This window comes from Bradyrhizobium sp. USDA 4506 (assembly GCF_054058795.1).
This window is the reverse complement of record NZ_JBSSBM010000002.1, coordinates 6,572,845-7,023,393: the sequence shown is the minus strand read 5'-3', so window position 1 is coordinate 7,023,393 and position 450,549 is coordinate 6,572,845. Positions and strand designations below refer to the sequence as shown.

Annotated in this window: 413 protein-coding genes, 5 tRNA genes and 13 pseudogenes (2 of these 431 cut by a window edge); 219 read left to right on the top strand and 212 right to left on the bottom strand. The window is 64.7% G+C overall.

The window, feature by feature from the left end:
* The 3 genes from dnaJ to ACVIHF_RS35210 all read right to left on the bottom strand — a co-directional run.
* Positions 1-1,088: the 5' portion of a molecular chaperone DnaJ gene (dnaJ, locus tag ACVIHF_RS35220; RefSeq protein WP_456793330.1), read on the bottom strand. 40 nt of this gene lie to the left of the window's left edge; the window shows 1,088 of its 1,128 coding nt (coding positions 1-1,088); the start codon lies at positions 1,086-1,088; the stop codon falls past the left edge of the window.
* Between the two features lie 158 nt (positions 1,089-1,246).
* The gene (gene dnaK, locus ACVIHF_RS35215) at positions 1,247-3,148 is read right to left on the bottom strand and encodes a molecular chaperone DnaK (protein ID WP_026192053.1); all 1,902 of its coding nucleotides are present in this window, start codon (positions 3,146-3,148) and stop codon (positions 1,247-1,249) included.
* A 205-nt stretch (positions 3,149-3,353) separates the two neighbouring features.
* The gene (locus tag ACVIHF_RS35210) at positions 3,354-3,623 is read right to left on the bottom strand and encodes a hypothetical protein (RefSeq protein WP_456793329.1); all 270 of its coding nucleotides are present in this window, start codon (positions 3,621-3,623) and stop codon (positions 3,354-3,356) included.
* 92 nt (positions 3,624-3,715) lie between these two features.
* Here ACVIHF_RS35210 and ACVIHF_RS35205 point away from each other — a divergent pair, with 92 nt between their 5' ends.
* The 4 genes from ACVIHF_RS35205 to ACVIHF_RS35190 all read left to right on the top strand — a co-directional run bounded on the left by ACVIHF_RS35205 (position 3,716) and on the right by ACVIHF_RS35190 (position 6,817).
* Positions 3,716-4,651 carry a hypothetical protein gene (locus ACVIHF_RS35205; RefSeq protein WP_310880932.1) on the top strand — a complete coding sequence of 312 codons (936 nt, stop codon included), beginning with the start codon at positions 3,716-3,718 and terminating at the stop codon, positions 4,649-4,651.
* A gap of 84 nt (positions 4,652-4,735) precedes the next feature.
* Positions 4,736-5,446, top strand: coding sequence for a bifunctional nicotinamidase/pyrazinamidase (pncA, locus tag ACVIHF_RS35200; RefSeq protein WP_310880933.1), 711 nt, complete (start codon positions 4,736-4,738; stop codon positions 5,444-5,446).
* A gap of 22 nt (positions 5,447-5,468) precedes the next feature.
* The gene (locus ACVIHF_RS35195; protein WP_456793328.1) at positions 5,469-6,323 is read left to right on the top strand and encodes a helix-turn-helix domain-containing protein; all 855 of its coding nucleotides are present in this window, start codon (positions 5,469-5,471) and stop codon (positions 6,321-6,323) included.
* Between the two features lie 68 nt (positions 6,324-6,391).
* Positions 6,392-6,817, top strand: a complete 426-nt coding sequence (locus ACVIHF_RS35190) for a VOC family protein (protein ID WP_456793327.1) — start codon at positions 6,392-6,394, stop codon at positions 6,815-6,817.
* Between the two features lie 48 nt (positions 6,818-6,865).
* On the opposite strand, the gene grpE is transcribed toward ACVIHF_RS35190, so the two are convergent.
* Together grpE and hrcA are read right to left on the bottom strand one after the other, a co-directional pair.
* Positions 6,866-7,471: a nucleotide exchange factor GrpE gene (grpE, locus tag ACVIHF_RS35185; RefSeq protein WP_028341763.1), complete on the bottom strand. Its 606-nt coding sequence runs from the start codon at positions 7,469-7,471 to the stop codon at positions 6,866-6,868.
* A 165-nt stretch (positions 7,472-7,636) separates the two neighbouring features.
* Positions 7,637-8,725: a heat-inducible transcriptional repressor HrcA gene (gene hrcA / locus ACVIHF_RS35180; RefSeq protein WP_016841498.1), complete on the bottom strand. Its 1,089-nt coding sequence runs from the start codon at positions 8,723-8,725 to the stop codon at positions 7,637-7,639.
* 170 nt (positions 8,726-8,895) lie between these two features.
* On the opposite strand from hrcA, the gene rph reads away from it, so the two are divergent.
* The 3 genes from rph to hemW are packed head-to-tail and all read left to right on the top strand — an operon-like array spanning position 8,896 to position 11,400.
* Positions 8,896-9,609, top strand: a complete 714-nt coding sequence (gene rph, locus ACVIHF_RS35175; RefSeq protein WP_016841497.1) for a ribonuclease PH — start codon at positions 8,896-8,898, stop codon at positions 9,607-9,609.
* 11 nt (positions 9,610-9,620) lie between these two features.
* Positions 9,621-10,256, top strand: coding sequence for an RdgB/HAM1 family non-canonical purine NTP pyrophosphatase (gene rdgB, locus ACVIHF_RS35170; protein ID WP_253605739.1), 636 nt, complete (start codon positions 9,621-9,623; stop codon positions 10,254-10,256).
* Complete coding sequence (hemW, locus tag ACVIHF_RS35165) at positions 10,243-11,400, top strand: radical SAM family heme chaperone HemW (protein ID WP_438076311.1); 1,158 nt, start codon at positions 10,243-10,245, stop codon at positions 11,398-11,400. Before rdgB ends, hemW begins: the two co-directional genes overlap by 14 nt.
* 193 nt (positions 11,401-11,593) lie before the next feature.
* On the opposite strand, the gene ACVIHF_RS35160 is transcribed toward hemW, so the two are convergent.
* Positions 11,594-12,799: a penicillin-binding protein activator gene (locus ACVIHF_RS35160; RefSeq protein WP_310880935.1), complete on the bottom strand. Its 1,206-nt coding sequence runs from the start codon at positions 12,797-12,799 to the stop codon at positions 11,594-11,596.
* A 220-nt stretch (positions 12,800-13,019) separates the two neighbouring features.
* Here ACVIHF_RS35160 and rsmI point away from each other — a divergent pair, with 220 nt between their 5' ends.
* The 4 genes from rsmI (at position 13,020) to ACVIHF_RS35140 (ending at position 16,480) form a co-directional block, all read left to right on the top strand.
* On the top strand, positions 13,020-13,973 hold the full coding sequence (gene rsmI, locus ACVIHF_RS35155; protein WP_456793326.1) for a 16S rRNA (cytidine(1402)-2'-O)-methyltransferase: 954 nt from the start codon (positions 13,020-13,022) through the stop codon (positions 13,971-13,973).
* Positions 13,960-14,343, top strand: coding sequence for a YraN family protein (locus ACVIHF_RS35150; protein ID WP_456793325.1), 384 nt, complete (start codon positions 13,960-13,962; stop codon positions 14,341-14,343). Before rsmI ends, ACVIHF_RS35150 begins: the two co-directional genes overlap by 14 nt.
* A 30-nt stretch (positions 14,344-14,373) precedes the next feature.
* The gene (gene gshB / locus ACVIHF_RS35145) at positions 14,374-15,321 is read left to right on the top strand and encodes a glutathione synthase (protein ID WP_456793324.1); all 948 of its coding nucleotides are present in this window, start codon (positions 14,374-14,376) and stop codon (positions 15,319-15,321) included.
* A gap of 187 nt (positions 15,322-15,508) precedes the next feature.
* Complete coding sequence (locus ACVIHF_RS35140; RefSeq protein WP_438076305.1) at positions 15,509-16,480, top strand: MBL fold metallo-hydrolase; 972 nt, start codon at positions 15,509-15,511, stop codon at positions 16,478-16,480.
* Positions 16,481-16,575: 95 nt separating this feature from the next.
* On the opposite strand, the gene fsrB is transcribed toward ACVIHF_RS35140, so the two are convergent.
* Together fsrB and ACVIHF_RS35130 are read right to left on the bottom strand one after the other, a co-directional pair.
* A complete protein-coding gene (gene fsrB, locus ACVIHF_RS35135) occupies positions 16,576-17,865 on the bottom strand; it encodes a siderophore utilization protein FsrB (protein WP_456793323.1) in 1,290 nt (429 codons plus the stop codon).
* A gap of 26 nt (positions 17,866-17,891) precedes the next feature.
* Complete coding sequence (locus ACVIHF_RS35130) at positions 17,892-19,883, bottom strand: TonB-dependent siderophore receptor (RefSeq protein WP_456794154.1); 1,992 nt, start codon at positions 19,881-19,883, stop codon at positions 17,892-17,894.
* A gap of 723 nt (positions 19,884-20,606) precedes the next feature.
* On the opposite strand from ACVIHF_RS35130, the gene ACVIHF_RS35125 reads away from it, so the two are divergent.
* The 3 genes from ACVIHF_RS35125 (at position 20,607) to ACVIHF_RS35115 (ending at position 25,139) form a co-directional block, all read left to right on the top strand.
* Positions 20,607-22,145 carry a YifB family Mg chelatase-like AAA ATPase gene (locus ACVIHF_RS35125; RefSeq protein ID WP_456793322.1) on the top strand — a complete coding sequence of 513 codons (1,539 nt, stop codon included), beginning with the start codon at positions 20,607-20,609 and terminating at the stop codon, positions 22,143-22,145.
* Between the two features lie 119 nt (positions 22,146-22,264).
* Positions 22,265-22,786, top strand: a complete 522-nt coding sequence (locus tag ACVIHF_RS35120) for a hypothetical protein (RefSeq protein WP_456793321.1) — start codon at positions 22,265-22,267, stop codon at positions 22,784-22,786.
* 103 nt (positions 22,787-22,889) lie between these two features.
* Positions 22,890-25,139 carry a response regulator gene (locus ACVIHF_RS35115; RefSeq protein ID WP_456793320.1) on the top strand — a complete coding sequence of 750 codons (2,250 nt, stop codon included), beginning with the start codon at positions 22,890-22,892 and terminating at the stop codon, positions 25,137-25,139.
* Positions 25,140-25,313: 174 nt separating this feature from the next.
* Here ACVIHF_RS35115 and coaA read toward each other — a convergent pair whose 3' ends face one another.
* The 7 genes from coaA to hisB form a co-directional block, all read right to left on the bottom strand.
* On the bottom strand, positions 25,314-26,270 hold the full coding sequence (coaA, locus tag ACVIHF_RS35110; protein ID WP_026192056.1) for a type I pantothenate kinase: 957 nt from the start codon (positions 26,268-26,270) through the stop codon (positions 25,314-25,316).
* Positions 26,271-26,305: 35 nt separating this feature from the next.
* Positions 26,306-26,629: a phosphoribosyl-ATP diphosphatase gene (locus ACVIHF_RS35105; RefSeq protein WP_028335793.1), complete on the bottom strand. Its 324-nt coding sequence runs from the start codon at positions 26,627-26,629 to the stop codon at positions 26,306-26,308.
* A gap of 150 nt (positions 26,630-26,779) precedes the next feature.
* Positions 26,780-27,556: an imidazole glycerol phosphate synthase subunit HisF gene (gene hisF, locus ACVIHF_RS35100; RefSeq protein ID WP_456793319.1), complete on the bottom strand. Its 777-nt coding sequence runs from the start codon at positions 27,554-27,556 to the stop codon at positions 26,780-26,782.
* A gap of 9 nt (positions 27,557-27,565) precedes the next feature.
* Entirely contained in the window at positions 27,566-28,294 is a 729-nt protein-coding gene (gene hisA, locus ACVIHF_RS35095; protein ID WP_310880944.1) for a 1-(5-phosphoribosyl)-5-[(5-phosphoribosylamino)methylideneamino]imidazole-4-carboxamide isomerase, read from the bottom strand.
* Positions 28,291-28,941 carry an imidazole glycerol phosphate synthase subunit HisH gene (gene hisH, locus ACVIHF_RS35090; RefSeq protein WP_028341984.1) on the bottom strand — a complete coding sequence of 217 codons (651 nt, stop codon included), beginning with the start codon at positions 28,939-28,941 and terminating at the stop codon, positions 28,291-28,293. The genes hisA and hisH overlap by 4 nt, the downstream gene beginning before the upstream one ends.
* Positions 28,938-29,468, bottom strand: coding sequence for a DUF2628 domain-containing protein (locus ACVIHF_RS35085; RefSeq protein WP_057020344.1), 531 nt, complete (start codon positions 29,466-29,468; stop codon positions 28,938-28,940). Before ACVIHF_RS35085 ends, hisH begins: the two co-directional genes overlap by 4 nt.
* Positions 29,469-29,554: 86 nt before the next feature.
* The gene (gene hisB, locus ACVIHF_RS35080) at positions 29,555-30,148 is read right to left on the bottom strand and encodes an imidazoleglycerol-phosphate dehydratase HisB (RefSeq protein WP_016841476.1); all 594 of its coding nucleotides are present in this window, start codon (positions 30,146-30,148) and stop codon (positions 29,555-29,557) included.
* 245 nt (positions 30,149-30,393) lie between these two features.
* Here hisB and hslV point away from each other — a divergent pair, with 245 nt between their 5' ends.
* The 5 genes from hslV (at position 30,394) to ACVIHF_RS35055 (ending at position 34,680) form a co-directional block, all read left to right on the top strand.
* Complete coding sequence (hslV, locus tag ACVIHF_RS35075) at positions 30,394-30,951, top strand: ATP-dependent protease subunit HslV (protein ID WP_057020343.1); 558 nt, start codon at positions 30,394-30,396, stop codon at positions 30,949-30,951.
* 2 nt (positions 30,952-30,953) lie between these two features.
* Entirely contained in the window at positions 30,954-31,439 is a 486-nt protein-coding gene (locus tag ACVIHF_RS35070) for a GNAT family N-acetyltransferase (RefSeq protein WP_253605721.1), read from the top strand.
* Positions 31,436-32,032: a DUF2585 domain-containing protein gene (locus tag ACVIHF_RS35065; RefSeq protein WP_253605720.1), complete on the top strand. Its 597-nt coding sequence runs from the start codon at positions 31,436-31,438 to the stop codon at positions 32,030-32,032. Before ACVIHF_RS35070 ends, ACVIHF_RS35065 begins: the two co-directional genes overlap by 4 nt.
* Positions 32,033-32,093: 61 nt before the next feature.
* Positions 32,094-33,398, top strand: coding sequence for an ATP-dependent protease ATPase subunit HslU (gene hslU, locus ACVIHF_RS35060; RefSeq protein WP_253605718.1), 1,305 nt, complete (start codon positions 32,094-32,096; stop codon positions 33,396-33,398).
* Positions 33,399-33,555: 157 nt separating this feature from the next.
* Positions 33,556-34,680 (top strand): hypothetical protein, encoded by a 1,125-nt coding sequence (locus tag ACVIHF_RS35055; protein WP_310880945.1) that lies wholly within the window; start codon positions 33,556-33,558, stop codon positions 34,678-34,680.
* A gap of 18 nt (positions 34,681-34,698) precedes the next feature.
* On the opposite strand, the gene ACVIHF_RS35050 is transcribed toward ACVIHF_RS35055, so the two are convergent.
* From ACVIHF_RS35050 to ACVIHF_RS35040, 3 genes are read right to left on the bottom strand one after another with little or no spacing between them, the layout of a single operon-like run.
* A complete protein-coding gene (locus ACVIHF_RS35050; RefSeq protein ID WP_456778339.1) occupies positions 34,699-35,289 on the bottom strand; it encodes a Smr/MutS family protein in 591 nt (196 codons plus the stop codon).
* On the bottom strand, positions 35,286-36,902 hold the full coding sequence (locus tag ACVIHF_RS35045; protein WP_456793318.1) for an MltA domain-containing protein: 1,617 nt from the start codon (positions 36,900-36,902) through the stop codon (positions 35,286-35,288). Before ACVIHF_RS35045 ends, ACVIHF_RS35050 begins: the two co-directional genes overlap by 4 nt.
* Complete coding sequence (locus tag ACVIHF_RS35040; protein ID WP_057020336.1) at positions 36,880-37,584, bottom strand: Tim44/TimA family putative adaptor protein; 705 nt, start codon at positions 37,582-37,584, stop codon at positions 36,880-36,882. Before ACVIHF_RS35040 ends, ACVIHF_RS35045 begins: the two co-directional genes overlap by 23 nt.
* A gap of 411 nt (positions 37,585-37,995) precedes the next feature.
* On the opposite strand from ACVIHF_RS35040, the gene secB reads away from it, so the two are divergent.
* The gene (gene secB / locus ACVIHF_RS35035; protein ID WP_069279084.1) at positions 37,996-38,484 is read left to right on the top strand and encodes a protein-export chaperone SecB; all 489 of its coding nucleotides are present in this window, start codon (positions 37,996-37,998) and stop codon (positions 38,482-38,484) included.
* A gap of 167 nt (positions 38,485-38,651) precedes the next feature.
* Here the strand turns inward: secB and dnaQ are convergent, their stop codons facing one another.
* The 4 genes from dnaQ to ACVIHF_RS35015 are packed head-to-tail and all read right to left on the bottom strand — an operon-like array spanning position 38,652 to position 41,503.
* On the bottom strand, positions 38,652-39,377 hold the full coding sequence (dnaQ, locus tag ACVIHF_RS35030; protein WP_456793317.1) for a DNA polymerase III subunit epsilon: 726 nt from the start codon (positions 39,375-39,377) through the stop codon (positions 38,652-38,654).
* 30 nt (positions 39,378-39,407) lie between these two features.
* Positions 39,408-40,007 carry a dephospho-CoA kinase gene (gene coaE, locus ACVIHF_RS35025; RefSeq protein WP_456793316.1) on the bottom strand — a complete coding sequence of 200 codons (600 nt, stop codon included), beginning with the start codon at positions 40,005-40,007 and terminating at the stop codon, positions 39,408-39,410.
* A gap of 40 nt (positions 40,008-40,047) precedes the next feature.
* The gene (locus ACVIHF_RS35020; RefSeq protein ID WP_253605715.1) at positions 40,048-40,656 is read right to left on the bottom strand and encodes a Maf family protein; all 609 of its coding nucleotides are present in this window, start codon (positions 40,654-40,656) and stop codon (positions 40,048-40,050) included.
* Positions 40,657-40,666: 10 nt separating this feature from the next.
* The gene (locus ACVIHF_RS35015) at positions 40,667-41,503 is read right to left on the bottom strand and encodes a pyruvate, water dikinase regulatory protein (RefSeq protein ID WP_016841463.1); all 837 of its coding nucleotides are present in this window, start codon (positions 41,501-41,503) and stop codon (positions 40,667-40,669) included.
* Between the two features lie 473 nt (positions 41,504-41,976).
* Here ACVIHF_RS35015 and hemJ point away from each other — a divergent pair, with 473 nt between their 5' ends.
* On the top strand, positions 41,977-42,399 hold the full coding sequence (hemJ, locus tag ACVIHF_RS35010; RefSeq protein ID WP_456794153.1) for a protoporphyrinogen oxidase HemJ: 423 nt from the start codon (positions 41,977-41,979) through the stop codon (positions 42,397-42,399).
* Between the two features lie 252 nt (positions 42,400-42,651).
* Positions 42,652-43,917, top strand: a complete 1,266-nt coding sequence (rho, locus tag ACVIHF_RS35005; protein WP_028341998.1) for a transcription termination factor Rho — start codon at positions 42,652-42,654, stop codon at positions 43,915-43,917.
* 120 nt (positions 43,918-44,037) lie between these two features.
* On the opposite strand, the gene ACVIHF_RS35000 is transcribed toward rho, so the two are convergent.
* Complete coding sequence (locus ACVIHF_RS35000; RefSeq protein ID WP_456793315.1) at positions 44,038-44,316, bottom strand: hypothetical protein; 279 nt, start codon at positions 44,314-44,316, stop codon at positions 44,038-44,040.
* Between ACVIHF_RS35000 and mnmE the strand changes: the two genes are divergently transcribed.
* The 5 genes from mnmE (at position 44,216) to ACVIHF_RS34975 (ending at position 50,376) form a co-directional block, all read left to right on the top strand.
* Positions 44,216-45,541, top strand: a complete 1,326-nt coding sequence (gene mnmE, locus ACVIHF_RS34995; RefSeq protein WP_456793314.1) for a tRNA uridine-5-carboxymethylaminomethyl(34) synthesis GTPase MnmE — start codon at positions 44,216-44,218, stop codon at positions 45,539-45,541. The genes ACVIHF_RS35000 and mnmE overlap by 101 nt on opposite strands.
* Positions 45,542-45,775: 234 nt before the next feature.
* The gene (mnmG, locus tag ACVIHF_RS34990) at positions 45,776-47,659 is read left to right on the top strand and encodes a tRNA uridine-5-carboxymethylaminomethyl(34) synthesis enzyme MnmG (RefSeq protein WP_456793313.1); all 1,884 of its coding nucleotides are present in this window, start codon (positions 45,776-45,778) and stop codon (positions 47,657-47,659) included.
* A gap of 133 nt (positions 47,660-47,792) precedes the next feature.
* Positions 47,793-48,458, top strand: coding sequence for a 16S rRNA (guanine(527)-N(7))-methyltransferase RsmG (gene rsmG, locus ACVIHF_RS34985; protein WP_456793312.1), 666 nt, complete (start codon positions 47,793-47,795; stop codon positions 48,456-48,458).
* A 31-nt stretch (positions 48,459-48,489) separates the two neighbouring features.
* Positions 48,490-49,341, top strand: coding sequence for a ParA family protein (locus tag ACVIHF_RS34980; RefSeq protein ID WP_028335813.1), 852 nt, complete (start codon positions 48,490-48,492; stop codon positions 49,339-49,341).
* Positions 49,342-49,485: 144 nt separating this feature from the next.
* Complete coding sequence (locus ACVIHF_RS34975) at positions 49,486-50,376, top strand: ParB/RepB/Spo0J family partition protein (RefSeq protein WP_229190427.1); 891 nt, start codon at positions 49,486-49,488, stop codon at positions 50,374-50,376.
* Positions 50,377-50,483: 107 nt separating this feature from the next.
* Here the strand turns inward: ACVIHF_RS34975 and holA are convergent, their stop codons facing one another.
* From holA to ACVIHF_RS34955, 4 genes are all read right to left on the bottom strand, one after another.
* The gene (gene holA / locus ACVIHF_RS34970; protein WP_456793311.1) at positions 50,484-51,515 is read right to left on the bottom strand and encodes a DNA polymerase III subunit delta; all 1,032 of its coding nucleotides are present in this window, start codon (positions 51,513-51,515) and stop codon (positions 50,484-50,486) included.
* Between the two features lie 115 nt (positions 51,516-51,630).
* A complete protein-coding gene (lptE, locus tag ACVIHF_RS34965; protein WP_076833672.1) occupies positions 51,631-52,188 on the bottom strand; it encodes an LPS assembly lipoprotein LptE in 558 nt (185 codons plus the stop codon).
* The gene (gene leuS, locus ACVIHF_RS34960) at positions 52,175-54,811 is read right to left on the bottom strand and encodes a leucine--tRNA ligase (protein ID WP_310883453.1); all 2,637 of its coding nucleotides are present in this window, start codon (positions 54,809-54,811) and stop codon (positions 52,175-52,177) included. Before leuS ends, lptE begins: the two co-directional genes overlap by 14 nt.
* Positions 54,812-55,161: 350 nt before the next feature.
* A complete protein-coding gene (locus ACVIHF_RS34955; protein WP_310883499.1) occupies positions 55,162-56,853 on the bottom strand; it encodes a sensor domain-containing diguanylate cyclase in 1,692 nt (563 codons plus the stop codon).
* A 109-nt stretch (positions 56,854-56,962) separates the two neighbouring features.
* Between ACVIHF_RS34955 and ACVIHF_RS34950 the strand changes: the two genes are divergently transcribed.
* A complete protein-coding gene (locus ACVIHF_RS34950; RefSeq protein WP_310883498.1) occupies positions 56,963-57,667 on the top strand; it encodes a YggS family pyridoxal phosphate-dependent enzyme in 705 nt (234 codons plus the stop codon).
* A 144-nt stretch (positions 57,668-57,811) separates the two neighbouring features.
* Here the strand turns inward: ACVIHF_RS34950 and ACVIHF_RS34945 are convergent, their stop codons facing one another.
* Together ACVIHF_RS34945 and ACVIHF_RS34940 are read right to left on the bottom strand one after the other, a co-directional pair.
* Positions 57,812-58,597 (bottom strand): 2-keto-4-pentenoate hydratase, encoded by a 786-nt coding sequence (locus ACVIHF_RS34945; RefSeq protein ID WP_456793310.1) that lies wholly within the window; start codon positions 58,595-58,597, stop codon positions 57,812-57,814.
* Between the two features lie 103 nt (positions 58,598-58,700).
* Positions 58,701-59,240, bottom strand: a complete 540-nt coding sequence (locus ACVIHF_RS34940; RefSeq protein WP_456793309.1) for a L,D-transpeptidase family protein — start codon at positions 59,238-59,240, stop codon at positions 58,701-58,703.
* 241 nt (positions 59,241-59,481) lie between these two features.
* Here ACVIHF_RS34940 and ACVIHF_RS34935 point away from each other — a divergent pair, with 241 nt between their 5' ends.
* Both ACVIHF_RS34935 and ACVIHF_RS34930 read left to right on the top strand, forming a co-directional pair.
* Positions 59,482-60,168, top strand: a complete 687-nt coding sequence (locus ACVIHF_RS34935) for a response regulator transcription factor (RefSeq protein WP_016841446.1) — start codon at positions 59,482-59,484, stop codon at positions 60,166-60,168.
* A gap of 57 nt (positions 60,169-60,225) precedes the next feature.
* Positions 60,226-60,666 carry a cyclic nucleotide-binding domain-containing protein gene (locus ACVIHF_RS34930; protein ID WP_016841445.1) on the top strand — a complete coding sequence of 147 codons (441 nt, stop codon included), beginning with the start codon at positions 60,226-60,228 and terminating at the stop codon, positions 60,664-60,666.
* 178 nt (positions 60,667-60,844) lie between these two features.
* On the opposite strand, the gene ACVIHF_RS34925 is transcribed toward ACVIHF_RS34930, so the two are convergent.
* From ACVIHF_RS34925 to ACVIHF_RS34910, 4 genes are all read right to left on the bottom strand, one after another.
* A complete protein-coding gene (locus ACVIHF_RS34925) occupies positions 60,845-61,660 on the bottom strand; it encodes an exodeoxyribonuclease III (protein WP_456793308.1) in 816 nt (271 codons plus the stop codon).
* 224 nt (positions 61,661-61,884) lie between these two features.
* Positions 61,885-62,703, bottom strand: a complete 819-nt coding sequence (locus ACVIHF_RS34920; RefSeq protein WP_456793307.1) for an outer membrane lipoprotein carrier protein LolA — start codon at positions 62,701-62,703, stop codon at positions 61,885-61,887.
* A 99-nt stretch (positions 62,704-62,802) separates the two neighbouring features.
* The gene (locus ACVIHF_RS34915; RefSeq protein WP_456793306.1) at positions 62,803-65,283 is read right to left on the bottom strand and encodes a DNA translocase FtsK; all 2,481 of its coding nucleotides are present in this window, start codon (positions 65,281-65,283) and stop codon (positions 62,803-62,805) included.
* Positions 65,284-65,299: 16 nt separating this feature from the next.
* Entirely contained in the window at positions 65,300-66,526 is a 1,227-nt protein-coding gene (locus ACVIHF_RS34910; RefSeq protein ID WP_310883514.1) for an aminotransferase class I/II-fold pyridoxal phosphate-dependent enzyme, read from the bottom strand.
* A gap of 178 nt (positions 66,527-66,704) precedes the next feature.
* Between ACVIHF_RS34910 and ACVIHF_RS34905 the strand changes: the two genes are divergently transcribed.
* Positions 66,705-67,178, top strand: coding sequence for an NUDIX domain-containing protein (locus ACVIHF_RS34905; protein WP_456793305.1), 474 nt, complete (start codon positions 66,705-66,707; stop codon positions 67,176-67,178).
* Between the two features lie 164 nt (positions 67,179-67,342).
* Here ACVIHF_RS34905 and ACVIHF_RS34900 read toward each other — a convergent pair whose 3' ends face one another.
* The 3 genes from ACVIHF_RS34900 to ACVIHF_RS34890 all read right to left on the bottom strand — a co-directional run bounded on the left by ACVIHF_RS34900 (position 67,343) and on the right by ACVIHF_RS34890 (position 69,773).
* A complete protein-coding gene (locus ACVIHF_RS34900; RefSeq protein ID WP_016841439.1) occupies positions 67,343-67,747 on the bottom strand; it encodes a GFA family protein in 405 nt (134 codons plus the stop codon).
* Positions 67,748-67,946: 199 nt separating this feature from the next.
* The gene (locus ACVIHF_RS34895) at positions 67,947-69,395 is read right to left on the bottom strand and encodes an ammonium transporter (RefSeq protein ID WP_057020316.1); all 1,449 of its coding nucleotides are present in this window, start codon (positions 69,393-69,395) and stop codon (positions 67,947-67,949) included.
* Positions 69,396-69,434: 39 nt separating this feature from the next.
* Positions 69,435-69,773 (bottom strand): P-II family nitrogen regulator, encoded by a 339-nt coding sequence (locus ACVIHF_RS34890; RefSeq protein ID WP_024583097.1) that lies wholly within the window; start codon positions 69,771-69,773, stop codon positions 69,435-69,437.
* Positions 69,774-70,432: 659 nt separating this feature from the next.
* On the opposite strand from ACVIHF_RS34890, the gene ACVIHF_RS34885 reads away from it, so the two are divergent.
* From ACVIHF_RS34885 to ACVIHF_RS34860, 6 genes are read left to right on the top strand one after another with little or no spacing between them, the layout of a single operon-like run.
* The gene (locus tag ACVIHF_RS34885) at positions 70,433-70,678 is read left to right on the top strand and encodes an acyl carrier protein (RefSeq protein ID WP_057020315.1); all 246 of its coding nucleotides are present in this window, start codon (positions 70,433-70,435) and stop codon (positions 70,676-70,678) included.
* Between the two features lie 4 nt (positions 70,679-70,682).
* A complete protein-coding gene (locus ACVIHF_RS34880; protein ID WP_456793304.1) occupies positions 70,683-71,885 on the top strand; it encodes an acyl-CoA dehydrogenase family protein in 1,203 nt (400 codons plus the stop codon).
* Between the two features lies 1 nt (position 71,886).
* On the top strand, positions 71,887-72,810 hold the full coding sequence (locus tag ACVIHF_RS34875; RefSeq protein WP_028335830.1) for an amino acid--[acyl-carrier-protein] ligase: 924 nt from the start codon (positions 71,887-71,889) through the stop codon (positions 72,808-72,810).
* A 1-nt stretch (position 72,811) separates the two neighbouring features.
* Entirely contained in the window at positions 72,812-73,810 is a 999-nt protein-coding gene (locus ACVIHF_RS34870) for a DUF1839 family protein (protein WP_456793303.1), read from the top strand.
* A gap of 44 nt (positions 73,811-73,854) precedes the next feature.
* Positions 73,855-76,365, top strand: a complete 2,511-nt coding sequence (locus ACVIHF_RS34865; RefSeq protein ID WP_456793301.1) for a glycoside hydrolase family 2 protein — start codon at positions 73,855-73,857, stop codon at positions 76,363-76,365.
* A complete protein-coding gene (locus ACVIHF_RS34860; protein ID WP_456793300.1) occupies positions 76,362-78,167 on the top strand; it encodes an alpha/beta fold hydrolase in 1,806 nt (601 codons plus the stop codon). Before ACVIHF_RS34865 ends, ACVIHF_RS34860 begins: the two co-directional genes overlap by 4 nt.
* A 28-nt stretch (positions 78,168-78,195) precedes the next feature.
* Here ACVIHF_RS34860 and ACVIHF_RS34855 read toward each other — a convergent pair whose 3' ends face one another.
* The 5 genes from ACVIHF_RS34855 to ACVIHF_RS34835 all read right to left on the bottom strand — a co-directional run bounded on the left by ACVIHF_RS34855 (position 78,196) and on the right by ACVIHF_RS34835 (position 81,526).
* The gene (locus tag ACVIHF_RS34855) at positions 78,196-78,822 is read right to left on the bottom strand and encodes an ATP-dependent Clp protease proteolytic subunit (protein WP_456793299.1); all 627 of its coding nucleotides are present in this window, start codon (positions 78,820-78,822) and stop codon (positions 78,196-78,198) included.
* A gap of 52 nt (positions 78,823-78,874) precedes the next feature.
* Complete coding sequence (locus ACVIHF_RS34850; RefSeq protein ID WP_456793298.1) at positions 78,875-79,231, bottom strand: SRPBCC family protein; 357 nt, start codon at positions 79,229-79,231, stop codon at positions 78,875-78,877.
* Positions 79,228-79,542 (bottom strand): ArsR/SmtB family transcription factor, encoded by a 315-nt coding sequence (locus ACVIHF_RS34845; protein WP_016841428.1) that lies wholly within the window; start codon positions 79,540-79,542, stop codon positions 79,228-79,230. Before ACVIHF_RS34845 ends, ACVIHF_RS34850 begins: the two co-directional genes overlap by 4 nt.
* A gap of 178 nt (positions 79,543-79,720) precedes the next feature.
* The gene (locus ACVIHF_RS34840; protein ID WP_456793297.1) at positions 79,721-81,040 is read right to left on the bottom strand and encodes an ammonium transporter; all 1,320 of its coding nucleotides are present in this window, start codon (positions 81,038-81,040) and stop codon (positions 79,721-79,723) included.
* Between the two features lie 147 nt (positions 81,041-81,187).
* Positions 81,188-81,526: a P-II family nitrogen regulator gene (locus tag ACVIHF_RS34835; protein WP_028335836.1), complete on the bottom strand. Its 339-nt coding sequence runs from the start codon at positions 81,524-81,526 to the stop codon at positions 81,188-81,190.
* Positions 81,527-81,856: 330 nt separating this feature from the next.
* Between ACVIHF_RS34835 and ACVIHF_RS34830 the strand changes: the two genes are divergently transcribed.
* Complete coding sequence (locus ACVIHF_RS34830; protein ID WP_456793296.1) at positions 81,857-82,747, top strand: DUF4339 domain-containing protein; 891 nt, start codon at positions 81,857-81,859, stop codon at positions 82,745-82,747.
* A gap of 43 nt (positions 82,748-82,790) precedes the next feature.
* Here the strand turns inward: ACVIHF_RS34830 and tesB are convergent, their stop codons facing one another.
* Positions 82,791-83,654, bottom strand: coding sequence for an acyl-CoA thioesterase II (tesB, locus tag ACVIHF_RS34825; RefSeq protein ID WP_016841424.1), 864 nt, complete (start codon positions 83,652-83,654; stop codon positions 82,791-82,793).
* A 206-nt stretch (positions 83,655-83,860) separates the two neighbouring features.
* On the opposite strand from tesB, the gene ACVIHF_RS34820 reads away from it, so the two are divergent.
* On the top strand, positions 83,861-85,081 hold the full coding sequence (locus ACVIHF_RS34820) for a ubiquinone biosynthesis hydroxylase (RefSeq protein ID WP_456793295.1): 1,221 nt from the start codon (positions 83,861-83,863) through the stop codon (positions 85,079-85,081).
* A gap of 131 nt (positions 85,082-85,212) precedes the next feature.
* On the opposite strand, the gene ACVIHF_RS34815 is transcribed toward ACVIHF_RS34820, so the two are convergent.
* Both ACVIHF_RS34815 and ACVIHF_RS34810 read right to left on the bottom strand, forming a co-directional pair.
* Positions 85,213-85,410, bottom strand: a complete 198-nt coding sequence (locus ACVIHF_RS34815; protein ID WP_194457614.1) for a Trm112 family protein — start codon at positions 85,408-85,410, stop codon at positions 85,213-85,215.
* A gap of 46 nt (positions 85,411-85,456) precedes the next feature.
* Positions 85,457-85,993, bottom strand: a complete 537-nt coding sequence (locus tag ACVIHF_RS34810; protein WP_253605663.1) for a TetR/AcrR family transcriptional regulator — start codon at positions 85,991-85,993, stop codon at positions 85,457-85,459.
* 94 nt (positions 85,994-86,087) lie between these two features.
* On the opposite strand from ACVIHF_RS34810, the gene ACVIHF_RS34805 reads away from it, so the two are divergent.
* The 6 genes from ACVIHF_RS34805 (at position 86,088) to ACVIHF_RS34780 (ending at position 91,453) form a co-directional block, all read left to right on the top strand.
* Positions 86,088-86,438 (top strand): hypothetical protein, encoded by a 351-nt coding sequence (locus tag ACVIHF_RS34805; protein WP_018269338.1) that lies wholly within the window; start codon positions 86,088-86,090, stop codon positions 86,436-86,438.
* An 11-nt stretch (positions 86,439-86,449) separates the two neighbouring features.
* On the top strand, positions 86,450-87,256 hold the full coding sequence (locus ACVIHF_RS34800) for a crotonase/enoyl-CoA hydratase family protein (RefSeq protein WP_253605661.1): 807 nt from the start codon (positions 86,450-86,452) through the stop codon (positions 87,254-87,256).
* Positions 87,253-87,675 (top strand): PaaI family thioesterase, encoded by a 423-nt coding sequence (locus tag ACVIHF_RS34795; protein WP_225161889.1) that lies wholly within the window; start codon positions 87,253-87,255, stop codon positions 87,673-87,675. Before ACVIHF_RS34800 ends, ACVIHF_RS34795 begins: the two co-directional genes overlap by 4 nt.
* A gap of 161 nt (positions 87,676-87,836) precedes the next feature.
* Complete coding sequence (locus ACVIHF_RS34790) at positions 87,837-90,371, top strand: bifunctional diguanylate cyclase/phosphodiesterase (protein WP_253605659.1); 2,535 nt, start codon at positions 87,837-87,839, stop codon at positions 90,369-90,371.
* A gap of 220 nt (positions 90,372-90,591) precedes the next feature.
* The gene (locus ACVIHF_RS34785; protein ID WP_092081268.1) at positions 90,592-90,888 is read left to right on the top strand and encodes a PepSY domain-containing protein; all 297 of its coding nucleotides are present in this window, start codon (positions 90,592-90,594) and stop codon (positions 90,886-90,888) included.
* Between the two features lie 10 nt (positions 90,889-90,898).
* Positions 90,899-91,453, top strand: coding sequence for a cytochrome b/b6 domain-containing protein (locus ACVIHF_RS34780; protein WP_253605658.1), 555 nt, complete (start codon positions 90,899-90,901; stop codon positions 91,451-91,453).
* 70 nt (positions 91,454-91,523) lie between these two features.
* Here ACVIHF_RS34780 and ACVIHF_RS34775 read toward each other — a convergent pair whose 3' ends face one another.
* Complete coding sequence (locus ACVIHF_RS34775) at positions 91,524-92,198, bottom strand: LON peptidase substrate-binding domain-containing protein (protein WP_225642377.1); 675 nt, start codon at positions 92,196-92,198, stop codon at positions 91,524-91,526.
* Positions 92,199-92,228: 30 nt separating this feature from the next.
* Positions 92,229-93,149: a thioredoxin gene (gene trxA / locus ACVIHF_RS34770; RefSeq protein WP_026192069.1), complete on the bottom strand. Its 921-nt coding sequence runs from the start codon at positions 93,147-93,149 to the stop codon at positions 92,229-92,231.
* Between the two features lie 164 nt (positions 93,150-93,313).
* Between trxA and ACVIHF_RS34765 the strand changes: the two genes are divergently transcribed.
* From ACVIHF_RS34765 to ACVIHF_RS34740, 6 genes are all read left to right on the top strand, one after another.
* Positions 93,314-93,862: an SRPBCC family protein gene (locus ACVIHF_RS34765; protein WP_456793294.1), complete on the top strand. Its 549-nt coding sequence runs from the start codon at positions 93,314-93,316 to the stop codon at positions 93,860-93,862.
* Positions 93,863-94,022: 160 nt separating this feature from the next.
* Positions 94,023-94,097: transfer RNA gene (locus ACVIHF_RS34760), tRNA-Gly, on the top strand.
* 210 nt (positions 94,098-94,307) lie between these two features.
* Positions 94,308-94,544, top strand: a complete 237-nt coding sequence (locus tag ACVIHF_RS34755; RefSeq protein ID WP_253605656.1) for a hypothetical protein — start codon at positions 94,308-94,310, stop codon at positions 94,542-94,544.
* Positions 94,519-95,031 carry a DUF2865 domain-containing protein gene (locus ACVIHF_RS34750; protein ID WP_253605655.1) on the top strand — a complete coding sequence of 171 codons (513 nt, stop codon included), beginning with the start codon at positions 94,519-94,521 and terminating at the stop codon, positions 95,029-95,031. The genes ACVIHF_RS34755 and ACVIHF_RS34750 overlap by 26 nt, the downstream gene beginning before the upstream one ends.
* 268 nt (positions 95,032-95,299) lie before the next feature.
* On the top strand, positions 95,300-96,577 hold the full coding sequence (locus tag ACVIHF_RS34745) for a PQQ-dependent sugar dehydrogenase (protein WP_168856117.1): 1,278 nt from the start codon (positions 95,300-95,302) through the stop codon (positions 96,575-96,577).
* 194 nt (positions 96,578-96,771) lie between these two features.
* Complete coding sequence (locus tag ACVIHF_RS34740; protein WP_092081280.1) at positions 96,772-97,353, top strand: c-type cytochrome; 582 nt, start codon at positions 96,772-96,774, stop codon at positions 97,351-97,353.
* A gap of 106 nt (positions 97,354-97,459) precedes the next feature.
* On the opposite strand, the gene panE is transcribed toward ACVIHF_RS34740, so the two are convergent.
* The 4 genes from panE to ACVIHF_RS34720 all read right to left on the bottom strand — a co-directional run bounded on the left by panE (position 97,460) and on the right by ACVIHF_RS34720 (position 101,259).
* On the bottom strand, positions 97,460-98,380 hold the full coding sequence (gene panE, locus ACVIHF_RS34735) for a 2-dehydropantoate 2-reductase (RefSeq protein ID WP_253605654.1): 921 nt from the start codon (positions 98,378-98,380) through the stop codon (positions 97,460-97,462).
* 111 nt (positions 98,381-98,491) lie between these two features.
* Positions 98,492-99,097, bottom strand: a complete 606-nt coding sequence (locus tag ACVIHF_RS34730) for a 2-hydroxychromene-2-carboxylate isomerase (RefSeq protein ID WP_253605653.1) — start codon at positions 99,095-99,097, stop codon at positions 98,492-98,494.
* A 110-nt stretch (positions 99,098-99,207) separates the two neighbouring features.
* The gene (locus tag ACVIHF_RS34725; RefSeq protein ID WP_456793293.1) at positions 99,208-100,557 is read right to left on the bottom strand and encodes an MATE family efflux transporter; all 1,350 of its coding nucleotides are present in this window, start codon (positions 100,555-100,557) and stop codon (positions 99,208-99,210) included.
* Between the two features lie 117 nt (positions 100,558-100,674).
* Complete coding sequence (locus tag ACVIHF_RS34720; RefSeq protein WP_057021341.1) at positions 100,675-101,259, bottom strand: DUF2239 family protein; 585 nt, start codon at positions 101,257-101,259, stop codon at positions 100,675-100,677.
* 131 nt (positions 101,260-101,390) lie between these two features.
* Between ACVIHF_RS34720 and ACVIHF_RS34715 the strand changes: the two genes are divergently transcribed.
* Complete coding sequence (locus tag ACVIHF_RS34715) at positions 101,391-102,056, top strand: glutathione S-transferase family protein (RefSeq protein WP_076833619.1); 666 nt, start codon at positions 101,391-101,393, stop codon at positions 102,054-102,056.
* Between the two features lie 8 nt (positions 102,057-102,064).
* Here the strand turns inward: ACVIHF_RS34715 and ACVIHF_RS34710 are convergent, their stop codons facing one another.
* Positions 102,065-102,493, bottom strand: coding sequence for a DUF1330 domain-containing protein (locus ACVIHF_RS34710; RefSeq protein WP_456793292.1), 429 nt, complete (start codon positions 102,491-102,493; stop codon positions 102,065-102,067).
* Positions 102,494-102,596: 103 nt separating this feature from the next.
* Here ACVIHF_RS34710 and ACVIHF_RS34705 point away from each other — a divergent pair, with 103 nt between their 5' ends.
* A complete protein-coding gene (locus ACVIHF_RS34705) occupies positions 102,597-102,932 on the top strand; it encodes a GIY-YIG nuclease family protein (RefSeq protein ID WP_456778374.1) in 336 nt (111 codons plus the stop codon).
* A 1-nt stretch (position 102,933) separates the two neighbouring features.
* On the opposite strand, the gene ACVIHF_RS34700 is transcribed toward ACVIHF_RS34705, so the two are convergent.
* The 3 genes from ACVIHF_RS34700 to ggt form a co-directional block, all read right to left on the bottom strand.
* Positions 102,934-103,809 carry an SDR family oxidoreductase gene (locus ACVIHF_RS34700; protein ID WP_076833615.1) on the bottom strand — a complete coding sequence of 292 codons (876 nt, stop codon included), beginning with the start codon at positions 103,807-103,809 and terminating at the stop codon, positions 102,934-102,936.
* 111 nt (positions 103,810-103,920) lie between these two features.
* Positions 103,921-105,219 carry an MFS transporter gene (locus tag ACVIHF_RS34695; RefSeq protein WP_057021337.1) on the bottom strand — a complete coding sequence of 433 codons (1,299 nt, stop codon included), beginning with the start codon at positions 105,217-105,219 and terminating at the stop codon, positions 103,921-103,923.
* A 321-nt stretch (positions 105,220-105,540) separates the two neighbouring features.
* Positions 105,541-107,286 (bottom strand): gamma-glutamyltransferase, encoded by a 1,746-nt coding sequence (ggt, locus tag ACVIHF_RS34690; protein WP_253605649.1) that lies wholly within the window; start codon positions 107,284-107,286, stop codon positions 105,541-105,543.
* Positions 107,287-107,412: 126 nt separating this feature from the next.
* Here ggt and ACVIHF_RS34685 point away from each other — a divergent pair, with 126 nt between their 5' ends.
* Entirely contained in the window at positions 107,413-108,792 is a 1,380-nt protein-coding gene (locus ACVIHF_RS34685; RefSeq protein ID WP_456794152.1) for an MFS transporter, read from the top strand.
* On the opposite strand, the gene ACVIHF_RS34680 is transcribed toward ACVIHF_RS34685, so the two are convergent.
* From ACVIHF_RS34680 to ACVIHF_RS34665, 4 genes are all read right to left on the bottom strand, one after another.
* Positions 108,698-109,858 (bottom strand): IS481 family transposase, encoded by a 1,161-nt coding sequence (locus tag ACVIHF_RS34680; protein WP_456793291.1) that lies wholly within the window; start codon positions 109,856-109,858, stop codon positions 108,698-108,700. The genes ACVIHF_RS34685 and ACVIHF_RS34680 overlap by 95 nt on opposite strands.
* 239 nt (positions 109,859-110,097) lie before the next feature.
* The gene (gene purH, locus ACVIHF_RS34675; protein WP_456793290.1) at positions 110,098-111,690 is read right to left on the bottom strand and encodes a bifunctional phosphoribosylaminoimidazolecarboxamide formyltransferase/IMP cyclohydrolase; all 1,593 of its coding nucleotides are present in this window, start codon (positions 111,688-111,690) and stop codon (positions 110,098-110,100) included.
* A gap of 268 nt (positions 111,691-111,958) precedes the next feature.
* Entirely contained in the window at positions 111,959-113,710 is a 1,752-nt protein-coding gene (locus ACVIHF_RS34670) for a heparinase II/III family protein (RefSeq protein ID WP_456793289.1), read from the bottom strand.
* A 141-nt stretch (positions 113,711-113,851) separates the two neighbouring features.
* Entirely contained in the window at positions 113,852-115,198 is a 1,347-nt protein-coding gene (locus ACVIHF_RS34665; RefSeq protein ID WP_456793288.1) for an RsmB/NOP family class I SAM-dependent RNA methyltransferase, read from the bottom strand.
* A 175-nt stretch (positions 115,199-115,373) separates the two neighbouring features.
* On the opposite strand from ACVIHF_RS34665, the gene ACVIHF_RS34660 reads away from it, so the two are divergent.
* Positions 115,374-115,601 carry a DUF1674 domain-containing protein gene (locus ACVIHF_RS34660; protein ID WP_456793287.1) on the top strand — a complete coding sequence of 76 codons (228 nt, stop codon included), beginning with the start codon at positions 115,374-115,376 and terminating at the stop codon, positions 115,599-115,601.
* Between the two features lie 40 nt (positions 115,602-115,641).
* Positions 115,642-116,238, top strand: a complete 597-nt coding sequence (locus tag ACVIHF_RS34655) for a thermonuclease family protein (protein ID WP_456793286.1) — start codon at positions 115,642-115,644, stop codon at positions 116,236-116,238.
* 80 nt (positions 116,239-116,318) lie between these two features.
* Here the strand turns inward: ACVIHF_RS34655 and ACVIHF_RS34650 are convergent, their stop codons facing one another.
* The 3 genes from ACVIHF_RS34650 to ACVIHF_RS34640 form a co-directional block, all read right to left on the bottom strand.
* Positions 116,319-116,834, bottom strand: a complete 516-nt coding sequence (locus ACVIHF_RS34650; RefSeq protein ID WP_168858081.1) for a L,D-transpeptidase — start codon at positions 116,832-116,834, stop codon at positions 116,319-116,321.
* A 339-nt stretch (positions 116,835-117,173) separates the two neighbouring features.
* Positions 117,174-119,126, bottom strand: coding sequence for an acetate--CoA ligase (gene acs, locus ACVIHF_RS34645; RefSeq protein WP_253609835.1), 1,953 nt, complete (start codon positions 119,124-119,126; stop codon positions 117,174-117,176).
* 327 nt (positions 119,127-119,453) lie between these two features.
* A complete protein-coding gene (locus ACVIHF_RS34640) occupies positions 119,454-119,687 on the bottom strand; it encodes a hypothetical protein (RefSeq protein WP_253641410.1) in 234 nt (77 codons plus the stop codon).
* Between the two features lie 211 nt (positions 119,688-119,898).
* Here ACVIHF_RS34640 and ACVIHF_RS34635 point away from each other — a divergent pair, with 211 nt between their 5' ends.
* Positions 119,899-121,077 carry a DNA topoisomerase IB gene (locus ACVIHF_RS34635; protein ID WP_057021329.1) on the top strand — a complete coding sequence of 393 codons (1,179 nt, stop codon included), beginning with the start codon at positions 119,899-119,901 and terminating at the stop codon, positions 121,075-121,077.
* 157 nt (positions 121,078-121,234) lie between these two features.
* Here the strand turns inward: ACVIHF_RS34635 and ACVIHF_RS34630 are convergent, their stop codons facing one another.
* From ACVIHF_RS34630 to tsaD, 4 genes are all read right to left on the bottom strand, one after another.
* A complete protein-coding gene (locus ACVIHF_RS34630; protein ID WP_057021328.1) occupies positions 121,235-121,648 on the bottom strand; it encodes an EVE domain-containing protein in 414 nt (137 codons plus the stop codon).
* Between the two features lie 86 nt (positions 121,649-121,734).
* Entirely contained in the window at positions 121,735-122,847 is a 1,113-nt protein-coding gene (locus ACVIHF_RS34625; protein WP_456793285.1) for an alpha/beta hydrolase, read from the bottom strand.
* A 117-nt stretch (positions 122,848-122,964) separates the two neighbouring features.
* On the bottom strand, positions 122,965-123,942 hold the full coding sequence (locus ACVIHF_RS34620) for an NAD(P)H-dependent glycerol-3-phosphate dehydrogenase (protein ID WP_310882829.1): 978 nt from the start codon (positions 123,940-123,942) through the stop codon (positions 122,965-122,967).
* A gap of 188 nt (positions 123,943-124,130) precedes the next feature.
* On the bottom strand, positions 124,131-125,204 hold the full coding sequence (gene tsaD, locus ACVIHF_RS34615; protein WP_456781801.1) for a tRNA (adenosine(37)-N6)-threonylcarbamoyltransferase complex transferase subunit TsaD: 1,074 nt from the start codon (positions 125,202-125,204) through the stop codon (positions 124,131-124,133).
* A 174-nt stretch (positions 125,205-125,378) separates the two neighbouring features.
* Between tsaD and ACVIHF_RS34610 the strand changes: the two genes are divergently transcribed.
* The 4 genes from ACVIHF_RS34610 to ACVIHF_RS34595 all read left to right on the top strand — a co-directional run bounded on the left by ACVIHF_RS34610 (position 125,379) and on the right by ACVIHF_RS34595 (position 129,477).
* On the top strand, positions 125,379-126,119 hold the full coding sequence (locus tag ACVIHF_RS34610) for a uroporphyrinogen-III synthase (protein ID WP_456794151.1): 741 nt from the start codon (positions 125,379-125,381) through the stop codon (positions 126,117-126,119).
* 112 nt (positions 126,120-126,231) lie between these two features.
* Positions 126,232-127,491 carry a hypothetical protein gene (locus ACVIHF_RS34605; RefSeq protein WP_456793284.1) on the top strand — a complete coding sequence of 420 codons (1,260 nt, stop codon included), beginning with the start codon at positions 126,232-126,234 and terminating at the stop codon, positions 127,489-127,491.
* Between the two features lie 20 nt (positions 127,492-127,511).
* On the top strand, positions 127,512-129,293 hold the full coding sequence (locus ACVIHF_RS34600) for a heme biosynthesis HemY N-terminal domain-containing protein (protein ID WP_456793283.1): 1,782 nt from the start codon (positions 127,512-127,514) through the stop codon (positions 129,291-129,293).
* Between the two features lie 108 nt (positions 129,294-129,401).
* A tRNA-Thr gene (locus ACVIHF_RS34595) sits at positions 129,402-129,477 on the top strand.
* Between the two features lie 255 nt (positions 129,478-129,732).
* On the opposite strand, the gene ACVIHF_RS34590 is transcribed toward ACVIHF_RS34595, so the two are convergent.
* A complete protein-coding gene (locus ACVIHF_RS34590) occupies positions 129,733-130,032 on the bottom strand; it encodes a hypothetical protein (RefSeq protein WP_456793282.1) in 300 nt (99 codons plus the stop codon).
* 58 nt (positions 130,033-130,090) lie between these two features.
* Here ACVIHF_RS34590 and ACVIHF_RS34585 point away from each other — a divergent pair, with 58 nt between their 5' ends.
* A complete protein-coding gene (locus ACVIHF_RS34585; protein WP_456793281.1) occupies positions 130,091-130,339 on the top strand; it encodes a hypothetical protein in 249 nt (82 codons plus the stop codon).
* Between the two features lie 309 nt (positions 130,340-130,648).
* Here ACVIHF_RS34585 and ACVIHF_RS34580 read toward each other — a convergent pair whose 3' ends face one another.
* Positions 130,649-131,713, bottom strand: coding sequence for a hypothetical protein (locus ACVIHF_RS34580; protein WP_456793280.1), 1,065 nt, complete (start codon positions 131,711-131,713; stop codon positions 130,649-130,651).
* Positions 131,714-132,271: 558 nt separating this feature from the next.
* Positions 132,272-133,330: a polysaccharide deacetylase family protein gene (locus ACVIHF_RS34575; protein ID WP_456793279.1), complete on the bottom strand. Its 1,059-nt coding sequence runs from the start codon at positions 133,328-133,330 to the stop codon at positions 132,272-132,274.
* A 312-nt stretch (positions 133,331-133,642) separates the two neighbouring features.
* Between ACVIHF_RS34575 and ACVIHF_RS34570 the strand changes: the two genes are divergently transcribed.
* The gene (locus ACVIHF_RS34570) at positions 133,643-133,858 is read left to right on the top strand and encodes a cysteine rich repeat-containing protein (protein ID WP_016842076.1); all 216 of its coding nucleotides are present in this window, start codon (positions 133,643-133,645) and stop codon (positions 133,856-133,858) included.
* A gap of 137 nt (positions 133,859-133,995) precedes the next feature.
* On the opposite strand, the pseudogene ACVIHF_RS34565 reads toward ACVIHF_RS34570, so the two are convergent.
* Positions 133,996-135,676: pseudogene (locus tag ACVIHF_RS34565) on the bottom strand (MFS transporter).
* A gap of 160 nt (positions 135,677-135,836) precedes the next feature.
* On the opposite strand from ACVIHF_RS34565, the gene ACVIHF_RS34560 reads away from it, so the two are divergent.
* The 7 genes from ACVIHF_RS34560 (at position 135,837) to ACVIHF_RS34530 (ending at position 143,829) form a co-directional block, all read left to right on the top strand.
* Complete coding sequence (locus tag ACVIHF_RS34560) at positions 135,837-137,240, top strand: hydrolase (protein ID WP_456793278.1); 1,404 nt, start codon at positions 135,837-135,839, stop codon at positions 137,238-137,240.
* 83 nt (positions 137,241-137,323) lie between these two features.
* Positions 137,324-138,709, top strand: coding sequence for a cytochrome P450 (locus ACVIHF_RS34555; protein ID WP_253605617.1), 1,386 nt, complete (start codon positions 137,324-137,326; stop codon positions 138,707-138,709).
* A gap of 41 nt (positions 138,710-138,750) precedes the next feature.
* The gene (locus ACVIHF_RS34550) at positions 138,751-140,160 is read left to right on the top strand and encodes an adenylate/guanylate cyclase domain-containing protein (protein ID WP_225642287.1); all 1,410 of its coding nucleotides are present in this window, start codon (positions 138,751-138,753) and stop codon (positions 140,158-140,160) included.
* A 277-nt stretch (positions 140,161-140,437) separates the two neighbouring features.
* Complete coding sequence (locus ACVIHF_RS34545) at positions 140,438-140,941, top strand: tellurite resistance TerB family protein (protein WP_016847256.1); 504 nt, start codon at positions 140,438-140,440, stop codon at positions 140,939-140,941.
* Positions 140,942-141,167: 226 nt separating this feature from the next.
* Positions 141,168-141,947 carry an SDR family NAD(P)-dependent oxidoreductase gene (locus ACVIHF_RS34540; RefSeq protein WP_253605615.1) on the top strand — a complete coding sequence of 260 codons (780 nt, stop codon included), beginning with the start codon at positions 141,168-141,170 and terminating at the stop codon, positions 141,945-141,947.
* A gap of 146 nt (positions 141,948-142,093) precedes the next feature.
* Positions 142,094-142,903: a glutamine amidotransferase gene (locus ACVIHF_RS34535; RefSeq protein ID WP_456793277.1), complete on the top strand. Its 810-nt coding sequence runs from the start codon at positions 142,094-142,096 to the stop codon at positions 142,901-142,903.
* Between the two features lie 116 nt (positions 142,904-143,019).
* The gene (locus tag ACVIHF_RS34530) at positions 143,020-143,829 is read left to right on the top strand and encodes an enoyl-CoA hydratase (protein WP_253605611.1); all 810 of its coding nucleotides are present in this window, start codon (positions 143,020-143,022) and stop codon (positions 143,827-143,829) included.
* Positions 143,830-143,939: 110 nt separating this feature from the next.
* Here the strand turns inward: ACVIHF_RS34530 and ACVIHF_RS34525 are convergent.
* Positions 143,940-144,015, bottom strand: a tRNA-Ala gene (locus ACVIHF_RS34525).
* A gap of 297 nt (positions 144,016-144,312) precedes the next feature.
* Here ACVIHF_RS34525 and ACVIHF_RS34520 point away from each other — a divergent pair.
* Genes ACVIHF_RS34520 through folD form a run of 3 tightly spaced genes read left to right on the top strand, consistent with a single transcriptional unit; the run spans position 144,313 to position 145,846 of the window.
* Positions 144,313-144,603, top strand: a complete 291-nt coding sequence (locus ACVIHF_RS34520; RefSeq protein ID WP_016847252.1) for a YggT family protein — start codon at positions 144,313-144,315, stop codon at positions 144,601-144,603.
* Between the two features lie 21 nt (positions 144,604-144,624).
* On the top strand, positions 144,625-144,960 hold the full coding sequence (locus tag ACVIHF_RS34515; RefSeq protein ID WP_016847251.1) for a DUF167 domain-containing protein: 336 nt from the start codon (positions 144,625-144,627) through the stop codon (positions 144,958-144,960).
* 1 nt (position 144,961) lies between these two features.
* Positions 144,962-145,846 (top strand): bifunctional methylenetetrahydrofolate dehydrogenase/methenyltetrahydrofolate cyclohydrolase FolD, encoded by an 885-nt coding sequence (gene folD, locus ACVIHF_RS34510; protein WP_253605609.1) that lies wholly within the window; start codon positions 144,962-144,964, stop codon positions 145,844-145,846.
* Positions 145,847-146,000: 154 nt separating this feature from the next.
* On the opposite strand, the gene ppa is transcribed toward folD, so the two are convergent.
* Positions 146,001-146,531: an inorganic diphosphatase gene (ppa, locus tag ACVIHF_RS34505; RefSeq protein WP_028337382.1), complete on the bottom strand. Its 531-nt coding sequence runs from the start codon at positions 146,529-146,531 to the stop codon at positions 146,001-146,003.
* 165 nt (positions 146,532-146,696) lie between these two features.
* The gene (locus tag ACVIHF_RS34500; protein WP_028343770.1) at positions 146,697-147,206 is read right to left on the bottom strand and encodes a GNAT family N-acetyltransferase; all 510 of its coding nucleotides are present in this window, start codon (positions 147,204-147,206) and stop codon (positions 146,697-146,699) included.
* Between the two features lie 374 nt (positions 147,207-147,580).
* On the opposite strand from ACVIHF_RS34500, the gene ACVIHF_RS34495 reads away from it, so the two are divergent.
* From ACVIHF_RS34495 to ACVIHF_RS34475, 5 genes are all read left to right on the top strand, one after another.
* Entirely contained in the window at positions 147,581-148,048 is a 468-nt protein-coding gene (locus ACVIHF_RS34495) for a DUF2269 family protein (protein ID WP_253605604.1), read from the top strand.
* A gap of 125 nt (positions 148,049-148,173) precedes the next feature.
* On the top strand, positions 148,174-149,502 hold the full coding sequence (locus tag ACVIHF_RS34490; RefSeq protein WP_253605603.1) for an SDR family oxidoreductase: 1,329 nt from the start codon (positions 148,174-148,176) through the stop codon (positions 149,500-149,502).
* Between the two features lie 58 nt (positions 149,503-149,560).
* Positions 149,561-149,968: a thiol-disulfide oxidoreductase DCC family protein gene (locus tag ACVIHF_RS34485; protein ID WP_253605601.1), complete on the top strand. Its 408-nt coding sequence runs from the start codon at positions 149,561-149,563 to the stop codon at positions 149,966-149,968.
* Between the two features lie 85 nt (positions 149,969-150,053).
* Positions 150,054-150,662, top strand: a complete 609-nt coding sequence (locus tag ACVIHF_RS34480) for a hypothetical protein (protein WP_456794201.1) — start codon at positions 150,054-150,056, stop codon at positions 150,660-150,662.
* Positions 150,569-150,958, top strand: a complete 390-nt coding sequence (locus ACVIHF_RS34475; protein ID WP_309145047.1) for an HNH endonuclease — start codon at positions 150,569-150,571, stop codon at positions 150,956-150,958. The genes ACVIHF_RS34480 and ACVIHF_RS34475 overlap by 94 nt, the downstream gene beginning before the upstream one ends.
* Positions 150,959-150,979: 21 nt before the next feature.
* On the opposite strand, the gene ACVIHF_RS34470 is transcribed toward ACVIHF_RS34475, so the two are convergent.
* The 7 genes from ACVIHF_RS34470 to ACVIHF_RS34440 all read right to left on the bottom strand — a co-directional run bounded on the left by ACVIHF_RS34470 (position 150,980) and on the right by ACVIHF_RS34440 (position 157,438).
* The gene (locus ACVIHF_RS34470) at positions 150,980-152,227 is read right to left on the bottom strand and encodes a flavin monoamine oxidase family protein (protein ID WP_253605599.1); all 1,248 of its coding nucleotides are present in this window, start codon (positions 152,225-152,227) and stop codon (positions 150,980-150,982) included.
* Between the two features lie 164 nt (positions 152,228-152,391).
* Positions 152,392-154,218: a translational GTPase TypA gene (gene typA, locus ACVIHF_RS34465; protein ID WP_016847242.1), complete on the bottom strand. Its 1,827-nt coding sequence runs from the start codon at positions 154,216-154,218 to the stop codon at positions 152,392-152,394.
* 276 nt (positions 154,219-154,494) lie between these two features.
* Positions 154,495-154,731, bottom strand: a complete 237-nt coding sequence (locus ACVIHF_RS34460) for a hypothetical protein (protein WP_310882846.1) — start codon at positions 154,729-154,731, stop codon at positions 154,495-154,497.
* 13 nt (positions 154,732-154,744) lie between these two features.
* Positions 154,745-154,996: a hypothetical protein gene (locus ACVIHF_RS34455; protein ID WP_253605594.1), complete on the bottom strand. Its 252-nt coding sequence runs from the start codon at positions 154,994-154,996 to the stop codon at positions 154,745-154,747.
* An 18-nt stretch (positions 154,997-155,014) separates the two neighbouring features.
* A complete protein-coding gene (locus tag ACVIHF_RS34450) occupies positions 155,015-155,296 on the bottom strand; it encodes a hypothetical protein (protein ID WP_253605592.1) in 282 nt (93 codons plus the stop codon).
* On the bottom strand, positions 155,293-156,738 hold the full coding sequence (locus tag ACVIHF_RS34445; protein WP_456793276.1) for a radical SAM protein: 1,446 nt from the start codon (positions 156,736-156,738) through the stop codon (positions 155,293-155,295). The genes ACVIHF_RS34450 and ACVIHF_RS34445 overlap by 4 nt, the downstream gene beginning before the upstream one ends.
* On the bottom strand, positions 156,719-157,438 hold the full coding sequence (locus ACVIHF_RS34440) for a prolipoprotein diacylglyceryl transferase (protein WP_253605588.1): 720 nt from the start codon (positions 157,436-157,438) through the stop codon (positions 156,719-156,721). Before ACVIHF_RS34440 ends, ACVIHF_RS34445 begins: the two co-directional genes overlap by 20 nt.
* A gap of 303 nt (positions 157,439-157,741) precedes the next feature.
* Here ACVIHF_RS34440 and ACVIHF_RS34435 point away from each other — a divergent pair, with 303 nt between their 5' ends.
* From ACVIHF_RS34435 to ACVIHF_RS34420, 4 genes are all read left to right on the top strand, one after another.
* Positions 157,742-159,112: a hypothetical protein gene (locus ACVIHF_RS34435; RefSeq protein ID WP_456793275.1), complete on the top strand. Its 1,371-nt coding sequence runs from the start codon at positions 157,742-157,744 to the stop codon at positions 159,110-159,112.
* A 264-nt stretch (positions 159,113-159,376) separates the two neighbouring features.
* Positions 159,377-159,835 (top strand): hypothetical protein, encoded by a 459-nt coding sequence (locus ACVIHF_RS34430; RefSeq protein WP_225163137.1) that lies wholly within the window; start codon positions 159,377-159,379, stop codon positions 159,833-159,835.
* 156 nt (positions 159,836-159,991) lie between these two features.
* Positions 159,992-161,731, top strand: coding sequence for a type I secretion system permease/ATPase (locus tag ACVIHF_RS34425; RefSeq protein ID WP_310882848.1), 1,740 nt, complete (start codon positions 159,992-159,994; stop codon positions 161,729-161,731).
* Positions 161,728-163,200 carry an HlyD family type I secretion periplasmic adaptor subunit gene (locus tag ACVIHF_RS34420; RefSeq protein ID WP_456793274.1) on the top strand — a complete coding sequence of 491 codons (1,473 nt, stop codon included), beginning with the start codon at positions 161,728-161,730 and terminating at the stop codon, positions 163,198-163,200. The genes ACVIHF_RS34425 and ACVIHF_RS34420 overlap by 4 nt, the downstream gene beginning before the upstream one ends.
* A gap of 15 nt (positions 163,201-163,215) precedes the next feature.
* Here ACVIHF_RS34420 and ACVIHF_RS34415 read toward each other — a convergent pair whose 3' ends face one another.
* Together ACVIHF_RS34415 and ACVIHF_RS34410 are read right to left on the bottom strand one after the other, a co-directional pair.
* Positions 163,216-163,986: a response regulator transcription factor gene (locus ACVIHF_RS34415; RefSeq protein WP_057021302.1), complete on the bottom strand. Its 771-nt coding sequence runs from the start codon at positions 163,984-163,986 to the stop codon at positions 163,216-163,218.
* A gap of 205 nt (positions 163,987-164,191) precedes the next feature.
* On the bottom strand, positions 164,192-164,776 hold the full coding sequence (locus ACVIHF_RS34410; protein ID WP_456793273.1) for a hypothetical protein: 585 nt from the start codon (positions 164,774-164,776) through the stop codon (positions 164,192-164,194).
* 264 nt (positions 164,777-165,040) lie between these two features.
* Between ACVIHF_RS34410 and ACVIHF_RS34405 the strand changes: the two genes are divergently transcribed.
* Positions 165,041-166,390: an IS701 family transposase gene (locus ACVIHF_RS34405; protein WP_225648232.1), complete on the top strand. Its 1,350-nt coding sequence runs from the start codon at positions 165,041-165,043 to the stop codon at positions 166,388-166,390.
* A 36-nt stretch (positions 166,391-166,426) separates the two neighbouring features.
* On the opposite strand, the gene ACVIHF_RS34400 is transcribed toward ACVIHF_RS34405, so the two are convergent.
* Positions 166,427-167,191, bottom strand: coding sequence for a Crp/Fnr family transcriptional regulator (locus ACVIHF_RS34400; protein ID WP_456793271.1), 765 nt, complete (start codon positions 167,189-167,191; stop codon positions 166,427-166,429).
* A gap of 202 nt (positions 167,192-167,393) precedes the next feature.
* Here ACVIHF_RS34400 and ACVIHF_RS34395 point away from each other — a divergent pair, with 202 nt between their 5' ends.
* A complete protein-coding gene (locus tag ACVIHF_RS34395; protein WP_456793270.1) occupies positions 167,394-167,768 on the top strand; it encodes a response regulator in 375 nt (124 codons plus the stop codon).
* A 92-nt stretch (positions 167,769-167,860) separates the two neighbouring features.
* A complete protein-coding gene (locus tag ACVIHF_RS34390; protein WP_456793269.1) occupies positions 167,861-168,982 on the top strand; it encodes a hypothetical protein in 1,122 nt (373 codons plus the stop codon).
* 22 nt (positions 168,983-169,004) lie between these two features.
* On the opposite strand, the gene ACVIHF_RS34385 is transcribed toward ACVIHF_RS34390, so the two are convergent.
* The 3 genes from ACVIHF_RS34385 to ACVIHF_RS34375 all read right to left on the bottom strand — a co-directional run bounded on the left by ACVIHF_RS34385 (position 169,005) and on the right by ACVIHF_RS34375 (position 173,518).
* The gene (locus ACVIHF_RS34385; protein ID WP_375167124.1) at positions 169,005-169,766 is read right to left on the bottom strand and encodes an N-acetylmuramoyl-L-alanine amidase; all 762 of its coding nucleotides are present in this window, start codon (positions 169,764-169,766) and stop codon (positions 169,005-169,007) included.
* A gap of 547 nt (positions 169,767-170,313) precedes the next feature.
* Positions 170,314-171,876 carry an alkaline phosphatase D family protein gene (locus ACVIHF_RS34380; RefSeq protein ID WP_253605575.1) on the bottom strand — a complete coding sequence of 521 codons (1,563 nt, stop codon included), beginning with the start codon at positions 171,874-171,876 and terminating at the stop codon, positions 170,314-170,316.
* A gap of 238 nt (positions 171,877-172,114) precedes the next feature.
* Positions 172,115-173,518: a TAXI family TRAP transporter solute-binding subunit gene (locus ACVIHF_RS34375; protein WP_253605573.1), complete on the bottom strand. Its 1,404-nt coding sequence runs from the start codon at positions 173,516-173,518 to the stop codon at positions 172,115-172,117.
* A 212-nt stretch (positions 173,519-173,730) separates the two neighbouring features.
* On the opposite strand from ACVIHF_RS34375, the gene ACVIHF_RS34370 reads away from it, so the two are divergent.
* The gene (locus tag ACVIHF_RS34370; protein ID WP_092087879.1) at positions 173,731-174,036 is read left to right on the top strand and encodes a 4a-hydroxytetrahydrobiopterin dehydratase; all 306 of its coding nucleotides are present in this window, start codon (positions 173,731-173,733) and stop codon (positions 174,034-174,036) included.
* 91 nt (positions 174,037-174,127) lie between these two features.
* The gene (locus ACVIHF_RS34365) at positions 174,128-174,505 is read left to right on the top strand and encodes a YkvA family protein (RefSeq protein WP_456793268.1); all 378 of its coding nucleotides are present in this window, start codon (positions 174,128-174,130) and stop codon (positions 174,503-174,505) included.
* Between the two features lie 219 nt (positions 174,506-174,724).
* Here ACVIHF_RS34365 and ACVIHF_RS34360 read toward each other — a convergent pair whose 3' ends face one another.
* Positions 174,725-175,561 carry an IS5 family transposase gene (locus ACVIHF_RS34360; protein WP_253605076.1) on the bottom strand — a complete coding sequence of 279 codons (837 nt, stop codon included), beginning with the start codon at positions 175,559-175,561 and terminating at the stop codon, positions 174,725-174,727.
* A gap of 234 nt (positions 175,562-175,795) precedes the next feature.
* A pseudogene (locus ACVIHF_RS34355) lies at positions 175,796-176,777 on the bottom strand (NADPH:quinone oxidoreductase family protein).
* 105 nt (positions 176,778-176,882) lie between these two features.
* Here ACVIHF_RS34355 and ACVIHF_RS34350 point away from each other — a divergent pair.
* From ACVIHF_RS34350 to argG, 7 genes are all read left to right on the top strand, one after another.
* Positions 176,883-177,719, top strand: coding sequence for an SDR family oxidoreductase (locus ACVIHF_RS34350; RefSeq protein WP_310882855.1), 837 nt, complete (start codon positions 176,883-176,885; stop codon positions 177,717-177,719).
* A gap of 152 nt (positions 177,720-177,871) precedes the next feature.
* On the top strand, positions 177,872-178,465 hold the full coding sequence (locus ACVIHF_RS34345) for an invasion associated locus B family protein (RefSeq protein ID WP_050383624.1): 594 nt from the start codon (positions 177,872-177,874) through the stop codon (positions 178,463-178,465).
* Between the two features lie 125 nt (positions 178,466-178,590).
* Positions 178,591-179,805 carry a 23S rRNA (adenine(2503)-C(2))-methyltransferase RlmN gene (rlmN, locus tag ACVIHF_RS34340; protein WP_092087850.1) on the top strand — a complete coding sequence of 405 codons (1,215 nt, stop codon included), beginning with the start codon at positions 178,591-178,593 and terminating at the stop codon, positions 179,803-179,805.
* A 150-nt stretch (positions 179,806-179,955) separates the two neighbouring features.
* Entirely contained in the window at positions 179,956-180,441 is a 486-nt protein-coding gene (locus ACVIHF_RS34335; RefSeq protein WP_456793267.1) for a hypothetical protein, read from the top strand.
* Positions 180,442-180,460: 19 nt separating this feature from the next.
* Positions 180,461-180,763 carry a hypothetical protein gene (locus tag ACVIHF_RS34330; protein ID WP_456793266.1) on the top strand — a complete coding sequence of 101 codons (303 nt, stop codon included), beginning with the start codon at positions 180,461-180,463 and terminating at the stop codon, positions 180,761-180,763.
* Positions 180,764-180,800: 37 nt separating this feature from the next.
* Positions 180,801-181,583 (top strand): phosphatase PAP2 family protein, encoded by a 783-nt coding sequence (locus ACVIHF_RS34325; protein WP_253605562.1) that lies wholly within the window; start codon positions 180,801-180,803, stop codon positions 181,581-181,583.
* Positions 181,584-181,673: 90 nt separating this feature from the next.
* Complete coding sequence (gene argG, locus ACVIHF_RS34320; protein ID WP_253605560.1) at positions 181,674-183,011, top strand: argininosuccinate synthase; 1,338 nt, start codon at positions 181,674-181,676, stop codon at positions 183,009-183,011.
* A 178-nt stretch (positions 183,012-183,189) separates the two neighbouring features.
* Here argG and ACVIHF_RS34315 read toward each other — a convergent pair whose 3' ends face one another.
* Entirely contained in the window at positions 183,190-183,777 is a 588-nt protein-coding gene (locus ACVIHF_RS34315) for a TetR/AcrR family transcriptional regulator (protein ID WP_225163120.1), read from the bottom strand.
* Positions 183,778-183,874: 97 nt separating this feature from the next.
* On the opposite strand from ACVIHF_RS34315, the gene ACVIHF_RS34310 reads away from it, so the two are divergent.
* Both ACVIHF_RS34310 and ACVIHF_RS34305 read left to right on the top strand, forming a co-directional pair.
* Complete coding sequence (locus ACVIHF_RS34310; RefSeq protein WP_253605556.1) at positions 183,875-184,240, top strand: nuclear transport factor 2 family protein; 366 nt, start codon at positions 183,875-183,877, stop codon at positions 184,238-184,240.
* A gap of 77 nt (positions 184,241-184,317) precedes the next feature.
* Positions 184,318-186,118, top strand: a pseudogene (locus ACVIHF_RS34305) (alkaline phosphatase).
* Positions 186,119-186,375: 257 nt separating this feature from the next.
* Here ACVIHF_RS34305 and ACVIHF_RS34300 read toward each other — a convergent pair.
* From ACVIHF_RS34300 to ACVIHF_RS34275, 6 genes are all read right to left on the bottom strand, one after another.
* The gene (locus ACVIHF_RS34300; protein WP_456793265.1) at positions 186,376-188,700 is read right to left on the bottom strand and encodes an OmpA family protein; all 2,325 of its coding nucleotides are present in this window, start codon (positions 188,698-188,700) and stop codon (positions 186,376-186,378) included.
* A 230-nt stretch (positions 188,701-188,930) separates the two neighbouring features.
* On the bottom strand, positions 188,931-189,164 hold the full coding sequence (locus ACVIHF_RS34295; RefSeq protein WP_225163158.1) for a hypothetical protein: 234 nt from the start codon (positions 189,162-189,164) through the stop codon (positions 188,931-188,933).
* Between the two features lie 109 nt (positions 189,165-189,273).
* Entirely contained in the window at positions 189,274-189,660 is a 387-nt protein-coding gene (locus ACVIHF_RS34290) for a VOC family protein (protein ID WP_057021286.1), read from the bottom strand.
* A gap of 186 nt (positions 189,661-189,846) precedes the next feature.
* Positions 189,847-190,704, bottom strand: coding sequence for an FkbM family methyltransferase (locus ACVIHF_RS34285; protein ID WP_456793264.1), 858 nt, complete (start codon positions 190,702-190,704; stop codon positions 189,847-189,849).
* 30 nt (positions 190,705-190,734) lie between these two features.
* Entirely contained in the window at positions 190,735-192,786 is a 2,052-nt protein-coding gene (locus ACVIHF_RS34280; protein ID WP_310883312.1) for an ABC transporter ATP-binding protein/permease, read from the bottom strand.
* A 159-nt stretch (positions 192,787-192,945) separates the two neighbouring features.
* On the bottom strand, positions 192,946-195,090 hold the full coding sequence (locus ACVIHF_RS34275) for a hybrid sensor histidine kinase/response regulator (protein ID WP_310883313.1): 2,145 nt from the start codon (positions 195,088-195,090) through the stop codon (positions 192,946-192,948).
* Positions 195,091-195,422: 332 nt separating this feature from the next.
* Here ACVIHF_RS34275 and ACVIHF_RS34270 point away from each other — a divergent pair, with 332 nt between their 5' ends.
* The 3 genes from ACVIHF_RS34270 to ACVIHF_RS34260 all read left to right on the top strand — a co-directional run bounded on the left by ACVIHF_RS34270 (position 195,423) and on the right by ACVIHF_RS34260 (position 200,457).
* Positions 195,423-195,710, top strand: a complete 288-nt coding sequence (locus ACVIHF_RS34270; RefSeq protein ID WP_310883314.1) for a FeoA family protein — start codon at positions 195,423-195,425, stop codon at positions 195,708-195,710.
* Positions 195,707-197,581, top strand: a complete 1,875-nt coding sequence (gene feoB, locus ACVIHF_RS34265) for a ferrous iron transporter B (RefSeq protein ID WP_310883315.1) — start codon at positions 195,707-195,709, stop codon at positions 197,579-197,581. The genes ACVIHF_RS34270 and feoB overlap by 4 nt, the downstream gene beginning before the upstream one ends.
* 125 nt (positions 197,582-197,706) lie before the next feature.
* Positions 197,707-200,457, top strand: a complete 2,751-nt coding sequence (locus ACVIHF_RS34260; protein ID WP_310883316.1) for a bifunctional acetate--CoA ligase family protein/GNAT family N-acetyltransferase — start codon at positions 197,707-197,709, stop codon at positions 200,455-200,457.
* Between the two features lie 31 nt (positions 200,458-200,488).
* On the opposite strand, the gene ACVIHF_RS34255 is transcribed toward ACVIHF_RS34260, so the two are convergent.
* The 5 genes from ACVIHF_RS34255 to ACVIHF_RS34235 all read right to left on the bottom strand — a co-directional run bounded on the left by ACVIHF_RS34255 (position 200,489) and on the right by ACVIHF_RS34235 (position 205,054).
* Positions 200,489-201,274 (bottom strand): succinate dehydrogenase iron-sulfur subunit, encoded by a 786-nt coding sequence (locus ACVIHF_RS34255; protein ID WP_028337893.1) that lies wholly within the window; start codon positions 201,272-201,274, stop codon positions 200,489-200,491.
* A gap of 18 nt (positions 201,275-201,292) precedes the next feature.
* Positions 201,293-203,131: a succinate dehydrogenase flavoprotein subunit gene (gene sdhA / locus ACVIHF_RS34250; protein ID WP_057018135.1), complete on the bottom strand. Its 1,839-nt coding sequence runs from the start codon at positions 203,129-203,131 to the stop codon at positions 201,293-201,295.
* Positions 203,132-203,134: 3 nt separating this feature from the next.
* Positions 203,135-203,509: a succinate dehydrogenase, hydrophobic membrane anchor protein gene (gene sdhD / locus ACVIHF_RS34245; protein ID WP_141341401.1), complete on the bottom strand. Its 375-nt coding sequence runs from the start codon at positions 203,507-203,509 to the stop codon at positions 203,135-203,137.
* A gap of 14 nt (positions 203,510-203,523) precedes the next feature.
* Complete coding sequence (gene sdhC, locus ACVIHF_RS34240; protein WP_028337891.1) at positions 203,524-203,922, bottom strand: succinate dehydrogenase, cytochrome b556 subunit; 399 nt, start codon at positions 203,920-203,922, stop codon at positions 203,524-203,526.
* A gap of 229 nt (positions 203,923-204,151) precedes the next feature.
* Entirely contained in the window at positions 204,152-205,054 is a 903-nt protein-coding gene (locus tag ACVIHF_RS34235; RefSeq protein ID WP_456794150.1) for a LysR family transcriptional regulator, read from the bottom strand.
* Positions 205,055-205,215: 161 nt separating this feature from the next.
* Between ACVIHF_RS34235 and ACVIHF_RS34230 the strand changes: the two genes are divergently transcribed.
* On the top strand, positions 205,216-206,076 hold the full coding sequence (locus ACVIHF_RS34230; protein WP_057018139.1) for a sulfite exporter TauE/SafE family protein: 861 nt from the start codon (positions 205,216-205,218) through the stop codon (positions 206,074-206,076).
* On the opposite strand, the gene ACVIHF_RS34225 is transcribed toward ACVIHF_RS34230, so the two are convergent.
* Together ACVIHF_RS34225 and ACVIHF_RS34220 are read right to left on the bottom strand one after the other, a co-directional pair.
* On the bottom strand, positions 206,054-206,578 hold the full coding sequence (locus ACVIHF_RS34225) for a DUF3658 domain-containing protein (RefSeq protein ID WP_456793263.1): 525 nt from the start codon (positions 206,576-206,578) through the stop codon (positions 206,054-206,056). The two genes, ACVIHF_RS34230 and ACVIHF_RS34225, sit on opposite strands and share 23 nt — an antisense overlap.
* A 25-nt stretch (positions 206,579-206,603) precedes the next feature.
* On the bottom strand, positions 206,604-208,133 hold the full coding sequence (locus ACVIHF_RS34220; RefSeq protein WP_456793262.1) for a malonate--CoA ligase: 1,530 nt from the start codon (positions 208,131-208,133) through the stop codon (positions 206,604-206,606).
* 86 nt (positions 208,134-208,219) lie between these two features.
* On the opposite strand from ACVIHF_RS34220, the gene ACVIHF_RS34215 reads away from it, so the two are divergent.
* Entirely contained in the window at positions 208,220-208,981 is a 762-nt protein-coding gene (locus ACVIHF_RS34215) for an SDR family oxidoreductase (RefSeq protein WP_225645292.1), read from the top strand.
* 44 nt (positions 208,982-209,025) lie between these two features.
* On the opposite strand, the gene ACVIHF_RS34210 is transcribed toward ACVIHF_RS34215, so the two are convergent.
* Positions 209,026-210,270: an IS4 family transposase gene (locus ACVIHF_RS34210; protein ID WP_456794149.1), complete on the bottom strand. Its 1,245-nt coding sequence runs from the start codon at positions 210,268-210,270 to the stop codon at positions 209,026-209,028.
* A gap of 409 nt (positions 210,271-210,679) precedes the next feature.
* Positions 210,680-212,080 (bottom strand): MFS transporter, encoded by a 1,401-nt coding sequence (locus ACVIHF_RS34205; RefSeq protein ID WP_456793261.1) that lies wholly within the window; start codon positions 212,078-212,080, stop codon positions 210,680-210,682.
* 326 nt (positions 212,081-212,406) lie between these two features.
* On the opposite strand from ACVIHF_RS34205, the gene ACVIHF_RS34200 reads away from it, so the two are divergent.
* From ACVIHF_RS34200 to ACVIHF_RS34190, 3 genes are all read left to right on the top strand, one after another.
* Positions 212,407-212,961, top strand: a complete 555-nt coding sequence (locus ACVIHF_RS34200; RefSeq protein ID WP_225645290.1) for a fasciclin domain-containing protein — start codon at positions 212,407-212,409, stop codon at positions 212,959-212,961.
* A 181-nt stretch (positions 212,962-213,142) separates the two neighbouring features.
* A complete protein-coding gene (locus ACVIHF_RS34195) occupies positions 213,143-213,775 on the top strand; it encodes a cytochrome b/b6 domain-containing protein (protein ID WP_456793260.1) in 633 nt (210 codons plus the stop codon).
* Positions 213,776-213,879: 104 nt separating this feature from the next.
* Positions 213,880-214,665 carry a molybdopterin-binding protein gene (locus ACVIHF_RS34190; RefSeq protein WP_456793259.1) on the top strand — a complete coding sequence of 262 codons (786 nt, stop codon included), beginning with the start codon at positions 213,880-213,882 and terminating at the stop codon, positions 214,663-214,665.
* A 110-nt stretch (positions 214,666-214,775) separates the two neighbouring features.
* On the opposite strand, the gene ACVIHF_RS34185 is transcribed toward ACVIHF_RS34190, so the two are convergent.
* Together ACVIHF_RS34185 and ACVIHF_RS34180 are read right to left on the bottom strand one after the other, a co-directional pair.
* Entirely contained in the window at positions 214,776-215,984 is a 1,209-nt protein-coding gene (locus tag ACVIHF_RS34185) for a YbfB/YjiJ family MFS transporter (RefSeq protein ID WP_456793258.1), read from the bottom strand.
* Between the two features lie 89 nt (positions 215,985-216,073).
* Complete coding sequence (locus ACVIHF_RS34180; RefSeq protein WP_456793257.1) at positions 216,074-216,937, bottom strand: EamA family transporter; 864 nt, start codon at positions 216,935-216,937, stop codon at positions 216,074-216,076.
* A 261-nt stretch (positions 216,938-217,198) separates the two neighbouring features.
* On the opposite strand from ACVIHF_RS34180, the gene leuB reads away from it, so the two are divergent.
* Entirely contained in the window at positions 217,199-218,311 is a 1,113-nt protein-coding gene (leuB, locus tag ACVIHF_RS34175) for a 3-isopropylmalate dehydrogenase (RefSeq protein ID WP_092086966.1), read from the top strand.
* A 160-nt stretch (positions 218,312-218,471) separates the two neighbouring features.
* Here the strand turns inward: leuB and ACVIHF_RS34170 are convergent, their stop codons facing one another.
* Positions 218,472-218,876: a hypothetical protein gene (locus ACVIHF_RS34170; protein WP_069277254.1), complete on the bottom strand. Its 405-nt coding sequence runs from the start codon at positions 218,874-218,876 to the stop codon at positions 218,472-218,474.
* A gap of 176 nt (positions 218,877-219,052) precedes the next feature.
* The gene (locus ACVIHF_RS34165; RefSeq protein WP_456793256.1) at positions 219,053-219,847 is read right to left on the bottom strand and encodes a hypothetical protein; all 795 of its coding nucleotides are present in this window, start codon (positions 219,845-219,847) and stop codon (positions 219,053-219,055) included.
* Between the two features lie 116 nt (positions 219,848-219,963).
* Between ACVIHF_RS34165 and ACVIHF_RS34160 the strand changes: the two genes are divergently transcribed.
* Entirely contained in the window at positions 219,964-220,998 is a 1,035-nt protein-coding gene (locus ACVIHF_RS34160) for an aspartate-semialdehyde dehydrogenase (protein ID WP_028337877.1), read from the top strand.
* Between the two features lie 40 nt (positions 220,999-221,038).
* Positions 221,039-221,599: a TIGR00645 family protein gene (locus ACVIHF_RS34155; protein ID WP_253605505.1), complete on the top strand. Its 561-nt coding sequence runs from the start codon at positions 221,039-221,041 to the stop codon at positions 221,597-221,599.
* A gap of 1 nt (position 221,600) precedes the next feature.
* Here the strand turns inward: ACVIHF_RS34155 and ACVIHF_RS34150 are convergent, their stop codons facing one another.
* Positions 221,601-222,257 (bottom strand): carbonic anhydrase, encoded by a 657-nt coding sequence (locus ACVIHF_RS34150; protein ID WP_168858194.1) that lies wholly within the window; start codon positions 222,255-222,257, stop codon positions 221,601-221,603.
* A gap of 143 nt (positions 222,258-222,400) precedes the next feature.
* Here ACVIHF_RS34150 and ACVIHF_RS34145 point away from each other — a divergent pair, with 143 nt between their 5' ends.
* Positions 222,401-223,279 (top strand): HpcH/HpaI aldolase/citrate lyase family protein, encoded by an 879-nt coding sequence (locus ACVIHF_RS34145; RefSeq protein WP_253605503.1) that lies wholly within the window; start codon positions 222,401-222,403, stop codon positions 223,277-223,279.
* Between the two features lie 358 nt (positions 223,280-223,637).
* On the opposite strand, the gene ACVIHF_RS34140 is transcribed toward ACVIHF_RS34145, so the two are convergent.
* The 3 genes from ACVIHF_RS34140 to ACVIHF_RS34130 form a co-directional block, all read right to left on the bottom strand.
* Entirely contained in the window at positions 223,638-224,429 is a 792-nt protein-coding gene (locus ACVIHF_RS34140; RefSeq protein WP_310883408.1) for a glycosyltransferase family 32 protein, read from the bottom strand.
* 93 nt (positions 224,430-224,522) lie between these two features.
* Positions 224,523-225,125 (bottom strand): 3-isopropylmalate dehydratase small subunit, encoded by a 603-nt coding sequence (gene leuD / locus ACVIHF_RS34135; protein WP_456793255.1) that lies wholly within the window; start codon positions 225,123-225,125, stop codon positions 224,523-224,525.
* Positions 225,126-225,230: 105 nt separating this feature from the next.
* Positions 225,231-225,629, bottom strand: coding sequence for a metallopeptidase family protein (locus tag ACVIHF_RS34130; protein ID WP_016847635.1), 399 nt, complete (start codon positions 225,627-225,629; stop codon positions 225,231-225,233).
* 115 nt (positions 225,630-225,744) lie between these two features.
* On the opposite strand from ACVIHF_RS34130, the gene ACVIHF_RS34125 reads away from it, so the two are divergent.
* Positions 225,745-226,071, top strand: a complete 327-nt coding sequence (locus ACVIHF_RS34125) for a hypothetical protein (RefSeq protein ID WP_057020952.1) — start codon at positions 225,745-225,747, stop codon at positions 226,069-226,071.
* On the opposite strand, the gene ACVIHF_RS34120 is transcribed toward ACVIHF_RS34125, so the two are convergent.
* A complete protein-coding gene (locus ACVIHF_RS34120) occupies positions 226,068-226,229 on the bottom strand; it encodes a hypothetical protein (protein WP_253605500.1) in 162 nt (53 codons plus the stop codon). The two genes, ACVIHF_RS34125 and ACVIHF_RS34120, sit on opposite strands and share 4 nt — an antisense overlap.
* Before the next feature lie 397 nt (positions 226,230-226,626).
* Here ACVIHF_RS34120 and ACVIHF_RS34115 point away from each other — a divergent pair, with 397 nt between their 5' ends.
* Positions 226,627-226,860: a hypothetical protein gene (locus ACVIHF_RS34115; protein ID WP_456793254.1), complete on the top strand. Its 234-nt coding sequence runs from the start codon at positions 226,627-226,629 to the stop codon at positions 226,858-226,860.
* A gap of 127 nt (positions 226,861-226,987) precedes the next feature.
* Positions 226,988-227,320: a hypothetical protein gene (locus ACVIHF_RS34110; protein WP_456793253.1), complete on the top strand. Its 333-nt coding sequence runs from the start codon at positions 226,988-226,990 to the stop codon at positions 227,318-227,320.
* 75 nt (positions 227,321-227,395) lie between these two features.
* On the opposite strand, the gene ACVIHF_RS34105 is transcribed toward ACVIHF_RS34110, so the two are convergent.
* Entirely contained in the window at positions 227,396-227,689 is a 294-nt protein-coding gene (locus tag ACVIHF_RS34105) for a DUF1330 domain-containing protein (RefSeq protein WP_456793252.1), read from the bottom strand.
* A gap of 158 nt (positions 227,690-227,847) precedes the next feature.
* On the opposite strand from ACVIHF_RS34105, the gene ACVIHF_RS34100 reads away from it, so the two are divergent.
* On the top strand, positions 227,848-228,414 hold the full coding sequence (locus ACVIHF_RS34100; RefSeq protein WP_456793251.1) for a hypothetical protein: 567 nt from the start codon (positions 227,848-227,850) through the stop codon (positions 228,412-228,414).
* A 115-nt stretch (positions 228,415-228,529) separates the two neighbouring features.
* Here ACVIHF_RS34100 and ACVIHF_RS34095 read toward each other — a convergent pair whose 3' ends face one another.
* From ACVIHF_RS34095 to ACVIHF_RS34065, 7 genes are all read right to left on the bottom strand, one after another.
* Entirely contained in the window at positions 228,530-228,739 is a 210-nt protein-coding gene (locus ACVIHF_RS34095) for a hypothetical protein (protein WP_016847629.1), read from the bottom strand.
* A 169-nt stretch (positions 228,740-228,908) separates the two neighbouring features.
* Positions 228,909-230,315: a 3-isopropylmalate dehydratase large subunit gene (gene leuC / locus ACVIHF_RS34090; RefSeq protein WP_057020948.1), complete on the bottom strand. Its 1,407-nt coding sequence runs from the start codon at positions 230,313-230,315 to the stop codon at positions 228,909-228,911.
* 359 nt (positions 230,316-230,674) lie between these two features.
* On the bottom strand, positions 230,675-231,055 hold the full coding sequence (gene rplS, locus ACVIHF_RS34085) for a 50S ribosomal protein L19 (RefSeq protein ID WP_018269387.1): 381 nt from the start codon (positions 231,053-231,055) through the stop codon (positions 230,675-230,677).
* A gap of 109 nt (positions 231,056-231,164) precedes the next feature.
* The gene (gene trmD / locus ACVIHF_RS34080; RefSeq protein ID WP_456793250.1) at positions 231,165-231,926 is read right to left on the bottom strand and encodes a tRNA (guanosine(37)-N1)-methyltransferase TrmD; all 762 of its coding nucleotides are present in this window, start codon (positions 231,924-231,926) and stop codon (positions 231,165-231,167) included.
* A gap of 9 nt (positions 231,927-231,935) precedes the next feature.
* Positions 231,936-232,178 (bottom strand): hypothetical protein, encoded by a 243-nt coding sequence (locus ACVIHF_RS34075; RefSeq protein ID WP_456793249.1) that lies wholly within the window; start codon positions 232,176-232,178, stop codon positions 231,936-231,938.
* The gene (locus ACVIHF_RS34070; RefSeq protein WP_456793248.1) at positions 232,123-233,019 is read right to left on the bottom strand and encodes an alcohol dehydrogenase catalytic domain-containing protein; all 897 of its coding nucleotides are present in this window, start codon (positions 233,017-233,019) and stop codon (positions 232,123-232,125) included. Before ACVIHF_RS34070 ends, ACVIHF_RS34075 begins: the two co-directional genes overlap by 56 nt.
* A gap of 227 nt (positions 233,020-233,246) precedes the next feature.
* Complete coding sequence (locus ACVIHF_RS34065; protein WP_456793247.1) at positions 233,247-234,446, bottom strand: MFS transporter; 1,200 nt, start codon at positions 234,444-234,446, stop codon at positions 233,247-233,249.
* Between the two features lie 171 nt (positions 234,447-234,617).
* Here ACVIHF_RS34065 and gcvA point away from each other — a divergent pair, with 171 nt between their 5' ends.
* Complete coding sequence (gcvA, locus tag ACVIHF_RS34060; RefSeq protein ID WP_225163580.1) at positions 234,618-235,529, top strand: transcriptional regulator GcvA; 912 nt, start codon at positions 234,618-234,620, stop codon at positions 235,527-235,529.
* Between the two features lie 13 nt (positions 235,530-235,542).
* Here gcvA and rimM read toward each other — a convergent pair whose 3' ends face one another.
* The 3 genes from rimM to ffh all read right to left on the bottom strand — a co-directional run bounded on the left by rimM (position 235,543) and on the right by ffh (position 238,048).
* Positions 235,543-236,064: a ribosome maturation factor RimM gene (rimM, locus tag ACVIHF_RS34055; protein ID WP_225163579.1), complete on the bottom strand. Its 522-nt coding sequence runs from the start codon at positions 236,062-236,064 to the stop codon at positions 235,543-235,545.
* A gap of 18 nt (positions 236,065-236,082) precedes the next feature.
* Entirely contained in the window at positions 236,083-236,415 is a 333-nt protein-coding gene (gene rpsP, locus ACVIHF_RS34050) for a 30S ribosomal protein S16 (protein WP_016847621.1), read from the bottom strand.
* Between the two features lie 85 nt (positions 236,416-236,500).
* Positions 236,501-238,048, bottom strand: coding sequence for a signal recognition particle protein (ffh, locus tag ACVIHF_RS34045; protein WP_456793246.1), 1,548 nt, complete (start codon positions 238,046-238,048; stop codon positions 236,501-236,503).
* 426 nt (positions 238,049-238,474) lie between these two features.
* On the opposite strand from ffh, the gene ACVIHF_RS34040 reads away from it, so the two are divergent.
* Positions 238,475-239,539 (top strand): MBL fold metallo-hydrolase, encoded by a 1,065-nt coding sequence (locus tag ACVIHF_RS34040; protein WP_310883402.1) that lies wholly within the window; start codon positions 238,475-238,477, stop codon positions 239,537-239,539.
* A gap of 248 nt (positions 239,540-239,787) precedes the next feature.
* Here the strand turns inward: ACVIHF_RS34040 and ACVIHF_RS34035 are convergent, their stop codons facing one another.
* On the bottom strand, positions 239,788-240,528 hold the full coding sequence (locus tag ACVIHF_RS34035; protein WP_456793245.1) for an SIMPL domain-containing protein: 741 nt from the start codon (positions 240,526-240,528) through the stop codon (positions 239,788-239,790).
* A 5-nt stretch (positions 240,529-240,533) separates the two neighbouring features.
* Positions 240,534-241,244, bottom strand: a complete 711-nt coding sequence (locus ACVIHF_RS34030; RefSeq protein ID WP_456793244.1) for a GyrI-like domain-containing protein — start codon at positions 241,242-241,244, stop codon at positions 240,534-240,536.
* 183 nt (positions 241,245-241,427) lie between these two features.
* Here ACVIHF_RS34030 and dapF point away from each other — a divergent pair, with 183 nt between their 5' ends.
* A complete protein-coding gene (dapF, locus tag ACVIHF_RS34025) occupies positions 241,428-242,315 on the top strand; it encodes a diaminopimelate epimerase (RefSeq protein WP_456793243.1) in 888 nt (295 codons plus the stop codon).
* An 18-nt stretch (positions 242,316-242,333) separates the two neighbouring features.
* A complete protein-coding gene (mtaB, locus tag ACVIHF_RS34020) occupies positions 242,334-243,608 on the top strand; it encodes a tRNA (N(6)-L-threonylcarbamoyladenosine(37)-C(2))-methylthiotransferase MtaB (RefSeq protein WP_456793242.1) in 1,275 nt (424 codons plus the stop codon).
* A 262-nt stretch (positions 243,609-243,870) separates the two neighbouring features.
* Here the strand turns inward: mtaB and ACVIHF_RS34015 are convergent, their stop codons facing one another.
* Together ACVIHF_RS34015 and ACVIHF_RS34010 are read right to left on the bottom strand one after the other, a co-directional pair.
* Positions 243,871-245,010 carry a DUF2336 domain-containing protein gene (locus ACVIHF_RS34015; RefSeq protein WP_456793241.1) on the bottom strand — a complete coding sequence of 380 codons (1,140 nt, stop codon included), beginning with the start codon at positions 245,008-245,010 and terminating at the stop codon, positions 243,871-243,873.
* A gap of 204 nt (positions 245,011-245,214) precedes the next feature.
* The gene (locus tag ACVIHF_RS34010) at positions 245,215-245,916 is read right to left on the bottom strand and encodes an RluA family pseudouridine synthase (RefSeq protein ID WP_456793240.1); all 702 of its coding nucleotides are present in this window, start codon (positions 245,914-245,916) and stop codon (positions 245,215-245,217) included.
* 49 nt (positions 245,917-245,965) lie between these two features.
* Here ACVIHF_RS34010 and ftsY point away from each other — a divergent pair, with 49 nt between their 5' ends.
* Positions 245,966-246,913, top strand: coding sequence for a signal recognition particle-docking protein FtsY (ftsY, locus tag ACVIHF_RS34005; protein WP_456793239.1), 948 nt, complete (start codon positions 245,966-245,968; stop codon positions 246,911-246,913).
* 61 nt (positions 246,914-246,974) lie between these two features.
* The gene (locus ACVIHF_RS34000; protein ID WP_253605468.1) at positions 246,975-247,577 is read left to right on the top strand and encodes a septation protein A; all 603 of its coding nucleotides are present in this window, start codon (positions 246,975-246,977) and stop codon (positions 247,575-247,577) included.
* A 222-nt stretch (positions 247,578-247,799) separates the two neighbouring features.
* Here the strand turns inward: ACVIHF_RS34000 and ACVIHF_RS33995 are convergent, their stop codons facing one another.
* The 5 genes from ACVIHF_RS33995 to ccmA all read right to left on the bottom strand — a co-directional run bounded on the left by ACVIHF_RS33995 (position 247,800) and on the right by ccmA (position 250,705).
* Positions 247,800-248,393 (bottom strand): DsbE family thiol:disulfide interchange protein, encoded by a 594-nt coding sequence (locus tag ACVIHF_RS33995; protein WP_057020936.1) that lies wholly within the window; start codon positions 248,391-248,393, stop codon positions 247,800-247,802.
* Entirely contained in the window at positions 248,390-248,569 is a 180-nt protein-coding gene (gene ccmD / locus ACVIHF_RS33990) for a heme exporter protein CcmD (RefSeq protein ID WP_304498119.1), read from the bottom strand. Before ccmD ends, ACVIHF_RS33995 begins: the two co-directional genes overlap by 4 nt.
* Positions 248,570-248,573: 4 nt before the next feature.
* Positions 248,574-249,362, bottom strand: coding sequence for a heme ABC transporter permease (locus ACVIHF_RS33985; protein WP_456793238.1), 789 nt, complete (start codon positions 249,360-249,362; stop codon positions 248,574-248,576).
* Between the two features lie 75 nt (positions 249,363-249,437).
* A complete protein-coding gene (gene ccmB / locus ACVIHF_RS33980; protein ID WP_168857728.1) occupies positions 249,438-250,106 on the bottom strand; it encodes a heme exporter protein CcmB in 669 nt (222 codons plus the stop codon).
* The gene (ccmA, locus tag ACVIHF_RS33975; protein WP_456793237.1) at positions 250,103-250,705 is read right to left on the bottom strand and encodes a heme ABC exporter ATP-binding protein CcmA; all 603 of its coding nucleotides are present in this window, start codon (positions 250,703-250,705) and stop codon (positions 250,103-250,105) included. Before ccmA ends, ccmB begins: the two co-directional genes overlap by 4 nt.
* A gap of 240 nt (positions 250,706-250,945) precedes the next feature.
* On the opposite strand from ccmA, the gene acnA reads away from it, so the two are divergent.
* From acnA to ACVIHF_RS33960, 3 genes are all read left to right on the top strand, one after another.
* Positions 250,946-253,666 (top strand): aconitate hydratase AcnA, encoded by a 2,721-nt coding sequence (acnA, locus tag ACVIHF_RS33970; RefSeq protein ID WP_253605466.1) that lies wholly within the window; start codon positions 250,946-250,948, stop codon positions 253,664-253,666.
* Positions 253,667-253,916: 250 nt separating this feature from the next.
* On the top strand, positions 253,917-254,678 hold the full coding sequence (locus ACVIHF_RS33965; RefSeq protein WP_456793236.1) for a DUF1223 domain-containing protein: 762 nt from the start codon (positions 253,917-253,919) through the stop codon (positions 254,676-254,678).
* Between the two features lie 544 nt (positions 254,679-255,222).
* Positions 255,223-255,594, top strand: a complete 372-nt coding sequence (locus ACVIHF_RS33960) for a DUF2794 domain-containing protein (protein ID WP_028340822.1) — start codon at positions 255,223-255,225, stop codon at positions 255,592-255,594.
* 382 nt (positions 255,595-255,976) lie between these two features.
* Here the strand turns inward: ACVIHF_RS33960 and ACVIHF_RS33955 are convergent, their stop codons facing one another.
* The 3 genes from ACVIHF_RS33955 to ACVIHF_RS33945 all read right to left on the bottom strand — a co-directional run bounded on the left by ACVIHF_RS33955 (position 255,977) and on the right by ACVIHF_RS33945 (position 260,289).
* A complete protein-coding gene (locus ACVIHF_RS33955; RefSeq protein WP_021078796.1) occupies positions 255,977-256,768 on the bottom strand; it encodes a Bax inhibitor-1/YccA family protein in 792 nt (263 codons plus the stop codon).
* A gap of 234 nt (positions 256,769-257,002) precedes the next feature.
* On the bottom strand, positions 257,003-259,573 hold the full coding sequence (locus ACVIHF_RS33950) for an ABC transporter permease (protein WP_456793235.1): 2,571 nt from the start codon (positions 259,571-259,573) through the stop codon (positions 257,003-257,005).
* Complete coding sequence (locus ACVIHF_RS33945) at positions 259,570-260,289, bottom strand: ABC transporter ATP-binding protein (RefSeq protein WP_028336302.1); 720 nt, start codon at positions 260,287-260,289, stop codon at positions 259,570-259,572. Before ACVIHF_RS33945 ends, ACVIHF_RS33950 begins: the two co-directional genes overlap by 4 nt.
* Positions 260,290-260,344: 55 nt before the next feature.
* On the opposite strand from ACVIHF_RS33945, the gene ACVIHF_RS33940 reads away from it, so the two are divergent.
* From ACVIHF_RS33940 to ACVIHF_RS33885, 12 genes are all read left to right on the top strand, one after another.
* A complete protein-coding gene (locus ACVIHF_RS33940) occupies positions 260,345-261,004 on the top strand; it encodes an arylesterase (protein ID WP_076834707.1) in 660 nt (219 codons plus the stop codon).
* Positions 261,005-261,170: 166 nt separating this feature from the next.
* Positions 261,171-261,707, top strand: coding sequence for an RNA 2',3'-cyclic phosphodiesterase (gene thpR, locus ACVIHF_RS33935; protein WP_057020928.1), 537 nt, complete (start codon positions 261,171-261,173; stop codon positions 261,705-261,707).
* Between the two features lie 222 nt (positions 261,708-261,929).
* Positions 261,930-263,117, top strand: a complete 1,188-nt coding sequence (zapE, locus tag ACVIHF_RS33930; RefSeq protein ID WP_057020927.1) for a cell division protein ZapE — start codon at positions 261,930-261,932, stop codon at positions 263,115-263,117.
* A 223-nt stretch (positions 263,118-263,340) separates the two neighbouring features.
* On the top strand, positions 263,341-264,309 hold the full coding sequence (gene mdh / locus ACVIHF_RS33925) for a malate dehydrogenase (RefSeq protein WP_028336306.1): 969 nt from the start codon (positions 263,341-263,343) through the stop codon (positions 264,307-264,309).
* Positions 264,310-264,470: 161 nt separating this feature from the next.
* Positions 264,471-265,667: an ADP-forming succinate--CoA ligase subunit beta gene (gene sucC, locus ACVIHF_RS33920; RefSeq protein WP_028336307.1), complete on the top strand. Its 1,197-nt coding sequence runs from the start codon at positions 264,471-264,473 to the stop codon at positions 265,665-265,667.
* A 2-nt stretch (positions 265,668-265,669) separates the two neighbouring features.
* Positions 265,670-266,146: a DUF1579 family protein gene (locus ACVIHF_RS33915; protein ID WP_456793234.1), complete on the top strand. Its 477-nt coding sequence runs from the start codon at positions 265,670-265,672 to the stop codon at positions 266,144-266,146.
* Between the two features lie 95 nt (positions 266,147-266,241).
* Positions 266,242-267,123, top strand: a complete 882-nt coding sequence (gene sucD, locus ACVIHF_RS33910; protein ID WP_028340814.1) for a succinate--CoA ligase subunit alpha — start codon at positions 266,242-266,244, stop codon at positions 267,121-267,123.
* Between the two features lie 254 nt (positions 267,124-267,377).
* Positions 267,378-270,338 (top strand): 2-oxoglutarate dehydrogenase E1 component, encoded by a 2,961-nt coding sequence (locus ACVIHF_RS33905; RefSeq protein ID WP_225645265.1) that lies wholly within the window; start codon positions 267,378-267,380, stop codon positions 270,336-270,338.
* A 167-nt stretch (positions 270,339-270,505) separates the two neighbouring features.
* Positions 270,506-271,747: a 2-oxoglutarate dehydrogenase complex dihydrolipoyllysine-residue succinyltransferase gene (gene odhB, locus ACVIHF_RS33900; RefSeq protein ID WP_456793233.1), complete on the top strand. Its 1,242-nt coding sequence runs from the start codon at positions 270,506-270,508 to the stop codon at positions 271,745-271,747.
* Positions 271,748-271,819: 72 nt separating this feature from the next.
* Complete coding sequence (locus tag ACVIHF_RS33895) at positions 271,820-272,569, top strand: SDR family oxidoreductase (protein ID WP_028336311.1); 750 nt, start codon at positions 271,820-271,822, stop codon at positions 272,567-272,569.
* A gap of 84 nt (positions 272,570-272,653) precedes the next feature.
* Positions 272,654-274,054 (top strand): dihydrolipoyl dehydrogenase, encoded by a 1,401-nt coding sequence (gene lpdA, locus ACVIHF_RS33890; protein WP_456793232.1) that lies wholly within the window; start codon positions 272,654-272,656, stop codon positions 274,052-274,054.
* A gap of 40 nt (positions 274,055-274,094) precedes the next feature.
* Positions 274,095-274,634, top strand: coding sequence for a hypothetical protein (locus ACVIHF_RS33885; protein ID WP_225163860.1), 540 nt, complete (start codon positions 274,095-274,097; stop codon positions 274,632-274,634).
* A 144-nt stretch (positions 274,635-274,778) separates the two neighbouring features.
* Here the strand turns inward: ACVIHF_RS33885 and ACVIHF_RS33880 are convergent, their stop codons facing one another.
* Positions 274,779-275,369 (bottom strand): DUF4337 domain-containing protein, encoded by a 591-nt coding sequence (locus ACVIHF_RS33880; RefSeq protein ID WP_028336314.1) that lies wholly within the window; start codon positions 275,367-275,369, stop codon positions 274,779-274,781.
* 144 nt (positions 275,370-275,513) lie between these two features.
* Positions 275,514-276,485: a tyrosine recombinase XerC gene (locus ACVIHF_RS33875; RefSeq protein WP_283066558.1), complete on the bottom strand. Its 972-nt coding sequence runs from the start codon at positions 276,483-276,485 to the stop codon at positions 275,514-275,516.
* A gap of 234 nt (positions 276,486-276,719) precedes the next feature.
* Here ACVIHF_RS33875 and ACVIHF_RS33870 point away from each other — a divergent pair, with 234 nt between their 5' ends.
* Positions 276,720-278,930 carry a primosomal protein N' gene (locus ACVIHF_RS33870; RefSeq protein WP_456793231.1) on the top strand — a complete coding sequence of 737 codons (2,211 nt, stop codon included), beginning with the start codon at positions 276,720-276,722 and terminating at the stop codon, positions 278,928-278,930.
* Positions 278,931-279,148: 218 nt separating this feature from the next.
* Here the strand turns inward: ACVIHF_RS33870 and ACVIHF_RS33865 are convergent, their stop codons facing one another.
* Complete coding sequence (locus ACVIHF_RS33865; RefSeq protein WP_225163857.1) at positions 279,149-279,640, bottom strand: septal ring lytic transglycosylase RlpA family protein; 492 nt, start codon at positions 279,638-279,640, stop codon at positions 279,149-279,151.
* 629 nt (positions 279,641-280,269) lie between these two features.
* Between ACVIHF_RS33865 and ACVIHF_RS33860 the strand changes: the two genes are divergently transcribed.
* From ACVIHF_RS33860 to ACVIHF_RS33830, 7 genes are all read left to right on the top strand, one after another.
* Complete coding sequence (locus ACVIHF_RS33860; RefSeq protein ID WP_028340805.1) at positions 280,270-280,830, top strand: F0F1 ATP synthase subunit delta; 561 nt, start codon at positions 280,270-280,272, stop codon at positions 280,828-280,830.
* Positions 280,830-282,359 (top strand): F0F1 ATP synthase subunit alpha, encoded by a 1,530-nt coding sequence (gene atpA / locus ACVIHF_RS33855; RefSeq protein WP_225645261.1) that lies wholly within the window; start codon positions 280,830-280,832, stop codon positions 282,357-282,359. The genes ACVIHF_RS33860 and atpA overlap by 1 nt, the downstream gene beginning before the upstream one ends.
* Before the next feature lie 91 nt (positions 282,360-282,450).
* A complete protein-coding gene (locus ACVIHF_RS33850) occupies positions 282,451-283,329 on the top strand; it encodes a F0F1 ATP synthase subunit gamma (RefSeq protein ID WP_057020916.1) in 879 nt (292 codons plus the stop codon).
* 25 nt (positions 283,330-283,354) lie between these two features.
* Positions 283,355-284,797 (top strand): F0F1 ATP synthase subunit beta, encoded by a 1,443-nt coding sequence (gene atpD / locus ACVIHF_RS33845; RefSeq protein ID WP_016843821.1) that lies wholly within the window; start codon positions 283,355-283,357, stop codon positions 284,795-284,797.
* A 116-nt stretch (positions 284,798-284,913) separates the two neighbouring features.
* Positions 284,914-285,321, top strand: coding sequence for a F0F1 ATP synthase subunit epsilon (locus tag ACVIHF_RS33840; protein ID WP_028336321.1), 408 nt, complete (start codon positions 284,914-284,916; stop codon positions 285,319-285,321).
* Positions 285,322-285,526: 205 nt separating this feature from the next.
* Positions 285,527-285,682, top strand: a complete 156-nt coding sequence (locus ACVIHF_RS33835; RefSeq protein ID WP_225163875.1) for a hypothetical protein — start codon at positions 285,527-285,529, stop codon at positions 285,680-285,682.
* Positions 285,683-285,786: 104 nt separating this feature from the next.
* The gene (locus ACVIHF_RS33830; RefSeq protein WP_253605449.1) at positions 285,787-286,782 is read left to right on the top strand and encodes a helix-turn-helix domain-containing protein; all 996 of its coding nucleotides are present in this window, start codon (positions 285,787-285,789) and stop codon (positions 286,780-286,782) included.
* Here the strand turns inward: ACVIHF_RS33830 and ACVIHF_RS33825 are convergent.
* The 12 genes from ACVIHF_RS33825 to ACVIHF_RS33770 form a co-directional block, all read right to left on the bottom strand.
* Positions 286,740-287,240 carry an RNA pyrophosphohydrolase gene (locus ACVIHF_RS33825; protein ID WP_092087086.1) on the bottom strand — a complete coding sequence of 167 codons (501 nt, stop codon included), beginning with the start codon at positions 287,238-287,240 and terminating at the stop codon, positions 286,740-286,742. The genes ACVIHF_RS33830 and ACVIHF_RS33825 overlap by 43 nt on opposite strands.
* A gap of 33 nt (positions 287,241-287,273) precedes the next feature.
* Positions 287,274-287,777: an RNA pyrophosphohydrolase gene (locus ACVIHF_RS33820; RefSeq protein WP_028336325.1), complete on the bottom strand. Its 504-nt coding sequence runs from the start codon at positions 287,775-287,777 to the stop codon at positions 287,274-287,276.
* 83 nt (positions 287,778-287,860) lie between these two features.
* The gene (locus tag ACVIHF_RS33815) at positions 287,861-289,075 is read right to left on the bottom strand and encodes a divergent polysaccharide deacetylase family protein (RefSeq protein WP_456793230.1); all 1,215 of its coding nucleotides are present in this window, start codon (positions 289,073-289,075) and stop codon (positions 287,861-287,863) included.
* Between the two features lie 150 nt (positions 289,076-289,225).
* On the bottom strand, positions 289,226-290,593 hold the full coding sequence (locus ACVIHF_RS33810) for a S41 family peptidase (RefSeq protein ID WP_018269401.1): 1,368 nt from the start codon (positions 290,591-290,593) through the stop codon (positions 289,226-289,228).
* Entirely contained in the window at positions 290,590-291,999 is a 1,410-nt protein-coding gene (locus ACVIHF_RS33805; RefSeq protein ID WP_253605445.1) for a murein hydrolase activator EnvC family protein, read from the bottom strand. Before ACVIHF_RS33805 ends, ACVIHF_RS33810 begins: the two co-directional genes overlap by 4 nt.
* A 40-nt stretch (positions 292,000-292,039) precedes the next feature.
* Entirely contained in the window at positions 292,040-292,522 is a 483-nt protein-coding gene (gene rlmH / locus ACVIHF_RS33800) for a 23S rRNA (pseudouridine(1915)-N(3))-methyltransferase RlmH (RefSeq protein ID WP_092087094.1), read from the bottom strand.
* A 50-nt stretch (positions 292,523-292,572) separates the two neighbouring features.
* Entirely contained in the window at positions 292,573-292,941 is a 369-nt protein-coding gene (gene rsfS / locus ACVIHF_RS33795; RefSeq protein WP_456793229.1) for a ribosome silencing factor, read from the bottom strand.
* Between the two features lie 186 nt (positions 292,942-293,127).
* Complete coding sequence (locus ACVIHF_RS33790) at positions 293,128-293,751, bottom strand: nicotinate-nucleotide adenylyltransferase (RefSeq protein ID WP_080583350.1); 624 nt, start codon at positions 293,749-293,751, stop codon at positions 293,128-293,130.
* Positions 293,752-293,796: 45 nt separating this feature from the next.
* Complete coding sequence (locus ACVIHF_RS33785; protein ID WP_456793228.1) at positions 293,797-295,089, bottom strand: glutamate-5-semialdehyde dehydrogenase; 1,293 nt, start codon at positions 295,087-295,089, stop codon at positions 293,797-293,799.
* Positions 295,090-295,210: 121 nt separating this feature from the next.
* The gene (gene proB / locus ACVIHF_RS33780) at positions 295,211-296,353 is read right to left on the bottom strand and encodes a glutamate 5-kinase (protein WP_253605442.1); all 1,143 of its coding nucleotides are present in this window, start codon (positions 296,351-296,353) and stop codon (positions 295,211-295,213) included.
* Between the two features lie 82 nt (positions 296,354-296,435).
* The gene (obgE, locus tag ACVIHF_RS33775) at positions 296,436-297,485 is read right to left on the bottom strand and encodes a GTPase ObgE (protein WP_038384668.1); all 1,050 of its coding nucleotides are present in this window, start codon (positions 297,483-297,485) and stop codon (positions 296,436-296,438) included.
* Between the two features lie 101 nt (positions 297,486-297,586).
* Complete coding sequence (locus ACVIHF_RS33770; protein ID WP_137484028.1) at positions 297,587-298,066, bottom strand: MaoC family dehydratase; 480 nt, start codon at positions 298,064-298,066, stop codon at positions 297,587-297,589.
* Between the two features lie 227 nt (positions 298,067-298,293).
* Between ACVIHF_RS33770 and ACVIHF_RS33765 the strand changes: the two genes are divergently transcribed.
* Positions 298,294-299,208 carry a DMT family transporter gene (locus ACVIHF_RS33765; protein ID WP_253605440.1) on the top strand — a complete coding sequence of 305 codons (915 nt, stop codon included), beginning with the start codon at positions 298,294-298,296 and terminating at the stop codon, positions 299,206-299,208.
* Positions 299,209-299,387: 179 nt separating this feature from the next.
* Here ACVIHF_RS33765 and ACVIHF_RS33760 read toward each other — a convergent pair whose 3' ends face one another.
* From ACVIHF_RS33760 to ACVIHF_RS33745, 4 genes are all read right to left on the bottom strand, one after another.
* Positions 299,388-299,984: a GNAT family N-acetyltransferase gene (locus ACVIHF_RS33760; protein WP_456793227.1), complete on the bottom strand. Its 597-nt coding sequence runs from the start codon at positions 299,982-299,984 to the stop codon at positions 299,388-299,390.
* 171 nt (positions 299,985-300,155) lie between these two features.
* Positions 300,156-300,425, bottom strand: a complete 270-nt coding sequence (rpmA, locus tag ACVIHF_RS33755; protein ID WP_016847848.1) for a 50S ribosomal protein L27 — start codon at positions 300,423-300,425, stop codon at positions 300,156-300,158.
* Between the two features lie 92 nt (positions 300,426-300,517).
* Positions 300,518-300,979 carry a 50S ribosomal protein L21 gene (rplU, locus tag ACVIHF_RS33750; RefSeq protein ID WP_253605436.1) on the bottom strand — a complete coding sequence of 154 codons (462 nt, stop codon included), beginning with the start codon at positions 300,977-300,979 and terminating at the stop codon, positions 300,518-300,520.
* 255 nt (positions 300,980-301,234) lie between these two features.
* Positions 301,235-302,185, bottom strand: a complete 951-nt coding sequence (locus ACVIHF_RS33745) for a GlxA family transcriptional regulator (protein WP_253605435.1) — start codon at positions 302,183-302,185, stop codon at positions 301,235-301,237.
* A gap of 125 nt (positions 302,186-302,310) precedes the next feature.
* Here ACVIHF_RS33745 and ACVIHF_RS33740 point away from each other — a divergent pair, with 125 nt between their 5' ends.
* Positions 302,311-303,129 carry an SDR family NAD(P)-dependent oxidoreductase gene (locus ACVIHF_RS33740; protein WP_456793226.1) on the top strand — a complete coding sequence of 273 codons (819 nt, stop codon included), beginning with the start codon at positions 302,311-302,313 and terminating at the stop codon, positions 303,127-303,129.
* Positions 303,130-303,241: 112 nt separating this feature from the next.
* Positions 303,242-304,387, top strand: a complete 1,146-nt coding sequence (locus tag ACVIHF_RS33735; protein WP_456793225.1) for an ROK family protein — start codon at positions 303,242-303,244, stop codon at positions 304,385-304,387.
* Positions 304,388-304,855: 468 nt separating this feature from the next.
* Here ACVIHF_RS33735 and ACVIHF_RS33730 read toward each other — a convergent pair.
* Positions 304,856-305,732: pseudogene (locus ACVIHF_RS33730) on the bottom strand (alpha/beta fold hydrolase).
* Positions 305,733-305,945: 213 nt separating this feature from the next.
* On the opposite strand from ACVIHF_RS33730, the gene ACVIHF_RS33725 reads away from it, so the two are divergent.
* Positions 305,946-306,035 (top strand) — tRNA-Ser (locus tag ACVIHF_RS33725).
* 228 nt (positions 306,036-306,263) lie between these two features.
* Here ACVIHF_RS33725 and ACVIHF_RS33720 read toward each other — a convergent pair.
* On the bottom strand, positions 306,264-307,019 hold the full coding sequence (locus ACVIHF_RS33720) for an ArsR/SmtB family transcription factor (RefSeq protein ID WP_456793224.1): 756 nt from the start codon (positions 307,017-307,019) through the stop codon (positions 306,264-306,266).
* Positions 307,020-307,270: 251 nt separating this feature from the next.
* On the opposite strand from ACVIHF_RS33720, the gene ACVIHF_RS33715 reads away from it, so the two are divergent.
* Positions 307,271-308,686 (top strand): MFS transporter, encoded by a 1,416-nt coding sequence (locus tag ACVIHF_RS33715; protein ID WP_456793223.1) that lies wholly within the window; start codon positions 307,271-307,273, stop codon positions 308,684-308,686.
* A gap of 170 nt (positions 308,687-308,856) precedes the next feature.
* Here the strand turns inward: ACVIHF_RS33715 and ACVIHF_RS33710 are convergent.
* From ACVIHF_RS33710 to ACVIHF_RS33690, 5 genes and pseudogenes are all read right to left on the bottom strand, one after another.
* Positions 308,857-309,741, bottom strand: a pseudogene (locus ACVIHF_RS33710) (sigma-70 family RNA polymerase sigma factor).
* Positions 309,738-310,376: a flavodoxin family protein gene (locus ACVIHF_RS33705; protein ID WP_456793222.1), complete on the bottom strand. Its 639-nt coding sequence runs from the start codon at positions 310,374-310,376 to the stop codon at positions 309,738-309,740. The pseudogene ACVIHF_RS33710 and the gene ACVIHF_RS33705 overlap by 4 nt, the downstream one beginning before the upstream one ends.
* Before the next feature lie 864 nt (positions 310,377-311,240).
* Positions 311,241-312,830, bottom strand: coding sequence for an ABC-F family ATP-binding cassette domain-containing protein (locus ACVIHF_RS33700; protein ID WP_456793221.1), 1,590 nt, complete (start codon positions 312,828-312,830; stop codon positions 311,241-311,243).
* A 132-nt stretch (positions 312,831-312,962) separates the two neighbouring features.
* Positions 312,963-314,282, bottom strand: coding sequence for an Hsp70 family protein (locus tag ACVIHF_RS33695; protein ID WP_057020897.1), 1,320 nt, complete (start codon positions 314,280-314,282; stop codon positions 312,963-312,965).
* Between the two features lie 245 nt (positions 314,283-314,527).
* Positions 314,528-316,903, bottom strand: a complete 2,376-nt coding sequence (locus ACVIHF_RS33690; RefSeq protein ID WP_456793220.1) for a glucose/quinate/shikimate family membrane-bound PQQ-dependent dehydrogenase — start codon at positions 316,901-316,903, stop codon at positions 314,528-314,530.
* A 340-nt stretch (positions 316,904-317,243) separates the two neighbouring features.
* Here ACVIHF_RS33690 and ACVIHF_RS33685 point away from each other — a divergent pair, with 340 nt between their 5' ends.
* On the top strand, positions 317,244-317,993 hold the full coding sequence (locus ACVIHF_RS33685) for a class I SAM-dependent methyltransferase (protein WP_456793219.1): 750 nt from the start codon (positions 317,244-317,246) through the stop codon (positions 317,991-317,993).
* 6 nt (positions 317,994-317,999) lie between these two features.
* On the opposite strand, the gene ACVIHF_RS33680 is transcribed toward ACVIHF_RS33685, so the two are convergent.
* Positions 318,000-318,488 (bottom strand): SRPBCC family protein, encoded by a 489-nt coding sequence (locus tag ACVIHF_RS33680; RefSeq protein WP_456793218.1) that lies wholly within the window; start codon positions 318,486-318,488, stop codon positions 318,000-318,002.
* Positions 318,489-318,495: 7 nt separating this feature from the next.
* Entirely contained in the window at positions 318,496-319,452 is a 957-nt protein-coding gene (locus ACVIHF_RS33675; RefSeq protein ID WP_456793217.1) for a LysR family transcriptional regulator, read from the bottom strand.
* 100 nt (positions 319,453-319,552) lie between these two features.
* Between ACVIHF_RS33675 and ACVIHF_RS33670 the strand changes: the two are divergent.
* A pseudogene (locus ACVIHF_RS33670) lies at positions 319,553-320,735 on the top strand (MFS transporter).
* Positions 320,736-320,757: 22 nt separating this feature from the next.
* Positions 320,758-321,792 (top strand): aldo/keto reductase, encoded by a 1,035-nt coding sequence (locus tag ACVIHF_RS33665; RefSeq protein WP_456793216.1) that lies wholly within the window; start codon positions 320,758-320,760, stop codon positions 321,790-321,792.
* A 13-nt stretch (positions 321,793-321,805) separates the two neighbouring features.
* On the opposite strand, the gene ACVIHF_RS33660 is transcribed toward ACVIHF_RS33665, so the two are convergent.
* On the bottom strand, positions 321,806-322,708 hold the full coding sequence (locus ACVIHF_RS33660; protein WP_456793215.1) for a helix-turn-helix transcriptional regulator: 903 nt from the start codon (positions 322,706-322,708) through the stop codon (positions 321,806-321,808).
* Between the two features lie 302 nt (positions 322,709-323,010).
* Here ACVIHF_RS33660 and ACVIHF_RS33655 point away from each other — a divergent pair, with 302 nt between their 5' ends.
* Entirely contained in the window at positions 323,011-324,651 is a 1,641-nt protein-coding gene (locus tag ACVIHF_RS33655; protein ID WP_168858871.1) for a flavin-containing monooxygenase, read from the top strand.
* Between the two features lie 90 nt (positions 324,652-324,741).
* Positions 324,742-325,935, top strand: coding sequence for a serine hydrolase domain-containing protein (locus tag ACVIHF_RS33650; RefSeq protein WP_456793214.1), 1,194 nt, complete (start codon positions 324,742-324,744; stop codon positions 325,933-325,935).
* A 27-nt stretch (positions 325,936-325,962) separates the two neighbouring features.
* Here the strand turns inward: ACVIHF_RS33650 and ACVIHF_RS33645 are convergent, their stop codons facing one another.
* Entirely contained in the window at positions 325,963-327,096 is a 1,134-nt protein-coding gene (locus tag ACVIHF_RS33645) for a threonine synthase (protein ID WP_253605393.1), read from the bottom strand.
* A 38-nt stretch (positions 327,097-327,134) separates the two neighbouring features.
* The gene (locus tag ACVIHF_RS33640; protein WP_253605390.1) at positions 327,135-329,180 is read right to left on the bottom strand and encodes an acetoacetate--CoA ligase; all 2,046 of its coding nucleotides are present in this window, start codon (positions 329,178-329,180) and stop codon (positions 327,135-327,137) included.
* 182 nt (positions 329,181-329,362) lie between these two features.
* On the opposite strand from ACVIHF_RS33640, the gene ACVIHF_RS33635 reads away from it, so the two are divergent.
* Together ACVIHF_RS33635 and ACVIHF_RS33630 are read left to right on the top strand one after the other, a co-directional pair.
* Positions 329,363-330,364, top strand: coding sequence for a glycoside hydrolase family 3 N-terminal domain-containing protein (locus tag ACVIHF_RS33635; RefSeq protein ID WP_253605387.1), 1,002 nt, complete (start codon positions 329,363-329,365; stop codon positions 330,362-330,364).
* Between the two features lie 96 nt (positions 330,365-330,460).
* The gene (locus tag ACVIHF_RS33630; RefSeq protein WP_092090013.1) at positions 330,461-330,643 is read left to right on the top strand and encodes a hypothetical protein; all 183 of its coding nucleotides are present in this window, start codon (positions 330,461-330,463) and stop codon (positions 330,641-330,643) included.
* Positions 330,644-330,740: 97 nt separating this feature from the next.
* Here ACVIHF_RS33630 and ACVIHF_RS33625 read toward each other — a convergent pair whose 3' ends face one another.
* On the bottom strand, positions 330,741-331,172 hold the full coding sequence (locus ACVIHF_RS33625) for a hypothetical protein (protein WP_375167122.1): 432 nt from the start codon (positions 331,170-331,172) through the stop codon (positions 330,741-330,743).
* Positions 331,173-331,738: 566 nt separating this feature from the next.
* Here ACVIHF_RS33625 and ACVIHF_RS33620 point away from each other — a divergent pair.
* Positions 331,739-332,341, top strand: coding sequence for a helix-turn-helix domain-containing protein (locus tag ACVIHF_RS33620; RefSeq protein WP_456793213.1), 603 nt, complete (start codon positions 331,739-331,741; stop codon positions 332,339-332,341).
* A 117-nt stretch (positions 332,342-332,458) separates the two neighbouring features.
* Here ACVIHF_RS33620 and ACVIHF_RS33615 read toward each other — a convergent pair whose 3' ends face one another.
* The 3 genes from ACVIHF_RS33615 to ACVIHF_RS33605 form a co-directional block, all read right to left on the bottom strand.
* Complete coding sequence (locus ACVIHF_RS33615) at positions 332,459-332,707, bottom strand: hypothetical protein (protein ID WP_456793212.1); 249 nt, start codon at positions 332,705-332,707, stop codon at positions 332,459-332,461.
* A 156-nt stretch (positions 332,708-332,863) separates the two neighbouring features.
* Positions 332,864-333,583, bottom strand: a complete 720-nt coding sequence (locus ACVIHF_RS33610; RefSeq protein ID WP_456793211.1) for a Crp/Fnr family transcriptional regulator — start codon at positions 333,581-333,583, stop codon at positions 332,864-332,866.
* Positions 333,584-333,771: 188 nt separating this feature from the next.
* Positions 333,772-334,482 carry a Crp/Fnr family transcriptional regulator gene (locus ACVIHF_RS33605; RefSeq protein WP_063779960.1) on the bottom strand — a complete coding sequence of 237 codons (711 nt, stop codon included), beginning with the start codon at positions 334,480-334,482 and terminating at the stop codon, positions 333,772-333,774.
* Positions 334,483-335,032: 550 nt separating this feature from the next.
* Here ACVIHF_RS33605 and ACVIHF_RS33600 point away from each other — a divergent pair.
* The 6 genes from ACVIHF_RS33600 to ACVIHF_RS33575 all read left to right on the top strand — a co-directional run bounded on the left by ACVIHF_RS33600 (position 335,033) and on the right by ACVIHF_RS33575 (position 341,898).
* Positions 335,033-336,556 (top strand): flagellin N-terminal helical domain-containing protein, encoded by a 1,524-nt coding sequence (locus ACVIHF_RS33600; protein ID WP_456793210.1) that lies wholly within the window; start codon positions 335,033-335,035, stop codon positions 336,554-336,556.
* Between the two features lie 389 nt (positions 336,557-336,945).
* Positions 336,946-339,702, top strand: coding sequence for a hybrid sensor histidine kinase/response regulator (locus tag ACVIHF_RS33595; RefSeq protein ID WP_456793209.1), 2,757 nt, complete (start codon positions 336,946-336,948; stop codon positions 339,700-339,702).
* Positions 339,703-339,775: 73 nt separating this feature from the next.
* Entirely contained in the window at positions 339,776-340,249 is a 474-nt protein-coding gene (locus ACVIHF_RS33590; protein WP_310882783.1) for a chemotaxis protein CheW, read from the top strand.
* A gap of 43 nt (positions 340,250-340,292) precedes the next feature.
* Positions 340,293-340,682 carry a response regulator gene (locus tag ACVIHF_RS33585; RefSeq protein WP_018269419.1) on the top strand — a complete coding sequence of 130 codons (390 nt, stop codon included), beginning with the start codon at positions 340,293-340,295 and terminating at the stop codon, positions 340,680-340,682.
* Positions 340,683-340,719: 37 nt separating this feature from the next.
* Positions 340,720-341,577 carry a CheR family methyltransferase gene (locus tag ACVIHF_RS33580; RefSeq protein WP_253605373.1) on the top strand — a complete coding sequence of 286 codons (858 nt, stop codon included), beginning with the start codon at positions 340,720-340,722 and terminating at the stop codon, positions 341,575-341,577.
* Positions 341,578-341,580: 3 nt separating this feature from the next.
* On the top strand, positions 341,581-341,898 hold the full coding sequence (locus ACVIHF_RS33575; protein WP_028338017.1) for a hypothetical protein: 318 nt from the start codon (positions 341,581-341,583) through the stop codon (positions 341,896-341,898).
* Between the two features lie 139 nt (positions 341,899-342,037).
* On the opposite strand, the gene ACVIHF_RS33570 is transcribed toward ACVIHF_RS33575, so the two are convergent.
* Positions 342,038-342,346, bottom strand: a complete 309-nt coding sequence (locus ACVIHF_RS33570) for a hypothetical protein (RefSeq protein WP_253605371.1) — start codon at positions 342,344-342,346, stop codon at positions 342,038-342,040.
* 154 nt (positions 342,347-342,500) lie between these two features.
* Between ACVIHF_RS33570 and ACVIHF_RS33565 the strand changes: the two genes are divergently transcribed.
* From ACVIHF_RS33565 to ACVIHF_RS33550, 4 genes and pseudogenes are all read left to right on the top strand, one after another.
* Positions 342,501-343,133: a response regulator transcription factor gene (locus tag ACVIHF_RS33565; protein ID WP_018269422.1), complete on the top strand. Its 633-nt coding sequence runs from the start codon at positions 342,501-342,503 to the stop codon at positions 343,131-343,133.
* 175 nt (positions 343,134-343,308) lie between these two features.
* Positions 343,309-345,048: an L-arabinonate dehydratase gene (gene araD / locus ACVIHF_RS33560; RefSeq protein WP_253609828.1), complete on the top strand. Its 1,740-nt coding sequence runs from the start codon at positions 343,309-343,311 to the stop codon at positions 345,046-345,048.
* Positions 345,049-345,149: 101 nt separating this feature from the next.
* Positions 345,150-345,868, top strand: a pseudogene (locus ACVIHF_RS33555) (ribonuclease activity regulator RraA).
* 90 nt (positions 345,869-345,958) lie between these two features.
* Positions 345,959-347,047: an IS481 family transposase gene (locus ACVIHF_RS33550; protein ID WP_456793208.1), complete on the top strand. Its 1,089-nt coding sequence runs from the start codon at positions 345,959-345,961 to the stop codon at positions 347,045-347,047.
* 267 nt (positions 347,048-347,314) lie between these two features.
* On the opposite strand, the gene ACVIHF_RS33545 is transcribed toward ACVIHF_RS33550, so the two are convergent.
* The 4 genes from ACVIHF_RS33545 to ACVIHF_RS33530 all read right to left on the bottom strand — a co-directional run bounded on the left by ACVIHF_RS33545 (position 347,315) and on the right by ACVIHF_RS33530 (position 353,680).
* Positions 347,315-349,423, bottom strand: a complete 2,109-nt coding sequence (locus ACVIHF_RS33545) for a S9 family peptidase (protein ID WP_456793207.1) — start codon at positions 349,421-349,423, stop codon at positions 347,315-347,317.
* A gap of 183 nt (positions 349,424-349,606) precedes the next feature.
* Positions 349,607-351,268, bottom strand: a complete 1,662-nt coding sequence (locus ACVIHF_RS33540) for an ABC transporter permease (protein ID WP_253605363.1) — start codon at positions 351,266-351,268, stop codon at positions 349,607-349,609.
* A 272-nt stretch (positions 351,269-351,540) separates the two neighbouring features.
* Complete coding sequence (locus ACVIHF_RS33535) at positions 351,541-352,605, bottom strand: extracellular solute-binding protein (protein WP_456793206.1); 1,065 nt, start codon at positions 352,603-352,605, stop codon at positions 351,541-351,543.
* A gap of 22 nt (positions 352,606-352,627) precedes the next feature.
* Positions 352,628-353,680, bottom strand: a complete 1,053-nt coding sequence (locus ACVIHF_RS33530) for an ABC transporter ATP-binding protein (protein ID WP_456794148.1) — start codon at positions 353,678-353,680, stop codon at positions 352,628-352,630.
* Between the two features lie 244 nt (positions 353,681-353,924).
* On the opposite strand from ACVIHF_RS33530, the gene ACVIHF_RS33525 reads away from it, so the two are divergent.
* Positions 353,925-354,761 (top strand): IS5 family transposase, encoded by an 837-nt coding sequence (locus ACVIHF_RS33525; RefSeq protein WP_253608194.1) that lies wholly within the window; start codon positions 353,925-353,927, stop codon positions 354,759-354,761.
* 138 nt (positions 354,762-354,899) lie between these two features.
* Here the strand turns inward: ACVIHF_RS33525 and ACVIHF_RS33520 are convergent, their stop codons facing one another.
* From ACVIHF_RS33520 to ACVIHF_RS33500, 5 genes are all read right to left on the bottom strand, one after another.
* Positions 354,900-355,208, bottom strand: a complete 309-nt coding sequence (locus ACVIHF_RS33520) for a GIY-YIG nuclease family protein (protein WP_310883259.1) — start codon at positions 355,206-355,208, stop codon at positions 354,900-354,902.
* A 262-nt stretch (positions 355,209-355,470) separates the two neighbouring features.
* Positions 355,471-356,655: a pyridoxal-phosphate-dependent aminotransferase family protein gene (locus tag ACVIHF_RS33515; protein WP_456793205.1), complete on the bottom strand. Its 1,185-nt coding sequence runs from the start codon at positions 356,653-356,655 to the stop codon at positions 355,471-355,473.
* A gap of 131 nt (positions 356,656-356,786) precedes the next feature.
* A complete protein-coding gene (locus tag ACVIHF_RS33510) occupies positions 356,787-357,557 on the bottom strand; it encodes an LssY C-terminal domain-containing protein (RefSeq protein WP_456794147.1) in 771 nt (256 codons plus the stop codon).
* A gap of 248 nt (positions 357,558-357,805) precedes the next feature.
* A complete protein-coding gene (locus ACVIHF_RS33505) occupies positions 357,806-358,531 on the bottom strand; it encodes a thermonuclease family protein (protein WP_016845489.1) in 726 nt (241 codons plus the stop codon).
* Between the two features lie 283 nt (positions 358,532-358,814).
* Positions 358,815-360,545, bottom strand: a complete 1,731-nt coding sequence (locus ACVIHF_RS33500; RefSeq protein ID WP_456794146.1) for a hypothetical protein — start codon at positions 360,543-360,545, stop codon at positions 358,815-358,817.
* A 372-nt stretch (positions 360,546-360,917) separates the two neighbouring features.
* Between ACVIHF_RS33500 and ACVIHF_RS33495 the strand changes: the two genes are divergently transcribed.
* Positions 360,918-361,769, top strand: coding sequence for a caspase family protein (locus tag ACVIHF_RS33495; RefSeq protein WP_225164518.1), 852 nt, complete (start codon positions 360,918-360,920; stop codon positions 361,767-361,769).
* 204 nt (positions 361,770-361,973) lie between these two features.
* Here ACVIHF_RS33495 and ACVIHF_RS33490 read toward each other — a convergent pair whose 3' ends face one another.
* Entirely contained in the window at positions 361,974-362,852 is an 879-nt protein-coding gene (locus tag ACVIHF_RS33490; protein WP_310883256.1) for an efflux RND transporter periplasmic adaptor subunit, read from the bottom strand.
* 7 nt (positions 362,853-362,859) lie between these two features.
* The gene (locus ACVIHF_RS33485) at positions 362,860-363,756 is read right to left on the bottom strand and encodes an alpha/beta fold hydrolase (RefSeq protein ID WP_456793204.1); all 897 of its coding nucleotides are present in this window, start codon (positions 363,754-363,756) and stop codon (positions 362,860-362,862) included.
* Between the two features lie 260 nt (positions 363,757-364,016).
* Here ACVIHF_RS33485 and ACVIHF_RS33480 point away from each other — a divergent pair, with 260 nt between their 5' ends.
* Positions 364,017-364,463, top strand: coding sequence for a DNA cytosine methyltransferase (locus ACVIHF_RS33480; protein WP_456793203.1), 447 nt, complete (start codon positions 364,017-364,019; stop codon positions 364,461-364,463).
* A gap of 584 nt (positions 364,464-365,047) precedes the next feature.
* On the opposite strand, the gene ACVIHF_RS33475 is transcribed toward ACVIHF_RS33480, so the two are convergent.
* From ACVIHF_RS33475 to ACVIHF_RS33465, 3 genes are all read right to left on the bottom strand, one after another.
* Positions 365,048-366,016, bottom strand: a complete 969-nt coding sequence (locus ACVIHF_RS33475) for an IS4 family transposase (RefSeq protein WP_310885498.1) — start codon at positions 366,014-366,016, stop codon at positions 365,048-365,050.
* Positions 366,017-366,339: 323 nt separating this feature from the next.
* A complete protein-coding gene (locus tag ACVIHF_RS33470; protein ID WP_456793202.1) occupies positions 366,340-368,775 on the bottom strand; it encodes an adenylate/guanylate cyclase domain-containing protein in 2,436 nt (811 codons plus the stop codon).
* A gap of 129 nt (positions 368,776-368,904) precedes the next feature.
* The gene (locus ACVIHF_RS33465) at positions 368,905-370,956 is read right to left on the bottom strand and encodes an AsmA family protein (RefSeq protein WP_456793201.1); all 2,052 of its coding nucleotides are present in this window, start codon (positions 370,954-370,956) and stop codon (positions 368,905-368,907) included.
* 211 nt (positions 370,957-371,167) lie between these two features.
* Between ACVIHF_RS33465 and ACVIHF_RS33460 the strand changes: the two genes are divergently transcribed.
* Positions 371,168-371,842 carry a Crp/Fnr family transcriptional regulator gene (locus tag ACVIHF_RS33460; protein WP_310883252.1) on the top strand — a complete coding sequence of 225 codons (675 nt, stop codon included), beginning with the start codon at positions 371,168-371,170 and terminating at the stop codon, positions 371,840-371,842.
* A 246-nt stretch (positions 371,843-372,088) separates the two neighbouring features.
* On the opposite strand, the gene ACVIHF_RS33455 is transcribed toward ACVIHF_RS33460, so the two are convergent.
* On the bottom strand, positions 372,089-372,949 hold the full coding sequence (locus ACVIHF_RS33455) for an AraC family transcriptional regulator (RefSeq protein WP_310883251.1): 861 nt from the start codon (positions 372,947-372,949) through the stop codon (positions 372,089-372,091).
* Positions 372,950-373,134: 185 nt separating this feature from the next.
* On the opposite strand from ACVIHF_RS33455, the gene ACVIHF_RS33450 reads away from it, so the two are divergent.
* From ACVIHF_RS33450 to ACVIHF_RS33425, 6 genes and pseudogenes are all read left to right on the top strand, one after another.
* Positions 373,135-374,712 carry an ABC transporter substrate-binding protein gene (locus tag ACVIHF_RS33450; RefSeq protein ID WP_038385754.1) on the top strand — a complete coding sequence of 526 codons (1,578 nt, stop codon included), beginning with the start codon at positions 373,135-373,137 and terminating at the stop codon, positions 374,710-374,712.
* Positions 374,709-375,711 (top strand): annotated as a pseudogene (locus tag ACVIHF_RS33445) (ABC transporter permease). The gene ACVIHF_RS33450 and the pseudogene ACVIHF_RS33445 overlap by 4 nt, the downstream one beginning before the upstream one ends.
* Positions 375,711-376,544 carry an ABC transporter permease gene (locus ACVIHF_RS33440; RefSeq protein ID WP_057021099.1) on the top strand — a complete coding sequence of 278 codons (834 nt, stop codon included), beginning with the start codon at positions 375,711-375,713 and terminating at the stop codon, positions 376,542-376,544. The pseudogene ACVIHF_RS33445 and the gene ACVIHF_RS33440 overlap by 1 nt, the downstream one beginning before the upstream one ends.
* Entirely contained in the window at positions 376,541-378,229 is a 1,689-nt protein-coding gene (locus ACVIHF_RS33435) for a dipeptide ABC transporter ATP-binding protein (RefSeq protein ID WP_456793200.1), read from the top strand. Before ACVIHF_RS33440 ends, ACVIHF_RS33435 begins: the two co-directional genes overlap by 4 nt.
* On the top strand, positions 378,226-379,527 hold the full coding sequence (locus ACVIHF_RS33430; RefSeq protein WP_310883247.1) for an ArgE/DapE family deacylase: 1,302 nt from the start codon (positions 378,226-378,228) through the stop codon (positions 379,525-379,527). Before ACVIHF_RS33435 ends, ACVIHF_RS33430 begins: the two co-directional genes overlap by 4 nt.
* Before the next feature lie 107 nt (positions 379,528-379,634).
* Complete coding sequence (locus ACVIHF_RS33425; protein ID WP_310883246.1) at positions 379,635-380,270, top strand: pyridoxamine 5'-phosphate oxidase family protein; 636 nt, start codon at positions 379,635-379,637, stop codon at positions 380,268-380,270.
* A 129-nt stretch (positions 380,271-380,399) separates the two neighbouring features.
* Here the strand turns inward: ACVIHF_RS33425 and ACVIHF_RS33420 are convergent, their stop codons facing one another.
* Positions 380,400-380,876, bottom strand: a complete 477-nt coding sequence (locus ACVIHF_RS33420) for an MOSC domain-containing protein (RefSeq protein ID WP_310883245.1) — start codon at positions 380,874-380,876, stop codon at positions 380,400-380,402.
* Positions 380,877-381,052: 176 nt separating this feature from the next.
* On the opposite strand from ACVIHF_RS33420, the gene ACVIHF_RS33415 reads away from it, so the two are divergent.
* Entirely contained in the window at positions 381,053-382,033 is a 981-nt protein-coding gene (locus ACVIHF_RS33415; protein ID WP_310883244.1) for a LysR family transcriptional regulator, read from the top strand.
* 68 nt (positions 382,034-382,101) lie between these two features.
* Here ACVIHF_RS33415 and ACVIHF_RS33410 read toward each other — a convergent pair whose 3' ends face one another.
* The 5 genes from ACVIHF_RS33410 to ACVIHF_RS33390 form a co-directional block, all read right to left on the bottom strand.
* Positions 382,102-383,541, bottom strand: coding sequence for an IS1182 family transposase (locus ACVIHF_RS33410; RefSeq protein WP_253606562.1), 1,440 nt, complete (start codon positions 383,539-383,541; stop codon positions 382,102-382,104).
* Between the two features lie 577 nt (positions 383,542-384,118).
* Positions 384,119-387,271 (bottom strand): efflux RND transporter permease subunit, encoded by a 3,153-nt coding sequence (locus tag ACVIHF_RS33405; protein ID WP_310883243.1) that lies wholly within the window; start codon positions 387,269-387,271, stop codon positions 384,119-384,121.
* A 13-nt stretch (positions 387,272-387,284) separates the two neighbouring features.
* Complete coding sequence (locus tag ACVIHF_RS33400; RefSeq protein WP_028335192.1) at positions 387,285-388,202, bottom strand: efflux RND transporter periplasmic adaptor subunit; 918 nt, start codon at positions 388,200-388,202, stop codon at positions 387,285-387,287.
* A 231-nt stretch (positions 388,203-388,433) separates the two neighbouring features.
* The gene (locus tag ACVIHF_RS33395) at positions 388,434-389,084 is read right to left on the bottom strand and encodes an OmpA family protein (RefSeq protein ID WP_028343656.1); all 651 of its coding nucleotides are present in this window, start codon (positions 389,082-389,084) and stop codon (positions 388,434-388,436) included.
* A 140-nt stretch (positions 389,085-389,224) separates the two neighbouring features.
* Positions 389,225-390,784 carry a caspase family protein gene (locus ACVIHF_RS33390; protein ID WP_456793199.1) on the bottom strand — a complete coding sequence of 520 codons (1,560 nt, stop codon included), beginning with the start codon at positions 390,782-390,784 and terminating at the stop codon, positions 389,225-389,227.
* Positions 390,785-391,171: 387 nt separating this feature from the next.
* On the opposite strand from ACVIHF_RS33390, the gene ACVIHF_RS33385 reads away from it, so the two are divergent.
* Together ACVIHF_RS33385 and ACVIHF_RS33380 are read left to right on the top strand one after the other, a co-directional pair.
* Positions 391,172-391,978, top strand: coding sequence for an N-acyl homoserine lactonase family protein (locus tag ACVIHF_RS33385; protein WP_253638350.1), 807 nt, complete (start codon positions 391,172-391,174; stop codon positions 391,976-391,978).
* Positions 391,963-392,934 (top strand): NAD(P)-dependent oxidoreductase, encoded by a 972-nt coding sequence (locus ACVIHF_RS33380; RefSeq protein WP_456794145.1) that lies wholly within the window; start codon positions 391,963-391,965, stop codon positions 392,932-392,934. Before ACVIHF_RS33385 ends, ACVIHF_RS33380 begins: the two co-directional genes overlap by 16 nt.
* A 238-nt stretch (positions 392,935-393,172) precedes the next feature.
* Here ACVIHF_RS33380 and ACVIHF_RS33375 read toward each other — a convergent pair whose 3' ends face one another.
* Positions 393,173-393,733, bottom strand: a complete 561-nt coding sequence (locus ACVIHF_RS33375; RefSeq protein ID WP_375167041.1) for a MarR family winged helix-turn-helix transcriptional regulator — start codon at positions 393,731-393,733, stop codon at positions 393,173-393,175.
* A gap of 169 nt (positions 393,734-393,902) precedes the next feature.
* Between ACVIHF_RS33375 and ACVIHF_RS33370 the strand changes: the two genes are divergently transcribed.
* From ACVIHF_RS33370 to fahA, 5 genes are all read left to right on the top strand, one after another.
* Positions 393,903-395,531, top strand: coding sequence for an FAD-dependent oxidoreductase (locus ACVIHF_RS33370; protein WP_456793198.1), 1,629 nt, complete (start codon positions 393,903-393,905; stop codon positions 395,529-395,531).
* 9 nt (positions 395,532-395,540) lie between these two features.
* Positions 395,541-395,768, top strand: a complete 228-nt coding sequence (locus ACVIHF_RS33365) for a DUF2783 domain-containing protein (RefSeq protein ID WP_050401747.1) — start codon at positions 395,541-395,543, stop codon at positions 395,766-395,768.
* 231 nt (positions 395,769-395,999) lie between these two features.
* Positions 396,000-396,953 carry an MBL fold metallo-hydrolase gene (locus tag ACVIHF_RS33360; RefSeq protein ID WP_057021112.1) on the top strand — a complete coding sequence of 318 codons (954 nt, stop codon included), beginning with the start codon at positions 396,000-396,002 and terminating at the stop codon, positions 396,951-396,953.
* 2 nt (positions 396,954-396,955) lie between these two features.
* Positions 396,956-398,302 (top strand): homogentisate 1,2-dioxygenase, encoded by a 1,347-nt coding sequence (gene hmgA / locus ACVIHF_RS33355; RefSeq protein WP_456793197.1) that lies wholly within the window; start codon positions 396,956-396,958, stop codon positions 398,300-398,302.
* A 126-nt stretch (positions 398,303-398,428) separates the two neighbouring features.
* Positions 398,429-399,700 (top strand): fumarylacetoacetase, encoded by a 1,272-nt coding sequence (gene fahA, locus ACVIHF_RS33350; RefSeq protein ID WP_253605321.1) that lies wholly within the window; start codon positions 398,429-398,431, stop codon positions 399,698-399,700.
* 100 nt (positions 399,701-399,800) lie between these two features.
* Here fahA and ACVIHF_RS33345 read toward each other — a convergent pair whose 3' ends face one another.
* Together ACVIHF_RS33345 and ACVIHF_RS33340 are read right to left on the bottom strand one after the other, a co-directional pair.
* A complete protein-coding gene (locus ACVIHF_RS33345) occupies positions 399,801-400,112 on the bottom strand; it encodes a DUF1272 domain-containing protein (RefSeq protein ID WP_028335203.1) in 312 nt (103 codons plus the stop codon).
* Between the two features lie 81 nt (positions 400,113-400,193).
* Positions 400,194-400,670, bottom strand: a complete 477-nt coding sequence (locus ACVIHF_RS33340; RefSeq protein ID WP_456793196.1) for an Lrp/AsnC family transcriptional regulator — start codon at positions 400,668-400,670, stop codon at positions 400,194-400,196.
* A 123-nt stretch (positions 400,671-400,793) separates the two neighbouring features.
* On the opposite strand from ACVIHF_RS33340, the gene hppD reads away from it, so the two are divergent.
* Complete coding sequence (gene hppD / locus ACVIHF_RS33335; RefSeq protein ID WP_456793195.1) at positions 400,794-401,912, top strand: 4-hydroxyphenylpyruvate dioxygenase; 1,119 nt, start codon at positions 400,794-400,796, stop codon at positions 401,910-401,912.
* Positions 401,913-402,077: 165 nt separating this feature from the next.
* Here the strand turns inward: hppD and ACVIHF_RS33330 are convergent, their stop codons facing one another.
* The 4 genes from ACVIHF_RS33330 to ACVIHF_RS33315 all read right to left on the bottom strand — a co-directional run bounded on the left by ACVIHF_RS33330 (position 402,078) and on the right by ACVIHF_RS33315 (position 407,152).
* The gene (locus ACVIHF_RS33330) at positions 402,078-403,190 is read right to left on the bottom strand and encodes a CaiB/BaiF CoA transferase family protein (protein WP_456793194.1); all 1,113 of its coding nucleotides are present in this window, start codon (positions 403,188-403,190) and stop codon (positions 402,078-402,080) included.
* A gap of 233 nt (positions 403,191-403,423) precedes the next feature.
* Positions 403,424-404,224, bottom strand: a complete 801-nt coding sequence (locus ACVIHF_RS33325; protein WP_456793193.1) for an FAD binding domain-containing protein — start codon at positions 404,222-404,224, stop codon at positions 403,424-403,426.
* A 13-nt stretch (positions 404,225-404,237) separates the two neighbouring features.
* On the bottom strand, positions 404,238-406,577 hold the full coding sequence (locus ACVIHF_RS33320; protein WP_076834783.1) for a xanthine dehydrogenase family protein molybdopterin-binding subunit: 2,340 nt from the start codon (positions 406,575-406,577) through the stop codon (positions 404,238-404,240).
* Between the two features lie 89 nt (positions 406,578-406,666).
* Entirely contained in the window at positions 406,667-407,152 is a 486-nt protein-coding gene (locus tag ACVIHF_RS33315; RefSeq protein ID WP_028335209.1) for a (2Fe-2S)-binding protein, read from the bottom strand.
* Positions 407,153-407,556: 404 nt separating this feature from the next.
* On the opposite strand from ACVIHF_RS33315, the gene ACVIHF_RS33310 reads away from it, so the two are divergent.
* From ACVIHF_RS33310 to ACVIHF_RS33295, 4 genes are all read left to right on the top strand, one after another.
* Positions 407,557-409,272, top strand: coding sequence for a PQQ-dependent dehydrogenase, methanol/ethanol family (locus ACVIHF_RS33310; protein ID WP_225643218.1), 1,716 nt, complete (start codon positions 407,557-407,559; stop codon positions 409,270-409,272).
* Between the two features lie 26 nt (positions 409,273-409,298).
* The gene (locus ACVIHF_RS33305) at positions 409,299-410,504 is read left to right on the top strand and encodes a c-type cytochrome (RefSeq protein ID WP_456794144.1); all 1,206 of its coding nucleotides are present in this window, start codon (positions 409,299-409,301) and stop codon (positions 410,502-410,504) included.
* A gap of 135 nt (positions 410,505-410,639) precedes the next feature.
* Complete coding sequence (locus ACVIHF_RS33300) at positions 410,640-411,320, top strand: response regulator (RefSeq protein ID WP_016843264.1); 681 nt, start codon at positions 410,640-410,642, stop codon at positions 411,318-411,320.
* A gap of 280 nt (positions 411,321-411,600) precedes the next feature.
* On the top strand, positions 411,601-412,341 hold the full coding sequence (locus ACVIHF_RS33295; RefSeq protein ID WP_253605304.1) for a LuxR C-terminal-related transcriptional regulator: 741 nt from the start codon (positions 411,601-411,603) through the stop codon (positions 412,339-412,341).
* Positions 412,342-412,447: 106 nt separating this feature from the next.
* Here ACVIHF_RS33295 and ACVIHF_RS33290 read toward each other — a convergent pair whose 3' ends face one another.
* Together ACVIHF_RS33290 and ACVIHF_RS33285 are read right to left on the bottom strand one after the other, a co-directional pair.
* Positions 412,448-413,821, bottom strand: coding sequence for an ATP-binding response regulator (locus ACVIHF_RS33290; protein WP_456793192.1), 1,374 nt, complete (start codon positions 413,819-413,821; stop codon positions 412,448-412,450).
* Positions 413,818-414,990 carry an FIST N-terminal domain-containing protein gene (locus ACVIHF_RS33285; protein WP_456793191.1) on the bottom strand — a complete coding sequence of 391 codons (1,173 nt, stop codon included), beginning with the start codon at positions 414,988-414,990 and terminating at the stop codon, positions 413,818-413,820. The genes ACVIHF_RS33290 and ACVIHF_RS33285 overlap by 4 nt, the downstream gene beginning before the upstream one ends.
* 464 nt (positions 414,991-415,454) lie before the next feature.
* Here ACVIHF_RS33285 and ACVIHF_RS33280 point away from each other — a divergent pair, with 464 nt between their 5' ends.
* Both ACVIHF_RS33280 and ACVIHF_RS33275 read left to right on the top strand, forming a co-directional pair.
* Positions 415,455-417,488 carry a methyl-accepting chemotaxis protein gene (locus ACVIHF_RS33280; RefSeq protein WP_456794143.1) on the top strand — a complete coding sequence of 678 codons (2,034 nt, stop codon included), beginning with the start codon at positions 415,455-415,457 and terminating at the stop codon, positions 417,486-417,488.
* A gap of 167 nt (positions 417,489-417,655) precedes the next feature.
* Positions 417,656-418,642: pseudogene (locus tag ACVIHF_RS33275) on the top strand (IS30 family transposase); the annotation flags it as partial.
* Positions 418,643-418,715: 73 nt separating this feature from the next.
* Here the strand turns inward: ACVIHF_RS33275 and ACVIHF_RS33270 are convergent.
* The gene (locus ACVIHF_RS33270; protein WP_456793190.1) at positions 418,716-419,084 is read right to left on the bottom strand and encodes a DUF3175 domain-containing protein; all 369 of its coding nucleotides are present in this window, start codon (positions 419,082-419,084) and stop codon (positions 418,716-418,718) included.
* A 184-nt stretch (positions 419,085-419,268) separates the two neighbouring features.
* Here ACVIHF_RS33270 and ACVIHF_RS33265 point away from each other — a divergent pair.
* The 4 genes and pseudogenes from ACVIHF_RS33265 (at position 419,269) to ACVIHF_RS33250 (ending at position 423,790) form a co-directional block, all read left to right on the top strand.
* Positions 419,269-420,760: pseudogene (locus ACVIHF_RS33265) on the top strand (MFS transporter).
* Positions 420,761-420,763: 3 nt separating this feature from the next.
* A complete protein-coding gene (gene otsB, locus ACVIHF_RS33260) occupies positions 420,764-421,597 on the top strand; it encodes a trehalose-phosphatase (RefSeq protein WP_375166737.1) in 834 nt (277 codons plus the stop codon).
* A gap of 202 nt (positions 421,598-421,799) precedes the next feature.
* Positions 421,800-423,252: pseudogene (locus tag ACVIHF_RS33255) on the top strand (trehalose-6-phosphate synthase).
* A gap of 448 nt (positions 423,253-423,700) precedes the next feature.
* Positions 423,701-423,790, top strand: a tRNA-Ser gene (locus ACVIHF_RS33250).
* Positions 423,791-424,147: 357 nt separating this feature from the next.
* Here the strand turns inward: ACVIHF_RS33250 and ACVIHF_RS33245 are convergent.
* Complete coding sequence (locus ACVIHF_RS33245) at positions 424,148-424,384, bottom strand: zinc-binding dehydrogenase (protein WP_375167121.1); 237 nt, start codon at positions 424,382-424,384, stop codon at positions 424,148-424,150.
* Positions 424,385-424,452: 68 nt separating this feature from the next.
* On the opposite strand from ACVIHF_RS33245, the pseudogene ACVIHF_RS33240 reads away from it, so the two are divergent.
* Positions 424,453-424,684 (top strand): annotated as a pseudogene (locus ACVIHF_RS33240) (integrase); the annotation flags it as partial.
* Between the two features lie 218 nt (positions 424,685-424,902).
* Positions 424,903-425,520, top strand: coding sequence for a class I SAM-dependent methyltransferase (locus tag ACVIHF_RS33235; protein ID WP_253605289.1), 618 nt, complete (start codon positions 424,903-424,905; stop codon positions 425,518-425,520).
* Between the two features lie 9 nt (positions 425,521-425,529).
* Here the strand turns inward: ACVIHF_RS33235 and ACVIHF_RS33230 are convergent, their stop codons facing one another.
* The 4 genes from ACVIHF_RS33230 to ACVIHF_RS33215 are packed head-to-tail and all read right to left on the bottom strand — an operon-like array spanning position 425,530 to position 429,047.
* Positions 425,530-426,663, bottom strand: coding sequence for a cysteine desulfurase family protein (locus ACVIHF_RS33230; protein WP_253605286.1), 1,134 nt, complete (start codon positions 426,661-426,663; stop codon positions 425,530-425,532).
* Positions 426,660-427,046, bottom strand: coding sequence for a GFA family protein (locus tag ACVIHF_RS33225; protein WP_456793189.1), 387 nt, complete (start codon positions 427,044-427,046; stop codon positions 426,660-426,662). The genes ACVIHF_RS33230 and ACVIHF_RS33225 overlap by 4 nt, the downstream gene beginning before the upstream one ends.
* Positions 427,043-428,302 carry an MFS transporter gene (locus tag ACVIHF_RS33220; protein WP_456793188.1) on the bottom strand — a complete coding sequence of 420 codons (1,260 nt, stop codon included), beginning with the start codon at positions 428,300-428,302 and terminating at the stop codon, positions 427,043-427,045. Before ACVIHF_RS33220 ends, ACVIHF_RS33225 begins: the two co-directional genes overlap by 4 nt.
* Positions 428,303-428,306: 4 nt before the next feature.
* Positions 428,307-429,047, bottom strand: coding sequence for an MBL fold metallo-hydrolase (locus tag ACVIHF_RS33215; RefSeq protein WP_456793187.1), 741 nt, complete (start codon positions 429,045-429,047; stop codon positions 428,307-428,309).
* Positions 429,048-429,120: 73 nt separating this feature from the next.
* On the opposite strand from ACVIHF_RS33215, the gene ACVIHF_RS33210 reads away from it, so the two are divergent.
* From ACVIHF_RS33210 to ACVIHF_RS33190, 5 genes are all read left to right on the top strand, one after another.
* Positions 429,121-429,789, top strand: a complete 669-nt coding sequence (locus ACVIHF_RS33210; RefSeq protein WP_253605275.1) for an ArsR/SmtB family transcription factor — start codon at positions 429,121-429,123, stop codon at positions 429,787-429,789.
* Positions 429,790-429,809: 20 nt separating this feature from the next.
* Positions 429,810-430,634: a nucleoside phosphorylase gene (locus ACVIHF_RS33205; protein ID WP_310881703.1), complete on the top strand. Its 825-nt coding sequence runs from the start codon at positions 429,810-429,812 to the stop codon at positions 430,632-430,634.
* Positions 430,635-430,739: 105 nt separating this feature from the next.
* Positions 430,740-431,057, top strand: a complete 318-nt coding sequence (locus tag ACVIHF_RS33200) for an ArsR/SmtB family transcription factor (protein ID WP_310881704.1) — start codon at positions 430,740-430,742, stop codon at positions 431,055-431,057.
* Positions 431,054-431,539, top strand: a complete 486-nt coding sequence (locus tag ACVIHF_RS33195; RefSeq protein ID WP_253605270.1) for an SRPBCC family protein — start codon at positions 431,054-431,056, stop codon at positions 431,537-431,539. Before ACVIHF_RS33200 ends, ACVIHF_RS33195 begins: the two co-directional genes overlap by 4 nt.
* Before the next feature lie 45 nt (positions 431,540-431,584).
* A complete protein-coding gene (locus ACVIHF_RS33190; protein WP_253605268.1) occupies positions 431,585-431,998 on the top strand; it encodes an MAPEG family protein in 414 nt (137 codons plus the stop codon).
* Positions 431,999-432,750: 752 nt separating this feature from the next.
* Here the strand turns inward: ACVIHF_RS33190 and ACVIHF_RS33185 are convergent.
* The gene (locus ACVIHF_RS33185) at positions 432,751-433,623 is read right to left on the bottom strand and encodes a LysR family transcriptional regulator (protein WP_253605266.1); all 873 of its coding nucleotides are present in this window, start codon (positions 433,621-433,623) and stop codon (positions 432,751-432,753) included.
* A gap of 152 nt (positions 433,624-433,775) precedes the next feature.
* Between ACVIHF_RS33185 and ACVIHF_RS33180 the strand changes: the two genes are divergently transcribed.
* The 9 genes and pseudogenes from ACVIHF_RS33180 to ACVIHF_RS33140 all read left to right on the top strand — a co-directional run bounded on the left by ACVIHF_RS33180 (position 433,776) and on the right by ACVIHF_RS33140 (position 439,252).
* On the top strand, positions 433,776-434,942 hold the full coding sequence (locus ACVIHF_RS33180; RefSeq protein WP_253605262.1) for a multidrug effflux MFS transporter: 1,167 nt from the start codon (positions 433,776-433,778) through the stop codon (positions 434,940-434,942).
* Positions 434,943-435,140: 198 nt separating this feature from the next.
* Complete coding sequence (locus ACVIHF_RS33175) at positions 435,141-435,602, top strand: RidA family protein (protein WP_253605259.1); 462 nt, start codon at positions 435,141-435,143, stop codon at positions 435,600-435,602.
* Positions 435,603-435,664: 62 nt separating this feature from the next.
* Complete coding sequence (locus ACVIHF_RS33170) at positions 435,665-435,886, top strand: hypothetical protein (protein ID WP_375166738.1); 222 nt, start codon at positions 435,665-435,667, stop codon at positions 435,884-435,886.
* 75 nt (positions 435,887-435,961) lie between these two features.
* Complete coding sequence (locus tag ACVIHF_RS33165; RefSeq protein ID WP_456793186.1) at positions 435,962-436,246, top strand: SDR family NAD(P)-dependent oxidoreductase; 285 nt, start codon at positions 435,962-435,964, stop codon at positions 436,244-436,246.
* Positions 436,247-436,262: 16 nt separating this feature from the next.
* Positions 436,263-436,700: pseudogene (locus ACVIHF_RS33160) on the top strand (SDR family oxidoreductase); the annotation flags it as partial.
* A gap of 164 nt (positions 436,701-436,864) precedes the next feature.
* Complete coding sequence (locus tag ACVIHF_RS33155) at positions 436,865-437,266, top strand: thioredoxin family protein (RefSeq protein ID WP_253605246.1); 402 nt, start codon at positions 436,865-436,867, stop codon at positions 437,264-437,266.
* A 38-nt stretch (positions 437,267-437,304) separates the two neighbouring features.
* Complete coding sequence (locus ACVIHF_RS33150) at positions 437,305-438,012, top strand: cytochrome c biogenesis CcdA family protein (protein ID WP_253609825.1); 708 nt, start codon at positions 437,305-437,307, stop codon at positions 438,010-438,012.
* A gap of 46 nt (positions 438,013-438,058) precedes the next feature.
* The gene (locus ACVIHF_RS33145; RefSeq protein WP_253605245.1) at positions 438,059-438,577 is read left to right on the top strand and encodes a sigma-70 family RNA polymerase sigma factor; all 519 of its coding nucleotides are present in this window, start codon (positions 438,059-438,061) and stop codon (positions 438,575-438,577) included.
* 3 nt (positions 438,578-438,580) lie between these two features.
* Entirely contained in the window at positions 438,581-439,252 is a 672-nt protein-coding gene (locus ACVIHF_RS33140) for an NrsF family protein (RefSeq protein ID WP_456793185.1), read from the top strand.
* Positions 439,253-439,388: 136 nt separating this feature from the next.
* On the opposite strand, the gene ACVIHF_RS33135 is transcribed toward ACVIHF_RS33140, so the two are convergent.
* On the bottom strand, positions 439,389-440,156 hold the full coding sequence (locus ACVIHF_RS33135; protein WP_456793184.1) for a LysR substrate-binding domain-containing protein: 768 nt from the start codon (positions 440,154-440,156) through the stop codon (positions 439,389-439,391).
* A gap of 958 nt (positions 440,157-441,114) precedes the next feature.
* Positions 441,115-441,774: a hypothetical protein gene (locus ACVIHF_RS33130; RefSeq protein ID WP_456793183.1), complete on the bottom strand. Its 660-nt coding sequence runs from the start codon at positions 441,772-441,774 to the stop codon at positions 441,115-441,117.
* Positions 441,775-442,190: 416 nt separating this feature from the next.
* Here ACVIHF_RS33130 and ACVIHF_RS33125 point away from each other — a divergent pair, with 416 nt between their 5' ends.
* On the top strand, positions 442,191-442,676 hold the full coding sequence (locus ACVIHF_RS33125; protein WP_076826352.1) for a DUF992 domain-containing protein: 486 nt from the start codon (positions 442,191-442,193) through the stop codon (positions 442,674-442,676).
* Between the two features lie 186 nt (positions 442,677-442,862).
* Here the strand turns inward: ACVIHF_RS33125 and ACVIHF_RS33120 are convergent, their stop codons facing one another.
* Positions 442,863-443,456 carry an AraC family transcriptional regulator ligand-binding domain-containing protein gene (locus ACVIHF_RS33120; RefSeq protein WP_456793182.1) on the bottom strand — a complete coding sequence of 198 codons (594 nt, stop codon included), beginning with the start codon at positions 443,454-443,456 and terminating at the stop codon, positions 442,863-442,865.
* Positions 443,457-443,723: 267 nt separating this feature from the next.
* Between ACVIHF_RS33120 and ACVIHF_RS33115 the strand changes: the two genes are divergently transcribed.
* The 4 genes from ACVIHF_RS33115 to ACVIHF_RS33100 all read left to right on the top strand — a co-directional run bounded on the left by ACVIHF_RS33115 (position 443,724) and on the right by ACVIHF_RS33100 (position 446,552).
* Positions 443,724-444,134 carry a helix-turn-helix domain-containing protein gene (locus ACVIHF_RS33115; RefSeq protein ID WP_253605238.1) on the top strand — a complete coding sequence of 137 codons (411 nt, stop codon included), beginning with the start codon at positions 443,724-443,726 and terminating at the stop codon, positions 444,132-444,134.
* A 405-nt stretch (positions 444,135-444,539) separates the two neighbouring features.
* Positions 444,540-445,025, top strand: coding sequence for a helix-turn-helix domain-containing protein (locus ACVIHF_RS33110; protein ID WP_305884488.1), 486 nt, complete (start codon positions 444,540-444,542; stop codon positions 445,023-445,025).
* Positions 445,026-445,079: 54 nt separating this feature from the next.
* Complete coding sequence (locus tag ACVIHF_RS33105; protein ID WP_253605236.1) at positions 445,080-445,382, top strand: hypothetical protein; 303 nt, start codon at positions 445,080-445,082, stop codon at positions 445,380-445,382.
* A gap of 228 nt (positions 445,383-445,610) precedes the next feature.
* Entirely contained in the window at positions 445,611-446,552 is a 942-nt protein-coding gene (locus ACVIHF_RS33100) for a hypothetical protein (RefSeq protein WP_456793181.1), read from the top strand.
* Positions 446,553-446,561: 9 nt separating this feature from the next.
* Here ACVIHF_RS33100 and ACVIHF_RS33095 read toward each other — a convergent pair whose 3' ends face one another.
* Positions 446,562-446,789 carry a hypothetical protein gene (locus ACVIHF_RS33095; RefSeq protein WP_253605232.1) on the bottom strand — a complete coding sequence of 76 codons (228 nt, stop codon included), beginning with the start codon at positions 446,787-446,789 and terminating at the stop codon, positions 446,562-446,564.
* A 48-nt stretch (positions 446,790-446,837) separates the two neighbouring features.
* On the opposite strand from ACVIHF_RS33095, the gene ACVIHF_RS33090 reads away from it, so the two are divergent.
* The 5 genes from ACVIHF_RS33090 to ACVIHF_RS33070 all read left to right on the top strand — a co-directional run.
* A complete protein-coding gene (locus ACVIHF_RS33090) occupies positions 446,838-447,557 on the top strand; it encodes an outer membrane protein (RefSeq protein ID WP_456793180.1) in 720 nt (239 codons plus the stop codon).
* A 199-nt stretch (positions 447,558-447,756) separates the two neighbouring features.
* Complete coding sequence (locus ACVIHF_RS33085; protein WP_076826357.1) at positions 447,757-448,110, top strand: HdeA/HdeB family chaperone; 354 nt, start codon at positions 447,757-447,759, stop codon at positions 448,108-448,110.
* Positions 448,111-448,321: 211 nt separating this feature from the next.
* The gene (locus tag ACVIHF_RS33080) at positions 448,322-449,188 is read left to right on the top strand and encodes a helix-turn-helix domain-containing protein (protein ID WP_253605227.1); all 867 of its coding nucleotides are present in this window, start codon (positions 448,322-448,324) and stop codon (positions 449,186-449,188) included.
* 129 nt (positions 449,189-449,317) lie between these two features.
* Complete coding sequence (locus tag ACVIHF_RS33075) at positions 449,318-450,064, top strand: outer membrane protein (RefSeq protein ID WP_225164029.1); 747 nt, start codon at positions 449,318-449,320, stop codon at positions 450,062-450,064.
* Between the two features lie 88 nt (positions 450,065-450,152).
* Positions 450,153-450,549, top strand: partial view of a hypothetical protein gene (locus ACVIHF_RS33070; protein WP_310881711.1) — the 5' portion only. The gene runs 260 nt beyond the window's last position; 397 of the gene's 657 nt are visible here — the first part of the coding sequence; the start codon lies at positions 450,153-450,155; its stop codon lies off the right edge, out of view.

Here is a 450,549-nt window from a genome sequence, read left to right as displayed (position 1 = left end):
AAGAAACCCGCGGCCTCCGGCTGGGTTGCGCCGGACGACAGCTTTTCGAACTCCATCAGCAGTTCTTGCTGCTTCTTGGTCAGATTCTGCGGCGTTTCGACCACGACCTGGACATACATGTCGCCGGTCTGGCGCGAACGGAGCACCGGCATACCCTTTGATGCGATGCGGAATCGCCGGCTGGACTGGGTGCCGGCCGGCACCTTCACCTTGGTCTTGCCCTTGTCGATGGTCGGCACTTCGAATTCGCCACCGAGCGCTGCGGTCACCATCGAGATCGGCACGCGGCAGTGCAGGTCGGCGCCGTCGCGCTGGAAGAACTGGTGCGTGGTCAGCGACAGGAAGATGTAGAGGTCGCCGGGCGGTCCGCCGCGAATACCGGCCTCGCCTTCGCCGGCGAGACGAATGCGGGTGCCGTCCTCGACGCCCGGGGGAATGTTGACCGACAGCGTGCGCTCGCGCGTCACCCGGCCGGAACCGGCGCAGGAGGTGCAGGCATCCTCGATCATCTGGCCGCGACCCTGACAGCCGGGACAGGTCCGCTCCAGCGTGAAGAAGCCCTGGGCCTGCCGGATACGGCCGGCGCCGCCGCAATGCGAGCAGGTCTTCGGCTTGGTGCCGGCCTTGGCACCGGTGCCCGAGCAGGATTCGCAGGTGACCGAGACCGGGATCTCGATCTGCGCGGTCTTGCCCTGGAAGGCCTCCTCGAGCGTGATCTCCATGTTGTAGCGCAGGTCGGCGCCGCGCTCGCGGCCGCCGCCGCGGCGCTGCCCGGCCATACCGAACAGGTCTTCGAAAATGTCGGAGAAGGATGAGGCGAAGCCGGCGCCGAAGCCGGGGCCGCCACCGCCCATGCCCTGCTCGAAAGCGGCATGGCCGAAGCGGTCATAGGCGGCGCGCTTGTCGCCGTCCTTCAGCACCTCATAGGCTTCGTTGATTTCCTTGAACCGGACTTCGCTGGTGGCGTCGCCCGGATTCTTGTCCGGATGCCATTTCATCGCGAGCTTGCGGAAAGCCGATTTCAGCTTGGTCTCGTCCGCGTTCCGCTCAACCTCGAGGGTCTCGTAATAGCAGCGCTTGGTGGACATCCTTCAATTCCGTCCGAAGTTCATCGCGATCGCCAAAGATTGCGTAAAGGATTGCGCCTGTCTGGAAGATGCAGCGATCGCCTTAAAGAAAAATGACCCCCACTCCTCCGAGACGCGGCGCGTGCTCATTGGTGTGAGGGTCATGATCGCAAATCCGCTTAAGCAGACTTCTTGCTGTTCTTGTCGTCGTCGACCTCGGTGAACTCCGCGTCGACCACGTCATCCTTAGCAGCGTCCTTGGCCGCATCGGCCTCGGCCTGCTGCTTGTACATGGCCTCGCCGAGCTTCATCGAAGCCTGCGCCAGCGTGTTGGTCTTGGCCTTGATCGCCTCGGCGTCGTCGCCCTTCAGCGCTTCCTTGAGGTCGCTGACGGCGTCTTCGATCGCGCGGCGCTCGGTGTCGGCGATCTTCGAACCGTGTTCGGCCAGAGCCTTCTCGGTCGAGTGAACCAGGCCGTCGGCATGGTTCTTGGCGTCGACAGCCTCGCGGCGCTTCTTGTCCTCGGCCGCGTTGACCTCGGCGTCCTTGACCATCTTGTCGATGTCGGCTTCGGACAGACCGCCGGATGCCTGGATCCGGATCTGCTGTTCCTTGCCGGTCGCCTTGTCCTTGGCCGAGACGTTGACGATACCGTTGGCGTCGATGTCGAAGGTCACCTCGATCTGCGGCATGCCGCGCGGAGCCGGCGGAATACCCATCAGGTCGAACTGGCCGAGCATCTTGTTGTCGGCCGCCATTTCACGCTCGCCCTGGAAGACCCGGATGGTGACAGCGCCCTGATTGTCTTCGGCGGTCGAGAACACCTGGCTCTTCTTGGTCGGGATCGTGGTGTTGCGGTCGATGATGCGGGTGAACACACCGCCCAGCGTCTCGATGCCCAGCGACAGCGGGGTCACGTCGAGCAGCAGCACGTCCTTGACATCGCCCTGCAGCACGCCGGCCTGGATCGCAGCGCCGATCGCGACGACCTCGTCGGGATTGACGCCCTTATGCGGCTCCTTGCCGAAGAACTGCTTCACGACTTCCTGGATCTTCGGCATGCGGGTCATGCCGCCGACCAGCACCACTTCGCCGATCTCGCCGGCGGTCAGGCCGGCATCCTTCAGCGCCTTGCGGCATGGCTCGATGGTCTTCTCGACGAGATCGGCCACCAGCGCCTCGAACTTGGCGCGGGTCAGCTTCATCGTCAGATGCTTCGGACCGGTCTGGTCAGCCGTGATGAACGGCAGGTTGATTTCGGTCTGCGTGGTCGACGACAGCTCGATCTTGGCCTTCTCCGCAGCTTCCTTCAGGCGCTGCAGGGCAAGCTTGTCGTTGCGCAGGTTGATGCCCTGCTCCTTCTGGAATTCGTCGGCGAGATAGCCGACCAGGCGCATGTCGAAATCTTCACCGCCCAGGAAGGTGTCGCCGTTGGTCGACTTCACCTCGAACACGCCGTCGCCGATCTCGAGGATCGAGACGTCGAAGGTGCCGCCGCCGAGGTCGTACACGGCGATCGTGCCGGACTTCGACTTGTCGAGACCGTAGGCGAGCGCGGCAGCCGTCGGCTCGTTGATGATGCGCAGCACTTCGAGGCCGGCGATCTTGCCGGCGTCCTTGGTGGCCTGACGCTGCGCGTCGTTGAAATAGGCGGGAACCGTGATGACGGCCTGCTCGACCTTCTGGCCGAGATGCGCCTCAGCGGTCTCCTTCATCTTCTGCAGAATGAAGGCCGAGACCTGCGAGGGCGAATAGGTCTTGCCATCGGCTTCGACCCAGGCGTCGCCGTTCGATGCCTTTACGATCTTGTAGGGAACGAGCTTCTTGTCCTTCTCGACCATCGGGTCGTCATAGCGGCGGCCAATGAGGCGCTTCACCGCAAAGAACGTACGCTCGGGATTGGTCACCGCCTGGCGCTTCGCCGGCTGGCCGACGAGGCGCTCGCCATCGTCAGTGAAAGCAACGATCGACGGCGTCGTTCGCATGCCCTCGGCATTCTCGATCACCTTGGCGTTCTTGCCATCCATTACGGCGACGCACGAATTCGTGGTGCCGAGGTCGATCCCAATGACCTTACCCATGGTTTTGATATCCTCTTTGCTACGGCAGGTTGGTTGGGCCCTGACGGCGCTCCGTACCGAACCCCCAGACGTTCACATACTCGCGATATTGCGACGGTGAGCCTGATATAGGAGAGAGGGTCCTGCCCGCAAGGACTGGACGCAACGTTGAGGCCTGAAAAGACTGACGTTTGAAAGATTGTGTCAGCCCGGCTGCAGCGCCGGTTCAAGCCCGATCCAAGTTAACAAATCGGCAATGATGCGGCCCGCTGGCGACCGCGAACATCCGCTGCACGACGTCCGCGCTGTTGAGTGAACACTCACAAACGTCGTATGCGAGAGCGGCGCACAGGCCGAGGGCGCGCTGTTTGGCCGCTGCTGGCCGATCGTCGGAAACGTCGGGAAACTGGAAAGTGCCGGCCAATCGGGACGAAAAGCCCATGGAATCGGGCCTGCAGGCCCGGAGCGTGGCTTTGGCGGCCTGTTGCAGGGTCATCAAAACCGCTAAAAGCGGTCCGACTGAAAGAGGCCATCCAGCCCTGCACCGGCCCCGTTGCGCGGCCACCAAGCAAAACCGGTAGATTCCCCATGACGCCTTTTCGACTTCTCGTTGCGGTTGCCTTGCTGCTTGCTGCCACCTGTCGTGGCTTTGCCGCCGACGTGGTGTTTCCGCCGGGCGCGCATGTCGGGATGAAGCCGCTGGTGGGCCTCAACCGCGCCAAGTCGTTCATCGGCTTCGAGACCGAGGATCAGGGCGTGAAGGTCTTGATCGCCGATCTGCCCGCGGACGCCTACAACGAGGTCGTAAGCGCCTTCAAGGCCAACCCGGCCGGTAGCGGAAACATCAAGCCGGAGAGCCTCGAGACGCCGGCCGGCCTCGCCTATTACACCGTGGAGAGCGCGCGTGACGGCACCACCAATGTGCGGCGCTATTCCATGATCCTGCCGGGACCGACCTTCTCCGGCTATGTCGCGGTCCAGGTGCCGGAGAACGCCAGCAAGATCTACACCGACGACGCCGTGCGGCAGATGTTCGCCACCGCCCAGATCCGCAACGAGGTGCCGGTCGACGAACAGCTCGGCATGATGCCGTTCAAGGTCACCGAGCTCAGCAGCTTCAAGAATGTCCGCATGCTGGCGCCGGGCGCGGCGCTGCTGATGGCCGACGGCGACGACAAGGGCCTTGAGACCAAGCCCTTCATGCTGCTTGGCCTCATCGGCTCGGCCCCGGCCACACCGGATGATCGCGGCCGCTTCGCCCAGCAGATCGCCACCACCATCCCCGGCGTGCGCGACGGGCGGATCACGATGTCCGAACCGATCCGGATCGACGGCCAGCCCGGCTTCGAGACGCGCATCGAAGCCGTCAGCGGCAAGGACAATACCCCGGTGACCATCGTGCAGTGGCTGCGATTCGGCGCGCAGACATCGATGCGTATCATCGGCAGCTCCCCGCGCACCGATTGGGAGAAGGCCTTCCCGCGCTTCCGCGCGGTGCGCGACGGCATCCAGCCGCGCGGCTGACAGGCCCGCCGAAAAATCGGACTTTCGCAGCTCCACGAACGGAACTAGCCTCCTCGCACGGTTATCAGAGCGAGGAGGGGCGCGATGTTGGGTCGACGACAGGTCGTTGCAGGGCTCGGTACGCTGGCGCTCGCGGCGCTGGTTCCAAAACACCTCTGGGCGGCTGCGATCAAGCCCGACGACGGCTCCGCGCTGCTCGTGATCGACGTCCAGAACTGCTTCCTGCCCGGCGGCAGCCTTGCCGTGAAGGACGGCGAGCAGGTGGTGCCGGTGATCAACAAGATCGCCAAGAGCTTTGCCAATGTGGTGATGACGCAGGACTGGCATACGCCCGGACACATTTCCTTTGCCTCGACCCATTCCGGCAAGAAGCCGTTCGAGACCGTCGACCTTGCCTATGGCAAGCAGGTGCTGTGGCCCGACCACTGCGTCCAGGGTACCGACAGCGCCTCGCTGTCGAAGGAACTCGCGATCCCGCAGGCCGAGCTGATCATCCGCAAGGGTTTTCACAAGGACGTCGACAGCTACTCCGCCTTCACCGAGGCCGACGGCAAGACCACCACCGGGCTCGCCGCCTATCTGAAGGCGCGCAACGTCGAGCGGGTTTTCGTGGCCGGGCTCGCCACCGATTTCTGCGTGGCATGGACCGCGCTCGATGCGCGCAAGGCCGGCTTCGAGACCTATGTGGTGGAAGATGCCTGCCGCGGCATCGACACCCAGGGATCGCTCGCCAAGGCCTGGGACGACATGGCCAAGGCCGGCGTCAAGCGCATCCAGTCCTCGGATATCGCGTAAGACGCAGCCTCGCGAGATTCGCATGGCCGAGCCTGCGTCACCTCATGCATTCGATCTCGCGCAGCGCCTGCCGTCGCCGCGCATGGCCGGCCTGATCGTCCGGATCACCGGTTATCGCGAGACCGCAACGGGCCGGTTCGCACAACGGCAGACCGCGCCGCTGATCGTCCCGCTGATCATCAGTTTCGGCTCGCCGTTCCTGATCGCGCTGTCGCGCGAGCCCGGTGCGGCCGATCGTCAGCTCAGCTTCGCCGCCGGCCTGCATGCCGGGCCTGTCTACATCGAGTCCGACGGGCGCGCCGCCTGCGTGCAGGTCGATTTCACCCCGCTCGGCGCCTACGGCTTCTTCGGCGGCGCCGTGACCGACCTGGCCGGGCGCATGGTCGATATCGACGATGTGCTCGGCCATGATGGCCGTCGTCTGCGCGAACAGCTCGGCGCCGTGACGTGTTGGCAGCGCCGCTTCGACCTGATCGAGGCGTTCGTGCTGCGCCGCGCCGGCCACATGCCGTCTCCCGAAATCGCGTTCGCCTATCGAAAACTGGCGCGTTCGGCCGGCGCCATCAGCATCACGGCATTGGCCGAGGAAATCGGCTGGAGCCGCAAGCATATGGTCAGCCGGTTTCGGTCCGAGCTCGGCCTCGCCCCCAAATCGCTGGCGCGCATGATGCGGTTTCACCGGGCGAGCAGCCTGGCACAAAGCGGCGCCGCGCTCGGCTGGGCGGGGATCGCGGCGGAAAGCGGCTATGCCGACCAGGCCCATCTCGCTCGCGAGTTCGTCGAATTCGCGGGCGAACCGCCAACCGCCTGGGCGCGCCGCCAGGCCTTGACCGACCGCCGGCTGGTTCACGCCGGCGATGGGCTGGCGGACTGGTAACAAACCTTCAAGCCGACGCCGCGTTGCCTCGTGCAGGATGGCGCCGTCAGCCAAGGAGGTGAGCGACCATGACGCACGACATCGAACCGCCCCGCATCTACCCGACCCTGCGCTGCAAGGACGCCGAGGCGATGACCAATTGGCTCACGACGGTGCTTGGGTTCACCGAACACGTCGTCTACCGCGATGGCGGCGTGATCCATCACGCCGAGCTCGCCTATGGTTCCTCGATGCTGATGCTGGGCCAGAGCCGCGACGACGCATATGGCAGGCTGGTCGGCAACCTCGACAACCGCCGCACCGACTCGATCTATATCGCCGTCGACGATCCCGACGCGCTGCACGCGAAGGTCAAGGCTGCCGGAGCGAAGATCGAGATGGAACTGCGAAACACGGATTATGGCAGCCGCGACTTCGCCTGCCGCGATCCGGAAGGAAATCTCTGGAGCTTCGGCACCTATTGGCCGAAGGCCCGCGAGAAGTCGCGACCGTGAGCCCGCGCAATCCGCGAGCTCACAGACGGGTGTCCGGGATCGGACGGATCAGGCGGTGATGTCGGCGGTCGGGGCGGCCTTGGCGCCGCCCTTGGAGACGCCGACCAGCGCCGGACGCAGGATGCGCTCGCCGATCATGTAACCGGCCTGCACGACCTGCACCACGGTGCCCGACGGCACCGACGGATCAGGCACCTCGAACATCGCCTGCTGGAAGTTCGGATCGAACTTCTCGCCGATCGGGTCGAACTTCTTGACGCCGTTCTTCTCCAGCGCGTTGAGCAGCGAACGTTCGGTCAGCTCGACGCCTTCGATCAGCGCCTTCAGGCCAGGATCCGCGGCTTCCTTGGTCTCGGCCGGCACCGCATCGAGCGCGCGCTGCAGGTTGTCGGCGATATCGAGCACGTCGCGGGCAAAGCCGGTGATGCCGTAGGTCTTGGCGTCGGCGACCTCGCGGCGGGTGCGCTGGCGGAGATTCTCCATCTCGGCCAGCGTGCGCAGCGTCCGGTCGCGCGCCTCGGCGAGTTCCTTGGTCAGCGCCTCCGCCGATCCGGCCTCGGGCTCGTCAGGCATGATGTAGGGTTTCGAGACCACGGGCTCACCCGTCGGCGCCGAATTCTCGGTGTTGTCATTGGCCCGGTTCGGATCGGTCATGGCTTGCCTTCTCGAAAACTCGCGTCGGTTCAAATCTTGGGGATTGCTTGCCGGGATATCGTGCTTTGGGCGGCGAAAATCAAGCGCAACATACCGGTCTCGGGAACTGGGATCTCCGGCTTGGGTGAAGAAAACCCGTCAAATGAAAGCGAAATCGCCCTCCGGTCAGCCGCCCAGCATCTTGCTGACGATGCGCGCGGCATAATCGACGGTCGGGATCACCCGCGCATAGTTCAGCCGCGTCGGTCCGATCACGCCGAGAACGCCCACGATCCGCCCCTGGGCGTCGCCGTAGGGCGCGATGATGGTGGAGGAACCCGACAGCGAGAACAGCTTGTTCTCCGAGCCGATGAAGATCCGCACGCCCTCGCCGCGTTCGGCGCGGCCGAGCAGATCGATCACGCCGCGCTTGGTTTCGAGATCGTCGAACAGCGATTTGATGCGCTCGAGATCGTCGAGCGCATGCAGGTCCTCGAGCAGATTGGCGTGACCGCGCACGATCAGCTGGCGGTCCTCGTTCTCGCCGCCGGACCAGCTCGCAATGCCCGCCGCGACCACCTTTTGCGTGAGCTGATCGAGCTCGGCGCGGTTTTGCGTCAGTGCCGTCTCGAGCTCGAGCCGCGCTTCGGCCAGCGTCCGGCCGCGAATCCGCGCATTGAGGAAGTTGGTCGCCTCGGTCAGGGCCGAGGATGGAACACCCGGCGGCAGTGCCAGGACGCGGTTTTCGACCTGGCCGTCTTCGCCGACCAGCACGACCAGCGCCTTCTCCGGCTCCAGCCGGACGAACTCGATATGCTTCAGCCGCGCATTCGACTTTTGCGTCAGCACCACCGCCGCGGCGCGGGTCAGTCCCGACAGCCGCGTCAAGGCTTCGCCGAGCGCGGCCTCGACGGATTGCGCGCGGCCGACGGCAGCAAGCTGGGTCTGGATCGACTGACGCTCGGCCTCGGTGAGGTCGCCGACCTGCATCAGCGCGTCGACGAAGAAGCGCAGCCCGAGTTCGGTCGGCAACCGGCCGGCGGAGGTGTGCGGCGCATAGATCAGGCCGAGTTGCTCGAGATCCGACATCACATTGCGGACCGAGGCCGGCGACAGCGGTAATGCGATCAGGCGCGAAATGTTGCGCGAACCGACCGGCTCGCCGGTCGCGAGATAGCTTTCGACGATTTGACGAAAAATGTCGCGCGAACGCTCGTTGAGCTGGGCGAGCCCGGCATGCGGCGCGATCAGGCCAATCGGATCGTGGTGAGTCACACTCCAGTCCCTCACAATTACTGCATAATTTGTCGATCCGGGAGGCCGATGACAAGCATGCATTCGGCCCCCTCGTACCGGACCCTACCGGGGCCGAAAACCCTTGCCGCTGCCCCTTCCCGCTCCTACAAGCACGGCCAGCCAATTTTCTCGGATTTCTGGAGGATTTCATGCGGCCAAGCCGCCGTGCACCCGATGAACTGCGTCCCGTGTCGCTGGAACGCGGCGTCGTCAAATATGCCGAGGGTTCCTGCATGGTGAAGTTCGGCGACACCCATGTGCTGGTGACCGCCACGCTGGAAGAGCGATTGCCGCCGTGGCTGAAGGGCCAGGGCCGCGGCTGGGTCACCGCAGAATACGGCATGCTGCCGCGTGCCACCCTGGAACGCACCCGCCGCGAGGCTTCGGCCGGCAAGCAGGGCGGCCGGACGGTCGAGATCCAGCGGCTGATCGGCCGCTCGCTGCGCGCGGCCGTCGATCTGGAGGCGCTCGGCGAGCGCCAGATCACGGTCGATTGCGACGTCATCCAGGCCGACGGCGGCACCCGCACCGCCTCGATCACCGGTGCCTGGGTGGCGCTGGCCGACTGCATCAACTGGATGAAGACCCGCAACATGCTGAAGACCAACGTGTTGCGCGACAATGTGGCGGCGATCTCCTGCGGCATCTACCAGGGCACGCCGGTGCTCGATCTCGACTATGCCGAGGATTCCGAAGCCGACACCGACGCCAATTTCGTCATGACCGGGGACGGCCGGATCATCGAGGTGCAGGGCACCGCCGAGAAGACGCCGTTCTCGGAAGGTGAATTCCTGGCGCTGATGGCGCTGGCGCGCAAAGGTGTCGCGCGTCTGGTCGACTTGCAAAAGATCGCGGTGGCGTAGTCAGATTGGTCATGCACCGCCGAATCACCGGAAGGCTCGTCATCGCCACCCATAATCCCGGCAAGCTTGCCGAGATGCGGGAACTGCTGGCGCCGCACGGCGTCGAGGTGGTGTCGGCCGGCGAGCTTGACCTCGCCGAGCCCGAGGAGACCGGCGACAATTTTCGCGCCAACGCGGCGATCAAGGCGATCGCGGCCGCGAAGGCGACCGGACTGCCAGCCTTCGCCGACGATTCCGGCCTCGTGGTCGACGCGCTCGACGGCGCGCCCGGGATCTACTCGGCGCGCTGGGCCGGCGAGGGCAAGGACTTCATGGCGGCGATGACGCGGATCGAGCGGCTGCTGCAGGAACGCGGCGCCACCGCACCGGACCGGCGCAAGGCGCACTTCGTGTCGGCGTTGTGCGTGGCCTGGCCCGACGATCATCTCGAGGAGGTCGAGGCCCGCGCCGATGGAACCCTGGTCTGGCCGCCGCGTGGCACTGCCGGCTTTGGCTACGATCCGGCCTTCCTGCCCGACGGCTACACGCGGACCTTCGGCGAGATGACCAGCATCGAGAAGCACGGCCTGCCGCCGCTCGGGCTCGGCCTGTCGCATCGCGCCCGCGCCTTCGTGAAGCTCGCGGAGATCTGCCTTGAGCCACGCTGACCGAGAAGCCTTCGGCGTCTACGTGCACTGGCCGTTCTGCCTGTCGAAATGCCCGTATTGTGATTTCAACAGCCATGTGCGGCATGCGCCGGTCGACGAGGAGCGTTTCGTGCGCGCGTTCGCCCGCGAGATCGAGACGACGGCCGCGCGCGTGCCGGGGCGGCAGGTGTCCTCGATCTTCCTCGGCGGCGGCACGCCGTCGTTGATGCAGCCGAAGACCGTCGGTGCCGTACTCGATGCGATCGGCAAGCACTGGACGGTGGCGCGCGATGTCGAGGTCACGCTCGAGGCCAATCCGACCAGCGTCGAGGCGACGCGCTTTCGCGGCTATCGCGCAGCCGGCGTCAACCGCGTCTCGCTCGGCGTGCAGGCGCTCGATGACGCCTCGCTGAAAGCACTGGGCCGCCTGCACAGCGCGCGCGAGGCGCTCGACGCGGTCGCGATCGCGCGCTCTGCGTTCGACCGTTACTCGTTCGATCTGATCTATGCCCGCCCCGACCAGACGCCGCGGATGTGGGCCGATGAACTGAAGCAGGCGATCTCGGAAGCGGCCGAGCATCTGTCGCTGTACCAGCTCACGATCGAAGAAGGCACGCCGTTCTTCGGGCTGCATGCCGCCGGCAAATTGCAGACGCCGGACGAAGCGACTGCGCGCGCGCTCTACGACGTGACGCAGGAGGTCTGCGCCCGCGAAGGGTTGCCGGCCTATGAGATCTCCAATCACGCCCGCGCCGGCGCGGAGTGCAAGCACAACCTCGTCTACTGGCGCGGTGAGGAATATGCCGGCATCGGCCCCGGCGCACATGGCCGGCTCGACATCGATGGCGTCAGGCACGCGACCGCAACCGAGCGGCGCCCCGAGGCGTGGCTGTTGAACGTCGAGGAGCGCGGTCACGGCGTCGTCAGCGATGACAGCCTCAACAGCGAAGAACGCGCCGACGAGTTTCTGCTGATGGGGCTGCGGCTCGCCGAGGGCATCGATCCCAAGCGCTATGCGAAGCTCTCCGGCCGCCAGCTCGACCCGCACCGGATCGCGATGCTGCGCGAGGAAGGCGCGATCGCCGTCGACGCCGACGGACGACTGCGGGTGACGACGTCGGGATTCCCGGTGCTCGACGCGGTCGTTGCGGATCTCGCCGCCTAGAGCCTATCCCGTTCCAATTGAATCGGAACGAGGCTCTAGATTCTTGTTTTGACGCGTTTTCTTCACGCGAACCGGTATCCACTTCGCTCGAAACCGCTCTAGGTGCACGCTGCCAAAATATCGAAAACAACCCCATGCAAAGGAGCTGGCGGGTGCCGGCGCTCGACAAGGCAGCTTGACCGCCCGACGAAAATCAAGCGCCAAAGCTCTTCGGCGAGCCTGCGACCGGCGTGCTACCGCCTGAGGCCACCTTCATGACCGCAAGGCCGCGCTCATTGGTGCCATCGGAGCGGAAGCGGAACAGACCGTCGATACCGGCAAAGCCGGACGGATTGGTCAATGTCTCCGGCGCAAAGCGCTGCGCCCCTTGCGTGCGCGCGAGCGCCGCCATCAGCGCCACGGCATCATAGGCAAGCGTCGCGGTGCGCACGGGCTCGCCGCCATATTTGCTGCGGTAGCGGCCGGCGAAGCTGCGGAAGCCGGACGGATCGGGCGCGGCGTAGAGGCCGCCCTGCAAGACGGGGCTCGCGAACACCCGCGGATTGTCCCACAGCCCGGTGCCGAGCAGCTGGATGTTGCGCAGATTGGCGCCGGCTGCGGTCAAGGCATCGGCGGTCGCGACCACCGAATCACCATCGTCGGCGATCAGCAGCGCATCGGCCTGGCCGAGCGCCTGCGCCACGGTTCGCGCCGGCGTCGCGCGATCGGCGCCATATTTCTCGAATGCGACGACGCGGCCGTTCTTGCGGCCGACCGCCTGCTTGAACGCGGCCTCGACCACGTTGCCATAGGCGTTGTCCGGCACCATCGCGGCGAACGAGCGCTTTCCGATCCCCGCCGAGTAGTCGACGATGCGGTTGATGTCGGACTCCGGCAGGAAGCTCAGCAGATAGACGCCGCGCCCGGCCACGCTCGAATCGGTGGAGAACGCGATCACCGAGGTTCCGCGCGGCCGCGTCAGTTGCGCGACGGCGGGCACCGAGCCTGCGAACAGCGGTCCCAGAATGATCTCGGCGCCTTCGGACAGTGCCTGCTGGGCACCCTGCGATGCGCCCTGCGGGCTGCCGCCATCGTCCTTGATCAGGAGCTGGATGTTCGGGTTCTGAAATTCTGCCAGCGCCATTTCGGCCGCGTTCCGCATCGACTGGGCGGCAAGCCCGGCATTGCCGGACGCCGACAGCGGCAGGATCAGGCCGATCTTGACCTGGCCGGTGCCGACCGCCTGCGGCTGCTGCTGCGGGCCGGCAGGACCAGCTTCCGGGTTGCTGCTGGAAAATTGGCTCAAGCTCTGCTGGATGCCGGAGCAGGCCGTCAGCAGCGGCGCGCCCACGATGAGGCCGAGCGCGGTCCGCCGGGTGGTGCCCGGCGGCGGGGACTTGCGGTGATGCGGGCCTTCCATCGTCTCTCTTCTCTTGGCCGACCGTGATCAGCCAGGACTCCATCCAGCTCTGATGAGGCGGGTGGATTCAGGCATATTCTCGGCGAATAGTTAACTAAAACAAAAGGATTATGGCCCCGCGGCGCCCTTGCCGCGGCCTCCATTTCCCCCGTCAGCCAGCGTTCCGTCACCGCCGTTTGCGGATGTGGCGCAAGCGCCGCCATCCCTCTAGATTGGCATTATGCGCGCAAAAGCCAGTTCCCTCCACAGTTCGGATGCCACGACAGGCGCTGCGGCCAGAACATTTTCGATCGGCGGCCAGCAATTGGCCGCGCCAAGGGCAGCACCCGGGCTCCATCTGGTCGCGACCCCGATCGGAAATCTCGCCGACATCACCCTGCGCGCGCTAGAAACGCTGGCCGGTGTCGACGTCATCGCCTGCGAGGACACGAGGATTACCCGGCGGCTGACCGAGCGTTATGCGATCGCCGCGGAGCTTGCGCTCTACCACGAGCACAACGCGGCCCAGGCGCGGCCCAAGATCCTCGAACGCCTGGCGCAGGGCGCCGCGATCGCGCTGGTTTCCGACGCCGGCACGCCGCTGATCTCCGATCCCGGCTTCAAGCTGGTGCGCGACGTCTGCGCCGCCGGACATGCCGTCATCGCGGTGCCGGGGCCATCATCGGTGCTGACGGCGCTGTCGGTCGCGGCATTGCCGACCGACCGGTTTTTCTTCGAGGGATTTTTGCCCGCGAAGGAGCACGCGCGTCGCGCCCGGCTCAACGAGCTGGCGAGGGTCGATTCGACGCTCGTGATGTTCGAATCCGGCAATCGCGTACAGGACACGCTGCGCGATCTCGCCGCGATCATGGCCGGCCGCGATGCCGCGATCTGCCGCGAGCTGACCAAGCTGCACGAGGAAATCACGCGCGCACCGGTCGCCGCGCTGGCGGCAAGCGCGGACGCGCTGGAAACACGCGGCGAGTTCGTGCTGGTCATCGGACCTCCGGCCGATGATGCCGGGGTGATGGACCAGGATACGCTCGACGATCTGCTGCGGGCGCAACTCGGCCGCGGCAGCGTCAAGGATGCGGTCGCCCATGCGGTCGAACTGTCGGGCCGGCCGCGCCGCGAGGTCTATGCCCGTGCCCTCGAGCTTGCGAAGTCCATCGGGGACGGCAATGGCGAAGACTGACAGCGCCTCGCCCGAGCGCGTCGCGGCGTTCCGGACCGGCATCTCGGCGGAGAGCCGCGCCGCAGCCCTTCTAATCGCCAAGGGCTATCGCATCCTGGCACGACGCTTCCGTACCCCATTTGGCGAGATCGACCTGGTGGTGCGCCGGCGCAATCTGCTGGCCTTCGTCAAGGTCAAGGCCCGTGCCAGCCTCGACGACGCTGCCTATGCGGTGACGCCGCGGCAGCAGCTGCGCATCATCAATGCCGCCCAGGCCTGGCTGATGGCGCATCCCGAACATGCCGAATTCGAGCTCAGATTCGACGCCGTGCTGATTGCGCCGAAGAGCCTGCCGCGCCATTTGTTAGCGGCATTCGATGCAAGCCCTTAACGTTATCCTCAGACCTCGCGGAACATGTCTATGAAATTGAAGATCGCCGTCCAGATGGATCCCATCGCGCGCATCAATATTCGCGGCGATTCAACCTTTGCGCTGCTGCTCGAGGCGCAAAGGCGCGGCCACGGCATTTCCTACTACACGCCCGACAAGCTGTCGCTGCGCGGCGAGGAGCTGGTGGCGCCGGTGCAGCCTCTCACCGTGCGCGACGAGGTCGGCAATCACTTCACGCTGGGCGAGCCGAAGCGCGAGGCGCTCAACGGCTTCGACGTCGTGCTGCTGCGTCAGGATCCGCCGTTCGACCTCGCCTACATCACCTCGACCCATTTCCTCGAGCGCATCCATCCGAAGACCTTGGTCGTCAACGACCCGGCCAGCGTGCGCAACGCGCCGGAAAAGCTGTTCGTGATGAATTTCCCGCAGCTGATGCCGCCGACCCTGATCTCGCGCGATCTCGACGAGATCAACGCATTCCGCGACCAGCATGGCGCCGTCGTCATGAAGCCGTTGCACGGCCATGGCGGCGCCGCCGTCTTCCGCGTGATGCCGCAGGACATGAACTTCGGCTCGCTGTTCGACATGTTCTCCGTCACGTTCAAGGAGCCCTGGGTGATCCAGCGCTTCCTCCCCGAGGTGAAGCACGGCGACAAGCGCATCATCCTGGTCGACGGCGAGTTCGCCGGCGCCGTCAACCGCGTGCCGGCGGCGGACGATTTGCGCTCCAACATGGTCCGTGGCGGCGCAGCCGCGGCGACCGAGCTCTCGGAGCGCGAGCGCGAAATCTGCGCCACGCTCGGACCGGCGCTGCGCGAACGCGGCCTGCTGTTCGTCGGCATCGACGTGATCGACGGCAACCTCACCGAGATCAACGTCACCTCGCCGACCGGCATCCGCGCAATCCAGCGGCTCAATGGCCCCGACGTCGCGGCGATGATCTGGGATGCCATCGAGAAGAAGCGCGCCGCGAAATAATCCTCCCTTGTGCGCCGCACAGCTGGCTGAAATTTAGCCAGCGTTCGATCACGCATGCGTTCTCCTTATTCTTCTTGCCAGCTTGCGCAGGCGAGGGCAGCATCCTCTCGCCTGCGTCAGGTCAAGCGGCGGGTCAACGCGCGGGCAACAACGCGAAAATCTTATAAAAATTCTGGAGGAAGACGTTATGACGCTCAATGTCTCACGACGATCCTTGCTCGCGCTCGGTGCCGGTCTCGGCGCCAGCACCCTGCTCGGGGGCACCGCACAGGCACGCGCGCCGAAGCTCGGCACGCAGACACCCTATTGGCACCGCTTCATGCTCGGCGAAGCCGAAGTGACCGTCGTATCCGACGGGCCGCTTCCGCTCGGCGACCCCTCCGGCACCTTCACCGGTGTGCCGAAGGAGGAGGTGAAGAAGATGCTCTCCGACAACTTCCTCTCGCCCGACAATGTCGTGCTCGAGCAGAATTCGCCGATCGTCAACACCGGCGACAAGCTGATCCTGTTCGATACCGGCATGGGCACGTCGCAACTGTTCGGCAAGACCACCGGGCGGCAGCAGAAGAGCATGAAGGAAGCCGGCATCAAGCCGGAGGACATCGACGCGGTCGTGCTGTCGCACGCGCATATCGATCATATCGGCGGCATTGTCGGCGCCGACGACAAGCCGCTGTTCCCGAATGCGCAATATTACATCGCCCAGAGCGATCTCGAGTTCTGGACCGACGAAGGCAAGATGGGCAGCCCGTTGAAGGATTTCATCGTGCATGCCCGCAAGAACCTGCTGCCGGTGCGCGACCGCATCGTGTTCTTCAAGGACGGCCAGGAATTCCTGCCCGGCGTGACGGCGATCGCAGCGCCCGGCCACACCGTGGGCCACACCATCTTCATGGTGAGCTCGGGTGGCAAATCCTTCGCCTTCCTCGGCGACCTCTCGCATCACGCGGTGCTGCTGCTGGAGCGGCCGCGGATGGAGTTCTCCTACGACACCGATCCGAAGCAGGCGGCGGCGTCGCGGGTCAAGCTGCTGGAGATGCTGGCCGCGAACAAGACGGCCGTGATGTCCTATCACTTCGCCTGGCCGGGCTACGGCCACGTCGCCAAGGTCGGCGAAGGCTTCCACTACTATCCGGAGCCGATGCAGATGAACCTGTGACGGGCTGATTGCGCAGACGGACTGCCTCGGGAGCGGCCGCCGCCGCTCCCGAATGCATTTGCCGCCCGGTTTAAGAAGCCCACGGGGCGCCCGGCCTATTCCGCCGGCGCAAGGCTGCTCTCGCAGCGAGTGCGCATCGTCTCTCGCGCGCCAATCCGCGCACGACGCTTGCGCCACCAGATCACGACGCCCGTCACCGACAGCGCCGCAACCACCAATCCCATCAGCGAGATCAGGATGCGCCCGGGCAAGCCGGCGATCCGGCCGGAATGCAGGGGAAACTGCATCTGCACGAACACGTCGGCCGCGGTGCCGACCCATGGCAGCCGCTCGCCGAGCGGACGGCCGTCCTCGCTGTCGTAGTAGAGCTGCGCCGGCCCGACTCCCGCGGCGCCATGTTCGTCGCCCGGCTCGAAGAATGCGACCGCATAGACGCCGTGGGCCGGACCATAATTGATCGAACCGATCGGCGTGGTCCAGCCGCGCGCCTTGCCGTCGGCCGCGGCCCGCGTGGCGATTTCCGCATAGGCCATCCTTGGCTCGATCGGATCGTCGAGATGACGGTATGGCCGCTGCTCGTAGGGTGTCGGCGTGTAGTTGGACACGGTCTTCATCAACGGCGAGAACACCTCGAAATATAGGTTGAGCGAGAATGCCGTGAATGCGATCACGAACAGCAACGCCCAGGTCCACAGGCTGAAGGCGCGATGAATGTCGAAATTGATTCGATAGGCGCTGCCCGAGGTCTTGATCTTCCAGGCCGGTGCCCAGCGGGTCCAGAAACTCTTGCCGCGCGGGCCCGGTATCGCCGACGCCCGCTCAGCCCTTGCGCGCCGCCGCGACGGCAGGGTCAGGTGGAAGCCGACGAAACAATCGATCGTCCAGATCACGGCGATGACACCGAGGAAGCGCATGCCCCAGCGATCGCTGCCCCAGAATTCGGGGATGTGCATCGTGTAATGCAGCTTGTAGAGGAATGAGACGAAGTTTTCGCGGGTCACCGGCCAGACCGCGCCCCAATAGCGGCGTCCGAGCTCGACGCCGGTGTTGGGATCGAGGAAGACCTGGTTGTAGTCGAGCGTGTAGCGCTTGCCGGTCGCCGGATCGATCCGCGGCAGCACGAAGAACCACAACGATTCGCCTTTCTCCGCCGTCATGAACATGTGGACGACGCGGGCGCGATGATCGCGCTGCTCGATCAGCCGGGCGAGCTCGACCGACGGGATCGCCGGTCCGGAGCTCGTCACCTCGAACAGCTTCCTGTTGAGCACATCGTCGATCTCGTGATCCCACGAGATGATCGCGCCGGTGACGCCCGAGAAGAACAGGAAGGCCGCGGTGAGAAGGCCCGCCCAGCGATGCAGTCGTCCGAAGATGGGTCTCATGGGGATTTCAGCAAGTTGTGGGGTGATCACCAGCGATAGGTCAGCTTCGCGATCGCCTTGCGGCCCTCGGCGTAGAAGCAGCTGGTGTTGCCGTAGCAGGCTGCCACGTAGCGCGTGTCGGCGAGGTTGGTGACGTTGAGCGAGAGGCGATAATTGTCCCTGGTATAGGCGACGAGCGCATCGACGACCGTCGACGCCGGCACCTTGAAGGTGTTGGCATCGTCACCGAACGTCGATCCGACATAGCGGACGCCGGCCCCGAACTGGACCCCGGCGAGCGGACCGCCCTGAACGGTGTAATCGCCCCACAGCGAGAAACGGTTGAGCGGCACCGTGGTCGGCGCCTTGCCGACATTGACGGGATCCTTGGTGACTTCAGCGTCGACATAGGCGTAGCCGCCCCGGATGTTGACGCCCTCGACCAGCGTCGCGGTGCCTTCGAGCTCGACGCCGCGCGACCTGACTTCGCCAGTCTGCTCGGCGAAATAGAACGGCGGGGCGTAGGTGACGACGTTGGATCGGGTCAGATCGAACGCAGCCAGCGTGATCAGCGCATTGATGCCGACCGGCTGGTACTTGACACCGACTTCGTACTGCACGCCGGACTCCGGCTTCAGCAGATCGCCGGCGGCGTTGATGCTCAGCACCGGCAGGAATGATTCCGAATAGCTGAAATAGGGCGCGATGCCGTTGTCGAAATTGTACATCACGGCGGCGCGGCCGGTGAATGCCGAGGCGTCGGTCGACGTCGACGTTTTCGCGAGATTGTTGTCGAGGTCCGTGGTGACGAAATCCTGCCGCCCGCCAAGCAGGAACGACAGCCGGCCGAGCCTGATCTGGTCCTGCAGATAGAGGCCGGCCTGCGACTGCTTGATGCCGGTGTCGTCATACGGTCCGTTGTTGGTCCAGCTGTTGGTATAGACCGGCGCGAAGACGTTGAGCTTGCCGGTGCTGTAGCTCGAGGCCATGTCGCGGAACGAGGTGTTGCGGTAATCGACGCCGAACAGCGTCGTGTGGCTCAGCATGCCGGTGACGAACTTGCCCTGCAGCTGGTTGTCGACCGCGAAGGAACCGATCGTCGAGCTGCCGCCGGCGCCGGCGCGCGACAGCAGGCCCGCGGCCTCGTCGGCCGCCGATGCATAGCCGGTGCCGTAGAAACTCTTCTGCTCGTTGTGCATCCACGAATAGCGCAGGTTCTGGCGGAACGTCAGCGCCTCGTTGAAGTCGTGCGACAGCATGTAGCCGACGGAGGATTGCTCGGTGTCGAACTGGTTGAAGCCGGGCTCGCCGACGAAGCGCGTGTTCGGAATGTAGCGGCCGTTATTGGCCCAGACGGTGCCGGACGGCGGCAGGAATTGCAGGCCCCAGCCGGTGCGTTCCTTCTGGTAGTTCGCGAGGAAGGTGATCGTGGTGTCCTCATTCGGCTTCACGGTGACGGCGGGCGCGATGAAGACGCGATTGTCCTTGGTGTAGTCGACCTGGGTCTCGCCATCGCGCGCGACGCCGGTCAGGCGCCACAGCACCGTCCCTTCCTTGTTGGCGCGGCCGCCGATATCGAACTCGCCCTGATAGCGGTTGAAGCTGCCGCCCGACAGCGACACTTCCCCGAACTCGCGCGCGGTCGGCAGCTTGCTGACATAGTTGAGGATGCCGCCGGTGCCGCTGCCGCCGAACATCGCCGACGATGGCCCCTTCAGGACCTCGAGGCGCTCGGCACCGTACGGATCGAGCCCGAGGAAGTGCACATAGTTGCTGCTCGGCAGCCGCAGGCCGTCGAGATAGAGGCCCGGCATCGTCATGTCGAAGCCGCGGATCTGCAGGCCGCCGAAGCGGGTGTCCGATCCGCCATTCACGTCGCCGCTGACGCCTGCGGTGTAGCGCAATGCCGCGCCCACCGATTCCGCACCCTGGTTCCTGATCTGGTCCGTCGTGACGACCGAGATCGATTGCGGGATTTCGATCAGCGGCGTGTCGGTCTTGGTCGCCGTGCCCGAACGCGTGGCAACGAACCCGTCCACTGGACCGCCGGCTCGCTCGCCGGCGCCGGCACCGGATCGTGCCGCCGCTGGCGGCGTCGCCTGCTGGGATCGAGCCACGCGGTTGGCGCGGCTCGCGCGTGCGGTCACCGGACGACGAACCGGTTTTGCATTCGCGGTGATCGCGCGCTGCTGAGGCGCGTCCACGCTCACCGGCGGCAGTTCCGATTGCGCGTCGGCGCGTTCGGCCGTGACGCCTGCGGCAAGGACGGCGGCGGTACACAGACCGATCGTTCGCAGCGCTGGATGTTGACGGGTGGAATGCGAAGCAAGTCGATCGATCACGCGAAGGCGCCCCTGATGTCAGCCTGGATGGATTTGTGATCCGGCTCTACAGCGCGGGGCTCGCGAGTACAGACCTCGGCAGTTGGAATAGATCGAGACTGCGCGCGCGATCAGTGTGCGATCGCTGAAACAGCGGGGAAATCGACGACGCGCTGCGACAATAAGCGCGCGATGCTCATCGTGCTGGAATGATTCTTGAGAATGATTCCTGCAGTTGTCGACGATGCGAGCTGTGTTCGATCGCGCGAGGCGCGCGTCATCGCGCGCGACGCCCGACGCTTCCGCACCGGCCGGAAGCGGATGCGCCGCGCGGTGAATTGGTACCGGGCGACCAGCCCTCGGTGTCGCGAACGTTCTTGTAATGTTCTTGCACTTGCCGCTCGGTTCCGCTACCTTCGATTGCGGAAGAATAGGGGCAGCATGGTTCAGCGCGTTTCCACCGTCGCATTCGAGGGGATCGAGGCCCGCGCGGTCGACGTGCAGGTCCAGGTTGCGCCGGGATTGCCGGCATTCGCGATCGTCGGCCTGCCCGACAAGGCGGTGTCGGAAGCCCGCGAACGCGTGCGTTCGGCGCTGATCGCCTCCGGCCTCGCGCTTCCCGCCCGCCGCATTACCGTCAACCTCGCACCCGCTGACCTGCCCAAGGAGGGCAGCCATTACGACCTGCCGATCGCGCTCGGCCTGATGGCGGCGATCGGCGCGATCCCGCCGGATGCGCTGAACGGCTTCACCGTGCTCGGCGAGCTCGGGCTCGACGGCTCGCTCGCGCCGGTGGCGGGCGTGCTGCCCGCGGCAATCGGCGCCAATTCGCGCGACGAGGGATTGATCTGCCCGGCCGCCTGCGGCTCGGAAGCCGCCTGGGCCAGTCCGGACATCCAGATCATCGCGGCAGATTCGCTGATCCAGATCGCCAACCACTTCAAGGGCACGCAGGTGCTGTCGCGGCCGCAGCCGAAGGTGCATGAGCGCGAGGAAACGCTTTTGGACCTGCGCGACATCAAGGGCCAGGAGAGCGCGAAACGCGCGCTCGAGATCGCCGCCGCCGGCGGTCATCATCTTCTGATGATCGGCTCGCCCGGCGCCGGCAAATCGATGCTGGCGGCGCGACTGCCCTCGATCCTGCCGCCGCTGTCGCCGTCGGAGCTGCTCGAAGTCTCGATGATCGCCTCGGTTGCCGGCGAGATCCGCGACGGCGCCCTGACCGCGCGACGCCCGTTCCGCAGCCCGCATCATTCCGCCAGCATGGCCGCGCTGACCGGCGGCGGCATGCGCGCCAAACCGGGCGAGATCTCGCTGGCGCATCAGGGCGTGCTGTTCCTCGACGAATTGCCGGAGTTCGATCCGCGCGTGCTGGATTCGCTGCGTCAGCCGCTGGAGAACGGCGAGGTTTCGGTGAGCCGGGCCAACCACCGCGTCACCTATCCGGCGCGCTTCATGCTGGTCGCGGCCATGAACCCGTGCCGTTGCGGCCATGCCTATGAGCCCGGCTATTCCTGCAAGCGCGGCCGGCTCGACCGCTGCACCGCCGACTACCAGATGCGGATCTCCGGCCCGCTGATGGATCGCATCGACCTGCGGATCGAGGTGCCCGCCGTGACTGCGGCTGATCTGATCCTGCCGCCGCCGGCGGAGGGATCGGCCGAGGTCGCCGACCGTGTTGCGGCCGCGCGCGACATCCAGCTCGCGCGCTATGCGGCAGCCGGCATGCCGCATGTCCGCACCAATGCGGAAGCGCCGAGCTCGCTGCTCGAGACCATCGCGCAGCCCGACGCCCATGGACAGAAGCTGCTCCGCGAGGCCGCCGACAACATGCACCTCACCGCGCGCGGCTATCACCGCGTGCTGCGGGTGGCGCGCACGCTTGCCGATCTCGACGGCGCCGAGACGATCGGCCGGCTGCATCTCGCCGAAGCGCTGTCTTATCGTGCATTGGCCGACGATTTGCGTCGCGCCGCGTGATCTCCGCCGACTTCCGGCCGGTGCCCGCCGCGTCAACGTGACAGTAACCACTCTCATTTACGCTCCGCAAACCATAAGCACCGCGATCGGCGGCAAGCTTGGGTCGAGCGAGTTGTGTCATGTTGCGTTTGAAGATTTTGACCTCGGTGGTCCCCCTTGCCGTGGCCGCGGTCCTTGCCCGCGCCGAATTCCTGCCGGGCCCCCGGCCCTGCATCGAGGTGGGCGGCGCCACGATGCAGATCGCATCGATCCCCTGGCTGGCGCAGCTTCACGTCAGCTTCACTGACGACCCCAGCCAGGCCACCGTCCGGGTCCAGATCGCCGACAGCGCCGACGCCGCCGACTTCACCGTGATCGACGACATCGACGACGCCGAGGCCGGCGCCTGCGAGAGCAGCGCGACGGCGCAGCTGATCGGGATTTCCGGCGATGCCTCGGCAACCGGCCCCGTCATCTATCTGACGCGTGATGCTGGCCCGTCCGACTACCGTGTCTTCGTGCAATCGAAGACGTTCTCGGTGCGGGATGCCGCGGCCTTGATCGTCAGCGCCCGCGCCGGACACCGCCGCCTTGAAGCCGCATCGCCCGCACCTGACACGCGCGTCCCGAACCGGGTCATGGCGGAGTTAACCCCCCGCTAACCCTGTTCTGAGGGCAGCGCGAAATGGCCACCAATTTCAAGCACTTTGCAAGCTGGCCGACGCATCGTCAGCGCCAGATCAAGCTGTTTCAGGGTCACCATTGATGGGGCGTTTCTTCCGGATCAAGTTGCGCCTTCGCCGCTTCCTCCGGCGCCATTCCTGGCTCGCGACGATCGTGCGCTCGTTCACGATCTTCTCCGTCGCGTTCGGCAGCGCCTTCGGGTTCATTTCGGGCGCGCTCTCGCAACAGAGCGGCTACGATCCCAATGCATTCGCGATCGGGGTCAGCTTCCTGTTCGCGCTCGCCTGCCTCTGGATCGTGACGCTCGGCATCCGCCTGCGGCTGATGCGCAAGCGGCTGCGCACCATCGCCATGCACAATGAAGCGATGGCCGACCGCAACTGGGAACTGCAGGAGGCCGAGCAGCGCGCCTCTACCCTGTTCGAGGCGCAGGACGATTTGATCGTGCTGCGCGACCTCGACGGGCTCATCACCTATGCCAACGATGCCTATTGCGAGCTGGCGCAGAGGCCCCGCAGCGAATTGATCGGCAGCACCGCAACGCTGAAGGTGCTCGAACAAGGCGACACCGCGCTCGAATCCAACGGCACGCGGGTCTACGACCAGAAGATCGAGGGACCGCTCGGGCCGCGCTGGATCGCCTGGCGTGAGGGCCTCGTGCGCAACGATGCCGGCGCGCCCGCGGAAATGCAGAGCGTCGGCCGCGACGTCACCGACCGCACCGAGAGCGAGCGCGCGCTCGCCGAAGCGCGCGATCAGGCCGACGCCGCCAACCGCGCCAAGTCGCGCTTCCTTGCGATGGCGAGCCACGAGATCCGCACGCCCCTGAACGGCATCATCGGCATGAGCGGATTGCTGATGGATACGCAGCTGACGCCGGAGCAGATGACCTACGTCAAGGCGGTCAAGACATCGGGCGACGCGCTGCTCGCACTGATCGAGGAGCTGCTCGACTATTCCAAGATCGAGGCCGGCAAGATCGATCTCGAACAGCGCGCGTTCGCGCTGTCCGGCCTGATCGAGGACATCACCGAGCTGCTGGCGCCGCGCGCGCAGACCAAGGGCATCGAGATCGCCGCCTATGTCGACGAACGGCTGCCGATGCAGGTGACCGGCGACGCCGCGCGGCTGCGTCAGGTGCTGCTCAATCTCGCCGGCAACGCCATCAAGTTCACCGCGACCGGTGGCGTGGCGCTGATCGTCGAGCCCGGCATCTGGCCGAACGAGATCAGCTTCCTGGTTCGCGACACCGGCATCGGCATCGCGCCGGAAGCGCAGCAGCGTATTTTCCGGGAGTTCGAGCAGGCCGACGACCGGATCGCGCGCAGCTATGGCGGCACCGGCCTCGGCCTCTCGATCAGCGACCGCATCGTCAAGCGGATGGGCGGCCGCATCACGCTCGCAAGCACGCCGGGCGCAGGCTCGACCTTCGAGGTGTCGATCCCGCTCGTCGCCGCCGATGCCGGCGAGGCCAACGGCTTCGCCGCGCCCGACTTGACGGCACAGTCGATCATGCTGGTGGCGCCACACAGCATCGAGGTCTCGCTGATCTCGCGGCGGTTGCAGCGCTGGGGCGCACAGACCTGCATCGTGTCGGATGCCAACGTCGCCGAGGCGCTGCTGCCGGAGCGGAGCTGGCATGCGGTGCTGATCGACCACACGCTCGGCACGCCGGCGATGGAGGCGTTTGCCGACGCCGCCCGCCTCCATGCAACCCATCGCATCGTAATGTTCACGCCGGCGACGCGGCAGGACCTTTCGGCTTCCGAGTCAGCCATGTTCACCGGTTACCTGGTGAAGCCATTGCGCGCGTCGTCGCTCGCCGCGCGCCTGACCGCATCGCCGGAAGTCGCTGCGCCGAGCCTTGCGATCGAGGCGGCCGCCGAGTCCGCGCCCGCTGCGCTTGCATCCGCGCTGCCGGACAAGGGGTTCTCGATCCTGGTCGCCGAGGACAATGAGATCAACGCGCTGTTGATGCGCTCGCTGCTCACCCGGCTCGGCCACAACGTGGTCATCACCACCAATGGTGAGCAGGCGATGGAGTCCTGGCTGTCGGCGACCTCAGCCGGCACGCCCTATGATCTCGTGCTGATGGACATCCAGATGCCGCGCCTCAACGGCATCGAGACCACCAAGCAGATCCGCACCCATGAAGCGGCACAATCCGTCCGCCGGACCCCGATCCTGGCACTGACGGCAAATACGCTGGTGGAAGACCGCTACGCCTGCTTCGAAGCCGGCATGGACGGTTTTCTGATCAAGCCGCTCGACCGCGAAAAGCTGGAAGAAGCGCTCGCGGGCCTCGCCGCCGCGCGGCACATTGCGGCGTAGCAGCCAAAACCTCGGTGTCGTCCCTGCGCAAGCAGGGACCCATAACCACCGAAGCCAGTTTTGCGCCCGCTGGGGCTACAGCGCTGCAAATCACAAGTACCTGTGGTTATGGGTCCCCCGCGTTCGCGGGGACGACAGCCGTGATGTGGCTCGTTCGCAGAGATGCGGTGATGCTTACAGCCGGCGCAGCGCGACCGACTGCACCACGTGGTCGGCGCCCTTCTTCAGGATCAGCGTCGCGCGCGGGCGGGTCGGCAGGATGTTGTCCTCGAGATTGGCGAGGTTGGTGCGCTCCCAGATCGCGATCGCGGTCGCCGTTGCTTCCTCGTCCGACAGCGGCGCGTAGCGATGGAAGTAGGACCTCGGATCGGTGAACGCGGTGTCGCGCAGCGCCAGGAAGCGCTTGATGTACCACTCCCGCAGCACGGCCTCGTCGGCGTCGATATAGACCGAGAAGTCGAAGAAGTCGGAGACGAACGGCACCGCCTTGCCGTCGCGCGGCAGCCGCCCGGTCTGCAGCACGTTGACGCCCTCGACGATCAGGATGTCCGGCTGGTCGATCTCGACCCATTTGTTCGGCACGATGTCGTAGGTCAGATGCGAATAGACCGGCGCGCGCACGCGGCGCCGCCCCGCCTTAATGTCGCTGAGGAACGACAGCAGCGTCGGCAGGTCGTAGCTTTCCGGGAAGCCCTTCTTTTGCATGATGCCCTGCCGCTCGAGCACGGCATTCGGAAACAGGAAACCGTCGGTCGTGATCAGGTCGACCTTCGGCCGCGGCGACCAGCGCGCCAGCAGCGCCTGCAGCACGCGAGCCGTGGTCGACTTGCCGACCGCGACGGATCCGGCGACACCGACGATGTAGGGCATCTTGCGGTCGCGGATGTTGAGGAACTGGCGCTGCGAGTAATACAGCCGCTGGGTCGCATCGACATAGATCGAGAGCAGCCGCGACAGCGGCAGGTAGATGTCCTCGACCTCCTGCAAATCGAGGCGGTCGTGCATCGAACGCAGGCGATCGAACTCGCCCGGCTCGAGCGTCATCGGCGTGTCGTCACGCAGATGCGACCATTGCTGGCGCGTGAAGATGCGGTAGGGGTTGTATTGTTGATCTGGTGCCCGGATGTCCATGAGGCCGCCCCTCTCGATGCGCTCGATCATTTGCGCTAGTCGCGCTTGCGCGACGCCTTCTCTTCCAGTCCCGACATCGAGGTGCGCTTCTCCAGCGCGGCCTCGACGTCCTCCAGCCTCACGCCGCGTGATTTCAACAGAACCAGCAGGTGAAACACGAGATCGGCACTTTCCGCGATGAGGTGATCGCGGTCATTCTCGACCGCGGCGATCACGGTCTCGACCGCTTCCTCGCCCAATTTCTTGGCGCAGTGCTCCGCGCCCTTGTCGAGCAGCTTGCGGGTGTAGGACGCCTCACCGCCCGTTGCAGCGCGGGCGTCGATGGTGGCGGCCAGATCGTGGACCGTGAAACGCGACATCAACTCAACTCAAGCATGCACAGCGGCACCGCACGGGTGCCATCCCTTAGGTGGGGACTTAGCATTTTTGTGACAAGGAGTCCCAGCTCTCCCTGTTTGAACGTGGTCTTCACGGAAAACCGGTTTCCACTTTTCCTGATCACGCTCACGCTAGGGATCGAGCCGCATCGGCAGGCCGGCGCGCACCATGTGATCCTTGGCCTGGCGGATGGTGAATTCCCCGAAGTGGAAGATCGACGCGGCCAGCACGCCGGTGGCGTGACCCTCGCGGACGCCGTCGACCAGGTGGTCGAGATTGCCGACACCACCGGACGCGATGACCGGTACGGGGACACTGTCCGCGATCGCCCGGGTCAGCGGCAGGTCAAAGCCCTGTCTGGTGCCGTCCCGGTCCATCGAGGTCAGCAGGATTTCGCCGGCGCCGAGCGCGACGACCTCCTGGGCATATTCGATCGCGTCGATCCCGGTGGCATTCCGTCCACCATGGGTGAAAATCTCCCAACGGTCCGAGCCGCCGGCGCGCTTGACCCGCTTGGCGTCGATCGCGACCACGATGCATTGCTCGCCGTATTTCTCGGCCGCTTCCTTGACGAATTCGCGCCGGCTGACGGCCGCCGAATTGATCGAGACCTTGTCGGCGCCGGACCGCAGCAGGGTCTTGATATCGTCGACGGTGCGGACGCCGCCGCCCACGGTCAGCGGCATGAAGCAGGCTTCCGCGGTCCGCCGCACCACGTCGAGCATGATGCCGCGGTTTTCATGGGTGGCGGTGATGTCGAGGAAGGTGAGCTCGTCGGCGCCGGCGACGTCATAGGCGATCGCGGCCTCGACCGGATCACCGGCGTCGCGCAGATCGACGAAGTTGACGCCCTTGACCACGCGGCCGTCCTTGACGTCGAGGCACGGGATCACGCGAACCTTGAACATGATCTCCTCCTACGCGCCGCGGATCAGCTGAAGGGCAGCGGCCGGATCGAGCCGTCCGTCATAGAGCGCACGGCCGACGATCGCACCGGCCAGCTTCTTCGCACGCGGCTCCAGCAGCGCCTTGACGTCGTCGATCGAGGCAAAGCCGCCGGAGGCGATCACTGGAATCGAGATGCGGTCGGCAAGCGCGACGGTGGCGTCGAGGTTGAGGCCCTTGAGCAGGCCGTCGCGGGCGATGTCGGTGAAGATGATCGCGGCGACGCCGGCATCCTCGAAGCGCTGTGCGATCTCGAGCGCGGTCACGTGCGAGGTCTCGGCCCAGCCCTCGACCGCGACCTTGCCGTCGCGCGCATCGAGGCCCACCGCGACACGGCCGGGGAATTTCTTCGCCGCGCCCTTCACCAGCTCGGGATCGCGCACCGCGGCGGTACCGATGATGACGCGCGTGATGCCCTTGTCGAGCCAGGCCTCGATGGTCTTGAGGTCGCGGATGCCGCCGCCGAGCTGCACCGGCATGGTGACGGCCTTCAGCATCGCCTCCACCGCATGCGCATTCATCGGCTTGCCGGCGAAGGCGCCGTCGAGATCGACGACGTGGAGATATTCGAAGCCCTGCGCGGCGAAGCTCGCCGCCTGCGCCGCCGGATCGAGATTGAACACGGTGGCGCGCGCCATGTCGCCCTGCTCCAGGCGCACGCACTGGCCGTTCTTCAGATCAATCGCTGGAAAGAGAATCACGGCTTCCACTTCAAGAAATTGGCGATCAAAGCGAGGCCGAAGCGCTGGCTTTTCTCGGGGTGAAACTGGGTGCCGATCGCGGTGTCCTTGCCGACGATCGCGGTCACCGGCCCGCCATAGTCGGCGCGCGCGAGCACGTCCGCCTCATTGGCAGCGTTGAGGTGATAGGAGTGCACGAAATAGGCGTGACGTCCTTTCGGCCCGAGCGGCAGCCGCTCCAGCACCGGATGCTCGCGCACCATGTCGAGCGTATTCCAGCCCATATGCGGGACCTTCAGGCTCTCGTCGCGCGGCTCGATCTTCTCGACATCGCCGCCGATCCAGTTGAAGCCCTCGGTGATCACGTGCTCCTTGCCGCGCGTCGCCATCAGCTGCATGCCGACGCAGATGCCGAAGAACGGCCGGGCCTTGACCCGCACCGCCTCGGTCAGCGCCTCCAGCATGCCGTCGACCGCGTCGACACCGCGGCGGCAATCGGCGAAGGCGCCGACACCGGGCAGCACGATGCGATCGGCGCGATACACCGCATCGGGGTCGCGCGTCACCTTGATGGCTTGCGGATCCTCCATGCTGCGCGCGGCGCGCTCAAAGGCCTTGGCCGCCGAATGCAGATTGCCGGAGCCGTAATCGATGATTGCAACGGTCATCGCGATCCTCCTGGCTCTGGAAACAATCCGATGATGCCGCCCTGCGGCATCGGCGGGGCTTTTGAAAACGACTGACCCGGAACGTCGCGGGTCGGGGGCGGCGCGCCGCGATCGACCGACCGCTGGTCGTTGACGGCGCCGCGATGCCGCGCGGTCCAGCGCGCGAAGAAACGGCGCTCGGCGGCCTCCACGTCGTCACCCACGACGATGTCGATCTGGCGCCACCTGCGCCGCGACAGCGTCCAGCGCTGCAGGGTCGCGGCCTCGAGGCCGAGCAACACCATCAGCACCAGGTCGACGAAGAAGATCGCGCTGCGGCCGACGCCAAGCTTGGCCAGCGCGTAATCGATCACGAAAGTAAGAACGAACCAGCCGATCAGCGCCAGCCAGAGCCGATGCCAGGCCAGCCAGATCACGCCCGCAACCGCGGCCCAGAAATGGAAGCCGTCGCGCACGAAGACGAACTTGTCGGTCGCCGCGAGATCGGCGCCATTGGCCACGGGGGCATGCACTGTATAGACCGGCATCGAACGCTCCGCCGAGGATGGACTCTTATTTAGAGCATGATCTTTCGGAAAACCGGCATCCACTCTTCCGGATCATGCTCCAGAGATCAGCCGCCGAGCTGACCCTTGGTCGAGGGCACTTCGCCCTGGGCACGCGGATCGATCGCAATTGCCGTCCGCAGCGCCCTCGCCAGACCCTTGAAACAGGATTCGGCGATATGATGGCTGTTCTCGCCATATAGGGTCTCGACGTGCAGAGTCACGCCGGCGTTCATCGCGAAGGCGTTGAACCACTCGCGCACCAGCTCGGTGTCGAACTCGCCGATCTTGTCGCGCGGGAATTCGGCCTTGAACACCAGCACCGGGCGGCCGGAAATGTCGATCACGACGCGCGACAGCGTCTCGTCCATCGGCATGTGGATCGAGGCGTAGCGGGTGATGCCGGCCATGTTGCCGAGCGCCTGCTTCACGGCCTGTCCGAGCGCGATCCCGACGTCTTCGGTGGTGTGGTGGTAATCGACATGGAGATCGCCATCCGCCTTCACCGTGATGTCGATGCGCGAATGCCGGGCCAGGAGGTCGAGCATATGGTCGAAGAAGCCGATCCCGGTCGAAACCGTGGATACGCCTGCTCCGTCGAGGTTGACCGTCACCTCGATGTCGGTCTCCTTGGTCTTGCGCTTGATGGTTGCGGTGCGCATGAAAATTAAGCTTTCCCGTGCCGAAAACGCCGGTCTTTTAACAGGCTGATGTCACCTTCGCTACTGCGGGATGACCTCGAAACGCCCCAACTTCCGGCCATGGTGACCGGAATTCGTTGTCGATCTGGTTCTGCCGCGCTTTCCTCACGCGAACCGGTGCCCACTTCGCCTGAAAACACGCCGATTTCGTCCCGATTGTAACCCCCTGCCCGACCGCCTAAATCTGCCCGGAAGAGAGGTAACCTATGCAAGCATCCCCAAATGAGCTGCCGGTCTGGCATGGCACCACGATCTGCACGGTCCGCAAGGGCGGCAAGGTGGTGATTGGCGGCGACGGGCAGGTCTCGATCGGCCAGACCGTGATCAAGGCCAATGCCAAGAAGGTCCGCCGGATCGGCAAGGGCGACGTGATCGGCGGCTTTGCCGGCGCCACCGCCGACGCCTTCACCCTGTTCGAGCGACTGGAAAGCAAACTGGAGCAATATCCGGGGCAGCTGACCCGGGCGGCCGTCGAGCTCGCCAAGGACTGGCGGACCGACCGCTACCTGCGCCGGCTGGAGGCCATGATGATCGTGGCCGACAAGGACGTTTCCCTGGTGCTGACCGGCACCGGCGACGTTTTGGAGCCCGAATCCGGGGTCATGGCGATCGGTTCCGGCGGTAATTACGCCCTCGCCGCGGCCCGCGCGCTGGTCGATACCGACAAGGACGCCGAGACCATTGTCCGCCGCGCGCTGGATATCGCCGCCGATATCTGCGTCTACACCAACCGGAACGTGACGATCGAGACGATCGGCGGCTGAGCATGGCCCGCCCCTATCATTTCCGCCCGATGACGCCGGCCGACCTGTCGCTGATCAAGCGGTGGCTGGCGTTGCCGCATGTGCGGGAATGGTGGGGCGATCCGGCCGAGCAATACGCGCTGGTCAGCGGCGACCTCGACGAGCCGGCCATGGACCAGTTCATCGTCGCGGCCGATGGCGGCGACCTCGGCTATATCCAGTGCTACGACCTGACGGCCTGGAATTCCGGCTTCGGGGCCCAGCCGAAGGGCACGCGCGGGATCGACCTCTTCATCGGCGAGCCCGACATGATGGCAGGTGGCCACGGCTCGGCGCTGATCCGCGCCTTTGTCGACGACCGGCTGGCGCAGGGCGCGCCACGCATCGTCACCGATCCCGATCCGGCCAATGCGCGCGCGATCCGCGCCTATGAGAAGGCGGGTTTTCAGAAGGTGGGTATGGTCGATACGCCGGACGGGCCGGCGCTGCTGATGGCGCGCGACGCATGACGATCGCGCACAAGCCTATCACCGGCATTTCAGCGTGGCATTGGCTGGCGATCGCGGCAGCGTTGCTCGTGCTGCAGGCGGCGCTGCTTTATGCGATGGGCCGTCTGCCGATCTGCGCCTGCGGCTACGTCAAGCTCTGGCATGGCTCGGTTCAGAGCTCGGAGAACTCGCAGCACATCGCCGATTGGTACACGCTGTCGCACGTGCTGCATGGCCTGCTGTTCTACGGTCTGACCTTCCTCCTGCTGCCGCGCCTCGCCTGGCCCGGGCGGCTGATTGTCGCGATGCTGATCGAAGGCAGCTGGGAGCTCGTCGAAAATTCCAACTGGATCATCGAGCGCTACCGCGCCGGCACGATCTCGCTCGATTATTACGGCGACACCATCGTCAATTCGGTGTCGGACACGCTTGCGATGGTTGTCGGCTTCCTGCTGGCGCGCAGGCTGCCGATCGCGGCGACCGTCGCGCTCGGCGTGTTGTTCGAAACCGTGCTGCTGCTTCACATTCGCGACAATCTGACACTGAACATCATCATGCTGATCCACCCGTTCGAGGCGATCAGGCAGTGGCAGGCCGGGCCGCCGATTCTTTAGGGGACCATGCCTTGGAGGACTGCCGCTTGCCGAGACCGCGATTCCAACCTAGCTAGAGCCAATGACTCACTTCTCTCCCCGTGAAATCGTTTCTGAACTCGACCGCTTCATCGTCGGCCAGACCGACGCCAAGCGCGCCGTCTCGATCGCGCTGCGCAACCGCTGGCGGCGGCTGCAGCTCGCCGGTTCCCTGCGCGAGGAGGTTCTGCCCAAGAACATCCTGATGATCGGGCCGACCGGCGTCGGCAAGACCGAGATCGCGCGGCGGCTGGCCAAGCTCGCCGGCGCGCCATTCCTCAAGGTCGAGGCCACCAAGTTCACCGAGGTAGGGTATGTCGGCCGCGACGTCGAGCAGATCGTCCGCGACCTCGTCGAGGTCGCGATCGCGCAGACCCGCGAGCGCAAGCGCAAGGACGTTCAGGCCCGCGCCCAGCTTGCCGCCGAGGAACGCGTGCTGGACGCGCTGGTCGGCCCGGGATCGAGCCCGGCGACGCGCGAGTCGTTCCGCAAGAAGCTGCGCGCCGGCGAGCTCAACGACAAGGAGATCGAGATCGAGACGCAGTCGGGCGGCAGCGGCATGCCAATGTTTGAAATCCCCGGCATGCCGGGCGCCCAGATGGGCGCGATCTCGCTCGGCGACATCTTCGGCAAGATGGGCGGACGCAGCAAGACCCGCCGCCTGACGGTGGAGGGCTCGCACGAAATCCTCGTCAACGAGGAATCCGACAAGCTGCTCGACACCGATCAGCTGGTGCAGGAGGCGATCAACGCGGTCGAGAACAACGGCATCGTGTTCCTCGACGAGATCGACAAGATCTGCGTGCGCGAGAACCGCGCCGGCGGCGACGTCTCCCGCGAGGGCGTGCAGCGCGACCTGCTGCCGCTGATCGAAGGCACCACGGTCTCGACCAAGCACGGCGCCGTCAAGACCGACCACATCCTGTTCATCGCCTCGGGTGCGTTCCATATCGCCAAGCCGTCGGACCTTTTGCCGGAGCTGCAGGGCCGCCTGCCGATCCGCGTCGAGCTGCAAGCGCTGAGCCGCGACGACATGCGCCGGATCCTGACCGAGCCGGAGGCGTCGCTGATCAAGCAATATGTCGCGCTGATGAAGACTGAGGGCGTCACGCTCGACATCACCGACAACGCCATCGACGCGCTGGCCGATGTCGCCGTGGCGGTGAATTCCACGGTCGAGAACATCGGCGCAAGGCGGCTGCAGACCGTGATGGAGCGGGTGCTGGACGAGATCTCCTTCACCGCGCCCGATCGCCACGGCGAGACCATCCAGGTCGACGCCGACTACGTCACCAAGCATGTCGGCGACCTCGCCAAGAACGCCGACCTGAGCCGGTTTATTTTGTAGGCGGCCACCATAGTCGTCCCGGCGAAAGCCGGGACCCATAACCCCGACAGTCCGCGGTGACAAAGACTCGGGCCGACATTCCTTCTAGAACTACCTTCGGTGGTTATGGGTCCCGGGTCGCGCTTCGCTTGCCCGGGACGACGAGAGTGGGCGATCGATGAATCTGCGGGTGTGGCAAAACCCCTGGCGCCTGATGCTGGCCGTCAATGCGGCCGTGCTGGTCGGCGTGTTCCTGCACAAGATCGCGCTGCCGCCCTTCGTTCCCTACATCCATCTGCTGGTCGACTATCACTACGGCTTCACCAAGCGCGCGCTGGTCGGGGCGATCGTGTCGCTGTTCACCGACAAGGTGCCCGTATGGCTGGTGTTCGCGCTGGCCGGCGCGATCTGGCTGGTGACGCTCGGGCTGTTCATCAAACTGTTCCGCCGCACATTCGGCTTCAACGACGCGCATTGGCCGTTGTTCGTCTTCATCGCGGGCTCGCCGTTCTTCCTGAAGAACTTCATGCACACGCTCGGCCATTTCGACATCTACGGCTGTGCGCTGACGATCGTGCTGCTGCTGATCCCGGCGCGATCAATGGTGTATGTGCTGATTGCCGCGCTGTTCTCGATCCTGCTGATCCTGGTCCATCACATCTTCGTCTTGATGTATGTGCCGACCATCACGGCGATCGTGGTGCTGCGCTTTTATCTGGTGCAGGGCGTGACGCCGCGGAACGCCGTCTTCGGCATCGCGGCGCTCGCCGCGGTCGGCATCCTGTTCCTGGTCGCGCAATTCGCTGGCACGGTCGACGTGCCCTATGACGAATTCATCCGTCATCTGCAGAGCCGGATGGCCGATCCGTCACGCACCGACCTGCTTCAGTTCGGCTACATCTGGTACCAGCCGCTGTCGAAGGAGTTCGCCGACACCTGGGCGCGCATGCCCTCGAACCTCCTGGGCGTTCCGGTGTTTGTGCTGCTGATCTGGCTGCACACGCCGCTATGGCGCTATTTCGCACGGCTGATTGGCGCGCTCGCGAGTGACCTGCATCGGAGGATCGTGCTCGGCGCGCTTGTCATGATCAGCGCCGGCTACTTCGTGATGTTCGTGACCGTGTTCGACTATTCGCGCTGGATCTCGAACTGGGCGGTCTGCATGTTCCTGATGCTGCATGCCACCAGGATGCTGCCGGCGTCGAAGGACGTGCCGGCGATCCCGGCGGACGATAGCAAGACCACAATCCTCGGCTGGATCGTGACGGTGATCCCGCGCGTCGGAATCGTCCGACCGTTCTAACATTTTCGCTGAGCATGTTCAGCGCGCGCGCCGGACGCGCACATAGAGCGCGCCCTCGCCGCCATGGCCGATATGCGCTTCCTCGAAACCGACGACCAGCGAGCGGAATTCCGGCAGGCTGAGCCATTCCGGAACCTGGCGGCGCAGCACGCCGCGTTCGGAATCGAGACCACCGACCTTGCCCTTGCCGGTGATGACGAGCACGAAAGTGAGCCCGTCGCTGTGCGCGCGCTGCAGGAAGGTGAACAGCACGCGATGCGCGCGCAGCTGGGTCATGCCGTGCAGATCGAGCCGCGCATCGATCTCCTGCCGGCCGCGCGAGAGCTTTGTACGCTCGCGGCGGCCGATCGGCGCCAGCGGCGGCACGTGCGGGCGTTGCGCCGGCGCGGCCTTGACCGCTGCCACCGGCTTGACCGGGATGGGTTTGGCAATCGCGTGATGGACAGCCGGATCAGAGGCGACGGCGTGGGCCTTCGCGGCGGCCGGCCGCTTGCGCAGTGGCTTGACCTGCTTTGCCACGCTCTCCCAGAGCGCGCGCTCCTCTTCGCTCAGCGCGCGCTTGCGCCGCGACGGAGCGGACAGATCGGGAATCGGCGCGGGTCGTTTCATTGATCGCGGTAATGGCGATAGCGCCGGAAGCGCCGCTTCTCCGGTTGCGGAATATCGGGCCGGGCGACCGGCAACGGCACCGGTTCTGCCACAGGTGCGGCCTGCGCGACAGGGGTCGTTGCTGCCGGCGCTACGGGCGCGACATCCTTCGCGGCCGGGTTCCTGGCGGCGCTATTGCCTGAGTCTTTCGCCGCGCTTTTGGCCATGCCGGCGGTCGGCACATCCGCAGCCTTCGCCGCCGGCTTGTCCTTCGGCGGCTCGGTCTGCGGAAACAGCTTTGCGATCTTGGCCGAAGGCCGCTCATCCGGAACCGGCAGCTTGTGGCCACGCGCGACGGGGTCGAGACCCCTCGGCACCAGCATGACGAACTGCATGTTGTGCCGCAGCCGGCCCGAGACCTTTCCGGCCTCCGCACCGGCGCCGAAATAAAGATCGGCGCGCGCCGGGCCGACGATCGCAGAGCCGGTGTCCTGCGCGATCATCAGCCGGTGGAACGGCGTCTTCGACTGTTCGGATTCGATCGGCAGCTCGCCGGCGATGAAGAATGGCGTGCCGTAGACATGCAGCGCCTTGTCGACCGCGATCGAGCGGCCCGGCGTCAGCGGCACGCCCTGCGCGCCGACGGCCTCGTCCTTGTCGGACAGCGGAACCTCGCGGAAGAAAACGTAGGAACGGTTCTGCCGCCGCAGGTCCTTGGCGCCGTCAGGGTTCTGCTCCATCCACTCCCTGATCTTCTGCATCGACATCTGATCCTTCGGGATGATGCCGCGGTCGATCAGGACGCGTCCGACCGGCGTATAGGGATAACCATTATGCGCGTCATAATTGATGCGCAGGGTGGTGCCGTCCTCGAGCTTGATCCGCGCCGAGCCCTGGATTTGCGCGAACAGGAGATCGGTCTGGCTCTTCAGCCAGCAGATCTCGAGCCCGCGGCCGGCGATCGCGCCGTCCTCGATCTGGCCGCGGTCGTAATAGGGCACGAGCTTGCGGCGGCCGATCTTGCGATACACCGCGCCGCCATTGGGCAGGCCGACCGAATTCTGCGTCTTGCCGCGCACGAACAGGTTGGACGGACGGCGATAGACCGGCACGTTGTAGACGTCGGTCTGGGTCCGCGATCCATCGAGCACCGGCTCGTAGTAACCGGTGACGAAGCCGGCGTCCTCGCCGAGCCGCGAGATGCGCAACGGCACGAAATTCTGCTCGAAGAAGTCCTTCGCCTTGACGCCGTCGCTCAGCGTGAGCCCCTTGGCGATCCGGCAGGGGTCGCGCAGCGAGCTTCCAAGCGCTTTCGAATCGGCAGGCGCGCCCTGCTGGGCCGCGATCGGCTTGCAGCTGGTACGAAACGCCTGGTAGGCCGCGAGATGATCGTCGGCGCTCCAGCCGGCGACGTTGGACCAGGCGAGCGGCTCATACTGGCTGCCGCTGACCTGCAGCGGCATTTCCAGATTGGGATAGGGGATCGGGTGGCTGTGCTCGTGTCGCGGCGGAGGGTGCCGGCTTGATCTGTAGCGCGCGGCAATCGCTGCGGTGGAGCACAGCACCGCGAGCGCGCAGCACGCCACCGCGAGCCGCCCGTAGCTGAGATGCTTAGTGAGCGCTTCCAGTGCCAACCAGCTTCCAATTCGGATCGCGGGAAGTCGAGTCGCGGGCGAATGTCCAGATATCAGTGATGTCGGCGACCTTGTCCGGGCTGCCGTCGACGATGGTGCCGGCCTTGTCGCGCGTGACCGAGATCATCTGCGACACGAAGCGGACGGTGAGCTGAGTCGAGCGGTCGCGCGTCTCCGCGCTGACGATCTCGGCCTTGTCGATCGAGACGAACCGCGTCTCGGTCTTCTGCTCGTGCTTCTCGCGATCCTTGATCGCGGCCTCGAAGCTTTCATAGACCTCGGTCGACAGCAGGTCGCGCAGCGCGCGGCGATCGCCATTGGCGAACGCCAGCACGATCATTTCATAGGCCGAGCGGGCACCTGAGAGGAAATGCCGCGGATCGAACGAGGAATCCTGGACGGCCACCGCGTCTAGACCCTGCGCCAGCGCCGTGCCGGGCTCGGCGATGCCCTTCCAGCGTTCCGTGGGCTCGACCGGCTCGGCGGGCGCCGCCGAGGCCGGCTGGTCGATTACCGATCCCGGGATCGGAACGACGTTGTTGTCCTGACCGCGCTGCACGACGTTGGGCGCGGCGCGATCATAAGGCGGCCGCTCGCTTCCCGTGCGCTGTCCGAGAACGCTGCGCAGGCGCAGGAAGATAAACACGGCCAGCGCCAGGAAGATGATGGTGTAAATATCCACGTCGAATTCGCTTTCTGGTCTCTGCCGGCAACGGGCCGGCCGTCAAAGCGTTCCCGGTCGGGAACAGCAGAGATCACATCACCGATAGAGTCCGAAGATGTAGGCACGAAACTATGCCCGGCCAATGGCGCTTTTTGGCACGGGTAGTGTAGCGCGTTTTGACCCCCGGGGGAAACCGTTCCTTTTCAGGAAATCGCGCATCTTCAATAATTTAGGAAGCTGTTAAGAGATTGGGCAGGCTCGCGCGCGCTGTCCTTTGCCGGGAGAATTTGCCGCCGGCCCGCCCTTTCGTCGTCCTTGTGGACCGAGCCGGGCCTATGATAGCCACTCGCCCGGCATCGGCATTCTCAACACCTTAACGCGTGCCGTCGGACATTCTGTCCATCGAGCGCTGCTCCAGGAGACATTTTCATGACCAATGGCAACGGCGCCCCCGTCGAACAACCCGCTCCCCAGCTCAACGTACTGGCGCAGTACACCAAGGACCTGTCGTTCGAGAACCCGAATGCGCCGGCCTCGCTTGGCCAGCAGCAACAGCAGCCGGCGATCAACATCCAGATCAACGTCTCCGCCAACAACCTGTCGGAGAACGAGTACGAGGTGATCCTCTCGATCGAGGGCAAGGCCGAGACCGCAGGCAAGGTGATGTTCAGCTTCGACCTCGCCTATGCCGGCGTCTTCCGGATCGTGAATGTGCCGAAGGAGAACCTGCACCCGCTGGTGATGATCGAGTGCCCGCGGTTGCTGTTCCCGTTCGCACGCGAGATCGTCGCGACCGCGGTCCGCGACGGCGGCTTCCCGCCCTTGTTGCTCGACCCCGTCGATTTCCTCGGTCTCTACCGCCAGAACATGGAGCGGCAGGCGGCCGCCCAGGCCGCTCCCGGCGTCAAGCCGAGCTGAGTTCTAAACTCGAAAAAATGTAACACGCGTGGAAGTGTGATCCGTCATCCTGAGGAGCCCGCGCTTGCGGGCGTCTCGAAGGATCGACGGCCACAGTCCGGGCCGTCGATCCTTCGAGACGCGCGTTCCGCGCTCCTCAGGATGACGGGGATATAGAGCAATCTTGATTAGGCCGCCGGTGCTGCAGCAGGCGCTGGCGGCGGCAGGTAATCGTTCCAGATCGGCTTGTCGCCGAGCGTGGCAATGAAGGCCCTGTGGGCCTCCCGATCGGCGGCACTGACCCGCGCGAGTAGCGGGGTCTCGCGCTGCCGCCGCGGCGTATCACCACTATGGCCGCCCGCGCGCGCATCCGACGTTTCCGATGCCAGGATCAGCTGCGACTGCCGCGCGCCGATCAGGTCGATATAGACCTCGGCCAGCAGCTCGGCGTCGAGCAAGGCGCCGTGCTTGGTGCGGCGGGAATTGTCGATCTGATAACGCGAGCAGAGATCGTCGAGCCGGTTCGACACGCCGGGATGCTTGCGCCGTGCCAGCAGCAGCGTATCGACCAGCTGGTCCTTCGGGATCGCCTTCCGCTTGATGCGGTCGAGCTCGGCGTTGATGAAGCTGATGTCGAACGACGCGTTGTGGATCACCAGCGGCGTGTCGCCGATGAAGGCCAGGAACTCGTCGACCACTTCAGTGAACAGCGGCTTGGAAGCCAGGAACTCGGTCGACAGCCCATGCACGGCGAACGCTTCCGCCGGCATGTCGCGCTCGGGATTGATGTAGACGTGATAGGTCTGCCCGGTCGGCATGCGGTTGAAAATCTCGACGCAGCCGATCTCAACCAGCCGGTCGCCGCGCAGCGGGTCGAGGCCAGTGGTTTCGGTATCGAGAACGATTTCGCGCATGACGTGATGGAATCCGAAAAGGCGGGCGAATCAGGCGCGCCGCTTCGGCATCTTAACAACCTCGGCCAGAATGTCGCGGATACGCGCCCGCACCGGATCTAGGCCGTGCGAGGTATCCACTATGAAATCCGCGCGTTTGCGCTTTTCCTCGTCCGGCATCTGCTTGGCGATGATGGCGTCGAGCTTGGCGGCATCCATCGTGCCGCGGGCCAGCACCCGCTCGCGTTGCAGTTCCGGCGAGGTGGTGACGACAACGACGGCATCGACACGCTTCTCGCCGCCGGTCTCGAACAATAGCGGCACGTCGACAACGACGATCGGGTTACCTGCGGCTTCCGCATCGGCGAAGAATTTCTGGCGCGACGCGCCGAGCATCGGATGCACGATCTGCTCGAGCTGCTTCATCGCAGCAGGATCGTGCACCACGCGCGCCGACAGTTTCGCGCGATCGACCTTGCCGCCGGCAGTGGTGCCGGGAAAGGCGGCCTCGATCGCCGGCGCAGCTTCGCCTTCGTAGAGCTGATGCACGGCCGCATCGGCGTCATAGACCGGCACGCCGGCCTCCATGAACAGTTTGGCCGTGGTGGATTTCCCCATCCCGATCGAGCCGGTCAGTCCAACAATCAGCATCGCATCAACATCGGTTCAGCATCTCTCCCGTCGCCACGCCTCACACCGCGAGCAGCTTCTCGCCGCGCAGGAACGCCAGCAGCGACAATAGCGGCAGGCCGAGGATGGTGAAATGGTCACCTTCGATCCGCTCGAACAGATGCACGCCGAGGCCCTCGAGCTGGTAGGCGCCGACGCTGGTCGTCACCGCCTCCCCGGCATGGTCGAGATAGCTCTCGATCTCGCCGGCAGCGAGCCGTCGCATCGTCATGCGGGCCACGCTCACATCGCCGAACAGGACCTTTCCATCGCGTGCGACCGAGACGGCGGAATGCAGCTCATGGGTCCGTCCGGCGAGCAGAGCGAGTTGCTCGGCAGCCTGCGTGCGGCCGGCGGGCTTGCTGAACATGCGCTGCCCCAGCGCCAGCGTCTGGTCGGCGCCGACGACATATTGACCGGGCCTCTGCCTGGACACGAACAGCGCCTTCTCGCGCGCCAGGAGCGATGCGATCTCGCCCGGGGCCGAAAGGCCGGAATTCTTCTGCACCGCGCGTTCGTCGATGTCGGCCGGCAGCGCCTCGAAATCGAGGCCGGCATTTTCAAGCAGCATCTTTCGCGTCCGGCTCTGCGACGCGAGGATCAGCTTCTGTGGGCCGCGCCAGATGCTCATGACGTGGGAATCATTCCGACGGCCGCGCGCGCTGGCGGTCGTTGAAGAGTTTCATCACCGCGGCCGCGGTCTCCTCGATCGAACGCCGTGTGACGTCGAGCAGCGCCCAGTTGAATTTCGCGCTGAGGCGCCGGGCAAAGGCAACCTCGTCGGCTACCGACTGCTTGTCGATGTAGGTGTCATTGTCGCGGTCGCCCATGGTGAGCAGGCGGTTCTGCCGGACCTGGATCAGGCGCTCGGGCGTCGCATGCAGGCTGACCACCAGCGGCTTCTTCAAGGTCTCGAGCTGGTGCGGCAGCGGGATGCCCGGCACCAGCGGCACATTCGCCGTTCGGATGCCGCGGTTGGCGAGATAGATCGAGGTCGGTGTCTTCGAGGTGCGGGATACCCCGACCAGCACGACATCGGCCTCCTCGAGGCCTTCGACATGCTGACCATCGTCATGCATCATCGTGTAGTTCAGCGCATCGATGCGGCGGAAATATTCCGCGTTCAGCACGTGCTGCGCGCCGACGCGCCCGGTCGTCGCGGCACCCAGATACGCCTCGAACAACTGCATCACAGGCCCGATGATCGACAGGCTCGGAACGTTGATCTCCTTGCACTTGCCCTCGAGCCGGCCGACCAGATCCTTTTCCAGCAGCGTGAACAGGACGATGCCGGGCGATTCCTCGATCTCGTCGAGCACGCGATCGAGCTGCTTCTGGCTGCGCACCAGGGGATAGACATGCTCGACCGCGGTCACATTGGCGTATTGCGCGGCGACCGCGCGCGCCACGGTGATCAGCGTCTCGCCGGTCGAGTCCGACACCAGATGCAGGTGGAAATAATTGGAAGTCGTCGGCACCAGAGCCCCTGTCTATCCTGTGAATCCCTGTGGAGGTCGAGGAGAAGAATCCGGGTCCATGGCCAGGCCCCTGTATATCTCGCCCCATTCTTCACAGCACGTCGCAAAAGGATAAGTCGACGTCATGGCGGGGATGATAGTGAAGCAGTGTGGATTTGTCTCTTCATAAGCTGGCCACAGAGGCGCGCAACCAATTGAGTCCTGCGACAGATTCCGGATATCCGCCGCCGCCGACCGGAATGTTGAGGGATGTGAACAAGCGCGCAGCAACCGCTGGACCGGATTGCATGAGTCAAATTCACTGCCATTAAGACTCAAACCTTAGATTCTAAAATTAATTAGGTTTAGGAGAGCCGTGTGTGCGGATATGTATCCGTCCCTCGCCGGCGAAGCCTTGCGCGCAGCGCTGAGCCCTCCCGAACTGTTCCCCGAAAGGCATCACTGCGATGTTCGACTGGATCAACGCCCTGCCGATCTATGCCTGGGTCAAGGCCCTGCACATCGTCGCCGTGATCTCGTGGATGGCCGGCATGCTCTATCTGCCGCGGCTGTTCGTCTATCATTGCGAGGCCGAGGTCGGCTCCAGGCAGTCCGAGACCTTCAAGGTCATGGAGCGGCGGCTTTTGAAGGGGATCATCAACCCCGCGATGATCGTGACCTGGCTGGCCGGACTTTTCCTGGTCTGGGCCGGACACTGGTACCTATCCGGCTGGTTTCACGTCAAATTTGCGCTGGTGCTCGTCATGTCGGGTATCCACGGCTTTTTGTCCCGTTGCGTGAAGGATTTCGCCGCCGACCGGAATCAGCGAACCCAGAAATTCTATCGTATTATCAACGAGGTGCCGACGGTCCTGATGATCCTGATCGTGATCATGGTGGTGGTGAAGCCGTTCTAGACATCACGATGGTCAAGACGCATGCTTCAGTCCTTCTTGCGAAGGACGAATCGATTTTCTATATAGGATTTATCCCACCCCACGCAGGCGGATGTGGTCGCGTTCCGGTTCTTTTCGGACCGGCGCCGCATCAGGTTTGAAAGCCCAAACGGCACTTTCCTGGCTGAGACCTGCGGACCTTCCTTTGGCGTCCGCTTTTTCCAAAGCCACCTCGCACCCCTTCCCTACTTACTTCCTCACAGGACGACCCCAATGCGGGAAATCAAACTCCAGGACCTCAAATCGAAAACGCCGGCCGAGCTCGTCTCGTTCGCGGAAGAGAATGGGGTCGAGAATGCCAGCACCATGCGCAAGCAGGAGCTGATGTTCGCAATTCTCAAAAACCTCGCCGCCGCCGAGACCGACATTGTCGGCGAGGGCGTCGTGGAGGTGCTGTCCGACGGATTCGGCTTCCTTCGTTCGCCTGACGCGAACTACCTGCCCGGCCCCGACGACATCTACGTTTCGCCCTCGCAAATCCGCCGCTTCGGCCTGCGCACCGGCGACACCATCGAAGGCCATATCCGCAGCCCGAAGGAAGGCGAACGCTACTTCGCGCTGCTGAAGGTCAATACGCTCAATTTCGAGGATCCCGAGAAGGCCAAGCACAAAGTCAATTTCGACAACCTCACGCCGCTGTTTCCCAATCAGCGTTTCCGCATGGAGCTTGAGGATTCCACCAAGAAGGACCTTTCCGCCCGCGTGATCGATATCGTCGCGCCGATCGGCAAGGGCCAGCGCGCGCTGATCGTGGCGCCGCCGCGCACCGGCAAGACGGTGCTGATGCAGAACATCGCGCACTCCATCACCGCCAATCATCCCGACTGCTATCTGATTGTGCTGCTGATCGACGAGCGTCCGGAAGAAGTTACGGACATGCAGCGCTCGGTGAAGGGCGAGGTGGTGTCGTCGACCTTCGACGAGCCTGCGGTGCGTCACGTCCAGGTCGCCGAGATGGTGATCGAGAAGGCCAAGCGCCTCGTCGAGCACGGCCGCGACGTCGTGATCCTGCTCGATTCGATCACGCGCCTCGGCCGCGCCTACAACACCGTCGTGCCGTCATCCGGCAAGGTGCTGACCGGCGGTGTCGACGCCAACGCGCTGCAGCGTCCGAAGCGCTTCTTCGGTGCCGCGCGCAACATCGAGGAGGGCGGTTCGCTGACCATCATCGCGACCGCGCTGGTCGATACCGGCAGCCGCATGGACGAAGTCATTTTCGAAGAGTTCAAGGGCACCGGTAACTCCGAACTGATCCTCGACCGCAAGGTTTCGGACAAGCGGACCTTCCCGGCGATCGATATTGCCCGTTCCGGCACCCGCAAGGAGGAGCTGATCACTGATCCGCAGGTGCTGAAGAAGATGTACGTCCTGCGCCGCATCCTCAATCCGATGGGCACCATGGACGCCATCGACTTCCTGCTCGACAAGCTCCGCAATACGAAGAGCAACTCGGAATTCTTCGATTCCATGAACACCTGAGGCCACGGCCGAAAAGAACAGGGCGCTCCGCACAAACGGGGCGCCTTTTTCATGCTGCGGATTTGCTGCGGCTAAGTGCAGCATAAAAGGAGCCGTTCTCCGCACTGGGTTTCCAGTTAACTATCTGATATTATTTATATTTCTATCATAGCTTGGTGATCTAGCTGACGACACCGCAGCAAAATTGCTGCGCGGCTGCTGCAGTGAAATCAGATCATGCTGCATCGCAGCATTTTGCGGTATGGAGTGCGAAATCGAAGCGGCATTGCCTTTGCCGATTTGCTGGAAGAAATAGGCGATGCATCCACGCGACCAGACTATTTTCGCGTTATCCTCGGGGCGGCCGCCGAGTGCGATCGCCATCGTCAGGTTGTCTGGCCCAATGGCCGAGTCGGTCATTGCAGGACTGGCAGGCAAGACGCCGGTGCCGCGGCTGGCGACCCGCGCGCTGCTCCGCGATTCGAACCATCAACCGATCGATGACGCGGTCGTGCTGTGGTTTCCAGGCCCGGCCAGTGCCACCGGCGAAGACGTCGCCGAATTTCATGTCCATGGCGGACGCGCGGTGTTGGCGGCGATGTTCGATGCGATCGCGGCATTCGACAATGTGCGGCCGGCCGAGCCGGGCGAGTTCACCCGGCGGGCCTTCGAGAACGGCAAGCTCGACCTGACTGAGGCCGAGGGCCTCGACGACCTGATCCACGCCGACACCGACCGTCAAAGGCGCCAGGCGCTGCGCCAGTTGAAGGGGTTGCTCGGCGACCGCGCGCGCGACTGGCGCGAGCGGATCATCGCGGCGTCGGCGCTGATTGAGGCCGGCATTGATTTCTCAGATGAAGGCGATGTGCCGGCCGAGCTGATCGGGCCGGCGCTCGAGAAGATCCGCGCGCTGCATGATGAGATCAAGCAAGTCCTTGCAGGGCAGGGGCTTGGCGAGCGGTTGCGCGACGGCCTGGTGGTCGCGATCGCCGGTCCGCCGAATGTCGGCAAATCAACCCTGATCAATCAGCTCGCCAAGCGCGAGGTCGCGATCGTCTCGCCGCATGCCGGCACGACCCGCGATGTGATCGAGGTGCAGCTCGACCTCGACGGCTATCCGGTGACGGTCATCGACACCGCCGGCATTCGCGAGACCGACGACCCGGTGGAGCAGGAGGGCGTCCGCCGCGCCCGCGCCCGCGCCGCGGAGGCGGACCTCGTGCTGTGGCTGGCCGACAGCGGCGATGCAAAGGCGGGACATGGCGGAGCGACGCCGACCTGGCTGGTGCGGAACAAGATCGACCTGGTCAGGACCGCGGCGGGTGAGGGCGGCAGTTACCCCGAATTCAGGATCTCGGCTGCTCGTGGCGATGGGTTGTCAGAGCTGATCGCCGCGCTGGTCGGGTTCGCTCAGGACTATTTTGGAACCAGCGAAGGCGGCTTGATCAGTCGGACGCGGCAGCGCGGATTGTTGCAGGAGACCGTCGAATCCCTTCAGCGCAGCATCGACGTGGTCGGGCAGGGCGAAGAACTGGCGGCGGAGGAACTCCGGCGGGCCGCTTACTCACTCGGTCGTCTGCTCGGCCGGGTGGATGTTGAAGACATCCTGGATGTCATCTTCCGCGAGTTCTGCGTCGGGAAGTAGCGGGTGCCCCATCTGTTTCACGTGAAACATGGTTTCGATCTGGTTAAGGAACCCTCATCCTGTTTCACGTGAAACAATTGCCGATCATACAGCCGCACTGTTTCACGTGAAACGGTCCCATCCGTCATTGCGGGCGAAGCGAAGCAGTCCATATTTGCCTCGGGCTTCGGTCTCAGAGCGGCGATCCCAACTTCGTTCTTCCGGCTTTCATGACTCCACGATAGAAGTCCCGGCATGACTTCCAGGGCAGACTCATTTGACGTCATCGTCATCGGCGGCGGCCATGCCGGCTGCGAGGCCGCGAGCGCTTCTGCCCGGATGGGCGCAAAGACCGCCTTGGTGACCCATCGTTTCGCGACGATCGGCGCGATGTCGTGCAATCCCGCTATCGGCGGGCTCGGCAAGGGCCATCTGGTCCGCGAAGTCGACGCGCTGGACGGTCTGATGGGCCGGGTGGCTGACGCCGGCGGCATCCAGTTTCGCATGCTGAATCGTCGGAAAGGTCCAGCGGTTCGTGGCCCCCGGGCGCAGGCCGACCGCAAGCTCTATGCGGCCGCGATGCAGGCCGCGATCACCGAAACCGCGAACCTCAACGTCATCGAAGGCGAGGCGGATGAATTGGTCGTCGTCGATGGTCGCGTGACCGGCATTTGCCTGGGCGATGGCCGCCGGCTATCGGCGGGGGCGGTTGTCATCACGACCGGGACCTTCCTGCGTGGTCTGATCCATCTCGGCGAGAAGAACTGGCCGGCGGGCCGGGTCGGCGAGGCGCCGGCCATGGGCCTGTCGGCTTCCTTTGAACGTGCAGGGTTTGTGCTCGGCCGGCTCAAGACCGGGACGCCGCCGCGCCTCGACGGCACCACGATCGACTGGTCCGCGGTCGAAATGCAGCCCGGAGACGAGCCTCCGGAGCCGTTTTCGGTCATGACTGACCGGATTACGACCCCGCAGATCCAGTGCGGCATCACCCGGACCACGCCGGCGACCCATGAGGTGATCCGCGCCAATGTGCATCGCTCGCCGATGTATTCCGGTCAGATCAAGAGCTCCGGACCGCGCTATTGCCCCTCGATCGAGGACAAGATCGTCCGCTTCGGCGATCGAGACGGCCATCAGATCTTCCTGGAGCCGGAAGGGCTCGACGACACCACGGTCTATCCGAACGGCATCTCGACCTCGCTGCCGGAAGAGGTCCAGCTTGCGATCCTCGCCAGCATTCCAGGCCTCGAGCGGGTGAAGATGGTCCGGCCGGGCTATGCGATCGAATACGACCACGTCGATCCGCGCGAGCTCGATCCGACCCTGCAGACCAAGCGTCTGCGCGGGCTTTTCCTGGCCGGCCAGATCAATGGCACCACGGGCTATGAGGAGGCGGCGGGGCAGGGCGTTGTCGCCGGGCTCAATGCCGCGCTCGCTGCCGGCGATGCCGATCCGATCGTGTTCGACCGCGCCGATGGCTATCTCGGCGTGATGATCGACGATCTCGTGACCCGCGGGATCACCGAGCCGTATCGCATGTTCACTTCGCGCGCCGAATACCGGCTGACCTTGCGGGCCGACAACGCTGACCAGCGCCTGACCGACAAGGGCGTTGCGCTCGGATGCGTTGGAACGGCGCGCGCCGAGCGCCATCGGACCAAGATGGCGGCGCTGGAGGCGGCCAAGATCTTGGCGAAGTCGCTCACGATCACACCGAATGAGGCCGCCAAGCACGGGCTTGCCCTCAATCGTGACGGCAATCGCCGCTCCGCCTTCGAGCTTCTGGCTTATCCGGAGATCGAATGGCCCGCGGTCCGGGCGATCTGGCTGGAGCTGTCGGCCATTGACCCTGAAATCGCGGTGCATCTCGAGATCGATGCCAAATACGATGTCTATCTGAAGCGCCAGACCGCAGATGTCGATGCTTTCCGGCGTGACGAGGGTCTGGTTCTGACCGACGTCGACTATACCGATGTCCCCGGTCTCTCGAACGAAGCGCGCGCCAAGTTGCAGAAGGCGCAGCCGCGGACGGTCGGCCAGGCCGGCCGGATCGACGGCATGACGCCGGCGGCCCTGGGTATTCTGGCGGCCTATCTCCGGCGGGAAGCGCGGCGGAAGACTGCGAAGGCATCCGCCTAGCGTTTCACGTGAAACGGCAGGCCCCGGTCATTGCGAGGAGCGGAAGCGACGAAGCAATCCATCGCTTTCCCAGGTGGCACTATGGATTGCTTCGCTTCGCTCGCAATGACGAGCCCGACCGGCATTCCAGAGAATGGCTTCAATTTCGCAATCCGCCGAACTCAGTGTCTCCGCCAAGGACAAGGCCGCGGCGCTCGCGCTGACGCCTGTTTCACGTGAAACAGAGGCGCGGCTCGACCGCTACATCGCCCTCCTCCTCACGTGGCAGGCCAAGACCAATCTCGTCGCGCCATCGACGCTGCCGACCCTCTGGACCCGCCACGTCTCCGATTCGCTGCAGCTCCTGCGTCTGATGCCGACGGCGAAGTCGTGGGTCGATCTCGGCAGCGGCGGCGGCTTCCCCGGTGTCGTGCTCGCCTGCGCGCTGGCCGAGACTCCGGGCTCGTCGATTCATTTGGTTGAGCGAATCGCCAAGAAGGCGGCATTCTTGCGCGAGGCGATACGGGTGACGGAGTCCCCGGGGGCGGTGCATCTGGCTGATATCGGGGATACTGTGGATAGAATCCCGGGGCCCATCGATTGCGTCACCGCGCGGGCGCTGGCTCCGTTACATCAACTCATCGGCTTTGCGGAGCCCTGGGTCAAAAAGGGCGCCAAGGCGCTGTTTTTGAAGGGTCAAGATGTAGAGGCCGAATTGACCGAGGCCACTAAATATTGGATTATTGAGCCAAAGCTACACTCCAGCCGGACCGGCGGACAGGGCTGGATCGTCGAACTCGGGTCAATCGAGCGGCGCTAGGGGACTCCGCGAGAGCAAATGGTATTTTGGTATGACTGTGATGGACGAGGTTTATCAAGAGGATAAGGCGTCCCAGCCGCCTGGCCATCCGCGCATCCTGTCGCTCGCCAACCAAAAGGGCGGCGTCGGCAAGACCACCACAGCGATCAATCTTGGGACCGCACTCGCTGCGATTGGCGAGCGCGTCCTGATCGTCGATCTCGATCCGCAGGGCAACGCCTCGACCGGCCTCGGCATCGATCGCCGCAACCGCAGCTGCTCGACCTACGACGTCCTGATCGGCGAAGCGCCGCTGCGCGATGCCGTGGTCGCGACCGCGGTGCCGCGGCTGCACATCGCGGCTTCCACCATGGACCTCTCCGGCCTCGAGCTCGAGCTCGGCACCACGCCGGGCCGCGCGTTCCGGCTGCGCGATGCGATCGCAGGATTGAACAACAATGTCTCGCCGGAAGCCGACTACACCTACGTGCTGATCGACTGCCCGCCCTCGCTCAATTTGCTCACGGTGAATGCGATGGCGGCGTCGGACGCGATCCTGGTGCCGCTGCAATGCGAGTTCTTTGCGCTCGAAGGTCTGTCGCAGTTGCTGCAGACCGTGGAGCAGGTGCGCTCGACGCTCAATCCGAACCTGTCGATCCACGGCATCGTGCTGACCATGTTCGACTCGCGCAACAACCTCTCCAACCAGGTGGTTGCCGACGTGCGCCAGTTCATGGGCGACAAGGTCTACGACACCATGATCCCGCGCAACGTGCGCATCTCGGAAGCACCCTCCTACGGCAAGCCGGTCCTGGTCTACGATCTCAAATGCGCCGGCAGCGATGCGTATCTCAAGCTCGCCACCGAGGTGATCCAGCGCGAGCGCGAGCTGCGCACGCATTGACGTTGCGTAGGATGGGTAGAGCGAAGCGAAACCCATCACTCTCATTGCGAGCCGCGATGGGTTTCGCTTCGCTCTACCCATCCTACGTTTCTTTTGAAATTCAAGTCTGGAGTACTGCGTGTGAATCCAAGGGAGCTCGCAACAATGGCCGATGAAGCGCGTTCGCGACTGGGGCGCGGGCTGGCAAGCCTGATCGGAGATGTCGGCGGCGAGGCGGCCGCGCATGTCGAGCGGCCGCGCAACCAGCGCAAGGTGCCGATCGAATTCCTCAAGGCCAACCCGCGCAACCCGCGGCGCACCTTCGCCGACACCGAGCTCGGCGAGCTTGCCGATTCGATCAGGCAGCGCGGCGTGATCCAGCCGATCGTGGTGCGTGCGATCAAGGGCGCGCAGGACCGCTACGAGATCATCGCCGGCGAGCGCCGCTGGCGCGCCTCGCAACTCGCCGGCCTGCACGAAGTGCCGATCGTGCCGGTCGAGGTCTCTGATTCCGACGCGCTCGAGATCATGATCATCGAGAACGTCCAGCGCGAAGACCTCAATGCGATGGAAGAGGCGCAGGGCTATCACGCGCTCGCCGACGAGTTCAAACGCAGCCAGGAAGAGATCGCCAAGATCGTCGGCAAGAGCCGCAGCCATGTCGCCAACATGATGCGGCTGACCAAGCTGCCGCCTGAGGTGCAGGCGCTGATCTCGAAGGGCGATCTCTCCGCCGGCCACGCCCGCGCGCTGATCGGCGTGCCGGATCCGCTCGCTGCAGCGAAGCGCATCGTCGCCGAGGGTCTCAACGTTCGCCAGGCCGAGGCGCTGGCGCATGAGGAGGGCGTGCCGGAGCGCAAGCCGCAGAAGGCGCGCAGTGGCAGCGCGGCCAAGGTCGACAAGGATGCCGACACGCTGGCGCTCGAGAAGCGCGTCAGCGATGCGCTCGGCCTTGCCGTCACCGTCAGCCATCGCGATCCCGGCGGCACCGTCCAGATCAGCTACCGCAACCTCGAGCAGCTCGACGAGGTGGTGCGGCGGCTCGAGGGCGGCTAGCGGTTTCGTCATTCCGGGGCGCGCGTCAGCGCGAACCCGGAATCTCTTTTTCAACATCTCTGGATTCCGGGTTCATGCTTCGCATGCCCCGGAATGACTTCTTCAATTTACCCCCGCCGCTTCGCATTCGCCGCGATCGAGAGCAGCGCGCGCTGGGCGATCACGGCGGCGAGTGAGGCCTGCTTGCGCATGTCCAGCGCCGCGGTCGCGAGCAGATCGATCACGCTCACCAGCCGCGGCGGCGTGAAATTGCGCAGCGCGATCTCGACCGCCGGCTTGCGCGAGAAGTGCAGCCGCGGAAATCCGCCTTCCAGCACGGCTGACGCCGGCGTGCCGTCCGCGATCGCCAGCGCCGATTTGTGCAGCCATGCCGCCTGGCGCTGCGCGGCCGAGATGATCACGCCGGGATAGGTGCCGGCGACCATTGCTTTCGTGAACTCGCTTTCGACCAGCGCGGCGTTGCCGGCGAAGGCGCCGTCGACGATCGGATCGAGCTTCAGCTCGGAGGCGTCGGACACCACGGTCATGACGTCCTCGAGCGTGATCTCGCCCTTGCCGTGCGCGAACAGCGCCAGCTTGCGCAGCTCGTTGCGCGAGGCCATGCGGTCGCCGCCGAGCAGCGACATCAGCACCGCGCGCGCATCCTGCGCGAGCCGCAGATTCGATACGCGCAGCTCGTCCTCGATCAGCTTCGTCAGATCGCGCTCGGTGTCGGGATAGCAGCCGATCGCCACTGCATTCTTGGCGCGCTCGCAGACCTTGCGCAGCGGTGATTCCGGCCTGAGCTCGCCGGCCTCGATCACGATGCGGCAATCCCTGAGCGCGGTGGTCTCGGTCAGCGTCTCGACGCCACTTGAGAAGTTGCGCGAGCCGGCGCGGACGCGGATGGCGCGGCGGCCGCCGAACAGCGGCACCGTCATGGCCTCGTCGACCAGCCGCGACGGTTCGGCGGCGAGTTCGTCGCCATCGAGCCGCACCAGCGAGAATGGATCGTTGGGATCGTCGACCGCGGAGGCCATCAGCGCGTCGGCACGCTCGCGCACCAGCCCGAGGTCCGGGCCGTACAGCAGGATGATCGGACGACCGGCGTCAGGCCGGGCGAGGAAGCTGTCGATCTCTTTTCCGCGAAGCGCGACCATCTCGCCTTAAACTGTCATTCCGGGGCGCCTCGTCAGAGGCGAACCCGGAATCTCGATCCATCATCTCCAGATTCCGGGTTTGCGCCGGTGGCGCGCCCCGGAATGACCTCCCGCCTCAGGTTCCGGTGGAGAAGAAGGAGGCGAGGCGGGTCTGGATGTTGTCGGCGATCTCCTGCGCGGCGCGGTCCTCGGCGTCGCGGAAAGCGCGGGCGCGGGCGAAGCGCTGGTAGGAGCCGGGCATGTCATAGGACACGCGCGAGAACGTGGTGCCGGTCATGACCGACTTGTTCGAGGCGATCTCGATCAGGTTGAACTGGGCGTCGATGGCGTAGTTCTCGCTGGTCGGCAGCGCGGTGGCCGGATCGATCATCAGCGAGGAGCGGCTGGTGTTGAAGCGCAGCACCAGCCGATGCGTCGGCGGCATGCCGGTGGCGGTGCCGTAGAGCTTGAAGGCGAGGGCGTTGCGGACCTCGACGCCAACCCGCGCCTCGCGCGAGGCGTTCGGCTTGTCGACCGGCGGAACCTCGACGCCCATCAGCTTTTCGCGCAGCGCGGACGACTGGCCGTCGAGGGTACGCTCGGCATACATCGGCTGGAAGCATCCGGCCGTCAGCGCGGCCAAGGCAGCCACGGCCACGAGCCGGGCGGCGATCCTGATCCTAGCCGACAACATTGACGATCCTCATGGGCACCACGATCACCTTGCGGACGGGTTTGCCGCCCAAGGCGGCTTTTACCGCATCGAGCGCCAAAACGGCAGCCTCTATATCCGCATTTTGGGCCGCCCGTGGCACGGTAACATCACCTCGTTTTTTACCGTTGACCTGGACGACCAGGGTCACGCTGTCTTCGACCAGCAAATCGCGTTCGATTTGCGGCCAATCGGCCTCGGAAACCAGCCCGGTCTGGCCCAGAACCACCCAGCATTCCTCGGCCAGATGCGGCATCATCGGCGAAAACAGCTGCACCAGGATGGTCGCCGCCTCCTTGACGGCCCAAGAAACATCTGGAGCCAAGTCCGGCGCCGGCTTGTCGCCCTTCGCCAGCACCTCGGACAGCGCATTGGCGAACTCGCGGATATGGGCGAGACACACGTTGAAATGCAACCGCTCGATGCCGGACGACACCTTGTCGAGCGCGCCATGGGCGGCCTTGCGCAGCGCCAGCGCCTCGGCTCCGAACGTGGCCGGCCGGGCCGCCGGCGCCGTCTTGGCAATCTCGGCCGATTCGTTCACCAGCCGCCACAGCCGCTGCACGAAGCGTGAGGCGCCCTGCACGCGCTCGTCGCTCCAGATCACGTCGCGGTCCGGCGGCGAGTCCGACAGCATGAACCAGCGCGCGACGTCGGCGCCGTAGCTCGCGATGATGTCGTCGGGGTCGACGGTGTTCTTCTTCGACTTCGACATCTTCTCGATCGGGCCGATCGCGACGTCCTCGCCGGTCGCCATCAGCACCGCGCGGCGGCCGTTGCCGCCAACCTCGATCTTCACCTCGGCCGGCGTGACCCAGCTGCCGTCGGCCTTCTGGTAGGTCTCGTGCACCACCATGCCCTGGGTGAACATGCCGGCGAACGGCTCGCTCATGTCGACGTGGCCGGTGGCCTTCATCGCGCGGGTGAAGAAGCGGCTGTAGAGCAGATGCAGGATCGCGTGCTCGACGCCGCCGATATACTGATCGACCGGCATCATCCGGTTGGCGACCGCAGGCGTGGTCGGCGCGGTCTCGTTCCACGGGTCGGTGAAGCGCGCGAAATACCAGGACGAGTCCACGAAGGTGTCCATCGTGTCGGTCTCGCGCACGGCCTTGGCCCCGCACTTCGGGCAGCTGACGTGCTTCCAGGTCGGGTGATGGTCGAGCGCGTTGCCCGGCTTGTCGAAGCTGACATCCTCCGGCAGCGTCACCGGCAGCTGGTCGTCGGGCACCGGCACCACGTCGCATTTCGGACAGTGGATCACCGGGATCGGGCAGCCCCAGTAGCGCTGGCGTGAAATGCCCCAGTCGCGCAGCCGGAAATTCACCTGCCGCTCGCCGACCGGCGCATTACCGCGGACTTCGCTTTCCAGCCGCTTGGCGACCTCTTCCTTGGCCGCTTCGATGGTCATGCCGTCGAGGAAGCGCGAATTGATCATGCGGCCGTCGCCGTCATAGGCGACGTCGGTGATGACGAACGTCTTCGGGTCCTGGCCCTCGGGGCAGACCACCGGCGTATTGCCGAGATTGTACTTGTTGACGAAGTCGAGGTCGCGCTGGTCGTGCGCCGGGCAGCCGAAGATCGCGCCGGTGCCGTATTCCATCAGCACGAAGTTCGCGACATAGACCGGCAGCTTCCAGCTCGGATCGAACGGATGCACCGCCTTGATGCCCGTGTCGAAACCCTGCTTCTCGGCGGTGTCGATGATCGACTGCGCGGTGCCGATCTTCTTGATGTCGGCGATGAACTCCGCGAGCTTCGGGTTCTTCGCGGCAGCCGCTACCGCCAGCGGATGATCCGCCGAGATCGCCATGAACTTGGCGCCGAACAGCGTGTCCGGCCGCGTGGTGAAGATCTTCAGCTCGCTCTCGCCGGCCGGCGTGGTCGCCGCATCCAGCGCAAAGCGGATCAACAGGCCCTCGGAGCGGCCGATCCAGTTGCGCTGCATCAGCCGCACCTTGTCGGGCCAGCGGTCGAGACCATCCAGCGCTTCCAGGAGCTCCTGCGAGTACTTCGTGATCTTGAAGACCCACTGGCTCATCTCGCGCTGCTCGACGACGGCGCCCGAGCGCCAGCCACGGCCGTCGATCACCTGCTCGTTGGCGAGCACGGTCATGTCGACCGGATCCCAGTTCAGCTTGCGCTTCTCGCGCTCGGCGAGGCCGGCGCGCAGCATGTCCAAAAACATCTTCTGCTGATGCTTGTAGTAGCCGGGGTCGCAGGTCGCGAACTCGCGCGACCAGTCGAGCGACAGCCCGATCGACCGCAGCTGTTTCTTCATCGCGGCGATGTTGTCGTAGGTCCAGGCCTTCGGCGCCACCTTGCGCTCGATCGCGGCATTCTCCGCCGGCAGGCCGAACGCGTCCCAGCCCATCGGGTGCAGCACGTTGTAGCCCCTGGCGCGCATGAAGCGGGCCAGCACGTCGCCGAGCGTGTAGTTGCGGACATGGCCGATATGGATGCGCCCCGACGGATAGGGGAACATCTCGAGCACGTAGTATTTCGGCCGCGGATCGTCGTTCTTGGAGGCGAAGATCGCCTTTTCGTCCCACAGGCGCTGCCAGCGGGGCTCGGATTCACGGGCGTTATAGCGTTCGGCGGTCATGAAATCGCAGGGATTTTGGGTGGCTCTGGGTGATTTTCGGGCCCCGTCCGGGGACGGCGGACTAGGCCACAAAAGCGCCTGCGCGGTCAACGGCTTGGGCCTCCAAACGTCCCATCCCCTCGCGCAGCCGCCCTGCCGCTGTCGCAGGGGCGCCGTCTGCAGCCTTCTCGACGTCCTGGCGAAGGCCTGGACCACAGAGCTTTGTCGAGGAAGGGATCGTGGCCCCAGCTTCGCGCAATAATAAACGGTGGGGGTAATGGGTCCTGGCCTTCGCCAGGACGACGCTGAATATGCGGCGTCGCCGATGGTCATGGTTCCGCGCTCATGGCGCGGCTCGATCACGCACGATCTCAACTCGCCAGCGCCATCCCGGCTTCGTCCAGCGTCTGCAGGAACCCGTGCTCGATCACGGCATTCCTGCCGCGGCGCTTGGCGGCGTAGAGGGCGGCATCCGCAGCTTCGATCAGGTCGCCGGGGCGCTGGGTCTCGTTCGGCCTGGTCGTCGCGACGCCGACGCTGACGGTGACGACGCAATGGCTCGAGGATGCATGCGGCACGGCGAGGCCAAGCACGGCGGTGCGCACGGTCTCGCCGATCGCGAGCGCATGCGCGGCGTCGGTGTTCGGCAGCAAGAGGCAGAATTCCTCGCCGCCATAGCGGCCGGCGAAGCCCATGGCGTCGGCGGCGATCCCGGACAGCGCTTCGCCGATTCGGGTCAGGCAGGCATCGCCTTCGGGATGGCCGTAGGTGTCGTTGTAGAGCTTGAAGTGATCGACATCGATCATCATCAGCGACAGCTCGCATTCATATTGCTGCGCCCGCATCCATTCGAAGTCGAGCCGGCTCTGGAAGCCGCGGCGGTTGGCGAGGCCGGACAGCGCGTCGATCGAGGCCATCACGGTGAGACGATCGTTGGAGGCGACGAGCTCGCGCTCGCGCTGGCTGAGCTGCGCCGCCATGGCGTTGAAGGCGCGCGCCAGCGGCACGAATTCTGCCGGCAGCTTGTGCTTGGCGACGCGCGCCGACCAGTCGCCCTCGCCGAACCGCCGCGCCATGCCGGTCATCAGCTCGATCGGATGGATGACGAGCCGCTCGGCGCCGACCAGCGCACCCAACAAGACGAACAGGCAGACGAAGCCGAGCTGCAGATAGGCGGTGCGGATCTCGCGGTTGATCGCCGCGGTCACCTTGGCCTCGTCCATGCTCACGATCAGCCGGGATTGCGTGCCGGCGATGCGCGCGAAGCTCAGCGTGCGCTGTGCGCCGTCGGACGCCGTGAACGACACCGAGCCGGACGGCTCGTCATAGCTCAGCGCCTTCTCGGCGATCGCCGCCATCAGCGGGATGGTGTCGAGCGAGCGGCCGATCAGGCTCGCGTGATCCGCAGGCGCGGCGATCACGACGCCGGTAGAGTCGACCAGCACGGCCGACATGCCGGGCTGGCCGCCGAGATTGGCCATGATCTGCGACAGCCAGTCGATATTGATGCCGGCGACCACGACGGCATCCTGCTCCGGATTGATCGCGGCCACCGGATAGGCGGCCATCATCATCGGGCGGCCGTTGGTCCTGCCGCGCAGATAGTCGCTGAACACGAAGCCGCGGTTGTCCTGCGCCTTCTTGAAATATTCGCGGTCGCCGACATTGAGGCCGACCTGGACGTTGAGGGTCGAGCACTGCACCAGCCCGTCCCTGGAGACGAACATGATGCTGCGGATCCAGGGCAGCACCGTCGGCAGGCTGGCGCGCAGCACCTCGCAGCTCTGCGCGATGCCGCCGGAGGCGCGGATGTAGGCTGCGGACTTCAGCATGGTCTCGACCGAGGAGACCACCTCGCGCTGGGTTTCCGCGGCATGCGCGGTGAGGCTGGCATAGCCGGCCGCGGCCTGCGCGACCTGCTTGCTGCGGGAATCCTCCAGGGTGCGGACGCGGTCCAGCATCAGGGGCGCGACCAGCATCAGCGCAAGCAAGGCCAGCCGGGCACGAATTCCCAGAACCTTCTTGAGCCTGACCCGGTTGCGGTTGAAAGTGACGCCCGACATTCTATTCCCTTGCCCGTGCGCAAGTTAGAATGCAGGGCTTCAAAAAGCCTTTCCCGAATTTGGTAAAATTCGAGCCAACCCCCCGCACCTGTCAGAGAACGGCACAAGCATGACGCAAAGCCCGACCACGCCGTTACCGGCCGATTCACCACATGGCCTAGCCGCCGTCGAACGCGAGATCGCGCATGCCTGCAAGGAAGCGCGGCGCGACCGCGCGTCGGTGACCTTGATCGCGGTGTCGAAGACGTTCGCGGCCGACGCAATTTTGCCGATTATTGGCGCCGGACAGCGCGTATTTGGCGAAAATCGCGTCCAGGAGGCCAAGGGCAAGTGGCCGGCGCTAACCCAGGTTCATCCGGGATTGCAGCTGCATCTAATCGGGCCGTTGCAGTCGAACAAGGCCAAGGAGGCGGTCGCGCTGTTCGATGCGATCCACTCGGTCGACCGCACGAGCATTTGCGAAGCGTTAGCCAAGGAAATCAAAAATCAAGGCAAGCACCCGGAACTGTTCGTCCAGATCAATACCGGTGAGGAGCCGCAGAAGGCCGGCGTCGCGCCGCAGGACGCGGATACCTTCATCGCGGCATGCCGTGACACCTACGGCCTGCCGATCTCGGGACTGATGTGCATCCCGCCGGTCGACCAGGCGCCGGCGCCGCATTTCGCGCTCTGCGCCAAGATCGCCGCACGCAACGGGCTGACGAATCTCTCGATGGGCATGAGCGCGGACTTTGCCGTCGCGATCCAGATGGGGGCCACCCATGTGCGGGTGGGCTCGGCGATCTTCGGGACGCGGACGGTACCGCATAACTAGTGTCGTCCTGGCGAAAGCCAGGACCCATACTCCGCGGCCATTGCAAGGGACACGCGGCCAGATCGGCGGACAACAATTCACTTCGGTGGTTATGAGTCCCTGCTTTCGCAGGGACGACATTGGTGTGTGTGGCGCGTGCGCGGCTCAAGCGAACCGCACCGACACCTTTCCGATCGCGCCGAAATCGGCCGCGAATTCATCGCCGGCTGCGATCGGCAGCGGTGGGTGGCAGGTACCGGTGGTGACGACCTCGCCTGCCCGCAAGGTCAGCCCGAGCGCGCGCAGTTCGTTGGCGCACCAGGCGAGCGCTGCGCGGGGATCGCCGAGCACGTTCTTGCCATGGCCGATATAGCGCTCGCCGCGCAGCGTGATGACGGGGCGGTCCTCAACCAGGTCGATCGCGCGCCAGTTGGATGTCGTTGCTGGTCCCAGCACGAACAGATGCGCGCAGGCATTGTCGGCGATCAGCTGCGCTTCGCCTGCGGCGACGAAATCGGCGAAACGCGAATCCGGAATCTCGATCGCCGGATGCAGCGTGCCGACGGCCTCCAGCACCTCCTGCACGCTGTAAGGCGTTGTGCGCGGCGCGAGATCGCGCGCCATGCGGAAGGCGTATTCCGGCTCGCCGACGCGCATTTCGTTGCCCTGCATCGACGCGGTGCCGCCATCCGGTATCAACGTCTCGGCGAGGATGCGCCCCGCCAGCGGTCCCGCGACATTGATGTGCTTCTGGCCGGCCGCGCTGGTCGCCGCGATCTTCCAGCCGAACAGTTTTTCGCGCGACGTCTTTTCCAGCTCGGCCTGCACCGCATAGCCCTCGGCGCGATCGCGCGGCCGAATTGCGCCATCGAGCGCTGCGAGCTTGGTGCCGGCGTGCCAGTGATCGTGCAGGATCTTCGAGGCGGCGGCGATCTTGTTGTTGTCGAGCATGCTGTTTCGCTCCCGCGGGAATTATTTTCTGGTGTGCACGATCTCAGCACAAACGCGTCGCGTCTGTCGCGTGGGAAAACCGATGCTGAGCTATTCCACCACCCTACCCAATAACGATCCGGGTCTGCGGCGACATCCGCCGCAACAGCCGCAGCATCGAGGTCTTCGTCATCGAGACGCAGCCTGCGGTCGGCGAGAAATTCGGCCGCGCCAGATGCAGGAACACCGCGCTGCCGCGACCGGCGACGCGCGGCGCGGCGTTATGATCGATCTCGACAATGAAGTCGTAGAGATGATCCTCGCGAGTCAGGCGGTCGCCGCCCTGCGTCCGATCGAGCCGGATCGGCTGGTTGTAGTGACGGTCGGCGGGGTCCTCGCACCAGGCGTCCTCGCGGCGGATCGGCCGGGTCGGCAGGAAAGTCGCCGGACGCTGGTGCCGGTCGGCGCGCCACCAGAGCTGGCGCGGATGGAAGACGCCGCGCGGCGTGCCGCCGTCGCCCTCGCGCTTGTTGGCGAGGATTCCGCCGCGTCCGAGCGCCACCGGCACGGTCCAGCCGTCAGCCGACAGCCAGCCCCGGCGCGGGTCGCCGGCGGCTGCTCGGACCTCGATGATGGAGAGCGGGCGATCACGTTTGGCTGTCATATAAGTGATTGAAATAGCTGACCTTCTCTTAAGAATCGTTCCAAACTGAGCTTGCCTTGGAGGTTCAGAACATCCTATCTCCCGGCATTACAGGACATTCACGTCCTGCCCCGCCGGATTTGAGGTAGACTGCGTTGCCTTGTGAATCGGTAACAATCGCCTACCTGAACACATATCTAGCCGATGTTACGGCCATAAGCGTCCTCTGCTTCTGACCGCCCGCCCCCGAAGGATTGTACCTATGGCCAATGCCCGCAAGATCTTGATCGTGGATGACGATACCGATCTGCGCGATACGCTGGTCGAGCAGCTGTCGCTGCACGAGGAATTCGAAGCCTCCGCAGTCGACACCGGCGCCAAGGGCGCCACTGCCGCCAAAGCCAATTCCCCCGATCTGGTCCTGATGGACGTCGGCCTGCCCGACACCGACGGCCGCGAAGTGGTCCGCTCGCTCCGCAAGGGCGGCTTCAAGGCCCCGATCATCATGCTGACCGGCCACGACACCGATTCCGATACGATCCTGGGGCTCGAATCCGGCGCCAACGACTATGTGGCGAAGCCATTTCGGTTCGCGGTGCTGCTGGCCCGCATCCGGGCGCAGCTCCGCCAGCACGAGGCCAGCGAGGACGCGGTGTTCTCGGTCGGCCCCTACTCGTTCCGGCCCGGCTCGAAGATGCTGACCGGCGCCAATGCAAGGAAGGTGCGGCTGACCGAGAAGGAAACCGCGATCCTCCGCTTCCTCTACCGCGCCGGCCAGATGCCGGTGTCGCGCGAGACCCTGCTCCAGGAAGTCTGGGGTTACAATTCCGGTGTCACCACCCACACGCTGGAAACCCACATCTACCGCCTCCGCCAGAAGATCGAGAAGGATGCCGCCAACCCGGAAATCCTGGTGACGGAAGCCGGTGGCTACAAGCTGGTGCCGTGATACGCTTCGCGCTCAACGATTCGTGAAATCGAGGCGCACCGCGGTTACCGGACCTGAATGTCGATCGATGATGACGTAGCCCTGCTCGAGCGGGTCCCGACAATGCGTCTGTTGGGCGAGAGCTCCTTGCGCATGCTGGCGATCGGCTCCGAGCAACGTGATTTCAACGCAGGCGACGTGCTGTTCAAGGCCGGCGACGCTGCGGACGCCGGCTATGTCGTGCAGCGCGGCACCTTCCGCGTCGAGGAAGGCGGCGCCGAGATCATCGCCGGCCCCGGCGCGCTGATCGGTGAGCTCGCCTTGATCGTCGCGATGAAGCGGCCGTCGACCGCCACCGCGCTGGAGCGCGGTTCGGTGATCCGCGTCGCGCGCAGCCTGTTCCAGCGCGTGCTGGAAAGCGATCCCGCCGCGGCCCGCCGCCTGCGCGACGAGCTCGCGCTGCGCACCAGCCAGCTCGCAAGCGATATCCTGATGGCGGGCGGGAAGTTGAGCACGTGATCTTTCCGCGCGTCATTCCGCAAGGTCATTGAACCGTCACCCTGAGGTGCGAGCCGTGCGGCGCAATTGCGCCGCTGGGCGAGCCTCGAAGGGTCGACGGCCACCAGCCGGGCCGTGCACCCTTCGAGACGCGCGTTCCACGCTCCTCAGGATGACGGGTCGAGGGTCGGCGGCGCCCTTAAACCTCCATCACCGCCGTCACCGGCACGTGGTCCGACGGACGCTCCCAGCTGCGGGCGTCGCGGGTGATCTTGAAATCGCTGACCTGATCCTTCAGCGCGCGCGAGACCCAGATGTGATCGAGCCGTCGGCCGCGATCGCCGACGGTCCAGTCCGCCGCGCGGTAGCTCCACCAGGTGTAGACCTTTTCCGACATCGGGATCCGCTCGCGCGCGATGTCGAACCATTCGCCATGCGCCTGCGCGGCGAGCAGCTTCTCGGTCTCGACCGGCGTGTGCGAGACCACCTTGAGCAGCTGCTTGTGCGACCACACGTCGTTCTCATGCGGCGCGACGTTGAGGTCGCCGACCAGGATGTGGCGGTCGTCGCCGCGCGGATGCAGCGGCTCGCAGGCCTTCATCTCGTCGAGGAATTGCAGCTTGTGCTCGAATTTCGGACTGAGCGCGGGATCGGGAATGTCGCCGCCGGCCGGCACGTAGAAATTATGCAGCACCAGCGGCTTTGACAGCTGCGCCTTCTCGCCGAAGGACACCGAGATGTGTCGTGAATCGATCTTGTCGCAGAACGTCCTGATGTCGGTCGTCTCGAACGGCAGGCGCGAGACGATGGCGACGCCGTGATAGCCCTTCTGTCCGTTCAGCGCGACGTGCTCATAGCCGAGCCGCTTGAAGCGCTTGAGCGGAAACGCATCGTCGATGCATTTGGTCTCTTGCAGGCACAGCACATCCGGCCGCGCGCTCTTGATGAACTTGGCGACGGTGTCGATGCGCAGGCGCACCGAATTGATGTTCCAGGTGGTGACGGAGAACCGCATGAGGACCGCGTCTTAGCACGGTTCTCGGTGCGGATTTCAATTGTCCACAGGGAGGCTCCCACCTCGCCCCGCTTGCGGGGAGAGGTCTGATCGCATGGAGCGAAGCGCAATGTGATCCGGGTGAGGGGGACTCACCACGTACTCGCGTCTTTCGGATTCGTGGAGGCAGCCCCTCACCCCAACCCTCTCCCCGCAAGAGCGGGGCGAGGGAGAAGGAAAGGCGGTCAGCCCGGCGAGGTGCCGGGATAGGTCGTGAAGTCGATCTTGAACAGCGCCGGATCGGGCTTCTGCGTCGCGTCGAGATTGTAGACCGCAACGGTCGTGTCGTAGCCCTGCGGGTCGGTGACGGTCCACTGCTTGAGCTTGCCGTCCTTGGCGCCGATCATCAGCAGGAAGCGGCTGGTGCCGACCAGCGCCTGCTTTTCCTCGATCGTGATGCTGACGAACACGTCGTCGGCGGTGACGCTGATGACGTTGGTGTCCTTCATCAGGTCGATGCGGTCCGACAGCAGATAGCGCAGCGGGGTCTGCGACAGGGGATAGACGTCTTGGGTGGCGAGCCTGCGGTCGCGCACCGCGACCGAGGAGCCGTCGGCGATCACCTCGACCGGGCTCGGATCGTCATATTCGAAGCGCAGCTTGCCGGGTTTCTGGATGTAGAAATCGCCCTTGGTCTTGGTGCCGTCGGGGCCGACCTGAACGAAATTTCCGACCAGCGTTTGCAGCGACGAGAGATAGGCCGAGACCTTGGCCGCCTGCGCCTTCTGGTTGGCGTCGAAGGTCTGGAAGATGTTGGCGGGCACGTTGCGGCGCGGGTCGGGAATCACCGGGTTCGGCGGTGCCTGGGTGGCGCCCGTCGTGGTCGGGCCCTTGTCCGCGTTGGTTTGCGCGCCGGCGTCCTTCTTTGGCGCAGCCTTGGATCCGGCGTTGGGTGCGGGCTTCGGGGGCGGCGCATTCTGCGCGGTCGCAGCGCCGGCGATCGCGGCGGTGACGAGAAGAGCGAGCGCAGTGCGCATGCCGCGGTCAATGAGGTGTTTTGCCATCAGATATGTCAGGTCTCTGTTCGACGCTCGTCCCGCTGCGCCGGATTTTATCCCGCCTCTTCCGAGGGAGATATGGTTTTTCCGTGATGATCGCCCCGATCAGAACTGGCCTTCTTCCTCCCCGACCAGGATTTCGCGCTTTCCGGCGTGATTCGCCGGGCCGACGATGCCCTCAAGTTCCATTCGCTCCATCAGCGAGGCCGCGCGGTTATAGCCGATCTGCAGCCGGCGCTGAATGTAGGAGGTCGACGCCTTGCGGTCGCGCTTGACGATCGCAACCGCCTGCGTGAACAGATCGCCGCCGCCGTCGCCGCCCATGCCGGTGGCATCGAACACGGCGCCGTCCTCGTCGGTCGGCTCTTCCGCGGTGACGGCTTCGAGATATTCCGGTGCGCCTTGCGTCTTGAGGTGACGCACGACCTTCTCGACTTCCTCGTCCGAGGCGAACGGGCCGTGCACGCGGCTGATGCGGCCGCCGCCCGCCATGTAGAGCATGTCGCCCTGGCCGAGCAGCTGCTCGGCGCCCATCTCGCCAAGGATGGTGCGGCTGTCGATCTTCGACGTCACCTGAAAGGCGATCCGGGTCGGGAAGTTCGCCTTGATCGTGCCGGTGATGACATCGACCGACGGACGCTGCGTGGCGAGGATGACATGCAGGCCGGCGGCGCGCGCCATCTGCGCGAGGCGCTGCACCGCGCCTTCGATGTCCTTGCCGGCGACCATCATCAGGTCGGCCATCTCGTCGACGATGATGACGATGTAGGGCAGCGGCTCGAGGTCGAGCTTCTCTTCCTCGTAGATCGCCTTGCCGCTCTCCTTGTCGAAGCCGGTGTGGACGGTGCGCGTCAGCTCTTCGCCCTTGGCCTTGGCTTCGACGAGGCGCGCATTGTAGCCGTCGATGTTGCGCACGCCGAGCTTGGCCATCCGCTTGTAGCGCTCTTCCATCTCGCGCACGGCCCATTTCAGCGCCACCACCGCCTTCTTCGGATCGGTGACGACGGGCGTCAACAGATGCGGGATGCCGTCATAGACGGAGAGTTCGAGCATCTTCGGATCCACCATGATCAGGCGGCATTGATCCGGCCGCAGCCGGTAGACCAGGCTCAGGATCATGGTGTTGATCGCGACCGATTTGCCGGAGCCGGTGGTGCCGGCGATCAGCATATGCGGCGTGCGCGCCAGATCGATGATGACGGGGTCGCCGCCGATCGTCTTGCCGAGGCACAGCGGCAGCTTCGCAACCGAATCGACGCTTTCCTTGGCGACCAGAAGCTCGCGCAGATAGACCTTCTCGCGATGCGCGTTGGGCAGCTCGATGCCGATCGCGTTACGGCCGGCGACGACCGCGACGCGGGCCGACAGCGCGCTCATCGAGCGCGCGATGTCGTCGGACAACCCGATCACGCGCGACGACTTGATGCCGGGCGCCGGCTCGAGCTCGTACAGCGTGACCACCGGGCCGGGATTGGCCTTGACGATCTCGCCGCGCACGCCGAAGTCCTGCAGCACGCCCTCGAGCGAGCGCGAATTGGCTTCGAGCTCGGCCTTGCTCAGCGGCTGTCGATCGCTGGCCTTCGGCGCACTGAGCACGGAGACCGAGGGCAGCTCGAACTTGTCGGAATTCTTCTTCTTCGGCTTCGGCTCGGCCTTCTTGCGCGGGGCGCGGGCGGCGGGAGCTTCGTCCTCCTCGTCCTCCTCTTCCTCATCGTCGTCGAAAGCTTCAGCCTCGTCCTCATCATGGTCTTCATGCGCGGGCGCGATCGAGGGCGCCGAGCGGCCGCCGCCGATATTCGGCTCTTGGCGCTCGAACGCAGCGCTGCGGCTCTGGGCTCCGCTCGAGATCAGCGATTTGTAGGCGGTGGTCAGCAGCCAGCCGAGCCGCGCTTTGGCGCTCATCAGCGCATGGAACAGCCAGCCCAGCGAGACCGAGCTGCGGTCGTTGTCTTCTTCCTCGACGAACGGCTCGTCGTCGTCGGAGATCGGCGTCAGCTCGTCGTCCTGCTCCTTGGCACCCCAGCCGCAGGCGAACAGGAAGCTTGCCGCCATCGCGACGAACAGGATCAGGCCGAGCACGACGCGATAGATGAAGCCGGGCGGGCCGAACACGACGGCCGGCGCACGCAGCAGCGCGTCGCCGACCACGCCGCCGAGCCCGGTCGGCAGCGGCCATGCGGTGTTGTGCGGCCAGCAGCTGGCGAAGCCCGCCGCGATCACCGTGCACAGGATCCAGCAGCCGAGCCGCAGCGCCTCGCGATCGAACGGGCGATGCGTCAGCATCCGCCAGCCCCACACCGCGACCGGCAGCACCAGCATGATCGCGCCGAGACCGAGAATCTGCATCAGGAGGTCGGCGCCGATCGCGCCGGGATAGCCGAGCACGTTGCGGATCGCGCGCGAGGTGGCGTGGCTCAGCGACGGATCCTGCACCGACCAGGTCATCAGCGCCGCCGTGATGGCGCCGGACAGCGCGATCAGGCCGAGCCCGGTGAGTTCGCGCAGCCGTCGCGCCAGCGCCTCGCGGAGCGAGAGCGGCAGATGGCCGACCAGGGGGATGACACGTTCGATCGCTGGCATACTCAATCTTCGCGCTTCGCGATTAACCCAGGGTTTCGACCAGGCGATGCATCGCCTCGGCCGTCGATTCACTGTCGGAGACGAGCGCGAGGCGGATATAGCCCGCGCCCGGATTGGAACCGTCGTTCTGCTGGCGCGCCAGATAGCTGCCGGGAATCACGCGCACGCCGGCGTCGCGATAGAGCCTGACCGCCGCCGCCTCGTCGCCGCCGCGCCCGGAGACGTCGAGCCAGACGCAGAAGCCGCCGGCGGGACGCTTGTAGCCGTAGCGGTTGCCGAGGATCTGGTCGGCGAAATCGAACTTGATGCGATAGAGCCGGCGGTTCTCCTCGACATGCGCCTCGTCGCTATAGGCGGCGACCGCGACATGCTGCAGCGGCACCGGCACCTGCGGTGCGGCGACATTGCGCAGCTCGTGGAATGCGGCCAGAAACTTCCTATCGCCCGCGGCAAAGCCGACGCGCATGCCCGGCAGGTTCGAGCGCTTCGACAGCGACTGGAACGCCACGACATTGCTGAAGTCGGGACCGGCGCATTCGAGAATGCTGCCCGGCGCCTCGCGAGTGTAGATTTCCGAGTAGCACTCGTCGCTCAGGATGATGAAGCCATAGCGATCGGCGAGCTCTTTCAGCCGTGTGAAGTAGGCGCGCGAGGCGACCGAGCCCTGCGGATTGGCGGGCGAGGCGATGAAGAACGCGACGGTGCGCGCCAGCGTCGCCTCGTCGATCGAATCGAGGTCGGGCAGGAAACCGTTGCCGAGCGTGGTCGGCAGGTAGATCTGCTCGCAGCCGGCCGCGCGGGCGCCGGCGCCATAGGCCGGATAGAACGGGTTCGGCATCAGGATCGCCGGCCGGCCCTTGCGCGGCGCGACGTAGCGCGAGGCTGATATCGCGGCAAAGAACAGCCCCTCGCGGCTGCCGTTCAGCACCATCACCTCGCTCTCGGGATCGACCGGCCGCGGCAATTGGAACCGGCTTCCCAGCCAGGTCGCGACGGCGCGGCGGAACGGCTCGATGCCCTTGGCGATCGGGTAGCGGCCGAACTCGGCGGTATGCTTTGCCAGCACCGGTCCGACGAAATCGGGCACCGGGTGCTGCGGCTCGCCTAATGACAGCGTAATCAAGGGCTTGGCGGGCTGATACGGCGCCAGCAGCTCGGTCGTGCGCAGGAAAGGGGAACGCTCGGCCTGGCCGGCGGATGCGACATCGCCGGCGCCCTGCGCCAAGCCGGATGAGGCGGTCATTGCCATGATTGAAATGCCAGCACTTTCACTGCGGACGGAGGGTAGGGGCGCCGACCGTAAACCGATCAAGTCACCATAGATAGGGCGAGGTTAAGACGCGATTAACCATCGGCGGCGCGGCACGATCGGCGGCGCGTGATATCAGTGCTCACCCCAGAAAACCTCATCGAAATTGCTCCGAGACATGATCCATCGCCGCGCCATCCGGGCGCTCATCATCACCGGCGAGCGCGAAGTCCTGCTGATGCGGATTCGCCCGCCGCACGGCGTCGACTGCTTCTGGATCGCGCCGGGCGGCGGCGTCGAGGATGGCGAGACGGCTGAAGCGACGCTGCAGCGGGAACTGGCCGAGGAATTGGGGCTGGTCGATTTCGAGCTCGGGCCCGCCGTCTGGCGGCGTCACCACACCTTCAACTGGGGCCGCCGGCGGATCTCGCAGAAAGAGGAATACCGGATCGTGCACGCCGATCGCTTCACGCCGGTGATGGCCGACGAAGCCGAGGCGCGCGTGCTCGATTGCTTCCGCTGGTGGCCGATCGCCGACCTATCCGGTGCGAGCGAGCGCCTGACGCCGCTGTCGCTTGCCGACATCCTGGAGCGCTATTTGTGCAACGGCGCGCCAAGCGAGCTGCCGGATGAGGAAGTTTTGATCGACTGACGCGGCTCCATGGCGTGACCCACAACTTGTCATGCCCGGGCTTGACCCGGGCATCCATCGACTAGGCCAGAATCTTGCGAAGCGGGATGGATGGCCGGGGCAAGCCCGGCCATGACGATTCGAATTTGCCGGTCCATCCGGGCTACGCGCGCGATGGGTGGCGGCTACCGCGCCGGCAGCTTCTCGAACGATGGCTTGCCTTCGGGCAGGTGGTGGAAGGTCTGCTTGTCGCAGGTGTAGATCGTCATCTGCGGGGTGAACACCGAGGGGTCGTCGAAGGTGCCGACCTTCAGGATGGTGGCGGGCAGGCCCGGCACCTTGGTCACGAGATGCGTGCCGCACTCCGGGCAGAACTCCCGGGTCACGGCGCGGTCGAGATCCTTGCGGGTGAACTGCTTGGGCTCGCTGGCGGTGTATTTGAAGCCGGTGGTCGGCATTGCCATGAACATGTTCGGTCCGCCGCCCGTGATGTACTGGCATTCCCGGCACAGGCACTGCGCCGCCATCATCGGCTCGCCCTCGGCCTCATAGCGCACATTGCCGCAATAGCATCTGCCCTGCACCTTCATGACGTCCTCCCGTTTTCGTTGTTTGTGGCCTGTCATTCCACAATGGCAGGCAATTCCGACAATATTTTCTCAAGCCGCGGAAAAAAGAAAAGGGCCCCAGCTTGCGCTGGAGCCCCTCAACGGTCCGGACATTGCCGGGTATGTGCCCGAACCGTAGTTCTGGACCCGGCCCCGGAGGGAGCCAGAGTCCCGGGAGAACTCACATGTTGTAGGCGCGCTCCGTATGCTCGGTGATGTCGAGGCCTTCACGCTCGGTCTCGACGTTGGCGCGCAGGCCGACGATCACGTCGACGATCTTGTAGAGGATCGCCGAACCGATGCCCGACCACACCAGCGTGGTGCAGACGCCCCAAACCTGCGAGATCATCTGCGCCGCGAAGTCATAATCGGCGACCTTCGGAGGGATCGCGGTGTAGTCGATGATGCCTGCACCGCCGAGCGCCGGGTTGACCAGGATGCCGGTGCCGAGCGCGCCGACGATGCCGCCGACGCAGTGGACGCCGAACACGTCGAGCGAGTCGTCATAGCCGAGCGCGTTCTTCACGACCGTGCAGAAGAACAGGCAGACCACGCCGACCACGAGGCCGAGCACGATGGCGCCCATCGGACCGGCATAGCCGGCCGCCGGGGTCACTGCGACGAGGCCCGCGACCGCGCCCGAGAGCGCGCCGAGCAGCGAGGGGTGGCCCTTGATGATCCATTCCGCGAACATCCAGGCCAGCGCCGCCGCGGCAGTGGCCACGAAGGAGTTGGTCATGGCGAGCGCAGCGCCGCCATTGGCTTCGAGGTTGGAGCCGGCGTTGAAACCGAACCAGCCGACCCAGAGCAGCGAGGCGCCGATCATGGTCATGGTCAGCGAGTGCGGAGCCATCAGCTCCTTGCCGTAGCCGGTCCGCTTGCCGATCAGCAGCGCGCCGACCAGGCCGGCGATACCCGCGTTGATGTGCACGACGGTGCCGCCCGCGAAGTCGATCGCGCCCTTCTTGAAGATCCAGCCGGCGTCGGCGTTGATCTCGTCGAGCTTGGCCTGCGCCGCGGTCTTGGCCGCGCCGTCAGCCGCAGCGGCGAGCGCCTTGGCGGCATCCTGGATCGCGTCCGGGCCCGGCCAGTACCAGACCATGTGCGCGATCGGGAAGTAGATCAGGGTGACCCAGAGCGGGATGAACAGCGCGATCGCCGCGAACTTCATGCGCTCGGCGAAGGCGCCGACGATGAGGGCCGGCGTGATCGCCGCGAACGTCATCTGGAAGCACATGTAGATGAGCTCCGAGATGTTGGCGTCGACCGAGAAGGTCGCCGCCTTCGAGTCCGGCGTGACGCCCATCAGGAACGCCTTGGAGAAGCCGCCGATGAAGTCGGAACCGCCGGTGAAAGCGAGGCTGTAGCCGTAGAGGGCCCAGAGCACGGTGACGAGGCAGACCGTGTAGAACACCTGCGCCAGCACCGAGAGCATGTTCTTGGAGCGGACCAAGCCGCCGTAGAACAGCGCGAGGCCCGGGATGGTCATCAGCAGCACCAGCACCGTCGAGGTCAGCATCCAGGCGTTGTCGCCCTTGTTGACGGTCGGCTCGGCGTAGGCGGCGGTCGCGGCGAACAGGCCGACTGCAAGGGCCGCCAGTCCCGCGCCATAGGGACGCTTGAACGTCATGTTATTTCACTCCTGAGGTCTTAAGGTTTGAGCGCGAAATCAGAGGGCCGCGGCATCGGCCTCGCCGGTGCGGATGCGCACGGCGTGTTCGAGGCTGATGACGAAGATCTTGCCGTCGCCGATCTGGCCGGTCTTGGCGGCGGAGGTGATGGCGTCGATGGTTTTGTCGACCTGATCGGAATTGACCGCGACCTCGATCTTGATCTTCGGCAGGAAGCTCACGGCATATTCGGCGCCGCGATAGATTTCCGTGTGGCCTTTCTGACGGCCGTAGCCTTTGACTTCCGTCACCGTGAGACCGTGAACGCCAATGGCGGTCAGGGCGTCACGGACCTCTTCGAGCTTGAATGGCTTAATGATCGCCATAACAATTTTCATGAGTCCTATCCCCGCTTGGGCCCGGTGCGAATCAACACCGGGAGTTTCGACTGAGGTTCACCACGCGGAGGACATCCACTACGCGGGCACAGCCTGGACCCTTAGAATCAAATGCCGTGCCAAACGGCCGGAGTTCGCTAATGGATTATGAATCCGGACCTTTTCCCGCTTTACGGGTGGGAGGTGCCCCTGCGCTATTCCGCCGCGCCTAAAATATGGTCAGGCCTGTCTAGAACGCAGGCACGGCTAACTCCGGACACAATTCTGCTCAGCCGCGGGGCAGCAGGCGGTATCCGGCGAGGGCTTCCGGGCCCGCCCCGCGGTCCGCGAACACCCTCTCGATCATTTCGCCATTCGCGTCTGTCGGACGATTGCGCGATGGGAATTTGATATTGGGTTTCATCGGCTTGTTTGGGTTCCCACCCGAAACGGGACCGGCGCGAAGACAGTTGCGGGCATCCTCGCCGCGTCGTTCTGTGCGAAGCGGACAAGGGCTCGCATCAGGTACGCCCGCCAGGACAGCAAATGCTGGACTTTTGCCGGCGCTCGTTACCGATCGTTAGCTGTCTGTAACATTGTCGTTCCGGCGTTAACGCCGCGGTTGCCGTCGTTGCGCTATTCCCGCCGCATAAGAACTTCAATGACAGGTGGGGCAACCAATGATTGATCGTATCCGCGCGCTGCTCGAGCAGCAGCCGATGATTTCGCTGGATTTCAACACAATCACCGACGACACGAATCTCTATGACGCAGGGCTGACATCCTTCGCCACCGTGCAGGTGATGCTGGCGCTCGAGGAAGAGTTCAACATCGAATTTCCCGAGGCGATGCTCACGCGACGGACCTTCTCGTCGCTCGCCAACGTCGCCGACGCCGTTTCACGGCTGACACAGCGGGCGGCGTAAAACCATGAACGTGGTGAGAAAGAAAGAGCCCGTGCCGGCCTCTGCCGCCACGCCGGCCGAGCGCATGCGTTTGGTCGCCAAGGTGGCGGCGCAGCAGGTCGATGCGGTAGACCGTGAGGGCCGCTTCCCGGCCGATACCATCGAAGCATTGAAGCGCGAGCGCCTGCTCGGCGTCGCGATTCCCGTCGAGCATGGCGGGGAGGCATTGGGCACGGTGGAGATCGCGGAGCTGATCGTTCAGCTCGCCCAGGCGTGCGGCTCGAGCGCCATGATCTACGCCATGCACCAGATCAAGACGTCGAGCTTCGTCAGCCATGGCGGCGCCAGCGACTGGCATCTGGCCTATATGCGCCGCATTGCGGCGGAGCAGTTGCTAATGGCCTCGGCGACCACGGAAGCCGGCATCGGCGGCAATCTGCGCAATTCGATCTGTGCGGTCGAAGTGGCAGACGGCCGCTTCTCGCTGACAAAGGAAGCAACGGTTATTTCCTACGGCCGCCACGCCGACGCGATTCTTGCCACGGCGCGGCGCGCTCCCGACGCGGCAAGCTCCGATCAGGTGATGGTTGTCATTCCCGCGGACCTGAACCGCACGCTGGAGCGCACCTCCGTATGGGATACGCTCGGAATGCGCGGCACCTGTTCGGACGGTTTTCATCTCGTCGCGCACGGTGACGCGGCGCAGATTTTCCCCAAGCCGTTCTCGGAGATCGCGGCACAGTCGATGCTGGCGAGCTCGCATATCTTCTGGGCGGCGACCTGGTTCGGTATCGCCACCGATGCCTTCAATCGCGCGCAAGCATTCGTCAAGGCTGCGGCGCGCAAGCAGGCGGATGGAAGTCTGCCGCCGGGTGCGCTTCGGCTCGCCGAGGCAGCCGCCCTGCTTCAGGAGATGAAGGGTCATCTCACGGCCGCCATTGACCGCTTCGATGCGGCCAAGGGCAATGACGACGCGCTCTCCTCGATTGGCTTTACCGCCGAGATCAACGCGTTGAAGGTCGCTGCGAGCGAGAAGGCTGGGGCGATCGTGCGGCTCGCCATGCTGATCAACGGCATCGTCGGCTACAAGAATGGCACGCCGTTCAGCGTCGGCAGGCACCTGCGCGATGTGAGCTCAGCGCCGCTGATGATTTCGAACGACCGTATTCTTTCCAACACCGCGACGCTCCTGCTGATGAGCCGCTTTGACACCAGCCTGAGAGGTTGAGATGGACGCCAAGACGTTCGACGCCAAGAGCCTGCTCGACACCCTGTTCGACAAGAGCATCCTGTTCAAGACCGGAGTAGACGGGCTTTATGGCCGCTCCGGCGTTTTCGAAGACGTGATCGAGCGCTTTGAGCGGCTCGTGACCAGCATCGGAGCGCCAGACAAGGCAACCCGCATCCACTTCCCACCGGGCATGAGCCGCGCCACGCTTGAAGGCAGTGGCTATATGAAAAGCTTCCCGCAGCTTGCAGGCTGCGTGCATTCCTTCATGGGCGGCGAGCGCGAGCATGCGCAGCTTCTCGGCATGATGGCTGCGGGAGAGGACTGGACCGAACTGCAGCAGGCGACGAACGTCGTGCTGACGCCAGCCGCCTGCTATCCGCTCTATCCGACCGTTGCCGCGCGCGGTCCGGTGCCCGATGACGGTGTGCTGTTCGAGCTTTCCTCCTATTGCTTCCGTCATGAGCCTTCCAAGGATCCCGCCCGCATGCAGCTGTTCCGTATGCGCGAATTCGTCCGCATCGGTACGGCCGAGCAGGTGTGCGCCTTCCGCGAAAGCTGGCTGGAGCGCGGCAAGGCGATGATCGAATCCCTCGACCTGCCCTGCGAGGTTGATCTCGCCAACGATCCGTTCTTCGGTCGCGGCGGCAAGATGATGGCCAACAACCAGCGCGACGAGGGACTCAAGTTCGAGCTGCTGATCCCGGTAACCAGTATCGAGAAACCGACGGCCTGCTTGTCCTTCAACTATCATCGCGACCATTTTGGCCAGACTTGGGGCCTCAAATTCGCGGATGGCAGCCTGTGCCACTCGGCCTGCGTCGGCTTCGGGCTGGAGCGCGTGGCGCTCGCGCTGTTCCGCCATCACGGCCCTGAGGTCGAGGCATGGCCGGCTTCCGTGCGTGACACGCTTTGGGGCAACTGAAATGCAGAGTGCCATCGCCGGGCTCGATCCGGCCGACTACAAGCCGCACCGGCTACACGACGCGGAGCGGCGATGGCCGCAGACCAATTGCTATGTCGATCTTCTGATCGAGGTCATGCATGCGACTGGGAATGACCCGGTCGCGGCGCTCGGCTTCACCGTCGCGCAGGATTTCGAAGGCGACCAGTTCACGTTCTTCAAATTCCCGACGGCCGACCTGCAGCGATTGGCCGGCTTGGATATCCAGGAACTGTCCGTGTTCGATCGTCTGGAGGCGCACGTTCTCAATCAGATCGAGCGCGGGCGGCTGCCGCTGGTCGAGGTCGATGCCTTCTACCTGCCCGACACGAAGGGCATCACCTATCGCAGTGGCCATTCCAAGACGACGATCGGCGTCAATGTGCTCGTTCCCGGGCGCCGCCACATGGCCTACTTCCACAACGACGGCTACTTCGCCCTGGACGGCGAGGACTATGACGGCATTTTCGAGCAGCGCAACGGCGCGCCGGCCGGCGGCCTGCCGCTGTTTCCCTATGCCGAGTTCGTCAAGTTCGACACCACGCGCCCCTCGCGCGATCCGGTCAGTGCGGCCACGGAAATCCTCGCGCAGCATCTGCGGCGCAGGCCGAAGCGCAATCCGCTCGATGCCTATGCGGCCGTGTTCGGCGGCCATGCCGAGGCACTGGCTGCCCGGTCACCGGAGTATTTTCACATCTACGCCTTCAACACGTTGCGGCAGGTGGGCGCCAATTTCGAACTCCTCTCCGGTCATCTGGAATGGCTGGGACGGCACGGCGAGACCGGTCTGGCCGAGGCGATCGAAGCCGCCGCGGCAATCGCCGAGGGCGCCAAGGTCATGCAATTCAAGCTCGCCCGCGCCATGGCCCGGCATCGGTTCGATGGGCTCGCGGACGCCATCGGGCCGATGGCCAAGGCCTGGCAAACGGTGATGGACGCTCTGGACAGTCGCATGGCGGATCTCGCCAGCAAGGCAGCGTAGGACCGGCCTGCCGGTCATGGGAATGCATGTGTATGGACGCTTTGGTGTCGACGACCGACACGGCCGAGCCTCTGGACAGCGGCTGGTGCATGGTCGTCTCGCCGGCCGGCGCGTGGGCGTCTCCGGCGGCGATCGACGGCAGCGCCGAATGGCTGGAGGCGGCGTGCCCCAGCACGGCCGCTGCTGCGCTGGAACGGCTTGGCCGCTGGGACCGCAACCATCCCACTCCGCTGCACGACCAGGACGTCTGGTATCGTCGCCGGCTCGACGTCACCGGCCCGGCCCGTCTCGTATTTGGCGGCTTGGCGACGGTTGCAGAGGTCTGGCTCGACGATCGCCTCGTGCTGTCCTCGACCTCGATGTTCGAGCGCCATGATGTGGCCCTGACGCTTGCCGGCGGCGAGCAACTGGCCATCGCATTCCGCAGCCTCGACCGCCATCTGGAAACCCTGACCGGTCCGCGTGCGCGCTGGCGGCCGCGCATGATCGACGATCAGCGGCTGAGGCTCGTACGGACCACGCTGATCGGCCATATGCCGGGTTGGTCCCCTGGCTTCGACATCGTCGGACCGTGGCGACCGATCAAGCTGATCCGCGATACCAACCGGCAAGGCGTGCGCGATGTGCAAATGCAGGCCGACCTCGCCGGCACAACAGGGCATCTTTCCATCGCGATCACGCTGGTCGAGCCGTTTGATGACGCGCCGGCCACGGTCGCCTGTGCGGGCGCTGTCGCCGCATTGACCTTAGAGACAGCGACGCGGCTGACGGCGAAACTGGATATTGCGAACGTTGCGCCATGGTGGCCGAGCAGCCATGGCGATCCGGCGTTGCACGAGGTTGTCGTCACGCTCGGCTCGATGCGAGTAACGCTCGGCCGCGTCGGCTTCCGGCATATCGAGATCGATCGCGGCACCGACGGACGCGGCTTTCGGCTGGTCGTCAACGGCGTATCCGTCTTTTGTCGTGGCGCGGTGTGGACGCCGTCCGACCTGGTGCGGCTGCCGTCTTCACGCGAAGAGATCGCGCGCGACCTCGATCTTGCACGACGGGCGGGCGTCAACATGCTCAGGGTCGGCGGCACGTTCGTCTACGAGGGCGACGCGTTTCACGAGCTTTGCGACGAGATGGGCATCCTGGTCTGGCAGGACCTGATGCTCGCCAATTTCGACTATCCGGCGAAGGACGAGGCCTGGTGCGCGTCGCTCTCGCGCGAGGTCGGGAATTTGCTCGGGCGGCTCAGGCATTCGCCATCACTCGCCGTTCTGTGCGGCGGCAGCGAGGTGGCGCAGCAGGCGGCGATGATGGGCATGCCGATGTCGATGGATCCGACGCCCTGGTTCGACAAGGTGGTGCGCCCCATCGCCGAAGCGAAGCGTCCCGACCTGGTGCTTGTGACGTCATCGCCATCCGGCGGCAACCTGCCTTTCACGGCTGATGGCGGGCCGATGCATTATTACGGGGTCGGCGCCTATTGCCGCCCGCTGGATGACGCGCGCCGCGCCGAAGTACGCTTCGCGAGCGAATGCCTTGCCTTTGCCAATGTGCCTGACCAGGCAACGCTGGATGCGCATCTGCCGGTGCCGCCGGTGCACGATCCGCGCTGGAAGGCGGGTGTGCCGCGCGACGTCGGCGCGTCGTGGGACTTCGAGGATGTGCGCGAGCACTATCTGGAAACGCTTTTTTCCGTCGACGCGCGCCGGCTGCGCATCGAAAATACCAGACGCTATCTCGAGCTCTCCCGTGCGGTGACGACCGAGATAGTGGAGCGCACCATCGACGAATGGCGCAGACCCTGTTCGCCGACGGCTGGAGCGCTGCTGTTCTTCTGGAAGGACTTGCGGCCGGGCGCGGGTTGGGGCGTGGTCGATTCGACCGGCCGGCCTAAGCCGGTCTGGCACGGGCTGAGGCGCGCATTTGCCCCGCTACGGCTGATCCTGAGCGACGAGGGCGTCAACGGGCTGACCGTCCATGCTATCAACGATACCGCGAAGACCGTTCGGGCGACATTATCGCTGACCTGTCTGCGGGACGGCGTCACGCCGGTGGTGTCGGCGCGCCAACCGATCAGCGTGCCGGCGCACAGCGGCCTGTCGCTTTCGGCCTTCTCGGTACTCGGCGCCTTTTTCGATATTTCCTACGCCTATCGCTTCGGGCCGCCCGGACATGAGGTCACCGTTGCAAGGCTGGAAGGCGACGACGGGAAGGTCTTTGCCGAGGCCTTCCATGTGCTGCCGGGTGTCATGACCGCGCAGCGCGACGTCGGCCTGACTGTGAGTTTGGTGCGTCGGAAGGACGCGTGGCGGCTGCGGCTGGCCTGCAAACGCGCGGCCTACCACGTCTCCATCCAGGACGATCGGTTCGTTCCAACGGAGAACAATTTCCACCTGATACCGGGCATCGAGCGGGAGGTCGGCCTTGACGGTCCGTCCCTGGCGACGCCTGGCGGCGCGGTGACAGCGCTCAATGCCGATCGCGACGCGAGCTACGAGGTGCCGAGAGCGGAAGAATTGGAAGTCGTGCGGACAAGGGAGTCCGCCGGGAGCATGACATGAAACCAGTTGTCTTTGCCGATACCATCGGCTGGCTGAACGTAGCGAAGGGGCGGCGGGGCGTTGTCATTGCCGGCGCGCATGGTCATGAGGATCTGTGCAGTCGCCGATTCCTGAAGCTGTTGTCCGACAGGGCGGCCGCGGGGGGCCTGCCTGTCCTGCTGTTTGACTATCCCGGTTGTGGCGACGCTGCCGGCGACCATTCCGCGCCGGGCCGGGTGATGGCCTGGACCGCAAGCATCGGCGCGGCGATCGACCGGTTGAAGCGGGATTGCGGCGTGGAGGATGTCATCCTCGCCGGCTTCCGTCTCGGCGCGCTGCTGGCCCCGCTCGCTGCGGCGGGGCGGGACGACGTGGCAGGCCTTGCGCTGCTTGCGCCACCGAGTTCCGGCAAAACCTATGTGCGCGAAATCACCGCAATGTCGCGCGTGATCGATGGGTCGCTCGCCAACAGCGCCGCAAGCGACGCGACGTTCGCCGAGGGACGCGAGGCCGTCGGCTTCCGGCTTTCGCATGAGACGCTCGCCGATCTGTCGAGGCTGGATTGGCGGCGGGCCGTCGCGGCCCTTCCGCCCCTGCCGATGCTTTTGATCGCGAACGGAAAGCCGTTGGCAGGCTCTGAAATCCGCGACGGTCGAACTTCTTTCGAAGGCGCGACAATCGCGGAGTTCAAGGACTATCACCTGCTCGTGTGCGACCCGACCGCGAACCGGATCCCGGCCGACGTTGTCGATTGCTGGGCGGATTGGTTGTCCGACCGGGCCGTCGCCGGCGTAGCTCAGGGCGTCGAATCCTTGACCGGCCGCGAGCTATTGGAGGGATCGCACTACACGGAAGAGCCGGTTGTGATCAGGCAGGCGCCATTGATCTGTGGCGTGCTGACCCGGCCACGTGACGGCCATGCTGCGGCCGATCCGGTCATCTTCCTCAACTCCGGCGGCGTGCCGCATGTCGGTTGGGCGCGCGGCACGGTCGAGGCGGCGCGCGAGCTTGCCGCCGCCGGCGTGGCGTCGCTACGCATTGACCTGCCGGGCCTCGGCCTGAGCGACGATGCCGGGAGCAATCGTCTGTTCCTCTATGATTCCCGCACCCGCTTCGACGTCAGCGCGGCGATTGACTGGATGCAGCGGGCGGGCTTTGCCAAAGTCGAGCTTGTGGGCACGTGCTCGGGCGCCTTCCAGGCCTTTCACACTGCGCGCGCGGACCGCCGCGTCCGCGCCCTGACCATGATCAACCCGCTCTGCTTTGCCTGGAACAGTTCCTACGCGCTGGAGCTTACGGCCTGGAAAGCATACGAAGCCTCCAAGGCGAATCGCGGAAGCCAGCAGCAGATCGGTCCGGCGGACGGGCCTGCGATGACGACCAGGTCCGCCTGGAAGCTGTCAGGGTCAGATAGCGCCAGGCGGCTGGTGCGGCGCGGATTGGAAGCCGTCAAGTCGACGCTGTCGGCGATGCATCCGTCCGCCTTGCTTGGTCGTAACCGCGTCGAGCGCTGGATGCGCGAGCTTTGTAGCCGCGGCGTGCGCGTCCTCATGGTCACCTCGGACGGCGATCTCAGCCTGCAGGAGATCGCACGGCATTTCGGTCAGGACGGCAAACGGCTCACAAGCATCCCCGGAGTGACGCGGTTGACGCTGCCGAACGCCGACCATTCGCTGACGCCTCGTCATGCGCGGCGCGCTGTCGTCGCGCGCTTGATCGACCACCGCGGCGGCGGCAGGCGCGGAGGATCGAGCCGTCCCGATGCCGTGCGGGTCACGGTGCCGCATGCCGAGGTGAAGCCTAAATCGATGGCGCTGTCATGAAACGGTTTGGCCGCTCCAGCGACGAAGATCAGCGCGGCACCGGATCATGTTTTTCGACGGCGTCGCGTTCGGCGAAGACCTTGTCGATCAATCCCCATTCGAGCGCCTGCTGCGCGGACATGAAGTGATCGCGATCCAGGGTCCGTTCCACGTCGGCTTCGGTGCGCCCGCAGTGCTGCGCATAGAGCCGGATGATGCGCCGCTTGGTCTCCTGCATCTCGGTGGCATGGATCAGGATGTCGGACGCCTGGCCCTGGAAACCGCCGAGCGGCTGATGCACGTGGAGGCTCGCATTCGGCAGCGCGGCGCGGTGACCGGGCTCGCCGGCCATCAAGAGGAACGACCCCATCGAGCGCGCCGTGCCCATGCACAGCGTGTGCACCGGCGCCTTGATGAACTGCATGGTGTCGTACATCGCAAGCCCGCTGGTGATCACGCCGCCATAGGAGTTGATGTAGAGGTTGATCGGCTTGTTGGGGTTGTCGGCTTCGAGGAACAGCAACTGCGCGCAGACCAGTCCGGACATCGCATCATTGACCTCGCCGTTCAGGAAGATGATGCGCTCGCGCAGCAGCCTGGAATAGATGTCGAAGGAACGTTCGCCGCGGCTCGACTGTTCGACGACCATAGGGACGAGTTGCATCATGTCGCGCATCGGCGACCTCCATTTCTGCAGGTGATGAAGTCTCGGTAGGTGAGGTTGGGGATCAGGCCGCGCGCATCATTGTGCGGTTGTTGCTGTTGGCCGGTTGCGGCTGCTTTCCCCTGATGTCGCATGCTTGCTGGATGATGCGAAACCTTGTGCCGCCGGCCTCGTTCGGCTCGATCCGGAAGGTGACTTGGCTTTCGCGAAACGGCGGGTCGGACTCGCGCAGCCGGAAGCGCACCTCTTCGCCAGCGATCGATGAGAGGGGTTCAGCGTCCGCGAGATCGCAATCCGGCAGCCAGCGTTCGCGCAGGGCCGGAATGGTCACCGCGCGCCAGACTTTTTCAGGCGGTGCATCGAGCTCGTATTCGAGCACCAGGTCGGCGTCGGCATGATCAGGCTCAACTGTGTCGCTCATTGATCCATGTCCTTCAGCAGATCGGAGAGCGCTTCGATGCGCTTCGGCCAATAGGCGCGGTAGCGGGCGAGCCAAGTGCCGATGCTGGCGATGCCGTCCGGGTCGACCTCATAATTCACGAAGCGGCCCTGCCGCTGCTCGCGCACCAGCCCTGCCGCGCGCAGCACCGCCAGATGCTGCGACATCGCCGGCTGGCTGATCTCAAGTCCGTCGCGCAAGGCGCTGGCGTTCAGGCTGCCGCCGGCCAGCTTCTCAAAGACCTTGCGGCGGGTCGGATCGGCCAGAGCCTTGAAGATGTCGGTGTCGACCATGACAACACATAAGCATACACTTATGTGTCGTGCAAGCCCGAACCTTGCTCGCGCCGTACTTCGTGACGTCGCGGCGCTCGGGTCCTTTGCATGGGGTTGTTTTACAAATTCGCCCTCACGGTGGCCGGTGTCGTCGTCCTGGCCCCGTGAGTCCGGCTGCCACCGCCGCCTCGGCTACTTACTGCAGCGCCTCGCCATGCTGGGAGATGTCGAGACCTTCGAGCTCCTGCTGCATCGAGACGCGCAGCGGGACGAAGGCGCTGACCAGCTTGAGCAGCACGAAGGTGACCCCGCCGCACCAGACAAAGGTGACCGCGACGCCGTAGAGCTGGATCAGCAGCTGCTTCGGATTGCCCTCGAGCAGGCCGGACGTGCCGCCGATCGCCGAGGCCGCGAACACGCCGGCAAGCAGCGTGCCGGTCAGGCCGCCGATGCCGTGCACGCCGAACACGTCGAGCGAGTCGTCATACTTGAAGCGATGCTTCAGCCAGGTGCAGGCCCAGAAGCAGACCAGGCCGGCAATGATGCCGATGACGACGCCGTGCCACGGCGCGACGAAGCCGGATGCCGGGGTGATGGTGCCGAGCCCCGCGACCGCACCCGAGATCATGCCGAGCACCGACGGCTTGCGGCGCGTCGCCCATTCGATCGCGCCCCAGGTCAGCGCGCCGGCGCAGGCCGCAAGATGGGTGGCGGTGATCGCCATCACCGCGCGCGAATTGGCCGCGAGTGCCGAACCGCCGTTGAAGCCGAACCAGCCGACCCAGAGCAGGCCGGTGCCGACCACCGCGAGCGACAGATCGAACGGTGAAAGATTGTCATGGCCATAGCCGTGGCGGTTGCCCATCACCTTGGCCGCGACCAGGCCGCTGATGCCGGCGGAGAGATGCACCACAAGACCGCCGGCGAAATCCAGCACGCCCGCTGATGCGAGGAAGCCGCCGCCCCACACCCAATGCGCCAGCGGCACATAGGCGAAGATGAACCAGCCGATCGAGAACAGCACATAGGCGGAGAACCGCATGCGGTCGGCGACCGAGCCTGCGACCAGCGCCACCGTGATGATCGCGAACGTCATCTGGTACAGCATGAACAGCGCTTCGGGGATGGTCTTCGCCGCCGGATTGATGCTGTCCATGGTGATGCCGGCCAGGAACCAGCGATCGAGCGAGCCGAGCCAAGGACCGTCGCCGACGAAGCTCAGCGAATAGCCGAAGGTGACCCAGAGGATCGAGACGAGCGCAACGGCGGTGAGGCTCTGCGCCATCGTCGCCAGCACGTTCTTCTTGCGCACCATGCCGGAGTAGAACAGCGCCAGTCCGGGGATCGTCATCATCAGCACCAGCGCGGTGGCGACGATCATCCAGGCGGTGTCGGCGGCGTTGACGCCGGAGCTGGATGCCGAGTCTTGCGCGAAAGCCGGCGTGGCTTGCGCGAACAGGATTGCAGCAGTGATCGGCGCAGCTGATATCGCTGCACGAAGAGCTCGTGCCCCCATCATCATTCCCCGGCGGTCGTCGTTTCTTGGTGTGCGGTTGTGGCGTGCGCCGGCGTCGTTGCCGGCGATGATCTCGATCGTTTTGTTTGGGCATGATCTCCGCGCAAACGCTTTCCGCGTTTGTCGCGAGGGATCAGGCTCCAGGGTTCAGAGCGCGTCGTTGTCGGTCTCGCCGGTGCGGATGCGCAGCGCATGATCGATCGGCGTCACGAAGATCTTGCCGTCGCCGATCTGGCCGGTGCGGGCGTGCTCGGTGATGACGCTGACCGCCTTGTCGGCGAGCTCGGTATCGACGGCGATCTCGATCCGAAGCTTGGGCAGGAAGTTCACGACATATTCGGCGCCGCGATAGATCTCGGTGTGGCCCTTCTGGCGGCCATAGCCCTTCACCTCGGTCACCGTCATGCCGTGGACGCCGATCGCGGTCAGCGCCTGGCGCACCTCATCGAGCTTGAACGGTTTGATGATCGCGACGACGAGTTTCATGGTTCAGGCCTTCATTCCCTTGAGGTTTTCCGTGTGCGCCCGTCCCGGAGCGGCACTTGCCGTCCCGCGAGCCGGCACCTGCTGCCTCCCGGAGCGGCAATTTGCCATCCCCGAGCGGCACTTCGCGTCCGCCAAATCTGGCAGCTTTCTGGGCAAATGGCATAAAAAACTTGCAGGTTGAAGCGGAAAACATGCGCAGCGCGTGTGCTCCCTCACTGTACGGAATGGAAACGCTCGGCCACAATGTGGCTTTCCCGCCCCGGCCAGCGCTCTTGCTGGTTCGTTTCGCCTATCGCGTGTCCCTGTGCGCGCGCCCCGAGGAAACAAGAAATGTCGAACCGAAACTGGTTTTATGCATCCGAAGGCCAGCAAAAGGGCCCCCTGCCTGAAACCCAGCTCCGCGACCTGATCACCCGGGGCACGGTGGGGGCCGACACCCTGGTGTGGACCGAGGGCATGGCCGGCTGGCAGAAGGCCGGGGAGATTCCGGGCCTCGTCCCGAGCGCCGGCGCGCCGCCGGCATTTCCGCAGGCCGGCGGACCGCCGCCGGTGGTGGCGTCCGGAAGCTATAGCGGCGGCACGCTGTCCGCCGACTTCCCGATCTGGGGCCTGTTCGGCCGCAGCCTCTTGATGTTCATCGGCCAGATTCTCGTCATCCCGGCGCCGTGGACCGCGACCGGCCTGTACCGCTTTGCGATCCCCTATATCCGCGTGCCGGGCCGGCCGCATTTCGCCTTCACCGGACAGCCGCTCGACATCTGGTGGGTCTTCATCGTGCTCGGCCTTCTGACCTATGCCGGCGCGGCCAACAGCAACATCGTGACGCTGCTCTCGCTGCTGTTGCAGGGCTTCCTGAGCTGGATGATCGTGCGCTGGATCATCGGCCATCTCAGCTCGAGCGGCCAGGACCTGCCGATCTCGTTCAAGGGCAGCCCGGTCGCCTATGTCGGCTGGTACGTGGCGATGGTGGTCTCGGCCATCACCATCATCGGCTGGGCCTGGGTGCTGACCGCCTGGATGCGCTGGATCTGCCGCAACATCGACGGCACGCGCCGCGAGGTCAGCTTCAATGCGTCCGGCATCGAGGTGCTGTGGCGAACCATCGTGTTCACGATCGCCTGCGGCTTCCTGATCCCGATTCCGTGGGTGCTGCGCTGGTACGGCAACTGGTTCGTCTCCCAATTCGCGCTGACCGAGCGCGTTGCCTACGCCGGCCAGTAAGCGCGATCGCATCGTGCCGACCGGCTCTGTTCGGGCGTGAGCGCTACGCCTTTCGCTCGCGCACCGACCCTTCTTGTGCGACGGACGCCACCAGCGTGCCGTCGGGCTTGAAGATCAGGCCGCGCGTCAGGCCGCGGCCCGACTGCGCGCTCGGCGAATCCTGCGCGTAGAGCAGCCATTCGTCGGCGCGGAACGGGCGGTGAAACCACATCGCGTGATCGAGGCTCGCCGGCATCATGCGCTTGTCGAACAGCGTGCGGCCGTAGCGCGCCATCACGGCATCGAGCAGCGAGAAATCCGACGCATAGGCGAGCGCGCACAGATGCAGCGCGGGATCGTCGGGCAGCTTGGCCGCGGTGCGGATCCAGACATGGATGCGGCCGTCGTCGATCTTCTGGCCGAAATAACGACCGAGTTCGACCGGGCGCAGCTCGATCGGCCGGTCGCTCTCGTAATAGCGGCGGATGAACTCCGGCATCTCCTTGAACATCGGCTGCTTCGACACTTCCTCCGCGGTCAGCTTCTCCGGCGGCGGCACGTCGGGCATCTTCTCCTGATGATTGAAGTTGCTCTCCTCCTCGGCATGGAACGACACCATGATGGAGAAGATTGCGTTGCCGTGCTGGATCGCGGTGACGCGGCGGGTGGTGTAGCTCTTGCCGTCGCGCAGCCGCTCGACCTGGTAGATGATCGGGATCTGCGGATCGCCGGGCAGAATGAAGTAGCAATGGATCGAGTGCGGCAGGCGGCCCTCGACGGTGCGGCAGGCCGCCACCATCGCCTGGCCGATCACCTGGCCGCCGAACACGCGCTGCCAGCTCGTCTTCGGGCTGTTGCCGCGGAACAAATTCACCTCGAGCTGCTCGAGATCGAGGATGGACAGCAGGTCGATCAGGCTCTTGGACATCGGCGGCTTTCGGTTTGACTTGAACGGTCATTCCGGGGCACGCGCAAGCGTGAACCCGGAATCTCGAGATTCCGGGTTCGATGCTGACGCATCGCCCCGGAATGACGTCCGTTAGGTTCGTGACCTTGTTTCTGGCCCCTGTTTCGCCCAGCTATTATCAGGTAGCAAGCATAGTCTGAGAGCGTGAGGCGCGTAAGGGAAGGGCAATGCCGGCACAGCGAAGTATTGTCATCTGCGGGGGCGCATTTGCAGGGTTGGCGCTGGCCGTGGCGCTGCGCCAGGGGCTTGGGCCCGACATCCCGGTCATCGTGGCCGATCCGGCGCTGAGCCAGCGCCCGAGCCGCGATCCGCGCGCGACCGCGATCGTGGCGGCCTGCCGGCGGCTGTTCGAAACCCTCGGCGTCTGGGGCCAGGTGGCGCCGACGGCGCAGCCGATCACGGATATGGTCGTGACCGACTCCAGGCTGGAGGACGCGATGCGCCCGGTATTCCTGACCTTCGCCGGCAATGTCGCGCCCGGCGAGCCGTTCGCCCATATGGTCGAGAACCGCTATTTGATCGATGCGCTCGCGAGCCGTGCCGAAGCCGAGGGCGTCGAGCTGCGTGCGGCCGCGGTGTCGAGCTTCGCGTCGCGGCCCGACGGCGTCAGCGTTACGCTGGCCGACGGCACCGTGATCGATGCGAGCCTGCTGGTTGCCGCCGACGGCGCCCGCTCGAAGCTGCGCGAGCGCGCCGGGATTGCGACCCATGGCTGGGACTATAACCAGTCCGGCATCGTGGTCACGGTCGGGCACGAGCGCGAACATCACGGCCGCGCCGAGGAGCATTTCCTGCCCGCCGGGCCGTTCGCGATCCTGCCGCTGACCGGCAATCGCTCGTCGCTGGTGTGGACCGAGACGCGCAACGATGCCGCGCGCATTGTCGCCTTGAACGAAGAGCAATTCCACGCCGAGCTAGAGCAGCGCTTCGGCCTGCATCTCGGCGAGATCAAGCCGCTCGACAAGCCGCGCGCCTTCCCGCTCGGCTATTTCGTCGCGCGCTCGTTCATCGCCGAACGGCTGGCGCTGATCGGCGACGCCGCGCATGTGATCCATCCGATCGCGGGGCAGGGGCTCAACATGGGCCTGAAGGATGTCGCTGCGCTCGCCGAGGTCGTGGTCGATGCGGCGCGGCTCGGCATGGACCTCGGCCAGGCCGACGTGCTCGAGCGCTACCAGCGCTGGCGGCGCTTCGATACGATGGCGATGGGCGTCGCCACCAACTCGCTGAACTTCCTGTTCTCGAACGAATCGACGCTGCTGCGCACCGTGCGCGACATTGGCCTCGGTCTCGTCGATCGCGCGCCGCCGTTGAAGGAGATGTTCATCCGCCAGGCGGCGGGACTATCAGGCGAGGTGCCGCGGCTGCTAAAGGGCGAGGCGCTTTAGCCCTCGTAACCCGGATGAAGCCGACGGGTCGCACGAATGCGCGCCCAATGACAGGCTCCGCGAAATCCGGTGCAGACTATCCGCGGTGACTTTCTCGGATTGCGCTGCGCTTCATCCGGGCTACGCTTACATTAATCGATCTTCCTCGCCTCTTCCGGCAGCATGATCGGGATGCCGTCGCGGATCGGATAGGCGAGCTTGGCCGAGCGCGAGATCAGCTCCTGCCGCGTGGCGTCGAATTCCAGCGGCCCCTTGGTGATCGGGCACACCAGGATTTCCAGCAGTTTTGGGTCGGCGGTGCTCTCGAGATGATCGGTCGTGGAATTCATGGGAGTCTCCGGCTTGCCGTGATGTAGCACATCCAAATGTCAGCTGTCAGCGCTTGGCCATCCGCAGCAGTTCATCGATCGCGGCCTGCTGACGCGGCTTCGGCAGCGCCTGCTCGGACAGCGCGTAGCCGATGAACGCCCAGTAGAAGATCTGCGCGCGGCCGCGCGCCACGTCGTCCGGGAATCCGGCCTGCCGCAGCAGGGTTTCGATATAGCCGATCCGGCGCTGGTCGACCTCGAGCACGGCGGCGCGCGCCACGGCATCGGCGGTGGCCCAGCTGCGCACCGCGCGTTCCAGCGCCAGCCGCGCCGAGAAGGCACGGCGCAGCAACAGCGCCAGCGCGTCGCCGCCTTCCGGAATGGTCTCGAGCTCCGCGATCACCTGCTCGGCCGCGACCTCGCGCCAATGGGTCAGGATCGCCGCGCGGTAGGCGCCGATGTCGGCGAAATGCCAGTAGAAGCTGCCGCGCGAGACGCCCATGGCCTTGGCCAGCGGCTCGGCCTTGAGCGCCGTGAAGCCGCGGCGCGCCAGCGTCTTCAGGCCCTGATCGAGCCAGTCCTTGACCGAGAGCTGTTCCGTCATGGTTCCCCGTCCACGCCGCTCACCATACACAAGTGTATTGACAGGCGCCAGCGGCCGGTATCATATCCATACAGTAGTGTATGGAGGCATCGCGATGCGTGATCTTCTGCTGCAGGGCGCCGGTGTCGTCGCCATTCTGGTCAGCCTGATCCACGGCGTGCTCGGCGAGACCAGGATATTCGCGCGCGCCACCGTCGAGCCGCCGCGGCTGCGGCTCTTGCTTCGCCTGGTCTATCAGGCCGGCACCGTCGCCTGGATCGGCGGCGGCGTGCTGCTGCTCGCCGCGCCCGCAATGGCCTCCGATGCCGCGCGGCACTGGATCGTGGCGACGCTCGGCGTCGTGTTCGGCGTCGCGGCACTCGCCAACGCGGTGGCGACCCGCTTCCGCCACTTCGGCTGGATGGCGATGAGCGCCGTGGTGGCGCTCGCCGCCGCCGGCTACTAGCGAGGGCGATCATGACGACTGATCGCATCAGCCTCAGCATCGCCGATGGCGTCGCGGACGTCAGGCTCAACCGCCCGGACAAGCTCAATGCGCTCGATCCGGCGATGTTCGCCGCGATCGCCGAGATCGGTGCGCAGCTCGCGGACAACCGCAAGCTCCGCGCCGTGGTGCTCTCGGGCGAAGGGCAGGCCTTCTGCGCAGGCCTCGACATGGAGCGTCTGGTCGCAACGACGGAGGGCGAGTCCATCCTGCCCTTCGCCGATCTCGGCCGGCAAACCCACGGCATTGCCAACTTCGCGCAGCATCTGGTGTGGCTCTGGCGCGAGCTGCCGGTGCCGGTCATCGCCGCCGTTCATGGCGTTGCGTTCGGCGGCGGCTTTCAGCTGATGCTCGGTGCCGACATCAGATATCTCGCACCCGGCACGCGCCTTGCGATCATCGAGGCCAAATGGGGGTTGGTGCCCGACATGGCCGGCACGCAGCTGATGCGCCATCTCGCGCGCGAGGATGTGGTCCGTGAACTCACCTACACCGCGCGCGTCTTTTCCGCGGACGATGCGCTTGGTCATGGCTTCGCCACCCGGATCGTCGAACAGCCGCGCGAGGCCGCGCTGGAGACGGCGCGCGCGATCGCGGACCGCAGCCCGGATGCGATCCGCGCCGCCAAGCGGCTGCTCAATCTTGCAGCCGATCGCGATGCGGCGACCGGACTTGCAGCCGAAACGGCCGAACAGGCGCTTCTGCTCGGGTCGCCCAATCACATCGAGTCCGTCAGGGCGAATCTCGAACGGCGGCCCCCGCAATGGAGCTTTACATGACGACTGGCCCGGGCTTCGATCTCGAACGTCTCGTTGCGACCAATGCGTCGGCGGCCTTCAATCGGCTTGCCGGCTTCGAGATCGTCTCCACCGGCACCGGCACGGTGGAACTGCGGATGCCCTGGCGCGACGATCTCACCCAATATGCGGGACACCTGCACGCCGGCGTGATCGCGGCGCTGCTCGACACCGCCTGCGGCTTTGCCGCGGCATCGATCGCAGGTTCCGTCACCGCATCGCATTTCTCGATGAATTGCCTGAAGCCCGCGCTGGGCCGCTGCTTCATCGCCAAAGGAACCACATTGCGTGCCGGACGCAGGCAGGTCTTCGCGCGCGCGGAACTTTTTGCGGAGAACGAGCAGGGTGAGACCTCGCTGGTTGCAACCGGTGAAACCGTGCTCGTTCCGCTGGCAGGCTGAGCCGCGCGGATCGCGCATCGTTGTGAAATTTATGGAGCCATCAATTTCGGTGCGGAATCGGCTTACGCGCGGATAACCATGCCACTGAAAGTTGCAGAATATTATCGAGAAGACAATTCAATCAGCCTAGCCTGTGCGCACGGACAACCATGGACCGACGCATGTTTCGTGTTCTTACGTGCCTTTCAGGTGAGCATGACTGGCGGCTCGTTCTGCTCGCCGGACTGGTCTGCTTCGTTGCCAGTATTGTGGCCGTCAATATTTTTCATCGCGCAATTGCATCACAGGCGAGGACGCGGCTGATCTGGATTGCGATCGCGGGAGCCGCGATCGGCTACGGCATCTGGGCAACGCATTTCATCGCCATGCTGGCCTATGAGCCGGGAATCCCGACCGGCTATGGTATCGTCCTCACCGCGCTGTCGCTCGCCGCGGCGATGATGCTGACATCCGGCGGCCTCGGCCTTGCCGCCAGCGACTCCAGCCGCTGGCGCGCGCCGGTCGGCGGCGCCGTGATCGGAGCCGGCATCGCCAGCATGCACTATCTCGGCATGTGGGCGCTGGAGGTGCCGGGCCACGTGGTCTGGTCGCTCGATCTCGTGGCGGCCTCCGTCGTGCTCGGCATGCTGTTCGGCTACGCCGCGCTGGCGATCGCGGTCCGCCGTCAGGACCGCTGGATGTCGCTCGTCGCGGCGCTGCTGCTGACGCTCGCGATCGTGTCGCATCATTTCACCGCGATGGGCGCGGTCGAGATCGTTCCGGATCCGTTGCAGGCTCCGGCGGCCCTGTCGCTCTCGCCTGCCTTCCTCGCCATCGTGATCGCCGGTGTGGCGCTGTCGGTGCTCGGGATGAGCCTGGTTGGCGTGCTCGCGGATCGCCGGCTGGCGCTTCGCACCCGCCGCTTCGAGGAGATCATCAGCCAGCTTTCGTCGGCGCGACAGCAGGTCGAGACGTCGCAGAAGGCGCTGGAGGAGCAGAGGTTCCGGCTGGATACCGCGATCAACCACATGGGCGAGGGCCTCTGCATGTTCGATGCAGAGAAGCGCCTCGTCGTCTGCAACGATCGCTACGCCAAGATGTACCGGCTGCCGCCGGAACTGCTGCTGCCCGGCACGGCCCATCGCGAGATCATCAGGCATCGCATCGCCAACGGCATTCTCAAGGGCGAGACCAGCGACAGTGCCGCGACGCAGGTGCTCGCGACACTGAACGCGCTCCCGGCCGGCGAGATCAACAGCCGGGTCGACGAGCTCGCCGACGGCCGCTTGATCTGCGTGACGCGGCAGCCGATGCCCGGCGGCGGCTGGGTGGCGACGCATCGCGACGTCACCGAGCAGCGGCGCTCCGAGGCCAAGATCACCTATATGGCGCAGCACGACGCGCTGACCGATCTGCCGAATCGCGTGCTGCTCAAGGAATGGATGGAGCGCGCGCTGTCCGGTGCAAGGTGCGGCGGACCGAGCCTTGCGGTGCTGATGCTCGATCTCGACCGCTTCAAGGACGTCAACGACACGCTCGGGCATCCGGCGGGCGATGCGCTGCTGAAGTCGGTGGCCGCGCGCTTGCGCAGATCCGTCAGCGATACGACGCTGGTCGCGCGGCTCGGCGGCGACGAGTTCGCGGTGATCGACCATGTCAGCGATCCGGTCACGGAAGCGGGCCTGCTTGCCGAGAAGATCAGGAAGGCGCTCAGCGAGCCGATCGATCTCGGCGATCATCGGGTGACCACCACGACCAGCATCGGCATTGCGATCGCACCGCGCGACGGCACCGATTCGGACGAGGTGCTGCGCAGCGCCGATCTCGCGCTTTACTCGGCCAAGAGCGGCGGGCGCGGCTCGTTCCGCTTTTTCGAGCCGGAGCTCGATCGGCTGCTGCAGGCCCGGCGCAGCCTCGAGCGCGACATGCGCAGTGCCCTCGCCAATGGCGAGTTCGAGCTGCATTACCAGCCGTTCATCCACGTCGCGAGCGGGGAGACCTGCGGCTTCGAGGCGCTGCTCCGCTGGCACCATCCGCACCGCGGCATGGTATCTCCGGCGCAGTTCATTCCGCTGGCGGAAGAGACCGGCCTGATCGTGCCGCTGGGGGAATGGGTGCTGCGCACCGCGTGTGCGGAAGCCGCCAAATGGCCGGGCGACCTCAAGATCGCGATCAACCTGTCGCCGGTGCAGTTCAGGAGCCCTGAGTTGGTCCCGGTGATCGTGCGCGCGCTGGCGAGTGCCGGAATTTCGCCGGAGCGCCTCGAGCTCGAGGTCACCGAAACCGCCATCATTCAGGACAGCGAAGCGGTGTTTACCGCGCTGAGCCAACTGCACGATCTCGGGGTGCGGATCGCGCTCGACGACTTCGGCACCGGCTACTCGTCGCTGAGCTTTCTGCAGAAGTTTCCGTTCGACAAGGTCAAGATCGACCGCAGCTTCGTGTCCGAGCTCTCGGGAGCGAGCGACGAGTCGCGCCGGATCGCGCGCGCGATCGTGCGCTTTGCCGTCAGCCTCGGCAAGACCACGACGGCCGAAGGCGTTGAAACCAGGGAGCAGCTCGACATTCTCCGCGCCGATGCTTGCGTGGAAGTGCAGGGCTTCCACTTCAGCCCGCCGGTGCAGAGCGAGAAGGTCGCACAGATGATCGGCGGGCGAACCCCGGCAGCGGCCGAACGGCCTGCGGTCCGTCTTGCAATGGCGGGTGCCGCGTCCTGATCGACGGCTGCGCCGGCGGCCCCGATACGCATGAGGCGTAAGGCCGCAGCACGCCGTCAAAACCGAACTGCGCGTGGAGCGCAAAGCGGTTTTGGCGACCGTTAGAATTCCTCTAAAGCCAGCCGTCGCGGCGCTTCCTTGACTTGGCAATCGCCTCAGCATTCTTCACGCATGTGCCCTGCGCGAAGGCGCTGTGGGTATGATTGTCAACGGAGGGGATATGCGCGTGAGAGTGATTTCGAGTGCTGCGCTTGCAGCATGCGTCCTTGGGAGCGTTCTTGGGTTGACCGGATCGGCGGCGTTCGCCGACGGCTACAAGAATTGCACCAAGCTCGACAAGGCGTCGTGGAAGCCGGCAAGCGAGGCCGAAGCCAAGGCCAAGGCGCTCGGCTACGAGGTGCGTCGGTCGAAAATCGAGGGCTCCTGCTACGAGGTGTACGGCGTCAAGGAAGGCAAGCTCTACGAGCTGTTCTACAGCCCGGAAGACCTCAGCCTGAAGCACACGATCGCGAAGTGAAGCAGGCGCGATGACGGAGGCGGCGCCGGGCGCCCGCGGCGCGACCAGCGTGCAGGTCTGGGACCTGCCGCTGCGGCTGTGGCACTGGGCGCTCGCCATCCTCGTCCTGGTCGCCTGGGTGACGCCCAGCACCTATGACCGGCTGCACCGGCTGGCGGGTTATTCGGTGATCGGGCTGCTGGCGTTCCGGCTGATCTGGGGCTTTGCCGGCACGCGCTACGCGCGTTTCGGCAGGCTCGGCGTTCGCCTGCGCGCGGCGCCGCGCTACATCTGGAATCTCCGCCGCGGCATCACCGGGCGCTATATCGGGCTCAATCCGGCGGGCACCGTGATGCTGGTGGCGCTGCTGTTCCTGCTTGCGATCTCGACAATCACGGGCGCGATGGAGGTCACCGTGACCTTCTTCGGTGTCTGGTGGGTCGAGGACACCCACGCCTATGCCTCGGATGCGGTCATCATCCTGGTCGCCCTGCACGTGCTCGGGGTCATCGTGGTCGGCTTGCTGCAGCGTCAGAATCTGGTGCGCGCAATGTTCACCGGCCGCAAGCAACTGCGCAATCGCTGATGGGCGAGACGCTTTTTGGTCTGCCGCGCTTTCTTCACGCGAATCGGTAGCCGCTTCGCTCGAAAGCGCCTTACTGCACCGGCGGGTCGCCCGAGGTGCGCTTCTTTGCGAGGTCCATCTCGGTGACTGCGATCAGGATCTCGGCGCGGGTCTTCAGGTCCGGCGCCTCGAGCATCGCCTGCTTCTCGGCCGGACCATAGGGCGACATCATCGCCAGCGCATTGACCAGCGCCTCGTTGGGCGCGGACTCGATACCTTCCCAGTCGACCTTCAGATTGTTGGCTTCCAGGAAATCGGCCAGCACTTCGAGCAGCGCCTTGCGGTCGACGGCCTCCTCGCCCTTGCGCGCGGTGAAGTCGCCGACGAAGGAGAAGAAGTCGACCTTGCACTGCCGGTACGGCGTCTGCACGGTGAGCTCCTCGACCACCTTGAAGCGCGCGACGCCGGTCAGCTCCAGGATGTAGCGGCCGTCGCCGGATTCGGCGAGCTGGGTGATGCGGCCAACGCAGCCGATCCGGAACAGGGCCGGCTTCGCCTCTTTCTGCGAATGCGCCACGTCGGGCTGGATCATGCCGATCAGGCGATGGCCGTCGCGCAACGAGTCGTCGATCATCGCGAGATATCGCGGCTCGAAGATGTTGAGCGGCATCTGGCCGCGCGGCAGCAGCAACGCGCCGGGCAGCGGGAACACCGGGATCACCTCCGGGAGCTCGCCGGGTCCGCGATATTCGGCATTGATCGGCATCTGCGGTCCCGCTGCTGTGACGGGCGTGCTTTACGAGAACAGGATGGTCGACAACCGCTTGCGCCCCTCGACGGTTGCCTCATCGGTGCCGCCCCACGCCTCGAAGAACTGCACCAGCTGCTTGCGCGCGCCGTCGTCGTTCCACTTGCGGTCACGCCTGACGATGGCGAGCAATTGCTCGGTCGCTTCCGTGCGCTTGCCCATCGCATTGAGCGCGGTGGCGAGATCGAATCGGGCCTGATGATCGAGCGGGTTTGCGGCGACTTTCTGTTCCAGCTCCGCGACCGGGCCGACCGCTTCCGCCTGTTCGGCGAGATCGATCGCCGCCTGCACCGCCTTCACCGCGGCGTCGTTGCGCTTGGATTCCGGAACCATCGCCAGCGTCTGCTTGGCCTGCTCCATCGCACCCGACGTGACATAGCACTTGGCGAGGCCGGCGAGCGCCGCGATGTTGGTGGCGTCGTGCGCCAGCACCTCGGCATAGATCTGCGCGGCCTGGGCGGCGTCGCCCTCGGCAAGCACGGCGTCGGCCTCGGCCAGGATCTCGGTGAGGTTGGGCTCGCCGGCGGCCGGCACGCCCTTGGTGATCTTCTCGATGAAGGCGTTGACCTGGCTCTCCGGCACCGCGCCCATGAAGCCGTCGGCGGGCTGGCCGCCCACGAAGGCGATCACGGCCGGGATCGACTGGATGCCCATCTGGCCGGGGATCTGCGGATGCTCGTCGATGTTCATCTTGACCAGCTTGACCCGGCCCTTGGCGTTGCGAACCGCCTTTTCCAGGATCGGCGTGAGCTGGCGGCAGGGACCGCACCACGGCGCCCAGAAGTCGATCATGACCGGTTGACGGCGCGATTCCTCGATGACGTCCTTGACGAAGGTCTGGGTCGTCGTCTCCTTGATCAGATCGGGCGCTGCCTCGGGCGTGGGGCCGCCCTGCTCCATTATCGTCACGTTGTCCTCGCCTGCTTCTGAGGTCGGAAATCCGGGGGCGTTCTAGCACGCCCGGAACGGCACGTTCAGCCGTTCTGTCAGCTAGAGCATGATCCCGGAAAAGTGGGAACCGGTTTCCGGGATCATGCTCCGTAAATGGCAGTCAGCCAGCAAAATTCAATCGCTTGGCCGCCCGTCCCGTTCCATCGGAGATCGGGTGGGTTGGTGCCGCGGAACGGCCGATGATGGCGATCATTCATGACAGCAGGGGAGCGCTCGTGGCAAAGGCCTATTACAGCACGGTGTTCGAGCAGCCGGCCGGCGAGGTCTGGAAAATCATCCGCGATTTCAACAATTACCCGGTCTGGGTCCAGGGCGCGGGGGCGAGCGAGATCGAGGACGGCAAATCCGGCGATACCGTCGGGGCCGTGCGCAATGTGCTGTACCGGGGGCGGCGGATCCGGCAGCGGCTGCTCGCGCAGTCCGACGTCGAACGCTTCCAGACCTACGAATTTGTCGATACCCCGACCCTGCCGGTGACGGATTTCAGCGCGACCCTGCAGGTAACCCCGGTGATCGACGGCGACCGGGCCTTTATCGAATGGTGGGCCGTGTTCGATTGCGACCCGACCTGCCGCGTCGAGCTGACGCAGACGCTAACCGGCTGGTTCGAGACCTGGCTCGAATCGCTCCGGGACGAGATGGCCCTGAGGCCGGTTCCGGCGGAAATCTAAAAAGAAATCGGCGGCGCAGCCGGTTTCGGCCGATTCGGGGTCAATTTTTAGAGAAACCGTGCGATTTCGTGGGGTTCGGACCGCGCTCTTGTGTTGCATTCACAGACAGCTTTTGGCATAGGTCTGCCGTTGCCGGCGAGCGATCGCCGCCATTTCGGATGCGGGTGTAGCTCAGTGGTAGAGCACGACCTTGCCAAGGTCGGGGTCGAGGGTTCGAGCCCCTTCGCCCGCTCCAAAACTTCTCGCTGACCGAGCTGACAGTCTGATGAAGGCCCGCTGATGAGGCCAGCCCACTGGCGCGGGCTTTTTGCTGTCCGGCCCAAGGTCGCATCTCCAGGCCGCGATTGCGAGGTCAAGATGCCGCGGCCCGCCGTGGCGGTTTCCGGCTTTTGTTAACCGGCAAACGTTGCATTCTCAAAACTGATAGAAATCTGTGGTTGTGTTGGTGTTGGAATGGTTGCCGCCGGTTTTGCCGGGCGGCAAGCGCGTGAACGATGTCGATCTGTTGGAAGCCGGCTCCCGGGTTAAATCGCCGCTTGGCTCGCGCAAACGTCGCTGCGCTGATCGTGCTGGTCGGCGTCTGGACATGTTCGGGCGCATCAGCGCAGCAATTGCCGAGCGACTCGGCGTATGCCCCGGCGCCCAGCTTCTCTCCCATGCCTGGCTTTGGGCCGGCGCCTGACTTCGAGCCGGCCGAACGGCCGCGAGCGCGGGTCTACATCACGACGCGGTCGCACCGGGGCGGCCAGCAAAACTTCTGCGTCAGGACTTGCGACGGCCGCTTCTTTCCGTTGCCGCGCGTCAGCGAGACGGCCGACGTCAAGGTATGCGAGGCGGCCTGTCCAGCTGCCGAGGTGAAGCTGTACTCCGGCTCCGATATCGACAGCGCCAGAACCGAAGCCGGCGAGACCTACAAGACGCTCGCCAATGCATTCCGCTTCCAGCGCGAGATGGTGCCGCAATGCTCGTGCAGCGCCGGCGCGTCCACCGGCCTGTCGCCGATTGCGATCGAGGACGACATGACGCTTCGGACCGGCGACATCGTCGCCGCCGATGACGGCTTCAAGATCGCGGCGATCACGAGCGGACAGCGGCGCAGCGTGTTGTTCAGGCCGCTGTCGAAGGCCAAGGCGCAAGCGCTCGGTCTGGCGCGCCTGTCGTCGCGATAGAGGCGATCACGAACGTTAGCTTCATTCGAATATCACGCTGCGGTGCAGAATGCCTTGTTATCAGGCAGGCTGCTCAGGAAAATTTCGTCTCAAATATCGTCTCAACTAGTTTTGACGCAGCGCACACCGGCGGACGCGCTTTTCAGCGTCGATGGATGTGCTACCATTTTGCCGTCTGACCTACCTCACAGACCGCCACCATCATCTCTCAGGGCGTTCAAAATCAATAACAGGCAAGCTGCAACGGCTTGCGTAGGGGAGTGACGCGATGAAATCCGCTTTCAATCGATCAATACTTGCGTTCGCGGCGATCGCGCTGCTGGCGGGGACGACCTTCGCCAGTGCGCAGCAACAGACAGACAAGAATCGTGCGCTGAAGAAGTACGAATCGGGCACCAAGGAATTCTGGACCCATCCGCCGGATGACTGGTTCCTCGGCGACGAGACCGAAGCGCAGAAGGGCCTTGCCCCGCCGTCCGGTCCGCCGACCGGCGCGTCCGATTCCGAGCTCGCGACGATGATGAAGAAGATCAAGCTGCCGCCGGGCTTCAAGATCGAGGTCTATGCCTCGAACGTGCTCGCCGCGCGGCAGATGGCCTGGGGTGACAAGGGCACGCTGTTCGTCGGCTCGTTCGGGCTCGGCAACGTCTATGCGATCAAGGACAACAACGGCAAGAAAGAGGTCAAGACCATCCTCAAGGGCCTCAACATGCCGACCGGCCTCGCCTTCCGCGACGGCGCGCTCTACGTCATCGCGGTCGACAAGCTGATCAAGTACGACAACGCCGAAGCCAATCTCGACAATCTCGGCAGCGGCAAGGTGGTGTATGACGATATGCCGTCCTACGCGGCGCATGGCTGGAAATACATCGCCGTCGACAAGGAAGGCTGGTTCTACATTCCGTTCGGACCGCCCTTCAACATCGGCATTCCGCCGACCTCGGTGTCGCAGATCCGCCGCGTCGATCCGAAGACCGGCAACGCGGAAATCTGGGCGCTCGGCGTGCGCAACTCGGTCGGCGGCGACGTCGATCCGCGCACCGGCAAGTACTGGTTCACCGAGAATGCCCGCGACTGGATCAGCGACGATCTGCCGAGCGACAAGCTCAACATGATCTCGAAGATCGGCGAGCACTTCGGCTATCCCTATTGCCACCAGGGCAACCTGCCGGACACCAAGTTCGCGATGGGTCACAAGTGCTCGGAGTTCACTCCGCCGGTGTACAATCTCGGTGCGCACGTCGCGCCGCTCGGCATGAAGTTCTATACCGGCAGCCAATTCCCGGCCGAGTACAAGAACAGCATCCTGATCGCCGAGCACGGCTCCTGGAACCGGCATAAGTACCAGGGCGGCCGCATCGTGAAGATCACCGCGAGCCCTGACGGCAAGAACGCCAAGCAGGAGATCTTCGCCGACGGCTGGATCGAGGGTGACCAGGGCTATCTCGGCCGTCCCGCCGACATCCTGCTCGACAAGGATGGCTCGATTCTCGTCGCCGACGACTGGGCCGGTGCGATCTATCGCATCAGCTACAGCAAGAAGTAACGGTTGAAACAATGCGGGGCTGCGGTGGCCGATCAGGCAGCCGCAGCCCCGTTTACGTGGTTCGGCAAGCCCAACGACGGAACAGACTCGTCATGCCCGGACTTGATCCGGGCATCCATCCAAACAAAAACCCTTCTGCAAGCCAGATGGATTGCCGGGCCAGGCCCGGCAATGACCCGTGGAGAAAACTGGCAATGCGTGTTGCGTTCTTTGCAATCCTGTTCGCGGCGGTGATCGCAGTTGCGTCGTCCGCCAACGCCGCCGATGTCGCCGCCGGCAAGGCGAAGGCCGAACTCTGCGCCGCTTGTCACGGCGACAACGGCATCTCGCAGACCGAGAACATTCCCTCGCTCGCCGGCCAGCTCGACCAGTACGTTCAATGGCAGCTGGTGTTCTTCCGCGCCGGCGCGCGCAAGAACGAGCAGATGCAGCCGATCGTCGAGCAGCTCAACAACGACGACATCCGAAATCTCGGCGCTTATTTCGCGTCGCTGACGCCGTTCAAGGGCGGCAAGGACGACAATCCGGACTTGTCCGAAAAGGGCAAGCAGGCCGCCGCCGGCCGCCGCTGCGCCTCATGCCATGGCGATACGTTTGCCGGTACCAAGGCGGTGGCCCGCATCGCCGGGCAGCGTGAGGAATATCTCGTCAAGGCGCTGCACGATTACAAGTCGGGCCAGCGCTCCGGCGGCGCCCAGGCCGCGATGGCCGATGTCGCCTATCCGCTGAGCGACGAAGAGATCACCGCGCTCGCGCATTATCTGGCGCATCTGTAGCCACAAAAAATGTGCGTAGCCCGGATGGAGCGCAGCGCAATCCGGGGCGCTCTATCTGCCGCGAGATGATTCCCGGATTTCGTTCCGCTCCATCCGGGCTACAAGATCACCCAGCCCGCTGCTTCTCATACGCCTTGAGATGCGTGTAGGCCGTGCGCAGCTTCGGCACCGGGATCTTGGCGGCGTCGGCGCGCACGATCAGGTCGCCGATCACGTGATCGGCCTCGACCGGCAGCCCCGCCTTGATGTCGCGGAACATCGATGCGGTCATCGGCGAGCCCTCGGTGGTCAGGAGCCCGCGGGTGCGCTGGAAGAACGGGCCGCCCGGGCCATGGCCGGCGTCGGCGGCGATCGCGCTGCATTCGTCGAGGATGCCGAGCAGGAAATCCTTGCCGCCGGGCGCGGCCAGGATGTTGCCGACCGAGGTCCGCATCAGGCTGGTGGAGGCGGCGAGCGAGGCCAGGAACACCCACTTCTCCCACATATCCTGCATCACATGCTCGCTGGCGTTGGCGCCGTTGATCGCCGAGAAAGTTTCAGCGATCGCGCGCACCCGGTCCGACAGGCCGCCGGCGCGCTCGCCGAAGCCGAGCGACTGCATCGGCTGCAGCTGCACCACCTCGCGTTTCTCGTTCAGCGTCGCCGCGATCGCGCACAGACCCCCGAGCACATGCTGAGCGCCGAACGTCTTGTCGAGCGCATCGAGATGCAGCATGCCGTTGAGCAGCGGGATGATCGCGGTCTTGTCGCCGACGGCGGGCGCAAAGGACTTGATCGCATCCTCGAGATCGAACGCCTTGCAGCTCAACAGCACGACGTCGAACTTGTCCGACAGCTTGTCGGCCTGCACGGTCGGCGGGTTGTTCAGCGTGACATCGCCGTTCGGGCTCTTGATCACTAGCCCGGCGGAGGCGAGCTCGGAAGCGCGGCGAGGGCGCACCAGGAAAGTGACGTCGCGGCCGGCCTGAAGCATCCGGCCACCGAAATAACCGCCGATCGCACCGGCGCCGACCACGAGAACGCGCATGGGAATTTGTCCTTCTTTGTTGTTGCCCGAGGAGGCGAGCGAATAGGGAGTAGCGAATAGATAAGGATACTGTTCGACTATTCGCTACTCGCTATTGGCCATTCGCTCATCTCACTTTCCCGATACCATTTCCTCGACTTCGCGCAGCTGCTCCTTGCCGAAGAAGATCTCGTTGCCGACGAAAAAGGTCGGCGAGCCGAACGCGCCGCGCTCGACGGCGGATGAGGTATATTCGATCAGCTTGGCCTTCACATCCGCGTCCTGTGCGCGGGCGAACAGTTTCGCGGCGTCAAGGCCGGAGGAGGCGATGGCTTTACCGGCGACCTCAGGATCGTCCATCTTCTTGGGCTCGACCCACATGTGGTGGAAGGCGGCCTCGATATACTTCTCGAACACGCCCTCAAACTGGGCGGCGACCGCCGCGCGCATCAGGTTCAGCGTATTGACCGGGAAAAACGGGTTCCAGGTGTAGGGCTTGACGTTGAAGCGCTTGAGAAAGCGTTCGGTCTCGATCTTCAGAAACTCCGGCTTGTTCCTGACGCCCGCCAGCGTCTCGGCCGGCGACTTGTTGTTGGTGGCCTTGAAGATGCCGCCGAGCAGGATCGGGACATATTCGAACTTGACGCCGGTGCGCTTTTCGATTGCCGGGATCGCTTCATGGCTGAGGAAAGCGTTCGGGCTGCCGAAATCGAACAGGAATTGCGGATTTTGGCTCACTGCGGTCTCTCCCTCGGCCTGTCTCGTTTGGGCTTGTTTAGCATGGACCTGCTGTCGCAGGCGCCATCAGTAGAATATGATAGTCATCATGTGAGCCGCGGCGCGCGATGTCAAATCAGCCGCTTGATGGTCTGCTTGCGCCATACCAGGGCGTAATAGGCCATCTGCAGCACGAACATGGTTGCAAAAGTGACGGGATAGGCGATCCAGATGCCGCTGACGCCGATGGTGCGGCTGAGCAGGATCGCGACCGGCACCTCGACCACCGCGATCGCCAGCGTCGAAAGCAACAGCGGCATCCACACCGTGCCGCCGGCGCGCATCGCGCCCGAAAACACCGTCGCCATGCCGAACAGCACCATGCTCCACAGCACGATGTACAACAGCTGCTGCGCCAGCCCGAGCACGGCATTGTCGACGATGAAGAAGCCCATCAGCGGCCGCGCGAAGAGATAGCCGAGCACGACCAGCCCGCCGGTCAGCGCGAGATTCATCTCGATCCCGGTCCGGACGATGGCGCCGACCCGGGCGGAATCGCCGCGGCCGATCGCCTGCGCGCCGAAGATCGACACCGATATCGCGATCGAGATCGCCGGAAACTGCACATAGCCGATCACCTGGTTGACCGCGCCATAGGCCGCGGTGGCGTCCGAGCCGAAGCCGTTGACGAGGCCGAGCAGCACCAGTTCGGCGAGCGAGACCACCACCATGCCGATCGCGGTCGGAATGCCGAGCCGCAGCACGATGCGCAGCAGCGCGCCGTTCGGCCGCATCGCGCGCAGAAACGCGGCGTCGAAGGCCAGCGCATGGCGGTGCCGCAGCATATGGACATGCAGCCACAGCAGCGTGACGACGCCCGAGACCGCGGAGGCGATGGCAGCGCTGGCGACGCCGAGCATCGGCAGGCCAAGCCAGCCGCGGATCAGCGCCGGCGTCACCACCAGGCCGACGATGGTCGAGACCGTCAGCGCAACCAGCGGCGTCACGGTGTCGCCGACGCCGCGCATCATCGCCGTCAGCAGCAGGAATGCGAAGGTTATGGGCATCGTGATCATCATGATCCGCGCATAAGCCACCGCGGCGTCGAGGACGTCAGATGGCGTCGCGAGCGCGATCAAGAGCGGGCGGGCGAACAGGCCGCCTGATATCGCGATCGCCAGCGCGAGCAGCAGCGTCACGGTCATGGTCGTGCCGGCGACCGCTTTCACCCGGTCGGGCTCGCCGGCGCCCCAGGCCTGGCCGATCATGACCGAGGCGCCGGCGCTCAGGCCGATCACGAAGGAAATGAAGAAGAACATCACCGGAAAGAACACCGAGACGGCGGCGAGCGCGTCGACGCCGATCATCTGGCCGAGATAGACGCCGTTGATGGTGCCGAACAGCGACTGCAGCACGTTGCTGAGCAGCATCGGCGCGAGGAAGGCGAGGAAGGCTTTGCGCAGGGAGCGAGGGTTGGACACGTTCAACTTCCAAAAATTGCGACGTCAGGGACGGCGGCGGACCAGGGGCTGCGGTTCAGTTCGATCAGAACCGAATCGCCGGCAGGCCGGGCCGCCATCCATGTCACTCGAAACCAGTCAGTCCGCTTGATCGCTATAGGCGAGCCGGATCGCGTGATCGCGGATGTCGGCCGGCCAGTCGGCGATCAGCGTCGCAAAGCGGCGCCGGTCGTGGGCGAACAGCGCGCGGATCGCATCTTCATAGTTCGGCCGGTTGCCGGCCATGACAGTCATGAAGCGATAGGCGGCGTCCTGCGCGCTGCGCGTGCGATCCTTGTCGCCGCTCGCGCGGCGCGCCTCGTCGACCAGCTTGCGGATCGCAACCGATGCACCGCCCTTCTGCTGCGCGAGCCAGTCCCAATGCCGTGGCAACAGCGTGATCTCGCGCGCGACGACGCCAAGCTTCGGACGTCCCGGGCCGCGCGGCGCGGTCGGCGTCGGCTCCTCGTCGCGCGCAGGTGCGGGCTGCGGCAGCCGCGCCAGCACATCGTCGACCGAGCCGCGGAAATCGATATCGACCAGCGCCGAGGTGCGGCCGTTGAACACCAGGATCGCGGCGTCCTTGCGTTGGTCGAGGTGTTGCTTGGCGGCGCGCGCAACCTCCGGGAGGTCGCCGGCCCCGATGCGGTGCTCGCCTTCGAACGCGACATAGGCAGGATTCATGGTAGACCTCTCAGATTGCGCGACATACTGCCCGGATAATTCTTAGCAATCGCGGCGCGTGGATCTCGACTTTCTGGTTTCCCGCTGGCACCAAACGCCGCCCGATTGCGCTGATCTTTCAGAGGATGCCCATGCTGACGGTTCATCACCTCAACAATTCCCGCTCGCAGCGCGTGCTGTGGCTGCTCGAGGAATTGGGCGTGCCCTACGAGATCGTGCGCTACCAGCGGCAGCCCGACATGCGGGCGCCGAAGGAGCTGCGCGCGATCCATCCGCTCGGCAAGTCGCCCGTCGTCACCGACAACGGCCACACGATCGCGGAATCCGGCGCGATCCTCGAATACATCATCGCGACCTACGGCAACGGGCGCCTCATCCCGCCGGCCGATACGCCGGAGCGGCTGCGCTACACCTATTGGCTGCACTACGCCGAGGGTTCGGCGATGACGCCGCTGCTGCTGAAGCTCCTGTTCACGCTGATGCCGAAGCGCGCGCCGGCGCTGCTGCGGCCCTTGGTGCGCAAGGTATCCAACACGGCGCTGTCCACGCTGGTCAATCCGCAGCTCAAGCAGCACATGGCCTATTGGGAAGGCGAGCTCGGCAAGAGCGAATGGTTCGCCGGCAGCGAGTTTTCCGGCGCCGACATCCAGATGAGCTTTCCGCTCGAGGCCGCCGCGGCGCGCGGCGGGCTCGAGGACGGCCATCCCAAGTGTGTCGCGTTCCTGGAGCGCATTCACGCCCGCCCGGCCTATGCGCGGGCGCTGGAGAAGGGCGGGCCGTACCAGGTCGGCCGGTAAATTCGCGCTCATCGCGGCAGCTCGACCAGCGGCAGCAGCCGCGAATCCGCCAGCGCCGCGGTGCGGTGTCCGATGCCGGCGAGGTAGGCCTCCGCCACCGCGAAGGCGAGGAACGCGCCACGGCTCTTCTGCCGGATCAGCATCGCGCGGTCCCAGCGCTCGCCCTCGGGCCCGATCAGGAACGGGCCGCCTTCACCCATGAACAGGATGTCGCCGCCGCTCTTGCGCAGATGCGGGAGCGTGTGCGCGACATAGCGGTCGTAGGCCGCAGCTCCCGCGATCGGCTGCGGCGGGGCGAGCTCCGGGCTTTGCGAATAGTCGGCGATCGCGCGGAAGCGCAGCAAATTGAGCATCACCAGCTCGCCCGCCATCTCGCGCTGGGCAAAGTCGCGGCCGGCGTTCCAGGTCGGCTCAAGATAGCAGGCGGCGGTGTCCATGTTGGTTGTCCCATCGAAGGTTGACGGCACTTTTTACCCGGACATAATTGCCTTGTCAATAATACCCGGATATAAATAGCCCGACGGGATGACAGGAGCCACCATGAAGACCGAGGACCGCAAGCAAGCCATCGCCGACTACAAGAAGCGCGCGAGCGTTGCCGGCGTATTCGCGATCCGCTGCCGCGCGACCGGTGAGGTCTGGGTCGGGCAGGCGCTCGACCTCGACAAGATCGAGAACCGCATCTGGTTCACGCTGCGGATGGGCAGTCATCGCAACGCGGAGCTGCAGCGCGCCTGGACGGCCCACGGCGCGGACAACCTCTCACTCGAAACGCTGGAGCGGATCGAGGACGAGGAGCTCACCTATGTGCGCGACACGCTGCTGAAGGAGCGCGTGCAGCATTGGCGCGCGGAGCTGAATGCGTTCGCGGTGTAGCCTAGTGTGACGGCAGCGGCTGCACGGTGACGCCGGGCGGCGGCACGTCGTCGTCGGGCACGAAGAAGTCCGACATCAGCGGCACCGAGGGATCGACGCGGTAGCGCTCGAAGTCGCGGACGCCATTGGCATAGAGCACCTTGTCGTCGATGCAGAAATGCCCGGTGAATTCGCGCGACGGCCGGGTGATGATCGCGTAGGCCGCATCGCCCATGATTTCGGGCGTGCGGCTCGCGCGCATCATGGCGTCGCCGCCGAGCAGGTTGCCGACCGCGGCGGTCGCGATCGTGGTGCGCGGCCACAGCGCGTTGACGGCAATGCCGGCCGATTTCAATTCGCCCGCGAGCCCGAGCACGCACATGCTCATGCCGAACTTCGCCATCGTATAGGCGGTCGAGTGCTCGAACCATTTCGTCTTCATGTCGAGCGGCGGCGACAGCATCAGGATGTGCGGATTCTCCGCCTTCTTCAGGTGCGGGATGCAGTATTTCGACACCATGAAGGTGCCGCGGGTGTTAATCCCCATCATCAGGTCGAACCGCTTCATGTCGGTCGCCTGCGAATTGGTCAGGCTGATGGCGCTGGCATTGTTGACGCAGACGTCGATGCCGCCGAACTCGGCGACGGTCTGCTCGATCGCCGCCATCACCTGCGCCTCGTCCCTGATGTCGCAGAGCACCGGCAGCGCCTTGCCGCCGGCGGCGCGGACCTCGTCGGCGGCGGTGTAGATCGTGCCCTTCAGCTTCGGGTGCGGCTCGGCGGTCTTCGCCGCGATCGCGACATTGGCGCCGTCACGCGCGGCGCGCAGCGCGATCGCCAGCCCGATGCCGCGGCTCGCGCCCGAGATGAACAGCGTCTTGCCCTTGAGCGATGTCATGAGAATGGCCTCCAGTTAGGGACGCACCATTGTCAGGCTCCCTCTCCCCTTGTGGGAGCCCGAGGCGAGCGAAGCTCGCTCTCGAGGTTGGGGTGAGGAGTATTTTTCCGCCTACCCATCCGCATGCAGCACGCGGCCGCGGGTTTCCGGCAGCGCGTAGGCGGCAATGAAGAACACGCCGTAGGCCGCCACCGCGAAGATCGCGATCGCGTTGGCGAGCGTGGTCGTGGTCGACAGCGCGCCGACCAGGAACGGGAACAGCGCGCCGATGCCGCGGCCGAAATTGTAGCAGAAGCCCTGGCCGGAGCCACGCAGCCGGGTCGGATACAGTTCGGTCAGGAACGCGCCCATGCCGGAGAAATAGCCCGAGGCAAAGAAGCCGAGCGGGAAGCCCAGCACCCACAGCACCTCGTTGGACAGCGGCAGCTGGGTGTAGAGCAGCACCACTGCGATCGCGCCGATCGAGAAGATCAGGAACAGGTTGCGCCGGCCGATCCGGTCGGCGAGCCAGGCGCCGACGAGATACCCGATGAAGGAGCCGATGATCAGCGTCGCGAGATAGCCGGTCGAGCCGACCACCGAGAGCTTGCGCTCGGTGGTGAGGAAGCGCGGTACCCAGAAGGTGATGGCGTAATAGCCGCCCTGCATGCCGGTGCCGACCAGGGAGGCCAGCAGCGTGGTCTTCAGGATCGGTCCGTGGAAGATCTCCCACAACGCGGCGGGGCCGCTGCCGGAGGCCTGCGCCTGCGCCATGGTCGCGGCGGAGATTTCCGGCTCGGTGACGTAGCGGCGCAGGTAGAACACGAGCAGCGCCGGCAGTGCGCCGATCACGAACATCCAGCGCCAGGCGTTCTCCGCCGGCAGCACCGAGAACAGGATCGCCTGCGCCAGCACCGCAAGGCCCCAGCCGACCGCCCAGCCCGACTGCACCGAGCCGACCGCACGTCCGCGATACTGCGGCCGGATCGCCTCGCCGATCAGCACCGCGCCGGCGGCCCATTCACCGCCGAAGCCGAGCCCGAGCAGCGCGCGGGCGATCAAGAGCTGATCGAAATTCTGCACCAATGCGCAGACCAGCGAGAAGAACGAGAACCAGATGATGGTGAGCTGCAGCGTCTTCACCCGGCCGATCCGGTCGGACAGATAGCCGCCGAGCCAGCCGCCGACGGCCGAGGCCAGCAGCGTCACGGTGCCCGCGAGGCCGGCGGTGCCGGGGTCAACTTTCCAGAGCGTGATGATGGTGCCGATCACCAGCGGATAGATCATGAAATCCATGCCGTCGAGCGTCCAGCCCGACGCGCAGGCCCAGAACGTGCGCCGCTCCTGCAGGTTCATGTCGCGATAGAAGGCGAGGAGGCTGGTGTCCTCGATCTCTGCGACTTCCATTGACTTGGATTCGGCCGTGCTCATGCGCGTTCCCCGGAGAAATCTTTCACCGGCTGTTTGCGATCCGCGGCCGGAGGTACGCGGACCGCCAATCTATCGCGATGTTGCAGGCGGGGCAAAGCCGCGTTTGCAAGGCTCTTAGAACGAGATGAAGATTGAATCGAATTGGCCCCGCGCACGCTCACCGCTCCCCGGCGGGGAGAGGTGATTTGCGCAACAAATCGGGTGAGGGACTGCAGCTCCAACGAGAGAGCGGAACCCCTCACCCGGCGCTATGCACCGACCGCTCCCAAGGGAGAGGTGAGCCTGCACCGCCGCTCCAGCTCAACCGGATCCCATCACGTTCTAGTATCCCGCGGCCTCCGAGCCGCGCGTGCGCGGATCCGGCGCGCCGAGCAGACCGCTGGTCGTGACGAGGATCGAGTTCGCGGAGGAGTAGCCGAGCGGCTCGACCAGTTTGTGGCCCTTGGCGCGCAGATCGCCCAGCACCGCGTCGGGAAAACCGCGCTCGATCCGGACTTCGTCGGGCAGCCATTGATGGTGCATGCGGGGCGCGGCGACCGCGGCCGCGATGTCCATCTTGTAGTCGATCACGTCGACGATGATCTGCGTCACGGCGGAGATGATGCGGCTGCCGCCGGGCGAGCCCGTCACCAGCACCGGCTTGCCGTCCTTCAGCACGATGGTCGGCGACATCGACGACAGCGGACGCTTGCCGGGTCCCGGCAGATTGGCCTCGAAGCCGACCAGGCCGAAGGCGTTGGAGGCGCCGGGCGCTGCGGTGAAATCGTCGAGCTCGTTGTTGAGCAGCACGCCGGTGCCGTCGGCGACGAGGCCGACGCCGTAGGGGAAGTTCAGCGTGTAGGTGTTGCTGACGGCGTTGCCGCCGGCGTCGACGACCGAATAATGCGTGGTGTTGTCGCCCTCGTGCGGTTGCTTGGCGTTGCGCACATCGGTCCAGGGCGTGGCGCGGGCAAGATCGATGGTCGCGCGCTGTTTGGCCGCATAGTCCTTGTCGATCAGCAATTGCGTCGGCGCGTCGACGAAGGCGGGATCGCCGAGATAGCGCGCGCGATCGGCATAGGCCCGCTTCATCGCCTCGATCATCACATGCAGCGAGGCGGCCGAGCCCTGCTTCATGTCGGACATCGGAAAGCCTTCGAGGATGTTGAGGATCTCCAGCAGCACGACGCCGCCGGAGGAGGGCTGCGGCATCGAGACGATGTCGTAGCCGCGATAGCTGCCGCGGATCGGCGTGCGGATCACCGGTTGGTAGGATTTCAGATCCTCGAGGGTGAAGATGCCGCCGGCGTTCTTGATGCCGCCGACGAGCTTCTCGGCGACGGCGCCTTGATAGAAGCCGCGCGGGCCTTGTTCGGCTATCGCGGTCAGTACGCCAGCGAGATCGCCCTGGATCAGGCGGTCGCCCTCGCGCAGCGGCGTGCCGTCGGCGTGCGAGAATGTTTTGGCCGAATTCGGCCAGCGCGACATGCGGCGATACATGTCGTTCAGCGTGTCCGATGTGTCGTCGGTGACGATGAATCCGTCACGCGCGAGATCGATCGCGGGCTTGAGGATCTGCGCCAGCGTGAACTTGCCGGAGCCGTATTTCTCCAGTGCGAGCGCGAGACCCGCGACCGTACCGGGCACGCCGATCGCGAGCGCGGAGTTGCGCGACTTGTCGGAATCGGGCTTGCCGTCGGCGTTCAGGAACATGTCGCGGGTAGCGGCCTGCGGCGCAGTCTCGCGATAGTCGATCGCGACATCCTCATTGCGCCCGGCGAGATGGATCACCATGAAACCGCCGCCGCCGATATTGCCGGCGCGCGGATAGGTCACCGCCATCGCGAAGCCGGTGGCGACCGCGGCGTCGACCGCGTTGCCGCCCTGTCGCAGGATGTCGGCGCCAACTTGCGCAGCCAGCTTCTCCTGCGCCACCACCATGCCGTTTTCGGCGTGAATGCTGCGAATCGTGTCCGCGGCCGAAGGTTCATAGAAGCGGCGCTGGACCTGGCCGAGGGCAGGCGTCGCGATACCAATCACCAGGAGAGCGGCAAACAGCCGTCGCGACATCGTTGCCGTCAGCGCCATCGAAATGTCCTGCCCTGTTCATCGCCGTATCAGTCAAACCGGCCCATGCTATATGGGAGCGGATTGGAGCGGCAAAAGCCTGCCTGTGGTTCGAGTTGGGGAATATCTTTCGCGATGACGGCAACAATGCAGACGGGCGCCGGTGACGCGAAGGCCACCACCAAGGTTTATCCTGGCCGCGCCGCCGTCATCAGCTGGATCTTCTTCGATTGGGCTGCGCAGCCATATTTCACGCTGATCACGACCTTTGTGTTCGCGCCTTATTTCGCGAGCTTCGTCGCGCCTGATGCCGCGAGCGGCCAGGCGCTGTGGGGCTTTGCCACCGCGGCGGCCGGACTTGCGATCGCGCTGCTGTCCCCGGTGCTAGGTGCGATCGCCGATGCCAGCGGCCGGCGCAAGCCGTGGATCGCGGGCTTCGGCGCGCTGCTCGTGATCGGCGCCAGCGCGACGTGGATCGGCAAGCCCGGCAATCCCGACGTCATCCCGGCGCTGCTGCTCGCCTATGCGATTGCGAGCGTCGGCGTCGAGTTCGCGACCGTGTTCAACAATGCGATGATGCCGACCCTGGTGCCGCCGGACCGGATCGGGCGACTGTCAGGCACCGGCTGGGCCACCGGCTATGTCGGGGGCATCCTGAGTCTTGTTCTCGTGCTCGGCTTCCTCGCTGCCAATGCCGAGACCGGCCGCACGCTGTTCGGCTTCACGCCGCTGTTCGGTCTCGATCCCGCCATGCATGAAGGCGACCGCATCACCGGGCCGCTGACCGGGCTTTGGTTCGTCATCTTCGTGACGCCGATGTTCCTGTTCACGCCGGACTATCCGACGAAGCGCCCGCTGCGCGCGGCGCTCGGCGAGGGCCTGCGCGAGCTCAGGGAATCGTTGTCGAGCCTGCCGAAGCAGAAGTCACTGGCGCGCTTCCTGCTGGCGAACATGATCTACACCGACGGGCTGGTCTCGCTGTTTGCGTTCGGCGGCATCTATGCCGCCGGCACATTCGGCTGGGACACGATCCGGATCGGCACCTTCGGCATCATCCTCGCGGTGGCCGGCACGTTCGGCGGCTGGATCGGCGGCAAGCTCGATGATGCATTCGGACCGAAGCGCGTGATCACCGGCAGCCTGCTGATCCTGCTGCTTGCGATCGTCGTGATCCTCACCGTGAACAAGGATTCCATCCTGTTCATACCGGTCGCGCCGCCGGTGCCTGGCGGTGCGTTGTTCGCGGGCGCCGCCGAGCGCGCCTACATCGTGCTGGGCTGCCTGATCGGCGCCACCGGTGCGCCACTGCAGGCCGCCTCGCGCTCGCTCCTGATCCGCCTCGCACCGAAGGATCGCATCGCGCAGTATTTTGGCTTGTTCGCGCTCACCGGCAAGGTGACGTCGTTCATCGGCCCGCTCCTGATCGGCGCGATCACCGCGGCGACCGCGAGCCAGAAGGCCGGCATGGCGGTGCTGGTGGCGTTCTTCGTGGCGGGACTGGCGCTGCTGGCGAAGGTGCGGGAATAACAACCGCCGTCGTCCCGGCCAAGCGAAGCGCGAGCCGGGACCCATAACCACCGCTGCTCATGTTGTGCGGCGCTGGAGCCCCAACTCGTTCCAACAATACACGCCTGTGGTTATGGGTCCCTGCTTTCGTGTTCAGTCCCGTGAGTTTAGCAACGGCCTGGATCGGGGCCTGGTAGCCGAGGCATTTGAGGCGAGTCCGGTTGTAGTCGTGGACGAACTTGGCGATGAAGGCGTCGCGATCGGCATGGTCGATGAAGGTCCGCCGGGCGCTGCCGCGCTTTTGTTCGCGGCCAATGGCTTCGGCGATACGCCGGTTGAAGCGTTCGACGAGGCCGTTGGTCTGCGGGTGGTAAGGCTTGGTCAGGCGATGCTGGATGCCGCGCTGCTTGCAGAGCCGATCAAAGGGGTGGTCGCCGGAAGGCTTCCCGGGCGGCTTGTTCTTCTTGTCGACAGCGAAGCGGTCGGTGAACTCCGCGCCATTGTCGGTCAGGATGGTGTGAACCTGGTGCGGGAAGTCGGCCAGGAAGCGCTCGAGGAAGCCGGTCGCGGTGGCCCCGTCCCGCCTGGAATGGATCTCGACAAAGACGTAGCGGGTGGCGCGGTCGATGGCGACGAAGGCATAGCTGGTGCGGCGCTGCAGGGACGGCAGATACTTCACGTCGATATGGATGAAGCCGATGCTGGCGGTCTCGAAGATGCCGACCTTGGGTTTGTCAGGCTTGGCGAGCCGGCTGATGCCATTGCGCTGCAGGCAGCGGTGAATGGCGCTGCGGGACAGCTTGGCATTGATGCATCGCTGCATCACCTCGACGATGTCATCCAGCGGCAACTGCAGCGACGTCCGCAGCTCGCAAACCGCCCTTTCTTCGACAGCCGACAGGCTGGTCACCAGGTTCTTCGGCCGGTGCGAGCGATCTTCGACCGTCGTGCGGTCGCGCCAACGATAGATCGTGGTCTCGCTGACCCCCAGTTCCGTCGCCAATTCGGCAACCGACTTCCTGCTGCGCTGGATATAGGCGCGCGTCTTCGGCGTCGTCGTGGCGTTCGCGTGCAGGCTCAGTTCCATGACCCGAGGTGCTCCCTGACAAAGGCCACGCCTCGTTCTACACCGATTCCATCAAACCAATCAGCAGGGACCAAACACGAAAGCAGGGACGACAGGTTGCTCTAGTGCCGGAAGTAAATCGCACCTGTCGTCCCGGCCAAACTCGTAGCCCGGATGGAGCGAAGCGCAATCCGGGGTCTTTGGTCCGCGGAGAAACCGCCCCGGATTTCGCTACGCTCCATCCGGGCTACAGGTCGTACTCAATGCCGGAAATGCCGCACGCCGGTGAACACCATGGCGATGCCGTGCTCGTCGGCGGCCTTGATCACCTCGTCGTCGCGCATCGAGCCGCCGGGCTGGATCACCGCGGTGGCGCCGGCCTCGATGCAGGCCAGCATGCCGTCGGCGAACGGGAAGAAGGCGTCGGAGGCGACCACCGAGCCCTTGGTCAGGGGCTCGGCGAGCTTCAGCTCGGCCGCCGCATCCAGCGCCTTGCGCGCGGCGATGCGCGCGGAATCGACTCGGCTCATCTGGCCGGCGCCGATGCCGACGGTCGCGAGGTCCTTGGCGTAGATGATGGTGTTCGACTTGACGTGCTTGGCGACGCGGAAGGCGAATTTGAGATCGCGCAGCTCGGCGTCGGTCGGCGCACGCTTGGTCGCGACCTTCAGGTTCATGTCCTCGACCACGGCATTGTCGCGGCTCTGCACCAAGAGGCCGCCGGCGACGGTCTTGGCGGTGAGGCCGACCGCGCGCGCGTTCGGCAGGCCGCCAGCGAGCAGCAGGCGCAGATTGCGCCGGCCGGCGATGATCGAGATCGCCTCCTCGGTCGCGTCGGGCGCGATGATCACCTCGGTGAAGATGCCGATGATGGTGCGCGCGGCATCCGCATCGAGCGTGCGATTGACCGCGATGATGCCGCCATAGGCCGAGGTGGAGTCGCAGGCGAGCGCGCGGGCATAGGCGGTGGCGAGATCGGGGCCCTCGGCGACGCCGCAGGGATTGGCGTGCTTGACGATGACGCAGGCCGCGGTGCGCTGCGGGTCGAACTCGCCGACGCATTCATAGGCCGCGTCGGTGTCGTTGATGTTGTTGTAGGACAGTTCCTTGCCCTGCAGCTGGCGCGCGGTCGCGACGCCCGGCCGCTTCTCCGGCGTGGCATAGAACGCCGCGGTCTGGTGCGGGTTCTCGCCATAGCGCAGCGACTGGATCAGCTTGCCGCCAAAGGCGCGGAAGTCCGGCGCCTTGGTGTCGAGCTGTACGGCAAACCAGTTCGAGATCGCGGCGTCATAGGCCGCCGTGCGCGCATAGGCCTTGGCGGCGAGCCGGCGGCGCAACTGAAGCGAGGTTGCGCCCTTGTGCGCGGCGAGCTCGTCGAGCACGGCAGAATAGTCGTTCGCCTCGACCACCACGGCGACGTCGTCATGGTTCTTGGCCGCGGCGCGGATCATCGCGGGACCGCCGATGTCGATGTTCTCGATGCACTCCTCGAAGCCGGCGCCTTTGTCGACGGTGGCCTCGAACGGATAGAGGTTGACGACCAAGAGGTCGATCGGCGCGATGCCGTGCGAAGCCATCGCCGCGGTGTGTTCCTTGTTGTCGCGGATCGCGAGCAGGCCGCCATGCACCTTCGGGTGCAGCGTCTTGACCCGGCCATCCATCATCTCCGGAAAACCGGTGAGCTCGGAGACGTCCTTGACCTTCAGCCCGGCCGCCGCGATCGCCTTGGCGGTGCCGCCGGTCGAGACCAGCTCGACGCCATGGTCGGCCAGCGCCTTGGCGAAATCGATCAGTCCGGTCTTGTCGGAAACGGACAACAGAGCGCGGGTCACGCGGCGAAGCTGCTCGGTCATATCGGAAAATCCCTGGCTGTTAAGGCAGCCGGGTAGCATGGTTTTGTGCCGTACGAAACCGGTACATGCGCCTGATTCCCCGCAAATTGAGGGTGGTCCGGTATTCTTTCCCCGTCACCCTGAGGAGCGCCACCGGGTCAGCGCAAAGCGCGGCCCGATGACAGGCTCCGCGCGTCTCGAAGGGTCGACGGCCACCGGCGGGGCCGTGCATCCTTCGAGACGCCGCTTCGCGGCTCCTCAGGATGACGGGTCGGAGGACTCACCCGTCCTACAGCGGCAGTTCCGGCTCGCGGCGGGCGTTGCGGCGCGCGGTGGTGGCGGAGGCCGAGGTCGAGGAGCGCACGAAGCTCCAGCGGATGGTGCCGGCCTGCCTCGCGTCCTGCCGGATCACGATCTGGGAGGTGCGGCGCGGGCCGTCATTGCCGGCCAGGAACACGCTGTCCTCGAGATCGACCTTGTCGTCCATCGCCTCGAAGGTCCAGACGTCGCGGTTGGGCAGCACCAGCATCACGCCGCGGGCATCCGACAGCCGGCTCGCCTTCACCGAGGGATGCAAATGGAAGCGCAGCGCGAAATCGGCCTCGCTGCCCTTGATGCGGCCGCCCGGCGTCGGCGACAGCGAATCTTCGCCCTCCAGCCGCGTGCCGTCCTGCGAGACCATCAGCACACGGCGGTGGATCACGCCGAAGCGCGAGAGATAGCCGTCATGCGAGGCGGTGAGCACGTCGCCGTCGGGAACGGCTTCGCGGTAGCTCTCGACGTTGCTCGGACCGCTGGTGATGGGCGCGCCGCGGAGCAGCCGCTTCATCGCCGACAGCTCGACGAACTGGCATGACGAGGCGTCGCGATAGGTCAGCGTCGAATGCGCCGCGGTGGAGCGCGCGAACGGCCGCCAATTGTCGCGGCCGGTGCTCGGCATGCCGCAATTGACGACGATGCGGCTCACGCCGGAGGACAGCTCGAACGACAGGCAGCCGGCATGCGCGTCCTGGCTGACGCTGGCCGGCGGCGGCGGGCCGGTATCGATGATCAAGGCGGTGTTGCCGGCATCAAGCCGCTGAAAGCCGGTATGCGGCATGCTCGCCATCGGCACGCCGCGGGTGTCGTCATAGGCGAGCAGCGTCGCGACGAGATCGGACGGCGCGGTGCTCATGCCGTTGAACAGCGCGAAGCTGCCGTCGCCGTGCCGGAAGAAGCGCAGCATCGGCATCATGCGGTCGATGGCGTTGAGCAGCGCCGGCGGCGGCGCGATATTCCGTGCAGCAAAGGTCTGTCGCAGCGGCAGGAGATCGCTGAGCAGTTCGACCAGCGCGCCGGGATTGCGCGAGATGTGGCCGCCATCGGGCAGGATCTGGCGCTGCAATTCGTCGGACAGCTTGCGCGTCGCCGATTTGATGTTGCGCGCCTGGTTGGCGAGACAGAGCGAGGCGTAGCACAGCGCGATCAGCACCTGCAGGCGCGGAACGCCGTCATTGTCGAGCGTCGCGTGGCGCAGATAGCGGATCTCGCGCGCCAGCCCGCGCAGATATTTGCGGTAGAATTTTCCGTCAGTGTCGCCGAGCACCAGCGGTGCCTGCGACAGCAGCGAGATCACCCGCCGCGCGCGCACATCGGCGCGGCGCTCCAGCGGCCGCTTGCGGGCCTGGTTGGAGATCCAGTCGTCGACCAGCGAACGGGCGTTGGCGCGGGTCAGCGCGGTGTCGGCGGCGCGCAGATGGCGCAGCCAGCCGAAGCCGAGCAGGGCGGCTTCCCAATCCTCCGACGGCGGCTCGAGATCGAAGATCGAGCGGCCGTGGCAGGTGACGATCTTGCCGGCGAAGACGAATCGTCCGGCATAGATCTCGGCCGCGCGGGTGGCGTCGGCGGTCCGCAGATCGTGCGGGGCGATGACCAGCCGGTCGGTGCGGCCGGGCCAGAGCCGCGACAGCGCAACCGTGCTCCCGCTGGCGCGTGCGAGCATGCTGCGGGCAAAGCGGCCAGCAATCAGCGTCGAGATGCGTCTGCTTTGAGCGACCGACACGCCTAACCTTGCGGGGAGGGAATTTTCAACGAATCCTTATTTAATCCGGAAACGCGGCCAAGACACCTGCCAAGACACCTGCCCAGGCACCCTCTTGATACCGCACGAATCACTTCGAGCTTAGAGGACTGAAGTTTAAAATCAGGATTTAACCAGCCGGGCTGCGTAAAATCCATCCAGCCCGCCCAGCCGCGGGTCGGCATTGGGCAAATGGCTCGGCAAAGTGCGCAGATCGCCGTCGGCGGTGATGATGTCGTCGAGGCCGGCGACCTCGCTCTTCTCGACCGGCGCACGGCGCAGGCCTGATTCGCTCGCCAGAAGCGCGGCGATCGCATGCTCGCCTTCCTCCGGCTCCAGCGAGCAGGTGCAGTAGACCAGCGTGCCGCCGGGCTTCAGCAGATTGGCGGCTCTTTGCAACAGCCGCTTCTGCAGCGCCGACAGCGCGGCGATGTCGCCTTCCTGCCGCAGCCAGGCGACGTCGGGATGGCGGCGGATGGTTCCCGTCGAGCTGCAGGGCGCATCGACCAGGATACCGTCGAAGCTTGCGGCCTCGGCGGGCCATTCGGCGGCGTCGGCAACGACGGTCTCGGCCTGCAAGGCCAGACGCGTGAGATTGTCGCGCAGCCGCGCCACGCGCGCCGGCGAGCGGTCGACCGCGGTGACGTGCGCGCCGGCCAGCGCGAGCTGGGCGGTCTTGCCGCCGGGCGCGGCGCAGAGATCCGCGACCGCCTTGTCCTTGATGTCGCCGAACAGCCGCACCGGCAGCGCGGCGGCGGCGTCCTGCACCCACCACTGTCCTTCGGCAAAGCCGGGCAGCATCGTGACGGAACCCTGCAGCAGCGTGCGCACGGTTCCCGTCGGCAGCGTCTCGCCGTGCAGGCGGGTCGCCCATTGCGCCGCGTCCGACTTCACCGTCAGATCGAGCGACGGCTCGTGGCCGAGCGCAAGCGCCATGTCGCGCGCGGTGGCTTCGCCGTAATGCGCGTTCCAGCGCGCCAGCATCCATGGCGGCAGGTCCAGGGTCTGCATGCTGATCTCGTCGATCAGGCCCTGGCCTTCGCGTGCACAGCGGCGCAGCACGGCGTTGACGAGCCCGGCATATTTCGCGGCGCGCCGGTCGGACTGCACCAGCCGCACCGAGAGATCGACCGCGGCATGGTCGGGCACGTCCATCCAGAGAATCTGTGCCGCGCCGATCAGGAGCGCGCTCTGCGCGCGCGGCGCATCGGTCGGGATGCCGCGATCGAGCAGGCGCGACAGCAGATGGCCGAGCGTGCCGAGCTTGCGCAAGATGGTCGACACCAGCCGGCGCATCAGCGCGCGGTCGCGATCGGCGAGCGATTTCAGGCCGGGATGCGCGCCGGCGCCGTCGAGCTGGTCGTCGAGCGTGCGGTGCTTGTGCAGCACGCCATCGAGGATGTCGGCCGCGATGCGGCGAGCCGCGAGACCGGGGACTTCGGCAGGTACTGCAAATCTTGAAGGAGGCATGAAGCGGAGATATCTCGAAGGTGCTGAGTTACATTCGGCTCATGCCCATCAACTCCATACCACCTCTGGCATGCGAATATGCCAAATGTAAGAATCGCCTTGCGGGATTTCGTGATCGTGATGTCGTCACTGAGCCAGCACAGAGATACGGAATCCGCAGGCAGAAAGTTTTGCCATGTCTGATAAATCGCCATCGTTATCGCCGCCGGAGGCCGCGCCGCGCAAGCCGCTGACGCCGGCCGCGCAACGCGCGCTCGCCGAGGCCGCGGCGCGGCGCAAGGCTGCCGAGGAGGCGGCCGCGCAGAACGCGGCGGCGCGGCCGAAGGAGTTCCAGGGTCCGAAGGGGCCGGAACCGACGCGTTATGGCGATTGGGAGACCAAGGGCATCGCCTCGGACTTCTGAGAGTCTTGTCTGACGGCTCGACTCAGGCCAGTCTGGGAAAATGTCCCCATACGAAAGAATAAATGCTTATCGTGGGACGGGACGTCCGCCCTTCCGAAGATCACCCTGGGGCCGCCGCGTCTCGGCGGCGCTGCCATGGGTGTTCGTGCTCGGCATTGCCGTCGGCAGCACATTGCCGATCCGCCAATGGGTGCACTTGCCGCCGACCTGGTCGCTCGGCAGGTCTCGCGACACCGATATCATCTGGCAGCGGGCCGGCGCGCCCGACGTCAGGCACAACGTTGATGTGATCAGGACGATCGACGGCGATACATTCGAGGCGCGGGTGCATTTCTCGCCGGGCCCGGATCTGTACACGCGAGTCCGGCTGCGCGGCATCGACGCGCCGGAGCTGAAGGCGTCCTGTGCGCGCGAACTGCAAATGGCGCAAGCGGCGACGGTGGCGCTGCGCGACCTGCTCGGCCAGGGCGACGTCGCGATCTACAATGTCGGTCCCGACAAATATCAGGGACGTGTCGTCGCCGACGTCGCGACCAGGAAGACCGATAATGTCTCGGCCGCGCTGCTCGCCGCCGGCCATGCCCGCGCCTACAACGGCGGCCACCGGTTCGGCTGGTGCGGATATTTTACGCGCTAGGCGACAACGTCAAACCAGGCGGGGCAAACAAAAAGCCGCGCAGTTGCGCGGCTTTTCTATCGGCGAAGCGTTCTGCCTGATCAGCGGGTGACGACGACCGTCGTGCCGATCTCGACGCGCGAATAGAGGTCGGTGATGTCGGTGTTGAGCATGCGGATGCAGCCGTAGGAGACGAAGCCGCCGACCGAGCCCGGCACGTTGGTGCCGTGGATCGCATATTCACCGCCGGCCAGCGTCATCGCAGCGACGCCCATCGGGTTATGCGGCGAGCCGCCGGCGATTACGTTCGGGATGCTGGGCTTGTCGCGCTTGACCTCGGCGGGCGGCGACCAGGCCGGGTTGCGATATTTGCCGTCGATCTTCGTGGTGCCGGCCCACTGCTTGCCGGACTTGCCGACACCGACCGGGTAACGCATCGCGTGGCCGGAATCGAGAATGAGGTAGAGCCGCCGTTCGTTGGTCTTCACGACGATGGTGCCTGGCTCATAGTTGTCGGCGTGTATTCCCACCATTTCCGGCCGGGCTTCGGCCGCCTGCGACATCAAAGCAACCGCACCAAGGGTGGCAGCCAGCGCCACCGCAAACTTCCTCGACATCAACCTCTCCACTTCCCAACAGCTCCCGCAAGGAAGCCAAAAACGAAGATGCAGAGCCCTTGAAAAACCGGGCCTGCCGGTCTCACGCACGCAACATTAACTGCGTGTGTTAACCGGGTGGTTTCACACCGGCCGCAAGACACGTCCTGATGGCGGGAGAGAATGAAAAGTTCGGATTAAAGTAAATGACCTGGAAACAACACTTGGCCACAAACGCGCCTCAATCATGCCTTGCCTATGACAATCCCGTGAAGCGCCCGTTGCAGCAAACGGGGAAGGGCCGCGGCGGTGATCGCGCGCGGCCCTTCTTTGGTCTTCTGATCCTTGCTGCTGCTGGCCTTACGCTGGCGCGCCCTTCTTGTTCTGACGGTTCTGCACGAGGTCGTCGACCACCGCCGGATCGGCCAAGGTCGAGGTGTCGCCGAGGCTCGACGACTCGTCCTCGGCGATCTTGCGCAGGATGCGGCGCATGATCTTGCCGGAGCGGGTCTTGGGCAGGCCGGGCGCGAACTGGATCAGGTCCGGCGAGGCGATCGGGCCGATGTCCTTGCGGACCCAGGCAACCAGCTCCTTGCGCAGCGCCTCGGTCGGCTCGGTGCCCTTCATCAGCGTGACATAGGCGTAGATGCCCTGGCCCTTGATGTCGTGCGGGTAGCCGACGACAGCGGCTTCCGACACCGCCTCATGCGCGACCAGCGAGCTCTCGACCTCGGCGGTGCCCATGCGGTGGCCGGAGACGTTGATGACGTCGTCGACGCGGCCGGTGATCCAGTAATAGCCGTCGGCATCGCGCCGGCAGCCGTCGCCGGTGAAATACTTGTTCTTGTAGGTCGAGAAATAGGTCTGCTCGAACCGCGCATGGTCGCCATAGACCGTGCGCATCTGGCCCGGCCATGACCTGGTCAGGCAGAGATTGCCCGAGGTCTCGCCGTCCAGCGTCTTGCCGTCGGCATCGACGATCTCCGGCACCACGCCGAAGAACGGCCGTGTCGCCGAACCGGGTTTCAGCTTCGTCGCGCCGGGCAGCGGCGTGATCAGGATGCCGCCGGTCTCGGTCTGCCACCAGGTGTCGACGATCGGGCAGCGGTCGTCGCCGACCACGCGGTAATACCACTCCCAGGCTTCCGGATTGATCGGCTCGCCGACCGAGCCGAGCAGGCGCAGCGATTTGCGCGAGGTCTTCTTCACCGGCTCGTCGCCGCCCTGCATCAGCGCGCGGATCGCGGTCGGTGCGGTGTAGAAGATGTTGACCTTGTGCTTGTCGACCACGTTCCAGAAGCGCGAATTGTCCGGATAGTTCGGCACGCCCTCGAACATCAGCGTGGTCGCGCCGTTGGCGAGCGGCCCGTAGAGAATGTAGCTGTGGCCGGTGACCCAGCCGACGTCGGCGGTGCACCAATAGATGTCGCCGTCGTGATAATCGAACACATATTGATGCGTCATCGACGCAAATACGAGGTAGCCGGCCGAGGTGTGCAGCACGCCCTTCGGCGTTCCGGTCGAGCCCGAGGTGTAGAGGATGAACAGCGGGTCCTCAGCGTGCATATGCTCGGCCGGGCATTCCGTCGTCACCATGGCAGCGGCCTCGTGATACCAGAGGTCGCGCGTCGGGTTCATGTCGATCTTGCCGCCGGTGCGCTTCACCACCACGACCCAATCGACGCCGCCGGTCTTGGCGATGGCGGCATCGACATTGGCCTTCAGCGGCACTTTCCTGCCGCCGCGCAGGCCCTCGTCGGCGGTGATCACCACCTTCGAGTCGCAGTCCTTGATGCGCTGCGCGAGGCTGTCCGGCGAGAAACCGCCGAACACCACCGAATGGATGGCGCCGATCCGCGCGCAGGCCAGCATGGCGTAGGCCGCTTCCGGAATCATCGGCAGATAGATCGTGACGCGATCGCCCTTCTTGACGTTCCGCGTGCGCAGGATGTTGGCCATCTTGCAGACTTCGTCGTGCAGCTGGCGGTAGGTGATGTGCTTGGATTCGGAGGGATCGTCGCCCTCCCAGATGATCGCGGTCTGGTCGCCGCGCTTGTCGAGATGGCGGTCGATGCAGTTCCAGGCGACGTTCAGCACGCCATCCTCGAACCATTTGATCGAGATGTTGCCCGGTGCGAAGGAGACGTTCTCGACCTTGGTGAAGGGCTTGATCCAGTCGATCCGCTTGCCGTGCTCGGCCCAGAAGCCGTTCGGGTCCTTGACCGAGTGCGCATACATCTCGCGATATTTGGCGTCATCGATATAGGCGCGCTTGGCCCAGTCGGCCGACACGTCATAGATCTTCTCGGACATCATTTTCCTCCACTCATTGCCGATCGCGCACGACGCGACGGCAAGCCGTCTTGATCATTGCCGCGATTATGCGTTGCCGCATTCCGGCCCGGCAAGGAAAAAGGACTGTCACTTTCGTCGCGTTAAAGCCGCCGGATAGTCCGCCGGCTTCCGCTTGTGATAGGACGGCTTACCGCAACGCATCGACGAGAGAAACCTATGCGCCATCGCTTGCTCGGGGTCACTGGTCTCTTGGTCGTAGTGGTGTGGTCCTCTGCGCCGTTCGCCACCACCGCAGCAGTGCCGCGTGCGATGACGATGCGCTGACGCTGAATTTGATGGACGGCTTCAGGCACAATTGAACGAATTGTCGGACGCCGCCGCGATGAGCTGCGTCAACACGTTCGTGACCGCATAATCCTTGATTGCGGCCAGCGGTTGGACCGTCCCGTGGCTGCCGAGCTCGAGCCGCGCCCCGGCGAGAGCGGCGCGCGAAAGGGCAAGGTCGCTGACCTGATCTGGGGGACCGCGGTGGACCTCCGGGCGTTCAAACGCCGGTTTCCGGCACCGCGCTCGCGTCATTTTGTCCGATCCCGGGCAGCCCAAAATCAACGTTAGCGGGCGAATGGCACCCATGAAGGGTAATTTAATACAGTCAATAACTGATTCGAGACTCGCAATGTCGGCCCCGACGCCCTAAATCGCGTTTCCGAGGCCAGGCGGCCCACCGGAACGAAGCCCGAAGCAACGGCATTACCGGGAGAACAGCGGAACAAGGCGTCTTGCGAGAGTAATGATGGATCAGCAGAATATCGCGGCTGTGCGGCCCGTTTCCGCCGATCCCGCTGTCGCCTTGGCAAAGGCACTGGGCCAGTGGCCGTCCAAGCCGCCGCGGGCCAGGCTGCAGCCGCCGGCAAAACTCAAGCTCGACGCGCCCGCTGCCATTAGAACGACGGTTGAAGAACTGGCGCGCGATCTGGGCCTGCGGCTCGGCGACCAGAACGAATTGACCATCCGCCGCATCAAGCGCGGCAAGACCTATTCATTCGTCCGTGCCAATGGCTCGCGGGTCCGCGATGCGCGCACCATCCGCCGGCTGCACGCGATGGCGGTCCCGCCGGCCTATCGCCAGGTGCGCTATTCCAGCGATCCGAGCTCGCATCTGCAGGCGGTCGGCCGCGATGCCGCGGGCCGGCTGCAATATCGCTATCACGCCGACTGGGAGAAGGTTCGCGAGCAGCGCAAGGCGCATCGCCTCGCCAAGCTGGTGGCCGCGCTGCCGAAGATCCGGCGCAAGGTCTCGGCGTTCCTGTCCGGCGACGAGCCGACGCGCGAGTTCGCGCTGTCGGCGGTGATCGAGCTGATCGCGCGCACCGCGATCCGGCCTGGCAACGAATCCTATGCGCGCCTCAACGGCACCCGTGGCGCCACCACGCTCTTGAAGTCCAACGTCACGCTTGAGGACGATTCCCTGGTGCTGACCTTCAAGGCCAAGGGCGGCAAGGCCGTGCGCAAGGAATGCGATGCGGCCAAGCTGGTGCGTGCGATCGGCATCCTGCGCGGCGTCCCGGGCAAGCGCATGTTTCAGTATCACGACCGCTCCGGCGTGGTACGGGCCGCCTCGACCACGGCGGTGAACGCGTTCTTGCGCGAGATCGCCGGCATCAAGATCTCGCTGAAGGATTTCCGCACCCTGATGGCGTCGGCCGTCGTCGTGGAATCGCTGTCCCGGATCACGCCGGCCACCAGCCAGCGCGGCCGTAAGCGCCAGGTGCTGGATGCGATCCGTGCCGCCGCCGACCAGCTGTCCAACACGCCGGCGATCTGCCGCAAGAGCTATGTCCACGACACCATCGTCACCGCGTTCGAGGACGGCATCCTCGAGCGCTTCGCCGCGACGATGGGAGGCTACCGCACCCAGTCCAAGCGCGAGCAATTGCTGGCGCAGGTGGTGATGGCGGCCGGGGCGTAGGTCCGCATCCCCTATCGTCGTCCCGGCGAAAGCCGGGACCCATAACCACAGCCGCCTGTGATTAGAATTCGCTGTGGCCCCAGCTCGTTTCAGCAATCGACATTTGGGGTAATGGGTCCCGGCCTTCGCCGGGACGACAGTAGAGTTGGACGAGACATCACAGCCCGCCCATCTTGCAGACGTATTTCCACTCCTCCGCGGTGACCGGCTGCACCGAAAGCCGCGAATATTTGACCAGCGCCATGTCGGCGAGCTTCTTGTCCGCCTTGATCGCGGCCATCGTCACCGGCGTCTTCAGCGGCTTGTCGGCCTTGATGTCGACGCAGACGAACTTGCCGGTCTTGTCGGTCGGGTCGGGATAGGCTTCCTTGATGATCTCGGCGATGCCGACGATCTCCTTGCCCTCATTGGAATGATAGAAGAACGCCTTGTCGCCCTTCTTCATGTTGACGAGATTCTGCCGTGCCGTGAAGTTGCGCACGCCGGTCCAGGCTTCGCCCTTCGCGCCCTTGGCGACCTGATGGTCCCACGACCAGACCGACGGTTCGGATTTCACCAGCCAGTAATTCATCGCAACTCACCCCGTTCGATTGCGCTGCAATCTACAGCGACGTCGATGCCCGCGACAAGCACGGCCATCTGATCCCGGCGCGGCACCTACTGCTTCAAATATCGATCGAAGAACTTGGCGATGTCGGTGAACGCCTCCTTCGTCTCGGGCGCGTCGACGTTGAACTGGTACTGGGCGTGCGACTGTCCCTCATAGACATTGAGATCGGCGATCACGCCGGCGCGGCGCAATTTGCGATGCGTGCGAACCGTGTTGCTGAGGAACAGATCGCGCGTGCCCGATGTCAGGATGGTCGGCGGGAAACCCTTGAAGTCACCATAGATCGGCGAAATGTAGGGATTCTTCAGGCTGGTGCCGTTTGCATAAAGCCTGGCGGCGCGGCCGAGCCAGCCGTCCCAGGTCACCAGCACATTGTCGACCCACTCATTGCTCGCGTAGCTGTCGCCGATCTTGTCGATATCGGACCATGGCGTGCCCGGCGCGATGGCGGCGGGCAGCGGCAGCTTCTCATCCTTCGCCCGCAACACCATCGCAAGCGTCATCGCCCCGCCGGTCGAGGTGCCGAAGATGGCCAGCCGGCGGTGTTCGTGCGATTTCAGAATTTCCTTCCAGACCGCCATCGCGTCGTCCATCGCGGCTGGATAGGGGAAGTCCGGCGGCATCCGGTAGTCGACCGAGAGGACCTTGAAGCCGCCAAAGCCAGCCATCATGATGGCTTCCGGCAACGCCGCTTCGCCGGGGCCGAACACGTAACCCCCGCCATGGACGTGGATCAGCAGGCGTCGCCTGTTCTCGAGTGCGATCTTGTTCGGGGTCACGATGTAGCAGTGCACGCCGGCAAGCTTGGTTTCCTCGACCTTGACGCCGAGCTTCGCCTTCAGCGCCGGAACACCCGCGATCAGAAGCTTGGCGCGGCGATCGATCAACTCCTTCCATTCCGCCGGGGTTTTGGGATCGGCATTGAAGTGCGGCGGATAGGGCGCGCCGATCATTGCCTGCATCTCGGCAGACACGTCGGCGGTTGGATTGCCGATCGATTTGAGCGGCACGACCCGCTTGCCGTTGTCGGCATTGGCGGCGGCCTCGCTCTTGGCAAGGTCGTCGTAGGTGGTGGCCGTTTGGGCGTGGGCGATAGTGGATGAGGCGGTGAGGGCGACGGCGAGGCTGATCGAAAGGATGGCGCGATGCGGTTGACGCATGGGTTTTCCCTTGGGATCCGTTTTTCGATTTGTTGGACCGGGATCCGACGGTTCGCCGCCACGCTATTACGATGCGCACGGATCGTGAAGCTCCGCCACGCGCGACCGTGACGTGCGTTACTCCGCCTTGAACGGCCGAGTCAGCAGGCCTTCGATCGCGGCGTCAATGGTCAGCCGGTCGCCCAGGATCGCGGCGACCGCGTTTGACACCGGCATGTCGACCTTCTGCGCAGCGGCGAGCTCGCACAGCACCGGCGCGGTGAACGCGCCTTCGGCGAGCTTGCCGATCGGCGCGGCTTCGCCGCGGCCGAGTGCGAGGCCGAGCGCGAAATTGCGCGATTGCGCGGTCGAGCAACTCAGCAGCAGATCGCCCAATCCCGACAGGCCGGCGAGCGTCTCGGTGCGCGCGCCGCAGGCGCGGCCCAAGCGCGCGAGTTCGCTGAAGCCGCGCGTGGTCAGCGCGGCGAGCGCGGAGGCGCCGAGATTCTTGCCGACCACGATGCCGGCGGCGATCGCCAGCACGTTCTTGGCCGCGCCGCCGATCTCGACGCCACGCACGTCGGTGGTGTGATAGGGCCGGAAGGTCGCCGAGCCGAGCGCCTGGACCAGCGCGCGTGCGAGCGGTTCGTCCCTGGTGGCCAGCGTGACGGCGGTCGGCAATCCGCGTGCCACGTCGTCGGCAAAGCTCGGCCCCGACAGGATCGCGGGTACGGCGCGCGGCGCGGCTTCCGCGATCACCTCGGTCATGAATTTATGCGTGCCGTGCTCGATGCCCTTGGCGCAGGCGATGACAGGCGTGTCGGGTTTGAGATGCGGCGCAAGGTGCCCAACCGCCGCGCGCAAATGCTGCGCCGGGGTCACGGCCAGGATGATGTCGGCGTGCGCCGCGGCAGCGATGTCCGACGTCACGGCGATGCCGGGATGAAGCTGGACACCAGCCAGCCGCGGATTGACCCGCGTCGCCTGGATCTGCGCGGCATGCTCGGCATTGCGCGCATACAGCGTCACCTTGCGCCCGGCGCGCGCCGCGACATCGGCCAATGCCGTGCCCCAGGCGCCGGCACCGATCACGCTCACGGACATATGCGCGGGCATCAGGCGGGCCTGTCTTCGCTCCCTCTCCCCGCTCTTGCGGGGAGAGGGTTGGAGTGAGGGGCTTTATCCGCGAGCGAGCCGAGTGTTGAGACCTGTACCCCCTCACCCGGATTGCTGCGCAATCCGACCTCTCCCCGCAAGCGGGGCGAGGTGCGACGGTGCCTGATGCGCGCTCCGTCGTACATTGTTCAATATCCGGCGCGGCTGTTGGCGTAGCCGGCCGGCGCCTTGGCGTTGGCGTCGAGCAGCCAGCGCGCGCGCGGCGGCGCCTCCATCGTGTCGGTGAGGCCAAGCGCCATCCGCTCGGCGCCGGCCCAGGCGATCATCGCGCCATTGTCGGTGCAGAGCGCCGGCGGCGGGATGATCAGCGTGGTCTGCGCCTTCGCCGCAACCTCCTGCAGCGCGCTGCGGATCGCGTGGTTGGCGGCGACGCCCCCGGCCGCGACCAGCGCGCGCGGCGTGCCGAACCGCTCCTGAAACAGCTTTAGGCCGACGCTCAGCCGGTCCGCGGTCGATTCCAGCACCGCGGCCTGGAAACTCGCGCAGAGATCGCTGACGTCCTGCGGCTCCAGCGGCTCCAGCCGGCTGGCCTCATTGCGCACCGCCGTCTTCAGTCCCGAGAGCGAGAAATTCGCATCGGGGCGGCCGAGCATCGGACGTGGAAAGGCAAACCGCGTCGGGTCGCCGCCGGCGGCCGCGCGCTCGACCTCCGGTCCGCCGGGATAGGGCAGCGACAGCATCTTCGCCACCTTGTCGAACGCCTCGCCCATCGCGTCGTCGACCGTGGTGCCGAGCCGCACATATTCACCGACGCCGACCACGGCGACGATCTGGGTGTGTCCGCCCGAGGCCAGGAACAGGCAATAGGGAAACGCCAGCGCGCAGGTCAGCCGCGGCGTCAGCGCGTGCGCCTCGAGATGGTTCACCGCGATCAGGGGCGTATCGTGCACCATCGCGATCGCCTTCGCGGTGGTGAGACCGACGATGACGCCGCCGATCAGGCCGGGGCCCGCGGCTGCCGCGACCGCCGACAATTGTCCGTAGCCGACGCCGGCCTCCTTCATCGCGGAGGCGACGATGCCGTCGAGCAGGTCGACATGGGCGCGCGCCGCGATCTCCGGCACCACGCCGCCGAAGCGGGCGTGCTCGTCGGTCTGCGAGCGCACGACGTTGGAGAGGATTTTCGCCTGCCCGTCAGCCTCGCGCTCGACCACGGCGGCCGCGGTTTCATCGCAGGTGGTCTCGATTCCCAGCACCAGCATCGGTGGTTCGTGTCCCAATTTCGGTCCTTGTGCTACGAGCATGATCCGGACAGGCCGGAACCGGTGTCCGGCAAGATGATGCTCATCAAAACGTCCGCTCCGGGGTAGCATTGCGAGGTCTTAAAGTGCAATCGGTCGCCAACGTCCAATTTATACGGCTGGAGGCCTGAAACCCTGACAATCCTTGTCACACGACCGCATCCGGATAATGACGCGACGCTCGCGACCCTGCGCCAGCGCGGCTTTGACGCCCTGTCGGCGCCGGTGCTGCGCTTCGAGCCGGTGCCGTTCCGCGGCGACGACGATGCGGATTATGATGCTGTCATCCTGACCAGCGCCAATGCGCTGCGCGCGGTCGATCTCGCGACCAGCCCGCTGTTGCGGCTGCCGCTGTTTGCGGTCGGGGCACACATCGCCGATGCGGCGCGCGCCGCCGGCTTCGACAACGTGATCGTGGCGAAGGGCGATGCGGTCTCGCTGCGCAATCTCGTGCTCGCACGGGTCGAGGCCGGCGAGCTGCCGGCGTCTGCGACGCTGCTCTATCTCGCCGGCGCCGACCTGTCGCGCGATCTCGCCGGCGAGCTCGGCGAGCGCGGGCTCAGCGTCGTCACCCACACCACCTACCGGATGGCGCCGGTGGCCGGCTTCCCGAGGGAAGTCAGCGACGCCTTCATGGCGAACCGGATCACCGCGGTGCTGCATTATTCCCGCCGCAGCGCGCAGGCCTTTCTGGACACGGTCCGAGCCGACGGGATCGAGATTTCGGCGCTCGCCTTGCCGCAATGCTGCATCTCGGCGGCCGTCGCCGCGGTGCTCCATGACGCTGGCGCGACCAAGGTGGTGGTGGCGGCGCGGCCCGACGAAAATGCCCTGCTGGAGGCGCTCAGCCGCACCCTGCGGCCGAGACCGGAATAATTCTTTCGTCTGACCATGATGTTAGGCAATGCTCGGTTATTCGGATCGTGCTCTAAGAACCTGGGCCGATTCTGGTACAATATGCGGCCAGTAGTTTTGAGGACCCCCCGCGATGGCTGAAGAAAGGCCCGACGACCCAGGATCTTCGCCGGATTCCCGGCCCAAGCGCGCGCCGCCGACCATCGATCTTCAGGCGACCGAAATCTCCAGCGAACCGTCGAAGGCGGAGGGGGCCGAGGAAGCCGCCAAGGAGGCTGACCAGGATGCCGGCAAGGCGTCCGCGGACGCGGCGACGCCTGAGGCCGAGCCCCAAGGCGACGCCGCACCGCAAGCGGAGCCGCAGCCAGAGACCGCCTCCGCGGCGCCGGACGCCGAACCGGCGCGGCCGGTGTCGCCTTGGGTGGTGGCGCCGGTGTCGGGTGCGGTCGCGGCGGCGCTGGTGATCGGGGTTGGCTGGCTGCTCGGCTGGCCCGTCGTGCAGCCGGTCCCGGCGCCGCTACCCAATGCCGCCATCGACCAGCTCGGCACGCGCCTGAGTGCGCTGGAATCGAAAGCCGGCAGGCCGGTCGCGGCGGCCGCCGATCCCGCGGCGACGGCGCGGCTGGAGGCGCTCGACAAATCGATCGCCGCGCTGCGCACCGAGCTCGCCGCGACGCGGGCGCAATCCGACAAGCTTGCGGCGGCGGTCAATGACGCGAAAGCCGCGCCGCGCGATGGCGCGGCTGCGGCTGATCTCTCCGGCATCACGGCGCGTATCGACAAGGTCGAGAACGCAGTGAAGGCGCAGGGCGCCGCGATCGCGAGGCAGGACGGCAAGATCGCGGACACCAAGGCCGAGGCGAAGGCCGACGATGTGCCGCTGCGCCGCGTCGTCGCGGCATCGCTGCTCGACGTCGCGGTGCGGCACGGCGATCCCTATGCCTCCGCGCTCGAGGCCGCGAAGGCGCTGTCGGATGATGCCGAGGTGCTGAAGCCGCTCGCGACGTTTGCGACGTCGGGCGTGCCGAGCCCGAACGCGCTGTGCCGCGAGCTGATCGAGATCGTGCCGAAACTTGCGCCGCCTCCGCCTGAGGCTGCGGCAGCCAGCGCCGGGCTGGTCGATCGTCTGAAGGCCGGTGCCTCCACGCTGATCCAGATCGAGCGGACCGACGGCACGGGGACCGATCGCGGCAGCATCGTCGCGCGCGTGACATCGGCCGCCTTGCATAATGACCTCGCACTGACCGAGCGTGAACTGAAGTCGCTGCCGCCGGCGGATCGCACGGCGGCGCAAGCCTGGCTCGCCAGGGTGGACGCGCGCCGCGCCGCGCTCGACGCGTCGCGTAAATTCGCCGACAACGCCATGGCGGCGCTCGCCACGGTCAACCAGTAAGTCTTTGCAATAGGTTCTCGATGATCCGGATCATTCTGTTCCTGCTGCTGATCGCGCTCGCTGCAGCAGGTGCGGCCTGGATGGCCGATCAGCCCGGCGATCTCGTGCTGAACTGGGGCGGTTTGCGCTTCACGTCCAAGCAGCCGATGTATCTGCTCGGCCTCGTCGTCGTCGTCGCGATGGTCGCCGGCGTGATCCTGCGCGGGCTCTGGAGGATCCCCTCGCACATCCGCCGTGGCCGGCGCGAGCGCCGTCACGCCCGCGGCCGCCACGCCATCACGCAAGGTCTGCTTGCGATCGGGCATGGCGATTCCTCGGCGGCGCGCGCGCATGCCGAAGTGGCGCGGCGCCACGCCGGAGGCGATCCGCTGGCACTGCTGCTGCACGCGCAATCGGCGCAGCTCGACGGTGATCGCGACGGCGCGCAGCGCGCCTTCCGCGCCATGGCCGAGCGCGAGGACACGCGGCTGCTTGGATTGCGCGGTCTGTTCATCGAGGCGCAGCGCGCCGACGATCCGGTTGCGGCCGTGATGATCGCCGAGGAAGCGCTGAAGATGTCGCCGTCGTCGTCATGGGCCTCGCATGCGGTGCTCGGCTTCTGCTGCGCCAAGGGCGATTGGGCCGGCGCGCTGTCGATCATCGACAACAACCAGAGTGCCGGATTGATCGACAAGGCGACCTATCGGCGGCAGCGCGGCGTGCTGCTGACGGCGCGTGCGCTGGAGTTCGAGACCGTCGATCGCGACCTGTCGCGCGCGAGCGCGATGGAGGCGGTCAAGCTGGCGCCGACGCTGATCCCGGCCGCCGTGCTCGCGGCGAAGTTCGAGAGCGAGGCGCATCAGGTGCGCCGCGCGATGCGCATCGTCGAGACCGCGTGGCTGGTGCAGCCGCATCCCGATCTCGCCGACGCCTATTCGCATGTGCGGCTCGGCGATTCCGCGCGCCAGCGCCTGGTGCGGGTCGAGACGCTGGCGGCGAAAACGCCTGGACATATCGAGGGCGCGCTGGCGATCGCGCGCGCCGCGATCGACGCCGCCGAGTTCGCCAAGGCGCGCGCGGCGCTGGAGCCGTTTGTCGCGGCGCCGACGCAACGCGTCGCGCTGTTGATGGCCGAGATCGAGCGCACCGAGCATGGCGACAGCGGCCGGGCGCGGGCCTGGACCCTGCGCGCCGTGCGCGCGCTGCACGATCCGGTCTGGACCGCCGACGGTTATGTGTCGGACCGCTGGCGTCCGGTCTCGCCGGTCACCGGCCGGCTCGACGCCTTCCAGTGGCAGACGCCGGTGGCGGCGCTGCCGTCCGACAAGGGCCAAGCGATCGAGCCTTCGCCCTTCGAGGAGGCGATGCTGGCGCCGCGCCGGGTCGAGCCGCCAAGGGAAGTCGCCAGCGAGCCGGCGGACGCCAAGCCGGCCGAGCCGGTCGAGGTGAAGCAGGTCGAGGCCAAGCCAGTCGAGGCCAAGCCCTTGGAGCCGGCCGCGCCGACGGTGCAGGATAACGCCCCGCTGCCGGCGGCCATCGAGGCCGGGCCCGCCCCGGCCTCGGCCGAACCCGCCGCGCCGGAACCGGCTCCCCCTCCAGCCGCCGAATCGGCGCCCCCGGCGCCGGCCCCCTTGTTCCGGTCGAGGGCCGACCTGCCCAAGGCCGCGCCGGCGCCTATTCCGGCCGTGATCCCGATCATCCGGGCCCCCGACGACCCCGGGGTCGACGAGGACGGCCCGGTCGACGAATTTGCGGAACAAATCGGCCCGCCCAAGGCCCAGGTGGGCGGTTGGCGCGGATTTCTGTCACGTTTGGGAAGCTAATTCGGGGTTAGGTAACGGCTGTATGGTTCGATAACCGCGTTGTCCTTGCCAATCGGGGTCATGCCCGATATCAGGTGGCCGCGTGATCCGGCCGTTGCCGAACGGTTCGCCGCAATAGCTCAGTTGGTAGAGCACGTCATTCGTAATGACGGGGTCGGGGGTTCGAGTCCCTCTTGCGGCACCATTGATCTTAAGCGATTTATTAGTTTCCCCTCACGCGGGAAGCTTGGCGCCTTCATCAAAAGGAACCACCGAGGGACCACCGGTCGTCCAGTGGTCTTTTTTTATTTCGGATACGCTGGCATCCGAATCCCGGTCGCTGACATTCTCTCCGAGATTTCAGCCGGTCTCGACTTGCGTACGATCACGAAGAATCCGTGCCGTTCGATGAGGGGATCTCCCCAACAAGGTTCGAGGGCCGACTTGAAAGAAACGCTGCTCATATTGAGCCGGACTTGATATTTTGCTTCCGAGACGCCTTGGTGTCTCGGTAAAGGTACCAACGCCAAAGGCGGATGTTAGCGTTCGCGGCGTCTACATCGATATGACCGAAAAGAGTCTTCTCGTCCTCTTCATTTTTCTGCATGTCGAAGCAGCACAAGGCCGCATTCACCGCGTTGAGACGGCTCTTGTAGGCAATCGCCTGATCAAGCCCGTCTGATATGGCCGTTGGAACCGTCGCCATCGGCACTTTGTTCCCCGTGCTCGTCATATCGCACAGCGCTTTCAATTCAAGCACCCAGTGCGTAACACATCGGTCAGCACTAGTTCTCAACGAACCAACGAGGACACGCTTAATGGCAAAGAATCCGTGGGAATTTCTGGACGGCTGGGCGAACGAGAACGTTCACGCAACGGTCTATGATGACAAAGGGACGGCCGAGCAGCTGGCATTTGACTGCCGCCAGGCAGCGAAAGACGCTGGAATAAACGAGGGTAGTGTGGTGAAGGCGGCTGGCGGGAGCCTAGAGTCATTCATGTTGCAACGACTGAACGATGCCGTAGCCAGAGAAGTGGATCGTCAAGTTGCGAGGGATAAGTCCTAGGACCGCTTTACGTGCTTGATGCGCTGCGGCGATTGTCAGACAATTCTGACGGCTTGCGAAAGCGAGGAGAAAGCGCGGCTTATTTGGACGAGGCAATCAGCCGCATGCGAGACGGGGCGGGTCTGATCATGGATCCAGACCTCGATCGAATGCTTCAATATTTCGAAATGCAACGCGCGCGGATGAGATGATCACTATCCGTGTGCTGCTGGCTTTGCCAAATTCGTCGGAGCGGATGACATAGTCACTCTGTGACGCACCTTGCAATCGAAGTGCGGCACAGGCGCAGGGTGAGTGAGTTGGGTCCTTCTAGATACGCACTCCACACAGTCCGCTCATGATCGCGATCGCGACCAGGGCGCCGGCTGCGAGGCCGGTCGCCCAGATCCAGTTGGCGATCGTGGTGGTCACACCGTGCGCGATCAGCACGCCGCGCAAACCCGATGCGAGATGGGCGAGGACGAAGAAGACGCCGAGCGCGTAATGCGGCACCAGGCGAATGCTCCAGGCGTCGTGGATCAGGCCGGTTGGTGCACCCGACGCCCAGGCCCAGTTGGTGTCGATGTGGTGCATGGCGCGCGCCGAGACCAATGCGGAATTCAGATGGGTGACGATGAACGCCGCGAGGTAGACGCCGGAGCCGATCTGAAACACGCGATAGGCATCCGCCGGCAGCGCGCTCCAGCGCCAAGCGAGCCGCATCCCGACGGCGACCTGGAACAGCATCAATACGACGAGGATGGGCTCCACCACGGACGACCGATAGACCGTGCGCCCCATCTTCATCACGGCGGCATGAACATCAGGTCCGAGCAGGCCCAGCAGATGATTGGTGAGATGGAATACGACGTAGAAAAGGATGATCGCTGCGGCGACGCCGTGCGTCACGCGCCATTTGGCGATGGAGGGCGCAGTCGCGGCTGATGGTGCCGCACGTTGCGCCTGCTCGCCGCCGAGCAGCACGTAGAGACACGCGGCCGACCAGCCCGCGACCCATACGAGCTCGTCGCTGACGGGGATATGCAGCAGTCCGAGACCGACGCCGGTCAGCACGAACAAGGGCGGCGCAGCGATGCTGAGATAGGCGAGCCGCCGGGCGCGCAGCTCGAACGACGAAGGCTCGGCCTTGGTCATCCAGTATGCGCAGGCAAGACCCAGCAAGGGCGCGGCGGTCGCGGCCAACAGGCAAAGCGCCGCCAGGGCCACAAACGATATCGGACCAGCAGCGGGAGAGACCGCGAGATGAAATGTATCGAGCAGGAACGGATAGGCCATCGCTCCAGCCGCCGGGATCATCGAACGGAGCTTTTCGGCGGCCGTATTCGCCAAGCCATTGTCGGCGGGCCGTACGCGACCTTGTTCAAATGCACTCACAGAGCTCTCCAGGGTTCGGGCATCGTGCAAGAGAGGGCCAGACCGACGAATCTATTCCCGGATCATCGTCGAAGGCACGGCACAAGCTTGTGCTGTAGGTGCTGGCGTGCACGGACAAACAGCGTTCCGCCGAGACCATCTCTCAAGGCGCAAAAACTACAGCGATACGGGCCTACTGACAGGACCAAGTTCCAACAATCCGACTGGACCACGCCAACCCGTTGGCAGCTGCTGTGCTGACAGCGTGAAGCATCTCACATGATCGTGGGCCGGACGTGGCTGGTCTCCCGGCACCAACGGGGCGAGGTATGCGCGATTTCGGAATATTGGAAATATATCCCTGATTTGCCCGACGGGTCAAGTTGCCTTGTCGAGCGCCGGCATCCGCCGGCTCCTTTGCATGGGGTTGTTTTCGATACTTTGGTGGAGCCGCAGCCGCCGGGCGCGATGGTGCCACTCTCGAAGGCGCACAGGCGCAGGAGGTGGCTGCGATCAGAAAGCGAAAGCGCCCCTGGACCGGGTCCAGGGGCGCTTTGCGTTGAGAGTGCGTTCGCTGCGTTACTCGGCGACCGTCTGCACGACGTTGCCGATCGGCCGGCCCGTTGCGATCGGCTTCTCGGTCTTCGCCATCATCGCGTCGTATTCCGGCAGCGTCTCGAGCTGGGTCTTGGCCTTCATCCAGACCACCTTGTAGCCGCCGGCCTTGAGCTTGCGGAGCAGCGTCGGCAGCGCCTGCGCGGTGTGCTTCTGCAGGTCGTGCATCAGGATGATGCCCTTGTGCTCCTTGTCGAGCTTGGTCATCACGTTGTTGATCACCTCGTCCGCGCTCTTGGACTTGAAGTCGTTGGAGTCGACGTCGACCGAGAACATCGCGATGTTGCGGGTGCCGAGATAGGCGGTTGTCGCCGGGGTGTGCGCCAGCGCCGGGAAGCGGAAGAACGGTGCCGGGTTCGCACCCAGCGCCAGCTTCACCGCGCTAAAGCCCTTCTCGATCTCGTCCTTGGCCTGCTGCTCGGTCAGCTTCTTGCTGGCGAGATGCGCATGCGACCAGGTATGGGCGCCGATGGTGTGGCCGGCGGCGGCGACCTGGCGCAGGATGTCCGGGTGATAGGTGGTGTGCAGGCCGATCGGGAAGAACACCGCCTTGGTGCATTCATCGGCCAGCGCCTTGAGCACGGCCGGCGTGGTCGGCCACGGACCGTCGTCGAAGGTCAGCACGACCTCCTTGTCGGTCAGGAAGTCATACTGCTTGTACTGCAGGAAGCCGAAGCCCGGGCCGCCATTGGTGTCGACCACGACGGTGCGGCTGATGCCGAGCGCATCGGGATTGGCGCATTTGGGCGCGGCCGCGACAGGCGCTGGCGCCGGCGCCGGGGCAGGAGTGGCGGCCGGGGCCGCGGCCTGGGTGGCATCGGCGCGCTTCGACAGCGCGGCGGTCGTCTCGACATCGTCCCTGGCGGCCTGCTTTGCCGCCGCAGGCAGCGGATCGGCCTTGGCCGCAGCCGTGGTTTGCGGAGGAGCCGCGTCGGCACGCGGCGAGGAGGTCCAGAACCACACGCCGGCGATCACGATCGCCGTTACAACACTGGCCAGCATCAGGCCCAACGCACTACGCATCGCTACACACTCTCTCGGAACTTAAGGATACGCCACAGCCGTAACGAGCGATTAATGCCAACAAGGTCTTAACGCGATCCCAACAAGGCGCCGGAAGGACAAGAAAAAGCGGGCGTTACCATGCGTGATGACCGTCACAGTCGGTTTCAAGCTTCTTCGCGGCACGGAAACGCTATAGAACCGGCGTCGCATTCCCTGGAGCTGTTTCCGCTGCGATGAAATCGGAACGGGGCTCCGGATTTCCTATTTGACGCGTTTTCTTCACGCGACCCGGCACCCCTTCGCGCGAAAACGCTTGAGAGGCTTTGAGAGATGACCCGATTTCTGTTTGCCGTCGTTCCGCTGGTTTTGTTGACGTCGGCCGCCTCGGCGCAGCAGCAGGGGCGCGATGCCTGTTCACGCGATGCCTCGCGGTTCTGCCGCGCCCATCTCAGCGAGGGCGATCAGGTCGTATTGGCGTGCCTGAAGGAGCATCGCAGCCGCCTCAGCAAGGCCTGCCAGCAGACGCTCGCCGATCACGGGCAGTAGACCCATCAACTGTCATTCCGGGGCATCGCGGAGCGATGAACCTCAGATGCGCAACTGCGCATCGGGGAATCTCGAGCTAATAATCTCCAGATTCCGGGTTCGCGCTATTCGCGCGCCCCGGAATGACAATGGAGAGACTACGTACTACTCCCCGCTGCGGTCGCGACCACCGGGATCACCTCCTTGGCGGCGCGGTCCGGGGTCTCGTCCTTCCAGCGCACCGATCCGAACGGACGCTCCAGCATCCGGCGCACGCGGATCGGCTCGGCGCCGATGTGGAAGTCGGCCGCCTTCTGATGCAGTTCGCGCTCGATCTGCGTGGCGCGGTTGCGCTGGCGCAGGAAATCGAGCCAGGTCGGACAATGGTAGCGCTCGGTCCACAATTCGGGATCAGCGATGTCGCGGGCGATCGACCAGCCATAGGCGCCGTTGCGCTGGCGGCTGAGCTGCACGTCCTGCATCACATTGTGGAAGGCGCGGGCATTGTCCTGCGCCACCCGGTACTCGATCTCGACCACCAGCGGCCCGCTGCGCCCGCTCAGCTGCAGCCGCACCTCGGGATCGGCCAGCGTATCGGTCGCGTCCTCGTTGCGCGCGCCGATCGGCGGCATCCTGAGCCAGATGCCGAGCAGCGGCGACAGCAGCATCAGACCGGCGGAGATCAACAGCGCCATCTCGACGCCGCCCACATCCGTGATGCGGCCCCAGCACCAGCTTCCGATTGCGATGCCGCCGGCGATCGCGGCCTGGAAGGCCGCAAGCGAACGTCCCGCGACCCAGCGCGGTGCGGAGAGCTGCACGCCGATATTGAACAGCGCGATCGCCAGCATCCACACCGCTCCGGCAACCACCAGCGCGGCGGCGGTGATCACCGGCTGCTTGCTCACGGCAACCGCGGCGATCGCCGCGCCCATCGTCAACGCACAGACCCGTATGGCGGCTTCGCCGCTGAGCCGGCTACGAATCTCGCTGATATTGAGCGCGCCGATCACCGCGCCCATGCCGAAGGCGCCGAGCATGATGCCGTAGGTCTGCGCGCCGCCATGCAACAGGTCGCGCGCCACCAGCGGCATCAGCGCCGAGACCGAGCCGCCGATGATGCCGGTCACCATGGTGCGGGTCAGCACGATCTTGATCGACGGCGAATTGGTGATGTAGCGCACGCCGGAGACGATGGCGCGGTTCAGCCGCTCGCGCGGCAGCCGCGACGGCTCGCTGACGCGATTCCACAGGAACAGCACGACGAGCAGCGGCAGATACAGCACGGCATTGGCGGCGAAGGCCGCGACGGCGCCCGCGGACGCCACCACGATGCCGCCGATCGCCGGACCGAAGCTGCCGCGCGATGTTGTAGCTGATGCCGTTCAGCGCGACCGCGGCGGGCAGCGTCTCCGGCGGCACCTGCTCGCTGACCGACGATTGCCAGGCCGGGCCGAACAGCGCCATGCCGCTGCCGACGACGAAGCACAGCGCGAGCAGGATGTTCGGCGTTACCAGATTGAGCCAGGCCAGCACGGTCAGGATGGTGGCGCCGGTCAGCGCGATCGCCAGCGACACCAGCGCGACGATGCGGCGGTCGTGCATGTCGGCGATGGCCCCGGCCGGCATCGAGATCAGCATTACCGGCAGCATCAAGGCGGTCTGCACCAGCGCGACCTTGTCGGCCTCCGCGGTCATCTGCGTCATCGCCCAGGCGGCGCCGACGCCCTGGATCAGGATGCCTAGATTGGAGAGCAGGCTCGCGAGCCAGATTCGCCTGAAGATTGAATGCCGCAACGGTGCAGTGATACTGTCGGAGCGATCGCGCGGTTCGGTCATATCCAGTTCCGGTTGGCCTGCTATGGCTTGTTGGACGATTCCGGCTGCACCAACTGATGCCCGCGAAACGCGTGTTCTGTCCAGCGATTACGGCATCCTTGGCGGGGATGGGACACAGCTAAAGCACTGAAAGAGCTGAGGAAGGCTTGGGGAGGGGGCAATGGCGCTGTCGCGGCGGAGAATATTGCAAGGGGCCGGCGCCCTGTCCCTGCTGGCCGACCGCCTCGGCGCCCCGGCCTTGGCTCAACCGGTCTTGGCTCAGTCGGCCTTCGCTCAGTCGGCCTTGGCTCAGCCGGCGCCCGCCGGTGACACCCCGCCGATCCTGTTCGTGCACGGCAATGGCGATCACGCCCCGCTCTGGATGACGACGCTGTGGCGGATGGAATGCAACGGGGTGCCGCGCGAGCGCATGGCCGCGATCAATTTCACCGATCCGCTGGCACGCACCGACGACAAGATCGAGCAGGCGAGCCGCTCCTCGACCGAGGACCAGCGCCGCGAGCTCGCCGAGGCGATCAGGGAGCTGAAGCAGAAGACCGGTGCGCCGCGGGTCGCACTGGTCGGCAGTTCGCGCGGCGGCAATGCGATCCGCAATTACATCAAGAATGGCGGCGGCGACATCAGCCACGCAGTGCTGTGCGGCACGCCCAATCACGGTGTGTACGCGTGGGACGACGGGCTCGGCAACGAATTCAACGGGCGTGGTCCGTTCCTGCGCGGACTGAACGATGGCGACAGCGAAGTGACTGTTGGCACCCTGTTCCTGACGCTGCGCAGCGATGGGCTGGACAAATATGCGCAAGCCGACGGCCGCTTCGTCGGCAAGCCGGGCACGCCGACCAACGTCACGACGGAAGGCCCGGCGCTGAAAGGTGCGACCAATCTGGTGCTCGGCGCGGTCGATCATCGCGAGACCGCCTTTCATCCGCGGGCCTTTCGCGAGATCTACAAATTCATCGCAAGGCACGAGCCGTCGCGGATCGAGATCGTGCCGGAGACGGCGGTGAGGCTGAGCGGCCTCGTCACAGGCACGCCCGGCGGCGTGCCGACCAACCGGCCGGTGCCGGGGGCCACGGTCGACATCTATCGTGTCGCGGCGGAGACCGGCGAGCGCATCGGCGGCCCGCTGCACAGCTCGCAGACCGGCGCCGACGGTCGCTGGGGTCCGGCGCAGGTCGATCCGTCGTGGCCGCTCGAATTCGCGCTGACGTCACCCGGTACGGCGACGACGCACATCTATCGCTCGCCGTTTGTGCGCTCGTCCGAGATCGTGCATCTGCGCGCGGCGCGGCCGCTGGGACCGGCCGATGCCGGCGCAGGCGCGGTTGTGCTGATGTCGCGGCCGCGCGGCTATTTCGGCCTGCCGCGCGACATCGTGCTGTTCGACGGCAAGGAGCCGGCCGATGTAAAGCCCGGTGTGCCGACCGATTCGGTGACGACGCTGCGGCTCGCCGCGGACGATGTCGGCCGTCCGGTCGCCGCGATCTTCAACGGGGAACGCATTATGATGCGGGCCTGGCCGGCATCGGAAAATCGGATTGCGGTCGCCGAGCTGACTTATTAGGTCTTGTGCAGGGTCCGCGCGCCTTCTTGGCGCCGAGATCGCATGGCCGGATCGGCCGTCGCGTGAGGCAGGAAGCGAGGACCATGAGCATAGCCGAGGTCTACGATATCACGGTCGCGCGGCGGCCCCTGGTCCCGCCGGCCCCGCCGCGCGCGCCGGACGACATGGGCGCGTTCCAGCGCATGCGGGTGATGCGCAACTCGCCGATCGAGACCTGGGGCCAGCGTGCCTATGAGGACGACATCGTCCAGGGCCGTTTTCTCGGCCACTCGAGCTTCATCCTCAACACGCCGGATGCGATCCGCCATGTGCTGGTCGACAATTACGAGAACTACACCCGCACGCCGGCCGGCCTTCGCGTGCTGCGTCCGATGCTCGGCGAGGGGCTATTGATCGCCGAAGGGCGGGCGTGGAAACACCAGCGCCGCACGCTGGCGCCGGCGTTCACGCCGCGCGCGGTGACGACGCTGGTGCCTTATATGATTGCGGCGGTCGACGAGACCATCGCCAAGCTGAGCTCCGCCAGCGGCGGCCCGGTCGATCTGCGCGAGGCGATGCAGCGGATGACGCTGGAGATCGCCGGCCGCACCATGTTCTCGTTCGGCATGGATCGCCACGGCGCCGCGCTGCGCGACTTCGTGATGGAGTATGGCGACACGCTGGCGCGGCCGCACATGCTGGATCTGGTGCTGCCGTTGAATTGGCCGACGCCGCAGGATTTCCGCCGCGCCCGTTTCCGCAAGCGCTGGACCGCGTTCGTCGGCATGCTGATGGCCGAGCGACGTGCGGCCGGCAAGGATGACAACGCGCCGGCCCGCGACCTGTTCGACCTGATGGGCGCCGCGCGCGATCCTGAAACCGGCGAGGCCTTCACCGATGCCCAACTCGGCGACCAGGTCGCCACCATGATCCTGGCCGGCCACGAGACAACTGCGACCGCGCTGTTCTGGGCGCTCTATCTGCTGGCGCTCGATCCCCTGACCCAGGAACAGCTGGCAGCAGAAGTCGGGAGCGCGGCGACGTCTGGCGCGCTCGACATCGAGCGGCTGAAATTCACCCGCGCGGTGATCGACGAAACCATGCGGCTTTATCCGCCGGCGTTCCTGATCGCGCGTGCGGCAGGCGGTCCCGATACCATCGCGGGCCGTCCGGTCAGGAAGGGTGACGTAATCCTGATCGCGCCGTGGCTGTTGCACCGGCATGAGAAGCTGTGGCGCGATCCGAACGCGTTCGTGCCGTCGCGTTTCATGACGGGAACGCCGCCCGATCGGTTTGCCTATCTGCCGTTCGGCGTCGGCGCGCGGGTCTGCATCGGCGCGCATTTTGCGCTGGTCGAGGCGACGCTCGCGCTTGCGAAGATCATCGGCGCATTCCGCGTCGCGCTGGCGGACAAGGATCCGGTGTTGCCGATCGGCGTGGTGACGACACAGCCGAACCGCTCGCCGGTGTTTACGATCAAGCCGCGCTGATCTTGCGCGGCGGTGTCCCAATGCTCATCTAGGGGCTCACCATGAGCGATACGCAGGCCCATTTCGCAGTCCTCAGGCAGACGACCGATCCGGCCGTCGTCGATGCCATGCAGCAGCTGATCGCGGACGGTCATGACCGGGATCTCAATCGCATCAATCTGCTGGATTTCTCGAACCGCACCGGGCTCGACCAGGAGAAGGTAATCTCCGGCTTCCTGCATGCGTCGCGGCTCGGCCTGTTCGACATGAGCTGGAATGTGCTGTGCCCGGGCTGCGGCGGCGTGCTCGATGCGCATTCGACGCTGAAGTCGTTGCGCCATGACGACTACAATTGTGCGCTGTGCGCGGCCGGATACGAAGCGTCCGTCGACGATCTGGTCGAGGTCGCCTTCACCGTCAGCCCGCGCGTGCGCCGCATCGGCGCGCATGATCCGAATACGCTGCCGATCTGGGAGTATGTCCGCCAGATGTTCTGGAGCTCGGGCATCGAGCTCAACGAAGACTCGCTGGAGCGCCTGCTCAAGGAGGTGACGCTGGAATCGCTGGAGTTGCCGGCCGGCGAGAAGGCGCTGCTATCGCTGCAATTGCCGAAGCAGTTCCTGATCGTGTTCGAGCCGGTGACGCACTCGGCGCATTTCTTCGACGTGCAGGGCGAGCCGACCACCGAGCGCCAACAGTTCTCGATCGTGTTCAACAAGCTGCAGGCGCCGACCGGCACCACGGTGCTGCGGCCGGGGCCGCTCCGGCTGTCGCTGGACAACCAGACCGACACCCGCGTGCTGCCCGCTGTTTGGGTAGCGGCCGATGCGCTGCATGAGCTGCTCGGCAAGCGCAAGCCGATCCTCACCGCGAAGCGGATGCTGTCGAACCAGACCTTCCGCGATGTGTTCAAGGCCGACAACCTCACGGTCGACCAGCGGCTGAAGATCACCGCGCTCACCTTCCTGTTCACCGACCTCAAAGGCTCGACTGCGCTCTATGAACGGGTCGGCGATCTCGCCGCATTCGATCTGGTGCGCGCGCATTTCCACGCGCTGCTCGAGATCATCGCTTCCGAGCACGGCGCCGTGGTGAAGACGATCGGCGATGCCGTGATGGCGACCTTCATCCGGCCAGAGCATGCATTATCGGCGGGCCTGCGCATGCGGGCGGCGATGAAGCAGCTCAACACCGCGCGCGGCAAGGAAGATCTGATCGTCAAGATCGGCATCCATGAGGGGCCGTGCCTCGCGGTGACGCTCAACGAGCGGCAGGATTATTTCGGCCAGACCGTGAATATCGCAGCCAGGGTGCAGAGCCTGTCGACGTCGCAGGAAATCCATTTGACCCAGCCGGTGATGGAATCGGCTGAGGTCGCGGGCATCCTCGATCGCGCCGCGATCAAGCCGATCCAGAAGGAAGCGGCACTGCGTGGCATTGCCGACAAGCTCGTGGTGTACGAGATACCGTAGTTGAGCACATCGTCATTCCGGGATGGTCCGTCAGGACCAGACCTCAGATGCGCAATTGCGCATCGGGGAATCTCGAGATTCCGGGTTCGATGCTTCGCATCGCCCCGGAATGACTCAATCCATGTTGCCGAAACGTAATGTCGCAGCGGGAACCTGCGCGGATTGCACCGGTTCTGTTTCCACGCCATATAGATTTCAACGGAGCGGGATCCGGGAAAACTTGATAGCCGGAAAGATCACGCTCAATTCAGGCAGGCTTCATTCCACAGAGAGAACGATGCTCGACGGACTTCGCCAATTCATTGCCGATATCGTTTCCCCCGACGCCCAGGCCGACCGCACCTTCGATGACGGCGACTATCGCCTGGCGGCGACCGCGCTGCTGGTGCACGTCGTCTCGCTGGACGGCGAGCCGACGCCTGCCGAGACGCGCAAGCTGCACGGCCTGATCGAGAGCCGTTTCCAGCTCGACCGCGGCGCGGCCGACAAGCTGATCGCCTCTGCCATGCGCGTCGAGGGCGAGGCCGTCGATCTCTATCACTTTACCAGCGTCATCATGCGCTCGGTGAACGAGGAGGGACGGCTGCGCATCGTCGAGATGATGTGGGAGCTGGTCTATGCCGACGGTCAGGTCAGCGAGTTCGAGGACAATGTGGTCTGGCGCGCCGCCGATCTGCTCGGCATTTCCTCGCGCGACCGCATCGATCTCAAGCATCGGGTCGCCGAGAAGCAGGCGGCGCTGCCAAAGGGCCCATGGGGCACGGCGGACGCCGCAATCTGACGCGATTGCCCGCGCCGGCGGACGCATCGTCACCGGTATCACGGATGACGAAATTTTAATGTCCGCCGCGATTGTGGGCGATCCGACTGAAAATCTGGCGTTTCATCACAAAACCAGTGCCTCGCCGCTGTCCACAAGCTTACACACGGCTTGCGTCCCACCGCATGCCTATGCTCTCGTCGGCTTGTTGGGGACCTCACTAGAATTTGCAGTAAGAGTTTGAAACGTGACCGAGCGTGTGACGCTGATAACCGGGGCATCGGCGGGCATAGGCACCGAACTGGCGCGCGTGTTTGCATCGAATGGTCACCGTGTGGCGCTGGTGGCGCGGCGCGCCGACCGCCTGAAGGCGCTCGCCGACGAGCTCGGGGCCAAGGGCGGCGCAGCGCCGATTGTGATCCCCTGTGATCTCCAGCACGCCGATGCGGGCGACCGGATCGCGCAGGCCCTGACCGACGCCGGGGTCGAGGTCGAATTTCTCGTCAATAATGCCGGCTTCGGCCTGTTCGGCCGCGCCATCGAGCGCGACCGCGCCGAGCAGCTCAACATCATCAATGTCAATATCCGCGCGCTGACCGATCTGACGCTGCGCTTTGCCGACCAGCTGATCCGCAACCGCGGCGGCATCCTCAATCTCGGCTCGATCGCCGGATTTCTGCCGGGCCCCGGCATGGCCGTGTACTACGCCAGCAAGGCCTATGTGTTGTCGTTTACCGAGGCGTTGCGCTGTGAGCTGGCGCCGCAGGGCGTGCGTGTCACCGTGTGTTGCCCGGGCCCGGTACCATCGGAGTTTCAGGATCGCGCCGGGTTTGCCCCCGGATTCGATTCCGCCATCCTCAACGTTACGCCGGAAGAGGTGGCCCGCCAGGCCTATCGCGGGTTGATGGCCAACAAGCGCGCGGTGCTGCCCGGCGCCTTCATCAAGCTGGTGCCGTTTCTGCTCCGGCTGTTTCCGCGCTCCTTCATCCTGACGGCGGTCGGCGGATTTCAGCTCCGCAAGCGCTAGCTGTCCCTGAAAAGCGTCCCACTCGTCGCCATTAAGGCTGTTTCTGGCCCGGGATTTGCTTCGCCTGGGTGTGCGCAAACTCACACGATGTTAACGACCACTTAGCTATGATCGCGCCTTACGTGCCGAAACTTTAAGCAGAGGCAATGTCGTTCCGGTCTGACCAAAGCCGTGTCGTGGTGCCCTTCGCCAGCCGAAGGCCGACCGCGGTCACGGCTGAGATCTCGGACCAGACCCCGCTGCGGCCGGTGCTGATCGTGCTGCATCAGGAGACATCGACTCCCGGCCGGATCGGCAACGCCCTGCGCGCGCTGGGTTACCGCCTCGACATCCGCCGCCCGCGCTTCGGCGACGCGCTGCCCGAAACGCTCGACGCGCATGCCGGCGCGGTGATCTTCGGCGGTCCGATGAGCGCCAATGATGGCGACGACTATGTGCGGCGCGAGATCGACTGGATCGCCGTTCCGCTGCGCGAGCAGCGTCCGTTTCTGGGCATCTGCCTCGGCGCGCAGATGCTGGCGCGGCAGCTCGGCGCCGAGGTCGCGCCGCATCCGCAAGGCCGTGTCGAGGTCGGCTATTATCCGGTCAGGCCGACCGAGGCGGGCCGCGCGCTCTGCCCGGACTGGCCGGCGCGGGTCTATCACTGGCACGGCGAGGGATTTCAATTGCCCGCCGGCGCCGACCTGCTCGCGGCGGGCGATGATTTCCCGGTGCAGGCGTTCGAGTTCGACAACGCCTTCGGCCTGCAATTCCACCCCGACGTGACCTACGCGATGATGCATCGCTGGACCACGCTCGGTTGCGCGCGGATGGATTCGCCGGGCGCACAGCCGGGCCATCTGCACTTCTCCGAGCGTGCCGTCCACGATGCCGCCGAGCGCGCGTGGCTGAAGCATTTCATCGACGGCTGGATCGCGCGCGTGCCGCAGCGGCAGCTGCTGCAGGCCGCGGAATAGCCGCCACGCGGAATTTCGCGCCGGCTTTTCGTTCTGGTGAATGTGCTACTGTCGGCCGCCGCGCGCAGGCCGCATCGCCGCGCGTATCAATAACAACAAGGCACAGGGAGATCGCCGTGAGCTACGAGCACATCCTCTATGAGGTCAGCGACAGGATCGCGACCATCACGCTCAACCGCCCCGATCGCATGAATGCGTGGACCGCGATCATGGAGCGCGACGTGCGCCACGCGATGGAGGCGGCGGCCAACGACGACAACGTTCGCGTCATCGTGCTGACCGGCGCGGGCCGCGGCTTCTGCGCCGGCGCCGACATGGACGCGCTGAAGGGAATCGATCCCAACGAGGTCAGGCGCGGCGAGAATATCCCGTTCGACATGAACCGGCGCGCCGACTGGCAGACGCGCTACGCCTACTACCCCGCGATCAGGAAGCCGATCATCGCGATGCTCAACGGCGCCACCGCCGGCATCGGCCTGGTTCACGCGCTCTATTGCGATTTGCGCTTCGCCGCCGACACCGCGGTGTTCACCACCGCCTTCGCGCGGCGCGGCCTGATCGCCGAACACGGCATCAGCTGGATGCTGCCGCGTATCGTCGGCCACGCCAATGCGCTCGATCTGTTGATGTCGGCGCGGCGGGTGTCGGCCGAGGAGGCGCTGCGCATCGGCCTCGTCAACCGGCTCTCTTCGCCGGAGAAGCTGCGCGAGGAGACCTATGCCTATGCCCGCGACCTCGCCGATTTCGTCTCGCCGAGCGCGATCGCTGTGATCAAGCGCCAGATCTACGACGTGCCGTTCCAGACGCTCGCCGAAGCCACCATCGATGCCAACCGCGAGATGCAGATCGCGCTGAAGGGCAATGATTTCAGGGAAGGCGTCGCGAGCTTTGTGGAGAAGCGGCCGCCAAGGTTTACGGGGACGTGAGGGGGCTAACGGACAAAGTCCGTCTTCGCCCTTTGGGCTTCGCCGGACACCACGCTTCGCCCTCCAGGCTCCTGCGCGGCTGCGCCACGCGTAGCCCGAAGGGCGAAGCGTGGTGGAGCCAGGCGGGATCGAACCGCCGACCTCGTCATTGCGAACGACGCGCTCTCCCAGCTGAGCTATGGCCCCATCGCGGCCGGGTGTTGCTGAGTATCCCGGCCGTCAGTCGGGCGCCATTTACAGTCCCGCCCAAGGTCAAGTCAAGAACGGTGAAAGCGCGGTTTTCGGCCCGTCCCGCCGGGAACTTCCCTTGTTTGCGGGGGGATGAACCGATATCTAGGGCGTGATCCCGACCCGGCGGACCGCGCGAGCGCCCAGCGCATAGCGGTTTTCCGAAACGATCCCGCTCAAACAAGAAGCGCGATGGCGGCTCAGTCCGGTCTCGTTGCGCCTCAATCGGTTGTCTTACCCGCGAGCCCCCCTCATATGCGCGCTGTTCTCGACATCGTCATCATCATCCTCGACCTCTATGTCTGGCTGCTGATCGCCTCCGCCATCCTGTCCTGGCTGGTCGCCTTCAATGTGGTCAACACGCGCAACCAGTTCGTTTCCGCGGTGGCCGAGTTCCTCTACCGGATCACCGAGCCGGTGCTGCGGCCGATCCGCAACGTGATGCCGAATCTGGGCGGGCTCGATATCTCGCCGATCATCGTGATCCTGATCATCATGTTCATCCAGCGGGTGATCGCCTATTACATCTATCCCAACGTGATCTGACCCTTTCTCGACGGGGCCTTGATGGATCCGTGGCGCTATTCCACCGAGGGCATCAGCATCGCGCTGCGCGTGACGCCGCGCGGCGGCCGCGACGACATCGACGGGATCGAGACGCTGGCCAACGGCCGTTCGGTGGTGAAGGTGCGGGTGCGCGCCATCGCTGAGGGCGGCGAGGCCAACCGTGCGGTGACTGAGCTGCTGGCCAAGGCGCTTGGCGTGCCGAAAGCCAGGGTGAAGCTGTTGTCCGGCGCCACCTCGCGGCTCAAGCAGGTCGCGGTGGACGGCGATCCGAAAGGGCTCGGCGATACATTGAGGAAGCTGACGGCGGCCAAGCCGAACCAGCAGACAAGGGACTGACATGACTGCCCGCATCATCGACGGAAAAGCCATCGCCGCCGAGCTTCGCGCCCGCGTCGCCGACGAGGTCGCCCGCGTCAAGCGCGACCACCAGCTCACGCCGGGGCTCGCCGTCGTGCTGGTCGGCCATGATCCCGCGAGCGAGGTCTATGTCCGCAGCAAGCACACCCAGACCCAGGCCGCCGGCATGGCCTCGTTCGAGCACAAGCTGCCGGAGGATGTGTCGCAGGCCGATCTGCTGGCGCTGATCGCGCGGCTCAACCGCGATCGCATGGTGCATGGCATCCTGGTGCAGCTGCCGCTGCCGAAGTCGCTGCAGACCGAGACCGTCATCAACGCGATCGATCCGGCCAAGGACGTCGATGGCCTGCACCCCGACAATGCCGGCCGGCTCGCCGGGGGCCTGGCGGCACTGTCGCCCTGCACGCCGCTCGGCTGCATCATCCTGACCAAGAGCGTGCACGCCTCGCTCGAAGGCATGAACGCGATCGTGATCGGCCGCTCCAATCTGGTCGGCCGTCCGCTGGTGCAATTGCTGCTGAACGAGAATGCGACGGTGACGATCGCGCATTCGCGCTCGCGCGATCTGCCAAAGCTCTGCGCCCAGGCCGATCTGGTCTATGCCGCGGTCGGCCGGCCCGAGATGGTGCGGGGGGACTGGCTGAAGCCGGGCGCGACGGTGATCGATGTCGGCATCAACCGCATTCCGGTGCCCGGCGGCAAGCCGAAGCTGGTCGGCGATGTCGCGTTCCAGGAAGCGCTCAATGTCGCCGGCGCAATCACGCCGGTGCCCGGCGGCGTCGGGCAGATGACGGTGGCGTGCCTCCTGGTCAACACGCTGCGCGCCGCCTGCGCGATTGCCGGCCTGCCGGCGCCGGCGGTGTGAAATGCTCCCTCGCCCCGCTCTTGCGGGGAGAGGGTTGGGGTGAGGGGCCCCTCTCCGAGGTGGGATTGTCGAAAGACCTGTACCCCCTCACCCGGATCGCATTCCGCTCCGCTACATGCGATCCGACCTCTCCCCGCAAGCGGGGCGAGGTTAGTCACTTCTTCTTCGCGCGCTCGATGCCTTCGAGGATCAGCCTGCGGGCTTCGTCGGCGTCGCCCCAGCGCAGCACCTTCACCCACTTGCCTTTCTCGAGGTCCTTGTAGTGCTCGAAGAAGTGCTGGATCTGCTGCAGCGTGATGTCGGGCAGGTCGCTGTAGTTCTGCACCTTGTCGTAGCGCTGGGTCAGCTTCGACGACGGCACCGCGATGATCTTCTCGTCGCCGCCGGCCTCGTCCTCCATCAGGAGCACGCCGACCACCCGGACGCTCATCACCGCGCCCGGCACGATCGCGCGGGTGTTGACGATCAGCACGTCGCAGGGATCGCCGTCGCCGGACAGCGTGTGCGGGATGAAGCCGTAATTGCCGGGATAGCGCATCGGCGTGTAGAGGAAGCGGTCCACCACGAGCGTGCCGGCTTCCTTGTCCATTTCGTACTTGATTGGCTCGCCGCCGACGGCAACCTCGATGATGACGTTGACGTCGTGGGGCGGATTTTTTCCGATCGATATGGCGTCGATACGCATGGATTGCTCCGCGTGGCCTCTGGAAGTTGAGAACGATGTGATTTTTTGGTTGGCGCCGCCGGGCCGCGAAACGGCTCCCGGCCCGGCCTTGGGGCCGGGCTGGCCGACGCGCGCAGCGCTTGAGGCTGGTTTAGCCTTGCTGCAGCTGCGAGAGAAGCAGGATTTTCAGTTGGCCCAGGCGAAAGCGACCTTGTCGAGCGACTTGGGCCCGAACCGCTCCGAGGAGCGCGCCACCATCCGGCCGCCCAGCGCACGGTAAAACTCGGTTGCCGGCTCGTTGTCGGAGAGCGCCCAGATCACCATGCTCTTGAGGCCGCTCTGCATCAGGTCGCGGCGAGCGGAGGCGAACAGGCGCCGGCCGAAGCCAAGCCCCTGGAATTCCGGCCGCAGATAGAGCTCGTAGATCTCGCCTTCGAAATGCAGGCTGCGGGCGCGGTTGCGGCCGTAATTGGCGTAGCCTGCGACCCGGTCGCCGAACACCAGCACGCTGACGCGGCTGCCCTTGCGGATGGCGCTGTCCCACCACTGCGGGCCGCGGCGATTGATCAGCTTTTCGAGTTCGGCGCCGGGGATGATTCCCTGATACGCCGAGCGCCAGGCTTCGTCATGGGTAGACGCCACCGCCGCCGCGTCTGCAGCTTTGGCCGGCCGGACCTCGATTAGCGTTGTGCTCATGCCTGTAATCAAAGCAAGTCGGCGGGCCGCCTTCAAGGTCCATCGTTAATTATCGGTTAATCTGTGGATTTTTTGCATCAGTGTCGTGAGAACTTGTTCCGAAAGAGGACACTTGCCGGAGTTCAAGCGGCCAACCGCCGATCCGGAGCTGTGCAAAGCGTGTATCGCGAGCGCAATATGACACTGCCATAGTTGGAAAAAGCTCATTCGGGGGCTGATTCGCGGCCAGGATTCTGCGGGCGAATCCAGACGCGATGTGGGTACTCCGACCGCGCCACGCCTGCGCCGCCGCAGTGGATTTTCGCGCCCGACCGGCCTATGGCAGCGGCGGTATTTGTGCGCGCCGAAGTTGGCCTGATTACGAGCGGACTGCGATGACGCTCTACTTCCTGATCAAATATCTGCACGTGCTCGGGGCCATCGTGATCCTGGGCACCGGGACCGGCATCGCCTTCTTCATGCTGGCGGCGCATCGCACGCAGGATGTGGCGTTCATCGCGCGCACAGCGGCGACCGTCGTGATCGCGGACATGATCTTCACGCTGAGTGCCGTGCTGCTTCAGCCGGTGAGCGGCGGACTGCTGATGCTGTTGTCGGCAACGAGCATCACCGAGCGCTGGCTGGCGGTTTCGCTTGCGCTCTACGCGCTGGCCGGCGTGTTCTGGGTTCCCGTCGTCTTCATGCAGATGGAGATGCGCAATCTCGCGCAGGCGGCCGTCGAAAAAGGTCTTCCGCTGCCGCCGCGTTATTTTGCGCTGTTTCGCCGCTGGTTCCTGTTCGGTATTCCCGGCTTCGGCTCCGTGATGATCATCCTCTGGCTGATGATCGCGAAACCATTTTAGCGCAGTGTCGTCATTCCGGGGCGATGCGAAGCATCGAACCGCAGATGCGCAATTGCGCATCGGGGAATCTCGAGATTCCGGGTTCGCTTCGCACCCCGGAATGACGCCAAATAGTCTGGGGCCTCATGAGTGACGACGCATCACACAACATCCTCGTGCTCGGCGCCTCGGGCCTGATCGGGCGCACGATCACCGACGATCTGAGGGCGCGCGGCTTTCACGTGATCGGGGTCGCGCGGCATTTCACGCCGGCGCAGAAAATCAGCGCGACCGACCTCGAGCTGCCTGTCATGTCGATGGATGCCGCGGCGCTGACGCAGCTGCTTCGCACGCATGAGGTCAACATCGTCGTGAACTGCCTCGGCGTGCTGCAGGATGGCCCGGGCAGCGACACAAGCGCGGTGCATTGCGACCTCGTCGCGCGGCTGTTGCAGGCGATCGGTGACAGCCACCGCGCCATCCGTCTCGTCCACATCTCGATTCCCGGCACGGCCGATGCGGACCGCACCGCCTTCAGCACCACCAAGCGCGCGGCCGAACGGCTGATCGTGGCGTCCGGGATTCCCCATGCAATCCTGCGTCCGGGCTTCGTGATCGCGCCGTCGGCCTATGGCGGCAGCGCCATGCTGCGCGCGCTGGCGGCGCTGCCGGTCGATCTGCCGGCCAATGAGACCGCGACGCCGTTCCAGCCGGTCGCAGTCGAGGATATCGCCGCCACCATCGCCTGGCTTGCGGCGCGCGATGTCGCCGATGAAGCGGTGCGATCGGTGACCTGGGACCTGATGCAGAAGCAGCCGATTTCGCTCGGCGGCGTCATCGCCCAGTTCCGCCGGTCGTTCGGCACGGCAAAGCATGTCCGGATCGCGACGCCGCCGTTCCTGATCGATCTCGGCGCCCGTCTAGGCGATCTCGCAAGCCGGCTCGGCTGGCTGCCGCCGCTGCGCTCCACCGCGATCGCCGAGCTGCGCCGCGGCGTCACCGGCGATCCCGCAGGCTGGATGCAAGCGACCGGCATCGTGCCGAAGACAATCGCGCAAGCGGTCGGCGGGCGCCCCGCGACCATTCAGGACAAATGGTTCGCGCGGCTGTTTTTGATCAAAGCGCTGATCTTCGTAAGCCTCGTGCTGTTCTGGGTCGCATCCGGCTTCATCGCGCTGGTGATCTCCTATGACGCCGCGGCAGGCATTTTGCGTGCGCACCATTTCCCGCCGGCTTTGGTCGGGCCGGTGACGGTGTTGACCAGCCTGATGGACATGAGCATTGGGGTGCTGATCGCGATCCGCCGCACCGCGGCGTTCGGTCTGATCGCAGGCATCATCGCCTCGCTCGGCTACATGGCGGGATCGGCGATCCTGACGCCGGATCTCTGGATCGAGCCGCTCGGCGCGCTGGTGAAGACGGGACCTGCGATCGTGCTGATGCTGGTCGCGCTGTTGATCCTGGATAACCGGTAGCGTTTTCGAGCGAAGTGGGAACCGGTTCGCGTGAAGAAAACGCGTTGAGGGAATCGAGATGAGCACTTGGCCCGACGACGACGTGATCCTCTATGACGGCGTCTGCATCTTCTGCTCGCGCTGGGTCCGCTTCGTCATCGCCCGCGACACGGCACGCCGCTTTCGCTTCACGCCGATCCAGTCCGGCTACGGCACGCGGCTGGCGAAGACCTTCGGCATCGATCCTGACGACCCCGACACCAACGCCGTCGTCCATGGCGGCGTCGCCTACATGAAATCCGACGCGGCGCTGACGGTGCTGAGCCATCTGCCCGGCTGGGGCTGGACCCGCACGCTGTTCGCGGTCCCCAAGCCGCTGCGCGACGCCGTCTACAGCCTCATCGCCCGCCACCGGTACAAGATCTTCGGGAAATACGAGACGTGCTTCGTGCCCGACGCGGATATGCGGGCGAGAGTGCTGGAGTAGAGGCCGAAGGTCGGAGACTATTCAAATAGTAAGAGCTACTTTAGATTGAATGGCGTTGAGATAGTTGTGCGCGAAGGTTTCTTTTATGACCAAGGCAGTTTTTACTTCAAAAGTTACACCGAGCTACAAGGATCTGCCCGAAGAGAGGTATCACTTTCCGCGCACATACCTAAATTATGTCCAGCAGACCGTCGGCGACTACATCGTCTACTACGAACCACGAAGATCGAGCTCTGACCTTTCAAGTAGGGGAGGTCGTCAATCTTATTTCGGTGTCGCTCGCGTTAGTTCAGTGATTGAAGACGTCGAATTACCAGACCATTACTTTGCAATTATCGATGGCGCGACGTATCTGGATTTCGACACGGTCGTCCCGTTTCAGGAGCAGGGCGAATACTACGAGAGTGCACTCGAGAAGGATGATGGCAGCACCAACAAGGAGCGTTTGGTCGAGCTGTACGGCTCATCCCCGATAATGAGTTCGACCGGATCTTGCGAGCTGGGTTTGCGCCAATTCTTGGCGAGGTGCCTTCGCCGGAGGCGCCGTCGCCACTTGGATATTCTGAACCGCCGACACCGTTCGAACGACCAGTTGTCGAAATGGTTGTTTCCCGGCCGTTTCGAGAAAAATCATTTATGCACAGTGTACGAGCGGCCTATTCCAATAGATGTGCCATTACAGGTTTGCGGTTGATCAACGGCGGGGGCCGGCCCGAAGTGCAGGCCGCACACATTCAGCCAGTGGCGTCAAACGGACCTGACTCAGTTCGAAACGGGCTGGCGTTGTCCGGAACAGTGCACTGGATGTTTGATCGAGGACTGATCTCGATTGGCGACGATTACAAGATACTAGTTTCCAAGAATCACGTTCCCGAAGATGCCGTTAGGCTTCTCAATCAAAGCGGATTGATCAATCTTCCGAAAGATCAGACCCTTTATCCAAACCCGCACTATCTGAAATTCCACAGAGACGTTGTTTTCAAGAAGTGAGACGGCCTCACTGCCGGGCAACTATTCTGGTCGGTTGGTCGCCACCACTTCCCTCGCCGCTCGCTCCCCCGAATCCCGCGCGCCGTGCGCGGTCGAGAAAAACTCCGGCGAAGTCGCTTCGCCGGCGAAGAACAGCCGGCCGTCGACCGGCGCGGCCAGTACGGCGCGCTTGTCCGCGTGGCCGGGCAGTGCGTGCGAATAGGAGCCGCGGGCGAACGGGTCGTGGGCCCAGCGGGATTCGCTGAGCGGCTTCAGCTTGCGGCGGAAATCATTGCCGAGGAAGGAGACGATCTCGTCGATGCTGTGCGCGGCGATGGCGCCGTCGCCGGCATCTTCAAGCTGTTGCGCAAAACGGCCACCGAAGAAACCTTCGATGCAGGGCTGGCCGAACGGGCGGATGTGATAGGTGCCCATCTCGGTGCGCATGGTGGCGCCGCGCAGATTGCCTTCCTTCGGCAGCGCCTCGGGCTCGGCGAGCGCCAGCGTCACCTTGTCGGCGAGGCCGAGCGGCAGGCCGCGCGCGGCGTCGAGCTTGTCCGGCAGCGCAGGCGAAAAGCGGATCGCCTCGTCGGCGATCAGGTTGGTCGGCACGGTGACGATCACCTTGTCCGCCTCAAGCGCGCCGCGCGAGGTCTCGATGCGGATCCGCTTGCCGGAGTGATCGATCAGGCTGACCTCGCAGTTCAGCGCCACCGGCACCTGCGCGCCATAGGCCGCGACCAGCGCGCCATAGCCGCGCCGCACCCGCCAATTGATGTCGGTGTCCTCATAGGCGTCGACGTCGAGGATCGAGACCTGGTCGAGCTCGCAACCGTTCACATAAGTGGAGATCGCATCGATCATCGGGTTCCAGCGGTTGCCGGGCTCGAGGTACAGGCTGGCCGGGCAGTCCTTGCCGTGCCGCGCCGCCTGCTCGATGCGGTCGTAGAATTGGTCGAGTGCGTGCGTGAAGTCGTCGCGAGCGGCCTGCGGGAACGCCTCGCCATAGGCGCGCTCGCGCCACGGCGGCAAGTCCTTGTTGAGCTCGAAGTTGAGTTGCCGGGCGATGCCGACAAAGCTGTTCCGGTCGGCCGAGTGCAGCCAGCCGCAGCCGACGTCGAACACCACGTCAGGCGCGGCCTGAATCGTATGCGCGCGGCCGCCGAGGCGGTCGCGGGCTTCCAGCACGATCGTGGAGAGGCCGGAGTCCTTCAGCGCATTCGCGGCACCGAGGCCGGCGGCGCCGGCGCCGATGATGGCAACATCGACCGTGGAGGGAGGGGAAGTCATGTCCCGGCTCTAGCACGTCCGCCGCCGGGCCTGAAGCCGCCACATGCATGACTGTCATCACCCGCGCAGGCGAAGGCGGGTGATCCAGTATTCCAGAGACAGTAGCGATTGAACTGATGGGCCGCGGCGTACTGGATGCCCCGGTCGAACCGGGGCATGACAGCTTACGCCACCGCTTCCTTGGCCTTTTCGGCGCGCTTGCGGTCGTTCGGGTCGAGGTGCTTCTTGCGCAGTCGGATCGACTTCGGCGTCACCTCGACGAGCTCGTCGTCCTCGATATAGGCGAGCGCCTTTTCCAGCGTCATCCGGATCGGCGGCGTCAGGCGCACCGCCTCGTCCTTCGAGGTGGTGCGGATGTTGGTGAGCTGCTTGCCCTTCAGCACGTTGATCTCGAGGTCGTTGTCGCGGGTGTGCTCGCCGACGATCATGCCCTTGTAGACCTTCCAGCCCGGCTCGATCATCATCGGGCCGCGGTCTTCCAGCTTGAACATCGCATAGGCCACCGCTTCGCCCTGGTCGTTGGAGATCAGGACGCCGTTGCGGCGGCCCTGGATCTCGCCCTTGTAAGCGGCATAGCCGTGGAAGATGCGGTTCATGATCGCGGTGCCGCGGGTGTCGGTGAGCAGTTCGCCCTGGTAGCCGATCAGGCCGCGGGTCGGCGCGTAGAACACCAGCCGCAGGCGGTTGCCGCCGGAAGGGCGCATCTCGATCATCTCGGCCTTGCGCTCGCTCATCTTCTGCACGACGACGCCGGAATGCTCCTCGTCGACGTCGATCACGACTTCCTCGATCGGCTCCTGCCAGGCGCCGGTCGCCTCGTCCTTCTGCAGCACGACGCGCGGGCGCGACACCGAGAGCTCAAAGCCCTCGCGGCGCATGGTCTCGATCAGGATCGCGAGCTGCAATTCGCCGCGTCCGGAGACTTCCATGGAATCCTTGTCGGCGGCCTCGACGACGCGCAGCGCGACATTGCCCTCGGCCTCGCGCATCAGGCGGTCGCGGATCATGCGCGAGGTCACCTTGTCGCCTTCGGTGCCGGCGAGCGGCGAGTTGTTGACGATGAACGACATCGACACCGTCGGCGGATCGATCGGCTGCGCCGGCAGCGGCGTCTCGACGGTGGGATCGCAGAAGGTGTCGGCGACGGTGCCCTTGGTGAGGCCCGCGATCGCGACGATGTCGCCGGCCTCGGCCTCCTCGAGCGGGGTCCGCTCAAGGCCGCGGAAGGCGAGGATCTTGGTCAGGCGGCCGCTCTCGATCAGCTTGCCGTCGGCGGACAGCACCTTGACCTGCTGGTTCGGCTTGATCGAGCCCGAGGAGATGCGGCCGGTGATGATGCGGCCGAGATAGGGGTTGGCCTCGAGGATGGTGCCGATCATGCGGAACGGACCTTCCTCGACCTTCGGCGGCTCGACATGGCGCACGATCAGGTCGAACAGCGGCTGCATGCCGAGGTCCTTCGGACCCTCCGGGCTCTCCGCCATCCAGCCCTGCTTGGCCGACCCGTACAGAATCGGGAAGTCGAGCTGCTCTTCGGAGGCGTCGAGCGCTGCGAACAGGTCGAACACCTCGTTGATGACTTCGGTCGGGCGTGCGTCGGGACGGTCGACCTTGTTGATCACGACGATCGGCTTCAGCCCGATCTTGAGCGCCTTCGACACCACGAACTTGGTCTGCGGCAGCGGGCCCTCGGCGGCGTCGACCAGCACCAGCGCGCCGTCCACCATGTTGAGGATGCGCTCGACCTCACCGCCGAAGTCGGCATGGCCGGGGGTGTCGACGATGTTGACGCGGATGTCCTTCCACTGCACCGAGGCGGCCTTGGCCAGGATGGTGATGCCGCGCTCGCGCTCCAGGTCGTTGGAGTCCATGGCGCGCTCGGTGACCTTCTGGTTCTCGCGGAAGGTGCCGGATTGCTGCAGCAGGCGGTCGACGAGGGTGGTCTTGCCGTGGTCGACGTGGGCGATGATGGCGACGTTGCGAAGGTTCATGGCTCTTCTTCTGGTCGTGCAATGGTCAGATGCGCGATCTCGCCGGACCAGTTTGGCCGGCCGCTCGCTCGCGTGGCCCATTCGGGCCCGGATCACGCTCATACCCAAGAAATTTGACGGGGACGCATCACCCCAAAAAGGAAGCCCGGTCAGAGGACCGGGCACCTTGCGCGTTGCGGCGCAATATAGTCAGAAAACGCCAAAAAACAATGATTTATTGGCTGTTTGGAGGGCTGATTTTGGTTCCAAAGGCGGTTTTCGAGGGGCTTTCAGGTCTTACTTCCGGGTAATCGCGAACACGATCAGGCCAAGCCCGCCCAACGCCACCAACATCACGAACATGGTGATGGGGTCGCCGCCGGCGCCGGCGCCCATCTTGGCGTTGAGAATGGCGCACAGGACCCCCGGGATCAGCAGGATCACCCCTACCACCAGCATGAGGGCGGTCAGGCAGCCGTTGCGCTGCCCGGGTTCCGGAGGCCTGTATGGCCGGGGTGTGTCGGAATTGCTCACGGGATTTGCCGATCTAGCGCTCTCGCGGACGCGTCGCCAACCAGACCAGCCAGCCACCAACGAGGGCGATCGCGAGAATGACGAGCAGGATAGGGAGGTCGGCCGCTCTGAACGATATGCCGGATTTGAGGCCGGCCATCACGACGCATAAGGCGGGAAGCAACAACACGATGCCGACCAGGAGCATCAGCATCGACAGGCAGCCTTCCGCCGCCGAAGGCGGCGTTGGTGGTCGTTCCGGGGGCGTGTCGTCGGTGTCGGACATGCGTCGTCGAATGGTCCGTCAGCGCCTTCCCGTGATCGCGGCGCGGATCAGCATCACGCCGGCAAAGCAGACCGCGAGTCCAAGCAGAATCAGGAAGAGAATGGAGGGATCGGTCTTCGACTCGCTCAGGACGCCGAACCCGAACAGCAGGGCGCAGAGCCCGGGCAGCAGCAGGATCAGCCCGAACACCACCATGAACGCAGTGGCGCAGCCGCTGCGTGGCGACGGCGGCGGCGGGACGTATTTGTAGGGTGGCTCCGATGGTGCAGGCGGGATGGGCGGTGGATTGGTCTCGCTCATCGCGGCACCTCCTCGCCTTGCCGGGCTTCACGGTAGGTCTGGCCGGCCAGCGCGGCGCGGATGCCGTCGATCTTTCCGTCACGGTAGAACAGATTGTAGGTGTCGAACGGGATGATCGCGCCGCTCTCGGTGACGAAGTGGATGCAGCTTCGCTTGACGTTGCCGACGCAGAAATTGAAGCGGTCGAGAAACTGCACGATGGTGACGCGGAACACGTTCTCGTAGGTCAGCCCCTCCGGCACCTCGAAGCTCGGGAGACAGCACAGCAATTCGCAGACCCGCTCCGAGGTGTTCAGCGGCCCCGACGACAGCGAGAACAGGTCGACAAACTTCTCCCGCAACACCGGATATTTCTCGGGGCTGATGGTGTTGGGCATCACGGCGATGAGCTGCTCCTGCGGGATCAGCGACGTCAGCGGCAACACCTTGTCGCCGTTGCGCAGGCCGTAGCCGATCGAGATGCTCTCGGGATTGCAGGGCAACGGGATCATGTCGTCAGCGCCGAACACCCCGGTCTCGATCACGCGCCGGCGAATCTCCGACAGCATGATGCGGTCGGTGTCCTTGTTGAAATGCTCGTTACGGCCGGCATCCTGCACCGGCTGCAGCGTGACGCCGCGGACGCACTTCCAGGTCAGCGCGTGGCGGACGATGTCGCCGATCTCGCCGTCGTTGATGCCGCGCTTGATGGTCGCGACCAGCGTGGTTGAGACGCCGTGTCGCTCGAGACTCTCCAGTGCCTGTTGGCGGATTTTTCGCAAATCCGCACCGCGCAGATTGACCAGCGCCTTGCGCTGCAGCGAATCGAACTGCAGGTAGACTTCCAGCCCGCGCTTGTTCTCGGCAAGCTTGGCCACGAAATCAGGCTCGCGCGCGATCCTGAGGCCGTTGGTGTTGATCATGACATGGCGGATCGGGCGGGCGCGCACCGCATCCAGGATCGCGAAGAAATCCGGATGCAGCGTCGGCTCGCCGCCGGATATCTGCACCAGATCGGGCTCGCCCTCGCTCGCCACCAGTGCGTCCAGCATCTTCTCGATCTTCGCCAGCGGCGTGAAGCGGGTCCGCGTCGGCGAGGAATCCGCAAAGCACACCGGGCAAGTCAAATTGCAATGCTCGGTAATCTCGATCAGCGCCAGGCAGGAGTGCTGCTCGTGGTCCGGGCACAGCCCGCAATCATAGGGGCAGCCGAATTCGGTGTGGCGCTGGAACGCGAGCGGCCGGTCGCCGGGCTTGATGAAGTCCTTGCACAGCCGCCAATAGGCCGCATCCGTCGAGACCAGCGTCGACCGCACGCCATGCTGCTTGCAGCGCTTCTCGTACCAGACCTCGTTGCCTGATATCTGGATCTTGGTCGGCACCAGGGCCAGGCAGGTTTCGCATAGCGACTGGGTCTGGCCCCAGAAGATGTAAGGGCGGGCCTTACGCAGCGGCGCGTTCATGCTTCAAGCTCACATTCGGCGCCGTCGCCAGCATGACGGCGGCGTAAATCATGACAAACAGCGACAGCAGGTGAAACAGCGAGAATGGTCCGATCAGCGCGCCATAGGGCTTGATGAACTCCCACAGGAAGCGCTGCAGCCCGTAGTAGAACAGCACGAGGTAGAATCCGTTGGTGATGACGGCGGCATTTCGGTTCAATACCGCCCAGACATAGAATGCCGCGAACGCCGCCATCGCCAGGCTTTCATAGAGCTGCACCGGATGGCGCAGCACGCCGTCGCCGAAATCATGGCCCCAGGGCAGCGTGGTCGGCGTGCCATAGGTGAAATCCTCGAGCCCCGCGAAATAGCAGCCGAGACGGCCGACCGCGACGCCGATCGCAAGCGGTAGCGCGAACCGCGCGCCGGTGCGCAGCGAAATCCCGTGTCGCCATTTGTAGAGCTCGATCGCGACGATGCCGCCGGCCAGCGCGCCCTCGACCGAGCGGGCGACGCCTGCCATGCCAGAGAACCACAGGTTCAGCGTGCCGAAAATGTAGGCGCCGATCCCGGCGCCGAACACCAGCGCGGCGATGTAGGGCAGCTCGAAGGATTGCCGGGGGAATTGCAGCCCGCGCCGGCGCGACAGCCACCACATGGCGAGCGCGGCCGCGCCCCATGCTGCAACGTCGAAGACGGCGTGAAGTTCAGCCCCACTCATGAGGCGAGTGTAGCTTGATTTTCGCGGTCCGCGATAGCGGCTTCCCGATTGCAATGGCGGGGCCAGATTATCAACCGTCCTCGTGGGAGCGGCGGGCTGATGGACCACGCCGGCGACGCCGGCCCGCGCAAAACGACAAAGGCTGTAACCGCGCCAGAACGGATATAGCCGATGTTACGGCGTCCATCCGAAGCGCTATATCCGAACTGACGGCTGGGCTTTCGACCTTCCCAGGATGACATTCTGTCCGGAGTGCAAAACCCGTCCCGATTGCGCGGAGCGATTGCGATGAGGAAGGCTACGATGGATTTTTCGCGGATGTCGGATGGGATCCGGCTGCATCACGCCTCTCATCGCCACGATGGCGACGACGAGTCGGGTCCGGCACCGAGCAGCCCGTTTGCAGGGCTCGATGCGCATCCCGTGACCGCGAATTCCCCGCCTTATGACTCTGGCCCGGGCCAATCCGACCATCCCACCGCGTCGGGGGTCGACACGTACGCCCACGTCGGCAACCACACTGCGGCGAGCCTGGATGCTCCGGCAACGAAGCCTCTTGCCGACGCATCCCATTCCGCGACGGGTATCGCTTCGATCGAGAGCGGGGCGAACACCGCCGGAAACGGCGGAGACGGTTACTTTTACGGAGGTATCATTCACGCATCCCTGTTGATCTATGAACCGATCAACATTTCGGTGAGTTTGGGATACGGCTCGGCCGCCGTGGCCAACCAGTCCAACGATTTGAATGTCGATCAATCCGCCTTTCAAATGGCCGGCGTCGGCGGACATGGTGGGAATGACAACCTTGCATCGGGAGGCAGCATCAGTGCTTCCTTGGGCTCCGGCGTGATCGGGAGCGGCGACAACGGCGCCGGAAACGGCGGCAGCGGCTATTTCTCGGGTGCGTTGGTGGACGCTCCCGTGGTGATCTATCATCCGATCAATATTGCGGTGGCGAGCTCAGGCGGCACGGCCTATGCAAGCCAATCGAACACAGTCGACATCGATCAATCGGCTACGCAGGTCGCGGGCGTCGGCGGCAGTGGCGGAAATGGCAATGTGGCCTTCGGCGGCAGCATCATCACGATCGACCCCAGTTGGGGATCAAGTAATGGAGGGAGTGTCTGGGACGTTCAAACGGGCGGGAGTCAGGCCGGCAATGGCGGCGACGGCGCGTTCCACGGGAGTCTCGTGCATTCCTCGATCTTGGTGTACGACCCGATCAACATCGCGGTCGCGGGCTATGGCTCCAACGTTCATTCAGTCCAGACGAATGACGCCGGCGTGGATCAATCCGTACTTCAGATCGCCGCCATGGGCGGGTATGGCGGCAATGGCAACGCCGCGACGGGCGGCCATGCAAGCCTTCTTTCCCACGGCTTGTGGGGCGGCTCCGACACGATTGCGACCGGCTCGAACGGCGCAGGCAACGGCGGCAACGGCTATTTTGCCGGCAGCCTGATCGATGTGAGCGTCGCGATCTATGCACCCGTCAATATCGCAATCGCGGGGCCCCATTCGACGGCCGTGGCCGATCAGGTCAACAACGTGCACATCGACCAGAGTGCGGTCCAGATTGCCGGACTTGGTGGGGACGGCGGCTACGGCAATCTCGCGCTGGGTGGCGATCTTTCCGCCCATCTTCTGTCGGATCTTCACCTGTTGGCATAGCGAAACATCGAGCCGCTCGCGCAGGCCGGTCGCAAGGTAGCGGACTCCCTGCGCATGCAAATCTCGCGCAGGGGCGCCTCCCGATGTTTCGAGCTCCGATGTTGCGCGACGAATGTCATACTTTCGTACGTAGGTCGACCAACCCGGATGGTGTCCGATTTGACATCTATCGGCAGCGCGCATCGCCGGATCAGACTCGCCCGTGCGCGTCCGCCTGATCGGGATGGATGATGCACGACAGCCAACACAAGGACGGAGGCTCAAATGTTGCCCAAGGCGATCAGCATCTCGGATTCGATCGAATTCAAATCGATCAACACCGGTGGTCAAAGTGTCGGAAATGGCGGCGACGGTACCTTCAAGGGAGCTATCATCAGCAAGCCGACCCTCAACTTCGATCCAACCAACAAGGCAGAAGGCGCCGATGTGCATGTGAACACCGGCGACCACGTCACTCAGACGGCAGATTGGGACGCCGGCGGCGCGAACGCGACGGCCTCGGTGTTTGCGAAGGCCCATGGCGGAAGCGCCGAGTCGAACGGAAGCCAGAAATCCTACAGCGGCCACGATACCTCCAAGGTATATGCCAATACGGATGCCACCCAGATCAACAAGCTCTCGGTGGACCAGCACCAGGATGTCCTGGCTGGCATCGGCGGCAATGGCGGAGACGGCAACGCCGCGCTGGGTGGAGAAGTGAGCTTCCACCTCGATACATTCTGACCATCGGCTCGTCCGACCGTGGCGGGACCGGCGGCCATTGCTGCCGGTCCCGCAGTTCAAGCCGATACCCGCCGATGCCCTGCCGATGCGCTTCTTGGCAGATCGCGTTGGCCGTCGGGCAAGTGCGCCGGACTTCGATTTCAGGCGGTGACGATCATGCTGATGCCGCCCATTCGGTTGCCTGTCCTGCCGCAGATCTCGACGCCACTGCACGCGGCCCTTTGGTCCTGTGCGGGACCGCTTGGTCTCGTATTCGCGTATAGCTGCAGCTACAACCTGCTTTTGTTTGCGCCCTCCATCTACCTTCTTCAGATCTACGACAGGGTGTTGTCGAGCCGGAGCGGCGACACGCTGCTCCTGCTCACGCTCATTGTCGCGATCACGGTCGTGGTCGGCGGCGTGTTCGATGCCTTGCGGCGCGCTGTCCTGGGTCGCCTTGGCGCCTGGCTCGACGATCGGCTCCGTCCTTGCGTGCTTTCGGCCAGCCTCGAATCCGCGTTTCGCAGCGATTGGACGCGGGCGTCGGACGCCTATCGGGATCTCACCGTGTTGCGCCAGTTCATCGATTCCGGCGCATGTCCGATGCTGTTCGACGCACTCTGGGCGCCCCTGTTCCTCCTGGTCCTCTTTCTCATCCATCCCCTGCTTGGCGTCGTAGGCGCCTGCTGTGTGGCTTTCCTCTTCGCTCTCACGGTTGCCGGAGATCTGGTTACCGAAGACGTTCTGCTCAGATCCGGCGCCGCGCTGTCCAGAAGCTACGGCCGCCTCCAGGCCGCCGCAGGCAACATCCACATGATCCGCGCCATGGGAATGCTCGATAGCGCTGCGCGCGCGATCTATCATGACGCGCAGCAGGCACGCAGAGAGCACGATGTGGCAGTCCGGCGAAGCGAGATCGTGATGCTGGTCACCAAGCCGGTCCGCGCGCTGTCGCAGGTGTTGATAATGGGGGCTGCCGCGTGGCTTGTCCTCGATCACGGAAAGAGTCCGGCGATCATTTTTGCTTCGACACTGATGTTCAGCCGCGCGCTCGCGCCGGTCGAAAGTGCGATCGCAGGCTGGAAGTCACTCAGGTCGGCCGTGCGTGCCTGTCAGCGGCTCGACGCGGTTCTCGCCGCGTCCCCCGCCGCCGCCGGACGGCAGGATCCGGAGGTTTCGCAGCGGCAGGCGTCGAGCGGTCTCGTTGTCGACAACGTCGGCGTGAGGCTATCGGGGACCAATCACCTGCTGCTGAATGGTGTCTCGTTCACGCTCGCGAACGGAGAATGCCTTGGCATTATCGGTGCGTCCGGGTCAGGCAAGTCCTTGCTTGGCCGGGTGATTGCCGGGCTGTCGATGCCAACTCATGGCTGTGTCCTGCTCGACAATACCGACGTCTCGCTGCTTCGCGAGGGCCTTAGCGGTCACCGTCTCGGTTATCTCCCCCAGGACATCGACCTGCTCGGCGATACGATAAGCGATATCATCGCACGGCTTGATGATGCCGATCGGCGGAAGGTCGTGGAAGCGGCCAAGCTGGTCGGAATTCATGAGGCGATCATGCGCCTGCCGAACGGGTACGACACGGTGATTCACCGTGAAAAATCCTTCTCGCGCGGATATCGGCAGCGCCTCGGTCTTGCCCGGGCCTTTTTCGGCGGTCCACGCCTGATCGTTCTCGACGAACCGAATGCCAGTCTCGATTACGGGGGCGAGCGAATGCTGCTGGACGCTATCGAGCGCATGAAGCTCGCCGGTGTCATCCTGGTCGTCGTCACTCATCGTATGGGTCTCCTCGCAGCCACAGACAAGATTGCCATTATGGAAGAGGGGGCGGTCGTCGCTTTCGGCGACAGCGAGGAAATCTTTGAGCGGCACCTGAGCCGACCCCAGGTTACATCGCGGACTGCGCCATGATCCGGAACCCTCTCACCATCTGGAAGCTTCCGACGATATCGAGGTTACCCGCGATCTGGGACCAGCTCGTGCGAACGCCGGCAAGCCCCCCGCTCGCCGGACGGCTCGGAGTCGTGGTTACCGCGATCGACGATTTCGAGCCCCTCGAATATCCATGGTGTGCGAGCCCGACACCCCTCTCTCCGCGTGGACGGCTTCGCGGTATCACCCTGGCGGGCAACCTGCTGGTGCTCTGCTTCATGCTGGGGCTTGGCACATGGGCGTGCCTCGCGCCTCTCGAGAGCGCCGCGATCGCTTCCGGCGTCGTGGAATCGGAATCGAGCCGCAAGACGATTCAGCACCTGGAAGGCGGGATCGTCAGGAAGATCCTGGTTGCGGACGGCGATATCGTGCGAAGCGGACAGACGCTGATCGCGCTGGACGACACCCGGCCCGGTTCGGAGGTGCAAAGCCTTCAAGGTCAGTTGTGGGATGCAATTGCTCGTGCCGCACGGCTTCAGGCCGAGCAGCAGAACTTCGAGAGCATCGCAATCCCGAGCGCGCTGGAGCAGGACAGCAAGCGAAATGGGGTGGCCGCCGCCGCGGTATCGGCGCAGCAGTTCATTTTTCAGGCGCGCCGGCAGGTTCATGAGTCGCAGCTTGCGGTCATTCGCGAACGGAGGCTTCAAGTCGAGAGGGAGATCGAAGGTCTCAAGGCTCAGCAGAACGCCACCGGGCAGCGGGTCGACATCGTCCGGGAAGAACTGGATATGGTTACGACGCTCGTGAACAAGGGACTCGAACGGCGGCCGCGGCTTCTGAACCTGCAACGTGAACTGGCCGACGTTGAGGGTCGCCGCGGCGAGATCACGGCGCAGATTTCTCGCGCCGGGCAGGTCATCAGCGAGCAGCAGGCCACATTGTTCAAGCTCGAGAGCGACAGGCAGAACGAGATCGCACAGTCGCTTCGTGAAGCACAGAACCAGATGTTCCAGCTCCGCGAACGGTTGCTTGCGGCCAGGGATCAGCTATCGCGAACGGAGGTGAAGGCGCCTGAGGACGGCGTGATAACCGACTTGCGGATTCATACCGCGGGCGGCGTCATCGGGGCGGGTGCTCCGCTCATGGAGCTGGTGCCGCGGCAAGACCGCCTCATCGTGACCGCCCGCCTGAGGCCCGAGGACATTGATGTGGTTCATCCCGGCCTCAATGCCGAGGTGCATCTCGTGCCGTACAATCAGCGTCGCGTACCGCGCCTGAAGGGAATCGTCGTGCACGTATCGGCAGACCGGCTACTCGACAAGCGTACCGACCAGCCATATTACGCGACCAAGATCCGGATCGACGACGCGCAGATCGCCGCAAACGACTTCCAGATCGTTCCCGGTATGCCGGTTCAGGTGTTCATCACCACGGGGCGCGGTACCGTCGCACTTTACGCGCTCAGGCCCCTGCTCGACAGCTTCCGCGGTGCATTCAGAGAGGATTGATCCCGCTCAGCGTCACTAGGTCTCCGGCATTGGGGCTGTGCCCGGGTCGTGATCGCGATTCTGCGCGAGTGACCGGCCGCGCCAGCGGAGGACCGCTTCCGTGCGATTGTGAGCGGCACATTTCCTCATGATATGCTGAATGTGCATTTTGACGGTGCTTTCCGAGAGCTTCAATTTGGCTGCGATCAGCTTGTTGGGCAGGCCGAGCTCCAATTCCGCCAGGACGTGCTGCTCTCGAGGCGTGAGACCGCTCCTGTCGATGGCCGCCCTGGCTGCCTCGTTCATCAGATATGCGGACGCAAGCCCGCGCGCGTCCGGCGGATCGAAACCCGGCATCCTGTTCATCTCGGCGACCGGCAACGGCCTGTAGACGCCGCCGACAAGAACAAGGCGCAGGCCGGCTATGACGACCTCGATTGGTAGCGAGGTGGGAAGAAAGCCGCGAACACCCCGCTGCATCGCGGCTTGCGCGGTCGGCTCGTCGTCATGGTTTGACAGGATTGCGACGGCGGCATTGGGACAGTGCTCGGCCACGAAGGCGAGATCGTCCTCGACCGAGGGATCGCCGATGGGCTTGTCCGCGATGCTCAGCAGCACCAGACGAACGTCGCGGGTTGACATGCAGTCCAGGCCTCGGACTGTTGCCATGTCGAGGATCTCGAAGTCGGCCAATTCCCGCCTGAGGACGTTAAGAATACATGTGCGGGGCAACAGGTGCGGCTCGATGATCACCAGAACCGGTACGTGAAGCGCTCCATTGAGCCGTTTTGAGGTTATGTCGTCCATGATTTCCTCGGAATGAAAAGAATTTCTGCGACAGTCCCATCGATCCGTATTGCGCATTTACCGTTGCGGCATTCATCCTGAATGCATCATCACGCGCAGCCCCGACATCAGGATCGCATCCATTGCGGGATAGCCTGGCGCCTCGGTGGAAATTCTTTCCGCTCAAATCATTTGGACGCGCGCCGCGGCGCGGTCGACGCATCCCCTATTTGCAGATATTTCGATACGCCGTTGACGCCGCCGACCCTGACTTGCCGTCGACGACATACGCTTCATCCTCCTTCACAAGATACAGAAACGGCCTCCCTCCAGTCTCTCCGCCCGACGCACTTCTTCCTTTCACGCGCCCGCAAATCGTATCCACGGCGCGTCCGAACGTGTTCTTTCGCATGGCGCGCTTCATGTCGCTGAATTCGGCCGATCCCGGATCCTCAATCTGCGCTGCAATCGTGACCTTCGCTTTGGTGAGGACAGGATCTGCTGTGTCCGCGGCGTGTTCGGGTGTCGGGACGTTGATCCTCGTCCGCGGAGACGCCGCCTTGGCGAGGTCGGGCGGTCCGTGTTTCTTCGATGATGGTCTCCTGCCGGATTTTGCCGGGGTTGCAGAATTCGATTTGACGATCGCAGGCACCGGGGCTAACGCCGCCGGCATTGGCTCTGTGGGTCGGGCGACTGCAACCTTGTCGAAACAAGGTCTTGACCCACACCCAAGGAAATACCCTCGGGAAGGCGCGAACCAGCCAAAGCCGACCAGGATTCCTGCCAGCGCTCCGACAAAAAGCAGTCCCATCCGATTCCCCTCCTCGGGAGCTCGGCTCGCACTCATAACTAGGACTAATTCCGCGCTGGTGATCCTATCTGTTGCGCAAAAGCGTTAAGCGCTCATTAAGCGCGCGGGGTCGGGGCGATAGGACGAACCCTACGGCGATGTCGGGCTTAGCGTCGGCTTCCGGAAGCATGGCGGATGCGACGAATAATGAGTACACACCCTAGCACTACTTTGGCAGATTGTTGATTTTGCCGCGTTTTATAGGATTCCCGAATCAATTTTTCAATGATTCATGGGTGGTCGGCTCTTGGAGGGCTGACCATGCCGAGATGGGAAGACGAACTCGAACGCTGGCTAATGCCGTTCTTGGACCGGCTGGGTCATAAGACCCGGCAGCGGATGTGTCCTCTGTATGTTGCGGGATTGATCGGTCCGGGCGATCGCAAGAGCGTTCAGCCGATGGCGGAACGCCTTGCCACGAGCAACTACGACCAGTTGCACCATTTCATTGCGGACGGTGTCTGGGATGCGACGCCGCTGGAGACGGAGCTGCTCAACCAGGCGGACCGACTTGTCGGCGGCAGGGATGCGATGCTGGTTATCGATGACACCTCACTTCCCAAGAAGGGTGAGCGATCGGTCGGTGTTGCGGCTCAATACGCGTCGGCTCTCGGTAAAACCGCAAATTGCCAAACGCTGGTGTCTTTAACGCTTGCACGCGGCGAAGTGCCAGTGATGGTCGCGTTACGTCTCTTTCTGCCTGACAGCTGGACAAGCGACATGTCTCGTTTGAAGCGCGCTCGCGTGCCAGTCGAACACCGAACGCCACGGTCCAAGCCGGAGATCGCTTTGGCCGAGATTGACCGCGCGATGGCAGCCAACATGCGCTTTGGATGTGTGCTGGCGGATGCAGGATACGGCCTCAGCGCACCGTTTCGACAAGGGCTAACAGAGCGCGGGCTGACCTGGGCTGTCGGTATCCCTCGGCACCAGAAAGTGTATCCGGTCGATGTGAAGCTCATTTGGCCGATCACCAAAGTCCGTGGCAAACCACGAAAGCACCACGTGCCCGATATCTTATCGATTGCGGCCGAACAAATGCTGGCCAGCGCCAAATGGAAAACCCTGAGTTGGCGTAGCGGGACGAAAGGTCGGCTCAAAGCTCGATTTGCTGCTCTCCGTGTCCGCACCGCCGACGGCCCTCCGCAGCGAATATGGGATAAAGGTCAGCAGCATCTCCCAGGCGACGAAGCCTGGCTCATTGGTGAGCAACGTGCCTCCGGGGAGAAGAAATACTATCTCGCCAATCTTCCGGCGGCGACGGATCTGCGCACGCTGGCCGCCACCATCAAGGCACGGTGGATTTGTGAGCAGGCGCATCAACAGCTGAAGGAGGAGCTTGGACTTGATCACTTCGAAGGGCGGTCATGGCAAGGTCTTCATCGCCACGCCTTGATGACAATGATTGCCTACGCCTTCCTGCAACATCGTCGCCTCGCATACGCGGGGCGGAAAAAAAAGAATCAACGGGCCTCCGCCTCAGCCAACCATGCCAGCCGTACGTCACGCCATCGTCGATCTCATCCTTCGGCCGCCGCCTCAGCAGTGCCCATATTGCCGAAAGGAAATCCCTGAAAAACAGCGGCGAAAACACAATCTGCCAAAGTAGTGCTAGTTCGCCGGGTTGTCCTCGCTGGGATACACGCCGCGCAGCACTTCCTCGAAATGATCCTTGACGGCGTCGTTGCACAGGCAGGAGCGCTGCCGCAGCTTGTCCGCGTCGCGGATCACGATCGCGCCGCGGCGCGTCTCCAGCACGCCTTCCGCCTTGAAGTTCTGGATCACGCGGCTGGTGTAGCTGCGGCCGACGCCGAGCAAGGTCGAGAGCTGCTCATGGGTAAGCGGCACCATGCCGTTGCCATTGGTGCGCTCCATCGCCGAGATGATCCATTTCGCCGCGCGCTGCTCGATCGAGTGGATCGCATTGCAGGCGGTCGACTGGAAAATCTGCGCCAGCATGCAGTCGGCATAACGCGCGAAGATGTTGCGCACGGAGATCGACGTCAGCTTGGCGGCGTCGAGCTTGCTGACCGGCAGCCGCGCGAACGGGCCGCCGAACTTGACGGTGATGCGGGTATAGGCCGGCAGGAAGCCCTGGCTGACGATGCCGCCGACCGCGCCCTCGCGACCGACCAGGATGGTCTCGACATCGCGGCCGTCCTCATTGGGCACCATGTAGGACGCAAGGCTCGGCCCGCATGGAAAATGCACGGTCTGGACGTCGTCGCCGGGATTGTAGAGCAGATCGCCGGCCGCGGCCTCGACCAAGGCAAGGTGCGGCGCGATCAGTTCGTAATCGGCGGAGTTCAGCCGGCGCAAAAGATTGTTGAACGGCCGGTCACTCGTCCCGGCCAACTCGGTCCGTTTCGTGATCATTGGAAATCCTGAGAACCCAACGCGGACCATAATCGGAAAGTTCCCGGATTTATGTTCACTAGTGAACAGACGCGGCAGCCCGCGATGTGATGGGTTTCATCTCGGGAACAGCCGGCGTGCTTTCAGGCGCCGGTCGCGGGCCAATCCGGCCGGACTGATCCGGTCTTTTCATCCATGCTTTAAAAACGGAAACTGGCACGCCATGGACTTCACCCCCAATGCCGGCATGCCCGGTGACGTCCTCGTGGTTGAGGACGATCCGATCATCTCGCTCTATTTCGAGGACACCATCCTCAGCTTCGGCGCCCGGACGGTGCGCACCGCCACGAACGTCGCCCGGGCGCTCGAGCTGATCGCCGAACGCGCGCCGGATTTCGCGCTGCTCGACGTCGGCCTCGTCAGGGGCGAGAAGACGTTCGCCATCGCCGAGCGGCTGGATGTGCTGAAGGTGCCGTTCGCTTTCGTCACGGGTTATGGTGCGGATATCCGGCTGCCGGCATCGCTCGCCGGCAAGCCGCGGCTGACCAAGCCGTGCTCGAGCGAGGCGCTGGAGGCGGCGCTGCGAAACGGACGTTGACGCATTGCCGGCTTCGGCCTCGCCGTCGGCGCGTTCGTCGTCTACCATCCAGCCTGTCGGATTCGGTGACGCAAACGCTTCGGGAAAGCGTCATGGTGATCAGGATATTTGCTGCGCCCGCAGCCGCGCTCGCTCTCGGGCTGCTGCCAGCGCCGCCGTTCGGCTCGGCCGTCGTCGGTCGCTTCGTGTCGCCAGCTCTCGCTACGCCGGCCGCACTCTCGAGCGAGCAATCGGCCGCGCTTGAGACCTACGACAAAGCCCTGAAGGGCTTCGAGTCGATCCTGCGCCAGCGCCGCGCGCAGATCGATTCGAAGCAGCCGCTGCCCGACTTGCCGGGCCAGGCGATCTATCTGGCCCGTGTCGAGATGATGAGCGCCTACAAGGACCTCACCGATGCGCTTCCGTCCAGGATTGGCAGACCCAACAGATTCGGAATCCCCCCGGCCTACTTCAACGCCGACAATGAGCCGCTGCTCGATGAGTACAGGAAGCTCTTCGACGTCATGGAGGCGCCGCCCGCCGGTGCGCAAACATCCAATACGCCATTCAAGGACGTGGTCGATCTGGCGACGGTGATCGCGCGCGCCAAGGGTCTTGACGCCGCCGACGCCGCCGTCGCGGGCCGTATCAGCCTCGGCCTCTTCTTTGCCGAGACGAACGGCAAGCAGAATGCGGGCAATGCACGATCGAACACCTATAAAGGAAGCCTGCAGACCGGCCCGTCCGAGGATCGCGACGGCCGAAGGAAATGGGCCGCCATCAAGGGGTCGATCGCGACACTCGATCCTGCGCTGAGCCGTCGCGACGACCGGGAAGAGGCGCGAGTCGGCAACCTCGACCACAGGTTCAATCACTGGACCGCCGTGCGGGACGGCCTCATGAACGCACACGCCGAACTTTTCCCGCAGGTCGCGGCGATCCAGAAAGCGCTGCCGGACCCGATCGATCAGATGAAGGTCTTTGAGCTGATCCAGATCATTCCCACGCCGACCAGAGCAGCGCTCAAATCGGGCAACCTCGTCGGCTACAGAATTTCCGATCCCAGGATCATGCGATATCTGCGCAACAACAGCGTCTTCGCGTTCGGCCGGGCCGACCGGGCAAGAACATCCGCGACCTTCCGCGAGATCCTCGATGCGATGTGGCTGTTCAACGCCAAGTTCGAGCAGGCGCTTGCCAAGTTCAAGGAGATCAAGTCGGGCAAGCCGGGCTGAGGAGGAGTTGATCGCTCGGCCGTCAGGGTGGACCGAGCAGCGCCCATCGCGGCTCGCAGAATTCCTTCACGGCGGAAGCGACGCTGCTGCTGATGAGGTTTTGGCGCTCGGGCGAGTCCATCTCGCGTTCCTCGTCCCGGTTGATGATCGAGCCCGCCTCCAGCAGGATCGCGGGCATCGCGGTCTTTCTCAGCACGATGAGTTCATCATTGCTGTAGACGCCGGTATCCTTGTTCAGCAACGGGTGCTGGTAACGACCCATGATGGCCTGGCTGTATTGCTCGGCATAATGCAGGCCCTGGGCCTTCATTTCCCCGGCGACCAGTTCGGCGAACCGGAGGCTGGTCTTGAAGTCCGGATTGTCCCGGGAGACGAACACGGAGTAGCCGCTGAAGCGGTCGCTGAAGTGGCTTTTCTTGCCCTCGAACTCCCAGTCCTCGAGCATCTTGTTGGGCACGGAGTCATGGTGGATCGACATCAGCAGATCCGCGTGCAGATTGTTGGCGGCTGCGACCCGCTTGAAGAGGCTCGGTCTCGCTTTGCCTTCGGTCAGCAGCAGCCTGGTTTCGGCAAAGCCTTCGGCCTTCAACCTCTCCTCGATCAGCCGCGCAAGGCGCAGGTTGAAGGTGAACTCGGCGACATTCCGCGCGCTGATCGCGCCTTCCGATTGCGCTGTATGTCCGACATCCAGCACGATCCGGAACGTCGCGGGATCGCATTTGGCAGCGGCTGGCTTGAGAGCTGAAAGCGGCAGGGTGACTGGCCCAAGGGCGGCCAGCCGCATGGCGCGGTGCCTGGGCGGAGCGCGGTGCCTTGCCAATTTGGCAGCCCTTGTCGCCTTCGCGCGCTTCGGCGACTTGGCATGCTTGGGTGAGCTCTTGAAGAGATCGGGCAGCCAGCCGGCATCGCTGACTTCGATCGGCAGCAGCGCGAACACTGCGATCGCGACGACCAACAAGCGGCGAGGCCGAAACCTCGCAACGCTACCACCGAGCACGCGAAAGAATTCGCAGCGCCTCATGCTCCGCCCCTCCGGGCCCCCAGCATAACGGCTCTGACATCGGTACCGGAAGATGCCGGGGAGGTCCATCCCCCGGCAATCGCGTTGCCTCGCCTTGGAGGCAAGGCCGTCAAGACAAAGAGTCCGGTTCCGTCGTGGCTGTGACCGAACTAGTGTCCCGAATCCGAAGTTCGCATCATTTGCCGCACCTTCGGAGCGAACTTCGGATTCGATAAGGACACTAGCAAACTTATAATTCTAGTGTGCTTTATGAATGCGAAGTTCGTGAAAGTGGCTGCCGCGAAATCGCACGAACTTCGCATTCAGCACACTAGACCGGCTTCGGGTCGAGCGTGATCGCCCACAGCTCGGCGTCGACGCGGTCGCGCAGGCTCACCGTCATCTGCCCGCTCTTGCCGTCGATCTTGACGTGGCCGAAGAACTGCATGCCCGCCGACGGCGGCAGGTTCTGGTTGCCTTCGCCCGGCGCCTTGATGAACTTCACCTCGGGGCCGAAGGTGTTGTCGAGCTCGTTCGGACCGAACGTACCGGCATGCAGCGGGCCGGAGACGAATTCCCAGAACGGATCGAACTCTTGGAACTGGGCCTTATTTGGGTTGTAGTAGTGCGCGGCGGCGTAATGCACGTCGGCGGTCAGCCACACCGTGTTGACGATTCCCGCGGTCTTGATGAAACGCAGGATGTCGGCGATCTCGAGCTCGCGGCCGCGCGCCGGACCATCGCCCTGCGCAAAGGCTTCCGAGCCCTTCTTGTTGGCCGCATCGTCATAGACGATCAGCGAGAGCGGCATGTCGGAGGCGATCACCTTCCAGGTGGCGCGCGAGTTGAGCAGCGCGCGCTTCAGCCAGGCCATCTGGTCCGGGCCGATGAAATAGGCGTCGGGGCCATACTGCTCCTGCAGGTTCGGGCCGTTGGGGCCGCGATAGCTGCGCTCGTCGAGCATGAAGACGTCGAGATGCGGACCGTAGCTCAGCGTGCGATAGACGCGCCCAGGCTCGACGATGCTCTCGCGCATCGGATACATCTCGTGGAAGGCCTTTGCCGCGCGCGCCGCGAGCACATTGATGTCGCGCTCCTTGTAGGCCGCCGGCAGCTGTTTCGACAGCGACCAGTTGTTGGTCACCTCGTGATCGTCCCACTGCACGAAGATCGGCACCTCGGCATTGAAGGCGCGGACGTTGTTGTCGAGGAAGTTATACTTGTGGGCGGCCCGGTATTCGTCGAGCGTCTCGGCGACCTTGGCCTTCTCGGGGATCGTGACGTTCTTCCAGACCTTGCCGTCGGGAAGCTTCACCTCGGAGGGGATCACGCCGTCGGCGTAGATCGTGTCGCCGGAGTGCAGAAGGAAATCCGGAGCGTGCTTCTTCATCGCGGCGAAGGTGATCATGCCGCCGTCGTCGGGATTGATGCCCCAGCCCTGGCCGGCGACGTCGCCGCCCCACACGAAGGAGACGTCGCGGCGGTCGCTCGGCGCGGTCCGGAAGCGGCCGACCACCGGTTCGCCGACGATGTCGATATGGGCGAGGTCGCGGAAGCGGACGCGATAGAAGATGTCCTGGCCGGAGGGCAGGTTCTCCAGCAGCATCTTGGCGGTGAAGTCGCTCTCGGGCAGCGCCGTGATCGGCGGCAGCGTATGGGTGTCCTTGAAGGACTCGGTGGTCGCGACCTCGACCATCATCTGCGACGGCCGGTCCGCACGCGCCCACACCACGCCGCCGTCGACGCCGACATCGCCGGACTGCACGCCATGGGTGATCACGGGACGGTCGGCGGCGCGCGACAGATAGGGCATCGCAATCACGCCGGCGCCGGCCGCAGCCGCCGTGGAGAGAAAGCGTCGGCGGGTGAGATTTCGCGAGAACCGGATCGTCATGGGGAGCCTCCTCAGGTCACAGCGACAATGCGCCGCAGGCGCGCCAAGACCTAGAAAAATTCCATGACGGAGACATTACAGCGGCGGGCGTCGCGTGAGGTGGGCACGTCTGTCAGGCTCCCTCTCCCGCTTGCGGGGGAGGGTGGGGAGGGGTCTCTCGACGAATCATGGCGAGGAGAGAGCCCCTACCCGCAAGCGGGAGAGACGAAGGCATCTCGCGGATAGAGTAGCGGCGATTCTACGCCGTGCCCGCCGCTCTGAACTGCGTGGCAGTCCGTTGCAAATTCTGCGGCATGCTGAACAGCAGCGCCTTGCGGTCGGCGACGGCGTTATGAAGCTGCTCGAGCGCGATGTTGAACGCGGTCAGCGTGCCTTCCTCGATGGCGCCGTGTTCGAAGCAGTCCAGCGTGTGGCGCAGGATGTCGTCGGCCTCCGCCTGCATCTGGTCGAGTTCCTCGATCGAATCGCTTTGCCGTGCGGTCTTCAGCATCTCCAGCAGGCGTTCGCGCTGCGAGGTGTTGGTGTTGCGCTCGTCCTGCTTGAGATAGCCGGCGAACCACGCACCGGCCGAGCCCATCGCCGAGAACGCCATCAGGCTCCACCAGATGTAGTCGCTGTAGCGGTCGAGGAAGGTTTTTTCCTCGCCGTCGACAAACGCGGCGGCGCCCGGATGCACCGGAATGGTGGCATCCTTGTCGGTGTCCGGCGTCTCGATCTTGGCGGCGAGCGGGAAATCGGTCTTGAGCGACTGCCGGATCGCGAACAATTGCCGCGTGAATGCCGCGACCGTCGAGTCCGACAGGCCCTTCCGCGCAACGATGTGGTGCGAGAAGCTGATCGTCTTCACCTCATCGTCGGGCCGGTCGGCGGAGCCGAGCGAGCCCGCGGGGATTTCCGCGGCCTCATAGGCCGGATGGTTCTGCGCGATCGCCTCGGAGGCGTCGATCGCAAGGAAGCTGGGTTCGCCGCCGTCGCGGACCGACGCCGTGATCGCATCGATCGTGATTTTGCTGTTGGCCGGGCCGACGGCGAGATAGGCGTCGGCCTTGAGGTTCTTGATCGCTTCCGCCGCCTCATTGGCCGGGAATTGAACGATCTCGACCTTCATCGGGTCGACGCCGTATTGCGTCAGGATCAGCTTCAGCAGATTGACATTGGCCGGGGTGCGGCCGACGACGCCGATCTTGCGGCCGGCAAGCTGCGCGATCTTGGTGATCCGCGCGGATTTCCGAACCTTGCCCTTGGCGGGCGGAACCCACATCACCACGACATTCTTGCGCAGGGTCGCAACCGCCTGGGCATTCTTCGGCACCTCGAGATCGCCGCGGATGATGGCGAGATCGGCCTTGCCGTCGGCCAGCGTCTGGGCGCTGGCGGTAGCGCCCTCGGTCTGCACCGGCCTCAGTTTGACCTGGGTGTTCTGCTGGTTGTTGAAGGCCTGCGCCAGCGCCTGCACGACCTTGACGTCATCGCTGTTGGCGGGACCGACCGCGATCCGCAGCGTCACCGGACGCACGGCGAAATAATAGCCGGCCAGCAACGTGCCGATGATGGCCAGCGCGCCCGCGATCAAAACGAACATCAGCCGCCGCTTTGCCGAACGCAGCGGCTTGGGCGACATGCTGGCGGAGCCGTCTGTCATCGATCTCGCAAACAATCGTCGGGGCTCAATCTCGCAAAACTACCAACGCGCATACATCCTCTATGTGTAGCAAATTACTGAATGGACAGATGTTACAACTCCGTCATGGTTACCAGCGGCGATAGGACGCGATTTCGGCCTTAATTTGGGCGTGGATCCCATCCCGGAGGCCGTTGTTAGGCTAAAGTCGGCGTCAAACGGGAGAGTTTACCATGGTCGAACGGCTGTCAGCGGAGGCGAGGAAGGCCGCCCTTTGGGAACTGGCCGGCTGGTCGGAGGCGTCCGGCCGCGAGGCGATCGCCAAGACTTTCGTGTTCAAGGACTTCAACGAGGCCTTCGGGTTCATGGCCCGCGCCGCCCTGGTCGCCGAGAAGAGCGACCATCACCCCGAGTGGAAAAACGTCTACAAGACCGTCGAGGTGGTGCTGTCGACCCATGATGTCGGCGGGGTGACCAAGCGCGACATCGACCTCGCCAAGGCCATGAACGCGATCGCAAGGCAGCTTGGGGTCAGTTGACCCCGGCGCGTGGAACCTTGCGCGGGTCCGCCGATATCCCCAGATTCGCATCGTCCGCCGCCGAATTGGCGCGGCGTCGAGGAACCTTGCGATGACATCGAGCGAACACGGCGCGGGATTTGGGCCTGCCGATCGGCTGGCGCAGGACGCTGAAAGCGTGCGCCGCCGTTTCTGGATCAAGTTCAAGAAGGTGGTGGCGAGCCTGCCCTTCGCGGAGGACCTGCTGGCCGCCTATTACTGCGCGTTCGACTGGCAGACGCCGCGCCATGTGCAGGCGGCGCTGCTCGGGGCGATCGCCTATTTCATCCTGCCGTTCGATTTCGTGCCCGACATGCTGCCGATTCTCGGCTTCACCGATGACGCCGCGGTGCTCGCAACCGCGCTCCGCATGGTGGCAAGCCACATCACGCCCGAGCATCGCGATGCCGCCCGCGCCGCGCTGAAGCGCGGGGTGCCGGACGAGGAGTGAGATCTGCCTTCTCCTTCCCCCTGAAAGGGGGAAGGTCGGGATGGGGGTCAGCCACAGGCGACGCTGCAAGCCGGCAGATTTGATCCCCACCCGCTTTGCTCTCGCGAGCAAGGCGACCTCCCCTTTTCAAGGGAAGGTTATGATGCATCCCGGATTTCGCTGCGCTCCATCCGGGCTACGAAACTTTCGATCCGTCATCCTGAGAGTCTGACTCATAAGTCACCCAACCTTACCAGCAGCGGCAAGTCTGCGGGTCAGGAGCCTGATGTGTGCAATCAGCAGCCAGGCAGCTTCGGTTGCCACCGTCGCCTCGAAGTCCTTGGCGAGGCGACGGCATCTGCCGAACCAAGCGAATGTGCGTTCAACCACCCACCGCCTCGGCAGAAGCTGGAAGCCTTTGACGCCTTGAGGCCGCTCGACGATCTCGACAGTCCATGGACCGCAGTCTGAGAGCGCGTCGAGGAGTTGATTTCCGCGGTAGATCCGGTCGGCAAAGACGTGGCGCAGCCGGGGGAAGTTCATCCGCACGTTCTTCAGCAGCGGTACGGCGCCATGGCAGTCCTGAACGTTGGCCGGATGAACATGAACCCCGAGGAGGAGGCCATTGGTATCCGTCACGATATGCCGCTTGCGGCCGTAGATGCGCTTGCCTGCATCGTAGCCGCGCGGTCCGCCAGCTTGGGTGGTCGGCGCACTTTGACTGTCGATCACGGCTGCCGTCGGCTTCGGTGTCCGTCCAAGCTTTTTTCGCGCCCGTCGGACAAGCACGCTGACAATCCTCTGCCACCGGCCTGTATCCCGCCATCTATAAAAATAGCCCTGCACCGTCGAATAGGGCGGGAACTCCTGCGGCAACGCCCGCCACTGGCAGCCGGTCGAAACGATATAGAGGATCGCTTCGATCACACGACGCAGCTCCGTCTTACGCGGCCGGCCGCGCCGGTTCGCTCGCGGCAACAGGCGTCTGATCAGCGCCCACTCCGCATCGGTCATATCGCTTGCATAACGCAGATCGTCCCGCCGATATTGCTCCCGAGTGATCTTGGTCCAGGGCATCGTGCTCTCCCTCGAATCTCTGCAAATCCGATGGAATCACACCCCACTGAGATCACTCACTCATTTTTCAGTCAGGCTCTGAGGAGCGCGAAGCGCGTCTCGAAGGATGTACGGCGACCAGCGGGGCCGTCGACCCTTCGAGACGCGCGCAAGAGCGCGCTCCTCAGGGTGACGGAGACGGTAGGGAGCGCCATGGTAATCCGTTCGGCTCCTTCCGGGCTGCGCAATCTCGGTTCAGCTTCCCGGGTGCAGGATCACCTTGCCCATCGCCTTACGGCCGGCGAGCACCTTCAGGGCTTCTGATGTCTGCGACAGCGGGAAGGTGCGGTCGACATGCGAGGAGATCTTGCCTTCCGCGGTCCACTGCACGAGCTTCTCGAGGTTCTTGCGGTTCTTGTCCGGATTCTGCCGCGCCCAGGCGCCCCAGAACACGCCGCGGATATCGCAGCCCTTCAGCAGTGCGAGGTTGAGCGGGATCTTCGGGATGTCGCCGGCGGCAAAGCCGATCACCAGGAAGCGGCCTTCCCACGCGGTCGAGCGCAACGCGGCTTCGGCATAGGCGCCGCCGACCGGATCGAACACGATGTCGGCGCCCTTGCCGTCGGTCAGCTTGCGCAGGCCCTCTTTGAGATCTTCCCTTCGCATAGTTCAGCGTCAGCTCGGCGCCGTGTTGCTTGGCGAATGCCAGCTTCTCGTCCGACGAGGCGCAGGCAATCACCTTCAACCCCATCAGTTTGCCGAGCTCGCACGCAGCAAGGCCGGTGCCACCGGCGGCCCCCAGCACCGCGAGCGTCTCGCCCGGCTTCGGGCTCGCGCGATCTTCCAGCGCATGCAGCGCGGTGCCGTAGATGATGATGATGCCGGCGGCGCGGTCGTAATCGAGATTGTCGGGAATCTTTACGATCGAATTCGCCGGCAGCGCGATCTTGTCGCGCGCGCCGTTGTGGCCGCAGGACGCGACGACGCGATCGCCGACCTTCAAATCAGTGATGCCGGCGCCGACGCTTTCGATCACGCCGGCAACTTCGGCAGCCGGCGAGAACGGGAACGGCGGCTTGATCTGGTACTTGCCCTGGATCATCAGGATGTCGAAGAAATTCAGCGCCGCCGCCTTGATCGCGATCACGGCTTCGCCGGGAGCCGCCACCGGATCGGGCACATCAGCCAGCACGAGATCGTCAGGTTGACAGTATTGCGAGCAGAGGATGGCTTTCATGGACACACCTGAGTTTCGGACGCAGAAAGAGTTGCAAGATCTTGGACTACAAGCTTCATGCCGGATTTGCGGCGGAGCGACAATACAGTGCGGAGGGATCAAACTATGTTTGAAAAAGGCCTGCTAGCGAAAAAGCGCATCCTGATCACCGGCGGCGGCTCCGGCCTCGGCGCGGCGATGGGCCGCCGCTTTGCCGAACTCGGCGCCGAACTGATCATCTGCGGACGGCGCGAGGGGCTGCTGGAGGAAACCGCAGCGAAATTCCGCAGCGAACTCGGCGCGAAGGTCTCTACCGCGCGATGTGATATCCGCGACGGCGCGGCGGTCGAAGCGATGATGGATCAGGTCTGGCAGGACGCGCCGATCGACGTGCTCGTCAACAATGCTGCCGCAACCTTTATTGCGCAGAGCGAACATTTGTCGTTCCGTGCGGCGGACGCGATCCTCGCGCCGACACTGCATGGCACGATGTACTGCACGCTCGCCGCCGGCCGCCGCTGGATCGACGGCAAACACAAGGGCGTAGTGCTCTCGATCCTGTCGACCTCGACCATCACCGGCCGCGCGTTCACGGTGCCGTCCTCGATGGCCAAGACCGCGGTGCTGGCGATGACCAAGAGCCTGGCGGTGGAGTGGGGCCCGAAGGGCATCCGCACCGTCGCGATCGCGCCCGGCGCGTTTCCGACCGCAGGCGCGACCGGACAGTTGCGCCCCGAAGGGCGCGGCGAGAACTGGGCGAATCGCAATCCGCTCGGCCGCGCCGGCGAGCATTCGGAGCTCGCCAATCTCGCGACCTTCCTGATCTCGGATCAGGCCGGCTACATCAACGGCGAGATGGTGGTGCAGGATGGTGGCTCGCACTTACGCAGTTCCGGTGCCGAGGACCTGCTGCAATGGACCGATGCGCAGTGGGAGAAGCAGCGCGCTGCGCGCGCCAAGTGATAACGCGTCGCGATACGCGCCCGACGGTGAGCGGCGTTCGTCTTTCGGCTAACTGCCTTCCCAAAAAAGCGTTTCCCGGTTATCCATCCGAGCCGGCGGAGGGGAATCGCCGGGCCATCTTGCAGTCACAATGATGGGGGAACCAGTTGGCCGTGCGGCAGATTCTGACATCACTGGTTGCTTGTATCCTGTGCGGGTTCATCACCCTCGCGCCGGCGCAGGCTGCGCCCAAGAAAGATACGGCCAAGGAAGCAGCCAAGCCGGCGCCTTCGGCTGCCGCGGCTGCGGCCGGCGGCGCGGAGCCGACGCTGATCGGCCAATTCGGGACCTGGGGCGCGTACACAGCATCGCCCAACGGCAAGAAGGTGTGCTTTGCGCTCGCCAAGCCGTCGTCGTCGAAGACCAATCCGGCGAACCGGCCGCGTGATCCGGCCTATGCCTTCATCTCCACCCGTCCGGCGGAGAAGGTCGTCAACGAAGTCTCGATCATGATCGGCTACACGGTGAAGCCGGGCTCCGAATCGACGCTTCAGGTCGGCGGCGGGACCTATGCGATGTACACGCAGGGCGACGGCCTCTGGATCAAGAATGCGGCCGAGGAGGAGCGGATGGTGGAATCCATGCGCAAATCGGCCGAACTGACGGTAAAAGCGGTCTCGGCCAAGGGCACCGAGACGACAGACACCTTCTCGCTGAAGGGCCTGGCGCAGGCGCTCGACCGGCTCGGGCAGGACTGCCGGCGCTAGAGCATGATCCGGAAAAGTGTGAAGCGGTTTTCCGGAAAGATCATGCTCTAAAAATCGACTTAAGGCCTGAAATCGAGGTATTTGGTGGCTTTCCAGCACCGGCTGGAAGGCCTATTTGAGGTTTCATGACCGACACCGTGACCACCCATGCCGTCTCCGGCGCCAGCGCGCTGGTCGAGAAGGTTCCGCTCGAGACCTATGTGCCGCCGGCCAAGCCGTCGCTGATCGGGCTGTCGCGCGCCGAGATCGCCGAGCGCCTGGGCGAGATCGGGGTGCAGGCCGGCCAGCGCAAGATGCGCACCCAGCAGCTCTGGAACTGGATGTATTTCCGCGGCGCCAAGAGCTTTGCCGAGATGACCAACGTCTCGAAGGACATGCGCGCCGAGCTCGAGAAGCATTTTACCGTCGATCGTCCCGAGGTGGTCGCCGAGCAGATCTCCAACGACGGCACCCGCAAATGGCTGCTGCGGCTGCCGAGCGGCGACAAGGTCGAGCGGCCGCACGAGGTCGAGTGCGTCTACATCCCCGAGACCGATCGCGGCACGCTGTGCGTTTCCTCGCAGGTCGGCTGCACGCTGAACTGCGCGTTCTGCCACACCGGCACGCAGCGGCTGGTGCGCAACCTCACCGCCGGCGAGATCGTCGGCCAGGTGATGGTGGCGCGCGACCGGCTGAATGACTGGGCCGACCGCGAGGACGGCACGCGCCGCGTCACCAACATCGTGATGATGGGGATGGGCGAGCCGCTCTACAATTTCGACGCGGTGCGCGATGCGCTGCTGATCGTCGCCGACAATGAAGGCATCGGCATTTCGCGCCGGCGCATCACGCTGTCGACCTCGGGCGTGGTGCCGAACATCCAGCGCACCGGTGACGAGATCGGCGTGATGCTCGCGATCTCCTTGCATGCGGTGCGCGACGAGCTGCGCAACGAGCTGGTGCCGCTGAACCGCAAATATCCGATCAAGGAATTGCTGCAAGCCTGCCGCGATTATCCCGGCGCCTCCAACGCGCGGCGCATCACCTTCGAATATGTGATGCTCAAGGGGGTCAACGATTCGCTCGATGACGCGAAGCTCCTGGTGAAGCTGCTCAAGGGCATTCCGGCGAAGATCAATTTGATCCCGTTCAATCCGTGGCCGGGCACTGCCTACGAATGCTCGGACTGGGAGCAGATCGAAAAATTCTCCGAGTACATCTTCAACGCCGGCTATTCCTCGCCGGTGCGCACGCCGCGCGGCCGCGACATCCTCGCCGCCTGCGGCCAGCTCAAGTCGGAGACCGAAAAGCTCTCTGCCCGCGAGCGCCAGGCGCTGCGCGCGATGGCGATGACGGATTGAGTGTGTTTCCATATTTCGTCATGGCCGGGCTTGTCCCGGCCATCCACGTCTTGGCTTTCTCCGCGAGAAGACGTGGATGCCCGGGACAAGCCCGGGCATGACGGAGGAGAGGCTAGTGCCCGGCTTGATGTTCGATGATGGAATGACCCGATGGCCTTGATCGGCCGCCTGTTCGTCGTCGCCTTCGGCTTCCTGATGGCCTGCTTCGTGGCAGGGATCATCGTGGTCGTCGCGGTGCTGTATCCCGAGATCAGCGATTTCGGCGGACAGATCGACCAGAGTGCGGTCAACATCGTGCTCGGCTTCGGGTTCATCTTTATCTCAGGCTTTGCGCTGCTGCCGGCGCTGATCGTGGTGCTGATCACCGAGGCGTTCTTCATCCGGAGCGTGCTGACCTATGCCGTCGGCGGCGCGATCGTTGGCGCGGCGTGCTATCTCGGCCTGGTTCCGTTCGATCCCGACATGATGCAATTCCATGGCATCGTGCGCCGGCACATGGAGATCATGACCGGGGCCGGCATCGTCGCGGGCGTGGTCTACTGGCTGATCGCCGGCCGCTCCGCCGGCGCCTGGCGCGAGCCGTCGCGGCCGTTGCCGCCGCCCCCGCCCTTGCCGTCGCAATCGCAGCGGCCGTGACCTCGTCCAGAGTGCCAACATGGATTCGAACCAGAGAGCCGCATCCGCAATCTTGGGAAGCGTGATAAGCGCGCAATCGGGCAAATTGTCACTTCCCGAGCTTGAACGAGATATCCTCGCTCAATTGCCGGCGATCGACTCAACCTTGCCCAGAGCGACCCGGGAACTTCTGGATGGACTAGTATTGAGCGTTTTTCAGGCGCAGACGAAAAATGGTGCTGCAGCGCTCAATACTCCGCGGCAGTTTAACTACGACGAAAATGAAGGTGTCGATCACCTGTTTGATCAAGCGGCAAATGCCCCTCGGGCTTACTTGAAATGATTGCGCCACCTCATCCGCGTCGGCTAAACCGCGCGCCATGAACCGGACCGGACTTTTCATCGCGCTGGCGCTGGCGCTCATCGTCGGCATCTTGTTCGGGATCTATCCCGAGCTCGACCTGAAGCTGGCGGCGCTGTTCTACGATGTGGCGCAGAAAACCTTCCCGCTGAAGCTCGACGCGGTGGCGTCGTTTGCGCGCGATGCGGCGATGTGGATCGCCTGGGCGCTGGTGCTGCCGGCGATCGTGACCATCGTCTGGAAGTTCATCCGGCCCGACCGGCCGATGCTGATGTCCGGCCGCGCCGCGGTGTTCCTGCTCACCACGATGCTGCTCTCGGCCGGCGTGCTCACCAACCTCACCTTCAAGAATTATTGGGGCCGGCCGCGGCCGGTGTTCGTGACGCAGTTCGGCGGCGACCTGCAATTCATGCCGTGGTGGGACCCGCGCGGCGGCTGCCCGCGCAACTGCTCGTTCTTCTCCGGCGAGGGCGCCACCGCGTTCTGGACCTATGCACCGGCGGCGCTGACGCCGCCCGCGTGGCGGCCGCTGGCCTTTGCCGGGGCCACCGTGTTCGGCATCGTCACCAGCGGGCTTCGCATGGCCTTTGGCGGCCATTTCTTCACCGATGTGGCGATCGCGGGCCTGGTGTCGTTCTTCACGGTCTGGCTGTTCTACGCGCTGATCTACCGCTGGGCAGCGACCCGGCTGACCGACGCCCAGGTCGATGCCACGCTGACCCGCCTTGCGATGCCCGGCTACCGGTGGATGCAGCGCTGGCGCCGGGGCGGCAAGGCGGCGTCCAGCCAGCCCGAGGCCTGATTTGGGCCTGATTAAAGGCGTGCTCAGCCTTCGGAAATTTGATATCGCCACCCCGGAAACATCATTGATTTCGACCGATTGGACCGTCCCATGAGTACGATTCTGAAAAGCCTGCCCACTGGCGAAAAAGTCGGCATCGCGTTCTCGGGCGGGCTCGACACGTCGGCGGCGCTGCTCTGGATGAAGCTGAAAGGCGCCAAGGTCTTCGCCTATACCGCCAATCTTGGCCAGCCCGACGAGGCCGACTACGACGCGATCCCGCGCAAGGCGATGGATTTCGGCGCCGAGAAGGCCCGCCTGGTCGATTGCCGCACCCAGCTGGTCCATGAGGGCATCGCCGCGATCCAGTCCGGCGCGTTCCACATCTCGACCGGCGGCATCACCTATTTCAACACCACGCCGCTCGGCCGCGCGGTGACCGGCACGATGCTGGTCGCGGCGATGCAGGAGGACGGTGTCAACATCTGGGGCGACGGCTCGACCTTCAAGGGCAACGACATCGAGCGCTTCTATCGCTACGGCCTGCTGACCAACCCGAGCCTGCGCATCTACAAGCCCTGGCTCGACCAGCAGTTCATCGACGAGCTCGGCGGCCGCGCCGAGATGTCGGCGTTCATGACCGCGCAAGGCTTCGCCTACAAGATGAGCGCGGAGAAGGCCTATTCGACCGACAGCAATCTGCTCGGCGCGACGCATGAGGCCAAGGATCTCGAGAGCCTTGCGAGCGGCATCACCATCGTCAATCCGATCATGGGCGTGCCGTTCTGGCGCGCCGATTGCGACGTCAAGGCCGAGAAGGTCGTGGTGCGGTTCGAGGAAGGCCAGCCGGTCGCGCTGAACGGCAAGACGTTTGCCGATCCGGTCGCGCTGTTCCTCGAGGCCAATGCGATCGGCGGCCGCCACGGCCTCGGCATGAGCGACCAGATCGAGAATCGCATCATCGAAGCCAAGAGCCGCGGCATCTATGAGGCGCCGGGCATGGCGCTCTTGCACATCGCCTATGAGCGTCTCGTCACCGGCATCCATAATGAGGATACGATCGAGCAGTACCGCATCAGCGGCATGCGGCTCGGCCGCCTGCTCTATCAGGGCCGCTGGTTCGATTCGCAGGCCTTGATGCTGCGCGAGACCGCGCAGCGCTGGGTGGCGCGCGCCGTCACCGGCGAGGTGACGCTCGAGCTGCGCCGCGGCAACGACTACTCGATATCAAACACCGAGAGCCCGAACCTGACCTACGCGCCGGAGCGGCTCAGCATGGAGAAGGTCGAGGACGCCGCCTTCACGCCGGCCGACCGCATCGGCCAGCTGACGATGCGCAACCTCGACATTGCTGACACCCGCGCCAAGCTCGGCCTGTACAACAAGACCGGCCTCATCTCGAGCGACGAAGGCTCGCAGATCTTCCAGCTCGAGAACGACAAGGACTGAGATGGTGGGCGGGTAGACACAAACTCGGTGTCGTCCCGGGCAAGCGAAGCGCGACCCGGGACCCATAACCACCGGCCATGGTTATGAAGCACGCTGGTGCTCCAGCGCGCTTCCACGACTCCTCCCTGTGGTTATGGGTCCCGGCCTTCGCAGGGACGACGTGGGGAGAGAGGCCTGCCTACTTCACCCTGAGCGCATCCAGCAGCGAGCGGAACGCGCGCGCGTAATCGGTGCCGGTCTTGCCGATGTCCGGCCCCGCGGAGACCGCAACCGCGGCTTCCGTCACCGCGCCGAGCAGCAGCCGCGCCAGCGGCTCGATCGGCTGCCTGGCGATCACGCCGGCGTCCATCGCGGCGGCCAGCGCGCGCGGAAACTTGCCGCCGAAATGTTTCGCGTCGATCTCGCGCCAGCGTTCCCAGCCGAGCACGGCGGGGCCGTCGCGCAAGATGATCTGGCCGGTCGGGCCTTTCGAGCACGCCGCGAAATAGCCCTGCGTGCCCGCCGCCATCGCCGCCAGCGGATCGTTCTCGGCGCGCGAGATGCGGTCGAGATCGGCAACAAGGTCGATCGACACCTGCTCGAACACCGCCTCGAACACCGCCTCCTTGGTCGCGAAGTGATGATAGACCGCGCCCTTGGCGACACGCGCGCCGGCGGCGATGTCGTCCATCGTCGCAGCGGCGAAGCCGCGCTCGCCAAAAATGCGCCGCGCCGCCTTGACGATGGCGGCTCTGGTTTTCTCGCGCCGTTCGGCCTGGGTTGCCATGGGCGCATCTCTAGCCCAGTTCCAGACGCAAGCCAATTGACTTACCGACTACCAGTCGATAAATACCGACTATAAGTCGGTAAATGGAGAATGCCCGATGCCCTCGCTTAGGACGTTGCAAGCCTTCGCCGACACGGTCGAGTCCAACGACCATGTCGGCGCGATCAGGAATTTCTATTCAGTCGATGCCCGCACCCAGGAGAATGACGGTGAGTGGCGCGTCGGCCGCGGGGCGCTGGCGGCGCGCGAGGCGGCGGTGCTGGCCGCGGTCGCCGGCGTCAAGACCACGCGGCTCGGGCCGCTCCTGCTTGACGGCGATCATTCGGCGATCTGCTGGCGCTTCGAATTCACCGGCAAGGACGGCAAGGTCCGCAGCATGGAGGAGGTCGCCTGGCAGACCTGGCGCGGCGAGGAGCTGGTCGAGGAGCGCTTCTTCTACGATCCGCAGCAGATGGCGCGCTGAAATCACGCCGGCCTTGCGGCAATACGCCCCGGCGCGCCTCATTGCGCCGTCATCCGCCGCAACTAGCCTCCGCTCCGATGCGCATGATGCGCATGATGCGCGAGAGCGGAGCATCGATCATGATCAAGCAAGTTGCCGGTATGGCCGTCACGCTGGCGTTGTCGGCAGCGCCGGCGTTCGCCCAGACGATCTATCCGATCGATCGCGCCGATATCCTCGTCGGCGCCAAATTCGACTTCAAGGTCGAGCTTCCGGGGGTGGTCGATCAAGCAAAGCTCAAGGTCACGCTGAACGGCGCGGACTATGCCGCGGTGTTCGGCCAGGGCGGCACATTCACCGCGCACGAGGCCGGCCGGGAGCAGTCGGCGTTGGTGCTGCGCGATGTCTCGCTCGTCAAGCCCGGGCAGGTCGCCGTCGAAGTCAGTGACGGCACGCAGAGCCGGAAGGTGACCTGGACCGTCTACGACACCAAGGCGCGAAAGGCCAGGAACGTGATCCTGTTCATCGGCGACGGGATGTCGCCGTCGCATCGCGTCGCCGCGCGAATCCTCTCCAAGGGAATCGCGGAGGGCAAGGGCCGCGGCAAGCTCGCGATCGACGACATGCCGCATATGGCGCTGGTCGCGACCGCCGGCTCGGACTCGATCATCACCGATTCGGCGAATGCCGCGAGCGCCTACGCCACCGGCCACAAGGCCGCGGTCAATGCGCTCGGCGTCTACGCCGATCGCACGCCCGATCCGCTTGACGATCCGAGGGTCGAGACCATCGCGAGTCTTGCCAAGCGCCGGGCGGGCCTCGCCGTCGGCATCGTCACCAACACCGAGGTCGAGGACGCGACCCCGGCGGCGATGGTTGCGCATACCCGCCGCCGCGCCGCCTATGACGCGATCGTCGCGCAATATTTCGACGCGAAGCCCGACGTGCTGATGGGCGGCGGCTCCGCGAACTTCCTGCCGGCAATCCGCGTCCGGATCGAAACGCAAGGACGATGTCGACTATCTCGCGCGCTTCCGCGACGCCGGCTATCCGGTCGCGACGACCGCAGGCGAACTCGCCACGCTCGCGGCCAAACCGGACACCCGCCAACTGCTCGGCCTGTTCGCCGCCGGCAACATGGACGGCGCGCTCGACCGCAAGTTCCTGAGGGGCGGCGGCGTCAGGAAATTCCCCGAGCAGCCGGACCTGACCGAGCAGATTCAGGCCGCGCTCACGGTGCTGTCGAAACACGAGGCCGGTTTCTTCCTGATGGTCGAGTCCGGCCTAATCGACAAATACGCCCATCTGCTCGACATGGAGCGCGCGGTCTACGACACCATCATGCTCGACAATGCGGTGCGGCTGGCAAAGGACTGGGCGAAAGCGCGCAACGACGACACGCTGATCCTGGTCGTGGCCGATCACAACCATCCGAACAGCCTGGTCGGCACCATCAATGACGACATGGCGGCGACACCCAACGTGCCGCTGCGCGAGCGCGTCGGTGTCTACGAGAAAGCCGGGTTCCCGAATTATCCGGCGCCGGACGCCGAAGGTTATCCGTCACGCGTCGATGTCAGCCGGCGGCTTGCAATCTTCTCCGCCAGCCTGCCGGATCACTACGAGACGTTCCGCCCGAAACTCGACGATCCGAACGAGCCGACCGTGAAGGGCGACCAGCCCGACACGTTCAAGGCCAATGACAAGTACAAGGATGTCCCCGGCGTCGTGCTGCGCTTCGGCAATCTGCCGGCGATGATCGGCGCCAGCGTGCATTCCGGCGAGGACGTCATTCTCACCGCGACGGGCCCGGGCAGCGAGCGCGTCCACGGCTCGATGGACAACACCGAGATATTCCGCGTGATGGTCGAGGCGCTGGGACTGGGCGCGGGGAAGTAACGAATGATGAGATTGGGTCGATCAGCATGCCCGCTGTACCTCTCCCGCTTGCGGGGGCGACGCTTCTCCAACCTCCCCTTGAAAAGGGGAGGTCGCTTTGCTCGCCAGAGCAAAGCGGGTGGGGATCTGCTCTCTCCGCAGCCACCGTCACCTGCGGCTGACCCCCATCCCGACCTTCCCCCTTTCAGGGGGAAGGAGAACAAACAAAAATGGCCGGGATCGCTCCCGGCCATTTCGTATCGTGATGTCGCGCCGGCTCAGCGCGGCGGCGCGGCCGAGGCGGTGCCGCCGTTGAGCAGCGGGGTGATGCGGCGGACGGTGACGCGCCGGTTGATGCGGCTCGGTCCGTCGGTCTGCTCCTTCGGATATTGAGAGCCATAGCCCTGCGAGGTCAGGTTCTCAGCCGGCACACCGAACTGCTGCGTCAAGAGCTCGGCGGCGGATTGCGCACGGCGGTCCGACAGCGACAGATTGTCGGTGTCGTTGCCGGTCGCATCCGTGTGGCCCTCGATCAGGAACACCTCGCGCGGGTTGCGCTGGATGGCTCGGTTGAGGCCGTCGGCGATCACCTGCAGCCTCGCCGCCTGATCCGGCGGGATGGTCCACGATCCGGAGTCGAAGTTGATCGTGTTGACGTCGATGCTCGGCATCTGCATGCGGACATTGGGGCTGTAGCGGATCTCGTCGAGCGAGTAGCGCCGATCGATCCGCTGCACCGGCGGTGCCTCCATGGTCTCGTAGATCACGTCGGGCGACGCGTCCTGAGCATCGACGATGTAGCGATCGTAGGGAATGTTGACCACCGGCGGTGGCGCGTCGACATAGAAGCCGCCGACCGCTCGCGGATCGCGATAGCTGTTGTCGATGATGACGACCTCGCGGCCGCCAGTATCCCTGCGGATTCGGCGCAACATCTGGCCGTCGGAGCCGACCACCGTGATGATCTCGCTGCCGTCGGGACGAACCACCACGGTGCGGGTTTCGCCGCCGATCGTCTCGGTGCGGATATCGCGCGCGCCATAGCGGAAACGATAGACGTCGTCGCCGCGGACATAGGCCTGGCCGCCCGGATCGCGGATGATGACGCGGTCCGGCTCGGTGTAGATGGTGCGGCCGCCTTCGACCACCTCCTGCCGCTGGCTGTGCAGGTCGGCGATGCTCCCGCCGATGATGGCGCCGGCCACCACGCCGGCGCCGACGGCGGCGCCGATCGCGAGCGGCTTGATGTTGTCATGTCGCGGAGGCGGCGGCAGCGGCGCTGCGACCGCTGGCGCGGCGCGGAAGGCGGGCGCAACCGTCGGCGGCGCATATTGCGCGCGGCCGGGCGGCGGCGTTGCGGCGGCCGAGCCGGGGACGACCGACGGTGCCGGCGCGCCCATCGCGGCGCCCTGGGCCGGCGATACGCCGGGCGCGACGCCCGGACGTGCTGCCGGCTGACCCGGAGCCGGGGCCGCGCCGGGCGCGCCCATTGCCGCGCCCGGGGTTGCCGGTGTTCCGGGCGGTGTCGCCGGACGTCCCTGCTGACCTGGCGTCGGCGTCGCGCCGGGTGCCGGAGGCGTTGTTGCGGCAGGCGGGGTGCCTGGACGCGCGGGCTGTGCGCCGGCTGCCGGAGGTGTCGGCGTCGGTGTCGCACCGGGAGCTGTCGCGGCGGGCGGCGTGCCCGGTCGTGCCCCTGCTGCCGGAGGCGTTGTCGTTGCCGAAGGCGCGGGCGTTGACGTCGCCGCGGGCGGGGTGCCCGGCGGTTGCTTGGCGCCGCCAGGACGTTCACCGCGTTCGCCACCCGGACGATCGCCGGGGCGGCGTTCGGCTGGCGCCGTTGTCGGAGCTCCCGGCGTTGCGGGCGTCGGAGTCGGCGTTGCCGCCGTGGGCGGGGTGCCGGGACGTGCTGCGGGCGCGGCATTCGGCGTGGCGCCGGGCGCCGGCGTCGGCGGCGTGTGCGCGGGTCCTGCGCCGGGCGGCGGCGTGCCGGGTCGCTGCGGTGCTGCGGCCGGCGGCGGTGGCGTCGGATGTGCGGGGGCGGCCGCCGGCGGTGGCGGGGTCGGCTTCGCAGGCGCTGCTGCGGGCGGCTCCGGCCGTGCCGGTGACGGCGATGGCTTCGCGGGTGCGGCCGCGGGCGGCGGCGGTGTGGGATGTGCGGGAGCAGCCGACGGCGGAGGCGTCGTCGGGCGCGCGGCAGGCGGCTCGGGCCGTGCGGGAGCCGGCGGCGGTGCCGGATGCGGTGCGGCTGCCGGAGGCGGCGTCGGCTTTGCCGGTGCAGCTGCGGGCGGCTCGGGCCGGGCAGGGGCTGCAGGCGGGGTCGGCTTCGCGGGCGCTGCGGCCGGCGGCGGAGCAGGATGTGCGGGTGCCGCGGCGGGAGGTGGCGCCTGCGGATGCGGCGCTGCGGCCGGCGGTGCCGGACGTGCAGGAGCACCCGGCGCGCCCGGCGCCGGCCGCGCCTTCGGCTTTCCGTCAGGTCCGGTTTCTTCCTTCTGCTGCGCCTGTGCGACGACTAGAGGCGAAGTTTGGGCGTGCGACGCTGAGGTGGCGAATTGCATCACCGTCAGCGCAGTCGTGGCAAGCAGCACGAGACGAAGCTTTGTCATTGTCTAGGAGTCCCCGGCGGAAAGTCTGGGCAGGAAAGCAAAGTGAGAACCGAACAATTCGGCAGGACGATGAACCGCCAGCCGTTAGGCCGGATTGTGGCGAGCCACGAATCATCGGCGAAGTTTATTTCGACATTATAACGGGTTGCGTGTGTGATTGTTCACCGCGCGTTCAGAAGAAACGCGCCGACACATTTGCGATCGACGTGGAACTTGGGCGCAAGGGCGACTCATCGGCCGGCGAGTCGATCTGTCGCAGGTGGCGGGCCGGACGGTCCAGGCGGTCCGCGCACCGGTGATTCGTCAGGTGTCTTGCCAGGCAACTCGTCCGGTCGCGGCGGCTCGCCGGGTTCGCGCACCGGCTCCGGAATCTCGGGGCGCGGACTGCCGGGCGGAATTCCCGGCGGCGGTTCGCTCGGTGTGCCCGGCGTCGTCGGCGGAATCTCGGGAGGCTCGATCGGCATCATATCGAGGCCCCGCGGCGGTTGCCGATGCCAGATCGCGTCGCGCGCATTGATCGCTCCATCGAAGTTCGAAGCGACAACGGATCGCGCGCCGCGGCGTTACGATGCTTCACCCGGGCGTGTGGCAGACCGCCTCGATATTGTGGCCGTCGGGGTCGAGCACGAATGCGCCGTAATAGTTCGGGTGGTAATGCGCACGGATGCCGGGCGCGCCGTTGTCGCGGCCGCCGGCTGCCATCGCGGCCTTGTAGAAGGCGTCGACGGTGGCGCGGTCCCTGGCCGTGATGGCGATATGCACCGGCTTGTTCATGGCGCCTTCCCCGCCGATCCAGAAGTCCGGCTTGCCGTCGGCGCCGAAGCCCGCGGCGGGCGCGTGCCCGGTCACCTCCGCGGGCACTTCCATGATCAGGCCGTAGCCGAGCGGCGCCAGCGCCGTCTGGTAGAACGCCTTCGCGCGTTGATAGTCGGAGACGGAAAAGCCGATATGGTCGATCATCGCGAGCCTCCCTTGTTGTGATGCACTTGCATCCGCGTTCTCGTGTCACCTCCCCTTGCAAAGGGGAGGTCGCTTTGCTCGCGAGAGCAAAGCGGGTGGGAATCTGCTCTCTTCGCAGGCACCGTTCCTGCGGCTGACCCCCATCCCGACCTTCCCCCTTTCAGGGGGAAGGAGAAGACAGGGCTGTCAACTCCGTACCAGCAGCGTGTTGCTGCGCGTCCGGCCCTGCTCGACGTAACCGCGCGCATGCATGTCCGCAATGCAGTCGTCGGTCCATTCGTCCTTCGACAGATGCTCGATCACCACCGCGCGCGGCCACAGTGACTGGGGCGCGTCGCGGAAGAAGCCGATCAGCACGCGGTCCTCGAAACCCTCGACGTCGATCTTGAGCGCATCGACCTTGCTCGCGCCGGCCTCGTCGAGGATGCGTTGCAGCCGCAGCGACGGCACTTTGAACGCCTTGCCCGTCGGCGTGCCGGTGACGATGTGGCTGGCGCCGAGATTGTCGCCGTCGGTCTCGATCATCAGTTCACCATCGGTCGGGCCGGCGGCCGCCGCAACCAGGCGCACCTGCGGAAAGCCGGAGGCCTGGGTGTTGAACTTGAGCCGCGCATGCGTCACCGGATGCGGCTCGATCGCGATCACCTTGCCACCGGGCCCGACGTCGCGCGCCAGCGCCAGCGCATAGGTGCCGACATTGGCGCCGAGATCGACGAAGGTGCCATCCGCGCCGACATGCGCCCGCAGGAAGGCGAGTTCTTCAAGGTTGTAATCGGGATTGAACAGCGCGCCGCGCTCGGTCGCGCTTTGCTGATGATAGAAGCGGAACGATGCGCCCTGATAGGTCACGTCCAGCGGCCCAGCGCCGAACAGATTGACCAGTTTCGACAGCCAGGGCCGGAACGCGCCTCGCTTCAATCCTGAGCCATGCGCCAGGCGGATGATGGCGGCCTGCGCCGCATTGGGCGCGAAGGCGCCGAACGGCGCCGGCGATATGTCGTTGCTCGGGATCACGCATGGCCTCGTCAAAAGCGCGGCATGCATAGCCGGTTTTGCCGGCAGCGCCAACGCCCGTTACGCCGCCTTGCCCGCTGCCTGCCGTTGCCGCAGGAAGCGGCCGAGCAGCCTTCGCTTACCCTTGCGCGGGATCAGATCGACGTCGCTGACCAGTTTGGCGCCGCCCTTGCGGCGCTCCAGCACGATCTTGCGGCTATGGAACGCTTCGAGCTCGACGCGGTGGGCGACGCTGACGATGGTCGCCTTCGGCAGTTCCGTCGTCACCGTCTCCATCATCTTGTCTTGGCTCTTCTCGTCGAGCGCGGACGTCGCCTCGTCGAGCACGACGATGTCGGGGGTGTGCAGCAGCAGTCGGGCAAAGGCGAGCCGCTGCTTCTCGCCGCCGGACAGGGTCTGGTCCCACGGCGCGTCCTCCTCGATCTTGTCCTTGAGATGGTCGAGGCCGACCTTGTGCAGGGCACAGCTGATCTCATCGACGCTCCAGTCCTCCGCCGCGCCGGGATAGGCCACCGCGCGCCGCAGCGTGCCCGAGGGGACGTAGGGCTTTTGCGGCAGCATGAACAGGCGGCGGTCCGCGTGCAGGCCGACACTGCCGCCGCCCCACGGCCACAGGCCGGCGATGGCGCGCACCAGCGTGCTCTTGCCGGTGCCGGATTCGCCGGCGACCAATAGCCGCTCCCCCGGTTCGATCACCACTTCGGTCTCGCCGACCACGGCGGTGCCGTCGTCCAGCGTGACGGAAAGGTCGTTGAGGCTCAGCATGGCCTCGCCCTCGGTCTCGCCGCGCTCGATGCGGCCGAAGCCGTCGCCGGTCTCGGCGCGTTCGAGCCCGTCAAGCGACATCATCAGCGAGGCGATGCGCCGTGCGCAGGCGTTCCAGTCGGCGAGCCGCGGATAGTTGTCGACCAGCCAGCCGAACGCGGTCTGCACGATGGTGAAGGCCGAGGCCGCCTGCATCACCTGACCGAGCGACATGCTGCCGTCGAGGAATTTTGGCGCACACAGCAGCAAGGGTACCACCGGCGCAATGAGATTCGATCCCTGCGACACCAGCGTCGTGCGCATGTGTTGCCCGGCGAGCCGCGCCCATTGCCGCAACACGTTCGAGAACGTCTTGTCGATGCCGTCGCGCTCCTCGGTTTCGCCGCCGAGCAGCGCGATGCTTTCGCCATTCTCGCGTACGCGGGTCAGGATGTAGCGGAATTCCGCTTCCGCCTGGTTCTTGTCCTCGGAGATCTGCGCGAAGCTGCGGCCGATCGCCGTGATCGAGCCCGACGCGATCGCCGCATAGATGATGGCGGCAATGACCAGGAAGCCCGGGATGCTGATCGACGAGCCGCCGAGCGTCACCGTCAGCGCGCCGCCGATGGTCCAGAGCACGACGATGAAAGTGACGGCCGAGAGCAGCGCCGACGTCACGCCGGCGACGAAGTCGACCGGAGAATCCGTCGCGATCCGCAGATCCTCCGCGATCCGGTACTCCGGATTCTTGTGATCGCCGTCGACGAGGTTGAGCTGGTAGTAGCGGCCGTTCGTCAGCCAGCGCGAGACGACGGCGTTGGTCAGCCAGGCGCGCCAGCGCCGCTGGATGCCCATGCGGCCGAACACCTGCGCGACCCCCAGCAGCACGCTGCCGATCGCCAGCGGAAAGAAGATGGCCGTCAGGTGGAAGACACTGGCCGCGTCGCGCTTTTCGATCGCATCGAAGATCGAGCGATTCCAGACATTGATGCCGTACTGAACGGCGACATTGGCGACGATCAGCAGCAGCAGGCCGATCGTGAACAGCCACGCCAGCCGGTCGCCGCTCCGGCCCCAATAGCCGCGCGCGCTGATCCAGAACCGCGTCAGCAAATAGTCCTTGCGCGCCTGTTCGGCCTCTTCGGCCGACAATTCGGGATCGGGTTCGACGATTTCCGGCGGCGGCGGTTCGACATCCTCGCCGCCTTCGGCAATCACCTCGACGAATTCCGACTTCTCATCCCCTTCGCTTGGCGCGGGATCCTTGCGCTCTTGACCGGCCGCCTTTGCGCTCGCTTTCCGGGACGATGCAGTCCTGGCCGACGACGGCCCGTCCGACGATTTGGATTTTGCCTCAGCTTTGCCCATGGCACGATAACGCCAGGCAAATTACCCGGTTCCGCACTGGGACCGGCGGTCAGTCGCGCGGATTGCAACGACGAGTCCCCGCCACAACATCCGCCGCGGCGTATGGCTCCCTGCTTTCGCCAGGACGACAGCGTGCTTGAGATGTGCCGCGCAACTACCTCACCCCGCCGGCGCCTGATCGCGCTTCAGCCGGCGCGAGCGCGTTGCTTTGTGCAGCACGCGCGCGAGCTGCTCGGCCGAATAGGGCTTCTGCAGCAGCTCGAAGCCGCCGCTGCCCTGCTGCGACAGCACCTGGCTGTAACCGGAGGCGAGCACGATCGGAAGATCGAGGCGCTGCCGGCGGATCTCTTCCGCAAGCTCGATGCCGCTCATGCCAGGCATCACGACATCGGTGAACACCAGGTCGAACCGGTCGGCGTCGACGGCGAGCTCCTCCAGCGCGTGGGTGGCGTTGTCCACCAGCACGCAGCTGCAGCCGAGCTGGGTCAGCGTGTCGGCGGCAAACTTTCCGACCTCGGCATTGTCCTCGACGATCAGGACCGATGCGCCGGTCCGATCGACCGAGGGCGCGTCGTCGGTGCGCGGCGCTCGCGCGCCATGCCCGCCGACGACGCGTGGCAGATACAGCGTGAATGTCGCACCCTTGCCGATCTCGCTGGTGACGGTCACCTCGCCGCCGGACTGCTTGGCGAAGCCGAACACCTGCGACAGGCCGAGGCCGGTGCCGTGACCGACCTCCTTGGTGGTGTAAAACGGCTCGAAGATGCGGCCGAACAGCTCCTGCGGAATTCCGACGCCGGTGTCGATCACCGACACCGCGACATGGCCGGGCGAGTTCGGCGCCGTGCTGGTCGCGGACGGCAGTCTGTCCACGGCGCGGACCGCGATCGTGAGCCGGCCGACGCCGTCCATGGCGTCGCGCGCGTTCACCGCCATGTTGATGATGGCGGTCTCGAACTGGCCGGCATCGGCGTTGACGAGACAGGTCTCGTCCGGCACTTGCGCCGTGATCTCGATGCGCGCGCCGATCAGGGTTGCGATCATCTCGCTCAGGGTGCGGACATTCTGGCAGGCGTCGAACACCTCGGGCTTGAGGGTCTGCCGGCGCGCGAATGCAAGCAGCTGGTTGGTCAGCTTGGCGGCACGGTTCACGGTGTTGGAGATCGCATCGATGTAGCGCTGCCGCCGCGGCTCCGGCAGGTCCGGCCGCCGTAACATGTCGACCGACGCGCGGATCACGGTGAGCAGGTTGTTGAAGTCGTGCGCGACGCCGCCGGTGAGCTGCCCGAGTGCCTCGAGCCGCTGGCCGTGCCGCAATGCCTCCTCGGCCTCGATGCGCCGGTTGGCCTCCTCCTGCAGGCGCTGGGTTCGCCGGAAGGCGAGCGCGAGCAGGCCGAACAGCAGGGCGGTGGCCGGGATCCCGAAGATCAGGTGCTGGGCCATGGTCGACCTCCAGCGCGACTGGATCGCCGAGGTTTCGAGGCCGGCGCTGACATAGATCGGGTATCCGGCCAGCCGCTGGTAGCGCATGCGCCGCTCGATGCCGTCGGCCGGGGATTGGATCGTCATCGTCCCGGCCTCGGGATTGGCGACGATCTGCCGCCCGAGCGGGCCGTTCGGCTCGAACCGGACATCGTGGTCAACGGCAGGGAAGTGCGCCAGCACGGCGCCGTCGGTCCGGATCAGCGCCAGGAAGCTGCCGGGCTCGCGGCCGATCCTGGCGTAGAAATTCTCGAAATATTCCGGAAGCACGGAGGCCTGGATCACGCCGGCAAAGCTGCCGTCGTCGCCGTTGCGGCGCCGGCCGACGCTGAAGAACCGCGAGCCCAGATAGGGCGGCCGCGGCGTCAGCACCTCGCCGATATAGGTGCCGATGTCGCCCTGGGCATGGATCCGGAAGTAATCCCGGTCCGAGAAGTCGACGTCGGGGGCCGGCTGCACCAGGCTGTTGACGAGGGCACGGCCGTTGGCGTCGAACACCCAGACCGATTTCACCTGGGGGAGCGCCATGGCGACCTGGCGCAGCCGCTGGTGCAGGCTCTTCTCGCGCGCGACGATATCGGCATCGCCCATGCCGCGGACGACCTCGGTGACCTCGGCGAGGCCGCGATCGATGGTCTCGAACACCTTCAGCGCGTGCTCATGGGCGACATCGAGCGTGCGCTGGATCTCCTGGTTGGCGGCCTCGCTGGTCGAGATCCAGGACATTGCGGAGGCAAAAACGAACAGCGCCAGCGGAAGGGCCAGCGCGGCGGCCATCATCCATTGCAACAGTCTCAGCGAATTGCGTTGTGCGGTCTGCACGGGCGCTCCGGCTCCGCGCGGACCATAACGCAAACCGTTGCGCGGGAGGAAGCGAAACGGCGCCGCCGGGCGCGGCGCGGACGCTCGTTCGCCATTCCGCGACCTGTCAAGGTTACCGGAGGCCAACCCGGATCGATCAATTCGCAGCCGGCTCGGGTCCGGGGCAGTACGGGCGGCTGCGGCGCGGCGGCATCACGACCTCGTTAGCGCCTCGCCGGCAGTCAAGCGGAAAATCGGCCTGGATGGCGCTTCCGGGCGCTGTTTTTAGGAGTTCTAAAACCTCTCACGGGCAAACGCTTGACCCTGTGACTACCTGCTGAAAAACAGGCCGCATGACAGGCGATCCAAACAGCTCCCGGGATGATTTGCAGGACGTCCGGCTCGGACATGCGGATCGCGGTTTTGTCGGAAAGATCATCAGGCTCGATGCGCTCGTGACGGGCTCATCGCTGTCTCCGCAGGAGCTGGAGCAGCGCCTGGTCGAGATGGGATTTGTCGAGGGCGCGCGCGTGGAAATCCTGCATGAAGGCACGATCCGAAAGGACCCGATCGCGGTGCGCGTCGACAACACCACGATCGCGCTGCGCCGGAGCGAAGCCATGGCTGTGATCGTCGAATGACCGCTGCATCCCTGCGCCTGGCGCTGGTCGGCGCGCCGAACACCGGCAAGACGTCGCTGTTCAACAGCCTGACCGGCAGCCGTCAGAAGGTCGCCAACTATCCGGGCGTCACGGTCGAGCGCAAGTCCGGCGGCTTCGTCACGCCGGAGGGCCGCAGCGTGACCGTGCTCGACCTGCCCGGCACCTATTCGTTGCGCGGCCGCAGCCCGGACGAGGAGATCACCCGCGACATCGTGCTCGGCCGCTTCGACGGTGAGGCGGTGCCCGATCTCGTGCTCTGCGTCGCGGACGCCACCAATCTGCGGCTGACCTTGCGGCTGGTGCTCGAGCTGAAGCGGGTCGGCCGGCCGATGATGCTCGTGCTCAACATGATCGACATCGCGAAGCGCCGCGGCGTCACGATCGACATCGACCGGATGTCGCAGGAGCTCGGCCTGCCGATCGTGACCTCGGTCGCGGTCCGCAAGGGCGGCATCGACGAGCTCCTGAAGCGAACCGACGAATTCCTGGCCAAGTCGCATGAGGCGGCGGCCAGCGAATGGACGACGCCGACGATCGCCGACCTCAAGGTGGCGCAGCGCGAGGCGGACCGCATCATCGCGGCGGCGGTGACGCTGCCGACCAAGCCCGACACGCTGACCAACCGGATCGATTCGGTGGTGCTGCATCCGGTCTGGGGTCTCGTGATCCTGGCCGTGATCCTGTTCGTGATGTTCCAGGCGGTGTTCACCTGGGCGCAGCCCGCGATGGAGTTCCTGTCGGACAGCTTCGCCGCGCTCGGGCAGCTGATCCACAATTTGCTGCCCGAAAGCTGGAGCCTGTTGCAGAGCTTCCTGCAGAACGGCGTGATCTCCGGCGTCGGCAGCGTGATCGTGTTCCTGCCACAGATCATCATCATCTTCCTGTTCATCCTGCTGCTGGAAGATTTCGGCTACATGGCGCGCGCCGCGTTCCTGATGGACCGCATCATGGGCGGCGCCGGGCTGCATGGCCGCGCCTTCATTCCGCTGCTGTCGAGCTTTGCCTGCGCCATTCCCGGCATCATGGCGACGCGCGTCATCGACAACCGCCGCGACCGCCTGACCACGATCCTGATCGCGCCGCTGATGACCTGCTCGGCGCGCATCCCGGTCTACACGCTGATCATCTCCGCCTTCGTTCCGGCGACCACGCTGTGGGGTTTCGTCAACCTGCAGGGGCTCGTGATGTTCGGCCTCTATGCCGCCGGCATCACCAGCGCGCTGACGGTGTCGGCGATCGCGAAATTCTTCCTGTGGCGCGACCATGCGCCGGCGCCGTTCATGCTGGAATTGCCGGACTACAAGATGCCGCGGCTGAAGAGCATCGCGATCGGCGTGTTCACCCGCGCCAAGATGTTCCTGTACCGGGCCGGCACCACGATCCTCTCGATGATGGTGCTGATCTGGTTCCTGGCCTCGTTCCCGCAGGCGCCGGCCGGTGCCGAGGGGCCGGCGATCAATTATAGCTTTGCGGCGATGATCGGCCATGCGCTCGAGCCGCTGCTGCGGCCGATCGGCTTCAACTGGCAGATCGCGGTGGCGCTGATCCCCGGCATGGCGGCGCGCGAGGTCGCGGTCGCGGCGCTCGGCACGGTCTATTCGATCGAGGGCGGCAAGGAGGCGGCGGACCAGATCGGCCAGGTGCTGGCGCAGAAATGGACGCTGGCGACCGCGCTGTCGCTGCTGGTCTGGTACATCTTCGCCCCGCAATGCGCCTCGACGCTCGCGGTGATCCGCCGCGAGACCGGCGGCGCGAAGTGGATGGTGGTGACGTTCATCTACATGCTCGCGCTGGCCTATGTCGCGAGCTTCCTGACCTTCAACCTCGCGCAGGCGCTCGGCCTGCATTGATCGGCAACGCGGTTTCATCATCTCTATTCGAAACTGCGACAGGTGCATGCAGCCAAGCGAAGCAGTAGAGTTGGTCGAGGGCGCATGAAGCGGGCGCCTCCGCGTGTTCCCTGCGAGACCATGCAATGTCGACGTACGGCCTGGAGCGGCTATTTTCGCCTCGAAGCATCGCAATCGTCGGCGGCAGCCCGCGTCCGTCGTCGCTCGGCGCGGCGGTGCTCAGGAACATCAGAGCGAGCGGCTTCACCGGCCGCGTCGGCGTCGTCAATCGGAACTATGCCGACGTTGATGGCGCGCCGACCGTCCCCGACCTGAAGTCGCTGCCATTCGTTCCGGATCTCGTCGTCATCAGCGCACCGGCGGCGGCGGTTCCCGAAATCGTCGCGGAGGCGGCTTCGGCCGGCGTTGCCGGTGCGGCGATCCTGTCGGCCGGTCTTGGCCATGGCGCGGGCTCGCTCGCGGAGACTGCGGGGCAGACGGCGCGACGGCATGGCATGCGCCTGATCGGGCCGAATTGCCTCGGCGTCATGGTGCCGCGCGCCAAGCTCAATGCGAGCTTCGCCTCGCATCAGCCGTCCGACGGGCACGTTGCTCTGATCTCGCAGTCCGGCGCGGTCGCGTCGGCGATGATCGAATGGGCGGCGGAGCGGCGGCTCGGCTTCTCCGGCATCGCGTCGATCGGCGACCAGCTCGATGTCGACGTCGCCGACCTCCTGGATTATTTCGCGCTCGACGACCACACCAGCGCGATCCTGATCTATCTCGAAGCCGTCAAGGACGCGCGCAAGTTCATGTCGGCGGCGCGCGCCGCGGCGCGGCTGAAACCGGTCGTCATCGTCAAGTCGGGACGGATGGCGCAGGGCGCCAAGGCCGCCGCGACCCACACCGGCGCGCTGGCCGGCTCCGATGCGGTCTACGACGCCGCATTCCGTCGCGCCGGCATGCTGCGCGTCTACGACCTGCGTCAGCTGTTCGATTGCGCCGAACTGCTTGGCCGCGGCTTCGTTCCGCGCGGCAACCGACTGGCGATCCTGACCAATGGCGGCGGGCTCGGCATCCTCGCGACCGACCGGCTGGCCGAGCTCGGCGGCGTTCCTGCGACACTGACGGCGGAGACCATCGAACGGCTCGACAAGGTGCTGCCGCCGGGCTGGTCCTATGCCAATCCGGTCGACATCGCGGGCGATGCCGATGCCGACCGCTACGTGGTGGCGCTCAGCGCACTGCTCGATGATGCGAACAGCGATGCGGTGCTGGTCGCGAATGTGGAAACCGCGGTTGCGCCGGCCCAAGGAATTGCCGAGGCGGTGGCGCAATGCGTCCGCGACCGCAGGACGAAGCGGAGTGCGGTCGCCGCACTGGTGCTCGCGGCCTGGGTCGGCGCCGACGAGCGCACCGGCGCGATCTTCGAGGCGGCACGGATTCCGCACTTCCCGACCGAGGACGATGCGGTGCGCGCCTTCATGTATCTGGTGCGCTATCGCGAGGCCTCGACCGCGCTCGCCGCAACCCCGCCTGGCGTCGCATCGGTGTTCACGCCGGAGACGGCGGCGGCGCGCCACGTCGTCGTGAACGCGCTGTCGGAAGGGCGCGCCTGGCTCGATCCGGCCGAGATCGTCGCCCTGTTCGCGGCCTATCATATTCCGATCGCGACGACGCTCGTCGCCGACAGTGCCGAGGACGCTGCCGCGAAGGCGGCGCCGTTTCTCGCCGAGGGACGTGCGATCGTGGTCAGGGTGTTCTCGCGTGACATCCGGCACGCCTCCGACGTCGGCGGCGTGATCCTCGACCTGCGCACGAAAGACAGCGTCGTTGAAGCTGCCCGGACCGTCATGGCGCGGGCACGAAGTGCCCGGCCCGATGCCATCCTGCAAGGCGTGACGATCCAGCCGATGATCGTGCGGCGCGCGGCGCGCGAACTGATCCTCGGCATCGCCGAAGATCCGACCTTCGGTCCGGTGATCGTGTTCGGGCGTGGCGGCCCCGCGGTCGAGGTGATCAACGACAAGGCGCTGGCGCTGCCGCCGCTCGACATGAATCTCGCCCGTGAGCTGATCGGACGCACCCGCGTTTCGCGGCTGCTCGGCGGCTATGGCGATGTGCCGGCGGTCCCGGCCGATGTGGTGCCGCTCACCCTTGTCAAGCTGGCGCAGATGGCGGCCGACATTCCCGAGGTCGCCGAACTCGACATCAATCCGATGCTGGCAGACGAGAGCGGCGTGCTCGCGCTCGATGCGCGGGTCGCGATCCGCAAACCCACCCGGCTGTTTGCCGGCCACACCCGGCTCGCGGTGCGGCCCTATCCGTCGCAATGGGAAGGTGAGCTTGCGCTGCGCGACGGCTCGCGTGTCACGGTGCGTCCGATGCGGCCGGAAGACGAGCCGATGGTCAGCGAGTTCTTCAAGCGTGTCACCGCCGAAGACCTCAGGCTGCGCTTCTTCCATGCGATGAAGGAATTCTCGCACGCCTTCATCGCACGCCTGACCCAGCTCGACTATGCGCGGGCGATGGCGTTTGTGGCGCTCGATCCGAACACCGGCGAGATGATGGGTGCGGTCCGGCTGCATTCGGACTCGCTGTACGAGAATGCCGAATACGCGATCCTGCTGCAGTCCGATCTCAAGGGCAAAGGCCTCGGCTGGGCGCTGATGCAGCTCCTGATCCACTATGCGCGGTCGGAGGGATTGAAGCGTCTGTCCGGCCAGGTGCTGACCGAGAACACCACGATGATCGGGATGTGCCGCGATCTCGGCTTCACCGTGACGATGGATCCGGACGATCACAGCATCGTCGATGTCGTACTCGACCTCGATCGATCCGGCGTCGATGCGGTCGGCGCCGATATCCTGATCCGGCCCGCTGCGGCTGGCCGCTGATACCACCAGCGCCAGCCGCGGCTGCAACGGATCAGATCTGGCGTTCGACCAGCTTGAACTTGAGCTCGGCGATCGCCTCCGAGGGATTGAGGCCCTTCGGGCACGCCTTGGCGCAGTTCATGATGGTGTGGCAGCGATAGAGGCGGAACGGATCCTCGAGATTGTCGAGCCGCTCGCCGGTCGCCTCGTCGCGGGAGTCGGTGACCCAGCGGTTTGCCTGCAGTAGCGCGGCGGGGCCGAGGAAGCGCTCGCTGTTCCACCAGTAGCTCGGGCATGAGGTCGAGCAGCAGGCGCACAGGATGCACTCGTAGAGGCCGTCGAGCTTCTCGCGGTCCTCGTGGCTCTGCCTCCACTCCTTCTGCGGCGTCGGCGTCGTGGTCTTCAGCCACGGTTCGATCGAGGCATACTGGGCGTAGAAATTGGTGAGGTCGGGAACGAGGTCCTTCACCACCGGCTGGTGCGGCAGCGGATTGACCTTCACGGCGCCGCCCGCGCCGACGTCGTGCATCGACTTGGTGCAGGCCAGCGTGTTCTGGCCGTCGATGTTCATCGCGCAGGAGCCGCAGACGCCTTCGCGGCAGGAGCGGCGGAAGGTCAGTGTCGGGTCGATGTGGTTCTTGATCCAGATCAGGCCGTCCAGCACCATCGGACCGCAATCATTGGTGTCGACATGATAGGTGTCGACGCTCGGATTCTTGCCGTCGTCCGGGTTCCAGCGATACACCCGAAATTCGCGCGTCTCGGTGGCGCCGGCCGGCTTCGGCCAGGTCTTGCCGCCTGAAATCTTCGAATTCTTCGGAAGTGCGAATTCAACCATGCTTGCTCGCCTTCGTTCTCAGTAGACCCGCGCCTTCGGCGGGATGTACTGCACGTCATTGGTCATCGTGTAGCTGTGCACCGGACGGTACTCGATCGCAGTCTTGCCGGCCGGATCGATCCAGGTCAGCGTGTGCTTCATCCAGTCCTTGTCGTTGCGGTCCGGGAAGTCCTCGCGCGCATGCGCGCCGCGGCTTTCGGTGCGGTTCGCCGCCGAATCCATCGTCACGACCGCCTGCACGATCAGATTGTCGAATTCCAGCGTCTCGACCAGGTCGGAATTCCACACCAGCGAGCGGTCCGACACCGAGATGTCGCCGACGCCGCCATAGACCTTGTGGATCAGGTTCTGGCCTTCCTGCAGCACGTCGCCGGTGCGGAACACCGCGCAATTGTTCTGCATCACATGCTGCATGCTGTCGCGCAGCTTGGCGGTCGGCGTGCCGCCGGAGGCGTGGCGGAAGTGATCGAGGCGGCCGAGCGCGAGATCGGCGGAATCCTTCGGCAGCTCCGGCTGCTTGGCGTTCGCGGTCAGCTTGTCGGCAAGGCGCAGCGCGGCGGCGCGGCCGAACACCACGAGGTCGATCAGCGAGTTGGAGCCGAGGCGGTTGGCGCCGTGCACCGAGACGCAGGCCGCTTCGCCGATCGCCATCAGGCCCGGCACCACCGAATTGTCGTCGCCATTGCGCTTGGTCAGCACCTCGGCGTGATAATTCGTGGCGATGCCGCCCATGTTGTAGTGCACGGTCGGCACGATCGGGATCGGCTCGCGGGTGACGTCGACATTGGCGAAGATCTTGGCCGATTCGGAGATGCCCGGCAGCCGCTCATGCAGCACCTTCGGATCGAGGTGGTCGAGGTGCAGGAAGATGTGGTCCTTCTTCTTGCCGACGCCGCGGCCTTCGCGGATCTCGATCGTCATCGCGCGCGAGACGACGTCGCGCGAAGCGAGGTCCTTGGCCGACGGCGCATAGCGCTCCATAAAGCGCTCGCCCTCGGAGTTGACGAGATAGCCGCCTTCGCCGCGGGCGCCTTCGGTGACGAGGCAGCCCGAGCCGTAGATGCCGGTCGGATGGAACTGGACGAATTCCATGTCCTGCAGCGGCAGGCCGGCGCGCAGCACCATGCCGCCGCCGTCGCCGGTGCAGGTGTGCGCCGATGTGCAGGAGGCATAGGCGCGGCCATAGCCGCCGGTCGCCAGGATCGTGGTCTGGGCGCGGAAGCGGTGCAGCGTGCCGTCGTCGAGCTTGAGCGCGATCACGCCGCGGCAGACGCCCTGATCGTCCATGATCAGGTCGATGGCGAAGAACTCGATGAAGAACTCGGCCGAGTGGCGCAGCGACTGGCCGTACATCGTGTGCAGCATGGCGTGGCCGGTGCGGTCGGCGGCGGCGCAGGTGCGTTGCGCCTGGCTCTTGCCGAAGTCGATGGTCATGCCGCCGAACGGGCGCTGATAGATCTTGCCGTCCTCGGTGCGCGAGAACGGCACGCCCCAATGCTCGAGCTCGTAGACCGCGTCGGGCGCGTTGCGCACCATGTATTCGATCGCGTCCTGGTCGCCGAGCCAGTCCGACCCCTTCACGGTGTCGTACATGTGCCAGCGCCAGTCGTCCTGATGCATGTTGCCGAGCGAGGCCGAGATGCCGCCCTGTGCCGCCACCGTGTGCGAGCGGGTCGGGAACACCTTGGTGATGCAGGCGGTGCGCAGCCCGGCTTCCGAACAGCCGACCACGGCGCGCAGGCCCGCGCCGCCGGCGCCGACCACGACGACGTCGTAGGTATGGTCCTGGATCGGGTAGGCCTTGCCGTTCGTGGCCGGGCCACCGTTGGTGGCCTTGCCGTTTCCTTCACCGGCCATGGATCAAACTCCCGACGACAATTTGAGGATTGCGTAGATCGAGGCCAATGCGACCGCGACGCAGAAGAAGTTGTTCGCCATCACGCTGGCGATCTTCAGCTTCTCGTTATGGATGTAGTCCTCGATCACGACCTGCATGCCGATCTTCATGTGCCAGGTGCTGGCGACGATGAAGAGCAGCAGGATGATGGCGATCGGGATCGAGCCGAGGATCTGCGCCGCGCCGGCATGGTTGCGGCCGATCAGCGTGATCACCACGACGATCACGGGAACGATCAGCAGCGTCATCGCAACCGCGGTGAGGCGCTGGCGCCAGAAATCGCCCGTGCCGGTGTGCGCGGAGCCGAGGCCGCGGACGCGCTCCAGCGGCGTGCGCATCGAGGAGGGGCCGCTCATCGTCCACCTCCCACGGCGTAGGCAATGATCCAGACCAAAACGGTCAGCGCGATGCCGGCGACCAGCGCGCCCCAGGTCAGGGCTTCGCGCTCATTGGCCTTGAAGCCGTAGCCGAGGTCCCAGACGAAATGCCGGATGCCGCTGCACAGATGGTGCATCAGCGCCCATGTGTAGCCGAACACGATCAGCTTGCCGATCGCGCTGCCGGTGAAGGCCTGGACGTTGGCGTAAGCCGAGGGGCCGGAAGCGGCGGCGATCAGCCACCAGGCCAGCAGCAGGGTGCCGAAATAGAGGGCCAGACCCGTGGCGCGGTGGACGATGGACAGCGCCATCGTCAGCGTCCACCGGTAGGTCTGCAAATGGGGTGAAAGCGGTCGTTCGATCCTGGCGGTCATCGGCGGGCTTTATGTTGTGAGGGACCGCGGCCGGCCCATCGGGGAACGCGGTAGAGGAGTTCTATTTACGGAGTCGGATCACCCCGCGCAACGGCCAAATAGCCTTCGGTCGAACCGAAGTTCATTGTTAGAGTTGCCGAATTCTGGTTGATCCGCAGTGTGGTATACCAGATGCAAGGTTGAGCGAACCAAGTAGTGAATCGAGATGTTCGAGGATCGATTGGCGCGCTCAGCTACCCGCAAACGGGGGGCGCAAGGCGTCGATTTTGCCCCAGCGTTCCACCAGATAATCGACAAATGCCCTGATCTTAGGCGATGCGAGACGTGACGGCTGAAGCATCAGATGTAGCGGCGTCGGCGCCGGCTCATGGTCGATCAACAGGCGCGTCAGGCGACCGTCGGCGAGCTCGGACTGCACTTGCCAGGACGGCACGCGGACGATGCCGGCGCCCTCCCGCGCCGCGCTGACCAGCGCGTCGAGGCTATTCATCCAGAGCCGACCGGATATGCGGATTTTGCGACCCGTCTTGCTGCCGTCGGCAAAGCGCCACTCCGCGCTGCCGGGCGAATCGGAAAACACCAGGCAGTCATGCCCGGCAAGATCAGCCGGTGTCTGCGGCGCGCCGCGCCGGGCCAGGTAGTCCGGCGACGCGCACACAATCATCTGCAGATCGGTGAGCTTGCGCGCTACCAGCTGCGAGTCGCGCAAGCGGCCGATGCGTATAGCCAGATGGATATCCTCCTCGACCATGTCGACGGCGCGGTCGACCAGAAGAAGGTCGACGGACAGCGTCGGATAGCGGCGCAGAAACTCGACCAGCAGCGGCGCGATCACGAGCCGTCCGATCAGACTCGGCGAGCTGACGCGGATCCGTCCCGATGGCTGATGCGGGTCGCGCGCCAGCGCCGCCTCGATCTCCCTGACTTCGCCGAGGATCGATTTCGCGCGCTCGTAGAGGATGCGTCCGTCGTCGGTCAGCGCGAGCTGGCGGGTGGTGCGCAGCAGCAGGCGAGTGCCGAAATGCTCCTCGAGCGCGCTGATCTGCCGGCTCACCGAGGTCAGCGAGCTCGGCAGCGAGCGCGCGGCCGCCGACAGGCTGCCGCTCTCGACCGCGCGGACAAAGGCCGCCATCGCCGCAAGCCGGTCCAAGCCCGATCCTTCCGCATCTCGCAAGAGAGCATGCTCAAGAGCATAGATACTCCCGAATCCCAAAAGGGGCTATTGCTCACCGCGAACAGTCACAGGACGGCGCCGGGAACCTGGTGTTGCCCTACATCGATACTGCGAAGGACATGATGGCCGGCCTCGATCCCAAGGAGCTACTCGAGCTAGCGCTGCTGCTGATCGCGGTCGGGGCGCTGTCGGGCTTTCTCGCCGGCCTGTTCGGCATCGGCGGCGGCGCGATCCTGGTGCCGGTGTTCTACGAATGCTTCCGGCTGGCGGGCGTGCCGCTCGAGGTGCGGATGCCGCTGTGTATCGGCACCTCGCTCGCGATCATCATCCCGACCTCGCTGAGCTCGTTCCGCGCCCATTATCGCCGCGGCGCGGTCGATATGGAGATCCTGAAGCGCTGGTGGCTGCCGATCGTGATCGGCGTCGCCGCCGGCAGCGTCACCGCGCGGTTCGCGCCGGAGCGGCTGTTCAAGATCGTGTTCGTGATGGTGGCGTGGTCGGCGGCCGCGCGCCTGCTGCTGGCGCGCGAGACCTGGAAGTTCGGAGACGACGTGCCGAAGGGCTTCTTGATGCGCGTCTATGGCTTCTTCGTCGGCCTGTTGTCGACGTTGATGGGCATCGGCGGCGGCCTGTTCGCCAACCTCTTGATGACCTTCTACGGCCGGCCGATCCATCAGGCGGTCGCGACCTCTTCCGCGCTTGCGGTGCTGATCTCGATCCCCGGCGCGCTGGGCTACGTCTATGCCGGCTGGCCCGCGGCCGCGCGCTTCCCCGACGTCGCCGCGCTGCAATTGCCGTTCGCGCTCGGTTACGTCTCACTGATCGGGGCGCTGCTGGTGATGCCGACCACGCTCGTCACCGCGCCGCTCGGCGTCAAGGTTGCGCACGCGCTGTCGAAGCGGGCGCTGGAGGTGGCGTTCGGGGCCTATCTCTTCATCGTCGGCGGACGGTTCGTGATCAGCCTGCTGGGCGGGCACTGATCGGCTCGTCCTTCAGCCGTACTTCGCTGTGACCCCACCGTCGGAGGTCTCCGACGCCCTCGATCCGATCAGCGTGGGACAGGAATCGCAAGCGTGCTCCGATCATTTCAGGAGCTATCGGCAATTTCAGTTTCTCGCAGTCTGCCATCGCGACCCCTATAATCATCGCGACCTTTTGCCATCGCGATGTCAGGGCCGACATGATGACGTCGTCGAGCGCAGCTTCCGTAGCGCCACGGGGAAGACGCACGTCACTCCACTTCAGTTCGGAGGTCGGGGGAGGCAGTTCTTCGTGAGGCTCCAGCTTCATCAGGTCGCGAAACTGTTCGTAGAGCGGTAGCATCACCTGCCATTCCAGTTCGAGCGGGAGGTCATAAAGCCGGCCATCCAATTCAAGCCGCTCCTGCTTTCCGAGCTCCGCAATCGCGATTCGAGCCTTCTTCATCGCCTCGTGCGCGATGACGAGTTGATCGTTAATCTGGATAGCCTGCTCCCGCTTCATCTACCCCCACGACGTTCTTGCGGCTTCATCCCTTTGCGTAGATATCCTTATACCTATCGCGCAAAATATTCTTCTGCACCTTGCCCATCGCGTTGCGCGGCAATTCGTCGACGACGAAGACGCGCTTCGGCATCTTGAACTTCGCCAGCCGCCCGTCGAGCGCCTTCAGCACTGACGCCTCGCTGACATCGGCGCCCTTGCTGCAGACGAGGACTGCGGTGACGCCTTCGCCGAAATCGGCATGCGGCACGCCGATCACGGCTGATTCGATCACCCCGGGCATGGCGTCGATCTCGCTCTCGATCTCCTTCGGGTAGACATTGAAGCCGCCGGAGATCACGAGATCCTTGCCGCGCCCGAGGATGTGGACATAACCCTTGTCGTCGATCTTGCCGAGATCGCCGGTGATGAAGAAGCCGTCGGCGCGGAATTCGGCCTTGGTCTTCTCCGGCATGCGCCAGTAGCCCTGGAACACGTTCGGGCCCTTGACCTCGATCATGCCGATGGTCTCGCGCGCAAGCTCCTTGCCGGTCTCGGGATCGGTGACCCGCACCGAGACGCCGGGCAGCGCGAAGCCGACCGCGCCGGGCACGCGGTCGCCGTCATAGGGGTTGCTCGTGTTCATGTTGGTCTCGGTCATGCCGTAGCGCTCGAGCACGGCGTGGCCGGTGCGATCAGACCATTCGCGATGGGTGTCGGCGAGCAGCGGCGCCGAGCCCGAGATGAACAGCCGCATGTGCCCGGTGGCGTCCTTGTTCAGGCCGGGATTCTGCAGCAGGCGGGTATAGAAGGTCGGCACGCCCATCATCACGGTGGCGCGCGACATCAGCTTGATGATCACGTCCGGATCGAACTTCGGCAGGAAGATCATCGAGGCGCGCGCGAACAGCGTCACGTTGCTGGCCACGAACAGGCCGTGGGTGTGATAGATCGGCAGCGCGTGGATCAACACATCCTTGTCGGTGAAGCGCCAGTTGTCGACCAGCGAATACGAGTTCGAGGCCAGATTGTCGTGCGACAGCATCGCTCCCTTGGAGCGGCCGGTGGTGCCCGACGTGTAGAGGATCGCGGCGAGATCATTGTTGCCGCGCGGCACGGTGGCGAATTCCTTCGCCGCCTTGTCAGCGGTCTCGGTCAGCGAGCCCTTGCCGCTGGCACCGAGCGTCTCGACCTTGGCGCCCACCTTGGCGGCGATCGCCTTGATGCCGTCCTGCTTGGAAGGATCGCAGACCACCAGCGCCGGCTCGGCGTCGGTGATGAAGTATTCGAGCTCGTTCAGCGTATAGGCGGTGTTGAGCGGCAGGTAGACGCCGCCGGCGCGCACGGTGGCGAGATACAGAACCAGGGCCGAAACCGACTTCTCGGTCTGCGCCGCGACGCGGTCACCCGGCTTGACGCCGCGCTCAACCAGCACGTTCGCCATCTGGCCTGCGCGCGCGATCAAATCGCCATAGGAGATGCGGCTGCCGTCGAGCTGCTCGATCGCGAGCCGGTTGGGGTCGTCGAGGCCGTCGAACAGGCGGGAAAACAGATTGGCGTTGGTGGTCGTGTTCATGCAAACATTCCCCGAGGGGCGAAGGGCCGGAAGATTTCGGCTGGATTAGCAAAAACGCCCTTCAGAAAGCAACGGAGACAGTTTGCATGACAAATAATGGGAAACGCGTGGCCTGGGTTACCGGCGGCGGCACTGGAATCGGCGAATCCGGGGCCGAGTTCCTGGCCGCGGACGGCTGGACCGTGGTGGTCTCCGGCCGCCGCAGGGAAGAGCTCGACCGCGTGGTGGCCAACATCACTAAAAAGGGCGGCAAGGCCGAGGCGATTCCGCTCGATGTCAGCAACAAGACCGATGTCAACAAGGCCGCCGAGACGATCGTCGGCAAGCACGGCCGCATCGACCTCCTGGTCAACAGCGCCGGCATCAATGTGCCGAAGCGCAGCTGGGCCGACATGGAACTGGAAGGCTGGGACAAGCTCGTCGAGGTCAACCTCAACGGCGTGCTCTACTGCATGCGCGCGGTGCTGCCGACGATGCGCAAGCAGAAGGACGGCTGCATCATCAACGTCGCCTCCTGGGCCGGCCGTCACGTCTCGAAGATGCCGGGCCCGGCCTACACCACGACCAAGCACGCGGTGCTGGCGCTGACCCATTCCTTCAACATGGACGAATGCGTCAACGGCCTGCGCGCTTGCTGCCTGTCGCCGGGCGAGGTCGCGACCCCGATCCTGAAGCAGCGGCCGGTGGTGCCGAGCGAAGCCGAGCAGGCCAAGATGCTGCAGCCCGAGGATTGCGGCCGCACCATCGCCTTCGTCGCCAGCATGCCGGCACGGGTGTGCATGAACGAGATCCTGATCAGCCCGACCCACAACCGCGGCTTCATCCAGACGCCGGCGAACCGGGATTAGGCCCAACTCCCTCAACGGTCGTCCCTGCTTTCGCACTAGTGCATCTACACGTTTGTCGGGCCATTTGCGAGGATTTGGAAGCGGGCCATTCCGGTGTGGAAGGTGATTGGTCCAGGTTGACGGTGGGAGGCGTAGCCGGTCCATCCGCCGAGTTTTGCGATGATCCATGCCGCCCAAGCAAGAGTGTTGGGGCGATGGTGGTTTTTCTGAAGCTCGGTGCGACCTTTCATGGTTTTGTTGATGGCCCTGAGCGTCTCGATCTCTTCTGCGGTGAAGACAAATTCAGCCGGCAATTCTTCGCCACTGTTGCGGGCCTGAACGAGTTGAATGACGATACATGCCGCTCTGGTGGCGACCGCCACGAGCTTGATCAGGCCTTCGGCGCTCTCGATCTGACTATCCTCGATGCGCAAACCCTGGCTCTTCAGCGAGCGAAAGAGTTGCTCAATGATCCAGCGCTGGCGGTACCAGGAGACGATCTGCCAGGCGTCTTTAACGGTGGCGACCGGATGAGTGGTCAGGAGCAGCCAGCGAATGGGCTCCGCACCTCTCGGCGGATGCAACTCGACCACTTCTACGAAGCTGAGTTTGATGCCCTCCGCCAAGTCGGTGACGCCGGGCCTCTGCGGCCGCTTGAGCACGACGGTTCCGAAGCGCATCGAGAGATGGGCCTGCCGGCCGCGCCGATCCATTCGCTGCGGCAGATCGATCACCGCGTTGTCGCAGAAGCGGCTCCGCTCGACCGCCTGATAAAGTGTGTCGCCATCGACCAGCGCATGGTCGTGCATGGCACGCGACAGAAGATGGACATTCTCAGCTGGCGTCAGCGCCCAGTGAGCAAAGAAATCCCCCTCGCGGTCGTTGACGACGGTGATCATGCGGGCATCTGCCAGGACGTCGCGGCCTTGCTCGGCGGCCGTCACCCAGCGCGCCGACTCCTTGTCGGCCAAGGCGCGCCGCTCATGCGGGATTTTTACCTTGCCTTTGCGCGTCCAAACGTTGCCGCCAGTAAGGCCAAGACAGACCCCGCTGTCGGCATCCACCGCCATCATCGCATGCAACAGCACGCCGCGAGCATTGCCCTTGCCGACTTTGCCCAGCCCGCGCCGCCGTCCCGCCGGGGTCTGGAACTTGACCTCGCTCGTATCCTGGATCGCCAGCACATGACGCCCGCTGACCGCAGTCCGCGTCTGCGCGCTCCAGCCCTCAATCAATTTATCGATCGTGACTTGGGGGTTGTTCACAAACCGCCAGAACGCCATATTGGCAGCCCAATCGCCCCGGGCCATCTGGCGCAAGCAGACGCTGCGCGTGCAAAGCATAGCCCGGAGAAGCGTCGCCCCCTTTTGTCGAGACGAACGTCCCCGAACTCACCCAAAGACAAATCCGGCTGCATCGCTGGCGCTCCTTCGAATCAAAGCGCCAGTGAGAGAATCATACAACATGCTGCAGAGACGCCACTTCTTGCTGCACCGAGTCAATCTGTCGCGCCCCAAAACCGTGTAGACACGCTAGTGCGAAAGCAGGGACCCATAACCACCGATGTCGGCTGTTAGCAAAGGCTGGAGCGACAGCTTTCGCAAAACCGGCATTCGTGGTTATGGATCCGGGCTCGCGCGGAGCCTGTCAACGGGCGGCGCTTCGTGCCGACCCGTTGGCTTGGCCGGGACGACGGCGTAGACGGTTCTGCGGTCGACGTCACTCGATGATCTCGTTCAATTCCTTGCCGGTATGCTCCGGCACGAACAGGAACACACCGATCGCCATCGCGATCATCAGCACCGGGATGCACAGGAACGACAGCGCGAACGAGCCGGTGTGCTGCTGAAGCGCGATCGAGACGAAGGGAAACAGCACGAAGCCGACGAAATAGGCGATCGCCCAGACCACGCCGTTGGCGGCGCCGCGGATCCGGGTCGGGAAGATCTCCGCGGTCAGCGTCGTGCTCGGCCCCCAGAAGCCGAGGAAGCCGAGACACCAGGCGAGCCCGAACGCCCATAGCAGCACGCGATCCTCGGAATAGACCCAGAGCGTCATGAAGATCGCACCCTCGATCAGGGTGATGATGAAGGTGCGGCGGCGGCCGATCTTGTCGATCAGCCAACCCACCACGCACAGTCCAAGGAAGCCGCAGAGCCCGTAGAACACGTAGAACAGGCTGTACTCGGCGGTCGACCAGTGCTTCTCGGTCGACAGATACAGCGGCATCCAGGCGCCGACCGTGCCGTAGATGGAGGTCGAGGCGCAGGCGACGAACAGCGCGACAAGCGTGGCGGGCAGCACGTCGGGCATGAACACCTGGCGGATGCCGACCGACTTTGCCTTGCCGAACCAGGCGCTGTCCTCGGCGCTGACCGTGCCGCCGCGCGCAAGCGTCTCCGAGATGCGCCGCTTGCGGTCCTGCGCGCGCACCCAATAGGGCGATTCCGGGCAGGTGGAGCGGATATAGATCGCGAGCAGCGCGATCACGCCGGGCACCATGACAGCGATGCGCCAGCCGAAATTGGCGGCGACGAGGCCCGTGATCGCACCCGCGAGCGTGGCGCCGAGGCACCAGGCCGAGCGGGTGATGCTGATGACGCGGCCGCGCAGCCGGGCCGGCCAGGTCTCCGCCACCAGCATCGAGCCGAGCGACCATTCGCCGTTGAGCGCGAAGAACAACAGCGAGCGCGCGATCACGAACACCGCGAAGGTCGGCGACATCGCCGCGACCGGCATCAGGAGCGAGAACAGCGCGATATTGACGGCGAGCAGCGTGCGGCGACCGTAGCGGTCGGCGAGCCATGGCCAGAAGTAAAGCCCCGCGATGCCGACGAACAGCGCGATCTGCATGCCGGAGCGGTACTCCGGCAGGCTCAGCGAAAATTCCTTGATCACCATCGGCGAGATCAGCGCGAAGATCACGCCGTCCATGCCGTCGAAGCCCCAGCCGAGCGCGTTGGCGGTGGCGATGTGCCAATGCGTTTTCGTGATCTCGGTTGTGTCCGCAACCGCGCGGTAGTTGGCGTATTGCAGATGCTTCTGCTCGAGCGGACCGATGTCGATACTTGCATCGTTCACCGCAGGTGCGGCGTGGCCGTCAGCCGTGATGCTGCTCATGATGCCTCCCCGCGGCCGCTTTCTGCGAAGCTGTGCCGCAACCTCAAGCTGAACCAATCAGCTGACTGCGGCAAGCAAATTGCTCGCGGCAGCGCACGCGTCCATTCCGCTGAATGGAATGCCTAGCGGGCTGCGCGAGGTGTCGCGTGTACGCAGCGCGCGCCGGCCGGTTTCAACAATCACAAAGAATTATTTCCGGAAACCGTCGGGAAAACCTGCCGTAGCTCGGCCAACGACGACGCACTCATCAACCAGCACGCGCCGTTGTTGCCCCTTCAACGCCGGCGAAGCCTCGCCGGTCGGCCTACTCATCGGGAGATGAAACCATGTCGAAGCGTATTGCCTATCTCGCCGCCGCCGCCTTCAGCGCGCTTGCGATCACCGCCACTGTCGTGGCGCCGGTCCGTGCCGAGGAAAAGACCGTGATGGTCGGCGGCGCCGCGATGTTCCCGTCGAAGAACATCGTGCAGAACGCCGTCAACTCGAAGGATCACACCACGCTCGTCGCCGCGGTGAAGGCCGCGGGCCTGGTCGGCACGCTGGAAGGCAAGGGCCCGTTCACGGTGTTCGCGCCGACCAATGCCGCGTTCGGCAAGCTGCCGGCCGGAACCGTCGACACCCTCGTCAAGCCCGAGAACAAGGCGACTCTGACCAAGATCCTCACCTACCATGTGGTGCCGGGCAAGCTCGAGGCCTCCGACCTCACCGACGGCAAGAAGCTGAAGACCGCCGAAGGCGAGGAACTGACCGTCAAGAAGCAGGACGGCAAGGTCTGGATCGTCGATGCCAAGGGCGGCACCTCGATGGTGACGATTTCCAACGTCAACCAGTCGAACGGCGTCATCCATGTGGTCGATACCGTGCTGATGCCGGCGACGTAACACCTGACGGCCTGCTTTAGTCCCTCAAAGGACCCGCGACATAGCGAGCCGGCGCCTCGCCCCGGCTCGCATTTTTGTGACCATATGAAGCAGCCTATATCAAACTGATGATGCGCGACCCCGTAACGGACCGCCGGTTCCGGGCGTATAACCCGGTAACGACCACGAGCAGAGATATCCCATGACGAGCCTTGCCGTCAGCGACCACCAGACAGAGACCGCGGCACCCGCGAAGGCGATCCAGCCGGTCTGGGTGCGCATGGTGCACTGGATCAACGCCTTCGCGATGATCCTGATGATTATGTCCGGCTGGCAAATCTACAACGCCTCGCCGCTGTTTGGCTTCACCTTCTCGCGGAGCATCACGCTCGGCGGCTGGCTCGGCGGTGCGCTGCTCTGGCATTTCGCGGCGATGTGGCTGTTGATGGTCAATGGCCTGGTCTATCTGGCGCTGGGTTTCGCCACCGGCCGCTTCCGCAAGAAGCTGCTGCCAATCACCCCCGGCGGCGTGATTGCCGACACCAAGGCGGCGCTGACCTTCAAGCTGTCGCATGACGATCTCAGCAAATACAATTCGGTGCAGAAACTGCTCTATGCCGGCATCATCGTGGTCGGCGTCGTCATCGTGCTGTCCGGCCTGTCGATGTGGAAGCCGGTGCAGCTGCACTGGCTGGTGTCGCTGTTCGGCGGCTACGATTTCGCCCGCTATGTTCACTTCACCTGCATGGCGCTGATCGTCGCCTTCCTGGTGATCCATGTCGCGCTCGCGCTGCTGGTGCCGAAGAGCCTGCGCGCCATGATCATCGGACGCTAAAGCGCGATGAGATTGTCATCGCGTTTTAGCTTCTTGTTATTTGAGCATGATCTGTTCGGAAAACCGCTTCGCACTTTTCCGGATCATGCTGTAGGAGGTTTGTCATGGGTCGTTTCCGCAAGCTCCTGATCCCCGGTGTCGACAAGAAGCTGCTCGTGCGCGATGCGGTGAAGGCGATGCCGGAGCTGACGCGCCGTCGCTTCATCACGGCGGGCACCAGCCTCGGCGCGCTGACGCTATTGACCGGCTGCGATGTGGTCGATTCGTCGTCGGCCGAGGAAATGCTGAAACACGTTTCGAAGTTCAACGATGCGGTGCAGGCCTGGATGTTCAATCCGGATGCGCTGGCGCCGACCTTCCCCGAGAGCATGATCACGAAGCCGTTCCCGTTCAACGCCTATTACGATCTCGACGACGCGCCTGAGATCGCAGGCGCTGACTGGAAGCTCGAGGTGCGCGGGCTGGTCGAGAACAAGAAGTCGTGGACGCTCGACGAATTGTACAAGTTGCCGCAGGTCAAGCAGGTGACGCGCCACATCTGCGTCGAGGGCTGGAGCGCGATCGGCAGCTGGACCGGGACGCCCTTGCGCGACTTCCTCAAGCTGGTCGGCGCCGACACCCGTGCCAAATATGTCTGGTTCCAGTGCGCCGACAAGGACGGCTACAACTCGCCGCTCGACATGCGCTCGGCGCTCCATCCGCAGACCCAGATGACGTTCAAATTCGCCGACGAGATCCTGCCGCGCGCCTACGGCTTTCCGATGAAGATCCGGGTCCCGACCAAGCTCGGCTTCAAGAACCCGAAATACGTGCTCTCGATGGAAGTCACCAACGACTACAAGGGCGGCTACTGGGAAGACCAGGGCTACAATTCGTTCAGCGGGAGTTAGCCGTCGTCCCGGCCTAGTGCGCAATTGCGCACGGGAGCCGGGACCCATACCCCGCGGCCGAGGGAATAGGCAGGCTGGGAGACGCTCCCCTCCATCCCAACCAGCTGTGGTTATGGGTCCCGGCCTTCGCCGGGACGACGCTGGGAGAGGACCTTCCTCTGAAACGCCGACAGCAGCGCGCCGAGCGCAAGCATCGCGGCCGAGACGTTCAACGCAAATGACAGGCTGCCGACCGCGTCGGTGATGGCGCCGACCACGATCGGTCCGAGCGTCTGGCCGATGCCGAACGCGATGGTCATCGCCGCGATTGCGGTCGGCCAGGATTGCGGCGGGTAGTTGAAACGCACGAAGGCGGTGGTCGAGCCGACCACGGCGAAGAAGGCGACGCCGAAAACCAGCGCCGAGATCGCCAGCAGCAGCGGCGAATGCCCGAAGATCGGCAGGCTGGCGCCGAGCGCGTTGACGCCGAGGATGATGGTGGTGGCGAGCCCGCCGCGGTCGAGCGCCAGCACCCGCCCCCAGACCCAGGGCGTCACGAATGCGCTGACGCCGATCAGGCTCCAGAACGCGCTCTGTGCAGCTGCGCCGCCGCCGCCGTTCCGGACATAGGCGATCATGAAAGTCATGTAGGCGATGTAACCGGCGCCGAACAGGAAGTAGGCGGCGAGGTAGATCAGGACCGGCATGACAGCGAATTGGGTCCGCACGATGCCGCCGGCGGCGGTGTTGGCGTGGAGCGGCGCCAGCATCAGCGGCACGGTCATGATCGCGGAAAGTAGCGTCATCGCCCACCACACGATCCACCACGAGCCGGCGCCGAAGCCCTGCAGCACGAACGGCGCGATCAAGCCCGATGCGAGGATGCCGACGCCCGGCCCGGCATAGAACAGGCTGAGCAGGAAATTCGCGCGTTCGGGTCGCGATTGCGCGATGGTTGCCGCGAGCGCGCCGCCGCCGACGAAGCCAATCGCGGCGGCGAAGCCCACCAGCAGGCGGGCAAAGCTCAGCACCACGAAATTGCCCGTGAGGGCGCAAAGCGCCAGCGACAGCGCGCAGGCCAGCGTCGACCAGCGCACCGATGCGGCAAGTCCGAAGCGTTCGATCAGGCGTGAGGCGAGCAGCGCGCCGACCAGATAGCCGGCGGCGTTGATCGTGTTCATGAAGCCGGCGGCCGAATAGGACCAGGCCAGCTGCTCGCGCATGTCGGGCAGCACCAGCGAATAGGCGAACCGGCCGATGCCGAGACCGACCGTCGGTGCGAGCGACAGAATAAGGATCAGCCGCGCGGCATGCGGGTAGGACGGGGCGGGGGCTCTCACAATTCACTCCGGCAATGCGGCCATTGTGACAGGCCGCGGCGGCGCTGCCCAGCGCCGATGCCCGCAACACTGTCTTGCGTATCAGGCAATCAGGCGATCAGGACCAGCGCGACGCCGATCACGGTCAGCAGGGTTCCGCCGACGATCCGCGCGGTGATCTCGACATGCTTGAGCACCACCGTGCTCATCGCCACGGTGACCAGCGGGTAGATAGCGGCGAGCGGCGCCACCAGCGTGATCGGGCCGTTGCGGACCGCGGCGAACAGGCTGAGCGCGCTGAGCCCGTTGCTGATCCCGGTCAGCGCGAACCAGAACCGGCCCTCGCGCGGCGCCTGCACCATGAAGCTGCCCTTGCGGACCCGTTGCACGGTCAGCACCACCAGCGAGGACATGACGTAGCCGACCAGGCAGGCCCATAGCGGGCTCGGCCAGATCGCAAGGCCGAGCTTGGCGATCGGCGGCACGATGCCGCGCACCAGCGCGCTCGCGAGCGGCAGCAGCAGCGCCCAGCTGCGCCAATGGCCGAGGTCGCGCGGCCTCGTCACGGTGATGATGGCGGCGCCCGCGACCGCGACGACGAGGCCGATGAGCTGCTGCGGCAGCAAGGGCTCGTGCAGCAGCACCACGGCGGCGGTGACCGCAAACAGCGGCGCCAGATTGCCCAGCGTCGAGGTGATGACCGGTCCCAGCGCCCGGTTTGACGCAAAGGTCAGGAGCGTCAGCGAGGCCGGGAAGAACAGCCCGATCGCCATGAAGATCGGCAGCGCACGCCAGACCAGCGGCTCGCCATGCAGGATCAGCGGCGACAGCACCAGGAATAGCAGGGTGAAAGTGGGCACGCTGATCGCGGCGCCCGACAGCGGCTCGACGGTGCGCAGGCCAAGCTGCGCCAGCACCACCCCGGCGCCGAGGAAAATGGCCGAGGCGAAGGCGTAGACGATGGCTGCGGTCATGAGGTCCGTCTTGTTGGCTTCTGAAGGCGCGGGTTGCCCGTTGGGACCATTCTGGGCCGATCCAGGGTGCCTTGCCAATCCGGCTCCGGCGTTTTAGCACTCCGGCCGGATTTCCCCGCTCGTCATGCCCGGGCTCGACCCGGGCATCCATCCATCTTCAAAGGCCTTTCGAAGCGGGATGGATTGCCGGGTCATCTGTGCGAGGACGCGCTTCGCGCTCTTGCCCGGCAACGACAACAACGATTAGCTCGAGGTAACACCATGGCGACCCATAAACTGCTGCTTCTCCCCGGCGACGGCATCGGCCCCGAAGTGATGGCCGAGGTGCAGCGCCTGATCGACTGGCTGAATGCGCAGGGCATCGCGAAGTTCGAGACCGAGCAGGGCCTGGTCGGCGGTTCCGCCTATGACGCCCACAAGGTGTCGATCTCCGAGGGCGACATGGCCAAGGCGACGGCGGCGGACGCCGTGATCTTCGGCGCGGTCGGCGGCCCGAAGTGGGACAGCGTGCCCTATGAGGTGCGTCCCGAGGCCGGCCTGCTGCGGCTGCGCAAGGATCTCGGCCTGTTCGCCAATCTGCGCCCGGCGGTGTGCTACCCGGCGCTCGCCGAGGCCTCGAGCCTGAAGCGCGACGTGGTTGAGGGTCTCGATATCATGATCGTCCGCGAGCTCACCGGCGGCGTCTATTTCGGCGAACCGAAGACCATCACCGATCTCGGCAACGGCCAGAAGCGCGCGGTCGACACCCAAGTCTACGACACCTACGAGATCGAGCGCATCGGCCGCGTCGCCTTCGACCTGGCGCGCAAGCGCCGCAACAAGGTGACGTCGATGGAGAAGCGCAACGTCATGAAGTCGGGCGTGCTCTGGAACGAGGTCATGACCCAGGTCCACGCGCGCGAATACAAGGACGTCACGCTCGAGCACCAGCTCGCCGATTCCGGCGGCATGAACCTCGTCAAGGCGCCGAAGCAGTTCGACGTCATCGTGACCGACAATCTGTTCGGCGACATGCTGTCCGACATCGCGGCGATGCTGACCGGCTCGCTCGGCATGCTGCCGTCGGCCTCGCTCGGCGAAGTCGACTCGAAGACGAAGAAGCGGCGCTCGCTGTTCGAGCCGGTGCACGGCTCGGCGCCCGATATCGCAGGCCGAGGCCTCGCCAATCCGATCGCGATGATCTCGTCGTTCGGCATGGCGCTGCGCTATTCCTTCGACATGGGCGAGCTCGCCGACAAGGTCGATGCCGCGATCGCGGCCGTGCTCGCCAGCGGCCTGCGCACCGCCGACATCAAGTCGGAAGGCACCACGCCGGCCAGCACGAGCCAAATGGGCGAGGCGATCCTGAAGGAATTGCAGAAGCTGCACGCGTGATGGCGCGCGGCTGACACAAACACGATGTCGTCCCGGCGAAGGCCGGGACCCATAACCACCGATGTCGATGGTTACGAAGATCGGCGAACAATCATTTCAGATCGAGAGGCCGCGGCGTATGGGTCCCGGCCTTCGCCGGGACGACGCCGGGTGCGACGTCTCAGTACAGCGGGAAATTCCGCGGATAGCCGCCGAGATCGGCCGGCGGGCTGAGCGGCTGGCGATCGATCGGGCGGTTGTTGTTCTCGCGCGCGAACGAGGGATAGCCGATATCCGGCGGATAGGCGTAGTCGTTGAACTTGCGGTCGCCGGGCAGCACTTCGGTGCCGGCGTCGAGCCACGAGCGCGTGGTGACGTAAACGCGGGTGCGCGGGCCCTGCTGATAGACACGGTTCGGACCTTGGGCGCCGTAATAGCGGCGGCCGTCGCGGTCATACTGCTCCTGCTGCTTGCGCTTGGCCGGGCTCTGCGCGCTGGCCGCGGTCATGCCGAACGCGGTTGCGGTGACGGCAGCCGCGGCAAGCAACACCACGAGCTTGTTCGCGGCAGGGAATTTCAAGGTCATCGCATCCTCGTCATTACGGCCCCATCGGGGCTGGCGCGTCCGCCAAAATCACTCGGAACACATTGTAGCCATGGTGGGGAGGCCGTCACTAGGTCAATTGCGCCACACCGGCCGAGATAATGCGTGTCCAAGCGCAAAAGTTTCATGAAAACCAGTGCCTTGCCACGGTCTCGCCATCAAAGGGCGCCGCGCAGGCGCGGGTTCTCGCTGCCCATGACCCAGTCGGCCGACAGGGCCGGCGCGCCGGAGGTAACGCAGTCGGTGCGCTTGAGCTCGGCATGCGCGAACAGGGCGGCGAGCCGCGGATCGTTGCCCGCGGCCAGCAGGGTCAGGCGGTTCAGCATGCAGATGATCGCGGCGCGCCGGGCCGGCAGGCTGGCGCCCTGGCAGGTCCAGCCGGAGATCCGGAGGTCAGGTGCGTCGGCCTGCTTGAGGAAGCCGAGGCAGGCACGGTCGCCGTCCTGCCGCGCCGGGCGCAGCAAGGTGACGCTGCCGAACTTGCTGTCGACGATGCCGGCCGCCTCGAGCTCGCGGACGCCGCCCGGGGCGAGCCGCCCGGCAATCTCGGTGGCCGCAGGCCCCATGGCCTCGCCGCCGGGGCGGTAGATTTCCAGCTCGGCGACTGTTGCACCGTTGGCATCGGCCCAACGGAAGACGTCCTTGCGGCCGCCCTCGGGGTGCCGGAGGATCTCGTAAGTCTCTGTTTTATCTCGCAGATCGAGCCGGCTCACGGCAAAGACCGGCGCCGTGCGGCCGGCCGGGCTCCAGCCTGCGGCGGCAGGGGCCGCCATCGCCGTTGCGTCGGGCAGTTGCTTCCATAGATAGTTGCCGAGGACGACGAACAGCGCGAGCACGGCGACATAGGCGAACAGCCGGGAGAGCGTGGCGTACACCTCGTCGACGAAGCTCGTCAGCGCTGACGGAATTCTCGTATGATGGGGCGCGGCCGGATCGGCCCGAAATAAACGCATCAAAACGCTCAAAAGCTACGCAACGTTGTCTTGACGGGGTTTCTCGCATAGAAGCGCTGCCTCTTCCCTTTCCGCAGCTTGCGGGGGAACGGGCATTTTTCGTCGGAGAGTGAACGATGGGTTACAAAGTCGCGGTGGTCGGAGCGACCGGCAATGTCGGGCGCGAAATGCTCAACATTCTCGACGAGCGCAAATTCCCCGCCGACGAGGTCGTCGTGCTGGCCTCGCGCCGCAGCGTCGGCATCGAGGTCTCCTATGGCGACCGCACGCTGAAGGTGAAGGCGCTCGAGCACTATGACTTCTCCGACATCGACATCTGCCTGATGTCGGCCGGCGGCTCGGTCTCCAAGGAATGGTCGCCCAAGATCGGCGCCGCCGGCGCGGTCGTGATCGACAACTCCTCGGCCTGGCGCATGGACCCGGATGTGCCGCTGATCGTGCCCGAAGTGAACGCGGATGCGACCGCCGGCTTCACCAAGAAGAACATCATCGCCAACCCGAACTGCTCGACCGCGCAGCTCGTCGTCGCGCTGAAGCCGCTGCACGACAAGGCGACGATCACGCGCGTCGTGGTCTCGACCTATCAATCGGTGTCGGGCGCCGGCAAGGACGCGATGGACGAATTGTTCTCGCAGACCAAGGCCGTCTACACCAACGACGAGCTGGTCAATAAGAAGTTTCCGAAGCGCATCGCCTTCAACGTCATTCCTCAGATCGACGTCTTCATGGAAGACGGCTACACCAAGGAAGAGTGGAAGATGATGGCGGAGACCAAGAAGATCCTCGATCCGAAGATCAAGCTCGCCGCGACCTGCGTACGCGTGCCGGTCTTCGTCGGTCACTCCGAAGCCGTCAACGTCGAGTTCGCCAATCCGATCACGCCGGACGAGGCGCGCGACATCCTGCGCCGCGCGCCGGGCTGCCTCGTGATCGACAAGCACGAGCCGGGCGGCTACGTCACGCCCTATGAGGCGGCCGGCGAGGACGCGACCTATATCAGCCGCATCCGCGAGGACGCGACAGTGGAGAACGGCCTGTCGTTCTGGTGCGTGTCGGACAACCTGCGCAAGGGCGCGGCGCTCAATGCCGTGCAGATCGCCGAAGTCCTGATCAACCGCAAGCTGATCACCGCCAAGCAGAAGGCGGCATAAAAAAGCTGCCGCGGGAATACGGCGTCAGGAAGCGCGTGGCATGGCGGAAGCGGAACAACCGGGGACCTATCGGCCCAATCCGACGCTGAAGCGGGTCGAACGCCGTTTCGAGAACCTGCTGTTCAACAGCCGCTGGCTGATGGCGCCGTTCTATTTCGGCCTCGTCATCAGCCTCGCCGCGTTGCTGTTCAAGTTCTGCATGGAGCTGTGGCACTTCATCCTGCATGTGCCGGATGCCAAGGAATCCGACATCATTCTCGGCGTGCTGGCGCTGATCGACATCTCGCTGACCGGCAATCTGATCCTGATCGTGGTGTTCTCGGGCTACGAGAACTTCGTCTCGAAGATCGATCCGGAAGGGCATCCGGATTGGCCGGACTGGATGACCAAGGTCGATTTCGGCGGCCTGAAGCAAAAACTGCTGGCGTCGATCGTCGCGATCTCGGCGATTCAGGTGCTGAAGGCGTTCATGAACCTCGATACCGCGTTCGACCCCAGCAAGCTCGCCTGGCTGGTCGGCGTGCACCTGGTATTCGTGGTGTCGTCCTTCATGCTCGCGATCTCCGACCGCTGGGGCAGCGGCCATCACGGCGACGAGTAGATTACTGGTCTGATTTCAGCTCGTCGCGGACGCTGATGAATTCCTTCGCGACCCGGTCGAGCACGAACAGCGAGCCCTCGGCGACGCCGAAATAGGCACCGTGCAGCTGCATCTCGCCGCTCTCGACGCGTTCGCGCACGAACGGGAAGGTCATCAGGTTCTCCAGCGAGCGGAACACCGCGGCCTTCTCGATGCGGACGACGAAATCCTGCATGGTCTCATGCTCGCGTTGCTCGACGATTTCGCCGGGCTTGATGAACATCTGCATCCATTTGCCGATGAAGTCGCCGGGCGTGAGCGGCTTGATCTTGTCGACGAAGGCGCGGATGCCGCCGCACTGCGCGTGGCCCAGCACCACGATGTTCTTCACCTTCAAAACGGTCACGGCATATTCCAGCGCGGCCGAGACGCCGTGGGCGTTGCTGTCGGGCTGATAGACCGGAACCAGATTGGCGATGTTGCGGACCACGAACAACTCGCCGGGGCCGGCGTCGAAGATCACCTCCGGCGAGACGCGGGAGTCGCAGCAGCCGATCACCATGGTCTCGGGAAACTGGCCGCGCTCCGAGAGGTCCTGGTAGCGCGACTGCTCGGTCGGCAGCCGCTGGGTCGCGAACGTCCGGTAGCCGTCGATCAACTGCTTCGGAAAGAATTTCATGGTCTCTGGCTAACCACATGCGGGTAACGGGAACAAGACTTTCGGCGTGTGGCCTGAGATGATACGGCAGCGTTGAAGAATGGTTCCCGCCCGATGCCCAAACAATGGACACCGGCGGAGCCCGAGCCCCCAGGAGAATGTCGATGATCCGTCCGCGCCGCAGCTTGTTGTTCATGCCGGGATCGAATGCACGGGCGCTGGAAAAGGCCCGGACGCTGCCGGCGGACGGCATTATCCTCGACCTTGAGGATGCGGTCGCCCCTGACGCCAAGGCCACGGCGCGGGAGCAGATCGCCAAGGCGGTCGCGGCCAAGGGCTTTGGCAAGCGCGAGGTTCTGATCCGCATCAACGCGCTCGACACGCCCTGGTGGGTCGACGACATCGGCATGGCCGGCAAGTCGCAGCCGGACGGGATCCTGGTTCCCAAGATCTCGACCGTCGACGATCTCAACGCCGTCGCCGATCGCCTCAGCGACATCAGTGCGCCTGCCTCGATCCGGGTCTGGGCGATGATCGAAACCGCGCGCGCGGTGCTCGACGCCGACAAGCTGGCCGCGGCATCGAAGGATTCCGAAACCCGGCTCGCCGGCTTCGTGTTCGGGCCGAACGACATTGCCCGCGAAACCCGGATCCGGATGAAGCCGGGCCGCGCGGCGATGATTCCGATGATCACGCATTGCATCCTGGCGACCCGCGCGCACGGGCTCGAGATCCTCGACGGGCCCTATAGCGACATCAGCAATGTCGACGGCTTCGCGGAGGAATGCGCGCAGGGCCGCGATCTCGGCTTCGACGGCAAGACGCTGATCCATCCGAGCCACATCGATGCCTGCAACGCGATCTTCACGCCGCCGGAGGCCGAGGTCGCCGAGGCGCGCAAGATCATTGCCGCCTTCGAGAAGCCGGAGAACGCCTCGCGCGGCGCGATCCAGCTCGACGGCCGCATGGTCGAGCGCCTGCACGCCGAGATGGCCAGGCGCACCATCGCGATCGCCGATGCGATCGCCGCGATGGGGCATTAGCCCAGCGAAGCGTCCCTTCTCTCCCTGTGGGAGAAGGTGGCGCGAAGCGCCGGATGAGGGGTTGTCTCCGCTAGCGAGATTTATCCGTGCGGAGAGAAACCCCTCACCCGCACTCGCTTCGCGAGCGCATCCTCTCCCACAAGGGGAGAGGGTAAGACCGCGCCTGTATCAGCTGCCAAACCTCTCCGACGCCCATGATATGCCATAGCCGCGGGGCGCTCGCATAATTTCTGAATAATAGAAGAGTGCCGCTGATTTGCCCGACGAGTCAAGCTGCCATGTCGAGCCGGCAGTCGCCGGCTACTTTGCATGGGGTTGTTTTCCATATTTGGCGGTGCGCCCCTCCAGGTGAGGGTGATTATCGCGTCCCAAACCTCTCCGCCGCCCACGCGTAGAGGCTGCCCGGGATCGGCGCCTCCTTGCCGCGTCCCTTCGGCGAGATGTGCAGGCCGATGATCCCGGGATCGTTCAGGTACTTCGAAAAATCCGATGGCTCGAAGAACAGTCTCGGCTCGGCGTGCACGGCGTAGAATGATCGCTTCGGCAGCGCGTGCTGCAATTCGCCTGCGCGGCGCGCCAGCGCGGTGAGCGCCGCCGGGCCGTAGATCGCGACACGGATGTCGGCGAGGCGATTGGACTTGCCGCGCAGCCGGCGCATCGCAAAGGTCAGGCGATGGCGCAGCGCCAGCCAGTCCGGGATCAGCTCGTCCTGCTGCATCAGCGCATCGAAGGCGCGCACGATCGGATCGTCGGGCGGCAGATACAGCACGGAGTTGCCGAGCTGCCGCGGCCGCTCCCAGGCAAAATAGGGCTTGGCCGGATCGAGCTCGACGCCCTTCAGCAGCAGCACGTCAGCGTCGAGCCAGAGACCGGCGCGCCGCGCCATCAGCCGCATGCGGAAGAAGTCGCTGAACTGCAGCATGGTCCAGTCGCGCCACGAGCCGTCGGGCTCCGCCGGGCGCAGCTTCTCCGCGAACGAATGCGGCAGCACGGCTTCTGCTTCGGCATTGCCGATACCGTCGGGCAGGCCGGGAATCGGATCGAAACTGTAGACGGTGACCTTGTGCCCCGCCGCCGCCTGCGAGCGCAGGCAGGTCTGGCGCAGCGCGTCCATCGAGCCGTGCCAGAAGGTGACGATGTCAGGCAGCATGCGCGTCAGCTATCGGCGGGTTTGCGGCGAGCGAATTCGGCAAAGAAAAGCCCCGGCGCCTGACGGCACCGGGGCACGATGATGGGCTGAGCCTCAAGCCCAGGCGCGTTCCCTAAGCTTGGTCTCGTAGCTGTCGATCGACGATTTCTTTTCCATCGTCAGGCCGATGTCGTCGAGGCCGTTGATCAGGCAGTGCTTGCGGAACGGGTCGATCTCGAACTTGGCCTTACCGCCGTCGGGACCGCGGATCTCCTGGTTGGGGAGGTCGATGGTCAGCGTCGCATTGGCGCCGCGCTCGGCGTCGTCGAACAGCTTGTCGAGGTCCTCCTGCGACACGCGGATCGGCAGGATGCCGTTCTTGAAGCAGTTGTTGTAGAAGATGTCGCCAAACGAGGTCGAGATCACGCAGCGGATGCCGAAGTCGAGCAGTGCCCAGGGCGCGTGCTCGCGGCTCGAGCCGCAGCCGAAATTGTCGCCGGCGACCAGCACCTTCGCGTTGCGATAGGCGGGCTGGTTGAGGACGAAATCCGGGTTCTCGCTGCCGTCATCCTTGTAGCGCTCCTCGGAGAAAAGCCCCTTGCCAAGGCCGGTGCGCTTGATGGTCTTGAGGTACTGCTTCGGAATGATCATGTCGGTGTCGACATTGATGATCTTCAGCGGCGCCGCGACGCCTTCCAGCGTGGTGAACTTGTCCATCGGTGCTCTTCCCGGGAAAAAAATAGCGGATATCTGCCGGATGTTTATCGCGAATGTGACAGCGGTAAAAGGGCCATTTCTGCAGGGCTGGAGCCCTTTTCCGTTTTAGCCCGCATCGGCCTCAATCGCCTCCATATCGGCGTCGGAGAGGCCGAAATGGTGCCCGATCTCATGGATCAGCACGTGGCGAACGATGTGGCCGAGGGTCTCGTCGTGCTCCGCCCAGTAATCCAGGATCGGCCGGCGGTACAGCCAGACCAGGTTGGGCAGCCGGGCCACGTCGCTATGGCTCTGCTGCGGCAGGCCGATGCCCTGAAACAGGCCGAGCAGGTCGAACTCGCTCTCGGCCTGCATCTCGTCGAGCACCTCGTCGGTCGGAAAGTCGTCGACGCGGATGATCAGGCCCTCGCAGAGGGCCCGGAACGTCTTGGGCAGGCGCTCGAAAACCTCGTGCGCCATGGCCTCCATCTCGGCCAGCGAGGGGGCTTTTTCTGTGGTCCACATGACACTCCTTTAGCGCGAGTGCTATCGGCGGCGCCAGCGCAGTTGACCTTGGCGGCGCAATGGGAGACCGTGCCGCCCACGAATGGGGCTCAAGAATCGAGCTTGGGTGGGCGTAATGAAACGGATCGTGGCGACAGCGCTGTTGGCTGTAGCAGTCGGGCTCTCGCTCCCGGCGACAAAGGCGCAGGCACAGAGCGCGGCGGCTGAGGCGCGCGTCGGCGAGGCGGCACCGGTCGCGCGCACGCGCGTCGTCGAGCGCCGCCGGCTGAAGCGCGTGCCGATCTACCGGTCCCGGCCCGATCATTGGGAACCCGATGTCATCCCGCGCTACAACCCCGGTCCGAACGCCGTGCGCGACTGCACCGCGACCTATGTGCAGGAGCACCGGCCGAGCGGTACCGTGATCACGCCGCGCATGAACTGCTTCTGGCGGCCGGGCTAGTTACGCGTATGTCGGCGCGTTGCGCCGATCATCGCAACAGCCGCGATCAAACCTGTCGCCCCATAGACCGCCGCCGCCATCAGCATCTGCGTGCGATGGCTCGCGGTGCCGATGTCGTCGCCCGGTCCTTGCGAGGCGAGCGCGACATCGCCGAGCATGATGGAACCGCAGAGCGCCGCGAGGGCTGTTCGAAGCAGCCACCTGCGTGCGCGTTTGTGTCATGGCAATCCCGCAACGGACAGAACGCGAGATACGACCATCGTCTATGTCGTTTGCACACGAACGCGAAAAATCGCGCGCAGTGCCGGAACCTGAAGCGCGCCGGCAGCATTCATGTTCGTGGCGCAGTCATTCACTTCCCATTCACGTCGTCCGCATTCTGCTAGCGATCTGCGTCGCGGCAACGGCGTCGATTCGAAAGCTGAAGCGTTTTCCAGCGGAGCCTGTCCCGCGCGTGATGCGGGACGGACACCGGTTCGCGTGAGGAAAACGCGTCAAGCAGAAGTTCGAGTCGTCGTTGCAAGACGTGACTTCAAGGGATCAAGGAGACAATTCATGAAGGCGATGAAGGTTCTGGGGCTCGCGGCTGTCGGTGCCGTGTTGGTGGTGGCGGCGCCGGCCGAGCGTGCAAGCGCGATGTCGCTCGCCACGCCGGGCACAGCCGCCACGGTTCAGGACAACGCGAACCAGGCGACCACGCAGGTACGCTGGGGTGGGCACGGCTGGCATCGTGGCTGGCATCGCGGACATCACCGCGGCTGGGGGCATCGTCGCCACTGGCGCCGTTGATCGCGCGGCGTATCAGCGCAGATGAGACACAGGCCCGTGAGCAGCGGGCCTGTTGTCGTTCTCAGCCATCAAACCGGCAGATTCGCCCACGCGAGATGATATCAATCGCAATCTGCAGGAGTTGATCATGATGAGATGGATCGGTGTTGCGGCTGTCGCGTTCGCGTTGACGGCGCCGGCATCGGCAACCGCCGCGGCATCAGCCAAGCCGCAGGCCGCGGCACCGCAGCGGCAAGCAGGCAAGGCGACTGATATCAGCGCGCAGCGCCATCACCACCATTACCATCGTCGCCACTATCACCACGGCTACCGTCCCTATTACCGGCCGTACTACCGGCCCTATTCCTATTATCGGCCGTACGGCTCCTATTATTACGGGCGGCCCTATTACTATCGGCCTTATCCCTATGCCGCGCCGGCGCCATTCACCTTCGGCTTCGGGTTCGGCCCGTTCTGGTGATGCGCGCCGTCGCGCCGGGCGCGACATCAGCGCTGCAACGAGAGAGCAGCTCCGATCGGAGCTGCTCCGTCCGCCTCAGGGCGCGAAGCCCTTCGCCAGCAGCACAATGCCCTGCGCACCCGCCTTGCGATCCTTCGAGAGCTCGACATATTCGGGCGACTCCGACCAGGCGCGGAATGCGGCTTCGTCAGGGAACGACATCAGCACCAGCTTGTCGCGATCCCAGCTGCCCTCGAGCACCGCGGGCTGTTCGTCGGCCGACAGCAGGCGTCCGTTGAACTTCCTGAACACGTCGAAGAAGCGCGCCTGATACCGATCATAGGCGGCGCGATCGGTCATCTTGAGTTGCACGATAACATAGACAGTCACTGACGTTTCTCCCGGACGCTTCGTCGCAGCGTTTTGCGCGTTCATGACGCATTCAGTCAGCGGTTTCTAGCGTCATGCCGGGAGCGACTGCAATGAACGCAATGAAGCCGGCTGCCATGCAGCTTGGTGCTCGTTGCCGTTGTCAGGGAGGTTCAGAGATGAGGGAGAGCTATTTGCGGCGCGGATTGGTGCGCCGTCTCGGCGTTGCGGCGGCCGCTGTCTTCGCATTGTCGGTTGCTTCGCAGCAGCGCGCCGAAGCGCTGTCGCTGGCGAGCCCGGCCGCCGCGCCCGCGGCAAGGTCTGCGGCCGATGCCATGACGACCCAGGTCCGGCACGGCGGTGGCGGCCACGGCGGCGGAGGTTTTCATGGTGGCGGCTTCCGCGGTGGTGGATTCCACGGCGGCGGCTTTCACGGCGGTGGCTTCCACGGTGGCGGCTTCCGCGCCGCGCCGGCGTTCCATGGCGGCTATCGCTACGGCGGCTTCCATCGCCATTATGGTGGCTACCATCGCTTCTACGGCGGCGGTTATCGCTACGGCTATCGGCCCTATTACCGCCGACACTTCCATCACCGGCGTTTCTTCTACGGATCGTCCTACTATTACCCGGCCTACTACCATCACCGCCGCTGCCGGGTGGTCTGGACCTACTACGGACCGCGCCGGATCTGCCGGCCGTGGTGGCACCACCGCCACTACTGGCGGCCGTACCGGGTCTATTGGTAAAGTTTGAAATGACAGCGGGCGCCTCCGGCGCCCGTCTTGTTGGGTCTCTTTCTTTGCGCGCTGGAGCGTGTTCGAGCGCCGCTTCGCGTGAAGAAAACGCGTCAAGAAAGGGGCGTTAGTCCCAGTTCTTCAGCTTCCAGGACTTTATCTTCCACGGCGTCAGGTTTTCCATCCGCCATTGCGTCCAGCGCTCCGGCGGCCAGTGGCTGAGGCGTGAGGTTTCCTTCACCTCGGGAAGCGGATCGATGATGCGCGCCACGGCACGACGGCGCTTCTGGCGCGTCGCGTCGCTGATCATGTCGACGAATTCGGGTTTATCGGCCACGGCACGCGCTCCTTGCGAAGGCTTGTTTTCGCAAGGAGGTAGTGTGCGTGCGCCCCGTTAACGAGCCGTTTCCGAAACGGCTCGAGCTTGAGACGAAGCAATAGCGTTTTCGAGCGAAGTGTCCCGTTTCGCGTGAAGAAAACGCGTCAAAAAAAATCTGACGCTTGCCTTAGCGCCAGTCGCGGACGTCGACGAAGTGTCCAGCGATCGCGGCGGCCGCGGCCATCGCGGGCGACACCAGATGGGTGCGGCCCTTGAAGCCCTGGCGGCCCTCGAAGTTGCGGTTCGAGGTCGAGGCGCAGCGCTCTTCCGGCTTCAGCTTGTCCGGGTTCATCGCAAGGCACATTGAGCAGCCCGGCTCGCGCCAGTCGAAGCCGGCCGCAATGAAGATCTTGTCGAGGCCTTCGGCTTCCGCCTGCTCCTTCACGATGCCGGAGCCCGGCACGATCATCGCGTTGACATTGCCGTTGACGGTCTTGCCCTCGGCGATCTTCGCGGCAGCGCGCAGGTCCTCGATGCGGCCGTTGGTGCAGGAGCCGATGAAGACGCGGTCGAGCTTGATGTCGGTGATCTTCGTGCCGGCGGTCAGGCCCATATATTTCAGCGCGCGATGCTTGGATATGCGCTTGGCCTCATCGGCGATCTTGTCGGGATCGGGCACGAAGCCGGTCACCGAGATGACGTCCTCAGGGCTCGTGCCCCAGGTGACGATCGGCGGCAGCTTGGCCGCATCGAGCCGGATCTCGTGGTCGAAATGCGCGCCCTCGTCGGAGCGCAGCGTCTCCCAGTAGCGCATCGCGGCGTCCCAGGCGGCGCCCTTCGGCGCCTTCGGGCGGCCGCGCAGGAAGTCGAACGCCTTCTGGTCGGGCGCGACCAGGCCGGCGCGCGCGCCGCCTTCGATCGACATGTTGCAGACCGTCATGCGGCCTTCCATCGAGAGCGCACGGATCGCCTCGCCGGCATATTCCAGCACGTAGCCGGTGCCGCCGGCGGTGCCGATCTCGCCGATGATCGCCAGGATGATGTCCTTGCCGGTCACGCCTTCGGGCAATTTGCCGTCGACGATCGCCCGCATGTTCTTGGCCTTCTTCTGGATCAGCGTCTGCGTCGCCAGCACATGCTCGACCTCGGAGGTGCCGATGCCGTGCGCGAGCGCGCCGAACGCGCCATGCGTCGAGGTGTGGCTGTCACCGCAGACGATGGTGGTGCCGGGCAGCGTAAAACCCTGCTCCGGACCGATGACGTGAACGATGCCCTGGCGCTTGTCGAACTCGTTGTAATACTCGATGCCGAATTCCTTGGCGTTCTCCGCCATCACCCGCATCTGCTCGATGCTTTCAGGATCGGGGTTCGGCTTCGAGCGGTCGGTGGTCGGGATGTTATGGTCGACGACGGCGAGTGTCTTCTCGGGCGCGTGCACCTTGCGGCCGGCGGCGCGCAGTCCTTCGAACGCCTGCGGCGAGGTCACCTCGTGCACCAAATGGCGATCGATATAGAGCAGGCAGGTGCCGTCGTCGGCCTCGTGGACCAGATGGTCGTTCCAGATCTTGTCGTACAGCGTTGTCGGTTTGGACATGAGCTTCAGCTCCAGAAGAAATTCAGTGGTGGAATGGCATGAGCGCGTCTTAAGCGCGCGAGCAGGCGAAAGCGTCGAGGCAGCGTTACGCTGCGCGTCTAAGCTCTGATGTTGCCGACGTAGCAAAGCGCCCGAAGAAGCGGCCGGGCAGCCGCGAGCGATCGTCGATCACGACGCGCTTGCAGGTCTGACTTGGACAGCGCTGGCTTGCTTGATCCGGAACCATTCTAAATTTCTAACACAGGGCTTATAGCCGCGACAATCGATCCATGCGCGGGCCTGCACGTCAGATAGGTATGCCGCAACAAAAAAGCGCGGGGCAGGCCCCGCGCTTTCGGTCACATCCCCTGAGGGAAACGTTACTCGCCGACGGCGGTCTGGCGGTCCTGCTTCTCGACGATGCGGGCCGACTTGCCGCGCAGGTTGCGCAGATAATAAAGCTTGGCGCGACGAACCTTGCCGCGACGCACGACCTTGATCGAGTCGATCATCGGCGACATCACCGGGAAGACGCGCTCGACGCCTTCGCCGTAGGAGATCTTGCGCACGGTGAAGCTCTCGTTGAGGCCCTGGCCGGAACGACCGATGCAAACGCCCTCATAGGCCTGCACGCGGGTGCGCTCGCCTTCGACCACCTTCACGTTGACGATAACGGTGTCGCCGGGTCCGAATTCCGGGATATCCTTGGTGGCGGCGAGCTTGTCGAACTGCTCTTTTTCGAGCTGCTGAATAAGGTTCATTGAAATCTCCATCGGCGGCGCGCCCAGCCTTTCGCGGGCTGCGCAAACGTCCATCTATCCTGCGCGGGTGCGGATTTGGCCGCCCGTATAAGGCAAAGCGCAGGGTTTGTCACCCGTCTGTCTTGTTTTTTGTCCCTCGCGGAGCGGCTTTTTGGCCGGCCTTGCGGGCCCAGAGATCGGGCCGCCGGGCCGCCGTCAGGGCCTCGGATTGGGCCAGCCGCCAGGCCGCGACCTTGGCGTGATCGCCGGAAATCAGGATTTCCGGGATTGGCTTGCCCTCGAACTCCTGCGGGCGGGTGTATTGGGGGTATTCCAGTAGTCCTTCGGAAAAGCTTTCCTCGGTTCCCGAGGCCTGCTTGCCCATCACCCCCGGCAGCAGGCGGACGCAGGCGTCGATCAGGGCCATCGCGGCGATTTCGCCGCCGGACAGCACATAATCGCCGATCGAGACCTCCTCGAGGCCCCGCGCCTCGATCACCCGCTGGTCGATACCCTCGAAGCGGCCGCAGACGATGAGGGGGCCGGGGCCGGCCGCAAGCTCCGCGACCTGGGCCTGGCTCAATGGCCGACCCCGCGGGCTCATCAGCAGGCGCGGGCGGTCAGGCGCGATATCGGCAGCGTCGATCGCCGCCGCCAGCACGTCGGCCCGCAGCACCATGCCCGGACCGCCGCCGGCCGGCGTGTCGTCGACGCTGCGGTGCTTGTCGGTCGCCGAGGCCCGGATGTCGCGCGCTTCCAGCGCCCAGAGTCCGCCAGCCAGCGCCTTGCCCGCGAGGCTCACGCCGAGCGGCCCCGGAAACATGTCCGGGAACAGGGTCAGCACGGTGGCGCGCCATGGTGTCGCCTGGGCTGTGGTGTCTTGCGATGTCATGGCCTCTGGTTACGGCACCACGGCCGTGAGGTCGAGGCTCTGCATCATCGCGGCCGCATCCACTGCGCGGCGGAAGTCGGCAAGCTTGAAGGTCGCGACGTTGATCTTGCGCAGGTCCAGCAGGCCTTCGGCGGCGAGGCCGGCGAGCTGGCCTGGTGCCGTGCGGTCGTACATGAACTGCCCGACCACCTCCCAGTCATTCGCCAGCATCTCGCGGAACGAGAGTTCGAGCGGCACCTCGGCGCTGCCCATCAGCACCATCCGGCCGCCACGCCCTGAGCGCGCGCAGACAGGACAGTGTGGTCGAGGTGCTCTTGGCGGCGCCGAGCAGATCAAGCGCGACATCGGCGGTGCCGCCGGCGGCGCGGCGGATGACCGCAAGGTCGGCTGCGGCATCGCCGCTGACGACGGCGGGAATGACGCGCGGGCCGAACGCATCGCGCAATTGCTCGAGCGCGGCCTCTTTGCGTCCGACCGCAACCACACGGCCCGCGCCCATCGCGACCGCGAGCATTACACCGCCCGAACCGAAATAGCCGGTCGCGCCGTTGACGATGATGGTCTGGCCGCCGCGCAGGCCGGAGCGCTGCAAACCGCCAAACGGCACGATCAGTTTTGCGAGCCCGATCAGCTCGGTGGCCGGCTTGTCGTCGAGATTGGCAAGCGGCGTGACGCAGGCGGCCGGCCAATGCGCGATCTCCGCGAACACACCGTCGCGCCAGCGTGTCTGCAGTGCGAACGCCTCCGGCGTCGTCACCGTGGCGGTGAGGCCGATCAGGATCTGCGGCGGATCGCGATCCGGCACGTCGCCGCGCAGATGCGGGCTCAGGAATACGCGGTCGCCGCTTTGCACATGCGTGACGTTGTCGCCCGCGGCGACGACGCGCGCGATCGCGTTGGTGCCCGGCACGAACGGCATCGGCGGCAGGCTGTAGGGCAGCGCGCCGGACAGCAGCCTGTTGGTGTAGGACAGCACCATGCCGGCTTCGATCCGCACCACGACGCCATCGGGCGCGGGCTTCGGCGTCGTGACATCCTCGAAGCGCAGATCGTTGTGGGCGTGCAGCCGCCAGGCCTTGTGCGTGCTTGTCATTATTGTCCTCCGTGGCACCATTGCTTAGGTAGCCCGGATGCAGCGAAGCGCAATCCGCTCCAACCTCCCCTTGAAAAGGGGAGGTCGCTTTGCTCGCAAGAGCAAAGCGGGTGGGGATCGGTTCTGTCAGCTTGCAGCGTCGCCCGCGGCTGACCCCCATCCCGACCCTCCCCCTTTCAGGCGGAAGGAGACGACAGGCCGTAGCCCGGGCTTAGGCACGACATGCGTCACGCCGTCGTCGGATCGTCAGCGAGATGCCGCGCGAGCGCGACGGCAAGCGGACAGATCGCCAGCGCCGTGAGCGCGGTCGCCGCGGTCGCGAGCGTCGGGCCGAGCACGTCGCCAAGCAGGCCGTAGATAACAGGCGCGATCGCGCCGGATCCGATGGTTCCGGTATAGAACAGCGCGAAGGCGCGCTCGGTCTGATGCGCGGGGGTGAGCTCGGGCACGGTGCCGTAGAGCACCGAGGACGTGCCGTTGAGCATCACGCCGAGCAGCGGCAGCAGCACGATGGCCGGTGCGAGCGGCAGCGCCAGCACCGCGACGATCAGCGCCGCCGTGCCGCCTTCGGTGATCAGCACGGTGCGCAGCGTGCCGACCCGCTCACCGAGCCAGCCGCAGGTGAATTTTCCCGCGGCGCCGCCGATGAAGACCAGCGCCAGCGCGAGGCCGTTGGTCGGCAGCGAAGCGCCCTTGTCGCGCAACAGGAACGGCAGGAAGGTGAGAAAGCCCATCCGGACCGCGGTGTCGAGAATTCCGATCGCGAGCAGCCAGCGAAAGCCGCCGCTTGTGCTGGCGCCGCGCGATGCTGATGTCGCCTTGTGCTCGGCGCCCCTGCCGACCGACGGCATCCAGAGCGCGATGCAGACCGCGACGAGCAAGCCTGCGAGAGCCAGCATGAGCAGCGTGTGCCGCCACGACATGATCACCAGCAGGATCGAGGTCAGGGCCGGGATCGCCGCCTTGCCGAGATCGCCCGAGAAATTGTAGATGCCGAGCGGCCCGCGCGCCGCCGCGCCATAGGCACGCGACACCGCGGCGGATGCGATCGGATGCTGCGTGCTCGAGCCCGCGCCGGAGAGCGCGAGCGCCAGGCCGAGGCCAATGACACCGCCGGAGAATCCAGCAAACGCGTAGCCGAGCGCCGACAGCGCCGTGCCCGCGATCAGGATGATCTTGCCGTCGATCCGCTCCGCGATGCGCCCGACCGGAATCTGCAGCCCGGCCATGGCGCCGGCATAGAGCCCGCGCAGCAGCGCCAGCAGCCCGTAGCTCAGCGCAAATTCGGCCTGCCAGATCGGCAGCAGCACGTAGATGACGTCGGTGTAGCCGTCGTGGAGGGCGTGGTTGAGCCCGGTCACGGTCAGGGTGCGGGTTGACCGGGCACGGTCGGGCCGCGTCGTGCCGGTTTCGGCCGACACGCTCATTGCCGCCCTTCAATGCAAGAAAATCTAAAGATTGGGCGGGCGAGCATCAGGAGGGGGCCTCAGAAAAGAAAGCTATACAAGGAGCTTGCATGGCAGTATGCGCCGCCAAGGCGCTTGTCACAAATCAGCAATAATCGGATCATGCGTTAGAAAATCTTGTATTGAGGGATCATGTTCGTCCCGCGCCGCAGCCTGCCGCCGCTCAATGCGGTGCGTGCCTTCGAGGCCGCCGCACGGCTTGGCAGCTTCAAGGAAGCCGCCGCCGAGCTCAGCGTGACCCATGGCGCGGTCAGTCAGCAGATCCGCCTGCTCGAGGAATGGCTGGGGGCGCCATCGCTGTTTCGGCGATCGGTGCGGCGCGTGGTGCTGACGCCGGCAGGCGCGGCATTGCTCGCGGAGTTCGCCCCCGCGCTCGACCGGATTTCCGCCGCCGTGCAGCAGCATCGCGAGCGGCGCGGCGATCTGGCGGTCGCGGTATTGCGCGTCAATGCACTCGCGACCTTCAGCCTGCGTTGGCTGCTGCCGCGGATGAGCCGGTTTCGCGCCGAGCATCCCGATATCGAGGTGCGCCTGAGCACGTCGAACGATCCGGTGGATGCGTTGTCTGAATCATTCGACGTCGTGATCCGCGGTGGTCCCGACACCTTCCACGGCTTCTCGTCGCGCTTCCTGGTGTCGGAGCGGAGATTGCCGGTGTGCAGTCCGTCGCTATTGGCGCAGCTGCCGCTCAATGAGATCGCGGACCTCTCCAGGCACACGCTGCTGCATGTCACGTCGATGCCGCGGCTGTGGCGCGACTGGCTCACCGAGGCCGGGCAATCCGCGCTGGAGCCGGCGGCCGCGCTGACCTTCGATCACTTCTATCTGACGATCCAGGCCGCGCTCGACAGTCTCGGCGTCGCGATGGGACCGACCGCGCTGATCGCGGATGATCTCGCGGCCGGGCGCCTGGTGACGCCGTTTCCGGATGTCAGCCTGCCGGCGCGGAGCTACTTCGCGTATTTTCCGGCGGGCCGCAGCAACGATCCGCACAGCGCGGTGTTCTGCGACTGGCTCGAGCAGCAGGGCCGGATGACGGGTTGAAAATTATTCTCGGTCAGGCGGCCGACGGATCGTCGCCGTCGATTTCCTTGGGCAGGTCGATCACCACGCGGCCGCCGTCGAGATCGACAGTCGGCACCACGGCATTGGTGAACGGCAGCAGCATCGTCGCGCCCTGCGGCGGGGCGATCTCGATGATGTCGCCGGCGCCGAAATTATGGATCGCGATCACCTTGCCGAGCGGCTGCTCCGTCGTCGTCACCGCGGCGAGCCCGATCAGATCGGTGTGGTAGTATTCGCCGTCGTCGGTGTCCGGCAGCCGGTCGCGCGGAACGTAGAGCTCGAGCCCGTTGAGCCGTTCGGCATCATCGCGGCTGGCGACGCCCTTCAGCGTCACCACCAGATGGTCCTTGGCTTCACGCACATGCGTGACCTCGAACTGGCGCGTGCCGTCCTTGGTCATCAGCGGACCGTAGTCCTTCACGGCCAGCGGATCTTCGGTGAAGGTCCAAAGCCTGACGGCGCCGCGCACGCCATGCGCAGCGCCGATACGGGCGACACAGACCGGTGCAGCCACCGTGGTCGCCGTTCAGCCTTAAGCCTTGGCGGCGGCTTCGGCCTGCGCCTTGCGCTCCTTGCGCGGCACGGCCTTTTCCGGGTTGTTGCGCGGCGCGCGCTTCTTGACGCCGGCGGCGTCGAGGAAGCGGGTGACGCGATCCGACGGCTGCGCGCCCTTGGCGAGCCAGGCCTTCACCTTGTCCATGTCGAGCTTCAGGCGCGACTCGTTGTCCTTCGGCAGCAGCGGATTGAAGTGGCCGAGACGCTCGATGAAGCGGCCATCGCGCGGGAAGCGCGAGTCGGCGACGACGACGTGATAGACGGGACGCTTCTTGGTGCCTGCGCGAGCGAGGCGGATAACAACGGACATTCAGTTCTCCTTCAAAGGTCGATGTGTTCGATTGATTGGCATTCCGCGTTGCTCCGGCCGTATGCGAGCCGTCGCGACGAATTCCTCATTTCTTCTTGCCCGGGAAGCCGCCGAGGCCCGGCAGCATCGGCTTGCCGGAAAGGCCAGTCAGGCCCGGCACGTTTGGCAAGCCGCCGCGCAGCCCGGCCGGCAAATCCTTCGGCAAGTTGGGCAGACCGCCGCCGGCGCCGCCCTGCATCTTCTCGGCGAGCGCCTTCATCTCCTCGGCCGAGGGCGGCTTCATGCCGCCGCCGAATCCCATCGCCTGCGCGATGCCGGCGAGCGGGCCGCGTTTGCCGCTTCCCATGGCCTTCATCATGTCGGCCATGTTCCGATGTATCTTCAGCAGCTTGTTGACGTGCTCGACGCTCTGGCCAGCACCTGCCGCGATGCGCTTCTTGCGGCTCGCCTTCAGGATGTCCGGGTTCTTGCGCTCCTGCCGCGTCATCGAGTCGATGATCGCGACCTGGCGCTTCAGGATCTTGTCGTCGATGCCGGCCGCCGCGATCTGGTTCTTCATCTTGGAGATGCCGGGCATCATGCCCATCAGGCCGCCGATGCCGCCCATATTGGCCATCTGCTGCAGCTGCTCGCGCATGTCGTTGAGGTCGAACTGACCCTTGCGCATGCGTTCGGCGGTGCGCGCGGCCTTCTCGGCGTCGATATTGGCGGCGGCCTTCTCGACCAGCGAGACCACGTCGCCCATGCCGAGGATGCGGCCGGCGATGCGGTTCGGATGGAAGTCCTCCAGCGCGTCGGTCTTTTCGCCGGTGCCGATCAGCTTGATCGGCTTGCCGGTGACGGCGCGCATCGACAGCGCCGCGCCGCCGCGGCCGTCGCCGTCGACGCGCGTCAGCACGATGCCGGTGAGGCCGACGCGCTCGTCGAACGAGCGCGCGAGGTTGACCGCGTCCTGGCCGGTGAGGCTATCCGCGACCAGCAGCACTTCGTGCGGGTTGGCGGCGGCTTTGATCTCGGCCGCCTCCTTCATCATGTCTTCGTCGAGCGTGGTGCGGCCGGCGGTGTCGAGCAGCACGACGTCGTAGCCGCCGAGCTTGCCGGCCTCCAACGCGCGCCTTGCGATCTGCGGCGGCATCTGGCCGGCGACGATCGGCAGCGTCGGAATGTCGAGGTCGCGGCCGAGCACCGCGAGCTGTTCCATCGCCGCCGGGCGGTAGACGTCGAGCGAGGCCATCAGCACCTTGCGCTTGTCGCGCTGGACCATGCGGCGCGCGAGCTTTGCGGTGGTGGTGGTCTTACCGGAGCCTTGCAGACCGACCATCATGATCGGCACCGGCGGCACGGAGTTGATATCGATGGTCTGGCCGTCGGAGCCGAGCGTGGCGACGAGCTCGTCATGGACGATCTTCACCACCATCTGGCCCGGCGTCACCGACTTGACGACGGTGGCGCCGATCGCCTGCTCGCGGACCCGGTCGATGAAGCTACGGACCACCTCGAGCGCGACGTCGGCCTCGAGCAGCGCGCGGCGCACCTCGCGCATTGCGGCATCGACGTCCTTTTCGGTCAGCGCACCGCGCCCCGTCAGACGATCGAGAATGCCACCAAGCCGTTCCGACAGATTGTCGAACAATGCCGTTGTCCTCTTTTACCTCTCCCCGTCTGCGGGGAGAGGTCGCCACGCACTTGCGCGGCGGGTGAGGGGGTACAGGGCTATCCACACGCACAGTGCGCGGAGAGAGCCCCTCACCCCGACCCTCTCCCCGCAAGAGCGGGGCGAGGGAGAAGGAAATCCAAACACTTTCGCGCCCGAGGGCGCATCGCGCTGTCGGGCGTTGGCCTCTGGCCACCAGGACCAGTCGGCGGGTCGAAAAGACGCAGCTTTCCGAGAAAGTGGCCGCGTTAAACGCCGCCGGGGCGGCAAAGTCAAGGAAAGTTTCGCTGAAATCCGCTCAGCTTGGACAGTAAGGTACTGAAATCACGTCGATTTGCCCTATTGGTTCCGAATTCGCCGCTGCCACCCATATAACCGGAGCCTGCCTCCTATTCCGGAACCCGCGTGCTGATCACCCGCCGCCGCCTTCTTGCAACCTTGACCGGAGCCGCCGCCGCAATCGGCGTGCCCTCGATCTGGATGACTACCATGAAAACCTACGACGGCCCCGTCTCCGATCATTTCGACGGCCTGCACTTCTTCGATCGGGACGGCTCGCCGCCGAAATCGCTTGGTGAGGTGCTGCGCTGGCAGTTCGGGGGCGGCCGGAAGCGCGCGGTCTGGCCGGAATGGGCGCCGAGCCCCCATGCCGATACGCCGCCGCCCCGCGTCGAGGGCGACAAGGTGCGGCTCTGCTTTGTCGGCCATGCCAGCTGGCTGATCCAGACCGCGGGCCTCAACATCCTGTTCGATCCGGTCTGGTCGATGCGTGCCTCACCGTTCAGCTTCGCCGGGCCGAAGCGGCACAACGATCCCGGCATCGCGTTCGAGAAACTGCCCAGGATCGATGTCGTGCTGGTGTCGCACGGCCATTACGACCATCTCGATGTCGCGACGCTGTCGAAACTTGCGGGGGCATTTGGTCCTCGCGTGATCACACCGCTCGGCAACGACGTCACGATGCGCGCATCCGATGCCGCGATCAAAGCCGAGGCCTTCGACTGGCATCAGCGCGTCGAGTTCGGCAATGGCCTTGCCGCGACACTGGTGCCGACGCGGCACTGGTCGGCGCGCGGCCTGTTCGATCGCAACAAGGCGCTGTGGGCGAGTTTTGTTTTGGAGACGCCGGCCGGCAAGCTCTACATCGTCGGCGATTCCGGCTACGGCAACGGGGGGCATTTCCGCCGGGTGGCCGAGGCGCATGGCCCGCTCAGGCTCGCGATACTGCCGATCGGCGCCTATGAGCCGCGCTGGTTCATGCGCGACCAGCACATGAACCCGGAGGATGCGGTGAAGGCGCTGGCCGATTGTGGCGCCGCCCAGGCGCTGGCGCATCACCACGGCACATTCCAGTTGACCGACGAGGCGATCGACGCGCCCGCGATCGCGCTTGGCGAAGCGCTCGACGCGGCGAGCGTGCCGCGCGAGAAGTTTCTGACGTTGAAGCCCGGGCAGGTGTTCGAGATTTAGAGCGATAAGTAGCCCGGATGAAGCGCAGCGTAATCCGGGAAAGTCCATCCGCGGAGAAGTCGGCCCCGGATTGCGCTGCGCTTCATCCGGGCTACGATTTCACCCCCCTTGAAAAGGGGAGGTCGCTTTGCTCGTCAGGGCAAAGCGGGTGGGGATCTGCTCCCTCCACTTGCAGCGGAGCCTGCGGCTGACCCCCATCCCGACCTTCCCCCTTTCAGGGGGGAAGGAGACGAGAGATCTGTAGCCTCTTACTTCTCCTTGATCGCCCAGGAGACGCTGACATTGACCGTCAGTGTTTCCTCGCCTTGCGCCACCGGCGTCGGCGCGGCGAAGCCGGCCGTTGCCATCTTGGGACGGAACACCGGGACCGGCGCCGAGCCGACCTCCGCGATATTCAACGGCGCACCGAGCGTGACGCCGGCGGCCTTGGCGTAGATCTCGGCCTTGCGGCGGGCGTCGGCGATCGCCTTTTCGCGCGCCTCGTCGAGCAGCTTCGAGGCCTGCGACACCGAGAAATTGAGCCCGCCGATATCGTTGGCGCCGGCGCCGACCAGCACGTCGATGACGCTGGCGACCTTGCTTACATCGTGCAGCCTGATCGTGACGCGATTGCTCGCATGGTAGCTGACGATGCTGGGCGGGGCGTTCGGCGACGACGGCCCACGATTGGCGAATTGCGGCTGCAGCGACAGCCGCGAGGTCTGAAAGTCCTTCTCCGCGATCCCGGCGCCCTTCAGCGCGGCCAGCACCTTGCCCATCGTCACATTGTTGGCTTCGGCGGCTTCGCGTGCGGTCTTGGCGTCGGTGGTGACGCCCGCGTCAAGCTGCGCCTGGTCGGGCGGCGCCGACACGGTCGCCTCGCCGGTGACCGAAACCGCCGGCGGAAAGTCGTCATTGGCCAGTACGGGCTCAGCCAGCAGCGTGGTCGCGATCAGGGGGACGGCGAAGGAGAGGCCGAAGGGGAGGCCAAGGAGAAGGCGATGGGTCATCTGGCTCACTTCAGGGGTACGTAGACGTTGATCACAAGCTTGTCCTCCGCGGTCTTCAGCGGATCGGTGATGTATTCCTCGATAAAGGTGTCCTTGGCTTCGAGCTTCTTGTCGTCGAGGTGGTTGGTGATCGCCTCATAGGTGTTGTCCATGTTGTCGTAGGAACCGCGATGGACGAACTTCAGCGCCTTGCCGTCAGGCGAATTGCCCATGCTCATGTTCTTGCCGAGGTTCTTGACGTCCTGATCGACCGGGATCTCGGCGATGAAGGTGAAGCCGGTGTCGTCGGTCGAGGTGTAGACGATCATCGGATTGCCCGCTGCCTTGACGCCGTCCTTGTCGAGCAGCGCGGTGAGCTGCTTGAACGCCTCGATCAGCGCGTCGAAGGCGGAATCCCAATTGGCGGTGCCCTTCAGCATCACGACCTTCTTCGGCTCCAGCGTGAACGGCTCGCCGAAGGGATCGGCGGTCTGCACTGGGGCGGCCGGCGCCGGCGCCGGGGTCTGCGCTGCGGCCGGGCTGTCGGCCGGCGACTTGGTCTCGGCCGGCGGGGGCACCGGCGTCGCCGACGGTGCAGGGGCAGGGGGCGGGCTCGGGCTCGCTGCGGGAGCGGGCGAGGCTGACGGCGACTGGGCAGGGGCCGGGCTTGCCAGTGCGATCGCGGCCAAGGGCAGCAGCGCGACCAGGGCGGCGCGGAGCGTGTTGATACGGTTCATCGGTTTTTCTCCATCCCCTGCCTCGAACGGCCGCTCGATCTGTCCCGGCGCGCGGTCCGCGAGGTGCGATATTCCTAACACGCAAGTTCTGCATTCGTCCCATGACAGATGTGTCATGGGGCCATTCAGGCTGGCTAACTGGCCACCACTCGCCATATAACCGGGCAGAATTTGGGAAAATCGATGAGCGCGCTCGCCAATCACGCATTCGCCAAGATGAACGGCATCGGCAACGAGATCGTCGTCGTCGACCTGCGCGATTCAGCGGCACAAGGTCGGGCACAGGTGTCGGCGGCGGAGGCGCGCGCCGTGGCTTCGCCGTCCGGCGGCGTGCCCTATGACCAGCTGATGGTACTGCAGCCGCCGCGGCTCGACGGCACCGAAGCGTTCATCTCGATCTACAACAATGACGGCTCGGAGGCCGGCGCCTGCGGCAACGGCATGCGTTGCGTGGTGCGGCGGATCTTCGAGAAGACCGGCCAGACATCAGCGACGTTCCAGACCCGCGCCGGCCTGCTCAATTGCTGGCAGGGGCCGGCGCCCGATCTCTACACCGTCGACATGGGCGCGCCGAAGTTCGGCTGGCAGGACATTCCGTTGGCTGAGGAATTCCGTGACACCCGCTACATCGAGCTGCAGGTCGGGCCGATCGACAATCCGGTGCTGCATTCGCCCTCGGTGGTCTCGATGGGCAATCCGCATGCGATCTTCTGGGTCGATGACGTCAATGCCTACGATCTCGAACGTTTCGGGCCGCTGCTGGAAAACCATCCGATCTTTCCGGAGCGCGCCAACATCACCCTCGCCCATATCGTCGATCGCGACCACATCACGATCCGCACCTGGGAACGCGGCGCCGGCCTCACCAGAGCGTGCGGCTCGGCGGCCTGCGCGACGGCGGTTGCGGCGGCGCGGCTGAAGCGTGCCAATCGCAGCGTCGAGATCACACTGCCCGGCGGCAAGCTCGGCATCGAGTGGCGCGAGCGCGACGATCACGTGCTGATGACCGGCACCGCCGATTTCGAGTATGATGGCCGCTTCGATCCGGCGCTGTTCGCCAGCGTCGCTTGATTGGGCGTGAGATCGGTTATGGGCGTCGATGTCGTCACCTTTGGTTGCCGCCTCAATTCCTTCGAATCTGAGGTGATCCGCCGCGAGGCGGAGCAGGCGGGGCTTTCGGACACCATCGTCATCAACAGTTGCGCCGTTACCAACGAGGCGGTGGCGCAGGCGCGGCAATCGATCCGCAAGCTGAAACGCGAACGCCCGCATGCGCGCATCGTCGTCACCGGCTGTGCGGCGCAGACGCAAAGTCGGATGTTCGCCGAGATGGCCGAGGTCGATCGCGTCGTCGGCAATGACGAGAAGATGCGTGGCGACGCCTGGCAGGCGACGCGTGCAGCTTTCGAGGCGCCGTTCGGCATCGATGCGAGCGAGAAGGTCGCGGTCGCCGACATCATGGCGGTGACCGAGATGGCGCCGCATCTGCTCGACGGCTTCGAGCGCGGCCTGCCGCGGGTGTTCGTTCAGGTGCAGAACGGCTGCGATCATCGCTGCACCTTCTGCATCATCCCCTACGGCCGCGGCAATTCGCGCTCGGTGCCGATGGGCGCGGTGGTCGATCAGGTCCGCGCGCTGGTCGAGCGCGGCCATGCCGAGATCGTGCTGACCGGCGTCGATCTCACGAGCTATGGCGCCGACCTGCCCGGCGCGCCGAAACTCGGCCAGTTGACCCGGCAGATCCTGCGCCATGTGCCCGAGCTGAAGCGGCTGCGCATCTCGTCGATCGATTCGATCGAGGCGGATCGCGACCTGCTCGATGTCATCGCCGACGATGCGCGGCTGATGCCGCATCTGCATCTGTCGTTGCAGTCCGGCGACGACATGATCCTGAAGCGGATGAAGCGCCGGCATTCGCGGAAGGACGCGATCGATTTCTGCGCGCGGGTCCGGCGGCTGCGGCCGGACATCGCTCTCGGCGCCGACATCATCGCGGGCTTCCCGACCGAAACTGAAGAAATGTTCGCGCGCTCGCTCGATCTGGTCGCGGAATGCGATCTCACCTTCCTGCACGTGTTTCCCTATTCGAAGCGCCCGGGAACGCCCGCCGCGCGAATGCCGCAAGTTGCCGGCGGGGCTATCAAGGAGCGCGCCAGGCGGCTGCGCGCGGCCGGCGAAGCCGCGCTGTTGCGCCGGCTTGATGCGGAAGTCGGCGCGACGCGCGAGGTGCTGATCGAGAGCGAGCGGCAGGGCCGCACCGAGCACTTCCTGCCGGTCGCGATCGAGAGAGATGGGCCGGGCATGGTGCGCGCGATGACTATCCGCGGCCATGACGGTGCGCGGCTCATTGCATCGGGCTGCTGAGAAAGTTCGCTCCCATTGTCGTCCCGGCGCAGGCCGGGACCCATTACCCCAGATCTCAATTGCTGAGCGACGCTAGGGCCGCGATCTCGCACGGTCACCGAATGCGGTGGTTATGGGTCCCGGCCTGCGCCGGGACGACGAATGTGGGGAGTCGCGCATGGCGCTTCCGGAGCAGCGGATCGCCGGCATTCGCGGGTGATGACACTGAACCAGCTGTTTGACGGGTTGCTCGATACCCATCGCGTCATCGTGCATGACGCACTCAGTGCGTGCGCCCGCCCAGCCTTGCCGGCTGCGACGCGCGAACCTGCCAGAACCGCAGCAGGCGATCGGCGTTTTCGCGGGTCAATTTCGTGAACTGGCTCTTCGCATGGGCGAGTTCGACCGGTCCCATGGAGCCGGTGGTATAGCGACATTCCATTACCGCGGCGGTGGTATCCCAACTCAGGCCTGCCGCCCGGCACGGCACCAGCAGGCCTTCACTGCGCAGGCTTTGCATCAAGGAGCGGATCACCTCGATGTTCGACTGCGCAAGATACGCCAGCGCAACGATGGTCTCTTCATATTTTCGCTGCCTGGCGAAACCGAGCAGTGAGGCTTCGTTGAGCTTGCCGTCGTCCTTCAGCTTCGCGACGTGGTGCTTGGCCGCGGTGAAGTCGCGGACTTGCGACATGTCGCGCTCGACGCCGGCGGCGACCGCTGCGATCGCATGCCGGATTTCTTCGAACAGATAGGGCGGGGCGCGTTCCAGCAGACGGCCGCGAACCTCTTCCGTCGCGCGGCGCAGGAGTTGAAGGCGGAGCTCCGACGGCAGGTCCGCGCGAATGCCGGTCTCGACCGCAAGCACCGGATCGTGCTCGGCTTGCGCGAGGATGACGGCAAATCCGCCCGGCGATACTTTGGCGCCGGGATTGGTGACCAGGCGGTGGCTCACGCTCGCAAAGCGACGCGCCAGAAGCGCGTCAGTGACGACCTCCTTCAGCCACCAGCGACCGGCGACGGCGAGCAGATGCTGCTCGCTCTTGGTCCGTGCGATCTCGACCAAATCGTCCGCGCTGAGCCGCGACGATTCCTGCAGGATCGGCCGCGCGATCCTGATCTCGTCATTGCCGGCGAGACGACGAATGATTGCGGGCGGTGCCTGGGCGACCGGTGCGAGCTGCTCGCTGATGTCGGTGAGCGCCATCCGGGCGCTGATGTCGGCGAGCGCGCGCAACTCGATGGTCTTCACCAGACGCTCGAGCACGTTGTCGAACAGCTCGATCTGTTCGCTGTTGAACTTGCCGGCGGATGCGAGGAAGAGGCTGGTGACGCGCCTTGCCGTGGCCAGGCATTTATCGGCGGAGCCGGCGCGTATCGCAGCCTCGACCTCGTCGACAATTGCTTGTCCATCATTCAGCATTGCTCGTCCTGAGCCGTCGCGGCGCGCTTTTCTAAGCCGCCTTCAGGACTAGCGGATGGGCCTGAATGTTCCGTAAAGGATAATTGTCCGTAAAATCACGGAGGCTAAAGCGCGATGAGGTTGGGCTGGATCGTCATCGCGCTTTAGCTCTTTGTTTGAGCATAATCTTTTCGGAAAACCGCTTCGCACTTTTCCACATCATGCTTAGTCGCCGTTCCAGCCGCAGGCCCTGAGCCGCTCCCGCATGTGTTCGGGTGCCGGCGCGACCACATGCACCGGGTCCTTGTTCCTGGAGATCGGGATGCCGATCTCGCGGGAATGCAGATGCAGGGTCGGCTCACCGAAGCGCGGACCGTTGCCGTAGATATTGTCGCCGACGATCGGCCAGCCCATCGCCGCCGAATGCACCCGCAGCTGATGGGTCCGCCCGGTGATCGGCTCCATCGCGAGCCAGGTGAGGCCGTCGCCACGCCCCAGCACCTTCCAGTTGGTGATCGCCTTCTGGCCATTCGGGTCCGGCTTCTGCCACCAGCCGCGCTCGGCGTTGAGTCGGCCGAGCGGCATGTCGATGGTGCCTTCATCCTCGGCAGGGCCGCCCTCGACCACGGTCCAATAGGTCTTCGAGATCTTGCTGTGCTTGAACAACAGCCCGAGCGAGGCGGTTGCCTTGCGGTGACGTCCCAGGACGAGGCAGCCCGAGGTGTCCTTGTCCAGCCGATGCGCCAGCACCGGCGGCCGCGGCAGGCCGAACCGCAGCGCGTCGAACGAGGCCTCCAGATTGGGGCCGCCCTTGGGACCGCGATGCACCGGAAGGCCGGCCGGCTTGTCGATCACCAGCATCAGCCCGTCGCGGTGGAGCACCCGGCCCAGGATTTCTTCCGCAGTCAATTGGGGAACATCGATCAATTCGTCGAGACTTTCGTTTATGGGCCGAAACGGCTAACACGTCCGCGCCATGAACGATACCACTGCGGGAACTCCAAAACAGAGCTGGTGGCAGCGGCTGAAGGGCGGCCTGAAGCGGACCTCGAGTTCGATCGGGACCGCGGTCGCCGACCTCGTCACCAAGCGCAAGCTCGATTCGGCCATGCTCGATGACATCGAGGATGTGCTGCTGCGCGCCGATCTCGGTACCGATGTCGCGGTCCGCATTGCGGAGGCTGTCGGCAAGGGGCGCTACGATAAGGCGATCTCGGCCGACGAGGTCAAGGACGTCGTCGCGACCGAGGTCGAGAAGGTGCTGTCGCCGGTGGCGAAGCCGCTCGAGATCGATGCCGGCAAGCAGCCGTTCGTCATCCTGGTGGTCGGCGTCAACGGCTCCGGCAAGACCACGACGATCGGCAAGCTGGCCGCGAAATTCTCCGCCGAGGGCCGCAAGGTCATGCTGGCCGCCGGCGACACCTTCCGCGCCGCGGCGATCGAGCAGCTCAAGGTTTGGGGCGAGCGCACCAAGTCGCCGGTGATATCAGGCGCCCAGGGCTCGGATTCGGCGAGCCTTGCCTTCAGCGCGCTGACCGCGGCCAAGGAGCAGGCGCGCGACGTGCTGCTGATCGACACCGCCGGCCGCCTGCAGAACAAGTCCGAGCTGATGAACGAATTGGAAAAGGTCGTGCGCGTCATCAGGAAGGTCGATGCGTCGGCGCCGCACGCGGTGCTGCTCGTGCTCGACGCCACGGTGGGACAAAATGCGTTGTCGCAAGTCGAGGCGTTTCATCGTACGGCAGGCGTCACGGGGCTCGTGATGACCAAGCTTGACGGCACGGCGCGCGGCGGCATCCTTGTCGCGCTGTCGGAGAAGCACAAGCTGCCGGTACATTTCATCGGCGTCGGCGAAGGCGTCGAGGACCTCGCGCCCTTCGCGGCGAAGGATTTTGCCAAGGCAATTGCTGGAATCGAGGCATGACCCCGAAAAGTGGACACCGGTTTTCGGATCGGGTCATGCCTCAAATCAAAGTAGAGAGTTGATGGACAAGACCCAGCCGCATCCGCTGTTCAAGCTGGCGACCGAACTCGGGCCACTGCTCGTGTTCTTTATCGCCAACGCCAAGTACCATCTGTTCGTCGCGACCGGCGCGTTCATGGTGGCGATCGTGGCCGCGATAATCGCATCCTATGTGGTGACCAGGCACGTGCCGATCATGGCGCTGGTGACCGGCGCGATCGTCTTGGTGTTCGGCACGCTGACGCTGGTGCTGCACGACGAGACCTTCATCAAGGTCAAGCCGACCATCATCTACGGGCTGTTCGCGGCCGTGCTCGGCGGCGGGCTGTTGTTCGGCCGGTCCTTCATCGCCATCATGTTCGACCAGGTGTTCAACCTGACGCCGCAGGGCTGGCGCATCCTCACCATGCGCTGGGCGCTGTTCTTCGCCGGCATGGCGGTGCTCAACGAGCTCGTCTGGCGCACGCAGACCACCGATTTCTGGGTGAACTTCAAGGTGTTCGGCGTGACGCCGCTGACCATGATCTTCGCCATCGCCCAGATGCCGCTGACCAAGCGCTATCACCTCGAGCCGGTCTCGCTGGAGGCGAGCGAGGCCGACGCGGGCGACGTGCGGAAGGGGTGATCAGCACTCTGCTCCCTCGCCCCGCTCTCTTGTCCGCCGAAGCCCGCCTTCGGGCGAAGGCGGATGCGGGGAGAGGGTTGGGGTGAGGGGTCTCTCCACGGATAGGCTCGGAGTTTGTTACAAACACCGTCCAAAGTCCCTCACCCGAAATTCCTGCTTCGCGCGAATTTCGACCTCTCCCCGTAAAGGACGGGGAGAGGGAGGGCCAATAAGCCGCTGTCGCTAGCTGCCCGCCGCGAGCGCCTTCTCGATCTCGGCCTTGAGCACGCGGTTGACGTTGTCCGGCGTCACCGGGCCGACCAGCTTGTAGACGATGGTACCCTCGCGCCCGACTAGGAAGGTCTCGGGCACGCCATAAACGCCCCATTCGATCGAGGCGCGGCCGTTGCCGTCGACGCCGACGATGCCGAATGGATTGCCGTAGCGGCCGAGGAAGCGCCGGGCATTCTCGGGCGAGTCCTTGTAGTTGATGCCGATGATCTGGAAGCGCTTGTCCTTGCCGAGCTCGGTCAGCAGCGGCGCCTCGTCGTGGCAGGGCACGCACCACGACGCCCAGACATTGACGACCGAGACCTTGCCCTTGAAGGCGGCGGGATCGAGACCGGGGACAGGCGCGCCGTCCCGCACCAGGCCGTCGAGCGCGGGCAGCGCGGTCTGCGGCGCCGGCCGGCCGATCAGCGCCGACGGGATTTTCGAGGGATCGCCGCCATAGAGCCGCAGCAGGAACAGCCCGGCGAGGCCGAGGAAGATCAGCAGCGGCAGCACCACCAGCAGGCGGCGGGCTTGCGGCGGGCTGTTGGTTGCTTGATCGCTCATCTTATATCCGCCGCGCTGCGGCCGGAGCGACGCGTCACGCCGCTGGCCTCGATCTCCCGAAGACGCGACTGTTGCCGGCGATAGTCGGCGATGATCCAGACGATCAGCAGCAGCACGACCGCCGCGACCAGCGCGTAGGACGTTACGATGAAGGAGGCGTAGGGACCAAGCGCCATCGTGTCACGCCGCTCCAATTTCGTTTGACGCGGTTGCTTGCGAACCGCCGCCCGCCTCGCTCGTGAACGAGACGCGGCTCGCCTGCATCATCTGCAGGCTGCGCACGCGCCGGCGCAGGATCTCGTTGCGCATCGCCGCCAGATGCAAGGTGATGAACAGCAGCGAAAACGCGATCGCCATCACCAGCAGCGGCCACAGGAACGCCTTGTCGAGCGTCGACCCGCCGGCGCGAAACACCGAGGCCGGCTGATGCAGCGTGTTCCACCAGTCGACCGAGAACTTGATGATCGGGATGTTGATCGCGCCTACCAAGGTCAGCACCGCCGCCGCCCTTGCCGCGCGCGACGGGTCCTCCACCGCGCGCCACAGCGCCATCAGGCCGAGATACATCAGGAACAGGATCAAGACCGAGGTCAGGCGCGCATCCCACTCCCAATAGGTGCCCCACATCGGCCGGCCCCACAGCGACCCGGTGACGAGCGCCAGAAAGGTGAAGGCGGCGCCGATCGGAGCGGCAGCTTTCGCGGCGACGTCGGCGAGCGGATGCCGCCACACCAGGGTGCCGAGCGCGGCCACGCTCATGACGCCCCAGACGAACATCGACAGCCACGCATTCGGCACGTGGATGAACATGATCTTCACCGTGGCGCCCTGCTGGTAGTCGTCGGGCGCCATCGCCGACTGGTAGAGCCCGATCGCGAGCAGGATCGCGGTCACGCCCGCGAGCCACGGCAGAATGCGCGCGGTCAGCGCCAGAAACTTGGTCGGGTTGGCGAGGTCGGTCAGCGTCATGGCACCCTGATAGTCGTCCGATGTGTCGCAGGCAATCGGCCGATTTCCTCCCGGCGAGATTTGATCGGGCTCATTTCAGTCCAGCCCGTGCCGCAGGCTCGCGGCGGCGGCAAAGGGGCCGATCACGAGGCTGGCAAGTGACAGCGCGCAGAGGATCGAGAATGGTGTTCCAAAGGGCAGGGGGCCCGATATCGCCGCCTGCGAGGCCGCAACCCCGAAGATCAGCACCGGGATCGACAGCGGCAGCACCAGCACCGCCAGCAATAGCCCGCCGCGATGCAGCGTCACCGCCAGGGCCGCGCCGATCATGCCGGTGAAGGTCAGCGCCGGTGTTCCCGCCAGCAGCGTCGCGGCGACCGCGAGCGTCGCCGTCCCGTCGAGATTGAGCAGCAGGCCGAGCACGGGGGTTGCGATGATCAGCGGCAGGCCGGCGGCGAGCCAATGCGCCAGCGCCTTGGCGGCGCAGGCGAGTTCCAGCGGCGTCCGGCTCATCACGATGAGGTCGAGCGAGCCGTCCTCGTGGTCGGCCGTGAACAGCCGGTCGAGCGTGAGCAGGCTCGCCAGCAACGCGCCGAGCCAGAGGATGGCGGGGCCGAGCCGCGACAGCAGCGCGAGATCCGGTCCGACCGCGAACGGCATCAGCACCGTGACGGTGAGGAAGAACAGCACGCCGATCAGCGCACCGCCGCCGACGCGCAGCGCGATGCGGATGTCGCGCCGGATCAAGGCGCCAAGCGCGCTCATGCCGCGCCTCCCATCCGCAGATCGCGCGCGTCGATGCCGAGCGGCAGGTGCGTCGCCGCGACGATCAGGCCGCCCTGTGCGAGATGGTCACGCATCAGCCCGACGAACAGCGCCTGTCCGGCCGCATCGAGCGCCGATGTCGGCTCGTCCAGCAGCCACACCGGCCGCCGCACCGAGAGCAGGCGCGCGATCGACAGGCGGCGGCGCTGGCCGGCGGAAAGATAGGCCGCCGGCAGGTGCGCGGCGTGGTCGAGCGCCACGGCGGCAAGGCACTGCCCGGCATCCTTGGTCTCGCCGCCGAGAAATTCCCGCCAGAAGGACAGATTTTCCGCAACGCTCAGCGCCGGCTTCAGGGCGTCGCGGTGGCCGAGATAGTGGGCCTGCTCAGGCAGGCTGAGCTCGGCGTCGCCGCCTTCGAGCGCGACCACACCCTCGGCGGGAACCAATAGCCCGGCGAGGACGCGCAGCAGCGAGGTCTTGCCGGCGCCATTGGGGCCGGTGATGGCGAGTGTCTCGCCTGACGTGGCCGACAGATCGAGGCCGGAAAACACCTCGCGTCCGCCGCGCACGCATTTCAGATTTCGTCCCGAGAGCCGCATGGTTCGTCTTGTCACAGCCCTCTGAAATCTTTCGCTACCGCGTGAGAATTTTTGGGTCGCGCAACGCTGTCGCACGCTTGTCGGTGTGGCGGCGCTTCTAGAAAGGTTCTATAAGCCCGGAACTTGATGCAGCACACACAATCGGCGGCCGCAACCCACCCCAGGCCATCCCTTGGCCAGTGTCGATCGCCGGTGTTTAGTTACCCTTGCCGGGTATAACTGAGAATTGGGATTCCTCGCATGACCTCGCTCGACAGCTTCAAATGCCGCAAGACCCTGAAGGTCGGCGGCAAGTCCTACGTCTATTACAGCCTGCCCCAGGCAGAGAAGAACGGACTGAAGGGGATTTCGAAGCTGCCGTATTCGATGAAGGTTCTGCTGGAGAACCTGCTGCGCAACGAGGACGGCCGCACCGTCAAGAAGGAAGACATCGTTGCCGTGTCGAAGTGGCTGAAGAAGCGCCAGCTCGAGCACGAAATCGCGTTCCGCCCGGCGCGCGTCCTGATGCAGGATTTCACCGGCGTGCCGGCCGTGGTCGACCTCGCGGCGATGCGCAACGCGATGCAGAACCTCGGCGGCGATGCCGAGAAGATCAACCCGCTGGTGCCGGTCGATCTCGTCATCGACCACTCGGTGATCGTCAACTTCTTCGGTGACAACAAGGCGTTCGCGAAGAACGTCACCGAGGAATACAAGCAGAACCAGGAGCGATACGAGTTCCTGAAGTGGGGCCAGAAGGCGTTCTCGAACTTCTCGGTGGTGCCGCCCGGCACCGGCATCTGCCACCAGGTCAATCTCGAATATCTCGCGCAGACGGTGTGGACCAAGAAGGAGAAGATGACGGTCGGCCGGAAGACCGGCACCTTCGAGGTCGCCTATCCTGACTCGCTGGTCGGCACCGACTCGCACACCACGATGGTCAACGGCCTCGCCGTGCTCGGCTGGGGCGTCGGCGGCATCGAGGCGGAGGCCTGCATGCTCGGCCAGCCGCTGTCGATGCTGCTGCCCGAAGTGGTCGGCTTCAAGCTCAAGGGCCAGCTCAAGGAAGGCGTGACCGCCACCGACCTCGTGCTGACCGTCACCCAGATGCTGCGCAAGCTCGGCGTGGTCGGCAAGTTCGTCGAGTTCTTCGGCCCGGGCCTCGACTATCTCTCGGTCGCGGACAAGGCGACCATCGGCAACATGGCGCCCGAATATGGCGCGACCTGCGGCTTCTTCCCGGTCGACGCCGCGACCATCGATTACCTGAAGACCTCGGGCCGCAAGGCCGATCGCGTCAAGCTGGTGCAGTCCTACGCCAAGGCGCAGGGCCTGTTCCGTACCGCCAAGTCGACTGACCCGGTGTTCACCACCACGCTGACGCTCGACCTCGGCGACGTCGTGCCGTCGATGGCCGGACCGAAGCGCCCCGAAGGCCGCATCGCGCTGCCGGCGGTGTCGACCGGTTTCGCGACCGCGCTGGTCGGCGAATACAAGAAGCCCGAGGGCGAGCAGAAGCGTTATGCGGTCGAGGGCCGTGACTTCGATCTCGGCCATGGCGACGTCGTGATCGCGGCGATCACCTCCTGCACCAACACCTCGAATCCGAGCGTGCTGATCGGTGCCGGCCTGCTGGCGCGCAAGGCGGCCGCCAAGGGCCTCAAGGCCAAGCCGTGGGTGAAGACCTCGCTCGCGCCGGGCAGCCAGGTGGTGGCGGAGTATCTCGCCAATTCCGGCCTGCAGGCCGATCTCGACAAGGTCGGCTTCAACCTGGTCGGCTTCGGCTGCACGACCTGCATCGGCAATTCCGGCCCGCTGCCGGAAGACATCTCGAAGTCGATCAATGAAAACGGCATCGTCGCCGCCGCCGTGCTGTCGGGCAACCGCAACTTCGAAGGCCGCGTCTCGCCCGACGTGCAGGCGAACTACCTCGCCTCGCCGCCGCTCGTCGTCGCGCATGCGCTCGCCGGCACCGTGACCAAGGATCTCGCGGTTGAGCCGCTCGGCATCGGCAAGGACGGCAAGCCGGTGTTCCTCAAGGACATCTGGCCGACCGCCAAGGAGATCAACGCCTTCATGAAGAAGTACGTCACCGCGACGATCTTCAAGAAGAAGTACGCCGACGTGTTCAAGGGCGATACCAACTGGCGCAAGATCAAGACCACGGAAAGCGAGACCTATCGCTGGAACATGAGCTCGACCTATGTGCAGAACCCGCCCTATTTCGAAGGCATGAAGAAGCAGCCCGATCCGGTCACGGACGTGGTCGACGCGCGGATCCTCGCGATGTTCGGCGACAAGATCACCACCGACCACATCTCGCCGGCCGGTTCGATCAAGCTGACCTCGCCCGCCGGCAAGTTCCTCAGCGAGCACCAGGTGCGCCCCGCCGACTTCAACCAGTACGGCACGCGGCGCGGCAACCATGAAGTGATGATGCGCGGCACCTTCGCCAACATCCGCATCAAGAACTTCATGCTGAAGGGCGCGGACGGCAATATTCCGGAAGGCGGTTTGACCAGGCACTGGCCCGACGGCGAGCAGATGTCGATCTACGACGCCGCGATGAAGTACCAGCAGGAGAGCGTGCCGCTGGTGGTGTTCGCCGGCGCCGAATACGGCAACGGCTCGTCGCGCGACTGGGCCGCGAAGGGCACGCGCCTGCTCGGCGTGCGCGCGGTGATCTGCCAGAGCTTCGAGCGCATCCATCGCTCCAACCTGGTCGGCATGGGCGTGCTTCCGCTCACCTTCCAGGACGGCACCTCGTGGTCCTCGCTCGGCCTCAAGGGCGACGAGAAGGTCACGATCCGCGGGCTGCAGGGCGACCTGAAGCCGCGCCAGACGCTAACGGCCGAGATCGTCTCCGCTGACGGCGGCAAAAAGGATGTCCCGCTGCTCTGCCGCATCGATACGCTGGACGAGCTCGACTACTATCGCAACGGCGGCATCCTGCATTATGTGCTGCGCAAACTGGCGGCCTAAGGCCCCTTCGTTTGAGCATGATCTCCGCGCAAACGCCCCGCGTTTGTCGCGGGGAAAACCGCTTCACACTTTTCCGGGCCATGCTCCAACGCGGATTTGTGATCGGTGCCTCACTGCTTAGTGAGTAGCGGCTAAAAAGAAGGCGGCCTATGAAAAGGCCGCTTTCTCGCGTTTTGGGGCACGCAAGTTCAGGGACAGACTTCATGCTCCGTACAATTACGGATGGAAATCATCACGACTGGTTCGCAGTATGACAGCGATGATGGCCTATAACTGTATCTCGCGATGGTCGAGCGCCCTTGGTATCTGCGCAATCGTCGCGATCATCCGCCCCGCCCACGCCGATCCGCGTGCTGTCGTCGAACTCTTCACCTCGCAGGGATGCTCGTCCTGTCCGCCCGCGGACAAGATCATCGGTGACCTCGCGAAGGACCCCAACGTAATCGCGCTGAGCATGCCGATCGACTATTGGGACTATCTCGGCTGGAAGGATACGCTGGCCGATTCCCGTTTCAGCGCGCGCCAGAAGGCCTATTCGCATGTGCGCGGCGACCGCGACGTCTACACGCCGCAGGCCGTGATCAATGGCTCCGCGCATGTGATCGGCAGCGATCGCGCCAGTATCGAGGACGCCATCAAGAGCACCGAAAGGAGCGGCAGCGTGATGTCGGTGCCCGTGACGATGACGCTGAGCGGCAAGCAGATCAACGTGTCGGTCGCCGCATCGAAGTCGCCGGCCGTGTCGCGCGGCGAGGTCTGGATCTGCTCGATCTCGAAGTCGGTGCCGATCTCGATCGCGCGCGGCGAGAACCGCGGCCGCGAGATCACCTACCACAACGTGGTGCGCAATCTCCTCAAGGTCGGTGACTGGAACGGTTCGTCCGGGAGCTGGACCGTGCCGCTGGAGAACATCACGCGTGACGGTGTCGATGCTGCGGCGGTGTACGTCCAGGACGGTAACCGCGACAAGCCGGGCCCGATGCTCGGCGCTGCCTTCACCTCGCTTCACTAGAGCCTTGCTGCGGTAAGGCGCGATGCGCCGGCTTCCGCCCGTGGCGCGCCGTTGGACCGCACGCATGTTGTCGTGCAGCCGCGCATGGCGACGAACCTGCATTCGGTGATCTGCCGAAAGGAAGGCGCCGGGGCTAGGCGCGCGCGTCTCGCTTGCGCAGGCCCCAAAACAAAAAGGACCAACTTTCGTTGGCCCAGTGTTGGGATTTGACTCCCCTGCGAACAGGCCCGATCCCGACGGCCCCGGGGGGCTGGGGGCTGAGGAATCCGGAACCGAAAGGACCGGGCCAACGCAGGATTTCCTTTTCGCAGGGCAGCGGGGCGGGCGATGGGCGGAAGTGGGGCAGCAATATGATTCCGCTAACGTTCCCGTGACTCTGCGGTTTTCCGGACAATCCGCCGCGTGCGGCGGTGGTTAAGGCCCGGTTGCATTGCGATTGGCCCCTTGCGGGCCCCCTCGCTTAGCGCGATCATGTCACTCTCGTGACGATCCCGGAGAGGGGCCTTCGGAACCCGATCGTCACCGAGGTGACAGGAGGCGCTCGATGAGTTTGATCTCGGAGGACACTGATCCGAGCGGGAGTCGCGCCGCGGCGCGCACCGCCGCCGCGACCCCTCAGCCCAATCGCGTGACTTTCAATCGACTTGAACTCAACCGCATTCTCAATCTCTACGGCCGCATGGTCGCCGACGGCGAGTGGCGCGATTATGCGATCGACTTCCTGAAGGACCGTGCCGTGTTCTCGGTGTTCCGGCGCGCGTCGGAAGTGCCGATCTACCGGATCGAGAAGGACCCCCGGCTTGCGCGCAAGCAGGGCATGTACAGCGTGATTTCCGCGACCGGTCTGATCCTGCGCCGCGGCCATGAACTGGAACGCGTGCTGTTCGTGATCGATCGCAAGCTGTCGCTGGTCTAAGCGCGTCAGGTCAGTCTGCTTGTAGCCCGGATGGAGCCAACGGGTCGCGCGAACGCGCGCCCGATGACAGGCTCCGCGAAATCCGGGGAAGCTGTACCCGCGTGGTAAGACCGTCCCGGATGTCGCTTCGCTCATCCGGGCTACAAATCCGCTGATCCGCCGACACAGTTGTGCCCGAGCTTCGTAGCCCGGAGGAGCCAACGGGGCGCGCGAACGCGCTCGATGGCAGGCTCCGCTCAATCCGGGGCCGTTGAAGCCGCGGATGAGCCTGTCCCGGATTTCGCTTGCGCTTCATCCGGGCTACATCACATCTCGCCTCGCCCAAAAGAAAAGCCCCGGCGGAATGGCCGGGGCTTGGATTTGATCGGCTCGCTCGAGGCGCTTAGTCGCGCTGGCCGAGCAGCTGCAGGAGCAGCGTGAACAGGTTGATGAAGTTCAGGTAGAGCGACAGCGCACCAGTGATTGCCGCACGCTCTGCCATCACGCCACCCTGCGAGGCGTAGCCGTAGATGTAGTCGTTCTTCAGCCGCTGGGTGTCCCAGGCGGTGAGGCCCGCGAACACCAGCACGCCGACCACCGACACGATGAACTGCAGCGCCGAGCTCGCCAGGAACAGGTTGACCAGGCTCGCGATGATGATGCCGATCAGACCCATGAACAGGAACGAGCCCATGCCGCTCATGTCACGCTTGGTGGTGTAGCCGTAGAGGCTCAGCGCACCGAACGTTGCCGCGGTGATGAAGAACACGCGCACGATCGAGGTGTGCGTGTACACCAGGAAGATCGACGACAGCGACAGACCCATCAGCGCCGAGAACACCCAGAACAGGAGTTGGGCGGTCGCGGGCTGCAGGCGGTTGATGCCGGCCGAGATGACGAACACCATCGCCAGAGGGGCGAGGATGAACAGCCACTTCAGCGGGCTCACGAACATCGCGTAGCCGAACTGCGTCAGATAGGCGTTGCCGAACTTGGCGACGGCGGCCGACTGGTCGGTCGTCACCGCACCCATGTAGACGCCGAGCGCGGCGAGGCCGGTGATGGCCAGGCCGATGCTCATGTAGTTGTAGATGCGCAGCATGTAGGCGCGCAGACCGGCGTCGACGGCCGCAGCGTCAATGCGCCCGGCGGCCCGGCCGAAAGGAGAAGCGTAGTTGCGGTCTAGGTCCGACATGGTCGAATTCCCGTGGTTGGTCCCGGTGGAGCGCAAGGGATTTGCGGCGCCGGTCGTAAATCTATCTCAGATGGCTCGGTTTGCGGAACATTAATTCCGTGTCATTCAAACCGACTATCCGACCCGATTGGTATGTGGGAAATTAACACATCCGACGCAAGCTTCCACGCGCGGCCGAATGTCGCTCTGCCCTAGCATCATAGGCAAAAACGGCGCTCGCGCCGCTACATTTTGTCACAAATTCCGCAACACTGAGGCCGGCTTCTGGTTTAGCGCGAGCAGCGTCCCGGCGAGCCCCAGCCCGACCGTGACGACCAGCGCGGCGACCACGACCAGCGCGGCGCTGCCGGCCTGCCAGATAAAGCTCAGCGTCATCAGCCTAGTCACGATCAGCCAGGCCGCGATCGAGCCGGCGATCACCCCGAACACCGCGGTTGCAAAACCGATCATCAGATACTCCAGCGCGTAGGCGCCGAGCAGTCGCACCCGCGTGGCGCCGAGCGTCTTGAGAATCACGGCGTCATAGACGCGGTGGCGGTGTCCGGCGGCGAGCGCGCCGCCGAGCACCAGGATCGCGGAGATCAGCGTCACGGCGCTGGCGCCGCGGATCGCCAGCACCAGATTGCTGACCACGCTGCCGACCGTCTCCAGCGCCTCGCGGACCCGCACGCTGGTGACCATCGGGAACGCGTCGGCGACCTGCTTGATGATGCGCGCGTCGTCGGCGGAATCGGCGTGTGGTTCCGTCAGGGTCGCGACATGGCTGTGCGGCGCACCCCTGAAGGCATTCGGCGAGAACACCAGCACGAAATTGATGCCGAGGCCCTGCCAGTCGATGTTGCGCAGGTTGGCGATTTTCGCCGGCACGTCGCGTCCGAGCACGTTGACGACGATCTCGTCGCCGATCTTCAACGACAGGCCGTCGGCGATCTTCTTCTCCATCGAGACCAGCGGTGGCCCGCTGTAGTCCGGCCCCCACCATTCGCCTTCAACGATCTTCGAGCCCTTGGGAATTTCGCCGGTATAGGTCAGGCCCCGGTCGCTCTGCAGCACCCATTCCGAATCGACCGACGGCTTGAGCTGGTCGGCCTTGACGCCGCGCGCGGCCACAATGCGCCCGCGTAGCATCGGCACGTCCTCGACGGTCGAGCCGGCGGCGACCTTGGCCAGGAAGGCATTGAAGCGGTCGGCCTCGGTGGAGGGGATGTCGATGAAGAAGAATGACGGCGCCCGCTCCGGCAGGGCGGCCAGGAATTGCCGGCGCAGATTGCCGTCGATCTGGGTGATGGTGACGAGCACCGCCAGCCCGAGCCCCAGCGACAGCACCACTGACGGCGTCAGCGCGCCCGGCCGGTGGATGTTGGCGATCGCCAGCCGCAGCATGGTCATGCGGCTGCGCGGCAGCCGCCGCGCCACCGCCATCAGGAGCTCGGCAATTCCGCGCAGCAGCAGGAACACTGCGATCGACGAGGCGACGAACACGGCGGCGACCCGCTTGTCATAGGCAAGCCCGATCGCGACGCCGATCAGGAGTGCGATCACCACGGCCATCAGCGCCAGATAGCTCCAGCGCGGGCGATGCCACTCGCTGGCGACGGTCTCGCGGAACAGCGCGGCGACCGGCACGTCATGGACGCGGCCGAGCGGCCACAGCCCGAACGCCAGCGCGGTGAGCTGGCCGTAGAGGAAGGACAGCGCGAGTTCGTCGGGATGCAGCGCGGGCACTACCGGCAGCGGCAGCAGCTTGCCGAACAGGCCGACGATGACGAAGGGCAGCGCGGCGCCGAGCACGATCCCGATCACCGAGCCGATCCCGGCCAGCACCACCACCTGCGTGCAGTAGATCGTGAAGACGTCGCGGCCGGTGGCGCCGAGCGCCTTGAACGAAGCGATGACGTCGCGGCGCCGGTCGATATGGCTCTTCACCGCGTTGGCGACGCCGACACCGCCGACCAGCAGCGCCGCGAGACCGACCAGGGTCAGGAACTGGGTGAAGCGGTTGATGGTGCGCTCGAGCTGCGGCGAGGCATTGCTGCGGCTGCGGACCTCCCAGCCGGCCTCCGGCGCCGCGCTGCGTGCACCGTCGATCAGCGCGGTGGTGGCGCGATCGTCGTTGGCGCCGTCAGGCAGCTTCACGCGGTAGATCCAGCGCACCAGGCTGCCCGGTTGCAGCAGGTCGGTGGCGTGCAGGCTGGCTTCGCTGACCAGGAAGCGCGGGCCGAGGCCGACGCCGCCGGCAAGCTTGTCGGGCTCGGCCACCACCACGCTGCGGATCTGGTAGGTCGCACTGCCGATGGTGACGCGGTCACCGAGCTTCAGGTCGAGCCGCGCCAGCAACGTCGAATCGGCGGCCGCGCCGTAGACGCCGTCGCGTTCGGCAAGCAGATCGGCGACCGGCATGTTCGGCTCGAGCGTTAGCTCGCCGAGCATCGGATATTTGCCGTCGACGGCCTTGAGCTCGACCAGCGCCAGCTTGCCGTCATTGCTGCGCGCCATCGCGCGCAGCGTGGCCGCGATCGAAACCTCGCCGCGTGTGCGCAGATAGGCGACCTCGTTGGGCTTGGCCTCGCGCGAGATCAGCGAGAACGCGACGTCGCCGCCGAGCAGCGTGCGTCCTTCGCGGGACAGGCCGTCGCCAAGGCTCGCGGCGACCGAGCCGACGCCGGCAATCGCCATCACGCCGAGCGCGATGCAGGCGATGAACACGTAGAAGCCGCGCAGGCCGCCGCGCAATTCGCGCAGCGCATAACGGAAGGCAAGCGACGACGCGCGGCCCTGCACCGCGACTTCGGACGCGATGCTCATGTCGTGGATTGTCCGTCGATGCGGCCGGAGCGCAGCCGCACGACGCGGTCGCAGCGCTGCGCGAGCGCGAGATCATGCGTCACCAGCACCAGGGTCATGCCGCGCTCGGCGTGCTTGGTGAACAGCAGATCGACGATCTGCTTGCCCGTCGTCTCGTCGAGATTCCCGGTCGGCTCGTCGGCAACGAGGATCGCGGGATCGGGTGCGAGCGCGCGCGCGATCGCGACGCGCTGCTGCTCGCCGCCGGAGAGTTGCGTCGGATAGTGATGCAGCCGCTCGCCGAGCCCGACCGATTGCAGCTCCTGCGCGGCGCGCGCGGCGGCATCGGGATTGCCGGCGAGCTCGAGCGGCACCGCGACGTTCTCCAGCGCCGTCATGGTCGGGATCAGATGGAACGACTGGAAGACGATGCCGACCTGGCGGCCGCGGAAGCGCGCCAGCGCATCTTCATCGAGGGCATTGAACGAGGTGCCGTTGACGACCACTTCTCCACTGTCAGGACGTTCGAGCCCCGCCATCACCATCAGCAAGGTCGACTTGCCCGAGCCCGACGGGCCGATCAGGCCGATGGCCTCACCCGCTGCCACACGAAGGCTGATATCTTTGAGGATATGGACCCGTGCCGCGCCGGTGCCGAGCGAGAGATTGACGTTCCTGACGGCAATGGTGTCCGGCTCGACGTCGGTCAGTGAAGAGGATTCGATGAGACTGTCCATGGTTCGGTCATATGGCACTTCCGCGTCTGCGGTCGAGGGCCGGTTGAGAATCTTCGTGCACATACTCGTGTTGCTTATGGGCTTGATGACGGCGGCCAGCGCGCAGACGCCAAGGCTGGAGAATGGCCCGGAGAAGGGGCCGGCGAAGCCGATCAAGATGGTGGTTCTGGGCGATTCCCTGAGCGCCGGGTACGGCCTCCCGGGCCCGGCGGCATTCCCGATCCGGCTGCAAAAGGCGTTGGAAGCCAAGGGGATAAAGGTCGAGATGAGCAATGCCGGGGTGTCCGGCGACACCGCCTCGGGCGGCCGCGAGCGGCTCGACTGGTCGGTGCCTGATGGAACCGATGCCGTGATTGTCGAGCTCGGCGCCAACGATGCCTTGCGCGGCATCGATCCCGCCGTCACGCGTGCCGCGCTCTCCGACATCATCACAAAGTTGCAGGCGCGCAAGATCGCCGTGCTCTTGTGCGGCATGCTCGCGCCACCGAACTATGGCAGTGAGTATGCAGCGAAGTTCAACGCGATCTATCCGGATCTCTCGAAGACCCTTGGCGTGCCGCTCTATCCGTTCTTCCTCGATGGGGTTGCCGCCGACGCGAAGCTCAACCAGGCCGACGGCATGCATCCGACGGCAGCAGGTGTCGACATCGTTGTGAAAAATATCCTGCCCACAGTGGAGGCATTTCTCGGCGCAATATCAGGGCAACGCAGTTGAAGCGCAGGCAGTGAGCAGTGCCGTGTCCGTAGGTTTACGAGCTGTTAACGGGTCATGCTTCGCAGAGTCACATATCTCGGGTACAAATAGGCATCGGTGATTCGTCGCCGGGCCGTTACAGGGTGCGGGCTCCCAAAACCCGCGCCAAGCATCGAGGATTATTGCGATGCCGCGTCTGTTCACTGGACTGGAAATTCCGGCCGATATCGGCCAAACCCTCTCCAGCTTGCGTGGCGGCCTTCCCGGCGCACGCTGGATCGATCCCGAAAATTATCACGTCACTCTGCGCTTCATCGGCGATATCGATGGCATGTGGGCCAACGAGATCGCGACGATGTTGTTTCGGGTAAACCGCAAGCCGTTCGAGGTCAAATTGCAGGGCCTGTCGAGCTTCGGCGGACGCAAGCCGCGCGCGGTGGTTGCCGCCGTCGAGCCGAGCCGGCCGTTGATCGAACTGCAGGCCGAGCTCGAGCGGATGATGCAGCGGATGGGGCTCGATCCCGAGGGCAGGAAATTCACGCCACATGTCACGCTCGCTCGTCTGCATGACGCTTCGAGCCAGGACGTCGCGGATTATCTGTCCGTGCGCGGCTACTTCCCGAGCCGCAGCTTCCTGGCGGACCGCTTCGTGCTGTTCTCGTCGCGCGCGTCGACAGGCGGCGGACCCTATGTGGTCGAGGATTCCTACGCGCTCTGCGCGTGAGCCTCTTCACCTCGCCCCGCTTGCGGGGAGAGGTCGGATCGCATCGAAGATGCGATCCGGGTGAGGGGGTACGGGTCCGTCGATAGAGCGCGTCGGGTGGTGAGAGCCCCTCACCCCAGCCCTCTCCCCGCAAGAGCGGGGCGAGGGAGAGGAAAGTGCATACCCCACTGGCACAATTCACGGCTTGCAATTTGCCGCACACTAGGGCCGTAAGGTGGGCTCATGCTGTCCACCTCGCCCAGTTCCTTTCTCGAGCTCTACAAATCCCTGGTCGCCTCCGGCGCGATCGAGGCCGATCCCGCCCAGGCCCGCGCCGCCGAGGCATTCGGCGCGCTGGATGAGCGGCTCGCGAGCTACAAGCCGCAGCGCAAGCAAGGCCTGTTCGGGCGGCTGTTCGGCGGCGACAAGGACGACAAGCCGCCGCGCGGGCTCTACGTCCACGGCGAGGTCGGTCGCGGCAAGACCATGCTGATGGATCTGTTCTTCCAGCAGAGCCCGGTCGAACACAAGCGCCGCGCGCACTTCCACGAATTCATGGCCGAGGCGCATGAGCGCATCTACGGCTACCGTCAGCAGATCGCGCGCGGCGAGATCGCGGACGGCGACGTGATCGCGCTCACAGCGCAGGCGATCTTCGACGAAGCCTGGCTGCTCTGCTTCGACGAATTTCACGTCACCGACATCGCCGATGCGATGATCCTCGGCCGGCTGTTCGCAAAGCTGTTCGATCTCGGCACGGTGGTGGTCGCGACCTCGAACGTTGCGCCTGACGATCTCTACAAGGGCGGGCTCAATCGCGCGCTGTTCCTGCCGTTCATCGCGCAGATCTCCGACCACATGGACGTGCTGCGGCTCGATGCGCGCACCGACTTCCGGCTGGAGAAACTCGTCGGCGTCAAGATGTGGCTGGTGCCCGCGGATGACGCGGCCGATGCCGCGCTCAACGCGGCCTGGCGGAAGATGACCGGCAATGCCCCGTGCAAGGCACGCCTCATTCCGATCAAGGGACGCATCCTGAACGTGCCCTGCTCGGCGCACGGCGTCGCGCGCTTCAGCTTCATGGACATCTGCGAGAAGCCGCTTGCCGCGTCCGATTATCTCAGGCTCGCGCACGACTACCACACGATCCTGATCGACCACATTCCGGTGATGGATTACGCCGAGCGCAATGCCGCCAAGCGCTTCATTTCGCTGATCGACACGCTCTATGACAATGCCGTGAAGCTGATGGCCTCGGCCGAGGCCGATCCGGTGTCGCTGTACCTTGCGACCGACGGCGTCGAGGCGATGGAGTTCAAGCGCACATCCTCGCGCCTGATCGAGATGAGCTCGGAATCCTACCTGGCGCTGCCGCACGGCCGGAAGGACTCCTCCGCGAGCGGCGCGTCGACCGGCCTGGTCGAGACCTGAAATTCAGCCTCGAAATTCCGTCTCGAAATTCCGTCTTGCGCGCGGTCCGGTTCGGAGCAACTTTTCGTGTCTCCGCGGCGGATGTTGCTGGCATGCCTGATCGAATTCCAGGCAGGGCCCGCAATCGGGCAGGCCGCGACTTGAATGGATCATTCGAAAGGGATAACCACCCTTGCAACCGACTTCCCTCCCTCCCGTACACAGTTCAAAGGACTGATTTCCCATGGCACGCGACAAGATTGCTCTGATTGGCTCCGGACAGATCGGCGGAACGCTGGCGCACCTCGTCGGCCTCAAGGAACTCGGAGACGTCGTGCTGTTCGATATTGCCGAGGGCGTGCCGCAGGGCAAAGCGCTCGACATCGCGCAGTCGTCGCCGGTCGACGGTTTCGATTCCAATCTGGTCGGCGCCAATTCCTATGAAGCGCTCGACGGCGCCAAGGTCTGCATCGTCACCGCCGGCGTGCCGCGCAAGCCCGGGATGAGCCGCGACGATCTCCTCTCCATCAACCTCAAGGTCATGGAGCAGGTCGGCGCCGGCATCAAGAAGTACGCGCCCGACGCCTTCGTCATCTGCATCACCAACCCGCTCGACGCCATGGTGTGGGCGCTGCAGAAGGCCTCGGGCCTGCCGCACAAGAAGGTGGTCGGCATGGCCGGCGTGCTCGACTCCGCGCGTTTCCGCTATTTCCTGGCCGACGAATTCCACGTCTCGGTCGAGGACGTCACCGCCTTCGTGCTCGGCGGCCACGGCGACACCATGGTGCCGCTGACCCGCTACTCGACTGTCGCCGGCATTCCGCTGCCCGACCTCGTCAAGATGGGCTGGACCTCGCAGGCGCGCATCGATGAGATCGTCGATCGCACACGCAACGGCGGCGCCGAGATCGTCAACCTGCTCAAGACTGGCTCCGCCTTCTACGCGCCGGCTGCGTCCGCGATCGCGATGGCCGAGAGCTACCTGAAGGACAAGAAGCGCGTGCTGCCCTGCGCCGCCTATCTCAACGGCGAGTACGGCGTGAAGGACATGTATGTCGGCGTGCCGGTCGTGGTCGGCGCCAAGGGTGTCGAGCGCATTGTCGAGATCGAACTGGCGGGCAAGGACCGCGAGGCTTTCGACAAGTCGGTCGGTGCGGTGCAGGGCCTGGTCGACGCCTGCAAGAAGATCGCGCCCGATCTGCTCGGCAAGTAATCTCGATTGGCAATGGCCCGATAGGCGGTTTCAATCGCCTGTCGGGTGCAAGGCGATGAAATTCCGGCGGATTTTTTAGTTGCGCGAGCTTTGGTATATGGTATGCCAGTCTCAAGGCTGACGTAAAAGGTCGCCGCACGAGGGTTTGGGAGCGTCTTTCCATGAATATCCATGAATACCAGGCCAAGGCTTTGCTGCATGAATTCGGCGTGCCGATCTCGCGCGGCGTGCCGGTGCTGAAGCCGGAAGAGGCCGACGCGGCGGCCAAGCAGCTGCCCGGCCCGATCTGGGTGGTGAAGAGCCAGATCCATGCCGGCGGCCGCGGCAAGGGCAAGTTCAAGGAAGCATCGGCCGGCGACAAGGGCGGCGTCCGCATCGCCAAGTCGGCCGCCGAGGTCAGCGAATTCGCCAAGCAGATGCTCGGTGCGACGCTGGTCACGGTGCAGACCGGTCCGCACGGCAAGCAGGTCAATCGCCTCTACATCGAGGAAGGCTCCGACATCGACAAGGAGTTCTACCTCTCGATCCTGGTCAATCGCGAGACCTCCGAAATTTCCTTTGTGGTGTCGACCGAAGGCGGCGTGAATATCGAAGAGGTCGCGCATTCGACCCCGGAAAAGATCGTCTCGTTCTCGGTCGATCCCGCGACCGGCATCATGCCGCATCACGGCCGCACGGTTGCCAAGGCGCTGAAGCTGACCGGCGATCTCGCCAAGCAGGCCGAGAAGCTGACCGGCCAGCTCTATGCCGCCTTCGCCGCCAAGGACATGGCGATGCTCGAGATCAATCCGCTCGTCGTCACCAAGCAGGGCCAGCTTCGCGTGCTCGACGCCAAGGTGTCGTTCGACAGCAACGCACTCTATCGTCATCCGGACGTGGTCGCGCTGCGCGACGAGACCGAGGAAGACGCCAAGGAGATCGAGGCGTCGAAATACGACCTCAACTACGTCGCGCTCGATGGCACGATCGGCTGCATGGTCAACGGCGCCGGCCTTGCCATGGCGACCATGGACATCATCAAGCTGTACGGCATGGAGCCGGCGAACTTCCTCGACGTCGGCGGCGGCGCCAGCGTGGAGAAGGTCGCGGCCGCGTTCAAGATCATCACCGCCGATCCGAACGTGAAGGGCATCCTGGTCAACATTTTCGGCGGCATCATGAAGTGCGACGTGATCGCCGAGGGCGTGGTCGCCGCGGTGAAGCAGGTCGGCCTCAAGGTTCCGCTGGTGGTGCGCCTCGAAGGCACCAATGTCGAGCAGGGCAAGAAGATCATCCGCGAGAGCGGCCTCAACGTTCTGCCCGCCGACAACCTCGACGACGCTGCACAGAAGATCGTGAAAGCCGTCAAAGGAGGCTAACGATGACCGATCATCTCGACGCTCCGACACCGCTGGACGAACACCGCAAGCTCGCGGCGTTTGCGGGCGAGTGGAGCGGCGAAGAGATGGTCTATCCGTCGCGCTGGACCGCGGGCGGTCCGGCCACCTCGCAGGTCGTTGCGCGCATCGCGCTCAACGGCTTCTACCTGATCCAGGACAGCGTGCAGACCCGCGACGGCAAGGAGAGCTTCGCCACCCACGGCGTGTTCACCTACGACCGCGACGATCGGGCCTACAAATTGTTCTGGCACGACTCGCTCGGCTACTACCCGCCATCACCGGCGTCCGGTGGCTGGGCGGCCAAGTCGCTGATCCTGGTGCGCGGCTCGCTGCGCGGCAATGCCCGTCACGTCTACGAGGTCGTCGACGACAACACCTACAACATGAAAATCCAGTTCTCGCCTGACGCGGAAGGGTGGGCCGACGTGCTCACCGGCGTGTACCGGCGTATTCACTGAGCATGATCCGGAAAAGTGGTCTCCGGTTTTCCGACAAGATCATGCTCAAACCATAGAGTCCCATCACCGATCGTCTCGCGAAAGCATCTCGAACCATGTCCATTCTGATCGACAAGAACACCAAGGTCATCTGCCAGGGCTTCACCGGCAAGAACGGCACGTTCCATTCGGAAGCGGCGATCGCTTACGGCACCAAGATGGTCGGCGGCGTGGCGCCGGGCAAAGGCGGCTCGACCCATCTCAACCTGCCGGTGTTCGACACCGTCGCCGAAGCGCGCGAGAAGACCGGCGCCGACGCCAGCGTGGTCTATGTCCCGCCGCCGGGCGCAGCCGACGCGATTTGCGAGGCGATCGATGCGGAAATCCCGCTGATCGTCTGCATCACCGAGGGCATCCCGGTGCTCGACATGGTGCGCGTGAAGCGCTCGCTGTCGGGCTCGAAGTCGCGGCTGATCGGGCCGAACTGCCCCGGCGTGATGACCGCCGGCGAATGCAAGATCGGCATCATGCCGGCCAACATCTTCAAGCCCGGCTCGGTCGGCATCGTCTCCCGCTCCGGCACCCTGACCTATGAGGCGGTGTTCCAGACCACCCAGGAGGGTCTCGGCCAGACCACCGCGGTCGGCATCGGCGGCGACCCGGTCAAGGGCACCGAGTTCATCGACATGCTGGAGATGTTCCTGGCCGATGAGAAGACCAAATCGATCGTGATGATCGGCGAAATCGGCGGCTCCGCCGAGGAAGACGCCGCCCAGTTCCTCAAGGACGAGGCCAAGCGCGGCCGCAAGAAGCCGATGGTCGGCTTCATTGCCGGTGTCACCGCACCTCCCGGCCGCCGCATGGGCCATGCTGGCGCCATCATCTCGGGCGGCAAGGGCGACGCCGGTTCCAAGACCGCGGCGATGGAAGCCGCCGGCATCAGGGTGTCGCCGTCGCCGGCGCGCCTCGGGCATACGCTCGCGGAGATGCTGAAGTAACCGCCGTCCGGCGAGTTCCCTTCGAGGTTTGGCGTGATTTGGGGCGGGTTCTCCTTGGGGAACCCGCTCTTTTATTGCGTTTTGGTGCCGGAATGCCGATCAATAAAAAATGAAAATAAATTCATTTCTTAGTTCTTTTAGGCAGGAATATCTGTCCTAGATGGGGTAAAGGGTATCAATCCAGCCGGCGCACTTCCAGACCGGCATCAGCGCCGTCTCCTACGCGCGAACCGAAAAAATCACCAGGACTGCCCATGTCTCGCCAAGACGCGAACGCCGCTTTTGCACTCTCATCATTCCTGCAGGGCACCAACGCCGCCTACATCGACGACCTCTACGCCCGCTACGAGCAGGACCCGTCGTCGGTCGACGCCGAGTGGCAGGATTTCTTCAAAAGCCTGAAGGACGCTCCGGCCGACGTCCAGAAGAACGCCGAGGGCGCCTCGTGGGGCCGTGACAACTGGCCGGTGACGCCGCGCGACGAGCTGACCTCGGCGCTCGACGGCAACTGGGCCCAGGTCGAGAAGGCGGTCGGCACCAAGCTCGCGGCCAAGGCGCAGGCCAAGGGCGTCGAGCTGTCCGATGCCGATGTCCATCAGGCCACCCGCGATTCGGTTCGCGCGCTGATGCTGATCCGCGCCTACCGCATGCGCGGCCATTTCCACGCCAAGCTCGATCCGCTCGGCATCGAGGCGCCGCGCGACCGCGAGGAGCTCGATCCGCGCTCCTATGGATTCACCGAGGCGGACTTCGATCGCAAGATCTTCCTCGACCACGTGCTCGGGCTCGAATACGGCACGCTGCGCGAGATCGTGCAGATCTGCGAACGCACCTACTGCCAGACGCTTGGCGTCGAGTTCATGCATATCTCCAACGCCGCGCAGAAGGCGTGGATCCAGGAGCGCATCGAGGGGCCGGACAAGGAGATCTCGTTCACGCCCGAGGGACGCCGCGCGATCCTCAACAAGCTGATCGAGGCGGACGGCTTCGAGAAATTCTGCGACACCAAGTTCACCGGCACCAAGCGCTTCGGCCTCGACGGCGGTGAATCGCTGATCCCGGCGCTCGAGCAGATCATCAAGCGCGGCGGCAATCTCGGCGTGAAGGAGATCGTGGTCGGCATGCCGCATCGCGGCCGCCTCAACGTGCTGACCCAGGTGATGGGCAAGCCGCACCGCGCGCTGTTCCATGAGTTCAAGGGTGGTTCGGCCAACCCGGACTCGGTCGAAGGCTCGGGCGACGTCAAGTATCACCTCGGCGCCTCCTCGGACCGCGAGTTCGACGGCAACAACATCCATTTGTCACTGACCGCAAACCCGTCGCATCTCGAGATCGTCGATCCGGTCGTGATGGGCAAGGTGCGCGCCAAGCAGGACCAGCACGGCGATCCGCCGGATATGCGTATCTCGGTGCTGCCGCTGCTGATGCACGGCGACGCGGCCTTCGCGGGCCAGGGCGTGGTGGCTGAATGCTTCAGCCTGTCCGACCTGAAGGGCTATCGCACCGGCGGCTCGCTGCATTTCATCGTCAACAACCAGATCGGCTTCACCACCTACCCTCGCTACTCCCGCTCGTCGCCCTATCCGTCCGACGTAGCGAAGATGATCGATGCGCCGATCTTCCACGTGAATGGCGACGATCCGGAGGCCGTGGTGTTCGCGGCCAAGGTCGCGATCGAGTTCCGGCAGAAGTTCCACAAGCCGGTCGTCATCGACATGTTCTGCTACCGGCGCCACGGCCACAACGAGGGCGACGAGCCGGCCTTCACCCAGCCGGTGATGTACAAGAAGATCGCTTCTCACCCGTCAACGCTGGAGATCTACGCCAAGCGGCTGGTCGCTGACGGCGTGTTGACCGAGGGCGAGGTCGAGAAGGCCAAGGCCGACTGGCGCGCGCGGCTCGACGCCGAGCTCGAAGCCGGCGCCGGCTACAAGCCGAACAAGGCCGACTGGCTCGACGGTAAGTGGGCAGGCTTCAAGATCGCCGACCAGGAAGAAGACGCCCGCCGCGGCGTCACCGGCGTCGATGTCGCCGTTCTCAAGGATATCGGCCGCAAGATCACCAAGGTGCCGGACGGCTTCCGCGTCCACCGCACCATCCAGCGTTTCCTCGACAATCGCGCCAAGGCGATCGATAGCGGTGTCGGGATCGACTGGGCCACCGGCGAGGCCCTGGCATTCTGCACGCTGCTGCAGGAAGGTCATCATGTGCGGCTGTCCGGCCAGGATTCCGAGCGCGGGACCTTCTCGCAGCGCCATTCAGTGCTGATCGACCAGGAGGACGAGAGCCGCTACACGCCGTTCAACCATCTCGGCGGCGAAGACACCGGCCACTACGAGGTCATCAACTCGCTGCTGTCGGAAGAGGCGGTGCTCGGCTTCGAATACGGCTACTCGCTGGCCGAGCCGAATGCGCTGGCGCTCTGGGAAGCGCAGTTCGGCGACTTCGCCAACGGCGCGCAGGTGGTGTTCGACCAGTTCATCTCCTCGGGCGAACGCAAGTGGCTGCGCATGTCGGGCCTCGTCTGCCTGCTGCCGCACGGCTACGAAGGGCAGGGACCGGAGCATTCCTCCGCGCGCCTCGAGCGTTACCTGCAGATGTGCGCCGAAGACAACATGCAGGTGGTCAATCCGACCACGCCGGCGAACTACTTCCACGTGCTGCGGCGCCAGCTGCATCGCGAGATCCGCAAGCCGCTGATCCTGATGACGCCGAAGTCGCTGCTGCGCCACAAGCGCGCGGTGTCGCAGCTCGAGGAGCTCGGCAAGAACGCCACGTTCCATCGCATTCTGTACGATGACGCGCAGATGCTGCCGGACGAGAAGATCAAGCTGGTGCCGGACGACAAGATTCGCCGCGTCGTGCTGTGCTCCGGCAAGGTCTACTACGATCTCTACGAGGAGCGTGAGAAGCGCGACATCGATGACATCTATCTGATGCGCGTCGAGCAGCTCTATCCGGTGCCGCTGAAGGCGCTGGTGCAGGAGCTCGGCCGCTTCAAGAACGCCGAAGTGGTCTGGTGCCAGGAAGAGCCGCGCAACATGGGCTCCTGGCACTTCATCGAGCCCTATCTGGAATGGGTGCTCAACCAGATCCACGCACCCAACAGGCGTCCGCGCTATGCGGGCCGTCCGGCATCGGCGGCAACCGCGACCGGCCTAATGTCGAAACATCTGGCGCAGCTCAAGGCGCTGCTCGACGACGCACTGAACTAACGACTTTCATTGAAGCCATGCCCCGCGAATGCGGGGCATCCGGTATCCCGCGTCATCCAGCAGAAGTGCTGTCGTCACGGAGTACCGGATCGCTCGCTTTGCGGGCGGTGGCGGACAAGTTTCACGACCGCAAATTTTGCGACCGCAGGGTTATCGAGGAAAAGACCATGACTGAAATTCGCGTTCCAACGCTCGGCGAATCCGTGACCGAGGCCACGATCGGCCGCTGGTTCAAGAAGGCCGGTGAAGCCGTCGCGGTGGACGAGCCGTTGGTGGAGCTGGAGACCGACAAGGTCACCATCGAGGTGCCCGCGCCGGTCGCCGGCACGCTCGGCGAGATCATCGCCAAGGACGGCGAGACGGTTGCCGTCGGCGCGCTGCTCGGCCAGATCAATGACGGCGCCGCTCCGGCCGCCAAGCCGGCTGCTGCGGCTCCCGCCAAGGCCGCCGCACCGGCTGCCGCTGCTGCGCCGGCTGCTGCCGCCGCGCCGAAGGCGCCGCCGCCGGATGCGCCGCTGGCACCCTCGGTCCGCAAGCTGTCCGCTGAAAGCGGCATCGATGCGTCCACCGTTCCCGGCTCGGGCAAGGACGGCCGCGTGACCAAGGGCGACATGCTGGCCGCGATCGAGAAGGCCGCCTCGGCGCCGACCCCGGTCAACCAGCCGGCCGCCGCCGTGCAGGTTCGTGCGCCGTCGCCGGCCGACGATGCCGCGCGCGAGGAACGCGTGAAGATGACGCGGCTGCGCCAGACCATCGCGCGCCGCCTCAAGGACGTGCAGAACACCGCCGCGATGTTGACGACCTTCAACGAGGTCGACATGACCGAGGTGATGAAGCTGCGGGCCCTCTACAAGGACACGTTCGAGAAGAAGCACGGCTCGAAGCTCGGCTTCATGGGCTTCTTCACCAAGGCGGTCGTGCAGGGGCTGAAGGACATTCCGGCGGTCAACGCCGAAATCGACGGCTCTGACCTGATCTACAAGAACTACTATCACATCGGCGTTGCGGTTGGCACCGACCGCGGCCTCGTGGTGCCTGTGGTGCGCGACTGCGACCACAAGTCGATCGCCGAGATCGAGAAGTCGATCGCCGACTACGGCCGCCGCGCCCGCGACGGCCAGCTCAAGATCGACGAGATGCAGGGCGGCACCTTCACCATCACCAATGGCGGCATCTACGGTTCGCTGATGTCGACGCCGATCCTGAATGCGCCGCAGTCCGGCATCCTCGGCATGCACAAGATCCAGGAGCGGCCGATGGTGGTCGGCGGCAAGATCGAGGTGCGCCCGATGATGTATCTGGCGCTGTCCTATGATCACCGTGTCATCGACGGCAAGGAAGCGGTCACCTTCCTGGTGCGCGTCAAGGAGAGCCTGGAGGATCCGGCCCGCTTGGTGCTGGACCTCTAAGGTCGTATCGCGCGCGGCGTCCGATCGGCTCGGGCGCCGCGATCTGTTGGTTGCTCACATTTGGGGATCAAAGTGACGGATAAGGTCGTTGTCATCACCGGCGGCAGCCGCGGCATCGGCCGCGCCACCGCGCTCGCTGCCGCCGCGCGCGGCTATCGCATCGTGGTCGGCTATGCATCCAACAAGACCGCGGCGGACGAGGTCGTCGCCGCGATCGAAGCCAGGAACGGCAAGGCGATCGCGGTGAAATGCGATGTCGGCAGCGAGCAGGACATCCTGGCGCTGTTCAAGGCGGCCGACGGCTTCGGCACGCTCGGCGCGCTCGTCAACAATGCCGGCATCGTCGGCAAGAGCGGTGTGCGTGTCGACGAGATGTCGGCCGAGCGTATCCAGCAGATGATGGCAGTGAATGTCACCGGCAGCATCCTGTGTGCGCGCGAGGCGGTGAAGCGCATGTCGACCAAGCACGGCGGCAAGGGCGGCGTCATCGTCAACCTGTCCTCGGTGGCGGCGAAGCTCGGCGCGCCCAACACCTATGTCGACTATGCCGCCTCCAAGGGCGCGATCGATTCCTTCACGATCGGCCTCGGCTACGAAGTCGCGAATGAGGGCATCCGCGTCGCCGGCATCCGGCCCGGCCTGATCGACACCGACATCCACGCCGCGGGCGGCGAGCCCGATCGTGCGCACCGGCTTGCCCATATGGTGCCGATGAAGCGTGTCGGCACCGCCGATGAAATCGCCAACGCCATCGTCTGGCTGATCTCGGACGAGGCTTCCTATGTCACCAGCGCGATCCTCGACGTGTCGGGCGGTCGCTAGCACACGATCAAGAGCGGGCGGCGGTCTGCCGTCACGATCGCGCCCGCGTAATTGTCACAGAGCTTAGCTACAGGACCTTCCATCATGGCTTCTTACGATCTCGTCGTCATCGGCACCGGCCCGGGCGGATATGTCTGCGCGATCCGCGCGGCGCAACTCGGCATGAAGGTCGCCGTCGTCGAGAAGGACGCGACGCTGGGCGGCACTTGCCTCAACGTCGGCTGCATGCCGTCGAAAGCGCTGCTGCACGCCTCCGAGATGTTCGAGGAAGCCGGGCACTCCTTTGCCAAGATGGGTGTCAGTGTCCCGGCGCCGAAGCTCGATCTGCCCGCGATGATGAACTTCAAGCAGCAGGGCATCGACGGCAACGTCAAGGGCGTCGAGTTCTTGATGAAGAAGAACAAGATCGACGTGCTCAAGGGCACCGGCAAGATCCTGGGCGCCGGCAAGGTCGAGGTCTCCGGCGACGGCAAGTCCGAGACCGTCGAGACCAGGAACATCGTGATCGCCACCGGCTCCGATATCGCCCGCCTGAAGGGCATCGACATCGACGAGAAGCGCATCGTGTCCTCGACCGGCGCGCTGTCGCTGGAGAAGGTGCCGGAGAAATTGTTGATCATCGGCGCGGGGGTGATCGGGCTCGAGCTTGGCTCGGTCTGGCGGCGTCTCGGTGCGGACGTCATGGTCGTGGAATTCCTCGACCGCATCCTGCCCGGCATGGACGGCGAGGTGGCAAAGCAATTTCAGCGCATGCTCGAGAAGCAGGGCTTCGTCTTCAAGCTCGGCGCCAAGGTCACCGCGGTCGATAGCTCCGGCAAGACGCTGCAGGCCAAGGTCGAGCCGGCCGCCAGCGGCGCTGCGGAAACCATCGAAGCCGACGTCGTGCTCGTCTGCATCGGCCGGGTGCCCTACACCGAGGGCCTCGGGCTGAAGGAAGCCGGCGTTGCGCTCGACGATCGCGGCCGCGTCGAGATCGACGCGCACTTCTCGACCAACGTGAAGGGCATCTACGCGATCGGCGACGTCGTGGCCGGGCCGATGCTCGCGCACAAGGCGGAAGACGAAGGCGTTGCCTGTGCGGAGATCATCGCGGGCCAGGCCGGCCACGTGAACTACGACGTCATTCCAGGTGTTGTGTATACCACGCCGGAAGTGTCGTCGGTCGGCAAGACCGAGGAAGATCTCAAGCAGGCCGGCGTCGCGTACACCGTCGGCAAATTCCCGTTCACGGCAAACGGCCGGTCCAAGGTCAATCAGACCACCGACGGCTTCGTGAAAATTCTCGCAGATGCGAAGACGGATCGGGTGCTTGGCGTCCACATTGTCGGCCGCGAAGCCGGCGAAATGATCCACGAAGCCTGCGTTCTGATGGAATTCGGCGGATCGGCCGAGGATCTGGCACGCACCTGCCACGCGCACCCGACCCGTTCGGAGGCGATCAAGGAAGCCGCGCTTGCGGTGGGCAAGCGCGCCATCCATATGTGATGATCGAAAGTCCGGCGTCAGCCGGGTTGAGATCATAGCGATGCTGCGCCGCCTGCTTCAGCCGTTCTGGGTCCTGCTTGCGATCATCTTCCTGGTCGAGGCTTGGCTATGGGACCATCTCGAGCCGATCGTGGCGCGAGCGGTGGCGTGGATTCCGCTCCGCGCGCTCAAGCAATGGCTTGCCGACCGGGTCGATTCGCTGTCGCCGGCGATGACCCTGATTGTCTTCGTCGTGCCGGTGATCCCGCTGTTTCCGCTCAAGCTGATCGGGCTCTGGCTGCTGGCGAACCAATACTGGTTCAGTGCGGTCTCGCTGATCCTGTTCGCCAAGTTCGTCGGCGTCGGCGTGACGGCCTTCCTGTTCGACGTGACGCGGCCGAAACTGCTGGAGATGCCCTGGTTCGAGGCGCTCTATAATTTCGTGATGGCGCTGCGGGCCAAGGCCACCGCGCTGGTCGAGCCGATCAAGCGGCGCATTCGCGAGATGATCAGTGGCGACGGCGAGGGCTGGGCGGCGCGCACGCTGCGCGTGATCGCGCGCTTCCGCAAAAGCGTGCATCAGACCAGCAAGCCTCTTTGATCAAAACTTTCTATTCCGTCATCCTGAGGAGCGCGGAACGCGCGTCTCGAAGGATGCACGGCCCGGCCGGTGGCCGTCGATCCTTCGAGACGCGCGCAAGGGCGCGCTCCTCAGGATGACGGTTCGAAAGCGGCGCGCTGCGCCTCAATGCAGATGCAGCAAGTGCGGCTGGAACAGGCCGAGCGCCGTCATCACGATGCCGGCGAGCGTCACCAGGCCGGAGACCCAGGCCAGCGCGATGATGCCCGTGATGATGGTCGCCGATGCCAGCACGATGGCGATCTGGAAGGCGGCGGAGGCAAGCTCGAAATGATGATATTTCGCGGTGGCCTCGTCGCGCTCATGCTCGGCGTGCTTGGCGCGTTCGGAGAGCTGCTCCGAACCCTCGCCGGTTTCCGGCTCCGAGCGATAGCGCGCAGCGGTCTTCTGCCAATCGTCGATCTGCTTCTGCAGCGCGGCCCTGGCCGCCTCGTCGGTGGTGGTCGCGAGGTTCAGCTTGCCCTGTTCGGCCGCGGTCTGCACCGCGGTCCGGCGGATGCTCTTGGCCTGGAAGAAGGCCCACAGGTTGGAGGCCTCGACATTCTTGCTGATCGATTCGGTCTGGGCGCCCTTGCCGAGCGTTTCCGACAGCGCCAGGCACAGGGCGATCACGGCGATCAGGAGCGCGATCTTCTTGTTCTCGCCCGAAGCATGCTCGGCATGCTCCGCGTGCTCCATACTTTCATGTGCGCTCATGATTCCCCTCCGGATGCGACCGCGCCACGATTGCCGAATGCGGTGCACAAGGCAAGGGCCGAACGGTTTTGGGTAACCGTCTGAAGATGAACGGCGCATGACGGCGGGCCAAAGCCCGCGCTTTATTTTTTCAGAACCGAACGTTCAACCTCGAGGATGCGCGGAGCGATAGACTTCGAGCAGGCGCTCGCTGTCGATGCCGGTGTAAATCTGCGTGGTCGACAGCGATGCGTGGCCGAGCAATTCCTGGATCGCACGCAGATCGCCGCCACGGCTGAGCAGATGCGTGGCGAAGGAGTGCCGCAGCGCATGCGGCGTTGCGCTGTCGGGCAGGCCAAGCGCGCCGCGCAGCCGCTCCATGGTGAGCTGGATGATGCGTGGGCTCAAGGGGCCGCCGCGCGCGCCGACGAACATCGGCCCGGTCGGGCTGAGCTGATGCGGGCAGATCGCGGCATAGTCCGCGATCAATTGCAGCACGTTTTGCAGCACCGGCACCATGCGGGTCTTGTTGCCCTTGCCGGTCACCACGAGCACGTCGCCTTCGCCGGGCTTCGGCACGTCGCGGCGCTTCAGCCCCAGCGCTTCGGAGATGCGCAGGCCCGAACCATAGAGCAGCGCCATGACGGCGGCGTCGCGCACCAGGATCCAGGTCTCGCGGGTTTCGTCCGCGCGCTCGTCGGCGTCGGCAAAGCGTTTCGCTGCTTCCATGTGAATCGGCTTCGGCAGGCTCTTCGCCACCTTGGGCGCGCGGATCGCCGAGAGCGCGCCGACCTTGCCCTTGCCCTCGCGTTCCAGGAAACGGCCGAACGAGCGCAGGCCCGCCAGCGCCCGCATCAGCGATCGTCCGCCGATCTCCTCGGTCCGGCGCATCGCCATGAAGGCGCGCACGTCGCTCGCCTCGAGCGCGGAAAATGCCTTGAGCGTCACCCGCGCGCCCCAGTGCCCGGCCAGGAAGGCGAGGCATTGGCGCACGTCCCGGGCATAGGCCTCGAGCGTCTTCGGCGACAGCCGCCGCTCCGCGCGCAGATGCGACAGCCAGCGCGTCATCTCCTGCGTAACCGATGCGTCGGCGCAGTCGAGTTCGAGCGGTTGGATGGGCTGATCGGTCCGGGCCATGTCCGTGTCTTAAGTCCGTGTCTTAAGGGCTATTGGCGTTGCTCATCTCCTGATTATATCGCACTGCCTTCGTTTACCGTTCGCTAAGGCGCGAAGCGGTGGTAGAGCGTTTTCGAGCGAAGTGGACGCCGGTTCGCGTGAAGAAAACGCGTCAAAACAAGAAGCTGGAGATTTGGTTCTGATTCAATCAGAAACCAAATCTCTAGCCCGCTCGGGTTCAAGGTTTCTGATTCAATGGACCATACCACGCGCCCCGGCCCAGCCTCTGCATCGACGATACGTGTCGTCGACGTGCTGGTGCCTGTCGCGCTGAACCAGACCTATTCCTACCGCGTTCCGCGCGGCATGGAGCTTGCGCCGGGCGACGTGATCGGCGTGCCGCTCGGGCCGCGCGAGGTCGTTGCGGTGGTGTGGGCGGAAAATGCCAATCCGGATCCGCGCCTGCACAACCGGCTCAAGGACGTCAGCGAGAAGCTCGATGTTCCGCCGCTGAAACCGGAGCTGCGCCAGCTGGTCGACTGGGTCTCCAATTACACGCTGTCGGCACGCGGCATGGTGCTGCGGATGACGCTGCGGATGGGCGAAAATCTCGGGCCGGAGCGGATGCGGCTCGGCGTGCGGCTGGTCGGCGAGCCGCCGCGGCGCCTGACGCCGGCACGCCGGCGGGTGATCGAGGTGCTGTCGGACCGCCTGCTGCACGGCAAGTCGGAGGCGGCCCGGGAGGCCGGCGTCAGTTCCGGCGTGATCGACGGCCTGGTCGACGAAGGCACCCTGACGGTTGAGGCGATGCCGCCGCCGGCACCGCCGCCCGTTCCGGATCCCTCCTACGCGCAGCCGGATTTTTCGCGCGAGCAGCGCAGCGCCGTCGACGTGATGCGGACGCTGGCCGCGAGCGGCAGCTTTCACGTCGCGCTGCTCGACGGCGTCACCGGTTCCGGCAAGACCGAAGTCTATTTCGAGGCGATCGCCGAGAATATCCGCCGCGGCAAGCAGACGCTGATCCTGATGCCGGAGATCGCGCTGACCGGCCAGTTCCTCGACCGTTTCGCGCAGCGCTTCGGCGTGCGGCCGCTGGAGTGGCATTCGGAGCTGACGCCGCGCACGCGCGCGCGCAACTGGGCCGCGATCTCCGAGGGCAAGGCGCCGGTCGTGGTCGGCGCCCGCTCCGCGCTGTTCCTGCCCTATGCCGATCTCGGTCTCATCATCGTCGATGAGGAGCACGACCAGGCCTACAAACAGGACGACGGCACGCATTATCACGCGCGCGACATGGCGGTGGTCCGCGCCCATATCGCAAAGATTCCGATCGTGCTGGCATCGGCGACGCCGTCGGTCGAGAGCGAGGTCAATGCGCGCAAGGGGCGCTACCAGCGCGTGGCGCTGCCGTCGCGGTTCGGCGGCCAGCACATGCCACATATCGAGGCGATCGACATGCGCCGCGCGCCGCCGCCGCGCGGCCGCTTCATTTCGCCGGTGCTGGCCGAGCAGATTCGCCATGCCATTGAGCGCCGCGAGCAGGCGCTGCTGTTCCTCAACCGCCGCGGTTACGCACCGCTGACGCTGTGCCGGGCCTGCGGCCACCGCTTCGCCTGCACCATCTGCGATGCATGGCTGGTCGATCACCGGTTCCGGCAGCGGCTGGTCTGTCATCATTGCGGCTTCTCGATGCCGCGGCCGAATATCTGCCCGCATTGCGCGGCCGAGGAATCGCTGGTCGCGGTCGGGCCCGGCGTCGAGCGCCTGCAGGAGGAGGCCGCCCACATCTTCCCCGAGGCACGGACGATGGTGCTGTCGAGCGATCTCATCACCTCGATCGAGACCATGCGCAGCGAGCTTAACGAGATCGCCGAGGGCCGCGTCGACATCATCATCGGCACCCAGCTGGTGGCAAAGGGCCACAACTTCCCGCGGCTCAATCTGGTGGGCGTCATCGACGCCGATCTCGGCTTGAGCAATGGCGATCCGCGCGCTGCCGAGCGGACGTTCCAGCTGCTGAACCAGGTGGTCGGCCGCGCCGGCCGCGAGCAGGGCCGCGGCGTCGGCTTTCTGCAGACCCACCAGCCGGAGCATCCGGTGATCAAGGCCCTGATCGCCAATGACCGCGAGGCGTTCTATGCCAGCGAGATCGAGATTCGCGAGCGCACCGGCTACCCGCCGTTCGGCCGGCTGGCGAGCCTGATCGTCTCCGCCGGCGACCGTCCGACCGCGGAAGGCTTCGCCCGCAAGCTCGCCGCGGTGGCGCCGCTCGATGAGCGGATCCAGGTGCTCGGCCCCGCCGAGGCGCCGCTCGCCGTCATCAAGGGCCGCTACCGCTTCCGCCTGCTGGTGAAGTCGCTGCGCAATGTCGACCTGTCGCAATATCTGCGCGAATGGCTGGAAGCCGGTCCCAAGACCAAGGGCAATCTGAAGCTCGAGGTCGACGTCGATCCGCAGAGCTTCCTCTAGTTCGTTCACTGTCCTCCGTCATTGCGAGGAGCGAAGCGACGAAGCAATCCATGTGTCCGCAAACGCGGTGAAATGGATTGCTTCGCTCCGCTCGCAATGACGGCGGCTGGTAGCACGTCCCGCAAAAGAAAAAGCCTGCCGTCATTTGCGACGGCAGGCCTTTTTGGCGCGAAGCAGGCCTCGCGGCCGTTACGCAACGCAACGCTTACTGAAGGCGCTTACGAGACGACCTCGGCGGTGACGCGGCCAACGCCGGCACCGGTCAGGCCGATGGCGCGGGCTGCGCCGGTGGAGAGGTCGAGCACGCGGCCGCGGATGAACGGGCCACGATCGTTGATGGTGACGACGACGCTGCGGCCGCCATGGGTGACGCGGAGCTTGGTGCCGAACGGCAGCGAGCGGTGGGCCGCGGTCATGGCGTTCTGGTTGAAGCGCTGGCCGGAAGCGGTGCGGCTGCCCGACTCATTGCCGTAGAAGGAGGCCATCCCCGAGAACGAGTGGCCGCCGGACGGCTGGATCGATGCATTGGCGTCGCGCCAGGACGAGCCTTCGGCGCGGGCGTGGTGATGATGGTGGTGGCGATGATGGTGGTGCCGGGACTTCGCGGACGCCTCGGTCACGCTGCCCCCGACCAGAATAGTTGCGGCTACAAAAGCAAGCGCCGTACGCGAGCGGGTTACGGTGCCCGCCGCCTTCTTGATATTCAGCATTGATAAGACCCTCAGACAGTATTGCCGCTAACGCGGCAAGTGGAACCCCCGTCCCTTCGTTGACCAAGGCCGTTTGGTTTCCCAATGAGGCACGAATTGGGCAGTAAATCCGGATTATCTCGTGCTGAAATATCTTGTTACCGCCTTGGGGTAGTCAATCGAGGTTCCGTAATCTTGCTGTTTAACCAATTCTTAACGACCAATATACTTGCCAATACTGATTATCGAGGCGACGGTAAGTTGTCGGTAAGTAATCGCTAAATGAAACCGCAGCCGGCCAGGAGTTCCCTGCGCGCTCGGCCATAGGCCTATGCAAATTTCGATGGAACAAAATCGCGGCGGCGCGAATCGGGTTCAGCGCGCCGCATTTCCGCGCGCCAAATTTTCCGGTTTGGCCGCCGGCTGCGGTCGGCAAAAAGCGCATGCGACAAGGCGGCACTCACGATGCCGTCATGTTGCACCTGCGCGATTGCTATGTTAGCAAAGCCGCGATTTTAACGGTCCCGGCACGTCCTGTGCCGGTCGAAAATCGAAGTCCCGCTTGAATTCCAAGGGCTTGGATCGCTAGGCGCTGCTTTGGTGGCGACGGTTTTTCCCTTGCGAATTTGACAGCAAAAAAGAGCGAGCTCGTGGCTGCTGAAGATCCGTCCGTTTCGGGAGTGTCCGGTCGTTACGCAACGGCCCTGTTCGAGTTGGCGCGCGACGAGCAATCCGTCGATCAAGTCCGGGCCGACCTCGACAAGTTCGAGGCCTTGCTCAACGAGAGCGCCGATCTCAAGCGCCTCGTCCGCAGCCCGGTGTTCGCCGCGGACGCCCAGCTGAAGGCGCTGACCGCGGTGCTCGACAAGGCCGGCATCGCCGGCACGTCGGCCAAGTTCCTCAAGGTGCTCACCGCCAATCGCCGGCTGTTCGCCGTTGCCGATGTGATCCGCGCCTATCGCGCGCTGGTGGCGAAGTTCAAGGGCGAGGCGACTGCGGAAGTCACCGTCGCCGAGCAGCTCAGTGACAAGAATCTCGACGCGCTGAAGGCCGCACTGAAATCAGTGACGGGCAAGGACGTCGCGCTCAACGTGAAGGTCGATCCCTCCATTATTGGTGGCCTGGTGGTCAAGCTCGGCAGCCGCATGGTGGATAGTTCGCTTCGCACCAAACTCAATTCGATCAAGAACGCGATGAAAGAGGCAGGCTGATGGACATCCGCGCCGCAGAAATTTCTGCGATCCTCAAGGACCAGATCAAGAATTTCGGCCAGGAAGCCGAGGTCACCGAAGTTGGCCAGGTGCTGTCGGTCGGTGACGGTATCGCCCGCGTCTACGGTCTCGACAACGTTCAGGCCGGTGAAATGGTCGAGTTCGAGAACGGCACGCGCGGCATGGCGCTCAACCTCGAAACCGACAATGTCGGTATCGTGATTTTCGGCGCCGACCGCGAGATCAAGGAAGGCCAGACCGTCAAGCGCACCCGCGCGATCGTGGACGCGCCGGTCGGCAAGGGCCTGCTCGGCCGCGTCGTCGACGCGCTCGGCAACCCGATCGACGGCAAGGGCCCGATCCAGGCCACCGAACGCAAGCGCGTCGACGTCAAGGCGCCCGGCATCATTCCGCGCAAGTCGGTGAACGAGCCGATGGCCACCGGCCTCAAGGCGATCGATGCGCTAATCCCGATCGGCCGCGGCCAGCGCGAGCTGATCATCGGCGACCGCCAGACCGGCAAGACCGCGATCGCGCTCGACACCATCCTGAACCAGAAGCCGCTCAACGCCCAGCCGGACGAGAACCTCAAGCTGTATTGCGTCTACGTCGCGATCGGCCAGAAGCGCTCCACCGTCGCGCAGTTCGTGAAAGTGCTCGAAGAGCAGGGCGCGCTGGAATACTCGATCATCGTCGCGGCCACCGCGTCCGATCCGGCGCCGATGCAGTACATCGCGCCGTTCACCGCCTGCACCATGGGCGAATACTTCCGCGACAACGGCATGCACGCCGTGATCATCTATGACGACTTGTCGAAGCAGGCCGTCGCCTATCGCCAGATGTCGCTGCTGCTGCGCCGTCCGCCGGGCCGCGAAGCCTATCCGGGCGACGTGTTCTACCTGCATTCCCGCCTGCTCGAGCGCGCCGCCAAGCTCAACAAGGAGCATGGCTTGGGCTCGCTGACGGCGCTGCCGGTCATCGAAACCCAGGCCAACGACGTGTCGGCCTACATTCCGACCAACGTGATTTCGATCACCGACGGCCAGATCTTCCTGGAAACCGATCTGTTCTTCCAGGGTATCCGTCCCGCCGTGAACGTCGGTCTGTCGGTGTCGCGCGTCGGTTCGTCGGCGCAGACCAAGGCGACCAAGAAGGTCGCCGGCAAGATCAAGGGTGAGCTCGCGCAGTACCGCGAAATGGCGGCGTTCGCGCAGTTCGGTTCAGACCTTGACGCCTCGACCCAGCGCTTGCTCAACCGCGGCTCGCGCCTGACCGAGCTTCTGAAGCAGCCGCAATTCTCGCCGCTGAAGATGGAAGAGCAGGTCTGCGTGATCTGGGCCGGCACCAACGGCTATCTCGATCCGCTGCCGCTCAACAAGGTCAAGGCGTTCGAGGACGGCCTGCTGTCGCTGCTGCGCGGCAAGAACGCCGAGATCCTCGATGCGATCCGCACCAGCCGCGATTTGTCCGACGACACCGCCGCCAAGCTGAAGACGGTGGTCGAAGGTTTCGCCAAGACGTTTGCATAACGAATGGGGCGTCGCCCGGCTCGCCGCCGGGCGTGACGAACGGAGGCTTGCGATCTGACCATTGTGGTCGGATCGCCGGGGTGAACGAAGAATGGCGTCACTAAAAGACATGCGGGTCCGCATCGCCTCGACCAAGGCGACGCAGAAGATCACCAAGGCCATGCAGATGGTCGCAGCCTCGAAGCTGCGTCGCGCGCAGAACGCCGCCGAAGCGGCGCGGCCCTATGCCACCAAGATGGATGCGGTGATTTCCAACATCGCCGCGGCAGCCAACGGCACGCCCGGCGCGCCGGCGCTGCTTGCCGGCACCGGCAACGATCAGGTGCACCTGCTTCTGGTCTGCACCGGCGAACGCGGCCTGTCCGGCGCGTTCAACTCCGCCATCGTGCGCCTGGCGCGCGAGCGGGCGAACGCGCTGCTCGCGCAGGGCAAGGAAGTCAAATTCTTCTGCGTCGGCCGCAAGGGCTACGAGCAGCTGCGCCGGACGTTCGAGAAGCGCATCGTCGAGCACCTCGACCTGCGTTCGGTGCGCCAGATCGGCTTCGCCAATGCCGAGGACATCGCCAACAAGGTGCTGGCTCGGTTCGAGGCCGGCGAGTTCGATGTCTGCACGCTGTTCTACTCGCGCTTCCAGTCGGTGATCGCGCAGATCCCGACCGCGCAGCAGATCATCCCGCTGGAGGTGGCTGCGCCCGCGGCCAATGCGGCGCCCTCCACGTCCTACGAATACGAGCCTGAGGAAGACCAGATCCTCGGCAGCCTGTTGCCGCGCAACCTCGCGGTGCAGATCTTCCGCGCGCTGCTGGAGAACAACGCCTCGTTCTATGGCGCGCAGATGAGCGCGATGGACAGCGCGACCCGCAATGCCGGCGAGATGATTCGCAAGCAAACCCTGATTTACAACAGAACCCGTCAGGCCCAGATCACGAAGGAGCTGATCGAGATCATCTCCGGCGCTGAGGCGGTCTAAGGCAGATTTCGAAGGAGAACAGTCCATGGCTACAGCAGCCAACCAGATCGGTCGCGTTACCCAGGTCACGGGCGCCGTGGTCGACGTGCAGTTCGAAGGCCACCTTCCGGCGATTCTGAACGCGCTCGAGACCAAGAACGGCGGCAACCGCCTGGTCCTCGAAGTCGCGCAGCATCTCGGCGAATCGACCGTCCGCACCATCGCGATGGACATCACCGAGGGCCTCGTGCGCGGCCAGGAAGTGACCGACACCGGCGAACCGATCCGGGTGCCGGTCGGCGAAGGCACGCTCGGCCGCATCATCAACGTCATCGGCGAGCCGATCGATGAAGCCGGCCCGATCAAGTCCGACGGCCTGCGCGCCATCCATCAGGAAGCGCCGACCTATACCGACCAGTCGACCGAAGCCGAAATTCTCGTCACCGGCATCAAGGTTGTCGACCTTCTTGCTCCGTACGCGAAGGGCGGCAAGATCGGCCTGTTCGGCGGCGCCGGCGTCGGCAAGACCGTGCTGATTCAGGAATTGATCAACAACGTCGCGAAGGCACACGGCGGTTACTCGGTGTTCGCCGGCGTCGGCGAGCGCACCCGCGAAGGCAACGACCTCTATCACGAGTTCATCGAATCGAAGGTCAACGCCGATCCGCACAACCCGGATCCGAGCGTGAAGTCGAAGTGCGCGCTGGTGTTCGGCCAGATGAACGAGCCGCCGGGCGCCCGCGCCCGCGTCGGTCTGACCGGTCTGACGGTCGCCGAGCACTTCCGCGACCAGGGCCAGGACGTGCTGTTCTTCGTCGACAACATCTTCCGTTTCACCCAGGCGGGCTCGGAAGTGTCGGCGCTGCTCGGCCGTATTCCTTCGGCGGTGGGTTATCAGCCGACGCTCGCCACCGACATGGGCGCGCTGCAGGAGCGCATCACCACCACGCAGAAGGGCTCGATCACCTCGGTGCAGGCGATCTACGTGCCGGCCGACGACTTGACCGACCCGGCGCCCGCCACCTCGTTCGCGCACTTGGACGCCACCACGGTGCTGTCGCGCGCGATCTCGGAGAAGGGCATCTATCCGGCGGTGGATCCGCTCGACTCGACCTCGCGCATGCTGTCGGCGCTCGTCGTCGGTGATGAGCACTACAACACCGCGCGCATGGTCCAGCAGATCCTGCAACGCTACAAGTCGCTGCAGGACATCATCGCTATTCTCGGCATGGACGAACTGTCGGAAGAGGACAAGCTGACGGTCGCCCGCGCCCGCAAGGTCGAGCGCTTCCTGTCGCAGCCGTTCCACGTCGCCGAAGTCTTCACCGGCTCGCCGGGCAAGTTCGTCGACCTCGCCGACACCATCAAGGGCTTCCGCGATCTGTGCCAGGGCAAGTACGACCATCTGCCGGAAGCGGCGTTCTACATGGTCGGCACCATCGAAGAAGCCGTCGAGAAGGGCAAGAAGCTGGCGGCCGAAGCCGCTTAAGCTTTGGGATGTCGTCATCGCCGGACCTGATCCGGCGATCCATCGCACGTGAAGTATTTTGACTGATGGACCCGCGGGTCGAGCCCGCGGGTGACAGCGCAAAGAACGGAAACACCATGGCCACCTTCCACTTCGATCTCGTCTCTCCCGAAAAGCTCGCCTTCTCCGGCGAGGTCGATCAGGTTGACGTCCCCGGTGTGGAGGGTGATTTCGGTGTGCTCGCTGGACACGCTCCGGTCATCGCCACGGTTCGTCCGGGGATTCTGACGATCACGACCGCCGGCAAGCGCGAGAAGGTGATCGTGCTCGGCGGTCTTGCCGAGGTGTCGGACAAGGGCCTCACCGTGCTCGCCGACGTCGCGACCGCGCTTGCGGACATCGATCGCGCGAAGTTCGCCGAGACGATCAACGAGATGCAGGAGAAGCTCGCCGAGAAGGAGGGCTCCGAGCTCGACCACGCGATCGAGCGGCTCGACCACTTCAAGAGCATCCAGCAAGAGCTCAACACGACGGCTATGCACTAAGGCGCGGTTGCCGACCGGCGATCGCGCCGCCATGTCGAGTGAGCCGACCCCCTTAGTGGAACAGCTCACACTTTTTCGATCATTGCCTGAGAAGGCTTGAATAATTCAACGCTCGCCACGCCCTGGCGAGCGTTCAATGCTTATTGCGCGCGGGATCGTCTGGCGGCATTCTCCCCGGCATATCTGGGTTCGGGGGCTGGTACTCATGAAGCGCAAGGTCGCAGCGATCCTCGCGGCCGATATCGCAGGTCAGAGCCGATTGGTTGCCGACGATGAGGAAGAAACGCTGCGGCGGCTCGCCTCTTCTCGACAAGTCCGCTTCTTCGCGGTCGGCCCGAACGAACGACCTGCAAATATGTGAAGCAGCTTACAGCAGGGATCGTGCACAAATGACAAGCTGCAGCACGATGACGATTTGGCCCGACCGCATCGCGATTTCATTCCTGACATAACGGACAAGCTGCCGTGCTGACCTTCACCACCGACGCTCTCCGCCCGCAGGACCGTTTCGAGCACTGGTGCGAGGTGCGCGGCAAGAGCCTGTTCGGGGTCACGATCGAGCTCGAGCGCGACAAGAGAGCCGATTTCCGCGGACACTTCTCGGCGACGCCGGTGGGCGGTGCCGTACTTGCGCAAATGTCGGCCTCCTCCTATCGCGTCAGCCGGACCGCATCCGACATCGCGCGCGTTCCGAGCAACAGCCTGCATCTCGCCTGGCAGGTGCGCGGCCCCGGCCACATGAATATCGGTCGCGATCGTGTCCAGTTCGTGCGCAACGGCGACCTGGTGTTCGGCCACTCCAATCTTCCGTTTGCCTCGACACCCGAACGGACCGACGGCTTTGACTTCTTCAGCCTCAAGATCCCGGTCACCGACGAGCTCGTGCTCGGCGCGCGGATCGAGGATGCGCCGCCGGTCGCGCTGGCGCGTGATGCGAGCCTGACCCGGCTTGTCGGCGCCATGTTCCGCTCGATGACGCGAGATCTCGCGCGAGCCGGGCAGTTCGCCGACGACGTTGCGCATATGGTGCGCCTGGCGCTGCTCGCGCGCGGACGCGTGCGGCCACGCCAGGACGAGATCCGTGCCGCGCTGCACGCGGGCTACCTTCATGCCGCCCGCGAAATTCTGTACCGCGACCTGCATCGCGCCTCGCTCACGCCGGCCGCGGTTGCCGCCGAGCTCGGCATTTCACTGCGGCAATTGCATGCGCTGTTCGAGCCGACCGGCCTGTCATTTGCGCGGACGCTGACGGCGGCAAGGTTGAAGGCGGCGAGGCGTGCGCTCTATGCCATACGGGAACGCAGCATCGACGAGATCGCGTTCTCGTGCGGCTTCGACAGCATCGCGACCTTCTATCGCGTCTTCCGTTCGACCTACGGCATGACACCGGGCGACGCGCGGCGCACACCGCCGCAGGATCAGCCGGCGAATTCCGCGAACCGGGTCGCGACCGCGCGATAGACATCGCGGCGGAACGGCACCACGAGATCGGCGACGCGGTCGAGGCGCTCCCAGCGCCATTGATTGAATTCGGCGGGCTGGCCGTTGCGCGGCGTCAATGGATCGATCTCCTCGTCGCGTCCGGTGAAGCGCAGCGCAAACCATTTCTGCCGCTGGCCGCGGAACTTGGCGAGCCGGTGCGATGCCGGTCCGTCATAGGCGGGGAATTCGTAGGTCATCCAGTCGGTCTCGCCGAGATAGTCGGCGTTGACCGCCCCGGTCTCTTCCCACAATTCGCGCATCACGGCCTGGCGCGGATCCTCGCCGGCGTCGATGCCGCCCTGCGGCATCTGCCATTCGAGGCCGGGCAGCACGATCTCCGGACCGTCGTCCTTGATCCGGTGCCCGATCAGCACGCGTCCGTCGGCGTTGAACAGCGCGATGCCCACATTGGGGCGATAGGGCTTATCTGATGACATCTCGGTGGGTACGTCGCGCGTTGACCCGGTCGGCTACTTGGCCGCCAGACCGGCGAATTCCTTCACGACGCGCTCATAGACCGGACGCTTGAACGGCACAATCAGCCCCGGCAGATTCTTCATCGGCTCCCAGCGCCAGGTGATGAACTCGGCCTTGTGGCCGCCGCCCGGATTGGCGACGTTGATCTCGTTCTCATCGCCGGTGAAGCGCAACGCGAACCACTTTTGCCGCTGTCCGCGATAGCGGCCCTTCCAGGCGCGGCCGGCGACGGTGCGCGGGATATCGTAGATCAGCCAGTCCGAGACCTCGCCGAGCTTCTCCACGGACTTGATGCTGGTCTCCTCATAGAGCTCGCGCCGCGCGGCCTGAAACGTATCCTCGCCGGGATCGACGCCGCCTTGCGGCATCTGCCAGACATGCGCGTCGTCGACATGCTCGATGCCGCCCGCGCGGCGTCCGATGAAGACCAGCCCCGCTGTATTCAGCAGCATGATGCCGACGCAGGTTCGATAGGGCAGGTCTTCATAACGTGCCATGCTGCCGCTACCTCGCACATTTTCTGGAGCCGCCCGACCCGGCCCCCCGGCAAGGTCTCGAGCTGCACCAACGGATTGAATCTTTAGCCCGATTTTGATTTCAGCATCGCCGTTGTCAATGGCACAAGCATAATGCCCTTGGAGTCCAGTGTCTTGAGCCAGGCGCCGAGCCGTTCGATCGAGACCGGCAACGCCGAGGCGACGCCCACCGCCGTGCCGCGTTCCTTGGCGATGGTTTCCAGCTTGACCAGCGCGCGGTCGATTTCCGCCGACGTCGGCACCGCGTCGATGGCGAAATCGGCCTTGGCGAACGGCAATGCCTGGCCCGCGGAGAGGGTCTGCGCGACGCTACGCGGGGTGGAACCGTCGTCGAAATAGCTCAGGCCGCGCTTTGCCGCTTCGCGGACGATGGGCTGCATCACGGGATCGGCCGCAACGAACCGGCCTCCCATGAAATTGGCGATCCCGGCATAGCCCTGCAGGCGGCTGAGGTGCCAATAGAAGCGGTCGAGGTTCTGCTCGCTGCTCAGCGTGGTCAGCAGGGTTTGCGGCCCGGGATCATTGTCAGGATAGTCGAATGGCTCCATCGGGATCTGCAGCAGGATCTCGTGACGCTGGGTCCGGGCACGTTCCGCAAGCTTGCCCGGATCGGAGCCATAGGGCGTGAAGGCCAGCGTCACCGCCGGCGGCAGCTTCATGATGGCGTCGGTGGTCTTGGCGGCGCCGACGCCGAGGCCGGCGACCACAATGGCGACCACGGGCATCCGGGCGGCCTTGGCGCGGTCAGCCTCGGCCGCGTAGACCGTGAACGGCTTCAGGCCGTCGGCGACCACCGGGATCATGCCGTAGCGTGACTTTTCCAGCAGGCGCGGATCGATGCCGGTCATCGCGAGTGGCGGCGTATCGCCATCGGCCTTGTCGGCCGGATCGCCGGCGCCGATCACCACGTCCTGGCGCTTGCCGCTGGAGCCGTCGATGATGGTGACGGTTCTCGCGTCACTGGCTGCGGCCGGGGTCTTGGCGGCGGATTTGGCCGCCGGTTCGGCCGCCGCCTGGGCGGCTGGAGCGTGCTTGTCGTCAGCGGCGGCGGGCGGAGGATTGCGGAGCGTGACACGGGCGATCGGCTCGCCCCCGAGCGGGTTGTCGTTGAACAGCGCGATGCCGACAAAGCCGACCAGCACGAGCCCGAGCAGCACGGCGAGCGCCTGCATCGCCGTGAATGGCAGGCGAAACCGGCGCGTCCTGCCCACGGTCGTCTGCCCAAGCGGCGTGCTCAGTTCGTCGGCCGCTTCTGCCATGACCCTCCCCGAATCAACAGCGCGAACGATAGCACGATGCGGTGCAATCCCGCGCGCCGGCCTGCCCGGCAAAGCACGGTTACGGGTGGACACCGAAAGCAGAAAGGGCGGCCCGCGGGCCGCCCTGTTCGCCGAATCGATCGGATTAAATCAGTTCGCGGCCTTGTTGCCCGGCTTGTCGACCGCGGCCTTGTCGCGCGCAGCCTCCGGCGCCGCTGGCGCGCTCGAGGTCGACTTGATGCCATGCAGCAGGTCGTCGGCCATCTTCAGCGCCTTGTCGTCCTTGGCGTCCGGCGGGACGTAGGACTGCGAGCCGGTCTTCTCGTCGCCGTCGTTCTTCAGATGGCCGCGCAGCGAAGCTTCGCCCTTGGTGTCGGTGCGCGCCTTCAGCTCTTCCGGCACGTCCTGCAGCACCTCGATGTCGGGCACGATGCCCTTGGCCTGGATCGACTTGCCCGACGGCGTGTAGTAGCGCGCGGTGGTCAGGCGCAGCGCGCCATTGCCCGAGCCGAGCGGGATGATGGTCTGCACCGAGCCCTTGCCGAACGAACGGGTGCCGACCAGCGTCGCCCGCTTGTGGTCCTGCAGCGCGCCGGCGACGATTTCGGAGGCCGATGCCGAGCCGCCGTTGATCAGCACGATCACCGGCTTGCCCTTGGTCAGGTCGCCCGGATGGGCGGCGCGGCGCTGGGTTTCCTCGGCGTTGCGGCCGCGGGTCGAGACGATCTCGCCACGCTCCAGGAAGGAGTCGGACACCGTGACCGCTTCTTCGAGCAGGCCGCCGGGGTTGTTGCGGAGATCGATGACGTAGCCCTTCAGCTTGTCGCCGATCTGGCCCTGCAGATTGGTGATCTCCTTCTTCAGGCCTTCGGTGGTCTGCTCATTGAAGGTGGTGATGCGGATATAGGCGATGTCATCGGCCTCGACGCGCGCACGCACCGAGCGGACGCGGATGTTGTCGCGCACCAGCGTGACGTCGATCGGATTGTCCTGGCCCTTGCGGATGATCTTGAGCTTGATCTTGGTGTTGACCGGACCGCGCATCTTCTCGACGGCCTGGTTCAAGGTCAGGCCCTGCACCGCCTCGTCGTCGAGGGTCGTGATGATGTCGTTGGCCATGATGCCGGCCTTCGAGGCCGGGGTGTCGTCGATCGGCGAGACGACCTTGATCAGGCCGTCTTCCATCGTGACCTCGATGCCGAGGCCGCCGAACTCGCCGCGGGTCTGCACCTGCATGTCGCGGAAGCTCTTGGCGTCCATGTAGCTCGAGTGCGGGTCGAGGCCGGACAGCATGCCGGAGATCGCGGACTCGACCAGCTTGCTGTCATCGGGCTTCTCGACATAGTCGCTGCGCACCCGCTCGAACACGTCGCCGAACAGATTGAGCTGGCGATAGGTGTCCGACGTCGCGGCGCGCGCGCTCGATCCCATCAGCACAGCGCGGGGCTGCGTGACGAAAAGCGTCAGGGCCGCGCCGGTGGCGGCGCTAAGGAGAATTACCGAAGTCTTGCGCATCATCCGCGAACCTTTTCGCCTTCATTTGCGGCCCACCATGGACCTGGATCGATTGGAGTGCCGTCTTTCCGGAACTCGACATAGAGCACTGGCTGGCTCGCATTTGTCGCGAGAATGGATGCAACTTGGGACGTCGACCCCATGGTCGCAACCGGCTCCCCCGTAAGTACAAACTGGCCGATGTTTACCGAAATACGCTCCATCCCGGCGATCAGGACATGATACCCGCCCCCGGCATTGAGGATCAAGAGTTGTCCATAGCTACGGAAAGGACCAGCGTAAACAACCCAGCCGTCACACGGGGTTGTGACCTGCGCGCCCGGCTTGGCTGCCAAAGAAATGCCTTTTTGTACGCCCCCCGCGCCGTCGGAACCGCCAAATTCGCGAATCTTGGTGCCGTTCACGGGATAGGAGAACAGGCCCTTGGCCGAGGCGAAAGCGACCGCCGGGCTCATGCGGGCCGGGTCCTTGAGCGCCCCCAGATTCGGCTTGCCATTAACCGTCGCCGGCGCTCCCTGGAGGCTGGCCGTGGCGGCGGCCTTGGCCGCGCTCTTGAGATCCTGCTCCATCTTGGCGATCAGGGTCTGCAGATTGTCGGCCTGCTTCGACAGCGCGATGGCACGGGCGCCTTCGGCCTCCATGTCCTTTTCGGCCGCGCTCTGCTGCCGTTGCCGTTCGTCGACCAGGGCCGCCAGCCGGGTCTGGTCTTCCTTCAGCTTGTCGCGGTCGGCCGCCAGCGCGTCGCGCTCGGTCGAGATGGTCTTGCGCAGCGCCACCAGCTCGCCGAGATCGGCCGCAAGCTTCTCGGCGCGGACGCGCAACTCCGGCACCACGGCGCCGAGCAGCATCGCAGTGCGCAGCGATTGCAGCGCATCCTCGGGCCGCACCAGCAGCGCCGGCGGCGTGCGTCGTCCGGCGCGCTGCAGCGCGGCCAGCACCTCGATCACCTCGGAGCGGCGTGAATCGAGCGAGGCGCGGATTTCGCGCTCACGGCCGTCGAGCGGCTGCAGGCGTGCCTCGGCGTCAGCGATCCGCGTCTCGACGCCGCGGACCTGGCCGGCAATATCGATCAGCTGCTGATTGAGCTTGCTGCGGTCCTGGCCGATCGCGGCGATGTCGGCCTTCAGCTTCTCCTGCAGCTCGGTCGCCTTGCGCTGCTGCTCGCGCGCGGCCTCGAGTTCCTGCTCGCGCTGCTTGATCGCATCGGGCGATGTCTCCGCGGTTGCGGCCTGCTGCGCCGGCGGCGCGGATTGCTGCGCTGGTGGTGTCGCTTGCGCGTGCGCCGCGGCCAGCGGATAGGCGGCGAACATCGCGAGCGACAGCGGCAGCGATGCCGGCAGCCGGCGGCGGCGCGCGGCGGTGCCGAGATGCGAAGCCGAATACGAAGCTGTGTCCCGCTTGTGCTGCATTCGCGTGAGTTCAGTGGTTTCGACTGTCCGTCACCACGCCTTACGCGCGATGATAGGGGTGGCCGGCCAAAATGGTTGCGGCGCGATAAATCTGTTCCAGAAGCATGACGCGGACCATTTGATGCGGCCAGGTCGCGGAGCCGAATGCAATTCGCAACAAAGCCTTGCGCTGCAATTCAGGCGAAAGTCCGTCTGCGCCGCCGATCACGAAGACAGTATGTGCTGTTCCCTCGTCGCGCCAGCGGCCGAGCTGCCGGGCAAAGCTCGCACTGTCGATGCTCTTGCCGCGTTCGTCGAGCGCGACCAGCGCGTGCTTCTCAGGCAGCAGCGCCGAGATCGCCGCGGCTTCTTCGGCAATGCGCGCGGCGGTGTCGCGCGCGCGGCTTTCCGCGATCTCGTGGATATCGAGGCCGCGAAACCCAAGCTTGCGGCCGATATCCTCGAAGCGCTCGCGGTAACGCTCGGCGAGCTCCCGTTCAGGGCCCTGTTTCAGACGGCCGATGCAGATCACGACAAGGCGCATCAACGCAGACTAGCTGCGCTGCAGCCGATTCGCATCGGCTTCGAACCCCCTTAGACCGCCGCGACCGCCGGGTTCTGAGTCCACAACCGCTCGAGGTTGTAGAACTCGCGCACCTCAGGCCTGAACACGTGCACGATCACCTCGCCGGAATCGATCAGCACCCAGTCGCAGTTGGGCAAGCCCTCGACATGGATGTTCTTGACCCCGTTCTCCTTGAGGCTCTTCGTCACATTTTCCGCGATCGCGCCAACGTGCCGGTTAACCCGGCCGGTGGTGACGATCATGTAGTCGGAATATGCGGATTTGCCCCGAAGGTCGATGGTGACCGTCTCTTCCGCCTTCATGTCCTCGAGGCGGGAGAGGATCAGGCTCAGCGTCTCGTTGGCATCCGGTTTGTCGGCGTCCGGTTGCGCCTGCAAGGCCGCGGTTTTGGTCGATGTTTTACGCGCAGTCTTTGGAACCTTGGGTAAAACAGACTTTGACAATACAGATGTGGCCAGGGACCATTCCTTTCACTGTATCGCGGGTGCCGAATCCTCGGCCCCACGCGCCATACTACGCATGTGGGGTTAATGGTTTCAATATTCCAGTAACCCTTTTGCGCTTCATGCCGTTCTCCAGCTCCCGTCCGGGTTCCGAAGTCCGGTCGAAGACAAATTGGATTTCATTCCTGTCAGGAACACCCAGGCCGGCGCCTGCTGGTCGGCCAGCCGTGTCGCCTGATTTTCGGGCATGCGATAGCGCGCGAGCGCCTGCGCCGCCGGTGCGGCAAGGGCGCGGAAACTTTGGGGCGGACGGTCGATCACGGCAATCGGCACATCGGACGCAATGCGCCGCCAATCTTTCCAGCGATGAAATTGCGCGAGATTGTCAGCGCCCATGATCCAGACGAAGTGCACGCCGGAGACACGGCGGCGCAAGTGGATGATCGTGTCCACAGTGTAGCTGACGCCAATGACAGCTTCGAGACAGCTGATGTCGATGCGCGGATCGTCGGCAACGCGGCGCGCGGCCTCGGCGCGCTCGGCGAGCGCGTGCAGGCCATCATGGTTCTTCAGCGGATTGCCCGGCGTCAGCAGCCACCACACGCGGTCGAGCTGCAGGCGCTTGAGCGCGAACAGGCTGATGGCGCGATGCGCGGCGTGCGGTGGATTGAACGAGCCGCCAAGCAGCCCGATGCGCATGCCGTTGGTATAGAACGGAAGCGCTTGGGCTGCGGATAACGACACGCTCGATGCTTGCTGCAATGGCTTACCGTGCGCGTGCGACAATGATCACGGCCGCGTCTGCCCGGTGCCGTGGACGCGGTACTTGAAGCTCGTCAGCTGCTCGGCGCCGACCGGCCCGCGGGCGTGGAATTTGCCGGTGGCAATTCCGATCTCCGCGCCGAAGCCGAACTCGCCGCCGTCGGCGAACTGGGTCGAGGCGTTGTGCAGCACGATCGCCGAATCGACCTCGTTGAGAAATCTTTCCGCGGCAACGGCATCCTCCGTTACGATCGCATCGGTGTGATGCGAGCCGTGATTTTGAATATGCGCAATCGCTTCATCGAGACCGTCGACGATCCTCGCCGAGATGATCGCGTCCTCATATTCGGTGTTCCAGTCCTCGTCGGATGCGGGCTTCACCCTGGCATCGACGCCCTGCACGGCGTCGTCGCCGCGCACCTCGCAACCGGCATCGATCAACAGCTCGACCAGCGGTTTCAGCTGCGTCGCGGCAGCGTTGCGATCGACCAGCAGGGTCTCGACGGCGCCGCAGACACCGGGACGGCGCATCTTGGCGTTCAGCACGACCGCCTTGGCCATATCGAGCCTGGCGCTGGCATCGACGTAGATGTGGTTGACGCCCTCGAGATGCGCAAACACCGGAACGCGTGCCTCCGCCTCGACGCGTGCGACCAGGCTCTTGCCGCCGCGCGGCACGATCACGTCGATGCCGCCGTTCAATCCCGTCAGCATCAGGCCGACAGCGGCACGGTCACGGGTCGGCACCAAGGTGATCGCGGCCTCAGGCAGGCCGGCTTCGCGCAGGCCCTGCACCAGGCAATCATGGATCGCGCGGCAGGAGCGGAAACTGTCCGAGCCGCCGCGCAGGATCACGGCGTTGCCGGACTTCAGGCACAGCACGCCGGCGTCGGCGGCGACGTTGGGGCGGCTCTCGAAGATCACGCCGATGACGCCGAGCGGCACGCGGACGCGTTCGATGGTCATGCCGTTAGGCCGCTGCCAGCTTTCGGTGACGGCGCCGACCGGATCGATGATCTCGCGCACGGTCGCAACGCCATCGGCCATGCCGGCGACGCGCGCCTGCGTCAGCGTCAGGCGGTCGACGAAGGCAGAGCTCATGCCGCTCGCGCGCGCCTCGGCGACATCCTCGGCATTGGCGGCGAGGATGGCCGGCGCGTTGGCGCGGATCGCGCGTTCGATCGCGGCGAGCGCCCGGTCCTTCCGCTCCGGCGGCGCCAGCGCCAGCACGCGCGCCGCGGCGCGCGCCTTGGCGGCGAGGTCGGTCATCAGGGCAGTAAGATCGGCGTTGCCGTCGATCGCCTTCAGGGGGGCGCTCATGAAACTACCAGCTTTGGACTAAGGCCATGTTCTAGCATGGCAATTGAAGGGTGGCGAGGCGCGGAACCGACATGGCAGGTGGGCGGCAGGCCGTCCGCTCGGCCCAGCAGGTTATTTGGGCCTATTTGGGCGGGATCGCCCCGGCCGGGCCGATCACGAGGTCGTCGCGATGGATCATCTCGGATCGGCCGCTGATGCCCAGAATGGTCATCACGTCGGGCGAGGAGCGGCCCATGATCTTCTCGGCGTTCTCGGCGTCGTATGCGACCAGGCCGCGGCCGATCTCGTGGGTGTCGGGGCCGCGCACCACCACGGCATCGCCGCGGGCGAACTGGCCGTCGACCCGGATCACGCCGGCCGGCAGCAGGCTCTTGCCGGCGCGCAGCGCCGCCACCGCGCCGGCATCGATGGTCAGCGTGCCCTTCGGCTCGAGCGAGCCCGCGATCCAGCGCTTGCGCGCGGTGACCGGATTGGCGGGGGTCAGGAACCAGGTGCAGCGGCCGCCATCGGCGATCGCAGCAAGCGGATGCTCGATCTTGCCGGACGCGATCAGCATATGGGTGCCGGCCGTGGTCGCTATCTTCGCGGCTTCGATCTTGGTGGTCATGCCGCCGCGCGACAATTCGGACCCGGCCGAGCCGGCCATCCCCTCGATCTCCGAGGTGATGCTTTCGACCACCGGGATCAGCTTGGCGTCGGGATCGAGCGCGGGCGGCGCGGTGTAGAGGCCGTCGATATCGGACAGCAGGATCAGAAGATCCGCGCTCGCCATGGTGGCGACGCGGGCGGCGAGGCGATCATTGTCGCCATAACGGATCTCGGTGGTGGCGACCGTGTCATTCTCGTTGATCACGGGCACCGCGCCCCATTCCAGCAGCTTTGCGATCGTCGAGCGCGCGTTGAGATAGCGGCGGCGCTCCTCGGTGTCCTGCAGCGTCACCAGAATCTGCCCGGCGCCGATGCCGTGATGGCCGAGCACCTCCGACCAGATTCGCGCCAGCGCGATCTGGCCGACCGCTGCGGCAGCCTGACTCTCCTCGAGCTTCAGCGGGCCGCGCGGCAGCTTCAGGCGGCTGCGGCCGAGCGCGATCGAGCCCGACGACACAACCATGACCTCGCAGCCTCGCTTGTGGAGCTTTGCGATGTCGTCGACCAGCGCGGCGAGCCAGGACGCGCGCACCTCGCCAGCCTGCGAGTCGACCAGCAGCGACGAGCCGACCTTGACGACGATGCGGCGAAAGTTCTTGAGCGCGGGGCGTTTCATGGATTCGGTCTGGCAGGAAGGTGGAAGCAATAGACGCCACAATGTGGCTTGGGAAGTCCAGGCGTTGCGCGGCTTGTGCCGTTCAACCCTGCGGCACCGGCGTCGCCCACGGCTCCGCCTGACCCTTGGCCTTGTTGGACACCGGCGCCTCGCCGATCACGTCGACCAGCGCGCGCAGCGCGTCCTGCACGCCTTCGCCGGTCGCGCCTGACAGCAACAGCGGCGTCTTCTTCGCCGCCCGCTTGAGGCGGTCCTTCTGCTTCTTCAGTTCGTCGGGCGCGACCGCGTCGATCTTGTTGAGCGCGACGATCTCGATCTTGTCGGCGAGATGGCCCTCATAGGCTTCGAGCTCGGTGCGCACCGTCTTGTAGGCCTTGCCGGCATGCTCGCAGGTCGCGTCGACCAGATGCAGCAGCACGCGGCAGCGCTCGACATGGCCGAGGAAGCGGTCGCCGAGCCCGGCGCCTTCATGCGCGCCTTCGATCAGCCCGGGGATGTCGGCGAGCACGAATTCGCGGCCGCCGAAATTCACCACGCCAAGCTGCGGATGCAGCGTGGTGAAGGGATAGTCGGCGATCTTCGGCCGTGCCGCGCTGACCACCGACAAGAAGGTCGATTTGCCGGCGTTGGGCAGGCCGACCAGGCCGGCATCGGCGATCAGCTTCAGCCGCAGCCAGATCCAGCGCTCTTCGCCGGGCGCGCCGGGATTGGCGTTGCGCGGCGCGCGGTTGGTGGAGGATTTGAAATGCGCGTTGCCGAAGCCGCCATTGCCGCCTTCAGCCAGCACGAATTTCTCGCCGAGTTCGGTGAAGTCGTGCAGCAGGGTCTCGCGGTCCTCGTCGAACACCTGGGTGCCGACCGGCACCTTCAGCACGATCGGCTTGCCGTTGGCGCCATGGCGGTCCTTGCCCATGCCATTGGTGCCCTTCTGTGCCTTGAAGTGCTGCTGGTAGCGGTAATCGATCAGCGTGTTCAGTCCGTCGACGGACTCGATGATGACGTCACCGCCGCGACCGCCATTGCCGCCGGAGGGACCGCCGAACTCGATGAACTTCTCGCGCCGGAACGCGACGCAGCCGTTGCCGCCGTCGCCCGAGCGAATATAGACCTTGGCTTCATCGAGGAATTTCATGATCCGCTCTAGTTAGGGCAGGGTGGCCTTTGCGGCAACCCGGAAAGGCCCTGACTTCAGCGAAAAGCCTTAATTTTCGGGCCTTTTTGCGGCCCAAGCGGCTAAGCAGGCCGTCTCCGGACCAGGAATTTCTGCATCCCCTCCAGCACCAGCTCGCGGCGCTGGTTGTGCACGGTCGAGCGCAGCGTCACGACGCCGGTGGTCTTGCCCGGCGACAGCTCGATCACCTCCAGCGCGGGGTAGATGGTATCGCCGGCATAGACCGGTTTCAGGAACTTGCTCGATTGCTCGAGGAAGCCGATCAGCGACTCCTCCACGACGTAGGGAAACAATCCGGCGCCGGGCGCGGTGTGCACAAGGGTCTGGAAGCCGTGGGCGAGCAGATCAGGCATGCCGCGCGCGCGGCAATATTCGACGTCGTAATGGATCGGATGGGTGTCGCCGCTGGCGGTCTGGAACGCCGCGAACACGGCCGAGGTCTGGGTCCGGCTCGGAATCACGAAGCGCTCGCCGAGCACGAAATCCTCGAACCAGCGCTGCGCGGGGACCATGCGATGCTGGGTGGGATCGAAGTCGCTCATGCGGCGTTTCCTGCTCTTTTTGTTGCCGGGATCCGCTACCGGTATCGCAGCGACGCAGGTGCGGCAATCCGTTCAATTCGTCATGCCCGGGCTTGTCCCGGGCATCCACGTCTTTAAAACCGGACGACTCGGGCATAGGCGAGCGGAAGCGACGCCGTCCTTGGCCAAGCGAGCGGAAGCGACGCCGTCCTTGGCCAGGCCTGACAAAAGAAAGCGCAAGTCTGCTCATGAGCCTGTTCGCAAAACTGTCCTCCTACGATGACCGATCGGCGCGGCTCGCCGGCATCGGGTTGATGCTGCTGTCGATCTTCATGTTCTCGTTCGGCGATGCGATGGGCAAATTCATCGTCGCCACCTATTCGGTCGGGCAATTGCTGTGGCTGCGCGCCTGTGCGGCGCTGCTCGTGCTGCTGCCGATCGTGTGGCAGCGGCGCGCGGATTTTCTGCATCTGGAACGCCCGTGGCTGCAATTGCTGCGCGTCACGCTGTCGACGGTGGAGGTTGCGGCGTTCTTCCTGGCGACCGTCTATCTGCCGCTCGCCGACGTCATCACCTACTATCTGGCCGGACCGATCTTCGTCACCGCGATGTCGGGCCTCGTGCTCGGCGAGCATATCGGCTGGCGGCGCTGGACCGCGATCCTGGTCGGCTTTTGCGGGGTGTTGATCGCGCTTCGGCCGTCGGCGCAGACGATCAGCTGGCCGGCAATGATCGCGCTCGGCGGCAGCCTGTCGTTCGCGGTGCTGATGCTGATCACGCGCTCGCTGCGCGCGACCCCCGATATCGTGCTGGCGACGTCGCAATTCGGCGGCACGTTCATCCTGGGCCTCGTGCTCTCGCCGTTCGGCTGGGTGACGCCGTCAGCCGGCAGCCTCGTGCTGTTCTTCACCGCCGGCATCATCTCGGTCGCGGCGCTGCTTTGCGTCAATCGTTCGCTGAAGCTCGCGCCGGCGAGCGTGGTGGTGCCCTACCAGTATTCGATGATCGTCTGGGCGGTGATCTTCGGCTTCGTGGTGTTCGGCGACGTGCCGTCCTGGGCCACCATCATCGGTGCCGCTGTTATCATCGCGGCCGGCCTCTACATCTTCGTCCGCGAGCAACAGCTTGGACGCCCGGACTCCGCGGTGAATCCGCCGGCGTGATGTTTACCCTCCCCTGGAGGGGGAGGGTCGACGCGAATGCAATGAGCGGCGGGGTGGGGTGAAGGTCTCTCCTCATCCAACGGTGCCCGAGTGGATAGATCACCCCACCCCGTTGCGCCTTCCGCTGCGCTTCATGCGCAACGACCCTCCCCCTCCAGGGGAGGGTGAAGCCAAAAGCCTCAGATCTCCCGCCGGGTCGAGTTGTTCCAGCTCTTCAGCGACGCCCAGACGCCGCGCGACAGGCGGAAGCAGTCGACCGGGCTCGAGGAGCCCAGCGCCTCGAAGCGGTGCAGCTCGACGCCGCCCCACTGGAAGCCGCACTTCTCGAGGATGTTGCGCGACGACGGGTTGACGACGCGGGCGCCCGAGATCAGCTGGTCGAGATCGAATTCCTCGAAGAAGTAATCGATCACCGCGCGCGCGGCCTCGGTGCCGAAGCCCTGGCCCCAATAGTCGACGCCGAGCCAGTAGCCGAGTTCGGCTGATGTCTCCTCGCGCCAGTCGATGCCGACCATGCCGATCGGCGTGTGATTATCCTCAATCAGGAAAACGGTTTCGCGGCCGCCTGCGCCGAGCGCGCGCACGAAGTCGATGGCGTCGTCCTGGGTATAGGGATGCGGCAGGCGGCGGGTGTTCTCCGCGATGCGGCGGTCATTGGCGAGGCGTGCGATTGCTTTTACGTCCGCGAGCGTCGGCTTGCGCAATGTCAGCCGTTCGGTCTCGAGGACGCAAGCTCTTGCCTCACGCAAGGTCGGCGTCGGGATGTCCTGCAACATGTCGAGCTCCTGTGATGCGAAAAAATCTGTACGCAACGCTTGGAACGTCACGCGCGGTCGAACTGGAACGCGCGCAACAAAAAGGGGAGGCCGGTCATCCCGCCTCCCCTTGGAGCCCTTTGCGACTCCGCCGGTTCAACAGGACCCGGCGGACTCATGTGTGTCCACCGTCTACTCGGCCGCCTCTGCCATCGGAATGACCGATACGAATGTGCGGCCGTTGGCTTTGGCACGGAACTCGACATGACCCTCGACCTTGGCGAAGAGAGTATGATCGGTGCCCATGCCGACATTAAGGCCAGGATGCCAGGTGGTGCCGCGCTGACGCGCGATGATGTTTCCGGGGATCACGCGCTCGCCACCGAACGCCTTGATGCCAAGGCGCTTGCCCTTGGAATCACGTCCGTTGCGCGATGAACCGCCTGCTTTTTTGTGAGCCATAGCTCGTCTCCGACTTCGCTTTGATCTCTAGATCAATTCCTTGACGGAATCATTTCACGTTTTGTCACGCTTCAAATCTGAAAGCGCGACGATCACTTCTTCTCGCTCTTGGCCGGAGCCTTTTTCGCGGCCGGCGCCTTTGCGGGTGCCTTCTTCTTGGCCGCCTTCGGCGCTGCGTCCTCGCCATCGGCGGGCGCTGCGACCTTTTCCTTCTTCGGCCGCGGGCCGATTGTCGGCTTGGCGTTATCGGCGAGGATCTCGGTGATGCGAAGCACCGTGAGCTCGTCGCGATAACCGCGCTTGCGGCGTGAATTCTTGCGGCGACGCTTCTTGAACGCGATCACCTTGGCGCCGCGCTTGTGCTGCAGCACTTCGGCCGCAACGGTGGCGCCTGCCACGGTGGGCGTTCCCAGCACCGGCGTGTCACCGCCGAGCACCAGAACTTCGCCTAGCTGCACGATCGTGCCGACATCGCCGGCGATCTTGCCAATCTCGAGTACATCATTCGGAACGACACGGTACTGCCGGCCGCCGGTTTTGATGACTGCGAACATCGTTTGATTCCTTCGTGTTCGATCCCGGCCTCGGACGGATCGCCCGGGTCGGCTTTTTGTTCAGTCGCTATGGGTTGCATGTTTTGCGCGAAGGGAATGAATTCCCAAATTGATCACACAAAGACAATCGGCGCGAGAAATCCCCGCGCCGGATGGACGGGACTTATAGCCGCAAACCCCGCAGAGTCAAGGTAAAGCAGGGCAAAAACCGGCCAAAAATGAATGGTTTGGTGTGATTTTGGCCTGGTTTGGTCCTCAAGCCGCGGCCTGCGCGGCGGCGCGGGCATGGCGGCGAATGGTCTGCGGCGGCTGGCCCAGCACCCGCAAAAACGCCCGCCGCATCCGTTCGCGGTCGGCAAAGCCGGTCTCGCCGGCAATTTCGTCCATCGAATGGCGGCCGTCGCCGATCAATTCGCGGGCGGCCTCGACCCTGAGATGCTCGATCGCCTTGGCCGGCGACTGGCCGGTTTCGGCGCGGAAGGCGCGGCTGAACTGGCGTGGGCTGAGCCGTGCAACGGCGGCCAATTCCTCGACCGAGAGCTCGTTGCGCAGATGCGCCTTGGCGTAGTTGAGCGCGTTCTGGATGCGGTCGGATTTCGGGTCGAGCTCCAGCAGTGCGGAAAACTGCGACTGCCCGCCGGCACGGCGATGATAGACCACGAGCTTGCGCGCCACCGAGCGCGCGACCTCGACGCCGAGGTCATGCTCGACCATCGCCAGCGCCAGATCGATCGTCGCGGTCATGCCGGCTGAGGTCCAGATCGGCCCGTCGATGATGTAGATGCGGTCCTGCTCGACCTTCAGCTTGGGAAAGCGTGCCTGCAATTCGGCGGCGTATTGCCAATGCGTCGAGACGCGGCGGCCGTCGAGCAGGCCGGCTTCGGCCAGCGAGAAGGCGCCGACGCAAGGGGCGGCAATGCGCTGCGACGCTGTCATGGCGCGGCGCACATAGTCGGTGAGCTTCGGTGATGCCGGATGCAGCTCGGTGCCGGCGCCGACGAACAGCGTGTCGAAGCTGCGCTCGCTGAACGCTTCGGTCTCGACATTGAAGCCGGCGGATGACCGCACCGGACCGCCATGCTCCGACAGCAGCGTGACCGCGTAAAAGTTTTCACCGGCGACCAGGTTGGCGATCTCGAACGCGGTGATGGCGGTGAAGCCCATCACCTGGAAGCCTTGGAAGACAACGAAGCCGATCTCCTGCATGGAACTCTCCCGCGACAAATTCGTGTCCTAAAAAGGTGTATATATGACATTTGAGACATGCAAGGGGGCCTGTAGTACCTGAGCAGCGGCCAAAACCGGCCGTTCAGGTCAAACAGGAGACCAACATGACCAAGTCAGCCAAAGGGACCACGCCCGGCACGGCGCTCGTCACCGGCGCGTCGTCCGGAATCGGTGCCATCTATGCGGACCGGCTCGCACGGCGTGGCTACGATCTGATCCTCGTCGCACGTAACCGCGAGCGCCTCGATGGGCTCGCCAAGCGTCTCGCGGCGGAGACAGGCCGATCGATCGAGATCGTCGCCGCCGACCTCAGCAAGCGCGGCGACGTTTCACGGATCGAATCCATTCTGCGCAGCAATGCCGGCATCAGTGTGCTGGTGAACAATGCCGGCGTCGGTGCGACCGCGCCTCTGCTCGCATCCGATGTCGACAAGATGAGCGACATGATTGCACTCAACGTCGACGCGCTGATGCGCCTGACCTATGCGGCGGTGCCGGGCTTTGTCGCGCGCGGTGGCGGCACCATCGTCAACATCGCCTCGATCGTCGGCGTCGCGCCGGAAATGCTCAACGGTGTCTACGGCGGCAGCAAGGCCTTCGTCCTCGCACTGACGCAGTCGTTGCAGCATGAGCTGAAGGACAAGAATATCCGGGTCCAGGCGGTGCTGCCGGGAGCCACGGCGACTGAATTCTGGGGCGTGGCCGGTACGCCGGTCGAGCATCTGCCCGGCGCGATCGTGATGAAGGCGGAAGACTTGGTCGATGCCGCGCTCGCCGGCCTCGACCAGGGCGAAGTCATCACCGTGCCGTCGCTGCCGGATGCCGCCGATTGGCAGGCCTATGAGACCGCCCGTCAGAAGCTGATGCCGAACCTGTCGCGCAACACGCCCGCGGCGCGTTACGCCGTAATAAAGGCCGCCTGACGCTTTTGCGAAATTGCGTCCCGCGCCGGCCGAAGCGCCGCAGCGCGGGACGCAACCATTTGAGTTCCCGGCCGTTAGTGCTGGGAACCTCAGGCGGGCAGGGCAAGCGCGCATGGCTGACGACTCTGGACTGAGCACGGGCATCGCGCACCACGGTGCCACGCGGCTGCCATCCGTCGACATCGACAGCTTCAACATCGAGCTGAAGGACGACGAGGGTTTTCTCGGCGATCGCGCCTCCAAGGGCGCTTTCCGCAAGATCCTCGACCGCTGGCGCAAGCCGTTGCGCAAGTCGGACGAAGACCCGTTCGGCGACGAGCCGTCGGACCAGATCAGCAAGAAGAAGCTCGATGAGCTGCTGGTCGGCGACGACACCGAGGCCTCCGCGGTCGTGCACAGCGCGATCGAGGAGTTCGCGCAGGAGCTCGCCTATGTGACGCGGCGCTTCCTCAACACCAAGGCCTGGGCCAGGACCGAGCGCATCGTGGTTGGCGGCGGCTTCCGCGACTCCAGGCTCGGCGAGCTCGCGATCGCGCGCACCGAGATCATCCTGAAGTCGGAGGATTTCAAGGTCGACATGGTGCCGATCCGCTTTCATCCCGATGACGCCGGCTTGATCGGCACGCTGCATCTGGCGCCGTCCTGGATCTTCGAGGCCCATGACGGCGTCCTCGCCGTCGACATCGGCGGCACCAATATCCGCTGCGGCGTTGTCGAGACGCGCTGGAAGAAGGCGCCCGATCTCTCCAAGGCGGCGGTCTGGAAATCGGAGCTGTGGCGCCACGCCGACGACGAGCCGACGCGCGAAGGCGCGGTGAAGCGGCTGGTGAAGATGCTGAAGGAGTTGATCGCCGCCGCCGAGAAGGAGAATCTCAAGCTCGCGCCGTTCATCGGCATCGCCTGTCCCGGCGTCATCAATGAGGACGGATCGATCGAAAAAGGTGCGCAGAACCTGCCCGGCAATTGGGAGAGCAGCAAGTTCAACTTGCCGGCGAGCTTGGTCGAGGCGATCCCTCAGATCGGCGATCATGACACCGCGATCGTGATGCATAATGACGGCGTGGTGCAGGGGCTGGCCGAGGTCCCGTTCATGCAGGACGTCGCGCGCTGGGGCGTGCTGACGATCGGAACCGGGCTTGGCAATGCCCGCTACACCAATCGCAAGCGGGATAACGGCAAGGACGAGAAGAAAGACAAGCACGACGAGAACGAAAAGAACGAGAAAAAGGCCAAAAAAGCCAGGAAGGCCGATGCCTGAGCCGCGCGGGCTGCAGCGTTCGTGCGCGCTCCATCCGGGCTACGGTCTGCCTTCTCCTTCCCCCTGAAAGGGGGAAGGTCGGGATGGGGGGCAGCCGCAGGCGATGCTGTTTGCGGAGAGAGCAGATCCCCACCCGCTTTGCTCTGGCGAGCAAAGCGACCTCCCCTTTTCAAGGGGAGGTAAGCATGCGTAGCCCGGATGCAGCCAACGGGTCGCGCGAATGCGCGCCCGATGACAGGCTCCGCGAAATCCGGGGCACCTCCATCCGCAAATCCAGCGGCCGCGGATTACGCACGGTAAGGTTGATCGGTTAGGTTAAGATCGGGTTCGCGTTGCCGTTTCGACGTCGCTCGCTACCGTGGCCCGTGTCGCTCCCGCCGACCGGCGAAGCCGCACTTCCCGGCCAGCAATATTAAGAAGCGGCACGGGACCGCCAGTTTTTGTCGCGTCCTGGCGGTCCCACCACTTCTACTTCCAATTGATCCGCTCGAAGAAGCCGGCGATCTCGGCGGCCGCGCGGTCGGGGTCCTCGCGATGCGGGAAATGCCCGACATCGGGAAACATCTCGAGGTCCAGATTGGAGAAGGTCTCGCCCAATCGGTCGGTCCAGGCATAGGGAAACAGCGGATCGTGCTCGGCCCAGCGGATGCAGGTCGGAACAGTGATCGGCGGCAGCGCCGGGGCTTCGCCCTGCATCATCTTCACGCGCGCGGCATGTGATGCGCGATAATGCGCAAAGCCGCCGGCGAGATTGCCGGGCTTGAAGAAATTGTCGGCGAAGTCCTCGATCACGTCGTCGAACGCGGCCTTGCGGTGCGACCAGTGGTGCAGGAAATGGCCGATATAGGTGCGGCAGCTGTCTCTGCTGGCGCCGACCAGCGCGGGCGCCATCTCCATCTGGTGGAACGACTGGTACCAGATGTGGTTCAGCCGGTCGGGCGCGGCCATCCGCGGCCCGATGCCGGGATAGACGAAATCGAAGAAAAACAATCCGGCGACGCGCTCGGGCGCCTTGCGGGCGAGGGGCTGCATCACGGCGCCACCGACGTCGTGGCCGACCACGCCGGCCTTGTCGATGCCGAGCGCATCCAGCAGCGCCAGCATGTCGTCGGTATGCTGATCGGGGCCGTACGCGCCTCCATGTGAGCCTTGCGGCTTGTCGCTGTCGCCGAAGCCGCGCAGGTCAGGGGGCGATCAGGGCGTAGCGGCTGGCGAGCCGCGCCATGACAGGCTTCCAGGTCAGCCAGAATTCCGGCCAGCCGTGCAACAGCAGCAGCGGTCTCCCAGTGCCGGTCCGCGCGACGTGGAACGCCGCGCCATTGGCTCGAATCGTCACATGCTCCATGGCCCGCTCCTGCTCCGGCTGGTTCGCTCGCGCGCCGATCGAGCCAGAACCGTTCTGCTAGCGCTTTGTTTCCGCGCGCTTTCTCCGGCCGTCCCGGTGCTTTGACGGGGCGAGGCGGCCGTGACGGAAATATTATTGCAGCGCCTTGTCTGTCCCGCCATCCTCGCCTAGAACACGCCCCGACCGCGGGTGGCGCAAATCACCCGGGCCATCGGAGAGGTGGCAGAGTGGTTGAATGCACCGCACTCGAAATGCGGCATAGGTGCAAGCCTATCGGGGGTTCGAATCCCTCCCTCTCCGCCACTCTGCGCCCTGCCGGGCTTCGGGTGGAAGGCCACCCTTTCAGACCAGCGCGAAGGGAGTCTCCCGAAGCTTCGGAGAAGCGTAGGGCCAATGCCCCTGACATTCCAACGATCTCGACCGCTCGCCTGACGCTTCGTGCGCAGGTTGTCCATGACTTCCCCGCCTACCAGGCGTTCCTGGCTTCGTCCCGGTCCGCCGGCTCCGGGTATTGGACGCGTTGGAACTGACTCAACCCGAGAGAACCGCTACCCGTCCGCGGGACAGTGATGCAACCTGCCCTTCGCGTCCATCCCTCGGGAGTGCGCCCCCGATGCCGAACGTTGTGGCGAGTCCTCTAACACCAGCAGGCGTCACGACGAGCGCACGGCTATCCCTGACATGCTCGACCCAATCGTGCTCGAGAGCGTGATGAAGAATGGCAGCGCCGAGCGCCCCGGCCAGATGCGGCCGGCGCTCGCTCCAGTCGAGACAGGGGCGACAGAACACCCGGCGCTTGGAGGCGAGGCGAAGATCGACGCCTAACTCATCGAAGAATGACCGACCGGCATCGGTGAGTTGTCCGCCATCCTCGTCGAGCAGAATGAACGACTGTTGGACCAACCGGTCGGCGATCGCGACAGCGATGCGGCCGGCCATGTGGTCATAGCACGTCCGCGCGTGTCGAAGCGTCTCTCCGCCGCGCCAGAGATTGCGCTGCCGGGCGGGGCCGTCCTGCGCCACCACCATGAGACCTTCCAGCACGCGTGCGACGTGCGGAGAGGCCAGGCGAAAATATCGTCGTCGGCCCTGCTTTGCGAGCGCAAGCAATCCGGCGTCGCTGAGTTTCGCAAGATGGCCACTCGCTGTCTGCGGCGCCACGCCAGACACATAGGCGAGCTCCGAGGCGGTCAACGTTCGGCCATCCATCAGCGCACTGAGCATGTTGGCGCGCGCCGGATCGCCGATGATTGCCGCGACTTGGGCGATTTTGGGTCCCGTATCCATGTGTTTCTCCTACGCCGATGAGGACGCAGTGCCAAGCACGGATACTTCGGCCAAGACCGTAGTGTTTCTGCGAGACCGATTCAATCGCGGGACATAGGTTGTCTGGACACCACTAAGCCCAAGCGAAAGGCATCGCCGCGACGGGACGAAAGATCGTCTCGCGGCTCCAAGTATTCGATTGGCATCGAATGATAATCGCAAAACGGGCTGGTCTGAGCCATCAAAATCTCACAGACAACCGAGTGTGATCAATGCAAACAACTTCGCTCGACACAAGGCAGCCGGAACAAGCCGGCTCTGACAGCGCGCTATCCCGTTCGCCTCTTGCCGCGGCGCTGGCGCTTGCCGCCACGAGCCTCGGCCTCGGCGTCGTGCAGTTGGATATCACCATCGTTAATACCGCGCTGAGCAGCATAAGCACCTCGCTCGGCGGCAGCGTGGCCGAGCTGCAATGGGTGGTGACCGCCTATACCATCGCATTCGCTGCCTTCATTTTGACCGCTGGTGCGCTTGGTGATCGCGTCGGCGCCAAACGGATATTTATAGGGGGCTTCGCGATCTTCACGTTGGCTTCGCTCGCCTGCGCATTGGCTCCGTCGGCGATGTTCCTGATCGTTGCTCGCTCCGTGCAGGGCCTGGCGGCGGCAATCCTGGTGCCGAACTCGCTGACGCTACTCAATCACGCCTATACCGATCCGAAGGCGCGCGGCCGCGCGGTCGGCTTCTGGGCCGCAGGCGCGAGCGTCGCACTGACTGCGGGGCCGCTAGTTGGCGGCGCGCTGATCGCGCTGGTCAGCTGGCGTGCGATCTTTCTTGTCAACTTGCCGATTGGCGCCGCCGGCCTCTGGCTCGCCTGGCGTTACGCCGAGGAGACGCCGCGGCTCGCGCAGCGCGAGATTGATCTGCCGGGACAGATCGCGGCGATTGCAACCCTCGGCGCGCTGGCTGGCGCCCTGATCGAGGGCGGCGCGCTGGGGTGGAGCCATCCGCTCGTCATCATGGGCTTCGCGGGGGCGGCCGTAATCGGACTCCTGTTCGTATGGCGCGAGGCGCGCGCGCCGCAACCGATGCTGCCGCTGTCGTTGTTCCGCCATCACATGTTCGCGCTGACCGCTCTGGTCGGGCTTCTCTTCAACATCGCCTTCTACGGCCTGATCTTCGTACTCAGTCTCTACTTCCAGAACGTCAACGGCTGGTCGCCGTTCGCAACGGGCCTCGCCTTCGTGCCCATGATGGCCATGGTGCTGCCCGCCAACCTGATCACCGCGTCGGTCAGCGAGCGCCTCGGCGCGCCGCAAACCATTGCGCTGGCTTGTATGATTACCGCCGCGGGCTGCGTTGCGCTGCTGCCTATGGCCTCAGGCACCAGCTACGGGGCGATCGGCGCTCAACTGCTCATCCTCGGCGGCGGGCTCGGCCTGCTCGTGCCGTCTTTGACCTCGACGCTGCTCGGCAGTGTCGAGAAGTCGCGATCCGGCATCGCCGCCGGTGTATTGAACGCGACGCGGCAGACCGGCAGCGTGCTTGGCGTTGCCCTGTTCGGCTCGCTGGTCGCAGGGAACAACGCGTTCATGGCAGGCGTGCATGCCTCGCTCGTGATATCGGCCGCTGTGTTGCTCGCAGGTGCGGTCGCGATCTGGCAGGGCCGAGCAAAGGAGGGACGATGACAGGGGCAGGTCGAGCTCATGTGGTGATCCCGGTGGAGCGGTCTAGATCTGCTCACGCTGAGTTCTTCTCAGTTTGGCGCGAAGCGCTCGATCCGTCAGCGCCGCGAGGCGACCCCCGCGATCTGGTCTATCGCTATCGGCCGCGCTGAGCGGGGACGCGCGCGGCGCGCTCAATTCCGCCATCCCGTCACATCAGGCACGTTGTGCAGCTTGTCGGGATTGCGGGTCACATAGACAGCGACGACCCGTTTATTCTCGACATGCAACGCTGTCGTTTGAACGAGGTCGTCCTCGATGGTGATGAAGCCCGGCAATCCGTTGATGGTGGCGTAGCGGATCAATCGTGAGGGATGCATGGCGAACAGGCGGGCGAGCCCCGCGAAACGCTCCATCGCGGCATCACGCCCGACCAGAGGCTCTGTCGGCGCCGGGACCCGGCCACCGCCATCGGCATAGACCACGACATCTTCGGCGAGCATGGCGCGGAGCGCAGCAAGGTCGCCGGTCCGCGTTGCCGTGAAGAAGGCATTTGCGAGCCGCAGGCCTTCTTCATTGCCGACGACGAACCTCGGCCTGGCATCGTGGATATGCGCGCGGGCGCGGCTGGCAAGCTTGCGGCAGGTCGCAGCCTCGCGCCCGATCGTCTCGGATACGGCATCGAACCCCAATCCGAACACGTCATGCAGCAGAAAGGCCGCCCGCTCCAAAGGCGACAGGCGTTCCAGGGCAATCATCAACGGCAGGATCAGATCGTCCGCCGCTTCCTATGCTTCGGGGTCGAAGAATGGTTCGGGGAGCCACGGTCCGACATAGGCGGCACGCCGGCGCCGTGCGGATTTCAATTCGTTGAGGGATAATCGGGTGACGATGGTGTGCAGGACTGCCTTGGGATCGCGCATCTGGTCGCGATCGGCAGCGAGCCAACGCACCCAGGCGCTGTGGACGACATCCTCTGCGTCGGCGACCGAGCCCAGCATCCGATAGGCCAGCCGGATCAGGCGTGGCCGCAACTCGGCGAAGATCTCGGCAGCTGACGGTTCAGCTGCATCTGTCATGACGCCACCGGAACGGGCACCGAGGCCGCGTCACGGCCGCGTACAAACTGAAGTGCCGTCTTTGCCACCCGCTGTCCCAGGTGGCGGGCGGTTGCGAGATCGGAATCGGGCGGGGCGGTGTCCGCGCCCTCGTCGGTGTTCGACTGTGCGCCGGCTCCGAGCCAGAACCCCAGCCTGTTCGGATCGGCTTCCGATCCCGATGCGGAGTTATTCCCCGGGGGCAGATCGAGATTGACCCAATGCATCCCATGCTGCGCGGCGAACAATGCAAGCTGGATCAATGTGGACAGCTTGTCGCCGGCGTGTGCCCCCGAATTGGTGAAGCCTGCCGCGAGCTTGTCCTTCCAGCGATAGCCTTTGGACATCACCGCGCGTGAAGTTGCTTCCTGAAAGGCTTTGAAGGCCGCGGAGGCGGCGCCCATGTAGGTGGGCGTGCCGAAGATCAACGCTTCCGCATCCATCAGCCGATCCCAGTTCTGTTCCACGTTCTCGACGGGCACCAGAAGCGCCTCTGCGCCATCGATATCCTGGACGCCGGACCTGACGGCCTCCGCTTGACGCCGGGTATGACCGTAGGCGCTATGATAGACGATTGCGATCAGGGTGCGACCGCCGCCGGTTCCGAGTGTGTGCATGCTGTCCTCTGCTGCTGCCCTTGCAGAAATCAAGACAAGGCAGCGCGTCGAAACGTGACATGCCCTGCGAACTTTCGTCCGGAGGATGTTGCTCCAATTGACCGCCACGCAGGCCGGAGCGGTGGCCGCCGGCTCCTTTGCATGGGGTTGTTTTCGATATTTTGGCGGGAGCCGCGGTCGCGTCGGGGGCGATCGACCCTCGCCGAACGTTGACCCCGACAATCCCATCCATCATCACCGGGTGTCGGCAGCGAGGTCGAACCTCGCGCGGTTGCGCCGGTAACCTTAATTTTTCCTTTCGATTGTCGATAAAGTTTTATCGATTATCCTCGTGACAGTTGAGCGGTGTGACGAACCGCACGATGAGCGGCAACAGCCGAGTGGCTGGACGACCGCTCTGAAATCGAAGGGTGGGCAGAGCGCAGTGCCAGCCACCTTTCGGGCTGTCCGGCGGCGGCCGGCGGGGCAAATCAATTTTGAAGTGCTTTTGATTGCCAGGTTGCGGCGCATATCGCTCCGCATGAAGCCTTTCAATTGGGATGTTCCAAGATGACGCTCGCGCATGTCTTGATCGCGGCCGGTGGCGGCTTTTTGTTGCTCGCTGGCTTCGTCGCATTTGCCCTTTGGAGAAACGCGCTTCATTCGACGGCGCGGATTTAGCAACAGACCAGATTCAGCTCCGACGGCCTCGCGCTTGGGGACAAGCGAGGCTGGCGGGATGGCCGCACCGCCGCGCGGCCTGACAGCCGAGCACCGCGCCTTACGACCTACCCCAAGGCGACGCGTGCTCGGCTGTTCACTTTCCTGACCAATCTTCGTCGTTCGAAACATTGATTGCGCAAGGCAATTGCTCCGCTCTCCGCGTCACCTCCACGATGCGAGATCCAGTTTGCGCGTGATTGCGATGGCCTCGAGGAAGGCCTCGTCGTGGCTGACGACCAGCAGCGCGCCGTCATAGGCGCGCAGACCGGCCTCGACCGCTTCCATGGAATCGATGTCGAGATGATTGGTCGGCTCGTCGAGGATCAGGAGTGGCGGCGGCCTCACGCCGCCCAGCACGCAGGCAAGACCGGCGCGAAGCAACTGGCCGCCGGAGAGGCTCGCAACGGCCTGCAGTGCGGCATCGGCGCGGAACATGAATCGCGCCAGCGCCGCGCGGCAGGCGTTCTCGTCGGCATCCGGATTGATGCGTCGGAAATTGTCCAGGATGGAGGCCGACGCATCGAGCAGGCTGACCGCCTGATCGAACATCGCGAATCGGGTCATCACCTCGACGGTGCCGCACGCCGCGGTCAATTCGCCACTGACGAGCTTGAGCAACGCCGTCTTGCCGGCGCCGTTGGGGCCGGTGATCGCGACGCGCTCCGGACCCGACATGGAGAAGGTGACGTCGCGCAGGATCGGCGCGTCCGCGCTGTAGCCGACGTCGGCCGCGTCGATCCGCAGCACCATCCTGCTCGCCGGCAGATGCGTCGAGGGCAGCTGCACCGCGAACGGTTGCAGCACCTCGATGCGTTGCCGCGCCGCGGTGGCAAGTTCGAGCGCTTGCGTCCGCCGTCGTTCGGCGAGGCGGGCGTTCTCGCCGCCGCTGTCTTCGCTGCGGTCCTTGCGCAGCCCGGCGGCGATGCGCGGCAAATCGCCCTTGGCGCGCTTCCTTGCACCCGCGCCGTCCTTGCGTGCCTTCCGTTCGTTGGCTTCTCTGGCGTTACGGTCGATCTCGGCGATGCGCTTCTCGGCATCGGCCAGATCGTGTCGTGCTGCCGACAGCTCGATGGTCTTGCGCGCGCGGTACTGGCTCCAATTGCCGCCGTAGCGCCTGACTTCCAGCGAGGTCAGTTCGACGATCGCATCCATCGTCTCCAGCAATTCGCGGTCGTGGCTGACGATGATGGCGCCATGTCGCCAGTCGGCGAGCAGGTCAATCACCGCCTTGCGTCCCGCGCGGTCGAGATTGTTGGTCGGCTCATCCAGCAGCAGAAAATCAGGTTGCGCGAAGGTCAGGGCGGCGAGGCGCGCCCGGGTGGCCTGGCCGCCGGACAGCGCTGCCAGCGGCGCGTCGAGTGCATCGCTCAGTCCGACGCGCTCGAGCGCGGCCGCGATGCGCGTATCGAGCGTCCAGTCGACGTCGGCAATCTCCTCGGAGCTCGCAAGGCCCTGTTCGGCACGACGTAGCGCGGCCAATGCGCGGCGCGCGTCGAACAGGTCGACGACGCGTTCATCCGGCTCTAGCTGAACCGTCTGATGCAGCATCCCGACGCGTCCCTGAACCGAGACCGTGCCGGATTGCGGCGTGCGCACCCTCGCGATCAGGCCGAGCAGCGTCGTCTTGCCGACGCCGTTCCTGCCGACAAGACCGGTGCGTTCGGGTCCGAAGTTCAGATCGATGTTGGAAAGGAGAACCCGGCCGTCAGGCGCGGACAGGGTCAGATGAGAGAGCGCGATCGATGCAGGCATGAATATCCCCGAGGGCAAGGCTGATGGGCGTTGCTGTCAGGGTGAAATCCATGGCCGTCGGCATCCTCAGGGATTGATGATTGACGTGATGTAGTCGTCGATTGAGCCGGGATCAAGGCGCGAAGCCGGCCGTCACGCGGCTTCGGCGAAGGTCCAGCGGTCGGGATCGGGCGTGTGGCCGATCAAAGCGAGGCCGTAGGCGATCGATTCGAATTGATCCGCCGAGGTCAGCCGCGCTGCGCCGAAACGCTCGGCGAACAGGCGCTGCACGGCGGGCACGAACGAGGTGCCGCCGGTCAGGAACACCTTCTCGACGTCGCGGGCGGTGATGCCCGCCTTGGCCAGCGCCTCGTCGACCGTCGCGCCGAGCCGTTCGATGTCGTCGGCGATCCAGGATTCGAAATCGTCGCGCGTCACGGTCGCGCCGATATCGATGCCTTCGCGGGCGAAGCGGAACTCGACACGGTCGCGGCTCGACAGCGCGACCTTGGTGTCCGACACGGCGCGGTAAAGCGCGAAGCCGAGATCGTGGTCGACGATGGTGATGAAATCGTGCAGCGGCGCCGGATCGAGCGCGGTGCGCGCGAGCTGCTGCAACTCGCGCAAATCGCCATTGCCCCGCATCATCGCGAGCTGATGCCAGCGGGCGAGGCTCGAATAATAGTGATTGGGGATCGGCAGCACTTTGTCGAACGAGCGGTAGCTGGTGCCCTTGCCGAGTCGCGGCGAGACGATGTGGTCGACGATGCGGTAATCGAAGGTGTCGCCGGCGATGCCGATGCCGGCGTGGCCTAGCGGTTCGGCGCGCAGTACGCCGCCCTTGCGCGAGAACCGCATCACGGAAAAGTCGCTGGTGCCGCCGCCGAAATCGGCGACCAGCACCGTGGCATCGTGGTCCAGTGTGCGCGCGAAGGAGAACGCCGCGCCGACCGGCTCGTAGACATAGCGCGCATGGCCGGCGCCGAGCCGCTCGAACGCGGCCCGGTAGCGCTGCATCGCCAGCTCGTCATTGGGATTGCCGCCCGCAAACTTCACCGGCCGGCCGACCATGATGGTCGGCGCGCCGAGATCGAATCCTTCGCCGGCATGGCGCGTCAGCGTGCGCAGGAACGCCGCGAGCAGGTCCTCGAACTTGTAGCGTTGCCGGAAGATCTGGGTGGTGTTGAAGGCCGAGCTTGCCGCGAACGTCTTGAACGACTGGATGAAGCGATGGATCGTGCGTCCCTCGAGGAACTGCTCGATCGCCCACGGGCCGCCCTCGGCGCGCGGATGCAGGCCCGCGCCCGGCCGCTCCTCCCAGAAGCACAGCGCGGACACATAGACGCTATGCGTGCGGCCGCCGTGGTCGAAGCGAACAGCCTCGACGCGGCCATCGCCGTCGGACAGCGCGACCACGGTGTTGCTGGTGCCAAAATCGACGCCAATCGAGACGGCGGGCGGGGCGCTCGACATGTCATGCTCGGATTGTCTGTGAAAGGGGGCGGACCTTTAGCGGCTTTGGCCGGATTTGCCAACCCGTCTGGAGCTATCCAGTTGGGCCAGTTCCACCTCCCCTTGGAAAGGGGAGGTCGCTTTGCTCGCTAGAGCAAAGCGGGTGGGGATCCGCGCCCTCCGCAGAGAGCATTGCCTGCGGCTGACCCCCATCCCGACCTTCCCCCTTTCAGGGGGAAGGAAGATGACGGCCTCAATGACGCGGCTCAATCCTTCAACGCGTAGGCGATGACGTAGTCGCCGCGTTTGGTGCCGAACGAGCCGTGGCCGCCGGCCGCGGTGACGACGTATTGCTTGCCGCCAGTTTCGTAGCTCATCGGCGTCGATTGGGCGCCGGCCGGCAGGCGATCCTCCCAGAGCACCTTGCCGTTGCGGACATTGTAGGCCCGGATCGTGTACTCATAGGTCCCGGTGTAGAACGCAACGCCGCCGGCGGTAGTGATCGGCCCGCCCAGCATCGGCACGCCCATCTTGAATGGAAGCGGCAGCGGCGTGGTGTCCCGGATCGTGCCGTTGGGATGCTGCCAGACGATCTTCATCGTCTTCAGATCGATCGCGGCCATCGAGCCCCATGGCGGCCGGTAGCACGGCACGGAGAGCGGCGAGAGGAAGCTCGAGATGCCGACGCCGAACGGCGTGCCGTACATCGGCTGCACCCCGACCTCGCTGCCGACCGGTTTCTCGGCCGTCGGCGCCGGAGGATTGAGCGGACCGCGCGGAATGAGCCTGGAGGCGAACGGCAACGACATCGGATTGGCGATGGCGATCTGCCTGACAGGATCGACCGCAATGCCGCCCCATTCGAACATGCCGAGATTGCCCGGGAAGACCAGCGTGCCCTGCAACGACGGCGGCGTGAAGGTGCCTTCGTAGCGCAAGCGGTGGAACATGATCCGGCACAGCAACTGGTCGAAGATCGTGCCGCCCCACATGTCGGCGCCGGTCAGCTTCGCCTCCGGGCGGAAGGTCAGTTCGGAAAACGGCTGCGTCGCTGCGGAGCGGTCGCCGGGCGCGGGCCCTTGCGGCACCGCGCGTTCCGGCGCCGGCACGATCAGCTCGCCGGTCCTGCGGTCGAGCACGAAGATGTTGCCCACCTTGGTCGGCTGGATCAGCGCGGGAACGACGCCCTTGGCCGTCGTCACATCGACCAGGCTCGGTTGCGAGGGAACGTCCATGTCCCAGAGATCATGATGCACGGTCTGGTACGACCAGGCGCGCTTGCCGGTGTTGACGTCAAGCGCGACGATGGCGCTGGAATAGCGCTCGACCAGCGCATCGCGATTGCCGCCCCAGATGTCAGGTCCGTTGTTGCCGGTCGGGATGTAGACCAGATTCAATTTCGGATCGAACGAGGCGGTGATCCAGGAATTCGGTGACCCGTTGGTGTAATGACGCGTCGGCGACGGCAATGCGTTCTCGTCCGCCGCGCCGGAATCCCAGGCCCAGACCAGCCTGCCGGTATAGACATCGAAGCCGCGGATCACGCCCGACGGCACCTCGACCGCATAATTGTCGATCACCGCGGCGGCCACGACCAGGATCTTGTCGCTGACGACCGGCGGCGACGTCGGCTCGAAGAAGCCGGCGGTCTTGATCCCCATGCCTTGCTGCAGATCGAGGATGCCGTGATCGGCGAAACCATCGCAGAGCTTGCCGCTGTCGGCATCGAGCGCGATCATGCGGCCGTCATTGACGGGCAGGAAGATCCGCCGCGGGCATTCGGCCGGCGCCGGATTGCCGCCAGAGTCGACGGCGCCCTGCGCGGTTTCGTGATAGGAGACGCCGCGGCAAGTCATGTGCTGGAACGTCTTGTTGTGCACGAGCTTGGGGTCGTAGCGCCAGCGCTCCGTGCCGGTCTTGGCGTCGAGCGCAAACAGCACCTGGTGCTGCGAGCAGAGATAGAGCGTATCGCGCACCTTGATCGGGGTGACCTCGAAGGTGGTCTCCCCGGAATCCTCTGGTGTCTTCACGTCGCCGGTGCGGAAGGTCCAGGCGACCTTGAGGTTGCCGACATTGTCAGGCGTGATCTGCTTCAGCGGCGAATAGCGCTGTCCGAACTGCGTACGTCCATAGGCGCGCCAGTCGCCGTCCGGCTGCGGGTCGGCTTCGCTTTGCGGCACGGCAGAGCCGGACTCGGCAATCGTGCCGTTGATGTCGTGATAGCTGGACAGCAGCCCGGCGATGAGCACCGCCGCAGCAGCGACGACGCCGATCCAGAGTGGCGCCGTCGCGCGCATGTAAGGCACCGGCCCGCTTCGTGTCAGGGCACGGACGATCACCGGCGTAAGCAGCCAAAGCGCCATGGGGAAGATGATGTCGCCACGCGCCGCGAGCGGCCACCAGTCGAACCGCACCTCATAGACGGCCCACGCCAGCGTGCCGAGCAGCACGATCGCAAACAGCCAGAGCGCCTGATGGCGCCGCGCCAGCAACAGCGCAGCCGTGGCGAGAATGCCGACGCCGAGGACAATGTAGAAGGGCGATCCACCTAGTGCGGCGAGCCAAATGCCCCCGCCCGCGAGGACCAGGCCGATCAGGGCGTAGACGATAGCCGTGATGAAGACTGCCCTGGATCGCTGCATGGTCGCTCCGGTGCGGGGGAGGGATCGGGCTTGTCCCGCACAAGCGCGACAGACCGCGTCCGCCATCGCGGACTGTCGTTCAGCCAACCGCAACTTGCAACCTGGAACTGCGATGTTGATGTGCCACAAGCGCGTAAGGTTGCTATGCGAAACCCGCCGAAGCAAATCATTCAAAATGCGCGCATCTTCAACGGGGAGCAGTGGAGCTGCGGGGCTGACGCAAAGGTGAGAGATCTTCAGCGAATTTTGAATCGACGCGCTCTTCCAGTCCTGTGCAGGCGCTGCTCTATACCGTTCCGCGGATCGCACCGCGGATGGTTGGCGCGCAGGAGAAGCAACAATGACACTGAACCCCACTGCCGAGAATTATCGTGTCGCGGTCGCCGCCTACGAGGCGGGCCGGCCGAGCTACCCTGCGGAGATCGTCGCCGCGCTGCCGCTTGCGGCCGCGCGCTGCGTCGTCGACCTTGGTGCCGGAACCGGCAAGTTCACCCGCCTGCTGCTGCAGCATTTGCCCGCGGCTGCGCGCCTGATCGCGGTCGAGCCCGTCGCCGAGATGTCGGCCAGGCTGGCCAGGGAAGCCGGGGTGGAGGTCATCAACACGCGCGCCGATGCGATCAATCTTGATACCGGCAGCGTCGACCTCGTCACCTGCGCCCAGGCGTTCCACTGGTTCGACAACGAGCCGTCGGTCGCCGAGATCGCGCGACTGCTGCGTCCCGGCGGGACGCTTGCGCTGGTCTGGAACAACAGGGATGACCGCACGCCGTGGGTCGACGCGTTGTCCGTCATGATCGAGGGCTATGCGGGCGACACGCCCCGGCAGCGGACCGGACGCTGGCGCTGGATCCTGAAGGACCCGCGCTTCGTGCTTGAGAGGGAAATCGTGCAGGACCATCCGCACCGGATGAAGCGACAGGACGTCTTCGAGCGCATCGCATCGACGAGCTATGTCGCCAATTTGCCCCATGCGGAGAAGGCGGCTCTTCGCGACAAAACCGACAATATCCTGCGTGAGACCGGTCTCGGCGACGCCGACGAAGTGGTGTTCCCCTATGTCACGCAGCTCTTCCTGCTGACGCGGGCCTAGACCGCGCTATTGCGCGGCGCGTCCTTGCTCGACCGCCTGCTTCAGGCGCGGCAGCGTCATGCGCCAGTAAAAGGCAACGTGTTTGGCGCCTGAGTCGGGCCCGATTTCCCAGCCGCTTCCGCGGCGGATCGGCGACGGCGGCGCCTGCTGGGTGACGGTCAGCACCGTATCGCCGCCGTCAGGCACAAGCGTCATCGTGATCGTCGCATAGGATTGCGGAACATCCGGCAGGCCGGAGACCTGCGACCAATAGGAGTATTCGAGCCGCATCGGCGGCTCGACATGCAGGACGCGGCCCTTGTCGCGATAGCGCTTTGCGCCGATCTCCGCCTCGATGTCGACCGGCGTGCCGATCCGCCAATCGGTCCTGAAATGCGAGTTGCGCCATCTCTCGCCCGCTTTGGGGTCCATGATCGCGTCCCACACATGCGTTGGCTCCGCGGCGATGCGGATCGTTTCGGTGACGGACTGAAAGGCCGGGGGCTCGTGCGTCATCGAATGCTCACTTGTCGCCCACGACCTTCCATTTTCCATCGGCGCCGCGCCGCAGCGAGGGATCGCCGATACGGATGTGTTGCGCAAGAAAATCGATGAAAGCGCGGACCCGCGCCGGCAGCGGGCCGGCATGGCCGACATAGACCGCGTGGATGTCCTCGCGGTCGCCGGGATTGAGGTTTTGCAGCACCGGCACCAGGTGCCCGGCCTCGATATCGGGGCCGATGTGGAACAGCGCCAGCCGGCCGAGCCCGACACCGCCAAGCGTGAGCTGACGCGCGGCTTCGCCGTCGCTGACGCGGGCGACCGGCGGCGGCAGCGCTTCCTCGATCCGTTCAGCGCGGCGGAACGGCCAGCCGCGGATGCTGCGCGGAAAGGTCCAGCCGATGCCGCGATGGGCGGCGAGGTCGGCCGGCGTCTTCGGCGTGCCGAAGCGGGCGAGGTAGGACGGCGCGGCGGCCACCACCATGCGGCTGGTGCCAAGCTTGCGTGCGATCAGCCGCGAGGCGCCGAGCGGACCGACCCGGATCGCGACGTCCGCGCGAGCCTGCATCAGATCGACCAGCGTGTCGGTCAGCACGATGTCGAGCGTGATGTCGGGATGCTCGCGCATGAAGCGCGACAGCAGCGGCATCACATGCAGCATGCCGAACGGGATGTTGCTGTTCACGGTGAGATGCCCGCGCGGCACGCATGAGGCGGCCTCGCGTTCGGCTTCGTCGATATCGGCGAGGATGCGCTGGGCGCGCTGGTAGAAGGCCTGGCCTTCCTCGGTGAGTTGCAGCTTGCGCGTGGTGCGGTTGACCAGCCGCGTGCCGAGCCGGGTCTCAAGCCGCGAGACCAGCTTGCTGACGCCGGACGGTGTCTGGCGCAGGCTGTTCGCGGCAGCGGTGAAGCCGCCGAGATCGACGACGCGGACGAATACGTCCATCTCGCCGGAGCGGTTGGTATCTGTGCGCGCCATTTTGAATTCAAGTCACAAATGATTGGATTGCGGCCATTCTAATCCTTCCTCGCCCGGACCGCTATCTCGCTTTGCGGAATCCTTTTGTCCGGAGCGACACATGCCTGCTGCAGTTCTTGCCTTGACCGCCGGTGCCTTTGGTATCGGCACCACCGAATTCCTCATCATGGGACTGCTGCTGCAGGTCGCCGCCGACATGCAGGTATCGGTATCCGCTGCAGGCCTGCTGATCTCCGGCTATGCGCTCGGGCGTGTTCGTCGGCGCGCCGATCCTGACGCTGGCAACACGGCGGATGCCGCGCAAGGCGGTTTTGCTGGCGCTGATGGCGATCTTCACGCTCGGCAACGCAGCGTGTGCGCTGGCGCCGAGCTACGGGCTTTTGATGGCGGCACGCATCCTGACCTCGCTGGCGCATGGCACCTTCTTCGGCGTTGGCTCCGTGGTGGCGACAAGCCTCGTCCCGGAAGACAAGCGCGCGTCGGCGATCGCCACGATGTTCATCGGGCTCACGGTCGCGACCCTGCTCGGCGTGCCCTTCGGCGCCTGGTTCGGCCTGATGCTCGGCTGGCGCGCGGCGTTCTGGGCGGTGGCGGCGATCGGCGTGATCGCGTTCATCGTGCTGGCGGTGCTCGTCCCCGGCCATGTCGGAGCTAACGACAAGCCCGCGCCGCTGCGCGAGGAGCTCGCCGTGCTCGGCCGCCCGCAGGTCCTGCTGGGACTTGCGATGACGGTGTTCGGTTTCGGCGGGCTGTTCGCGGTCTTCACCTATGTGCAGCCGATCCTGACGCGGCTCACCGGATTTTCCGACGCCGCGGTGTCGCCGATCCTGCTGGTGTTCGGTGCCGGCCTTGCGATCGGCAACGTCGCGGGCGGCCGGCTCGCCGACAAGGGACTTGCGCGGGCGCTGCTGGTATCGCTCGGCGGCCTCGCCGCCGTGCTCCTCGCGCTGACGGCGGTCGTCTCGATCAAGGCATTGGCGGTCGTGCTGCTGTTCATTCTCGGCATCGCCGCGTTCGCGACCGTCGCGCCGCTACAGCTCCGCGTGCTCGAAGCCGCCGGCGTCGAAGGGCGGACGCTGGCCTCCAGCCTGAACATCGCGGCGTTCAATTTCGGCAACGCGCTCGGCGCCTGGGCCGGCGGCGTCACCATCGATCGCGGCCTCGGCCTCGGCGCGCTGCCGCTGGTGGCCGCCGTCATCACTGCAATCGGCCTGTTGCTCGCGCTGTGGAGCCTGCGCCTCGATCGGCCGATCGGGCTCGCCGCGCAGTGCCCGGCCGAATGAATCGGATCAAGGGAGTATGACCATGGAATACCGCAATCTCGGTGCATCCGGCCTGAAAGTCCCCGTGCTCAGCTTCGGCACCGGCACGTTCGGTGGCCAGGGACCGCTGTTCTCGGCCTGGGGCCGCAGCGACGCCAGCGAGGCGCGACGGTTGATCGACATCTGCCTCGAGGCCGGCGTCAACCTGTTCGACACCGCCGACGTCTACTCGAACGGCGCATCAGAAGAAATCCTCGGCGCCGCGATCAAGGGCCGCCGCGACAAGGTGTTGATCTCGACCAAGACCGGCCTGCCGATGGGCGACGGCCCGCTCGATGCCAGCACGTCGCGATATCGCCTCGTCGCGGCAGTCGATGCCGCGCTGCGCCGGCTCAACACCGACCATATCGACCTGCTGCAGCTTCATGCCTTCGATGCCTTCACGCCGGTCGACGAAGTGCTGTCGACGCTCGACGCGCTGGTGCGCGCCGGCAAGTTGCGCTATGTCGGCGCCTCGAATTTCTCCGGCTGGCATCTGATGAAATCACTCGGTGTCGCCGAGCGGCATGGCTGGCCGCGCTACGTGGCGCACCAGGTCTATTATTCGCTGGTCGGCCGCGACTATGAATCCGAGCTGATGCCGCTCGCGCTCGACCAGGGCGTCGGCGCGCTGGTCTGGAGTCCGCTCGGCTGGGGCCGCCTCACCGGCAAGATCAGGCGCGGTCAGCCATTGCCGACCAACAGCCGCCTGCACGAGACCGCGCAATTCGGGCCGCCGGTCGACGACGAGAAGCTTTACGCGATCGTCGATGCGCTGGACGCGGTCGCCACAGAGACCGGCCGCAGCGTGCCGCAGATCGCGATTGCCTGGCTGCTGACGCGGCCGAGCGTCTCGTCCGTAATCATTGGCGCCCGCGATGAGGCGCAGTTGCGCGACAATCTCGGCGCGGTCGGATGGTCGCTCTCGGCGGACCAGATCGCGCGTCTCGACGGTGCGAGCGCGGTGATGCCGGCCTATCCCTACTATCCCTACCGAATCCAGGAAGGCTTTGCGCGCCTCAATCCGCCGCCGGTGTGAGTCCGTCGCAGTCTCACGCCTGGACGGTGTGCTCGCAGACTTGCCGGCGGTATTCCGCCGGCGTGACGTTCATGTGCTGCCGGAACACGCGATTGAGGTGGCTTTGATCGGCGAAGCCGGCGAGCAGCGCGATCTCCTTCAGCGCGACGCGGTCCTTGCGCAGATGCTGGCACGCATGCTCCACCTTGCGCCGCAGGACATAGGCGTGCGGGCGCATGCCGTAATGCACGCGGAATTTGCGGGCGAACTGGACCGGCGTGCAATTGCAGATGTTCGCGAGCTCCTCCAGCGTGATGTTCCGGAAGATGTTCTGCTCGATATAGTCCTCGATCAGCCGGGCATGCGCCGGGCGAAAGCGTCCTTGCGCGCAGGGCATCTTGAACTCGATCGCCGCATATTTCCGCAGGATGTGCACGCTCGCCTGCAGCGCCAGCGCATCATAGCAGAGCCGTCCACCGGGACCGCCCGCGGCGACTTCCTGGACCATTTGATCGTTGATCCAGGTCAGCATTGGGTCTTCGACCTTGAGCAGGTCGTGAATCTCGATCGTTTCGGCGTCGCGGTCGAAGGCATCGCTCGCGGTCTTCGTCATGAGGGCAGGAGAGATGTAGAAATGGCTGACCTCAATGTCGTTGTTCCAATGCCAGCTTGACGGCTCTGCGCGCGTCATGAGCGACGTGACGCCGCGACCGACTTGATCCTGCTTCCACGCGCCGGTGACGCGGCGGTTCATCGACGTCACGCCGTCGCGATAGAGCACCAGGAGGAAGTTTGCCGACGGCGGGACCCAGATGTCCGACGGCGCATAGCGGAAAATGCGCAGCCGGAAATCGCTTCTCCCGACTGACAAACTATCCAGCTTCATCTCGCCGGGAGCGTAGCGCGGCAGCTCCTCGACCGTGATCAACTGGCCCATCGCGTGAGCCTCCTCCCTGGGATTGGTGGCGCGGTTGACCGCTTGTTCTTGGCCGGACGGCTGAGCGCAGAATAGGCCGCTTTCGCCATTTGCCAAGCCGACCAACGGCCGGTGCTCGATTGCGCGGTCGCGTTCCAGAGATTGTCGGTTTCATCCAAGCCGCGCGGCCGAACGGCCCGTAGCCTGCTCTGCGTTTCGGCGACAACGCGAACGGCCGAGACCCAAATTGACGCAACGCAGCATCATCCGGCGACACCGCGGGTGGGAAGGTGCGTGCGAGAAGCCAGACACAGGAGGAAACCATGACCGAGACCGTCACAAGGTCGAATGGAAGCAATGGTGCGCATGCAACGACCAAGCTCGACGCCGTGGTCGTCGGCGCCGGCGTCGCCGGTCTCTATCAATTGTTCCGCCTGCGTGAGCAGGGACTGAGTGTGAAGGCGATCGATGCCGGGTCTGGCGTCGGCGGCACCTGGTACTGGAACCGCTATCCCGGGGCACGCTTCGATTCCGAAGGCCACACCTATCAGTACCTGTTCTCCGAGGAGCTCTACAAAGGCTGGAGCTGGAGCGAGCGATTCCCGGGCCAGCCGGAAATCGAGCGCTGGCTGAACTACGTCGCCGACCGCCTCGACCTCAGGAAGGACATTCAATTCGGCACCACGGTGAAGAGCGCGCATTTCGATGAGGCGACACAACGCTGGCTGGTCGCGACCGACCAGGGCGACGTGATCGATACCCAGTTCCTCGTCACCTGCTGCGGCATGCTCTCGGCCCCGCACGTGTCCTTCCCGGGACAGGAGACGTTCAAGGGCAAGCTGTTCCACACCGCGCGCTGGCCCAAGGGGCCGATCGAGCTTGCCGGCAAACGCGTCGGCGTGGTCGGCAATGGCGCGACCGGAATCCAGGTGATCCAGTCGATCGCCGGTGAGGTCGGCCACCTCAAGGTGTTCATCCGCACCCCGCAATACATCATCCCGATGAAGAATCCGAAATGGGATGCGTCGGATGCCGAGGCCTACAAGTCTAAGTTCAAGTTCCTCACCGAGCGGCTGCCGAAAACGTTCACCGGCTTCGAATTCGACTTCGAGCATGCCTGGGCCGACCTGACGCCGCAGCAGCGCCGCGAGGTGATCGAGGACTGCTGGAACGACGGATCCCTGAAGCTGTGGGTCTCGTCCTTCGCCGAACTGTTCTTCGACGAAGCCGTCAATGCCGAGATCACCGAATTCGTGCGCGAGAAGATGCGCGAGCGGATCAAGGACCCCAAGCTGTGCGAACAGCTGATTCCCGCCGATTACGGATTTGGCACGCACCGGGTGCCGCTGGAATCCAATTTCCTCGAGGCTTTCCACCGGCCCAATGTCGAGATCGTCAGCGTCAAGAACAATCCGATCGCCCGCATCACGCCTGAGGGCATCCAGACCGCCGACGGCACGGTGCACGAGTTCGACGTCATCATCCTGGCGACCGGCTTCGACGCCGGAACGGGAGCGTTGACGCGGATCGATATCCGCGGCCGCGACGGGCGATCGCTGAAGGATGATTGGGGCAGGGACATCCGCACCACGATGGGCCTGCAGGTCCATGGCTATCCGAACCTGTTCACAACAGCGGTGCCGCTCGCGCCCTCGGCCGCACTTTGCAACATGACCACCTGCCTGCAGCAGCAGGTGGAGTGGATCGCCGATTGCATCAGATATCTGCGCGGCAAGAACCTGAACGTCATCGAGCCGACCAGGGATACCGAGGATCAGTGGGTGGCGCATCACGACGAGACCGCCAACGCAACACTGATCGCCAAGACCAACTCCTGGTACCTGGGCTCCAATGTCGAGGGCAAGCCGCGCCGGGTGCTGTCCTATTGCGGCGGTGTCGGCACCTATCGCCAGAAATGCGACGAGGTCGCCGCGAGCGGCTATCGCGGCTTCGCCACGCAGTAGGGCTGACCGCTTTTCGTCCGCGTAGCCCGGATGGAGCGAAGCGCAATCCGGGCTATGCGGGTCAACATCACAAAACACAGGAGGAAGACAATGAGCGCGAATTTCAGTGCAGCCGCCGATGCAATCCTTGACGGCGTCGTGACTTCAAACCCGCGCGTTCCCGGCGTCGTCGCGATGGTGACCGACCGCCATCGCAACATCTATGAAGGTGCCGCCGGCAAGCGCCGTCTCGACCAGCCCGCCGATATGACGGCCGATAGCGTGTTCGCGATCTTCTCGACCACCAAGGCGATCACCGGGACGGCCGTCTTGCAGCTCGTCGAGGAAGGCAAGCTCGATCTCGACGCACCCGCCAGGACCTACGCGCCCGACATCGGCAAGCTCCAGGTGATCGAGGGTTTTGACGACAAGGGCGAGCCGCGGCTGCGTCCGCCGAAGCGCGACATCACCACCCGCATGCTGATGGTCCACAGCGCGGGTCTGAGCTACGACTTCATCAATCACACCTATAACCGGCTGGCGCAGGAGAAGGGGCAGCCCAGCGTCATCACGGCGTCCAAGGCTTCGCTGATGACGCCGCTGCTGTTCGATCCGGGCGAGCGCTGGGAGTACGGCACCAACATGGACTGGTGCGGCCAGATCGTCGAGGCCATCACCGGCCGCCGGCTCGGCGAGGTCTTCAGGACGCGGATCTTCGAGCCGCTCGGGATCATGGACACGACGTTCGAGCTCACCGACGCGATGCGCCGCAAGCTCGCCGGCATCCACGCCCGCAACGCCGACGGCTCGCTCACGCCGATGGATTTCGAGCTGCCGGCCAATCCCGAAATCCACATGGGTGGCCACGGGCTTTACGGGACCATCGGCGACTACATGCGCTTCATCCGGATGTGGCTGAACGACGGCGCCGGCGAGCACGGGCGTGTCCTGAAGGCGGAGACCGTGCGGATGGCGGAGAAGAATCATCTCGGCAACAACAAGGTCACCGCGATCACCGGCGTGATCACCTCGCTCGCCAACGACGCCGAGTTCTTCCCCGGTCAGTCGAAGTCCTGGGCGTTGAGCTTCATGATCAATGACGAGCAGGCTCCGACCGGCCGCCCCGCCGGTGCGCTCGGCTGGGCCGGTCTCGCCAATTTGTTCTACTGGATCGATCGGCAGAACGGTTTTGGCGGATACTGGGCGACGCAGATCCTGCCGTTTGGCGATCCGACGTCCTTCATCGGCTACATCAATTTCGAGACCGCGTTCTACGAGTCCCTGAGGCTGCGCAAGGCGGGATAGGGACAGCCAATCGGAGCGCGCTAAAGGCTAGCTCGCTCCGAGCAGCTCCGTGATCAGCCCCGCTGCCTTGATCCCGGTGCCGCTGATGATGACGACGGTGCGCTCCGCCGGCCGGATCGCGCCGCGCGCCTTCAGGACATCGAGCGCGGCGGCGGCCGAGGCCGAGGTCGGCTCGACGAACAGGCCGGTCTGCGCCAGCCGCTTCAACGCGGCGACGATGCCGTCTTCGGGAATTGCGACGGTGCCGCCGCCGCTCTCGTTCAGCGCCGCGATCATCTGCTTCAGCCGCAGCGGATGCTTGATCGCGGTGCCTTCCGCGATGGTCTTGCGGACCGCGCGATCGACCGGCGTGTCGACGCCGGCGGCGAAGCTGGCATCGACCGGCGAGCAGTTGAGCGGCTGTGCCGCGAACAGGCGCGGCAGGCGCGCGATCTGCCCGGCCGCCAGCAGTTCCTTGAAGCCGATATAGCAGCCGAGCAGGCTGCTGCCGGCGCCGACCGGCATGATGACGTTGTCCGGCGCGGTGAAGCCGAAATCTTCCCAGATCTCGTAGGCCAGCGACTTGGTGCCCTGCAGGAAGAACGGTTGCCAGTTGTGGCTGGAGTAGAAGATCTGCTTCGACTGGCGGATCGCTTCCGCCTCGGATTCCTCGCGCGGGCCTTCGACCAGCTGCACCTCGGCGCCGAAGGCGTGCATCTGGGCCACCTTCATCGGCGACGTCGTCGCCGGCGCGAGGATTCTGACCCGCATCCCGCCCGCCGCGCCATAGGCAGAGACCGACGCGCCACCATTGCCGGAAGAGTCCTCCAGCACCGCATCGACGCCAAGCTGGCGCAGGAACGACAGCATCACCGTGGTGCCGCGATCCTTGAAGCTTGCGGTCGGATTGAACCATTCGAGCTTGAAATGCGGCCGCAGCTCATCCCACGCCTTCTCGACGGCAGGCGTGCAGCCTTCGCCCATCGTGATCGGCTGCCCGATTTCGACCGGCAGCGCCGCGCGGTAGCGCCACAGCGACCGCGTCGCGCGATCGATGTCGTCGCGGGAGATGCCCGGCAGCGGCGTTATCAGGAGCGGCTTGCCTTCGTCGGAGCACCAGCGCGGATTATCCAGCGGATAGAGCTTTCCGTTGAGCGGGTCGATGTAGCTGGGTGAAGGCATGTCGTGAAATCCCAAACGCGAGTGGCATTCAGCGGCCGTTACGCCGCGCCGGCCTGCCTGCTCAGATAACTCTTTGCAAAATCGAGATACCAGTCGAGGCATCCTGGATTGGCCATCGCATCGCGATTGATGACCTTCTCGACGGGGTGGCCGAGCAGCAGCTTCTTGACCGGCAGCTCCTGCTTCTTGCCGGACAGCGTGCGCGGAATCTCCGCCACCACGAAGATGTCGTTGGGCAGGAAGCGGCGCGACAGCCCGGCCTCGACCGCCTTGTTGATCTTCGCCTTCATCGCGGCATCGAGCGCGATGCCCTCGCGCAGCACCACGAACAGCGGCATGTAGCTGTCGCGGCCGAGATATTCGAGGTCGACGACCATCGAATCCAGCACCTCCGGCAGCGCCTCGATCGCGGAATAGAGCTCGCTGGTGCCCATCCGCAAGCCATGGCGGTTGATGGTGGCGTCGCTGCGGCCATAGATCACGCAGGAGCCGTCGGGGTTGATCTTGAGCCAGTCGCCATGCCGCCACACCGGGCCGCGGCCACTTCCGTCGAAATTGTCGGGGTAGGTCTCGAAATAGCTGGAAAGGTAGCGCGCGTTGCCGGGATCGTTCCAGAAGCGCAGCGGCATCGAGGGCAGCGGCTCGGTGCAGACGAGCTCGCCGACCTCGTCGATCACCGCGCGGCCCTGCTCGTCGAACGCTTCCACCGCGCAGCCGAGCAGGCGGCATTGCATGATGCCCGGCGTCTGCGGCAATTCGCGATTGCCGCCGATGAAGGCGCCGGCGAAGTCGGTGCCGCCGGAAATATTGGCCCACCACATATCGACCTGCGCGGCGTTGCCGTTCTGCTTCGCAAGCGCGGCGAAGCGCTCGTTGAACCAGGCCTGGGTGTCGGCGCTGAGCGGCGAGCCGGTCGAGCCGAGCGTGCGCAGGCCCGAGAGGTCGCCGACGGCAGCGAGATCGATTTCCGCCTTGGTGCAATTGGCAAAGAACGCCGCGCCTGCGCCGAAGAAGGTCGCCTTGGCGTCGGCGACGAAGCGCCACAGCGTTGTCCAGTCCGGCTTGTCCTTGGTGCCGCCGGGACTGCCATCGAAGATGCAGCAGGTCGTGCCGTTGAGCAGGCCGTTGGCCTGGCAATTCCACATGATCCAGCCGGTCGAAGAGTACCAGTGAAAACGTTCGCCGAACGAGTTTGGCTGATAGCTGCAACCGATGTCGTTGTGCAGCGTCGAGAGCGGCAGCGCCACCACGATGATGCCGCCATGGCTGTGCAGGATCGGCTTCGGCAAGCCGGTGGTGCCCGAGGAATAGACGATCCAGAGCGGATGATCGAACGGCAGCCATTCCGGCTCGAAGGCGTCGATCGCCGCGCTCCGGCCCGCGAGGATCGCTGACAATCGCGTCTCGGACGGCGCGGCGTCGCTGTGCAGGATGACATGCTGCACGGTCGGCAGCGCGCGCCGCAATTCCTCGATCACACCTTGCCGGTCGTGGCGCCGGCCGGCATAGGTCACGGCGTCGCAGGCGATCAGCACCTTCGGCTCGATCTGCTTGAAGCGATCGATCACCGCGGGCGCCGCCATGTCGGGCGCGCAGACGCTCCAGACCGCGCCCAGGCTCGCGGTCGCGAGGAACGCGATGATCGTCTCGGGAATGTTCGGCAAGTAGGCGGCGACCCGGTCGCCGGCGCGCACGCCGTTGGCCTTCAGATGCAGCGCCAGCGCTGCCGATTTGCGCTGCAGCTCGGGCCAGCTCGTCTCCGAGAGCTTGCCGTCCTCGCCGCTCGAGATCAAGGCCGGCAGTCCCGCGGCATGCGCCGGCGCGACATGGCGGAAGACCTGGCGCGCGTAGTTCACCGCAGCGCCGGGAAACCACACCGCGCCCGGCATCTTGCGCTCGGCCAGCACCGCCGAATGCGGCGTCGGCGAGCGCAGGTCGAAATAATCCCAGACGCTCTGCCAGAAGCCGTCGATATCGGTGACCGACCAACGCCGCATCGCCTCGAAATCCGCAAATTCAAGGCCGCGCGTCTGCTTCAGCCATTGGCGGTAAAGGGCCATTTGCGGGACGTAAGCTGCTGTCATGGGCGTTTCCGAAAGTCCTTGTGTCGTGGCAGGCGATCGAGGCCCGCCGGCGTGTCTTAACATAGTGATGCGAGCACGGGGAACGCAGTCGAACTGCTGCCTGCGTCATATTCTTACCGCCGCCGCAGCATGCTATTCCATCGGGCGCGGCTGATTCCATGCGGCAACCGAATCGAGTGGCCATGTCCGTCGGCGAACTCTTCATCCTCGGCTTCTACGGCAAGGTCGTTCCGCCTTGGCTGAAGGAATTTGCCGCGCAATTCGGGCTCGGCGGGGTGATCCTGTTCGACTATTCCTGCCAGACCCGGCAGTACGACAACAACATCGCTTCGCCCGCGCAGGTGCAATCGCTTTGCGCCGAGATCGCGGCGCTGCCGTCGCGGCCGCTGGTCTTCATCGACCAGGAGGGCGGCCTGGTGCGCCGGCTCAAGGACAGCTGCGGTTTTCAGCCGCTGCCGAGCGCGAAGCAGTTCAATCTGCTCGCGCGCGCGGAAAAGCAGACGGTCCTGGCCGCAAGCTACGGCGAGTTGCGCCGGCTCGGCATCCGCTACAATTTCGCGCCCGTCATCGACGTCGACTACAATCCCGACAATCCCAACATCGGCAGGATCAAGCGGTCCTATTCGCCCGATATCGGTGAGGTCGAGGCCAATGCCCGGCTGGTCGACGCTGCGGCGCGGCAGGCGGGAGTAGGCCTCTGCCTGAAGCATTTTCCGGGCATCGGCGGTGCAAGCGTCGATTCGCACCTGGAGTTCATGGACATTTCCGATGCGCTGCGTCCCGAGCAGGAGGAGCTGTTCTACGCGCTGGCGCCGCGCACCTATGGCGATGCGGTGCTGGTCAGCCACGCCATTGTCCGGCAGTGGGACGCGCAGCGTCCGATGACATTGTCATCGGCCGGGCTCGGCCGGCTTCGCCGTCGTCTGCCCGAGACGCTGCTGATCACCGACGACATGCAGATGCAGGGGCTGCAGAAGGCGCTCGGCACAAGCGCGGCCAGCCTGCAGTCGATCGCCGCCGGCATGGACATGATCTGCATCGGCAACAATCTGTTCGACCAGGAGCAGGAGATGGCCGGCATCGCCGCGGCGGTCGCGGGTGCGGTGCAGGATGGATCACTCGATCAGGCCGCGGTGCGGCGATCCATTGCGCGCGTGCAAAAGCGCAAGGCGCTGTTCGCCTGACGGCGTTGAACCAAATTTTGCGTCGGGCGACCACAAGGTGTGGAACCAAATTTCATTGCCGCGATTTAACAATGACGCTCATCGGGGCTGACAACCATGAAGATGCTCAAGCGTCTCTTCCGATTGACCTGGCTACGCCGTGTCGCACGCAACCCAGCCGATTTTCCGCCTGCCTCCATCGATCCTGACGAATTCAGCCGCCTGCTTTGCAGCGGGCGCGCCGAGGATTTGCGGACGCTGGCAAAGCGATTGAGCCAGCGCTCGCGGGCCCACGCATAGGCGGTGGATCGGATCCAATCGCTAGCCCGGTCTTCGGCCAAAACCGGCAAGTCCGGCGCGCGGCCGTGACTCCCGACATCGGTCTCGATGCGACCGGCTACTGCTTTGCTTTTTCATGATTGCCGATCCCGACCGCCTTGTAGTCATAGGTCGGGTAGAACTCGGTGTGGTAGGCGCCCCAGGCGCTGTTCTCGATGACGCGGTTGACCTCGCGCAGCCGCGATGCCGGCAGCCGCAGCGTCACCACCTGGCCGATCCCCATCATCACGTACCAGCTGACGACCTCGACACCCTCGGGCGGAAACGCCTTGTAGAAGCCCTGCCGCTCAAGCTGGGCATTGAGCTCACCGAGCGGTCGTGACTGATCATGCTTGAAGAAGATGGTGAGCATGACCGCGGTGTCGGGCGTCGGCGTTGCATCGCTGGTCGGCGGGGTCTGGGCCTGCGCGCCTGCGCCAAGCAGCAGTGCCGCGGCGAGCGCCGCAATCGTCATCAAGGAAATCCAGAATCCGTTCCGCCCTCGCTTCATGCCCGCGCCCTTATTGCTGATCGAGAGGCGGCGATCATCGCGACGCCTGCCGGGGCTGTAAATTGACATTCGCCTGATCCGGTGCCTGCCCGACGCTTCTCGGTTGATGTGAACCGTCTCATAGGTGCGCGCGCCCGCGTGCGGTATGCCGAGGCCATCCCGATGCCCAGAGGGATGATCGATGACGACCCGGCGAATGGCGTATTGGTGGTTCAGGTTCGTTCTTTCGGGGCGGTTCCTGCAGAAATTCCTTCGGCTCCGGCGCCCCTGAGGCGATGTCGGGCCGCGAATTCCGACCTTTTTCAATCCGGAACCAGGGGGCCGGAAATGGCTGGCCGAACCGTTGAAGGTCGATGCCTGGCGGAGAATCCCGCCGGTGGCAGCCTCGCCCATCCGTCCCGTAAGAATACTGTAATTCGACTCAAATATGCGAGATTCGTTGCCAAATCAGCGGTAATCTGCGCCTGCTTGGCAGGTCGGGGCCCGAGGTCACAGTTGCGTCACCCGTAGTTCTACGGAGTCCCGTGTTAACGCGGCCACAAGTTCACCTTTGGTAAACCATACTTATGACGCAACATGACAACCGAGCCGAGGCGCGCCTTCCGGCATGGACGGGTGGAACCGCGACGCTCGAGCCGCAGCCGCTTGATACTCAGGGACCCGCAGCGCCGCGGCCGCAGGCGGACACCGGTGCCGCGATCGTCCGGCAGTTCAATGGGCCGGTGACGGCGCTGCTGCTCTATATGAACGAGCTCAAGCAGCACAGTCAGCAATTCGCGCACGCGCCCGGCAACGGCGTCTATCTGCGGCAGGTGATCGAGAACGCGCTCGAGCAGACCGAGCGCGTGTCCGCGATGCTGAAGCAGATTTCCGACCTCTATCCCAATGCCGTCCCGGCCGCAGACCTCAAGCCGCCGGGCGACGACAAGCCGGCAGGCTCCCGGTCGCCGGATGTCATGTTCGCACCGGAAGCCGGCCGCAAGCCATTGACCAAGCGCGAGCGTGAAGTGCTAAGCCTGATCAGCGACGGCTATTCCAACAAGCAGGGCGCGCTGCGGATGAACATCAGCCCGCGCACGTTCGAGAGCCATCGCGCCGAGGCGATGCGCAAGCTCGGGGCGCGCAACACCGCCGACCTCGTCCGCAAGGCCTTGCTGCATTCGGCATAGGGCGTTTTCAAGCGAAGTGGTTCGCGTAAAGAAGACGCGTCAAAACTGAAATCCAGGGCCGCATTCTGATTCCATCGGAACGCTCTGAGCGGTGTTCGGTTCGTTAGAACCCGGTTCTCAGAAATCGTCTTCCGCGGCGAAGCACAGGCGCGGCGCGAGCCGAGCGGCCGGCGCGGATGTTTTCGGTTCATCCGGAACGATCGTGACCACCCATGCCGCGGTCGCGCCAGACCTGCTTTCGACGATCGCGCGCACGCGTCCCGTGACGGTCGCGCCGGCCGACCGTATGGTGGCGGTCCGGCCGTTGAACTGGGCCATGCGGAAGCGCCGGGCTTCCTTCCGGTCGGTCGTCTGGTACGTGAACATCGGCTCCCCCGTGCGTCCACGTGAATGTGAGGAAACAGCGTTATCCGACGATGAAAATCGCACGCCGTAGAAGTACGGCTTGCACAGCGGTCAGAGCGCTTTTGAGCGAAGCGGGTGCCGGCTTGCGCGAAGAAGACGCGGCAAAAACAACAAACTCTAACGGCCGACTTCCTGACAATTCAGCAGTCCGGCATATTGCGCCTTGACCGCGGCGTAGCATTCGCACGCCGTCTTGATCAGCCCATCCGCGTTGGTGATCTCGATGTGCCCGCGGCTGTAGTGGATGAAATTGGCCTGTTGCAGGGTATGCGCGACCAGCGACACGCTGTTGCGGCGCGCGCCGATCATCTGCGCCATCGCCTCCTGCGTCAGGACGATCTTGTTGCTGCCGGAGAGATCGCGCGTGTGCAGCAGGCATCGCGCCAGCCGTGACTCCACGGTGTGCGCGGCGTTGCAGCAGGCGGTCTGCTGGATCTGGGCATAGACGGCGAGCCCGTGCCGGATCAATCTCGCGCGAAGCGTCGGGCTCTGGCCGGCAGCTGCGCGCAACGGCTCGAGTTCCACGGTCGAGGCGACGCCGGGCACCAGCACCGTGGCGTTGTTGAGGACAGGCCCTTCGACGAGCGGGGCGAATGCGCCATAGATGCTCTCGCGGCCGACCATCGCGACCTGCACGCGCTCGCCTCTAGCCAGCTTGACCACCAGCGAGATCACGCCCTTGTGCGGCATGTATGTCCGCTTGAGCATCTCGTCGGTCTCGACCAGGACCGAATCGGCCGCGAGGTCGACCGTCCGCAGATGCGGCCGAATCAATTCGAAATCGCTCGCCGAGAGCGACGCCAGGAATCCGTTGGGTGATCGAGGAACCGTTTCCAAAGCAACCTCCAGCCTGCCGGCAAAGCTTGTCTCTGGGCCCAGGGCTGACGTGCGGCTGGACGTCCTTGCAACCTATTCTGGCACGCCAGGGTTCCAATGGAAACATGTCTTGGTTCCAATAGGAATAGACCTATCGCCGCACGTTCGGGTTGTCTGCTCGATCACAGTTGGGGCTGGCGGCGCGCCAGTCAATCTTCCGGCCCGATCAATTGTTCGGCGTGCGCCTTGACCGTCGTATAGCATTCACACGCCGCCTTCCGCAGGCCGTCGATATCGGTGATCTCGATATGACCGCGGCTGTAACGCAGGATGCCGGCCTGCTGAAACCCATGTGCGACAATCGAAACCGCATTGCGCCGGACGCCGATCATCTGCGCCAGCATCTCCTGGGTTAGCGGCAACGCCTCGCTGCCGCACAGATCGCGTGCGCGCAGCAGCCATCGTGACAGCCGTGCCTCCACCGGATGCGAAACATTGCAGGCGACGGATTGTTGCGTCTGCGCCATCAGCGCCTGCTCATAGAGCGCGACCAGGGTCCGGAAATCCGCGCTGCGATTTGCTGCCTCGCGGAAATCCTCCGCCCGCATCATCGAGGCTGAGCCTGGCACCACGACAATCGCATCGGCAAGCAGCGGCCGCTCGTGCAGGGCGGCGGACGCGCCCACGACGCCGTCGCGACCGACGGTTGCAATCTCGACAGATTGCCCGTCGGACAGATTGATCATCATCGAGACCACGCCGCTATGCGGAAAATAAACCCGCTGCACCGGCGCGCCGGCATCGGCGAGCGCCGTTTCCTTGGTCAGGTCGACGGTTTCCAGGAGGGGATGAAGTTGCGCGTACTCCGTGGGGGGAAGTGCTTGCAACAGACGATTGGGCGGACGCGATACCGCGGACATTGCAGCTCCTGCCGAGGGCGGGAGCACTACGGTCTCGCATCACCTACTCTTGGCGTGTGGAAGGACTGCGAACATAGCTTGCCTGTCCAATTGCACAAGGGTTGTGGTGTTGAAACTATACCCTCTGGAGGGCAGACGGCGTGGCCGCCGCCGGGACCGGTGATCGACGTCGATCCGCGCGGCGCGAGATCCGAGCGCGACTTTGTCTCTCATTTATTGATTTCCATTAACTCTGTTCCTCGCCGGACTTTGCATCGTGGTGACTTGCAACGCTGGCTATCGCCGCGCCGGGCCCGCCGCGCCGGGATGTCGCAAGTCCTGCACATGCGCAGGAAATTCACGGCCATGACGTCGGTCCGGCGCCGACCGTGCGCTGCCGCGGCCAGCCATCGCGCCGGCCGCTCGTCGAATCACCGGCAAGGCCGTCCTGAGTATTTGTACGGACCAGCCCTTTAACGAACGGGTAGCGCGGACGGACCAGTGTGACGTGGGTCGCCGTGCGAAATTTACGGCGTCGCGTCAATCGTGTTCATCCAGAAGGGTATCCAGTATGTCCGGCATCGTTCTTTCGGCATCGGTCCGTCAAAACCTGCTTTCGCTGCAGTCGACCGCTGACCTGCTCGCCACCACGCAGAACCGCTTGTCCACCGGCAAGAAGGTCAACACTGCTCTCGACAATCCGACCAACTTCTTCACGGCGCAGTCACTCGACAACCGCGCCAGCGACATCAACAACCTGCTGGACGGTATCGGGAACGGCGTGCAGGTGCTGCAGGCCGCCAACACCGGCATCACCTCGCTGCAGAAGCTCGTCGACAGCGCCAAGTCGGTCGCCAACCAGGCCCTGCAGGCTGCGGTCGGCTATTCCGCGAAGTCGTCGGTGACGACCGCCGCGATCCCCGGCGCGACCGCCGACAACCTGCTCGGCACCGCGACCCCGACCAATGCGACCCTCACCAGCACCGCCGCCTATACCGGCATCGACCTCACCGCGGCCGGCTCGAACCTGACGTTCCAGATCAACAGCCAGACTGTGACCTTGAACTCGGGCACGAACTACTCCGCCACGCAGGTTCGCGATGCGATCAACACGCAGGTCGGCGCCAGCGCCAAGGTCGCCGCCTCGATCGACGGCACCGGCAAGCTGGTCCTGACCAGCACCAACACCGCCGGCACCAGCGACACGCTCACCGTCGGTACGTTCAGCTCGGGCGACGCGACGCAGCTCGGCCTCCCGGCCGGTGCTACGGCAACCGCAACCGGCACGGCTGGCGCGAGCCCGCTGGACACCCTCACGCTGACCATCGGCGCAACCGGCAACGGCACTGCGACCAACATCACCTTCGGCACCGGCGCGGGCAAGGTGAAGTCCCTCAACGACCTGAACGCGGCACTCGCGGCCAACAACCTGCAGGCCTCGCTCAGCGCGGCCGGTGCGCTCACCATCAGCACCACCAACGATGCCGCTTCGGCGACCATCGGCACGATCGGCGGCACGGCGGCCGGCGCCGGCAAGCTGTTCAACGGCCTCGCGGGCAGCGCTCCGGTGCAGGACCCGACTGCGCTGGCGAACCGCGCCAACCTGGTCAACCAGTACAACAACATCCTGGACCAGATCACCACGACCGCCCAGGACGCGTCGTACAACGGCATCAACCTGCTCAATGGCGATCAGCTCAAGCTGACCTTCAACGAGACGGGTTCCTCGACGCTGAAGATCCAGGGCGTCACCTTCGACGCCACCGGCCTCAACCTCACCAAGCTGACCGCCGGCACGGACTTCGTGGACAACGCTTCGGCCAACGCCACGCTGAAGACGCTGAACAGCGCGAGCGGCCTGCTGCGCACCCAGGCTTCGACCCTTGGTTCGAACCTGTCGATCGTGCAGATCCGCCAGGACTTCTCGAAGAACCTGATCAACGTGCTGCAGACCGGCTCGTCCAACCTGACGCTGGCAGACACCAACGAGGAAGCGGCCAACAGCCAGGCGCTGTCGACCCGCCAGTCGATCGCGGTGTCCGCGCTGGCGCTGGCCAACCAGTCGCAGCAGAGCGTGCTGCAGCTGCTCCGCTAAGCGTAGCCGCGACAGGCATCGACTATCGAGGCGGCGGAGGAAACTCCGCCGCCTTTTCTTTGGCTGCGCTTAGCCATCCCGCCGGGTTCAACCAATGAGCGATCGCGTTCGGGATGCAGGCGGTCGTCATGTCGCGAACGTTTTGCTAGACTTAGCGGTCCTCAATTCCAATTAGTTCAAATTGCGATGACCGATGGAACGGGCTCTTTCCCGTCCGGGTGGTAAGGCCTGTCCTTGTGAGACCGGCCGTGTTGTCGTGATGCGTCGTCGAACTGCAGAAGGGCTTCATCGTCCGTATTTGCACGGACGGCAAAATTAACGTCGCCGTGAAGCCGGCCAAGTTATCGATGCAAGGCGAGCGCTCCGTAGCACCTTGAGGGGACCTATTCATGGACGATCTGTTGCGCGAGTTCCTGACGGAGAGCAGCGAGAGCCTGGATACGGTCGACAACCAGCTGGTGCAGTTCGAGCAGGATCCGAACAACGCGAAAATCCTGGATAACATCTTCCGGCTGGTGCACACCATCAAGGGCACCTGCGGCTTCCTCGGGCTGCCGCGGCTCGAGGCGCTGGCGCATGCCGGCGAGACCTTGATGGGCAAGTTCCGCGACGGCATGCCGGTGACGGCGGAAGCCGTGACGCTGATCCTGTCCTCGATCGACCGCATCAAGGAGATCCTCGGCGGGCTCGAGGCGACCGAGGCCGAGCCCGAGGGCAACGACCGCGATCTGATCGATCAGCTGGAAGCGATGGTCGAGCACGGCATGGCGGCGATGTCCGATTCGACGCAGTCGATATCGTCAGGCTCGACGCAGTCGATGCCGGTTGCTGCCGAGGAAGACGTGCCGGTCGTCGAAGCTCCGTCGGTGCAGGCGGCGATGACCGAAGGCACGCTGGTGGTGCAGACGCTGGAGCGTCCGCTGCGTCCGGGCGAGGTCTCGCTCGACGAGCTCGAGCGCGCCTTCCGCGAGACCGAGACCGAAGTCGCCGCGCCGGCGCCGGCCGTGAAGCCTGCACCTGCCGCCGCCGCCGAGCCGGCTGAGGCTGTGAAGAAGCCGGCCCGCAAGGCCGCCGGTGAGGAGGTCCAGGAAGGCGACAAGATCGCCAACCAGTCGATCCGGGTCAATGTCGACACCCTCGAACACCTCATGACCATGGTCTCCGAGCTGGTCCTGACCCGCAACCAGCTGCTGGAGATCTCCCGCCGCAACGAGGACACCGAGTTCAAGGTGCCCTTGCAGCGGCTCTCCAACGTCACCGCCGAGCTGCAGGAAGGCGTCATGAAGACGCGCATGCAGCCGATCGGCAATGCCTGGCAGAAGCTGCCGCGCATCGTCCGCGACCTCTCCGGCGAACTCGGCAAGCAGATCGAGCTCGAGATGCACGGCGCCGACACCGAGCTCGACCGCCAGGTGCTCGACCTGATCAAGGATCCGCTGACGCACATGGTGCGCAACTCGGCCGATCATGGGCTCGAGACCACCGCCGAGCGCCTCGCGGCCGGCAAGCCGGAACAGGGCACCATTCGCCTCTCCGCCTACCACGAAGGCGGCCACATCATCATCTGCATCGCCGACAATGGCCGCGGGCTCAACACCGAGCGGATCAAGGCCAAGGCGCTCCAGAACGGTCTCGTCACCGAGACTGAACTGGAGAAGATGACCGAAGCCCAGATCCACAAGTTCATCTTCGCGCCGGGCTTTTCGACCGCCGCGCAAGTGACTTCGGTGTCCGGCCGCGGCGTCGGCATGGACGTGGTGCGCACCAATATCGACCAGATCGGCGGCACCATCGACATCAAGAGCGTGGCCGGCGAGGGCGCCTCGGTCACCATCAAGATCCCGCTGACCTTGGCGATCGTCTCCGCTTTGATCGTGGAAGCCGGCGGCGACCGCTTTGCGATTCCCCAATTGTCTGTCGTCGAGCTGGTGCGGGCCCGCGCCAACTCCGAGCACCGCATCGAGCGCATCAAGGACACCGCAGTGCTGCGCCTGCGCAACAAGCTGCTGCCGCTGATCCACCTCAAGAAGCTCTTGAAGATCGACGACGGCGCGACCACTACGGATGCCGAGAACGGCTTCATCGTGGTCACGCAAGTCGGCAGCCAGACCTTCGGCATCGTGGTCGACGGCGTGTTCCACACCGAGGAGATCGTGGTCAAGCCGATGTCGACCAAGCTGCGGCACATCGACATGTTCTCCGGCAACACCATCTTGGGCGATGGCGCCGTGATCATGATCATCGACCCCAACGGCATCGCAAAAGCGCTCGGCGCGTCCGGCTCCTCGGCCCATGACCTCGCCGACGACAATGCGAACGCCCACGCCGCAAGCGGCGAGCAGCTGACCTCGCTGTTGGTGTTCCGCGCCGGCTCCTCGCAGCCCAAGGCGGTGCCGCTCGGCCTCGTCACCCGGCTGGAGGAGATCGCAACCGACAAGATCGAGCTCTCGAACGGCCGCTACATGGTGCAGTACCGCGAGCAGCTGATGCCGCTGGTGCAGATGGCCGGGGTCGAGGTGCAGTCGCAGGGCTCGCAGCCGATCCTGGTGTTCGCCGACGACGGCCGCTCGATGGGGCTCGTGGTCGACGAGATCATCGACATCGTCGAGGAGCGGCTCAACATCGAGGTCGCGGGTTCGCAGGACGGCATTTTGGGTTCGGCCGTGATCAAGGGCCAGGCCACCGAGGTGATCGACGTCGGCCACTTCCTGCCGATGGCGTTCGCCGACTGGTTCTCGCGCAAGGAGATGCGCCCGTCGGCCTCGGCGCAGTCGGTGCTGCTGGTCGATGACTCAGCGTTCTTCCGCAACATGCTGGCGCCGGTGCTCAAAGCCGCCGGCTACAAGGTCAGGACCGCGGGCGGCGCGCAGGAAGGGCTCGCCGCGCTGCGCTCGGGACAGAGCTTCGACGTCGTGCTGACCGACATCGAGATGCCCGAGATGAACGGCTTTGAGTTCGCCGAGAACATCCGCTCGGACCACAATCTGATCGGGCTGCCGATCATCGCGCTGTCGGCGATGGTGTCGCCGGCGGCGATCGAGCGCGGCCGGCAGGCCGGCTTCCATGACTATGTCGCCAAGTTTGACCGTCCCGGGCTGATCGCGGCGCTGAAAGAGCAGACCGCCGAACTGCGCCGGGCGGCTTGAGGGAAGAGAGCATGATCCGGAAAAGTGTGAAGCGGTTTTCCGATCGGATCATGCTCAAACAAAAGGTTCATCGATGACCAGCAAGACCGAGACAAGCGAAGGCGCGATGGCCGAATACGTCACCGCCGTGATCGGCGGGCAGCTGTTCGGCCTGCCGATCTCGCGGGTGCAGGACGTGTTCATGCCGGAGCGGCTGACGCGGGTGCCGCTGGCCTCCAGCGAGATCGCCGGCGTGCTCAATCTGCGCGGCCGCATCGTCACCGTGGTCGACATGCGCGCCCGGCTCGGGCTGCCGAAGGCCGACGACGGACAGCTGCCGATGGCGGTCGGCGTCGACCAGCGCGGCGAATCCTATGGCCTGCTGATCGACCAGATCGGCGAGGTGCTGCGGCTCTCCGAAAACAGCCGCGAGGACAACCCGGTCAACCTCGATCCCCGCATGGCCAAGCTCGCCGGCGGCGTCCACCGCCTCGACGGCCAGCTCATGGTCGTCCTCGATATCGATCGCGTGCTCGAACTGGTGCCCAAAACAGCTGCTGCAGCGTAACACTCCACCGCGGAGACGGTGGATTCCACAAGGAGGCCAACACATGAAGACATGTCTCGTCGTCGACGATTCCGGCGTGGTGCGAAAGATCGCGCGCCGCATCCTGGAAGGAATGGAGTTCACCGTCATCGAGGCCGAGGACGGTGCGGTCGCGCTCGAAGCCTGCAAGCGCGCTCTGCCGGATGCCGTGCTGCTCGACTGGAACATGCCCGTCATGGACGGCTTCGAATTCCTCGTGCAGCTTCGCCGCATGCCCGGCGGCGATCAGCCCAAGGTCGTGTTCTGCACCACCGAGAACGGCATCGACCACATCTCGCGGGCGCTGCATGCCGGCGCCAACGAATACATCATGAAGCCGTTCGACAAGGACATCGTGATCGCGAAATTCCAGGAAGTGGGCCTGCTGGCGCTCGACGCGTCGGCCGAAGCCTGACACCCAGTTTCACCATTCAGTCCCTTGTGAAGCTCCCGTGACGCCCCCCGACTACGAGTATCTGCGTAAGCTCCTGAAGGACCAGTCCGGTCTCGATCTGTCCGCGGACAAGCAATATCTGATCGAGAGCCGCCTGCTGCCGCTGGCGCGCAAAAGCGGCCTGTCCGGCATTCCCGACCTGGTCGCCAAGATCAAGGCGGGCTCGTCCACGCACACCGTTCAGGTGGTCGAGGCCATGACCACCAACGAGACGTTCTTCTTCCGCGACAAGGTGCCGTTCGAGCACTTCCGCGACACCATCATGCCGGAGGTGCTGAAGGCACGCGCCGCGCGCCGCAGCGTCCGGATCTGGTGCGCCGCCGGCTCGACCGGCCAGGAGCCCTATTCGCTGGCGATGTGCCTGAAGGAAATGGGCGCGGCGCTTGCCGGATGGCGTGTCGAGATCATCGCGACCGATCTGTCGCAGGAGGTGCTGGAGAAGTCGAAGGCCGGCATCTACAGCCAGTTCGAGGTGCAGCGCGGACTGCCGATCCAGATGCTGGTCAAGTACTTCAAGCAGTCGGGTGAGTTCTGGCAGGTCAATCCCGAGTTGCGCGCGATGGTCCAGCACCGCCAGCTCAATCTGCTGCACGATTTCTCCCAGCTCGGCACGTTCGACGTGATCTTCTGCCGCAACGTGCTGATCTATTTCGATCAGGACACCAAGATCAACATCTTCAACCGTCTCGCCCGGTCGATGGAGGCCGACGGCTTCCTGGTGCTGGGCGCCGCCGAAACCGTGGTCGGCCTGACCGACACGTTCAAGCCGCTTCCCGAGCGGCGTGGCCTGTACCGGCCGAGCGGGCCGCGGAGCGGGCTCGCCATGCCGAAGCCTGCCATGGCGGTCGGATATTGAGCAATGACCGAGGACGGCAAATCCATTGAGCGGGTCACCTTCAGCCGGGGCGTCGATGTCTGCATCATGGCCATCGACGGCACCTGGCGGCGCGACTGCCAGCTCAATGCCATCTCGGACACCGATGCCTCGCTGACGGTCGAAGGTTCCATTCAGGGGCTCAACCTGAAGGAGTTTTTCCTGCTGCTGTCCTCGACCGGACTTGCCTATCGCCGTTGCGAACTGGTCCGCGTCAACGGCACCGAAATGGACGTCAGTTTCCTCAAGGGCAAGCCGAGCAAACGGCGATCGTCCGCGGACGAAGAGCGGGCCAGGGCCTGACGTCAAGAGGGACTGATCCGACCGGGCGGGCAAGGCCCGCGGCCAATCCGGACGATGCGTGGAACAGATTGCCGCCTGATGGGTTGGGCGTCGTCGGGACGATCGAGGTGATTGGGCCGAACCTGTCGGAGGCGGCGGGTCAGTTCAGCAGACGCGCAGCTGCCCCGGAATCGCGCAGGCGGTCGAGCGCCGCGTCGAGGCCGGCATCGCATGCCTTCAGGGCGGTAGATGCTGTGAGATAGTGCGGGGTAACGTCGTCGAGAACGACGGTGTCGACGTCGGCCTGCCGCTCGGCCAGCACGGCCTCGCGCGCGATCGCCGCTTCGATCAGCCGCAGGCTCGCCTGGACATGGCCAATCAGCGCGACCAGGTCCGTCACGATCAGACCGTAGGGATCATGGCCCTCGTCCAAGCGCGCTGCAACGCGGTCCGACGCTGCATTTTCCATGCATGTTTCTCCACTGCCCCCCACTTTTAGGGAACGCGGTGCTACTTGTGCGTTAAGCGGACGTCCCGTACAAATACGGGTCCATTGATCGAGATGGTCGAGTTAGTTCTTGTGCGGTCAGGGCAGCACGCTTCACCACTGATGGACGATGCATATGGTTGAAAATGGCGCTCCGCGCGGGGAAATCTTTGTAGTCGACGACGATCCTGCCGTTCGCGAGACGCTTTCAGTGGTCCTGTCGACCGCTGGTTACAAGGTGATCTGCTTTGCGGACGGCGCGGCGTTGCTCGCGGTGGCGCGCAGCAGGACGCCAGCCTGCATCCTGCTCGACGTGCATATCCCCGGCAAATCCGGCCTCGATATCCTGAGAGAGCTGCATGGCGAGGATTATCCGGCGCCGATCTTCATGATCTCCGGTCAGGGTGACATCGCGATGGCGGTCAGTGCCATCAAGAACGGCGCGCTCGACTTCATCGAGAAGCCGTTCCGCGGCAACGAGATCGTGAGCCGTCTGAACGAGGCGATCGACGCCTACACCAGGCGCCAGGCCGAGACCTCCGCGTCGCGGATCGCCGCGCTGCACTTCCCGGGTCGCGAGCCGCTGACCCGCCGCGAGCGCGAGGTGCTCGAGCAGTTCACCGCGGGCGCCTCCAACAAGGAAGCCGGGCGCCATCTCGGGATCAGTCCGCGCACGATCGAGGACCACCGCGCCAACATCATGAAGAAGCTCGGCGCGCGCAACGCCGCCGATCTGGTCCGCATCGTGATGACGGCGCAGCAAAAATAACCTAGGGCCGGTTTACGTTCCGATTGCCACATTGCGGAGCGTGTGCGGCGCACGTTCAGCGAACGGCACGTCTGCGCCGGGGGCGGGACGACATGTCTGAAAATCGAGTGTATGCCTGACGCAGGGCAAGCGCGCCGGGACCGCGCGCGTGCGAGCAATGTCGAGACCCATGGCGATGACGAAGAAGAACAAGACCCCGGATCAATTGCGCAGCGCGCGCTGGTTTGCGCCCGATGATTTGCGCGCCTTCGGCCACAGATCGCGGGCGATGCAGATGGGTTACGCGCCGGAGGAGTGGCGCGACCGGCCGGTGATCGCGATCATCAACACCTGGTCGGATGCGCAGCCCTGCCATATGCATTTCAAGAGCCGGGTCGACGACGTCAAGCGCGGCGTGCTGATGGCCGGCGGCTTTCCGCTCGAGCTGCCGGCGCTGTCGCTGTCGGAATCGCTGTTGAAGCCGACCACGATGCTCTACCGCAACATGCTGGCGATGGATGCCGAGGAACTGCTGCGCGGTCACCCGGTCGACGGCGTGGTGCTGATGGGCGGCTGCGACAAGACCACGCCCGGCCTGCTGCTCGGGGCCACCAGCATGAACCTGCCGGCGATCTACCTGCCCGCGGGACCGATGCTGCGCGGCAACTGGAAGGGCCGCACGCTGGGCTCCGGCTCCGACGCCTGGAAATACTGGGACGAGCGCCGCGCCGGCAAGATCTCCGACAAGGATTGGGTCGACATGGAGGCCGGCATCGCCCGCAGCTATGGCACCTGCATGACCATGGGCACGGCCTCGACGATGACCGCGATCGCCGAAGCCATCGGCATGACGTTGCCGGGCGCCTCGTCGATCCCCGCGGCCGACGCCAACCACATCCGCATGAGCTCGGAGGCCGGCCGCCGCATCGTCGAGATGGTGTGGGAGGATCTCACGCCGCAGAAGATCCAGACCCGCAAGGCCTTCGAGAACGCGATCACGGTCGCGATGGCGATGGGCTGCTCAACCAACGCCATTATTCACCTCATCGCGCAGGCGCGCCGCGCCGGCCAGGACATTTCGCTGGACGATTTCGAGATCGCGAGCCGCAAGGTGCCTGTGATCGCCAATGTGCGGCCGAGCGGCGACCTCTATCTGATGGAGGATTTCTTCTATGCCGGCGGGCTGCCCGGCCTGATGAACCGCATCAAGCCGCATCTGCATCTCGACTGCATGACCGTGTCAGGCAGGACGCTCGGCGAGAACATCGATGGCGCCGAGGTCCACAATGACGACGTCATCCGCACCGTCGACAACCCGATCTACAAGGAGGGCGCGCTCGCGGTGTTGAAGGGCAATCTCGCGCCCGATGGCTGCGTCATCAAGCCAAGCGCCTGCGATCCGCGTTTCCTCAAGCACACCGGGCCTGCGCTCGTGTTCGACGACTATCCGTCGATGAAGAAGGCAGTCGATGATCCCGATCTCGACGTCACAGTCGATCACGTGCTGATCCTCCGCAATGCCGGTCCACAGGGCGGGCCGGGCATGCCGGAATGGGGCATGCTGCCGATCCCGACCAAGCTGGTGAAGCAGGGCGTGCGCGACATGGTGCGGCTGTCGGACGCGCGGATGAGCGGCACCAGCTACGGCGCCTGCATCCTGCACGTCTCGCCGGAATCCTATATCGGCGGCCCGCTGGCGCTGGTGAAGAACGGCGACCGCATCACGCTCGACGTCGCCGCGCGCACCATCAATCTCGATGTGCCGGAGGCGGAGCTGGCCAGGCGCCGCGCCGAATGGAAACAGCCCGAGCAGCGCTTCGAGCGCGGCTATGGCTGGATGTTCTCGAAGCACATCAAGCAGGCCAATGAGGGCTGCGACTTCGATTTCCTCGAGACCGGCTTTGGCAAGCCGGTTGGCGAGCCGTCGATTTATTAGTTCATCACACCGTCGTTCCGGGGCGCGAAGCGAACCCGGAACCTCGAGATTCCGGGTTCACGCTTCGCGTGCCCCGGAATGACAGCCGGGGACAAATCATCATGTCAAAACTCAGCGACACCACCCGCAACAAGCTGAAATCCGTCTCCACCGCGACGGTCGCGACCGCGCTGTTCAAGCGCGGTTTCCGCATCCAGATGATCCAGGATGTTCATCCCCTGGGCCCGGATCAGCCGACCATGGTCGGCGAGGCCTTCACGCTGCGCTACATGCCGGCGCGCGAGGACCTCAACAAGATCGAGGTGTTCCGCGATCGCGCGCATCCGCAGCGCAAGGCGATCGAGGAGTGCCCCGTGGGCGCGGTGCTGGTGATGGACAGCCGCAAGGATGCGCGCGCGGCATCGGCGGGCGCGATCCTGGTGACGCGGCTGATGAAGCGCGGCTGCGCCGGCGTCGTCACCGACGGCGGCTTCCGGGATTCGGCCGAGATCGCGCGGCTCGGCTTCCCGGCCTTTCATCATCGCCCGAGCGCGCGACCAACCTCACGCTGCACCAGGCAATCGAGATCAACGTTCCGATCGGCTGCGGCGATGCGCCGGTGTTTCCCGGCGACGTCATCCTCGGCGACAGCGACGGCGTCATCGTGATCCCGGCGCATCTCGCCGACGAGATCGCCAATGAGACCTTCGAGATGACCGCGTTCGAGGATTTCGTCACCGAGCAGGTCCAGAGCGGCCGCGGCATCTTCGGGCTCTATCCTGCGACCGACGAACAGACGCTGAAGGATTTCGCGGCGTGGCGGAAGGCGAAGGGGCGGTAGCTCGTCGTCTCACAGTACGCTGTCGTCCTTGATAAGCGATCGCCATACATCCCGCCGTCGTCCCCTGCCTTCGTGTTTGGTCCCTGCTGATTGGTTGGATGGAATCGGTGTAGAACGAGGCGTGGCTTTTATCATGGAGCGCTTCGCGTCATGGAACTGAGCCTGCATGCGAACGCCACGACGACACCGAAGACGCGTGCCTACATCCAGCGCAGCAGGAAGTCGGTCGCCCAATTGGCGGCCGAGCTGGGGGTCAGCGAGACCACAATCTATCGCTGGCGCGGTCGCAGCACGGTCGAGGATCGCTCGCATCGGCCGAAGCACCTCACGACCAGCCTGTCCGCCCTTGAGGAACGGGCGGTGTGTGAGCTGCGGACATCGCTGCAGCTGCCGCTGGACGATATCGTCGAGGTGATGCAGCGGTGCATCAATGCCAAGCTGTCCCGCAGCGCGATCCACCGCTGCCTGCAGCGCAACGGCATCAGCCGGCTTGCCAAGCCTGACAAGCCCAGGGCCGGCGTCTTCGAAAGCGCCAGCATCGGCTTCATTCATATCGACGTGAAGTATCTGCCCGCGCTGCAACGCCGCACCAGTTATGCCTTTGTCGCGATCGATCGCGCCACCCGATACGTCTTCGTCGAGATCCATTCCAGGCGAGACGGAACGACCGCGACCGGCTTCCTCGAACGCTTCCTGGCCGACTTTCCGCACGGTGTTCACACCATCCTGACCGACAACGGAGCCGAGTTCACCGACCGCTTCGCCGTCGACAAGAAGAACAAACCGGTCGGGAAGCCTTCCGGCGACCACCCCTTTGATCGGCTCTGCAAGCAGCGCGCAATCGAGCATCGCCTGACCAAGCCCTACCACCCGCAAACCAACGGCCTCGTCGAACGCTTCAACCGGCGCATCGCTGAAGCCATCGGCCGCGAACACAAACGGGGCAGCGCGCGCCGTACCTTTGTCAACCACGCCGACCGCGACGCCTTCATCGCCAAGTTCGTCCACGACTACAATCGGACCCGCCTCAAATGCCTCGGCTACCTGGCGCCAATCCAGGCCCTCGCCAATCACACGGGACCGAACACGAAAGCAGGGACCCATAACCACAGGGAGGAGTTTGGCGAAGACTGGCAGTTGCGTTGTGTGCCGTGGTACTGTGACTTCCTTGCTCGATAGATCACGCGGTATGGGTCCCGGCCTTCGCCGGGACGACGATGGGGAGGGGACCGCGCAAGCCAACCGAGCGTGTAGCCCGTAGCCCGGATGGAGCGAAGCGCAATCCGGGGTTCTTGCTTACCTCGCCCCGCTTGCGGGGAGAGGTCGGATTGCATCGCCAGATGCGAGCCGGGTGAGGGGGAGTCTCCGCAAATTCATTTTCACCGAGTTTGCGGAGGCGGCCCCTCACCCCCACCCTCTCCCCGCAAGGGCGGGGCGAGGGAGAAGTTACACCTCAGCCTTCTCAGCCATCCCGACCGCCCACAGCGCGAACGCGTAGACGATCGCGACCTCGTCGAGGCGGTTGAAGCGGCCGGAGGCGCCGCCGTGGCCGGCGCCCATGTTGGTACGCAGCAGCACCGGGCCGCCGCCGCTCATCGTGGCGCGCAGCCGCGCGATCCATTTCGCCGGCTCCCAATAGGTGACGCGCGGATCGGTGAGCCCGCCCATCGCCAGGATCGCCGGATAGTCCTTGGCCGCGACATTGTCGTAGGGCGAATAGGACAGGATGGTGCGGAAATCTTTCTCGCTCTCGATCGGATTGCCCCATTCCGGCCATTCCGGCGGCGTCAGCGGCAGCGTGTCGTCGAGCATGGTGTTGAGCACGTCGACGAACGGCACTTCGGCGACGATGCCGGCGAACAGCTCGCCGGCGCGGTTGGCCACCGCGCCCATCAGCATGCCGCCCGCCGAGCCGCCATGGCCGACGATGCGCTTCTCACGGGTATATTTCGCCTCGATCAGCGCCCGCCCGGCGGCGGCGAAATCGTCGAACGTGTTGGTCTTCTTCTCGCGCTTGCCGTCGAGATACCAGCCCCAGCCCTTGTCGGCGCCGCCGCGGATATGCGCAATCGCATACACAAAGCCGCGGTCGACCAGCGACAGCCGGTTGGCGGCAAACGACGCCGGCATCGCCATGCCGTAGGAGCCGTAGCCATACAGCAAGAGCGGCGCCTTGCCGTCGCGGACAAAGTCCTTGCGATGCAGGATCGAGACCGGCACCTGCGCGCCGTCATGCGAGGTCGCGATGATGCGCGTGGTGACGTAGTCGGCCGGGTTGTGGCCGGACGGGATCTCCTGGCGCTTGCGCAGCACCCGCGTCCGCGTCGCCATGTCGTAGTCATAGACTTCCGACGGCGTGGTCATCGACGAATAGGCAAACCGCAAGCTGGTGGTGTCGAACTCGTAGCCGCCCATGGTGTCGAGCGAATAGGCCGCCTCGTCGAAGGCGATCGCATGCTCCGCGCCGCTGTTGAGGTCGCGGATGATGATCGCCGGCAGCGCATTGGCACGCTCCAGCCGCACCATGTGGCCGGCATAGAGCTCGACGTCGAGCACATAGACGCCTTCGCGATACGGGATCAGGTCGCGCCAGTTGCTGCGCTCGGGCGCGGTGAGCGGCGCGGTGACGACCTTGAAGTCGATGGCGTCGTCGGCGTTGGTCAGGATGAACAGCTCGTCGCCGCGGTCGGCGATCGAATATTGCACGCCTTCCTCGCGTGCCGCGACCAGCCGCGGCGGCGCGTCGGGATTGGAGAGATCGATCAGCCGCTGCTCCGAGGTCTCGTGGTCGCCGCCCGCGATCACGCAGAAGCGGCCGCTCGCGCTCTCGTGCAGGTGGGTGAACCAGCCGGAATCCTGCTCCTCATAGATCAGGATGTCGTCGGCCTGTTTGGTGCCGAGCTTGTGCCGCCACACCTGCATCGGCCGGTGATTGTCGTCGAGCTTGACATAGAAGAAGCTTTTGGAATCCGCGGCCCACACCACGCCGCCGTCGGTCTCCTCGACGAGATCGTCGAGATCGCCGTCGGTGGCCCAGTCGCGCACCCGGATCGAGAAATATTCGGAGCCCTTGGTGTCGGCACTCCAGGCGTGCAGGCGGTGATCGCTGGAATGCCGGCTGCCGCCGAACTTGAAATATTTGTGGTCCTTCGCCAGCGCGTCGCCGTCGAGCACGACATGGGCCTCGCCGCCGTCGCGCTGCGTGCGGCAGTACAGTTCGTGCTGGCCGCCCTCGCGGAACTTGCGGAAATAGGCGAACGGGCCGTCCGGCGACGGCACGCTGGAATCATCCTCCCTGATCCGCCCACGCATCTCCTTCACCAGCCGCTTCTGCAACGCGTCGGTATGGCCGAGCAGGCTCTCGGTGTAGCCGTTCTCGGCCTCGAGATAGGTGCGGATATCGGGATCGAGGATCGAGGGATCGCGCAGCACCTCCTGCCATTTCGGATCCTTGATCCACGCATAGTCGTCGGTCACCGCAATGCCGTGGGTGGTGAAGGAATGCGGCCGGCGCGGCGCGACCGGGGGCGATGTTGTGGTGGCGGATTTGGTCACACGATCCTCATGGTGCGGGGTTCCGCTCTATATCGGGATGAATGTGGCAATTGCCAGATGGGGCGGGCATCCTTGGTTGCCTCGTCATTGCGAGCGAAGCGAAGCAATCCATCGTTCCCCGAAGGGATAGAATGGATTGCTTCGTCGCTTCGCTCCTCGCAATGACGACGTGGTTAGGGCGAGCTACCCGTTCCGCAGCCGCGCGCCGGCATTGCCGCCGGACATCGGAATCCGGTTCACTGCCAGCACCACGGCGAAGGTGATCACCAGCATCGCGATGCCGAGCACCGCGATCGCGGCGAGGTCGCCGCCTTCGTTGAGGTCGTAGATCAGGACCGAGAGCACCTTGGTCTGCGAGGTGAACAGCACGATCGCCGCCGACAGTTCCCGCATCACGCCGATGAAGATGAAGCACCAGGTCGCGATCACGCCGGTGCGCAGCAGCGGCGCGGTGATCTGGCGCAGCGCCTGCAGCCGGGTCGCGCCGAGGATGCGGCTTGCCTCCTCGAGCTCGGGATGGATGGTTGCGAACGCCGCCTGCAATTGCTGATAGGCGGACGGCAAATTGATGGTGAGGAACGCCAGCAGCAGGATCCACAGCGTGCCGTAGAGCACGAAGGGCGGCCGCGTGTAGCTCAGGAACAGGCCGACGCCGAGCACGATGCCGGGCACCGCGACCGGCGCGGTGGCGAGGAAGCCGAGCACGCGGTGGCCCGCGATCACCTTGCGCGTCGTGACATAGGCGATGACGAGCGCGAGGATGGTGCCGATCGTCGCGGTCGCGGTGCCGAGGATCACGGTGTTCTTGAGCGCGAGCTGGGTCGACGACAGCTCGGTGAACACGAAGACGATGTTGTGCAGCGTCGCCGTCGACGGCGTCACCAGCGTGGTCGCGTTCGGCGAGAATGCGGCGTTGAGCAGCGCGAGGTAAGGCAGGAATACCGGGTTGAGCAGCACCAAGAGGCAGAAGCCGAGCGCCGCCCAGCGCCAGCCGCGCAATTCCACCCGGCGCGGCGCGCCATATTTGCCGCCGATCACCGAATAGCCGCGGCGGCCGAGCAGCGCCTTCTGGCCCTGCAGCAGCAGGATGGTCAGCACCAGCAGCGGCACCGCGGCGGCGGCCGCGAGCTCGAGCTTCGGCGGATATTGGAACAGGCTCCAGATCTTGGTCGTCATGGTGTGGAAGCCGGCCGGCAGCGCCAGGATCGCCGGCGAGCCGAACAGCGTCATCGCCTGCAGGAACGCGATCAGCGCGCCCGCGACCAGCGCGGGCAGCGCGAGCGGGATCGTCACCCGCCGCGCGGTGGTCCAGGCATTGCCGCCGAGGATCGCGGAGGCATCTTCCAGCTCGCCCGGCATGGTGTCGAGCGCATTGGCCACCAGCACGAACACGAACGGGAACGTGTAGCAGGAGATCACGAAGATGATCCCGGTCATCGAATAGATGTTGAACAGCGCGTCGGCGTCCTCGCCGGCGAACAGCCGGTAGAGCTGGTTCAATAGCCCGGAATTCGGCGCCGCCAGCAGTTCCCAGGCGACCGCGCCGAGAAACGGCGGCGTCACGAACGAGGCCGTGACCAGTGCGCGGATGGTCTGCCGCCCCGGCATGTCGGTGCGCGACACCAGCCAGCTGATCGGCGCCGCGACGATGCAGCAGATCAGCGCCGACGTGGTCGCGATGATCGCCGTCGTCAGCAGCGGATCGAGGAAATCGGGATTGCTGAACAGCGTGACGAAGTTTTGCAGCGTCGGATGCCGGCTCTTGTCGGTGAAGGCGAACACCGCGAGCCACGACAGCGGCAGCAGGATCAGCAGGATGAGCACCGCCGCGAACAGCCACAGCACGGGGCGTGTCCAGTCGATGCGGGGGCGGGAGGCGGGGGAGGTGGTTGTTGTTGTCATGTTGACCCGCGGTGAACTGTCTCAGCTCCCTCGCCCCGCTCTTGCGGGGTCGAGACGAGCGAAGCTCGCTCTTGGAGGGTTGGGGTGAGGGGCCGCTTCCGCGGATACAGGATGCGCGGAGAGTCCCCCTCACCCGCCGCGCATCTTGTGATGCGCGTCGGCCTCTCCCCGCAAGCGGGGCGAGGCAAGAAAGCGTGCGCCGCGACCTTCATCGCTCACACCCGAAACAGCCGCGCATAGCGTGTCTTGATTTGTTCGGTCATCGCTTCCACTCCCGCCGGATCCTCTTTCATCAGCTTGATGTCGGAAAGCTTGCGCCGGCCGGCCTTCGGCTGCACCTGGGCGTGCAGCGAATATTGGCCGGTGAAGTCGACGAAGAATTGCTGGGTCTCGCGGGTGTGCAGCCAGGCCTGGAACAGCTTTGCAGCGTTCGGATGCGGCGCACCGGCGAAGATGCCTGTGGGACCCGAGATCGTCGGCGTGCCTTCGGTCGGATAGACCGGCTCGACCGGCTGTCCGGCTTCCTTCAAGAGCACGATGCCATACTCATTGCCGTCGGCCATCACCGCGCGCTCGCCGAGCGACAGCTTCTTCGGCGGATCGGTCGAGGACTGCACCTGCATCACGCGCTGTTTTGCGAGTTTCTCCAGATACGGCCAACCGAGCTCGCGCACGATCTGGAACGTGGTGGTCATGATGGTGCCGCTATAGGCGGGATGGCCCTTCACCATCTTGCCCACCCATTTCGGGTCGAGCAGGTCGGCAAAGCTCTTCGGCGCGTCCTCCACCTTCACCAGGTTGGTGTTGTAGGCGATCGACGACAGCCACAGCCGCGTGGTCACGGCCATGCCGTCGGGGTCGCGATAGTTGTCGGGAAAATGCTTCGCGACGTCTTCGGGCACGAACGGCATCAGCCAGCCGCTCTTCTTCCAGGGGATGAAATGCGAGGCATCGGCGCTGTTGACGACGTCGGCGGCGTGGATGTTGGAATCGAATTCCTGCGCCACGCGCTGGAACAGCCGCTCCGAGCCTGAGCGCTCGATCTGCACGGTGATGCCGGGATAGGCGGCCTCGAACGCCTTGCCGAGCTTTTCGCCGACCGGCAGGTCCATCGACGAATAGAACACGAGCTTGCCTTCCTTGGTCGCGGCGGCGACGAGATCGGGCGTGATCGCGACCGGCTCGGGCGCGGCGGCGCGTGCCGGTGACGCGAACACCGGGCCGACCGCAAGCGCCGCGGAGCCTTTCAGGGCATCGCGTCTGGAAATCGGCTTTTGCATCGCGTCGCTCCGTTTCTTGTTGTTATCGGCTCAGCGCCCGGCAGCGCGCGGGCGGCAAGGTCAGCCAGACCTCGCTGCCCCTCTCGACCGCGGTTTCGGTCGGCGTGGTCACCCGCAGCGATGTGCCGTCAGCGGTCTCCACCATGTAGTCGCGGTTCATGCCGAGATAGACCTGCCGCGTCACGATGGCTTTGAGTGTATTCTGCGCCGCCGCGGGCGGTTGCGTCGCGAGCTGGATTTCGTGCTGGCGGATCGCGACCGGCGCACTCTGGCCGGTCGTCAGCGTGGCGCCGACCACCTCGAGCGTTGCGCCGGCGAACTCCACGTGGTTCGCATCGCGCGCGGTGCCCTTGATCACATTGGCGGCGCCGATGAAGCGCGCGACGAATTCGGATTCCGGCCGCGCATAGATGTCCTCAGGCGCGCCGAGCTGGTCGATCTTGCCGGCATTCATCACCGCGATCAGGTCGGCGGTCGTCATCGCCTCGGACTGGTCGTGGGTGACGTAGACGGTGGTGTAGCGATATTCGTCGTGCAGGCGGCGGATCTCGAATCGCATCTCCTCGCGCAGATTGGCGTCGAGATTCGACAGCGGCTCGTCGAGCAGCAGCGTCTCGGGGCCGACGATCAGCGCGCGCGCCAGCGCGACGCGTTGCTGCTGGCCGCCGGAAAGCTCGCCCGGATAGCGCTGCGCCAGTGGTTCCAGCTTGGTGGTGGCCAGGATCGCGGCGAGCTTTTTGGCGATGGTGTCGCGATCCATTTTGCGCAAGCGCAGGCCGTAGACGATGTTCTCCGCCACCGTCATATGCGGCCACAGCGCGTAGCTCTGGAAGATCATCGACATGTTGCGCTGCTCGGGCGGCAGCGTGCGCGCCTTCGATGACACCACGCGCTCGCCGACGCGGATCTCGCCGTCGGATGGTTCGAGGAACCCGGCGATCAGCCGCAGCGTGGTGGTCTTGCCGCAGCCGGACGGCCCGAGCAGGCAGACCAGCTGGCCATGATCGATCGTGAGCGAAACATCATCAACCGCGACAAACGATCCAAACCGCTTGACCAGGCCGCGCAATTCCACCGATGCCAAGCGGTCCCTCCATTTTGTTGTGTCGCAGGGATCCGTGCCCGGCTGTTGCCGGCAGTAAAGCGGAAAATGATGGCGACGAAAAGTGCTCGTGCCCCGTCAAAAAGTCGTGGCACCTCTTCGTTGCGTTATTCCCCGACCACTCTTCCGTCATCCTGAGAGCCTGACTGAAAAATGGGTGAGTGATCTCAGTGGGGTGTGATTCCATCGGATTTGCAAAGATTCGAGGGAGAGCACGATGCCCTGGACCAAGATCACTCGGGAGCAATATCGGCGGGACGATCTGCGTTATGCAAGCGATATGACCGATGCGGAGTGGGCGCTGATCAGACGCCTGTTGCCGCGAGCGAACCGGCGCGGCCGGCCGCGTAAGACGGAGCTGCGTCGTGTGATCGAAGCGATCCTCTATATCGTTTCGACCGGCTGCCAGTGGCGGGCGTTGCCGCAGGAGTTCCCGCCCTATTCGACGGTGCAGGGCTATTTTTATAGATGGCGGGATACAGGCCGGTGGCAGAGGATTGTCAGCGTGCTTGTCCGACGGGCGCGAAAAAAGCTTGGACGGACACCGAAGCCGACGGCAGCCGTGATCGACAGTCAAAGTGCGCCAACCACGCAAGCTGGCGGACCGCGCGGCTACGATGCAGGCAAGCGCATCTACGGCCGCAAGCGGCACATTGTGACGGATACCAATGGCCTCCTCCTCGGGGTTCATGTTCATCCCGCCAACGTTCAGGACTGCCATGGCGCCGTACCGCTGCTGAAGAACGTGCGGATGAACTTCCCCCGGCTGCGCCACGTCTTTGCCGACCGGGTCTACCGCGGAAATCAACTCCTCGACGCGCTCTCAGACTGCGGTCCATGGACTGTCGAGATCGTCGAGCGGCCTCAAGGCGTCAAAGGCTTCCAGCTTCTGCCGAGGCGGTGGGTGGTTGAACGCACATTCGCTTGGTTCGGCAGATGCCGCCGCCTCGCCAAGGACTTCGAGGCGACGGTGGCAACCGAAGCTGCCTGGCTGCTGATTGCACACATCAGGCTCCTGACCCGCAGACTCGCGGCTGCAGCTAAGGTTGGGTGATTTATGAGTCAGACTCTGAGGAGCGCGCTCTTGCGCGCGTCTCGAAGGATGCACGGCCCGGATCTCTCGGCGTGCTCCGATTCTCTCGCGGCGGGGGCGTGGCCGCCGATCCTTCGAGACGGCCGCTCCGCGGCCTCCTCAGGATGACGGGGAAGGGGTCGTTCTGCGTCGATGAGCCAGTCGGCTGATCGTGGCCCAATCCAGCCGAATCAATGCTTCCTTCTTCGCCCGACTCCAGCCCTTGATCTGCCGCTCGGCCGCGGTGCCATCGGTGATGCGCTCGAAATACTCCGACCAGACGAGGACGACCGGTCGGCGATTATGAGTGTAGCCTGGGAAAGCACCCGTATCGTGTTGTTCGATGCGCGGCGCGAGATCGTCGCCCGTGGCACTGCCGACGTAGAAGGACTCGTCGGCGCAGCGAAGCATGTAGACGTAGATGCCCATGCGATAATCCATGCAGACCGCGCGAGGGCATCATGGTGCAATCATCGCCACGGTCAATAGGATGAGCATCTATCTCTGATCCCGCGGACGCCTATCCCGTCATCCTGAGGTGCGAGCGGAGCGAGCCTCGAAGGATGCGCGGCCCGGCCACTTCCGCGCACTCCGATTCGCTCGCGGCGGGAGCGTGGCCGTCGATCCTTCGAGACGCCCGCCTTTGGCGGGCTCCTCAGGATGACGGGTTAAAGCCTCAGACCGGCTCAAGCTACGCTTTCACGTTCTCGCCGAGCCACTGGATGGCCGCGTCGGCGCCGGCCTTGCCGTGCGGGATGTTCAGCGCTGTCAGCGCGACCTCGACGACGCCGAGGGTGCCGAGGATCATCGGGGCGTTGACGTGGCCCATATGCGCGATGCGGAAGGCCTGGCCCTGCAAATCGCCGATGCCGGTGCCGAGCACGACGCCGCATTTCTCCTTGGCGTAGCGCTGGATCGCGGCGGGGTCGGCGCCCTTCACGGTCACCGTCGTCACGGTGTTGGAACGCTCGGCGGGCTCGGCGATGTTGAAGCCGAGCACCTGTCCCTCGGCCCAGACCGCAACCGCGCGGCGCACGGCTTCGCCGAGCAGCCGATGCCGCAGATGCGCATTCTCCAGGCCTTCGGCGTGCAGCATGTTGATCGCCTCGCGCAAAGCGAACAAGAGATGCACAGGCGCGGTGCCGGCATATTTGCGGTAGTGCTCGCTGCCCTCGCGCTCGGTCCAGTCCCAATAGGGCGTGCGCAGATCGGCTTTCTTGTGGGCGTCCCAGGCGCGGTCATTGGCGGCGACGAAGCCGAGGCCGGGCGGCGTCATGAGGCCCTTCTGCGAGCCACTCATTGCGACGTCGACATACCATTTGTCCATCTCGAACGGCATGCAGCCGAGCGAGGCCACGGTGTCGACCATGAACAATGCAGGATGGCCGGCGGCCTTGATCGCCCTGCCGATCGCCTCGATGTCGTTATAGGCGCCGGACGCGGTGTCGACCTGCACCACGAGGATCGCCTTGATCGTGTGCTCCTTGTCGCGCCGCAGCCGCTCCTCGACCTCGGCCGGACGGATCGCGCGGCGCCAGTCGCCCTTCAGCACTTCGACCTCGGCGCCCATCGCGGCCGCAGCCTGGCCCCAGCCGATCGCGAAACGCCCGCTCTCCAGCACCAGCACCTTGTCGCCGCGCGACAGCACGTTGGAGAGCGTCGCCTCCCAGGCGCCGTGGCCGTTGGAGATGTAGATGTAGGACTTGCCCTGGGTGACGAACAGCTTCGAGAGGTCGCGCAGCAGGCTCTCAGTCAGTTCGACCATCTCGTTGGAGTAGATGTCGAGCGCCGGGCGGTGCATTGCCTGCAGCACCTGATCGGGCATCGTGGTGGGCCCGGGGATGGCCAGAAATTCCCGGCCCGCGCGAACGGTCATCGTCCTGTTCCTTTTGGATAAAGCGCGCAAATCATGCGTGTGAGGGGTCAAGCGCGGAGACTATTCCATCGCGGCTTCGATTGCGAGCAGGACGAAGCAATCCAGCGTTTCCAAAACCGCGGGACACAATGCTATTTGCCGATCGATTCGACGACCGCGCGCCAGACCTGGTCCTTGAACTCGGTCGCGGCGGGGCTCGGGAGCTGCTCGACGGTGCCGTGGTTCTTGCGGCAGGCCTCGACCAGCCGCAGCACCCAGATTTCGCCGTCGGTGTAATAGGGATCGCCACCGCCATTGCGGCCGTTGAAGGTCGGGCCGATGCCGGTGACCTGATATTTCGCGGTGACCATGCCGGCGGACTCGAGGTCAGTGGCGAGCAGCGCGCGTTCGGCGTCGAGATCGGCCGCGATGTGATGCGTCACCGCGCCGGTGTAGCGGCTGACGCCGACGCTGCGGTCGAGGGTCGCGGCGCCCAGCCACACCGGGCGCTTCTCCTCGCCCTGATCGAGCACCCTCCAGAACCGGACATGGTTGCGGCGGTCCGCGCTCGATCCGACCGGCCGCTCGAAGGCGAGGTCTTCGCGGCGGTCGAGATAGAACAGGTTGCTCACCGGCGCATCCTTGTAGGGACGATCGAGCAGCACGCTGCCCACGATCTCGATGGAGGATTTCAGCGTCACCGGATCGGCCGGAAACCAGCCGGCCTCGTGCATTGCGCAGACCACATCCTTGGTGTCGCCGATCAGCCCGACATTCATCGGATCGCCGGGAATGCCCTGCGCGGTGCGCGTCACCATCGGCAGATTGGCGAGGCCCTTTTGATGCTCGTAATGCGTCCACAGCGCCGGCAGCAGCAGATAGGCCGCGATCAGGTAGATCGCCAGGACGAACAGCAACAGCATCTGTGCTTGCCTGAGGCGGCTGCGCCGGCGCGCGGAAGGCGGATTGGCTTCGCTATCAGTCACGACGACGGTCTCCTTACCTCTCCCGCGTGCGGGGGAGGTCGGATTGCATCGAAGATGCAATCCGGGTGGGGGCTTTCTCCTCATGAAGAGCGTCGCAAGCGGTGACACCCCCACCCCAAACCCTCCCCCACAAGCGGGAGAGGGAGCGCGGTACCGATGAGGCTACAATTCAATCAGACTTCCGACTAGCGCCGCGTCTCGCGGCAGCCGGCGGCTTCGGCCTCCTCGACCGAGCAGAACCAGCGCGTGCCCTTGCTGATCTTCATCTCGATCTTGGCGTACCAGCGGCTGGTCCGCTGGTGAAAGATGCATTCGCCGGAGCGGTTGACGTTGCCCTTGATGGTGCAGTCGGGCGAGGGCGCCACCGGGCCGGAGGCCGAGGCGAGCAGGATCGCGTTGGCGCCATCCGGCGGCTTCACCGCGCCGAGCACGGTGGTCTTCTTGTTGCGCACCCGCCAGTCCCACGGCGCGATGAAGGCGCCCTGCCACATCCCGGCTTTTGCCTCACGCGCGGCCTTCTCGTCGGCTTCGTAGTCATGCGAGGCGCGGGTGTAGGCCAGCGCCCAGCCGCTCGCGACCAGCCATTTCTGGATGTCCTCGCCGTCGACCTCGCAGCGCGCGATGGTGCGGCCGCGACGATCGACCGAGCGGGCGTGGCAGGTCCAGCTCTTGCTGCCGGCATGCTTGATCAGCTCGTCGCGCGCCGCGACGCCGCAGGTCCAGCGCTCGCCTTTGGTGTTGAGGCAGAGCTGGTCGGTCGACGGCGCGTCGACGCCTGCGAGCCGGATGCGGACGCTGCCGATCATGAGCTGGTCGCCGTCGCGGATCTTCGGCACGCCGGTGATGTCGGCGGCGACAGCCAGCGTTGGCAGCGAGAGCAGCAGGCCCGCGGTGAGCAGCGTCTTGAACATCGGCGTTCCCGGCCAGGTTCTTGTCGTACAAATGGCTTTTAGCGTGCAGAGGTCAGTGCCCAACGATTGTGCGGGCAATTGGGCAACCGTGCCAGTGCTGTTGCGTTTCCGCCAGTTTCAACTTCGCGTCATTGCCCTGCGAATGCGCTATTCGCCTTCCGAAATTCTGTAGCCCGGATGGAGCCAACGGGTCGCGCGAACGCGCGCCCGATGACAGGCTCCGCGCAATCCGGGATGGTCTTTCCGGTGAGGCGGCCCCGGATTACGCTGCGCTCCATCCGGGCTACGAAACGTTCGCCATTCGCTTCCGGGCCAGCGCCAGCGCCATCAGCACGAACGCCGAGGTCACCTCCGGCCCGCCGACCAGGATGCGGGTCGGCGTCTTCATCTTATTCCACTCATAGGCCCGGTAGGGCCCCTTGCGGCCGCCCTCGCCGAGGCCCTGCACGATGCAGTGCAGCGCCGGCGTGAAGGTCGAGATCTCGGCGCCGAGATGCGCCAGCGCCATCAGCGCCAGCGCGGCGTCGAACGGGTTCATCTCGTGGGCGATCAGCTCGTGCGTGACATAGCCGAGCACGCGGGCGCGGATCAGCGCGAACACATTGCCGGGATCGATGATGCGCTGCGCCGCCAGCGGCAGCGCGACGAAGGCGGCATAGCAGCGGCCGAAATAGGCCGAATAGAGCTCGGGCAGATAATAGATGTGCGAGCGCGGATTTTTAAACGCGCCGCTTTCGACCAGATTCTTCTTGAAGGCGATGATGCGATGCACGGTCTCCAGCCGCTGCGGCGTCTCGATGATCTGCCAGCGGGCGAGGTTGCGGAACGAGACCTCGAGGATGTCGAGGTTCAGCGTCGGATCGAGGTCGTTGCCATAGGGCCGCTCGCCGGCGAGATTGTCGATCCAGGTGACGACGCCGCCCTCGTAATCGATGTTGTCGTTGAGCGGCACGGTGACGCGCGGCTCGTTGGCGCCCGATCGCACCTGGTAGCCGCGGTAGAAGTCGAGCAGCGGCTGCTGCAGGATCGGATCGTCGGAGCCGGCCTGGGTCGCGGCCGAGAACGAGCACGCCGTGGTGTCGCAGTCCGGCACATAGATGCCGAAGCCGAGATCCTGCTTGATCTGGGCGAAGAAGCGCGAGAAGCGCGGATGCCGGCCCGGCGCCAGCGCGGTGATGACCTTCACCGTCGAGCCGTCATGCGACGGCACCTCCTCGGCGCTGGTCTTGAGGCAGAAGTCCACCATGTCGGCGATCGCGCGCCGCGCGGTAACAGCTTCATCCGGCGAGGCGAGCCCGGTCTCGACGAAGCCGAGCAGCGCCTCGGTGAAGAAGGCGTCGTAATAGGCCGAGCGGTGGCGGATCTGCACCGGCTCCCACATCGGCTCGGCGATGCCGCGCCAGGCCGGATTGATCAGTGCGCGCGCCGGCGAATGCGCGATGAATATCCGCGCCAGATTGAACAGCAAGGTCGAGTTCTTGTAGCCGCGTGCGTTCAGCCCGGTCAGCGCCATCAGCAGCTCACGTCCGCCCACGTCGGGGTCGCCGATCAGGTTGAAGGCGGCATAGGTCGGGATGAAGCCGTTCCTGCCGAACGAGCGCAACAGATGCGCGCCGGTCAGGCGGATCACGCGGTCGATCTCGGCGATCTCTGGCGGGCGGCCAGGTGCGGTCGCGGCGGGCGGTGCCGGATGGCGCACGCCGATACCGTCCATCAATGCCGCGACGGGCGTGCCGATCGCGGCCCAGTCCGGCGCCGCGACGTCGCGCGCCGCAGTGAGCGCCGCGCGCAGGCCGGCAAGACGGTCAGGATCGTTGAGCGCGGGCAGGCCGGTGCGGCGGAGCAGCGCGCGCAGCGGCGGGTTGCCGAGCGCGGTCCGGTAGAATTTTCCGAGATGGGCATCGCCGCCGCGATAGGCCTGCAGCACGGGGTCGCAGACGTCGTACAGCGACGGGCCGTCCTTTTGGGCGGTCAGCGACCGGCACACTGCGCCTGCAATCTCGTGAAGGCCCAAGAAGCTCAAAGAATCCCCTTTCCCGAGGAACCGGTTAACGCCGCCGCCCGACGGAGTTTCCTGTCGCTCTGCCCCAAACCCGCAAGCCTTTGGAAAGCTACATGAATCGCCACAAAACACAAATGTGACGGAGGTCACGTAACGGGATCTTAACGGCGTCAATGGCCTCTGCCGGGCGGCAGCATGCGGCAATTCGGGTTGCCCCGAGCGGCCGTCCGGGTTAAAGGAGCGTTTGTTGCGGCGCCGCAAATTGAGTTCAATTCAACGGCACACACACCTCAACCCCATTAAACCTGAACGTCTTTGACGCGACTAACTGGCGCGATCTTCGCTTGAGCGCCATCGGGATAAGAATTGGGACTTAGGAACGCTATGGACCTTAGGCAGCTTCGCATTTCCCGCCGAACCATCGCCGTCTGCGTGGCGGTGGCCGGCACGGTGTCGCTGGCGATTGGCGCCCATGCCGCGCTCAACAAGCGCACCCTCGATGTCGCCAAGGGTGGCGACAAGGTCGCCCCCACCGAGCTGACCGGCAGCATTCCGGTCGGCACTTCCCGCCTCGCACTGATCATCGGCAACGGCCATTATCCGGACGCCGCGGCGCCGCTGGCCCAGCCGATCAACGATGCCCGCACCCTGTCGTCGGCGCTGCGCCGCGAGGGCTTTGACGTCGACGTGGTCGAGGATGCGACCAAGGACGACATGTTCCGCGCGGTCGAGCGCATGAAGGCCAAGATTCGTCCCGACACCGTCGTGATGCTGTTCTTCGGCGGCTACGGCGTGCAGGTGGGGCGTGAAAGCTACATGATCCCGGTCGATGCCACGATCTGGAAGGAAGCCGACGTCAAGCGCACCGGCGTCAGCGTCGAGTCCGTGCTCGATGCGATGAAGGAGCGCGGCGCCAAGGCCAAGCTCGTCGTGCTAGACGCCTCGCGCCGCAATCCCTATGAGCGCCGCTTCCGCGCGTTCTCGCACGGTCTCGCCCCGATCAGCCCGCCGGAGAACACCATCGTGCTGAGCTCGGCGACGCCGGGCAAGGTCGCCGACGACAGCAAGGCGCCGAACAGCGTGCTGGTCTCCGAGCTGCTCAACAACCTCAACGCCCAGGCCGGCGCCGAAAGCGCCTTCAACAAGACCCGCGTCGCGATCTCGCGCGCCAGCGAAGGCGAGCAGGTGCCGAGCGTGTCGTCCTCGCTGCTGGAAGACATCAAGCTCGGCGGCTGAGCCCGACTCTTTCCCCACGTCGTCCCGGCGAAAGCCGGGACCCATAACCACAGGGCCGCATTGTTGAAGTGCGCTGTGGCGACAGCTCTTCAGACAATTCACATTGGTGGTTATGGGTCCCGGGTCGCGCGGAGCCTGTCATCGGGCGGCGCTTTGCGCCGACCCGTTGGCTTGCCCGGGACGACGCTGTAGATGTAGCGCCGCCTACTTCGCATCCGCGCTGGCGCCCACCGGCCGCACCGGATCGCCTTCGCGCAGCAGTGCGCCGGCGCGGGCGACGACGATGTCGCCTTCCTGGATGCCGTCGCGGATCTCGACCTGGCCCGCCGACATCAATCCGGTCTCCACCCGCCGCGTCTCGACGCGGCCGCCGCGCACCACCTGCACCACGGTGCCCGCGGTGGAATAGAGGATCGCGGTCAGCGGCACCGCGACGCCGCAGCTCTGCCCGGTCTTGATCTGGGCGCGGCCGGACGAATTCACCAGCAGCCGCTTGTTCGCGCCGATGCCGATGAACACCTGGCCGAGCTGGCTGTTCGGCTCGACCGTCGGCGCGATCCGCCGCACCTTGCCGTCGAGATCGCCGGCGCCGAGGACCTTGAGCTGCGCCGTCTGCTCGGTCTTCAGCTTGGCGATGTCGCGGGTCGGCACCATGCCGACCAGATCGTACTCGCTCTTGGCGATGATCGAGAACAGCGCGTCCTTGCCCGAGGCCGGCGCGCCGACGATCGCCGTTGAGCCCGAGATCGTGCCCGCCACCGGCGCCGTGACGTTGACCGAGTTGGCGCCGTCGGTCAGCTTCGCCAGCACTTGCCCTGCGGTGACGGTGTCGCCGGGATCGACCATCACCTCCGCCACCTTCAAGCCAAAACGGTCGGGCCGGATTTGCTGTTCGTCGCGCGGCAGCACGATGCCCGAAACCTCGACGATATTGCCGAAGCAGAATTTCGAGGCCTTCAGCACCGTCACCGCCGCGCCCTTCGGCACGGCGTCGGCTTCGCCCGCCGCACGCGCGGGAGAGGCCGCGAGCAGAAGCAGCGCGGAGGCGGCAAGGGCTGAGGCGCGCGTGCGAGGCAAAATCATCGGCAAACTATTCCCAAAAAGAGGGCCTCCTGAATACCAGATGCCGCCTGGCCGAGCCAGCCGGCTGCGCTGCCTCGGCCGGTCCCGCATCCGCCGCCAGCTCCAGCTTCGCCAACTCCTCGGCGCGCCAGATATGCCGCAGGATCTCCGGGTTGACCCGATCGGCATGCGTCACCGGCAGCATGTGGCCGGCGGCCGGCAGATGCCGCAGCTCGGCGCCATCGATCAGCGCGGCGAGTTTTGCGACAATGCGCTGCGTCACATAGGGCGACAGCCCGCCAGAGATCAGCAGCGTCGGCACCTTCAAGGTACGCGCGGCTTCCGCCACGGCGTCAAGGTCGAGCGCGGCGCTGAAATCGCACGGCAGCTTGTCGGCCTGCTCGATCATCCGCAGCCGCCCGCTGGGCGAGAACTGCTCGCGCGGCCCGGAGCCGGCCCAGAACGCGGTGAACGCCTCGACCGCCTCCATCACGGCGCCGTCGACAATATCCCTTGAGACGATCTGCGCGATCCGCGCGAAGCGGTCGTACAGCCGCGCGTCGGCGGGCGTGTCTCTGAGCAACGTAGGCAAGACGGGCTCGATCAGCGTCAGGCTGCGGATGTACTGCGCATAAGGCGTTGCCGTCGCCAGCCGAAACGCGATCGCCCCGCCATAGGAATGCCCGATCAGATGGATCGGCCCGTCGGCCTTGGCGAGCCAGGGCTCGATCCGCGCGATCTCGCCGTCCAGCGTCCGCGGCCAGTCGCGCCCGCAGGCCGCAACGCCATAGCCGGAAATATCCGGCGCCATGAACCGGTCGCCGCCGAGCGCCGTCGCAAGCTTGGTCCATTGCCGTCCCGACCCCAGCGAGCAATGCAGCGCCACCACCGACGCCGCCGCGTGCGTCCCATCCAAACCCGTCATCAAACCCTTCCTTCTTGTTCTTGTTGTCGCCGGACGCGCGTTCGCACGCGCCCGTCATGACGCGAGCGAGGCGGGGGAGGGCTTATTCCTGGGAAAGGTGGAAGAGGTGGGGATCGTGATTGCGGAGGCAGACAGATTCACTGGATGGTGAGGTCCTCGCATAAATCTGTGCGACAAGAACATAATGAGAACATTTCAATTGTTCGGCGGGAAGGATTGTGTCACGTTGAGATTCATTGACACAGAGATTCGGGGGCAAAGTGGCAACCAAACGCACGCGATTCACCAGCTTGTGCCACCAAGCCGGTCTCTCCTTCAATGAGGCCATTGATTTAATTGAGGTATCTCGCAGCACCGGCTATCGCTACCAATCGGGAAAAAGCGAGCTGAAAGGAGCTGAACTTAAACTCCTCGAAGAGGCCGCAGCCTATCGCGCCGACGATGCTCCCGGCTGGTTCCGGTTCATCGATCTGTTCGCCGGGATCGGTGGGTTGCGCAAAGGCTTCGAGAGTATAGGTGGGCGCTGCGTCTTCACGTCAGAGTGGGACAAGAACAGCCAGAAGACCTACGCCGCCAATTTTCCGGACAATCATCCCATTCTCGCCTTTACTCGGACCCGATCTCAGGTCGGCCTCGCAAGGGAGCGGCCGGGAAGGGTGGCGGTAGTATCAGGCGCTTTGCCAGAGTTTTGCGGCAGCTGGATTTGACGTTCGATCCAGAGTTCATGCCGGTCGGTGGACTAAGTGCCGTCCTTCCCGTTGAATTTAACGCTTGGAAGAAGACAATGCCGAAGTCTAATCCTGCGCAAGGTACTACGAAGCCGACGGTTCATCCCTAGTTCTCTCGCGAAAGTGGGGGCGCGACAGCGTCTAAGCTAACGACGGACTCTGCTAGCAAGCTCTCGACTTCAGCTTCGCTTCCGATTTTCGGAATTTTCCTTGACGTCTCCCCAACTCAGCTGTACAACTTCCCTCGTCCCGCCCGGCAAGAGGGGCGTATCGCGATCGTCACGAACGTACGGCGGGATGCGGTGGACGCTGGCGGCGCGTGCGACGACGCGCGCTGATCGGCGGACGCGGCCACACATTCGGTGTCGTCCCGGCGCAGGCCCATAGGCGCTAAGATAGTTTGATCATAGTCTGATAGTGGCGCTTATGTCTGGGTGGCTCGCGTAGATGTCGCCGGAGAGCGTGACTGGCTCTGCAGAGTAGAGCGATTGCGGGCTGTGGAATGATCGCTTGCCGTAGCGAAGCTACGAGCTGGCGCAGCAGACGCCACGTCACTGGGTGGGTCAGGCGGCGTCGGCCAAGCGGGGAGAGTCTTCGAGTTCGTCGACGAGCGGCTCGAGCAATAGAATGATCAGCAGATGAGCGAGGATATGGGGTCTGGCGGACCGCTCGTCGGTTCCGGGAGGTCCCTTCAGGCCAATCAGGCTTTTCAGCCGCTTGAAGCCGAGCTCAATGCGCCATCGCAGCCGATAGAGGGCGAGGATATCTGCAGTCGTGAAGTCCTCTGGCCTGAGTGAGGTCACCAGGATCACCCAATCTGCGGCGTCAAGTGTTTGCCTGGAGAGCTGATGACCTCCCTTTTGTGCAGTCCGGCGCGCCTTGCGTCGCGCAGCCGCAGCAGCTTGCGCCGGCTTCTTCGCGGCAACCAGACGCACTGCGAGCGGCGGCGCACCTGACTTGCGCTTTATCCAAATCGGCCGATCGATCAGGCCACGCGCCGAGGCGTTGCGCAGTTCGGCAGTGAGGTCAACAAGATTACCTTCGGCATCGAGCCAGCGCGCGCTCTTCCAGCCGGCCCGGATCACGAAGTCCGCATCGGCATCGACGAGATGCGCCATGCGCTCCGGTTGCAGATAGGCGCGATCGGCAAGACGGATCTCACCGGCAACCGCCGGTATCCGATCCAGCGTCTCGCCCGCTCGCTGATCGGTCAGTTCGAAGTGACCAAAGCGCTCCTGCGGAAGATCGAACGCGCTATGGATACGCCACACTGCGTTCTTGTTCCTGCCGCTCGTCCCAGCCTTGGGGACCGTCGTGGCGTCAACAATACGGATCAGACGACCGCGGCTCGCCTTCGGCGCCGCGGCGGCAAGCGCCTGCTCGACCAAGATTGCCAGCCAATCTCCGCACTGACGTAAGCGATACAACAGAGCCACGTTGGAGATATCGACAAGCCCAACCGACGTGGCCCATGCCGCCGTCAACCGCAGCCCTTTCTCACCAAGGCAATAAGCCAAGATCAGGCGCAGCAAGTCGACCGCATTGCTGATCTCCCGCGGACGGACAAACGCCTTCGTCTTGCGCGCGCTAATGTTCAGAGCCTCGGCTCCGCCAAGTCGGGCGACAACGCGCGCCCAATCTTTGTTCACAAGCGATTCGTGTGCCATTCCATCTTGGAATCACAAGCGAATCCAAGGCGCAAATCCTATTTTAGCGCCTATGGGCGCAGGCCGGGACCCATCACCCCGAATAGTGGTTGTGGAGTGACGCTGGGGCCACAATCTTTCTCATTACGAATTGCGGTGGTTATGGGTCCCGGCCTTCGCCGGGACGACGTGGGGAGAGAGTGGGTCGCTTACTCCGCTGCCGCCTCAGCGCTCGGCTCGCCCTTCCAGCTGAGGATCTCCGCGGCGAGGATGGGATGGTTGAATCCCTTCAGCACGAGGTCGTCGATGGCGCGGCCTTCGACGAAGGGCTCGACCATGCCATAGACGCGGCGGCTCACCACGATCTGGCCGGCCTTGGCCTCGCCGCACAGGCGGGAGGCGAGGTTGGTGACGCTGCCGATCGCGGCATATTCCAGCCGCTGCTCGAAGCCGACCTGGCCGAGCGTGGCATAGCCGAGCGCAATGCCGATGCCGAAGCCGAGGCTGTGCCCGCGGTTGCGCCACTTCTCGGTCAGCGGGCCGACCGTGTCGCGCATCTCCACCGCCATCTTCACGGCGCGCGCGGTGTGGTCGGCGAGCTGGATCGGCGCGTTGAACAGGATCATCACGCCGTCGCCGGCATATTTGTCGAGCGTGCCTTCATATTTGAAGATCAGCTTGCCGAGCGCGGCGTGATATTCGCGCAGCACGTTCATCGCCTCTTCCGGCTCGGTCGCCTCGGTGAACGCCGTAAAGCCGCGCAGGTCGCAGAACACGACGGTGACCTCGCGGCGGTGGCTGTCGAGCAGGCCCTCGAGATTGTCCGACGAGGCGATCAGCTGCGCCACCTGCGGCGCCAGGAAGCGCTCAAGCCTTCGCACGCGCTCGAGCTCGCCGAGCTGGGTCTCGACCCGCTGCTCCAGCGACTTGTTCCAGTCCTTGAGTGCTTCGGTCTGCTCGCGCAGCTTGTCGGCCTGCTCGCGCACGGTGGCGTTGGCTTCTTCCAGCGCGTGGCTCTTCTGGTCCACCTCGGTGAACAGCCGCGCATTGCGCATCGCCAGCACCGCCTGGTGGGCGAAGGTCTTCATCAGGCCGATCAGGCTCGACGGGAAATCGCCGGCCGCCTTGCGCAGCACCACCAGCGCGCCGAGTACGCCCTGCTGGTCGACCAGCGGCACCACAAGCACCGAGTGGAAGCCGGCGCCGACCACGACATCGCGCAACGGATGATTTGGCTGGTCGGTGAGATCGGGAAACGCCAGCGGCTCGCCCTTCGCGGCGGCCTCGCCGAGCGGGCTGTTCGCCGCGTCGATCGCGCGATGACGGCCGTCGGTCGCAGCGTCGATGCCGATCGATTGCGTCAGGTTGAAGCTGCGCTGTGCGGCGTCATAGCCATAGATCAGCACGGCGTCGGCATGGGTGATCTCGAGCGCGCGGGCGGCGACCGTCGGCAGCACGGCATTGAGGTCGAGCGAGGACGCCACCGCGCGGCCGACCTCCTCCAGCACCTTCAGCTCGTTGATCGATTGCGCGAGGTCGCGGGTGCGCTCCTTCACCTTGGCCTCGAGATCGGAATAGGTCCCGGCAAGCTGGGTGGCCATGCTGTTGAACTGGCCGGCGAGCTCCTCCAGCTCATCGGATGTCTTCACCTCGATGCGATGGCCGAAATCGCCGGCCCCTAACCGACGCGCGCCGGTGCGCAGCGCCGTGATCGGCTCCAGCATGCGCCGCGCCAGGATCGTGCCGGCGATGATCGCGACCACGAGGCCGAGAGCGATCAGAAGCGCGATGCGCACCAGCTGGTCGCGGATCGGCGACAGCACCTGCGCGGTCGGCTGCTCGTAGAACACGTGCCAGCCGAGGTTCGGTGCCGGGCTCGCCGTGGTCAGCACGCCGTTGCCGTCGACATCCTTGCCGGAGGCGATCGGCCTGCCGCTAGGCGACAGCACCGCGGCGACCTGCGGCAGCGCGGCGAGATCCTTGCCGACCTCCGGCCCCTTCGACGAGCTCGCCAGCACGCGGCCCTTGCCGTCGACGACATAGGCATGAGCGAGCCGGCCGACCTGGGAATCGCCGAAATAGTCATTGAGGAAGCGCAGGTCGATCTCGGCCATGGTGACGCCGGCATTGAAGCCGGAATGCTGCTCGCCGATCGACATGAAGGGCCGCCCGTCGCGGAAATACGCCGGCGCGTAGGCGGTGCCGCGGGCGATGGTCTCGGTGAATCTGACATCGCGGGAGAAGTCGGCGTTGGAGTTCACGGTGGTGGTCTGGCGCGACAGCCGCAGCAGCTCGCGGCCCTGGCCGCTGATCAAGCTGAGCTGGCTCACCGCCGGCACCTGACCGAGCAACTGGGCATAGTCGGCACGGCGCAGCTCGATCGTGTTGGAGGAGGCTCGGGTCACCCAGGAGATCTGGCGCTCGAGATCGGAGATCGCCTGTTCGATGCGCTTGGCGGTCGCATCCGCCTTCTCGCTCATCGCATCCGTCAGCGTGCCCTTGATGCCGCGGTAGCTGATCCAGGTCTCGAGCGCGCCGTTGACCGCCAGCACGAACACGACGAGCCCGACCAGCGCGAGGACATATTTGGCGAACAGGCCGCCGCGCAGGAACCAGTTCTTGCCCTTGTCCGTAGCCGCGTTCATCCAGCCTCGTCCGGCCCCCAATCGGGTGCGCCGCATGATCCGCCGCTGTTTAGCACGGATCGGCGGGGCGGGGCGGCCGCTCGGGCCGCATGGTTATCCCTTCATATCGGCGGGGGATATCCGGGAATATCAGCGATCGAACAGCTGACGCAGCACGTCCTTCATCGCCGGACTGTCGTGCTGCTCGGCGGTCTCGCCGGGCGGAGGGGGCGGTGGCGGGGCCGGATCGGCGGTCGGCGGCGGCGCGGGCTGGCTCAGGTCGCGGCTCGGGCGCGATGCGTTGCCCTGGTTGAGGGTGGAAAGGCCCTGCTGCAGCAAATTGCCGATGGTGTCGCCAAGCTGCCCGCCGAGCGGGTTGCTCTGGCCGGCGGCACCGCCGCCCTGGCCGCTGCTGCCGGGCCGCGCGCCGCCCTGGACGCCGTTGAGCAGATTGGTCAGCCCGTTGAGGCCTTCACTCAACCCCTGGCCGTTCGCCCCGAACAGGCCCTTGCCCATCTCCTTGAGCTTGGCATAGGCCGCCTGCGGATTGTCGAGCATGCCCGGCATCTCCGGATAGATCCGCGGCGATACCCAGGGTCCCTCGAGCATCACGGGGATGCCGAGGCCGACCGGATTGCCGGCCCGGCCCTGGCCTTCGGTGGTCATCACGAGCTGCGGCTCGACGCGGAACCCGATCTGGCGGGTGTTGAGGTCGATGGTACCGACCCCGGTCATCTTCACCAGCGGGCCGATCAGGTTGAGATCGGTGGTGACGGCATGGCCCTTGTCGACCTTGAACGACGCCGAGAGCTGGCTGAGATCGGTCGACAATTCCTGGCTCTCCTGCCAGCCCGACAAGGTGCTGGTGGTGAGGTTGCGGATCATCTGCGCCACGTTGAGGCCGAGGATCTTGCCGTCCTGGAACACGACGAAGGCGGTGCCGGCGAGATTGCCGACGATGGCACGCTCGCTGCCGCCTTGCGAGGTCAGCGCGATCTTGGCCTGCATCTTGCCGTCGAGCTTGTCGAACTCGGCAAGATTCTTCAGCACCGGCAGCGCGCGCACGCCGGCGAGGTCGAGCCGCAGCGCGTAGGTTGGATTCGTAGCTCGCGCGTCGATGGTGACGTCGCCATCGGCGGTGCCCTCATAGGCGCCGAGATTGGCGAACCGGCCCTTCAGCACGCCGCTGTCGATGGACGCATCGATTGCCGCCTGTGTGAAGCGGCCGTCGCCGATCATAAGCTCCGCCGCCGAGATGCGCGCCTGCGCGTCGACATAGTTGAGCCCGGCAAGATCGACCGACGCGTTGCTCCAGGTATTGGTGCCCAATGGTTGCGTGGTGCCGGACTGGCCCGGCGGCATCGCGATCGCAATGCGCTGGAAGTCGAGATCGAGCTTCACCAGCGGCTTGTTGCTGGCGAAATCGACCGACGCCCAGCCGGTGAAGCCGCCATCGCCGAGCGTGCCGGACACGCCGTTGAACATCACCACCGTGCCGTTCAGCCGCGCTTCCGCATTCGCCTTGATCGCCGCGGGCAACAGGCCGGGTGCATCGATGCTGAATTCGGCCGGCACGCTCTGACGCTCCAGCGGTGCTTGCGGCGCGGTGGCGCGGATCTCGAATTTCAGCGGCTTGTCGCTGGCGCGTGCGTCACCCGTGACGACGATCTTGCGGTCGTCGCCGATGGTCGCGTCCGCATTGAGCGTCTCGATCCGGCTCTCGATCCGGTCGCGCACATTGGCGAAGACGATGGTGCCGCCGCTGACGCTGACATGCCGGATCGTGATGCCGCCGCCACCGGACGCGGAGGATTGCGCCGGCGGATTGTGGTCGCGGGTGCGCTCGCGCTGCAGCGGCAGATTGATCACCGGCTTGACGACCGCGAGGTCGGTAATGTCGGGCCGGCCCGACCACAGGCTCGACAGCGTCATCTGGGCCTCGACGCTGCTTGCTGCGAACCGGTTGTTGACGTCGCGCCCGCGCGGGTCCTGCAACACGACGTCGCTCAGCGTCAGATTGATCTTCGGCCAGAGGCCGATCTTGGCGCCGCCATTGATGGTGAGCTTGTAGCCGGTCTCGCGCTCGACCCGATCGGTGATGGTCGATGTGAGGAACGAGGACGGGATCCCGACCACGGCCACCAATGCGATGATCACGATCACGGCAGCGATGGCGGCCCCGGCGAATTTCAGTGCTCTCATGTCGTTGTTCCAGGCCGGGCAAGCGAGGTTCCGTTGCAGAAAGTCGCGGCCGATCACACGAGTTTATCCCGCAAGCGGGATCTGGCTCCAATGACCGGAAAAATAATCCGTTACCGCATGAACTTATGTGACCTCTCCCACACTCTTATGAGGGTGATTTTTGCTAACCGGGCGTCAGGGGACTGCTCGGATGGATTTGGAAGGCAGTACAATGAGCAAACAGGCCGAATTTGCGGTCATTCTGAAGATGAATCCGATGTTCGCCGATCTCGGTACGGACGAGTTGCAGCGGCTTTCCGGCCTCTGCCACACCCAGCAGCTCGCGACCGGTGAGGTGCTGTTCCAGAAGGGCGATCCCGGCGATGCCCTGTTTGGGGTCCGCCGCGGCCAGATCCGGATCGAGACCGGTGCTTCCGACGGCAGCCGGCTCACACTCAACTTCATGGGATCCGGCGACCTGTTCGGCGAAGTCGCCGTGCTCGACGGTCAGGACCGCACCGCGGATGCGACCGCGGGCGAGCCCAGCGAATTATTCGTGTTGCGGCGGCAGGATTTCCTCGGCTTCCTCGAGCGCGAGCCGAAGGTTGCGGTCAGGCTGATCGAATTGCTGTGCCAGCGGATTCGCTGGCAGAGCGAGCGGATGGAAGAATCCGTGCTGCAGCCTTTGCCGGTCCGCCTCGCACGGCGGCTGTGCGCGCTGGCCGAGGATTTCGGTTCCGAGGTGCACATCTCGCAGGAACAGCTCGGCATCTTCGTCGGCGCCGCGCGCGAAAGCGTCAACCGGCAGCTGCAGACCTGGCGCAAGGACGGCATCGTCGACCTGCAACGCGGCCGGATCATGCTGCACAACATGACCAAGCTGACCGCGGTCGCCCGCAACGACTAGAGCGAGCTGCATGCAACGCGCGCGGGAAGATTCAATTCTCTCGCGCGCTTTGCTTGCGGATGTTGACGCACTCCTGCCTAAAAGACGTGCTTGCATGATGAGGCCGGTACCGCTTTCATCCGGCCGCCGGTCCTTGGGGTGACACCCAGCCTTGCTGGCCTCACGCCATCCACCTGCAAACCCCTGCGGTCTCTCCCGTTGACCGCAGGGGTTTTGCGTTTCGATAGATACGTGACGCGAGGGCGCCTACCGCATCACCACTTCGGGATCGGCCCAGCGCAGATACTGGCGCGGCGCGGCGCCGAGCTCACGCTTGAACATCGCGGCGAAAGCGCTCGGACTTTCATAGCCGACGTCGAGCGCAACGCAGGTGACGGCCTCGCCGGCGCCGAGCCGCGCCAGCGCTTCGAGCAGCCGCACCCGCTGGCGCCAGGCCGCAAAGCTCTGGCCGGTCTCGCGCCGGAACAGACGCGTCAACGTCCGCCGGCTGAGCTGGCAGCGATCGGCCCATTCGTCGAGCGTGAGATCGGAACTCGGATCGACCAGCACGGCCTCGCAGATCGCGGCGAGCCGCGGATCGGGCGGCACCTGCACCTGCAGCGACACTTCCGGCATCCTGCCGATCTCGTCGAGCAGGAAATCGACCAGCCTGCCGTCGCGCCCTTCCGGATCGTAACGGGTCGGCATGTGCACCGCTTCTTCCATCAACGCCTCGACCAGCGCGGAGACTTTGATCAGGCGGCATGTCGCCGGAGCATTCCTGATGCGGTCAGGCGTGACATAGATGGTCTGGATCTCGACCTCGCCCCATGCCCGCGACTGGTGCGCGACGCCGGCCGGAATCCACAGGCCGTGGCCGGGCGGCACGACGAAATGGCCGCGCTCGGTCATCATCGAGGTCACGCCCGCCGTCTGCAGGATGAATTGATCGCGTCGGTGCGCGTGCCGCGCGCTGGTGCTTTCGTTCGGATAGGAGGCCGCCATCGCCGCGAGCGGCCGTTCGACCTGTTGCAGCTGTCCGGCATAGTGCGCGGCGGCTGCGGGACCCGATTGCTTGCGGCAAACGCGCAAGCCGGTGGTGTCATTTCGTCGCGCTGCGACTTTCAAGTGTCGTGAGCTCCTGATCGATCGTCGTTTTCGCAGGGTGCTCATGCATCTTCCGGGCCACTTGGCCCGATCGCGATGGTTGTTGTCCCCCTTCAGGTAGCGCGGGATATGGCGTTTGGCAACAATGCCTCACCCCGCGGCATTCGCCGAAATCGAATGTGAGAGCGCGGAGACGGAGAGGTCCGATGAACAGACGCGAATTCACCAAGGCAATGCTGGCCTGCGGTGCAGCCATCCCGTTCGGCATCACGCGGGCGGCGGGCCAGACCCGCGGTGGGACGCTCAACACCATCATCCAGCCCGAGCCGCCGGTCCTGGTGACCGCGCTGAACCAGCAGCAGCCGACCTTGACGCTCGGCGGCAAGATTTACGAAGGCCTGCTGAAATACGGCGCCGATCTCAAGCCGATGCCCGGCATGGCGCAGTCCTGGGAGATCTCGCCCGACGGCCTGACCTATACGTTCAAGCTGTTTCCAGGCATCACCTTCCACGACGGCAAGCCGATGACCTCGGAGGACGTGGTCTTCAGCTGCATGAAGCTGCTGGTGGAGACGCATCCGCGCGCACGGCAGAACTTCGCCCGCGTGGCGTCGGCGGAGGCGCCCGATCCGCTCACCGTCGTGTTCAAATTGAAGCAGCCGTTCGCGCCCTTCATCGGCTGCTTCGATTGCACGTCTGCACCGATCGTACCCAAGCACATCTATGACGGCACCGACTACCGCAAGAACCCGGAGAACGACAAGGCGATCGGCACCGGCCCCTTCAAGCTGAAGGAGTGGGTGCGCGGCTCGCACGTTCATCTCGTCCGCCACGATGGCTACTATCAGAAGGACCAGCCCTATCTCGACGAGATCGTCTACCGCGTGATTCCGGATGCGGCCTCGCGCGCGCTGGCGCTCGAGAATGGCACGGTGCAGCTCGTGCAATGGTCCGACGTCGAATTCTATGACGTGCAGCGCTTCAAGGCGCAGAAGAATCTCGAATTCACCACCAGGGGCTACGAGTATTTCGCGCCGCATCAGTGGCTCGAGATGAACAACCGCATCGCGCCGATGAACGACAAGCGGTTCCGGCAGGCGGTGATGCACCTGATCGATCGCGAGGCGTTCAGCAAGCGGGTCTATTTCGGCAATGCGAAGGTGGCGACCGGACCGATCTCGTCGAAGACGCGGTTCTACGATCCGAACGTGAAGCGCTACGAGTTTTCGGTCGACAAGGCCAAGGCCCTGCTCGACGACATGGGATTGAAGCCTGGCGCCAACGGCAAGCGCGCCGAGATCAAGTATATCGTGCCGCCCTATGGCGAGTCCTATCAGCGGGCCGGCGAATTCTTCCGCCAGAGTTTTGCGCGGGTCGGCATCGATCTCGTGCTTGTCGGCACCGACATGGCCGGATGGGCCGAGAAGGTCGGCAACTGGGACTATGAGATGACCCAGAATCTGCTCTACCAGCTCGGCGATCCCGCGCTGGGCGTCGCCCGCACCTATATTTCGTCGAACATCAAGAAGGGCATCCTGTTCTCCAACACGCAAGGCTATTCGAATCCCGAAGTCGACAAACTGTTCGACGAGGCCGCGGTGACGCTCGATGAAGCCAAGCGCCAGGAGCTCTACAGCAAGGTGCAGCAGATCCTGGTCGAGGACGTGCCGGTGGCCTGGACGCTCGAGATCGAATATCCCATCATCTACGACAAGGCGTTCAAGAACATCGTGACGACGGGCATCGGCTCGCACGAAACCTTCGGGTCGGTCTACAAATCGTGACCCGGCTCGGCAGCGCCGCGACGATTGGACTTCAGGCGGTCAGCCGCATCGCCCAGCTCGTCGCCGTGATCCTCGTCATCGCGACGTTCAATTTCGTGCTGGTGCGCGCCGCGCCCGGCGATCCGGCCCAGGTCATGGCCGGCCAATCCGGCGCGTCCGATCCGAAGCTGCTCGACGACCTGCGCAAGGAATATGGCCTCGACAAGCCGTATTTCGTGCAGCTCGTGAGCCACCTCGGCCGCGTCGTCAGGCTCGATCTCGGCTATTCCTATCGCCAGCGCCGTCCGGTCGTCGATCTGATCCTCGAACGCCTTCCGGCGACGTTGCTGCTGACGGTCACGGCGTTCTGTCTCGCGCTCCTGATCGGCACCGCGCTCGGCGCGCTGGCCGGGCTCGCGGCCGGCAGCGTGCTCGACACGGTGTTCACCGTGCTCTCGCTCGTGCTCTACGCGACGCCGGTATTCTGGCTCGGCCTGATGCTGGTGCTGGGTGTTCTCGGTGACGCTCGGCTGGCTGCCGCCGTTCGGCTACGAGACCATCAACGTCCAGCTCTCGCCGATCGAGCATGCGCTCGACATCATGAAACACATGATCATGCCGGTCACGTCGCTGGCGGCGATCTATCTGGCGATCTATGCGCGGCTGATGCGATCCTCGATCATCGAGGTCGCGCAGCAGGATTTCATCAAGACCGCGCGCGCCAAGGGCTTGTCCGGAGCGCGCATCGTCGTCGGCCACATGTTGCGCAATGCGCTGGTGCCGGTCGTCACCGTCGCCGGCATGCAGGCCGGCGCGCTGGTTGGCGGCGCCGTGGTGATCGAGACGGTGTTTGCCTGGCCGGGCCTTGGCCGCTTGACCTTCGAGGCACTGTTGCAGCGCGACTATCCGGTCCTGCTCGGCATCTTCCTGATCCTCTCGATCGTCGTGATCGCGCTCAACCTGCTCACCGACCTGGTCTACCGGTTGATTGATCCCCGCATGACCACGGGAGCGGCGTGATGGACACGGTGCGCGCCTTCCTGCGTCATCCGAGCGGAATGATCGGCCTCGTCCTGCTGCTCGTCGTTGTTGTCGTCGCGATCGTTGCGCCGATCGCGTTTCCGGTCTCGCCCTGGGAGATGGTCGGCGCGCCGTTCACGCCGCCCGGCGAGGACGGATTATGGCTCGGCGGCGATACGCTCGGCCGCGACGTCGCCGCCGGCGTCGCCTATGGCGCACGCGTGTCGCTCCTGATCGGCATCGCCTCAGCGCTCGCGGCGATGGCGATCGGCGTCGTGATCGGCGCGATCTCAGGCTATTTCGGCGGCAAGGTCGATCTGGTGCTGATGCGGATGACGGAATTGTTCCAGACCATTCCAGCCTTCGTGCTGGCCATCCTGCTGGTCGCGACCTTCAATCCGTCGCTGCTCACGATCATCCTGACCATCGGCGCGGTGAGCTGGCCGCCGCTGGCGCGGCTCACGCGCGCCGAATTCCTCCGTCTGCGGCACCGCGAATTCGTCGAGGCCGCGCTGTGCCAGGGCGAACGCACCTGGCGCATCGTGCTCGGCCATATCCTGCCGAACGCGATCTCGCCGATCCTGGTGGTGACGTCGCTGACGGTTGCCACTGCGATCCTGCTGGAAAGCGCGCTGTCCTTCATGGGGCTCGGCGATCCCAATCTGATGTCGTGGGGCTTCATGATCGGCGCGGGCCGCACCGTGATCCGGAACGCGTGGTGGATGAGCGTGTTTCCCGGCCTCGCCATCCTCGTCACCGTGCTGGCGATCAACCTGTTCGGCGAGGGACTGTCTGATGTCCTCAACCCGCGCGTCTCGAGGCGCCGCTCATGAGCGAAGCCATGCAGTCCGGTGCGCCTGTTCTTGCCGTCGATGGTCTCTCGATCGCGCTCCCCAAGGGCGGTGATCGGCCCTTCGCGGTCGAGAACGTCTCCTTTGAGATCAAGCCAAACGAAGTGGTTTGCCTGGTCGGCGAGTCCGGCTCCGGCAAGTCGATGATCGCGCATGCGGTGCTGTCGCTGTTGCCGCGGGGCGTCGACATCGCGTCCGGCGCCGTGGCGGTCGCAGGGCAGGATCCGTCGAAGCTCGACGGCCGCGCTCTCCGCAAGCTGCGCGGCGGCAACGCCGCGATGATCTTTCAGGAGCCGTTGTCTTCGCTCAATCCGCTGAAGCGCGTCGGCAGGCAGATCGAGGAGATGATCCTGGCGCACCAGCGGCCTGCGCCCTCGGCGACCGAACTCCGCGAGCGGGTGCTGACGCTGCTGACCCAGGTCGGGCTGCCGAATCCGCAGCTGCTGGAAAAGAGCTACCCGTTTGAGCTTTCCGGTGGCCAGCGCCAGCGCGTGATGATCGCGATGGCGATGGCCAACCGCCCCGCGCTCCTGATCGCAGACGAGCCGACGACCGCGCTCGATGTCACGACCCAGCGCCAGATCCTGCGCCTGATTGACGATCTCCGGCGCGAGCGCGGCATGGGCGTGCTGCTGATCACCCATGATTTCGGCGTTGTCGCCGACGTTGCCGATCGCGTCGTGGTGCTGCGCCATGGCAAGGTGGTCGAGCAGGGCACGGCCAGCGAGGTGCTTCGCAATCCGCAGGCCGCCTACACGCGCGAACTGATCGACGCGGTGCCGAAGGCGCGCCTCGCCGACATCCACGAGGCCATCCTGCGTCCCGAGCCGCTGCTCGAGGTCATCGGCCTGCAAAAGACCTTTCGGGTCAAGCGCGGCTGGCTGCAGCCGCCACGCGAGGTGACCGCCGCTGATGGCATCTCACTGACGCTGCACGAGGGCGAGACGCTTGCGGTGGTCGGTGAATCCGGTTCCGGCAAGTCGACGCTCGGGCGCATGATCATGCGGCTCACCGAACCTGACGCCGGCGCCATCCGCTTTGGCGGCGCGGATCTCCGGCAGCTGCGCGGCGAGGCGTTGCGCCAGGCGCGGCGCCAGCTCCAGATCGTGTTCCAGGATCCGTTTGCCAGTCTCGATCCGCGCCAGAAGGTCGGCGATGCCATCGCGCGCGGACCGATGGCCTATGGGACGTCGCGGGCTGAGGCGATGGCCCAGGCGAACAAGCTCCTGGTGCGGGTCGGCCTGTCGGCGACCGCCGCCGATCGCTACCCGCACGAGTTCTCGGGCGGCCAGCGCCAGCGCATCTGCATCGCGCGGGCGCTGGCGCTGAAGCCGCGGGTTCTGATCGCCGACGAGGCGGTGTCGGCGCTGGACGTCTCGGTGCAGGCCCAGGTGCTGGCGCTGCTCGCCGAGCTGCGCCAGGAGATGCGGCTTGCGATGATCTTCATCACACACGATTTGCGGATCGCCGCCGAGATCGCCGACCGCGTCATCGTCCTGCAGAAGGGGCGTATCGTGGAAGAAGGCAGCACCGCCGAAGTGTTCACCGCGCCGCGCCAGGCCTACACTCGCGATCTGCTCGACGCGATTCCCGGGCGCGATTTCTTCAACCAGCCGGGCTTTGCGGCCGCGGCCGATGCACGCCCCACAGCAAGGATCAATTCATGACCGACAGCCGTTCAGTTCCCCTTCCGGCCGGCGCGCGCGAGCGCATCGAGGCGGCTGTCGACGCCGCCTTCGAGCAGCAACTCGCGACCACGATCGCCTTCTCGTCGATTCCCAGCACGCGCGGCCAGGAAGGTCCGTGCCAGGACATGTTCGCGAAGCTGCTGCGCGAGCGCGGCTATGAGGTCGACGACTGGGTCATCAATCAGGACGAGCTGAAGACGCTACCCGGCTACGGGCCGGTCGAGACCGACTTCTCCCGCGCGCGGACCGTCGTCGGCACCTATCGGCCGGCGCGCGAGGAGGGACGTTCGCTGATCCTTCAGGGGCATTGCGACGTGGTACCGGTCGGGCCGCTCGACATGTGGGAGCGGCCGCCGTTCCAGCCGGTGGTCGAGGACGGCTGGCTCTATGGCCGCGGCACCGGCGACATGAAGTCGGGCACCATTGCTGCGCTCTACGCGCTCGATGCGGTGAAGGCCGCGGACTTTGCGCCGAAGGGCCGCATCCATCTGCAATCCGTGATCGAGGAGGAGAGCACCGGTCTCGGCGCGCTCTCGACGTTGCAGCGAGGTTACCGTGCCGATGCCTGCCTGCTGCCGGAGCCGACCGAGGAACGGCTGATGCGAGCCCAGGTCGGCGTGATCTGGTTTCGCCTCAGGGTTCGTGGAATCCCGGTCCATGTCGCGCGCGCCGGCACCGGCTCCAACGCTATCCGCGCCGCCTATCATCTGATCGGCCATCTCGACGCGCTCGAGGCGGAGTGGAACGAGCGTGCCAAGTCGCATCGCCATTTCGGCGCGGTGCATCACCCGCTCAACTTCAATCCCGGCATCATCAAGGGCGGCGATTGGGCCTCCAGCGTGCCGGCGTGGTGCGACGTCGATTGCCGGATCGGAATCCTGCCGGGATGGAAAATCGCCGACTGCCAGGCCGAGATCGTCGCGTGCGTGACCAAGGCTGCCAGGGCCCATCCGTTCCTCGCCAACAATCCGCCAGAGATCGTCTGGTCCGGCTTCCTGTCGCCGGGCTATGAAGCGACCGAGGTGCAGGAGAGCGAGGCGGTCCTCGGCTCGGTCTACGAGCATGTGTTCGGGCGCAAGCTGACGGATTTTCCCTCGACCGCGCTGACGGATGCGCGCTTCTATGGCCTGGATTATGGTGTTCCCGCATTCTGCTTCGGCGCCAGGATGGAGAACGCGCACGGCTTCAATGAACGGGTCCAGCTCGATTCGCTGAAGAAGGTGACCAAGGCCTACGCCCTCTTCGTCGCGAGCTGGTGCGGCATCGACGCGGTATAGAGCATGATCCGGAAAAGTGCGAAGCGGTTTTCCCTCGCGACAAACGCGGAGCGTTTGCGCGGAGATCATGCTCAACGAATTGAGACAAACCAAACGGGAGGTTCGCTATGGGTGACCAGAGTGCGGGCGGCAAGCCGCCGGTCAAATCGCAGGAGGATCTTCGTGCGCATTTCGGGCAATTGAGCCCGCTCGCCGAGAAAAAGGTGCTCTACCATCTCGACAGGTTCTGCCGCGACTTCATCGCGCTGTCGCCGTTCCTCGTCATCGCCTCCAGCGACGGCAAAGGTCATGCCGACGCCAGCCCGCGCGGCGATGCGCCGGGCTTCGTCTCCGTGCTCGACGACAAGACGCTGCTGATCCCGGATCGGCGCGGCAACAACCGGGTCGATACGTTCGGCAATATCATCGCGTCACCCGGGATCGGGCTGATCTTCATGGTGCCCGGCATCAACGAGACGCTGCGCGTCAACGGGCGCGCCGAGATCTCGCAGGAGCCGGATCTGTTGACGCCGCTGACGGTGCAGAACGTCGCGCCGATCATCGGGCTCAAGGTGCATGTCGACGAGACCTACTTCCACTGCGGCAAGGCGCTGATGCGCTCGAAGCTCTGGAATCCCGCCGCGCAGGTCGAGCGCCACCGCTTTCCGACGCTCGGCCGGATCATCGCCGAGCAGACCGCCGCGATCGAGGTCGAGGTCGCCGAGAAGGCGATGGAAGAGGCCTATCGGACGCGGCTGTATTAGAGCGCGACGAGGCTAAGGACGTGTACCTATAAGTCCATCCTCCCGAACGGCGTCCGCATTGCCGTCAGAAGCGGACAAAGGAGGCGTGCTTGGTCATATTGGCTAAGGACCAAGAGCAGACCCGCTCCATCAATCCGTTTGAATGAGGTCGCCGATCGAAATAATTCCATCCGAGAGAACCTCGGCCCGCACGCCACCTCGATCGCGATAAGCCTCCGCAAATCCCATCTTGCCAGTGACTGCGGACGGGAGATGGCATGGCTTTGTCGGTTCGGAGCCGCGCAGGCGCACGGCGCCGATGCGGAATTCCTTGCCTAGCAATCCATAGACGTCGATACCGTCGACGACGATGTTACGTCGCGTTTCATTCACCTCGAAAGGAATGAGACCGCGCTGGACCAACTCTCTATTTGCGGCCTCGATGGCTTCGCAGGCGATCAGGGAAACATGGCGTGCCGCCACGCGCGGCAATTTCGAGTAAGAGCCCTCACCACGTTCGTATCGATCCCCTTCCAGCCCGCGACCGACAAAAACCCGCACTGAGGTGCACGTCTGCATGGGCTGTCCAATGGCGGAGGCGACAAACAGACCAACAACGCTCGCCATGGCCAACTCCTGTGGTTGATGCACATATTCCCCGGAAGGACGGCCATCCGAGTTCCACCGAGGCATTCGCGGTAGTCCCGCATCCCCGCGCCGGCGGTGGAGTTCAGCGTTGAAACTGCCCTGAAGGCGTCATAAGCAGAAGGGGGAATTTGCTACTACCTGCATTAGGATTGGCGATGGCAAAGGCCTCCAACTGGGAAGCTCGCATCGGCCGGCGCATACGTCTGCACGACCTGCACGCGTTCGCGACCGTGGTTCAATCTGGGAGTATATCCAAGGCGGCTGTGAAGCTCGGCGTTACCCAGTCGGCGATATCGCAGATGGTTGCGGATCTCGAAGCCACCCTGCAGGTTCGACTGCTCGACCGCAGCACCCGTGGTGTTGCATCCACTGTGTTTGGGGACGTTCTCCTTCGACGGAGCCGCGCGGCTCTCGACGAGTTGCGTCATGGAATAGAGGAAATTTCATTCCTCAGCAATCAAACGACGGGCGAGGTGCGCGTCGGTTGTCCCGAGTCCATTTCGTCTGCCGTGTTGCCGCGGATCGCCAATCTGTTCTTCCGGCAATACCCGCGCGCCGTTCTTGACGTCGAGCACATTAATCTCGGTCGGCTGTCGCTTCTCCTCGACCGCAGGATCGACCTCGTGATCGCCCGGGGCAACCGCAATTTTGGCGCGCCGGAGATTCCAGATGAAGTCGATGTCAGAACACTGTTCGAGGACGAGCTTGTTGTCGCCGCAGGGCCGAACAACCGCTGGTTCAATCGTCGCAAAATTGAACTTGCCGACATCGTTCACGAACGCTGGATCCTGACCGAGCCAGGGATATGGAATCACTCGGTGGTCACGGAGGCCTTCGCGGCACAAGGACTTGAGGTGCCCAACATCAGCATGCGAACGCTCTCGGTGCATATGCGGACTCAACTGATCACGACGGGGGATTTCATCACCACATTGCCGCGCTCGGTATTGCACCTGTACGCCGAACGCTATTCGCTAAAAGCGCTGCCGGTCGACCTCCCCGCCCGACCGTGGCCTGTTTCAATCCTCACCCTGAAGAACCGTTCATTGAGTCCGATCGTGCACCGCTTCATCCGGTGCGCCGAGGACGTCGCAAAGGAGATGGATGCCCGGCCGCGCTTGCGTCAGTCGCGTTAGTCGATGTCCGCTTCGGGTCTTGGTCGTGTAAAAACGCCAGTCCCGAGGCAGTCGGGACTGGATTGGTGTCATGCCGCGATCGCAGCCATCAGCGGCTTGATCCCGACGATGTTCATGACCCGTGTCAGATTGTAGGCCAGGACGGAGAGCGCCATTTCGGCCGCCACTTTCGGAAGCGTTTTGGTGAGGAAGTGTGTCGCTCCCATGCGGGCCTTCATGGTGCCGAACGGATGCTCGACAGTTTCGCGGCGCTGACGCATGGCGTGCGGGCTTGCATCAAGGCGCTGCTGCACAGCCTCGAGCAGATGCTCATGCTCCCATCGCGTAATCCGCCGTTCTGACCCAGGCGTGCATTGGGTCTTGAGCGAACAGCTTTGACAGGCCGTGGTCCAGTAGCGCCGCAGCACCTTGCTGTCTTCTTCATTCGTATAGCGATATGATAGCCGCTCCCCGGCCGGGCAGCGATAGACGTCCTCCTCTGGCAAATAGGCAAAGTCCTGTTTACCGAAGCGTCCGTCTGCCTTAGCGCCGGACGTTAGCGGTTTGGGCAGAGTTACCGTGATGCCCGCTTCGTGGCACGCAAGGATCTCTGGGCTGTTGAAGTAGCCGCGATCGGCTACAGCTTCGAGCGTCTCAGTCTTCAGAACAGCCTTCGCCCGCTTGGCCATATTGGCAAGTTGTGCCCGATCCGAGCCGCTGTTCGTCACCTCGTGCGTCACAATCAGATGGTGTTCGGTGTCTACGGCGACCTGTACGTTGTAGCCGACAACACCAGAGCCGCGCCCGCTCGTCGCCATCGAGCGGCTGTCGGGGTCGGTCAGGGAGATTTGCTGGTCGGGTGACGCAAGCACCTGCTTCTCGTAGACGGCAAGCTTGCCCATTTCCTCCTTCAGTTTCGTCAGCTTCTCGGTAAGCCTCGTCACCTTCGTGGCCAGGGCCTCGGTCGGCTCCTGGCGGTCGGCCGTGTCAAGTTGGCTCAGATAGCGCGCGACGCTCTCCTCCAACTGAGCACGCCGTCGCTCCATCTTCGCGCGCGTGAAGTTCCTGTCCCGGTTGTTCACGGCCTTGAACTTGCTGCCATCGATGGCGACGCTCGCCGTCGCCAGCAGACCCATCTCTCGGCAGAGTTCGACGAAGCGCGCACATACCCTGCGCAGCGCCAGGCCGTTGTCCTTGCGGAAGTCCGCAATCGTCTTGTGATCGGGAGCGAGCCGACCCAGCAGCCACATCACCTCGACGTTGCGCCCGGCCTCTCGTTCCAGCCGCCGGCTCGACTGTACCCGGTTCAGATAACCGTAAATGTAAAGCTTCAGGAGCACCGAGGGATGGTACGACGGCCGACCGGTGGCCGCCGGCTCCACACCCTCAAAGCCCATCTCAGCCAAACCGAGCGCATCGACAAATACGTCGATCACGCGAACAGGGTTGCTCTCGTCAATGAAGTCATCGAGGCATTCGGGCAACAGCGACCGCTGTCCACGATCCGCCTCTTCAACGAAGCGCCTCATCGATTCCCCCAAAGAATCACAGGAGAATCATAACAGAAGCCCAGCGTTTTCACACAGCCAGGGTCAAAAGCCGCCCGTGGCGACCGAGCCGGGTGACTTCCGGTTCACCACGAAGAGCCGACGGTCCCGATGGTCATACAGGCGGTCAGCTATGGGGCCAAGAGGCGACATCCCTGACCCGTCAGGTCGCATGTCTGGTTCGCGCCTGAAAGTGTGCTTCCCAGTGCATGAGTACCCGCCCCTAGGTCGAATAGCGACCGCAACGGCGCTCCGCTCCCTCACCCCGTTCCTAGGGAAGCGAGACAAGCGATGCTTGCCCTTAGAGGCTTAGGGTGAGGAGCCGCCTCCGCGCATATGGTGATAGCTGGAGTATGCAGAGATTCCCTGCAGCCGGGGCCATTGCGAATGATGCTTGCACGATTTCGGAATATTGGAAATATACCCCTGATTTGCCCGACGCGTCACGTCGCTGTGTCGCATGCCGGCCGCCGCCGGCTCCTTTGCATGGGGTTGTTTTCGATATTTTGACGTACGTCACCTCGTACGGGTTGCGCCGTTGGCGGGGCGCGGCCTCAGCTCATTCCGCGGCGGGCGAGATCATGTTCGGCGGGCCGGGCGGCTTCTTGGTCTGGTCGCCCTGCTTCTCGCTCGGGGTCAGCTCGTGGTCGGCATGTGAGACCACGAGCCGCCTGCCGAAACGCCAGATCAGGCCGCCGATATCATCCATCACCATGAACATCGCCGGCACGAACACCAGCGACAGCGCGGTCGAGAAGATCAGGCCGCCGATCACTGCGAGCGCCATCGGCGAGCGGAATTCGCCGCCGGCGCCGAACGCGAGCGCTGACGGCATCATGCCGGCGGCCATCGCGATCGTGGTCATGACGATCGGGCGGGCGCGCTTCATGCCGGCGTCGATCATGGCTTCCTCGCGCGCCTTGCCGTCGCGGATCGCCTCCACCGCGAACTCCACCAGCATGATGGCGTTCTTGGTGACGATGCCCATCAGCATCAGGATGCCGATCCACACCGGCGTGGTGAGCTGCTTGCCGGTCAGCAGCAGTGCGCCGATCGCGCCGCCGATCGAGAGCGGCAGCGAGAACAGAATGGTGATCGGCTGCAGGAAGGTGCCGAACAGCAGCACCAGCACAGCGTAGACCATCATCAGGCCGGCAGTGATCGCGGTGGCGAAGCCGTCGGACAGCTCGGCGAGGCTCTCGGCGTCGCCGGACGGGCTGACTCTCACGCCCTTCGGCAGGGTCTTCATGACCGGCAGGTCGTAGATCAGCCTGGTGGCGTCGCCGAGCGCGGCATTGCCGACAAGGTCGGCGGCGACGGTGGCCTGCCGCTCGCGGTCGTAGCGGTTGATGCTGGTCGGGCCCTGGTCGAGCTGGATGTCGGCGACGACGGAGAGCGGCACGCCGCCGCGCTCGCCGCGCTGGCCGAGCGGCACCCGCAACTGCTCCAGCATCTGCAGATCGCTGCGCGCATTGTCCTCGAGCTGGACGCGGATCGGCACCTGGCGGTCGCCGGCGTCGAACTTCGCCAGCGCCGGGCCGACGTCGCCGATGGTGGCGACGCGAATGGTCTGCGACAGGCTTTCGGTCGAGACGCCGAGCCGCGCCGCGAGCTCGGCGCGCGGACGGATGCGCAGCTCGGGCCGGTCGAGCGCGGTCTCCGAGATCACGTTGGCGATGATCGGAATCCGCTTCATCTGCGTCGCGAGTTCGCTGGCGACGTTGTTGACGATGTTGCTGTCGGTACCGGTGACGACCAGCGAAATCGCGCGCAGGCCGTTCTCGTCGAGGAACCAGAACCTGATGTCGGGAACGTTATCGAGCTCCTTGCCGATCGACAGTTCGAGCTCGCGCTGGGTGATCTTGCGGTCGGCCTTCGGCGTGTAGTTGATGATCAGCGCGGCGCGGCGGACCTCCTGCAGGCCCGGCGGCACCCGGCCGCCATCGACGAACACGCTCCGTACCTCAGGCCGCTTGCGTAGCCGCGCCACGATCTCCTCGGTGACCTTCTCGGTGTAGGCGAGCTGCGAGCCGGGCGGCAGCTCCATCGCGAGCAGCGAGCGTGCGGTGTCCTGCGCCGGCAGGAAGCCCTGCGGCAGCAGCGTGATGCTCCAGATCGACGCGGCGAAGATCGCAAAGCCGATCAGCACGGTGACGAAGTAATGCTTCACCGACCAGGTGACGAGGCTGTGATAGCCGCGCAGGATCGGGCCGGGCGGTGGATCGTCGTGGTCATGATGCTTGAGGAAATAGGCGGCCAGCATCGGCGTCACGAAGCGCGCGGCGAGCAGCGAGAAGAACACCTGCACTGACACGGTGATGCCGAACTGCTTGAAGAACTGCCCGGCAATGCCGGACATGAAGCTCGCCGGCGCGAAGATCGCGATGATCGTGAGCGAGATCGCGATCACCGCAAGGCCGATCTCGTCGGCGGCTTCCAGAGCGGCACGATAGGGCGTCTTGCCCATCCGCATGTGGCGGACGATGTTCTCGATCTCGACGATGGCATCGTCGACCAGAATGCCGGTCGAAAGCGTGATGGCGAGGAACGAAACGAGGTTGAGCGAGAAGCCGAGCAGGTCCATCGCCCAGAACGCCGGGAAGATCGACAGCGGCAGCGAGACCGCTGCGATAATCGTGGCGCGCATGTCGCGCAGGAACAGCAGCACGATGATGACGGCGAGGATCGCGCCCTCGAACAGGGTCGAGATCGCGGCCTCGTAATTGCCTTTGGTGAACTCGACCGAGGTGTCGATCAGCTTCAGGTCGACATCGGGATAGGCCACCTTCAGCGCGTCGATCCGCTTCTGCACCGCGGCCGCGACGACGACGTCGCTGGCGCCCTTGGAGCGCTTGATACCGAGCGCGACCACCGGCTCGCCGTTGAAGCGGGCGAAGGTGCGCCGGTCGGCGATGGTGTCGGTGACGGTGCCGAGATCGTCGAGCCGGATCTCGCCGCCGCCGAACAGCGGGATCATGGTGCCGGCGAGCTCGTTCAGCGTCTTGGCGCCGGCCAGCGTGCGGATCGCCTGGTCGTTCTTGCCGATCTCGGCGCGGCCGCCGGCGACGTCGACATTGGTGCCGCGCAGGATCTGGCTGACATTGACCGCGGTCAGTCCCACCGCCTGCAGCTTGTCGGGATCGAGCGAGACCAGGATCTCGCGCTCGACACCGCCGATGCGCTCGACCTGGGCGACGCCGCGCACGCCCTGCAGGGCGCGCTTGACCACGTCGTCGACGAAATAGGACAGCTGCTCCGGCGTCTTGCCGGGCGAGATCGCGGCATAGGTCACGATCGGCAGGCCGATCACGTCGACCCGCTGGATCAACGGCTCGGTGACATTCTGCGGCAGGTTGGCGCGCACGCGCGTCACCGCATCCTTGACGTCGTTGAGCGCGCGGTCGGTGTTGGTCTCCAGCGCGAATTGGATCGTGGTCACCGACAGGCCGTCGGTGATCGAGGAGGAGATATGGCGCACGCCCTCGACGCCGGAGACGCCGTCTTCGATGGTCTTGGTGACCTGCGATTCAAGTTCCGACGGCGCGGCGCCGAATTGCGAGACCGCGACCGAGATCACCGGAATGTCGGCGCTCGGCAGCCGCGTCACCGCGAGCTTGGTGAAGGAGACCCAGCCCAGCACGAGCAGGATGATCGAGAAGACGATCGAGGGAAGCGGGTTCCGGATCGACCATGCCGAGATGTTCAAAGCCATTAGCGTGCCCGAATTACCGTGATCGCGTGCGATCGAGTTCGTCGGCGAACATGGTCTTGATCTGGTCGCCGTCATGCAGCGAGGTGCCAGCGTCGGCCACGACGATTTCGCCGACGTCGAGGCCTTCAAGGATTTCGGTCGAGGTGTCGGAGGTCAGCCCGACGCGCACCCTGCGGGTCTCGACGGTGTTGCCCTTCACGACCTGCAGGGTCAGGCGGTCGATCGCGGTACGCGGCACCGCGACGCCGCAGGAGCGCTTGGCGTCGATATTGGCACGCGCGAACATGCCGACCTTCAGCGTCGGATTGTTGTTGATGGTGATGCGGACATGCCCGAGCTGGGTGGTGCGGTCGATCTGCGGCGAGATCTGGCGGACCTTGCCGACCATGTCGGGCGCATCGTCGCGGCTGATCCGCACATTGGCGCCGGGATTGAGCTTCAGGAGCTGGAAGCCCGGCACTTCGGCGTCGAGCTCGATCTCGTTGTTGATCGAGATCTTGAACATCGGAGGAGCCTGCGGCGAGGCCGGCGCGCCGGGCGCGGTGCGCACTTCGGTGACGAGGCCGGCCGCCGGCGCCCGCAGCACAAGCGGCTTGGCATTGGCCTGTGCGGCCTGCTGCGGCGGCGGGGTCAGCCGCGCCAGTTCCTGGTTCTCGGTGACCGTGTCACCCTCGCGGACCAGCACGTCGGTGACCTTGGAGCCGTCCTGGTCGACATTCACCTGCGCCTCGCGGCGCGGCACGATGAAGCCGGTGACGCGGACCATGTCGGAGAAGCAGGCATTGGTCGACTTCGTCACCACGACCAGCGCCTGGCCCGGCGTCTCCTTCTCCTCCGGATGGGAGCGGTGCTCGAACGCGTAATAGGCGATCGCGAGGGCGAGGAAGAACACCGTGCCGAGCGCAGGCTTGAGGTATTGGGAAAAATTCATCGCCTGATCAATCCAGAGCTTGGCGCGTCATCGGTGTTGGTCGAAGTCTCATCATGCTCGCTATCGTATTGCCTGGGCATTCGGAAGGCCGGTGCCATTGTTCCGGATCATGCCCTGACGTCATGTGAGGCGGGTCACCTGTGGGCCGCGTTGGGGCTCGGCCCAACGGCATTGGCCCCGCCGGGGTGCGGGACGCATTGTAGCCTCAAAAAGGGGCCACGCCACCGCCCATCACTTGGCGGCGGTGGCCTTGTTTTCCACGTTCACGACCTGCACGCGCCGGTTCACCTCCGCCATCGGGTGGCTCGGGTCCTTCAGCTTGCTCTTGCCATAGCCGACGGTGACGAGATCGGTGCCGTTGATGCCGTATTTGTCGACGAGATAGCGCTTGATGGCGTCGGCGCGGCGCTCCGAGAGGCCCTGATTGTAGTCCTCGCCGCCGGCGGCGTCGGTGTGGCCGGCGACCACGAAGGTCGAGCCCTTCAGGTCCTGATTGGTCAACGCGCGGCCGAGCGCCTGCACCGACGGCAGCGACTTCGCGCTGATGTCGGCGGAGTTGTAGTCGAAGTTGATCTCGAGATCGATCTTCGGCTTGTCCTGGACGATGGTCGCGATTTCCTCGCGTTCCGCCGAGGACAGCGAGCGGGTGGCGCGGCCGCGGACGCTCTGCACGAATTTGGCCTGGTCGGCATTCAGCTCCGGCGAGGTGGTCTGCGGGCCGGCCGAAAGGCCGCGGGTCAGCGGCTTCTTGTCGGGCGTCAGCGCCTTGATGATCTGATCTTCGGTGACGTCGCCGGCATGGGCGACGGCCATGCCGAACGACAGCGCGGCGCCAACGGTCATGATTGAAACGATCGCGGCCTTTGCCGACGGCTTGAACATTTCGGTCCCTCTTGCGCAAGCTGGCGCGGTTCCAGGCAACTATTCAGATTGATTGCCGGCATCGCTGCCCGGCTCGCACCCTCTGATTAGTCGCGCAATTCCGTCAGCGGTTCGAGCCGCAGGCAGACCTTCGTCCATTGTCACTGCACGCCGTAGTCGGCGAATTCCTTGACGATGTTCGGGTCCATCGCCTTGGCGTTGGCGATGTCGAGATCGCCCTCCGCGACCGCGCCGTTGCGCTGCTTGGCGAGCCCGCGCCCATAGAGCGACGAGGTCAGCCGCGGGTTGATCTTCAGCGCGGCGTCGAAATCGGCGATCGCGTTCTTGTTCTGCCCGCCCTTCAGGTTCATCAGCCCGCGGCTGTCGAGCGCATCGACGAAGTTCGGACGCAGCCGCAGCGCCTCGTTGCAGTCCTTCAGCGCCGCCTGCAGGTCGCCGATCACGGTGCGGACCCAGCAGCGGTTGTTATAGGCCTCGACATCCTTCGGGTTCAGCCGCAGCGAATTGGTGAAGTCCTTCACCGCAAGGTCGTAGGCCCCCTTGCTGGCATAGACCTGGCCGCGGCGATACAGCGCCGCTGCGTCATCGGGATTCTTGTCCAGCTTTTCGCTCAGGCTCTTGATCGTCGGATCATCGGCGAGCACGGGCGAATTGCTCGGCGCCGGCGTGGGCTGGATCACCACCGGCGGCGGAGCGGCGGGCGGCGGCAGCGCGATCTCGGGCGCCTTGGGCTGGGGTGGCGGTGCAGTCGGCGCTGCCGCAACCGGAGGCGTCGGCGGCGCCGGTGATGGTGTCGGCACTGTTGTCGCAGGTGGCGTCGGGGTTGCCGCAGGCGGTGTCGGCGTTGCGGCGGGCGGAGCCGGCGGAGGCGCGACCGGCGGTGCCGTTGCCACCTCGGGTGACGGCGACGCGGCGGGTGCCGGCGCGGCGTTCGACGGCCCGCCTGCGCCGGCCGGAATGAACGAGAAATCCTCGGCCAGTGACGACGAGATCCACGGCACCTGTTCCTGCCGCGAGGCCCGGGTGACGCCGACGCGGGTGCGGTTCAGCGTTTCCTCGGCCATCAGGTCGGGGGTGCGGATCTCCTTCAGGAGTTCCCGCACGAACAGGCTGTGGTCGTTGCCATTGTCGGAGACGACGGACGACAGCGCGGCCGAATACATCACCAATGTACCGTTCGGCGCGATCACCGGGGCGAGCCCTGCCGAAAAGCTGCGGAAGCGCCGCTCGAACGGGTTGCGCCGCGAGGCGTCGATCAAGGCGATCTTCACCCCGGCGCCACGGCTGTTGATTTCCCCGAGCACGGTCTCGAGGCTGAAGCCGTCGCGGCGTACGTCCGCCTCGGCCCAGATCTGCGCATCGATCGGGATCATGTAGCTCTGCCGGTTCGACTGGATGCCGTAACCGGAGAAGAAGATCAGGGCGACCGAGCCCGGCTTGATCTTGCCGTAGAGCCGGTCGAACGCGCGGCGCATGCCGTCGCCGGTCAGGTTCTCCCCGACCTCGACGGTAAAGCCGTCGCGCTTCAGCTCGTCGGCGACGTCACGGGCGTCGTTGACCGGCTCCTTCAGCGGTGCGTCGGCGTCGGGATATTTGGCGTTGCCGATCACCAGCGCGAAACGGTCGCCGGCGGCAAAGGACAAAGTGGGCGCCGCGATTGAAAAAATCAGCGTGGCGAGCAAGGCAAGGCGGATTTTCATAATCGCAGCAAATCCAGATCGCGGCATTCCAGTGAAATGGCGCCGCTTCCAGCCTGCGCCTCGGGAACCTTACTCTAGCGAAAATCCATTATCAAACCACGGCCAAGCCCCCGTCAACGGCTTGCGGCAGCATCGTTTATCGCGGTGATACCAGCCAGACCGCAGTGCAGCAGCATGCGGTCATGGCGGCCATCGTCATCCGGCACGGTGCTGGTTCCTGCGGGCCGATAACGTGCCTGCACTCACGAAGGCTGTCGCCACCCTGTCATGCGCTCGTCGCACGCCGCACGGTTTGACCTTTGCGCGAGGCGATGGCTTTGTGTTCGGGACGGCAAGCCATTCAAAGACAAGCCGTTCAAACAGGCCTTGCAAACAAGAGCGAAACCGATGGGAAACGCCTACGAGATCTACGCCCTGCGCTATGCGACGATGTCGCCGCGCACGCCCCACCTCAACTTCCTGGTGCCCGATCCGCACGATACCACCGCGCAGGACCTGGATTATTTCGTCTGGGTGGTGCGTGGCCATGGCCGCGACATCCTGGTCGACACCGGCTTCAACGCCGAGGAGGCCAAGGCGCGCGCCCGCAAGCTGACGCTCAACCCGGTCGACGCGCTGGCCGGCTTCGGCGTCAGTGCCGACAGCATCAAGGACGTCGTCGTCACCCACCTGCATTACGACCATGCCGGCAATCTGGATCGCTTTCCGAACGCCAAATTCCATCTGCAGGAACGCGAGATGAGCTACGCGACCGGCCGCTGCATGTGCAACGGCATGCTGCGCCATCCGTTCTCCATCGAGCACGTCACGCAGATGGTGCGCCACGTCTATGGCGAGCGCGTCACCTTCCACTCCGGCGACGGCGAGATCGCACCCGGCGTCACCGTGCATCGCGTCGGCGGCCATTCCGACGGCCTGCAGGTGGTACGCATCGAGACCGCGCGCGGCCCGGTCGTGCTGGCGTCGGATGCCGCGCATTATTATGCGAACCTGCACAAGCGCAGCCCGTTCCCGATCGTCTACAATGTCGGCGACATGGCGCAGGGCTGGGAGACCGTCGAGCGGCTCGCCGGTCATCCGGACCGTTTCATTCCCGGTCACGATCCGATCGTCAGCGAGATCTATCCGCGCGCCAGCGACAAGGTCGACGCGTTCGCGCTGCATCTGGCGCCGTCGCGATCGTTCGCGAAATAGCCTCGCCGGTTGGGCGAGGCACGTCTGCAGCACGTCAAGAAACGTCAAAAAGAAGCGATATGACTGACACCAAGACGACTGACACCAAGACTCTCGGGTTCATCGGCCTCGGCGTGATGGGTGAGCCGATTTGCCGCAACCTGGTCAAGAAGAGCGGCAAGCGCGTTGTCGTGTTCGACCTCTCGGCCGAACCGCTGCAGCGGTTGCGCGCCGACGGTGCCGAGGTTGCCGCGTCGGTCGCCGACGTCATCAAGCAGAGCGATGTGCTGTTCCTCTGCTTGCCGAGCGCCAGGCACGTGCGCGCGGTGTTCGACGGCGACGGCATCTTGAAGAACACGAGAAGCGGCCAGATCGTGGTCGATCTCGGCACGTCTTCAGTCAGCCAGACCCGCGATTTCGCCGCGCAGTTGCAGGCCAAGGGCGCGGCGTGGGTCGACGCACCGATCGCGCGCACGCGGCAGGCGGCGCAGGACGGCACGCTCAGCGTGATGGTCGGCGCGGTGCCGGCGCTTTATGCCGCGATCGAGCCCTTGATCCGCTGCTTCGCCACCGATGTCACCAATTGCGGTGACGTCGGCGCCGGGCAGGTGACCAAGATCCTCAACAACATGGTGCTGTTCGAGACCGTGAACGCGCTGGCCGAGGCCGTTGCAGTGGCGAAGCACAATGGCGTCGATCCGAAGCTCTTGCTTGAGACACTGTCGAAGGGCTCGGCCGACAGCTTTGCGCTGCGCAACCATGGCATGAAGGCGATCGTGCCCGGCGTGTTTCCCGAGCGCGCATTCTCGACCGAATATGCGCTGAAGGATCTGTCCTACGCGCTGGAGCTCGCCGCCGATACCGGCATCAAGATCCGCGGTGCGGAGCTGATCGGCACGGTGCTGCAGGAAGCGATCGACAAAGGATCGAAGGACAATTATTTCCCTGTCATCGCGACACATATCGACAGGGCGTAACGGCACCGTCATTGCGAGGAGCGTAGCGACGAAGCAATCCATCGTCCCACATGCTGGGATGTATGGATTGCTTCGCTTCGTTCGCAATGACGATCGAGGGGGCCGCGCACAAAATTCCATCACCGTCACCCTGAGGAGCGCGCTCTTGCGCGCGTCTCGAAGGGTCGACGGCCACCAGCCGGGCCGTGCATCCTTCGAGACGCGCTGCGCGCTCCTCAGGATGACGGGTTGAGTGAGCCTAATACACGTCCTTGGCGTCGGCCTCTTCGCTGGTCTGCACCAGTTCGAGGCTGTTCTCGACCTTGCCGAGCAAGCGGCCGAGGTCGCGGCGTTCCTGTGCGGAGAGGCAGGACAAGATCTCCTGTTCCTTGCGCAGCAGGCGCGGGATCAGTTCCTCGTAGAGCGCCTGGCCCGTTTTGGTCAGTCGCAGGCGGAATTCGCGGCGGTCGTCGGCGTTCTCGACGCGCTCGACGATCTCGCGCTCCATCAGCGCCGACACCGCGCGGCTGATGGTGGATTTATGGGTGCGCGTGCAGTGCGCGATGTACTGCGCGCTGCAGGGATCGCTGCGGAAGCCGAGCGTTGCGAGCACGCGCCACTCCGGAATGTCGAGGCCGTAGCGCGCCTGATATTCGCTCGACAGCGCCGAGGACACCTCGGCCGCCAGCCGGTTCAGGCGGAACGGCATGAAATGGAAGAGATCGAGGCGCTTCTTGGTCGGCGCGATAGTGTCGCGCAGCTCCGCTTCCACGGCACTGCGCGGCCGGGCTGGAGGCTGGCTTGCAGAGGTCCGTGCCAAAAATCCCTCCAATTTGAGTTGACGGCAGCCCCGACTGGGGGTTTAAGATAGTTGCAAGTGAGACTAATTTAGCAAGGTCGCGGCCGGCTCGCAAGGTCCCGGTCGCAAGCCGGTCACACAGAACCGCAGCCAGAGGCCGCGGCGCAAGGGAAACATCCAGGGTCACGCAATGGCACACGCCAACACGGCACAGGCCAAAACCCAGTTCGGCTATCGCCGTCACCCCGACCAGGAGCGCTCGGGTGCCAACGTCGCGGAGCATCCCGTCGTCGTGGTCGGCGCCGGGCCGGTGGGACTGTCGCTCGCGATCGATCTCGCGCAGCGCGGCCAGCGCGTGGTGCTGCTCGACGATGCCGACCGGATCGGCGAAGGCTCGCGCGCGATCTGCTTCTCGAAGCGCTCGCTTGAGTTCTGGGATCGCCTCGGGGTCGGCGACCGCATGGTCGAGAAAGGCGTGGTGTGGAGCGTAGGCAAGATCTTCCACGGCGCCTCGCAACTCTATCAGTTCAATCTGCTTCCCGAGGAGGGCCACAAGCGGCCCGCCTTCATCAATCTGCAGCAGTTCTACGCCGAGGCCTATCTGGTCGACCGGGTCGGGCAACTGCCTGAAATCGACCTGCGCTGGCGCAACAAGGTGATCGCGCTGGAGAGCCGCAACGATGGCGTCGCGCTGACGATTGCTACACCTGAAGGCTCCTATCAAGTGCACGCTTCCTTTGTCGTCGCCTGCGATGGCGCCCGTTCCTCGCTGCGGCAGATGGTCGGCGCGGAGTTCGCAGGCCAGGTGTTCGAGGACCAGTTCCTGATCGCCGACGTCAAGATGACGGCGGCGTTCCCGACCGAGCGCTGGTTCTGGTTCGATCCGCCGTTCCATGCCGGACGCTCGGCGCTGCTGCACAAGCAGCCGGACGATATCTGGCGGATCGACCTGCAGCTCAATCCGGATGCCGATCCGGTGGCCGAGAAGCAGCCCGAGAATGTCCGGCCGCGGATCGAGCGCATGCTCGGCCATGACAAGTTCGAGTTCGAATGGATCTCGCTCTACAAGTTCCAGTGTCGCCGGATGGCCAAGTTCATCCACGGCCGGGTGATCTTTGCCGGTGATTCCGCCCACCAGGTCTCGCCGTTCGGCGCGCGCGGCGCCAATTCCGGGCTCGAGGACGCCGAGAATTTGGCGTGGAAGCTCGACCGCGTGCTGCGCCGGCTGTCGCCGGAGGGCTTGCTGGAGAGCTATCACATCGAGCGCAGCGCGGCGGCGGACGAGAACATCCGCGAGTCGACCCGCTCGACCGACTTCATGGCGCCGGTGACGAAACAGGAAGCGCGGCTGCGCCAGGCCGTGCTGTCGCTCGCCAAGGATACCGAGTTCGGCAAGCGCATGGTCAATGGCGGGCGGCTGTCGGTGCCGTCGGTCTACGATACGCCGCTGTCGAGCGGCGATCGCGATGATTGGCGCGGCGGCCCGCGGCCGGGCTCTTCGATGCCGGATGCGCCGGTGACGGAGCAGGGCGGGGGTTCCACCTACCTGACCGACGTTTTCATCAGGCAGGGAACGCGTTTCACGCTGCTGGAGTTTGGCAATGGCGCGGTTGCCGATGTGCCCGATGGCGTCGGTAGCATCCGGGTCGGCGGCGAGGATGGGTTGGTCGACGCGCAGGGCCTTGCCGGCAGGCGCTACGATGCCGAGCCCGGCACTGCCTATCTGCTGCGGCCGGACGGCTATGTCGCCGCACGCTTCCGCAACGCGTCACGGCCGGCGCTCGATGCTGCGCTGGCACGCGCAGCCGGCCTGAACTGAGGAGCAGTCATGGCGCTGTCGACCAGTTCGAATTTCGCAAAGCCCGATGACGCCTTCCGCGCCATCGTCGAGGCCCATCGCGGCCTCACCGAGGCGCAGAGCGCCGATCTCGATGCTGCGCTGGTTCTGGTGCTCGCCAACCATATCGGCGATCTCGACGTGCTGCGCGAGGCGATCGCGCTGGCGAAGCGGCGGATGCTTGATGCAAGCCAGCAGCAACAGCAGCAACAACAATAGTTACGAGCTGAATCAGGATGGATCTTTATCAAGTCGCGCAGCAGCCTCCGCCTCACCTCGCCCCGCTTGCGGGGAGAGGTCGGAACGCATCGTCAGATGCGTTCCGGGTGAGGGGGAGCTTCCGCAGACACATCTGTCGCCGTGTATGCGGAGACAGCCCCTCACCCCAACCCTCTCCCCGTAAGAACGGGGAGAGGGGGCGAATGCTCTTGAACGGACAGGATTGAACTGATGGCCAAAGGTTTCGCATCGACCACGGATCTTTCGGAGAAGAAGGTCACCTTCTCCGAGATCGGCACCGATCTCTATGCCTTCACTGCCGAGGGCGATCCCAACACCGCCGTGATCGTCGGCGACGACGGCTGCCTGGTGTTCGACGCGCAGGCGACGCCGGCGATGGCCAACAAGGTGATCGAGCGGGTCAAGACCGTCACCGACAAGCCGATCAAATATGTCGTGCTGTCGCACTATCATGCGGTGCGTGTGCTCGGTGCCTCCGCCTATCACGCGCAAGGCATCGTCGCCTCGCAGGAAACCTATCGCCTGATCGAGGAGCGCGGCCAGCAGGATTGGGATTCCGAATATGGCCGCTTCCCGCGGCTGTTCCAGGATGCCGCGAGCATCCCCGGCCTGACCTGGCCGACGCTGACCTTTGAAGGCGAGATGTCGATCTATCTCGGCAAGCGCGAGGTGCGGCTGATGCAGCTCGGCGCCGGCCATACCTCGGGCGACATCGTCGCCTGGGTGCCGGATGCCGAGGTGATGTTCTCCGGCGATCTGATTGAATATCACTCGGCCTGCTATTGCGGCGATGCGCATTTGCGCGAATGGCCAACGACCCTGAACGAGATCCGCGCCTTCAATCCGAAGGCGATCGCGCCGGGCCGCGGCGACGCGCTGAAGGGGCTTGCCACCGGGCGCGATGCGATCGCGATGACGCGCGATTTCGTCACCACGCTCTACGGCGCCGCCGAATCCTCCGTCGCCAAGGGCCGCAGCCTGAAGGAATCGATGGCGGCGACGCGCGAGGTGATGGATCCGAAGTTCTCGAAGTTTGCGATCTACGAGCACTGCCTGCCGTTCAACGTTTCGCGCGCCTATGACGAGGCGTCGGGGATCGACGATCCCGTGATCTGGACCGACAAGCGCGACCAGGAAATGTGGGCCGCCCTGCAAGGAGGATAGCGATGAACATCAATACCTCGCCTGATCAGATCGTCCGCAGCTCAGGGCAAGTCACCCCGGGCTACATGTCCGGCTTCGGCAACAGCTTTGAGACCGAGGCCTTGCCCGGCGCGCTGCCGATGGGGCGCAATTCGCCGCAGCGCTGCGCCTATGGGCTTTATGCCGAGCAATTGTCCGGCTCGCCGTTCACGGCGCCGCGCGGCACCAACGAGCGCTCGTGGCTCTATCGCATCCGCCCGTCGGTGCGGCACTCCGGCCGCTTCGCCAAGACAGATAGCGGGCTGTGGCGCACCGCGCCGTGCCACGAATACGACATGCCGATCGCACAGTTGCGCTGGGACCCCGCGCCGATCCCGAAGGAGGACATGACCTTCCTGCAGGGCGTGCGGACCATGACCACGGCGGGTGATGCCAACACCCAGGCCGGCATGGCCGCACACATCTATCTCATCACCAAATCGATGGTCGATCAGCATTTCTACAATGCCGATGGCGAGATGATGTTCGTGCTGCAGCAGGGCAATCTGCGTTTCGTCACCGAGTTCGGCCGGATCGACGCCGAGCCGGGCGAGATCGTGGTGATCCCGCGCGGCGTCAAATTCCGCGTCGAAATTCCCGGCGGCCCGGCGCGCGGCTATCTCTGCGAGAATTACGGCGGCGCGTTCACGCTGCCGGAGCGCGGCCCGATCGGCGCCAACTGCCTCGCCAATTCGCGCGACTTCCTGACACCGGTCGCGAGCTACGAGGACAAGGACACGCCGACCGAGCTCTACGTGAAATGGGGCGGCTCGCTGTTCAAGACCACGCTGCCGCATTCGCCGATCGACGTGGTCGCCTGGCACGGCAATTACGCGCCTTACAAATACGATCTGCGTACCTTCTCGCCGGTCGGCGCGATCGCCTTCGATCATCCCGATCCCTCGATCTTCACGGTGCTGACCTCGCCGTCGGAGACCGCGGGCACCGCGAATATCGACTTCGTGATCTTCCCGGAGCGCTGGATGGTGGCCGACAACACCTTCCGCCCGCCGTGGTACCACATGAACATCATGTCGGAGTTCATGGGCCTGATCTACGGCGTCTACGATGCCAAGCCGCAGGGCTTCGTGCCCGGCGGCATCAGCCTGCACAATTGCATGCTGCCGCACGGCCCCGACCACGAAGCCTTCGAGCACGCCAGCAACAGCGAGCTGAAGCCGGTGAAGCTGACCGGCACGATGGCCTTCATGTTCGAGACCCGCTTCCCGCAGCGCGTGACCGAACATGCGGCGAAGTCGTCGACGCTGCAGGACGATTACGCAGATTGCTGGAAGGGCTTGGAGAAGAAGTTCGACCCGAACAAGCCGTGAATTTGTGTCCCTCGTCATCGCCGGGCTTGACCCGGCGATCCATCGCGCTTTCCGAAGATGGATGCCCGGGTCAAGCCCGGGCATGACAGCTTTCTGAGCATGACGACTTTCTGATTGGAGGAATCAGTGCCCCATCCCAACGACCCAACGCTCCGCTCCTTCATCGACGTCGCACCGACCTCCGACTTCCCGATCCAGAACCTGCCTTACGGCGTGTTCTCGTCGAAGGATGGCCTTGCGCCGCGCGTTGGCGTTGCGATCGGCGATTATGTGCTCGACCTCTGGGAGCTCGAGCAGGACTCGCGGCTCGATGTCGGGCCGCTCGGCGTGTTCTCGCAGCCGTCGCTCAACGCCTTCATGGCGCTCGGGCCGAAAGTGTGGTCGGCGACGCGGGCGCGGATCAGCGAGCTGCTCCGCTCGGATCATCCGGAGCTGCGCGACAACAGGGAATTGCGGGCGCGGGCGCTGGTGCCGATGGCCGACGTCAGGCTGCACATGCCGTTTGCGGTCTCGGGCTACACCGATTTCTATTCGTCGAAGGAGCACGCCACCAATGTCGGCGTCATGTTCCGCGGCAAGGACAATGCGCTGCAGCCGAACTGGCTGCATATGCCGATCGGCTACAACGGCCGCGCCTCGACGGTGGTCGTGTCGGGCAGCAAAGTGCGCCGCCCCCGCGGCCAGCTGAAGCCGCCGACCGCTGAGGTGCCGAGCTTCGGCGCCTGCAAGCGGCTCGACTTCGAGCTCGAGATGGGCGTGGTCGTCGGCCAGGCCTCGCCGATGGGCGAGATGCTGACGGAGAAGCAGGCCGAGGAGATGATCTTCGGCTTCGTCATCCTCAACGACTGGAGCGCGCGCGACATCCAGCAGTGGGAGTATGTGCCGCTCGGCCCGTTCCAGGCCAAGGCGTTCGCGACCTCGATCAGCCCGTGGGTGGTGACGCGCGAGGCGCTCGAGCCGTTCCGCATGCAGGGCCCGGCGCAGCAGCCGGAGCCGCTGGCGTACCTCAAGCAGACCCAGCCGAACAATTACGACATGCAGCTCGACGTCGCGCTGCGCGCCGGTGCGATGAACGAGGCGAAGACAATCTGCAGCACCAACTTCAAATACATGTACTGGTCGTCGGTGCAGCAGCTCGTGCACCATGCCTCGAGCGGCTGCGCGATGAATGTCGGCGATCTCCTCGGCAGCGGCACGATCTCCGGCCCCGAAAAGCACCAGCGCGGCAGTCTCCTGGAAATCAGCTGGAACGGCACCGAGCCGGTCGAACTTGCCAGCGGCGTGACGCGGTCGTTCCTGGAGGACGGCGATTCGCTGGTCATGCGCGGCTGGTGCCAGGGCGACGGCTATCGCGTCGGCTTCGGCGAGGTCGAAGGCACGATCATCGCGGCGGAGTAGCTCGCGCTGTCATTCTGGGGCGATGCGTAGCCATCGAGCCCGGAATCTCGAGATTCCGGGTATGGTCCTTCGGACCATCCCGGAATGACGGGTGGGCCAGCTACCGTTCCTCGGGCCTGACATCCCTCAAGCGCGCCGTATTCGCCGCGACGTCCTCGAGGCTGTACTTCAAATGCACCCGCTTGTCCGACGGCGGCTGGTTGACCGTGCAGACACCCGGCCGCCACGGCTTGGCCGGGCGGATCGGCCGCGGCGCAAAACCGCCGCCGCAGTTCGGGCAGACATTGCCGAGCCTGGTCTCGGCGCAATCCGCACAGAACGTGCATTCATAGGAGCAGATCCGCGCGTCGGTTGCGCTCGGTGGCAGGTCCTTGTCGCAATATTCGCAGTTCGGTCGCAGCTGCAGCGCCATGGTTCGTCTCTCTTGCCGTTGCCGGAATGATCGCAAGTGGTGCCGCAAAAGCGAATGGCGGATTTCCCTCGATTTACGCCATCACGCCTGAAGCGACTTCAGCGGCAGCCTGGTGTTCTCCTTCAGGCGGTCGAGCACGATCGAGGAGCGCACATGGGCCACGCTCTGGTGCGGCATCAGCACGTTGTTGACGATCTCGGACAGGCTCTTGAGGTCGCGCAGCATCACCTTGAGCACGTAGTCGGCATCCCCGGTCAGCGCATAGGCCTCCTGGATATCATCGACCCGGTTGACCAGTTCGCGAAACCGCTTGGCGTTGTCGGGCGAGTGGGTCGCAAGCGTGATGTGGATGAAGGCGATCAGGCCGAAGCCGAGCGCCTCGCCGGCGAGATCGGCGTGGTAGCCGGCGATGACCTTCTCTTCCTCCAGCCGCATCCGCCGCCGCGAGCATTGCGAGGCGGAGAGCCCGACGAGGTCAGCCAGCTGCTGGTTGGTCAGCCGGCCATCGTCCTGCAGCGCCGCGAGCATTTTCAGGTCGAAAGCGTCCACTTCAGGCATGCGCAGAATGTCCATTTCATGCACGGATCGTGCGCGATACTAGCAAATCAAGGGTCATTTTGCACGCACGTTGTGCAGCAAATGACGGAAACTGATCCCCAGACAAATCAGGGAGTTGCCGCCATGGGTCCGTTTCCGCACGATGCGCCGCCGGCCGAAATCAGCACTGAGAACCCGATGGGCACCGACGGCTTCGAGTTCGTCGAATACGCCCATCCGAATCCGGCGGAGCTGCACGCCCTGTTCAAGCTGACGGGCTTCGTCGCGGTCGCCCGCCACCGGACCAAGCAGATCACGGTCTATCGCCAGGGCGACATCAACTATCTCGTCAATGAGGAGCCGGGCAGCCACGGCTTCAACTTCGTCGCCGCGCACGGTCCCTGCGCCCCGTCGATGGCGTTCCGCGTCGTCGACGCCAAGCATGCCTATGAGCGCGCGATCGCGCTCGGCGCGGAGCCGGCGGATGTCTCGCCCGCAGCGAAGACGCTTGATGTGCCCGCGATCAAGGGCATCGGCGGCAGCCTGCTTTATTTCGTCGACCGCTACGGCGCCAAGGGTTCGGCCTATGATGCCGAGTTCGAGTGGCTCGGCGCGGCCAACCCGCGCCCGGCCGGGTCGGGGCTTTATTACATCGATCACCTCACCCATAACGTCCATCGCGGCCGGATGGATGTCTGGACCGGCTTCTATGCAAAACTGTTCAACTTCCGTCAGATCCGTTTCTTCGACATCGAGGGCCGCGCATCCGGCCTGTTCTCCCGTGCGCTGACCAGTCCGGACGGCAAGATCCGGATTCCGATCAACGAGGACGCCGGCGATTCCGGTCAGATCGAGGAATATCTCAACGTCTACCGCGGCGAGGGCATCCAGCACATCGCCTGCGGCGCGCGCGATATCCACGCGACGGTCGAGAGGTTGCGCGCCGACGGCCTGCCGTTCATGCCGTCGCCGCCCGATACCTATTTCGAGCGGATCGACGCCCGCCTGCCCAAGCATGGCGAGGACGTCGCCCGGCTCAGGACCAACGGCATCCTGATCGACGGCGAGGGCGTGGTCGACGGCGGCCAGACCAAGGTGCTGCTGCAGATCTTCTCGGCCAACGCGATCGGGCCGATCTTCTTCGAGTTCATCCAGCGCAAGGGTGACGACGGCTTCGGCGAAGGCAACTTCAAGGCGCTGTTCGAATCGATCGAGGAAGACCAGATCCGCCGCGGCGTGCTGAAGGTCGATCACGCGGCGTAGGCCTTGGAGGGGAGCGCGTTCGCTCAAAACTCTCAGTCGTCGTCCCGGCGAAGGCCGGGACCCATAACCACCGAGTCTAGTTGTAGAAGGGATAGCGGCCCCAACGTCGCACAATAGCCGGCATTTGGGGTAATGGGTCCCGGCCTTCGCCGGGACGACGGTGAATTACTTCCCCGCCTTCCACGCGTTGGTCACATCCCCGATATTCGCGAGCTCCGGCTCGCGGATTGCCGATGGCGTGCGCGAGAAACGCGGCGCGGGGGCGGGCTGGGTGACGCCGTGGCGGTCGACGAACACCTGGCGTGCGGCCATGTGCGGATGCTTCGGCGCTTCCTCCATGGTCAGGATCGGCGCGAAGCAGATATCGGTGCCTTCCATGATCTGGCACCAGTCCGCGCGCGACTTGCTCTTGAACACCCGGGTCAGCTTCTCCTTCAGCGCCGGCCAGGCTTTGCGGTCCATCTGCGCGTCGAAGTCGGCGTCGGTCAGGTCGGCATGCTTGCGCAGCAGCGCGTAGAACTGCGGCTCGATCGAGCCGATCGAGATGAAGTTGCCGCAGGAGCATTCGTAGACGCCGTAGAAATGCGCGCCGCCGTCGAGGAAATTCTGGTCGCGGCCGCCGCTCCAGCGGCCCTGCGCTGCCATGTCGTAGAACATCGACATCAGCGAGGCCGCGCCGTCGCACATCGCGGTATCGACCACCTGGCCCTTGCCGGACTTCTGCGCTTCCAGCAGCGCTGCGAGCACGCCGACCACGAGGTAGAGCGCGCCGCCGCCGAAATCGCCGACCAGGTTGAGCGGCGGCACCGGCTTTTCCTTGGTGCCGATCGCAGCCAGCGCGCCCGTGATCGAGATGTAGTTGATGTCATGGCCGGCGGCATTCGCCAGCGGGCCCTCCTGGCCCCAGCCGGTCATGCGGCCATAGACCAGCTTGGGATTGCGCGCGAGCACGACATCGGGGCCGAGGCCGAGGCGCTCCATCACGCCGGGACGAAAGCCCTCGATCAGCGCGTCGGCATGGCCGAGCAGGTCGAGCACTTCGGCAATCGCCGCCTTGTTCTTGAGGTCGAGCTCAATGACCTTGCGGCCGCGGGTTGCGACCGCCTTCAGATTCTTGCCAGCGCCGATCCGATCCAGGGTGATGACCTCGGCGCCCATATCGGCGAGCAGCATGCAGGCGAACGGGCCGGGACCGATGCCGGCGAATTCGACGATGCGGAAGCCGGCGAGCGAGCCCGAGGTGCGGGCGGCGGTCTGGGAGGCAGGTTTATCGAGCACGTTGTTCTTCCGTTGGTTGCGGGGCGCTAGGCGGCTGAGATGTCACGGCTGGCTTGGTTGCCGAACTTCATGCGTTCTCCCAGCCGTCCGTGGGACGGTATTTTTAATTAGCTGATTAGCTAAATTGTCTCGCCTAATGGGGGATGTGGCAAGCACCTTTTGTCCTGTGCCGCCGGTAAAACGCGAACGGCGCGCATCGCTGCGCGCCGTTGCAGACTTGTGTTTAGACGCTATCAGCCCGCGGCGACGACCGCCCGCTGTCCCATCACCTTCACCAAATTGGCGCGGTAATCCGCCGAGCCGTGGATGTCGGCGAGCAGGCCGCTCGCCGGGATCGTGACGTTGTCGAGCGCCGAGGTCGCCCAGTTCGCCTTCAGCGCCTGCTCGATCGGCGCGACCCGCATGACGCCGCTCTGCGACGCGCCGGTGGCGGTGGCGCGGACGTCGCCCGACTTGGTCTTGGCGACGAACACGCCGGTCAGTGCGAAGCGCGAGGCGGGGTTCGGGAATTTCGCGTAGCCCGCCTTGGCCGGGATCGGGAACGACACCGCGGTGATGATCTCGCCATCCTCGAGCGCCGTCGTGAACAGGCCCTTGAAGAAATCATCCGCCGCGATCGACCGCTTGTTGGTCTTGACCGTTGCGCCGAGCGCCAGCACCGCCGCCGGATAATCCGCCGCCGGGTCGTTGTTGGCGAGCGAGCCGCCGATCGTGCCGCGATAGCGCACGGCGGGATCGCCGATCATCGAGGCCAGATTGGCGAGCGCCGGGATCGCCTTCTGCACCGCGTCGCTTTGCGCCACATCGTAATGCGGAGTCGCGGCCTTGATGGTGACCGTGTCGCCCGACACCTCGATGCCGATCATCTCCTGCACCTTGGAGAGGTCGATCACGTCGGAAGGCGCGGCAAGACGCTGCTTCATCACCGGAAGCAGGGTTTGTCCGCCGGCGAGGAATTTTGATTCCGCGCCTTTGGCGAAGGTTGCGGCGGCGTCAGCGACCGAGGAAGCGCGGTGATAATTTGTCTCGTACATGGCTCTTCCTCCCTCAACCGTGAATGGCGTGCCAGACGCGATCGGGCGTCGCCGGCATTTCCAGCTTGTTGTTGCCGATCGCGTCCGTGATCGCATTGATCACGGCAGCCGAGGCGCCGATCGCGCCGGCTTCGCCGCAGCCCTTGACGCCGAGCGGGTTGCCCGGACACAGCGTCGTGGTGTGGGAGAGCTGGAACGAGGGCAGGTCGTCGGCCCGCGGCATGGTGTAGTCCATGAAGGACGCGGTCATGAGCTGACCGGTGCCGTCATAGACCACACCTTCGAGCAGTGCCTGGCCGATGCCCTGCGCAAGGCCGCCGTGGACCTGGCCTTCGACGATCATCGGGTTGATCAGCCGGCCGAAGTCGTCGGCCGCCACGAAGTTGACGAAGGAGGTCTTGCCGGTGCCCGGATCGACCTCGAGCTCGCAGATATAGGCGCCGGCCGGGAAGGTGAAGTTGGTCGGGTCGTAGAACGCCGTCTCCTTCAGGCCGGGCTCCATGCCGTCAGGCAAATTATGCGCGGTGTAGGCGGCGAGCGCGACCATCGGCAGCGCGATCGACTTGTCGGTGCCGGTGACCTTGAACTCGCCGTTCTCGATCACGATGTCGCTCTCGGACGCCTCGAGCGCATGCGCCGCGATCTTCTTGGCCTTGGCCTCGACCTTCTCCATCGCCTTCACGATCGCCGTACCGCCGACCGCGAGCGAGCGCGAGCCGTAGGTACCCATGCCGAACTGCACCTTGTCGGTGTCGCCATGGACGATCGAGACCTGGCTGATCGGCACGCCGAGCCGCTCCGCGATGATCTGGCAGAACGTCGTTTCGTGACCCTGGCCGTGGCTGTGCGAACCGGTGAGCACCTCGATGGTGCCGACCGGGTTGACGCGGATCTCCGCCGATTCCCACAGGCCAACGCCGGCGCCGAGGCTGCCGACCGCCTTCGACGGCGCGATACCGCAGGCCTCGATGTAGCAGGAGATGCCGATGCCGCGCAGCTTGCCGTCGGCTTTCGCCTTGGCCTTGCGGGCCGGGAAGCCGGCATAGTCGATCGCCTTCATCGCAGCATCGATCGAGGCGTGGAAGTCGCCGATATCATACGCCATGATTACAGGCGTCTGATACGGGAACTGGGTGATGAAGTTCTTCTTGCGCAGCTCGGTCGGATCGACCTTCAACTGCCGCGCCGCCGTCTCCATCATGCGCTCGATCAGAAAACTGGCCTCGGGGCGGCCGGCGCCGCGGTAGGCGTCGACCGGCGTGGTGTTGGTGTAGACGCCGATCACCTCGGCATAGATCGCCGGAATCACGTACTGGCCCGACAGCAGCGTCGCGTAGAGATAGGTCGGGACGGCCGAGGAGAACAGCGACATATAGGCGCCGAAATTGGCGTGGGTCTTCACCCGCAGGCCAAGGATCTTGTTGTCCTTGTCGAACGCCAACTCCGCCTTCGAGACATGGTCGCGGCCATGCGCGTCGGTGAGGAAGGCTTCCGAACGGTCGCCGGTCCACTTCACCGGGCGGCCCACCTTCTTCGAGGCCCACAGAGCCACCATCTCTTCGGGATAGATGTAGATCTTGGAGCCGAAGCCGCCGCCGACGTCGGGCGCGATCACGCGCAGCTTGTGCTCGGGCGCGATGTTGTAGAACGCCGACAGCACGAGGCGGGCGACGTGCGGATTCTGCGACGTCGTGTAGAGCGTGTAGTGCTCTTCGGCCTGGTCGTAATGCGCGATCGCCGCGCGCGGCTCCATCGCGTTCGGCACCAGGCGGTTATTGGTGAGGTCGAGCGTCACCACATTGGCCGCCTTGCTGAAGGCATCCTTGACCGCGGCTTCGTCGCCGAGATGCCAGTCATATACGATGTTGCCGGGAGCTTCGGGATGAAGCTGCGCGGCGCCCGGCTTGATCGCGGCCTTGATGTCAGGCACCGCGGGAAGTTCTTCGTAATCGACGACGACCGCTTCGGCGGCGTCCCTGGCCTGGTTCTTGGTCTCGGCGATCACGACCGCGACGGCCTGCCCGACAAAGCGCACGGTCTCCGGCGCCATCGCCGGCCACGCGCCCATTTTCATCGGTGAGCCGTCCTTCGAGGTGATGGCCCAGCCGCAGATCAAATTGCCGACCTTGTCGTCGACGATCTGCTGTCCGGTCAGCACCGCGATCACGCCGGGCATCTTCATGGCCTCGGCGGAATCGATGCCCTTGACCTTGGCATGGGCATGCGGGCTGCGGATGAAGTGAGCGTAGCTCATGCCGACCATTTTGACGTCGTCGACGTAACGTCCTTGTCCGGTGATGAACCGGCGATCTTCCTTGCGCACGACACGTGCGCCAATTCCTTCAACACCCATTGTCTAGTCCTCCCGACCGGAGATTCGATTTGCCGCCGTTTCCATCGAGACGGCGGTGGTGAGCTTGATCGTGTGCGGTGCGTGGCGCGCTATTCGGCGGCCTGCGCAACCTTCATGCGGCCGGCTGCGTCGAGCACCGCCTTGACGATGTTGTGGTAGCCGGTGCAGCGGCAGATATTGCCCTCGAGCTCGTGGCGAACCGTTTCCTCATCGAGCTTGCCACCATGGCGGTGCACGATGTCGACAGCGGACATGATCATGCCGGGGGTGCAATAGCCGCACTGCAGGCCGTGATTGTCGCGGAACGCCGCCTGCATCGGGTGCAGCTCGTCGCCCTTGGCGAGGCCTTCGATCGTGGTGACGTTGCAGCCCGCCGCCTGGCCGGCCAGCATGGTGCAGGATTTGACCGCCCGTCCATCGACATGGACGACGCAGGCGCCGCATTGGCTGGTATCGCAGCCGACATGGGTGCCGGTGAGGTTCAGGTTTTCGCGCAAGAGGTGCACGAGGAGGGTTCGGTCCTCAACGTCGACCGAGACCGCCTTGCCGTTTACCGTCAGTTTGACTGTAGACACGCGTTTCTCCCAATAGCTTCGTTATGGGCCCAGTAGACCACGCTTCATGTGGGTCGTAACCGCGATCAAAGTCGTAGTCGCGGCCCTGTCATGAAGGCGCCGGGCAGTGCCTGCGATCCTAGCAGGCAGCCGTTCAATGGGCAATTTGCAAGCAGCCGGCGGCGCACTCCGGCGCGACGAAATTGCCCGGCAGCGCAAGCGGTTTTCGGCAAACTGACGGTGCTCGCCGCACGCCAAAATCGTCGCCGCGATCGCTACTACCTTCCGCCTATAACGACGCAAGGGCGTTGCTGTCATTTTCATCGCCGACGCAGCGGCAGAAGATCGCTGGTTGATGAAATTCGGTAGCGATCCGCGCCCGCGATGCATCCATCGCGGCAACAAAATCATATTGGAGGAAGCCAATGAAGCTGAGGAGCGGGATTTTCTTTGCCGGCGTGTCGCTGGTCGCCATGGTGCTGGCAGGCATTGGTGCGTCGAAAGCCAATGATTCCGTCGTGAAGGCGGCGTCCGATCCCAATGGATGGGCGATCGCCGGCCACGACTACGGCAATACGCGCTTCAGCCCGTTGAAGCAGATCAATTCCGAGAATGCCGGCAAGCTGCAGCTGGTCTATTCGCTGTCGCTGGCTTCGCTCCGCTCCAACGAGTCCTCGCCGGTCGTGATCGGCAAGAACCTGTATGTGTCGACCTCGTGGGGCCCGAAATATGTCTATGCGATCGATGCCGCGACCGGCGCGCGCAAATGGACCTGGCAGCCCGATATTCCGGATGACGTGCTTCAATACGCCTGCTGCGACGTCAACAATCGCGGCGTGTCCTATGCCGACGGCAAAATCTTCGTCGGCCGGCTCGACGGCAAGCTGACCGCGCTCGACGCCGAGACCGGCAAGGAGCTCTGGACCTCGACGGTGGTCGACTACAAGCAGGGCTCGGTCATCACCTCGCCGCCGCTCGTCGTCCGCGACAAGGTCATCACCGGTTTCGGCGGCGGCGAATATGGCGTCCGCGGCGCGTTGCAGGCGTTCTCGCTCAAGGACGGCAAGCTGCTCTGGCAGACCTACACGGTGCCGGCGCCGGGCGAGCCCGGCAGCGACACCTGGAAGGGCGACACCGGGCTGCATGGCGGCGGCGCCGCCTGGCTGGTCGGCTCCTACGATGCCAAGTCCGACACGGTCTACTGGGGTACCAGCAATCCGGGGCCGTGGAATACCGCGGTGCGCTCCACCGGCGACGGCAATTTCGGCAAGCTGACCAACCTCTACACGGCCTCGACGCTGGCGATCGATCCCAACACCGGCAAGATCAAGTGGCACATCCAGGGCACGCCGGCCGACGCCTGGGACTATGACGGTGTCAACGAGCTGCTGCTCGCCGACCTCAAGATCAAGGGCACCGAGACGCCCGTGCTGATGAAGGCGGACCGCAACGGCTTCTTCTTCGTGGCCAACCGCGAGACCGGCAAGGTGATCTCCGCGGAGAAATACGTCTTCGCCAACTGGGCCAAGAAGTGGGACGTCAACACGATGCGGGCGGAAGAGGATCCGGACAAGCGTCCGGGCCCGGGCCATCCCGCCAAGGACATCTGCCCGAACCTGATCGGCGGCAAGAACTGGCAGCCGATGTCGTTCAACCCGCAGACCGGCCTCGTCTACATCCCGAGCAACAATGTCTGCATGGACTGGTCGGTCTCTGACGTGAACTACAAGCGCGGCGTGTTCTATCTTGGCGCCGAATTCCCGACCAAGCCGGGCCCCGGCGGCTTCCTCGGCGAGCTCGTGGCCTGGGATCCGATCGCCAACAAGAAGGTGTGGAGCATCAAGGAAGACCTGCCCTTCAACGGCGGCACGCTGACGACCGGCGGCAATTTGGTGTTCTCCGGCAACCTGCATGGCGACTTCCGCGCCATCGATGCCAAGAACGGCAAGGTGCTGTGGAGCAAGAATCTCGGCAGCGGCATCGGTGCAGGTCCAGTGACCTATTCGGTCGACGGCAAGCAGTATGTCGCGATCGTGGTCGGACGCACCGCGGCGCTGCCGGCCTTCCTCGGTGACATCGGCAAGAAGATGGTCGCCGCGGCGCCCGAAGGCGGCTCGCTGTTCGTGTTCGCCCTGCAGTAACGATCGTCAAGGAGGCAGCATTGCCCGTGTCTTGCATCGCCCGAAACGAACTGCGCACCCCCTCGCGCAACACGCGGTTGGAACATGCAATCCGGACCGTGCTGCTCTCCGCCCTGCTCATGGTGCCGGCCCTGGCGGCCGGCGCCGACGAGACAAAGCCGCCGCTGCGGCTCTGCGCCGATCCGAGCAACCTGCCTTTCTCGAGCGACGACCCGGGCAAGCCCGGCCTCTATCTCGAGATCGGCCAGGCGGTGGCGCAGAAGCTCGGCCGCACGGTGAGCACCAACTGGTACAAGTCCTATTTCGGCAAGCGCACGGTGCGGGAGACGTTGCTCAGCAAACAGTGCGACGCCATGGTCGGCCTGCCGCTGATCGACGATTTCATGGGCCCGGCGGTGATCTTCTCGAAGCCGATCGCCCATGAGGGCTATGCGCTGGTCGGCAGCAAGGATCGCAAGCTTGCCGGCATCGACGACCTCAGGGGATTGCGGGTTGCGGTGCAGTATCAATCGACGCCGCAGAACCTGCTCGCGCTGCGCGACGACATCCGGAAGGTCACCGTGCTCAGCCCGGAGGAGGGCATGGCGGCGCTCGAACAGGGCAAGGTCGACATCGCCTTCATCTGGGCGCCGGTGGCGGGTTGGCTCAACAAGACCAGCTACGGCGACAAATATCAGATCGTGTCGACCGAGGGCGACGGCCTGCTCTGTGCGACCGCGATCGGTTTCGCCAAGGCGTCCGGCGCGCTGCGCGATGAAGTCGACGGCGTGCTGCCGGGGCTGCAGGGGGAGATTGCCGCCCTGTTTGCCAAATATGGCGTGCCGAACAGCGCACCGGTGAAGTTCGGCGAGGCCGACCGCGCGACGACGTCGTCCGTCGGCGCCAGCGAGACCGTCACGGTCGGGCAGGCGGCCGCGGCGGCCGAGAAACCGGTTCAGACCGCCGCGACCGCCGGCGACGCCAAGGGGGATGCCACCGCCGGGCGGGAGGTCTTCAACGGAACCTGCGCGCATTGCCACGGCCCGGACGCGGTGCAAGCCGAGCGAAAGATCGATCTCAGGCTGCTCAAGAAGCGCTATGCTGACGACATGGAATCGACATTCTGGAAGACGGTCCATGACGGGCGGCCGGCCAAGGGCATGCCGGCCTGGAAGGACGTCTTCAGCGACGACGAGCTCAGAAACGTATATGTCTATCTGCAGAGCGTGCAGGATACCGGCGGATCGAACTAGAAGCTGCGGTTCGCAAGAGGAGCGTTTTCGAGCGAAGTGGATACCGGTTCGCGTGAAGAAAACGCGTCAGAACATGAATCGAGAGCCCCGTTCCGATCCAATCGGAACGGAGGCTTGAGCAGTGCGAGGGTCCTCATGATGGGGTTCCTGATCATCGACGATCACCCCCTGTTCGGGGAGGCGCTTGGCAACGCCATTCGCATCTCGCATCCCGATGCCCGGATCTATGAGGCCACCTCGATCAAGGGGGCGCTTGGCATCCTCGCCAGCGAGCCGAACATCGACCTGGCGCTGCTCGATCTGCTGCTGCCCGACGTGGTCGGCTTCTCCGGCTTCCAGAAGATCAGGGATCGCTATCCGCGGCTGCCGATCGCCATCGTCTCGAGCGAGGAGGACAAGCACACCATCCGCGAGGCGCTCGAAATGGGCGCGGTCGGCTATCTGCCGAAGTCGACCTCGCTCGGCGAGCTCTCGCAGGCGATCGCGCGTGTGCTGAGCGGGTCGGTCTCCGCGCCGCGGGATTTCGTCGCGGTCGGTGCGCTGGAACAGTCCGAGACGGCGCGGACGCTGCGCGAACGCATTCAGAAGCTGACGCCGCAGCAGATCCGCGTGCTCCATCTGATCATCCGCGGCCTGCAGAACCGCGAGATCGCCGCCGAGCTCAAGCTCGCGGAATCCACCGTGAAGGCGCATGTCACCGAGATCCTGCGCAAGCTGAAGCTGTTCAGCCGCAACAAGGCGATCATCGAGCTCGGCAAGATTCCGCTTCCGGTCCCGGAGGCCTGTTCGGGCGCAAAGGCGGAGAAGGCGCCCTAGTGTGCTGAATGCGAAGTTCGTGCGATTTCGCGGCAGCCACTTTCACGAACTTCGCATTCATAAAGCACACTAGAATCATAAGTTTGCTAGTGTCCTTATCGAATCCGAAGTTCGCTCCGAAGGTGCGGCAAATGATGCGAACTTCGGATTCGGGACACTAGCCGTGCTGCACTGCCAGGCGGGCGCATTGGAAATCCTGCCTATAGGCTGCCATCCGGCTTTGAGATAACGTCGTGCGCACAATGGCTGTTATGAGCATCCGAGGGAGGACGGCGCAGCATTGACCACGACCGCGCCCCTGGCGGACGAGCCGCCGCTCGGCAAGGCGGGTACGCCTCGACTGCTGATCGTCGAGGATCACCCGCTGTTCCGTGCCGCCCTGATAGGCGTGATCGGGGCCGAGTTTCCCGATGCCGAGGTGCTGCAGGCGACGTCGATCGACGGTGCGCTGGATGTGATTGCGGCGCGCGACGGCCTCGATCTGATCCTGCTCGATCTGTCGATGCCCGGCACCACGGGCCTGCTCGGCGCCTACCGGGTGCGTGCCGCCGCGCCGCGCAGCGCGCTGGTGATCGTGTCGGCGCATGACGATCCCCGGATCGTCGGCGGCGCGATCTCGCTCGGGATTTCCGGCTACATCCCGAAGTCGACGCCGAAGCTCGAGCTGGCGCGGCTGTTGCGCGGCATTCTCGAAGGCGCGGTGTGCCTGCCGCCGCGCTTTCGCGATACCGCCGCCGCGCGGAAGGCCCAGGCCGAGACGCGCGAGCTGGTGCAGCAGCTCGGCCAGTTCACCGCGCAGCAGCTTCGCGTGCTCGACATGATCTGCCGCGGCCTGCAGAACAAGCACATCGCCTATGAGCTCGATATCTCGGTCACCACCGTGAAGGTGCATGTCTCGGAGATCCTGCGCAAGCTCGGCGTGCGCAGCCGGACCGAGGCCATCATCGCGCTGTCGAAGCTGGACTTCGGCAAGCACGACCACGCGCCGGTGACGGCCTCGCCGTCGTCGCATGGCGCCTAGAGCCTTTCCCGTTTCGATGGAATCACAACGGGAAAGGCTCCAGGTTTTTGTCTTGACGCGTTTTCTTCACGCGAACCGGTATCCACTTCGCTCGAAAACGCTCTGCTCATAACCGCGCGCTCGACTGCTCCGCCGCCAGCAGGAACGACAGCAGCGAGCGCATCTCGGCGGGCTTGATCGGCTTCTTCAACAGCTCATGGCCGAAGGCCGATACGTCGGAGGCGGCCTTGGCCGAGTAGTCGGCGGTCACGATGATCGCTGGTACCTTGGCGTTGATCGCGCCGCGGATGACATCGACGGCCTGAATGCCGGTCTCGCCATTGTCGAGATGCAGATCGGCGATGATGGCGTCGGGAATGCCGTCGAGCGCGTGGATGCGCTCGAGCGCCTCGGTCTTGGAGATCGTCACCGCAACGTCGCAGCCCCATTTCTCCAGCAAATGGGCGAGCCCCTCGGCGCTCGAGAGGTCGTTCTCGATCAGCAGGATCTTGGCGCCCTCCATGCCGCCATAGCGATAGTCGACGCTGACCTGTTCGCGCACCGGGATCGCAACCGGATCCAGCGTGCGAGGCACGGTGACCGAGAACACCGAGCCTTTGCCGGCGCGCGAGCTCAGCCTGATGTCATGGCCGAGCAGGTCGGCAAACCGGCGCACGATCGAAAGACCAAGCCCGATGCCGGCCTTGTCGCCGGCGCTGGTCTCGCCGCGTTGAAACTCGACGAAGATGGCTTCGCGCTGCGCTTCCGGAATGCCCGGCCCGGTGTCGTGCACCTCGATGCAGATGTCGTCGCCCCTGGCCCGGCATCCCATCAGCACGCTGCCGCGCTGGGTGTAGCGCAGCGCATTGGCGACGAGGTTTTGCAGAATCCGTCGCAGCATCAGCGGATCGGAGCGAACCACCGCGGACGATGGCATGATCCGGAAGCCGAGATTGCGCTTGGCGGCGGTCGCGACAAATTCCTGCTCCAGCGGCTCGAACAGCGAGGCGATCGCGACCGGCCCGAATTCGGGCCTGAGCACGCCCGCATCGAGCTTGGAGATGTCGAGCAGCGTCCGCAGCATGTCCTCGAGCGTCGCCAGCGAACGGTCGATCTGATCGGTCAGCGCGACGCTCTTCGACTCGGTTGCCATCTCGGTCAGCGCGGACAGCGTCAGCCGCGCCGCATTCAGCGGCTGCAACAGATCGTGGGTGACCGAGACCAGCACGGATGATTTCAGCGAGCTCGCCGCTTCGGCCTGCTGCTTGGCCTGCAGCAGGCGACCATTGGTTTTCTCCAGCGATTGCAGCGCCTGCTTGAGCTGCTGGGTGCGGTCGCGCACCTGCTGATCCAGCGCGATCGCGGTCTCGAACAGCGAGAAGGCGTTGAGCTGCTGATCGGTCGAGCGCTCGACGCGCGACATCAGCGCCGCGTTGATCTTGCGCAGCTTCTCGGCCTCGCGTTCGAGCGCCGCAATTCGCGTGGTCTTGGTATCCGTCATTGCGGCGCGAGTGCCCGCTTGCCGATGGCGATGCCGGTCAGCGTCTGGTTGACATGCATGGAGCGATACTGCTCGCCATAGGTCTGAAAGCCAATCACTTTGTTGCGGCGATAGAGCTCCGACATCTCCCGCGACAGCTGGCGCTGCTCGACGTCGAGCCGGCGCAGCACGCATTCGAAGCCGATGAACATCGAGACCTCGCCGAGATCCTCGGTCAGCTCCTTGAGCAGGCGGCTCGTCACGTCGATCGGGTCGCGCTCGCGCGCCACCGTCAGCACCATGCCCTCGTCGATGGCGCAGAAGAATTGCAGCGATCCGTCCGGGTTGGTGCGCTGAATCGACCGCGCGTAATAGGCGCCGCCGACGCGAACCAGCACGGGATGCGCGGCGAACGAGAACAATTCGAGCTTGCTGTCGCTGAGGCCGACGGCGCGGGAATATTCCAGCGCGGCCGGCTCGGCATTCAATTCCTTGACGATGCGATGCTCGATGTCGGCCTCGGTCACCACCATCTTGGTCGAGGTCGGTTCGAAGTGGTCGCACTTGAACAGGCGGAACGGCAGCCGGGTCCGGATCAGGATCAGGACGGCGGCATCGGTAAAGGCCTCGCCGCCATGGAAGACCCACGATTTCTCGAAGCGCAGGCCGTCGCCGGCGGAGCCGCCGACCACCGGGATGTCGCCGAGCGACGCATAGATCGCCGACATGATGGTCTCCTCACGCTGGCACATGCCGTCGATGAAGAGCAGCCCGAAGGAATCATGGGTGTGATCGCAGTGCTCGGTGCGTTGCGCGAATTCGTTCTGCAATTCGGTGCAGATTGAGCGGCCGTGATCGACCCGAAATGTCGAAAGGTCGAACAGCGGCCGGGCCGCGATGACGAAATCGGCCGCGTTGAAGCCCATCGCGACGACGCTGTCCTCGTCCCAACCGCCGGGCGACAATTCGCCGGCCGTGGTGCAGCCGAAGATCGGTACGTCGGGTATCCGGCTGGACAGTTCGGCAATGAATGTCTGCGGCTCGTAGACCGGTGACACGAACACCACGAGCATCGCGAGATCAGCCGCCGCCAATTGGCGCGCGATCTCGTCGGCTGCTTCCCGCGGCCCGTCGGTCTTTGCCTGCACCACGACGATACTGTCGGCGGTGCTACCGTTCTGCTTCGCCAAAGGCGCTCTCCCTGACCAGAATTTTTTGCTTTTCTTGGCGCGGCCGATTGAACCCGCGCGGGTCGTGAGGCATCCGGACAATGGCGCGATGGCTGGCGTTCCGGCTTGCCCGCGGCTTTCAGGTCGTGAGGGGAAATGCCATTGGCCGGGCTATTGCGCCGGCAGCTACGCTCGCCGCAAGCGCCAATGGCGCCGGTCGACGCGATGACATGGGACACCTCCCGATGTGTGTTCTCCTGGCCCGGGCAGGGACAGGTTTGATCGGTTCTAAACTATCGGGCCGGACCTGCGCGTCAATCATCTTACCCACCCGCCTAGCCCGACCAAGGTAGTATCGCGCCGGGCCAAGCGGCCGCTGCCCATTTACCGGGCCTTATCGATTCTGCCTTAGTTTTGCGCTCCGGGGTCTGGGGCGGGTTGCTGCCGGACCTCGCGTGGTTTTCAGAATGAAGACGGGGGTTGGAATGCCGGGGCTGAAGCGATCGTTGTCGATCAGGATCCCAACCCTCAGATTTCGCGCCAAGATCGTGCTCGGCTTTGCCGTCACGCTGGCGCTTTCGGCAGCCACCATGGGCTTTGCCTATATGGGCTTCGAGCGGGTCTCCGCCGGCGTCGGCTCCTATCGCCAGAGCGTCGCGGAAGCCGATCTGGCCCGCAACATCGATCGCGAATTGATCTCCTACCGTTCGCTGGCGCGCTACTTCGTTGCGACCGGCAAGGAGGACGACGCCAAGGCCGCGCTCGCCGCCGAGGGCAGCCTGAAGGATGCCATCATGGCGTCGATGAAGGGCACCACCAACCCGGCCCGGCTCGAGCAGATCACCAAGCTGGAGCGCGAATTCCGCGCCTTCACCAAGATCTTCGCCGAGATCGTCCGCATCAAGAACGACAGCGCACAGACCGCGCAGAACAAGCTGACCCGCAGCGCGACCTCGATGCGCTACAAGCTCGACGATCTCCCGAGCAACGCCGATGATTCCGAGCTGCAGTCGATCCAGTTCGGCGCCAAGAAGGTGGCCGACCAGCTCCAGTCGATCACCGGGGCCGTCAATACCTTCGTCGTCAACGGCGACAAGACGGTCGCTTCCAGCGCGCTCGCCCGGCTGAAATTCGCCGACAATCTGGTGAAGGCGATCACCTCGAATAACGAGCGGATTACCCAGAGCGTGAAGGACATCACCGCGCTGCTCGAAGAGTACCGCGAGGCGCTCGCCAAGCTGATCGCGAACGCGAAGTCGATCGACGAACTGACCGTCGGGATGACGGAGTCCGCGGCCGCCATCAGCCAGGGCGCGGCGGCGATGAAGTCCGATCTGCTCGGCGACCAGAAGCGGCTTGAAAACGAATCGTACACCATGATCGGCGAGACCGAGCAGCTGATCCTGATGCTCGCCGCGGGCAGCTTCGTGCTCGGGCTGGTCTGGGCGTTCCTGCTGGGCAAGGGTATTTCGCGACCGATCGCGGCGATGTGTGCGGCGATGCGCGAGCTCGCGGCGGGCAATTTCGACGTCGTGCTGCCGGGCCTCGGCCGTCGCGACGAACTCGGCGAGATGGCCGGCGCCGTAGAGGAGTTCAAGGTCCAGGCGATCGCCAAGGCCGAACGCGATGCCGCGACCCAGGAAGCGCAGAACAAGGCGAGTGCGACCGCGCGGCGCAACGAGCTGATTCGCTTTGCCGACGAATTCGAATCCGCGGTCGGCTCGATCGTCTCCAACGTGTCGGCCTCCGCCGTGCAGCTCGAATCCGCGGCCGGTACGCTGACCCGGACGGCGGAGACCACGCAGAACTTGTCGAGCCAGGTCGCCGGCGCCTCGGAGGAAGCCTCCAGCAACATGCAATCGGTCGCCTCCGCAACCGAGGAGCTGTCGGCGTCCGTCGACGAGATCGGCCGTCGCGCCAAGGAGTCCAGCCAGATTGCCGATTCCGCCGTGCGTCAGGCCGAGCAGACGGATGCCCGGATCGGCAAGCTCTCGCGCGCAGCGCAGGAGATCGGCGACGTCGTCAAGCTGATCACGGCGATCGCCGAGCAGACCAATCTGCTGGCGCTGAACGCCACCATCGAGGCCGCGCGCGCCGGCGATGCCGGCCGCGGCTTCGCGGTGGTTGCGGCCGAGGTGAAGTCGCTGGCGAGCCAGACCGCCAGGGCCACCGACGAGATCTCCACCCATATCTCGGGCATGCAGGCGGCGACGCAGGAATCGGTCGCCGCCATCAAGGAGATCGGCGGCACCATCGGCCAGATCTCCGGGATCGCGACCAACATCGCAAGCTCGGTCGAGCAGCAGAGCGCGGCAACGCAGGAGATTGCGCGCAGCGTGCAGAACGTTGCGCAGGGTACGCAGGAGGCGGCGTCCAGCGTCACCCAGGTGAATCGCGGCGCCACCGAGACCGGAGCTGCTTCCGAAGAGGTGCTGAATTCGGCCCGCTCGCTGTCGGTCGAGAGCTCGCGGCTGCGCGAGGAGCTCGACCGCTTTATGGCCAATATCCGCGCGGCATAAGGGGCGCGCGGATCTATCCATCGTCGTCCTGGCGAAAGCCAGGACCCATTACCACCACTCACTATTGTTTTAAGTGCAACTCGCCGCGTGCCCTTTTGTTGGGCCGCGGCGTATGGGTCCCCTGAGTTCACAAACGAAGTGCAACACTTCCTTGAGGAGGTGTTGCCATGGGGCGGACTTACAAGCAGCTCTCTCTGGACGACCGATGCGAGATTGCCTGCCTATCGGCCAATGGCAGCTCGGTCCGGCAAATCGCGGCAGCTCTGGATCGCTCGCCATCAACGGTCTCTCGGGAACTGAGGCGCAATCGGGGGAGCCAGGTCGGCTACACGCCGAGCTATGCCCAGCACCAGATGCGAGCGCGGCGCTGGACGGGCGGACGCCTCGAACGGGAGCCCGGCCTGCGCCGCGCGGTGTTGCAACGCCTTCGCCGCGGCTGGTCGCCCGAGCAGGTCGCTGGCCGGCTGGCCCGCGAGCACGGGCGCAAGGTGATCTCCCACGAGACCATCTACCGCTTCATCTATGGCCAACTCAGGCGCACCACGGACTTCAACTGGCGGCGCTATCTGCCGCGCGCCAAGAGCAAGCGCGGCTGCCGCGGCAAGCGGGGCGGCAGCCCCGCAAGCTTCATCGAAGGCCGTGTACCCTTGGCAAATCGGCCGCTCGAAGCGGCCGACCGCAGCGTGCCCGGACACTGGGAGGCCGACCTGATGATGTTCTCGAAATACGGTCAGGCCGTGCTGGCCGTGCACGAGCGCACCTCGCGGCTGCTGCTCGGCATCCGCCTTGCCAGCAAGGTCGCGCGCGGTGTCGCCCGCCATCTCGTGGGCTTCTTCGCGACCCTTCCACAAGAGCTGCGCCAGAGCGTTACCTTCGACAACGGCACCGAGTTCGCCGGTCACCTGGCGCTGCACCGCCTCTCGATCGCGACCTTCTTCTGCGATCCCCATGCCCCCTGGCAGAAGGGTGGCATCGAGAACGCCATCGGCAGGATGCGCCGCTTTATTCCCCGCAAGACGGATCTCGTCACCCTCTCGACCGCCAGGTTCCGCCAGTTCATCGCCGCCTACAACAACACCCCGCGCAAATGCCTTGACTACCGCACGCCTGCCGAGTCCTTTGCTCAAGTGTTGCACTTCGAATGTGAATCCACCTCCTGGCTTTCGCCAGGACGACGAATTAATTGCCTGCGCCGGGACGACGCTGTTGGTTGGCGGGATGATGCGACTAGTCCCGTCCGAACTGGTGCTTCAACTCGACCTTGGCGCGCTCCAGCCGTGATCGCTCGATCTTCGGCAGCGTCTTGCCGGCGCGGTTGATATAGAAAGTCAGCATCGACAGCGCGGAACGATAGGCGCCGCTCTTGCGGCGCGCGCTGTGCTCGGCGGATCGCTTCAGCGATGATGCGATCTTCTTCGCGCTGGTTTGCTTGAACACGCCGTGCTCGAGGTCGAGCGCGTCGCTCTCCTTTGTCACCCGCTGCGACCAGCGCTTCGCCGTCCTCTTGCTTGCGCCACGCCTGCGACGCGTCGTGCTCGCGGAGCGTGCCGGTGATGTCCTTGCCGTCTTGCGCGTTGCTTTCTTGTGTGCGGCCATCGCTGCCTCCGTGTCTTTTAAGCCGAGAACAGCTCGCCGCGATCGCGGTTCCTATGCCGCATTGCGGGAACCCTTGCCGGCCTGCGGCGTTGACGTCGCGTGGCGGGCACTGCGTTTGCCGCAATTCCGGGTGAGTGAGCCTTGGAACAGATCGTTCCGGGGTTTTTCTCATTGGTCGATCCTGATGACACTGCAGCCGACACAATTGAGTTCCGCGACGACGCAACAGGCCGTGGCTCCGGTCACGCCGGACGATGACCGCATCATCGAGACCTCGATTCCGGTCCGGCTCGACAATCTCAGCTGGAGCCGCTTTCACACCCGCGTCGTGCTGGCGCTTGGCATCACCTGGATCCTCGACGGGCTGGAAGTGACGCTCGCGGGTGCATTGTCGGGTGCGCTGAAGGACAGCCCGACGATGAGCTTCTCCAATGCCGATGTCGGTCTTGCCAGCAGCGCGTATCTCGCCGGCGCCGTGCTCGGCGCGCTGGGTTTCGGCTGGCTTACCGACCGGATCGGGCGCAAGAAGCTGTTCTTCATCACGCTCGCACTTTATCTGTCGGCGACCGCCGCGACCGCGCTGTCGTGGAATGTCGCGAGCTACGCGCTGTTTCGCTTTTCTCACCGGTGCCGGTATCGGCGGCGAATATACGGCGATCAATTCGACCATCCAGGAACTGGTGCCGGCGCGCTATCGCGGCTGGACCGATCTCGTCATCAACGGCAGCTTCTGGATCGGGGCGGCGATCGGTGCGCTGAGCGCCATCATCCTGCTCGATCCCGCGTTCCTTGCGCCGGACCACGGCTGGCGGATCGCCTATTTCACCGGCGCGGTGCTCGGCCTCGTCGTGCTGCTGATGCGGATGTGGATTCCGGAGAGCCCGCGCTGGCTGATGATCCACGGCTACCCCGACCGGGCCCACAAGATCGTCGCCGATATCGAGACCTCCGTGCTCGGCCACGAACAATCGAGCGCAGACTTCGAGAAGATCAGGCTGCGGATGCGCGATCACACGCCGCTGCGTGAGGTCGCGGTGACGCTGTTCTCCACCTACCGGCAGCGCTCGCTGGTCGGGCTCACGCTGATGGCCGCGCAGGCGTTCTTCTACAATGCGATCTTTTTCACCTTCGCGCTGATCCTGACCGACTTCTTCGGTGTCGCCGCCAGCAATGTTGGCTGGTACATCCTCCCCTTCGCCGCCGGAAACTTCCTCGGGCCGCTGCTGCTCGGCCGCCTGTTCGATACGCTCGGCCGCCGCACCATGATCGCGCTGACCTATGGCATCTCGGGCGTGCTGCTGGCGCTGTCCGGCTATCTGTTCTCGATCGGCGTGCTCAGCGCGCAGACCCAGACCATCGCCTGGATGGTGATCTTCTTCTTTGCCTCGCCGGCCGCGAGCGCCGCCTATCTTACCGTCAGCGAGACGTTTCCGCTGGAGGTCCGCGCGCTCGCGATCGCCGCCTTCTATGCGATCGGCACCGGCATTGGCGGCGTGATTGGACCGGCGCTGTTCGGCGTGCTGATCGACACCGGATCGCGCAACAGCGTCTTCGCCGGCTACCTGCTGGGGTCGGCGCTCATGATGGTCGCCGCAGCGGTCGCATGGCGCTACGCCGTCGCGGCCGAGCGGAAATCGCTCGAATCTGTCGCGCGACCACTGGCATGTGTGGAGTAGACTATGACGAAACATGACGTGGCCGAGATGCCCATGGATGATGACATCGCCCCTGACGCCAGGACGGACAGCGTGCCGACGCCGGCGTCGCTGATTCCGCCGCTCCGCCAGGCCGCGGTGCTGCTCGACATCGACGGCACCCTGCTCGATTTCGCGCCGACGCCGCGCGAGGTCTGGGTACCGCCCGAACTGTCGACCACGCTGAAGCAGCTGCATGAGCGCACCCACGGCGCGCTGGCGCTGGTCAGCGGCCGCTCCCTCAATGACATCGACCTGATCTTCGCGCCGGAAGTGTTTCCTGCGATCGGCGGCCACGGCGCCGAGATGCGGCTGCAGCCGGACAGCGAGGCGGTTGCCGCACACGCGCCGCCGCTCGACAAGGAATTGAAGCGCCGTCTTGCCGCGATCGCGAAGCTCAGCCCCGGCATTCTGCTCGAGGACAAGGGCTATTCACTGGCGCTGCACTATCGGCTGGCGCCGCAGGCGGAGAAGGCGATCTATGAAGCGGTGTCGCTGATCCGCGCGGAGTTGCCGAATGCGCCGATCGAGGTGCTGCCGGGCAAGAGCGTCTGCGAGATCAAGCATTCCGGCTTCACCAAGGCGACCGGCGTGCTCGAGCTGATGACGCATGAGCCGTTCAAGGGACGGCGCCCGTTCTTCATCGGTGACGACGTCACCGACGAGACCGTGTTCGCGATCATGCCCGATTTCGACGGTCTAGCGTTCTCCGTCGGCCGTCGCGCAACCGGCGTCGCCGGACATTTCGACGGACCGAGCGATGTGCGCGAATTCCTCGCGCATCTGCTCGACGTTGATAGGGACGTTAGCCTGTCCTAACCGAAACGCATTCATCGCAGCCGAATCGAATACGGTGCTTTTGCGTCGTGGCGTCAACCTCGCGCGTAATTTTCTTTTCGCGAGTTCCCGCGAGTTCCGTGCGTGTTCGCCAGAATTTGGTTTCAATTGGGAGATTCCTTGATCAGGAACCATCTTGATGAATGGTTGTTAATACGCGAGTTGACCAACAGGAGGGGACCTGGTGAACCTCGTCGTCGTATCGAACCGCGTCTCGCGCGGAAAACCCAATGAACCCATGACGGGGGGGCTGGCTGCGGCATTGTTGCCGGTGGTGGAAAAGACAGGGGCAATATGGGTTGGTTCCAGCGGACGCGTCCGCGACGGGAACCTGAAGGAACCTTTCGCAGAGGTCGAAGCGCTCGGGGCGGGCGCGCTGGCGATGCTCGATCTGCCGGCCGCGCACTATGGCGGCTATTACGAAGGCTTTGCCAATTCGGCGCTGTGGCCCGCGATGCATTCGCGCGCCGATCTGATTCGTGCGTCTCGCGAGGACTACGCGAGCTATCGCGAAGTGAACGCGTTCATGGCGCGCGCGTTGCTGCGCTTCCGCAAGCCGGATTCCGTGTTCTGGGTCCAAGATTATCATTTCCTCGCACTCGGCGCCGAGCTGCGCGATCTCGGCGTCACGCAGCCGATCGGCTTCTTCCTGCACACGCCATGGCCGGCGCGCGCGGTGATCGCGGGCGTGCCCAATCATCGCGAGCTGATCGAGGCGATGCTGTCCTATGACCTGATCGGCTTCCAGACCGATGAGGACTGCGAGAACTTCCTGAGCTATGTGCAGCACGATCTCGACTTCGAGGTGCGCGACGGCGTGATCAATTCGTCGTTCGGCCGCACCCGCGCCGCGGTGTTTCCGATCGGCATCGATCCCGGCAAGTTCGCGCAGCAGGCGACCAAGGCGATGACGCATCCCGACGTGACGCGGCTGCGGCGCAGCCTCAATGGCGAGACGCTCGCGATCGGCGTCGACCGGCTTGACTATTCCAAGGGCCTCGTCAACCGCATCAAGGCGTTCGACAAGATGTGGACGCTGCATCCGAACCTGAAACGTTCGGTGTCGCTGCTGCAGATCGCAACGCCCTTCGCGCGGCGCGATCGAAGCCTACGGCAATCTGCAGAGCGAGGTGGCGAAGCTCGTCACCGACGTCAACGGCGTGCATGGCGAGGTCGACTGGACGCCGATCCGCTACCTCAACAAGGGCTTTGGCCAGGGCGTGCTCGCAGGCCTTTACCGCACCGCGCAGGTCGGCGTCGTGACGCCGCTGCAGGACGGCATGAACCTCGTCGCCAAGGAATATGTCGCCGCGCAAAACCCGGCGGACCCCGGCGTGCTGGTGCTGTCGAAATTCGCCGGAGCGGCGAACGAGCTCGACGCCGCGCTGCTGGTCAATCCGCACGATATCGACGGCATGGCGCGCACCCTGGCGACGGCCCTCGCGATGCCGCTGACCGAGCGGCGGATGCGCTGGGAAGCGATGATGGAGAAGCTCAACAGCGGCACCATCCAGCAATGGTTCGCCGATTTCATCGAGGCGCTGCAGGATACGCACAATGCGGGAAACGCGGCGCTGCCGGAGCCACCAACCCTGTGGCCGCGCCGCACGGCGGATTTTGCCGCGCGCTATCACTGAGCGAGCATGACGATGCAGGGTGGGTGCGTTAGTTCGCCCATCCGCGGTTCTGTCGTCCCTGCCTAGTGCGCAATTGGGCACTAGGCAGGGACGACACTGAATGTGTTGCGCGGCTAGTGGTCATAACTTCGCGTTCTCGCGACAGGGCTCGCGAAAGCGGGAATCCGGCATCCGTTCTTCCAGGAACGATGCGGCCCAATAGATTCCTGACCCGCGCCTGCGGCGAGCCTCCGGACGAAGAGGCGGGCTGATCGGATGCATCCATTGATTTGCGCCGGTCCCTGACCGACCGCCGGCCAAAATCGCGCGCGTCCGCGCGCAAGGCCGCAGCGCGCGGCTGCCGTCGCTATCAATTTACCCAATGTTTTCAATCTGTTGTGGAAATTTCGCGCTCCCGGCCTGCGCTCCCTTGCAAAATCCGCCTCAGCCCTTCAAGAGAGGGCCTCCCGGAGAGATGGCCGAGTGGCTTAAGGCGCACGCTTGGAAAGCGTGTGTGCGGGAAACCGTACCGTGGGTTCGAATCCCACTCTCTCCGCCATGCCACAGTCTCCCAGCATCCGATTTTCCGAATCGGTAGCAAAATCAACGAGCTATCATCCGGCAAACTGCACCTTTTGATCGTGGGTTCGGAGGAGGCTTCTTCCGCCAATACACTTTCTCCTCCTTATCTCATTGGTCGAATCGAAAGCAAAAACAATGGGTCGTGCGATAAGGGCTGTTGGGCTAGTCCGCGATGGTACCCCTAATCGCCGCTCAAACCGTAGGTTTTGGCTGTGGGTTCGGAGGATGGATTTTGCGAGGGAGCAGCGGCCGCACTGCTCGCGCTGCGTGCGGCCATACGCCTTCCGGGAGCAAGGAGGGGACAACGCGTCGCGCGCGCGCCCAGTTTTCTCCATCATCCGAAGGCGACGGCCACCTTTCCGAAGTGCGCGCCACTTGCCATGTGACGGAATGCCTGAGCAACTTGGTCGAACGGGAATGTCTTGTCGATGATCGGCTTCATTCCGTTGATGGCGATCGCGTCGCACATCGCCTGCAGGTCTTCCACAGATCCGACGGTTACGCCCTGCAGGCGCTGCTGCAGTAACATCAAGGGCAAGCGCAGTTCGGTTGGCGGTGGACCGGTGAGCACGCCGATGAACGCGATGGTCCCGCCGATAGGGATTGCACGGATTGATTCGTTGAGCGTACCGACCTCTCCATGCCAAGGGTTCGGTGACAAGCAAATTTATCCATACACTTGATACGGTGCTCATCATGGCTGCGGACACGATCTCGGGCTATATTCGAGGGCCCCTTGACGGCGTCGAGTTCAAGCAGACTGCCTATGCCTCGGATCGTGATTCACGAAAGGCTGCTTTGGCGCTTCCTGAAGAGGGCATCGGGGGACTACCGAGAGGCGGACAAAAAGGAACGCCGCTTGGCCGCCTAGGTGCTGCACACAGCCACCGTTGCAAGGCAGGCGTTCGGCGAATCGCGCCTGGCGCTGAACGACGCTGTTGAGCGGACCCGCGCCCTTGGCGATCTAGCCGCAACGCATTGATCTGGCGCGGCGTTTAAAAAAAGGCGAGACGTGTTCCATTTCCGGCGAGCCGGTCCTGCGGATTTGAGGCACCCTGCCACCCAGATTGTCGAGCCATGGTAAGCTGGATGCGTCGTCCTCAGTTCATTGCCGAACAGGCGCGTAATGCGCACGGCCTCTTGGGCCGGCTCGTTGCTTTCATCATGGCGCGCGAAACCTGGCGCGAGAATCTGCGCGCGATGGATGCGCTCGGCATCAAACTAGGCGATCATGTGCTCGACATAGGATGCGGTCATGGCCGCTGCCTGACGGAACTCGCCGCACGGGCTCCTCGGGGGCACATCGTGGGGATGGACTCCTCCGAACTGATGGTCGAGATCGCGGCGCAACGAAACCGGCCGCTCATCGAAGTTGCTCGTGTGGAGGTTGTCCTTTCGACCGTGGAATCGCTGCCGTTCCCTGATGCCTTGTTCGACAAGGCGGTGTGCGTGCACGTGCTCTATTTCTGGAAGGACATTGAGAAGTCGCTGCGCGAGATCGCGCGCGTGCTGAAGCCGGGCGGCCGTCTCGGACTGCTGTTCCGGACGAATGCAGACCCGAAAGCGATCGCGTCGTTCCCACCGGAAATCTACACATTCCCCGCGCTGTCCGACGTATCCGCCGCGCTCGAACGCGCCGGCATGGATGTCCACCTCGCGGAGGTTAGTGCGAACCAACCTGCTCTTGTGCTGGCGACAAAGCGGTAGGTGAAGCGATCAGACCATCGCAATCGTGGCTAGGCGTGCGACGACTTGGTCAATCTCATCGACTGTCGTGTGCCTTCCCAGGCTGAAGCGGATCGCACCCATTCCAGTCCTTTCGGGCACGCGCATGGCCGCGAGAACCGGCGAGAGTTCGATCTGCCCCGAGTGGCATGCCGAACCTGTCGATGCCGCGACATCGCACAATTGCGCGAGAATGCCCGAACCGATTCTGCCGACGAACGACACGTTGAGGGTATTGGGCAAGCGATGCGTGGGGTGTCCGTTGAGCGCCACCCCTTCACCGAGCCCGCCTTGCAGCGCCTGCCATAAGCGATCGCGCAGGACTTGGACTTTGTTCATGGGTGCAAGGTCCGTGACCAGTGCACATGCCGCCCCAAGCCCGACTGCGAGCAGGGCGCTCTCGGTTCCGGCGCGTCGGCCTGATTCATGACCGGCGCCGTGGATCAACGGCTCAAGTTCGAGGCCTCGCCTGACATACAGCGCGCCGACGCCCTTCGGGGCGTAGAGCTTGTGACCGGCGATCGTCAGCATATCGACACCGAGTTCGTCTACCTTGGTCGGAATTTTTCCGACCGATTGAGCCGCGTCGGTGTGGAAGCGGATTCCATGCTCTCGCGCGATCGCGCCGATTTCGGCGATCGGCTGGATGGTGCCGACTTCGTTGTTGGCGTGCATGATGCTGATCAACAGCGTCTGCGGAGTAATGGCGCGCCGCACGTCCTCTGGATCGATCAAGCCTGTCGCGTCCACCGGAACATACGTGACAGTAGCGCCGAACCGTTCGAGAAACCGGCACGGAGCAAGGACGGCTGGATGCTCGATGGCCGAGGTGACGATGTGCGCGCCATGGCGGTTCGGTGCAAAGAATGTGCCCTTGATCGCCAGATTGTTCGCTTCGCTGCCACCGCTGGTGAATACGATCTCGTCGGGTGCTGCGCCGAGGAGGCCGGCGACCTGGCTGCGGGCCCGATCGAGCGCGGCCTTCGCCGGCGCGCTGGCCCAATGGCCGCTAGAAGGATTGCCGAACGCGTCGTCCAAAAATGGCCGCATTGCCTCCGCCACGGCTGGATCAAGCGGTGTGCTCGCGTTGTAATCGAGATAGATCGGCCGCGTCGTCGCAGTCATTTGCTTTGCTCGCTGTGGTCAAGCTGCAACCAGGGAAGCTGCTCGCTGGCGAAGAAATGTTTCCCCGGTCGGAGCTCCGCCGCCCGATCGAAAGCGCCGACGTGGTAGTGAGTCTCCGTCGGAAAATGCACCGTAGCGCAGGTCAGCGTCGAGCCGCAGCGGGCGCAGAAGCCGCGTGTGGTTCCTGGCGATGATTTGAACGTGGCGATGGTACCCTCGATCATCGCGACAGCGTCGTTCTCGAACCCGACGAACACGCTGACGGGGGCGCCGGAATGGCGGCGGCAGCTATCGCAGTGACACCAGAAGACTCCCTTCGGTCGACCTAGCGCCTCGAAGCGTACCGCCCCACAAAGGCAGCGTCCTGAAAAGGTCTCGTTCATTGTTGTGCTCCGGGCCGGCCCTCCATGGCGACGAACACTATCGCCCCCGAGAGGAAAGTGAGCGCGCCGATCACTCCGATCGCCCAGGTCATGCCGAACAGGTCGGCGATGATGCCGGCCGACAGCGCCCCGATCGCGTAACCGAGATCGCGCCAGAAGCGGTAGACGCTGAGCGAGCGTGCGCGCCAGCTTGGATGCGAAGCATCGGACACGGCGGCGATCAGGCTCGGGTACACCATGGCCGTGCCAAGTCCGAGCAAAAGGCTGCCGACCAGCCACCATTCGAAATGGCTTGTTGCTGCGGTCAGGAAGAGACCCGCGGCCTGCACCCACATGCCGGCCACGATCAAGCCCTTGCGGCCCCAACGGTCGGAAAGAGGGCCCGTGGCGATCTGCAGGATGCCCCAGGTGGCCGGATAGACAGCCTTCAGTATGCCGATCCGATCGACGTGGAGGCCGAACGAGGCGAAGAACAGCGGGAAGATTCCCCAGCTCATCCCATCATTGAGATTATTGACGAGCCCGGCCTGCGACGCGGCGAACAGATTGCGATCCCCGAACGACGTGAGGACGAATATCTCCCGGAAGCTGATCGGAGACGCTTGACGTGCATGCGCCGCAGTCTCCAGGCGGACGTGCTCCCGGGTATCCTGCACCAGCAGGATCGACAGCACTGTGCCCAACACCGCATAGGCAACGCCGAGGTAGATCGGCGCCGGCCGCAGTCCGTACTTCGAGGCAAGATACCCTGTGAGGAAGGCGGTCACGCCGACCGCGAGATAGCCGGCGAACTCGTTCAGTCCGACAGCAAGCCCGCGCGACTTCGGCCCGACGAGATCGATTTTCATGATCACCGTCATCGACCAGGCCAAACCCTGGTTGATGCCGAGAAGGGCGTTCGCTGCGATGACCCATCCCCAGCTCGGCGCCCACATGATCATGAACGGCACCGGCAGCCCGACAAGCCAGCCGAGGATCAGAACACGTTTGCGTCCCCAGGCGTCGGCGAGCTGGCCGGAGACCAGGTTGGCGCATGCCTTCACGACGCCGAAGCTGACGATGAAGGAAACGACGAGGGTCGTCGAACTGATCTTGAACTCCTCGGATCCGATCAGCGGCACGACCGTCCGCTCGATTCCGACCATTCCCCCGACGAAGGCGTTGATCAGGACGAGCAACGCGAACTGCGGCCAGTTCTCTTTCAGCCCCAGCCGGACAGACGACGCTGTCTGTGGACCGCTTACAGCCTCGGTCATGAGATCAGGCCGCAGCCGCGGCCGTGCCTGAGTTTGCCGCCCTGATCTTCGCGGCTTCCGGTGGTGCCGGCGGAATCTCGGCGACCATGAACCGCACAAACTCGGCTTCGTCCTCGATCGTGAACGCCTGATTGTGCCGCTTCTCGAAGCCGATTGCGGACGATGGCTTGCCGCTCAGGCGGCGGCCGCAGACCGAGCCCGCATAGGCGCCCGGCAGCACCTCGACGTAGTCAGGAAGCTCCTTCAGCCTTCGCACGCTCTTGAACAATTGCCTTGCGCCTTCCTCCGCGCTCGCCGCAAGCTCGGTGCGGCCGAGATCGCCGACCATGAGCGTGTGTCCGGTGAAGACGAACCACGGCTCGTTGGCGCGGGTGCGGTCCGTCACAAGGATGCAGATGTGCTCGGGCGTGTGACCGGGCGTGTGCAGCACGGTGGCGGAAACGTTGCCGAGCGGAAGTACATCGCCGTCGTTCACTGGCTTGTACGGGAACGATACGCCAGCCTCCGTCGAGAGCACGTACTCGGCTCCCGTTGCAGCGGCGAGTGCCCGGCCCGCCGACAGGTGATCGGCATGGACATGGGTGTCGATGACGTAGTGTATCCGCATGCCGGCATTGTCGGCGGCCTGAAGGTAGGGCTGAATATCGCCGACCGGATCGACGACCGCGCCGGCGGCTTTGCCGCCGCAGCCGAAAAGGTAGGAGATACCGACTGGATCGCTATGCAAGAACTGGCGGAGAATCATGGACTTGCACTCCCTCTTGAGAAACGCTAAAAACATTCAATCGATCTGCTGAATGATATATTGAAAGGGCGCCGTGTCAAGCTCGGGACCGAAACAGGCGATCTATGAAAACCTTGCCCAGGTGGCACAGGCGCTTGGCCATGCCCACCGGCTTGAGCTCCTGGAGCACCTTGCGCAGGGGATACGCACCGTCGAGGAGCTGTCGGCTCGGGCACATCTGACGTTCGCCAACACGTCGCGGCACCTGCAGATCCTGAGGCGCGCGCGTCTCGTCGAGACCGAGCGTCGCGGCAAACACATCCTCTATCGTCTCGCCGGCGACGCCGAAGTGGTCACGCTGATCAAAGCGCTGGGGCGCGTCGGCGAACGGAATGTCGCCGAGATCGGTCGTGTTGTGACCGATTACTTCCAGGCCCGTGATGCGCTTGAGCCCGTCTCGCGTGACGACTTGGTCGCGCGATTGCGGGACGAAGTGGTAACGTTGCTCGACGTGCGCCCCGAGGACGAGTTCGCGCTGGGCCATCTACCGGGCGCGCTCAACGTTCCGCTTGCCGAACTGGAACGACGCCTCGGCGAACTTCCGAAGGGGCGCGAGGTGATCGCCTACTGTCGCGGTCCCTATTGCGTCCTTTCGTTCGAAGCCGTGTCAGCCTTGAGGGCGCGCGGCTATCGCGTTCGCCGTCTTGAGGACGGTTACCCCGAATGGAAAGCCGCCGGCCTGCCGGTCGAATCCGCGGCTTGAGACAACTCGTCAGGTGCATCATGGATGATAAGTCTCATCGCGCGGAACCCGCGTGGCCGATCGTCGGCATCAAGGATCACAAGGCGCCCTCGGTGTTCCGGCCTGAATCCCTGTTGAGGGAGGCGCGCCGACAGAGGCAGTTGCCGCTCGTCGCTGTGCCCGAAATCTGCGTGCTCGATCCGGACGGTGACGTCGTCCGCCACCTCAAGCGGACCGGCGCCGGCCGGATCCACGAAGGTTGGGCCTGCTACCACACCGAACTTATGGCCTTCGATCTCGACGGCATCGGCGAGGTCGGGATTGTCGGCTGCGCGGTCGGCGCCCCCTTCGCCGTCCTGGTCGCCGAGCAGCTCTTCGCGTCGGGCTGCCGGCTGCTGGTCAGCGTCACCTCGGCGGGCCAGATCAATGCTATAGGACCAACTCCATATTTCGTCCTGATCGACCGCGCGCTGCGCGACGAGGGGACGAGCTATCACTACCTGCCTGGCTCGGTTTTTGCGGCGGCACCCGACATGTCGCTTCTGGATCGCGTCGAGCGCGCGGGCCGTTCGCTGCCGGAGAAACTGCATCGCGGCTCGACCTGGACGACGGATGCTCCCTATCGCGAGACCGAAGCGGCGATCTCGCGAGCGCGGGATCTGGGGACTCTCGCCGTGGAGATGGAGGCCGCAGCGCTCTACGCTTTCGGCACGACGAGCGGCAACTCGATCGTCTGCTTCGCTCACGTCACGAACTCGATGGCGCAGACCGAAGGCGACTTCGAGAAGGGCGAGGCGGACGGCGCCAAGGCCACTCTCGCCGTGGTCGCCGCTGCGGCTCGGGGGTGGCGAAGTTCCGTGTCATGACCTGCCTGTGATCGGTATGCGAAAGCTTGGCTACATCTCCATTTGACGCAATCATTAGTCTGCACTAATCATTAGTTATGACTAATGATCTGACGTCGGCCAGCCATGCCTAAAGACAGCGTGCAATTGGCCGCTCTCGGCGATCCCACTCGCAGGCGAATTTTCGAACTGGTGGGCGCGCGGCCTCGGACTGTCGTTGAACTCACTCGAGAACTGACGGTCTCCCAGTCAGCCGTCTCCCAGCATCTGAAGGTGCTGCGCGAATCTCGTTTGGTTCGTGCCGAGCCAAAGGGGGCCAGCAACATTTATCACATCGATCCGGCGGGGCTCGGCCAGATGCGCGCCTGGCTTGACCGGTTCTGGAGCAGCACACTGGCGGCCTACAAAGTGGCCGTCGAAAAATCAGTGGAGGACCAGCAATGAACAAACGTGTATCGGCCGCGCCCATCAAACAATCCATCGTGGTCGAGGCGCCTATCGAGCGTGCGTTCAAGGTCTTCACTGAAGACTTCGGCAGCTTCAAGCCTCGCGAGCACAATTTGCTCTCCGTCCCCATCGCAGAGACTGTGTTCGAACCCCGGGTTGGGGGTCACGTTTATGATCGAGGTGTCGATGGGAGCGAATGCCGCTGGGCGCGTGTGTTGGCTTTTGAGCCGCCAGATCGCGTGGTTCTAAGCTGGGACATCAGCCCGCGTTGGCAAATCGAAACAGATCCCGACAAGACCAGTGAGTGGGAGGTGCGGTTCATCGCCGAGACGCCAGGCCGGACGCGATTGGAACTGGAGCACCGTCACCTCGAACGTCATGGCCACGGTTGGGAAGGCGTGCGCGACGGCGTTGAGGGTGATCAGGGTTGGCCGCTCTATCTGAAACGGTACGCCGAGCGCACCGCCCGCGAGGCATGATGCTCGCGTGTCCATGCGACGTGATCGCAATTTGCGGAGTTCTGTATGGCAGCCTACTCGTTTAGCATCGTCGGAGTGCTCTTCCTTTGCCTCGTGTCAATTGGGCTGGCGGTCTATTCGGGATCGTCCAAAGGTAGGGCTGGGGCACTCTCTGGACCTGTCTTGCCGTTGGATGACGACAACTTGCTTTACCGGATCGATCGCGTTCACTTGAACACGGTGGAGGCGCTGCCGCCTTTTGTGGTTCCGGCTGTGCTGGCTATGATGGTGGGGATTAGCCCCGTCACACTTGCAGCGCTCGTATGGATCTATATCGCAATTCGTCTGATCCACGTTGCTGTCTATTTGCGCGGCGGCAAGGCCGCCAAAGGCGGCAGCATCAGAACCATTCTTTATGTTTCAGGTGCGGTCGTTACTATCATTCTCATTGTAGTGACCATCGTGGCTGCCATCCGCTAGGGTATTAACAGTGGGCCGCCTGACGACGCGATAATCCTATAGAATTAAGGGAAACTGGCGCACCCGACACGATTCGAACGTGTGACCTTTGCATTCGGAGCAGGCAAACGCCAATCAACCTGCGGTCCACGGCCGGCGGAAACTGAGCGCGTGCGTGATGCGCCATGATGATTTCTTGAAAAGATTGGAGGCGAAACGCTCGTTTGCGGCCGTAGCTCAATTGGTGGGTTTTGGCGGACGAAAGTCAAAAATGCTTTGTCTTTCAAAGGGAGTTGACTGACACTCTCTCCGCCAGTTTGTTTCTGTAAGCACGCCAACGAGATACCGCGCACAGACCCATTGGAACAGGTCGGCTACGTGGGCGTCGTAGATTTGGATATTCGGGCGCGCAAATCGGACATCTGCACCGATCAGAAGATCATCATCTAGGAGTGCGTTGGCAGAAACTTAAGTCTGCAACGGCGGGCTGGTGTTGAAACGGCTATGGAAAACGTTGAGTCTACCGGTCGTCCGGCGACTGATCGTTAAAGAACAGCACCAAGGTCGGGGGTTCGAGTCTCTCCCCCGCTACCAATCCTACGATTTTCTACGCCAAACTCCGATCTTCGGCGATCGCGTTCGCTGAATCGGTGGCGCTTGAGTTCCTCCCGTCCGGCATGCCGCGGAGCAGCGGTGCGAACGCCATACGCGTTTGTTGGCATGGCAATATCGACCATCACAAGCCAAGCTACGAGACCACCGCTACTTTCCGCTTAGCCCTGCTCGAACAGCGCGGCAATCGCTTCGACAACGACGCGCACGCGAGCCGTGCGTGCCAGATCCGCATGCAGCACAAGCCACACTTCGTAGGGTGCGGCTCGCTTGCGCATAGGCCAGATCCGAACAAGATCCGGATCGCGCTGGGCGTGATAGGTCGGTAATTCCCCTAACGCCAGCCCCGCCCGGACGACGCTCGCTAGCATCAGGCTGGAATCCAATTCCGCGACGATCTTCCCTTCCGCGATGGACTCGCCCGCCAGCGTCGCGCCCTGCCTGTTCGTGATGCCGGGCTGGTAGATCGCCAGATCGTGGCCAGCGAACGCCGAGCTCTGTCGAGGTCTACCGCGTGCATCGAGATATTTCCGGGATGCGTAGAGGCCAACCTCCCACTCGGCCAGTCTGCGCACGATCAGATCCGATTGTGCCGGGCGCAGGGTGCGGACAGCGATATCCGCTTCCCTTCGACCGAGATCGAGCAGCTTCGTCGTCGTGGTGAGAATGACTCTGATGTCCGGGTGGTTGATGCGGACCCGATCGATCGCGGGAATCACGAAGTCGATCGCGAGAGAGTCCGTAGTTGTGACCCGGACATCACCCGCCACGCGCGCATCCGATCCTGCGCTACGGTGTTCGAAGGAGACCGCAAGGCGCTCCATTGCCTCGCCCGCTTGCAAGGCTTCCTCGCCACTTGCCGTCAGCACATAGCCCGCATTGGTGCGCAGGAAGAGTGTTGAGCCCAGGCGCTTCTCGAGCGCAGCGAGGCGTCGTCCTACCGTGGTTTGGTCGACACTCAGCGCCAACCCGGCCCCAACCAGCGTGCCAGCGCGATAAATCGCGAGAAAGATTCGAACATCGTCCCAGTTCATGTCCACCGACTGAATGCGATTTTGCAGCCATTGCCTGCATTTCTATGCATTTTCGCACGTCGCAATCCTCTTTAGCAATCCGCTCTGCCGGCGGCGGACGCCGTTCGTCAATTTCGGCGCAATTCAACCGCGTCCGAGCGCAGGAGCTATTCATGCGACCCACACTGGTTCTTGTCGTCGCAGCGCTGAGCGCTTTCGGCCTCATTGCCTCGGACGTCTATTTGCCCGCAATGCCCGTAATGGCGCAGCAACTTGGGATTGCGGGTTGGCAAATGCCACAGACGGTGGCGGTCTATCTGATGGCGCTCGCGGCGGCGCAGCTCTGTTATGGTCCGCTGTCGGATCGGTGGGGCCGCAAGCCCGTTCTCGTCGCGGGCATCCTTCTTTACATCGCTGGATCGATCGGTTGCGCCTTGGCCGTTGGCTTCACGAGTTTCCTAGGCTGGCGCATGGTCGAGGCTGTCGGCGCGGCTTCGGGGCTGGTCATTGGTCGTGCCGTCATCGCCGACACATGCGACAAGAAGGCCTCCGCAAAGGTATATAGCGTGGTCTATCCGCTGGTGTCGCTGTCGCCCGCGCTCGCTCCTGCCATTGGTGGCTACCTTGCGGCCGCATTCGGCTGGCGGGCCGATTTTATCTTTGTCGCTGTGTTTGGTGCCATCGCGCTATGTCTGACTTTGATGCTGCTCAACGAAACGGGTCCGAAGAAGCGTCACGACGGCGCTTTTTTGGCCGGATTTACCGTCGTGTTGCGCAACGGCGCGTTTATTCGCTACGCCCTCGTGGTCTGCGCGATCTACTGCGCCTGGTTCGTGTACTTGACCCAGTCCCCCTTTCTTTTCGAGCGCCTCGGCTTGCCGGAAACAGTCAGCGGGTGGCTTTATCTGCCGCTCACTTGCGGGATCATTCTGGCCAACTTCGTCTCGAAGCGGCTGATCGAGCACCTGTCCTACGATGGCATTGTTGCCGGTGGTGTATGCTTTTTTTGTCTCGGTGGTCTGACCTTCGTGTTGACCTTGGCCTCGCCAGTCATGTGCGCCGCCACCATTGTCGCACCGATGTTTCTGGTTAGCCTGTCGAACGGCTCGTCACTGTCATTGGCTGTCTCGGGCGCTATTGCCAGCGAACCAAAACATGCCGCCACCGCGTCCGGGCTGGTGGGGTTTTTCCAGATCGGAAGCGCGTCGCTGGCCGCGCTGGGGGTGAGCGCCTGTTTCGGAACCGGGAGGGCGGTATTGGCAATAGCCATCCTTGTCTTCTCGATCATCGCCGCGACCGCGATCATCCCCCACTGGATCGAGGCGCGCAGAAGACTCTAGTCCAACAACTGTGTGCCAGGCGAGGTTGCGGCCAATCAACGGTCGCACTCGCCGGGAAAATCCGAATGCGGTCTTGATAGTTGTTCCGCGCTCGGCTGTGTGGGCGCCCATCACGATAGCGCGAGCGCAGCATTTGTGTGCTGCGCTGACGTCGCTGGCTACTTTATCAAGGCTTCGGCCCAAACGTCGAGAGATACGATGAGCGTTGAGAATCGTCTTAAGGATCTCGGTATCGAGTTGCCAACATCGGCACCTGCAGGCGCGGCATACACGCCGGTCGTTGTCCATGATCGGGTAGCCTATGTCAGCGGACAGCTTCCACGGGATGGAGACTTTGTCCATGTCGTGGGCCAAGTCGGGCGGGATGTAACTTTAGAGGAGGGCAAGCGAGGAGCTCGGATCGCGTTCATTCGCGCCTTGGCTGCCCTCCGTGGAGAGTTGGGAACGCTGGATCGAGTCGACCAAATACTCAAGTTGACAGTCTTTGTGCATAGCGCTGCCGATTTCAACCAGCAGAGCTCCGTAGCCGACGGTGCGTCACAGCTAATCTTCGAATTGTTCGGCAAAGATCGCGGCGCCCACGCGCGGACCAGTGTTGGGGTTGCTCAGTTGCCCCGAAGTGCCGCGGTTGAGGTTGAGGTTGTTGTGGCACTCAAGTAGCAACTCGTCCTCAACTAGTTCTCCACGTAACCCTTAACTTGGAAGGCGATCTGACTACGGGCGTGGGCGTCTCGCTTGTGCCCCAGGCTGCCGCTGACGGCCAACGGCGGCGCGGCGTGACGTTCGTTCCGCTCTCGCCGCCTGTTCCGATGGCGCCTCTCACAGTTGTTTGGCGCGAGGAGGACATCTCGCCAGCGCTTCGCGAGTTCCTCGCCGTGACCGACGTCGAACGGAAGAAGCTTGCGTCTCATGTCGGGACCATATGCACTGCGTCTGAAAAATAACGCAAGTCGTATTGGCCAATCCGTCGAGCCTTGGTCCACACTCCCCCAATGAGCAGAGAGGATTCACGCAAGGGCTTGATTATCGTCACGGGCGGTTCGCGCGGCATCGGCGCGGTCGTGGCGCGCTCTTTCGCGCAAGCTGGTCACCCGGTCCTCATCAATTTCTCAACAGATTCGCAGGCCGCAGACGCCTTTGTGCAAGAGCAGCGGCACGAGGGCCTCACCTTGCATTCGATCCAGGCTGATCTCGCCAATGAAGACGGCGTTCTGAGGATGTTCGGGGTTGCTGATAGGCTCGAGGTGCCACTAGCCGGCTTGTGTCAACAATGCTGGGGTCACAGGCGGCTTTGCGCGCCTTGAGGACCTTCGGGACGACGTTTTGCGCCATGTTTTGGCGGTCAATGTCGCCGGTCCATTCCTTTGCGCAAGGGAAGCCGTCCGACGCCTTTCGACACGGCGCGGCGGCAGAGGGGGGAATATTGTCAACGTCTCTTCCATCGCTGCGAAACTCGGCGGAGCGGGCGAGTGGATCCACTACGCCGCGAGTAAGGGCGGACTCGATACTCTCACCGTGGGGTTGGCGCTGGAAGTCGCGGGTGAGGGGATTCGTGTCAATGCGGTTGCGGCCGGACTGATCGAGACTGGGCTACATGCGGCGGCTGGAGCGCCTGATCGCCTCGATCGCCTCGCAAAAGGCATTCCGATGGGAAGAGCTGGGACCGCAGAAGAGGTCGCTTCGGCCATCATTTGGCTCATGTCGCCCGCCGCTTCTTATGTGACCGGTGCGATCCTTCCGGTCGGTGGTGGCCGCTAGCAAATGCCGAGGCTGTCTCGTGAGATCATCTGCGCAGCCGAGGGCTACGTGCCAACACGAATTTTGGCCACCGACGCTGTAACCTTTTGGCAGATAGATCGGAACCTTAGATCACGAGCCTGGCAGCGTTTGCCGGGACGTTCATAAGCTGCCAGGAGATTGCGATGCATTTCACGAGGATGATGGCTGTGGCCGTGTTGGCTCTGGGTCTTTCTGCGGGTATCGGCTCCGCCGCTTTCGCTGCGACAGAGGTGCCGTTTACGCAGCAGGCGTTCGATGCCGCCCAGCATCAGGGTAAGCCGATCCTGGTCCACATCACCGCCCCCTGGTGCCCGTATTGTGCCAAGCAGAGGCCGATCCTGAGCAGCCTCGAGAACGAAGCCGCGTTCAAGGATCTGGTCGTGTACAACGTCGATTTCGACACTCAAAAGGACATTGTCCGGGCCATGGGCGCCCAGAAGCAAAGCACACTGATCGTGTTCCACGGTGCCGCCGAAAAGGGGCGCTCAACCGGTGATACCGATGCCAATTCGGTCAAGACGCTCCTCGAAAAGGCGAACGACTAGACCCAGGGAATATCGTCGTGACCTTGCCATTCGCCAGCATGGGGTTCGGATTCATCGCGGGCATACTCTCGACCCTGTCCCCATGCGTCCTGCCACTGTTGCCGCTCGTGCTCGGGCCTGCGCTGGCCGTGCATCGCTTAGGTGTCCCGGCGTTGGTCGCGGGCCTTGTGCTGTCTTTCGCCAGCATCGGTTTGTTCGTTGCCACGATGGGCTTCGCTATCGGCCTCGACGGCGATGTGTTTCGCAACATTTCCGCCGTCCTGTTGGCCGGATTGGGGGTCCTCCTGCTGAGCGGCGCATTGCAGCAACGCTTCGCGATGGTCACTGGCGGCGTCAGCAATGCCGGAAGCCGGCTCATCGCCCGCGTGACCCCGACCGGTGTCAAGGGGCAGTTCGCGGTGGGCGTTCTGCTGGGCGCCGTCTGGAGCCCCTGCGTGGGACCGACGCTCGGCGCTGCGTCGGTGCTTGCGGCCCAGGGCCACGATCTCGTAAGCGTGGCAGCCGTCATGGTCGCATTCGGGTTGGGAACGAGTGTCCCCTTGCTCATCGTTGGATCGCTTTCCCGAACGGCGATGATGCGCTGGCGGGGCAAAATGATGAATGCTGGAAAGGCGGGCAAGCTCTTGCTAGGCGGAAGCGCGGTGACCGTTGCAGTTCTCATCCTGACCGGCGCGGATCACGCACTGGAAGCCGCGCTTGTCGCCGCGTCACCTGCCTGGCTGACCGACCTCACCACGCGGTTTTGACGTGTCCGGTTTGCGTGCGGCGGACCCGCAGGAATGGACGGCACTCATGGTGCTGGGGCAACGTGGAGACACAAATGCCTATCACCGCCTGTTGCTCGGGATCACGCCCTATCTGCGAACGATTGCGAACCGGGCGCATCGCAACGCGAGCGATGCCGAAGATACCGTCCAGGATATCCTGCTGACACTGCATGAGGTTCGGCACACATACGACCCGTCACGCCCGTTCAAGCCCTGGCTGGCTGGTATCGCGCGGCATCGTGTTGCGGATCGCTTGCGCGCCCTGGGGCGCGTGGCGGCAGGAGAAGTGATGTTGGAAACCGAGCACGAAGCCTTTGCCGCCCCCGACCAGCATAGTGAGCTGGCACTGGATGGTCGAGCTGTGGACGCCGCCCTACTGGCACTTCCGCAGGGCCAGCGCCAGGCCATCACGCTTTTGAAGTTGCAGGAGAGGTCATTGAAGGAGGCCGCCGAACAGAGCGGAATGTCGATTGCGTCTTTGAAGGTTTCTGCCCATCGGGGCATCAAGGCGCTCAGGCGCCTCCTGGGCGAGGGAGGCAACTAGAAGATGGATACCACCGACCTCATCCAGAGCTTGGCGAACGCCGTGCGGCCAGTGCGCGTCATTCGTCCTCCGCTCTTCCGGGCCGCCTGTTGGCTCCTGATCGCACTTGTCGTCGTGGTCCTGCTCGCCGTCGAATATGGTCTTCGGTCGGACATCGCAATCCAGCTGCGCAACCCGTCTTTCGTCGTTGGGACTACGGCCTCCTTTCTGACGGGCGCGCTGGCCGCCTTGAGTTGCCTGATGGCAAGCCTGCCCGACCGTTCGCGGTCCTGGCTGATGCTTCCGCTGCCGCCGCTTGCGGTGTGGATGGCGACCCTTGGCTATGGTTGCTTGACAGACTGGGTCAGTTACGACGCGGGCAGCCTGCGGATGGGCGCGGCTTTTCAGTGCTTCGCCACGGTGCTTCTCGTCGGCCTACCACTGTCGGCATCGATTTTTGTGATGTTACGTCACGCCGCCCGCCTGCGCCCGGCCCTGGTGACGTTGGCAGCCGGACTGGCCGTTGCGGGCATGACTTCGACGGCCATGTCGTTGCTTTATCGCCTCGACGCCACCATCATGAACCTGATGTGGAATCTTGGAACGGCAGTGGTGATTGTGATCATTGAGGCTATCGTTGGTCGGCGTGTCCTGACGAGGATGGCGGTCTCGGCCGGCCCCCGGTCCGACCGGTGAAATGCGTCCACCTCCGAAGCTGGCCGGGCGGTAACACCGCGAATTGTCTTTGTGCCGGCGCCCTGCGAAGCAGGGTGCAAACGATGGCAATGGCCAGATCGACGACCTTGCCTGCAAGCCGGAATCATGCTGCTGCTCACTGAGCATCCGATAACGCTTGAGCCACGACTGCGTCGACTTTTGTGAGGTGCTCGAACAAAAGCTTCGCTGGGCGCGACAGCGAGTCCTTTGCGCGAACACAGGCAAACATGCGACGCTCGGTCCAGGGATCGGTCAATGCAACTTGTCCGATCGACCACGACCCCGCAGCGCGGCGGGCGTTCAACAGCGACACGATGCCGATGCCGACGCCCTCTGAGACGAGTTGGCAGACCTGGGCTTCGTCACGCATCTTGATCCGGGTCTTGATCTGGCGCCCGAGGCGTTGGGCCTTCGCGGTGAAGAGGCCATGGCTGGGACCGGCGACGAATGGAAAATCGAGGATGCGGCTGAAATCGACCGCGGCGCATTCGGTTAAGGGATGGCCGACTGGCGTGATCACAACGTAGCGATCTGTGGCGAATGGCCTGGCGTCGAGGCCGCCAAGGTCCGTCTCCGCCGCCACCACTCCGACATCGGCGGTGCCGTCGGCAACCAAGCCGATGATGGCCTCGCTGGTACGCTCGGCGATACGGATGTCGATCTGCGGATGCTGAAGCAGAAAGCCGCTGAACAGATCAGGTAAGAAACTGGTGTAGGCGTTGGTGTTGGCAAAAAGGCGCACTTGCCCTGCAAGCCCGCCTTGAAACAGGCTGAGTTCTTCCCGCAACCGATCAGTTTCCGCCAACAGCGCTCGCCCGCGCGCCAGCAAAACACGCCCGGCCGGCGTCAGGACGATGCCGTGCCGTTTGCGTTCGAGCAGCACGACCCCAAGACGTGCCTCCATGTCACGTGGAATTGGCGCGGTAGTGCATTAGACGTCAATCGGCATTCAAATTTGAGCGCCGATTGACAGGTGCGAACCCGGCTCTTCGTCGAGATGCTGGTTCATTGGCTGGCTGGATCTAGGACAAAGGGAAGCCTAATGCGTTGGTCGTAGGAATCGAGCAACGTGGCGAGCTCTGGCCCAGAGTGCATCGCCGAGGCGATTCGAACGTGTGGCCAGCCAGAATTAGGCTTTGTCTAAGGCGAGCCTGATTCTCCGGCCGTAGCTCAAGCGGTGGGTTTTGGCCTAGGAAAGTCGAAAATGCCTTAGTTTTCATAGGGAGTTGACTGACACTCTCTCCGCCACTTCTGGTTGCAGTATCTATATCTTCACCCCATTCGATACAGCGCGCAGATCCGATGGTACAGGTCGATTACGTGCTCGTCGTAGAATGGGATACTAGGGCGGCAAAACGGATGGGATACTAGGGCGAGGAAAACGGCCAATCTGTTCTGCTCGCCGCCGCAGGCTATCGCTTGCTGCAGAACCAGGGTTCGATTCGCTCCCCGCTACCAATCGTACGATTTTGCGCGCCAAACTACGATTTTCTGCGATTTCACACGCCCGATAGTGGCCCAACGCGGGGCGCGGCTGCCGGTCCTTGTCCGAATCTCGCCCCTCAATACTTTTTCACCACGCCTCGTTTTGGGTTGCGACCGCAGGGCCGGAATTCCTGGCTTGTCGTCCTGACGCGCTTTCCTCACGCAAACCCGTGCGCGCCGACGTCGCTCGGAACGCTTTGGTCTCATCGGCCCCAGCTAAGAGGGACGCGACGGCGATGCGGTTCCGCGAACCGCGCTGATGTGGAGGAACGCCAAAAGGGGTGGCTGTTGCGACGCAGAGTGATCGCTGGTCCTTGCACGGGCGGCGGATAGGCGCCGCCCGGCGCGAGATCTGTTCAGTAACAAGGAGGATAGGGATAATAGCCGCAATAGGGCCGGGCGTAGGCGGCTCCGACGGCGGCAGCTCCGACAGCAGCAGCGCCGGCATACATTGCGCCCCGGTATGCCGTGCGTCGCGCGACGCCCGCAAAGGAGAGCGGTGTAAAGGGGCGACCGATGATGTCGATGAAGATCGAGGCTGCGCCGTCCGCGCCGGTGAGATCACCCTCGAGCGTCTGAACGGTGAAGGTCAGCTTGTCTCCGTCCAGCTTCGGATTCTTCAGAACGACGACGGCGTCCTTGACGGAGCCGTCCTTGCTGTTGAAAGCCGAAACAGTCGCGTTCGGATGATCGCTGGCAAAGCTGTCCTTGCCTGCGCCCCAGTCCGCAATGATATCAGCCGTGAGCTGATGGCCCGCAGCGCGCACGGGTCGGTCGGCGAATATGATCGAGTTCGGCGTGATCCCTGTGAGGACAAGGCTGTCGCCCTGCAACGTTGCGCCCCGCGAATTGAGAACGATGAGCGACGGCACAATTTGGGCTTGTGCGGCAGAAGGCGTGCCGATCGTCTTCAGGTTTCCGTGCGTAGCACTCTGCGCCAGCGCGGTCCCGGTGTCGAGCAGTAACGCCGTCGCCAGCAATGCCAAGCAAATCTGCACGCCCTTCCTGTTGCGCATCTCGTTCTCCTTGCGATCGGCCGGAAGCTTCCGGCAGGTTGGTCGGTGCGGACCCTAGACAGCGCAAAACCCGTCGCCTATGCAAAATCGGCAGCGGTCCAATTGTGACGTTTTCAGCATGGCCCGGCGCGCATTGAGCTGACGGCCCGACATGCGGCAGGTGTCGGGATGTCCTTGCAAATAACGTTCGCGCGGTTTCGCAAGTAACGCCGTCTTCAAAAAGTAACGGAGGGCTAGCGTCCAACATCGCAAACCGCTTCCGATTAACGCGACAAAAAGGCCTGACGGCGGGTTCGGATTGCCGATTTTGCATAGCCTCGTCGGCTCTGCACATGCTCATCTACGAAAACAGAACGCGGTCGGAACCAAGCGCCGACCGCGATCAACGAGTCTTTGCGAGATGATAGGGAAGCGAAATGCGTGCACGAATTCTGGTTGTTCTCTGCATCGTCTGCGCATGGTCCGGCTCTGTGTCCTCCGCAGGCGCCCAACAGGCATCGTGGACCCAGATCGGCATGCTGGCTTGCAAGCTCGACCCTAGCGTCGGGTTTGTCATATTCGGCCATCAATCGATGTCATGTCGCTTTACACAAAACCCACCATTGCCGACACAACTCTATGAAGGTGCCCTCAACACCATCGGAATCGATATCGGCGTTTCGGCCGGAGGCGCACTCGCCTGGGCGGTGTTTGCCCCGACGGCAGGCCCTCCGCCCGGAGCTCTCGCCGGCGAATATGTCGGGGCGTCAGGCGACATCGGCCTCGGCTTAGGCGCCGGCGTCAATGTTCTTGTCGGTGGCTCGGGGCGGTCATTTGCGTTGCAGCCCGTCTCGGTGGAGGGCTCGGTAGCCGTCAATGTGACCCTCGGCCTCTCCGGGCTCCAACTGCGTCCGATCTATTGACGCGCCGCCGTCCGACCGCCGTTTGTGCAGTCCCGAATTGCGCGACGAATGCGTGGCGCGCTTTCCATAGCGGGCTTGCGCCGGGGGAAATTGCCTCCGTGCCAATCGGAGGGGGCTGCTGTCGAAACGGAAGCGATTGTCCGAGGGCGGCCGCGCCTACCGCGGTCTCCATTGCCGTATCGCGTGTCAGGCTGGGTAGGTCGAGATGCGCCACGGGACATCAATCCAGGAGGCTTCCTGGCCCGGCAGAATGCGCGTATTCGGCGAGAAGGCCTGAGCCTCCGAGCCTGGCGCATAATTTGCCTCGAAGGCCATCGTTGAGGGAGTCCACTCCGATCCGGCGAACTGTCGAACGATGTGGACGACAAAGACGTTCTGCAGCCATTGTGAGTGTTCAAGATGGAGCATGCCGGCAGTCCCGCCCAGCTTGCTGCAAATTCTTACACGATCATCGCAGCGCTCCAGCCACATGTACAGGTTCGTGTCTTCGAGCGATGTCCATTTGCACACTTGCTGCAGGGCGACGTACAGCGTCGGAGAGTAGCTGATGATGGTTCGCAGCTTATCGCTCCGGTGGCAGAACTGCAGCCGCCGCGAAGCGTGAAAGCCAATATCCGTGATGCCCTGCGATCTCTGCGCGGCTTGTGCAAACAATATGGCAGGCAATATCGGAACATAATGATCGGCTTTTTCTTGCAGCGCTGTCGGGAGACCAAATTTCGACAGGAGCGTCGCGGTGGGAGCTCCCACCTCGTTATGAATGTCTGCAAACGGAATCACGAATTGGCAGCGGGTTAGGGAAATCCGCTCATGTTGCTCGTCCCCTGCCTGCGGCGTTCATTTTTACGGTCGTACTTTGTCGTCGCGGAACTATGAGGAGCGATCTCGAAATTTGTTCGCCGGGTGCATCGGGTGTCGCGTTGCAGCGGCGCATGCGAGGTTGGGACGTGTGCAATTGATCTTGATTCCAGAATTGCAATTTAGGCGGCTCATGGCCAGACGGGCCCACCAGTTCGATCACATTATAAGAAGATCGTAAGCAGCGGTTTGAGTAAGGAGATCACGCTTGCAATCTTTCATGACGTGCACATGAAACCCGTCTCTTCGCCATCCCGACACTCTGTCCGCGCGGCGATTTCGGTGTTGCTGCGTCAGGATACCGCATCTGTGCAGTGCACTGCGCGCCAACTGGGCGTGAGCGTGCGCTCATTGCAGCGACACCTCGCTGGTATGGGGACGAGTTACAGCGAATTGGTCACCGAAGTCCGCCTCGATACGGCCTGCCGCCTCCTTGCGGAGTCCAACGAGCGCATTTCGGACATCGCCTTACGTCTTGGCTACACCGGAGCGAGCAGTTTCAGCCGAAGCTTTGCGCGTTTGATGAAAATGCCGCCGATCGCATATCGGCAGCAGCAGGCCGCCAAAGGGAATGGCAAGGCCCGCGCCGGCAAAAGTTAGCGCATGGGCGGCTTGCACTGAGCGGTCACGGTAGGCGCAAATGCGCCGGGCCACGACGCAGGTAGCGGCTCGCGTCGCCCCGCAAACGAGCGTCGCGCTAGCATATTACCAGTATTCGAGCTGTGTTTTTCGGCGGCAAGGCGGCCCGGAAGACCGTGCATCAATGATTGGCGCGAAATGGCAAGACGCTTCGCGCTGAAAGACGCGAGATGCAGAGGTAAAGCCAGACGTTGAGGTCATTATTATGTACTGCGCCGCTCTTATTGCCATTGCTGCTGCCGATCTGATCTGCACGCCCGCGCGAAGCGGTCCGTCAGGGGGCCATGCAAACGGGTTGCGTTGCCATATTCGGGGTAGCTTCCTCACTTCATCGGCTTTTTGGATGCAATCGAAAGGTGCCGACCAATGATTGGCGGTGCCAGCGATCGATATCGCGTTCTTGTCGCGCGGGCCGAGGCCATCGCTGCGGGGGATGCCGAAGAAATGACTCGCATCCCCGCGATATGCCACCAGCTCTCGGTGAGCCAGCGTACTCTACGAAAGGCGTTCAGGAGCGTTTACGGCCAGTCGCCGTGCCGTCGAATTCGTGTGCTCCGACTGAATCAGGCAAGGCAGGCACTTCTCGCGGTGAACGGCGAGACAGCAAAGGTGACGGAAATTGCGATCTGCTTCGGCTTTTTCGAGCTTGGACGGTTTTCGGTTGAGTATCGCAAGCTGTTCGGCGAGAGCCCTTCGCAGACGCTTCGAGCGGCGGGCCGGGACAGCGAGATGTCGCACGACGGCAGAGCTGGACTGCGCAACGTCAGGATCGATTACCAGAATCCATTGTCGAGGGCTTTCAGCGCGGGCGTGATGGACGCGACTCAAGATCGTGATGTCGAAAGCGTATAGCTGCAGCGGGCTGGCCGAGACGAGCCCGCAGGGAAAACCAATCGGAAGGGCGCCGTGTCGATTGACCTGACGAAGGCCTGGTATGTTTCGTTCGAGGTGCCGAAAAGGATGCGCAAGGCATCCGCGCAACGACAGCCGAGACAGAGTGAGAGCTTTCCGACCGAACTCGACGCCCAGAGGTTTGCCCGCCAGAAGTTTGAGCAAGGATACATCGTGACTGCGGGCACCATCAACCCCTGCACGCCGCGACGGGCGATACCTTCGGCGGTCATTCACCATTGGTTTGCAGAAACGTCCGCGCCGCCGTTGGGCGAACCGGCCTTCTTCGAGGACACCAAGGAGCCGGATCTGCCGTAGGAGCCTGCCGCGATACGGTGCGCCTGTGCATTGGCAGAATTTGCATAGACCGTTCCGACGAATTGCCGATATCGTTTCAACGATCTTTTCCCGGAATGTGCCGGGTTCACCGGATGGCGCATAGTGGGCGATGACCGAGATAGTGCCTGTCGCTCCCTCGATCGATCAGCTTGGCCGCATCACCACTGTCAGACATCGCCGATAAGGACCCCGTTCGAGGAGAGTGTCTTGCAGGTTACGGGGAAGGTTGGAGCGCTGAACGCGCGCAATTGCGTTGGTTTCCCGGGATTGGTGCTGGCCGTCTTGATTTGCCTCTCCAGCGGAATTGCCCGTGCTGGAGATGAAGACGATGATTCCTCGAACGGGGTGTCGAGCGCGCCGAACGTCTACCTGGACATGAGAACCACCTACGCCAGGGTGCCCGCCGGTGCGCTGGCGGTCGGCTTCGGCAATTCGTCTTTGCTCGCGGCGTTGCAATCCGCTGCCATCTCGAACGCCGGCAGCCTGGCTGCAATTGCGGGCGGTGCGACGCTGCCGGGCGCCCAGAGCGTCGTGGTCGATCTTCCCATGACGATCGACGTTAACGATAACGTCTCGCTCTATGCCGGCGTATCAGCCAGCTCGACCAGCACTCCGATGACCGGCGGGTCGTCCGTGGCGATTACGAGCTGGAATCTTGGATTTCAGGCCGATCTCTACAATCAGAACGGCGGCTCGATTCCGACCTTGAGTTGGCAATCGACCATTACCCAGGCGATTCCGAATGGACCGTTTGCTACCACGAGTTTTACAAACATTTTCGAGTTCGACTATGCGTTCGACCAGGACGAGACTCGTGGGTTGCTCGCGGGTGTGCAGGACACACGGGTTGTCATCGGCAGTCCGCTCGCGGCCATCCATTCCGATATCATGGGCTATGTCGGCGGTTACTACCAATGGCCGAACAATTGGAAGTTTACGGGCCGCGCGGGCGTGCAGGTTTTCGGCGGCGCCGAGCTCTTGGGCCGCGCGTCGGTCTCCTCCTTTACCCAGCCGATCGTGCGACTGGACCTTGACCGGATGGACGACAACGACAACCGCCTGTTTGGCGTGACGGCGCAGATCATGTGGGTACCAAAGCCTGCTTACCAGATCACGCTCAGGACGCCGCTCTATTTCGCACGCAACTAGGGCTTCCGATCAGCATGACGGAGTTTCGGCAAGGTTGAACCAGGCCAGGAGCGACCGGTCATCGCTCGACACCACCGGATTGTCAGAATTTGCATATTCGTCAGCCTGCTCGCCTGACACCGAGAGACCATTGGCGCTCAACACCGACTGCGCGCCGATGCTTTCGCTGCGGCAACTTGGCCACAGTCGGGAAAACAGAACGCGCGCGTCAGATTCTGCATAGTGGGTTGCGCGCATTCGATGCGATCACCGCTACACGATTTCTTCAATCAATCAGGTGCGGCAATGAATAAGATTGGAAAGTTTGGGGTTGCGATCGCGGCTTCGCTGATGATGGGCGGTTATGCGGTCGCGGCGGATTTGCCGGCGGCGCCCGCCTACAAGGCGCAGGCTCCGGTTGCCGCCGTCTACAACTGGACGGGATTCTATGTCGGCGGCAACGCCGGGTACGGCTGGGGCAACCAGGACCCGATGGTGCTGTTCGCCAACAGGTTCGATCGAGCCGGTTTTGACATCAGTGGCGGCATGATCGGCGGCACGTTTGGTGGGCAGATTCAGCAGGGATACGTCGTGCTCGGCCTGGAAGGTGACCTCGACTGGGCCAACATCAGCGGGTCCTCCGTCGTAACGCCGAGCATTCTCGGCATCGGACAGGGCGTCACGCTGAACACCTCGTCAAACATCAGCGCGCTGGCGACGGTGAGGGCCCGGGTCGGTATCGCCATGAACAACGTCCTGATCTACGCCACCGGCGGCGGAGCCTTCGTCAAGTCGACCGCCAGCGCATCAACCATCGCCGGCGTGCCCTGCGGCACGGTTGGCGTCTTGCCGGATTGTTCAGCCTCGTCCTGGCGTCCGGGCATCTCCGCGGGTTTCGGCGTGGAATACGGCTTTACACCGAACTGGTCCGTGAAGGCCGAGTATCTCTACACGAAAGTCGTCGGCACCGGAGTCAGCGCGGATGAATTGAATGTCGTGCGTGGCGGCATCAACTACCGGTTCTGAACAAGGGACATCGATCACATATTCGGTCCTGTTCGACGGACGATGCGCCGCCTCGAACGTCCGATAGGACTGTCTTGATCCTGATCGTGCATCCGAGCCGATGCTTTTCAGCTCGGATGCCAGTCGCGCGCGAAGGCGCCCGGCCTCTTAAAGTCGTCTGAGATCTTTCTACATCCGATTCATCACAATGGGATCCCCAATGCGTTCGAGACTGCTGCTTTCCGTAGCTCTGCTGGTTGCCACAATGGTGTCTGCCAGGGCCCAGACCCCGCTGTCGGCCTATGTCGACGCGAATGGATTCATCGATGTTCAGAAGCTGACCTGCGCGCAACTCGCCGGGACCTACCAGGAGGACGCCGATGCGCTGACGGCCTGGTACAGCGGCTGGTACAACGGCCTTGCCAAGAAGCATTTCCTCGACCTGCGCAAGGGCAAGCTCGTGGAGCACGAAGTCATCGTCTACTGCAAGGCGCATCCCGAAAAGCTCATCATCGACGCTATTGCCGTCGTGTTCAAGGCGGAGCGGGAGATGATGGGAATCCAGATGAAGTAGATTGTCTGAGGGCGGATCGGTCGCACGTTGCCGACCGATCCGCTGTGCGCACTGTTACTAAGAGCGGCATAGCCTGTTCTATTTTTCTCTTGAATTGCCGCTCAGACGGGCGGGATATTTTGAATTGAATGATTTCGGGCAATACACCGACGCCGTTAGAGGCGCGAGGGTGACATTTCTGAAATCCGCTCCGTCCTCTCACGATTGGGGCGTGAAGTCTCTCGCATTGAATCGCACGATCCTTCAGTTTGGCACCGACGGCGGCCCCGGGATTGCGCATGGCGTCACCGACCCGAATTTTACGACGTTGATCGTCCAGTCGTCCAACTTCGACGATCGCGTCGTGCTCGATGGTGTGCCATGCCAGGCCTCTGACCTGGTCATTTTCCCTCCGAACTGTCACTTCACCTTTGTCCGCTCCGGTCATGTCGAATGGGTGGCGTGGTCGCTGCCCAATGAGGAGAGCATCGCGAGGAACATGCTCCCTGCGGCCACAACTCAGGCTTCGCCGAAGACCGCCAAGCATCTCGTCCGGTTGCCAGAGCCGATCAAATCGAAGCTGATCGAGGTGTCGAGGCAGGCTCTGCGTTCCTTCTCCGATTCTGCCTTCGCTGACCGGCCTATGATGGCGCGGGAGGCAGAGGACGCCCTGATGGATCAGCTGGCTTGCATCCGGGATAATCGCCTGAGCCAAAGCTTCCTGCCCAACAAGTACACCCTCTCGTACGAGCGAATCGTTCTGGAGGCGCTTGAGTTCGTTGGGACCAGGTCGGAAAGCATCGTCCATATCAAGGACATCGTGAAAGCGACCAAGGTGGAATACCGCACCTTGCTGCGTGCTTTCGAGCGCTATCTCGGCTTCTCGCCAAAGCTCTATCTGAGGCTTCGGCAGCTAAACCTGGTTTATCACGAGATCAGTCGCGACAACGGCGCATCGGTCAGAGTCGTCGATATCCTGTCGGCACACGGCGTCACCGAGTTCGGCAGATTTGCCGGCCACTACCGGTCGCTGTTCGGCGAGTTGCCATCCGAGACATATCGCCGGTCTCGCGCATTGAGGTCTGGCAACGTGCCGTGACCTCGAAGTGGGTTTTTGGTGCAACACCGCTAAGAATTGGTCGGCGGTGACAGTTTCTGCATACCGACTGAGACAAGGTCGATGGCAAGTGGCTCATGTGTTTTCCACGTTCAATGAGGCTTGCAGGCGATGAAGAAGATCAGTTTACTTACCGCAGCGGCGGTGATGTCCGTTGCGTTCACGGGTATTGCAAAGGCCGCCGATCTTCCGCAGCGGCCGGCGTACAAGGCGGCGCCGATCGCAGCGCCCATGATGTACAACTGGTCCGGCTTCTATCTCGGTATCAACGGCGGATATGGCTGGAGCAACCAGTGCATCGATATCACCGCAATCAATGGAATTGGCGGCGTCTTCGCGGAAGGCTGCAATAGCAAGGGCGGCGGCATCATCGGTGGCCAGCTTGGCTATCGTTGGCAGGCCGGACAATTGGTGTACGGTCTGGAAGCGCAGGGCGACTGGGCCAACATCCGCAACACGCGCATCAGTGCGCAGGACCCGACACGTACTTACAAGTCGACCCTCGCCGGCCTGGGCCTCTTCACGGCTCAACTGGGCTACGCGGCCAACGAGGCCTTGTTCTACGTCAAGGGCGGCGGCGCGGTTGGCAGCCAGGACTTTGCCATCATCGACAATGTGACCGGCACGGGCCTCGCCTTCGCGAACCGGACCCGCTGGGGTGGCGTCGTGGGTGTCGGCTTCGAGTACGGCTTCTCTCCGAATTGGACGGCCGGCATCGAGTACGACTATCTGTGGCGGGTAAACGAGAGCAACACGTTCCTGACGCCGTCACTCGGGCGCATCACGTCGATCACCGCCAACACCAAGACGGACGCGAGTCTGCTGGCGCTCCGCCTCAACTATAAGTTCGGTTACTAGTGAAGAAAGGAGGTCGTCCAATTCGGCCGGCCTCCATTCTTGTTTCATCATGCCTGGGTCCAGGTAATCCACTATTCCGGAGTTGATCATGCTGTCGAATACGATGCGTGCGATTGCTTTTCTCGGTGCTTTGGCGGCCACAAACATGGTCTTGGCGCAAGACACGGCGTCCCATGCGCCGCTGAAGACGATCGGGGCCACCAAACCCCAGGTCGTTCCATCACTGATCGTCTTCAACTCCAGGGGCGCGAACGTGCAGCCCGGCAAGCTGGTCCTCACTGGCGTCGCGCCAAATGCGATCATATTTGCGGATCGGCCGGTTCGCTCGGCCGGTCACGATCTGATCAGCCATATCGTCGAAGACTGGGGAACCGGCAGCGACAATTTTGCAAAGAATCCGCCCAACGCCACAGTGTCCGTATTCCAGAAGGACGGCAGCACCGTGCGCGATGTCGTTGTCACACTGAAGAATCCCAAGCTCGAAG

What these genes read in the sequence shown, in the direction of transcription:
- sucD (WP_028340814.1), top strand. Translation starts at nt 266,242, where the DNA reads ATGTCCATTCTGATCGACAAGAACACCAAGGTCATCTGCCAGGGCTTC.
- ACVIHF_RS35020 (WP_253605715.1), bottom strand. Translation starts at nt 40,656, where the DNA reads ATGAGCATCTGGCGCGGCCCACAGAAGCTGATCCTCGCGTCGCAGAGC.
- ACVIHF_RS34130 (WP_016847635.1), bottom strand. Translation starts at nt 225,629, where the DNA reads ATGTGGACCACAGAAAAAGCCCCCTCGCTGGCCGAGATGGAGGCCATG.
- ACVIHF_RS34065 (WP_456793247.1), bottom strand. Translation starts at nt 234,446, where the DNA reads ATGAGCGTGTCGGCCGAAACCGGCACGACGCGGCCCGACCGTGCCCGG.
- ACVIHF_RS34515 (WP_016847251.1), top strand. Translation starts at nt 144,625, where the DNA reads ATGGATCCGTGGCGCTATTCCACCGAGGGCATCAGCATCGCGCTGCGC.
- ACVIHF_RS33675 (WP_456793217.1), bottom strand. Translation starts at nt 319,452, where the DNA reads ATGGCGCGCACAGATACCAACCGCTCCGGCGAGATGGACGTATTCGTC.
- ACVIHF_RS34380 (WP_253605575.1), bottom strand. Translation starts at nt 171,876, where the DNA reads ATGACGATCCGGTTCTCGCGAAATCTCACCCGCCGACGCTTTCTCTCC.
- ACVIHF_RS34400 (WP_456793271.1), bottom strand. Translation starts at nt 167,191, where the DNA reads ATGATCACGAAACGGACCGAGTTGGCCGGGACGAGTGACCGGCCGTTC.
- ACVIHF_RS35160 (WP_310880935.1), bottom strand. Translation starts at nt 12,799, where the DNA reads ATGGAAGGCCCGCATCACCGCAAGTCCCCGCCGCCGGGCACCACCCGG.
- ACVIHF_RS34555 (WP_253605617.1), top strand. Translation starts at nt 137,324, where the DNA reads ATGAGCATAGCCGAGGTCTACGATATCACGGTCGCGCGGCGGCCCCTG.
- ACVIHF_RS34330 (WP_456793266.1), top strand. Translation starts at nt 180,461, where the DNA reads ATGGATTCGAACCAGAGAGCCGCATCCGCAATCTTGGGAAGCGTGATA.
- ACVIHF_RS33850 (WP_057020916.1), top strand. Translation starts at nt 282,451, where the DNA reads ATGGCGTCACTAAAAGACATGCGGGTCCGCATCGCCTCGACCAAGGCG.
- ACVIHF_RS34900 (WP_016841439.1), bottom strand. Translation starts at nt 67,747, where the DNA reads ATGAAGGTGCAGGGCAGATGCTATTGCGGCAATGTGCGCTATGAGGCC.
- ACVIHF_RS33340 (WP_456793196.1), bottom strand. Translation starts at nt 400,670, where the DNA reads ATGCCTGAAGTGGACGCTTTCGACCTGAAAATGCTCGCGGCGCTGCAG.
- sdhC (WP_028337891.1), bottom strand. Translation starts at nt 203,922, where the DNA reads ATGACCGCCAGGATCGAACGACCGCTTTCACCCCATTTGCAGACCTAC.
- ACVIHF_RS33410 (WP_253606562.1), bottom strand. Translation starts at nt 383,541, where the DNA reads ATGAGGCGCTTCGTTGAAGAGGCGGATCGTGGACAGCGGTCGCTGTTG.
- dnaK (WP_026192053.1), bottom strand. Translation starts at nt 3,148, where the DNA reads ATGGGTAAGGTCATTGGGATCGACCTCGGCACCACGAATTCGTGCGTC.
- ACVIHF_RS33515 (WP_456793205.1), bottom strand. Translation starts at nt 356,655, where the DNA reads ATGACCGTTCGCGCGGGCCGGGAATTTCTGGCCATCCCCGGGCCCACC.
- ACVIHF_RS34585 (WP_456793281.1), top strand. Translation starts at nt 130,091, where the DNA reads ATGGCAAAGAATCCGTGGGAATTTCTGGACGGCTGGGCGAACGAGAAC.
- ACVIHF_RS34075 (WP_456793249.1), bottom strand. Translation starts at nt 232,178, where the DNA reads ATGGGCAGCGCCGAGGTGCCGCTCGAACTCTCGTTCCGCGAGATGCTG.
- ACVIHF_RS34790 (WP_253605659.1), top strand. Translation starts at nt 87,837, where the DNA reads ATGTTTCGTGTTCTTACGTGCCTTTCAGGTGAGCATGACTGGCGGCTC.
- ACVIHF_RS34180 (WP_456793257.1), bottom strand. Translation starts at nt 216,937, where the DNA reads ATGACCGCAGCCATCGTCTACGCCTTCGCCTCGGCCATTTTCCTCGGC.
- leuC (WP_057020948.1), bottom strand. Translation starts at nt 230,315, where the DNA reads ATGTCCAAACCGACAACGCTGTACGACAAGATCTGGAACGACCATCTG.
- ACVIHF_RS33865 (WP_225163857.1), bottom strand. Translation starts at nt 279,640, where the DNA reads ATGCTGAATATCAAGAAGGCGGCGGGCACCGTAACCCGCTCGCGTACG.
- ACVIHF_RS34110 (WP_456793253.1), top strand. Translation starts at nt 226,988, where the DNA reads ATGATGAGATGGATCGGTGTTGCGGCTGTCGCGTTCGCGTTGACGGCG.
- ACVIHF_RS33690 (WP_456793220.1), bottom strand. Translation starts at nt 316,903, where the DNA reads ATGCAGCGATCCAGGGCAGTCTTCATCACGGCTATCGTCTACGCCCTG.
- ACVIHF_RS34325 (WP_253605562.1), top strand. Translation starts at nt 180,801, where the DNA reads ATGAACCGGACCGGACTTTTCATCGCGCTGGCGCTGGCGCTCATCGTC.
- ACVIHF_RS34880 (WP_456793304.1), top strand. Translation starts at nt 70,683, where the DNA reads ATGAACGTGGTGAGAAAGAAAGAGCCCGTGCCGGCCTCTGCCGCCACG.
- ACVIHF_RS33300 (WP_016843264.1), top strand. Translation starts at nt 410,640, where the DNA reads ATGATGGGGTTCCTGATCATCGACGATCACCCCCTGTTCGGGGAGGCG.
- atpD (WP_016843821.1), top strand. Translation starts at nt 283,355, where the DNA reads ATGGCTACAGCAGCCAACCAGATCGGTCGCGTTACCCAGGTCACGGGC.
- ACVIHF_RS33745 (WP_253605435.1), bottom strand. Translation starts at nt 302,185, where the DNA reads ATGCAGGAGATCGGCTTCGTTGTCTTCCAAGGCTTCCAGGTGATGGGC.
- gshB (WP_456793324.1), top strand. Translation starts at nt 14,374, where the DNA reads ATGAAATTGAAGATCGCCGTCCAGATGGATCCCATCGCGCGCATCAAT.
- grpE (WP_028341763.1), bottom strand. Translation starts at nt 7,471, where the DNA reads ATGACCGATCCGAACCGGGCCAATGACAACACCGAGAATTCGGCGCCG.
- ACVIHF_RS35000 (WP_456793315.1), bottom strand. Translation starts at nt 44,316, where the DNA reads ATGACCGACTCGGCCATTGGGCCAGACAACCTGACGATGGCGATCGCA.
- ACVIHF_RS33085 (WP_076826357.1), top strand. Translation starts at nt 447,757, where the DNA reads ATGCGTTCGAGACTGCTGCTTTCCGTAGCTCTGCTGGTTGCCACAATG.
- ACVIHF_RS34740 (WP_092081280.1), top strand. Translation starts at nt 96,772, where the DNA reads ATGCGTGTTGCGTTCTTTGCAATCCTGTTCGCGGCGGTGATCGCAGTT.
- ACVIHF_RS33095 (WP_253605232.1), bottom strand. Translation starts at nt 446,789, where the DNA reads ATGCGCGCAACCCACTATGCAGAATCTGACGCGCGCGTTCTGTTTTCC.
- ACVIHF_RS35195 (WP_456793328.1), top strand. Translation starts at nt 5,469, where the DNA reads ATGGCCGAGCCTGCGTCACCTCATGCATTCGATCTCGCGCAGCGCCTG.
- ACVIHF_RS33225 (WP_456793189.1), bottom strand. Translation starts at nt 427,046, where the DNA reads ATGAACGAGACCTTTTCAGGACGCTGCCTTTGTGGGGCGGTACGCTTC.
- ACVIHF_RS34255 (WP_028337893.1), bottom strand. Translation starts at nt 201,274, where the DNA reads ATGGTTGAATTCGCACTTCCGAAGAATTCGAAGATTTCAGGCGGCAAG.
- ACVIHF_RS34820 (WP_456793295.1), top strand. Translation starts at nt 83,861, where the DNA reads ATGCCGGCACAGCGAAGTATTGTCATCTGCGGGGGCGCATTTGCAGGG.
- ACVIHF_RS34205 (WP_456793261.1), bottom strand. Translation starts at nt 212,080, where the DNA reads ATGAGCAGCATCACGGCTGACGGCCACGCCGCACCTGCGGTGAACGAT.
- ACVIHF_RS33950 (WP_456793235.1), bottom strand. Translation starts at nt 259,573, where the DNA reads ATGAGCATCGCGTCCGAAGTCGCGGTGCAGGGCCGCGCGTCGTCGCTT.
- ACVIHF_RS34975 (WP_229190427.1), top strand. Translation starts at nt 49,486, where the DNA reads ATGGCCGATGAAGCGCGTTCGCGACTGGGGCGCGGGCTGGCAAGCCTG.
- gcvA (WP_225163580.1), top strand. Translation starts at nt 234,618, where the DNA reads ATGTTCGTCCCGCGCCGCAGCCTGCCGCCGCTCAATGCGGTGCGTGCC.
- ACVIHF_RS34440 (WP_253605588.1), bottom strand. Translation starts at nt 157,438, where the DNA reads ATGAGTGGGGCTGAACTTCACGCCGTCTTCGACGTTGCAGCATGGGGC.
- ACVIHF_RS34810 (WP_253605663.1), bottom strand. Translation starts at nt 85,993, where the DNA reads ATGACGGAACAGCTCTCGGTCAAGGACTGGCTCGATCAGGGCCTGAAG.
- ACVIHF_RS33075 (WP_225164029.1), top strand. Translation starts at nt 449,318, where the DNA reads ATGAAGAAGATCAGTTTACTTACCGCAGCGGCGGTGATGTCCGTTGCG.
- ACVIHF_RS35085 (WP_057020344.1), bottom strand. Translation starts at nt 29,468, where the DNA reads ATGCCGGTCTATACAGTGCATGCCCCCGTGGCCAATGGCGCCGATCTC.
- odhB (WP_456793233.1), top strand. Translation starts at nt 270,506, where the DNA reads ATGACTGAAATTCGCGTTCCAACGCTCGGCGAATCCGTGACCGAGGCC.
- rlmN (WP_092087850.1), top strand. Translation starts at nt 178,591, where the DNA reads ATGACCGACACCGTGACCACCCATGCCGTCTCCGGCGCCAGCGCGCTG.
- ACVIHF_RS33705 (WP_456793222.1), bottom strand. Translation starts at nt 310,376, where the DNA reads ATGCACACACTCGGAACCGGCGGCGGTCGCACCCTGATCGCAATCGTC.
- ACVIHF_RS33090 (WP_456793180.1), top strand. Translation starts at nt 446,838, where the DNA reads ATGAATAAGATTGGAAAGTTTGGGGTTGCGATCGCGGCTTCGCTGATG.
- ggt (WP_253605649.1), bottom strand. Translation starts at nt 107,286, where the DNA reads ATGGCGCTGACGGCAACGATGTCGCGACGGCTGTTTGCCGCTCTCCTG.
- ACVIHF_RS34945 (WP_456793310.1), bottom strand. Translation starts at nt 58,597, where the DNA reads ATGCTCGACAACAACAAGATCGCCGCCGCCTCGAAGATCCTGCACGAT.
- ACVIHF_RS34895 (WP_057020316.1), bottom strand. Translation starts at nt 69,395, where the DNA reads ATGACGTTCAAGCGTCCCTATGGCGCGGGACTGGCGGCCCTTGCAGTC.
- rpsP (WP_016847621.1), bottom strand. Translation starts at nt 236,415, where the DNA reads ATGTCCGTTGTTATCCGCCTCGCTCGCGCAGGCACCAAGAAGCGTCCC.
- ACVIHF_RS35150 (WP_456793325.1), top strand. Translation starts at nt 13,960, where the DNA reads ATGGCGAAGACTGACAGCGCCTCGCCCGAGCGCGTCGCGGCGTTCCGG.
- ACVIHF_RS35125 (WP_456793322.1), top strand. Translation starts at nt 20,607, where the DNA reads ATGGTTCAGCGCGTTTCCACCGTCGCATTCGAGGGGATCGAGGCCCGC.
- ACVIHF_RS33435 (WP_456793200.1), top strand. Translation starts at nt 376,541, where the DNA reads ATGAGCGAAGCCATGCAGTCCGGTGCGCCTGTTCTTGCCGTCGATGGT.
- folD (WP_253605609.1), top strand. Translation starts at nt 144,962, where the DNA reads ATGACTGCCCGCATCATCGACGGAAAAGCCATCGCCGCCGAGCTTCGC.
- otsB (WP_375166737.1), top strand. Translation starts at nt 420,764, where the DNA reads ATGACGAAACATGACGTGGCCGAGATGCCCATGGATGATGACATCGCC.
- argG (WP_253605560.1), top strand. Translation starts at nt 181,674, where the DNA reads ATGAGTACGATTCTGAAAAGCCTGCCCACTGGCGAAAAAGTCGGCATC.
- ACVIHF_RS34270 (WP_310883314.1), top strand. Translation starts at nt 195,423, where the DNA reads ATGACAGGCGATCCAAACAGCTCCCGGGATGATTTGCAGGACGTCCGG.
- ACVIHF_RS33840 (WP_028336321.1), top strand. Translation starts at nt 284,914, where the DNA reads ATGGCCACCTTCCACTTCGATCTCGTCTCTCCCGAAAAGCTCGCCTTC.
- hslU (WP_253605718.1), top strand. Translation starts at nt 32,094, where the DNA reads ATGACTCACTTCTCTCCCCGTGAAATCGTTTCTGAACTCGACCGCTTC.
- ACVIHF_RS34230 (WP_057018139.1), top strand. Translation starts at nt 205,216, where the DNA reads ATGATGGCCGGCCTCGATCCCAAGGAGCTACTCGAGCTAGCGCTGCTG.
- ACVIHF_RS35105 (WP_028335793.1), bottom strand. Translation starts at nt 26,629, where the DNA reads ATGTCGCGTTTCACGGTCCACGATCTGGCCGCCACCATCGACGCCCGC.
- purH (WP_456793290.1), bottom strand. Translation starts at nt 111,690, where the DNA reads ATGACCGAGCAGCTTCGCCGCGTGACCCGCGCTCTGTTGTCCGTTTCC.
- ACVIHF_RS34640 (WP_253641410.1), bottom strand. Translation starts at nt 119,687, where the DNA reads ATGACGCGAGCGCGGTGCCGGAAACCGGCGTTTGAACGCCCGGAGGTC.
- ACVIHF_RS33960 (WP_028340822.1), top strand. Translation starts at nt 255,223, where the DNA reads ATGAGTTTGATCTCGGAGGACACTGATCCGAGCGGGAGTCGCGCCGCG.
- ACVIHF_RS33395 (WP_028343656.1), bottom strand. Translation starts at nt 389,084, where the DNA reads ATGTTCAAGCCGTCGGCAAAGGCCGCGATCGTTTCAATCATGACCGTT.
- sdhA (WP_057018135.1), bottom strand. Translation starts at nt 203,131, where the DNA reads ATGGCCGGTGAAGGAAACGGCAAGGCCACCAACGGTGGCCCGGCCACG.
- ACVIHF_RS33290 (WP_456793192.1), bottom strand. Translation starts at nt 413,821, where the DNA reads ATGACGGATACCAAGACCACGCGAATTGCGGCGCTCGAACGCGAGGCC.
- ACVIHF_RS34695 (WP_057021337.1), bottom strand. Translation starts at nt 105,219, where the DNA reads ATGAGCACGGCCGAATCCAAGTCAATGGAAGTCGCAGAGATCGAGGAC.
- secB (WP_069279084.1), top strand. Translation starts at nt 37,996, where the DNA reads ATGACCAATGGCAACGGCGCCCCCGTCGAACAACCCGCTCCCCAGCTC.
- ACVIHF_RS33870 (WP_456793231.1), top strand. Translation starts at nt 276,720, where the DNA reads ATGGACCATACCACGCGCCCCGGCCCAGCCTCTGCATCGACGATACGT.
- ACVIHF_RS33390 (WP_456793199.1), bottom strand. Translation starts at nt 390,784, where the DNA reads ATGAAAATCCGCCTTGCCTTGCTCGCCACGCTGATTTTTTCAATCGCG.
- ACVIHF_RS34035 (WP_456793245.1), bottom strand. Translation starts at nt 240,528, where the DNA reads ATGACCCATCGCCTTCTCCTTGGCCTCCCCTTCGGCCTCTCCTTCGCC.
- ACVIHF_RS35205 (WP_310880932.1), top strand. Translation starts at nt 3,716, where the DNA reads ATGACGCCTTTTCGACTTCTCGTTGCGGTTGCCTTGCTGCTTGCTGCC.
- ACVIHF_RS33280 (WP_456794143.1), top strand. Translation starts at nt 415,455, where the DNA reads ATGCCGGGGCTGAAGCGATCGTTGTCGATCAGGATCCCAACCCTCAGA.
- ACVIHF_RS34780 (WP_253605658.1), top strand. Translation starts at nt 90,899, where the DNA reads ATGACGGAGGCGGCGCCGGGCGCCCGCGGCGCGACCAGCGTGCAGGTC.
- ACVIHF_RS34860 (WP_456793300.1), top strand. Translation starts at nt 76,362, where the DNA reads ATGAAACCAGTTGTCTTTGCCGATACCATCGGCTGGCTGAACGTAGCG.
- ACVIHF_RS33180 (WP_253605262.1), top strand. Translation starts at nt 433,776, where the DNA reads ATGCGACCCACACTGGTTCTTGTCGTCGCAGCGCTGAGCGCTTTCGGC.
- ACVIHF_RS33715 (WP_456793223.1), top strand. Translation starts at nt 307,271, where the DNA reads ATGCAAACAACTTCGCTCGACACAAGGCAGCCGGAACAAGCCGGCTCT.
- atpA (WP_225645261.1), top strand. Translation starts at nt 280,830, where the DNA reads ATGGACATCCGCGCCGCAGAAATTTCTGCGATCCTCAAGGACCAGATC.
- ACVIHF_RS35210 (WP_456793329.1), bottom strand. Translation starts at nt 3,623, where the DNA reads ATGACCCTGCAACAGGCCGCCAAAGCCACGCTCCGGGCCTGCAGGCCC.
- ACVIHF_RS34910 (WP_310883514.1), bottom strand. Translation starts at nt 66,526, where the DNA reads ATGGCAATGACCGCCTCATCCGGCTTGGCGCAGGGCGCCGGCGATGTC.
- ACVIHF_RS34890 (WP_024583097.1), bottom strand. Translation starts at nt 69,773, where the DNA reads ATGAAAATTGTTATGGCGATCATTAAGCCATTCAAGCTCGAAGAGGTC.
- ACVIHF_RS34100 (WP_456793251.1), top strand. Translation starts at nt 227,848, where the DNA reads ATGAGGGAGAGCTATTTGCGGCGCGGATTGGTGCGCCGTCTCGGCGTT.
- ACVIHF_RS33650 (WP_456793214.1), top strand. Translation starts at nt 324,742, where the DNA reads ATGAGCGCGAATTTCAGTGCAGCCGCCGATGCAATCCTTGACGGCGTC.
- ACVIHF_RS35055 (WP_310880945.1), top strand. Translation starts at nt 33,556, where the DNA reads ATGAATCTGCGGGTGTGGCAAAACCCCTGGCGCCTGATGCTGGCCGTC.
- ACVIHF_RS33125 (WP_076826352.1), top strand. Translation starts at nt 442,191, where the DNA reads ATGCGTGCACGAATTCTGGTTGTTCTCTGCATCGTCTGCGCATGGTCC.
- pncA (WP_310880933.1), top strand. Translation starts at nt 4,736, where the DNA reads ATGTTGGGTCGACGACAGGTCGTTGCAGGGCTCGGTACGCTGGCGCTC.
- ACVIHF_RS34955 (WP_310883499.1), bottom strand. Translation starts at nt 56,853, where the DNA reads ATGTCGGGCGTCACTTTCAACCGCAACCGGGTCAGGCTCAAGAAGGTT.
- ACVIHF_RS33590 (WP_310882783.1), top strand. Translation starts at nt 339,776, where the DNA reads ATGACCAGCAAGACCGAGACAAGCGAAGGCGCGATGGCCGAATACGTC.
- ACVIHF_RS34415 (WP_057021302.1), bottom strand. Translation starts at nt 163,986, where the DNA reads ATGGACGACATAACCTCAAAACGGCTCAATGGAGCGCTTCACGTACCG.
- ACVIHF_RS34475 (WP_309145047.1), top strand. Translation starts at nt 150,569, where the DNA reads ATGGTTGTTTCCCGGCCGTTTCGAGAAAAATCATTTATGCACAGTGTA.
- ACVIHF_RS33875 (WP_283066558.1), bottom strand. Translation starts at nt 276,485, where the DNA reads ATGGCCCGGACCGATCAGCCCATCCAACCGCTCGAACTCGACTGCGCC.
- ACVIHF_RS33880 (WP_028336314.1), bottom strand. Translation starts at nt 275,369, where the DNA reads ATGAGCGCACATGAAAGTATGGAGCACGCGGAGCATGCCGAGCATGCT.
- ACVIHF_RS33510 (WP_456794147.1), bottom strand. Translation starts at nt 357,557, where the DNA reads ATGCTGTTGCTGTTCGTCCTGGCGATCTACCTGATCGCGGCCTATCTG.
- ACVIHF_RS33155 (WP_253605246.1), top strand. Translation starts at nt 436,865, where the DNA reads ATGCATTTCACGAGGATGATGGCTGTGGCCGTGTTGGCTCTGGGTCTT.
- ACVIHF_RS33640 (WP_253605390.1), bottom strand. Translation starts at nt 329,180, where the DNA reads ATGACAGCAGCTTACGTCCCGCAAATGGCCCTTTACCGCCAATGGCTG.
- ACVIHF_RS33770 (WP_137484028.1), bottom strand. Translation starts at nt 298,066, where the DNA reads ATGAGCGACTTCGATCCCACCCAGCATCGCATGGTCCCCGCGCAGCGC.
- ACVIHF_RS33230 (WP_253605286.1), bottom strand. Translation starts at nt 426,663, where the DNA reads ATGACTGCGACGACGCGGCCGATCTATCTCGATTACAACGCGAGCACA.
- ACVIHF_RS34140 (WP_310883408.1), bottom strand. Translation starts at nt 224,429, where the DNA reads ATGCTGCCTGACATCGTCACCTTCTGGCACGGCTCGATGGACGCGCTG.
- holA (WP_456793311.1), bottom strand. Translation starts at nt 51,515, where the DNA reads ATGGTCGCGCTTCGCGGAAAAGAGATCGACAGCTTCCTCGCCCGGCCT.
- ACVIHF_RS34700 (WP_076833615.1), bottom strand. Translation starts at nt 103,809, where the DNA reads ATGACATCGCTCAAGGGCAAGACGCTGTTCATCTCGGGCGCGAGCCGC.
- ACVIHF_RS34570 (WP_016842076.1), top strand. Translation starts at nt 133,643, where the DNA reads ATGACCCGATTTCTGTTTGCCGTCGTTCCGCTGGTTTTGTTGACGTCG.
- ACVIHF_RS33185 (WP_253605266.1), bottom strand. Translation starts at nt 433,623, where the DNA reads ATGAACTGGGACGATGTTCGAATCTTTCTCGCGATTTATCGCGCTGGC.
- ACVIHF_RS34605 (WP_456793284.1), top strand. Translation starts at nt 126,232, where the DNA reads ATGGCTGAAGAAAGGCCCGACGACCCAGGATCTTCGCCGGATTCCCGG.
- ACVIHF_RS33695 (WP_057020897.1), bottom strand. Translation starts at nt 314,282, where the DNA reads ATGTCGAGCGCCCCGCCCGCCGTCTCGATTGGCGTCGATTTTGGCACC.
- ACVIHF_RS33465 (WP_456793201.1), bottom strand. Translation starts at nt 370,956, where the DNA reads ATGAGAGCACTGAAATTCGCCGGGGCCGCCATCGCTGCCGTGATCGTG.
- ACVIHF_RS33810 (WP_018269401.1), bottom strand. Translation starts at nt 290,593, where the DNA reads ATGATGCGCAAGACTTCGGTAATTCTCCTTAGCGCCGCCACCGGCGCG.
- ACVIHF_RS34905 (WP_456793305.1), top strand. Translation starts at nt 66,705, where the DNA reads ATGATCCATCGCCGCGCCATCCGGGCGCTCATCATCACCGGCGAGCGC.
- ACVIHF_RS33145 (WP_253605245.1), top strand. Translation starts at nt 438,059, where the DNA reads ATGGTGCTGGGGCAACGTGGAGACACAAATGCCTATCACCGCCTGTTG.
- ACVIHF_RS34535 (WP_456793277.1), top strand. Translation starts at nt 142,094, where the DNA reads ATGTCGTTCCGGTCTGACCAAAGCCGTGTCGTGGTGCCCTTCGCCAGC.
- ACVIHF_RS34850 (WP_456793298.1), bottom strand. Translation starts at nt 79,231, where the DNA reads ATGAGCGACACAGTTGAGCCTGATCATGCCGACGCCGACCTGGTGCTC.
- hslV (WP_057020343.1), top strand. Translation starts at nt 30,394, where the DNA reads ATGCAAGCATCCCCAAATGAGCTGCCGGTCTGGCATGGCACCACGATC.
- ACVIHF_RS33535 (WP_456793206.1), bottom strand. Translation starts at nt 352,605, where the DNA reads ATGCAAAAGCCGATTTCCAGACGCGATGCCCTGAAAGGCTCCGCGGCG.
- ACVIHF_RS33565 (WP_018269422.1), top strand. Translation starts at nt 342,501, where the DNA reads ATGGTTGAAAATGGCGCTCCGCGCGGGGAAATCTTTGTAGTCGACGAC.
- mnmE (WP_456793314.1), top strand. Translation starts at nt 44,216, where the DNA reads ATGCATCCACGCGACCAGACTATTTTCGCGTTATCCTCGGGGCGGCCG.
- ACVIHF_RS35115 (WP_456793320.1), top strand. Translation starts at nt 22,890, where the DNA reads ATGGGGCGTTTCTTCCGGATCAAGTTGCGCCTTCGCCGCTTCCTCCGG.
- ACVIHF_RS34930 (WP_016841445.1), top strand. Translation starts at nt 60,226, where the DNA reads ATGTCGATCGATGATGACGTAGCCCTGCTCGAGCGGGTCCCGACAATG.
- ACVIHF_RS34940 (WP_456793309.1), bottom strand. Translation starts at nt 59,240, where the DNA reads ATGACAGCCAAACGTGATCGCCCGCTCTCCATCATCGAGGTCCGAGCA.
- lpdA (WP_456793232.1), top strand. Translation starts at nt 272,654, where the DNA reads ATGGCTTCTTACGATCTCGTCGTCATCGGCACCGGCCCGGGCGGATAT.
- ACVIHF_RS34845 (WP_016841428.1), bottom strand. Translation starts at nt 79,542, where the DNA reads ATGGTCGACACCGACATCTTCAAGGCTCTGGCCGATCCGACCCGCCGC.
- ACVIHF_RS34840 (WP_456793297.1), bottom strand. Translation starts at nt 81,040, where the DNA reads ATGGGGGCACGAGCTCTTCGTGCAGCGATATCAGCTGCGCCGATCACT.
- ACVIHF_RS35190 (WP_456793327.1), top strand. Translation starts at nt 6,392, where the DNA reads ATGACGCACGACATCGAACCGCCCCGCATCTACCCGACCCTGCGCTGC.
- ACVIHF_RS33645 (WP_253605393.1), bottom strand. Translation starts at nt 327,096, where the DNA reads ATGCCTTCACCCAGCTACATCGACCCGCTCAACGGAAAGCTCTATCCG.
- rph (WP_016841497.1), top strand. Translation starts at nt 8,896, where the DNA reads ATGCGGCCAAGCCGCCGTGCACCCGATGAACTGCGTCCCGTGTCGCTG.
- ccmB (WP_168857728.1), bottom strand. Translation starts at nt 250,106, where the DNA reads ATGAGCGCGCTTGGCGCCTTGATCCGGCGCGACATCCGCATCGCGCTG.
- ACVIHF_RS33525 (WP_253608194.1), top strand. Translation starts at nt 353,925, where the DNA reads ATGCCCTGGACCAAGATCACTCGGGAGCAATATCGGCGGGACGATCTG.
- ACVIHF_RS34425 (WP_310882848.1), top strand. Translation starts at nt 159,992, where the DNA reads ATGCTGATGCCGCCCATTCGGTTGCCTGTCCTGCCGCAGATCTCGACG.
- sucC (WP_028336307.1), top strand. Translation starts at nt 264,471, where the DNA reads ATGAATATCCATGAATACCAGGCCAAGGCTTTGCTGCATGAATTCGGC.
- ccmD (WP_304498119.1), bottom strand. Translation starts at nt 248,569, where the DNA reads ATGGCGCTTGGTCCCTACGCCTCCTTCATCGTAACGTCCTACGCGCTG.
- ACVIHF_RS33885 (WP_225163860.1), top strand. Translation starts at nt 274,095, where the DNA reads ATGCTGCGCCGCCTGCTTCAGCCGTTCTGGGTCCTGCTTGCGATCATC.
- trmD (WP_456793250.1), bottom strand. Translation starts at nt 231,926, where the DNA reads ATGACATCGCAAGACACCACAGCCCAGGCGACACCATGGCGCGCCACC.
- ACVIHF_RS34375 (WP_253605573.1), bottom strand. Translation starts at nt 173,518, where the DNA reads ATGACAGACGGCTCCGCCAGCATGTCGCCCAAGCCGCTGCGTTCGGCA.
- ACVIHF_RS33345 (WP_028335203.1), bottom strand. Translation starts at nt 400,112, where the DNA reads ATGGCGCTGCAGCTGCGACCGAACTGCGAATATTGCGACAAGGACCTG.
- ppa (WP_028337382.1), bottom strand. Translation starts at nt 146,531, where the DNA reads ATGCGTATCGACGCCATATCGATCGGAAAAAATCCGCCCCACGACGTC.
- ACVIHF_RS34705 (WP_456778374.1), top strand. Translation starts at nt 102,597, where the DNA reads ATGAAGACCGAGGACCGCAAGCAAGCCATCGCCGACTACAAGAAGCGC.
- ACVIHF_RS33320 (WP_076834783.1), bottom strand. Translation starts at nt 406,577, where the DNA reads ATGGGTGTTGAAGGAATTGGCGCACGTGTCGTGCGCAAGGAAGATCGC.
- ACVIHF_RS33425 (WP_310883246.1), top strand. Translation starts at nt 379,635, where the DNA reads ATGGGTGACCAGAGTGCGGGCGGCAAGCCGCCGGTCAAATCGCAGGAG.
- rlmH (WP_092087094.1), bottom strand. Translation starts at nt 292,522, where the DNA reads ATGCGCCTTGTCGTGATCTGCATCGGCCGTCTGAAACAGGGCCCTGAA.
- ACVIHF_RS33195 (WP_253605270.1), top strand. Translation starts at nt 431,054, where the DNA reads ATGAACAAACGTGTATCGGCCGCGCCCATCAAACAATCCATCGTGGTC.
- ACVIHF_RS33805 (WP_253605445.1), bottom strand. Translation starts at nt 291,999, where the DNA reads ATGCAGCACAAGCGGGACACAGCTTCGTATTCGGCTTCGCATCTCGGC.
- mdh (WP_028336306.1), top strand. Translation starts at nt 263,341, where the DNA reads ATGGCACGCGACAAGATTGCTCTGATTGGCTCCGGACAGATCGGCGGA.
- rpmA (WP_016847848.1), bottom strand. Translation starts at nt 300,425, where the DNA reads ATGGCTCACAAAAAAGCAGGCGGTTCATCGCGCAACGGACGTGATTCC.
- coaA (WP_026192056.1), bottom strand. Translation starts at nt 26,270, where the DNA reads ATGGACATCCGGGCACCAGATCAACAATACAACCCCTACCGCATCTTC.
- ACVIHF_RS34200 (WP_225645290.1), top strand. Translation starts at nt 212,407, where the DNA reads ATGTCGAAGCGTATTGCCTATCTCGCCGCCGCCGCCTTCAGCGCGCTT.
- ACVIHF_RS33625 (WP_375167122.1), bottom strand. Translation starts at nt 331,172, where the DNA reads ATGAAGCGAGGGCGGAACGGATTCTGGATTTCCTTGATGACGATTGCG.
- ACVIHF_RS34575 (WP_456793279.1), bottom strand. Translation starts at nt 133,330, where the DNA reads ATGCGTAGTGCGTTGGGCCTGATGCTGGCCAGTGTTGTAACGGCGATC.
- ACVIHF_RS33600 (WP_456793210.1), top strand. Translation starts at nt 335,033, where the DNA reads ATGTCCGGCATCGTTCTTTCGGCATCGGTCCGTCAAAACCTGCTTTCG.
- ACVIHF_RS34775 (WP_225642377.1), bottom strand. Translation starts at nt 92,198, where the DNA reads ATGCCGATCAATGCCGAATATCGCGGACCCGGCGAGCTCCCGGAGGTG.
- ACVIHF_RS33740 (WP_456793226.1), top strand. Translation starts at nt 302,311, where the DNA reads ATGACCAAGTCAGCCAAAGGGACCACGCCCGGCACGGCGCTCGTCACC.
- ACVIHF_RS34835 (WP_028335836.1), bottom strand. Translation starts at nt 81,526, where the DNA reads ATGAAACTCGTCGTCGCGATCATCAAACCGTTCAAGCTCGATGAGGTG.
- ACVIHF_RS33325 (WP_456793193.1), bottom strand. Translation starts at nt 404,224, where the DNA reads ATGTACGAGACAAATTATCACCGCGCTTCCTCGGTCGCTGACGCCGCC.
- ACVIHF_RS33570 (WP_253605371.1), bottom strand. Translation starts at nt 342,346, where the DNA reads ATGGAAAATGCAGCGTCGGACCGCGTTGCAGCGCGCTTGGACGAGGGC.
- ACVIHF_RS33505 (WP_016845489.1), bottom strand. Translation starts at nt 358,531, where the DNA reads ATGTTCAAGACGCTGCTCACCGCGGGCCTGCTGCTCTCGCTGCCAACG.
- ACVIHF_RS33385 (WP_253638350.1), top strand. Translation starts at nt 391,172, where the DNA reads ATGGGAAACGCCTACGAGATCTACGCCCTGCGCTATGCGACGATGTCG.
- ACVIHF_RS33310 (WP_225643218.1), top strand. Translation starts at nt 407,557, where the DNA reads ATGAAGCTGAGGAGCGGGATTTTCTTTGCCGGCGTGTCGCTGGTCGCC.
- ACVIHF_RS34550 (WP_225642287.1), top strand. Translation starts at nt 138,751, where the DNA reads ATGAGCGATACGCAGGCCCATTTCGCAGTCCTCAGGCAGACGACCGAT.
- ACVIHF_RS34120 (WP_253605500.1), bottom strand. Translation starts at nt 226,229, where the DNA reads ATGCTCGGCGATGTCGCGCTCGCCTCGCAAGGACCGGGCGACGACATC.
- ACVIHF_RS34980 (WP_028335813.1), top strand. Translation starts at nt 48,490, where the DNA reads ATGACTGTGATGGACGAGGTTTATCAAGAGGATAAGGCGTCCCAGCCG.
- ACVIHF_RS34805 (WP_018269338.1), top strand. Translation starts at nt 86,088, where the DNA reads ATGCGTGATCTTCTGCTGCAGGGCGCCGGTGTCGTCGCCATTCTGGTC.
- ACVIHF_RS34830 (WP_456793296.1), top strand. Translation starts at nt 81,857, where the DNA reads ATGTCGAACCGAAACTGGTTTTATGCATCCGAAGGCCAGCAAAAGGGC.
- ACVIHF_RS35050 (WP_456778339.1), bottom strand. Translation starts at nt 35,289, where the DNA reads ATGAAACGACCCGCGCCGATTCCCGATCTGTCCGCTCCGTCGCGGCGC.
- ACVIHF_RS34455 (WP_253605594.1), bottom strand. Translation starts at nt 154,996, where the DNA reads ATGTCCGACACCGACGACACGCCCCCGGAACGACCACCAACGCCGCCT.
- ACVIHF_RS33815 (WP_456793230.1), bottom strand. Translation starts at nt 289,075, where the DNA reads ATGGCAGAAGCGGCCGACGAACTGAGCACGCCGCTTGGGCAGACGACC.
- hisF (WP_456793319.1), bottom strand. Translation starts at nt 27,556, where the DNA reads ATGTTCAAGGTTCGCGTGATCCCGTGCCTCGACGTCAAGGACGGCCGC.
- ACVIHF_RS33635 (WP_253605387.1), top strand. Translation starts at nt 329,363, where the DNA reads ATGTCCGTCGGCGAACTCTTCATCCTCGGCTTCTACGGCAAGGTCGTT.
- ACVIHF_RS34720 (WP_057021341.1), bottom strand. Translation starts at nt 101,259, where the DNA reads ATGAATCCTGCCTATGTCGCGTTCGAAGGCGAGCACCGCATCGGGGCC.
- ACVIHF_RS34145 (WP_253605503.1), top strand. Translation starts at nt 222,401, where the DNA reads ATGATCCGTCCGCGCCGCAGCTTGTTGTTCATGCCGGGATCGAATGCA.
- ACVIHF_RS33215 (WP_456793187.1), bottom strand. Translation starts at nt 429,047, where the DNA reads ATGATTCTCCGCCAGTTCTTGCATAGCGATCCAGTCGGTATCTCCTAC.
- ACVIHF_RS33360 (WP_057021112.1), top strand. Translation starts at nt 396,000, where the DNA reads ATGGCCAAAGGTTTCGCATCGACCACGGATCTTTCGGAGAAGAAGGTC.
- ACVIHF_RS33735 (WP_456793225.1), top strand. Translation starts at nt 303,242, where the DNA reads ATGGCTGACGACTCTGGACTGAGCACGGGCATCGCGCACCACGGTGCC.
- ACVIHF_RS34150 (WP_168858194.1), bottom strand. Translation starts at nt 222,257, where the DNA reads ATGAAATTCTTTCCGAAGCAGTTGATCGACGGCTACCGGACGTTCGCG.
- ACVIHF_RS34815 (WP_194457614.1), bottom strand. Translation starts at nt 85,410, where the DNA reads ATGAATTCCACGACCGATCATCTCGAGAGCACCGCCGACCCAAAACTG.
- hisH (WP_028341984.1), bottom strand. Translation starts at nt 28,941, where the DNA reads ATGACCGTTGCAATCATCGATTACGGCTCCGGCAATCTGCATTCGGCG.
- ACVIHF_RS33765 (WP_253605440.1), top strand. Translation starts at nt 298,294, where the DNA reads ATGAGCCTGTTCGCAAAACTGTCCTCCTACGATGACCGATCGGCGCGG.
- ACVIHF_RS33200 (WP_310881704.1), top strand. Translation starts at nt 430,740, where the DNA reads ATGCCTAAAGACAGCGTGCAATTGGCCGCTCTCGGCGATCCCACTCGC.
- ACVIHF_RS34420 (WP_456793274.1), top strand. Translation starts at nt 161,728, where the DNA reads ATGATCCGGAACCCTCTCACCATCTGGAAGCTTCCGACGATATCGAGG.
- ACVIHF_RS35120 (WP_456793321.1), top strand. Translation starts at nt 22,265, where the DNA reads ATGTTGCGTTTGAAGATTTTGACCTCGGTGGTCCCCCTTGCCGTGGCC.
- ACVIHF_RS33420 (WP_310883245.1), bottom strand. Translation starts at nt 380,876, where the DNA reads ATGGCGAGCGTTGTTGGTCTGTTTGTCGCCTCCGCCATTGGACAGCCC.
- ACVIHF_RS33495 (WP_225164518.1), top strand. Translation starts at nt 360,918, where the DNA reads ATGGACCTTAGGCAGCTTCGCATTTCCCGCCGAACCATCGCCGTCTGC.
- ACVIHF_RS34295 (WP_225163158.1), bottom strand. Translation starts at nt 189,164, where the DNA reads ATGCCGATCGAGCCTCCCGAGATTCCGCCGACGACGCCGGGCACACCG.
- ACVIHF_RS34560 (WP_456793278.1), top strand. Translation starts at nt 135,837, where the DNA reads ATGGCGCTGTCGCGGCGGAGAATATTGCAAGGGGCCGGCGCCCTGTCC.
- ACVIHF_RS34630 (WP_057021328.1), bottom strand. Translation starts at nt 121,648, where the DNA reads ATGAATTACTGGCTGGTGAAATCCGAACCGTCGGTCTGGTCGTGGGAC.
- ACVIHF_RS33585 (WP_018269419.1), top strand. Translation starts at nt 340,293, where the DNA reads ATGAAGACATGTCTCGTCGTCGACGATTCCGGCGTGGTGCGAAAGATC.
- ACVIHF_RS34660 (WP_456793287.1), top strand. Translation starts at nt 115,374, where the DNA reads ATGTCTGATAAATCGCCATCGTTATCGCCGCCGGAGGCCGCGCCGCGC.
- tesB (WP_016841424.1), bottom strand. Translation starts at nt 83,654, where the DNA reads ATGTCCAAGAGCCTGATCGACCTGCTGTCCATCCTCGATCTCGAGCAG.
- hisB (WP_016841476.1), bottom strand. Translation starts at nt 30,148, where the DNA reads ATGCGCACCGCAACCATCAAGCGCAAGACCAAGGAGACCGACATCGAG.
- ACVIHF_RS34435 (WP_456793275.1), top strand. Translation starts at nt 157,742, where the DNA reads ATGGATTTTTCGCGGATGTCGGATGGGATCCGGCTGCATCACGCCTCT.
- ACVIHF_RS34450 (WP_253605592.1), bottom strand. Translation starts at nt 155,296, where the DNA reads ATGAGCGAGACCAATCCACCGCCCATCCCGCCTGCACCATCGGAGCCA.
- ACVIHF_RS33400 (WP_028335192.1), bottom strand. Translation starts at nt 388,202, where the DNA reads ATGAATTTTTCCCAATACCTCAAGCCTGCGCTCGGCACGGTGTTCTTC.
- ACVIHF_RS34920 (WP_456793307.1), bottom strand. Translation starts at nt 62,703, where the DNA reads ATGGCAAAACACCTCATTGACCGCGGCATGCGCACTGCGCTCGCTCTT.
- ACVIHF_RS33520 (WP_310883259.1), bottom strand. Translation starts at nt 355,208, where the DNA reads ATGGGCATCTACGTCTACATGCTTCGCTGCGCCGACGAGTCCTTCTAC.
- ACVIHF_RS33760 (WP_456793227.1), bottom strand. Translation starts at nt 299,984, where the DNA reads ATGTTGCAGGACATCCCGACGCCGACCTTGCGTGAGGCAAGAGCTTGC.
- ACVIHF_RS33685 (WP_456793219.1), top strand. Translation starts at nt 317,244, where the DNA reads ATGACACTGAACCCCACTGCCGAGAATTATCGTGTCGCGGTCGCCGCC.
- ACVIHF_RS34155 (WP_253605505.1), top strand. Translation starts at nt 221,039, where the DNA reads ATGGCGGAAGCGGAACAACCGGGGACCTATCGGCCCAATCCGACGCTG.
- ACVIHF_RS33945 (WP_028336302.1), bottom strand. Translation starts at nt 260,289, where the DNA reads ATGGACAGTCTCATCGAATCCTCTTCACTGACCGACGTCGAGCCGGAC.
- ACVIHF_RS34405 (WP_225648232.1), top strand. Translation starts at nt 165,041, where the DNA reads ATGATTCATGGGTGGTCGGCTCTTGGAGGGCTGACCATGCCGAGATGG.
- proB (WP_253605442.1), bottom strand. Translation starts at nt 296,353, where the DNA reads ATGAAACGCCCCGCGCTCAAGAACTTTCGCCGCATCGTCGTCAAGGTC.
- ACVIHF_RS34125 (WP_057020952.1), top strand. Translation starts at nt 225,745, where the DNA reads ATGAAACGGATCGTGGCGACAGCGCTGTTGGCTGTAGCAGTCGGGCTC.
- ACVIHF_RS33630 (WP_092090013.1), top strand. Translation starts at nt 330,461, where the DNA reads ATGAAGATGCTCAAGCGTCTCTTCCGATTGACCTGGCTACGCCGTGTC.
- lptE (WP_076833672.1), bottom strand. Translation starts at nt 52,188, where the DNA reads ATGTTGTCGGCTAGGATCAGGATCGCCGCCCGGCTCGTGGCCGTGGCT.
- ACVIHF_RS34545 (WP_016847256.1), top strand. Translation starts at nt 140,438, where the DNA reads ATGCTCGACGGACTTCGCCAATTCATTGCCGATATCGTTTCCCCCGAC.
- ACVIHF_RS35140 (WP_438076305.1), top strand. Translation starts at nt 15,509, where the DNA reads ATGACGCTCAATGTCTCACGACGATCCTTGCTCGCGCTCGGTGCCGGT.
- hmgA (WP_456793197.1), top strand. Translation starts at nt 396,956, where the DNA reads ATGAACATCAATACCTCGCCTGATCAGATCGTCCGCAGCTCAGGGCAA.
- ACVIHF_RS34350 (WP_310882855.1), top strand. Translation starts at nt 176,883, where the DNA reads ATGTTTGAAAAAGGCCTGCTAGCGAAAAAGCGCATCCTGATCACCGGC.
- ACVIHF_RS33110 (WP_305884488.1), top strand. Translation starts at nt 444,540, where the DNA reads ATGATTGGCGGTGCCAGCGATCGATATCGCGTTCTTGTCGCGCGGGCC.
- ACVIHF_RS33220 (WP_456793188.1), bottom strand. Translation starts at nt 428,302, where the DNA reads ATGACCGAGGCTGTAAGCGGTCCACAGACAGCGTCGTCTGTCCGGCTG.
- ACVIHF_RS33490 (WP_310883256.1), bottom strand. Translation starts at nt 362,852, where the DNA reads ATGATTTTGCCTCGCACGCGCGCCTCAGCCCTTGCCGCCTCCGCGCTG.
- ACVIHF_RS33430 (WP_310883247.1), top strand. Translation starts at nt 378,226, where the DNA reads ATGACCGACAGCCGTTCAGTTCCCCTTCCGGCCGGCGCGCGCGAGCGC.
- ACVIHF_RS34235 (WP_456794150.1), bottom strand. Translation starts at nt 205,054, where the DNA reads ATGGCGGCCTTTGTCCGCGCGGTCGAGAGCGGCAGCCTGTCGGCGGCC.
- hppD (WP_456793195.1), top strand. Translation starts at nt 400,794, where the DNA reads ATGGGTCCGTTTCCGCACGATGCGCCGCCGGCCGAAATCAGCACTGAG.
- ACVIHF_RS34160 (WP_028337877.1), top strand. Translation starts at nt 219,964, where the DNA reads ATGGGTTACAAAGTCGCGGTGGTCGGAGCGACCGGCAATGTCGGGCGC.
- ACVIHF_RS34950 (WP_310883498.1), top strand. Translation starts at nt 56,963, where the DNA reads ATGACGCAAAGCCCGACCACGCCGTTACCGGCCGATTCACCACATGGC.
- obgE (WP_038384668.1), bottom strand. Translation starts at nt 297,485, where the DNA reads ATGAAATTCCTCGATGAAGCCAAGGTCTATATTCGCTCGGGCGACGGC.
- ACVIHF_RS33655 (WP_168858871.1), top strand. Translation starts at nt 323,011, where the DNA reads ATGACCGAGACCGTCACAAGGTCGAATGGAAGCAATGGTGCGCATGCA.
- ACVIHF_RS33915 (WP_456793234.1), top strand. Translation starts at nt 265,670, where the DNA reads ATGACCGATCATCTCGACGCTCCGACACCGCTGGACGAACACCGCAAG.
- ACVIHF_RS34485 (WP_253605601.1), top strand. Translation starts at nt 149,561, where the DNA reads ATGAGCACTTGGCCCGACGACGACGTGATCCTCTATGACGGCGTCTGC.
- ACVIHF_RS34625 (WP_456793285.1), bottom strand. Translation starts at nt 122,847, where the DNA reads ATGCGTCAACCGCATCGCGCCATCCTTTCGATCAGCCTCGCCGTCGCC.
- ACVIHF_RS34715 (WP_076833619.1), top strand. Translation starts at nt 101,391, where the DNA reads ATGCTGACGGTTCATCACCTCAACAATTCCCGCTCGCAGCGCGTGCTG.
- ACVIHF_RS33965 (WP_456793236.1), top strand. Translation starts at nt 253,917, where the DNA reads ATGACAGCGATGATGGCCTATAACTGTATCTCGCGATGGTCGAGCGCC.
- tsaD (WP_456781801.1), bottom strand. Translation starts at nt 125,204, where the DNA reads ATGCTGGTGCTGGGAATCGAGACCACCTGCGATGAAACCGCGGCCGCC.
- ACVIHF_RS33615 (WP_456793212.1), bottom strand. Translation starts at nt 332,707, where the DNA reads ATGTTCACGTACCAGACGACCGACCGGAAGGAAGCCCGGCGCTTCCGC.
- rsmI (WP_456793326.1), top strand. Translation starts at nt 13,020, where the DNA reads ATGCGCGCAAAAGCCAGTTCCCTCCACAGTTCGGATGCCACGACAGGC.
- rplU (WP_253605436.1), bottom strand. Translation starts at nt 300,979, where the DNA reads ATGTTCGCAGTCATCAAAACCGGCGGCCGGCAGTACCGTGTCGTTCCG.
- ACVIHF_RS33620 (WP_456793213.1), top strand. Translation starts at nt 331,739, where the DNA reads ATGACGCAACATGACAACCGAGCCGAGGCGCGCCTTCCGGCATGGACG.
- ACVIHF_RS33365 (WP_050401747.1), top strand. Translation starts at nt 395,541, where the DNA reads ATGGCGCTGTCGACCAGTTCGAATTTCGCAAAGCCCGATGACGCCTTC.
- ACVIHF_RS34300 (WP_456793265.1), bottom strand. Translation starts at nt 188,700, where the DNA reads ATGACAAAGCTTCGTCTCGTGCTGCTTGCCACGACTGCGCTGACGGTG.
- ACVIHF_RS33485 (WP_456793204.1), bottom strand. Translation starts at nt 363,756, where the DNA reads ATGACGGGTTTGGATGGGACGCACGCGGCGGCGTCGGTGGTGGCGCTG.
- ACVIHF_RS33190 (WP_253605268.1), top strand. Translation starts at nt 431,585, where the DNA reads ATGGCAGCCTACTCGTTTAGCATCGTCGGAGTGCTCTTCCTTTGCCTC.
- ACVIHF_RS33450 (WP_038385754.1), top strand. Translation starts at nt 373,135, where the DNA reads ATGAACAGACGCGAATTCACCAAGGCAATGCTGGCCTGCGGTGCAGCC.
- ACVIHF_RS33785 (WP_456793228.1), bottom strand. Translation starts at nt 295,089, where the DNA reads ATGAGCGCCCCCCTGAAGGCGATCGACGGCAACGCCGATCTTACTGCC.
- ACVIHF_RS34745 (WP_168856117.1), top strand. Translation starts at nt 95,300, where the DNA reads ATGAAATCCGCTTTCAATCGATCAATACTTGCGTTCGCGGCGATCGCG.
- ACVIHF_RS33235 (WP_253605289.1), top strand. Translation starts at nt 424,903, where the DNA reads ATGCGTCGTCCTCAGTTCATTGCCGAACAGGCGCGTAATGCGCACGGC.
- ACVIHF_RS33835 (WP_225163875.1), top strand. Translation starts at nt 285,527, where the DNA reads ATGAAGCGCAAGGTCGCAGCGATCCTCGCGGCCGATATCGCAGGTCAG.
- ACVIHF_RS34260 (WP_310883316.1), top strand. Translation starts at nt 197,707, where the DNA reads ATGTCGACGTACGGCCTGGAGCGGCTATTTTCGCCTCGAAGCATCGCA.
- ACVIHF_RS34115 (WP_456793254.1), top strand. Translation starts at nt 226,627, where the DNA reads ATGAAGGCGATGAAGGTTCTGGGGCTCGCGGCTGTCGGTGCCGTGTTG.
- ACVIHF_RS34070 (WP_456793248.1), bottom strand. Translation starts at nt 233,019, where the DNA reads ATGACAAGCACGCACAAGGCCTGGCGGCTGCACGCCCACAACGATCTG.
- ACVIHF_RS33995 (WP_057020936.1), bottom strand. Translation starts at nt 248,393, where the DNA reads ATGAGCGATCAAGCAACCAACAGCCCGCCGCAAGCCCGCCGCCTGCTG.
- ACVIHF_RS34370 (WP_092087879.1), top strand. Translation starts at nt 173,731, where the DNA reads ATGGTCGAACGGCTGTCAGCGGAGGCGAGGAAGGCCGCCCTTTGGGAA.
- ACVIHF_RS33660 (WP_456793215.1), bottom strand. Translation starts at nt 322,708, where the DNA reads ATGGGCCAGTTGATCACGGTCGAGGAGCTGCCGCGCTACGCTCCCGGC.
- ACVIHF_RS34750 (WP_253605655.1), top strand. Translation starts at nt 94,519, where the DNA reads ATGCCTGGCTTTGGGCCGGCGCCTGACTTCGAGCCGGCCGAACGGCCG.
- ACVIHF_RS33700 (WP_456793221.1), bottom strand. Translation starts at nt 312,830, where the DNA reads ATGCCTGCATCGATCGCGCTCTCTCATCTGACCCTGTCCGCGCCTGAC.
- fsrB (WP_456793323.1), bottom strand. Translation starts at nt 17,865, where the DNA reads ATGAGACCCATCTTCGGACGACTGCATCGCTGGGCGGGCCTTCTCACC.
- mtaB (WP_456793242.1), top strand. Translation starts at nt 242,334, where the DNA reads ATGGGCGTCGATGTCGTCACCTTTGGTTGCCGCCTCAATTCCTTCGAA.
- ACVIHF_RS33415 (WP_310883244.1), top strand. Translation starts at nt 381,053, where the DNA reads ATGGCAAAGGCCTCCAACTGGGAAGCTCGCATCGGCCGGCGCATACGT.
- ACVIHF_RS35070 (WP_253605721.1), top strand. Translation starts at nt 30,954, where the DNA reads ATGGCCCGCCCCTATCATTTCCGCCCGATGACGCCGGCCGACCTGTCG.
- ACVIHF_RS34855 (WP_456793299.1), bottom strand. Translation starts at nt 78,822, where the DNA reads ATGCGCGACATGATGCAACTCGTCCCTATGGTCGTCGAACAGTCGAGC.
- ACVIHF_RS35065 (WP_253605720.1), top strand. Translation starts at nt 31,436, where the DNA reads ATGACGATCGCGCACAAGCCTATCACCGGCATTTCAGCGTGGCATTGG.
- ACVIHF_RS34795 (WP_225161889.1), top strand. Translation starts at nt 87,253, where the DNA reads ATGACGACTGGCCCGGGCTTCGATCTCGAACGTCTCGTTGCGACCAAT.
- ACVIHF_RS34480 (WP_456794201.1), top strand. Translation starts at nt 150,054, where the DNA reads ATGACCAAGGCAGTTTTTACTTCAAAAGTTACACCGAGCTACAAGGAT.
- rdgB (WP_253605739.1), top strand. Translation starts at nt 9,621, where the DNA reads ATGCACCGCCGAATCACCGGAAGGCTCGTCATCGCCACCCATAATCCC.
- ACVIHF_RS34385 (WP_375167124.1), bottom strand. Translation starts at nt 169,766, where the DNA reads ATGCGGCTGGCCGCCCTTGGGCCAGTCACCCTGCCGCTTTCAGCTCTC.
- ACVIHF_RS34495 (WP_253605604.1), top strand. Translation starts at nt 147,581, where the DNA reads ATGACGCTCTACTTCCTGATCAAATATCTGCACGTGCTCGGGGCCATC.
- ACVIHF_RS34680 (WP_456793291.1), bottom strand. Translation starts at nt 109,858, where the DNA reads ATGGAACTGAGCCTGCACGCGAACGCCACGACGACGCCGAAGACGCGC.
- ACVIHF_RS34220 (WP_456793262.1), bottom strand. Translation starts at nt 208,133, where the DNA reads ATGAACACGACCACCAACGCCAATCTGTTTTCCCGCCTGTTCGACGGC.
- mnmG (WP_456793313.1), top strand. Translation starts at nt 45,776, where the DNA reads ATGACTTCCAGGGCAGACTCATTTGACGTCATCGTCATCGGCGGCGGC.
- ACVIHF_RS33575 (WP_028338017.1), top strand. Translation starts at nt 341,581, where the DNA reads ATGACCGAGGACGGCAAATCCATTGAGCGGGTCACCTTCAGCCGGGGC.
- ACVIHF_RS34665 (WP_456793288.1), bottom strand. Translation starts at nt 115,198, where the DNA reads ATGCCTCCTTCAAGATTTGCAGTACCTGCCGAAGTCCCCGGTCTCGCG.
- thpR (WP_057020928.1), top strand. Translation starts at nt 261,171, where the DNA reads ATGCCGCGTCTGTTCACTGGACTGGAAATTCCGGCCGATATCGGCCAA.
- coaE (WP_456793316.1), bottom strand. Translation starts at nt 40,007, where the DNA reads ATGCTGATTGTTGGACTGACCGGCTCGATCGGGATGGGGAAATCCACC.
- ACVIHF_RS34210 (WP_456794149.1), bottom strand. Translation starts at nt 210,270, where the DNA reads ATGGCCCGGGGCGATTGGGCTGCCAATATGGCGTTCTGGCGGTTTGTG.
- leuS (WP_310883453.1), bottom strand. Translation starts at nt 54,811, where the DNA reads ATGACCGCCGAACGCTATAACGCCCGTGAATCCGAGCCCCGCTGGCAG.
- ACVIHF_RS33270 (WP_456793190.1), bottom strand. Translation starts at nt 419,084, where the DNA reads ATGGCCGCACACAAGAAAGCAACGCGCAAGACGGCAAGGACATCACCG.
- ACVIHF_RS34170 (WP_069277254.1), bottom strand. Translation starts at nt 218,876, where the DNA reads ATGACCTTGAAATTCCCTGCCGCGAACAAGCTCGTGGTGTTGCTTGCC.
- ACVIHF_RS34600 (WP_456793283.1), top strand. Translation starts at nt 127,512, where the DNA reads ATGATCCGGATCATTCTGTTCCTGCTGCTGATCGCGCTCGCTGCAGCA.
- ACVIHF_RS33720 (WP_456793224.1), bottom strand. Translation starts at nt 307,019, where the DNA reads ATGGATACGGGACCCAAAATCGCCCAAGTCGCGGCAATCATCGGCGAT.
- rho (WP_028341998.1), top strand. Translation starts at nt 42,652, where the DNA reads ATGCGGGAAATCAAACTCCAGGACCTCAAATCGAAAACGCCGGCCGAG.
- ACVIHF_RS34685 (WP_456794152.1), top strand. Translation starts at nt 107,413, where the DNA reads ATGCAGACGGGCGCCGGTGACGCGAAGGCCACCACCAAGGTTTATCCT.
- ACVIHF_RS34620 (WP_310882829.1), bottom strand. Translation starts at nt 123,942, where the DNA reads ATGCCCGCGCATATGTCCGTGAGCGTGATCGGTGCCGGCGCCTGGGGC.
- ACVIHF_RS34165 (WP_456793256.1), bottom strand. Translation starts at nt 219,847, where the DNA reads ATGCGTTTATTTCGGGCCGATCCGGCCGCGCCCCATCATACGAGAATT.
- ACVIHF_RS34015 (WP_456793241.1), bottom strand. Translation starts at nt 245,010, where the DNA reads ATGCTGAATGATGGACAAGCAATTGTCGACGAGGTCGAGGCTGCGATA.
- ACVIHF_RS33175 (WP_253605259.1), top strand. Translation starts at nt 435,141, where the DNA reads ATGAGCGTTGAGAATCGTCTTAAGGATCTCGGTATCGAGTTGCCAACA.
- ACVIHF_RS34800 (WP_253605661.1), top strand. Translation starts at nt 86,450, where the DNA reads ATGACGACTGATCGCATCAGCCTCAGCATCGCCGATGGCGTCGCGGAC.
- dapF (WP_456793243.1), top strand. Translation starts at nt 241,428, where the DNA reads ATGAGCGCGCTCGCCAATCACGCATTCGCCAAGATGAACGGCATCGGC.
- ACVIHF_RS34875 (WP_028335830.1), top strand. Translation starts at nt 71,887, where the DNA reads ATGGACGCCAAGACGTTCGACGCCAAGAGCCTGCTCGACACCCTGTTC.
- feoB (WP_310883315.1), top strand. Translation starts at nt 195,707, where the DNA reads ATGACCGCTGCATCCCTGCGCCTGGCGCTGGTCGGCGCGCCGAACACC.
- ACVIHF_RS34925 (WP_456793308.1), bottom strand. Translation starts at nt 61,660, where the DNA reads ATGCGGTTCTCCGTCACCACCTGGAACATCAATTCGGTGCGCCTGCGC.
- ACVIHF_RS34410 (WP_456793273.1), bottom strand. Translation starts at nt 164,776, where the DNA reads ATGGGACTGCTTTTTGTCGGAGCGCTGGCAGGAATCCTGGTCGGCTTT.
- ACVIHF_RS33665 (WP_456793216.1), top strand. Translation starts at nt 320,758, where the DNA reads ATGGAATACCGCAATCTCGGTGCATCCGGCCTGAAAGTCCCCGTGCTC.
- ACVIHF_RS34885 (WP_057020315.1), top strand. Translation starts at nt 70,433, where the DNA reads ATGATTGATCGTATCCGCGCGCTGCTCGAGCAGCAGCCGATGATTTCG.
- ACVIHF_RS34430 (WP_225163137.1), top strand. Translation starts at nt 159,377, where the DNA reads ATGTTGCCCAAGGCGATCAGCATCTCGGATTCGATCGAATTCAAATCG.
- ACVIHF_RS33820 (WP_028336325.1), bottom strand. Translation starts at nt 287,777, where the DNA reads ATGGCACGTTATGAAGACCTGCCCTATCGAACCTGCGTCGGCATCATG.
- ACVIHF_RS34360 (WP_253605076.1), bottom strand. Translation starts at nt 175,561, where the DNA reads ATGCCCTGGACCAAGATCACTCGGGAGCAATATCGGCGGGACGATCTG.
- ACVIHF_RS34520 (WP_016847252.1), top strand. Translation starts at nt 144,313, where the DNA reads ATGCGCGCTGTTCTCGACATCGTCATCATCATCCTCGACCTCTATGTC.
- ACVIHF_RS33130 (WP_456793183.1), bottom strand. Translation starts at nt 441,774, where the DNA reads ATGCGCAACAGGAAGGGCGTGCAGATTTGCTTGGCATTGCTGGCGACG.
- ACVIHF_RS34395 (WP_456793270.1), top strand. Translation starts at nt 167,394, where the DNA reads ATGGACTTCACCCCCAATGCCGGCATGCCCGGTGACGTCCTCGTGGTT.
- ACVIHF_RS34500 (WP_028343770.1), bottom strand. Translation starts at nt 147,206, where the DNA reads ATGAGCACAACGCTAATCGAGGTCCGGCCGGCCAAAGCTGCAGACGCG.
- ACVIHF_RS34310 (WP_253605556.1), top strand. Translation starts at nt 183,875, where the DNA reads ATGCCCTCGCTTAGGACGTTGCAAGCCTTCGCCGACACGGTCGAGTCC.
- ACVIHF_RS34290 (WP_057021286.1), bottom strand. Translation starts at nt 189,660, where the DNA reads ATGATCGACCATATCGGCTTTTCCGTCTCCGACTATCAACGCGCGAAG.
- rsmG (WP_456793312.1), top strand. Translation starts at nt 47,793, where the DNA reads ATGGCTTCAATTTCGCAATCCGCCGAACTCAGTGTCTCCGCCAAGGAC.
- ACVIHF_RS33955 (WP_021078796.1), bottom strand. Translation starts at nt 256,768, where the DNA reads ATGTCGGACCTAGACCGCAACTACGCTTCTCCTTTCGGCCGGGCCGCC.
- ACVIHF_RS34490 (WP_253605603.1), top strand. Translation starts at nt 148,174, where the DNA reads ATGAGTGACGACGCATCACACAACATCCTCGTGCTCGGCGCCTCGGGC.
- ACVIHF_RS33440 (WP_057021099.1), top strand. Translation starts at nt 375,711, where the DNA reads ATGGACACGGTGCGCGCCTTCCTGCGTCATCCGAGCGGAATGATCGGC.
- ACVIHF_RS33680 (WP_456793218.1), bottom strand. Translation starts at nt 318,488, where the DNA reads ATGACGCACGAGCCCCCGGCCTTTCAGTCCGTCACCGAAACGATCCGC.
- ACVIHF_RS33405 (WP_310883243.1), bottom strand. Translation starts at nt 387,271, where the DNA reads ATGGCTTTGAACATCTCGGCATGGTCGATCCGGAACCCGCTTCCCTCG.
- ACVIHF_RS34470 (WP_253605599.1), bottom strand. Translation starts at nt 152,227, where the DNA reads ATGACTTCCCCTCCCTCCACGGTCGATGTTGCCATCATCGGCGCCGGC.
- ACVIHF_RS33905 (WP_225645265.1), top strand. Translation starts at nt 267,378, where the DNA reads ATGTCTCGCCAAGACGCGAACGCCGCTTTTGCACTCTCATCATTCCTG.
- ACVIHF_RS33205 (WP_310881703.1), top strand. Translation starts at nt 429,810, where the DNA reads ATGGATGATAAGTCTCATCGCGCGGAACCCGCGTGGCCGATCGTCGGC.
- ACVIHF_RS33985 (WP_456793238.1), bottom strand. Translation starts at nt 249,362, where the DNA reads ATGACGCTGACCGACCTCGCCAACCCGACCAAGTTTCTGGCGCTGACC.
- ACVIHF_RS34655 (WP_456793286.1), top strand. Translation starts at nt 115,642, where the DNA reads ATGTCCCCATACGAAAGAATAAATGCTTATCGTGGGACGGGACGTCCG.
- zapE (WP_057020927.1), top strand. Translation starts at nt 261,930, where the DNA reads ATGCTGTCCACCTCGCCCAGTTCCTTTCTCGAGCTCTACAAATCCCTG.
- ACVIHF_RS34445 (WP_456793276.1), bottom strand. Translation starts at nt 156,738, where the DNA reads ATGAACGCGCCGCTGCGTAAGGCCCGCCCTTACATCTTCTGGGGCCAG.
- ACVIHF_RS33470 (WP_456793202.1), bottom strand. Translation starts at nt 368,775, where the DNA reads ATGAACGCGGCTACGGACAAGGGCAAGAACTGGTTCCTGCGCGGCGGC.
- ACVIHF_RS33460 (WP_310883252.1), top strand. Translation starts at nt 371,168, where the DNA reads ATGAGCAAACAGGCCGAATTTGCGGTCATTCTGAAGATGAATCCGATG.
- ACVIHF_RS34315 (WP_225163120.1), bottom strand. Translation starts at nt 183,777, where the DNA reads ATGGCAACCCAGGCCGAACGGCGCGAGAAAACCAGAGCCGCCATCGTC.
- ACVIHF_RS33150 (WP_253609825.1), top strand. Translation starts at nt 437,305, where the DNA reads ATGGGGTTCGGATTCATCGCGGGCATACTCTCGACCCTGTCCCCATGC.
- ACVIHF_RS34225 (WP_456793263.1), bottom strand. Translation starts at nt 206,578, where the DNA reads ATGAAGCGGGAGCAGGCTATCCAGATTAACGATCAACTCGTCATCGCG.
- ACVIHF_RS34215 (WP_225645292.1), top strand. Translation starts at nt 208,220, where the DNA reads ATGACAAATAATGGGAAACGCGTGGCCTGGGTTACCGGCGGCGGCACT.
- ACVIHF_RS34635 (WP_057021329.1), top strand. Translation starts at nt 119,899, where the DNA reads ATGATGGATCAGCAGAATATCGCGGCTGTGCGGCCCGTTTCCGCCGAT.
- dnaQ (WP_456793317.1), bottom strand. Translation starts at nt 39,377, where the DNA reads ATGCGCGAAATCGTTCTCGATACCGAAACCACTGGCCTCGACCCGCTG.
- sdhD (WP_141341401.1), bottom strand. Translation starts at nt 203,509, where the DNA reads ATGCGCACGCCGCTGGAGCGCGTCCGCGGCCTCGGCTCCGCGCACACC.
- leuB (WP_092086966.1), top strand. Translation starts at nt 217,199, where the DNA reads ATGGCGACCCATAAACTGCTGCTTCTCCCCGGCGACGGCATCGGCCCC.
- ACVIHF_RS34195 (WP_456793260.1), top strand. Translation starts at nt 213,143, where the DNA reads ATGACGAGCCTTGCCGTCAGCGACCACCAGACAGAGACCGCGGCACCC.
- ACVIHF_RS34710 (WP_456793292.1), bottom strand. Translation starts at nt 102,493, where the DNA reads ATGGACACCGCCGCCTGCTATCTTGAGCCGACCTGGAACGCCGGCCGC.
- ACVIHF_RS34650 (WP_168858081.1), bottom strand. Translation starts at nt 116,834, where the DNA reads ATGTCGAGGAAGTTTGCGGTGGCGCTGGCTGCCACCCTTGGTGCGGTT.
- ACVIHF_RS34785 (WP_092081268.1), top strand. Translation starts at nt 90,592, where the DNA reads ATGCGCGTGAGAGTGATTTCGAGTGCTGCGCTTGCAGCATGCGTCCTT.
- acnA (WP_253605466.1), top strand. Translation starts at nt 250,946, where the DNA reads ATGACCTCGCTCGACAGCTTCAAATGCCGCAAGACCCTGAAGGTCGGC.
- ACVIHF_RS34030 (WP_456793244.1), bottom strand. Translation starts at nt 241,244, where the DNA reads ATGAACCGTATCAACACGCTCCGCGCCGCCCTGGTCGCGCTGCTGCCC.
- ACVIHF_RS34390 (WP_456793269.1), top strand. Translation starts at nt 167,861, where the DNA reads ATGGTGATCAGGATATTTGCTGCGCCCGCAGCCGCGCTCGCTCTCGGG.
- ccmA (WP_456793237.1), bottom strand. Translation starts at nt 250,705, where the DNA reads ATGCGGCTCTCGGGACGAAATCTGAAATGCGTGCGCGGCGGACGCGAG.
- typA (WP_016847242.1), bottom strand. Translation starts at nt 154,218, where the DNA reads ATGAACCTTCGCAACGTCGCCATCATCGCCCACGTCGACCACGGCAAG.
- ACVIHF_RS33605 (WP_063779960.1), bottom strand. Translation starts at nt 334,482, where the DNA reads ATGTCCGCGGTATCGCGTCCGCCCAATCGTCTGTTGCAAGCACTTCCC.
- ACVIHF_RS34935 (WP_016841446.1), top strand. Translation starts at nt 59,482, where the DNA reads ATGGCCAATGCCCGCAAGATCTTGATCGTGGATGACGATACCGATCTG.
- ACVIHF_RS34000 (WP_253605468.1), top strand. Translation starts at nt 246,975, where the DNA reads ATGGACAAGACCCAGCCGCATCCGCTGTTCAAGCTGGCGACCGAACTC.
- ACVIHF_RS33370 (WP_456793198.1), top strand. Translation starts at nt 393,903, where the DNA reads ATGGCACACGCCAACACGGCACAGGCCAAAACCCAGTTCGGCTATCGC.
- ACVIHF_RS34280 (WP_310883312.1), bottom strand. Translation starts at nt 192,786, where the DNA reads ATGGGCAAAGCTGAGGCAAAATCCAAATCGTCGGACGGGCCGTCGTCG.
- ftsY (WP_456793239.1), top strand. Translation starts at nt 245,966, where the DNA reads ATGAACGATACCACTGCGGGAACTCCAAAACAGAGCTGGTGGCAGCGG.
- ACVIHF_RS34335 (WP_456793267.1), top strand. Translation starts at nt 179,956, where the DNA reads ATGGCCTTGATCGGCCGCCTGTTCGTCGTCGCCTTCGGCTTCCTGATG.
- ACVIHF_RS33595 (WP_456793209.1), top strand. Translation starts at nt 336,946, where the DNA reads ATGGACGATCTGTTGCGCGAGTTCCTGACGGAGAGCAGCGAGAGCCTG.
- panE (WP_253605654.1), bottom strand. Translation starts at nt 98,380, where the DNA reads ATGCGCGTTCTCGTGGTCGGCGCCGGTGCGATCGGCGGTTATTTCGGT.
- ACVIHF_RS34285 (WP_456793264.1), bottom strand. Translation starts at nt 190,704, where the DNA reads ATGCATGCCGCGCTTTTGACGAGGCCATGCGTGATCCCGAGCAACGAC.
- ACVIHF_RS33140 (WP_456793185.1), top strand. Translation starts at nt 438,581, where the DNA reads ATGGATACCACCGACCTCATCCAGAGCTTGGCGAACGCCGTGCGGCCA.
- araD (WP_253609828.1), top strand. Translation starts at nt 343,309, where the DNA reads ATGACGAAGAAGAACAAGACCCCGGATCAATTGCGCAGCGCGCGCTGG.
- ACVIHF_RS34870 (WP_456793303.1), top strand. Translation starts at nt 72,812, where the DNA reads ATGCAGAGTGCCATCGCCGGGCTCGATCCGGCCGACTACAAGCCGCAC.
- leuD (WP_456793255.1), bottom strand. Translation starts at nt 225,125, where the DNA reads ATGGACAAGTTCACCACGCTGGAAGGCGTCGCGGCGCCGCTGAAGATC.
- rplS (WP_018269387.1), bottom strand. Translation starts at nt 231,055, where the DNA reads ATGAACCTTATTCAGCAGCTCGAAAAAGAGCAGTTCGACAAGCTCGCC.
- acs (WP_253609835.1), bottom strand. Translation starts at nt 119,126, where the DNA reads ATGTCCGAGAAGATCTATGACGTGTCGGCCGACTGGGCCAAGCGCGCC.
- ACVIHF_RS34190 (WP_456793259.1), top strand. Translation starts at nt 213,880, where the DNA reads ATGGGTCGTTTCCGCAAGCTCCTGATCCCCGGTGTCGACAAGAAGCTG.
- ACVIHF_RS34365 (WP_456793268.1), top strand. Translation starts at nt 174,128, where the DNA reads ATGACATCGAGCGAACACGGCGCGGGATTTGGGCCTGCCGATCGGCTG.
- ACVIHF_RS33825 (WP_092087086.1), bottom strand. Translation starts at nt 287,240, where the DNA reads ATGTCATCAGATAAGCCCTATCGCCCCAATGTGGGCATCGCGCTGTTC.